The sequence below is a fragment of the Nocardia sp. CA-136227 genome (assembly GCF_050955695.1).
Classification (GTDB): domain Bacteria; phylum Actinomycetota; class Actinomycetes; order Mycobacteriales; family Mycobacteriaceae; genus Nocardia.
The window spans coordinates 973,477-1,434,849 of sequence record NZ_CP192081.1; the positions used below are offsets into that span (position 1 = coordinate 973,477).

Consider the following 461,373-nt stretch of genomic DNA (forward strand, 5'->3'; position numbering starts at 1 on the left):
CATGGGTGGTGGTGACCGGCGGGCCGCGCCGGACTACCCCACGGTCCAGGTAGGGCGGGAGGCAGGGTCCAAGCAGGGGGTGGTCGACAGCGCGGACGGACGGCTGTACGTGGCGGACGATATGGCCAAGTCCGTAGCGGTGGTCGATACCGCGAATCACACCGTGGTCAGCACGATTTCCTTCCAGGACGAGATCGTGGGGATCGCACTCGATCCGGAGCTGCACCGGCTGTACGTCGCGGGGCAGGGCGATCGGGGTCATGCGCATGCCGCGATCCGGGCCGTGCTGTGGGTGGTGGACACCACGACGAACGGCGTGGTCGCCACGATCGAGACCGGTTCGGAAGGGCGGGGTGTGGCGGTCGATCCGGGCACCCACCTGGTGTACGTCACGAATGAGCGGTTCCTCGGGTACCAGCTGGACCCGAAGACGGTGAACGTCAATGCGGCAGCGACGCTTTCGGTGATCGATCCGCGGTCCGCGACCGTGGCCGCGTCGTTCGAGCTCGGGACGGCCGCCGGGGAAGTGCTGATCGATCCGGCTACCCGGGTCGCCTATGTCGCGGGTTCGCGCTACGACCAGGTGCGAGGGAGCGAGAACGGCGTCATCGTGGTCGACCTGGCATCGAACCAGGTCGCGGGACAGATCACCGTCCCGGATGCCGGTCTGGTCGGGATCGCGGCGGATTTCACCGCGAATACGCTCGTCCTGGTCGGCAGTGACGCGATCCGTCTCGCCGACACCGTGAGTCGGACCGTCGAGGCCACCCTCCGGGTGGTGGGCGCATCCGGTTCGATCGGCGTGGATCCCGTGCGGCACGTCGCGTATGTCGCCGACAATGGTCGGGACGGCTACCAGCTGCTGATCGTCGAACTCGCGGAACGTCGGCTGAGCGACGCCTCCATCGAGACGGGCATGAAGTTGCTCGTTGGTTCGGCCGTCGATCCGCGATCGCGAGCCATATACGCCTTCGTGGCCGGCATGGTCATGTTCGTCCCACCCCCGCAGTAATCCGGCTGGCGCGTGGGTCAAGGACGAGGAACTGGACGCCGCCACCGTCTCCATTCGCGCTGTCTGCCAAGGGAATTCCTTCAAGTCCGGGAAGTGACGCCATGAACCGCGATGTCCGCAGCCTGGTCCTGGCGGCCTTCACCCTGTTGCTCGGTGTGCTGGCCCTGGTGCTGACCACCAGCTGGCTCTGGCCCGGCGTGATCCTGGTCCTGGGGGCCATCGGTCTGATCGCCGCCTTGGTGACCCCAGCCCGCGAATCCTGAGCTACCGGCAGCCGGGCCCGAGGCTTGGGCGTGGCGTCCGAGGGCCGGGCGCGCGTCCTGGTTCTATGGGGCAATGGCCGAGAAGGTTGTTCTCATCACCGGGACCTCCAGCGGAATCGGACTGGCGGTCGCCGCGGCGGCGGTCCGGGCCGGGTACCGAACGGTCGCGACTCTCCGCAACCCGGACAAGGCGGGCCCGGTACTCGAAACCGGCGCCGACGTGCGCCGACTCGACGTGACGGACTCGGCCTCGATCACCGAGTGCATAGACGGCGTCGTCGCCGATTACGGCCGCTTGGACGCCGTCGTCAACAACGCCGGCGTCTCGGTGTTCGGCACGATCGAGCATCTGCCGATGTCGGAGATCCGGCGCGCCATGGACGTCAACTACTTCGGCGTCGTCGAGGTCACCCAGGCGGCCATGCCGCACCTGCGCGCCACCAAGGGCCACGTGGTGACGGTGACCAGTGTCGGCGGCGCGGTCGGCCAGCCCTTCAACGAGGCCTACTGTGCCGCGAAGTTCGCCGTCGAGGGCTTCATGCAGAGCCTGGAACCGGTGGCCGCCACCGTCGGCGTCGGCGTCAGCATCATCGAACCCGGCGCGGTGACAACGGAATTCGTCGCCAACGCGCGCATCGACCCGGCCGCCGCGATCGCGGAGGCGGGCCCGTACGCCCCCGCCCTCGAGGCCTACATGAACCGCACGCGCAGCGCCTACTCCACCGGCCAGACCGCCGACCAGGTGGCCGCTGTGGTCATGTCCGCCCTCACCGCCTACCCGATCGTCTTCCGCTGGCAGACATCGGACTTCGCCCGCTCCTTCGTCGCCTCCAGCCTCTCGGATCTGGACGGCTCCATCGTCGCGGGCATCACTTCCCACTGGCTCCGCTGACCCACGTCAGCGCGAAGTCAACCTTCCAGCAACAGCGTGACCGGACCGTCGTTGACGAGTTCGACGTGCATGTGCGCGCCGAAACGACCCGTGGCGACGGTCGCGCCGAGTTCGCGCAGCGCCGTCGCGAAAACCTCCACGAGTGGCTCGGCGACCGCGCCGGGCGCGGCCTGATTCCAGGACGGCCGCCGCCCCTTGGCGGTGTCGGCGTAGAGCGTGAACTGGCTGATGACCAGCACCGGTGCGCCCAGATCGGCCGCGGACTTCTCGCCCTCGAGAATCCGCAGCCGGAAGAGCTTGTCCGCCAGCGCCTTCGCCGTGGCCTCGGTATCGGTGTGCGTCACGCCCACCAGCGCCACGAGTCCGTGCGGCGCACCGTGCGCGGCGGGCTCGATCCGCCCGACCACCTCGCCGTCCACCGTCACCTGCGCCGCGCTCGCTCGTTGCACCAGTATCCGCACGGCAACCATCCTGGCAGATCGACCGTGAATTTCATTGCGCGCCATGGCGAGTTCACGAACGTAGGCTGTGCTGGAACCTTCAGCGGGCAAAGGCGGAGTGGACAGTAGTTAACGATGGCACCTGACAACAGTGAGAAGTACAAGGGCAAGGACCACACGGCTTTTCCGAGCCTGTGGGAGAAGGCTGGTACCGGCAAGCTGGAGTTCGAGCCGGGCGCGGCCGAGAAGGGCGCGAAAGCCGCGGCGAAGCTGATCGAAGAGCTGCTGTACTACCAGGGGATCATCGACGGCAATCTCAAATATGTCGGCAACATCGGCAATCTCGACTCGGGGCGCAAGCTGGCCGCGGCGCTCGGGAAGATGGGCGAGCACTACTCGGACGCGATGACCACCCACGTCGCGATTCTGCGGGACATGATCGAGACGTTCAACGCCGCGGGCCGGGCCTACGTCAATACCGACCACCTGTCGGCGGAAGTGTTGGGCCGCCTGAACACCAAAGCGCCGGACGGTCCCGCCAAGGACCAGTCGAAAGACGTGAAGATCGACATTCCCCACAAGTCGTCGCCCTATGCGGGCTCGAACTCCGCCGAGGACAACTACCCGGACAAGCTGAAGAACTGGGTCGGGGACAAGGGCAAGGCCAAGGATCCCGTCTCGGTCACGGCGGAGACCAAGAACTTCATGCAATGGGGGATGCTGTACTCGCTCGGCACCTCGCTGTCCCCGGACCCCTACAACAACGCGTATGAGCTGTACAAGCTGTTGAAGTCGCGCGTCGAGACCTCGCTCAACAACTTCAAGACCGAAGTGCAGGGTCTGCAGGGCGAGTGGCACGGTGAGGGCGCCGCGGGAGCGCAGAGTGCGGTGCAGCGCTATTACGAGGACTTCCAGCCCATGATCGACACTCTCGACTACTCGGCCCAAGTCATGAGGTACGTCAGCCGCTGGATGCTGTGGACCAAACATGTGATGCCGACGAGCCCGACACCTCCGGATCCGGATCGCGCGGTCGGCGATCAGAGTCTCGAGCACAAGCGCGACCTTTACGAGCAGCACTACGGCCAGGGCCTCGATCACACCGCCGGCGCACTGCCCGGCGTGCCGTCGCCGCGAACGGTTGATGGGCCTTGGCCGGTCGTCAACCCGCCGGCGGACAAACCGGCGGATAAGCCCGGAGATAAACCGGGCGATAAGCCGGGAGACAAGACCGGCGATAAGCCTGGGGACAAGCCCGGAGATAAGCCTGGGGACAAACCGGGGGACAAGCCGGGCGATCACCAGGGTGGTGGCAACCAGGGCGGCGGCAATCAAGGCGGCGGCAACCAGGGCGGCGGCAATCAAGGCGGCGGCAACCACGGTGGTGGCAACCAGGGTGGCGGCAACCAGGGTGGCGGGAACGGCAACCACGACAAGAAGAACGACCAACACAACAAAAACGACAAGCACGATAAGAACGGCAACAACAACCAGCAGAAGCCGAACCAGCAGAACCCGAATCAGCAGAATCCGAATGGGAACAACCCCAACGGTTCGAACCCGAACGGCTCCGGTGGCAACGGCGGCAACCCCAACACGAATACGCCACAAGGCACTTCACCGAGCGGCTCGGGCAACTCCGACACGTCCCAGCTGACCAGTGCGCTGACTCAGCTGGCTTCGGGTATGACCCAAGGCATCTCGACGCTCTCGCAGCAGTTGCCGCAATTGGTCCAGCAGTTGCAGGCCGCCGTGCACTCGAGCGACATGTCCACGCTGGCGAATCTGCTGGGTGTGCCGGAGGACAAGGTGACCTCCGCGTTCGCGGCGATCGAGAAGGACCCGGCGAAGCTGTCGCAGTTGTCCCACCTGCTCGGTCTGACCCCGGACACGCCTGCCGCGCCCGCCGCCCCCGCGGCCGGGTTGCCCGGCGACACCGCTCGGATGGGCAGTGCCGCTGCGTCCCCGATGGTGGGTCACGCGATGGTGGATCCGTTCGGGGGCCTGACGAATCTGTTCGGCCCGCGGGCTGGTGTCGACAGCGGTTTCGTGATGCCGGAGGCCGGTGTGGCGGCAGGGTCCGCCGAGGGCGCGGTGGCCACGTCCGCGTCCGCGGCCGGTGCCGACCCGGTGCGCGAGGTGGTGGACTTCTTCCGCGAGATCGCGCATCCGGCCGCGCCGGCCGTTGAAGGGTCCGCGGTGGTCGAGCCATGACCTGGCAGTTCACCGACCTCGAGTTCAAGGTGCTGTGCAATCGGTATCGGGAGGGTTCGACGCCCGCGCCGTTCGTGTACACCTGCCGGACAAGTGATGCCGACGAATATCGCCGGCAGCTGTGGGCGGCGGAGGACGAGCTCGATCAACGACTCGACTCGACCTTCCGGCCGGTGTTCGAAGCGGTCGCCAACCCCGAGGTGATGGTGGTGGTGTACGGCTGGAACGATGCGGACCTCGACAACCCGGAGGCGTATGTGCGGGTGCACGGGGTCCGTCGTGGTCGCCGCGCCTGTGTGCTCGTGCAGCAGCCCGGTGAGTCGCTCGAGCACAGTACCGGTGTCACGCTGATCGAGTGTGAGCCGGAGGAGTTGGCACAACTGTTGGTGGCGCAGCTTCCGGAGGTGCCGGGCGGCCGGTCGCCCGCGATCCCGATCGTGGACGAGCAGGTGGCCGTGGATCCCTATGAGGCGCCGCGTGCTTCGGCCTTCGACAGCTTCGAGGAATCCGTCGAGACGCCCGGCCTGCGTTTTCTGTCGAGCCCGACCGATCAGGCCGGGCGGATGCAAATCCTGCAGGCCCGGTCGAAGTACGGTCCGCGGGGTGTCGCCATGTCGCGGCTGGAGTGGCGGGACCTGCCCGGCGACGGACGCTATGTGATCGATCACGACCAGGAGTCGAAGTTCGCGACCGGTATGGACGGCCGAAAGCTCGCGGGTTACATCGATATCAGCATCGCGCGGATTCTCGAGCATATGGAATCCCGTGGTGAACAGGACGAATTCGTGTGATTCGGGTAGGGGCGCGGCGGTTCCGCACCGCCGTGCCCCACTGGAATCGGCACTCGCCGTTCAGCTTCCGGCTACTACCTGGTTGCCAACGCCTGACAGGGTTTCCTCCCATGAGCGGTCGGCTGGAAGCTTACGAGGATCTGTTGACCAAGGCGGCTGGTCGGACGGACAAGGTGCGCGACGGCATCGAAAAAGTCGTGAGCACACTGACTTCCGCGGCCGACGGGCGGGGAACGCCCTGGGGGAACGACACGCTCGGCGGCAACTTCGCCGATGGTGAGCAGGGGTATCTCGCCAGCCGCAAGAACATCATCGAGGGCGCGGACAATATGGCCGGGACCTTCGGCAACTTCTCGGACGGCCAGCTGAAGGCCGCCGCGGAGTTGAAGAAGATGGATCACGGCAACGGCGACGGGTTCGAGTGACCGATCATGGTGAATGAACGGGCCAAGGCCGACTTCTCGGATATTCTCGACGACTTCCGCGATCAGATGCGCACCATCACCGGGTTGCAGCAGCAGCGGGCGGCGATCACCGCGTCCGCGAGTGTGCGCGGCAAGCGGGTGACGGTCACCGTCAATGCCGATGGCACGGTGATCGAGACCAAATTCGCCTCGGACATCGACGATCTCGACTATCAGGAGATCGCCAAGGCGGTGACCGAGGCGGCGCAGCAGGCGTCGGCCGAGGTGGCGCGGCGTAGCAGGGAGATCATGGCCCCGGTGTCGCAGAACCGCAATCGGCTGCCCAGGCTGTCGGAGCTGGTGCCCGACATGCCGGATCTGTCGGAGGCGCTGCGGATCCCGGAACCGCCGGTGGTGTCGACCGCGCCGCCCAAGGCGCCGGAACGTCGTGCGGCGGACCCGGATTCGGATGACGCGCGGCGAAATCGTGGTGGGGCCACCGATTCCGGATGGTGACACCGCCCCTACCGGTGGGCTAGCGGCGTATGACCCTCCACCTGCCTTCGGAACTCGAATGGCTCGGCTACCTCGTGGGTGTGGAATGGCCCGAGGGCGACGAGGACCAGATGTGGGCGCTGGCCGAGGACTGGCGCAATGCCGCCGCCGGCCTGCGCGATCAGATCTCGTCCATCACCGATGCCAAGTCCGCGACGCTGGCCGCCTATGTGAACGGCGACGGTCGCGACGAGATGGCGCAGCTGTTCGACAAGCTGGCCGCACCGGCGAGTGGCGACGGTCAGGGCAATTCGATCCTGGATCTCGCCCAGCATTTCCAGCAGCTGGGTGATTCGGTCGAGGAGACCGGCACCGAGATCCAGTACACGAAGTTGATGTTCTACTCGTCGATCGCGATGGCGCTCGGCGAGATCATCATCGCGTGGGGTTGGCCGCCGACCGCTCCGTTCGTGGAGGCGGCGATCGTCGCCGTCACGCGTATCGCGGTGCGGATGATCGGACGCGCGGCGCTCGACCGCATCCTCGCCATCGCGGCGCGGATGGGCATCACCGCGGTCGTGAAGTTCGCGATGCGCCACATCGTGATGAACACGCTGCTCGGCACCTTGCAGGACTACGGGATTCAGCAGTACCAGGTCGACACCGGGCACAGGAAGAACGTCAACTGGACCCAGGTCGGAGTGACGTCGATCAGCTCCGCCATCGGCGGTGCGGTCGCGGGCCCGATTGGCGGCGCGCTCGGCAACGCGCTCGGCGAGCGCGGCATGAACCGTTATCTGACCGGGCTGATCACCGGTACCACCGCCGGATTGATCGGCGGCGGTGCGGGTTTCGCCGGTGCGACGGCGGCGCAATTCGGCTTCGACGTGGCCCAGCACGGCTGGGACCAGGCCGTCGACAACTTGAAGAACACCCACTTCGATCCGCGCATGCTCACCGGCGGCATGTTCCAGGGCGGGGTGTCGGGTGTGAATCACACGGGGGCGCATACGGTTTGGGAGCCGAAGGTCACCCGCATGCATGCGGGTATCACCCCCGGTGACCTCACCCTGGTGGGTTCGCGCCCGGACACTCCGGGAGTCAACGGCACCGGTGGCAGCCACGATCCGGGAACCAATGGCTCCAACGGTTCTCACTCGCAAGGCCCCGGCTCCGATGGTTCTCGCCTGCATCCGTCCTCGGTCGACGGCGGCGAACCGACCGGCGATGCCGCAGCCCGCCCGGCCGGCGACGGCAGCACCGCGCACCCCGACGCCAACGGCCAGAACGGCGGCGGCGTCACCACCGATTCCCGCACCACCGATCGCAACACCCCCACCGACCAGGGCGGCGCCATCCAGACCGGCCCGTCGAACACCTCCGGATCGACCCCGCAGACCCATGGCGGCGCCGATACCAACGGCGCGGGCGCCGCACCCGCCAGCCACCCCCAGGCGAGCGCACCCGAATCCTCGGCCCCGGTGCAGAGTGGCGTCCAAGGCGGCGGAATCCACGACACATCCTCCGCTGCACCGACTTCCAACGCCGGTGCAAACAGCGGAAGCTCGACCGCCCCTGCGTCCTCGACATCGGGCGGGTCATCCAGCGCAGGTGGCTCCTCCAGCGCCGGCGGCTCCTCGAACGTCGGTGGCTCCTCGAACGTCGGTGGCACGTCGAACGCTGGTGGTTCGTCGAATAGTGGTGGAGCCCCGGCGAATACCGGCGGCGGCTCTTCGAATGCCGCGGTAGCCCCGGCAAGTACGGGTGGCGGTTCTTCCGCCGCGGGCGGCAGTTCGTCGCCCGGAGCCAATGGAGCCGCTACCCACGCGGCGTCCGCCCCGGGTGGCAGCTCGCCCGCTTCCGACACGTCCGCGCGCGCGGGATCGACCGGCGGGCCGGCAGATCCGTCCGCCACCGGATCCCGCGCCGGTGCCCCCTCCGCAACGCCTGCCGGAGCGACTCCGGGCTCGGGGGCCTCGTCTCCCGCCGGTGCGACCGCCGCGAGCGGCTCACCGTCGTCCTCTCCCGTCGCCGCCTCCGCCGGCGGCAACGCCGCCCCGGGCTCGACCACCCAGCACGCCAGTGGCGCACAGCAATCAGCCACCGCCACACCGGACCAGCGCGCAGCCGCCCCCCGTGCAGGCGAGGCGGCCACAGCCCCGAAGGCCGACGCCCCGCGCGCGGACGCCCCGCGCGCCGACGCCCCGAAGTCGGATGCGCCCCGAGCCGACACTTCCAAGTCTGATGCCCCACGGTCGGACAACCAGCGCTCCGACTCCGCCCGCCCCGACGCTCCGCGTTCCGACGGCCGCGCCGGTGCCTTGGACAGCCGCACGGGCACCCCGGAATCGCGCTCCGAAGCTCCGCGCTCCGAATCCACCGGTGAGGATTCCCACCCCGGTACGCGGTCCGAAGGCGACCCGTCCGAAGCGGCCACCACCCGCCCGGGCGACCACGACATCGCCCCGGAATCGGAAAAGCCCAGCGGCAGCGGGGATTCGACCCATCCCTCCGACCGTCCTGCCGACACCACGCCGCCGCGCGAAGGCGCAGACCCGACCGCCGACCACCCCGCCGACAAGCCGGACGTCCCCGACGACCACCGTGCCGCCGGCGAGCCCGCGGAATCCCGGAAGCCGGTCGACGACCAGTTCGCCGAACCGCCCGCTGAAAGCAACCACCCGGAACAGCACCCGGAGTCCCGCCGTCCAGCTGACGAGCCGACCGAGGCGCCCCACGAGGACCAGCCTGGTGCGCGTCGTGACGAAGACACCCCTGGTACCCGCCGCGAGGACGAGCCGACTACACGCCGCGAGGATGAGCCTGCGGCCCGCCGTGACGACGAGCCCAACACTCGCCGTGAGGATGAGCCGACGGTCCGTCGCGAGGATGAGCCCAACGCTCGCCGTGACGATGGGCCCACCACGCCGCGTGGGGATGAGCCGGAAGTTCGGCGTGATGACCCCGCTGCCCGGCGTGATGGTGAGCCGGAAGCCAATCGCGGTGACGAGCCTGTCGTCCGGCATCAGGATGATCCGGCGATTCGGGACAACGATTCGGTGCGTCCCCGTGATGAGGACGCACGCGAGGACTCGGTCAGGCCGCGGGATGAGGACGCACCCTCGGAAACTGCGGATCGCCCACTGCGGGATGGGCGGGAGCCGACCGCCGACGAGCCGGTGCGTGAACCGGATTCGAACCGCCACGAGGATGTCCCCGCCGAGGAGAAGCGGCCGAGCGGGGAGAAGTCGCCGTCGGACACCTCCGAACCGGTGCACGGCGACCCGGCGCACCGCGATGCGGACAGTCGGGATCGGGGCACGCGGCCGCAGTCGGAATCCGCGGACCCCGAACGTGATTCACACCCGTCGGATCGGGATCGGCGCGCAGGCGATGGATCGACGCCCGAAGACGGCTTCGTGGTCGCGCCGATTCCGCTGGGCGACGGGCCGGAGGTTCGCTCGCACGAGGGCGAGCGCCGCGCACCCGGCGAGCGCCCCGTTGGAGACGAAACCTCGGCCGCGGCCAAGGCTCGCCCCGAGCCAGCCGATCGTGGCGAGTCCCGGCGCGGAGCCCCGCCGGAGCGCACCGACGGTCACAAGCCGCACCCCGGCACCCTGGACGACCCGTCGAATACTCATGTCCGCGACGAGGATTCGACCGAGCCCTCGCCCGGCGATCCGGACGCAGTCCGGGAGAAGTACCGCGGCCGCTGCGGCGAGCTGGCTCTGCGCCTGCTGCGCCAGATCACCGGCAACGAGTCCATCCACCCGCCGCAGCGCCGGGTCGGTCCGGAGGGCATGCGCCTCGAGGAGCTGGTGGCCGGTGCGGGCGGCAAGCTGGAGGATTTCCCCAAGGGCCACGAGGGCATCGCGAACCGCCTCCGCAAACTCGGTGACGGCGCATCCGCGCTGGTCGTCGACCGTTATGCCGGACCCGTCGACGAGCACGGTGTGGGCGCGCACGCCTATCTGCTGGTCAACGAGGGCGGCACGATCGTCGTCAAGGACCCGGCCGCCGGGCTCGATCACGGTTTCCCGCCGCGGGTGCCGAAGGAGACCCAGGGCGTCCACGCCATCCTGTTCGACAGCGACGGCAAGGCGGTTCACCCGCTGAAGGCGGCGGTGCGAGCCGGCCTGCTGCATCTGGCGGACGTGCACGTCGGTGAGGCGCATCCGCCGCGCGGTTCGGACGACGCGGATCCCGACAATCCGGTGCGGTTCCTCCGTGAGACCGACGAGGTGCCCCCACAGTTCTGGCGTGCCCCAGCCGAATACGGCCGGGAGGTCTGGTCGGACGCGCATTCCAGGATGTCCGACGAGCAGCGGGCGGCGATCCGCGCCTACGCCGATGACGCCCCGCAAGGCGAGGGTTCCCGGCCGAGCGCCTCGGATATCGAGGCCGCGCTGCGTGGCGATCGCGAGCTGACTCCCGAGATCGCCGCCGCGATCCGGGATATCGACGACGCCCTCGGCCTGCACCCACTGCCGGAGCCGGTCATGGTGACCCTCAACTCCGGCGCGAACCCCTTCGGCGCGCACCCCTCGGAGCTGCCCGGAACGGTCTACCACCTGTCCGGCTACCTCGACGCGATGCTCGGCATGGTGCCGTCGTACGACGGCCACCAGCACCACATCGAACTGGTCGTGCCCGCTGGAACCCCCGCCCTGCACTTGGGCGACCTCTCACGACTCGGCACCACCCTCCCGATGATGCTGCTGGCCCACGGCCTGGACATCCGCATCGATTCGGTGGAATCCCGCGGCCCCAACCACTTCGGCATCCGCGGCACGGTCGTCCCGGCCGAGCCCGTCGCCACCCCGCACCCCACCCGCCCCGACGCGGGTTCCGACCGCCCCGGCGCCGACAACACCCGCCCGGACGCGCCGCGCCCCCCGGTGCCGCGCCCGGAAGTGCCTCGTCCCGACGTCACCCGCCCGGATGCGGCCGCCCCCGAAACACGCAGGCCGACAGACGATTCGCCGACCATCAAGGATCGCGCCGACAATCCGGCGGCCAGCGACGACCGCACTCGTCCCGACCTACCCGCCGGTGACGATGCGCCGACCCGCACCGACGAGCGCCCGACCACCGAGCGCCCACGTGACGCCGAGCAGCCCCACGACGCCGAGCGGTCTCGTGACGCCGAGGACCAGTCCGCCCGCGCCCGCGAAGAGTCCACCGACCCCACACGCCCCGAGCCCCACGAGGATGCCCGCCGCCCGCAGGCCACCCGCGAGGACGTCGCCCGCCCGCACGAAACTCGCGAAGACGTCGCACGGCCGCAGGAAACGCGCGAGGAGACCGTGCGCCCGAAGGATTCCCCCCGGGAGTCGCGCGAGACCGTCCGCTCACAGGACACCCGGGAAGAAGCGGTCCACCCTCAGGACACGCGAGACGACCTCGTGCGCCCGCAAGATATGCGGGAGGACGTTGCGCGGCCGCTGGAAACGCGGGAAGACCCCGCACGACCGCGAGACGAGCAGGCGCAGGAAGCGCGCGAGAAGGCTGTCCACACGCAGGACACGCGGGAGGATGTTGCCCGGCCGCAAGGGTCACGGGAAGACCTTGCGCGGCGGCAAGATACGCGCGAGGACATCACCCGGCCCCGGGATGCGCGGGCGCAGGACGCGCGCGAGAAGGCCGTCCACCCGCAGGACACCCGGGAAGACGTTGCGCGCCCGCACGAGACACGCGAGGACGTCGCCCGGCCGCAGGAGACGCGGGAGGACATCGCGCGGCCGGAGAATGCTCGCGCCGAGGCCGCCGAGACTCGCACCGACACCCCGCATCGGGAAGAGGGTGTGGTGCGGCGGGTGCTGCGCCGGTTGAAGGTGCGGCAGCGGGAGTTGCCCGCACCCGGTGGTGAGGGGTCGGAACGCAGGCCGCAGCAGCGTCAGGACACGGACAACGGTCGCCGCGACGCCGACAATGATTCCGGCGCAGGGCATCCCGGGGACGAGGCGGCGTCCGACTGGTCGCACCGCCCACAGGACGACTGGGCGAAGCTGAATCGCGAGCGCATCATCGAGCGGCTGCACGAGGAATGGGATCTCGTGGTCACCGGCTTCGACAACACGCATGTCGATGTCGAGGTGCTGCGCGAATTCGCCCGTGCCGTCGAGGACATGTTCGACCGGTTCCCGGACACCGAGCTGATGGAAGTCCGCATAGCCCGCCTCGATGACGACTCCGTGTTCGCCGAGGTGGATCCGGGCAAGGACGAGAACGGCCACTTCGCCGATATCCTCACGCTCAACGAGCGTTTCGCCCGCAGGCCCGAAGACCTCGCCCGCCGGGTCCGGCTCAGCGAGGAGAACGGCCACCTGGTCCCGGGTTCCGGTGACCGCCCGGTCTATTCGACGATCGTGCACGAGTTCGCGCATGCCATCGACTTCACCACCCAGATGAAAGCCCGCGTCGACGCTTTCGAAGCGCTGGAACGCCACTTCGAGCGCACCGACGGCGGCGATACCGAGGATTTCCTGGATTGGCTGCACGACGAGCTGAGCGGTTACAGCTTCGACGAGCACGACATGTACGACCATGCGGAGGCTCTGGCCGAGGCCTTCACCGACGTCGTCCTCAATGGCGAGTTGGCCTCGGAGCCCGCTCAGATCCTCTACAAACACCTGGAGCAGATCTACCGCGCGCACGCCGCCGACAACCCGGTCTACGAGCGCGAGGCCCCCGAGCATCGGTCCCGTCCCGTCGACGAGGATCCGAGCCCGGCCGCCCGCCGCGCCCGTGAGCCGGAACCCCAACCGCAGCAGGTGGATCGCCTGATGCCGGCCGAGGCCGCCGGCCACGCCGCGATGTCGCCGGACAGCCTCGAGCACTCCGCGGAGCCAATCCCGCACGACGCCCTACCGCAGGACGAGCCGCCGGGGGACTGGTCGCCACGCCCGGACGACTTCTGGTCCGGGTTGGATCGCGACCGGATCATCGGGGAACTGCAGGCCGCGCACGATCTCACCCTCCTGGGTTTCGACGATCCGGCCATCCACCCGGAGGTGTTGCGCGAGTTCGCCCGCGGACTCGAGCGGGTGCTGGCCGACCATCCACAGATCAACGTGCGGATGCTCGAGATCGGCGAGCCGATGAACCCGAAGGCCTTCGCTGAGACCAGGCCCGTGACCACGCACGACGGCCGGCTGGTCACCGAGCGGATCGTGTTCAGGCAAGAGTTGATCTCGAAACCGCAGGTCTTCGCCGAGGCCATCCGGGGTGCGGAGAGCCGGGGGCACTTCCCGCCCGGAACCGGTGACCGGCCCTTCTATTCGGTCATCGTGCACGAGCTCGGTCACGCTCTCGACAACGCGGGTGCTCAGGGCGCCCGCCAGATCGCCGAGCTGACGCTGATCGACCACTTCATGCAGGCCGACGGCGACCTCGTGGGGGGTTACGACCGGTGGGTCGAGCAGCTGTCCGGCTACAGCTTCGACGGCGACGGGCTCAATGCCGCCGAGGCGCTCGCGGAGGCGTTCCTCGACGTCAAGCTGAACGGTGACAACGCCAGCGAACCCGCCAAGATCCTCAACCGCCTGCTGGAGGAATACGCGGCGAGCGACCGCCGGGTCGACCCGGAGTCCACGCAGGAACCGGGATTCGTGCTGGAGCCGCCGGAACCGATCGAAACGCCAGCGGTGGTGGATCATTGGACCGAGCTCGATCGCCAGCGCGTGCTGGATCGGATCAATATCGACCTCGGGATCGAGACGGTCGGCTTCCATCTGGTCGGCGATGTGGAGATCCTGCGCGAGTTCGGCCGGGCCCTGGAGGAGGGGATCGCCGACAATCCGGGCATCAAGCCGCAGCGCGCCGAAATCGGTGTGATTCCCAAGGATCCCGACGCCTACGCCATCGCGATCGGTGTCCGGAACGAGGATGGCAGCGGCCCGTGGCGCCCCGATCGGATCGTGTTCAACGACCGGTGGGCCATGGATCCTGAGGGGTTCGAGCGGAACGTCCGCGCGGCGGGCGCCGCCGGATTCCATGTACCGGGCGCCGACGCGCGGCCGGTGTACGCGGTGATCGTGCACGAATACGGTCATCTGGTCGACCATTACGGCCAGATGGAGGCTCGCGAGGGCCTGTTGCAGGCGTTGGCCGAACGGTACGTGGAGACCAATCCGGGCTCCGACTTCGCCGAGTTCACCCGCTGGCTGCGCGGTGAACTGCCCGGCTACGCCTTCGACAAGAACGGGCTGCTCGATCCGGGGGAGGCGCTGGCCGAGGCGTATCGCGATGTGAAGCTCAATGGCGACAACGCTTCCGACCTGTCGAAGATGATGGTGGACCGGCTGCACGCCGCCGCGCGCGACGCCGCGGGTCTGCACGCGCAGGACCCGTCCGTGCCGCCCGAGCACGGCTCCGGAGAGAATCGTCAGGACCGGCTGGGCTCCCACGAAGAATCCGCGTCACCGGCGGAAAAGCCTGCCACCCAGCATAATTCGGCCGATCCCGAACGCTCCGCATCGCCCGAGGATGCGGCCGATCCAGGTCCGGCCCACCCGCCCGCAGATTGGTCGCCGCGCCCGGACGACTTCTGGTCGGAGCTGGATCGCGGCGGGATCATCCGCGAGATGCGGGACCTGTTCGGCATCACCAGGTTCGAGGGCCTGGACAACACGTCGGTCGATCCGGAGGTGTTGCGCGAGTTCGCCCGAGCGCTCGACGATGCCACCGCCGGAAACAAGATCACCTTGCGCGGCATCGAGATCGGCGAGCCGGTCTTCGAGGACTCCCTCGCGGAGGCGACCAGCGTGCGCAACCCGGATGGCAATCTGGTCACCGACAAGATCGTGGTGCGCCTGGAGCATGCGCTGGATCCCGCCGAGATGGCCCGGATCGTGCGGAGCGGCGAGGCCGGCGGGTCGTTCCCGCGGGGAGCGGGCGAGCGCCCGATGTACTCGGTCTTCCTGCACGAACTCGGTCATGCGATCGACCACGCCGGAAACCGCGCGGCCCACTCCGAACTCGCGAACGCGCTACTGGACCACTACGTGCGCACCTACGGCGACACCACGCCCGTCGAATACCTCGGCTGGCTCTCGCAGCTCTCCGACTACAGCTTCAACGCCGACGGCTCGATCAACCACTCCGAGGCGCTGGCGGAAGCCTTCGTCGACGTCACTCTGAACTTCGACCACGCCACCGAACCCGCCAAGGTCCTGCACCGCCTGCTGACCGACCGCGCCGCGGACAACGCCCACCTGGTCCGTGATCCCGCACCGTCGGCCGAACCGGTGAAGCAGGCCGGCGAGGCGCCACACGACACCCCGCCCGCCGATGCACACCCCGACGCCATCCGTGGAGATCATCGCCCCGACGCCATCCGCGCCGACGATCGCCCCGAGCCTGTGCGGTCCGACGACGGAAAGCCCTCCCCCGAACCGGACCTGGTGCTCTCGCCGCCGGAGCCGCCCGAGGTTCCGGCTATCGTCGACCACTGGACCACCATGGACCGCCAGGGCGTCGTCGACCACATCCAGAACGAGCTCGGCATCCCGACCGTCGGCTTCCATCTCCCGAGCGATGTCGAGACGCTGCGCGAGTACGGCCGTGCGCTCGAGGACATGATCGCCCAGCATCCGGGCGTGAAGCCGAAGAGCGTCGAGATCGGGTTCATCCCGGAGGATCCCGACGCCATCGCCGTCGTCTACCCGGGATACGAAGGCGATATCCCGATCGCGAAACGCATGGTGTTCAACGACAAATGGGTCATGGGCACCTCCCGCTTCGAGGAGGTCATTCGCGCAAATGTCGAGCAGGGCAAGCACGTCGCGGGATCCGATGCGCGGCCGGTGTATTCGGCCATCGTGCACGAGTACGGCCATGTGCTGGACCTCGCCGGTGAGCACGAGGCCCGCTACGAGCTGATCGACGTCCTGCAAGCGCATTTCGAGGCCACCCACAGCGGTCCGCTCGATGCCGACGCCTTCACCGAGTGGCTGCACCAGCTCCCGGACTACGCGTTCGACAAGCAGGGCGCCCTCCACTACGGCGAGGCCCTGGCCGAAGGCTTCCGCGATGTCATGCTGAACGGCCGGAACGCCGCCGAGCCGTCGCAGGTGATGTACCAGCTGCTCCGCGTCGCCGCCCAGGACTCGGGCATACTCCAGCCGCACGGCTCGACGGGACATCAGGGCCCGACCGGACACCAACCCGCACCGACCGAAAATCGTTCTACGCCTTCCGAACTCCGCTCCGCAGCGTTCGAGCAGTCGGGGTCGACGGAGCGTCCGCCCGCGGCGTCCGAGCGCGAATCTGCCCCCACCGAGCATCGGTCCAAGTCGTCTGAGCGTGAGTCCGCGCCGACGGAGCGTCGATCCGAACAGCCCGAGCGCGAGTCCGCGTCTACCGAGCGGGGTGCCGCGCCCGCCGAGCGTCAGCCCGCGCCCGGCGAGCGTAGGTCCGCGCCCGTCGAGCGCGAGCCCGCGATGGCCGACAACAAGCGTCGGTCCGGGGTGGACGCCCGCCCCGACATGCTGGGATCCCGCGACTCGTCCGGGAATTCGTCGGATTCCCACGATCCGAACCGGCCAGATCGTCCCGACCCGAACCAGTCCGACCCACGCGAATCCAACGACCCGCCCGCCGGTGCCCAGGAACCCGTCCAGCCCATCGCCCCGGGCACAGTGCGACCGGCCCTCGAATCCGGCACTCCCGCAATGGAACCGGCAGTGGGCGACGCCCGCTGGTTCGACCAGCGGATGGCCGAGCACGCCGATTTCGCGGCGGACATGGAGACCAAGCACGCCCGCTTCCTGCACGAGATGGCCGATTCCGCGCCTCCCGGCAGCACCGAGGAACGCCTGTTCCGCGAGCAGGCCCGCGAAGTCGACGAGATGGCCCGCCGCTCCGCCGAACGCGCCGACCGTCTCTGGGCGGACCTCGGCGGCCGCCCCGACCCCGCCCCGGCCACCCGCCCCGTCGGAGAGGAAGGCGCTGCAACCGGTCCGGGGAACGGTCAGGAGTCCGGAGCAGGATCGCGGACGGGCCAAGAGTCCGGAGCAGGATCGCGTACGGGCAAGGACTCCGGAACCGAGTCGCGCGCCGGGCAGGACGATGCGGCCGGGTCGCGCGACGGTCAGGACCACACGCCTGAGACCGCCGCGGCGGGCGACGGTCAGCCGCCGAACGCCGGTCCGCCCCGCCGGTCCGCCGCCACCCCGGACGATCCGGACGCGTGGTTCAACGAACAGCGCGCCATCCAGGCCGACTGGGTGGCCGGCATGGATGCCAAGCGCGCCAAGTGGTTCCACGACATGGCTGACCAGCTCGAACCCGGTAGTCAGCTCGAGCGCGAGGCGCGCTTCGAGGCCCGCATGGCCGACGCCGAGGCCCGCCTGTCGGCCTTGCGCGCCGAGTACATGTGGGACTTCGCGGGCGGCCGCCCCGAATCCACCCCCGGCGAAGCCGCAGCCAAACAGCCCGCGAGCAGCTCCGCCGACGATCCGTCCCGCCCGGCTCGTCTCACCCCGCCCGGCCCGTCCACCCCCGTGCCGCCCTCCACGACCGCCCCCCGCTCCGGCGACGGCGCCGGGTCGGAAGGCACCGGCCCCCGGTCGAAACCGCTGGGCACGAACCCTGATGAAACCCCGACAGTCGAGGTCAAGCGTCCGGAGCAGACAAATCCCGATGAGACACCGACTGTCGAGCTGAAGCGTCCGGAGGGGTCGAACCCCGACGAGACTCCGACGGTCGAAGTGAAGCGGCCGGCAGAGTCGAACCCGGATGAAACCCCGACTGTTGAGGTCAAGCGGCTGGAGCAGACCAACCCGGATGAGACGCCGACCGTCGAGGTCAAGCGCCCGGAGCCGTCGAACCCCGATGAGACACCGACCGTCGAGCTGAAGCAGCCCGAGCAGTCCAACCCGAATGAGACTCCCACCGTGGAGCTTCCGCGCCAGGAGGCGGAGGCGCCCAAGCCGCTCGCCGATCCGGCCGAGGCCTCGCCCGGATTGCAAGCCGCCCTCGAGCGCCTGCGCGCGGCGGATGCGGAGGCCGGGGAGCGTCCCCGCAGCCTGGAGGACCAGGTCTACGGCGCGCGCCTGACCGACGCGCTCGGTGTGGTCGAGGCGCTGGCAAAGCGCCCGGACGCCCTGTCCGCGTTGCGGCATCTCGCCGAAACCGCTGCGGCCGAAGGCTTCTTCCACGATCCGGCGAATGGTCTCAACACCCGTCCGCACGCGCCCGAGGGCGGGGAGCCGCGCACGCTCACCCTGGAGGAGCTGCGCACCGAACTCCTGCACCGTCTCGGCCTCCCCGAGTCCACGCCCGACGATCAGCTGCCGCGCATCGTGGGTGACGAGCAGCTGCGGAACCTGTTGCGCGCGGGCGGAATCGAGGCTCTCCGCGACGCGGTCTTGCGTCACGACACCGCGACCGGCCCGGAGCGCGAGCACGCCGCCCGCACCCGCGACGGCTGGGCGGACCTGCTCGGCGTCGACAAATCCCTGCTCGACCCGGCCTCCACCACCCCCGAGCAGCGCCGCGCCGTCCTCGACGAACTGCGCGCCGAAACCCTGCGCCACGCCGCCGACGCCGCGGACCTCATGGTCGCGAGCTTCCACCACCCGACCTCCGACCACACCCACGTGGTCCTGGAGGCCGACGGCGAGCGCGTCCACATCCGCGTGACCGAGGACGCCGACGGCAACAAGCGCGCCGAGATTATCCAGCGCCCCGACCTGCCGCGCGAAACACCTGCGGAGACAAAGGAACCGGAGAAGAAGCCGGGCTGGCTGAAGCGCATGTGGCGGCGCATGATGCACGGCTATCACGGTCAGTCGCCGAAGTACCCGTCCGGTTCGGGCAATGACTCCAAGGGTCAGACCATGCTGGCCATGGAGATCGGCTACGTCACCCACGACGAGGCGCTGCTGCATCTGAAGGACAAGTTCAACCCGGCGCGCATCCTCAAGGAGACCGCGACCCTGTGGAAGGAGCGCGAGCGCCTGCCGCTGGTCAAGCATCTGACCGCCCGGGTGGCCGATGTGGCCGGGACCATGATCCCCATGCGCACCCGCGACGGCGGCGAGTACCGCCCGTGGGTCACCGAGGCCGATCCGCGGATTCGCGCCGAGGTGGAGGAGACCCTGCGCGGCGCGAACATGCCGATCGAATCGGAAATGCCGGAGCCGCAGCACGAACCGCTCGATCGCGGCCCCGTCCTCGATCCGCCCGCGCCCCGTGAGTGGAGCGCCGACCTGCCGCAACCGCTGGTCGACGCGGTCACCACTCGTGACGCCGCCCTCAGCGATCTGGTCCGCCTGGCCCGCGAACTGAAGATCGACATTCCCGACGACAGCCCGGAAGCCCTGCGCCGCGTGGTGAACGAGGCCGTCTACAAGCTCATGCGCCGCGCGGGCGCGATCGAGGCGTTGCGCGATGTCAGCGAACGCTGGCTGATGGAGGACGCGCAGATCCCGTTCAGCCGCGAGGTCAGCATCTTCGACAAGGATCCGCTGGGCCGCTACCTGCGCGAGTTCGCGCACGCGGAGGCGCTCCGCACCGAGGAGGAGAAGGCCGCGCGCCGCCGCGCGGAGGCGGGCGTCGGCCCGGACGACGATTCGCTGGAGTTCCGCCCCCGCCGCCCGCGCGCCTCCTTCCTGGATCTGCAGGGCGTCAACAATGGCGGTGAGTGGCCGCGCCACTTCGACGACGCGGACGAGGAACTGTCCAACCGGCGTGAGGGCCGCCTGTTCGAGGACGCGTTGCGCCGCGACCAGATTCAGGACGAGCGCTCGAACTGGGCGCAGCTGCTCGAGATCGAATTGAAACGGCTCGAAACCGAGGCGGGGCTGCAGCGCGCCATCACCGAGGCCCGTATGGGCGTGCGCGATGAGGCGCACGGGATCGCCGAACTCGACGCGGCCGTCAAACATTTCATCGATCTGGACGCCGCAGCGCGGCGGCACGCCGCCGAGCTGGCCGACGCGGCCGCCCACGACTGGGTGAACGAGCACGGCGGTGTCATGCTCGACCCCGAGCGCGGGCTGGCGGTGTTCCCGGGTGAGCCGCGCCGGCTGGTGGTGATCCGCGGTGAAGCGGATCACGATGTGCGCCTGATCGATTCGCTGTCCGCGCACCCGGAGATCCGGGAGCAGCTCAATCGCGGCGAACTGCGGCTGGACTACCGTGTGCTGGGCCTGGACGCCAATGACCGGGTCCAGGTCATCGAGGTGGATCCGCCGCAGGTCCGCTTCCACGACGTCGACGTCGACGGCGAGCGCACGCCGGTCGCCTTGCTGCGCAACGGCCTCGAGCCGTGGCGCATCGTGCAGCCCACCCCGGAGGCGCGGGCCCCGCACGCCGAGCCGGCCACCGAGCCCGCCGCGCCGCGCGATCCGGCCGTGGTGCGCGCCGAACGCAACGCGGTGGCCGCCCGCCTATCGGTCTACGACATGGATCTGGGCAAGAACCTGGCCCAGACCATCCAGGACCTGCACCACGACAACGCGTTGCGCGCCGCCCAGATCGAGGGCATGGCCGACTTCATTCGCAGCTCGGACGCCATCGACAGCTTCCACGACCTGGATCGCACCCTCCAGCAGCTGGCGCACCGCCTGGACCTCGACCCGGACACGCTGACGCCGCGGAAGCTGGCCGAGGCCATGGCCGACCCGAACGTGCGCAAGGTGCGCCGTCTGCAGGCCGTCGACGACTTCATCAAGTACGCGAAGGCGCTGCGCGAGAACATCGATGAGAAGGCGGTGCTCGCGGCCCGTAAGGAGCTGGCGAGCCGGCTCGGCGTGGAGCCGGACGACTTGGCCCCGACCAAACCGAAGACCGAGAACGGCGAGGTCGTCGGGACCAAGACGGACTCCAAGAACACCGACAAGCACGCGCTGCTGGATGCGATCAACAACCTGCTGAGCGACTCCGCCAAACGCCCGGAACTGCTGGCGGCCCTGGTCGAATACAGCAGTGTGCTGGGCGACCTGGATCCGTTCCGCCAGAACCTGCGCTACGACCCGCTGACCGACCCGCGTGCCGTCGACGGCGAACTGCCCATCCACGACGGCGACGCCCCGGCGATGCTGCGCGCGTTCCTGAACGACTCCATCGGTGAGCCGCCGCTGTCCGACAATCCGTCGGCGGCGGCCACCGTGTGGTCGCGTCTGCTCGGCGTGCACATGAACGACTTCGCCCGCACGGTGAAGATCTACACCGAGCAGCTCGGCGGCCTGCACGACCGGGTGACCCCGAAGCAGTTCGCCGATGTGCTGACCACCCTGCGCGAGACCGGCGACCTGACCATGGCCCACGAGCGCTACCGCGACAGCGCCGCCGACCCGGCCAAGACCCTGTCCAAGGACCAGCTCTCCGATCTGGTGCGCGGTGTCCGCAGCGCCCGCTACGCCGAGGTGTACGAGGCCTACCGCGACGGCAAGATCGAGAAGCACGAGCGGCTCAGCGCCAAGGAACTGGCCGCCACCATCGACGAACTGCGCGCCGACGTCAACGCCCGCGAGGCCGACATCAAGCTGCTGGAGAAGCTGGCCGCCGAGCACGACCAGCTGACGAAACCGCGTCCGCCGGCGGGCCCGCCGCGTGACCCGCGCGCGGTCGCCGCAGATCTCGCCGCCGCCCGCCACGAACTGCAGATCGCCGCCGAGGGCCGCGACTACGCGCAGGGCCGGGCCTACCGCGAGAACCCGGGCCCCGGCTTCCGGCCGCTACGCGAGGGCGATCTGACCCCCGAGCGGATGCCGGGTACCAACGACTATCTCAGCAACCGTCCCGCCGAAGAGGGCGGAAATCTGACGGGCCTGGAGCAGCGTCTCACCGATCTGACCGCGGCCGTGGAAGAACACGACGGTGCGCAGTCCCGGGTCCACGACCTCGAGGCCGAAATGCGTCGCGCCGTCGAGGCCGGTGCCGGTCCGGACGAGTCGCCGGTGGACGCCTGGAAGCGCGAAGTCGACACGGCGCGAGCGGAATTGGAAGAGCTCATCGCCGCCGACCCCGGCTGGGCGCGGCAGGGTGTCGACCGGACGCTCGCGGACCTCGAACGACTGTCCCGCATGCCCCAGCAGTGGGGCGATGTGTTCACCGACGAGTTGGTCCCGCTGCGCGACGCGGCCCACCGCTACGAGCAGGCCCGAGAATTCCTCACCGCCGCCGAGTCCGACGCCGCCGCAGCGGCGCGCGCCGCGGAAACCCCGGAACAGACCGCTGCCCGCGAATTGGACTCGGCCCGAGATGATCTCGCGAACGCCGCCCCGGATGACCGTCAGGCCGCGCAGGACCGCGTCTCCCGCTGGGAAGCCGAGCACCGCCTGCTCGAGGCCCGAGCCGCCCACGCGGCAGACACCCCGCACCAGGCCGCGGAACGCGCCCGCACGGCCGCGCACGATGACTTCACCCGAGCCATCGAGGACTTCCACCACGCCACCGGCCTGGACGTCACCGAAGCCGAACTCGCCCCGGAACACCTGCGCGACACCGTCAACCGCCTGCTCCCCGAGGCGCGCGGCACCGTGCCCGAGGTGGTCGGAGCTTTCCAGCGACTCGAGGATGCGGCCCGCGCCCTGCACCGCGCTGACGCCCTGACCGAGTGGGTCGACGCCCACTTCCCGGACTCCGGCCACACCGGTCGCGAGGGCGAGGACCCCGGCGCTTCGGGCGCCCCGACCCGCCCGCAAGGCCCGACCCAGCCCAACTCCGACCCGTCCTCCGCAGCCCGCAATCCGGAGGGCGACGGCCAGGAGGGCGGCTCTCATGCGGTGACGCACAACGACTCCGGCGAGACCGACGTCAATCAATCCTTCGCGCGGCGTGTTGAGGACGCGATCGCGGCCGGTGAGGCCGAGGTGGTGGTCCTCAGCACCGGTATGGGGCGGATGGCCGAGCGGGTCGAGTTGGTCACCTTCGCCACCGAGCCGCCGACGCAGCTGATCCGGAAGATCGTCACCAATCCGCAGCACTCCCACGCCGAGGCGCTGGTCTCGCTGGTCGGCCGGGCGGTCGGCGCGAATGTGCCGCTGGTGCACCGGGTCGAGGACCGCGTGGTGTACATGGAGGTGATGCCCGGCGAGGTCGGGGCGGACCGTTTCACGACGCCCGAGGACGCGGGTCTGGAAGCGGCGCTGGCAACCCCCGACGGCCGTCGGCTCGGCCTGCTCGACGTGCTCGTCGGCATCCCCGACCGCAACCTCGTCAACTGGCTGATCACCGCGGACGGGCACATCAGCGGAATCGACCACAGCCTTGCCTTCGGCGGCGGTCGCCGCGGTGACGAACTGTCGAGCAGCCTGTTCGCCCGCCACTACGCGACCCAGGGCGCCAACGGCGAAATCACCTGGCACGACCATGATCTGAGCGCCGGAGACATGGCCGGCATGCGTACCCGCCTGGAGGGCCTGGCCCCCGAGTTCGCCGCCCTGGGCCGCGACGACTGGCACCGCGCCCTGATGGATCGCTTCGACGAGGTCCAGCGGCATGCCCGCGCCTCCGACGCGGGACGCACCGGCGACGAAGGCGACCCGGGCCCCATCCCGGCACGCCCGAGCAACCCGAAGCCGCCCGGCTCCAGCCCGGCCGCGGCCACCCCTCCCGTCGGCGCGACCCCGCCCGGCGCGGGCGGCGGCGGCAAGGAGCCCCCGAACCGGAACTCCTCCACCCCACCGAATCCCGACCCGGACGAGCCGGGCAACTCCGGTCGAAACGGCGACCAGAACTCCACCCCGCCGTCGAAGCCCGGCGGCGGGCAGACCGCGAAACTGCCGGAGGGCAGCGAAGACCCGACGGTCAACCTGTCGGCCAGCGGCGAGGACTCGACCAAGAAACTGCCGGAGGGCAGCGAAGACCCGACCGTCAAGAACCCGCCGCCGGGCGAGGCGTCCACGTCGAAGACGTTCGAGGGCAACGACGACCCCACGGTCAACCTGTCGCGCGAGAACGCCTCGAACGAGCAGACCTTCGAAGGCAACGACGATCCGACGGTCAAGAACCCGCCGCCCGGTGAAGAATCGTCCTCGAAGCCGTTCGAAGGCAACGAAGACCCGACCGTGCAGATGGAGCGGGGCAGCGAGGCCAAGCCGCCGGGCAGCGAGGATCCGACGGTCGAGCTGCCCAAGCCGCCGGGCAGCGAGGATCCGACCGTCGAGCTGACCCGGCCGAGCGAGGCCGCGACGCTCGAACTGCCGCGGGTGGAAGAGGAAGTGCTGCCGGTGGATCCGGTGGCGGACTCGCCGTCACTGCAGGCGGCGGCCCGCTTCCTGCGGGACGCCGTCAACGACCCGCTGGCCCCCGGCCGTGAGGTCAATGCGGTGCTGTTCACCGCGCGACTGATGGACGCGCTCGGCCTCGATACCGCCGCGGCCCACCTCAACGATCCGCTCGCCCACTTCCGCGAGATCGCCGAAATGGCCAAGGCGCGCGGCTTCTTCGGCGACCCCGATGACACCGCTCCGCCGCTGCCCATGCGCGAGGCCGACGACTATCGGCCGTTGACCCCCGAGGAGCTCTACGGTTCCGAGGAGTACTGGCGCACCGAGGCCGACCCGGAGACGCTGCGCGCCATCGAAGCGCATCTGCGCGAGACCGGTCTGGACTGCCGGCTGGCCGAGCTCGGGGCCGAGGAGCCGACCCGGGCCCTCGACCCCGCCGCCACCAGGCGCGAATTGCCCTCGAGCGCATCGCATCCCGAAGGCGGCGGCGAACCGGTCCGGGAACGCCCGCTGGAGACCTGGTCGCAGCGCCCGCACGATCCGGAAGGCTCCGAATCCCGCGTTTTCACCCTCGAGGAGCTGCGGAACCGCCTCGCCGGTGAGTTCGGCCTGTCGGAGGAGCACCTGCAGCGGCGGAACCTGCCGGAGCTCGCGGGTGACCTGCAGTTCCGGAACATGCTGCGGATCGGCGGACTCGAGGCCCTCGACCATGTGCTGAGCCTGCACGACGCCGCCACCGGCGCCGAGCGCGAGCACCTGGCGCGGGTGCGCGACGAGTGGGCGCGTCTGCTCGGCATCCCCGAATCCGTCCTGGATCCCCTGCACACCACCGTCGAGCAGCGCGACGCGGTGCTCGCCGCCGCCCGCACCGAGACCCTGCGCCGTGCGATGGATGTCGCCGACCTCATGGTCGCCGCCCTGCACGTCCCGAATTCCGAACACGCGCATGTGGTCCTGGAGACCGACGGCGAACGCCTGCACGCTCGCATCGTCGAATCGCCGGATGGCACCAAGCGTGTCGAGCTGGTCCCGCGGCCGGAGCTCGGTCCGCTCCGTCCTGCGGCGAAGCCGTCGCCGAGCTGGATCGACAACCTGCTGCAGCGCCTGCAGAAGGGCTATCACGGGCAGTCGCCGAAGTACCCGTCCGGCTCGCGCCTGGATTCCTCCGGAATCTCCCTGCTGACACTGGAGTTCGGCTACCACGTCCTGCACGACAACGACTTCCTCGGGATGAAGCCCAACTTCAACCCGGTGCGCATCGGCAAGGAGATCCTGACCCTGTGGGAGGGGCGTGAGCACCTGCCGTTCGTGCGTCGCCTCTCCCGCCGGGTCGCCGATATCTCCCCGCCGCAGATCCCCATGCGCACCGCGGACGGCGGCGAATACCGCCCGCACGTCACCGAGGCCGATCCGCTGCTGCGCGCCGAGGTCGAGGAGTCGCTGCGCGTGGCGGAGATGACCATCGAGTCGGAACTGCCCGAACTGCGGCATGAACCGGTCGATCCGGTGACCGCCGGGCCCGAGCCGCACGAGTGGGGCACCGATGTCCCGCAGCCGCTGGTGGACGCCGCGGACGCCCGCGACGCCGCGCTGGTGGATTTCGTGCACATGGCCCGGGAGCTCCGCATCCCCCTCGCCGATGCCGATCCCCAGACCGTGCGCGCCGCGGTCGAGGAGGCGCGGTACCGGCTCATGCGGCGCGGCGGTGCGGTCGAGGCGTTGCGCGACGCCGGGCAGCGCTGGCTGCTCGAGAACGAGGTCATCCCGTTCAGCCGCGAGATCAGCATCTTCGACAAGGATCCGCTGGGCCGTTTCCTGCGCGAGTTCGCCCATGCCCGCGGCATCGAGCTGGAGGAACTGAAGGCGCGGGTCCGTCGTGAGGAGGCGGGCGTCGGGCACGACGATCCGCCGCTGGAACTCCGTGCGCGCGAACCCCGCCCGTCCCTGCTCGACGTCGAGGGCGTCAACAATGGCGGCGAATGGGTGCCGCACTTCGACGATGTCGACGAGGAGCTGGTCGAGACCCGCGAGGGCGCGCTCTTCAAGCGCGCGCTGCGCCGCGACCAGATGCAGGACGAGCGCTCGAACTGGGCGCAGCTGCTCGATGTCGGGCTCGACCGGATCGAGACCCAGGCGGACCTGGATCATCTCGTCTCCGATCTGCGCATGGACATCCGCGACGGACGCGCCCGGATGCTCGAGTTCGCGGCCCTGGCCGACCGTTTCCTCGGCGCGGACGACCAGCTGCGCGAGCGCGTCCACGAGGTCTCCGATCTGGCGGCCCGGGAATGGGCCGACGCCAACGGCGGCGTCATGCTCGACCGCGACCACGGTGTGGCGCTGCTCCCGGGCGAGAACGGCGGCCCCGAACGCCTCGTGGTGATTCGCGGTGACGGTGAGCACGACATCCACCTCGTGGACGCGCTCGCCGCGCACCCCGACGTGCGCCGGATGCTGAATCACGGTGAGCTGCAACTCGATTACCGCAATATCGGGCTCGACGAGCACGGCAACGTCCACCTGGTCGAGCAAGCCGCGCCCACGGTGCGGTTCCACGACGTGGACGTCGAAGGCCACCCGCGACCGGTCGCGGTCATGCGGGAGGACGGCCGGGGCCTGCGGTTGGTGGAGCCCACGCCGGAACCGGTCGCCACACCGCACGAGGCGGGCAATGAACCGGCCGTACCGCGCGATCCGGATACCTTGCGGAACGAGCGCAATGCGGTGGCGCGGCGGCTGTTGCTCGAGGTGGACTTCGACCTCGGTGAGAATCTGGGCCGCACCATCGAGTCGCTGCGGCAGGAGCTTTCGCTGCGCGCCTCGCAGCTGGAAGGCATGGCCGATTTCATCCGCACATCGGATGCCATCGACACCTTCAACGATCTGGACGGCGCGCTGGGCAATCTCGCGAACCGGCTCGGCCTGGATCCGGAGCAGCTGTCGCCGCGTGCGGTGGCCGAGGCATTCGGCGATCCGCGGTTCCGGATGGGGGAGCGGCGGCACCAGGCGTTCGCGGACCTGCTCGAGTACGCGGATGTGCTGCGCAAGAACGGTCATGAGACGGCGGTGCTCGCCGCCCGGGATCGGCTGGTGCGCCTGCTCGACGCCGATCGGGAGAACCTGCACGCTTCCAAGGCCGTCAAGGACGCCGAAAAGGTCGAGATCGTCGGGTTCGAGCCGGATAAGAAGACCACGGTTGCGGACACGATCGCCAGGGCCTTCGAGAACATGGCGTTCCGCCCGGACGAGCGCCGGGCGCACGCCATCGACGTGCTGACCGACTACATCGAAGCGATCGCCGCGCTCGACCCGCATCGTGACGGGCTGCGCTACGACCCGAGTACGGATCCGCGGGCCGTCGACGGCGAACTGCCCGTGCACGATCCGAAGGGCCGCGAGCTGCTGAGCTCGTTGTACGGCGACTTCGTCGGCGAGCCGCCGCTGGCGAGCGAGCTGATCCAGGCCGGAGAGGTCTGGTCGCGCCTGCTGGGCGTGGACACCTCCAATATCGACAAGACGGTCAAGATCTACGAGAGCCGCCTCGGCAGCCTGCACGATCGGATGAGTCCGGCGCAGCTGCGGGAGGTGCTGCGGACGCTGACCGACACCGCCGGCAACCGGGATGCGGCCTACCAGGTCTACCGCGACAGCGTCACGGATACACGGAAACTCCTCAGCTCCGACCAGGTTTCGGAGATCGTGCGGGTCGTGCGCAAGGCGCGCGACATCGAGGTGTACGAGGCGTACCGCGACGGCAAGATCGAGAAGCACGAGCGGCTCAGCCCCAAGGAGTTCTCCGCGGTGGTCGAGGCCATGCGCGGGGAGATCCAGGCCCGCAAGGCCGATATCGATCTGCTCGAACGACTCGCGACCGAGCATCACAACCTCACCAACCCGCCGGAACCCGAAGCGCCGCCGCGTGATCCGCGCACGGTCGGAACCGAACTCGCGGCGGCCCGTCATGAGCTGCAGATCGCCGAGGAGGGCCTCGACTACGCCAAGGGCCGCATGTGGCGGGAGCGCGAGGGGGAGGAATTCCGGCCGCTCGGCAACAGCGATCTGACCCCCGACAATCTGCCCGGCACGCAGGACTACCTCGCCAACCGCAACCGCGCGGAGGGCGGCGAGCTGCCGGGCAACGAGCAGCGCATCGACGACCTGTCCACGGCGGCAGCGGAATTCGATCGGGCGCAGAACCGGGTACAGGACCTGGAGACCGAGCTGCGCCGCGGCATGGGGGCGGCCACCGAGCCCGGCGAGACGCCCGCCGACGCCTGGCGGCGAGAAGTCGAATCCGCGCGCGCCGATCTGGAGGCGCTGGTCGCCACCGACCCGGCCGCGCCCCACGGCATCGACCACGCCATCGACCAGATCGAACGCCTCTCCCGCATGCCGCTGGCCTGGGGCGACATCTGGACCGACGAACTGGTCCCGCTGCGCGACGCCGTGCACCGCTACCAGCGGGCCGAGGAGTTCCTGGCCGCCGCCCGCACCACCGAGGCCGATGCCGTCGCCGCGGCGGCACGCGCCGCGGAGACACCCGAGCAGACCGCGGCTCGCGAACTCGCCACCGCCCGAGACGAACTCGCCGCCGCCGAAGCGCAGGGCGACACCGCCCGCCGCGACGCGGCCGCCGATCGCGCCGCCCGATGGGAAGCCGAGCAGCGCCGCATCGCCGATGCCGCGGCCGCCGACGCGGACACGCCCCAGACGGCCGCGCACCGTGCCCGCGAGGAGGCGCACACCGAGCTGCGCGCGGCCATCGAGAACTTCCAGCGCGCCACCGGTCTCGACGTCACCGAAGCCGCACTGGCCCCGGATCGCCTGCGCGCCACCATCACCGACCTGCTCGGCCGGGCGCACGGCAACCTCCCCGACGTGGTCCGCGCCTTCGACCGCCTCCAATCAGCGGCCGAGGCCTTCCACGCCGCCGACACCGTCGCCCACTGGGTCGACAACCACTACCCCGACCCGGTGCGCGCCATCGACCCCGGCGAAGGCGAACCCGGCGGCGGCCCGAAGCGCCTCGGCCCCGGGACCCCGCCCACCGACCCCACCGGTGGCGCCCCCGCCCGCCCCGGCCCCACCAAACCCGGCACCGACCCGGCCACGACAGCCAAGCAGCCCGAATCCGTCGCGCAGCCGGTCACGCCGATCACGCATTCGTCCACCACCACAACCCATTCCGGGGTAGAGGAGTCCACCGGCCCGCACAACAACGGCTCGGGTCAGGCGGGCGAGCAGACCCATACCGCGCCGGAACCGAACGCCGCGCCCGAGCACACGAGTGCACCGACCGGGTCGAACTGGGTGGTCGTCGAGCCGGGAACCGTTCATACCTGGTCGGATCCGGCGTTGGCGGCCTGGGCCGACGGCGCGATGGCTCAGGCCCGCGCTGCGGCCGAGCGGCACGATCTGATGATGACCGACCTGCACGCGATCGCGCGGGAGCTGGGCGTGAATCCGGATGGGCACGAACTGGGGATACTGAAGGACCTACTGATGTCGCGGGTGAACGAGGAGTCGCTGCGCCAGCAACAGCTCGGCCTGACGCCTCCGGGAACACCCACCGCGGAAGGAATAGCGCGAAAGCACGCCACCGACCAGCGGGTTCGAGAGCTGGCGGACTACGGCAAACGAATTGCCCGGGCCACCAGCAAGGACGAGCAAGAGGCGCAGGCCTTCCACAGAGCGGTCCAGGAGGCGGCGGCGAAGGACATCCTCACCACTCTCGGGGCGGAGATGTGGGGGAGCGGTGTCGGGATCGTGCACGGCAAGAACGACATCGCCGTCGTCGTCTCCCCGAACCCCGACCCCCTTGCCTTCCTCGGGCGGGAGCGTCAGGAAGTCCTTGCCAGGGACAACATTCTGCTAGTCGCAAAGCTGCTCACCGTCGATCTCGACGGCACCATTCACGTCCACGACCTCGACCTTCCGAACCCCCCGCCGGCCCCGGAATCCACCCCGCATTCAGGCCCCCCGACCAAGCCCCCGGCCAGCCCAGGGTCCCCCGGTCGACCCGGAGGCCCTGGCCATCCCGGGACGCCCGGTCAGCCGGGAGGTTCCGGCCATCCCGGCACCCCAGTGCATCCTGGTGCGCCCGGTCAGCCCGGAGTTCCCGTGACCCACAGTGCCTCTGGGCAATCCGTTGCCTCGGCGCATCCCGGCGTTGCTGGGCAATCCGGCGGTGCCGTCGAACCGACCAGCGCTGGCGGCCGAGGCGATGCCGCCCACAGCTCGCAGCCGACCTCGTCGACTTCGCCCACGCCGGAGCCGCCGACAGCGGTGGTCGTCTCCGAGGTGACCACACCTCCCGCTGATGTCAACGGCGCAGTCATGTTCGAAGGCGACCTGCCCTCGAACGCCGATTCCCGTCCGCTCTACCGCGGCGTCCCGCGCCTGCTGCCTGATGGTTCGGTGAGTCCCGCATACCTCGACGGCCTGCGTGGAGTGGTCGCGGCCCGTGGCGACGCCGATTTCGACTACGAAGGCCACATCTCTCACCCCTCCAGCGAGAGCGATGCCACCTCCTGGACCCGCGATCGCGCGATCGCCGAACACTTCGCCCATGACGACGGCCTCATCATGGAATGGCGCACCGGCGCACCCCCCGAAGACGCCACCTGGCGCTTCAAACCCACCTACGACCTCGACGACCTCCTCCACCAGGTCCTCATCCAGGGCACCCTCACCGACGCCCGCGCCATCCGCCACCTCCCGTCCGCGCCCGGTGACTCCACGTCCGCGGAGACGATTCAGCCCGCCGGTGCGGGAGAGCCCGGCAGCACCGACGGCACCGCAAAGCCGCAGGACGACGACGTTTCCCCGCTTCCGGCTCCCCAAAAGTCTGAGGCCTCCGGCGACACATCAGTTCCCGCGAAGCCGACGCCTCCGACCGGAGACGATTCCAGCGGTTCGGAAAGCCAGGGTGCGCCTGGCGATCCGGCCAAGCCCGCTTCGGGTGATTCCGACGGGTCCGATGATTCCGGTGCGGCGGGTGACCCCTTGCACGTCGGTGCAGGTGATTCCGATGGGTCGGGTGCATCAGGCGACCCGATGCAGCCGGATCAGGGTGATTCCGATGGCGCGACCGATGGTTCCGAGCCCGCGGGTGCGGGGGAGTCCGGTGGTTCCGGCGGAACCGGCGAGCATGTCGGTTCCGGGCGTTCAAATGCGGATGATCCGGATGAATCGGGTTCCGGCTCGCCCTCGGAACCGGATGCGGGCGACGGCGACCGCTCCGATGGCGACGCCTCGGCCAACGACGACACTCCATTCCGCTACAGCCCGAACTGGCGCTCGCACCTGCCCCTGGTGCCGCACCAGTTCGACCCGGAGTTCCCCGACTACACCCCGAAGCCCCCGGAGCAGCCCGCCCCGTGGACCCTGCCCCCGGACCCCAACCCACCCCACACTCCTCCGCAGCCGCACCAGCCGACGCCACATCAGCCGACGCCGCAGCCGCACCAGCCGCAGCCGACCCCGCACCAGCCGACGCCGCAGCCCCATCAGCCGACGCCGCCGCAGGTGCCGGTCCCGCCGAATACACCGCAGCCGCCTCATATCCCGCAGCCGCCGAACCTTCCGCAGCCCCCGCACATCCCGGGTGCGCCGCAGCAGCCGACCCCGCCGCAGTGGCCGCAACTGCCGCCCAACCCCGGCGCGCCGCAGTGGCCGACGAATCCTGGGATGCCGCAGGTTCCGACGAATCCGGGCATGCCCCAGGTCCCGGTGAGTCCGGGCTGGCCGCAGTTGCCTCATCAACCGGGAGGTCAGCCGGGAGATCCGGGGCTGCCGCAGCAGCCCTCGCGGCCTGGCGTGCCGAACTGGCCTACGAATCCCGGTCTGCCGCAGGTCCCGGCCGACCCGGGTTGGCAGCATCAGCCGGGCGTGCCGCAAACGCCCTCGAATCCGGGTGGGTCGCATTTGCCGCAGTGGTTGACGGATGCGATGGGGTCTCGGATGCCCGCGCAGCCGGAGGCGCCGCAGCAGGGGCATCCGCATACCGATCCGGGTATGCCACGATGGGTGGCGGATTCGTCCGATGGCGGGAATCCGGGTGTGAATGGCGGCGGGCACGCGAGTGCCAACGGCGGCAACGGGATTGGCAACGGTGCCGGCCAGGGGTTCCCTGGTGGCGCGCCGATGATGCCGCCGCAGGGGGCGCCGGGTGGTGGGAACGGGAATGGGTCCCGTGGCAACAGCCGGTTCCCGCGGGCGTCGGGGCGGCCTGCTGCCGGTGGGCAGATTTATCTGCGGTCGCATTCCGGGTTCGGCGAGTACGCGTTGATGGATCCGATGACGGGACAGTTGAGTGCCGCGCCGGTCGGGACCGGGGCCCCCGCGGGTGTGTTCGATGAGCTGGACGGTTTGCGGGTTGTTTTCTACCGCGATCCGACGGCGGGGCTGGTCTTGCGGGTCGGTGATCAGGTGATCGAGTTGGATCGGATGGCGGCGGGGGCGTTGTGGGAGCGTTCGGGGCAGGGCTTCGTGCGCCTAGTGATCGGCAGTCCGGGCGATGTGCGGTGTGAGCTGCGGTACAGCGAGCGGCCGGCGGACTCGGACCTGGGTTTGCTGATTCGCGATGTGCTGTCGGATTCGACGCGCCGGCTGGGGATCTTCGGGTGATCGCCGGTGAGGTGTTCGCCGATTTTTACGGTTCCGGCAACCGCGCGGTTGCCCCAGGTATGTGATGCTGACAGTTGGTTTTCGGAACGGATGAGGGAGGTTCGACGTGCGCGGTGAGCGCCCGAGCGAAGAGCAGTTGCGGCGGAATTTCGACACGATCCTGGCCGATGTGCGGGAGGGGCGTGGCGTCCGGACCGCGTCTGGTCTGGATTCGCCGACCGAGGACGCCCTGTGGGCGATCGCGAAGGCGTACCCGAACGTGTCGGAGGACCTGGTGACCGCCGCCCGCGAGTCCTTCGCGGGTCAGCTCGACGGCAGCAATGCCGCCCGCTGGCGCGCAGATCTGGAGCGCCGGTTCGCCGAGCGCAAGCGGACCTCGGACAGTTAGCGACGATTCCGCGTGACCGTATCCCGCGAGTTCAGTGAAAACCGTTCCGGCACTTCGAATTCCGATCAGCAGCCCGAAACCGGCATTCCCGCCACCGATTCCGACTCGGCCGCAGCCGATTTCGGCGTCGACAAGGCCGCCGATTACGACGGCCCGCAGATCCACCCGCTGTCCGCGGTTCTCGGTGAGGACCCGGCTCAGGACGCGAACGAAACCGCGGACGCCCCAGGGGAACCCAGCCCTGACGTCGGCTTCAGCATGGACGCCGAGGAACTCGACGTCCCCGAGCGCGCCCGCCGCCTCGCCCACCGCATAGCCGCCGAACTCCAGGAGCTGGCCCCCGAGGGGTGGACCCGGGTCCGCGCCGCCTTCGCGCTGGCCGCCTCCGGCCAGCGCTCCCGCATCCTGTACTCCGACGACGATCAACGCCAGGCCCTGGTCCCCGCGACCGACACGATCATGACCCTGGTGGTCTCGCACCGCCGCCTCTCCGCCGAACTCGGCGACCCGTGGTGGCGTCTGGAACTGGACCTCACCTCCGAGGGCGCGCTGAGCGTCGACCACGATTACGGCGACGACCCGTTCCCGGACGACCAGCTGTTCTCTCCGCAGGAATACCTTGCAGACCTCGAGGCCGCCCCGCGCGAGTCGCTCCCCACCTGGCTGGCCGCCTATGTCGGCCACGGCAACCGCCAGTCCCGTTCCCCGCGTCAGGCGGCCGAGCAGGCCCGCACGGATCGCGAATCCGGTTATCTCCCGGTGGTTTCCGAGGACGACTTCCCCCCGTTCCCCCTGCTGTGGTCGCGCTGGTCGGCCATCGCCGCCGCATTCGTGGCGGTCGGCTCGGAGTGGGGTCCACGTGTCCTGCCTTCTTTCGGCTGGTTCGAGGGCTCCCGCCGCTCCGGTTCCTCCCTGTACGAGCTGCCCGGCGGCCGCGCGGTGCTGTCCGGCGGCGTCTGGAACGCCCCGGAACTCGATGTGGCCTACAACGGCAAGACCCCATTGCCCCGCCTGTACGCGGGCGCCCCCGAATGGGTGGCGAACCCGGTGCTGAACACCCGCGCGGGCGGCGGCCTGCTGAGCTTCTGTTACTGGTGGGAGCGCGGCCGCTGGTACCGCGGCGAGTCCCCGTCGGGCGTCGATGTCGCGGTCGCTGTGCCCGGCATCTGGACCGCCGGCACCGTCGCCGACGTGATCTGCGACCTGCTCACCGAGCAACCCTCGGAGGAATTGCGTTCGGCCGTCGCGAGTTTCGTCGATGCCGCGCAGCGTCGTGATGTCACCCACGCCCAGCTGTACGAGGTCTTCGGCGACGCGGCCGATCTGGACGCCGTGCACTACCAGCTGGCGCTGGCGGGCGTGGCGCGCCTGGGCCCGGAACCGATTCCGCAGTCCGAGGCGTTGGAGATCGTGCGCCACCACCTCACCACCGAGGGCATCGACCCCGCCGCCTTCCCGCCGGATCGCACACGCGCGGAACGGCTTACGGTCGGCTGGCTGGTGTACGTTCCGGTGGAGCCAGAGGAGGTCGTGCTGGATCGCGCGCTCTTCTATGTCGCCGATGACGGTGTCCTGGAAGCGGCGACCTCCAGCACTCCGGCGTCGGTCTATCTGTCCGGTTTCGAACAGCGTTTCCGCCAACGGCATTCGTAGCGGGATCGCGGCCGACGAGTGGAGTATCGGTGGTGTCGGGCCTTATCGTCGGGATGTCGCGCGAGTTGGGAGTGAGACGTGGGCAATGATGACGGCAACAACACGAACAATCGTTGGCTGGCGCTGGTTCCGCAGGCTCAGGCGGACCAACTCCAGCTGGGCGACGGTGTAGCGCTCGACGCCGCGAAAGTAGCCGCGGCGACGGCGAATGCCCTGGCGTTCGCCAAGAGCTACGTGGAGCTCCTCACCAAGCACAAGGGGTTCAGCGACAACGGCCGACTGGAACAGCTCCTGAGCCTCAAGGTGCGTTTCAACGACCAGGGCGGCCGCCTCGGCACCATTCTGGATCATTACATCGAGCTGGTGAATGCCATGGCCGACACCATGATTCAGGCCGACAAGACCTACGACGCGCACGAGGAGGACGCGGCCGCCAAGTTCACCCGATTGAAGCGGGAGGCCGGTGGCGGCGCGGTCGAACCGGTCATGACCGGTGGCAAGATTCTCGATCTGCCCGGGGATTCCGCGCCGCGCATCGATCAGGACAAGAAGGGTCATCCGAACCTCTATGACATCGCCCACGAGAACGGCCATTACGAGGCGATCGACCCGGAGAACCCGTTCGCCCACGATGACCTGGACTGGTTCTACGAGGCGGGTGCGGGCATGCAGCCCCAGACGGTGGCGGATTTCAGCGCGACCTGGAACACGGTCGCCGTTAAGGTCGACACGAGCTTCGGCGCGTTGAACAAGCAGCTCGGCAAGATGGTGACCGACAAGGCCTGGACCGGCGCGGGCGCGCAGGGCGCCGTCGACGCCGCCAATGCCTTCAAGGATCAGGCGAGCGCGCTCACCGACGACCTGCGTGCGATGGCGGCCAACCTGAACTATGTGGCGGGCTGGCTGGACAACACCAAAGCGATGATGCCCCGCAACAAGCCGAACGACTTCGACTACGACCACTACCAGCGCATGCAGAACATCATCAAGGCCGCGCAGCTGGCCTTCCAGCACTGGTATGTGCCGGGTTTGATCGGTGCGAGCCAGGCGGTCCCGAAGTTGTCGGACGCGACGGTCGCGAAGCCCAACCTGGAACCGCCCAATCGACGTTCGGATGCGGGTGGCGGCCAGAACAACAACAATGGCGGCGGTGGCGCGCAGAACCGTTCCGGTGGCGGCAGTATGCCGAATCTCGGCAGCATGCCGAACAACAAGATCAACCCGAACGGCGTCGACCCCAACGGCACGAACCCCAACGGAATCAATCCGAACGGGACGAACCCCAACGGGACCAACCCGAACGGCACGAATCCCAACGGGACCAACCCCAACGGCACGAATCCCAACGGGACCAACCCGAACGGCACCAACCCCAACGGCACCAATCCGCAAGGGAATCCGTCCGGAACCAACCCGAACTCGAACTCCGGCCAGTCCAGCCAGGGCATGTCGCAGCTGTCGAGCGCGCTGCAACAGGGCATGCAGGGCCTCACGAGCCTGCAGACGACCGAGCAGCAGAAGAAGCAGCAGCAGGAACTGAAGGACAAGCTGAAGGACTCCCCGCTGGCGGGCATGCCCAACCTCGAGGACCTGAAGAAGGGCCTGGGTGGCGGCGGAGGCGGTGGCGGCGGTGGTGGCAGCGCGCCGAAGCCGATGCTCGAGACCTCGCGCCTGTTCCCGCGCGCCGCGCTGGCGGAGACCGCGGAAGCGGCCTCGATGGGCGTGGCCCGCGCGGGTGTCGCGGCGGGCTCGACCGGAATGGGCGGTATGGGCGGCGGTGGCGGTATGGGCCCGATGGGTCACGGTGCCGGCGGTCAGGGTCAGGGCGGCAAGGAGCACAAACGCCCCGAATTCCTGGATTCCAGTGAGTATCTGGACGAGGCGATGGGCACCGCGCCGGTGGTGGCCAAGCCGGTGGTCGAGGGCTGACGGTGCGGTCCTGGTCCTTCACCGATCTGGAGTTCCTGGTGCTGTGGGAGGCACTCGGCGAGGAGCACCTGCCCGAGCCGCTGTTCTTCACCAGCCGCGCTCCTTTGTGGAGTGCGTTCCAGGACAGCAAGATTCATGCCCGCGACAGCCTGCGTGCGCGCCACGACCCGGAATTCGACGAGGTGCTGCGCGCGCTGCACACCCCCGACGTCCGGGTGGAGCTGCGCGGCTGGGACGGCGTGGATTGGCGCGCGCCCGAGTCGAGCCTCCGCGCGTTCGGGGTGCGGTCCGGCGACGCCGGATACCTGGTCGTGCAGGAGCCCGGCGAAACCATCGGCCGCGCAGCGGGATTCACGGTCACCGAATTCTGGGCGAGTGATCTCGCCGAGCAGGTCGTGGGCCTGCTGCCGGAGGTTCCGGCGGGCCGCGGCGGTGACCTGGTGCTCGCCGAGGCCGAGGACGTGGTCGACACCGACTACGGTTTCGGCCTGTCTCCGGCGCACGAGACCCTGGAGGGCGGGGTGGTGGACCGCGCCGCCGACTTCCTGGCTGTCGCCGCCTCCACCCTCGGCACCATCGATGTGGTGCAGGGCCGTTCGCGTTTCGGCCCGCGCGGCATCACCCGGCATCACCTGCAATGGCGTGATCTCGCCGAGGACGGCCGCTATCTGATCACCGCCGACCATCCACCCGTGGCAATGGCCGCCGATCACCGCCGCGTGGTCACCGAAGTGAACATCCGGATCGCCGAAGTGGTCCTGGCGGTCGCCGACGAATGGGAGACGAACCGATGACCGCCCAGGAATTCCCGAGCGAGTTCACGCTGTCCTCACGGACCGGTGCGATCGTGGTCACCACCACCGAACAGGGCCTGCCCCGGGCGATTTCGGTGGAACGGGACCGCTTGCGCCAGGATCCGGAGCTGCTGGCGTCGGAGATTCTGCGCCTGTGCAAGCAGTCCGCGGCCCGCGCCGGTGTCGAGCGGCGCGCCCAGCTGCGGGCGGCGGGGCTGTCTCCGGAGCTGTTGGCGCTGACCGGCTTGCCGACCACCGACGATGTGACCAGACAGGAGTACGTCGAGGAGCAGGATTACGAGACCGAGCCCGACAGCTGGCTCCGCCCGATCTGAGCACGTGTGAATAGGCCTGTGAAATATACAGTGCGGCAAGTCGATCCGCCGCAGCCTCGATCACCTGGGGAATACCCTGTGTTCACCGGGCTGTTGGTCAATTAGTGAACTCTTCGTTATGCCGGGCGATTCACCGCTCTGTATAGTTCGAACCGAAATGATCTTCCTGATGGGGGTCTCATGAGCCATCTCGTTGCCACTCCGGACGCGATTCGCGCATACGGCGATGCTTCGGCCGCCATGGCCACCGCGGTGGCGAGCGCCGCCGCGGTCGACCAGGTCGCCACGGTCGCCGCACTGGTGCCGGTTTTCGGCCTCATCGGCCAGGACTTCCTGCTGAGTTACGCGGGCGCACAGGGCAATCACCTGTCGTCGGTGGCGGAGCTGGCGGCTGTGCACGCTGGGACGGCGGTCACCGCGCACGAGGCCGCGGCGTCCTACGAGGCCGTCGACGGCGCCGCGGGCGTCGACTTCCTGTCGCTATCGCGGGACCTGTGAGCACGCCCTTCGACCAGGGTTCGACGGGAGCCGCGCAGGCCGCTCCCACGGTGGCGAGCGGGCAGTCGGTGGCGGATGCCCTGCGCGACACCGCTTTCGCGCCGCTGCTGGACTCGCCGGTCGCCGAGGTGCTGTCGACGCTGGGATTGCCCGCGCTGCCGCAGATTCCGGCGCTGCCCCCGATGCCGGACATGCCGCCGCTGCCGACCCTGGATCTGACCGCGCTCACCAAGCCGCTCACCGATCTGGCCTCCACGTTCGGCACGGGCCAATTGGGGCAGGGCCTGGACGCGTCGCAGATGCTCTCGGGTGTCTCCTCGGCCTTGCAGCAGGTGATGTCGATCGCGCAATCGGTGATGTCGCTGGCCAATTCGAATTCCTGGGAGGGTTCGGGCGCGGCGGGCGCTGCCGAGAAGGGCGCGGCCGCTCAGACCAACGCCCTGGAACTGGAAACCCAGAACGGGCACCAGAAGACCGTCATGGCCGGCGCCGCGGGTTCGGTGGCGGTGGGCAGCGCGATGATGTCGGCCGTCATCACCAAGTTCGTCACGGGCGTCACCCTGGCCGCCCCGTTCATCGCCACTCCGCCGGGCCAGGCGTTCCTGCTGTCACTGGCCAGTGAGACCGCCGCCGAGGCCACCGCGGTGGTGGCCAAGACCCGCACCGAGATGACGGTGCACAGCGCGAACATGACCACGGCCGGGCACAAGGTGAAGGTCACCGACGCGCCGAAGGGCGTGGACTCGCTCTCGCAGGTCACCCAGCTGTTGAGCGCGATCGCGCCGTTGAGCAGCGTCGCGGGCCAGGGCGCGCAGACCTTGCAGCAGTTGCAGTCGATCAGTCAGCCCTCGACCGTGCAGCCGACGCCGGAGACCGAGCCGAAGACCACGCAGCCGGGTCCGGGTGGACTCGGTGGCGGTGGCGGGCTCATGCCGATCGGCGGCCTCGGTGGCGGCGCGGGCGCGGCCCCGCTCGGCCAGACCAGCCCCCGGACCATGAGCGCGACCACCACCCCGTCGGTCGCGGTCCCCGCCCCGGTGCCCGGGGTCGGCGGCGCCGGTATGGGCGGTGGCATGGTGCCGCCGCCGATGGGCGCGGCGGGTGCAGGCGCCGGACTGGCCGGTGACGCCGACGAGGATGTGCGCACCAACCTGGTCACCGGTGAACACGGCGACGAGGTCGTGGGCGAGCTGGGCTACACGGGCGTGCCGGTGATCGGCGCGGTCGGCACCAACGGCCCGCGCCCGGCACAGTGATCCACCGCGCGGACCGGTGATCGACGCCGCGGAAACCGGCTCGGTGTCCGTCGGTGCGACACGGTAGGATTCGCGGCGAAAGGGAGGGACGATGAGCGAATTCAACTTGGGCGGTGTGCGTTTCGACGCGGACACGGTGCTGGCCGCCGCCGCCGACCTGGAAGCCGTGGCCGATCGCCTGGAGGCCGCGCTCGGCGCGGACGCTCAGGCCCTGGCCGTGCCCGCCGCGGGCTCGGACAAGGTGTCGCTGGCGGCCGCCGAGACCCTCAGCGCAGTCGGCGCGTCCTTCGTGGACCAGAGTGGCGGCGGCATAGACGAATTGCGCAAGCTGGCCGCCGTCGTGCGGCAGCAGGCCGCCACCTTCGGCAAGGTCGAGACCGACAACTCGACCGACTTCACGAACCTCTGACCGGATCGCGGTGAACGCCGCGGGATCACTCCGATTCGCGTGAGCGAGACTCCATCTCGCTCAGCATCTGGTCCGTCTGCGCATGCCAGCGGGCGGCATTGCTGCCGTCCAGTTGGCCGGCGAAGGCGTGGCGCGCGGCCTCCACGAGATCATCGGTGGCATTCGGATGGGCGCGGGCGACAGCTCGGAGTGCGGTCCGGGTCTCCTCATCGAGCCCGGTCGAGCTGCGCAGCCCCTGTCCCGCCAGCGCGCGGGCCAGCATGCTGTCGAAGTTCAGCTTCAGTTGTTCCTGGCTGGGACGGCCATGCCGCACGTCCGTCTCCTTCTGCTTCGGCGTCCGGGCCATCGTATCGAGCTGTCCGATACCCGCGCTGTGCCCGGCTCGCGTTCCGGATCTCAGAGTTCGAAGTGCCGGGGCTCGCCGGAGGTCAACTGCCAGTCGTCGGCGAGCAGTGCGTCCAGTGCCGCCTGGAGCAGCGCGTGCTCCGCGGTCCCCGCTTCGAGCCACCGCCCCCAGTTCACATCGAGTGTGAGGACCAGGATGCTGTCGAACCAGATCCTGAAGGCGACCGGTGGCAGGTAGGGGGCGGCGTCGGGGAGCGGGCCGAGCCATGTGGTTCCGTCCGCCTCGGTGGTGACGGGGAGGTTCAGGGTGTCGTCCCACAAGGTGACCGGGAGGACGTCCGAGCTCGGCGATTCGCCGGTCGGCACGAAGCGGGTAGTCGCACCCAACGGGGCGATGCTCTCGAACATCACGAAATACCCTGGCGGGCAAGTGATCGTATCCAGCGCCCGCCGGTAGGTGCCGATCAAGTCCGCATCGGTGAGGACCGGAAACCGTGTGACCACAGCCGGTTGCGGGCCGTCTTCCTGGAGAGCCGTCGTATCCGCCCGCAGGACTTCCCAGTACTGGTCGGAGGGCTGCGGGTCGTCCACATTGATGAAGGTGTCTTCGATCGCGCAGGTGAACCACAGATCGAAGCCCGTGGGGCGCACGACATTCGCCAGATGGTCGCGCACTCGCAGCGCATCCGCGAACAGCACCTCGGAGCTCCCGACGTCCGCGGGAAAGCCGCGGGTGAAGGTCAAACTCTCACCGTGCGGCCGATACTCGCTGAATCCGATCACTGGACCTTTCTCCATACATCACCCTCTCGGACGATCTGTCCGAGCAGGTTGCCATTCTCGTCCACGAAGCGAACGGCATCGAGGTTCGCCAGGTTCGGGTGCAGTTTCTTGTTGACGGTGAAACCCCGGGCCAGCTCGTCGAGGAGGTTCCCCGTCTTGCGGACATTGCCGTTCGGGTCGACGATTTCATAGTCCCATCCGTTCGCGCCGAACCGCCGTTCGTTGCCGCCGCCCAGCGGCTGGACGCGCCCTTGCGGTGGAGTCTCGGGCATGACCACTGTGGTCTCGGCGGACGGTATCCGGTCCGGCACCGGCGCTACGGCCTTGTCCGCGCCGTGCAATGCGGCGCCGTGCAGGCTCGTCGCCTGCTCGGGCAGGTGTTTCATCCGTTCGATCTCGACACGTCGCTCGACCGTCGTCGACCCATCGCTGGTGGTGCGCTCGACGAGGATGTCGAACGACCTGTCACCGGATACGCCGGGATTGAACCGGACGCTCAGCTCCGGGTCGTTTCGGACCTCGAAGGACAAGCGGTCGAGTTCGGTGAGCTCGGCGGCCTTGTCGAGAACCTGGTCCATATCGCCGACTCGGGCCCGCGGGGTGGTCTCTCCCATCCAATCCTCGAGCCCTCCCACGTTGCCGCCGTCGACTTCGCGGTTCACCAGGTCCGTGAACTTCTGCGCCAGGTCGGGACGCCCCGCGTTCTGGAGCGCGCTCGCGATGTCCCGGGCGTCCCGGTGGAAGTTCCCCTGGTATCCCGGGAGCGGCTTGATCGGATCGGGCGCGGGCGGGCTGACATCCTCGGGACGGGGTAGCAGATGCTCGTGGTTCTGCTCCACGTACTTGGCGAGAGCCGCGTCGTGCTCGGTGAACGACTGCCACGCCGGGCCCCACTTGTCCTGGTCGCGCAGGCCGATACCGTCGACGAGTTCACCGAATTTCGCACGTAGCTCGGGTAATTCATGAGCTCGGGCGGGATCGTTGGTGGCCGCGAAGATGTCATTGATGTGCGTGCGGACCTGCTCGAATCGACCCTTCAGCTGCTCGTGGCCGGGAGCGGCTTCCTCAGCGAGAGGCAGGAAGTCACCCGAGTATTCCGCGAGGTAGGTGGACAGCGCCTGGTCGTGTTGGTCGAACAGCTGCCACGTGGCACCGCTGTTCTCCGAGTCGCGCAGACCGAGACCGTCGAATTGTTCCGCGAATCGCTCACGAAGGTTCGTCAAATCGTCGGCTCGGGCGGGATCGGCTGCGGCGCGATCGATTTCCGTTGCCAGGCTGCGCAGGTTGTCGAAGCCGTCGCGCAGTTCCGGTGTCAGCTCGCCGCTGTCTCGCGCCTGTTCACCGATCGGCTGTTCGGACCGGTTCGAGTCGGAGGGCGTCGACCCGGGGTCTCGAGGTTCGTCAGGGATCCCGCTGCGGGCCCTGCCGCGTCTTTCCGGGGGTTCCGGTCTCGTCGGCGCGTGCTCTTCCGGGAGCCCCTGCTGCGTCGCCTCCCAGAATCGGCCGCTCACAGTGCGTTTGAGTTCGGTGCTGAGCGCCGCTTCCTCCGGGTGCATGGCCCGGTTCTCGTCCTTGGCCAGCGCCTTGAAGTCGCGCTGCACCTCGTAGAGCGCGTGCTCATACTTGGCGACCGCGTCGATGTGGCTCAGATGCAGGCGCAGTTCGGCGATGTGGCCGTTCTCCAGCTGGACTTTCATCTGCAGGTCGCGGTAGCCGGAGGGGGTGGGGCGGTCGAAGCGGTCCTCGAATTCGACGATCCGCACTCTGGGATCGTTCTCGATCATCTCGAGCGCGCGGTAGGCGTCGGAGACGTGGTCGAAGACGATCTTCGCGCCGACCAGGTCGGTCAAACGGGAGACGTCGCCGTCGTATCCCTTGATCTTGTCCCAGGCCCGGGTCTCGTCCTTCGGGGCGTCGCGCCACCCGGGCGTGCCCTCGGTCTCCCGCGCGATGTCCCGCACGACGTCATTGAGCGCGTCCTGCGAAGCCCGCCAGATGTCGTACTGCTTCCGCAGGAACTCGCCCTGGTACTCCGGGTCCTCGATTCGGCTGTAGTCGAATTCGGGCTGCCTGCGGCTCGATTCGGGCACGTCGGCGATCGCGTCCCGGATCTCGTGCGACATCGCCCGTTCCGCCGGGGTCAGCGGGGTCGGTTCGATGTGGACCGGTTCCGCCAGCGCCGATTCCGGTCCGCGCTCCGCGACCGCCTTGACGGCATCGTGCAGAACGGGCAGACCATCGGGGTGGGTGAGTAGTGACGCCAGCGTCTTCGGGCGTTCCAGCAGCGAGCGTTCGAGGTGCTCGTTGCTCCGGAGCATTTCGGCCAGCTCGGGATGCTGGGGCAGCAGATCCCGGATGACGGCGCTGACCGGTGTGTCGACACCGTCGATCGAGGTGGTGATGCCGAGTTCGTCCGCGCGGTCCAACGCCGCCGAGACGCGAGGCTGCTCCAGATAGCTCTCGACATCGGGCGCGGAGGGCCCACCGGCCTCGGGTGAGTCGGGCGCGGCGGCGGGGCCGTCGCGTTCGCCGTTCGGCTCGGATGGACTGGGGGACTGTCCTTTTCGTAGACGCGGATCCTGGACCGCGTCGTCGGGACGATGTTTGAAGCCGTCCGGCGTGCTCCCGTGGTCGCGGGCGCTGTCGAGGAGGTGGTGGTACAGGACTCGGGCGGGCTCGGTGGCGCCTTCACCGTGATACTGGACGTCGGTGAACGCCTCGGCCACCGCCTCGGGGCCGTCGAATCTGCCGTTCTCGTCGAAGCTGTAGCCGCTGAGCTGGTCCAGCCACTCGTGGAACGCGTCCTTGTCCATCCCGCCGCGGGTGGCCTCGAAATGGTCCGCCAGCGCCTTGTGCGCGGTCAGCTCGGCGTGTTCCTGGGACTCGATGGCGAGCACATGGCCGAACTCGTGCACCAGGGTGGAGTGGATCGGACGGTCGGCGGATCCGGGGACCAGATGACCGTCCGCCTCGTCCTCCGCGATCTCGCGGGCCATCCGTTCGGGATCGAGCGCGTAGTCCCGGTCCAGGACCACCTCGTCGGTGTACATGCGGCCCGACGGGCTGTGCCCTTCGTACGTCGCGGCGTAGGTGCCGGGGTCGCCGATCGAGTCGATCGACACCTTGCGCAGATCCACGTCCGGGTAGCGGGTCAGCATGTCATCGATGGCGCGGGCGAACTCGCGCGCTACCTCGGGGTCGAGCAGCGGGTGGTCGAAGCCCGACACTTCGAGGTTCCACCGCTTCGCGAGTTCGTCCGCGACCTGGGTGCTGTCCCGGTGCGACCACTCGTCCTCGGGGCGTGGCGACCAATCACCTTCTGCTGGATCAGGTTTCGATGCGTCCGCCGGTGTGTGCGAGTCCTGCGCGTCGGTGGGTTTCGAGTTCTCGTGGGCGCGGGCCCTCGAATTGTCGCGCGCATCGGGGGAATGCGTCCTGGCCTCGTGGCTCCCCGGCTCACCCGGCATCGTTGTCACGACGAGAGCGGGTGCGGGCGTCTCCGGCGCGGCGTCGCCGCTGTCGGGGCGTTCGCTGTCGCGGTGTTCGTTCTCGCGCTGACCCTCCGCCGCCGGCTTGTCGCGCGGTTCCTGCTGGGCCTGAGGCTCTTTCGGCGTCTGCTCGGCGTGATTCGGTGTCGAATCCTCGGGCCGGGGCCCTTCGGGATCTCTCCGCGATCGGTCCGTTTCGGGCGACTTGCTCGCGGGGTCGGAGCGGTCGGTCGGCTTCGCCGGGGACTGCTCCGGCTTTGTGGTGGATTCCGTTGGCGTAGCCCGTGTTTGGGTATCGGAGGTGGCTTCCACCGGCCGGGCTTCGGGGGTGCGGCCCACCGGCGCGGCTCGGTCCTGGGTGCCCGAGACCAGATTGCCGCGATGTTCGGTCGGAGCTGTTGTGGCGCGCGGTCCTTCACCTGCCGGTGCTGCGGGGGTACCGGCACGTGGTGCGGCCGGTTCGGACACCTTGGGAGACGATTCGCCGAGTTTCGGGCCCGCATCGCCGAGTTTCGCGCCCGTGTCCCCGAGTTTCGGGCCCGCATCGCCGAGCTTGGTACCCGGGTCTCCGAGTTTCGGGCCCGCATCACTGAGCTTGGTGCCTGTGTCGCCGAGCTTCGTGCCCGTATCGCCAGGCTTGGTGCCCGCGTCGCTCAGCTTCGTGCCCGCGTCGCCTTGCCGCGGTCCTCCATCACCCGAGGACGAGACATTGGTCCCGAGATCATGGCGCGGGGCCTCCGAGCTGGGCGCGTCCCGCTCTCGGGTCGTGCCGTCCGCCGGTTCATGGTTGACCGGCTGATCGGTCGCCGCGGCGGGGTGAACATCGTGCGGCGCGTCGTGTTCGGGCTGGACGCTGTGTTCGGGCTGCTCGCCCGCCGTCCTGACCTCCGGTTCCGGGGTATGCGGGGCACTACCGTCGGGACCGCTCCTGGCCGTGACCGCGCTGTCGCCGGGAGCGCTGTGCCCGTTCTCCAGCCCATGGTTCGCGCCGCCGCCGACGCCCATGGCCAGGCCGCCGATCAGCAGCTCGGTGTGGAACGTCTTGTCGACCTTGCTCCAGTCACCGCCGTTCTCGTAGAGCTGGATCCCGAGCCCGGTTCCGTACATGCCGACGGCGCCCATTCCACCGCCGACACCGCCGGCGATGGCTCCGCCCAGCTTCGACGGGAGCCGCGTATCCCTCAGCAGATCGCCCACTTTCGCGTGGAACGGCGCACCGACGGCGCCGCCCACTCCCCACTGGAGACTGGTCTGGAAGGTCTGCTTCAGGTTGAAGCCGTCGTCGCGGTGGCCCTCCAGGATCTGGATGAACTGCGTACCGGCATCGAGCCCGGCTCCCATGGCGCCGGCGCCGAGGCCCGCGGTGAGGGATTTTCCGCCGTACTTCAGGGCGGTTTCGAGCAGTGGCTTCGTCGCCGCCTGGGCGGCGAGTTTTTCGCCCAGCGGCACGGCGATCTCGCGAAGCAGCGGCTGGGCGAGGGTTTCCAGGGCGGCCCGGGCTCGGAGCAGACCGATCCGCTCCATGACCTTCTCGGCGAAGATGCGCAGGATCCCTCGCGCGGTGAGCAGCACTTCCGGAACAAGTGCCTCGCCGAACAGGGTCATGCTCAGCTGGAGCACGGTGTAGAGCGTGAGGAGCGCGAAGATCTCCGACTGGATCTTGGCGTACTCGATTTCCGTTGCGGTGGCGCGCGTATCGTGGCCGAGCTGGTTCAAGCATTCGACCAGCTTCTGGACGGAATAGTCCTTGCCGTCGAACAGCGTCGCTAGCTCCGCGCTGACTTTCACCGCGCCGTCGCTGTCGTAGAACTGGGGCAGCCTGCCGGTGACGGCCCTCAGGTCGGGTTCGAGCTTTTCCAGGTCGGCCGCGGCCTTCTTCCAGGCGTCACCCAGATCGAAGAGTGCGTCCTGATCGCCCTTCGGATAAGACATTCCGAAGTTGAGGGCCGCCATCAGCCAGTTCGGTAGGTGGTCTCCAACCCAGGTCCATCCGGACAATCATCGGCTCCACTTCGCAGCTGATCGTAAGGTCCGGGCTCCCAACCGGATTGGAAGATTCTCCGATTCACCCTACCCAGAGTGCTTCTGCCGGTCCAATTCTCGCGAGATTACCGGGCGTCGCCCACCCAGGTATAGCGGAAGGTCGGAGCCTCGCCCGCGGTTCGCCGCGCAAATTCCTCTTCCCACGTCCGGAAAGTCGTGCGGTAGAGGTCGGCGATCCGGTCCCGCTCCTCGGAGGCGAGTCGCCGCCGTTCCCGCTCGGCACGCTCGAATATATCTGTCGCCTGGCGGTACATATCGAATATCGGGCCGTCGCCGCGGAGATACGTGCTGCGCGCTTCTTCGGTCGCGCGGATGAACCGCTCTTCGGTCAGCTCCGAGAAGTCCAGATCCGCACCAGGTTTCAGGACCGCGTCGATATCATCCGCCGACGCCGGTTCGAAGGCGCCGGTCCGGATGTTCAAACGCTGCCCGACCACGATGCCGTGCTCGGGCTCCTCGAGGCGAATGGTGCCGTTGCGGAACCGGAAGAAGGATGGCGACTCATTCAACCAGAGCATTGGCCTGCCTTTCGGGATCTTCCGCGCGGTCGAGCCACATCATCGCATCGGCGGGCGCCGGCCGATCATTCGCCCGGTGTCGATCACCAGCCGGGTGTCGCGGCATCCGAATGCGCTCGGGCCTTGGGATCGTGCTCGAACTCTTCGACATTCTCGAATCGCGGCCCGGCGTCGGCGTCGGGTTCCCGGCGTTCGGCGGCATTCGGCGGCGCCATCGAAACCTCAGGGGGAGTGGGCATCATGGCCTGGATATCGGGCATGAGCGGGAAGACCTCGGACAGTGTCGGCATCTTCGCCTTCTCGGCCTGCAATGCCGCCAGGATCTCCTGCGACTTCTCCCTTACCTGGACGGCGGCCTCCTGCGCGGCCGCGGTGACGGCGGCGGCGATCTCGGAATAGGTCAGTTCGTCGATGTCATCGGAGAATTCGGTCTTGATCACGGCACCGTCGGCATTGACGGTGACCGTGACCCGTCGCCCACCGGCACGCGCGCTCGCTGTCAGCCGGGCTCGGTCCCGCTGTGCCCGTGCGACGGCGGCGAAACTGCCCTGCACCATCTCGGCCAGATCGGCCAGCTGCGCTTTCGCGACCTCGTTCGTCATCGATCAGAAGCCGTTCTTGTTGGCCTCATCCATGTTTTCGAGCTTGGTCGCGCCGTCGCGCAAGCCCTTCGAGTACTGCGCCAGCAGCGTCGTCTTCGACCCGAGTGCGGCCAGCAGACCGGGCTTGCGCGCGTCGTATCCGCTCTCGCCCTCGGCGAACTGGTCGCCGAATTCGTCATGACCCCAGACGCCTTCATGAGCGTCCGCGGCCGCGGTGATCGCGTTGAGAATGTCGGTGACCTTGGTGTTCACGTCATCGAGCCCACCTGCTACGGAACGCATTCCGGCGATCTCGACCTCTACCTTGCTCACGTCGAACCCCCAATGTTCATCTGACCATCAGGTTGCGATCATATACGCGACTACTCGGCGACACCTGCCAAGATCAGTTGAAAATAGGCGCTGTCGAGATCGATGTCGGGGCCCACCAGCGCGCGGGACAGCAGTGTGCGGGTCACGGTGCCGGTATCAGCTGCGGCTATCAGCGCCGTGAGCCAGGACGACGCATTGCCGTCGAATACCTGTGTCAGCACGTCGTAGACGGCATCGTCATTCCATACGCCGGGGAGCGCGTCCTGCACACCGTTCGCGTCCGGGGACTCACCGCGATACCACGCGTTTCCATCCCACCAGTAGCAGAACGACATCAAACCGTTTGCCGCCCTGGGGCTCAACACCGGATCCGCGACCCAATCCGGAGCCCCCCGATAGAACTGCGGCATCGCCGCGCCGCCGTTGTACACGGCATCCAGCTCCGGTGCGTTCCAGATGCCACCGGACAGCACCGCCCGCCCGTGCGGCAGCCGATGCAGCGTCGAACCGCTGCGAGTTCGGCCCTCGAACCAGCCGAGGGCGCTCGTAACTCGCGGTCCGAGCGGAGATTTCACTGCCACGAACGCCGCGGAGATCAGTGCCCACCGCGCCCACAGGACTGGGAGCGGCGGAAGTCCCTCTCCGGCCGGAACCGCCGTGGCGTCGGCCTGCGCCGCCGCGAAGGCGGCACTCGGAGTCCGCGCCTGCCGATCACCATGTCCGATGTACGCCGCCAGCCAGATCGGCAGCCGCTCGCGCGGATACTCCAGCAGGTCGGCGAGGTACGCCTGGGGTGGGAACAGTTGCTGCTCGGGGAAAGGCTCAGCGCCGTAGTCGTATTCGATCCGTGCCGGACCGGTCGTGGTGACAGCGGCGAGAAACCGCCACCAGGGCCCTTCGGCCGACGTCGCCGCCAGCTGTCGAGCATCCCGCAGCAATTCGACCGCACGCCTCGACAGCGGCACCTGCGCGACGCGCTGTCCGTCCGACACGATGACCTGCGCGGCCTCATCCGTGACGGTCATCGCGATGGCCGCTTCCAGCCGATCGAACCCGTCCGGGATCAGGGCAAGAAGTTCGTCGGCTACCCGATCGGCCACCTGCTCAGCGGTACTGCTGCCCGACTCGGGCGCCGCGACTGCCGCAGCCATCCGGAAACCGACATCCGGCGACTCGGCGGTCGAATTGTCTTGACTCACACTGTTCCTCGTTACCCAATCAGCTTCCGGTGATCACCTGAATAGCAGCCTGCTGAGCCGCGTCGCCGATCTCACCGACCCGAAACCCGCGATCCGCGATGTGCCGGACCAATTCCGGCTCCGGCGCCAGCCCATGCTTGTGCAGATAGTGCGGCACCGCCCCCGCCCACACCCACACCCCATCGGTCCGGAAGTTCAACGGCACATCCCGATCCCCAGGCGCGAACTCATCCTGCTCGAAACTCCGTGCCGCCAATACGATCGGCGCCGACTCCAGATACGCCAGCACGGCCGTTCGCGTATTCCCCGCCACCGCAGGCCGATCCACGACAGGCCGCCCGTCGGCATCCTTGCCGTCATAGACGCGCGCCATCCGCGGCGGTTGCACGACAGCCGGTGTCGGTTCGATCTTGACGGTCGCCTCCACCGCAGGCGCGGGTTGCGTGGGCGCGAAGGGATTCGCCGGGGGAGTGGGTGCGAACGGATTGGCCGGCGGAGCGGGTGCGAAGGGACTCGCCGCCGGAGCGGGGGCGAAGGGATGGGGCGCCGGCGCGAACGGGTTGGGCGCGGCGTTCATCGGTGCATAGCTCGCCCGAGGCTGGGCCGCCGCGCGTGGTCGCGCCGACTGCGCCACCAGCCCCGCCACGGCCGCGGCGAAGGACAGCAACAGCGCCAGCACCATCATGACGAGACCGATGCCCAGGTATTCCCAGAAGTTGAGCCCCATGATGGTGAAGGTGGAAATCAGCCCGTTGATTTCGTCCGTGAATATGAGCGCGGCGGCGGCCGCACCTGCCGCGCGCACTGCCGGATTTCGCGCACCCGCACCCGTGAGCAGGGCAATCGCCACCACGACCACCACGATCAGAATGAGTACGAAATGCACCAGCAGCAGCGGCGCCGATCCGTCCGAGTTCGTGCGCCAGATGGACCTGAAGTATGAGCTGTCGCTGATCGCCGGCTTGAACGACCCCACCAGTTCGACAACGGCCGCGACAAGCAAGAACACACCCGTCACCCGGTCCGCCGCCCCACCGGCTGCCCCGTTGGTCGCCTGCAGCGCACCGCTTTTCGAAACCACCGCATCCCGCAGCCCACTCACCAGGGCCCCGATCGCAACCAGCATCGCCAGCACGAGCACCCAGAATCCAGCCGCCGGTGAGATGTTCTCCTTGAACCCCTGCGCATAAGCCATCACGTCCCCCGACGAGATCGCCAGCACCATCCCACCCGCGAATGCCGCCACCCAGAACAGCACACTGCGCCGAGCACCCACCCCCACCGAGAGCAATATCCCCGTCACACCCGCCACGAGCCCGATCAGCACATACGGCACAGCGGAGAACCAGTCGGCAAGCCCGGATCCCCCGTTCCCCTCCCAAACCGACGTTTCCCACGACCGGCCACCGAACTGAACGCTCGCCACAGGCGCCCACAACACCGCGAACACCAACACCGCCGCCGCGATCAACAACCCCCCGGTGACCCGCCCCGCACCCGCGGCCCCCGCCCCGCCCTCACCCATGACGCCGTCATTCCGCATGTAACTCATAGCTCCGCCCATCCCTCCCCATGTGATTCTGCGACCCTAATTGCACAGCTCTCCCGACGCCAACGAGAGCATCGCCCGAGTACGGTCCGATCATGAGCCAAGAGGAGATCGACCGCATCGCTCGAAAAGTGATGCAGCGTCGCAAGCCCCTCACCCCAGCAGACCAGGAACGGGCTGAGGCCATCCGTCGGCACACGGCCGAACTGGAGCAGAAGGGCCGCCGTCAGGTCGGCGAGGATCAGATGAGAATCTGGCAGGCGTGGGGTGAGTCGGAGATTGCCCGGATCGACCGGGAACGGGGCGAGACCAGCATATGACGGAACGTGATTCAGTTGAGTCGCTCGACCACGCCGAGGCCTTCGATGAGGTAGGGCGTGCGATTGCGGAAGGGGCGCCGGACGGCTGGCAACAGCTTCGGCTGGACTACAGGGCAACTATTCAAATCGACGCAGCTCGGATGCAGGCTGTCGACGCCGCTGGTGTGGTATCCCACATCGAAGTACCCGATGCGGCGATGGACTGCCTCGCGGAACTGCGGTCCACGATGTATCGGCCGGGCAAGGGAACCTGGTTCACGGTTCAATTCGTTCTGCATCTGTCGGGTAAGTACTCGGTGGAGTTCGACTATGACAACGAACCGGACTTCGTGCCTCAACTGACCGCCGGTGCGTACGCGCTGGATCAGGAGTACTTCCCGCGTGGCGCGGACCATACTCCAGATTGGTTGAGCGCCATGCTCCGTGAGATCGAGTAGGCCGCAGCCGATTTGCGGGGCGGGGTCACTCGCCGCTCGGGTCGCTAGGCTCGGGTGCGCGACGTCAGGGGAGTGGTGCGCGGATGACAATCGTTTCATGGCAATTGCCGCTGGTCTTCGGTCTGGTCCTCATCCGCCTGCTGGCCCCGGGCTGGCTGATCATGCTCACCCTCTGGACTCTGGGACTGCCGGCTTTCGTGGTCTGCGCGCCCCTGCTGTTCGCCGCAGCCCTGTCCACCGCCGACCAGCATTCGCTACTGAAGATCGCGGACATCCTGCTACTGATTGCAGCCTTCACCGTGCCCGACGGCGGAGACAACAGCGGGTTTCGCATTCCTCTGTTGACCCTGGTCAAAGGCGATCCCTCGATCGACGAGAAGAACTTGGTAGGAAGAGGACTGGTTTGGATCGGTATGGCCAGCGTCCTGGCCTACGTCATCGTCCTCCTCGTCATGTGGCTCCAGATCGGTGAGTTACATGGTTGGGTGTCAACGGGATTCGAGACGTGACGCGAGGAGGGGGCAGGCCTTCAATCGGACTTAGGGAATCCGGTCTCTGAACGATCAGTGCGACAGAGACGTCAGGATTTCCCGGGTGAAACTGATCGCGGCATCGTTGGCCGTCGCCGGGCCGGAGTCTCTGGCGCGGCTATCGCCGAATCCGCTGGCGGTGATGCGCACGCAGGCATTCGCCTGCCGCACGACAATATCCGCGCGCGGGTACCCGCCGTTCTTGCCGAATACGCCTGTGATGAGCCATCCCTGGTCGACGGCTGGTCCATTGTCGCCGAGTCGCGAAATCTCCTGCTGTGACTGGTTCGCATAAGTCGGCGCTGCTGTCACCATCTCCTGCCGACCGGTGGTGAAGCAGTCTTTCGCGCCCGATTCTCCGGCCCCCACGGTCACCGTCGCCTCGACGGTCGAGAGGAGACCGGTGCTGCCGGACCAGCGCAGATATCTGTTCGAAGCATCCCGGTCGTAAGCGTTGCACGTCGTACCGGGCAGGTAAGCCGCCACCGTCCCCGCTGGAACCATGTCGCATCCCTTCGGGGCGCCGGAGAGGGAGACGTTCGGCGCGCTATCCCTCGAAACAGTGAGGGCAGCAACGATTCCCACGCCGATTATCAGCACCGCTCCGGCGATGAGGACGGCTCGCGTTTCTTTGGACAGGTTCGGCAGTGGAGCCGATCGTCCGCCCTGCCGCCGCCCCATCGCCTCGAACGCGGCGTCGGGGAACAGCTCGCGCGGCAGGACGATGCCGCGGGTGCCCCTCTCGCGCAGGAAGATTCCTCCACCGATCCTGGCGAGATCCTTGATCCCGTTGTAGGGGATGGTGGTGGTGCCGGTAGTCAGCGCCAATTCCAGTGCGTCGCGGTGAAATATGGCCGATATCGAGGTGCCGGGGGCGGTGTAGGCGGCGATCGCCGGGTTCCGTCTGACCATCGCGACAGCGGTGAGCAGCGCGCAGACAACGATCGCGATCGCGAGGATGAAAAGATAGAACAGCGGCAGGGTAGCGGGGCTCCAACCGGGCTTACCGGCGGAGACGAAGAACTCGAGAAAACGCCGCGACAGCAGGATCAGGGGGATTAAGGCCAGGCCGCCCCACAAGGAGGGCGAGCGCCAGCGAGCCAGGGCCTGGACGCGACTCAAACGCATGGTGGTCTCGGAGTCCGCGATGGTGGTGACCTCGAGCGAATGGCCGGTCGGAGCCGAATCTTCGGCATGCGAAGGCTGCCACGACTGGTTCATTCGTCCCCCATTCGACTGAGCAGTTCTGTCCGGACCCTACCGGTCGACCCCCGGTGACGCGACTGCGTGACGGCAACGAGACGACCGGCTGATCCGGCTCACTCGCTCCCGGAGTGCTCGGTCCGATCCTCCCGCGCCTGTTGGATGGTTAGTCTCCACCGGTGCGGATAGATCTGTCCGCCCGGGGGCATCGGTTCGCCCGCCCGAACCGACTGGTCGCACATCTCGCCTAAGGAATCTCGGCGACCATCATGATTCGGCACATCGTGTGGAACGAGACCTTCTGCAGCACGTCAGTCTCCCTCCGATCGACGACCTTGACTGTCACGTACCGACTGGCGGGCGGCCCCTGGGTGCTGTGATGAGTCAGGGATTCTCTGGTGTGTCCTTGACAGTCATCAGCTACTGGTCTTCGTTCCCGGCTTGTAGCGGACCATCGCCCGAATAGCGGAACGAGGGTGGTTCGCCTGCGGCACGGCGGGCGAATTCTTCTTCCCACATGTCGAAAGTTCTCCGGCGCAACGCCGCGCCCGTGTCGATGTTCAGCTTCCGGCCGATCACCCGATCGAAGGCGGGCTCTTCCAATCGGATGGTGGCATTGCGGAACCGGAAGTACGACGGGGATTCTCGGAGCCAGAGCACGGGCAGCCTCTCGGATATGTGATGGTCAGCTGTGGGCCAGGACTTCGGCAAGACGCTGCATCAGCCACGATCGGAAGACCGTGTAGTCGACGGTACGAGTAAGGGAGACCTGGCAATCGCCGGGCGTCATTCTTCCGATCTCATCGAGTTCCACGCCCACGCGACTGGTTCGTAGGAAGGAGCGCCCCACCGCCTGCGCCAGTGTCAAAGCATCGTGCTGCATGGTGCCCGGGTAGAAGTTCGCGAACCACTGATCCAAATGTGAACGGATCAGTCGGCCCGCAGGGCCGGACTCGGCGAGCAACTCGTATTCGGGTGAGCCGGAGGTTATTTCATTGGCCGGATGGAAGGTGACCTCCGAGGGCACGATCCATGTCCGCAACCCGGCGTGCAACACCTTTCGCGCCGCAGCCACATCGAGTCGAATATTGTGCTCGGCACGATCGGCATGCCTGTAGTTCAGGCCACCGCCCATCTGTGTGACGATGAGTCGTCCTGTGGCGTCCGGAATCTCGGCGACCACTGTCGACAGGTTCGACATGGGTCCGATGCCGAGCCATCGCACCTTGCCGTCGTTCGTCGCCAGGACCTGCCGGACAGCGGCGAGTACGTCTTTGCTCTGATTCGGCACGTCGTGCGGAACGAGACCTTCTGCCGCCCAGTACTTCTCATTGCCGAGGTCGATGCCCGCGACCACTGGGACATCGGATCGACCGAGCAGATCCAGCAGATGTCGCGCGAGTCGGGCACGCCTTCCACCGTGTTCGTCGCTGGTGATGACCAGCGCCAACTCCTGCCGCCCGGCGGCGACGGTTAGGGCGATGGCATCATCCGGGTCACCTCCGACGTCGGTATCGACAATCAGCGGCATGGTCGACAGCGGCGGAAGCATATCCGGCAACGCGGACAGAGCGTCGGCCCTGTCGTGCAAGCCGACACTCCTGGCCTGATCGATCAGCGCATCGCGAATCCGATTCGGAGACAGCTCCGCGCGGTCCTTGTTATCCGGCATGCTCAACCGTCCTCCAACTGCTTGGACGTGTAGTTCGGTAGGGGCCGCGGGTGCCCGACCGGGCAGTTCGGCGGCGGTGAGGTGCACGTTGTTTGCGATGCTGAAAGGTGGCTCGGCATGGCCCATCGTGCATTCGCTGGGCAGTTGGACAGACGAGGCGAACCAGGCAGCGAGAACACCGGGGACCGGGGTCTGCCTGTTAGTGAACCCCATCACCGGGGTGGTGATCAGCCATGGCAGCTCGATGCATCGACCTCGGAGTCAGGTAGGGCTTCACCAGTCGTCCGCGCGAATCCTTCCGGGTGTGATGTCATCCAGTTCCTCGACGTCGGTGAACGTCATCAGCGGCTGGTTGTTCTCTTGCCGCTCAGGCGAATTCGGGGGAGCGGTGGAGGCGGGGATGGGTTCGGGGATGCGTTCGGTGAGGTCGGGCATGCCTTCGATGAGGTCGGACATCTTGGGCATGCGGCCGCGGCGCTCTTGGATCGGGCTCAGGAGTTCGGAGCTCTTGCGGGCCAGTTCGGTGGCAGCGGCTTGGGCGGCTTCGGTGATGGCTTTGGCGAGCTCGAGGAGTGGGAGGTCTTCGAGGTCGGGGTCCAGGCGGGTTTCGATGACGGTGCCGTCGGCGTTCACGACTACGGTGACGCGTTTCTGCAGCGCGTAGCCGGTGGCCATGAGTTGGGCACGCTTCTGTTGCATGTCGCCGAGGACCCGCATTTGCTGCTGGAACTCGTCGATCATCGACGCCAGTTCGGCTTTCGCGCTCTCGTTCGCCATGATTACTTGAACGCGCCGGCGCTGTTCTCGTCGGTGCCGCCGAGCTGCTTGCCGGACTTGGTCTGGCCGTCGGAGTTGTCTCCGGCGTTCTTGGCCAGGGTCTCGGAGAGCTCCTTCAGCGTCTTGCGGGCCGCCTTGTAGCCGGAGCCGTTCTCGGCGCCCGCGAATTGCTCACCGTAGGTGTCGTTGCCCCACGGTTCGCCCTTGCCGCCGAGGGAAGCCATGAGGCTGTCCACCACGGTGCGTAGTCGCTTGTTGACGTGGTCGGTCTTGACGGCCGCCTGCCGCAACAGCTCCGGATCGACCTCGACTTTGTCCGTCATCTGGTACTACTCCTCCCCGTACAACCCTGGCGCCGACACTAATTGGGCATCGGCATCGATGCCAACGCGATATTCAGCCGCGCTGCCGCATCCGTTCCTGGAAACGCTGCGCGAAGCCCGCGATGTACACGGTCGGCGGCACCGAGGACGACGATGCCTCGATCACCCCGTCGTCGGCCATGTAGTAGATGGCGCGGCCGATCATGATCTCGCCGGGCCGGGTGGGCACGAAAACCATCCAGCCGTTGTCGATTCGCTCGGCGGTCAGCTGGTCGAGGGGGTATCCGCTGGTGTCGGTCCCGCGCGCGAGGATGAATCGGCGGACCTGTTCGATGGCGTCGATCCGGCTCAGCGGAGGCGCGGTGACGAAGGTCCGCAACCCCGCCAGCGTGAACTGGTTCAGCGCCGAATCCACGTCGTGCTCGGCGGGATCGAAGACCGCGGCCACCGTCTCGTAGGTCACCACACCGGCCTGGGCCGCCGAAACCAGGTTCGCGACAGCGGATTTCGTGGCATCGGTGATCGTCTTACCTGCCGAGTTCATCACCTGCACGACCGTGTCGACGGTCGAGCCGGTCGTCCAGATCCCGGGCACCGCGGCAGCCACCCCGGGGCCGAGCGGCGATTCGCCGCGGAACCACTGCCCGTCCTCCCACCAGTAGCAGAAGGTCAACTGCCCGGTCGCGGCCCGCGGATTCAGCACCGCGTCGGTGACCCAATCCGGTGCGCCCGCATACAGATTCGGCAGGGGAGCGCCATCGTTGTAGACGGCATCGAGCTCGGGCGCGTTGAGCACCCCGCCCGAGATGACGGCCCGATCGCCGGGCAGCGTGTACAGCGTGCTCCCGCTGCGGTTCGGGCCTTCGAACCAGGCCAATGCGGGCAGTATCCGCGGACCGTGTGGAGCGTCGAGGGCGACGAACGCCGCCGCGAGGGCGGTCCAGTTGGACCACATCACCGGCAGCGGTGGGAAGACTTCGGTCGTCGCCTGCCCGCGGATCTCCTTGGCACGGTCGGATCGTGCTTGCTGGGCCGCGACCCGCGGCGATCGCAGCAGCCGCTCGCCGTGACTCACATACGCCGCCAGCCAGACGGGTAGTCGTTTGCGGGGATACTCCCGCAGGTCCGCCAGGTACGCCTCGGCCGGAAACAGCTGGTCGTCCGGGAACGGCTCGTCGCCGTAGTCGTAGTCGGTCTGTACCTGGCCCGCGGTATTGAGGCTGATTCGCATCCGCCACCACGGGCCTTCGCTCATCGCGGCCGCGATCTCGCGCTGTTCCTGCACGAGCAGCAGGACGGTCTCCGACGGCTCGGCTCGAAACGCCTGGTCCCCGGCGGAGTACACCACGCTCCAGGTCTTGGCGGTCACGGTCCACGCGAAGGTGGCGTCGACGCGCTCCCAGCCTTCCGGCGCCGCGGTCGCGAGTTCACGAGCGATGCGGTGGGTCAATTCCCGCGCTTGCTCGACGATCTGGCCCTCGTCGGGAATGGACTCCGGTCCCGGGTGTGACACGACGCTGAACCCGATGTCGGATTCCTCATTCGCCTGCGCGAATCCGGCCATGAACGACCGCATGAATTCGTCGTCCGGATTCCCCGCCTGAGGCCTGTCCACGTCTCGAGCTCCCCTCCTCGACCGCCGCACGTTCCACCCGGTCGGATACCTGTGCGACCTTACACATTCGAGGTGCTCGTGTCGGCCCCGGCCGAGGGTAGCTCAGTGTTCGCGGGGACCGATGTGACCGTCGTCGGTGATGTGCAACGCGTCCAATGCCGCGGTCGGCCCGCCGGTGATGGCGACATCCCAGCCGCCTTCGGTGCGCTGTGGCGCGAAGGACATGGCGTCGGTGTCGACGCCCGCGCCGATCAGGTACAGCCGGATCCGGTCGGTGGCCTCCGATTCCAGCAGCCCGCCGGGGGGAGCGTCATGGACCGGCCAGGGCCGACGCCGCCGGAAACCGAGGCGCTCGATCTCCCGGGCCTGCTGCTCCTCCAGGTTCTCGCCCCGCCCGCGCGCCAGGATGCTCCACACCGCGTCGCGCTTGTCCCAGCGGTAGAAGAAGGCGCGACTGGTCACCTGCAACCGCGCCGAGATCAGCCCGGAGTCCTTGCGCTGCTGCACGTCGATGCGGGCGCTGTGCCCGTATCGATCGCCGAGCAGAACCTCCAGGTCTCGGGTCTTGGCCGACGAATCCTCTCGCGTCCGGGTCACCACGGTCGACGGCATGGCCGCGAATCGCCGTACCAGGTCGTCGAATTCGCTCGGCGGGCCGGAGAATCGGGCGCTGATCTGGTGAATCCGCCCGTTGAAGCCCTTGTCGACGCGGTTGAATCCCTCCCCGACGAGGCCGGCCTTGTCCCAGGTTTCCGACCCGTCGAGCTCGGGCTCGAATCCCAGCCCCTCGAGCAGCGAGACCAGCTCCCGGGCGCGATGCACACCCTGCGCGATCACCGCGGCGGCCTGGCGTTTGCTGATCGGCGTCAGCGTCGAGGCGACCCCGCCCCGATACCCGGTGTACTCCTCGGGACCGATCCGGCGCACGCCCTGAGGAATGAACCACAGTGTTCGCACGGCGACATCCCTTCCGCGTCGGTCCGGCCGCAATCTTGCCGCCGACCATAGCCGATCAATAGCGGCGGGGCGCCGCCCAGTTGATCCTCGGCGCGTTCTGTGGCAGCGTGGCGCGAGATCGTGAGCTGTCACGGCGTGAAAGGCGCTGCCGGACAGCGCATCAGCAGAGCAGGTCAGCGCGTATTCGGGGGCGGTCGTGGCGTCACGGGGGTGTCTGGTTGAAACCACTACCGGGCGAGTGATTCTCATCGCAGGTGGTCGGCGATGATCTGGGAGCCGCCGCTCGCGGGGACGCTCGGGTGGCTGGTCGGCATGAAATGGCCGGACGGCAACGAGGATTCCATGTGGGGAATCGCCGACGACTGGAAGTCCAGCGCCAAGGATCTGCGCTCGATCGACGCCGACATCGACGAGGCCATCGCGGCGGTCCGCAGGGCGTATCCGACCGGCGACGGTGGCGACAAGATCATCGAGCAATTGCGGACCATGCGCGTCGGCGACCAGTCGATCGACAAACTCGCGGAATGGTTCGAGACCATCGCCGGCACTGCGGAGAACACCGGAACCGAGCTCGAATACACGAAGCTCATGTTCTATACGACGCTGATCACCCTGGCCGCCGATATCGCCGCGGCCTGGCTGTTCCCTCCGACCGCGCCGATGGCGGAGGGCGCGGCGATCGGTATCGGGCGGATCGCGGTGCGCATTCTGACACGGCGGGCCATCAATTTCCTCGGCAAGGAGGGGCTCAAGGCCACCGAGATCTCGCTGATGCGTTTCGCCTTGCGGCAGACGATCATCGGCGGTGCGTTGGGTGCCTTGCAGGATGGCGGAATTCAGGCCTATCAGCACGAATTCGGTCGACGGAGCGAGATCAATACGCAGCAGTTGCTGCTCTCGGCCGGTGGCGGTGCGGCCGGCGGGCTGGTCGCGGCTCCCATCGGTAGATGGCTTCCGCAGGCGATGGTCAACCAGATCGCCAAAGCGCCCATCAAGAAGATCACCGCGGAGAAGGCCTCCAATCTGCTCGGCGGCGGAATCGCCGGCGGTGTGGCCGGGCTCGCGGGTTGGGCCGTGAGTGGCGGCGTCACGCACAACTGGCATTTCGATCCGCGGGTCGTGACCGCGGGCATCGCGGGCGGCACCTTGCCCGGCGTGGCTCATGACGGCAAGTCACCGTGGAAGGGGAGCCCGGACAAGCTCGGAGTCACCAGCCCGAAGGCCGATGGATCGCCGTTGGCGGTCACCGACAAACAAGTTCATCCTTCGGCGATCAAAGACGCTGCGCTCACCGAGAATTCGCCACACGAGGCCGCTCCGTCGCATGAGAAGAATACGGGCGGAACGACTCCGGGTGAACATCCGCAAGGCAGGCCCGCGGATCCACAGCCACGCCCCATCGATCCCGGGACACCCAAGGAGTCCCTCGCTGGTGCACTCAAGGCGGATCAGGTCGCGCAGGTTCCGGTCCAACACGGTCCGGTTGTAGACGCTCGTCCGGTCGAGAGTCCACAGCACTCCAACCCGGCGCACACACCGCCGTCGGGCGAACCCAAGCAGGTTCCCGCAGCGGCTCCCCGGACAGAGACACCGGTGGTTTCCCGTCCGGAGACCACGGTGGCGCCGCGTGCGGAAACACCGGCTTCCGGCCGCGCCGACGCGCCGGGTACTCACACTCCACCCGCCGAACCGCGAGCAACTCCCGCGGCGATCCGTGACGCGGGGAGCCAGCCGACGCCGATGACGGCCCGGGCTACCGGCCTGGAAGTACCGGCTGGTCGTGCGGATCTCGCGGAACCAGCCCGCGCGGTCGAGTCGCCCGCACGCCCCGAGAGCCGCGAACTCGTCGGTGCGGGTACCGGGCCCGAATCCCGTATCGGTGCACGACCCGAGCACCCTGCGGGGTCGCCGGAACAGCATGGCCCACGGCGCACCAGCGGCCCCGATTCGCCGAGGTCCGGTGATCATCCCGTCGGCGAGCCGAGCACTCGTCATGTCGGCGATGCCACCGCGGAACGCCCTGTGCTGCCAGAGGATTCGCCGATCTCCGAGGCCGAGCACGCGCACGCGCGCGAAGCCCTGCAACAACTACACCCCGACGGTTCGCCCGAGCATCTGCTGCATCCGCCGGAAACCGATATCGCGGGCGCGCACAACCGGGCGACCGAGAATCACGAGTGGTGGCACGGCCTGACGCCCGAGCAGCAGCACGCGATGATCAAGGCCCATCCACACGAGATCGGTAATGCCGACGGTCTGCCCCCGCACGTGAAGGACGAGGCCAACCGACTGGCCATCACCCGGGACCTGAACGCGCTGCACGAGCAGAATCCGCGCATCGAGAAGTGGACGAGCCGGTTCACCGATCCGGAGAACTTCCAGCAGTGGAAGAACCTCGAATCCACGCGCAAGGCGCTGGAGGAAGCACACGATCTCGCGGCGAAGTACGCCGACAAGTTCGGCGGCGAAGAACCGCCGGTGCACGTGTTGTCGTACGACTCGAAGGAATTCAACGGTGAGGGTCGGGCGGTCGTCGCCTTCGGCGACACGTCGAAGGCGTCGTCGGTCTCCTTCCACGTCCCCGGCATCACGACCACAGTGCGCAGTCTCGAAGGCAATCTGAAGAACGCCTTCAACCACATGTGGGAGACGACGCAGCGCACCCAGGAACCCGACATGGTCGCCTCCATCGCGTGGATCGGCTATGACGCTCCGAGCGGATTCCCGAAGATCGTCCGCGAGATGACCGATGCCCGCCTGGCGCAACGAGGCGGCGAGCTACTGGCCCGAGATGTAGCCTCCTTCAGTCAAACTCGCCGACTGGGCGCGGAACTACCCGGCGGTCACCCCACCCCGGATGTTCACCTGTTCGGTCACAGCTACGGTTCCACGACCACCAGCTTCGCCGGCGCGGGCGGCCGCCTGCACGGCGACATCTCCACGATCACCCTGCTGGGTTCACCCGGTGCCGGCCCTGTCGGGCACGCCGCGGACTTCGGTATCGGCGCGCACAATGTCTTCGTCGCCAGCTCCTCTCGCGACCCGGTGACCTGGATCGGCGCGAACACGATCGGCGAAATCGGCCGTGTCGCACCGAAACTCGGCATGGGTCTGGGCATGGACCCCGCCATCGAAGCCTTCGGAGCCCGCCGCATCGCCGCCCAATTCCCCGGCGGCGCACACACGTTGAGTGATATCTCGACACACACCGGCTACTACAACCACATGGACGAGGGACGCTCCGTCCCGAGCGAATCCCTGCACAACTTCTCCCGCATCGCGTCCGGCCAAACCCCGCACCTCCTACCGGAGTACTCCCGTCCCGGCCACGAAGACCTCAATGCCCGGCAGCGCACCCTGGGCTCCAGCCCCCACGACCCGGCCCGCTTCCGCGCCCCCGAAACCGAGAGCCACCAGGGTGAACACCCCTACGGCTATGACGATCTGGTTCATTCCAACCGAACCCTGGACCCACCTCCCACCGCCCCCGAACGCACCCACACCCAAACCAACGACTGCGGCCCCCAAGCCCTCCGCCAGGTCCAGGAACTGACCGGCAACCCCAACATCCACGTCCCCGACGACCCGACGATCGCCGACCACGGCATGACCGCCGCGGAACTCGAGCACGCGGCCGGCGCCCACCTCGACCGCCACGAAACCCTGGGTTCCATAGCCGACCAACTCCACCGCCTCGGCGACGGCGCCACCGCCCTCGTCGTGGACGAATTCCACGGCCCCACAGACGCCAACGGCGTCGGTGCCCACGCCTACACCATCACCAACGACGGCGGCCGCCTCGTAGTCCACGACAACGCCGTCCCCGGCGGGCCGCACTCGTTCCCACCGGACCACACCAACGTCAAATCCACCCACGCGATTGTCTTCGACTCGCACGGCAATCCGGTGCGCCCGCTCGAATCGACTCCCCGCGAGAATCCTGGAGGTTCACGGCCGGAATCCCGTGTCGGCCAACCGCAGTCACATCCGGGCACTCCCGAGCACACGAGCCCGGAGCATGTCCCCGATGGCGCAGAGCCCGCCCACACGAAACTCCCTGTCGAGGACAAGCCGTATTACGCGAACCCGCGTTACGAAGATCCCACGGCCTCACACGAATACGCAGCCAAGCACCGGAATGGCTATGGCGAGGTCCAGGCTATCCGCGACGATCACGCCGCCAACCATCCCGAGATCTCCCGTCTCACCGATGCCGAGCTGCACGCGATCCGTCGCAACCAGGGCATGAACCTCAACGAGCAGGTCAACGACGCGACCCGCAACGGCAACGCCCAAGCTCTGCACGACCAGGACGTAGAGATCCGCACGCTGATCTCCGGCTACAACAAGCTCCCCGACCACGAGGGTGTCGTCTACCGGTCTCTGTACATCGAGCCGCGTGAGTTGGAGCATTTCCTTGACGCGTACCAGCAGGGCAATATCCAACCCGACCGGGGCTTCGCCTCCTCGGACAAGGAAGGATCGATGCCCGGCGGCAATGTCGAGCTGATCATCGACTCCCGCTTCGGGAAAGATATCTCGTGGGCGTCGGGCCAGCAGAACGAAGTCGTCTTCCCGCCGGGCAACGAATTCCTGGTCAAGGACCAGTACCCAATCACCGATCGCTACGGCAACACGAAGTTCGTCGTCGAACTCCAGGACCTAGGAAGGGCCAGCCATGAGCCAGGAGGAAATCGACCGCATCGCTCGGAAAGTGATGGCGCGCCGCAAGCCCCTGTCGCCGGAAGACCAGGAACGGGCGGAGATCATCCGCCGGCACACAGCCGAACTGGAGAAGAAGGGACGCCCCCCGGCCACCGAGGACCAGTCGAAGATCTGGCAGGCGTGGGGCGAGTCGGAGATCGCCCGGATCAAGCGGGAGCAGGGCGAGAACACCTAACCGGCGAGGATTCCGCTGCACCCGCTCGCGTCGCCGATCCCGAACAACGCTCGCCCAGTGCTCATTTCGACCCGGCCTTGGAGCGACCGTCAACACTGACGCCCCACCTGGCCTCCCGTTTCGAGGAGATGCGCGCTGCCGCCGGTGAAATCGCAAAGGCGCATTTCGAGCCGACGCGCGCAGCCGAACTACCCGCGCTCCGTGAGAAGTTCGTCGAGATCCTGGACAGAGTGGGCCTCATGGACCCCCGCGAGAGCGTGACTCCCTGGCGCCTCCTCAAGGAATACGATCCCGCACTCGCCCGGTACTTCGAGCAGCACCACCAAACACTGCTCCCTAAGGCAAACGAAGCCGTCACGCCGCATACGCCCCACACGGCCAACCACCAGCAGGTGTCGTCCACACCGGTTCGAGAATCGAGCCCGGAAGCTGCTGTCGACCGCAAACCAGATCCGCCCGAAGATGGCATCGGCGCGGCGGCCGTGCCCGCGGCAGACAAAGGTGGCCAGGCTCCGTCAGGTGCGGTTCCTTCTGGCCCACGTCCAGAGTTCACGGACGGAGAGCGGGCACAGCATTGGCAACACCTCGACCAGGTGGAGGCTGCCCATCCCGTGGAATTCGATCACCTCCAGCGGGACCCGGACAAGAATGGTGGTATTTCCGAACCGTCCAAGGACGAAGCGCGTGTGGGACTTGATCTGCGAGAACAGGGGCGTCTACCGCAGGATATTCAGCGACCGGCCCAGGCTGATCGTGGCGAGTTCTACTCGCCCAGCGCCGAGAGGTATTACGACATCAAGGGTGTTCACTCGGACTGGCCACCGTTCAACAACGTGCGCGACAAGTCGAAACCGTTCAAGGGTGCATATGACCCAGCGAAGAACAGTCGATGGGTCGATAAGCTCCGTGAGCAGATTGAGGAGAAGGACCGAACCGTTATCATCGACCTACGCAATGCCAACCAGGTCGCAATCGACGATATCTTGCTGTTAGTACAAACACACGGATGGGACGATAATGTCATCTGGTACCCATGACGACTGGGTCCCCCGCAGGTTTCCGAGCAGCGTAGAGGCATCGGCGCGGCTGCGCGACTGGCTGCTCGAACGTAAAGTGGGTGGGCTTGATGCCGGCGGGCTCGATCTCAGCGACTCTGACCTGTCTGGAGGCAACTTCACCGAATCCTGGCTCGGTGGAGCCATATTAACCAATGCCAAGCTGGTCAATGCCGAACTGTATCGATCCGATGCGGAGGGAGCCGACTTCAGTGGGGCGGATCTGACGCACGCTTCCCTGGTGCGGGTGAACCTTGACGACGCGATCCTCCGGAACGCCATACTCGACGGCGCCAATCTGGTCGGTGCCTCACTGTATGGTGTTGACGCCACGGGAGCCTCGCTTCGCGGCGCTGCCCTGATGGGTTCTTCTCTGTTGCACGTCAATTTCCGTGGAGCGGATCTCTCCAACGCGACAGTTGAGGAGAATACCTTCAAGGTAAGGGTAGACGAGACAACCGTATTCGAAGGCCTGTGTGGGACTGTTTTCGGGCCTATTACTATCACCGCGGGTGATGAAGAGTACGCGCTCGGAGGCCCGCAGTTGGAAGACTGGATCAATACACGAGGTGGAGCTGTTCGAGTGCTCGCGCCGAAACCTCGCTCCTGACATGGATTTTGCTTCAGGGTCAGCCAGCGTGATCCGCTCGACTGGGCGGCGATTCAGGCCGTCGGCAGCATGCTGATGGATTCGGCGCCAGACGGCTGGACTCAACTCAGGTATGAGTATCGCGCCACGATCCAGATTGATGGTGATCGCCTGGAATCCGTTCCGTCAGAGGGGCTGGTCGCCCGCATCTCTGCATCGTTCGCCGTCATGGAGCAACTTTCGGACCTCAGGTCGGCGATGTTCGTTCCCGAGGTCGGTACCTGGTTCACTGCGCGAGTAGTGATCGATCGCGGCGGAGATTGCCGGGTGGCGTTCGACTACGACGGTGAGCCGGACTTTGTTCCACGCCTCACGCCCGACGCGTACGCCCTGGACTTCGAGTACTTTCCTCGGAGCGAAGAACATGCGCCCTGTGGCTGCAGGCCAAACTGGGGAGCGTCAGCCGTGGCTCTGATTTCCCATATTCATCTGTGCCGCAGCCTGATTGATTGCGGTGGCGAACTCGAAGGTCAGTCGCATGACTTCGAGGTACGCGGCGGAGTCTCGATCGTGGACGCCTCGGATCCAGCAGATGACCGCGCCCTCGTTGACCCGGATGCGGGCGGTGGGTGCGATCTGGACGATGGAGTAGGCCGCGGCCATGACCGGGCGGGTCAGGAGTTGGCGGGCATGGTCGGGGTGGTTGGGGGTCAGGCCGAGATACCAGCGGTCGAATTCTTCACTGCCGCTGGAGAATCGGCGGTGTTCGACCGACTTCTTGTTGAACTCGAGGAGCCACTCTCCTTGGGTGGAGAGCAGGTCCAGCCTGTCCACCGAGCGGTCGACGCCTTCGATGACGACGGCGGTGTGGCGCCAGGTGGTGATCATGTTCTGGAACATGGTCTCGTGTTCGACCAGAAAGGTGGTGTACGGAGCGCCGGCCGCCCGGCCGTGGATGGGCGCTTTGTACTTGGCCTTCGACGGGTACGGGCACAGTCCGATTCCCGCGTGCTGCTCACGCCACTGGGGTGCGGGCCAGCCGACCGCGCCGCCCATCGCGGCTGCCATTGCCTCTTGTCTTTCCCGGTCGCGGGCGTTGCCGGAGATATTCAGCGCCACCAGCGCCACGACGACGATCACTCCGATGACAATGGCAATGGCCATGAATCCCCCTCAGCACTACCGCGGATCACGATTGCCCCCGCAGTCGAATATCGAGCCTCGCAGGCAGCCTACCCACGGCGCTGGTGAACGGCTCGGCTGGATCGGGCTCCACGCAACCGGTTAGGCTGCGATCACGTCCACCTGGGAGGGGAGAGCGATGGCCGACGACGACTTCACCGGACTCAATGGCGAGAGCAAGAAGGGCGTCCTGTTCAACCGTGAAGCCGCGCAGACGATGGCGGATCAGGCCGCGGCGATGCTCGCGATGGTGAATGCCGCCATCGGCAAAGCCCCACAGGCCGATCTGGGCGCGCTGAATCAGCGGCATTCGGGCGACGAGCTCGCGAAGAAGTTCAACGAGGCCGCGAAGAAGCTGGTCGAGACGACCCTGAAGGAACATCAGGAGGTGCTCACCAAGATCGGTGAGTCTTTCGTGGGCGCGGCGCGGTTGTACGTTGACACCGATCAAGCCTCGGCCACGGCCTTTTCCGGTGATGACGCCCGCGTGAAGTTCGAGTCGATGGTGCCGAAGCCGGGGCAGCCGGGGTTGGCTGTCTCGTCGGTGCACGTCGATTCGGTCAGCATGCCGGGATGGGGTCAATCGGGTCGAGGGAACAAGTACACGTGGTCCGGTACTTCTTCGGATGACTACGGCAATCTGCTGGCAGGGACTGACAAGCAATCGGCGCTCTCGGGGAAAGCCAGCGGGGTGGAGCTGGATCCGAAGGGAATCACCGGGGAGCCCGGCGCCCAATACGAATGGGACGACTTCCATAATCATTGGCAATACATCAACGATTCAGGGGTTCTCGGGAAGCTCGAGGCTTACGCACAGTCGTGGAACACGGCGAGCGCGTACCTGAAGGCCCAGATGACCACGTTCCAGAACGCCAACGACAAGTATCTGACCGGCTATCAAGGCAATACGTCGAAGATGAACGAGGTCTGGGCTTCAGACGGAGCGAAGCTGGCGCAACAGGGAATCACCAACTACCTCAAGAGCGTGAAAACCCTCACCGACGGTATGGATCTGATGGCCCTGAACCTGGCTTTCGCGCAGGGCTGGTTGAAGAAGCTGCAGAACTTCCTGCCCTATCACAGCATTTCCCAGACCACGGTAACCACCGCCACCCGCGGCGGCGCTGTCACCACGCACATTTCGAAGCGTGATGTCGACGAGGCGATGACGAAGATGCGGCAGGCCTGGGACAACTGGTATGTCGAGGGCGTCAAGGATTCCAGCGCCGCCGTACCCATGCTCGGGAACCCCAACGACGCGATCACCGTCCAGCCGCAGCAGGTGCAACCGGGGCCGAACCCGAATCCGTCTGGAAACCCCAGCGGCAATCCGACCGGGGACCCCAGCGGCACTCCGCAGACACAGGTGCCGAACCTGGACAACAGCCCGACCCAGCCGACGACTCCGACCACGCCCACCACGCCAACGGACAAGAACCCGAGCACTACCACCGATACCACCCTGCAAACGCTGATCACGCAGGCGAGCACGGTGTTGCAAGCCGGGATCACAGCGGTGGAACAAGGGGTGGAGAAGGTCGCGTCGGCGATTCAGACTGGTCTGCAGACCACGCAGACGACCCAGACCACCAAGCCGAGCGAGGACCTGCAGAATCAGCTGACGCAACAGTTGCAGAATCTCGGCCTGCTACCGAACACCAACACCCCGTCCGGATCTCCGACCGGAGGCAGCCCGTCGGGCACGCCTACCGGCACAGGCTCGCCCCAGACGCCGAAGACTCAGCTGGCTCCGCGTTCGGCCAATCCGACATCTACGACCGAGGCGGATAAGGAAGTGGCCACGACATCGCGTGCGGGACTCGCCGCGACGAGTTCGTCCTCGTCCACCGGGTCGTCCGGCGGGATGGGTGGTTCGCCGATGGGGGCGGCAGGTGCGCAGGGGCAGGGCAAGGAACACAAGCGTCCGCAGTTCCTCACCAACCTGGACAATCTCGAGGCAGTCCTGGGTGAGGCGCCGGCAGCGGTCACCCCGGTGGCCGAGAAATGACGGTGCAGTGGCGGTTCACGGAGGCCGAGTTCTATGTGCTCTGGATGGATCGGGTAGGTGTCGAGCCGCCTGAGCCCTTCATGTTCACGTCGGTGACGAGGACTGCGGACGAGTTCGACCTGGAAATGCGGGGGGCGCGAGAAAGTCTGAGCCACAAGCTCGGTGGTGACTTCTCGACGGTGTTCGACGCACTGACGAATCCGGATCTCTTCCTGACCGGATACGGGTGGGACGACCAGGATCGGTGGGGCACCGAGTCGATGGTGCGCGTCCATGCGGCCCGCAAGGGCCCGAAAGGCTATGTGATCAGCCAACTACCGGGCGCAACATATTGGCGTCGGGGCGGCTATACGGTGGCCGAATGTGATCCGCTGCGACTTGCCGATGCCGTTGTCGAGGCAATGCCTACCGGTGACCGGGGCGGGCGGGGAGACATCGGGCTGGTCACCGACGAGCAGAACATCGATCACGACTTCGGCCGGTCGGCCATTGCTGCGGCGCCGGACACCGCGGTATCCAGAGCCCGAGAATTCCTCGAGGCCACAGCCTCGAACGCCGGTGAAATCCACATCGTCCAGGGGAGTTCGGTATTCGGGCCGCGCGGGATCACCCGCCACCAGGTGCAGTTCCGGGATCTCGTGGATGACGGCCGCTACGTGATCGTCGACAATCCGGCGCGGGCACTCGCTGTGGACAAAGCCAGATTCCTCTCGGTCATCAATAGCTACGTCGCGGCTGTGATCCAGGTGATCAAGGACGAGCGCGGCTGATCGATCGCCGAAACCGAAATGTTCTTGTCTGGCCGGAGTGGCCTATGGTAGTCATACGCCAAGCTAACTGGGAGGGAGTTCGCCGTGACTGAGGTGGGGGCGGTCAGTTCTGGTGCTGGTGAGGGGGATTGGGCCTCGCTGGTGGTTGCCAATACGACCGGGTCGATTCGGGTGCGGACTACCAATCAAGGTCTGCCGCTGGCCGTGAAGGTTGAATCGGCTGAGTTGCATCGGGATCCGGGGCAGTTGGCGGGGGAAGTGTTGCGGCTTTGCCAGAAGGCTGCCAATCGGGCTGGACTCGCGCTGCGGAAGCAGTTGGAGGAGGCCGGGGTTGATGCGGCGGGGCTGGCTAGAGCGGGGCTTCCTACCGAGGCGGATGTGGCTCGGCAGGAGATTGTCGAGGAGCAGGACTACGATACTGAGCCGCAGAGTTGGCTCAGGACGGTGTGAGAGGGGGGCTCGTGGTTTCGTCGATGGATGAGTTGCAGGAGCAGGTGCGGCGGCAGCTGTATCGGTTTCAGGACTTGGCGGATCAGATGGCGGCCGTGCGCGGGCGGGAGACGTCCGAGAACGGGGCCGTGACCGCGGAGGTCGACGGGAACGGCGCGCTCAAGGACCTGCAGTTCAGTAGCGCGGTATCGCGAATGACGCCGGCGGAGTTCGAGCAGGCCGTGGTGACGACGGCGGCGCAGGCGGCGCGGCGGGCGTTCGAACGGCGGGCCGAGATCGTCGACCGGTTCAATGAGGAGATGGCCGAGTAGGCCGGTCTGTTAACAGAACTTTGCGCCAGAGTTTGCATCTTGCGGTCTGGCACAAGAAATTTCGTGCTTGTAGTCTGAGCAAGATCAAGGGTAGTGGGAGGGACACTGATGGCTGATCACGTGGCGGCGGAATTTCCGCCCATCCTGGCGTACGGCACCGAGAAGGCGGGAATCGCCGCGCAGGTCGCGGGGGCGGCAGCCGCGGACGTGGGTGCCGCGATGGCGCAGGCGGTTCCGGTTTTCGGTCTGATCGGGCAGGAATTCCTGGCGGCCTTCGCGGTCGCGCAGGGGAACTTCCTGATGTCGTCGGCGGAGATCGCCGCGGTGCACGCGAACACGGCCACGGCGGCGTACACGGCGGTCGGCACCTACGGCACCAATGAGGTGACCTCGGCGGCGAGCTTCCTATCGACGATGCTGTGACGAGTCCGTCGAATCCGACCGTGCTGGACGGGCTGCGCAGCAGCCCGATCGGTCCTTACCTCGATACACCGGTCACGGATGTGTTGAGCACCATGGGATTGCCGCAGCTGCCGCAGATCCCGCAAATCAGCCTGCCGGATCTGTCGGGGCTGCAGCTGCCCACGCTGCCGACCATCGACCCCACGGCGTTGATCCAGCCGGTCACCAGCCTGCTGCAATCGTTCGGCACCGGGAGCCTGAGCAACAGCAGTTTCAACCCGGCGACCATCATCACCTCGCTGATCAGTGCGCTGACTTCGGCTACCTCGCAAAGCAAGTCGGCGACCAGCACGCTGATGAACACTTTCAGCGGGGACGCGGCGACCGCCGCTCAGCTCAAGAGCAACGAGGTCGAAGCGCAGAGCGGCACGGTGGCCGCGCAGGGCGCGCAGCAGCACGGCATCCTGATCTCCGCCGAAGCCATCGTCGCCGAGGGCTACGCCGAAATGTCCGCTCTCATCGCGCAATTCATCGCACAGTTGACCGCGGCGACCGCGCTGATCGCCACCCCCGCAGGCATCCCGTGGCTGATCGCCACCGCGACCGAGACCATCAATGCGGGCCTGGCCATCGCGGCCAAGACCAAGGTGCAGCTCGCGGGCAGCACCGCCGAGATCCTCGAGGCCGGCACGAAGATCATGATCGCGGGCGCGCCCGTCGCGTCCAATATCTCGAACCTGGTGAACATGGTCGGAACCGCGCTGCAGCCCATCTCCAGTGTCGCGCCGACGGTCGCCGAGAAGGTGGTCGAGAAGGGCGCGACGGTGCTGTCCAGCGGCGTCAGCGATCTCAGCTCCGCGCTGACCAGCAACAACAACACCAATACGAACAACAACACCAACAAGACCACCACCACGACGCCCTCGACGACCACCACCAAGACCGACGAGGCCAAGAAGACCGAGAACCCGGACGGCACCAAGACCGACGGTGGCGGCGGCAGCCCGCTCAGCACCATCTTCGGCGGCGGCGTGCCCACCACCACGACGCCCTCGAACACGGTGGGCGCCAACCGGATTCCCACCGGCGAGGTCAGCAACACCGGCGCCGGAATACCGAAGACCACCACCGAGGCCAACGGCCGCACCACCTCGACCAGCTCGCCGGGCATGACGGGCGCCGGCGCCGCCGGACGCGCGGGCGCCGCCGACGAGGAATCCACCTCGGACCGCTCGGGCCTGGTCACCGGCGCGCACGGCGACGAAGTGGTCGGCGTCATCGAAGGCGTGGTGCTGCCGGTCGTCGGCGCCATCGAGGCCATCGAGGAGCCACCGGACAAGGCCCTCACACTCTGATTTCGAATTGCCAGGGGACACAGGAGGATTGGCATGAGCATCAACGCATTCGACGGTCTGCGCTTCGACGCCTCGACCGCTCGCGACGCCGCGGCCCAGCTGGACGCGCTCGCCGACCGCATCGCCAACGGGCTCGGTGTGGAGCAGGCGAAGCTGGACTTCGCGCCCGCCGGCTCCGACGAGGTGTCGCAGCGCGCCGCACAGACCCTCAACACGGTCGCCGCGTCCTTCGTGGCCTCCGGCGGCGACGGCGTCACCGAACTGCGGAACCTCGCCTCCACGTTGCGCAGCCAGTTCGACGCCTTCGGCAAGGTCGAGGAGCAGTCCGTCCTCGGCTTCGCCGGCTGAGCGGAGACCCTTCTCGATGCTGGAACCGACGAAACCCGGCTTCACCGAGACGGTTTGGGAATCCAGGCCGCCCGAAGAGCTGGCGCGTGAACTGGTGACGGGCGCCGGGGCGATCCCCGCCGCCGAAGCCGGGCTCGCGTGGACTCGACTGAGCGCGGGTTTCGCAGCCGCCGCTGTGGAGTACGAGAGAATTCTCGTAATCCTCGACAGTGCTTGGGAATCCAAGCACAGTGGGCCCTTCATCGAACGCATCAGAGCGCTGCGTGACTGGATGGGGGCTTCTGCCTCCGCGGCCGCCGGTAATGCGGTGCAGGCCGAAACGCACGCGGCCGCGTACGAACTCGCGAAACTGACCATGCCCGACGTCGACGAGGTCGAGAAGCTCAAGGATCTGCAGCAGCTGATGCAGCAGCTCGGGCTGGCGGGCGGGATGCCCCTGCTGGGCGGGCTCGCCAAGACCGACATGGACGCCGACGCGGCCAAGGCGCAGGCGGCGCGGGTCATGCGGACCTACGAGGCCGCCACCGAATCGCTGGCCAAGCCGTGGGAACACCAGGCGCCGCCGCAGGTCACCGCCGGGCTGACGCCCGCCGAACAGCCGGTCGCACCGGTCGAGGCGGAAGCGCCCGCGGTTCCGACGCCGTCGATGCCGAATATCAACCTCGGCTCGCTCAACCTGCCGCCCATGCCGTTGACGCAGGTGCGCGCCACCACCGTCGAGGCCAAGGAAACCACCACGCAACGCGTTGTGACGCAACCGGTTACGGTGCAGCAGAGCGGGACGACCATGGCCCCTGCGCCGATGGGGGGCGCCGGGCAGTCCAGCGACGAGGAGCACACGCCGCGGGCCGGTCTCGTCGGCGCGCCCACCAGTGACAACGAACTGGGCCTCACCTCCGGCATGCAGGTCGCGCCCGCCGTCCTCGGCGGCCTCGACCCGGCCGCCCAGCGCGCGCCCGTCGACATCGCCTTCAACGCGGGCAGTGGGTCCGAAAAGGTAACCAGCACAGCGGAATCCGGCGGCGGTCAGGGGTCGGCCACATGACCACCCTCACCAACGACGGACTCATCGCGCTAGCCGGCCACCTAGGTGTGCAGACCTTACCGCTCGTCCTATCCGTCGGGCCACGCCAGGAGGCCTACCAGGACTGGCAGGAAGCCCAAGAGCAGGCCCGCGCCGACCTACGCGCCCGCCGCATCGTCGACGCCCACGGAGACGTCGACACCGACACCGCCACAACACTTTTCACCCTCGCCCAACCCGACCGCGAGCTAGCCATGCGGGTCCACACCGCAGACGGCCAACTACGCGTCTGCGTCGCCCGCCGCGCCGACAGCCACGCCGTCGCCATCCGCCGCGGCGACACCCTCGACCTGAATCCCCTATGGTCCGACGGCTCCGGCGACTCCCTGGCCCGCCCCCTCCTCGACGCCCTCGGCCCCTGCCCGCCCGCCGATCTCGCCGCATTCAGCGCCGAATCCGCCGACCTGGCCGAACGCCTCGACACCGCAACAACTTCCGAAGACTACGCGAGCACCGTCTACACCCTCGGCGTCCCCGACACCGACGCCACCGCCTACGGCCTCGCCCTCTCCGCCACCCACTCCTACGCCGAAATCGTGGCCTACGCCTACGCCGACGGCCTCACCGACCGATCGCCCGGAGCCGTCGCGGTCTACGACACCGCACGAGGCCGCATCGTGGCCGCACCGGGCGTCGCCCCGGACCAGCAACTCTGGTCCACGCTGACACCGGGCAGTGATCACCGTATCGCGCAGTCGATCTCGGCTCTGATCGACTCGCTGCCCGGGGGGAGGTGGCTGTCGTGAGTCACCCGTGACTTCGCAGCTGACGCCCCGAACCGGTGATGCCGCAGCGCATCGCCTATCCATTTCCGAAGAAAAGGCAAGGTACAGACGATGGTTGCAAACGAAGCGGAACTCGCGAAGGCCGCGCAGTCCCACATGGCCGACGTTGTCGCGTCGATCAAGGACGTGCTGAAGAAGATCACCGACCGGGTCGACTCGTCCAAGGGTCACTTCGCCGGTGAGGCGGCCGACGCGTTCAACTCTGCCGCGGTGGCGTGGGACGACGAGGCTCAGAAGCTGAACAAGGCGATGGACGAGTTCCAGGAGAAGGTCGGCTCCGGTACCGACGTCTTCCAGAACGTCGACATCACCAACAAGGACGACTTCGCAAAGGCTCTCACGAACCTCGGGTGACGGCCGCAGGGCCTGAACGAATTCTCCGACTTCTCCAACTCTTGCAAAGGAAAAGAAATGCTTTACGACAAGGCTGGGATGACCACCCTCGTGGCGGATCTCCGTCAGTTCCACAGCGACCTGGTCGCGATCGCGGGTGACGGCACTTCCAAGGTCGACACCTCCAGCGACCTCGGGCAGGCCGTCGAGCGGCTGAAGAAGGCTTGGTCGGACCCCAACAGCGGTGCCGAGAACGGTGCGCTGGAAGCCGTGGTCGCGGCGAAGGGCGACTGGGACAACGCCTACGCGGACAAGTGCCTGTCGACTCTGGACGCCGTCGCGCACGCGGTCGAAAGCGCCCTTTCGAATGCGCTCGCCGCGGACGCCAAGGTCGGCAACTCCTTCATGTAGCGAGACGCCGGTGCCACTTGCGAAAGCGCACCCTTCGCGAAGGAGGGTGCGCTTTCGTCGGTCGGCGCCCAGTACTCCGTGTCCGTAACTCCGGGTTCGACGAAGGATTTGGTTAGTGCCAGCCCAATTGACCACCCGTGCCCAGGTCAATGGGTACCGATTTCTACTGCGCCGCCTCGACCACGCACTGATCCGCCGAGATGTCCGCATGCTGCACGACCCCATGCGGTCACAGTTCCGATCGCTGATGGTCGGCACGGTCCTGGCCGTACTCGTGGTCGCGGGCGCGGCCATCATGGCATTCATTCGTCCGCAGGGCTCCATCGGCGACGCCAACATTGTGATGGGCAAGGACAGTGGCGCACTGTACGTCGTTGTTCGGGACAAGGACGACAAGACCAAGATGACCCTGTATCCGACGCTGAATCTCGCGTCGGCGCGGTTGATCTCGGGTACGAGCGAGACACCGAAATCGGTCAAGGACAGCAAGCTGAATTCGGTTCCGCGTGGACCGATCCTCGGAATTCCCGGTGTTCCGGCCGCCCTTCCCGGTACGGGACAGGGTGAGCGCTCCCAATGGACTCTGTGCGACAAGGTGCCGCTGTCGGCTTCCGGTGGTGCGGCTTCGTCCTCGGGGGCGGAAACGACTGTCATCTCCGGGAGTCTGGAGCTCAGCGACCGGGTGAAGGTGGCCGACAAGGGCTCGGCGGTCTGGGCGAGCAAAGGTGGCAAGGACTACCTGATCTACGACGGCAAGATCGCGGAGTTCGATCGGGCCAAGGATTCGATCGCGCAAGCGCTCGGGGTCAGTGGCAAGCGGCCGCGCCCGGCGACCACCGATCTCATCGGTGCGGCGGTCAGGGTTCCGCCCCTGGTTCCTCCTACGATTCCGCATGTCGGCGAGAACGGCCTCGGCAAGCTGAACAGCATGCCGGTCGGCGGCATCATCAAGGTGGCTGCGCTGGATGGATCGGACCGAACCGATCTGTACATCGTGCTGGCGGACGGCGTGCAACGGATCTCCGCGTTCACCGCACAGGTGATCGGCTCCGACAACTCCCAGGGCATGAACGGCTTCAAGGCGATGACCCCGGACGTGCTCAACGGTATCCCGGTCGTCCATTCCTTGCCCGTCGACGACTTCCCCGACTCCACTCCGAAGATCATTGCCGCGGAGGACAACCCGGTCACCTGCATCACCTGGGCCAAGAAGAGTGGTCTCGGCAAGGAACAGCCGGATGCGACCGAGGGGCCCTCGGACCGGGCTACGGTTCAACTACTCGTCGGCACGCGTCTGCCGCTGCCTGATTCACGGAAGCCGGTTGATCTCGCTACCAAGGACGGTTCTTCCGGTGACCGGGTGGACGCCGTCTATGTGCCGCCGACCACTGGTGAATTCGTGCGAACCACCGGCATCGAGCCGGGCAGTCAGCGGCGCGAGAGCTTGTTCTACATCGCCGACAACGGGATCCGATACGGCATTCCCGATCTCGCAACGGCTCAGACACTCGGACTGGGTGGTGCACCGCACCTGGCTCCGTGGGAGATCATCGGCCAGCTTGTCCCCGGTCCGACGCTGTCCAACAAGGACGCTCTGAAGAACTGGGACACGCTGCCGACTCAGTAGGGAGCAGGTCCGGTGGTGTTGATCACCGGACCGGTGCTACTTGACTCGCTTGCGCAAGATCGGCAGGAGTTTGTCGAGTAGCACCTGCTCCGAATTGGCCGACCACTGCCGGATGGCGGCAACTGTAGTTGGATCGTCGACGACGATGACCGACGCCGTGGTCCCCGCTACCGAGGCCGGGAGATTGACCAATCCGCCACCGCCCGCATCGGTATCACTCCGGACGGCGAGCAGGTAACCCGATGTCACCTGGGACAGCGCGGCGTACTGAGAGTCCGATCCCGATTTGATGGGCCGGGGATTCGGTTCATCTCCCTTGCTCAGGAAATTCGGGTTGTAGCTGAACCCGAGGTCTTCGAGGAACTTCGACTGCGCACTGGGCTTCAGCTGAACATCCATCTCCGCCGAGTAGCCGCTCTTGCCCGAGATATCCATTACGACAATGCTTTTCCCGTTGAAGGCGGGATTATCGCTACGGGCCTCGGCCAATGCGCTTCGGTCTCCGCTGGACGTCGAGTCGCTCATCGCCCAGATTCCTGCGCCTGCGGCCAGTGCGACGACCGTCGCGGCAACGCCTCCGGCAAGCCAGAGACGTTTACGGGCATCCTTCTGCACAGGCGTCGCGGTAGTGGTTGCTGCCCCTGACGCCGTTGCTGGAACAGTGTTCCGGGCGTGTGGCACGGTCTGCATCGACAGACCGGAAACCCCGTACTCGAGCGCCGACTTCAGCGCGGCAGTGAACTCGTGGCAGGACTCGAATCGATCGGCGGGATTCTTCGCCATCGCCACAGCGATCACATCGTCCACCGCAGCCGGCAGCGTGGGGTCGACGGCGGTGATACGCGGTGGCGGTTCGCTGAGGTGCCCCATCATCACCACGGCCGGTTGGGTGCCCGGATACGGATTCTGCCCTGTGACCAGGCGGAAGAAAGAGCAAGCGAGACTGTAGATATCGGCACGGTGATCGAGCCGATCTCCACTCAATTGCTCCGGCGAGGCATAGGCGATCGTGGCTACGAAGCCACCCGCTTGAGTGAGCTCGCTGGCGTCCTCGGTCGACTTCGCGACGCCGAAATCGGTCAGCAGCACACGTTCTTCGCCGCCGTCACCCATCGACAGCAGGAAATTGGCGGGCTTGACGTCCCGATGCAGCAGACCTCGACGGTGCGCATGGTCGAGGCCCCGGCCGACTTCGGTCACGATGTGCAGTGCTCGCCACGGGGTTATCGACCGAGGGTCTCGTTCCGCGGCAGCGGCCGCGTCGATGCCATTGACATACTGCATCGCGATCCAGAGCTGACCGTTGTCCTCGCCGCGGTTGTAGATCGCGACGATATTCGGATGGTCCAGAGCCGCAGCGAGATTCGCTTCACGTTCGAAGCGGGCCCGGTACTCCGCATCCTGGCTGTACTGCGGGCTCAGTACCTTGAGCGCGTCCCATCGCGGCAACTCGGGATGCCGAGCCAGGTAGACCGTGCCCATGCCACCCGATCCGAGCTTACGCTCGATGCGGTAGCCGCGGATGATGGTGCCCGCTCCGATATTCATCCGGATTCCTCACATGAACTGGCTTTTGGCCAGCAAGGCGTACTGTGCTGCGGCGCGCTGCTGGACGTCGACCAACTGGGGACTGGCTACCCGGGCGACGTACCGGCCGTAGTGCACCGCACAGACGTAGACGGTGCTGGATGCCGGGAGATCGAAGGCGTACCAGGCCTCCTCGAACTTGTCCTTGGGTTCGGCACTGCACGAGATGTCGGGGACGTTGGCCGGTGCCTCGGCGGAGCCGCTCGCCGTTGCCTTGATTCCGGACCACAGCGTGGCGGCTGCCTCGGCGTCCCGTGCGCGGAATACCTGACCACCCATGGTGGCGTTGGAGACACGATCGACGCCGTTGTCGTCGAGCAGACGTTTCCATGTGGCCTGGTCGTCGACATAGTGGAGATGGCCTCGGGGCGTGTGTGTCGCCTCGCTGACCGGATGAGGACGGAGGTACTCCTTGGGGTGGAGAGTTCTGCGTTGCATCTCGTCGGGGTCGTAGTCGAGACGGAGAATCTCGTGTGGCGACAGCGCCGGTGCCTTGTCGAGAAGTGGCAATTCCGCTGCGAATACTTGCTGGGCCAGCGTCCGCAGCCCATCGAGGTCGGGTTTGGGCTGTGCGACATAGACATTCACGGCGTACTGACCATACGCCAGCGTCGCGGCCATCGATGGAATGCCCGGGCGCCAGTGGGCTTTCGCGTCCGGCTGTTTGTCCAGGGTGATGTGGACGTTCTGATCGGCCGAGACCGCGAAGTCCGCGGCCTCCATCTGGTCGGCGGCCGCTCGAGCACGTTCGCGGTCGGGGAACTGCAAGACGGTCACATTGAACGCGGTGGCTTCTGGATCGCCCAGGGCGCCATCGAACGGATTGAAGTTGCCGGATCGATCGCGTTGACGGGATTTCGGCAGTTCCCGCGTGCTTGCGGCGGTCGAGAAGCCGAACATCATTCCATTGCTTTCCAGCACGGGACGGACAGCTCCCGCCAGGACCTGCGTCGCTTTCGCCGCGGCCAAGTTGTCCATCGACAGCGCAAGCACGTTATGGCTGAATTTCGGGTCGACGTCGGCGCCGACCACGACATTGTCGGCTAGTCGTCCCAGAGCGAGGGCCCGGGCGTCGAGCGCGGTGTGCTGATACGAGAACCGCACGTCGAGCGGTTCGGTCGGGTAGTTGCCGACGGTGAGTTTTTCCAGGCCGATCTCGCCCGCGGCCGGAGCCCCCTTGACCGTGCTCGCGCACCCTGCGACCGAAGTGGCAGCCAGAAGAACCGCGAGGGCGCCGATGATCGTTCCGCCCGATGAACGGTGAGAACCGAGCTTCTTCACAAGTCCCCCTACTTGTTGTTGGCCAGGATGGCGTACTGCGCGGAGATCCGCTGATACACATCCTGTTGCTGCTGTGACCACACCGTCGCCGCGTACCGTCCGTACGCGACGTAGCAATGGAAAGGGGCCGCGTGGTCGTCAGGTCCGTGGTACTTCACGCAATGCGCGTTCGGAAGCCCGGCCGGAGGGTCGATCCGATGTTGATATCGCGAGGCAGACGCGCTGTCGAGGAAGGTCTGAGCTGAATCGGAATCCTTGGCCCGAACCAGAAATCCCGCACCGTCGCTGATGGAATCCACGCCGGTCTTCTCGAAGAGATCCCGGTACTTGGCCGGATTCTCGACGACGTGCAACATGCCCTGTCGGTCGAGGGTCCCGGTGAACGCCGCCGAGGTCTGGTCGCCCGCAGGACGTGGCAGGGTCACCCGGAGCATGCCATCGGGGTCCAGTGGGAGACTGGCGAGTTTGTCCGGCGGTGTCGGCTGGAAGGTCTTCAACCGCTCGGTGGTCACATCGATTGCCTTGTCGGCCAATGCGAGAGGCGCGGGCTCGGGAGCCACTCCGAAACTGTGCTCGACGGATCGATTCTCGACCAGATCGAACATGGTGAAGATGACAAATTTCCCGGTGGGATACCAGGAAGCGAGCCGCTGTTCCGTTGGAGCCCAGATGATCTGGGCGGCAGGATGCTGTGCCGAATGGAGCGAATCCACCACCGCGCCGTCCTGCGACAGCCAGAAGCCGCGACGGACCAGAGCGTTTGCGGCGTTGGCCGCGGCGGCGTCGCTGTCGAAGATCATGACCGTATTGGTCAGCGTGTAGCCCAGGAAGACATCGTCGGCGGGACGTGCACTCGTCGCGAAGCCGACGACGAATCCGGCCGCGTCTTCGGCGAAGTGATCGATATTCAGGATTCCGTCATAGGTGTTCGGTTCGGTGAAGATGTGTACGCCGGACCCATTCCGGGCCAGGGTGGGGTCGATCTCCGAACCCAGCGGCAGAATATTGCCGAGTCGAGCTGCCTCGAGAATGCGGGCCTGCTTGGCGGGGTCCGCCGCAATCGGATCCTGCGGCTTGGTCGGGTAATTGCCCGTATCCAGCTTGCTGAGTTCCGCAGGCTTCTCTTCAGCCGCATGTGATTCCGACCCGCACCCCGCGCTCACCAGGACCGAAATCGCCAGCGCTGCGGCCGCGGCCGCGCGCACCCCGAGACGGGCCGACCGTAGTCGGCCATGGCCATGACGCATGTCGAAACATCCCCCCGATACCGAATTACCTGTGACGCCGTACTTCTGGTGTGCCGAGTGTACTGGTGGGTCGGATGTGAGGCGCGCCATGCTGATTCGCTGTGAGGGTTCTTGCTGGTTGTGAGGCTTCAAAGGGCGGCTGGCAGGTCAGAAGGATTGGCTGTTCGCGAGTAGGGCGTATTGGGCGGCTGCCTTCTGTTGGGCATCGAGGAGTTGGTCGCCGGCGACCTGGGCCACGTAGCGGTGGTACTGGAGTGTGCAGGTGAATTTGTCCTTCTGGTTCCAGGCGCTGGCGCTGGTCCAGGGATAGGTGGTGTCGGGATGGGAGGTGCGGGCGCAGGTGGTGTCGGGGACGGCGGGGGGTTCGGCGGAATCCGGTGTGAGAGCGATGATTGCGTTCCGCAGGGCGATGGCGGACTCGGTGTCGGGTGTGCGGAAGAGGAGGCCGCCGTGGGCGGCGGTGGAGACGCGGTCGACGCCGTGTGCGTCCAGCAGTGGCTTCCACGTCGCCGGGGCTTGGACGTAGTGCAGATAGCCGCGGGCGGTATGGGTGATCTCCGAGTTCGCGTCGAGGGCAATGTAGTCCGTGGGGTGCAGGGTGCGGCGCAGCATGGCGTCGGGGTCGTAGTCGAGGCGGAAGATCTCGGGGGTGGACAGTCCGGGTGCCCGGTCGAGCAGAGGGAGTTGCGCGGCGAAGACCCGGTCGGCGAGGGAGCGGAGAGCATCCAGGTCGGCGGTGGGCGTCTGGACGAACACATCGGCCACGTAGCGTCCGTCGGCGATGGTGGCGGCGAGTGACGGAGTGCCGGGTCGCCAATGGGCTTTGGCGGCGGCGGTGCGGTCCAGGGTGACGCGGACGTTCTGATCGGGAGACACGTCGAAGTCGGCGGCCTCCATCCCCTCGGCCGCGGCTCGTGCTTGGTCCGCGTCGGGGAACTGGATCACGGTGACGCTGAACAAGGTGGCGTTCGGGCCGGCGATCATGCCGCCGAACGGCTGGAAGTTGCGGGAGACCTCGAAACCGATCATCTGGTCTCGTGCTTCGGTGCTGGCCGCAGCGGAATAGCCGTACACCATGTGGTTCCGCTCCAGCACCGGTTGCACCGCATCCCCCAGCATCGTGGAGATGCCCGACGGCGACCCGAGCACCCTGGACAGCACGGTGTGACCGAACATGGGATCCACCTCCGGCCCGACGACCACATTGTCGGCCAGCCGGGCAGTGGCGAGATTCTCCGCGATGATCATGGACCGGTCATAGGTCGTACGGACGTCGAGCGGGTCGGTCGGGTAGTTCCCCACCGGCAGTTGCCGGACGTCGACCTCCGCGGCGACCGCGACACCAGAGACATCGTGACCACATCCGGCCAGCGAAGGGATTGCCGCGACGGCCGTGATGCCGAGGGCCAGCCTGCCGAAAAGCTTTCTGCCGCACTCACGGCGGGTACCGATTCGCACCGCGATTCCCCTACTTGTCATTCGCGAGGATGGCGTACTGGGCGGAGATCCGCTGCGACGCATCCTGCCGTTGCTGGGACCACACGTGCGCCACGAACCGGCCGTAGGCGACTGTGCAATCGAACGGGAACGCGTGGCGGTTCGGGCCGTGATACTTCGTGCACCGGGCGCCCGGGAGACCCGCGGGCGATTCGATCCGATGGCGGAACTTGTCGACGAAATAGGTGTCGAGCAGATCTTTCGCGGCGGTGTCGTCCCTTGTGCGATACAGAACTCCCGCGCCGTAACCGACGGCGTCCACGCCGTCCTTCGCGAAGAGTGAGAGCGCCGCCCCGGAAGCGTATTCGCGGTGTAGTGCGCCGTGCGCATCGAGAGCGCCGTTGAATCCGTGCGCGGTTCGATCACCGGCCGGGCGCGGCAAGGTGAGGCGACTCATGCCCAGCGGGTCGAGCGGCAAGGAGGTGAGCCGGTCCGGCGGCGTCGGACGAAACGACTTCAACCGATCCTCGGTGACGGCAATAGCCTTGTCGAACTTAGCGATCAGGTCGGGCAGATCCGAGATCTTCTCGGATGCCTTCTCCTGATTCTGGATCAGCGTGCCGATGACGAAACTCCCCACCGGATAGAACCCGGCGACGACCTGGCGGACGGGCTGCAAGGACAACAGCGCACCGGGGTGGGCTTCCGACCGTGTGGGCTCGCCGGAGCCCTCGCCCCAATCCAGGAATCGGGCCGACGCGAATACCTCCGCTGCCGCGGCGGCGTCGCCGGCACTGTCGAAGGACAGGACCAGATCGGTGAGCCGATACCCGAGGTCGGCATCCACGTCGGTCTGTGCGGAGGTGGCGAACCCTGCGGTGAACCCCGTCGGATCGGTCGTGAACGCCGTGTCCTCCAGCCACCCGAAGGCCGACTTGCCACCCCTCATCTCAGGGATCAGCAGGTCGGAGACATTCGTGAACGGGCGCACGCCACCAGCATTGATGGTCAGGGCCGGGTCGATATCCATCGGCAGCGGCATGGCGTCGCCGATCCGCAGCGCCTCCGCGGCGCGGCCCGCCGCACCGCCGTCGGACGCGGTGACCTGTATCGGCGTCGTGGCGTAACTGCCGGCGTCGAGCGACGTCAGATCGACCGAGTCCGCCTCGTGTGCAGTCGATTCCGACCCGCACCCAGCCACCACGAAAGATATGACGACTGATGCCGCTACCGCACACAGCCTTGTCCGGGCCGACTGAGGTCGGCCGACACCATGAATCACGTAGAACCTCCCCCGAACGGATTGCCCTCTGCGCCTTGGCATCTGGCACAAAAAGCATACTGGTAGGTCCGGGCAGAGGTGGACCCCTGGATCCGGGGGCCAACGGGGTCAGCGTCGGGCCGTGGCTCCGCTCGAGTAGTGCTGTTCCGCCGGCGTGGTGACCATTCGGGCGGTCGTCATGGTGGCGGGGTGCGCGCCACGTCAATCCGCTGCGGCACTTCTCACATCCATTGGCTGTTGGCGAGCAGTGCGTACTGGGCAGCTGCGCGTTGCTGGGCATCGAGCAGTTGGTCGCTCGCTACCCGGGCCACGTAGCGGTCGTAGTGGAGGTTGCAGACATAGGTGTCGTCGGTGTACCAGGTCTCGAAGCCCGACCAGCTGTTGGTTCTGCGGGCGGAGTTCCTGGCACAGACCACATCGGGGACACCCTCGGGTTTGTCGACGGGTTCGCCCGGCAGTCCGTTGATTCCGTCCCACAGGGCGGTCGCGGCCTTCGCATTCGGGGTTCGGAGCAGCAGCGCGCCCTTGTGGGCGGTCGAGACCCGATCCACCCCGTTGGCGGCCAGAAGCGGCTTCCAGGCTCCCGCGTTCTCCACGAGATGCAGGTAGCCGCGGGGAGAATGGGTGACTTCATCCAAGCCGTGAATTCCGAGAAAGTCGAAGGGGTGTAGGGTTCTGCGCAGCATTCCGTCCGGGTCATAGTTGAGGCGATAGACCTCGCGGGCCGACAGCGCGGGCGTTCTGTCGAGTAGCGGAAGCTCGGCGTCGAGCACCTTGTCGGTCAGTTCCCGCAGTGCACCGAGATCCGGTGTCGGCAGTGCGGTGAAGACATCGACAACATACTGGCCCTCGGTCGCTGTTGCAGCCATCGTCGGAACACCCGGCCGCCAATGAGCTGCTGCGCTCGGATGCCGGTCCAAGGTGATATGGGCATTCCGGTCGGGAGCGACACCGAAGTCGGCAGCCGCCATCTGCTCGCTGGCCGCCTGTGCCCGCTGCCGATCCGGGAGTTGCAACACGGTGATGCTGAACGAGTCGGCGCCCGGAGCAGGGATGGTCCCGCCGAAGAGGCTGTAATTGTATGTGGAGTCCGGGTCCTGCAGCCTGGTCAGTGGGCGGTTCCCTACAGAAGCGGAGAAACCGAACATCATTCCGTTGCCCTCGAGCGCCGACTGGACCGGATCGCCGAGCACGCGCAAGGCAGATCCCAGCGTACTCAGCACATCCACCCGGAGGTTTTGATCGAACTTGGGATCGACATCGGCTCCGCTGACGACGGAGTCGGCCAGCCGCGCGATCGCCAGCTGAGTGCCGTCGATGACTGAGCGGTGATAATTCGCCCGGAATTCGAGCGGATCGGTGGAATAGTTGCCGATCGGGAAGTGTCGGACATCGACCTCCGCGGCGACGGCCGCGCCGGATGTATCGATCCCGCATCCGGCCAACGCTGGTATCCCCATGATCGTCGCGATGCCGAGCGCGATCATGCCGAAAGCTGTTCTGCTGTAACCGCGGTCGGTCTCGAGGCGTTTCATCGGCTCCCCCTCACTTGTCGTTGGCGAGGATGGCGAACTGCGCGGAGATCCGCTGGAACGCGTCCTGCTGCTGTTGTGACCACACCTGCGCCGCGTATCGCCCGTAGGTGACCGAGCAGACGAAGGGGAACGTCCGGGTATCGGGGCCGTGGTACTTCACACATCGCGCGTTCGGCAGCCCCGAGGGCGAGTCGATCCGACGATGGAACCTGTCGAGGAAATAGGTGTCGAGAAGATCCTTGGCCGCCGCCGAATCCCTTGTCCGATAAAGAACTCCCGCTCTGTAGCTGACCGCGTCGACCCCGTCCCGATCGAAGGCCGCGCGGGCCGGCGTCGCTTCCGTCTCGTTCTGCAGAGCGCCGCGTGCGTCCAAGGTTCCCTCGAATGCGTATTCGGTCTGATCTCCGGCCGGACGGGGCAGGGATAGGCGAAGCATGCCCTGCGGATCCAGCGGCAGCGCGCCGAGCTGGTCCGGGGGAGTCGGCCGGAACGACTTCAGCCGGTCCACCGTGGCGTCGATGGCCTTGTCGGACTTGCCGATCAGATCAGGCAGATCAGAGATCTTCAAGCTGTTGTTCTCGGCGTCGTCCACCAACACGAGGGTGAGGAACTTCCCAGTCGGATAAAACGCCACCAGGTGCTGGAATTGGGGCAGCCAGGAGAGCAGCGCGGTGGGATGCGAACTCGACCGCGCGGGCTCGCCCGCGCCCGTGCCGTCATCCACGAAACCGTTGGCCGCGTAGGCGGTCGCGGCCGCGGCGGCATCGCCGTCGCTGTCGAAGCTCATGACCACTTCGGTGAGCCCGTATCCGAGGTCGCGATCGTCGTCTGTTCTCGCCGAGGTGACGAAGCCCGCCGTGAAGCCCGTGGGGTTCGTAGCGAAGGCGGTGCCGGCGAGCCACCCGAGGGCGATCTGGTGGCCTTCCAGCAGATCCGAGGTATTGGCGATGGGGTGTATGCCAATGTAATTGTGGGACAGGGCCGGATCGATCTCCGTGGGCAGCGGCATAGTGTTTCCCAGCCGCAGCGCCTCGGCCAGTCGGCCGGTCTCGGCCGCGTCGGTGGTGGTGATCGGCGTCGGCTTGGTCGCGAAACTGCCGGTATCGAGTTTGCTGAGGTCGATCGAGTTGTCCTCAGCCGCAAGGTAATCAGATTCGCAAGCCGAACTTGTCAGGACTGTGATTGCCAATGCCGCTGCTGCCGCTGCGCGCAGCAGGACGCGAGCCGACCGTGGTCGGCTGAAACCGTGACGCATGCCGAATATTCCCCCGACGAAACCGAATGACCAGTCGCACTCAGCTACTGGCGTGCACAGCATACCGGCATGCCTGGGGTTGCGGCCCTCGCTGTGAAACCGTGCCGCGTATCGGTGTCGACCCTGCGGCCCCGCTCGGATATTAGCTCACGGGCAGTCGAACTCCTCGCCTCGTACGCCAGGCGAAGGCGGCGACCTCTGCCAGAAGATCTGCACCGCAGCGAAATCCATCATGCAGGAGATCGCCGGCAACCTGCCGCGGCGCTGAGCACATGGCCCGCACCGCTCGCGCGGCGGTAGGTTTTCCGCTGCGTGACGGAGCTCCGCTCTCCAAGGTTCGAGTCCCGTACGCCGACGCTGCCTCCACTCAGGTGCGCGGCCTACGCGAACGTCTCCCCGCCCTGGCTCTTGAACCAACGTGCTGTGGATAGATTGTTCATGGGCTTGGTTTCCCCTCGGCACCTGTCCTGGAATCAGGGCCGGCTGAACGAACCTCCGCTGATGCCGGCGGTGAAGGTGTCCCATTCGTCAGGTGCGAAGGTCAGTACCGGGCCGGTGGGGTTCTTCGAGTCGCGGACGCCTACCTTGCCGCTCGCGAAGAAGGCGACCTCCACACACTCCCCGCCCCCTGAGCTGTGACTGGACTTGAACCACTGGCCGCGGTGCAGCTCAACGTTCACTCTCGTGCCTCCTGGCTATCTCTCTGATCATGTCGCGGCTCGGGCGTGCGTCCAGGCTCGCCTGGTGGAGTTTCAGGAACGCATGCCGGAATTTCTCCACGTCCGATCGCTTCTCGAGGTAGGCGCTGCCCGCGTAGCCCTCGCAGTAGACCTGTGCGGGGTCGACCGGTTGATTGCCGTGGTTGTCACTCGCGAAGTCCATGATCGTGAACGGCGGCACCGCCATTCCGACGGGGAGACCCGCCTGATAGTTCATCACGCGGAGATCGATGTTGTCCTGGCTGCTCAGGTTCGCGATGTGGCGGCATTGTGCCGACATCACTCGATTGTTCCCGACGACGGTTCGAAGTGCGTTCTCGTGCAGGACAATCGACATCCTGCTTGGTTTGTGTGAGCGCGTGAGAATGCATTGTCGCTGTACACGGATCTGGATTCGCCGATCGAGTTCGTGCTCGGTGTCATCGGGGAAGTAGAGCCGGTCGAGTGCTCGCGCGTAGTCGGCGGTCTGGAGCAGCCCGTGCACGATCAAGGGCTGAAAGACGGTCAAGGACGTCGCACGGGACTCCAGTCCGACAAACGGGTTCGCCCATGCGGGGATGAGATCGCTGTAAGCCTGCCACCACGACTTGGCGGGGACCTGCGCAGCCAGCCCCTTCGCGACGGCGGTCGCATCCTTGTCCAGCCCGTATGCCTCACAGACCGCCAAAATATCTGTGACTCTGACCTTTTTGGTCTCGCCCCGTTCGAGCCGGCTCAATGTTGGCCGACTCCACTGCACCAGGGCGGCGGCCTGTTCGAGATTCATTCCCGCCATCGCCCTCGCATCCCGTAGCAATCGGCCGAGCTGGCGGCGCGGCAACGTGGTGTCGGTGTCCTCCGGTTCGTCCGCCATGCGCCTGCCCTCTCATCAGGTTGCGTCGTTTATCTCGGACCGAGAAAAGCGTATGCGTGTCGTGAGAAGCGACCTGGGGTTTCGTGCCAATTTCGCAGATCGACTCGCCGTGCCGATCCGGCTTCCGCTTCCGGCGCATGGTTTCGCCATCGGGCGACACCGGTCGCCGTCGATCGGCTCGAAACATGTGGGAGGTCGTAATGGCTTGGGATGCATGGGCATTGCTGTCGATCATCGCGCTGTGTGCCGCCGTCATCGGGTGGTCCGCCTGGGGCTTCTACTGGGACGATGGATCCGCGATCGATTGGGTGCGTGTCCGCGTCCGCTAGGCCCACGAACCGGCAGCCTTCGCGAACTGTGTGCAGCGCCGACTGAGACGTCCACAATGCCGAGTGTCGCGCCGACCGAACCGGCCGGCGCGACCGGTGATCAGCGCCGGGCCGCAGCTCCACTCAGGTAGTGCTGTTCCGCCGGGGTGGTGACCATCATGGCGGTGGTCATGGTGGCCGGCGTGTGGACCGAGATCGTGTGCGGTGCGTCCGGGTGTTGGACGATCGTCACGTCGGCGTCTGGCTGGTAGTCGGCGGGGATCGCTTCGTGGATGGTGACGACGGTGGCCGAGCCCGGGGGAGCTGTGGTGGGGACGCCGTCGAAGACGATGACTGTGGCGGCTGGGCTGGCGAGGCGGCCCGTGACGGCTGTGCCTCGGGAGCTGTGGGTTACCGAGGAGGCCAGGGAGAGGGCGTGGGGGGCGGCGACATTGGTGACCATGCCCTGCCAGGCCCAGGGGCGGGCGGTGTGGACTACCGCGCCGGCGCCGAGGGCGATGGCGCGGATGATGACCTGTTGGGCCAGTTGGAGGCTGGCGATGATGTCGATGCGGCGGGAGCCGTCGCCGATGAGGGGGACGGCGATGCCGCTGCCGGTGGCGTCGGCGCCGATGAGCTGGCCGCAGCCGGCGGTGGGCATGGTGATGTCGGTGAGGACATCGACCGGGCCGCGGTAGCCGGAGGGGCGGATCTCCTGGGTGCCGTAGGACAGGATGTCCATGAGGGCCCAGAGTTGGCGGCGGGGGAGTTCCTTCAGGCCCGCCACGGGGGGTTCGCCGTGCTCGTAGGGGGTGTCGTAGCGGACTCGGGCGTCCACCTCGACGATGGCGGCGGGCTGGCCGGGCTTGGCGCCGGGCTCGGGGACCGGCTGCAGGCGGACGGTGACGGTGGTGGCGAGGCTGCGGACCGCCCAGATCTTGGCCAGGCCGTCGGAGTTGAACAGCTGCGGATCGATCTGGTAGCTGGTCAGGTGAATGCCGTTGTGCTCCAGGTTGTCCGGGTGCTCGGTGAACTCGGCGACGGGGATGCCGCGGGTGAGTTCGCGCAGGGCGGTGGACATTTCGGAGGTGGTCAGGACCGAGGCCGTGATGCCGTGCCCGGCCAGGCGGTTCGCGACTCGGCGGGTGGCGACCAGGGCCGAACGGAGCGCGCCCTCGGGGCCGCCGCCGCGATTGTCGACCGCCTTGGCATTGTCGAGCGGGTTCAGGCGCAGCACCAGCCACATGGTGCGGTGCGCGATGGCGGGCAACGGGCCCAGGATCTCGTCGTAGAGACGGCCCAGCGGGGCGATGCTGGCCGCGTAGCCGGAGATCACCGCCTCGGTGCTGGCGGTGCGGGTGCCGGTGCTGATGACGTCCACCGAATGCAGCTCGACATCGTATTGGCGCAGGCAGGCCGCGATCTCGTTGAGCGGCAGCAGCTGATCGGTACTCAGCGAGCCGCGGCGCAGCAGAGTCAGTGTGTCCGGCGGCGGGTCGATGCGGAGCATGGTGGTCAGCAGGGTGCCGTCCCAGCGCAGACCGCAGCTGCCGCCGTCGGGGAGCGGGACGTCGACCGCGGCGTTCTCGTCGAGATTCGCGCGGCGGGCCTGCTGCCAGCGGTAGGTCGCCCACCGGCCCAGCCGCAGACCGATCGGGACGCCGCCCACCGGGATCAACAGGATCAGCGCGGGAATCAGACCGGCTGGGAGCGCACCCCACCACGGGGCCTTCAACGCCACCGCGACCAGGGAGAGCACGACGCCCAACAGCGCGGCCGGAATCACCAGGCGCAGCGGCAGATTCCGCAGCAGCCACAGATCGTCCGAACGTAGCTCGGAGGCAACGGCATTCGCGGCAGCCGTCGGGTCGGGCCGCGGCGTGCGCCGCCTTCGAGACCGGGCCTCGGGCTCCGGAGTGCCCGAGCGGTCCGGCTGGGATCCCGACGATTGCGGCGCGGCCGGTGGGGCCTGAGGGGCCTGCGGCTGCGGAGCCGGAGCGGGCGGCGGCACCGGCCGTGGCGGCGCCGCGACATTCGAGGTGCGATTCAGGAAGTCATCGAACTCGCGCCCGAAACCGCTTCCCCCACTGGGTGAGTGGCCGGGCGCGCCCTGCGGTTGGCCAGGATTACCGTGCCCTTGGCCGGGATGACCGGCCTGCCCAGGATGACCGGGCGCCTGGCCGGGATCACCGTATGCCTGACCGGGGCCGTACGACTGCCCCGGATCGCCATACCCCTGGGGTGGACGGCCCTGCCGCTCGCTCCCACCATTTCCGCCCGGCTGATAGCCGCCCGCTCCCCGCGGAAAGTCGTTCACAGTTCAGTTGCCCCTCAGTCGGCGGCCGACGCCAGATTCAGCGAGGTGAGCAGGGTGCTCAACGCGGCCTTCATGTCGGGACCCTCGATGCGCATGAGCACCGATTCGTCCACGGCGCTCAGATCGATGGATTCGTCGTTGGCCAAGCGGAACTCGCGTTCCTCCTCGGCCGCCTCGATCAGGTTGCGGATGAAGCGACCGTTGCCGGCCACGTCGACCCCGCGGCGCGGTTGCCCGCTCTGATCGGTGCTCTCCATCGTGTAGAGCTTCTGACAGGTGGTGATCAGCGCGGCCAGCGCGTCCTCGGACAGGTCCGAATCCCGTTTGGAAGCAACGACTTCACCGATCGCGCCGAGTTCCTCGGCGGTGTAGGACGGGAACTGGAGCCGCTTGGCGAAGCGGGACGCCAGACCGTCGTTGGCGGCCAGGAAGCGGTCGATCTCGCCGTCGTATCCGGCGATGATCACCACCAGGCGGTCGCGGTCGTTCTCCATACGGGCCAGCAGGGTGTCGACGGCCTCGCGGCCGAACGCGTCACCGCCGGAGAGCCCGGTCTGGATCAGGGTGTACGCCTCGTCGATGAACAGCACGCCGTCCATGGCGGTGTCGATCAGGGCGTCGGTCTTGATGGCGGTGGAACCCAGGTGCTGGCCGACGAAGTCGGAGCGCTTGGTCTCGACCACCTTGTCGGTCTTGAGAATGCCCAGGCCGCAATAGATCTTGGCGACCACGCGCGCAATGGTGGTCTTACCGGTTCCCGGCGGACCGGTGAAGGCCAGGTGCTGGCCGCGCGCGGAGCTCGAAAGCCCCTTCTCCGCCCGGATCTTCGCCAGCTGCGCACTCGACTGCAACTTGGCCACCTGCGTTTTCACCGCCGCCAGGCCGATCTGCTTGTCCAGCTCGGCGCGCGCCTGGGCCAGGATCTCCTTGGCCCGGTCCTCGTGCTCGGCGGCCTGCTTCTCCTCCAGCGAGGGCGCCGACGCCGGATCCCAGCGGTCGGTGCGGGCCTCGATCACCTCCTTCGAGGTGAGCGTGATCCGGTAGGTGCGGTCGCGCATGGCCGCGGTGTTGGCGTCGAAATCCGGTGCCTGCGAATACACCTTCTCGAACAGCGCCTGCGCCTCCTCGGCCGCGCCGTTCTCGCGCAGGCACAGGCCGCGGCAGAACATGGCCGCGGTGCGGGCCGCCGGAATCGGGCCCGCCTCGGCGGCCTCCATGCGGCGGATCGCCTCACCGAACAGGCCCAGCTGCGCGCAGGCCGTACCGACCATCACATGCGCGCCGGCGGCCAGATACGGGTCCTCCCAGCTGTCGGAGCCATTGAGGACGGTCATCACGTCCGGCCAGCGCTGGGCGTTGTAGTGCAGGATGCCGCGCACGTATTTCGCGATCCGGCCGTCGATTTCGAAGTCCGGTTCCGAGGCCCGCGCCCGGCGGTGCTTCTCGAGTTCGTCGAGGACCTGTTCGGCCTCGTCGTACTGCTTCTCCGCGATCAGGTGCGCCGCCCACGCCAGGTGGGTTTCGGTGAAACTCGCCAGCGGATAGTCGATGTAGAGGCCCGGCAGGAAACGTCCGGCAAGCGTCCGTGGCGGCAGGCCCAACCGGCGCTGTTCCCGTCCTAGCGAGACGGTGCTGCACTTGTACAGGTTGCTCAGAACATCCGTGGTGACCTCACCGGCGGCGGCCCGGCCCAGCCAGGCGTCGGCCATGGTGGGGTCCCACTCGGTGGCGCGCTGGAACGCCAGTTTCGCGTAGTCGAGGTCCCGGTTCGATTCCTGGCCCTCGATGCTCAACCCCAAGGACAGCACTCCCGCGTCGAAGGCGCGTTGGGCCTGGCGAGTGTCGATCATCCTAGTCGAACCCCGAATTCGTCGAACCTGGTTGGTCTTTCGTTCACTTTCCCCACCCACACCGCGCGAATCGCACGCCTGGGGACAGTCGGATACATTATGGTTAACCGCCCTGGGCGGGCAACTGTTGAGAGCTATAGGGGAGCAGTTCAGCAAGTGACAGCACAGTCGATCAGCGGCCCGCGGGCGGCTGAACCCGAATTGTGCCGAGTGTCCGTCATCGGGGGGAATACCCAGCTCGACGTCGGTCTGCCGGCCAACGTGCCGATCGCCGCGTTCATCGGTGATCTGGTGCGTCTCATCGAATCCCGCAATCCCGATCCGATCGGCGGCGATGAGGGTGGCACGCCACTCCAATCGCAGCATTGGACACTGGCCAAATTGGGCCGCGACATGATCGCGCCCAGCCAGACCCTCAATGACGCCGAGATCTACGACGGCGAATTGCTGGTGCTGCGAGCGGTTTCCGCCAAGGAAGCGCCCGCGCTGTTCGACGACGTGATCGACGCTGTGTCGAGACTCACGGCCGAGGAGTTCCGCAGCTGGTCGCCGACCGCGGCCCGCTGGACCGGTCTGGTGGCCGGAGTGTCGGCGGTGCTGTTCGCGGTGCTGCTGGCGCTGTTGTCGCGTGCGGACGGCGACAAGTTCGTCGCGCCGCCGCTGCTGCTGCTCGGCGCGATCGGAGCACTGGTCGCCGGCGCGATCGCCATGCGCAAGTACGCTGACGAGCTGACCGCCACCGTGCTCACGCTGTGCATGCTGCTGCTCGCCTTCGGCGGCGCGGCGCTGGCCGTGCCCGGTTCGCTCGGCAGTCCGCACCTCATGCTCGGCGCGTCCGCGACCCTGCTGCTCGCCGTCGTCGGCTACCGCATCATCGGGGCCGGCGCAGCGGTGGTGTCCGCGGTCGTGACCGTGGTGCTGCTGTCCGGACTCGGCGCCGCCGTGCGCATGATCTGGGACGCCGGAGTGCCGAAAGTGGCTGCGGGCGTTCTGGTCGCGTCGATCGTCGTGCTGTCGATGGTGCCGCGACTGGCCGCCATGCTGGCCCGACTACCCGTGCCGCCGGTGCCCACCGCCGGCGCGGCCATCGACCCGGCCGACCACGAACCCCGCCCCACCATCGAAGGCATCGGCGCGATCGGCGCCACCGTGCTGCCGTCCGCGCACGGACTCGGGCAGCGCGCCCGCACGGCCAACCAGTTCCAGACCGGCATCGTGGTCGGCAGCGCCATCGGCGCCGTCGCCGGTGCGCTGGGCACGGCCGATCCACTGAACTCCGACCGCTGGCAGGGCATCGCGCTCGCCGTGGTCGTCTCGATCATCCTCTGCCTGCGCGGACGCTCGTTCGCCGATCTCACCCAGGCCGCCACCCTGATCGTCAGCGGCTGCGTCACCTTCATCGGGCTGGCGGTGCTGCTGGCGGTCGCCGATGACGGCATGCCGTTGCTCTCGGCCGGACTGCTGCTGGCCTTCGCGGTGGGCGCCATCGGATTCGGCGTCATCGGTCCGCACGTCGAGGTCACCCCGGTCACCCGGCGCTTCAACGAGATCTTCGAGTACGGCTTGATCTGCTCGATCGTCCCGTTGGTGCTGTGGATCATGGATGTCTACTCGACGGCCCGGAACATATGATCGCGCGTCCCGGAAACTGGGCGCGAACACTGTGTGCGGCAGCGATTCTCGGCGGTGCGCTGCTGGGGCCGCAGGCCCCGGTCGCGAATGCGGCTGTCAGTCAGCCCAATCCCGACCTGTCCCATCTGGGGGAGGCGCAGGGGCTGGCGGGTAAACCCGCGCCACCGGTGCCGACGCAGAAGAACGCCGTCTGCGTGGAACAGTCGCTCAAGGGCGACGCGCCGCGCGACGAACCCGTCGCGCAGAAGGTGCTCGACCTGCCTGCGGTGTGGCGGGCCAATCCCGGCCCGAACCGCAAGGGCGCGGGCCAGAAGGTCGCGGTCATCGACACCGGCGTCAACCGGCACCCCCGGCTGGCGAACCTCCAGGGCGGTGGCGATTACGTCGCCGAAGGAGACGGCACCAGCGAGGACTGCGACGGACACGGCACCTTGGTGGCCGGCATCATCGGCGCGCAGCCCAGCCCGGACGACGCCTTCGTGGGTGTCGCGCCGGACGCGGAGATCCTGTCCATCCGCCAGCTCAGCGACGCCTACAAGGCCAAGGACTCGGCGGGCGGGGAAACGCCCGGCAGCATGAGCAAGTCCGGCTACGGCAATATGCAGACCCTCGCCGCGGCCGTGGTGCGCGCGGTGAACATGGGCGCCACCGTCATCAATATCTCCGAGGACGCCTGCACCGCCGCGGGCGGCGACACCGCCGACGCGGTACTCGGCGACGCGGTGCGCTTCGCCTTCGAGCAGAACGTGGTCGTGGTGGTGGCCGCGGGCAACGTGGACCAGAACAGCGGCTGCGGAACCCAGAACGACACCTACACCGACAGCCGCACCAGCTGGAGCAAGGTCAAGACCATCGCCAGCCCGGCCTGGTTCGACAAGTACGTGCTCCCGGTCGCCTCGATCGACCCCAACGGCAGCCCGTCGAGCTTCTCGCTCTACGGCCCGTGGGTGGGGGTCGCGGCCATCGGCACCAATATCGTCTCCCTCGACAACAAGCCGGGCGGGACCGGACTGGTCAACGCCACCGGCGTCGACTCGGGCCAGAAGGCGCTCAACGGAACCAGTTTCGCCGCACCGTATGTGGCGGGCCTGGCGGCGCTGGTGCGGGCCAAGAACCCGGACTGGACCGCGCGGCAGGTCATGAACCAGATCATGCTGACCGCACACCAGCCCGGCACCGGCCGCGACGATCGCATCGGCGCGGGTCTCATCGACCCGGTCGCCGCGCTCACCACCGTGTTCCCGGCGGCCGTGCTCACCGCCGAGACGCCCGAGCTGCCGATCCACGCCGACGCCGACCAGTCCCACGCCTTCCCCAAGCCCGTGCAACCCGCCGGCCCGCCGCGCCTGCCGCGGCTGGTGGCCACCGTCGGCACCATCGTCTGCCTGTCCGCGCTGGGAATCGGTCTCGCCGTGTCGATTCCGTTCCGCCGCCGCAGCAGCGACGACGAGCTGCCCGACCTCGATTAGACGACCGGAGATACAGCCATGGCTACCGAAGGTTTCGTGCGCCGACCCCGCATCGCGCCACCCCGCGCGCCCGGCGGGGAGATGGCGCTGACCGCGCCGCCGGAGATCCCGCGGCCGGTCGCCGCGCCCCTGATGGCCAAGCTGATGCCGGTCGTCATGGTGGTCGCCATGATCGGCATGCTCGCCATGATGAGCCTCATGGGCCGCTCCATGCTGTCCAACCCGTACATGATGATGATGCCGATGATGATGATCATGTCGATGGCCGGCATGCTCATGGGTCAGCGCGGCAGCAGCAAGAGCTCCTCGGAACTGAACGAGGAACGCAAGGACTACTTCCGCTACCTCGACCAGACCCGCCGCGAAGTCCGGCGCACCGGGCAGAAGCAGCTCGAGACGCTGATCTGGAGCCACCCCGAACCGGCCGACCTGCCCTCGATCGTGGGCTCGCGGCGCATGTGGGAGCGGCGGCCCGCCGACCCGGACTTCGGGCACGTGCGGGTCGGCATCGGCACCCACCGGCTCGCCGCCAAGCTGGCGCGGCCGGAGACCGGACCGCTCGAGGACCTGGAGCCGGTGTCCACCGTGGCGTTGCGTCGTTTCGTGCGAACGCATTCCGTGGTGCACCACCTGCCGACCGCGGTGTCGCTGCGCGCCTTCCCGGCCATCAATGTGGAGGGCCTGGTCGAGGACGCGCGTGGGCTGGTGTGGTCGATGCTCATGGAGCTCACCGCGTTCCACGGCCCCGACCACGTCGCCGTCGCCATCGTCACCGCCGAACCCGACTGTGAGGCCTGGGCGTGGGCGAAATGGCTGCCGCACATCCAGCATTCGAGTGAACGCGACGGCATGGGCGCGTCCCGCATGATCTACGGCTCGCTCGGCGAGCTGGAGACCGCGCTCGCCGACGACCTGCTCGAGCGCGGCCGGTTCATGCGCAACCCGCAGCCCACCCAGGGGCGGCTGCACCTGGTCGTCATCATCGACGACGGGTACGTCAGCGGCAGTGAGCGTCTGATCAGCGAATCCGGTCTGGACGCGGTCACCGTCATCGACCTGAGCGCCGCCGAGAACAGCCTCGCCGCGCGCCGCGGACTGCAGCTCGTCGCCACCGGCGGCGAGGTGTTCGCCAAGAGCGCGGCGGGCACCGAGAAGTTCGCCAACGCCGACACCGTGACGCTGGCCGAGGTCGAGTCCTTCGCGCGCAGCCTGGCCCGCTTCCGGATCGCCACCGCGGCGCAGATCGTCAGCCTCGGCGACAACACCACCGCCAGCGACCCGGGCCTGATGAACCTGCTCAAGATCCCGGACGCGGCGCAGATCGACCCCGCCAAGGTGTGGCGGCCGCGCGCCGGGCGCGAACGACTACGCGTGCCGATCGGCATCACCCCCGACGGGACGCCGGTCGAGATCGACATCAAGGAATCCGCCGAGAACGGCATGGGCCCGCACGGCCTGTGCATCGGCGCGACGGGTTCCGGTAAGTCGGAATTCCTTCGCACGCTGATTCTTTCGATGGTCACCACGCACTCGCCGGACCAGCTCAACCTGATCCTGGTCGACTTCAAGGGTGGTGCGACCTTCCTCGGCATGGACCCGCTGCCGCACGTGGCGGCGGTCATCACAAACCTCGAGGAAGAGCTCGAGCTCGTCGACCGTATGCGCGACGCGCTCGCCGGTGAGATGAACCGGCGTCAGGAACTGCTGCGCTCGGCGGGCAACTTCGCCAATGTCGTCGAGTACGAGAAGGCGCGCGCGGCCGGGGTGCCGCTGGACCCGCTGCCCGCGCTGTTCGTGGTCATCGACGAGTTCTCCGAATTGCTCTCGCAGAAGCCGGATTTCGCGGATCTGTTCGTCATGATCGGCCGATTGGGCCGGTCGCTGCACGTGCACCTGCTGCTCGCCTCGCAGCGGCTCGAGGAGAACAAGATGCGGGGTCTGGACTCGCATCTGTCGTACCGCATCGGTCTGCGAACCTTCTCGGCCAACGAGTCGCGCGCCGTGCTCGGCATCACCGACGCCTACCACCTGCCCGGTATCCCGGGTTCCGGTTACCTCAAGAGCGACGCGTCGGATCCGTTGCGGTTCAACGCGACCTACGTGTCCGGGCCCTACGTCGCGCCCCGTTCGGCCCGCCAGGCCGCCGACGGCACCACCGTCGTCGAGGCGCCGCCGCGCGAATTCACCGCCGCCATGGTCGAGATCCTCGAGCGGCCCGAACCGGAGAACCCGTTCGATCCGCTCGACCTGCTGCCGCCCCCGCCGCCGTCGGGCGACGAGGGCCTGCCCGACAGCCTGCTGCAGACCGTCGTGAAACGCCTGACCGGGCACGGCCGGCCCGCCCACGAGGTGTGGCTGCCGCCGCTCGAGGAATCGCCGACCGTGGACATGCTGCTGCCGGATCCGGACTGGCGTTCGCCGGTCAACCGGCACGGGCAGCTGTGGATGCCGATCGGCATCATCGACAAGCCCTACGAGCAGCGCCGCGACGTGCTCACCATCAATCTCGCGGGCGCACAGGGCAATGTGGCCGTCGTCGGCGGTCCGCAGTCCGGCAAGTCGACCACGCTGCGCACCATCATCATGTCCGCGGCGGCCACCCACACGCCCGAACAGGTGCAGTTCTACTGCCTCGACTTCGGTGGTGGCTCCATGGCCGGTCTGGTCGGGCTGCCGCACGTCGGTTCGGTCGCGGGCAAGCTCGACTCCGACCGGGTGCGGCGCACCATCGCCGAGCTCACCACCCTGCTGCGCGAACGCGAGGAGCGCTTCGCCGGGCTGGGCATCGAATCCATGGCCGAATTCCGGCGGCGCAAGCACGCCGCGCAGAACGCGCCGCAGTCCGACGACCCGGTGCTGGGCGACCGCTTCGGCGACGTGTTCCTGGTCATCGACAACTGGCAGGTCGTCCGCGAGGAATTCGACAGCCTGGAGCCGCTGGTCGGACAGCTTGCCGCACAGGGCCTTTCGTACGGCATCCACGTGATCCTGGGCGCCAACCGGTGGGGCGAGATCCGGGCCTCGGTCAAGGACATGATCGGCACCCGCATCGAACTGCGACTGGGTGACCCCTCGGACTCCGAGATGGGCCGCCGGGTCGCGGTCAACGTGCCGCTCAACCGGCCCGGCCGCGGTCTCACCTCCGACCAGCTGCACATGCTCATCGCCATGCCGCGCCTGGACTCCGACACCAACGCCCAGAACCTGGCCGAGGGCGTGGCCGCCGCGCGCACCGAGATGCAAGCCATCTGGGGCGAGCGCCGCGCGCCCGAGGTCCGCACCCTGCCTGGTAACGTGCCCCGCGAGCAGATCCTGGAACTGGCTCGCCGCCACGGGATCCAGCAGGGCCCGACCAAGGTGGTCATCGGCGTCGGCGAATCCGAGCTGCAGCCGATCGTGCTGGACTTCGCCTCCGACCCGCACTTCATGGTGTTCTCCGAGGTCGAGTCCGGCAAGACCACGGTGCTGCGCAACATCATTCGCGGCATCGCCGAGAGCTCCAATGCCGACACCGCGCGCGTCATCCTCATCGACTACCGCCGCACCCTGCTCGGGGTCTTGGAGGGCGACCAGCTCGCCGGGTACTCCACCTCCTCGCAGACCTGCGGCGGCATGATCAAGGAAGTCGTCAACTACCTGTCCAAGCGCATCCCCGGCTCCGACATCACCCCGCAGCAGCTGCGCGACCGGGACTGGTGGACCGGCCCCGAGATCTATGTCGTGGTCGACGACTACGACATGGTGGTGGCGGGCGGAAACCCGTTGGGCGCGTTGATCGAACTGCTCCCACAGGCCCGTGACATCGGCCTGCACGTGGTCATATCCCGCAATATGGGCGGCATCTCCCGAGCCCTCTACGACCAGGTGCTCGGCTCGATGAAGAACCTGTCCGTCCCCGCGCTGCTCATGAGCGGCTCCCGCGACGAGGGCAAGCTCATCGGCGACATCCGCCCCATGCGCCTGCCCCCCGGCCGCGGCATCCTCTGGTCCCGCTCCCGCGGCGACGAGATGATCCAGATCGCCGACCTGCCCGCGCTGTAGCTCAGGTGGTGGCCGCCGAGCCCGGCTCGGCGGTCACGCCCGGGTGGGGGCGGATGAAGGGGTGTTGGGTGAGGGTCCAGGTGGGGGCCGAGGCGGGATCGATGGTGAAACGGGTGGTTTCGCCGGCGGCCAGGGTGAGGGTCGGGCGGACCAGGTCGTGGGACCAGGCCGAGGTCGGGCGTTCGAAGAGGGCACGGGAGGGGCCGGTCGCCTCGGGGCCCGCGATGCGCGCGAGGCGGAAGCCGGCGCGGCGGTAGTAGGCGTGCAGGCCCTGATTGGTGGTCCAGGCGTCCAGGCGGACCCAGCCGCGGTGCTGGCGGCGGGCCAGGAGCGCGGCGTGCGCGAGCAGCGCCTCGCCGACGCGGATTCCGGCGAAGCGTAGATCGACGATCATGTAGTGGACGATCACGGCGTCGGCCAATTCGCCGGGGGACCAGAGGTTCTCGTCGGCGCGGTCGTTGACGGTGATGGTCCCGGCGGGTTCGCCGTCCACCTCCGCTATCCAGGTCTCACCGCGCCGGACCGCGTGGGCCACGGACCGGACGAAGGTCTCGATGGGGAGACCACGTCCGGCCCGCGTCCACTGGTCACTGCCGCGCGCCGCCAGCCAGCTGGTGCGCTGCAACCGGAACCGGGTGATGGTCCCCAGATCCGCGACGCGGGCCCGACGCAGGTGCGGTTTCATGGCGAACCGGGTAGCAGGGAATTACCGAAGGAATGAGAATTACCGGTCGGAAATGGCGCGCCCAGAGTTTTACGAATAATGTCCGTTCCTTCGTCATCGCCCAATTCGTATGCCAATCGGTTGCGGGCCGCAGTGGAACGATGACGGGTCACTCGGGTGACGCGATCATGATTGGCCCCGATGCGTAAATGATCGAGAAGAATGGTGCCTGGACCGACGCCCAATAAGGCCGCTTCCTCGGCCGTGGCGGGACGGGAAACGACCGTGTCGCGGTGCGCCGTCTCGGCGTAACCGCGGTCGGCGAGGCGCCGCGTCGTCCCCTCGGGGATATCGTGCGGTGCGTCGATTCCGGTGGCCTCGGCCAGATCTCGCGGATAGAAGCTGACCTCCCATGACCACGGTTCGTTGTCCAGATACTGCATGATAGTTCGCGAAACGACCCATTCGTCGCGCGCCACGCCCAGCCAGTGCGCCACCTCCTGGCTGGCCGGTTCCATTCTCGCGCTGAACTGTTTGGACGGCTCGCGACCGGCCGCGCGCGCGATCTCCGAGAAGATGTCGTGGGCCGCACGCGGCCGATCAGGTCGGATGTGGTTGGTCACAACGGATTCCAGGACCTCCTGGCTGCGCACGATGGTGCCCCGGGAAGTCGCTGTATAGATCAAATTCTCGGCAACCAGGAGTTGAATCGCATTGCGAGCCGTCGTAATCGAGACCTGCATCTGATCGGCCAACTCATTGTGACTCGGTAGTCGATCGCCCGGTTCCCACTTGCCGGCGCGGATCTCCTCGCGGAGGAGGTCTGCGATCCGTTGGTATCTCGGACCGTCCGCCATCTCGCTCCTCGGTTGTTGCTTCAAGGGTTGGAAGTCTACTCCGGTAGTTCTACTGCCGTGTAAGGCTTGACAGGAGCATTCTGAGGTTTATTGTAATGAACGTCCTGAATGCGGTGTTGTTATACGTCGAACGCGAGGCAACGTGGCAGGTTCGGAGACATCAAACACGGTCGTTGTGGCATTGCCCGACGTCTCCTGTTCCTATGTGGACTTGGAGGCGCAGCCACTGGCTTCCGGCCTATTGCCGACCTCCGACCTACTCCTGCGCGCTTGTCGCGGTCACCGGGTCATCGGCGGACCCCTGCTGTGGTTCGCCCATGATCTCGCGGTACTGCACGAGCGGCGAGTGGTCGGGCGCGGCGGTATCGGCCCGGAAACCGATCCGACCTCGATCATCGAAAACAAGCGTCGCCGAATCGAATTGGTCATGGCCATAGACGATTGGATCGTGCGCTCGGTTCCCCAGCATCGACTGGGTGCGACCTTGCACACCGAAACAGTCGGATCGGTCATCGACCGGCTCGCGGACGCATCAGTGAGAGCGCATCACGCGTTGATGACCCTTGACGCCAATGATGAAATGCTGCACGGCGCTTGGCACCATTTAGCCGAATTGTCGGACGCCTACGACGATCTCGTGCGAGATGTTCTCGCCGGGCGTCGCCGGCTGCCCGCCTGGTAAACAGCGAGACCGATGCGCGGTCCGGGCCCGAGGGCGGCCCGGACCGTCATCTTTGCGTTTCCGCGTATACGGTTGGCACGATCATTGAGTTCGACCACAAGGGGAGTTGTGGACAAGCTACGAGTTCGTGCGATAGCCGCTGCGCTACTGGCGATTACGGCACTCGTCACCGGGGGATGCGGGTCCGACCCGGGGGCCGCCGCCGAAACCGTCGACCTGGGCAAGCTGGACACCGGCAGCTACGCCACCAAACCCCAGCAACTGGTCCCCAAGGACCCGGCACGCATGAGCCGCAACCTGGAAGCCCTGCGCCTCGCGGACGCCGTGCCGTTGCCGCAGCAGATCGATCCGGCGCTGACCCACAATCTGGGCGGGGTGCACACCTTCATCGACGTGAAGGCCTTCGGCAACAGTTCACCTTTCGCGTCCTTCGACAATGACGCCTTCACCGCCGCCACCCCTGGACTGGTCGCCGGATTCGGGACCGCGGCCGCCTCCAACGCCGACACCAAGAACCTCGGGTACACGCTGCGGCACTCGGTGATGATCTTCGAGAGCGACGCCGCCGCCACCGCCGCGGCCATCGCGCTGTCGGGGATGCGCTTCGACACCATCACCAATCCGGATCCGTTGCAGTCGACCGGGTATCCGAGCGCGCGCGTGGTGTGGATCCCGCAGTTCCAGGCGCTCTCGTCCTGGTACGCGACCGGCCGGTACGTGATCGGCGACGTGGTCAACCACCACGAGAACGTGGAGCTGAAGATCTCCGACCCGAACGTCATGCTGGCGTTGTCGGACAAGGCGATCGGCGTGACCGTCGAACGGCTGAAGGACTTCCGGCCGACTCCGGTCGACCAGCTCGCCAACCTGCCGATCGACCCCCAGGGCATTCTGAAGCTGACCCTGATCCGTCCCGACGGTGATCAGACGGCCTTCGCGCTCCAGGGCACCCTGAGCCGGGACGCCGCGCTGCACCGGGAGGACGACCCGAACGAGGGGCGCGCCCTCTTCGACAAGTACGGGGTCGACTTCATGGGATTCGGCGCCGGTCGGCTGGTCCGCACCAGGGACGCCGCCGCGGCCGAGGGGTTCGTCGGCGTGGAATCCGTTGGCCGCGCCTGGCATCGGATCGACTCCCCGCAGGGGCTGCCCAACGCCCGATGCGTCAAGTACCAGGGGCCGGTCGTGTTCCAGTTCCCGTACCGCTGCATGGTCGCCTACGGGCGGTACGCGGCCGAGGCGTGGTCGCAGCAGCCGCAGGACGTGTATCAGCGGATCTCGGCGCAGTACGCCATTCTCGCCAACGACAAATAGGGGTAGTCGTGTACAAGATCAATCGGCGTAGGGCCGTATTCGCCGCTACCGCTGCCGGTTTCAGCCTGGTGCTCGCCGGGTGCGGTGGCACCGTCTCCGGGTCGCCCGCCGCCGGCGAGATCGACATCCGCACCCTGGCCATCGGCAACTACCCGACCACGCCCATGGACTCCCGCACTGCCTACGATCACTCGTTCCGCGACGGCAGCGCCATCGCCGTCGCGCGGCTCGGCGACGCCGTGGTGAGCGGCGCGGACGTCGACCCGCGCTTCGGCTACACGGCGCTGGCCCGGCCCGAGACCGGCTTCGCGATCGCACAGGCCGCCAAGCCGGTGCTCGACGCCAATCACCTGATGCTGGCCTACTCGACCACCGTCAGCGACCACGCCCGCCTCGAAACCCTGTACATCGACCACAGTTCGGGCAACGCGAGTCCCTTCGAAGGCTGGGAGAACGATCCCACCGCGACCACCCTCAACGTGACCGTGATGCAGTTCCCCGACGAACAGCAGGCGCGGGCGGCCGCCGACGGCATCGAGTCCGCCGACTTCGCCGTCGCGGCCGCCGACAACGTGCGGGTGAGCCTGGACAAGTACCCGGCCGCGAAAGCCCACTGGCGGCCCGGCATTCCCTCCATGGCGGCGACGGTGTCCCGCGGCCAGTACGCGATCAATATCGCGGTCCGGACGCCCGAGGCGGAGATCGACGGCCTGAAAGCACTGGCCACCAAGATCATCGACGCCCAGCTGCCGCTGCTCGACAAGACGCCCCCGCTGACCGCACGCGAGATCCTCTACCTCGACTACGACCCCGAAGGCATGCTGCGGCGGACCCTGCACCCCGCCGACTATCCGCGACCGGGGCAGGACGAGGCCGTGCGAACATCCCGCGGCTACCTGCACACCGTCGACAATCAAGCGCCGTGGAAGCCGCTGCTCGACGACAACGGCGTCGACCTGACCGCCACGACCGTCAAGGGCGCGTTGCTGTTCCGCGCCCGCGACGCGAAAGGCGCGGCGAGCCTGTGGACCGGCATCAACGGGCTCATCCAGGGCACGACCGACGCACCGCCCGGCGTGCCTGGGGCGGCCTGCGCCGAGAACCCCAGCCCCAACCGCACCAGCTACTCCCAGGCCTGGAACGCCACCGACCGCTACGTCTGCACCCTGCACTACGACCGCTACGTCGCGCGCGTCGCAGGGGCCCAGCTCCTGGACGCCCAGCAACGCGCGGCCGCGCAGTACGCGCTGCTCGCCAAGGCCCAATACCTGTAGCGGGCGGCTACTTCGGCAGCTTCGAGACCGCGTCGGCGAGGAGCTTCGCCGCCTTGCCGCACGCGTCCGGAGTGGCCGACTGATCCGACACCTGCAACTTCAGCTGCTCGGCATTGCCCTTGTCCGTCGGGCGCACCAGGTAGGCGATATTGCAGTCGTTCGGGGTGCGGGCGCCGATCACATAGGTGGTGTAGTCGCCGGTCTGCACGGCCTCGTAGGCCCAGTCACCCTGATCGGGGCGGGACTGGTCGACCAGGTCGACGCGCACCCAGCCATTGGGGCCGACCACCGCGCACGCGTGCGGCGAATGCTGACGGTCGGTGACCTCACCGGTGATGTCGTGAATCGTGCTGTCCTGCAGCAGGGAACACGGGTCCACGCGCAGGACCGACGTCGCGGCGACCTTCCGCTGCGGGACCACATCGGTCAGGTGCTCGGCCACGGCCGCCAGCGCCTGCTCGGCGGCGGTGCAGGCGGCACCGGGCTGGGCCGCGGGATCCAGCTGCTCGGCCGACATGCGCAGCGGGACATCACCGGCCGACTTGGCGACCAGGACCGTGTCGCACTTGTTGTCGGCCGCGCCCGCGCTGAGGATCGTGCCCCAGCTCGCGGTGCGCGTGGTCGGCTTCAACTGGTCCACGCCGATCGCGGCATCGGGAATGTCGAGGGTGTAGTGGACCTTTCGCTGCGACGAATCGAGCACCGTGGTGGCGCAGCCGCCGGGCTGGGCCTCCGGATCGCCGGTGCGGGTGCCCAGCTTGCCGGGCAGCGCCTTGTCCAGGACCGCGCAGGTGTCCAGCAGTCGCAACTCGGCGGCCGTCAGATCCAGGGACGAATCCGTGCGCGCCTGCGCGTGACCCTCGGTATCGGAGGCGCGAACCAGGCCGATCACCGTGCCGCCCACCACCACGACGCCGGTCACGGCCGCGGCCGCCAAGCCGATGGTGCGGCGGCGGCGATCCGCCAAGCGCGCCAGCTGATCCCGGTAACGGGTCTCCTGCTCACCACTCGAGGCCCACCACTCGGCGTCGGTGCGATGCGTCTCCAGGAAATCCAGCACCGGCTGCGGCCAGGCCGACTCCCCGGGAATGCGCTCCGCCTGCTCCAGCAGCTGCCGCGCCGACGGGCGATGCGCCGGATCGGCCGACAGGCAGGACTCGACCAGCTTGCGCAGCGCGTGCGGAACCGCCTGCAGATCCGGTGTCGCCGACATGGATCCGGTCGCGGCCAGCACCAGCAGCATGCCCACCGCGTAGATGTCGACCGCCGAGGTCACCGGCTGGCCCTCGGCCTGCTCGGGCGCCAGATACGCGGGAGCGTCGGCGGTGGCCGCACCGTCCTCGCGGGCGCGCGTGATGCCGAAATCCACCAGGCGCGGGTCCTCGGTGGTCAGCAGCACATTGCCGGGCTTCAGATTCCGGTGCACCAGCACCGCGCGGTGCACCTCCAGCAGCGCGGACGCCAGCCCCGTCGCCAGCATGCGCAGACCCGGCACCGGCAGCGGGCCACAGCCCGCGATCACCGTCGCCAGATCCGGCGCGGGCAGGTATTCGGTGGCCAGCCACGGGCGTTCGGCATCGGCGTCACTGTCCACCACCGGCGTGAACCAGGAACCGGTCAGTTGCTTGCCGGTCTCCAGCTCCCGCTGCAGGCGAGCCCGGAACTCCATGTCTACCGGCTGCGAGCCGTGAATCAGCTTGACCGCCACGAGCTTTCCGGTCGGCGTCCGACCCAGGAGCACCCGGCCCAGCTCACCCGTGCCGACCACCGCGATCATGTGGTGCGGGCCGATCCAGCGCGGATCGTCGGGCAACAGCGCCTTCATCGGAGATCCGCCGGGCTCGGCGCGAGCGGGCAGGGTGCGGCGGACAGGCCGCGGACATTACGCATCCAGGTGTACTCCGAGTTCTCGGGGTCGGCCGCGAGGAATTCGCCGGACAGGGCGGCAGCGCGATCGAGCCACAAACTAGCACCCGTTGGAAGCCGTGTCATGCGCAGCCACCCGCCCGCGGCCACCGTCACCGCGGGGTCGAACGCCCTGCCGCCGAACCGGTTCGGAACCGGTCCCTGCTCAGCCCCGATAGTGCCGGTGGTCGGTGCCGAAATCATCGGCGACCGTGGCCGCCAGCTCCACATAAGCGCGCTTGACGGGCTTGCTCAGGCGATGCAGATCGATCTCCGCGCCCTCACCCAGGTGGGCGTCGTACGGGATGATGTGGACCGCGCGGCAACGCGACAAGAAATAGTCGCGCAACTGATTGATCCCGACATTCGGGGCGCCCGGGCGGGGCAGGTTGATCACCACCACCGCATTGCGGACCAGATGGTCGTGACCGTGCAGCGACAGCCAATCCAGCGTCGCCGCCGCACTGCGCGCGCCGTCGATCGCCGAACTCGAGATCAGCACCAGCGAATGCGCCAGATCCAGCACGCCCGCCATCGCCGAATGCATCAGACCGGTACCGCAGTCGGTCAGGATGATGTTGTAGAAGCGCTGCAGGATCCGCGCCACCGCGCGGTACTCCTCCTCGCTGAACGCCTCCGACGCCGCCGGATCCCGCTCACTGGCCAGCACCTCCAACCGGCTGCTGCCCTGCGAGGTATGCCGGCGCACGTCCGAATACCGCTGAATGTGGTCGTCCAGCAACAGATCCCGCACCGTCGACCGCGTCTGCAACGGCACCCGCTGCGACAGGGTCCCGAAGTCCGGGTTCGCGTCCACCGCGATCACCCGGTCCCCGCGAATCGACGAGAAGATAGAACCCAGACCCATCGTGGTCGTCGTCTTGCCGACGCCGCCCTTCAACGACAGCACCGCGATCCGATAGTCCCCGCGCACCGGCTGCCGGATCCGCGCCACCAACTCCTGCAAACGGCGCTCCTCCGCCGACATGCCGGGATTGATCGCGCCACCGGACATATGGTGCACAGCCCGCCGCCATCCGGAGCCCGGAGCCTTCTTCGCCCGGCGCAACGGCACATCATCCAGCGATGGCGCGGGACCGCCGGCGAACCCGGCCGGGCCCCGAGCGCCCTGCGGGGGACCGGGCTGCGCCGGAGCGCCGTACTGACCGGGCGCACCGAATCCGGGCTGCACGGAACTCATCCCGTACTGCCCGGGCATGTGGCCACCCGGCTGCGCGTTCACATCACCCCAGACGGGCGCGTCCGGGCCGGGCTGTCCCGGGAAACCGGGACCGGGCTGCCCCGGAGCGCCAGGCGCTGCGTACGGGCCGGGCCCACCCGGGTAGCCCTGCTCCGGCCCGGGTGCGGCCCAAGGCATCTGCCCACCCTGCGGTCCATCGGCCCCCGGACCCCACTGCGACTGCGCGGGAGCGCCGTCGCCCGGCATACCCGTGCCGGGCGGCATCATCCCGTCGGCCTGCGGCCCGTTGAATCTGGCGGCCGCAGCCTCGGACGTCGCGGGATTCGACCACGGGTTCGTGTCAGCCCCAACACCATCGGGACCCTGCGGAGCCGACTGGGACGTGAACGGACCCGCCGGGAAACCGTGCGGCGGAGTCGGCATCTCGGAATCGGGCTGCGGCGCGCTGACCGGGTGCCGACCACTCAACCCGGCCGCCGCGGCTTCGGAGAGCGGCGCATTCGCCCAAGGATTCGCGTCCGGGTCCTCGGCCACCGCCGGTTCGGGACCGCCCGCCGAGGGGTGTCGCCCGGGCATCGAGGGATGGCCGTCCGGCGCCCCGGCCGCCGATGGCAATACGCCCTGCCCGGCGGGGAACCCCGAGGGCATACCCGGAATGTCGGAATCATGTCCGATGGGAGCGTTCGAATGCGGCCCGGCCTCGGTCTGCGGGCCGTTCGCCCACGGATTCAACTGCGGCGGAACGGGTCCCGCCGGGAATCCCTGGTTAGGCGGCATCGGAGGAACACCGGAGTTCGGGGCGGGCGGCAGCCCCTGTGCGCCAGGGATGGGTCCCGGAGCGGGCGGCAGGCCCTGCGCGCCGGGGAAGGGTCCCGGAGCGGGCGGCAGGTGCTGCACGCCGGGGAACGGTCCCGGCGGCGGTGGCAGCTGCTGACCGGCGTCGGCGGACTGCTGCGGGCCACCCGGGACCTGCGGCAGCGGGCCCGACGTCGGCGCCGAAAGACCGGGCGGCGCGGGCGGAATGTCGAGGCGCGGGTCGACAGGCGGCGTGACCTCCGCCGCGCGATGGCGGCCCGGCGTCATCGCCTGATCGAAATCCGCCTCCGGGTCCGAGGCCTCCCCTGCAGCGGCATCGAGCTCCGCCAGTTCCGCGTCGAGCAGCTCGTGCGCGGCGGCCGTCGTATTCGGTACGGGAGGAACGTCATTGCCGGACCCCGGGCGATCGGCCGAGGTCGGCTTCGGCGTGCCCGGCGCCGGCAGGGGCTCCGGTCCGCTTGTGTCGGCACCCGATTCAGGGGCAGGCGGCAGCGGCCGGCGAGTAGTCGGATCGGCGGGCGCGATGATGCCGGACCCGGTCGCGTCGAGATCTCCCGGAGCCGGCGGCAGCGGCGGCTGCGACATCTTCGTGGTGACCTCGGCCGGATTTACCGCGGGCGGCGTCGGCTCCTGGTCGCCGTCGGCGAGCTCACCCGGAGCCGGCGGCAGCGGCGGTCGTGCGGCACGAACCACGGGATCGCTTGCCGCCGCGGCCATTTCACTCGGAGACGGCGGCAGCGGCATCCGCGTGGTCGGATCCGCCGGGGGACGGGTGGGGGCGGCGGCCTCCGGATTACCCACGGTCGGCGTGCCCGCGAGGGACGCGCCCGCGGGCTGAGCGCCGATCGGCGCTGCCACGGGAGGCGTTGGAGGCGCGGAGAACTGCGGGACCGGCGGCGGCGTGAGCGGCCCCGAAGGAGGGCCGGGCGGAGCGGGTTCGGGCGCGACCGGCGGCCGCGTGAAGGGCGATTGGCCATTGGGCTGGGGAGCCTGCGGGGCCTGGCCGACGGGCGCCGGGCTGTCGGGCTGCGGCGACTGAGGCGTCGGGCCGACAGGCGGCTGCGTGAATGGTGCCTGGCTGTTGGGCTGGGGCGGCTGCGGCGGCTGAGCGGCGGGCGGCTGTGTGAAAGGTGCCTGGCCGTTCGGACGGGGTGCCTGCCCGTTGGGGGGCTGATTGGAAGGGGCCTGGCCGTTCGGATGCTGGGGAGCCTGGCCGTTCGGATGCTGGGTGGCCGGGTTCTGGCCGATGGGGTGGCGGCCGGAGTGGGAGGACGGCGGGGTCGGCTGGGCGCCGTTGGGGTGTGTGCCGTTCTGGGGGAGGTTGAAGTGGGTGCCGGGGTCGCGGGTCGGCATCGGGGTGGGCGGAGTCGGCTGCTGGGTGCGCGACTCGGGGGCCGGTGCGGACGTGGGGGCGGGGGTCCGGGGGAGGGGTTCGGCGGGCGAGTCCTTGCGGGGCTTGCGGCGTCCGAAGAGGCGGCGGCCGCCCTTCTCCTCGGGGATGAGGTCGTCCTGGGGAAGGTTCTCGACGGGGGCTTCGTATCCGGTGTCGGTGACGTCGCTCTCGGAGAGCCAGGGCGGGAGCATCGGGAGTCCGTCGTTCTCGCGACTCACATCTACCCCCGGGTGCCTCGATCTATCGTGCAGGACACGGCGTAGTTTAGCGATTCCCGGCGAGTGCGTGCCCGGCGTGTACCGGCCGCTCACGGTGGGGGTGCGGCCCGCGCGACCGGGGAGGGGCACGTCACGGCACCCGTATTTGGCCGGATCTGGGGCGACGGGTAAAGTAGGTCGCTGGTGACTTACATAGTGGCTGTGGCATGTCTTCGTGCCGCCTCCAGTGAGTATGTCACCGGGTTGGCCACAGTGCACCAGCAATCCATCGGTGCGCCTGCGAAACTCATGGCCGACCTGCCGTAATGAGCTTGAACCAACCAGGTTCAGCCTAACCGGGATCGCGGAGGATATGGCGAAGAAGGAAGGGGCCATCGAGGTCGAGGGCCGGGTTATCGAGCCGTTGCCCAATGCGATGTTCCGGATCGAGCTGGAGAACGGGCACAAGGTTCTGGCCCACATCAGCGGCAAGATGCGGCAGCACTACATCCGCATCCTGCCCGAGGACCGCGTCGTCGTGGAGCTCTCGCCCTACGACTTGACCCGCGGCCGCATCGTCTACCGCTACAAGTGAGTCGCTCCTCGCGGGAGCGCATCAAGACTTCCGGGGCGATATGCCCCGGGTTTCCCCGGTCGAACTGACCGGGGAAAAACTGTGTTCACGGCCAGTGAACACCAACCCAGATTGGATCTGACGTGAAGGTTCAGCCGTCCGTCAAGCCGATCTGCGAGAAGTGCAAGGTGATCCGCCGTCACGGTCGGGTCATGGTGATCTGCGAGAACCTGCGCCACAAGCAGCGTCAGGGCTGATCTCCGCCAAGCACCGAACGCAGTTCGGATTGGCAATAAGAAGCACTCCCAGCGCCAGTCGCCGTCGCCGAGTCCCGTCAGGGGACGGATGGCGGCCTACCCCCGGTACGGAGGCCGGGGCCCCACTTACGAGGGGACGGCCAGGGAGCAGACCTCCGCAAAAGTAAGGAAACGCCAACCATGGCACGTCTGATGGGCGTCGACCTCCCGCGCGAAAAGCGCATGGAGATCGCGCTGACCTACATCTTCGGCATCGGCCGTACCCGCGCCAAGGAGATCCTCGCGGAGACGGGCGTCAGCCCGGACCTGCGGTCGAAGGACCTCAGCGACGACGACCTGACCAAGCTCCGCGACTTCATCGAAGCGCAGGAGTTCAAGGTCGAGGGTGACCTGCGCCGCGAGGTGCAGGCCGACATCCGTCGCAAGATCGAGATCGGCTGCTACCAGGGCATCCGCCACCGCCGTGGCCTGCCCGTGCGTGGCCAGCGGACCAAGACCAACGCCCGCACGCGCAAGGGTCCGAAGAAGACCGTCGCCGGCAAGAAGAAGTAGGGATAGCGCATGCCTCCGAAGAGCCGGGCCTCGGGCCCGAAGAAGACTCAGAAAGCGCGTCGCCGGGATAAGAAGAACATCCCGCACGGCCACGCTCACATCAAGAGCACGTTCAACAACACGATCGTGTCGATCACCGATCCCGAAGGCAACGTCATCTCCTGGGCGTCCTCCGGCCACGTCGGTTTCAAGGGCTCGCGTAAGTCGACTCCGTTCGCCGCTCAGCTCGCCGCCGAGAACGCTGCCCGCAAGGCGCAGGAGAACGGCGTCAAGAAGGTCGACGTCTTCGTGAAGGGCCCGGGTTCGGGCCGCGAGACCGCGATCCGTTCGCTCCAGGCCGCTGGCCTGGAGGTCGGCACGATCTCCGATGTCACCCCGCAGCCGCACAACGGCTGCCGTCCGCCCAAGCGGCGTCGCGTCTAAGCGGGAAGGAAAAGGTACAGAACAATGGCTCGTTATACAGGCCCCATTACCCGCAAGTCGCGTCGTCTGCGTGTCGACCTCGTCGGAGGCGACCAGGCGTTCGAGCGTCGTCCTTACCCGCCCGGCCAGCACGGCCGCGCGCGGATCAAGGAGTCCGAGTACCTCATGCAGCTGCAGGAGAAGCAGAAGGCTCGCTTCTCGTACGGCGTCATGGAGAAGCAGTTCCGCAAGTACTACGAAGAGGCGAACCGCCAGAAGGGCAAGACCGGCGACAACCTGCTGCGTCTGCTCGAGTCCCGTCTGGACAACGTCGTGTACCGCGCCGGTCTGGCCCGTACCCGTCGTGGCGCTCGCCAGCTGGTCTCGCACGGCCACTTCACCGTCAACGGTGTGAAGGTCGACGTGCCGAGCTTCCAGGTCTCGCAGTACGACATCATCGATGTCAAGGCGAAGTCGCTGGCCATGTACCCCTTCCAGGTGGCGCGTGAGACCGTCGGCGACCGCCCGATCCCGGGCTGGCTGCAGGTCGTTCCCGGCCGCCTGCGGATCCTGGTGCACCAGCTCCCCGAGCGTGCGCAGATCGATGTTCCGCTGCAGGAACAGCTGATCGTCGAGTTCTACTCGAAGTAATAGGTGCGCGTAAGCGTGCCGCTGGTTGTGGCCCTGAAACTCTCAGGGCCACAACGGCTCCCCACATAGTGGGCGTCAAATAGTGGGCGTCCGAAGGAGGAAGAAATGCTGATTTCACAGCGACCGACGCTGACCGAAGAGGTCGTGTCCGAGAACCGGTCGCGGTTCACCATCGAACCGCTGGAGCCGGGTTTCGGTTACACCCTCGGCAACTCGCTGCGCCGCACCCTGCTCTCGAGCATCCCGGGTGCCGCGGTCACCAGCATCCGCATCGACGGCGTGCTGCACGAGTTCACCACCGTCCCGGGCGTGAAGGAAGATGTCACCGACATCATCCTGAACCTCAAGGGCCTGGTCGTGTCGTCCGAAGAGGACGAGCCGGTCACCATGTACGTGCGCAAGCAGGGCCCGGGCACCGTCACCGCCGGTGACATCGTCCCCCCGGCGGGCGTGACCGTGCACAACCCGGACATGCACATCGCCACCCTGAACGACAAGGGCAAGCTGGAGATCGAGCTCGTTGTCGAGCGCGGTCGCGGCTACGTCCCGGCCGTGCAGAACAAGGCGTCGGGTGCGGAAATCGGCCGGATTCCGGTTGACTCGATCTACTCGCCGGTTCTCAAGGTGACGTACAAGGTCGAGGCCACCCGTGTCGAGCAGCGCACCGACTTCGACCGGCTCATCCTGGATGTCGAGACCAAGAACTCGATCTCCGCGCGGGATGCGCTGGCGTCGGCGGGCAAGACCCTGGTCGAGCTGTTCGGACTCGCGCGCGAGCTGAACATCGAGGCCGAGGGCATCGAGATCGGCCCGAGCCCGGCCGAGGCGGACCACATCGCCTCGTTCGGCCTGCCGATCGAGGACCTGGATCTCACCGTTCGGTCGTACAACTGCCTCAAGCGTGAGGGTGTGCACACCGTCGGCGAGCTGGTCGCCCGCACCGAGTCGGACCTGCTGGATATCCGCAACTTCGGTCAGAAGTCCATCGACGAGGTCAAGGTCAAGCTGCACTCGCTCGGCCTGTCCCTCAAGGACTCCCCGGCTTCCTTCGATCCGTCCTCCGTCGTCGGCTACGACGCGGCGAGCGGTACCTGGAGCGACAGCGGCTCGTTCAGCGACACCGACAGCGGCGAGCAGGACTACGCCGAGACCGAACAGCTTTAGGCCATCCGGGGTGTAGCGCCCCGAATCGGCCTTCAACACAGGAGATTCCAACATGCCCAAGCCCAAGAAGGGTGCCCGCTTCGGCGGGTCGGCGTCGCACCAGAAGGCGATCTTCGCCAACCTGGCGACGGCGCTCTTCGAGCACGGTCGCATCACGACCACCGAGGCCAAGGCCAAGGCGCTGCGCCCCTATGCCGAGAAGCTCGTCACCAAGGCGAAGGGCGGCACCCTTGCCGACCGTCGCGAGGTGATGAAGGTGATCCGCTCCAAGGACATCGTTCACGCGCTGTTCGCGGACATCGGCCCCTCGTTCGAGGGTCGCGATGGCGGCTACACCCGCATCATCAAGACCATCCCCCGCAAGGGTGACAACGCTCCGATGGCGATCATCGAGCTGGTCCGCGAGAAGACCGTGACCAACGAGGCCGATCGTGCCCGTCGTGTCGCCGCTTCCAAGGCCACCGAGGCTCCGGCCGAGGCCAAGGCCGAAGAGGCTGCCGCTGAGGAGACCGTGGCTGACGCCCCGGCCGCCGAAGAGGCCAAGGACGCGGAGTAAATCCGCCCCTATCGGATTCATGAGTGAGCCCGCCGTCCCCTCCGGGTCGGCGGGCTTTCTCCATGTTAACCAGGAGATCGCTGTGACCGTGGAGGATCCGACGCCCGAACCCATTTCGATTCGGGTACGGCTGGACATCAGTTACGACGGCACCGATTTCACCGGCTGGGCCCGTCAGCCCGGCCTGCGCACCGTGCAGGGCGTGCTGGAGGACGCGCTGTCCAAGGTGCAGCGCGAACCCATCCAGCTCACCGTGGCCGGGCGCACCGACGCCGGGGTGCACGCGGAAGGCCAAGTCGCGCACTTCGATACCCACACCGAGGTGGACGGCCCCAAGCTGGTGCACCGGCTGGCCCGCTTCCTGCCCAAGGACGTGCGGGTCAAGCAGGCCCGGATCGCGCCGCCGGACTTCGACGCCCGCTTCTCGGCGATCCGCCGGCACTACGCCTACCGCCTGACCACCGCGCCCTACGGCGCCGAGCCGCTGCAGGCCCGCGGCGTGGTGCCCTGCCGTCCCGGCCCGGATCTCGAGGCCATGCGCGAGGCCTCCCGAAACCTGTTGGGCCTGCACGATTTCGCGGCCTTCTGCCGTCGGCGTGAGGGCGCGACCACGATTCGCGAACTGCAGCGCTTCGACTGGGTCGCCGAGGGCGACCTGCTGACCGCCTATGTCAGCGCGGACGCGTTCTGCTGGTCCATGGTCCGCAGTCTGGTCGGCGGCGTGCTGGCCGTCGGTGAGGGCCGCCGTACCCCCGAGTGGATCGCCGGACTGCTGAACGAGCGCGAACGCGCCAGCGCGGTGACCGTGGCCCCGGCCCACGGGCTGTCGCTGATCGCCGTCGACTATCCGGCCGACGCCGATCTGGCCGCCCGCAATATCCAGACCCGCGAGGTTCGCACCGTTCCCGGCCCCGCGGGCGGTGCCGCCGATTCCGAAGGCTGCTGCGGGGACTGACCCCGTTCTCGGCGCGCCGCCCGCCCGGCGCGTCGTTCGATTCCCATCGGCCCAACCCGCTCATCCCCACCCGCGACCACCCCTCCGCCGAGGTCGCGGCTGTGATGACGCGTGCGCGATTGCGGATCGGTCGCGCGGATGAAAGTGCAAGTCCGGGATGAAGATTCGCTGTGCGAGTTGCGGGCAATGCGCCAATTCGGACGGTTGGGTGAAAGTTGGAGGTTGTTAAGGGAATTCGGGGATCGGGGTGGGGGTGGGATGCGAGAATCGGGCAATGAGGGGCGGCGTCGAGCCCTCGGTGATGGAGGTTCGCTCCACGCCGGAGGTTTCGCAGCAGAAGACTTTCGAGGAATGGGAGGCCGTGGTAGCGGCGGCCTACGTTCCGCTGGTGGTGACACCCGTGCGGTCGGGGGAGTTCCGGGCGCGCATCGTGCAGTCGCGCTTCGACGGCATCGACGTGTCGATGGTGACCGCCAGCGGGCAGCATCTGAGCCGGATACCGCAACTCATCCACGATCCCGAGGAACCGGTGCTGTTCGCCTGTATCACCACGCACGGCCACGGCTGGCTGGAGCAGGACGGGCGAGTGGGGGAGCTGGCCGACGGCGGACTGACCCTGCACGTCAGTTCCCGGCCCTTCAGTGCGCATTTCGAGCAGTCCTGGGGCGTGGTGGCGGTGCAGGTGCCGCTGGCCGAGGTGGTCTGCGCGTCGGGGGTGCCGGCGGACCGGATGCCGACCGCGGTGCGCTTCCCGCCCGAGGGCGCGGCCGGGATCGTGGGCCGCTTCTTCTGCGGCATGGCGCAATTGCAGTACACCGCACCGGAACAGGCCGCGGTGCTGGCCAAACACGGTACGGGCCTGCTGGCCTCGGTGGTCCAGCTGGCCGCGGGCGACCTGCCGCGCGACGAGCCCGCGCACGCCCTGGCCAAACAGCGTGCGCTGGCGTTCATTCAGCGGAATTACGCCGATCCGGAGCTGACCATCGATCAGGTGGCAGGCGCGTGTGCGGTGTCGCGGCGCACGCTGTACCGCCTGTTCGAGCAGGGTGAGGACGGGGTGGCGGCCATGTTGCGGCGGATGCGGGTGGAGCGGGCGCTGTCGTTGATCCGCACCGATCCGACGCGGCCGCTGCTGTCGGTGGCGCGGTCGGCGGGCTTCGTGTCCGAGCGGCAGTTCTACCGGGCCTTCAAACGCGAAACCGGTATGACCCCTGGCGAATTCCGGACAAATCACGCCTGATCAGGGGGTGTTTCACGGCTGACCTGAATCGGCAGTGAACTGGCACGGTTGGGCAGTCACAGGGCCGCGTCGGCGCGGCATACTTGGGGACGCGCCGCCCGGTCGCCGCCTCGAGCCGCCGGTGACCGGGCGGCGAGTTCCCGGAGCAATCGGGCTGATTGGTCTGTTTTGTCGGATCAGTCGGCTTCATTCCCATTCTCCCGGCGGCCGCTAGTGGAATGATGCAGGTGTGGGTATCGCTTCCACGGCCAGTGCCGAAGTCCGTACGACCTCAGAGGTTTCCGCGCGGCAAGCCTTCGAGCAGTGGGAGGCCCTCGTCGCCGATGCCGTGCTGCCCTCGATTGTCGAACCGATCGGCGCCGGGCCCTGGCACGGCAAACTCCGCTACACCCAGTTCGATCGGTCCAGCCTCACGCTGATGACCTCGAGCGCCCAGCGGGTGGTGCGCACCAAGCGTCAGCTCGAGCAGGCCGCCGGCGACTTCCTGCTGGTGAACATCGTGGTCGAGGGCTCGAACTGGACCGAGCAGAGCGGCCGGATCACCGAGGGCGGGGCCGGGACCATCGCCTTCTACGACAGCGCCCGCCCGATCGAGAGCCGGACCACCGAGAACGCGGTGTCCACCATCGTGCGCGCGCCCATGGACACGGTGCTCGACCACGCCGGCCTGGTGCGCGACGAGCTGCCCATCGCCAAGGCCCTGCCCGCCACCGGGGCGATGGGCGTGGTGGCCGACTTCTTCCGGGGTATGGCCCGGCTCGGCGCGGAGGAGACCGGCCGTGCGGCCGACGTGCTCGAGTCGCAGGTCACCTCGATGCTCTCGTCGGCGTTGCTGCTGGCCAACGGGCACTCCTCACCCGGGCCCGCCGATTCGGTCTTCACCCGCCAGCAGGTGCTGGCGGTGCTGCGGAAGCGGTACACCGATCCGGACCTGACCGTCGACGAGGTGGCGCACGCCTGTCTGGTCTCGCGGCGCACCCTCTACCGGGTCTGTGAGGAGATCGGCGGCCCGGCCGCGCTGGTGCGGCAGATGCGGGTCGAGCACGCCCGCCGGCTGTTGCGAGCGGACCCGACCCGGCCGCTGTCGGCGGTTGCCGCGGCGTCCGGTTTCGCCACGGATCGGCATTTCTACCGGGCGTTTCGCCAGGAAACCGGCGTGACGCCGGGGCAATTCCGGTCGCAATTGGACACAGGCACGCGCTGTCGGTAGCTCGGCACGGTATGTCGCTGTGACCGCCTGGCGTTCGGCGAAGGGTGATTGCACATCATCCGATCCGTCGAAGGAGCCGAGGTGCCCACGAAGGTGCGAGTCGCGGCTGTCCAAGCCGAGCCGCGATGGCTGGATCTGCCCGCCGGAGTCGGGCAGGCCATCGGGCTGATCGAGGACGCGGCCGCGGGTGGCGCACAGCTGGTGGCCTTCCCGGAGACCTTCCTTCCCGGCTACCCGTGGTGGCTGTGGCTGGAATCGGTGAGCTGGGGCGAGGGCTTCTTCGCGCGCTATCGCACCAACTCGATGACGGTGGGGCGCACCGAGTTCCGGCGTATCGCCGATGCCGCGCGCCGGCATCGCATCCATGTACTGCTCGGCTTCAGCGAACGCTGTGGCAGCGCGCTGTACATGTCCCAGTGCCTCATCGACGACCGAGGGGTACTGCTCGGAGTCCGCCGTAAGCCCGAGCTGACACCGTTGGAGCACCAGATCTTCCGCTCCGGCGAGCCCGGCGAGTCGCAGGTCTTCCGTACCGGCATCGGCCGCATCGCGGTGCAGGGCGGCTCCGAGCAGTTGCATTTGCCCGCGCGGCGGGAGCTGGAGCGCACCGGGGCACAGATCCACGTGGTGTCCTGGCCGGGCTTCATCGTGGCGCGGGACGTGGACTGGGGCGTGCGGGTGAACAACGCGGCCACGCTCTGGTACGCGGTGGTCGGGCAGCTGAACGTGATCGCGGCGTGCTCGGTGATGGACGTGGCGGGCAGTGAGAGCCGCCGCGGCGCGGAGCCGGCCAAGCAGCTGGTGCCGGGGCCGGGCGGGCACGCGCGCATCTTCGCGCCGGGCGGTGAGGAACTGGCGTCGCCTCTGGGCGGGCACGAACAGGGTTTGCTGTACGCCGATCTGGAACTCGATCTGAGCTTCGAGTCCGCCGCCTGATTCGATAACCGGTCCGTACCGGTTACTGGTTCGTACCAGTTCGGCCCATTGGCCGGAATTCGTCCGATCTGACACACTCTCCCCAGTATTCGGCCGTACACGTGGCCGCCATTGTCATCGAGGGATGGGGAGTGGAAGGGTTACCACCGGTCAACCGGATCGAGGTTCGGTCCGGCCAGGAACAGACGCCGTCGGAGGCATTCGAGCGCTGGGAGGCGCAGGTGAGTGCCTCCTACGTGCCGCTGGCGGTTGAACCTATACCGAGTGGTCGCTTTGTAGGTTATATCGAATCCACGAGCTACGGCGAGATGGATGTGTCGGTAATCGGATCGACGCCGCAAACCATTCGCCGAACCGGAGGACTCATCGGCCGCAGCGCCGACGAATATCTGCTCGCCAGTATTCCGATCGTCGGCACCGCGCGTTTGTGCCAGGACGATCGGGTCGCCGATGTCGGTCCGGGCGGAATCGTGTTCTACGACAGCACCCGTCCCTACCGCTGGGACGCGTCGGAGCGGTTCGAGCAAGTTGTGGTGCAGGTCCCGCTCAGTCGACTACGTGAGCGCTACGGGGTCGACAATCTCGAATTGCCCACTGCGACAGTATTTTCGGCGAACACCGCGCCCGGAATCGTGGCCGGTTTCTTTCGTGGGCTGGCCGAATTGCAGCGCACCGATCCCGATAGCGCCGCGCTGTTGTCCGCGCCCGGAATGGATCTGCTGGCCGCCGCCGCGATCGCCGCGTCCGGCCGCACGCCGCGTGACCAGTCGGCGGACGCGCTCAGTCGGCAACGGGTCCTGAACTACATGCGCGACCACTGCGCCGATCCCGATCTCGGAGTCGATCGAATCGCGGAGGGCTGCAGAATGTCTCGGCGTACGCTGTATCGAGTGTTCGGTGAGTTCGAGGGCGGACCGGGAACGGTGTTGCGCCGCATGCGCATCGAACGTGCTTGCGACCTACTGAGAAATGCACCACAGTTGCCGCTTTCGGCGGTAGCGAAAGCGGCGGGATTCCTCACGGAGCGTAGCTTCTATCGGAGCTTCCGTTTGGAAATGGGCACAACTCCGGGAGCATTCCGCACACTGGCATGATCAGTCGGTCATTCGGCACTCATCGCCATTGTTCGATCGCTATAACTTGGCAAGGCTCCTGGTGCATGAGGGAAAAGCGATGAGGACAACGGTGCGAGTTGCCGCCGTCCAGGCCGAACCCAGCTGGCTGCGGCTCTCCGACGGCGTCGATCAGGTCGTCGAACTGATCCGGGCGGCAGCGGTACAGGGGGCGCGGCTGGTCGCATTCCCGGAGGCGTTTCTCCCGGGTTATCCGTGGTGGCGTTGGATCGATACCAATCAGTGGAATGTCGAATACTCGACCAGATGCCGCGAGAATTCGATGACGCGAGACGGCGCGGAAATGCGCGCGATCACCGCTGCCGCCGCCGCACACGACATTCATGTCGTACTCGGATTCGGTGAGCGCCAGGAACGGCGAATCTATATGTCGCAGGCCGTGATCGACGATTCCGGGCAGTTGCTGTCGGTCCGCCGCAAAGCCGGTCTGAACAGCGTGGAACGCAAGATATTCGCGTCCGGAACTCCGAATCTGCCTGCGGTGCACCACACCCCGATCGGCAAGTACGGCGCGCTGTCCGGCCAGGAGAATCAGCGGCCGCTGCTCACCCGCGCGCTACGTGCCGACGAGGAGCAGATCCACGTGGCCGCCTGGCCCGGCAGCCCCGACGGCGACGCGGTCGGACCGGAGTCGAGCACCACGCTCAGTCGCATGTACGCGCTCGAGGTCGGCGCGTACGTGATCGCCCCCACCGCCGTGATCGGTGACGCCGCGTTCGGTGGCGTGGGCAGCGCACAGCGCCACAATGGCGGCCCCACCGGATGCGCCCGCATCTACGGCGCCGACGGCGGCGAAGTGGTGGCCCCGCTCGCGGTGGGCGAGGAGGGCATCCTCTACGCGGACCTCGAGATCGCCGTGACGCTCGCCGACAATCAGCCCTGCGACTCCGTCCGCACCACCCGGGACCGCAAGGACAACATCCGCAAGGACAGCGTCCCTACCCGCCGCGGCTCCCGTCGCGTCGCCGCGGGCTGGCAGTCGGGCCCCGATCGCTGGGCCCTCCCGACGACGTCCCTGGGCGCCTACCCCGGCGGCACCGCGGCCTGCTGAGCGCCGCGAGAGCCGTCAGCTGCGCACGAGGCGCGCGATGGCGTCGGTGGCTTCCTTGATCTTGGCCTCGGCCTCGGGGCCGCCCGCGACGGCCGCGTCGACCACGCAGTGGCTGATGTGATCCTCGAGCAGCCCCATCGCGACCGCCTGCAGCGCCTTGGTCATGGCCGACACCTGGGTGAGGATGTCGATGCAGTACTTCTCCTCCTCGACCATGCGCTGCAGGCCGCGGGCCTGGCCTTCGATGCGGCGCAGGCGCTTGAGGTAGTCGTCCTTGGCGGTGATGTAGCCGTGCGAGGTGGTGTCGTGGCAGGACTCGGCGGTGTCGTGCCCGGCGGCGTCCTGGGTCGCGATCTTGTCGTTGGTCACCTGCGCTGTCCTCACTCCCGGGGAAAATACCCCCCTAGGGTACATGCTTCGCCCTGCTACCACCACTCACGGCCGCGTGCGCAAGAATCGGGGGCATGAGTTCGGACGCACGGGCATCGCTCGCCATCATCGGAGGCAGCGGCTTCTACGACTTCTTCGGCGATGACGCGACCACGGTCGAGATCGAGACCCCCTACGGCGCGCCCAGCGCGCCCATCACCATCGGCCAGGTGGAGGGGCGCTCGGTGGCGTTCCTGCCCCGGCACGGCCGCAAGCACGAGTTCTCGCCGCACACCGTGCCCTACCGCGCCAATATGTGGGCGCTGCGCACCCTGGGCGTGCGTCGCATCTTCGGTCCCTGTGCCGTCGGCAGCCTGCGCGCCGACTGGGGGCCGGGCACCATCGCCGTGCCGGACCAGCTGGTGGACCGCACCTCCGGGCGCGCCCAAACCTTCTACGACGCCGGCGGCGTGCACGTGTCCTTCGCCGACCCGTACTGCGACGAGCTGCGCAATGCCGCCATCGCCTCGATCGGCGACGATCTGCCCGCGCACGACCACGGCACCATGGTCGTGGTGGAGGGCCCGCGCTTCTCCACCCGCGCCGAGAGCCGCTGGTTCGCCGGACAGGGCTGGGAGCTGGTCAATATGACCGGGCACCCGGAGGCCGTGCTCGCCCGTGAACTCGAAATGTGCTACTCCGCAATCGCTCTGGTCACCGACCTGGACGCCGGGCTGGAGTCCGGCGAGGGCGTCAGCGCCGCCGACGTGTTCGCCGAGTTCGAGCGCAACCTGGTGCCGTTCAAGGCCATGGTGCGTCGTGCCGTCGCCGCCGTCGAGGGCGATGCCGCCTGCGACAAGTGCCGCGTGCTGACCGGCACCGGCGTGCAGCTCCCGTTCGAGCTGCCCTGACGCGGTCCCGGCCGTGACGGCCGGTCACGCGTGATGGCCGCCCGAGCGGCCGGGGTACTCCGTTGTACCCCGTGGTGCGTCATTGCACCTGCTCGTGGCGGCATCCGCGGGGTGGCGTTCGGCTGCCCCACACCGTCTATCCATCGATAGGCCTTCGGGTTACGCCCGGCCATGCCCTACGCTGGATTCATGAAGGCGGGCGGTCGTGACCCCCTGCGTGTCCTGGTGACCGGGGCGGCCGGTTACCTGGGCTCCCATGTCCATCGCGCCCTGCTGGCGGCGGGGCACGAGGTCATCGCCATCGACGCCCTGCTCGAGACCGTGCACGGTCCGAATCCCGTTGTTCCGGAGAATGTCTCGCGCATCGACATCCGTGATCAGGGTGCGCTGGAAGCCCTGCTGGCCGAGGTGGACGCGGTCTGTCATCTCGCGACCGCGGTGCCGCTGCCGCATGTGCGCGGCGCGATCGAGCCGGTGCGCGGGGATCCCTCCAATCCGGCTGCCCCGCAGGATGTCCGGCATTCCCGCAGGGTGGCGGGGGACGGGCAGCGTGGGCGCGAGGATTCCGGACATGGGGCCGGGCCGTGTGTGCGTGCTCCGGTCGGATCAGGGCGGGGCGGTACCGAGCGGCCGGGGGCGGAAGGAATGCGCTGGGCCGCGCTCTACGCCGCGCACAATGACGTCGGCACCGCCGTGCTGCTGGCCGCCATGGAACGGGAGGGCGTGCCGCGGCTGGTGCTCGGGTCCTCGGTCGCGGTGTACGGCGAGGGCCGGTACCGAGGATTGCGCAGCGGGCCGTTCTATCCGGGCCTGCGGCGGCGGGGTGATCTGGACCGGGGGCTGTTCGATCATCGCGCACCGCGGTCGGGGGAGGTGCTGACCTGGGAGCCGATGGGCGAGGACGCCCCGCTGCGGCCCCGGAGCGCTTACGCGGCAAGCAAAGTCGCGCAGGAGCATTACGCGCTGGCCTGGGTGGCCAATACCGGGGGCAATGCCGCGGTGCTGCGCTACCACAATCTCTACGGCGACGCGGTGGCCGACGGGCGGCGGGTGCGGTCCGCGGAAACCGGTGTGGTGGCGCGGTTCCGGGCCGAACTGGCGGCGGGCCGGCCGCCGCGGGTGTTCGAGGACGGCGGGCAGGTCCGGGACTTCGTGCACGTGCGCGACGCGGCGCTGGCAACGGTGGCCGCGGTGGAACGCCCGGTGCCGGGTTTCGTGCCCTTGAATATCGCCTCGGGGCGGCCGCTGACCTTGTGGGAGGTGGCCTCGACCATGGCCAAGGCGGTGGACGGGCCGTCGCCGGTGGTGACCGGGCAGTGCCGGGCCACCGATGTCCGGCATGTGGTCGCGCATCCGGAAAGAGCCCGGCACGCCCTGGATTTCACGGCTCCCACCACGCCCGCCGCAGGCCTCGCGGAGTACGCCAAGCGCGGCGCGGGGCGGCGCTGACCGAGCCCGATAGGCTCTCGGCATGGACACCCCGCTCCGGCTCGAGGTCATCGTCGCCAGTGTGCGGCCCAAGCGGTTCGCGCCGGTGGTCGCGGACTGGTTCCTGCGCCGGGCGCGCGCAGACGCCGCGTTCGACGTGGGTGTCATCGATCTGATGGACACCCCGCTGCCGGTGGATCTCACCGAGAACGACCAGGTGCGGGCCTTCCAGCGGCGGGTCGAGGCGGCGGACGCCTTCGTTGCGGTCACCTCCGAGTACAACCACGGCTATCCGGCGTCGTTGAAGACCGCTTTCGACAGTGTGAAGCGCGAATGGCGGGGCAAGCCCATCGGTTTCGTGAGCTACGGCGGACTGTCCGGCGGTCTGCGCGCGGTGGAGCAGTTGCGGCAGGTGGTCGCCGAGATCCACATGGTCTCGGTGCGCGAGACCGTCAGTTTCCATGAGGCCAAACGCAAGTTCGATGCCGAGGGGGAGACCCGGGACGGGGCCGCGCTCGACGCCGCGGACCGCATGCTGCGTCAACTCGCCTGGTGGGCGGCGACTCTGCGCACCGCCCGCGCCACGAATCCGTATCCGGGGAGCTAGGGCGCGGCGGCGGCGGCCGCGCGCGGCCGGCCGATGTAGGTGGACTCGCGGGGGATGGAGACCAGCGTCAGCGGAACCTCGGTGGCGCCGGTGCGCAGGATGATTCGGTTCCCGGACGCACCCGGCTGGTGGACGGACAGGTCGGGCGCGGCGCCGGGCCAGCCGAGCGGATCGCTCGTCAGGTAGATGGTGGTCAGGCCCGCGTGCGGGGTGGGCGCGAGGACCCCGTCGACGAGGGTGGCGGTGAAATCGGCGTCGGACTGGTGGGTTTCGACGGCGAGGGCGAGGCGTTCCGGGTTGCCGATGGTGGCGACCAGCTGCTGCCAGGCCTCGGGGCGGTCGGTGCGGATCAGGACGCGTTCGCCGACGGCGAGGGCACGGAAGATCAACTGTTGTGCGAGATACGGCTCGCCCGCCACGTACACGCTCGAAATGCCCTGGCCCACCAGGCGAACGGCGACGCCGTTGCCGTCCTCGTCGGAGCCGAGCAGCTGCCCGCAGCCCGCCGAGGGCAGGTGCAGTGCGCCGAGCTCGTCGATCTCACGGAGCTCCGCGGGCACGGTGTCGTCCAGGCCGGGCACCGCGAACGGCAGGTGGGCGAGCAGGCCCTCGCGGTGGCGGCCGTTCATGGAGATCATGTGCTGCCGCACCGGTTCTCCGGGCAGTTCCCGGGCGGTGAGCCGCCAGGCGGCGCCGATGCGCACGGTATCGGTGCTGCGGCCCGGGCGCAGTTTGACGGCCACCGTGGTGCCGCGTGAGGCGGGGACCCAGAGCTGGGCGAGTAGATCCGAGGCCAGCTGCCGGGGATCCACTGCGGCACCGATGTTCACGCTGTTGCCGAGTTCGGCGTAGCGCCAGCGCTGGGTCAGTTGCCCGGGGTCCACGCCCGAGGTGACCTGCAGCGCGGCCTGCCGGATCTCGGGGGCGGTGAGCAGGCGGGCCGAGCAGCCGCCGTCCTCCAGCACCCGCACCACGCGTTCGGTGGCGATGGTGACCGCGCGGCACGCGCCGGGCAGTCCACCGGCCCGCCGAGCCGCGGCGTCGGGGCAGGTGACGGGATCGAAAGCGATGGCGAGCCAGACCGTGCGGTGCGCGGTGGCGGGGAGCGGCCCGAGCAGGGATTCGTAGATGGCGCCCGCGGGCGTACCGGAGCGGCTACGGAAGCCGTGCGAGACGATGTCGATGCCGGACAGCAGAATGTCGTGCTGGGTCAGGCATTTCGCGATGTCGGGCAGCGGCAGCAGGTGGGTGGCGTGCACGGTGGCGCGGCCGAGTCGGGTGAGGCCGCCCTTCGGGGCCAGCACCTCCACGACGGCGACCACGCGGCTGCCGTCGCGGTAGAGGCCGAGCGGACGGCCGTCGGGGGCGCGGAAGTCGATGATGTCGGCGGGCGAGTGGCCGCGGCGGGCTCGGAATCGGCCGCGGGTGGCAATCCAGTCCGACAGGGTTCGTTTGCCGAGTGGTAGCAGTAGAACCAGACCGACCACTATGGCGAGGGTGAGCGCACCCCACCAGGCCAGTCCGCCCACCATGGCGACAACCAGAACGACCAGTCCGGCGAGCTGCGCCCAGACCAGGTTCGCCACCGAGATCCGGCCCGGCCGCCCGCCTCGACCGGACCGCGACGGCCGCCCCGCCGACTCTCCGGATGTGATCGTCATCGTCGATCCCCGGCTCTCCGATGTCGGCCCCGCGCGCGGGCCGAGTGCGATTGAATGTCCAGGTCACTGTACTTCGTCCGGTGAAAGCACACGACCCCACGGGATTTGGATGCCTTCGAAACCCACGACCCGATGGCAGGTGAGCGGCTACCGCTTCCTGGTCCGTCGCATGGAGCACGCCCTGGTCCGCCGGGATGTGCGAATGCTGCACGATCCCATGCGCTCCCAGTCCCGCGCCTTCCTCGCCGGACTGATCCTCGCGAGTGTCGCGCTGGCGGGTTGCGGAGTATTGGCTCTGCTGCGGCCGCAGGACAGGATCGGGTCCACCAAGATCCTCATCGGCAAGGACAGCGGCGCGGTCTACGTGGTGCTCGACGATGTGGTGCACCCGGCGCTGAACCTGGCCTCGGCCCGGCTGGCGGCGGGTGATGCGGTCAAACCGGCCACCGTCGACGAATCCGAACTGGCGAAGAAGCCACGCGGCCAGCTGCTCGGCATTCCGGGCGCGCCGACCTCCCTGGGGTTCACCGGAGGCGACGGCCGCGCCTGGACGGTGTGCGACGTGCTGTCGAACGACGGCAGCCGTACCCTCACCAGTTCGGTGCTGGTCGGCGAATTGGCGTTGGCGGACAAGGCTTCCGCGCTGGAGCCGGGGCGGGCGCTGCTGGTGCGGGGGCGCGATCACGCGTATCTGGTCTACGACGATCAGCGCGCCCGGATCGATCTCGACGAGCGCGCGGTGGTCGACGCGCTGGACCTGCGCGGGCAGACGCCGCGGCCGATCAGTGCGGGGCTGCTCGACGCCATTCCGGAGGTGCCGCCGCTGGTTCCGCCGCTGATCGAGAATGCCGGGGCCGCACCGGGGTACGCGCTCGGCGACCACCGCATCGGCGATGTGGTGCAGGTGCGGACCGACGGCAAGTACTACGTGGTGCTGGCCGACGGGCTACAGCCGGTGTCGGCGCTGACCGCCGACATCATTCGCAATACCTACCGCTCCAGCGTCGCCGACGCCTTCATCGCGCAGGCCGATCGCACGGGAGCGCCGGTCTCCTCGGAGCTGCGGGTGTCGACGTATCCGGCGCAGGCCCCGACCCTGGTGGACGGCAAGGACCAGCCGGTCGACTGCCTGTCCTGGCGGCCGGTCGGTTCCGCCGATACCTCCGACGGCAGCAGGCGCGCCGAAGTGTCCGTGCTCACCGGGCATGCCGTCCCGATCCCCGACCGCGCCCGGCCGGTGCCGCTGGCGCAGGCCGACGGCACCGGGCCGAATGTGGACAGCTTCCATATGCAGCCGGGGGCGGGCGCGTACGTGCGGTCCACCGGGATCGAGCCGGACAGCCAGCGCCGGGACAGCCTGTTCTTCGTGTCCGACTACGGGGTTCGGTTCGGCATCCGGAATCTGGACGCCGCCAAGGCCCTGGGGATGGATCCGGCGAAGGTGCGGCCCGAGCCCGTGCCGTGGCCGATCCTCGGGCTGCTCGCGCCCGGGCCCGCCCTCAGCCGGGAGGGTGCGATGGTCGCCCACGACGGCGTCGCGCCCGACCCGAATCCGGCCGAGGAGCCGGTGAAAACGCGAGGGCCCAGCGCGAACTGACGTCAGCTGTCGCGGTTGCCGAACCTGCGGCGCAGCGGGAACGAGGCGAGGAATCCCAGAACCAGTAGTAGCGCCACCACTCCACTGCCGATCAACGCCACATCGCGTGCCGTGTTGTCCGGCGCCGGAGCAGGTTCGGGCAATGGGAGCTGCTGATCCCGTGCGTCGGCGGGGTGCTTGGGCCGGAGTTCCTTGCGTACCTCGGCGGTCAGCGCGGCCACGGGATCGACCGTGCCGTAACCGATGTACGGATTCCAGCCCTCACCGGGGGCGTGCGCCGTGGCCTCGATCCGTTCGATCACCTCGTCGGCCCGCATGTCCGGGTACCGCGCCCGCACCAGCGCGGCGACACCCGCGACCTGCGGTGCGGCGAAACTCGTTCCGCTGTAGGGCAGCACCTGCCCCTGATTGGTCACCTTCGCGGTGGTGAGCCCGGTATCGCGGGGATCGAGCGAGACGATGTTCTCGCCCGGCGCGGCCACACCCACCCACGGACCCGGGACGGTGAACTTCGACGGCTGACCGAAGGCGTCCACCGAGCCCACCGACAACACGTAGGCGTCCCACCACGCCGGGACCACGTAGGACGTGACGTGCTCCCACGGATCGCGGTCGGGGTGCACCGGATCCGGGCCGGGATTGCTCGCCTTGCAGGTGTCGGTATTGCCCGCCGAGGTCACGATGACAACGTCCTTCTGGACCGCCGCGTACTGCACGGCCGCGCCCAGCGCGCCCATCTCGGCGCTCGCCGGTTCGGCGGTGGGGCAGGCGACCAGGGAGATATTGATGACCCGCGCGCCCGCGTCGGCCGCCCGCCGCACGGCCGAGGCCAGCGCGGAGATCTTGCCGTAGCCGTCGGGCATATCGTCCGGACCCTTCTCCCGGCCCGCGCTCTTGGCCTGGTAGAGCGCGCTGGTCTGGCGGATGGTCATGACGCGGGCCTCCGGCGCGACCCCGGAGAAGCCCTGCCCGCCCACCTGGGTGGCCGCGATCAGGCCCGCCACGATGGTGCCGTGGGCGTCGCAGTCCTCGGTACCGTCGCCACCCGTGGCCACGTAATCGCCCTCGGGGATGAGTCCGGGCAGCCGGGGGTGCGGGGACACGCCGGTGTCGATGACCGCCACCAATTGTCCTGCGCCACGGGTGAATTGCCATGCCCGGGGCAGATCCAGGGTGCGCTGGGTGGCCGGGACGGTCGGTCCGTCACCGCCCGCCTGGGTGCTGAAGCAGGGGGAGTTGGCGGGATGCTCGGTCTGCGTCGGCGGGGTGGCCGGGCCGCCCGGGGGTAGCAGGCCCGCGTCGATGGGCGGCGGCCGGTCGGCGTATGCGACGCCCGGTTCCGAGCCCAATCCGAACGACACCCCCAGCGCGAGTGCCGAAGCCGCCGTTGCGAATCGGAAGGTTCTGGTGCTCAGCGCTCTACCTTGCATGGCCGACCGCTGTCACAGTCCGCGCACGAGGGCGTAGAGGCCGGTCACCCAGAAGGCCAGCGGCACAACGGCCGCCACGAAGCCGTACTCCAGCAACTCGACCGCACGGAGTACGGGCGGGGTCGCCTGCTGCCGCGGCACCAGGAAGCCCAGCACCAGCGCGGCCGCGAAAAGCGCGAGCGCCACGCCGAATACGGTGAGCGGCTGCCGCTGGGTGAGGGCCGCACCGATCAGTTCCAGCAGCACGACGGCCGCGCCGCCGGTGATGAGAACCACGGCCTGTTCCGCGCCCGCGTAGGTGCGGCTGCGGAACATCAGGACCGCCGCGCACACCAGGGCCAGAGCCAGGCCGGGCCAGAACGGCCGGGCGGCAGCCGGATCCACACTCGCCACCGCCCCGGCCACGACCACGAAGGTGGTGGCGGTGACGAGACCGGCCAGATAGTCGCGCGCCCGTTCGGATTTCGCGCGCAGCGCCTCCAGGGTAGGCAGGGCGCGGTGGTCGTCGGGATCGTCCTCGGTGGGATCGATGGGGGTGCCAGGCGCGGGCACCGGCGGCAGCGGCAACCGGGCCAGCAGCATGGAGAGCCTTGGGGCCAGCGACAATCCGGCCAGGCCGACCGCCGCGACACCGCCGCCGATGGCATGCGGCGGAAGATCGATGAGCAGGCCGACCAGGGTGGCCGGGATGGCGAAGACGGCCAGTGTCGCGGCGCCGATGAACAATCCGGGCCCGACGCCCGTCACCCGCCAGGTCAGCAGGGCGGTCGCACCCGCCAGCACCGAACCGAGAAGCGCGTTGGCCCAGCCGTAGTGGTCGGGGACGAACAGCAGGCCGGCGGTGAACGCGGTCGGCAGCGCGCAGCCGCCCAGTACCAGGGCGCTCGTGCGGTCGCGGTACATGCGGGCGAGCACGGTGCTCGCGGTGACCAGCAGCAGGGTGACGGCGGTGGCCACGGTGGCGGTGATCCAGGCCGGAATGGCGTCGGAGGCGGCCAGCAGGCCGAAGCATCCGGTGAGCATGATGGCGACCGCCAGGACCGCGCCGGTCAGCCGGGCGGTCCGCGGCGACCAGCCGCGGAAGTGGTCGGCGTCGGCGATGGCGACGTTGTGCATGATGTCGTCGAAAAGCGGTGCGGGCGCGCTGTGTTCGGCGCTCTCCAGCATGAGCAGTTCGCCGTCGCGCACGCCCTGTTCGCCCAGGCTCAGGGAATTGGAGAAGGGCGGCTGCCCGACGCGAGCCAGCACCCAGTCGTGCGGCTCGATCTGCTCGCCGTCGAGGTCGAAGTCGTTGGCGCGGTTGTGCAGATCGACCATGTCGACCACGCTCGGAATGATCAGGGCCACCGGCACATCGACGGGAATGGCCATGTCGACCTGAGTGTGCTTGGCCAGAATGGTGACTCGCGCCAGATCCGGCGCGCGCACGGTGCCGCGGAAGTCCTCGAGGTGATCCGTCCGCGAGTGCGTCACGCCCGCACTGTACGGCATGATGGTTGCCGTCCGTACACTGACGGCCCGAACACCGGGGGAATTTCCGCGATGAGCACCGTACGGTTCCACCGCCGCCCGCGCCGGGAGATGCCGCGTTCGCCCGGCGGCGAAGTCACGCTGCAGCCGCCGCCGGAGATCCCGAGAGCGGTGCCCGCGAACCTCTTCGCGAAACTGATGCCGGTGGTGATGGGCGTCGGCATGCTCGGCATGGTGGTGCTGCTGTTCACCTCCGGCGGCGGTGCCGCGTCCAATCCGATGAGCCTCATGTTCCCGATGATGATGGTGTTCTCCATGGTCGGGATGTATGCGGGGCAGGGCGGCAAGGGGCAGAAGGCGGCCGAGGCCGACGAGGACCGCAAGGACTATCTGCGCTATCTCGATCAGGTGCGGCGGGATGTGGAGGTGACGGCCGGGCAGCAGCGGGCGGCCGTCGAATGGAGTCATCCCGAGCCCGGGCTGATCTGGATGCTGGCCGGGACCGCGCGGATGTGGGAGCGCCGGCCGGGGGGCAGGGACTTCTGTCACGCCCGTATCGGGCTCGGTAGCCAGAGACTTGCTACGAGACTGGTCGCCCCGGAAACTGGGCCCATCGAAGAGCTCGAACCCATCGCCGCGGTCTCGCTGCGGCGCTTCGTGCGCACCCACGCCACCGTCCCCGACCTGCCGACCGCCCTCGCCGTGAAGGGCTTCGCCGCCGTCCAGCTCACCGGCGACCGCGCCCAGGCCCGCGATATGACCCGGGCCATGCTGCTGCAACTGGCCATGTTCCAAGGCCCTGACCAGGTGCTGATCGCCGTGGTCTGCGGACCCGACACGGTCCGGGAATGGGAATGGACCAAATGGTTGCCGCACAGCCAGCATCCCGAATCCCAGGACGGGGTGGGCAGCGGGCGCATGGTCTACGGGTCCATTCGTGAGGCCCATGCCGATCTGAATCCGCTGCTGCACAATCGGGTTCGGTACTCCCGCAACCAGCCCGCAGACCCCGGGCTCGCCCAGATCGTGCTGGTGGTCGACGGCGGACTGCTCGAGGCCGAGGAAGATCCGCTGCGCGAGAACGGGTTCGAGGGCGTCACCGTCGTCGACCTGTGCGGCTACGCGGCCCGGCTGGCTGCCACCCGAGGCATCCAGATGGTGGTGGAGAACGGTGAATGTGCCGGGCGCGGACCCTCCGGGGTGATGGAGCGCTTCGCCGTCATCGACCGGATCACCGCGCGCGAGGCCGAACAGGCGGCCCGGCGGCTTGCGCCCTACCGTGCCCCGGCCCCGCGCGTCGCCGAGACCGGCGGTGACGACGGCGAGGCGATCTCCAGCTGGGCGCACCTGCTGGGGCTCGGCGATCTCGGAACGTTCACTTCCGAGACCGCATGGCGGCCGCGGTACGGCCGCGAACGACTGCGGGTGCCGTTCGGCATCGGGGCCGACGGGCAGCCGGTGGTGCTCGACATCAAGGAGGCGGCCGAGGGCGGCATGGGTCCGCACGGGCTGTGCATCGGCGCGACCGGCTCCGGTAAGTCGGAATTCCTTCGCACGCTGGTGCTCTCGCTCATCGCCACGCACTCGCCCGATCAGCTCAACTTCGTGCTGGTGGACTTCAAGGGCGGCGCGACCTTCCTCGGGCTGGAAGGGGTGGCCCATGTCGCGGCCATCATCACCAATCTGGAAGAGGAAGCCGACCTCGTCGACCGCATGCGCGACGCGCTCGCCGGGGAGCTGAACCGCCGCCAGGAACTACTGCGCGCGGCCGGGAACTTCGCGAATGTCTCGGAGTACGAGCGGGCCCGGGCGGCGGGAGCCGACCTCGACCCCGTGCCCGCGTTGTTCGTGGTGCTCGACGAGTTCTCCGAACTGCTGTCACAGCACCCGGATTTCGCCGACCTGTTCACCATGATCGGCCGCCTCGGGCGCTCGTTGCACGTGCACCTGCTGCTGGCCTCGCAGCGGCTCGAGGAGGGTCGGCTCAAGGGGCTGGAGAGCCACCTGTCCTACCGGATCGGCCTCAAGACGTTCTCCGCCAATGAATCCCGGCAGGTGTTGGGGGTGCCCGACGCCTACAACCTGCCCGGCAATCCCGGCGGCGGCTACCTGAAAGCCGATGCCGGGGAGATCCAGCGGTTCCAGTCCGCCTATGTCTCCGGGCCGTACACCGGTGGCGCGGTGCGGCGCGAGGCCGGGACGGTGACCCGCTCCGGCGAGGTCGACGTGGCCGCGCGACCGTTCAGCGCGGCACACGTGGAATTCCGTGCCGCCGACCGGATTCCGCTGCCGGAGTGGCCGGAACCGGTGAGCGCGCCCGCCGAATCGGACCAGATCTCCAACCTCCAGATGCTGGTGTCGCGGGTGCGCGGGCACGGGCGGCCCGCCCACGAGATCTGGCTGCCGCCGCTCGGCGACGCGCCCACCCTGGATCGGCTGCTGCCGCGGTCCGTCCTCACCGGCGACTGGAACCCGCTGGCGGCGCTGCGCGCCCCGATCGGCATCGTCGACCGGCCCTACGATCAGCGCCGCGATCCCATGGTGGTGGACCTGTCCGGATCGCGCGGCAACGCTGCCGTGGTCGGCGGCCCGCAGTCGGGCAAGTCGACCGCGCTGCGGGCGCTGGTGATGGCGATGTCGTTGACGCACACCGCCGAACAGGTCCAGTTCTATCTGCTCGACTTCGGCGGCGGCACCATGGTCGGCCTGGACGGGCTGCCGCACGTGGGCGCGGTGGCCAGCCGGATGGAGGCGGATCAGGTGCGGCGCACCGTGGCCGAGATGATGGGCATCATGCGCCGCCGCGAGGCCGGCTTCCGGCGGCTGGGCGTGGAATCCATGGCCGAGTTCCGGCGGCTGCGCGCCACCGGGCCGGACGCCGGCGAGGCCGCGGCGGGCGTGTCGGAGGACCCGTTCGGGGACGTGTTCCTGGTGATCGACGGGTACGGCGCGTTCCGGCAGGAATTCGAACTGCTCGACCAGACCGTCATGAACCTTGCCGCGCAGGGGCTTTCGTACGGTGTGCACATCGTCGTGTCGCTCAACCGCTGGGCCGAGGCACGGCCCGCGCTCAAGGATCAGATCGGCACGCGCGTCGAACTGCGGCTCGGCGACCCGATGGACTCGGACCTCGGGCGCAAGTTCGCGGCGCTGGTGCCGATGGGGCGTCCGGGGCGCGGCATGACCGCCGACGGGCTGCACATGCTGACCGCGCTCTCTCGGGTGGACGGCGACCCGGACCCGGCATCGCTGGGAACCGGAGTGGCGCAGGCCGTTTCGGTCATCGCGCAGCTGACTCCGGGGCGATCCGCGCCCGCGGTGCGCATGCTGCCCGAGCGGTTGCCGCGCGCGGACCTGCTGCGAGCGGCGGGAGACTGGCCCGCGACCGTGGACCGCTCCCGGCCGTGCCTCAGCTTCCCGCTCGGCATCGACGAGGCGCAGCTGGCCCCCGTGTTCCTGGATCTCGCGACGAGCCAGCACTTCGTGATCATCGGCGACTCCGAATGCGGCAAGACCACCGTGCTGAGGTCACTGACGCAGTCCATCTGCGCGGCCAACACCACCGATCAGGCGCGCATCATCATGGGCGACTACCGGCGCACCATGCTCGGCACCGTCCCGCAGGGCTACCTCGCCGGGTACGGCACCACCGCGCCGCAGTTCACCCGGAACATGGCCGACCTGGCCGCCTACGTCACCCAGCGCATGCCCGGACCCGACGTGACCCCACAGCAGCTCAAGGACCGATCCTGGTGGCAGGGCCCGGAACTGTACGTCATCGTCGACGACTACGACCTGGTCGCCAATGCCAGCGGAAACCCGTTGCACGCCTTGGTCGACCACCTCGCGCACGCCCGCGATCTCGGCTTCCACCTGATCCTGGCCCGCCGCTCCGGCGGTGCGGGCCGGGCCATGTACGAGGCCACCCTCAACCGCCTCAAGGAACTCAACTCCGCGTCCCTCATCATGAGCTGCGGCCGCGACGAGGGCGTCCTCTTCGGCAACACCCGCCCCGTCCTCATGCCCCCAGGCCGCGGCACCTACGGCACCCGCGCGGGCGAGGGCCTCATCCAAACCGACTGGCTGCCACTCGCGGAGCCGTGATCACGGAGAGCGGGCCCGGGCGCACTGCCCGGGCCCGCTCTCCGGAAAGTGTTGTGAATTCTCAGAAGAGGCCCGCGAGGGCGGTGTCCTTGGCCTGGAGTTCGGCATTGCCGGTGCGGACCAGGGTGGCCGCGCCGTTCAAGGTGGTGTTGAGCTGGAGGACGTGCTGGTTCCACAGGCGCTGGAGGTCGGCGAACGCGTCGTTGGCGTCACCCTTCCAGTTGTTCCGCACGAACTCCTCCACGGTGCGGTGGAAGGCCTCGAGCTGGTCGCGGATGGCCTCCGCGCGGCGGAGGATCGAATTCGCGCCGTCGGCGACGCCCTCGAAATGGGCGGAGATGATCTGGCCGTCGACTGCTGTCATGGTGAACTCCTTTGCCAATTGTCCGGAAAGAACGAGGGGTGGCCGAGTGGCTAGACAGCCGGGAGGTCGAGGCTCGTGATCTGGGCGTTGACCTTGGATTCGTAATCCTTGTCGTGCTCTTCGTAATTCGAGCCGACCTTGATCAGTGTCTCGGCGGTGTGCATGAGCTTGTCGTTGAGCTTGTCGGCCTGGAAGTAGTAGCGCCGCATGAACGCGTTGAACGCGTCGGCCGCGCCGCCCCGCCAATTCGAGCCGGCGACCATATTGTCCTCGTCGCGCTTCAGATCGGCGATGGAGTGCATGAGCATGTCGTGGGTCTTCTGGAACTCCTGGGCCTTGGCCTGGATGAGCTCATTACTGGCTTCGAATGCACCGGCCACGGTGCCTCCTTCCGATTCGCGGGGCGGACGACCTCTTGGTGATTGGACGTCGGTCACGCCCCGCCGGTTCCACCCCGTGCGCAGCTGTGCGCAGCGCACCGCTGCTACCAGGTGCTGTTCGCGAACAATGCGTATTGGGCGGCGGCCCGCTGATGGGCGTCGGAGATCTGATCGGAGTCCACCACGGCGGTGTACTGGCGATAGCTGACCGTGCACCGGAAGCGTTTGGCGCGGGTGAGACTGGAGGCCGGAGCGTCGGCGGATTGTCCGCACTTCCCGTCCGGGAATCCGGCCGGTGCGTCCGCGACGCCCGAATAGCCGTGTTCGAGAACGGCGGTGGCGAGTTGTTTCGCGGCTTGCGCGTCCCGGGTGCGGAAGAGCATGGCCGGACCGTCGTAGCTCGCGCCCGCGATCGAGTAACGATCGATTCCGGTGTCGGTGACGACCCGCCGCCAATACGCCTGATCGGCGACCCGATGCAGGAAGCCGCGCGGCTCGGCCACGGCCAGCGTCTGGAAATCGGGGAGGAAACTGTCGCCGGGATTGAGGGTGCGGCGCAGCATGTGGTCCGCGTCGAACGGCAGGCGCAGCACGCCCTCCGGAGTCAACGGCGGCAAGGAATCCAGGAGCGGCACTTGCGCGTCGAGGACCTTCGTGGCGAGCGCGGTCAGCTTCGGCAGCTCCGGATCCGGCACACCGACATAGGCGTTCACGACGTAATTGCCGTGCGCGATCGTCGATCCGATGCTGGCGACGCCGGGCCGCCAATGCGTGTGGGCGTCGGGATATTTCGGCAGCGCGACCCGTTCGTTGACGTCCGGGGCCACCGCGAAGTCGGCCTCGTCCAACTCGGTGGCGGCCTTGGCGGCGGTCGCCGCGTCGCGGAACTGGAGGACGGTGACCGTGGTGAAGGAACTGCCCTCCACGGTCTTGCCGGACTTGTCGGGCTGTTTGTCGGTGTGGCCCACCGAGAGCCCGAACATCATCTTGTTCGCGTCGAGCACCGGCGCGGTGACGTCGGCCAGCACCCGGGTGGCGGTCTCGGTACTGATCATCGATACCGCGCCGGTGCCGAAGGTGAAGGCCGGGTCGATGTCGGCGCCGTTCACCACGTGGTCGGCCAGGCGTTGCGTCGCCAGCTCGATCGCCAGCCGCATGCGCGGGTTGTACTCGTAGCGCAGGTCCATCGGCAGGGTCGAGTACTTGCCGACATCCAGTGTGCGGATATCGATTTCACCCGGGGTCGCCGTGCCGGTGACGGCCGAACCGCAGCCCGCCACCGCCGCCGCGGTGATCGCGAGCAGAGCGGTCATTCGAAAACGCGAGATCATTCCCGTCCCCTCCCGATCACTTTTCCGCATTGACGAACAGGGCGTACTGCGCCGAGATCCGTTGCTGCGCATCGAGCAACTGACTCGCCGCCACCTCCCCGGCGAAGCGGCCGTGGGTGACGTAGCAGTAGTAGGCGATCGAGAAGCGCTGCGGCCCGGTGTACTTGCGGCACTGGGCATTCGGCAGGTTCGCGGGGGAGTCGGCGGGCCGGAAGGTGCGCGAGGTGCGGGCGCGCTCGGCCACGATGTCCGCGGCCCCGGCGGCGTCGCGGGCGCGGAAGACGTAGCCGCCGTTGAACGCCACCCGGTCCACGCCCGCCTTCTCGAACAGCGCGGCGTTGTCGTCGCCGGGGAAGATCTGGAGCCCGCCGTGCCGGTCGTAGACGCCGGGGATGCCGCGCTCGGACTGATCGTCGACGACCGTGCGCAGCGTCCGCCCGAGCACGCCGTCCAGGTCGACGGGCTGCTCGGTCAGCTGATCCGGCGCGACGGCCGGGAACTTCGCCAGCGCGCCCGGGATCACGTCGAGGCCGAGCTGGACCCGCGCCAGCAGCGCGGCCGAGTCGCTGATCTTGGTCTCCGCCATCACGTCGTCCCACACGTAGCCGAAGATGACGAATCTGCCGGTGGCGTACCAGGATCGGACGGTGGCGTTGAAGTCGTAGGACTTGTCCAGGTAGACGAACGCGTCCGGGTACTTGTCCAGCCGCAGGCGCTCGCTCGGGGCGGCGTCGAAATCGGCCTGGCCCAGCGCCTGCGCGGCCGCCTTCGCCGCCGCGTCGTCGGTGAAGATCAGCACGGTGTTCGCGAACTCGTACGACAGGCCCACCGATCGGTCGGAATTGCCGGTGGTGACGTAGCCGGACAGGAAGCCCGGCGCGGCGGCCCGCAGGTCGGCGGCCTTGGCATTGGTGCGGATCTTCATGGCGCTGGAACCGAAATCGATGAACGGGCGGATCGCGCCGTTCACCGCGGCCGCGGGATATTTGACCGCCGGGTTGATCTCCGAGGGCAGCGGCAGGTAGTTGGCCAGCCGCTCGGCCTGCACGGCGCGGCCGAGTTCCTTGCTCTCGGCCTTGTCGTACTTCTTGGGCTGGGTGATCAGGTTCCCGGTATCGAGCTTGGCCAGGTCGATGACGGGCTCGGCGGGGGCGGTGGGCCCCGGATCCGAGCCGCAGGCGGCGGTCATCACCACCGTGACGGCGAAAGCCGCGGACATGGCTGCGCGCACGCGCTGGCGCATGGGTTCCCCTCCCCAGAGCTGACTGACGCGCAAAACCCTACTTGATCCGGTTGTGCAGGACCGGTACCAGTTTGGTGAGCAGGGCCGGACCGGATTCGGGGGTCCAACTGCGGATCGCCGCGACCGCGGACGCGTCGTCGACCGGCACCACGATGGCGCGGGAGCTGGTGATCTCGCTGGGCAGGCCGAGCAGGCCGCCGCCGCCCGCCTTCGCGTCGCTGCGGACCGCGATGACGTACGAGTTGTCGGTCACCTTCAACGAGCCCCACCCGGAGGAGGGGCGCGGGGAGGTCTCCCCGGCCTCGGGCTGGTACTGGGCGTTGTAGACGAAGCCCAGGCTCTCCAGGTATTTCGCCTGATCACTGCCGGTCAGGTAGATGCTGTACTTGGTGTTGTAGTCGTCGCCGGTCACGTCGACGAGGGTGACGGACTTGCCCTGGAACGCGGGATTGTCCTTGCGCGCCTGGTCCACCGAGTTCGGGACCGTGTTCGCGGCCGGGGCCGCGCCGGCGGAAGTCGTCGCGGCGGAACCGGTCTCGCTGCCGCCGCTGGCGACGATGCCGATGCCGACGGCCACCGCGGCCGCCACCGTCGCCGCACCGATACCCAGGTAGATCCGGGTCCGATTGCGCGGCGGCCGCACCAGCTCCAGCTCGGTGGGCTCGGACGCGGACACCGGTATGCCACTCTGGGTCGCACCGCCCGGGAGCATGCCCGGCGGCGCGATCTGGATCGGATAGGTCGGAGAAGTATTGGTGGACACCGGGTTGTAGCCCGGCACCAGCGCGGCCGTGGCGGCTTCGGTGAACTCGCGGCAGGAATTGAAACGCTCGGCTGGGTTCTTCGCCATCGCCCGTGCGAAGACCTGATCCAGCGCGGCGGGCAGATGCGGGTCGACATCGGTGGCGCGCGGCGGCGGCTCGTGCAGGTGGCCCATCATGACCAGCGCCGGTTGCGTTGCGGGATACGGGTTCCGGCCGGTCAGCAACTTGAAGAAGGAGCAGCCCAGGCTGTAGATGTCGGCGCGGTGGTCCAGCGGCAGCCCGGATAGCTGCTCCGGCGGCGCGTAGGCGATGGTGGCGACGAAGCTGCCGGTCTGGGTGAGCTCGGTGGTGTCCTCGGTGGACTTGGCGACCCCGAAGTCGGCCAGCAGGGCGCGCTCGTCCTCACCGGCGGCGGTGGAGAGCAGGAAGTTGGCGGGCTTCACGTCGCGGTGCAGCAGGCCGCGCCGGTGCGCGTAGTCCAGGCCGCGGCCGATCTGGGTGACGATGGACAGCGCCCGCAGCGGCGGGATGGCGGTCGGATCGCGCTTGAGCTCGGCCGAGGCGTCGGTGCCCTCGACATACTGCATGGCGATCCACAGCTGCCCGCTCTCCTCGCCGCGATTGTGCACGGCGACGATGTTCGGGTGGTCCAGGCCCGCAACCACATTGGCTTCGCGTTCGAAGCGGCCGCGGAACTCCTCGTTGCTGGTCAGCTCGGCGGAGAGCACCTTCAACGCGTCCATGCGCGGCAGCTCCGGATGCTTGCCCAGATACACGGTCCCCATGCCGCCCGAACCCAGCACGCGAATGATCCGATAGCCGCCGACGATGGTGCCAGGACTCATCGCCATCGCATCGTCTCCTGGATCCTCGCCGGACGCAGCGGCTCCCCCCGCTGCTCTCCGCGACTGTAGCCGGTGCCGGACGGGCACGTAACCTGGTGGCTGTGCTGAAGGATCCCTGTCGCGTGCTTCCCGGGGGCCGGTTCCCGTGATGGATCGGCAGGTCGAGGTGGTCGCGGGCGGCCATGCGCTGAGCCGGGTGGCGGGAGCGGTGATCCTGGTCGCGCATCGGGAGCGGGGCGCGATCACGCCCGAATCGCGGGCCGTGACGGCGGTGCGGGCGCTCGGGGATCTGGTCGCCGACGCCACCGATCTGGTCCCGGACGGGCCGGGCCGGCAGATCGCGCGGCAGGCCACCCGCTGGCTGATGAAGGAGGCCGAGCGGATATCGCCCGGGCAGCCCATCGAATTCGGCATCCTGTCCACCGCCGACACCGGCGGACTGGCCATCTTCCTGCACGGATCGGTGACGGCCGTGCTGGCCGGAACCGCGGTCGAGTACTACCGCGGCAGCGACGCCGCCTTCACCGTGGACCGGGTCGCCGCGCCGCCCGCGCGGGCCGCGGCCCTGTTCATCGACGAACCGCGGCGGCGGGCGCCGGAACTGCCCGAGCGCGGAATCGGCTCGCTCGTGGAGGGACTCGCGCCCGCGGCGGGCGCGGTGGTGTGGTTCGAGGGCGAACCGGTGGTGTCACGCACCCCGGCGCGTCCGGCGGGGGCCCGGCACCGGGCCGCGGAACCGCCGCCGCCCACGGCCGCCTTCGACGCCGAACGCGATCCCGAACCCGAACCGCCGCCGGTGGACCCGGACCTGATCCCGACCCGCACCTCCAATCGGATTCCCGCGAACCTGGATCCCGCCCCGGCGGACCCGGTCACCGAGGGCATTCCGGCGACGCCGGATCTGCACCACGCGCCCACCGAGATGGGCGGCGCGAGCGAGCTGAGCGGCACCAACCCCGCGCCCAAACCCGATCCGGACCTGCAGCGACGGCTCGAGGCCACCGCCAAGGCGACCGCGCTCACCGCGAAGGTGCTCGGATTCAAATGCGCGCGTGCGCATCCCAGCGATCCGCGGGCCGCCTTCTGCACCGTGTGCGGCATGCCGGTGGATCAGACCCAGCACGTGTCCGAGGTGATCCGGCCGCCGCTGGGCATGCTGGTGCTCGATGACGGCATGACCTTCATGCTGGCGGCCGACGCCGTGGTGGGCCGCGATCCCGAACTGTCCGAACCGGCCCGCGCGGGCCTGCTGCCGCTGCGCATCGACGACAGCTCCGGCGGCATGTCCCGGGCGCACGCCGAGATCCGGCTGGTGAACTGGGATGTCACCATCGTCGACCGCGGCTCCACCAACGGCACCCGGGTGCGCCCGCCCGGATATCGCGATTGGGTTCGGCTGCAACCGAATCAGCCGTTCACCCTGGTGCCGGGCGCGGAGATCATGCTGGGCAACCGGGTGCTGCGGTTGGAGCCGGTCGCGCCGCCGCCATTCGGGTAGGACGCGAGAACTCCCGCGCCCCTAGGTGTATCGGGAGTAGCAGATCTCCTGATTGGCGCCGAGCACGCCCGCGCGGAAGGCGTCCACCCGGGAGAAGCCGCTGGGCACCGTCTTGCCGTCGGTGTCGCTGGCGGCCAGGCCGTCGGTGAGCAGGCCGGAGACCGCCTCGTCCAGATCGCCCGCGGACAGTGAGATGCCCCCGGACGCCTTGCGGCTCGGGTCCGCCAGTTTCCCGGAGATCACCCCGGACAGGCAGGCCGCGCGCAGGCCGGTCTTCGCGCCCTTCAAGGGCAGTCCGGCGGCGTGCTGCACGGCGAGGGTGTAGCGGGAGATGAAGACGATGTACGCGGTGAAGTCGCCGGTCACATTGGCGGGCAAGGCGTCCTGGTCGTCGGCATTGGAGACGCCGCGGTCGTGCAGCGCGGGCACATCGGTGCCGATCCGATTGGTGGCCGGGCAGTAGGTGACCGGCACGGTGTCGGCGCCGTTGCGGCAGTTCAGCTTCGCGGTGTCGTAGCCGTATTCGGGCTCGGCGCGCACCGGCATGATGGTCGCCATCGCCTTGGCCAGCTCCTGCAAGCTGGACTGGGTCACCTCGGACTGGCCGTGATTGGCGTCGTTGCCGAGGGTCTGCGGCAGATCGCCGCGGCGGCGGTCGATCTCGTTCTGGTCGATGGCCTTACAGCCCTTGGCCCCGTCGGTGAAGCCGATCTGCACGGCCGTCACCCGCTCGAACGCCGAACCGTGCACGCTCTGCGGATCGTCGGGATCGGCGTCGCGGAAGGCGACGGTCGCGGCCAGCACCGCGTTCAAACCGTCGGAGGTGTTGATCGTGAAGTGCGGGGCCTTGCCCTCGGCCACATTCCGGATGAACGCGCCCGCGAAGCAATCCGCCTGCTGCTCCTTGACGATGGTCGGGGTGCGGCGGCCGACCAGTTTGGCCATCTCCTGAATGGCGTGCCCGTACTCGTGGGCGAGCACCATGACCACCGACATCTTCCCGAACTCGTCGGCCACCGCGGGCAGCAGCACCCCGCGATCCCAGCCCACCGAACCGTCCAGCCGGCAGTAGGCGGCGTTCACGAGCCGGTAGCTGGTCTCGCCGCAGAACTGCCCGGCCTGCGAGCGCGGCGTCTTGGCGTTCCAGGAGATGAAATGGTCCACCGGCGTGAAGGCGCCGCCGAACTCGCGCGGAAACTCGCCCTGCCAATAGGTCTGGATGTCGTCGAGCGCGTTGAGCACCAGCTTGTCGATGCTGCCGCCGTCGGAGTTCTCCGCGGTCAGCGTCGAATCCGGGGCCCCGGAGCGGGGGCCGCTGGGACCGCCGGTGGTAGGCAGACCGGCCACCTTGAACGGGTCGTCGTAGATCGATACGGCCCGGCCGTGAATATTTCGTGTACATCCGGACAAGAGCGCGACCGCCACGAGCACTACGCCCAGCGTCACGAATACACGGCGAATCCCCGTGGACCGGCGCGTGCGCACCGCCTCCCCCCGGCCTCTCCCCACCTGTTCTCCCTCGCCAACCGATGCCGATCGTGTCCCGGAATCGGACGGACGGCCGAGAAGCGCGACGCCGGACTCCGGGGGCTTCAATTATCATCCCACCATGTCTTCACCGGGGGCGCAGCAGATCACCGTGCGTCATGATGGAACCGAACGGGTCTTCGACGCGACTCAACAGATCACGATGGGCCGGGCGCCGGAGGTGACGCTGTTCGTCGACAGTCCACTGGTCTCCCGCGTGCACGCGATCCTCAGCTACGAGGCCGGATCGTGGATGCTCAGCGACAACGGCAGCACCAACGGCGTTTTCGTGGACGCCCGCCGGCTGACCACGCCGCTGGTGATCAACCGGCCCACCCAGGTGCGGCTCGGCGACGCCATCAGCGGCCCGCTGCTGCATCTGCTGCCGCAGCCCGCGCGCGGCGGCGGTGGCGCGCCGCAACCGCAACCGCAGCAGCGGCCCGCGCCGCAGAACCGGCCGCCGTCCCGGCCGCAGCCGCAGGTGCCGCAGGTCGGGCAGCCGCAGCAGGCGCAGCAGCCGTTCGCGCAGCGCCCGCCGGTGCAGCAGCGACCGCAGCAGGCCTGGCAGCCTCCGAACGTGGCCCAGCCCAACCAGAATCAGTGGAATCCGAACCGGCCGGTCTCGGGTCCGCAGCATCAGCAGCCGAATCCGGTGCCGCAGCGGCCGACTCCGCCCGTCGGCAACGCGGCCACGCCGAATGTGGTGCGCCCGCCGGTCAACCAGCCGCCGCAGGGCGGCGATCCCATCAACATGACCACCAAGGCGGACACCTCGGCGCTGCCGCCGATCCGCGCGCGGGCCTCCACCGCGGCCATCGCGCGCGCCGACCGGATCCCGCGCAACGGTCTGCACATCGGTCGCACCAGCGACAACGAGATCGTGGTCAACGATCCGATGGCCTCGCGCAAGCACGCGCGCCTGGTGCCCGACCGCGAGGGCCTCGCCATCGAGGACCTCAACTCCGCCAACGGCACCTTCGTCAACGGCCGCCGCGAACAGCGCGCGCTGCTGCGCGAACGCGACATCGTCACCATCGGTAACGTCGACTTCGTCGTGCAGGAAGGCACGCTCGTGCACCGGCAGCGGCCGGTCGCCGAACAGGGCCTGCACGTGCACGGCGTCTCGTTCACCGTCGAGGGCAACAAGCAGCTGCTCGTGGACGTGAACATGCAGGCCGGACGCGGATCGCTGACCGCGCTCATCGGGCCCTCCGGCGCGGGCAAGTCCACGCTGTCGAAACTCATTGCGGGAACCACGCTTCCGTCCGCGGGCGTGGTCACCTTCGAGGGCCGCAACCTGCACGCCGAATACGAGGCGCTGCGCTCCCGCATCGGCATGGTGCCGCAGGACGATGTGCTGCACCGGCAGCTCACCGTCAAGCAGGCGCTCAACTTCGCCGCCCAGCTGCGACTGCCCCCGGACACCAGCAAGGCCGACCGCAAGCAGGTGATCGCCGATGTGCTGAAGGAGCTTTCGCTCACCCAGCACGCCGACACCCGCGTGGACCGGCTCTCCGGCGGCCAGCGCAAGCGCGCCTCGGTGGCCATGGAGCTGCTCACCGGCCCCTCGCTGCTCATCCTCGACGAGCCCACCTCCGGCTTGGACCCGGCGCTGGACCGCCAGGTCATGACCATGCTGCGGGAACTGGCCGACGCCGGGCGCACCGTCATCGTGGTCACCCACTCGGTGGCCTGCCTGGACATGTGCGACCAGGTGCTGCTGCTCGCGCCCGGCGGCAAGACCGCCTTCTGCGGGCACCCGGGCACCGTCGGGCACGTCATGGGCACCAGCGACTGGGCCGAGATCTTCGGCCGCGTCGACGCCGACCCGGACCTGGCCTTCGCGAATTTCCGCTCCCGCCAGGCCTTCGCGGAACCGCCCGCGCCGGTCAAACCGGTGGAGCGGGCCAAGGCGCCGAAATCCAGTGCCGTCAAACAGTTCTCGACCCTGGCGCGGAGACAGTCGCGGCTCATCTTCGCCGACCGCGGGTATCTGGCGTTCCTGTGCGTGCTCCCGTTCGTGCTCGGCGCGCTGTCGCTGGTGGTCAAGGGCTCGAGCGGATTCAAATCCGTCGGGTTCACCCAGCTGCCCAACGGCGACTTCGTACCCGCCAGCAATGGCGAGGCGCAACAGCTACTCGTGGTGCTGATCCTCGGCGCCTGCTTCATGGGCGCCACGCTCACCGTGCGTGACCTGGTCGGGGAACGGCCCATCTACCACCGGGAACGCGCGGTCGGATTGCGTTCGGGCGCATACCTGATGTCGAAGATCGTGATCTTCAGTCTGGCGGCGCTGCTGCAGTCCGCGGTGATGATCGGGATCGTGCTGGCGTTCAAGCCCGCGCCCGGGACCGGGCTGGTGTTGTCCTCGGGCACGCTCGAGCTGTATCTCGACGTCGCGCTGACCGCGGTGTCGTGTGTGGTGCTCGGCCTGGTGCTGTCCTCGCTGGCCAAGTCCAACGAGCAGGTGATGCCGCTGCTGGTGGTCGTCATCATGGCGCAGCTGGTGCTGTCCAGCGGCATGATCTCGGTGGCCGGCCAGACCGTGCTGGAGCAGCTGTCGTGGCTGTTCCCGTCGCGCTGGGGCTACGGCGCGGGAGCGTCGACGATCAACCTGCCCTCGATGTCGTCCATGCCGGAGGCGCAGAAGGACTTCCTGTGGAAGCACACCGTCGGGACCTGGGCCATGGACATCGGCGTCCTCGTCGGGATCACCGTGCTGCTGTCGCTGTTCACCTGGTCGCGTCTGCGCTTGAAGAAGCTGTCGGCGTGAGCGGGACCACACCCTGGCCTGGGTGCGAAGTAGTGATTCGGTCGCGCGCTCAACGTTGCGAGCAGGCAGACTGATGACTGTGACAGCGCGAGTTGGGGCAGTGCATCTCGGCTGGGACGTGGTGTCGGTGGCCGCCGGTGGCGGCGGTTCGCCCATCCGCCCGGTCCAGGTAGAGGGCTCGTACACCCCTCCCGCCTACCTGTTGGCGGACTCGTCCGGCCGGTTGCACACCGCGGGCGTGGATCGGCGGCCCGACGTCGGCATCGCCATCTCCGACGTCCGCGACATCATCGGGCACCCGCAGATCGTGGTGGCCGGGGCGACCTGGCCGGCCGAACTGGTGTTCCGGGCGCGCATGCACAACCCGCTGGCCTCGGTCATCGAGCACCTCGGGACGACGCCGGACGTGCTCGCGCTGCCCTTCCCCGACGAATGGCCCGACCCCCAGGTCGACGAGTTCGTGCGGCTGGTGGAACAGCTCGGCGTGCCCGCCGAACCGCTGCCCGAATCGGTGGCGCTGTCGGGGTACGTGCGCGCGCTCGGACTGGTGCGGTCACCCGGCCGCGGGCCCGCCGTCGGCGCGGTCGGCGTGTATTCCGACGGGCGTGAATGCCTGGTGGTCGCGGTTCACGGCAATGACGACCAGCCCACCGAATCGGTCAGCGTCGCCATCACCGCCGAGGCGCTGCACGAGGCGCACGCCGCCGACAATGTGGTCATCGAGGTGATGGCCGCGGCGCGGGCCATCAATGCCGACACCTCCACGGTGTTGCTCACGGGCAATGTCTGTTTCAACGACGCGCTGCGGTTGGCGTTCCAGAACCACCTGGGCCATCGGTTCCAGGTGGCCGATCATCCGATGCACGCGCTCGTGCTCGGCGCGACCCACCTGCTGGTCGCCGACAGTGAGGGCGACCCCGCCTACGACCGGCCTCCCGCCGCGGATTCTCGGTCGGCCGGGGCGGAAGCGCGTCCGGTCGATCAGGGGCCGCGCCACGTCACCGGGGGCGGCGCCGTGGGGCAGCCGTTGCAACGCCAGCCCGAACCGCTGGCGCATCAGCCGGAATTGGTTCCCCGGCACATGGATTCACCGCCCGAGCCGGCCACGCAGCGACCCGGTACCGGCCCGCAGCCGGTGACCGAGATCGCGGCGGACGCGGGTTCCGGGCAGGGCGCGCAGCCCGCGGCGGATCCCTCCGCCGCGGGCGTGACCCGGCGCATCACCGCGCAGGAGGCCGCCCAGGGCGGCGCGACCGGCAACACCGGGCCCGGCGGGATCACCCAGCGGGTGACGGCCGAGGAACTCGCCCGGCTCTCCGCGCAGGCCGCGGGCGGCTCTGCCGGTGGCGATGCGGCGCAAGGGGTTACGTGGGGCCAGGACGGCCCGTCCACCGGTTCGCAGCCGGTGATCGGCGGCCGTGGCACGCTGCCGCCGGGGCTGGAAGGTGTCGGCGGCCGGTTCATGCGGCCGCCCGGTTCCCCGGCGGACGATCAGATGACGACGGTCCTGGGTGAGGGCGGGGCCCGGCAGGGCTACGCCCCCGAGGGCGGCCACGGGCCGGGTTCCGCGGGTGCGCAACAGGGTTCGGCCGGGAGCTACGGCGCCGGCGGACAGGGGCCGCAGGGCGGTGCCCAGGGTCCGCACGGCGGCCAGGGTTCACACGGTGGCCAGGGCACGCAGGGCGGTTACGGTCAGGGCCAGGGTGGCGCTTTCGGGCCGGGCGGTCCGACCACCGGCGGCTATCCGCAGCAGGGCGGCTCGGCGGGTCAATTCGGGCCCGGCACAGGCGGTCCGGGCTCGGCGGGCGGCTACGGCGCGGGCTACGGTTCGGCGAACGCTCCGGGCTCGGAGGGTTCGGCGCAGGGCGGTTACGGTCCCGTCGGCGCGCAGCCGGGCCAGGGCGGGCAGTACGGCGGCCAGCAGGGCGCTGCCGGGCAGTACGGCCAGGGTGGATACGGCTCGGGCGGTTACGGCGGCCAGGGTGGCTACGGCGGCGGCGGTTACCCGGCGGGTCCCTATGGGGCCGAGGGGGATACGTCCGGTTCGGGTCGCGGGAGTTTTGCTGGATCCGGCGGAAACGCTCCTGGTCAGCCCGGCGGGATGTACGGTGGGTCGATGTCGTCGGGGGTGCGTGGGTCGAATCCGCAAACGCCGGAAGATACCGCTGGGCAGTCGGATTCGGACACGGGATCCGACTCCGAGGGTGATCGCAAGCAGCGCAAGGGCAAGCTGTGGAACAAGATGCGCAAGCCGTTCGGCGCGCCCATCATCGTCGGCGCCGCGGCCCTGTCGCTCCTGGGCGCGCACTCGGATCAGCGCCAGGAACCCACGGCCGGATCCCCGGCGCCCGTCGGCGGGATGACCCGGGCCACCGATATCGAGCTGTCCCCGGTCGGTGAGAGCTGCGCGGTGACCCCGTTCGTCTCGGGGCTGCCCGGCTCCGGCGTCGCCACCATCGGCGACCCGCACAAGACGGACTGCGTGCGGTCCGGCATCGACACGCTCCGCTACACGCTGCCCGGCCCGGTGCGCGGGATCGACCCCGGCCCGCCGTTGCACATCTGACCGCCGGCCGGCGCATCCGCCGGTGGCGGGGCGCATCGGGCCGGTGGCAGAGGCGCCGGGGACCGATTCGAGGGTCCGCGGACCCCGCTGGTATGGTTGCTCGTTGGTGTGCGGTACGGCCGGGTTTCCGGCTGTCACACGAGCCCCGGGTCTCCACCGGCCGCCGGGATTCAGCTCGATCGCGTACTTGGCTGGCAAAACCTACGACAGACAGGGATGCACTGTGCCTACGTACAGCCCCAAGGGCGGTGACGTGACCCGCAAGTGGTACGTCATCGACGCCACTGACGTAGTGCTCGGCCGTCTTTCCGTGCAGGCTGCGAACATCCTGCGTGGCAAGAACAAGCCGACCTACGCCCCGAACGTCGATGGTGGCGACTTCGTCATCATCATCAACGCCGAGAAGGTTGCCATCTCCGGCAACAAGCGGCAGGACAAGGTCCTCTACACCCACTCCGGTCACCCGGGTGGTCTGAAGGGCCGTACCGTGGGCCAGATCCTGGACACCCGCCCCGACCGTCTGGTCGAGCGTGCCGTCAAGGGCATGATCCCGAAGAACAAGCTGGGCAACCAGATCATCGGCAAGCTGAAGGTCTACGCGGGCCCGAACCACCCGCACGCCGCCCAGCAGCCCATCCCCTTCGAGATCAAGCAGGTGGCCCAGTGACCGCTCCTGAGGAATTCAACGACGACTACGTCGTCGAGGACACCGCCGTGGAGGTCGTCGAAGAGGGTGACGGTTACGAGGCCGAGGCCGAGTACACCGAGACCTTCTCCGCCCCGGTCGCCATGGACCGTCCGGTCCAGACCGTCGGCCGCCGCAAGGAGGCCGTGGTCCGCGTGCGCCTGGTGCCGGGTTCCGGCAACTTCGTGCTGAACGGCCGCACCATCGAGGATTACTTCCCGAACAAGGTGCACCAGCAGCTGGTGAAGTCCCCGCTCGTCACCGTCGAGCGCGTCGAGACCTTCGACATCTACGCCCGCCTCGTCGGCGGCGGCCCGTCGGGTCAGGCCGGCGCCCTGCGCCTCGCCATCGCCCGCGCGCTGATCGAGGTCACCCCGGACGACCGTCCCGCCCTCAAGCGTGCCGGCTTCCTGACCCGTGACCCGCGTGCCACCGAGCGTAAGAAGTACGGCCTCAAGAAGGCCCGTAAGGCGCCTCAGTACTCGAAGCGCTGATATTGCGCCGTCAGGCTCTACCGTGCCCGGCCCCCGTGGGGACCGGGCACGGTACGGTCTACACGGCAACCTGTGCGAGAGCAGGCTCCCCGCAACGGTTTTCGGACCGGCTGGAAGCCTGCTCTCGTGCTGTATCCACCGAACTGCAGGGGTGTTGAGGTAATGGGACGTTTGTTCGGTACCGACGGTGTCCGCGGGCTCGCGAACGGGTCGCTGAGTCCGGAACTGGCGCTACAGGTTTCGGCCGCGGCCGCGCAGGTCTTGAGCCGCGGGAAGAAGCGCGCGGTTGCCGTCGTGGGACGCGATCCCCGCGCCAGCGGTGAGATGCTGGAGGCCGCCGTCACCGCGGGCCTCACCTCCGCGGGCGTGGACGTGCTGTCGGTCGGCGTGCTGCCGACGCCCGCCGTCGCGTACCTGACCGGCGTGTACGACGCGTGCCTCGGTGTCATGATCTCCGCCTCGCACAACCCCATGCCGGACAACGGCATCAAGATCTTCGCCGCGGGCGGGCACAAGCTGGACGACGCCGTCGAGGATCGGATCGAGGCGCTGGTCGCGGAGGGTGGCTTCACCCGGCCCACCGGCGCGGCGATCGGCCGCATCCTCGGACGCCCCGGCCTGGGCGGACACGTCTTCGACGTCAACGACCGCTACAGCCTCGAGGGCACCCACGAACGTTATGTCGAGCACTTGGTCCAGGCCACCGGCCGCGACCTGCGCGGGCTCACCGTCGTGGTGGACTGCGCGCACGGCGCGGCCTCCGAGGTCGGGCCCGCCGCCTACCGCGAGGCGGGCGCGACCGTCATCGCCATCAACGCCGACCCCGACGGCCTCAATATCAACGACGGCTGCGGCTCCACCCACCTCGAGCAGGTCCAGGCCGCGGTGCGCGCGCACGGCGCCGACCTCGGCCTCGCCCACGACGGCGACGCCGACCGCTGCCTGGCCGTGGACGCCACCGGCGCGGTCGTGGACGGCGACGCCATCATGGCCGTGCTCGCCGTCGGCATGCGCGACTCCGCCGACCTGGCGGAGAACACCCTGGTCGCGACCGTCATGAGCAACCTCGGCCTGCACATCGCCATGCGTGAGGCCGGAATCACCGTGCGCACCACCGCCGTCGGCGACCGCTACGTGCTCGAGGACCTCCGCAACGGCGGCTACACCCTCGGCGGCGAGCAGTCCGGGCACGTGGTGTTCCCGCGCTACGGCACCACCGGCGACGGCGTGCTCACCGGTCTCAAGCTGATGGCCCGGATGGCCGAGACCGGCAGCAGCCTGGCGGAATTGGCGGGCATCGTGAAGGTCGTCCCGCAGATCCTGGTGAACGTCCCGGTCACGGACAAGGCGGCCGTCGCCGTCGCGCCCGCGGTGCTGGAAGCCGTCGCGCAGGCCGAGGAGCTGCTGGGCGACACCGGCCGAATCCTGCTGCGCCCCAGTGGAACCGAGCAGCTGGTCCGGGTCATGGTCGAGGCGACCGATCCGGCGCAGGCCTCGCATCTGGCCGACCATCTCGCGAAGCTGGTCGAAGCCGTCTAGTCACCTCGTCGAGTGGCGCATCCGGGACTTCCCTCCCGGGTGCGCCATTCAGCGTTTCAGAGGGTTTCGGTGAGGCTGCCGGCGGCCAGGTGCCAGCGGCGGGTCGCCGTCACGGTGTCGAGCATGCGGCGGTCGTGGGTGACCAGCAGCACCGTGCCCTCGAAGGATTCGACGGCCTGCTCCAGCTGCTCGATGGCGGGCAGGTCCAGGTGGTTGGTGGGCTCGTCGAGCACCAGCAGGTTCACACCACGCGCCTGCAGCAGCGCCAGCGCGGCGCGGGTGCGCTCGCCGGGGGAGAGCGTGTCGTTGGGGCGCAGCACGTGCGGGCCGCGGAGACCGAACTTCGCGAGCAGGGTGCGGACATCCGACTCGTTCCAGTCGGGGATCTGCGCGCTGAATGTGTCCGCGAGGGTGGCGGTTCCGCGGAACAGGCCGCGGGCCTGATCGACCTCGCCGACCGCGACGCCCGAACCGATCGACGCGGAACCGTTGTCCGGCTTCATCTTTCCCAGCAGCAGCGACAGCAGGGTGGATTTGCCCGCGCCGTTCGCGCCGGTCAGCACGATGCGGTCGCCCCAATCCACCTGCACCGTCACCGGTCCCAGGGTGAACTCGCCGCGGGACACCGTCGCGCCGGACAGGGTGGCCACCACCGCGCCGCTGCGGGGCGCGGCCGCGATCGACATGCGCAGCTCCCACTCCTTGCGAGGTTCCTCCACCGCGTCCAGGCGTTCGATGCGCTTGAGCGTCTGCTTGACCTTGGACGCCTGCTTCTCGGTGGACTCCGCGCGGGCCTTGCGGCCCATCTTGTCCGAATCCGCCTTCGACTTGCGGCGGGCATTGCGGACGCCGTGTTCCATCCAGTTGCGCTGCATATTGGCGCGCGCTTCCAGACCGGCCTTGGTGTCGGCGAACTCGTCGTAGGCCTCGCGGGCGTGGCGGCGCGCGATCGCCCGCTCCTCCAGATACGAGTCGTAGCCGCCGTCGTACACGCCGACCTGCTGCTGCGCCAGATCCAGTTCGACGATGCGATTCACGGTGCGCGCCAGGAACTCGCGGTCGTGGCTGATCACCATGAGCGGCTCGCGGACCCCGGTCACGAACTGCTCGAGCCGGGCCAGACCGTCCAGATCGAGGTCATTGGTGGGCTCGTCGAGCAGCAGGATGTCGAAGCGGGACAACAGGACCGAGGCCAGACCGGCGCGAGCCGCCTGACCACCGGAGAGCACGGTCATCGGGGTGGCCAGGCCGTGCGGGAGGCTGTCGGTGAGGCCCAGATCGGCGGCCACCTCGTCGGCGCGCTGCTCCAGGTCCGCGCCGCCCAGGGCGAGCCAGCGCTCCAGGGCGGGGGAGTACTCGTCGTCCCCGCCGTCGGCGAGGCGTTCGGCGGCGGCGTCCATGGTCTGCTGGGCGGCGGCCACCCCGGTGCGGCGGTACAGGAACTCCAGCACCGTCTCGCCCTCGACGCGCTCCGGCTCCTGGGCCAGATAGCCGACGGTGGCGTCCGGCGGGCTCAGCACGATCTCGCCCTCGTGGGCGTCGCCGGCGGCGAGCATGCGCAGCAGGGTCGACTTGCCCGCCCCGTTCACGCCGACCAGGCCGATCACATCGCCGGGGGCGAGGATCAGGTCCAGGTCGGAGAACAGCAGACGCTCGCCGTGTCCGGCGGCCAGGCCGCGCGCATGCAGAGTGGTGCTCACCAGGGCGATTCTGCCGTGTTCAGGGTGGCACCCTGACGTCGGGCCTCGGAAAGTTCAGGGTCGTTATCGGGCGACCGACCGATGTGCGCGCGGCGGTGGCTCGGCAGAGTGGAGACATGACCACAGAGTTTCCGACCCCGGCCCCGAAGCGACTGACCCGCTCCCAGCACGACAAGTGGATCGCCGGCGTGTGCGGCGGTCTCGCCGAATACGTCGGCTGGAGCCCCGGTCTCGTCCGCTTCCTCTTCATCCTCTCCTGCCTGCTGCCCGGACCGCAGTTCCTGCTCTACATCGCGCTGTGGATCATCATCCCCAAGCGCTGAGTCATCCCCAGGCCGCGAGTTGTCCACAATCGGCATCGAAGGTGGTGCGAGGGGTGATCGCGAGTGCCAGGATGGTGATCACGCCACTGCGGAGGAGTGCACACCATGGTCACATCGGGTGATCTGCCCGGACTGGATCTGCCCGGACTGGACGCGCATTCGGAACTGGGTGGGCTAGGTGCGGTCGAGTTGTCGCACCCCACACAGGATCTCGACGCGGACGGCCTGGCCGACACCGTGACCACCGGCACCGCACACGCCATGCAGGTGTGGACGGATCTGGATCACGACGGTTACGCCGACCATGTGACCGTGGTGGACAGCGGCGGTGACTACGCCGCCTGGGAATTCCACCACAACTCCGACGGCACCACCGCGTGGGTGCGCACGGACGGCGGACACCTCGGCGGCACCTAGCCGGGGCTGACGGGGGTTTCACGCCACGGGCTTCAGCCCGTGGGGAATCGAGGGGGGATCGATGGGTGAATCCGGCGCCTTCGGCGTGCGCGTCACCGCCCTGCACACCGCGGCCACCACCCTGCGGGACAACGCCGGGGCGCTGCGACAGCACGCCCACGCCATCGGCGACCACGCCTTCGGCCTCGGCGACGACGCGGTGGGACGCGACTACTCCGCCCAGGGCGCCGGGATCCATCAAGGATTCGAGCGTTCGGCAGGCTGCCTCCGGCATTGGGCCGCCGCGGCCGCCGCCACCGCCGATGTCTTCGACCGCGCGGCCACCGAATACGCCCGCCTGGACCACGAACGCGTCACCGCCCTCCACCAGGTCGGCCGATGACCTTCGACCCCACCGGCCAGACCGTCGACCAGATCCTCGACCACGGAGCGCCCGGGCTGCGCTACTGGGAACAACTCCTGCCCTTGTACGCCAAGGCATTCGGTGAACCGGCCGGTGTGACCGTGACTGAGCTCTACGCCCGCTATGACGAACAACGTGGCCTCGACCTCGATGAATTCGACACCGCCCGAAGCGAACTGGACAAGGCGCTCGCCGACGCCGAATTCCGCTTCACCTCACACCAAGCGGTGGCGAACTCCCTTCCGTCTGCCTGGACCGGCGCTACCGGAACCGAGGCCCTCGCCCTCCTGAATTCCCAACTGCGGCAGGCCCGCGAAGACCTCGACACCATCCGCACCGCCTCCCAGGCGATCGCCGCCGCCCTCGACCCGATCCGCGCCGCCATCCTCACCAAAGCGGAACGAACCCGCGACCTCCTCGCGCCCACCCCCGGCGGCGAAGCCCCCGTCACCCTCGACGGCAGAACCCCCGACGCCATCAGCGCCCTCGCGGAAGCGGACCCCTGGCTCACAGCCACCTTCCGGCCCGAGGTCGACCGGCAACTGGCCGCCTTCACCGCCACCTGCGCGGCCACCGCCGACACCATCGAATCCCACTACCGCACCATCATCACGGCCTTCGAGCAGGTCATCGACCACACTTATCCACAACCATCCCAAGCCCTGCTGCCCCGACCGGAGACGAACTCCGCAGCCCTACTCGGCGACTCTGATGGAGCGCAGACCGACTCGGCTGCGGCGGAGACCAGTCCTGCCGGTGTGCAGCCCGGTGTGGTTCCCTCGCCGTCCGAGCCCGATTCTTCGCCGCCGACGGTAGGTCCTGGCCGATGCCCAGAAACCGACGTCGGGGCGGCACAGTCATGGGCCTGCTGCGGGCCAGGCGATTCGGGCACGCCCCAACCTACGCAGGAGGGACCCGGCCGGCCCGCCGCCGGCACCGCGACCGGGCAACCCTGTGACCCCGCGTGTACGAAGGCCGCGCCCGCCCGTCCGGTCGCGGCCACCGAACCCGCTTCCGCCGGACCGGGGACCGCCGCGGAGCCGCCGGTTTCCGATGCACCCACCCCGTCCGATTCGGGGTCCGTCGCCGTGCCGAAACAGGCTCAGCCCCAGACCGAAATGTTCGCGCACGCGCTCGAGGGCCTGATCGGCAAGCTCGAAACCGGTTTGCAGCAGGGATTTTCCGCCGTTCTCGAGCAACTCGGCTCCCTGTCCGCCCCCGCGTCCGATGCCCCGGGCGACGTAGAGACACCCGCAGGGCAGGAGAAGTCTGCCGAACCGCACCCGGGTCCGGCGACGTCGAACCTTTCGTCCGGTCATCTCGAATTCGACCTCGCTGGAAAGCATTTCGTCGTCGATCGCGATCCGACGGGTGACACGTCCATCGCCGTCGCCGACGAATCCGGCCGGACTCAGGTCTGGAGCCTGACAACCGACGACTCCGGTAAATCCGCGCTCGCCCCGGACAACACAGTCGGGCACCCGACCGCCCCTGCCGCCGGTGACCCCGGTCCGGTGACTGCCGCGCCAGACCCGCGCCCACCAGGTAATTCGCCCCCGGTTGAAGCTGCCACGCCGCCGGGTTCACCTTGCGCTACGGAGGTCCCGACCGGATTGGCGCCGATTCAGGTCCCCTGTATGGCTCCGCCATCGGCTGAATCGCCCACTCCGGCAGCGCCTTCCGGAGGGCACGAACCGGCCACACCCACATGCACCGGAACTCCTGAGCTGGACGCCGGAAAGTCCCCGGACGGCGGCGAGCTGTCCGGGTGCGACGGGCTCGGCGGCGTCGAGCCGGGCGGGTCCACCGTCTGTCCGGCGGTGCCTGGAACTCCAGAGCTGACCGCGCCGCTGGGCGGCGACGAGTCGCCACGGGACGAAGGGGGGCCGCCTGGTGACCTGTCGGTGCCGGTGTCACCCGCCGATCCTGGCGCGGACCTAGGAAATCCCGATGTGCCGCTGGAGATTCCGGAGGCCGGTGTCGAGATCCCTTGACCGTCGCTGGGAGTCGGGTTACTTGCGGAGGGCCTGGATGAGTTGGAGGACGGGGAGCTTCTGGGGCTGCTCCGGCTCGTCCTCGACGGCGTCGGGGTCGACGACCTGGGTGTGGGGGATGAGGGCTTCGGGGTCGGCGAACGGCTTGTACTTCTTGTCGCCGAGCAGGGTGTAGTTGAGGTAGCCGACCAGGAGGGCGCGGGTGAGGCGCTCGGTCCTGGGCTCGTGCTTGCCCGCGCCCAGGGCGGCGAGGGCGCGGCGGCCCTCGACCATGCCGTTGTGGGTGGCCTTGTCGAGAGAGCGGAGGATCGCGCTTTCGCCCCAGGCGGAGGCCAGGGGGAGGGCATCGGAGCTGACCGAGTCGATGTCGGCGGCGCCGGCCAGGATCAGGGCGGGGGCGTCGACCTTGGTGGCCAGGGCCTCGGCGGAGGGGGCGGTCGGGGAGGGGAAGAGGGCGGCGACGGCGGCCACCTCGCGCTGAGAGGCGGCGATGACAGCCGCGCCCGCGCCCATGCCGTGACCCACCAGGGCCAGGCGGTCGGGGCGGACGCTGATATTGCCGGTGCCCAGCCGCACCCCGGCGCAGATGTCGAGGGTGGTGAGCAGGTCGGTGGCCAGGTTCAGGTGCGAGGGGATCGGCCCGCGCTCGGTGTCGGGCGCGGCCGCGACATAACCCCAGGAAGCGAGGTGTTCCAGCAGGCGGCGGTAGTTGCCGACCCCGGTCAGCCAGCCGTGCCCGAAGGCCACCGCGGGCAGGTTCAGCCCCTTGCCGGGCGTGTACACCACCCCGGGCAGCCCGGCGATGCCGAGATTCCCGCGCAGCACCTCGTGCGGGCCACGCAGGGTCAGAGTGCTCAGGAGCGATTTCACAGACACCGACACGAAGATGAACTTAGTCGGTCCGGCGGCCGAATGCCTCGAGCGAACCCACGCGGAGACGCACGGAACCCAAAACGGATGGGGCTAGGCTGGTGAGCCATGTGCGGAATCGTGGGGTATGTGGGGTACCGGGATGCGCTCGGCGTAGTGGTCGATGCGTTGCGCCGCATGGAGTATCGGGGCTACGACTCGGCCGGAGTCGCGATTCTGGACGGGTCCGGCGGGCTGGCGGTCGAGCGCAAGGCGGGACGGCTGGCCAACCTGGAGGCCGAGCTGGTCGATCGCGGGCCCGAGCACTACGCCGGGTCCACCGGCATGGGCCACACCCGCTGGGCCACGCACGGCGCGCCCACCGACCGCAATGCCCACCCGCACCGCGACCGCACCGGCCGGGTCGCGGTGGTGCACAACGGCATCATCGAGAACTTCGCCCCGCTGCGCCGCGAACTCGAGGAGGCGGGCGTCGAGCTGGGCAGCGACACCGACACCGAGGTGGCGGTGCACCTGGTGTCGCAGGCCTACGCGGCCGGGGACACGGCCGGTGATTTCGTCGCCTCCGCGCTGAGCGTGGTGCGCCGCCTGGAGGGCGCGTTCACCCTGGTCTTCACCCACGCCGACCACCCGGGCACGATCGTCGCCGCCCGCCGCTCCACCCCGCTGGTGGTCGGGGTCGGGCAGGGCGAGATGTTCATCGCCTCCGACGTCACCGCGTTCATCGAACACACCCGGGAGGCAGTCGAACTCGGCCAGGACCAGGCCGTGGTCATCACCGCCGACAGCTACCGGGTCACCGACTTCGCGGGCATCGCCGACGAGGCGCGCACCCGCCCGTTCACCATCGACTGGGACCTGGCCGCCGCCGAGAAGGGCGGCCACGACTACTTCATGCTCAAGGAGATCGAGGAGCAGCCGACGGGTGTCGCCGACACCCTCATCGGTCACTTCGCGAACGGCCGCATCGTGCTCGACGAGCAACGGTTGCACGACCAGGAGCTGCGCGAGGTCGACAAGGTGTTCGTAGTCGCCTGCGGCAGTTCGTATCACGCGGGCCTGCTCGCCAAGTACGCCATCGAACACTGGACGCGACTGCCCGTCGAGGTCGAGCTGGCCAGCGAATTCCGTTACCGCGACCCGGTTCTGGACCGCTCCACCCTGGTGGTCGCCATCTCGCAGTCCGGCGAGACCGCCGACACCCTGGAGGCGGTGCGGCACGCCAAGGAGCAGAAGGCGCGGGTCCTCGCCATCTGCAACACCAATGGCGCGCAGATCCCCCGTGAGGCCGACGCGGTGCTCTACACCCGCACCGGCCCGGAGATCGGGGTGGCGTCGACCAAGGCGTTCCTGGCCCAGATCACCGCCAACTACCTGGTCGGGCTGGCGCTGGCGCAGGCGCGCGGCACCAAGTACCCGGACGAGGTGGCGCGCGAGTTCGCCGAACTGGAGTCCATGCCGAAACTCGTTGCGCAGGTGCTGGAATCGGCCGAGAAGGTGCGCGCGATCGCCCGCCAGTTCGCGCAGGTGCCGACGGTGCTGTTCCTGGGCCGCCACGTCGGCTACCCGGTCGCCCTCGAAGGCGCGCTCAAGCTCAAGGAACTCGCGTACATGCACGCCGAGGGCTTCGCCGCGGGCGAGCTCAAGCACGGCCCGATCGCGCTCATCGAGGACGGCCTGCCGGTGTTCGTGGTCATGCCGTCGCCGAAGGGCCGGGCGGTGCTGCACTCCAAGCTGCTCAGCAATATCCGCGAGATCCAGGCTCGCGGCGCGCGCACCATCGTCATCGCCGAGGAGGGCGACGACACGGTGCGGCCGTTCGCCGACTTCCTGATCGAGATCCCTTCGGCCCCAACGCTGTACCAGCCGCTGCTGTCCACCGTCCCGCTGCAGATCTTCGCCGCCGAGGTGGCGCAGGCGCGCGGCTACGACGTGGACAAGCCGCGCAACCTGGCCAAGTCCGTCACCGTCGAGTAGGACCGGCCCGTCACTGGACGGTGACGGTGCCCTTCATGTCCGGGTGCAGCGGGCACAGGTAGCGGTAGGTGCCCGGCGTGGTGAAGGTGTGGCTCCACTCGCCCTTGCGGATGATCGGGCTGTTGATGCCGAGCGCGACATCTCCGATGCCCTGCACCGCGTGCGGGGCCTTGTCGTCGAACTTCCAGGTCACGGTGTCCCCGGCCTTCACGGTGATGTCCGCCGGGGAGAACTTCATGTCCGTCACGTTCACGGTGACCGCGGCGGGCGCGGCCGGACCGGTCGAGGTCGCCGCCGAGGACGCCGGAGCCGCGGTCGTCGAGGTGGCGGCGGGCTTCGAGGTGTCCGAGGAGCAGCCCCCGGCCGCTAGCGCCGCCGCTACGACGGCGACGAGAAGCAGGGCACGCGAGGACGACTGGCGTATCGGCATGTCAGCCAGGCTAGTACCCGCTGATAGCGGACCATTCGCGGGACCGCCCTGACCTGCGCGGCGAACCGACGGGCGTAGTCTCCACAACGGCAGGCAGTCCGAATCCGGGAGGCGACCCATGACCGCACCGGCGGTGCGCGACCACGCGGTACTCGACTACTACACGGCCGACGAGGTGCGGGCCGCCGAAGCCGAGCTCTTCACCCGCGTACCCGCCGGAATGCCCATGCGACGAGCCGCCTTCGGCCTTGCCGAGGTGGTGGTCGGCGAACTGCGCGAACGTACCGGCGGCATCGCCGGACGCGCGGTCACCCTCCTCGTCGGCTCCGGCGACAACGGCGGTGACGCGCTGTGGGCGGGCTCCTTCCTGCGTCGCCGCGGCGTCGCGGTCCGCGCGATCCTGCTCGCCCCCGAGCGCGCCCACGCCGAGGGATTGGCGGCGCTGCACCGGGCGGGCGGGCGAATCGTCGAGGCTCCCCCCACCGCGCACGAGCCGCGCGGGGACGCGGCGGCGCGGGAAGACGTGGCCGAGGCGATCCTGGGCCTGCCGGACCTGGTGGTGGACGGCATCGTCGGGATTTCCGGGCGTGGGGCGCTGCGGCCGGTCGCGGCGGAATTGGTTGCGGGCGTGCGCTGCCCGATCATCGCCGCCGATCTGCCCAGCGGCGTCGACCCCGACACGGGGGCGGTGAACGGTCCGGCCGTCCGGGCGGATGTCACCGTCACCTTCGGCGCGTTGAAGCCCGTGCACGCCCTGGCCGCACCGTATTGCGGCCGAATCGAGCTGGTACCCATCGGATTACGGCTGCCCGAGCCGAATCTGATCGCGCTCGAACCACGGGCGGTCGGCGCGGGCTGGCCCGTCCCCGGACCGTTCGATGACAAGTACACGCAGGGCGTGACCGGTGTGTGTGCGGGCAGCGGCACCTACCCGGGCGCGGCCGTGCTGTGCACCGGCGGCGCGGTCGCGGCCACCTCCGGCATGGTGCGCTACGCGGGGACCGGCGCGGCGCAGGTGCTCGCCCACTTCCCGGAAGTGATTGCCGCCGAATCCATTCCCGCGACCGGACGCGTGCAGTCGTGGGTCATCGGCCCCGGCGCGGGCACCGATACCGCAGCCCGCGACCGCCTGGCCGAGGTCCTCGCCACCGACCTCCCCGTCGTGGTGGACGCCGACGCCCTCACCCTTGTGGCCGCCGACCCGACCCTGGTCACGGGCCGCGCCGCCCCCACGGTCCTCACCCCGCACGCCGGCGAGTTCGCCCGCCTCACCGGCGCCGAACCCGGCCCCGATCGAGTCGCCGCGATTCGCAAACTCTCCGAATCCTGGCAGGTCACAGTCCTTTTGAAGGGTAGGGCCACCCTGATCGCGAGCCCCGGCCATCCGGTCATCGTCAATGAGGCCGGTGGTTCCTGGGCCGCCACCGCCGGTTCCGGCGATGTCCTCTCGGGCATCATCGCGGCCCTGCTGGCCGCCGGCCGCGATCCCGCCTGGGCCGCGGCCGCCGCCGCCCGAGTCCACGCCCTGGCCGCCAACCTCGCCGCCCACTCCGCCACCACCGCGGGCGCCCCGATCTCCGCGTCCCCCTTGCTCTCCCATGTCCGCGAGGCCATCGGCACGCTCCGCGAACTCGCGGGGGAGGGCCACATCAACCGGTAGTGGCGGCGTTGTGCAGGGCGGTGCGGGCGGCGGCGATGACGGGGTGGTCGCCGGTGCCGCGGCGGTAGGCGAGGTGGGTGCGGCGGCGGGTGGGGAGCGGGGTGAGAGTGACGGCGGCCGGGGCGGAATGGGTGCCGAGGTCGGGGACGAGGGCTACGCCCTGGCCCGCGGCGACCAGGTTGAGGACGGTGCCGAAGTCGTCGGCGTGGTGGCGGATGCGGGGTGTGAAGCCGGCGGCCAGGCAGGCGCGGACGGTCATTTCGTAGCAGAGGGTGCCGGGGGTGCCCGCGATCCAGGGGGAATCGGAGTGGGCGGTGAGTGGGCCGGGGGTGAGGGTGGCGAGGTGGATGGTCTCCTCGAAGAGGGGTTCGGTGTCGAGGCCGGGTTCGGGGGTGAGGGGGACGTAGTCGTATTCCTGGAGCAGGGCGATGTCGAGGGTTTCGGCGCGCAGCGCGGCGGGGGCGGCGGCCGGATCGAGTTCGGTGACCAGGAGTTCCAGCAGCGGATGGTCGCGGCTGAGGGAGACCAGGGCGGGGGAGAGGATGTGGTGGACAGCCGTGGGGAAGGCGCCGATACGCAGGGTGCCGGTGAGTTCGGTTCGGGCGGAGGCGAGTTCGGCGGTCGCCTGCTCCAGGACGGCGAGGATGGTCTCGGTGTGCTCGACCAGACGCAGCGCGGCGGGGGTGAGGACGACGCTGCGGCCGGTGCGTTCCAGGAGCGGCAGCCCGGCCTCGCGTTCCAGGGCGGTCAGCTGCTGGGAGACGGCCGAGGGCGTGTAGGTGAGGGCGTCGGCGACCGCGGCGATGGTCTTCCGGTGCGCGAGTTCGCGGAGCAGACGCAGGCGACGGACATCCAGCATCAGTTGATCTTATGCTCGGGGATAGAAACGTGAAATAGACCTGACGCATCCGCTCGGCCAGGCTGGTGCCATGACATTCAACGGCCTCTACGTTCCCCTGGTCACGCCCTTCACCGCCGACGACGAGCTGGCCGCGGACGCCCTGGAGGCGCTCGCCCACGAGGTCCTCGACGCCGGTGCGGCGGGCCTCGTCGCGCTGGGCACCACCGGCGAACCCACCACCCTCACCCACGACGAACAGCGGCGCGTCATCGATATCTGCGCCCGCGTCTGCGCCGAACGCGACGTCACTCTGATCGTGGGCGCGGGCTCGAACGCCACCCACGACTCGGCGCGCGCCCTGTCCGCCCTCGACCCGCGCGCCACCGCCGCCCTCGCCGTGGTCCCGTACTACAACCGGCCCTCGGAAGACGGTGTGGTGGAACACTTCCGGGTCCTCGCCGCCGCCAGCCCGGTGCCCGTGCTGATCTACCACATCCCATACCGCACCTCCCGCACCCTGGGCGCCGAAACCCTGTGCCGGCTGGCCGAACTGCCGAACGTGGCGGGCTTCAAGTACACGGCGGGCGGCATCGACGAGACCACGGTGGCCTTCCTGGCCCGCGTCCCCGAGCACGTCTCGGTGCTGGCGGGCGACGACCTGTTCGCCGCCCCGCTGCTGGCGCTGGGCGCGACCGGAGCGATTCTCGCGTGCGCCAATGTCGCACCTGCGGCCTACGCCGACCTGATCGCGGCCTGGCGCACCGGCGCGCTCGACACCGGCCGCGCCCTCGGCAACCGGCTGGCCCCGCTGGCCGACGCCCTGTTCGCCGAACCCAATCCCATTGTGGTGAAGGCGGTTCTGGCCGCGCAGGGCCGCATCCCCACCCCGAACGTGCGGCTGCCGCTGCTGCCGGCGAGCCCCGAAGCCCTCGCCGGAGCCCTGGCCGCCGTGCCCGCGGCACTGGCCGCGGCGATCTGATTCCGCCCCGCGACGGCCGCCCCGACTCGGGTGTGACGCGAATCGCCCCTGCCCGGATGGCAGGATCGGTGGTGTGAAGCAGCCCGACCCACAGGTGGAAACCCTCGTCGACCTGGACGCCATCGCCCACAATGTGCGCATTCTGGCCGAGCACGCCGGTGACGCCGCGGTCATGGTCGTGGTGAAGGCCGACGGGTACAACCACGGTGCGGTCGAGGTGGCGCGGGCGGCCCTGGCGGCGGGGGCGCGGGAACTGGGCACCACCACGGTCGCCGAGGCGGTGGCCTTGCGGACCGCCGGGATCACCGCGCCGATCCTGTGCTGGCTCAACACCTCCGACGCCGACTACGGCAGCGCCATCGCCGCCGATATCGAGATCGGGGTGTCGGCGCTCGCGCAGCTGGAGGCGGTGGCCGCGGCCGCCCGGCAGCTGGGGCGCCCAGCGACCGTCAGCCTGAAAGTGGATACCGGGCTCAACCGCAACGGGATTCCCGCCGCCGAATACCCGGAGGTCCTGGAGCTGCTGCGCCGGCTGGTCGACGACGGGACCGCGCGGCTGCGCGCGATCTTCTCGCACCTGGCGCTCGCCGATCAGCCCGAGCACCCGGTCAACGACCGGCAGCGGGAACGCTTCCTCGAGTTCATCGCCACCGCCAAGGAACACGGCCTCGAACCCGAACTCGTGCACATCGCGAATTCCGCTGCCGCGCTGACCCGCCCGGATCTCGCCTTCGACATGGTCCGCCCCGGCATCGCCGTCTACGGACTGTCACCGATTCCCGAACTGTCCGACTTCGGGCTGCGCCCGGCCATGACCTTCCGCGCCCGCGTGCTGCGGGTGAAGCGGGTCGCCGCCGGGGAAGGCGTCTCCTACGGCCACGACTGGATCGCCGAACACGACACCACCGTCGCGCTGCTGCCCGCCGGATACGCCGACGGCGTGCCGCGCACCCTCGGCGGGAAGTTCTCGGTGTGGCTGGGCGGCGCGCGCCGAACCCAGATCGGGCGGGTGTGCATGGATCAGATCGTGGTGAACCTCGGCGAGAACGAGGCCGGAGTCCAGGCGGGCGACACCGCGGTGCTGTTCGGCGGCGAACCCGGACAGCCGCGCGCCCAGGAATGGGCCGACGCGCTCGGCACCATCAACTACGAGATCGTGTGCAATCCGCGCGGCCGCGTCGTGCGCGACCACATCGGCGGTGACCGGTGAACGACCACCGCACGCTCGTCACCGTCGAGGACACCGAGGCGCTGGGCCGCGAGATCGCCGAACAGCTGCAGGCCGGGGACCTGGTCATCCTCGACGGCCCGCTGGGCGCCGGCAAGACCGCGCTCACCCGCGGCATCGCCGCCGGGCTGGGCGTCCAAGGACGGGTCAGCTCACCGACTTTCATCATCGCCCGCCAGCACCGCGCCGGCGCGCACCCGGGCGCGGTGGCGCTGGTGCACGTGGACGCCTACCGGCTCGGCGGCGACCTCGACGAACTCGACGCCCTCGACCTCGACACCGATCTCGACCACGCCGTCGTGGTGGTGGAATGGGGTCTCGGTGTGGCCGAACACCTGGCCGACCGCCACTTGCGGATCCAGCTGCGCCGCGAACCCGAGTCCGATGTCCGCACCGCGGAATGGGAGTGGGTCGCCGCCACCTGATCCGGCGCGAGATTCCCGCAGGCAGACACCACGCCGAGTGGGCTGTACCACCCGGTATTGTTGAGGCAATCATGCTGATATTGGCTGTCGACACCGCGACTCCCGCCGTCACAGCGGGACTGGTGGAACTGGAACCGGCGCAACCCGGGTCGAACGCACCGCGCATCACCACGATCACCGCCGAGGTGACCGTGGACGCACGCGCGCACAACGAGGTGCTGACCCCCCAGATCCTGACCTGCCTGGCCGAATCGGGCCGCTCGCGGGCCGATATCGCCGCGGTCGTCGCGGGTATCGGGCCGGGGCCGTTCACCGGACTGCGGGTCGGCATGGCCACCGCCGCCGCCTTCGGCGACGCGCTCGGCATCCCCGTGTACGGGGTGTGCAGCCTCGACGCCATCGCCGCCGACACCGAGAGCTATCTGCGCGAGAGCTCCGACCCGGTGGAACTGCTGGTCGTCACCGACGCCCGCCGCCGCGAGGTGTACTGGGCGCGCTACCGCGCCGTCCCCGGCAGCCTCGTCCTCGAACGCTGCGAGGGCCCCGAGGTGAGCAAGCCCGGCGACCTGGACCAGGCCGCCGCCACCCTGATCGCCGGATCCGCCTCGCACGTCGACTTTTTCGACCTGCCCGTGCTGCCGGTCGAGACGCCGTCCCCGGCCGGGCTGGTGCGCTGCGCCGCCGCCGACATCCTGTCCGGCGCCGTCCCCGCCCCGCTGGTGCCGCTGTACCTGCGCCGCCCGGACGCCGTCGAGAAGAGTTACGCGCAGGTGGGCCGATGACCATCCGCATCGAACCGATGCGGCCCGCCGACGTCACCCGCTGCGCACAGCTCGAGCAGGTGCTGTTCCCCGAGGACGATCCCTGGCACGAGGTGTCGTTCCTGTCGGAACTGGCCGGACCGCACAACCGCTACATCACCGCCCGCGACGCCGGCGGGGACATGGTGGGCTACGCCGGAATCGCGTTGCTCGGCACCGCCGAACACCCCGAGGCCGAAGTCCACACCATCGGCGTCGACCCGGACCAGCACCGGCGCGGCATCGGCACCCTGCTGCTCGAGGCGCTGCTGCTGGAGGCCGGACGCCGCGGCGGACCCGTCTTCCTCGAGGTCCGCACCGACAACGCGCCCGCCATCACGCTCTACGAGAAGCACGGCTTCCACATCATCGGGCTGCGCAAGAACTACTACCAGCCCAGCGGGGCCGACGCGTACACCATGCGGCGACCGGCCATGGCCGGATTCCCGCAGGACGGATTCACCAAGGACGCCGAGGTCTCGTCATGATCGTCATGGGTATCGAAAGTTCCTGCGACGAAACGGGAGTCGGCATCGTGCGGCGGCTGCCCGACGGCAGCTGCGAACTGCTCGCCGACGAGGTCGCCTCCAGCGTCGACCAGCACGCCCGCTTCGGCGGCGTGGTGCCCGAGATCGCCTCGCGCGCACACCTCGAGGCCATCGTGCCCGCCATGCGCCGGGCCCTGGCCACCGCCGGGATCAGCAAGCCCGACGCGCTCGCCGTCACCATCGGCCCCGGCCTCGCCGGTGCCCTGCTCGTCGGCGTGGCGGCGGCGAAAGCCTATGCGGCGGCCTGGGATATCCCGTTCTACGCGCTCAATCACCTGGGCGGGCACGTCGCCGTCGACACCCTCGAGCACGGGCCGATGCCGCCCGCGGTCGCCCTGCTCGTCTCCGGCGGGCACACCCACCTGCTGCAGGTGACCGACCTCGGACAGCCCATCACCGAACTCGGCAGCACCGTCGACGACGCCGCGGGCGAGGCCTTCGACAAGGTGGCCCGGCTGCTCGGTCTCGGCTACCCGGGCGGACCCGTCCTGGATTCCATTGCCACCGATGGCGATCCGAAGGCCATCGCCTTCCCGCGCGGCATGACCGGACCCCGCGACCCGCGCTACGACTTCTCCTTCTCCGGCCTCAAGACGGCCGTCGCCCGCTATGTCGAAGCGGCGCAACGGGAAGGCCGCGACCTGCCCATCCCCGATATCGCCGCCTCCTTCCAGGAGGCCGTCGCGGACGTGCTCACCATGAAGGCGGTGCGCGCGGCGCAGGACGTCGGCGTAGACACCCTGGTGCTCGGCGGCGGCGCGACCGCCAACTCCCGCATCCGGTCGATGGCCGAAGAGCGGTGCACGGCAGCGGGAATCACGTTGCGTGTCCCCAAGCCGCGCCTGTGCACCGACAACGGCGTCATGATCGCCACCCTCGGCGCGCACGTGATCGCGGGCGGCGCACAGCCTTCCGCGCTGACCGTGGCCACCGATCCGGGCCTGCCGGTCTCCACCAGCTACCTGTGAGAGTCGGACCGCGGTGGTCGCCCGGCACGGGCGCCGACGGTCAACGGCTCAGAGCCGGCCGCTGAAATCGCTGGGAGGCGGCATAGGCGGTGGCGCGCGGCGTCGGCGAGACGTGCGGTTCCGGATCGATCGGCGGCAGCGTGGTGCCCAGCAGCGGGCCCAGCAGGCGCGGCAGATCCGCGGGGAACGGGATCTGGGGTAGATCCGGGTCCGGACGCAGCGGCGGTTGCTGGGTGGTGACACTGGGGACGACCGTGGGAGTGCCGTTCGCCGAACCGGTCTGGGCCGGGGGCACGGCGACGGTGGTGCGGTGGCTCGGGTTCTGGTTCGTGGTCGGGTTGCCCGAACTCGGCGCCGGAACGGTGGTCGTCGGCACGGGCGGCGTGGTCGGCGGCTGCTGCGTCGAGGTCGGCGAGTAGTGCGCGGGCTGCGGTTCCTCGATCACGAACTCCTTGACCCCGTACCCGACGATCAGCCCGACCACCACGATCGCCCCGGCGAGCGTGCCCGCCAGCTTGGTGAAGGTGCCGATCGGCGCGTCCGAGCCCAGGCCGATCACCGGGAAGGCGGTCGGCACGGTCGAATCCGCTACCAGCGCCGCGCCTTTCGCGATCGCGGACTCCGGCTCCGGCACCGTGACCACCGGGATGTCGAGCTGGCGTTCCAGCCCCACCACCATGATCGGCACGTTCGCGCCGCCGCCGATCACCGCGACCGCCTCCGGGAACTTCGGGGCCCGCGTGAACACGCCGCGCGCGAACACCGACAGATCGTGCAGCAGATCGGCGACGATCTCCTCGAAATCCACCCGGGTCAGCTTGAGCGGCTGCCCGGCCACATGATCGATGGTCACCGCCGGGACCACCGACAGGTGCTCCTTGGCGGCGCGGCTGCGATTGAGCAGGATGCCGCGGTTCGGGCGGATGCCGCGCCGCGACAGGTGGCAGTCCAGCAGGTGCTGCAGGATCAGTTCGTCGATGGCGTTGCCGCCGATGGTGGTGATGCGCTCGGACCGCAGCACGGTGTCGTCGGCGTGATCGGCGACCGAGACCGTGGTGCCCTTGGCCCCGATGTCGATGACCGCCACCGTGTCCCAGCGGTCCAGCAGGCCGGTGTGCCGCAGGTAGGCGAGGGCCGCGGTGGTCTCCGGAATCAGTTGCACGCCGTGGCGCTGCCGCCCGATGGCGGACCGGATGATCTGGGCCTGCTCGCGGTCCCGGTAGGCGACCGCGATATCGCCGGGCGGGGTGGAGTCGGGCTCGTGGTGGCCGTTGTTCCGGGCGCCCGCGCCGACCGGATGCACGGTGTCGCGGGGGATCTGGGTGGTCATCAACTCGATCGAGGAGGCCACGAGATCACCGAGGTCGGAGTGCGCGGTATCGGCCGTCACGACCCGGTAGTCGAAGCTCTGGGCGCCGTTGGGCGCGGTGGCGACCGTCGCCGAGCACACCACTTCGCTCCCGGCCGAGATGCCGAGGGATGTTCGCATGTTCACCTCCCTTCGAGCGGATGGTCCTGGTGGAGACGACCATCTCGAACGGACTCCGGGCGCGCCCAACGGGTAGCGGACGATTCCGGCGAGCTACGGACCGTGGCGGGCTCGCGTCCGATGGGGCATCCGGACCTGCCACTGATCACTTGCGGTCTTGCTCTCTTCTCGAGCCCGTGCGCGGGGTTGCCGCACGGAAAGCGGGGTGAAGCAGATGTGTAACTGTCGACGGCGCGCGTGACGCAACCGATTCGGTCTCGCCGCGTGGCCGCCGTCAATGGTGTCACAATCCGTTATCCGAACGTTACAGATTTTCGGATTTCTTTGGAAGACCTCAGATTCCCGGGCCGTCACGTCGGCGAGTCGTGTCAGGAGGGTGCGCTGGCAGCCCCTTGCCTTGAGCGCTGGCACTCCCGTGTATAGAGTGCTAGGTGGCACTGGTATTTGTGCTCAGGTGCCAGCTGATGACTACTGAGCAGGGGTCCCGGCACCCGCGACGACGGGGCTGATTGCACAGGGTCACGCACATGACCGAAACCGTGCGTCCGGGGAACAGCCCCGGACGAGAAGAATCCCCTGAAAGTGGAGGGCTCAACGTGGCGAGCGTGAACATCAAGCCGCTCGAGGACAAGATCCTCGTCCAGGCCAACGAGGCCGAAACCACCACCGCCTCCGGTCTGGTCATCCCTGACACGGCGAAGGAGAAGCCCCAGGAGGGCACCGTCATCGCCGTCGGCCCCGGCCGCTGGGACGAGGACGGCGAGAAGCGCATCCCGCTGGACGTCAAGGAAGGCGACGTCGTCATCTACAGCAAGTACGGCGGCACCGAGATCAAGTACAACGGCTCGGAGTACCTGATCCTGTCGGCCCGCGACCTGCTGGCCGTCGTCACCAAGTAAGAACGCTCCAACTCTCGGGGCCCAGGGGGCTTCCCCTGAACCCCTTACGAGAGACACCGCCCCGGAGTCGCAGCTGCCAATACAGCAACCGGCCCGGGGCGGAGTGCGTTCGCCCCCGACCTTCACAGGAGTAGGTACATGGCAAAGCAGATCGAGTTCGACGAGAAGGCTCGTCGCGCTATGGAGCGCGGCGTCGACAAGCTCGCCGACGCCGTCAAGGTCACGCTCGGCCCGCGCGGCCGGCACGTGGTGCTGGCCAAGGCCTTCGGTGGCCCGACCGTCACCAACGACGGTGTGACCATCGCCCGCGACATCGACCTCGAGGACCCCTTCGAGAACCTGGGCGCGCAGCTGGTCAAGAGCGTCGCCACCAAGACCAACGACGTCGCCGGCGACGGCACCACCACCGCCACCGTGCTGGCGCAGGCGCTCATCAAGGGCGGCCTGAAGAACATCGCCGCGGGCGCCAACCCGATGACCCTGGGCAAGGGCATGAGCAAGGCCGCCGACGCGGTCGCCGCCGCCCTGCACGCCGCCGCCACCCCGGTCAACGGCGAGAAGGCCATCGCGCAGGTCGCCACCGTGTCCTCGCGGGACGAGGAGATCGGCGCCCTGGTCGCCGAGGCGCTGACCAAGGTCGGCAAGGACGGCGTCGTCACCATCGAGGAGTCCTCGGGTCTGCAGACCGAGGTCGCCATCACCGAGGGCGTGCAGTTCGACAAGGGCTACCTGTCCCCGTACTTCGTCACCGACCCGGAGACCATGCAGGCGGTCTACGAGGACGCGTGGATCCTGCTGAACCGCGAGAAGATCAGCTCGCTGCCGGACCTGCTCCCGCTGCTGGAGAAGATCGCCGAGTCGGGCAAGCCGGTCGTCATCATCGCCGAGGACGTCGACGGCGAGGCGCTGTCCACCCTCGTGGTGAACGCGATCCGCAAGACCCTCAAGGTGGTCGCGGTGAAGGCCCCGTTCTTCGGTGACCGCCGCAAGGCGTTCCTGGACGACCTGGCCATCGTCACCGGCGGCACCGTGGTCAACCCGGACCTGGGCATCACCCTGCGTGAGGCCGGCCTGGACGTGCTGGGCAAGGCCCGCCGCATCGTGGTCACCAAGGACGAGACCACCATCGTCGAGGGCGCGGGCGCGCAGTCCGACATCGACGGCCGGGTCGCGCAGCTGCGCAAGGAGATCGAGAACACCGACTCCGACTGGGACCGCGAGAAGCTGGAAGAGCGGCTGGCCAAGCTGGCCGGCGGCGTCGCCGTCATCAAGGTCGGCGCGGCCACCGAGACCGAGCTCAAGGAGCGCAAGTACCGCGTCGAGGACGCGGTCGCCTCGGCCAAGGCCGCGGTCGCCGAGGGCATCGTCCCCGGCGGTGGCACCGCCCTGGTGCAGGCCGCCGCCACGCTGCCGGCGCTGCGCGACTCGCTGTCCGGTGACGAGGCCGTCGGCGTCGAGGTCGTGCGTCAGGCCCTGCTGGCCCCGCTGTACTGGATCGCCAGCAACGCCGGTGTCGACGGCGCGGTCGTCGTCTCCAAGGTGACCGAGGGCGAGAACGGCTTCAACGCCGCCACCCTCACCTACGGCGACCTGGTCGCCGAGGGTGTCATCGACCCGGTCAAGGTCACCCGCTCCGCCGTCGAGAACGCCACCTCGGTGGCCCGCATGGTGCTGACCACCGAGTCCGCCATCGTCGACAAGCCCGTCGAGGAAGCGGCCGACGCCCACGCCGGCCACTCCCACTGATCGATCGGTGACACCGAGGCCCCCGGACGGATTCCGTCCGGGGGCCTCGGCGTTTCAGGCTGTGGAGCACGTCGTCTCGACGGCTGCGTGCGGGCATGAATTCGCAGGGCGCGCACGGAGTTCCAGTGTCCGAATTGTCCCATTTGATTGGGGCGCTACCCGGGGGTGCCCTTACCGGTTGAAAGGGTAGGGGCGGGGTGGAATTGGGAGATTGCCCCGGAGAGCGTTCCGGGGCGCGCGGTGGGTCAATCTCTCACGGGGAACGACGAACGGCCGTTTCCGTTGCGGAGAGCGGTGTGCGAATGGTGAATCGGGGTCGGCGGGGCCGGGTCTGTGGCTATCGCGGCGAGAAGGCGGTCGCGGAGGGCGGGCGGGGGCGGTACGGCCGGCACGGACGCGGCCATCGCGAGCGCTTCTCGGGTCTGCTGCACTTCCAGGGTGAAGGCGGCACGCAGTACGGGGTCATCGGTATCCAGAAGGTCCGCCACTGCGCGCTGATCTTCGTCGCCGATCGATCCGAGCGCGACAGTGTGCGCGAGATCGATCTGGCTTTCGTTCATCTCACGTCACTCCCAAACTTTTCTTGAGTCGTGTCAGTCCGTCCCGAATACGGGACTTAACGGTAGGTAACCCTACGCCCAGATAGGCCGCCACCTCGGCGTATGTCCGACCGCCGAAGTACGCGAGCGAGATCGCCTCCCGCTGCGTCTCGGTCAGGGTGGCCAGCCCGGCGAGCACCGCCTGCTGTTCCAGCCGCCGCCCGACCTCCTCGGTGACCTCGTCGAATTCGTGACCGAGGGCGCTGGTGCCGTACGCGACCTCACGCTGGGCGTGGGCCTGTTCGGCGCGGACTCGGTCGACCGCGCGGCGATGGGCCAGCGTCATCAACCAGGTGACAGCCGATCCCTTGTTGGGATCGAAATTGGCGGCCGTGCGCCAGATCTGGAGATAGACCTCCTGAGTGGTCTCCTCCGCGTATCCCGGATCGTGGAGCACGCGTAGGACCAGGCCGAACACTCGCGCGCTGGTGCGGTCGTACAGCTCGGCGAAGGCCTGCTGATCGGACTGCCCGCAACGCTCGAGAAGTGCGGCGAGTTCGAGACTTTCGGCTGCGCGCGCCGTCACCGCAGAGTCCACGCTGGGTGCATCCACCCCTCGTCCGTCCCTCGAGCTCTGGAACGAGTCGCCCTCTGCGGCAGGCGGCCGCGTTGTCACAACGCTCCGTTCTGTGTCATCGGCCACGAGGGTAGCGTGCCGCTATGACCTCCTCTCGGGTGGGGTATTCGGCAAAGCGACTGTGGCACAGCGATTTTCCGATATGACCGAAACGTCGCAATCGTGACATCGAAGACACGCCGTGACGCGCCGGAGGTTGCCCACCCCGCCGGGCGGTGCCGGGTGTTTGCTAGCTATTCGGCGCGCCACCCCGAAAGGATGGGGAAGAATCTCGAGCCCGGCCCGCTGTCGCATCGGGGACGCCGCTGGTGAACACCGGTCCCGCGCGTTTGCCGAGAGTGCCTGCGGGCGCCCGGATTACGCGACGATGCGGCGGCGGTTACGGCGGGCGTGCAGCTCGCGCTCGGTCTCCGACATGCCACCCCAGATGCCATAGGGCTCACTGACCTTCAGCGCGTGCGAACGGCACTGCAGCAGCACCGGGCAGGCCTTGCAGATTTCCTTGGCCCGTAGCTCGCGCTGGGCTCGCGCCCGGCCGCGCTCGCCGTCCGGGTGGAAGAACACGGCGGAGTCCTGACCGCGGCAGGATCCGCGCATCTGCCAATCCCATACATCGGCGTTCGGCCCCGGGAGGTGGGTTGGCATCGGCATGGTGAACTCCTCTTGGTGCGAGCTCGTCGGCATTGTCGAGCGGTGCTGGTGGCAAACAGGTGGCCGCATCGCCGTGGCCCGGCGATCGCACTTCATCGGCGCCGCAATTCAGCACGACGCCAACGACGGCGATGACGTACGTTAGGTCGCGAAACGAATTCGAGTCAATAGCTTCATTCGACTCGAGCCGAATACCTGCACATTAGAGAATTAACATCCGCGCTATTTACAAGATGGGGTGCCTGTGGTGATACTGATCGGTTGCCCAGCGCCGTGACCTGGCTGTGATAGCCCATCCGACTTGGTAAAACTGCTGGTAGGACAGGCTTTTTGGACCCGAATCCGGATGCTGCGATCTATGCAAGGCTCTCGATCAGAGTGATCTCAGCCATTGGACATCCGGCGCTGAGTAGGGTAGAGATGGCCGCTTCGAGGCCGCCGGGTTAATAGCGCGAAACGCTATACGAATTCCTTACGGGCGTGCTGGTCGATAGCGAGGACAGATTTACGGAGTGGAAACACAATGACTCCGGTGAATGCTGGCCGATAGCTGGCGAACTATGCTATGGCGGCTGCCCTCACATGTCCGGCCACTGGTTACAGTGCGGCTGTGCCTGTGCTCGAAGTGAACTCCGTACTCGCCGACGCCGCTTTCGGTTCCGCGCCCGAGCGTGCTGCCGCCGGGTTGCCCGCCGCTCCCGACGCCGCCGGATCCTGGCTGCGCGCTGTCTCGCTGAGTGGAATCGGTTACTACGCCGCCGCGCGCGCCGAACTCCGCCACGCCCGGCGCGGCACCACCGACCCCGCCCTGCTGTCGCTCACCCACAGCACCGAGGCGTCGTTGCTGCGCCAGCTCGGCTGGCACAACCACGCCGCTGTCGTGGACGGGCGCGCCGCCGCCCTGGCGCTGCCCGCGCTCGCCGCCGCCGATCCCGCGCCCGCCGCGACACTCGCGGAGATCCGCTCCGCGGAAGCCGTTTGCGACGCGTTGACCGGACTCGCCGCCGATGCCCTGGGCACCCTCCGCCCGGCGCTTGCCGCCCGGCTGCTGAATCGTTGCCGCAATTATCTCGACGTTCACCTGGCCACCGCCGACACGGCGTGGCGGCCGCGCGTGCGGTTGCATTGGGTGAGTGCCGAGACGGCGCTGTCGGCCCCCGGCTCCGGATTGATCTCCGCCCCCGCGGCCGATCCCGCCGCGGGCGATCGCCCGGTTCCGGCAGATCCCGCCCTGGCGCACGCCGAGGCCGCCGTCGCGCTCGCGGAAAACTCGCCCTCGCTGCGGCATCGAGTGAAATCTCGGCTACTGCTGGCCGCCGCCAGCGCCGCCGCCGGCGACCTCGATCGATCCCGTGCTCTCGCAGTCGAAGTCGACCGGGCCTGTGCCGAACACGAGCTGCTCCCGCTGCGCTGGGCCTGCGCCATGCTCCGCTCCGGTGTCGAACCCGGTGGTGACGGCGCGGCCGTGGCGGCCGAGTGCGCGCGGTTGCTGGCCGCTCGCGGCGGGCGATTGCGTTCGGCGAGCGAGCTTCTCGGCCGTCCCTGATTGATCCACCGATCGTCCCTGAGTGATCTCCGGCACTTCCCTGAGACTGCCCCGAGAACGACCCCGTAACGATTGGCGCCAGTACGCCAGCCGCTATTGTTGGACCGTTCCGCCCCTCCGCGGAAGCATCGGCTCGCCATCCCGCCGCCGTGCCACTCTCGTAAACGCCAGGAACAGCTCTGACGATGAACAACACGGGTGAGGAGTTGGATCCCGCTGTCGTCGCTGCCGCAGCGCAGGGCGACCGGGCGGCCCTTTCCCAGGTACTGGTGAGCATCCGCCCCCTCGTGGTGCGGTATTGCCGTGCGCGCATCGGAACGGCCGAACGCGGCCAACTCTCCGCTGACGACGTCGCGCAGGAGGTCTGTCTGGCCGTCATGACCGCTCTTCCCCGGTATCAGGATCAGGGTCGACCGTTCATGGCGTTCGTCTACGGCATCGCCTCGCACAAGGTCGCGGACGCCCACAGAAATTCCGCCCGTAACAAGGCGGACGCCATGGCCGAAGTACCGGATGTCATATCCACCGACCAGGGACCGGAACAGCGAGCTCTCGAATCCGAAACGAGCCGACAGATGAACGCACTGTTGGCGACATTGCCGGAGAAGCACCGAGAAATCCTGATCCTTCGCCTGGTCATGGGTCTGTCGGCTGAAGAAACTGCAGTCGCCGTGGGCAGTACGGCGGGTGCTATACGAGTCGCCCAGCACCGGGCACTCGCGAAACTCAAGTCTCAAGTGGCGAGGGCAGGTGAAATGTATGGCTAGGGATGGCGAGCGCGGTCGGGGCGACTTCAAGGCGCGACCTGGATCGCAGAACAGCGGTCCCTACGCCGAGGCGTCCGGTGATACCGGGCCGGTCGATATCGCCGCGGTGCGACGCGACGATGCGCTGATCGACGCCATCTCCGGTGACGGTCCCGTGCAGACGGGTACTTCGGAGGAATACCAGCTGGCGGCCCTGTTGGCCGACTGGCGTGCGGAGATCGTGGCCGAGCCTTTGCCGGCCGGACCGGACCTGGATGCCATCGTCGCCGCGGTCAATCAGGAGATCGGTGCACGACAGGCCAGAATCGGCGCGGGCAACCGCGGGCGACTACGGCTCGTCCGGCCGATCCTGGGTTCCGCGGCGGCCCTGGCGCTCATCTTCGGTGGCCTGACGGCGTTCTCCTACAACGCGAGTCCCGGCGATCCGCTCTGGCGGATGAAGACCGTCGTGTTCAGCGAACAGGCCCAGTCCACCGTGGTCTCGCGGGCGGACAGCGACCTGGAGCAGGCCAAGGAGCTCATCGCGCAGGGCAAGGCCGACGAGGCCAAGCCGCTGATGGAGCGGGCCGCGGACAATGCTTCGCAGGTCAACGACTCGGGCAAGAAGGACAGCCTGACCGATCGCTGGCAGCAGCTCTACACCCAGCTGCAGGCGACGGCGCCCAAGGTTGCCGAGTCGCTGGCGGCGGTGGCCCCGGCCACGACCAAGGCCCCGGTCGTGCCGTCCTCCGCGAATGTGCCGGTGTCGCCGGTCGTTCCGCCGGTCAAGACGGATGGCAATCCGCCGACCACGGTGGATTCGTCGATCCTCGGCGGCACCAACCCGAACCCGAATCCGGCCACCGGTGGCGGCATCTCCACGCAGCCCGTGGTGCCGCCGGTGACCCAGGTGCCGACCGTGCCGCCGGTGGAGACCCAGCCGCACACGGCGCCGCCGACCGCGGGCGGTCCGACGTCGGTCGTGGTGCCGACCATCGGCAATACCGAGGGTGGGACTCCGGGCGGCGGGCAGCCGCCCACCCACGAGCAGCCGCCGGCTCAGCAGCAGCCGATCACGATCCCGCCGGTGCTGCCGTCGTCCCTCGCCGTGCCGCCCGGTGCCCCCGTGGTGCCGGTTCCGGTGCCGGGAACGCACTAGGCATGTCCCGATAGCCCTGCGGCCATCGGTGTTTCATCAGTCGAAAACGGAAAGGGCCTGCATCCCCAGGGGATGCAGGCCCTTTCCGATGAATCAGACGTCGAATCCGTCGAATCCGTCGCCGTGCAGTGCCTCGTTCATGGAAGCGTCCGCGTAGCCGCGGCAGTAGTCCCAGGTGACGTAGGCCTCGGGCGTCGGGTCGTAGGCGGGTTCGTGCGGTCGCACCGTGCCGTCCACCAGTAGCTGGAGGAGGTTGGCGCGCAACATGTCCCAGTCGTGGTAGTGATCCTGCCGGCAGTCCTCGCAGCTGACCACGAGACCGCGGATGCCGCGGTGGGCCAGCAGTGCCTCGTACACCGCGAGGTCGGCGAGATCCTCTTCGACCGCTAGGCGCTCGTGAGGATCCAGCGGTTCCCCCGGCTCGATGGCATCGAGCGCGGCCGACGGGTCGGAGGGGTCTCCGGCGAATGGATCCGGCGGCAAGCCAGGTGGTAGATGGTCACGCACAGTCCCACGGTACGCAGAACCACCCCATGTGCGCCAGCGCTGAAGGGGATTTGCCTCCACTTCGCTGGTGGTACAGCGCACTTTGCTGGCGTGGGCGGGCACGGTCGTGTCGTGACAGCCGACACAGTAATGGCAGAGCCGACAAAACGCAGCGGATGCGGCCGCCGGGACCGCCGTCGACGGCGGTCCGGGCGCGGGTGCGGCCAGGAATTCACGGACGGATACCATGGTTGACCAAAGGCCGGGTAGCAATCGCCGGCATTGCCATTCATCTACGCATCCGCCGGGACCCGGCCCGGTGGGTGTTGCCGAGGTCCAGGAGGGGTCGATCCGAATGAGCAGTCCCGTGACGGGCGAACGTAACGCAGGCCGCCCCCATACGGGCGGCGACGATCCCAACAAGATCGCCATGCTCGGCCTCACCTTCGACGATGTGCTGCTGCTTCCCGCGGCCTCCGATCTGATCCCGAGTTCGGTCGACACCTCCAGCAAGCTGACCCGCGACATCTCGCTGCGGACCCCGCTGGTGAGTTCGGCCATGGACACCGTCACCGAGGCGCGCATGGCCATCGCCATGGCGCGCGCGGGCGGTATGGGCGTGCTGCATCGCAATCTGTCGGTGGAGGCGCAGGCCGCGCAGGCCGAGACCGTGAAGCGGTCCGAGGCGGGCATGGTGACCGACCCGGTCACCTGTCGCCCCGACGACAGCCTCGCCGAGGTCGACGCCATGTGCGCCCGCTTCCGCATCTCCGGTCTGCCCGTGGTGGACGAGCGCGGCATGCTGGTCGGCATCATCACCAACCGCGATATGCGGTTCGAGGTCGACCAGGACCGCAAGGTCGCCGAGGTGATGACCCCGGCGCCGCTGATCACCGCGCAGGAGGGCGTGACCGCCGAGGCCGCGCTGGGCCTGCTGCGCCGCCACAAGATCGAGAAGCTGCCGATCGTCGACGGCTCCGGCAAGCTGCGCGGGCTCATCACGGTCAAGGACTTCGTCAAGACCGAGCAGTACCCGAACGCCACCAAGGACCGCGACGGCCGGCTGCTGGTCGGCGCGGCCGTCGGTGTCGGCGAGGACGCGTGGGCGCGCGCCATGACGCTGGCCGAGGTCGGCGTGGACGTGCTCATCGTGGACACCGCGCACGGCCACCAGTCGGGCGTGCTGCAGATGGTTTCCAAGATCAAGGCCGAGGTCGGCGACCGCGTGCAGATCGTCGGCGGCAATGTCGCGACCCGCGCGGGCGCGCTGGCGCTCGTCGAAGCCGGTGTGGACGCGGTGAAGGTGGGTGTGGGCCCCGGCTCCATCTGCACCACCCGCGTGGTCGCCGGTGTCGGCGCGCCGCAGATCACCGCGATCCTGGAGGCCACCGCGGCGTGCAAGCCGCACGGTGTGCCGGTCATCGCCGACGGCGGCGTGCAGTACTCCGGTGACATCGCCAAGGCCATCGCGGCCGGCGCCTCCACCGTCATGCTGGGTTCGCTGCTGGCCGGTACCGCCGAGTCGCCGGGCGATCTGATCCTGGTGGGCGGCAAGCAGTTCAAAAGCTACCGCGGCATGGGTTCGCTGGGCGCCATGCAGGGCCGTGGCGAGGCCAAGTCCTACTCCAAGGACCGCTACTTCCAGGACGACGTGCTGTCGGAGAAGAAGCTGGTGCCCGAGGGCATCGAGGGCCGGGTGCCGTTCCGCGGCCCGCTGGACCAGGTGATCCACCAGCTGGTCGGCGGTCTCCGCGCGGCCATGGGTTACACCGGCGCGCAGACCATTCCGGATCTGCAGGCGGCGCAGTTCGTGCAGATCACGGCGGCGGGCCTGAAGGAGTCGCACCCGCACGACATCACCATGACCGTCGAGGCTCCCAACTACACCACTCGTTCGTAGCCGGACCGAACCGGTTCGCGCATCGCCGCGGACCGGTTTTGTCATGTCCGGCAACCGAACCCGAAAGGACTGAACAACGATGCGCGATATGGTCGAGATCGGCATGGGCCGGACGGCTCGGCGCACCTACGAGCTGGACGATATCGACATCGTGCCCTCGCGCCGGACCCGCTCCTCCAAGCAGGTGTCGCTGGCCTGGCAGCTCGACGCGTACCGCTTCGAGATCCCGTTCCTCGCGCATCCCACCGACGCGCTCGTCTCGCCGAAGTTCGCCATCGAACTGGGCAGGGCCGGCGGCCTGGGCGTCATCAACGGTGAGGGCCTGTGGGCCCGGCACGCCGACGTCGACGCCAAGGTGCAGCAGCTGACCGAGGTCGCGGAGAAGGAAGGCACCGAGGCGGCGGTCGCGCTGCTGCAGCAGCTGCACGCCGCTCCGATGAAGGCCGACCTGCTGGCCGCGGCGGTCGCCGAGGTGCGCGCCGCCGGGGTGACCACCGCGGTGCGGGTCAGCCCGCAGAACGCACGCGCCCTCACCCCGAGCCTGGTGCAGGCCGGGATCGACCTGCTGGTCGTGCACGGCACCATCATCTCCGCCGAGCACGTGGGCGACGGGGAACCGTTGAACCTCAAGACCTTCATCGCCGAGCTGGATGTGCCGGTGGTCGCGGGCGGCGTGTCCGATCACCGCACCGCGCTGCACCTGATGCGCACCGGCGCGGCCGGCGTCATCGTGGGCTACGGCTCGATGCAGGGCTCCACCACCACCGGTGAGGTGCTCGGCATCGGCGTGCCCATGGCCACCGCCATCGCCGACGCCGCCGCCGCGCGCCGCGACTACCTGGACGAGACCGGTGGCCGCTACGTGCACGTCATCGCCGACGGCGAGACCCTGACCTCCGGGCACGTCGCCAAGGCCATCGCCTGCGGCGCGGACGCGGTCATGCTGGGCGTGCCGCTGGCCATGGCCCGCGAGACCCCGGGCAACGGCTGGTACTGGCCCTCGGCCGCCGCGCACCCGTCGGTGCCGCGCGGCGCGGTGCTGCCGTACGCGGTCGACGAGGAGCGGGTCCCGCTGGACCAGGTCCTCAACGGCCCGTCCAACGACCCGTTCGGCTCGCTGAATCTGGTTGGCGGCCTGCGTCGTTCGATGGCCAAGACCGGCTACAGCGACCTCAAGGAATTCCAGAAGGTCGGTTTGAACGTGCGCGGCTAGAAACAACGGCTGGAACATGTAGCGCCCCTTGCACACTCACACAGTGTTCGAGGGGCGCTACTGCGATGACCCGACGTTCGATCCGGGCGTCTCTCAACGCGGCAACTGATGTCGTGACGATCCGGGTAACTCCCCGGGTACGTCCACAATCGGTTTGGCCGGCAACCGCCGGCACGGGTGCAGAACGGTGGACGGCTCTCAGCCGCCCGCTGAAGGCGCGGAGAGGCGGGGGAGTCAGCGGCTGCCGGGCCAGGCGCTGAAATCTCGCAGCGGCGGTACCGCGATATCGCGGAGGAACTCTCGGATCGCGGAGTTCACCGCTACCGGGTGGGTCATGTTCACCGTCTGCCGGGCGCCGTCGATCTCCACATAGTGCGCGCGGGGCAGGCGTTCGGCCAGTTCCCGGGCGTGTGAGCGGGGCACGCCCGAGCGGGTCGGGTGGATGACCAAAGTGGGGCAGGTGATTTCGGGTAATCGCTCCAGCACCGAGTCGCGGCCCAGGAGCGCGCCCGCGGCGACCTCGGTGGCCGACGGGTCGCGGGCCAGCCAGCGTTTCACCCAGACGGCGCGATACCAGTCGTCGTCGCCGATGAGCCAGCGGGCCAGGTATTCGGCGAGCGCGGGGCGGGGGCCGTCCTCGTGCCACTTGTCCAGAAACTTTCGGGCATTGGTGAGTTCGGCGGCGGTGGGCTCGTGCGCCTCACTACTGAGCAGCACCAGCGCGGCGACCCGGTCAGGGGCCAGCAGCGCGGTGCGCAGCGCGATGAAACCGCCCTGGGAGGTTCCGCCCACCACGGCCCGGCCCGCGCCCAGCTGATCCAGCACGGTCAGCGCGTCCCGGGCGGAGGTCCAGTAGGTGAACGGCAGCCCCTCGTCGCGGGTGCGGCCGTGTCCGCGCGCATCCCAGGTCACGATCCGGAACTCCGGAGTCAGCGCCGCCTGCTGCGACGCGAACATCGTTCGGTCCATGAGGAATTCGTGCCCCAGCAGCACAACCGGACCTTCGCCCCCGCTGTCTTCGTAGTGGATCTCGGCATCGATCGCACGGGCGAATGGCACGAGGTAGAGGATAGCCAGCACCGGTGACAAACCGGCGAGCTTTCCTGCCCACCGGCACAGCGGGTGTCGCTCGGCCCCCGCGGTCGGGTAGGAATTACCGTCCACGCGAGGGCGGAAGGCCCTATCCGAACCACCTCCGACGCGAATACCGTCCCGATGCCACCACTTCCGGGTCGGGCGGGCTACCCCTTTCGAGGCCGCGGCGCACTCCGGCCCGGGGTGGCGGTCCACCGTGATTCGCGCGCAGGTCGGGGCGGGCGGGAGCGGGGGTCGCCCGGGGGGAGTGTGTCCTAAATCGCTCACTAGACTGTGCAGGTGGCAGAAACCCAGCGACCAGTCCTTGTTGTCGATTTCGGCGCGCAATACGCGCAGCTGATCGCGCGCCGGGTGCGCGAAGCGAGTGTGTATTCCGAGGTGGTGCCGCACACGATCACCGTCGAGGAGATCGCGGAGAAGCAGCCCCTCGCCGTGATCCTCTCCGGCGGACCCAGCAGCGTGTACGCCGAGGGCGCGCCGCAGCTGGACGCGCGGCTGTTCGATCTGGACCTGCCGGTCTTCGGTATCTGCTACGGCTTCCAGGCCATGGCGCAGGCGCTGGGCGGCACGGTGGCGCACACCGGGACTCGCGAGTACGGGCGCACCGAGCTCAGCGTCGACGGCGGCATCCTGCACGGCGGCCTGCCCACCCGGCAGCCGGTGTGGATGAGCCACGGCGACGCCGTCACCGACGCGCCCGCCGGGTTCGAGGTGACCGCGACCTCCGCGGGCGCGCCGGTCGCCGCGTTCGAGGATCGGGCGCGCAAGCTCGCCGGCGTCCAGTACCACCCGGAGGTGCTGCACTCGCCGCACGGCCAGCAGGTGCTGAGCCGGTTCCTGCACGAGATCGCCGGCATCCCGGGCGCGTGGACGCCCGCCAATATCGCCGAGGCGCTCATCGCCCAGGTGCGCGAGCAGGTCGGCGACGGCCACGCCATCTGCGGTCTGTCCGGCGGCGTGGACTCCGCGGTCGCGGCCGCGCTGGTGCAGCGGGCCATCGGTGACCGCCTCACCTGTGTGTTCGTCGACCACGGTCTGCTGCGCGCGGGCGAGCGTGAGCAGGTGCAGCGTGATTTCGTCGCCGCGACCGGGGCCAAGCTGGTCACCGTCGACGCGGTCGACAAGTTCCTGGGTGAGCTGAAGGGCGTCACCGATCCGGAGGAGAAGCGCAAGATCATCGGCCGGGAGTTCATCCGGTCGTTCGAGGACGCGGTCTCCGAGGTGGTCGGCGAGCAGGGCGAGACCAAGGTCGAGTTCCTGGTGCAGGGCACCCTGTACCCGGACGTGGTCGAGTCCGGTGGCGGCGCGGGCACCGCGAACATCAAGTCGCACCACAATGTCGGCGGTCTGCCCGACGATCTGGAGTTCGCGCTCGTCGAGCCGCTGCGGCTGCTGTTCAAGGACGAGGTGCGCGCGGTCGGCCGCGAGCTGGGGCTGCCCGAGGAAATCGTTGCGCGCCAGCCGTTCCCGGGTCCGGGTCTGGCAATCCGCATCATCGGCGAGGTCACCCACGACCGGCTGGAGCTGCTGCGCCAGGCCGACGCCATCGCGCGTGAGGAGCTCACCGCCGCCGGGCTGGACAAGTCGATCTGGCAGTGCCCCGTGGTGTTGCTGGCCGATGTCCGCAGCGTCGGCGTGCAGGGTGACGGCCGCACCTACGGCCACCCGATCGTGTTGCGTCCGGTCTCGTCCGAGGACGCCATGACCGCCGACTGGACCCGCCTGCCCTACGAGGTGCTGGAGCGGATCTCCACCCGCATCACCAACGAGGTGGCCGACGTCAACCGCGTCGTGCTCGACGTGACGAGCAAGCCGCCGGGCACCATCGAATGGGAGTGAGCGCTCCCCGCTGAACGCGAAGGCCCCGCACCTGCGAAAGGTGCGGGGCCTTCGGCCTTCTCGGAAGGGCAGTTCCGGGAAGGAGGGCGACGCCGCCCCCGGCGAGGGGGTGGGGGCGGCGCGTGCGGTCTACTCCCGGTGTTTCTTGGGGCTGAGCACCAGGATCACGCCCACCACGATGGCGGCGATCACCACGATCCAGCCCAGCGACAGACCGCCGGAGACGGGCCAGAAGTGGGGGCCGATGAAGGCCCACACACTCACACCCAGGCCCAGCAGGCCGGCCAGCAGTAGTGCGAACGAGGGTCGGCGATTCTTGTTCTCAGCCACGGTTCACCTCCGCGTTTCCCATCTGCACGTCGACGGTCAGGTTCAGGACGGGGCCCGTCGCCGGGCCCGAGATTCCGCTCGGGCAGTTCGAATCACCCATGCGGACATTGCAGGTCGTATTGACGCGCAGGTTCGACGGCAGGACCACGCGGGCATCGCCCATGCGCACCTTCACCTCGACCGCGCGATCCTCGGTCAGTTTCAGCTGGCTCAGATCGAGGGTGCCCGAGCCCATCGAGATGTGGTAGACGGGCAGCAGCTCGGAATCGGTTGCGGCGGACCACTTGTGGTCGCCCATCGCGCCCTCGTCGAACTGGATCGGGCCGATCAGCGAGGCCAGGATCACGAAACCGGCCAGCGGGGCCAGCACCACCATCAGGCCGTAGCCGCGGCGCAGGAACGCGCCGACGATGAGGCCGACGGCCACCACGGCCAGTGCGGCGGCGCCGATCCGGCCGGGCGTCATCCAATCCACGCCCGACGCGGCCATCGAACCCGCCGCGGCGGCGGCCAGGATGGCGAGACCGATGGTGACGGCGGTCAGCCGGGACCGCGGGCGGGGCGGGGGAGCCTGGACGACCTGCTGGACCGGCGTGGTCGGCTCGGGCAGCTGCCAGGCCAGCGGGGCCACGCCCAGGGGATCCCAGCCGGGTGGGGTGGGGCCGAAGTCGGGGGAGATCGGGGCGGGGCCGAATCCGGCGCGCGGGCGGTCGGTGGCCGGCGGAATCCGGTGCAGGGTCGGGGGTTCTACGTCGGTCGGCGGGGGCTCGGGGGTGCGGCCGTCATCGTCGTCGGTCTTCGGCTTGGTGAGATCGACAGCCGTCGCCGGTGTTTCCGCCGGTTCGTCCGACTGCTCCGAAGCGCCGGGGCCCGAAGCGGATTCGGACTTGTGCAGGATCACGGTGTCGGACACCGACGATGCGGGCGCGTACCGGGTCTCCAGTACTTCGGTGACCTGTTCGGTCTCCGGAAGCTTCTGCGTGACGACCGGTTCCGGCTGCGGCGCGGTGGCGGGCGGCTGGTTCGGGTCGGGCTCGTAGCGGTCGGGCAGCGTCGTGTACGGCCCGTACGTCTGGAAGGTCACCGCATTGGTGCCCGGATAGCCGGTCCAGTACGGGCTCGCGGTGCCCGGATACCCGGTGTTGAACGGATCGGTGACCGCCGACGGCTCGAAATAGCCTGTGGGCGGCTGCATCTGGCGCTGATACAGCAGCCACCACCCGCCCAGCATGAGCGCGAAACTGATCACCCCGGACCCGCCGAGTCCCACTCCGACGGGACCCATCGTGCTCACCGCGATCCCCAACGCCACCATGAGCACGATGGTCTTGGACGAGGGCTGCGACGCCTGGCCGCGCCCGAACAGCGACTCCGCCGCCGAGGACTGGTCTCCGGCCTGGTTCAGCAGCAGCCACCCCAGCAGATAGAGCACCACCCCCGCCCCGCCGAACAGCGCCGACACCACGAACGCCACCCGCACCAGCACCGGGTCCACGTTGTAGCGCCGGCCGAACCCGACGGCGACGCCCGCGATCGGCCCGTCCTTGGGAAACCGCACCGGCCGCGTCTGCCACAGATCCTGAATCTGATCGGAGAAGCCGGTACGCCCAGCACCCTTGGACCAGTCGCTCGTTCTCGTCATGCCATCCATCGTGCTGTCGGCCCCGGCCCAGGCACATCGGGGATGACCCTGAATGCCCACCTGAACTTGCCCCTCACCGCGGTCAACGACGGTCCATGCCCCGAGCCCACCGCGCTGGTGTGCGGTATGCCGATCCTGGCGTCCGGACGTGCGCTACGCGGGTCGGCGGTGGACGGCGATGACCGGGATCCGGCGGGTGGTTTCGGCTCGGTACTCGGCGAAGACCGGCATCAGGTCGATCATGCGGGTGTAGAGGGTTTCGGCTTCCTCGCCGGTGAGGAATTCGGCTTTGCCGGTGTAGGTTTCGGTGCCCAGTTCGATCGTGAGCTCCGGGTTGGCGCGGAGGTTGTGGTACCAGGCGGGGTGTTTGTCGGCGCCGCCGTTGGAGGCGATCAGGACGATGCGGTCGGTGTCGGGGACGTAGACCAGCGGGTTGGTGGTGGGGCGGCCGGACTTCGCGCCGGTCGTGGTGATCAGCACCATATTGGTGCGGCCTTCGAAGGGGCCGCCGACCTTGCCGCCGTTGGCGCGGAACTCCGCGATCACCGATTCGTTGAATGCGTTCATCTCACCTGTCCTGTTCGGAATCTCGTGGACTCCAACCGGCCGGGACCGGGCCCTATTCCGCTCCGAAGACTCGAGCGTCCGCTCCGATGCCGTGAGATCCTGTGTCCTACAGCAGATCACGATCGATGGGGCGGTGGCCATGAGTCCGGACTCCGGCGCGAGTGCCGACACCGTCTCGCCGCGGGCGGAGTTCGCCGCGCGTTTCGGGCGGCTGTTCGCGGCGGCGGGGCAGCCCACGCTGCGGGGTGTGGTGGCGGCCGCGAACGCCAGGATGCGGGCGACCCGCGCGCGGGGAGACGTCGGCGGGGCGACCATCCAGCGAGTCAGTGACTGGCGGGTCGGACGCAGTGTGCCCGCCCGCTTCGAATCCCTGAGCCCGGTCCTGCTGACGCTGATGGACATGGCGCGCGCCACCGGCCGCCCGATGCCCGCCGCGCTCACGAACCTGACCGATTGGCGGACCCTGTGGAAGGCGGCCGCCTCGTCAGCGGCCGAGTCCTCGGCCGTGCCGCACCAATTGCCGCGGGCCATCGCCGATTTCACGGGACGGGAGGAGGCCTGCGAACGGCTGTCGGCGCAGCTGATCGCCGATTCACCGGCCGCGGTGGCGGTCGGGGTGATCACGGGGATGGGCGGGATCGGTAAGACCACCTTCGCGATTCGGGTCGCGCATCGGATCCGGGATCGGTTTCCCGACGGGCAGCTGTATGTGGATCTGCGTGGGGCCGGGAACAATCCGGCCGAGCCGTTCGACGTGATCGGTGACTTCCTGCGGGATCTCGGGGTGGGGGAAGGCGCGATACCCGCGACGCTGGAGACGCGGGCCGCGTATCTGCGCAGCGTGCTGGACGGCAAGCGGCTGCTGGTGGTGCTCGACAACGCTTCGAGCGCGGCGCAGGTCAAGCCGATGCTGCCGGGGTCGGCGGGCTGCGCGGTATTGATCACGAGCCGGGTCGCGATGCCGGAGATCGCGGGCGCGACCGTGGTCCAGCCGGCCGGGCTGACGCCGCGCGAAGCCGCCATTCTGCTCGGGGAGATCGTCGGCAAGGAACGCGCGGTCGCCGAACCCGCCGCGGTCGAGCGGATCGTGGCGCACTGCGGTGCGCTGCCGCTGGCGATCCGGATCGCGGGTGCGCGTCTGGCGCAGCGACCGGGGTGGACGCTGGCGAGCATGGCCGCGCGCCTCGCCGACGAACAGCAGCGGTTGCCGGCGCTTCGGGCCGGGGAGGTCAGCGTCGAGGCCGCGTTCGAGCTCAGCCACGACCAGCTCGACCCGGACCATCGCCGGGCCTTCCATCGGCTCGCCGCCCCGGAGTGCGACGATCTGTTCCTCGACGGCGCGGCAGCCATCCTCGGCATGTCCGTCCACGACGCCGAGGAGATCTGCGAGTCGCTGGTGAATCTCGGCCTGCTGGAGACGCCTTCGCCCGGCCGTTATCGCTATCACGACCTGGTCCGGCTGTTCGCGCTCCGCCGGGCGGGCGACACCGATGCCTCCGACGCCGTCGTCGATCTGCTCGACTACTACCTGGCCACGATGAAATCCCTGAACTCCGTGATCAATCCGGGAACCACCTTGCCGGGCGAGCTCGCCGCCACGCACTACCCGCCCACCGCGTTCCCCGATGTGACCGCCGGATTCCTGTGGTTCTTCGGCGAGCGTCGCAATCTGATCGCGCTGGGCCGCCAGGCCGCCCGGCTGGGCGGCCGCAGCGTGGACCTGATGGCCGATATCGCCTTGGCGGCAACCGAATCCGGCGAGGGACCGCACACCCCCGACCTGTCGGCGGCCCTGACGACCGTGCTGGACGCGGCGAGCCGGCTCGGCAACCCCGTGGCCCGGCAGCGCCTGCATATCGCGCTCGGCTCCGGGCTGGCGACGACCATGACGCGGTACCGGCTCAGCCGCGATCATCTCCTGCACGCGTTCGCCGCGGACGGCCCGCCGCCCAGTGCGCGCCTGGCCGGGGCCGCCGCGGTCGCGCACCTGGGCATCTGCTGGATGGAGGACACCGAGGCGCGGGTGGCGCACCAGTATCGCGAGTGCCTGCGCTACGCCGAACAGACCGGGGACCCGCTGGTCGCGTTCGCCGCCCACTACTTCGCGGGCTACAGCTTCCTGTGGATCGGCGCCGCCGGACCCGCGCAGGACGCGGCGCAGGTGGCGCTGGCCATGACCCGGCAGGCCGGCATGCTCCATTTCGAAGCCGGATCCCTGTCACTGCTCGGCAGCACCACGGTCGATGCCGGCCGGGGCACCCGCGCCGACGCGATACGCCTGTGCGCCAAGGCCGTTCACATCGCACGCAACTCGGGCGCGCGCTCCATCCAGGGCTGGACTCTCATGCTCCTCGCCCGCGCCCACCTGCTGGCCGGGAACCACCCCGCCGCCGAGACCACGGCCCGGGAGGCGATCATCGCCGCCGAATGGGGCGGCCGCGGCATCGAAGGCCGCTCCCTGCTGCTCCTGGCCGCCGCCCTGCGCGCATCCGGCCGGATCGACGAGGCACGCTTCACCTCCCAGCAGGCCATCGAGGTCATCGAGGAGTCCGACATCGCGCTCAGCTCCTGGGAGCGGGGTCTGCTGCCGGGTTGAGAGATTTACCCGGTCAGGGTGTGAAAACGCAGTTCGGGCGCGGGTGAGCGATAATCCGGTCCGGCGCGGAACGATCATCGGCCCGGCGTCCCGGGCGTGCCGGACCGAATGGGATACGGCCCAGGTCAGCGCCCATTTTCCGGCCGGTCCGGACGAAACGGCGGCTCAGGGGTCGAATCGGGGTGTTTCCCGATGCCGGGTGTCGGATACCCGTGCCAGTATCGAAGGCATGTATCCGTCCGCGCCCTTGTACGACCCTGCCCGCGGGGCCGCCACCGTGGCGACCCAGCCCAAGCTGGTGCGGCGCACGGGTGGGCGTGTGGTCGGCGGGGTCGCGGGCGGGCTCTCGGATCACCTGGGGATCGATGTCTTCAAGGTGCGGATGGCGTTCGTGCTGCTGTCCGCGCTCGCCGGGGCCGGGATCGTCGCCTACGGCATGTTGTGGATCTTCACGCCCGCGGGCGCCGACGCGGCCCCGCCGACCGGATCCGAACGGCGGCAGGCCATCGGTATGGCGCTGCTCGGTATGGCGCTGTCGGTGTCGACCGCGTGGTTGTTCAACGGGACGGCCGCGCACGTGGTGGGGCCGATCATCGTGGTGGCGGTCGGCGCGGCGCTGGTGTGGCGCGAATTCGATGCGGACGGACCGAGATCGGTCATCGGACTGCCCGCCAAACCGTCGGTGGTGACGTGGGCGCGCATCGTCGGCGGGGCCACGCTCATCGTGGTCGGGCTCGGGGTGGTGGTGCTGGGGCGGATCAATCTGAGTTCGCTCGGATCGGCGCTGCTGGCGGTGGCGGTGACCCTGGTGGGCGCCGGACTGCTGACCGTGCCGCTGTGGCTGCGCATGGTGCGGGCGCTGAATTCCGAACGGGCGGCACGGATCCGCAATGACGAACGTGAGGAGATCGCCTCGCATCTGCACGACTCGGTGCTGCAGACGCTGGCCCTGATCCAGCGCCAGGCCGAAGATCCGCAGGAAGTGGTGCGGCTGGCCCGCAGTCAGGAACGCGAGCTACGCAAGTGGCTGTTCGAGGACGCCGGGCCCGCGCAGTCGAGCCTGGCCGCGGCGCTGCGCACCATCGCGGGCGAGGTGGAGGATCAGCACGGGGTGAAGGTCACCCCGGTCACCGTGGGCGATGTGTCGATGGATCTCGACGACAGCGGAATCGGTTTGCCCAAGGAGCATTTCACCGCGGTGCTGGGGGCCAGCCGGGAGGCGCTGGTCAATGCCGCCAAACATGCCGGGGTGCCGACCATCGACCTGTACGCCGAAGTGGAGCCGCATCAGGTGAGTGTCTTCGTGCGCGACCGCGGCAAGGGCTTCGACCCGGACGCGGTGTCCAAGGACCGTCAAGGCGTGGCCAAGTCCATTCACGCCCGCATCGACCGGCGCGGCGGGCACGTGGAGATCAAGTCCTCGCCCGGCAACGGCACCGAGGTGCGAATCTTCATGCCGCGCAAGGACGGCGGCGACGAGCGGCTGGTGGTGCAGACCGACGGCCCGGAAGACGCCGCGCAGCTGTGAGTTCCGGGGCGCGCCGGGGGCCGGGGTTTGTGGTACCGATGGGGGCAGGGTTCGTCAGGGTGAGGAGAACTAGGTGAGCGTCCGGGTCTTTCTGGTCGACGATCATGCGGTGTTCCGGTCCGGGGTGCGGGCGGAGCTGAGCCGTGAATCCGATATGGAGGTGGTCGGCGAGGCGGGCGGCGTCGGCGAGGCCATCGCCGGGATCAAGGCGACCGCGCCGGACGTGGTGCTGCTCGACGTGCACATGCCCGACGGCGGCGGCGTCGCGGTGCTGCAGGGCATCGACGCCGGGCCGGTGTGCCTGGCGCTCAGCGTGTCCGACGCGGCCGAGGATGTGATCGCGGTGATCCGGGCGGGCGCGCGCGGATACGTCACCAAGACCATCTCCGGGCCGGAACTGGCCGACGGCATTCGCCGGGTGTCGGGCGGGGACGCGGTGTTCTCGCCGCGGCTGGCCGGGTTCGTGCTGGACTCGTTCACCGGCAAGTCGCAGGTCCCCGAACCGCCGCTGGATCCGGAACTGGATTCGCTGACCCCGCGCGAACTGGAGGTGCTGCGGCTGCTGGCGCGCGGCTACACCTATCGCGAGATCGCCGAGACGCTGTTCATCTCGGTGAAGACGGTGGAGACCCACGCCTCGAACGTGCTGCGCAAGACCCAGCAGTCGAACCGGAACGCCCTCACCCGATGGGCGCACCGGCGTCGCATCGACTGAGGGCGTCGATCGGAAGCGCTTACAGCGCAACCAGGATGACGATGATGATCAGCAGGCCGATGAGCAGGCCGATCGCCACCGCCAGCGGGCCCGCGTTCGGGCCCAGCTTGCTGAAATCGAACTCGAAGCCCTTCGGCTTGGGCTGCGCCGCGACCGGGGCCGCGGGGGTGGTGCGCTGCGGGCGCGGCAGCGGGCTGGAGTTGGGGCTGCGCAGTCCGGCCGCGGAATTGCGGGCAGCCCACGCCGGAATCGTCCCGTCCTCGGTGCGGACCGGAGCGTTCAGGATGTAGGGCGCGGTGCCGGGACCGAAAGCGGCGGTGAGGATCTCGTTGCGGGCCTCGGTCATGGTGGGGCGGCGCTGCGGGGCGGGCTCCATCATGTGCAGCAGGACCTCGGTGAGCGGGCCGCTGCGGGCGGGCGGGGCGATCTGGGCCATGGCGGCGCGCTCCACGATGACATTGCTGTCCTCGTCGAAACCGTAGGGCGGCTGACCCTCGATGGCGGTGTACAGCGTTGCGCCGAGCGAGAATACGTCGCTGGCGGTGGTGGGGCGGGCCCCGCGGGCGACCTCCGGCGGCAGATAGGCGGGGGTGCCGGTGATGACGTCGCTGATCTCCTCGCTGGTGTCGTTGGCGCCGCTGGAGATGCCGAAGTCGGAGAGCTTGACCATGCCGACCTCGTCGCCGCGGTCGGCGACCAGGATGTTGCCGGGCTTGATGTCGCGGTGCACGATGCCCGCGGCGTGCGCGGTGGCGAGCGCGTCGGCCACCTGCGCGCCGATCTGCGCCACCTCGATCGGGGACAACTGATCCACCAGCGCAAGGGCTTTGGCGACACTGCGTGATGGCAGGTACTCCATGACCAGCCAGGGCTCACCGGCCTCGAGCACCACGTCGTAGACGGCGATGGCGTGCTCGTGCGACAGTTTGGCCGCGACCCGGCCCTCGTGCATGATCCGGCTGCGGACCTCGCGCGCCTCGTCCTCGCTCAGGCCCTGCGTGGTGAGGACCTGCTTGATGGCGACATCGCGGTGCAGCAGGCGATCGGTCGCCAGCCAGACGGCACCCATGCCGCCGCCGCCGAGCTTGGATTGCAGACGGTAGCGGCCGGCCACCAGATAATCGGGGCCGACAATGGGACGAGCGCGTTCGGTCACGGGTGCAGGGTAGCGGAAAACCATCCTGACTGGCCTGGTTCGAAACCCGGGGTTTGCTGGGTCTTGCGGCGCGGTCTCGCGGATTCCTTTCCAGACCTATACGGACACACCGTGTTTCGCACGACCTCCGATGATGCGGGTCCGGTGGGAGATTCTCGGAGGTCCGGGGATCTTCCGGACGAAACGACACCTGACCCGCCCACGCTCTTTTCTGGACAGCCGATTGCCGCCGGGTGGGGCGGCGGGCGGGGAGGGGTCGCACAGGTTGTGCGGCCGTGGTGGGGGCCACTGACTCTTGACGCGTCCCGGGACTCGAGTTCTACTGTGCATTGATCGAACATGAGTTCGATTATGTCAGGTAGCTGGATCGGTGCTAGCCCGTCGACTGGGAGAGGTGGTCACTGGATGGGTGCGGCGGCGGAAGCCAGGCGGGAACAGCTGGCGGAGTTGCGGCGGCGAATGGCCGCTGTCCCGGCGCGCGGCGCCGAGGCCACGGCGCGCGTACCGGTGGCGCCGGAGCCGCGGCGGGAGCCGTTGCCGGTGCCCGCGGCACTCGAAAACCTTTTGCCCGACGGCGGATTGGCCAAGGGTTCGGTGGTCGTCTACAACGGCGCAGGCTCGCTGATCTCCGGGCTGCTGGCCGCGGTGACGAGCGCCGGCGGGCACGCCGCCGTGGTCGGGCTGCCGCGGCTGGGCCTGCTGGCCGCCGCCGAGATGGGGGCGCGGCTGGACCGGCTGGCCGTGGTCTCCGATCCCGGGCCTGATCCCCTCGAAGTTGCCTCGGTATTGCTCGATGGCCTGGACCTGGTGGTTCTCGGGCTGAACGGGCTCGCGGTGCCGATGTCCCGCGCCCGCGTCCTGGCCGCCCGCGCCCGCGGCAAGAACTCCACGCTGATGGTGACCAACGGCTCCTGGTCGGGGTCCGCGCTGCACATCGACACCCGAGTCGCCGGGTACAGCGGACTGGGTCGGGGCTGCGGCCGGTTGCGGACCGTCCGCCTCGACGTCTCGGTCCGCGGCCGCTCCGCCCAGCCCCGGCTCGGCCACCTGTCCCTCAGTCCGGCCGACGGCCGCGTCGAATGGGTGTCCACCGCGGACGCCGACACCGCCGTCCCCGCCGCGCCCGAGCTACGGCTCGCCCGCCATGCCGCGTCCTGACCGCACCGCGGGCGGCTGCCATGTCCCGGCCTAGGCGGGTCCTGGTCGTCTGGTGCCCGGACTGGCCCGCGGTGGCGGCCACCGCCGACGCGGGGGCCGAGGCCACCCGGCCGGTGGCGGTGCTCGCGGCCAATCGGGTGATCGCGTGCACGGCGACCGCGCGGGCCGAGGGGATCCGGCGCGGGCTGCGGAAGCGGGAGGCGCAGGGCCGGTGCCCGGAACTGCTGGTGGCACAGGACGATCCGGATCGCGACGCGCGGCTGTTCGAACCCGTGGTGACGGCCGTGGACGCGACGGTGCCGGGGGTCGAGGTGCTGCGGCCGGGCATGCTGGCGCTGTCGGCGCGCGGCGCGGCGCGGTTCTTCGGATCGGAGGAGGTCGCGGCCGAACGACTGGTCGACGCGGTGGCGGCGGTCGGGGTGGAATGCCAGATCGGCATCGCCGACGAGTTGTCCACCGCGGTCTTCGCCGCCCGCCGCGCCACCCTGGTGCCGTCCGGCAAGGGGGCGGAATTCCTCGCGCCCATGCCGATCTCGGAGTTGGCGGGGGAGCCGGTGCTGGCCGCGCCGCAGCGGGTCGAGCTGGTGGATCTGCTGCACCGGCTGGGGCTGCGCCGGATCGGCGACTTCGCGGCGCTCACGCCCGCCGAGGTGGCGTCGCGGTTCGGGGCGGACGCCATCGTCGCGCACCGGTGCGCCCGCGCGCTGCCGGAGCGCCCGCCCGCGGCCCGCCTGCCCGCCGCCGACCTCACCGTCGAACAGCGCTGCGACCCGCCGATCGAACGCGTCGACATGGCGGCCTTCGCGGGCCGCATGCTCGCGGCCGAACTGCACACCAAGCTCGCCGCGGCCGCGGTGGCCTGCACCCGCCTGGTGATCCACGCCGAAACCGAGGCGGGCGAGGAGTTCTCCCGTATCTGGCGCTGCGCCGAACCCCTCACCCCCGACAGCACCGCCGACCGCGTCCGCTGGCAGCTCGACGGCTGGCTCACCCGCCGCGCCCTGGACCGCGCCCGCACCTACCGGAACAGGGCGAAGCCCTCTGAGCGTGAACCGGATCCGGTCGAGGACCGGGAGTCCGGGCCGAACGCCGCCGTCACCCTGTTGCGGCTGGAACCCGTGGAGGTGGTGTCGGCCGGGGCCTTGCAGCTGGGGCTGTGGGGTGGGGTCGGGGAGGACGAGGAGCGGGCGCGGCGGGCATTGATCCGGGTGCAGGGGCTGCTGGGCGGGGACGCGGTGCGGATGGGGGTGCTCAGTGGCGGGCGGGGTCCGGAGGAGCGGATCACCATGGTGACGCTCGGGGACGAGCCGGTGCCGGCGAATGATCCGGCGCAGCCGTGGCCGGGCCGATTGCCCGAGCCCGCACCGGCGTTGGTGCTCACGCATCATCCGGAGGTGCGGCTGGAGGGGGTCGACGGGTCGCCGGTCTGGGTCAGTGATCGCGGCATGTTCACGGCCGATCCGGTTCAGCTGCACTGGGGCAGTAGTTCCTGGCGGCTGTCGGGCTGGGCGGGACCGTGGCCGGTGGACGACCGGTGGTGGACGCACCGGTTCGAGGACGGTTTCGCCGCGCGCGCCCAGGTGCAGCTGGACGCGGAGGACGCCACCCGGCTGCGCGCGCTACTGCTGATCGGCTACGACAACGTCTGGCACGTGGAGGGCCTGTACGAGTAGCGGTCTCAGATGCCGAGCGGCAGGTGCAGATCCATCATGTCCGGCCAGAGTTCCGGCCAGGGGTGCAGCGGGCCGCGGCAGACCGTGATGGCGATGCCGGTGTTCACGCCGGGGAACCCGTTGGGGTTGTCGAGATGGTCGAGGACCCGGACATTGCCGAACTGGCGGCGCAGGGTCGGTTCGGTGCTGTCGAGGCCGACGTAGAGCACCGCGCCGATGTCGCCGGGCGGCGGGCCGAAGTAGCCGAAGCCGCGGTTGGGGCTGTAGACGGGCGGCAGGCCGTAGTCGCGGCCGAAGTTCTGGATGGCGGCGGCCTGCCAATAGTTCTGGGCGACGATCGCTTTGGGCCGCTCGGATTCGGGCAGCTGCCGGTAGGCGTCGGCGACCTCGGCGGTCAGCTCGGACCAGCCCGAGTAGCCGTAGATGCTGGTCCGCATGGCGAAGTCGGCCTGGGTGCGGATGGCGGTGTGCACCCGCGACGGCGGCTGCGGCAGGGCGGCCACCAGCGCCGCGATGATCACCAGCGACAACCCGATGACCGGCAGCGCGATCACTCGCAGCACCCGATTGCCGCGCTCGCCGCGGTAGTAGGGCAGCGCGACCGCGCCGATGCCGAACAGCACCGGCAGGAATCCGGCGGTGTAGTACGGCCGCCCGTGCCCGAACAACACCACGGCCACCAGCAGGCCGGAGGCGACGAGCATGAACATGTAGGGCCGCAGCCAGCGTTCCCGGGCCAGGCTCCAGAACGCCCAGCCCGCGAGCAGGCCGCCGAGCAGTCCGGCCAGTCCTATCATCTGCGGCAGGCAGGCCAGCGGTCCGCCGCCGGCGGCGTCCTGTTCGGCGCCGATCACCTTGCTCATGGCCAGCGCGGGCCAGCCGTGCTGGTTCTGCCACCACAGGCCGGGCAGGGCGGAGGCGGCGAAGATGCCCGCGCCGATCCAGAGTCCGCGCCGCCACAGCAGTTCCCGCGGTCCGGCGACGACGATGCCCGCGGCCAGGCAGAGCAGGATGGTGGGGATGAACCACTTGACCTGGAGGTCGACGGCGGCGACCACGCCGACCGCGATGAGCAGCCGGTCGTCGCGGGTGCGGATCCAGCGGATGAGCAGCCAGATGATGGCGGCCTGCAGGGTGGCGTCGAAGGAGAAGGTGCTCAGCTGCACGGCCTGGGTGGCGGCGAGCGGGGAGATGCCGTAGGCGGCGGCCGCGATCAGTTGGGCGGTGCGGGAGCCGCCGAGCTCGTAGGCGACCGCGGCGCTGATCACGACGGCGGCGACGGTCATCAGCACCGCCGGTAATCGCAGCATCGGCGCGGAGCCGGGGGCGACGGCGTCGGCCAGGTGGGCGACGAGTGGGATCAGGACGCCTTGGTCGGCGTAGGTGAGACTGCGGTGGGCTCCGGCGGCGATGAAATACAGTTCGTCACCGAAGAAGTCGTAGCGCAGTGTCGGGACGGCGAGAAAGGTCCCGCAGAGCGCGGCTAGTAGGAGGACCCAGGCGGTAGCGAAGGTCGGCCGCGGCGGGCTCGGTTCATCGAGTTCGACCGCGGGGGCGGCAGCATTGAGAACCATATTTCCCCGACAAACAAGTATTGCTAAATCGGGGATCACGCTACCGTCAGGGCTGACCGATTACCGAAAAATGTGAAAGTGATCTATTTCACAGGTCAAAACGCTTGGTATCACGCCTGGACCTGCGCAGTTCCGCATTCATTCGTCAAGTGAATGAATAGGCAACCGTATCTGTATTCGATATGGCGGAGCACACAAATTGCGGCGGCGACCACTCGGCGATCCGTACTCTGGACAATCGTGGAGTCAACGGTCACCCGGGTCGAGTTCGATGACGTGTCGATCGCCTATCGCGATTCCGGCGCCACGGGCGGCCATCTCTACAGCGACACGCCGGTGGTCCTCGTGCACGGTATGGGCGGCGACGGGCACACCTGGGACCGGTTCGCGACCCAGCTGGTGCGCCGCGGCCGCCGGGTCATCATTCCGGACCTGCGCGGGCACGGGCGCAGCGCGCACACCGCGTCCTACCGGTTCGAGGAATTCGGCTCCGACATCCTCGCGCTGTGCGACCGGATCGGTCTCGGCACCGTCGACCTGGTCGGGCATTCCCTCGGCGGCTACGCCATCTCCTGGGTGGCCATGCAACGTCCGGAACTGGTCCGGCGCTTGGTGATCGAGGAACAGCCGTTGCCGCTGCGCTCCGGCGACGAACAGGTGAGCTTCACCCGCAGGCTGCCGTCGATCCCCGAACTGTGGCACGCCACCACCAGCCTGCTGCGGCACCCGCGCGCGGTGCTGGCCTTCGACCGATCCATGACCGGCGACGCGCTCGAACAGTTCCGCAAGCCCTACCCGGAGTGGTGGGACGGGCTGTCCGACATCACCGCGCCCACCCTGTTCCTGCGCGGCGGCCCCGGCGGCATGGTCGACCCCGACAAGCTCGAGCAGCTGCGCGCCGGCCTCGCCGACTGCACCGTCCGCGCCTTCGACTGCGGGCACAGCATCCACCGCGACCGCTACCCCGCCTTCGAGGCCGAAGTGCTCCCCTTCCTGGGGCACTGAGCTGCCGGTATCTAGAGTTGAACGGTGTCCGCATCCGAGCGACCCACGCTGTGGTTTCCCGACGAGTCCGCGTTCCGGGACTGGCTGTCGGCCAATCACGCGGCGGTGGACGGCATTTGGCTGAAGTTCGCGAAGAAGGGCTCGGCCTACGCCTCACTCGACCATGACGGCGCGCTGCGACAGGCCCTGTGCTTCGGCTGGATCGACGGACAGGCCAGGAAGCTCGACGACGATTTCCTCGTCATGGGATTCACCCCGCGCCGCCCGCGCAGCCAGTGGACGCAGTACGAGGTGGGGCTGGCGGGCGCACTGATCGAGGCCGGGATCGTGCATCCGGCCGGGCAGGCCGAGATCGACCGGGCCAAGGCGGACGGGCGCTGGGACAACGCCGTCGGACACGACCTGCCGCCGGACTTCCTGGACGCGCTGGCCCGGCACCCGGAGGCCGCCGTGTTCTTCGAGACCCTGCCCGTGCAATCGCGGATCGCGGTCGGCTACCACCTGGGCAGCGCGGTGCGGCCGGAGGCCCGGCAGCGGCGGCTGGAGCAGGTGATCGCGAAACTGATCGACGGGAAACCACTGTGACCGAGGGACGGCTGTGACGGGGTTCGAAGGATTGTCGTGTTCGGCTGCCGCACTGGAGGTTCCCCTACCCGGGAGCGCGACCCGCATCCCCGGCTGGCTGTGCGTCGAACAGCCCGGTGCCTGGGGACGCGACGTGATCGGCGACCAGGTGCTCGGGCCCGACATCACCCCCGAACTGGCCGCCCGCACCAAGGCGGCGCACGTGCGGCCCACCCTGATCCGGCGGGCGGGGCGGCGAGAATTCACCGGCGTCCGAACGGTTCTGCTCGCCAGTTCGCGGCCCGAGGGGTCGTGGTGTGAGCGGCTCGAGATCACCGACCCGCGGGAACTGCTGGACATCGATCTGCATCTGGTCGACGGGCCCGCGCCGGGAATCGGTGCGGCCGTGACGGATCCGCTGGTGCTGGTCTGCGCGCACGGCAAGCGCGACCAGTGTTGTGCGCTGCTGGGCCGTCCCATCGCCGCGAGCCTGTCCGCCGCCCACCCAGAGCGGGTGTGGGAGTGCTCCCACACCGGCGGCCACCGCTTCGCCCCGGCGGTCATCGTGCTGCCCACGGGTCTCACTTACGGCCGCCTGGACGAGGATTCGGCGCACGCCATGCTCGCCGCCGCCGACAAGGGCGAGGTCTCGCTCACGGGCCTGCGCGGCCGCAGCTGCTACGGCTCGGTCGAGCAGGTGGCGGAAATAGCGGTCCGCCAGGCCATCACCGATACGGGCGTCGACGACCTCACCGTCGAGACCGCGCCCGCCGATGCCGGAGACCCGACCGATCCGGCCACGTTCGCGGGTGCGGCCGTGGTGACGCATCGGGACGGCCGCTGTTGGCTGGTCACCGCCCGCACCGCCGCCTACTCGCCGCGGCAGGCCAGTTGCGGCGCGGCGCCCAAACCCGCCACCGCGGTGGTGCTGGATCGTTTTCAGCAACTCGACTGAGCGGCAATAGTTCCCGCCCAGGCTCCGTGACCGACTACCAGTGCGTGCCCGGGACCAGGCGGGCGGCGCGGCGCAGGGCGGTGCCGGTGGCGCGGACGGCCGGGGGCACGGCGCGGCGATGGCGTTGCGGGACGATGATTTCCACGTCGGTGGTCTCCGGCTCGGACACGGTCTCGCCCTTGGCGGCGGGGGAGTCCGGGATGGCGCGGTAGTACCGGTGCAGGACCCGTTCCTTGATGCCGGGGGCCACCAGGTTGCCGTATTCGGCGAGGGTGCCGAGCGGGACGTCGATGCGGCGGGGCCGTTCGGTGAGGGCCCGGACGATGAGGGCGGCGGCCCATTCCGGGGACTGGGTGCCGGCGCCCTGGTCGCCGCTGGGGGTGATCATGGGGGTGCGGACCAGCGGCATGTGGATGGTGGTGAAACTGATGTTGCTGGAGCGCATCTCGGCGGCGGTCACCTCGGCGAACTTGTCGAGGGCGGCCTTGCTGGCCAGGTAGGCGGCGAAACGCGGGGTGGCGACCTGCACGCCGGCGCTGGAGATGTTGACGATATGGCCGTCCTTGCGTTCGCGCATGCCGGGCAGCAGGCCCAGGGTCATGCGGACCGCGCCGAAGTAGTTGACGGCCATGGTGCGTTCGAAGTCGTGCATGCGGTCGGTGGAGCGGTGCACGGCCCGGCGGATGGAGCGGCCCGCGTTGTTGACCAGCATGTCGACGTGGCCGTGGGCGGCGAGCACGGTCTCGATGGTCCGGTCGACGGAGTCCTGGTCGGTGACGTCGCACGGGTAGGCGAAGGCGGCGCCGCCCGCGGCGGTGATCTCGTCCACCACGGTGGACAGTTCTTCGGCGCGACGGGCCAGCAGGATGACGAGCGCGCCCTTCTGCGCGGCGGCGAGCGCGGCCGCCCGGCCGATGCCGGAGGACGCGCCGGTGATCACGACGTGCTTGCCGGTCAGATCGCGGCGGGCGCGCCGACGGGCCAGGTAGCCGGTGCCGTTGTCGGCCGAGGTGTCGCTCATCGCTGCTCCCTTGCAGGTGGAATTGCCTCGAACTTACTCCAAAGTAAGTTACGACGCCACGGGCATTTGGCGTGCCGCCGTAGAGACCGATCGGTTTCGAATGTATGTTCGATACTCGAGACCGGTCGGATTGTGGAGGAGGTGGGCCGATGGGATGGGGCAACGGCCCGCCGACGTGGGCGGAGATGGAACGGGTGCTGTCCGGGCGACCCGATCCCGCGCGCAAACAGGTCGAGGGCGACGGCGGCGACAGCCCGGCCTGGTCGCGGAAACGCGAGAAGTACGAGGCCGGGGACATCGAGCGGGCCGCCCGGTCCACGGTGCCCTACGCCGAACTGCACACCCACTCCGCCTACAGCTTCCTCGACGGGGCCAGTCAGCCCGAGGAACTGGTGGAGGAGGCGGTGCGGCTCGGGCTGGAAGCCCTCGCGCTCACCGACCACGACGGGTTCTACGGGGTGGTCCGGTTCGCCGAGGCGGCCCGGGAATGGCGGATGCCGACCATCTTCGGCGCCGAGCTGTCCATCGGCACCGCCGCCCGCGCCGGAGCGCATCTCGCGCCGCGCGGACGCGGCTCGGGCTCCCGGCGGCGCGGCCGCGAAAACGACGCGGACGCACTGAATTCCGAACCCCGCACCGGCACCCCCGACCCCGCCGGACCGCACCTGCTGGTGCTGGCGCGCGGGCAGGAAGGCTACCGGCGGCTGTCGCGGGAGATGGCCGCCGCGCACATGGCGGCGGGGGAGAAGGGCATCCTGCGCTACGACCTGGACCGGCTCACCGAGGCCGCGGGCGGGCACTGGCACATCCTCACCGGCTGCCGGAAAGGCACTGTGCGACAGGCCCTGCAGCAGGGCGACGCGGCGGCCGAGGCGGCGCTGCGCGACCTGGTCGACCGTTTCGGCCGCGACCACGTGAGCGTGGAACTCACCCACCACGGCATCCCCGAGGACGACGAGCGCAATGCCCGGCTGCTCGCTCTCGCCGACCGGGCCGGGCTGCCCGTGATCGCCACCACCGGAGCGCATTTCGCGGCCCCGCCGCACCGCCGCCGGGCCATGGCGCTGGCCGCGGTGCGGGCCCGTTCCAGCCTCGACGACATGGCGGGCTGGCTGGCCCCCACCGGCGGCGCGCACCTGCGCTCCGGCGACGAGATGGCGCGACTGTTCGCGGCCTGCCCGCAGGCCGTGCCCAATGCCGTTGCGCTGGGCCGGGACTGCGCGTTCGACCTGCGGCTGATCGCGCCGCAACTGCCGCCCTTCGACGTGCCCGACGGGCACGACGAGAACTCGTGGCTGCGGGAGCTCACCTTCGCGGGCGCGGCCCGCCGCTACGGTCCGCGCGCCGGGAACGCGGCCGCCTATCGGCAGCTCGAACACGAGCTGAACGTCATCGCGACCCTGAACTTCCCGGGCTACTTCCTGGTCGTGCACGACATCGTCAGCTTCTGCCGCGACAACGACATCCTGTGTCAGGGAAGGGGTTCGGCGGCGAATTCGGCGGTCTGCTACGCCATCGGCATCACCAATGTGGATCCGGTCGCCAACCAGCTGCTGTTCGAACGGTTCCTGTCGCCGGAGCGGGACGGGCCGCCCGATATCGACGTCGACATCGAATCGGATCGGCGTGAGGAGGCCATTCAACACGTCTACGCGAAATACGGGCGCGAGTACGCGGCGCAGGTGGCCAATGTGATCACCTATCGCGGGCGCTCCGCGGTGCGCGATGCCGCACGCGCACTGGGCTTCTCGACCGGGCAGCAGGACGCCTGGAGCAAACAGGTGAGCCGGTGGACCGGCGTCGCGGGGGAACAGCACACCGACATCCCGGACGACGTGCTCGCGCTGGCCGGGGAATTGGAGGGCCTGCCCCGGCATCTGGGCATCCACTCCGGCGGCATGGTGATCTGCGACCGGCCCATCGCCGACGTGTGCCCGACCGAATGGGCGCGCATGGCGAATCGCAGTGTCCTGCAATGGGACAAGGACGACTGCGCGTCCGCCGGGCTGGTCAAGTTCGATCTGCTCGGACTCGGCATGCTGTCGGCGCTGCACTACATGATCGACCTGGTGGCCGAGCACAAGGGCCAGACCGTCGAACTGCACCGGCTGGACCTGGGCGAGGACGCCGTCTACGACATGCTGTGCCGCGCCGACTCGGTCGGCGTGTTCCAGGTGGAGTCGCGCGCCCAGATGGCGACCCTGCCGCGATTGCGGCCGCGCAACTTCTACGACCTGGTGGTGGAGGTGGCGCTGATCCGGCCCGGACCGATCCAGGGCGGATCGGTGCACCCCTACATTCGCCGGCGCAACGGGCGGGAGAGACCCGACTACGACCATCCGTCACTGAAGAACGCGCTGGCACGCACCCTCGGCGTGCCGCTGTTCCAGGAACAGCTCATGCAGATGGCCGTGGACGTCGCCGGATTCACGCCCGCCGAAGCCGATGAGCTGCGCCGCGCCATGGGATCCAAACGCTCCACGCAGAAGATGGAGCGGCTGCGGGCCCGCTTCTATCAGGGCATGCGCGACCTGCACGGGATCACCGGTGAAGTGGCCGACCGCATTTACGAGAAGGTGTACGCTTTCGCGAATTTCGGTTTCCCGGAAAGCCATTCGCAGAGTTTCGCCTCGCTGGTGTTCTATTCGGCGTGGTTCAAACTGCATCACCCCGCGGCCTTCTGCGCCGGGCTGCTGCGCGCCCAGCCGATGGGGTTCTATTCGCCGCAGTCGCTGGTCGCCGACGCGCGGCGGCACGGGGTGACCGTGCATGGGCCCGACATCAACCACAGCCTGGCCGAGGCGACCCTGGAGGCGAAGGGGATGGCGATCCGGCTGGGGCTGGCCGCGGTCCGGCACATCGGGGCCGAGTTGGCCGAACAGATCGTGGCCGCCCGCGAGCTCGGGCCCTACACCTCGTTCCTGGATCTCACCGGACGCGTGGAACTGACCGTGCCGCAAGCCGAGTCACTGGCCACCGCGGGCGCGCTGGACAGCCTCGGCGGCACCCGCCGCGAGGCGCTGTGGGCGGCGGGCGCGGCCGCGGGGGAACGATCCGACCGGCTGCCCGGCACCGGCGCGGCCACCGCGGCCCCCGCCCTGCCCGGTATGAGCGCGCTGGAACTGGCCGCCGCCGACGTGTGGGCCACCGGCGTCTCACCCGGCAGCTACCCGACCGAATTCCTGCGCGAACGCCTCGACGCGCTCGGCGTCGTCCCCGCCGACCGGCTCCTCGACATCCGCGACGGAACCCGGGTGCTGGTCGGCGGCGCGGTCACCCACCGGCAGCGCCCGGCCACCGCGGGCGGCGTCACCTTCCTCAATCTGGAGGACGAGACCGGCATGGTGAACGTGGTCTGCTCGGTCGGCCTGTGGGCCCGCTACCGCCGCCTGGCCACCACCGCCCCCGCCCTGCTCATTCGCGGACGGGTGCAGAACGCGGAGGGCGCGGTCACCATCGTCGCCGACCATCTGCAACGCATGGACCTGCGCATCGAGGGCCGCTCCCGCGACTTCCGCTGAACCGCGCCCGGATTCGACAGCTGGTCGGTCACGTTCGCCTCCCGCCACCACGGCATCCGCGGCACTGCGGGAGAATCGCCCCGGGAGCAGGGAAGGAGAGCGGCGTGACAGTGGTCCGGGCGACCATCAAACCCGGCAGCAAGAAGGGGCCGCTCGTCGAGATCCTCGACGACGGCGCGCTGCAGCTGTACGTCCGCGCCCCCGCGGTGGAGGGCAAGGCCAACAAGGCCGCCATCGAACTGCTGGCCGCCCACTTCGGCGTCCCCAAGTCCGCGGTCCGCCTCACCGGTGGCGCGACCTCCCGCTTCAAACGCTTCGAGGTCGACGACTAGTCAGACCGCGCCCGGGAATCCCATCTGCCGCCAGGCCTCGTACACCGCGACCGCGGCGGCGTTGGAGAGGTTCATGGAGCGGCGGCCGGGAAGCATGGGGATGCGGAGCTGGTCGGTGACGCGCGGATCGGCGAGCACCTCCTCGGGGAGGCCGGTGGGTTCGGGGCCGAAGAGCAGGACATCGCCGTCGCGGTAGGTGATCTCGGTGTTGCGGGTGGTCGCGGCGGCGGTGAAGGCGAAGACCCGTTCGGGGGCGATGGCCTCCCAGGCGGCGGCGAGACTCTCGTGCACGGTGACGACGGCCAGGTCGTGGTAGTCCAACCCGGCCCGGCGTAGCTTCGGCTCGGATAGGTCGAAGCCGAGCGGTTCGATCAGGTGCAGTGCGCAGCCGGTGCCGGCGGCCAGTCGGATGGCGTTGCCGGTATTGGGCGGGATGCGGGGTTCGAAGAACACGAGATGGAACACGGGATCCAGCATTGCAGAGCGGCGGTTAAGCTCGTGCGGTGAGTCCAGCCCATGCCGCACCCCAGAGTCGCAGCAGTCGTGCGGGGGAGTTCGCCCGCGAGAATCTGCCCATGCTGCTGGTGGGCGCGGTGCTGGTGGTGGCCGTGGTCTTCCTGGCCTGGGATCGCTGGCGGCGCGGAACATTCTTCTTCGGCGGCGCGACGCTGCTCGCGGCGGCGCTGCGGCTGATGCTGCCCACCGATCGGGTGGGTCTGCTCGCGGTGCGCAGCAAGGGTTTCGATGTGGTCTGGCTGACCGTGCTGGGTGTCGCGATCATCGTGCTGGCGGCGACCATCAGCAGTCTCGGCGTCACGTAGCGGAGCCGTGGGGCCTCGCGGGGCGCGGGGCCGGGGCCGCGACCGGAGTCGCGGCGCTGGAAAAGATGAGCGAGTTGTTCTGCCGCCGGTGCGAACCGGCGGCGCTGGGGGATAGCTAGAACGAGGTTATGCGGCGGCCGAGTTCGCGTCGCAGCACTTCCTGGTCCGGGAGTCTGTGCAGGACACGGAGTATGGCCGGGCGGAGTTCACGCTGCTCGTCCTCGGAGAGCAGATCGACGAGATCGCGGAGATCCATGTCATCGAATGCGGCGGTCATGCCGAATACATTACGGCTGATATGCCCGCTGCACACGTATTCCGGAACACCGGTTACGGAGGCGTCATGCGCGCGAAACCGAAAGCGCGTCAGGACAATTCACTGGAAACAGGCCCGATACGTCGCGTAACGTGCCGTCGGCTGTGGCAGCGGCCGGGCAGCGGACATACGGCATTCGGGCAGCGGCGACACCCTATTCGGGCAGCGGCGACACCGGCGCGATGGCAGCAGTGGCGCCGCCGTTCGGGCAGCGCCGGCTCAGTGACCCGACACGCGCTGGGCGCGGGCCAGTTCCATGGTCTCCAGCATGAGTTTGCCGACCGCCTCGGTCTCGGTCAGGAACCCGTCGTGCCCGTCCTTGGAGTGGATGACCTCGAGCCCCTTGGAACCGGGCAGCAGATCGGCCAGCTCCTGCTGGGTGCGCAGCGGGTAGAGCCGGTCCGAGTCCACCCCGCCGATCACGCACGGCACCGGCGTCGAGGCCAGGGCCGCCGCGACGCCGCCGCGGCCGCGACCTACGTCGTAGCGGTTCATGGCCTCGGTGAGCAGCACATAGGTGGCCGGATCGAAACGCGCGATCAGCTTGTCCGCCTGGTACTCCAGGTAGCTCTGCACCGCGTAGCGGCCGCCCGCGCGCGGATCCTCGTCGCCCTGGCCGTGGTTCTCGAAGCGGTGGTCGAGCTCGCCCTCGGTGCGGTAGGTCAGGTGCGCGATGCGGCGGGCGATGCCCATGCCGGTCATGGGCGCGCGCCCGGTGCCGTGGTAGTCGCCGCCCTGCCAGTCCGGATCGGCCTTGATGGCGGCGATCTGGGTGGTCTGGGTGCCGATCTGGTCGGCGGTGGCGCGCGCGCCGACCGCCAGCACCAGGGCCGCGCCGACCCGTTCGGGCCGGCCGATCATCCACTCCAGCACCCGCATGCCGCCCATGGAGCCGCCGATCACGGCGGCCAGGCGGTCGATGCCGAGCAGGTCGAAGAGCTTGGCCTCGGCGGTCACCTGGTCGCGGATGGACAGCGCGGGAAACCGGGTGCCCCACGGCTTCCCGTCCGGGGCCAGCGAGGCCGGGCCGGTGCTGCCCTTGCAGCCGCCGAGCACATTGGTCGCGATGACACACCATTCGCGGGTGTCCACGGGCGCGCCGGGGCCGACGATGCCGTCCCACCAGCCGGCCTGGTTGTGGTGCACGTCGGCGGGGCCGACCACGTGCGAGTCGCCGGTCAGCGCGTGCTCCACGAGCACCACGTTGTCCGCGTTCGCCGATAGTTCGCCCCACCGCTGGACGGCCAGCGTGGCGTCGGGGATCACGGCCCCGTTCTCGAGTTCCACATCGCCGATGGCGATGCTCCCGAGCGTCCCGTCGGGCGGCGGCAGCAACAGCTCCGCCGCGTGCCGGGACGTTCGCGATTCGATGTTCACGGTCAACTTGCCGCCGCCGTCAGTCCGGCGCGCAGATCCGCCAGGATGTCGCCGATGCCCTCGATGCCCACGGCCAACCGCACCAGACCAGGCGTGACGCCGGAGGCCAGCTGCTCGGCCGGGGTCAGCTGGGAATGCGTGGTGGATGCCGGGTGGATGACGAGCGAGCGCACATCCCCGATGTTAGCGACATGGCTATGGAGCACCAGCGCCTCCACGAACTTCTTGCCCGCGTCGACTCCGCCGGCCAGCTCGAAGGACACGATGGCGCCCACGCCCTTCGGTGCCAGCTGTTTGCCCCGCTCGAACCACGGCGAACTGGGAAGTCCGGCGTAGTAGACCTTCTCGACACCGGGCTGCCCGGCGAGGAACTCGGCCACCGCCTGCGCGTTGGCCACGTGCCGCTCGATGCGCAGGCTCAGCGTCTCGAGACCCTGCGCGATGAGGAACGCGTTGAACGGCGACACCGCCGCGCCCAGGTCGCGCAGCAGCTGCACGCGGGCCTTGAGCGCGTAGGCCGGAGCGCCGAGGTCGGCGAAGACCGCGCCGTGGTAGCTCGGGTCGGGGGTGGTGAAGCCGGGGAAGCGGGACTCGCCCGCCTCGTTCTTCACCGTCCAGTCGAAGGAGCCGCCGTCGACGATCACGCCCGCGACCGCGGAACCGTGTCCGCCCAGGTACTTGGTGGCCGAGTGCACCACGATGTCCGCGCCCAGCGCCAGCGGCTGGATCAGGTACGGGGTGGCGACGGTGTTGTCCACGATGAGCGGCACCCCGGCGGCGTGCGCGACCTCGGCGATGCCCGGAATGTCGAGGACCGAGCTGCTCGGGTTGGCGACGGTCTCGCCGTAGAACGCCTTGGTGTTGGGTCGCACCGCCGCACGCCACTGCTCGAGGTCGTCCGGGTCCTCGACGAAGCTGACCTGGATGCCCAGCTTGGGCAGCGAGTAGTGCAGCAGGTTGTAGGTGCCGCCGTACAGGTGCGGGCTGGCCACGATGTGGTCCCCGGCCTCGGCGAGATTCAGGATCGCGTAGGTCTCCGCGGCCTGTCCGGAGGCCAGCAGCAGCGCGGCAACACCACCCTCGAGGGCGGCGATGCGCTGTTCCACCGCGTCCTGGGTGGGGTTCATGATGCGGGTGTAGATATTGCCCGGCTCGGCGAGTCCGAACAGCGCGGCGGCGTGGTCGGTGTCGCGGAACGCGTAGGACGTGGTCTGGTAGATGGGCAGGGCGCGGGCTCCGGTGGCGGAATCGGGAGCCTGGCCGGCGTGAATCTGCTTGGTCTCGAAGGACCAGTTGGCCGGATCCAGGGTGCCGTCAGCGGGGACGGCCGCGGGCGCGGTCGAGTCACTCATGTGTTCTGCTCCAAAAACAAGGTCGCCGAATGGCGGAAGTTTGACGTTATCGAGAAGCGAATGGGCTTCGACAACAACACATTTCGGTAGACCTCCTAGTTGCGCTTGCGTTCGGCCCTCGAACGCCCGGTCTGCACCCGGAGCACCCCACCGCAGCTGGAGGGTTGCCGATCAGCAAGCCGGGGCCTTAACGCTGATGCTCTTGACCTAATGCGGGATTCTAGCGGCCGTCCGGCCCGATCTACGCAGTGGGGTTTGTCGCATTCTCGGTGGGATTTCCCCCGTTTACGGGGGGAAATAGCGTTGTCGCACCACAACAGACCCGCCGGAATTCGTCGAATGCCGCCTGGACGCTGTCGGCGAGCATGCGGGCGGTGGTGACGGTGGTGCAGTCCGGGAACTCGTCGCTGTCCTCGAACTCGCATTCCATGCCGACCCGCACGATGCCGTGCCAGGTGGTGGCGATGAGCCGCACGGTCAGGTGGTCCTCGGGCAGTCCCAGGCGTTCGGCCAGCACCTCGGACATGGCCCGGGTCTTGGTGTCGGCCGATTCCATGCTGAGCGCGCGCACGGCGACGCTGTCGCGGGTGATGCGCTGCATCTGCTGGAACCAGCGGAACGGCACGGGCGCGTCGGAGTCGATGATCTGCTCCACGACCGCGAGGAACGCGCCGAGCAGCGCTTCCATCTCGTCGCCGGTGACGGGCTGGGCGCGCAGCTGATCGGCGAGGGCCTGTCCCCAGCCCTCGATGGGGGCGATGACGATCGCCTCCTTGCTGTCGAAGTACCGGTTCACGGTGCGCGGGGAGACGTCGGCGGCGTCGGCGATCTGCTCGACGGTGGTGGCGTCGAAGCCCTGTTCGCCGCACAACCGCAGGGCGACGTCGATGATCCGGGTCCTGGTCTGCTGCTTCTTGCGTTCACGCAGGCCGGGGCGGTGACGCGAGATCACACCGATGTGACTTGACAACTCCGACATCCCTCCATCGTAGGTCCTTCCTGCGTTTTCCTGTCCCAGTATGACAACTGTCGCGCTGCGACATTTTTCCCTTGACGCCAATTGTCGGTGGGGGTCACTATGGTGGAGCTGCCTTCGAACTCCAGAGGAGAGGCTCATGACCGTAGCGACGGACGCTCTCGGTACAGACGAAAAAGCAAGTCCCGCACAAGATTCCAGGCGTTGGTGGGCGCTCGGCGTAATCGCCATGGCACAGCTGATGGTGGTCCTGGACGCAACGATCGTCACCATCGCCATGCCGTTCGCGCAGCAGGATCTGCACATCAGCGACGGTGACAAGCAGTGGATCTTCACCGCGTACACCCTGATCTTCGGCGGTCTGCTGCTGCTCGGCGGCCGCCTCGCCGACTACCTGGGCCGCCGCCGGATCCTCATGGTCGGCCTGATCGGCTTCGCCGCGGCCTCCGCGCTGGCCGGTCTCGCCCAGAACCAGGCCGAACTCTTCGCGGGCCGCGCGCTGCAGGGCGCGTTCGGCGCGCTGCTGGCCCCGGCGGCGTTGTCGCTGGTGTCGGTGACCTTCACCGAGGCCAAGGAACGGGCCCGGGCCTTCGGCGTGTTCGCCGGTGTGTCGGCGGCGGGCGCCGCGCTCGGCCTGATCGCCGGTGGCGCTCTCGTCGAGTACGCGAACTGGCGCTGGTCGCTGCTGGTGAACACCCCGGTCGCGCTGCTCGCCCTGGCCGGCGCGTTCGCCTTCGTGGTCAAGGATGTGCCCGCACCCCGCACCGGCGGCTACGACCTGCCCGGCGCGGTCACCGTCACCCTCGGCCTGATCTCCATCGTGTACGGCTTCAGCCGCGCGGCCTCCGACGGCTGGACCGCCTCCACCACGCTGGCCCTGTTCGTGGTGGGTGTGGCGCTGCTCGCGGCGTTCGTGGCCATCGAGGCCCGGACCGCGAATCCGCTCCTGCCGCTGCGTATTCCGGGTGAGATCAACCGCGGCGGGTCGTATCTGATCGCGCTGCTGGTGCCGATCGCCATGTTCGCCATGTTCCTGAACCTGAGCTTCTACCTGCAGATCGTGGAGCACTACTCGGCGCTGAAGACGGGTGTGGCGTTCCTGCCGTTCCCGGCGGGCATCGTGGTGTCGGCGGGTATCGCCTCGGCGGTGCTGCCGAAGATCGGGCCGCGGCCGCTCATGCTGGCGGGCTCGGTGCTGGGCGCGGCGGGCCTGGTGTGGCTGTCGCGGCTGGAGTACGGCGACAGCTACGCGACCGCCCTGCTGCCCGCCATGATCCTGATCGCCCTGGGCATGGGTGCGCTGTTCGTGTCCATGCAGACCACCGCGCTGCACCAGGTCGACGCCGAGGATTCGGGCGTGGCCAGCGCGCTGCTGAACGCCGCCCAGCAGGTGGGTGGTTCCATCGGCACCGCGCTGCTGACCACCATCTCGGTGCAGGTGGCCGAGCGGTACGTGCGCAACAACGTGACCGTCGACCATGTGATGGAGCGGGCCTCGATCCACTCCTACAACGTGGCGTTCCTGATCGGCGCGATCTTCTTCGCGCTGTGCGTTCCGATCGCGGCGTTCATGGTCCGGGACAAGCCGCAGAACCTGCTCGAGGGTGACGAGCACGCCGTGCACGTGGGCGTGTGAGCCACCGCCGGTGATTCCGCACCGTGCCCGCCGCGAGTCTCGCGGCGGGCACGCGTCGTTTCGGCCGCAAGTCGGCGGCAAGTCGCGGTGCATTGCCCCGGCCGACAGTACGACCATGACGATGACGAAAGTGCCCACCGCGACTGATCCCGACCTCCGGCTGCGCGCGGGCGCGCTGATCGCCGGGGGCGTGCTGTTCGCCGTGGGCAATGCCCTGCACCCGCTGGAACACTCCGAGGCGGCCGAACAGTCCGCCACCTGGGCCGCCGCCCACCTGACCTTCGGCACGGGCGCGGTGCTGATGGCGGTCGGCCTGCCGGTGCTGCTCACCGCCTGGCGCGATGGGAAGGGCTGGCCCGCAAAGGTTTCCGCGGCCGCCCGGGTCCTGCTGTTCGTCGGGCTGACGGTCGCGATCCCGATCGGCGCGTATCACGAGGTCTATGTCGCCTCGCGGCTGTCGCACCACGAGCAAACCGCCATCGAGGAGGCCGCGCTCCCGGTCAATGGGCCGCTCGCCGCCGCCTTCCTGGTGGGTTTCCTACTGCTGGCCGGGTGTGCGCTCGCCGCCCCGCGTCCGCTGCTCGGCCGGGTGGGCGCGGTGGTGCTGATCGTCGCGGTGCTCGCGATGGCCGGGGCCGAAGGGCTTCCGGGGGCGGAGGGCTGGTGGATCATTCCGGGGACGATCGGGGTCGGACTGGTGCTCGCGCTGGCCGGAGTGCGCGCGCTCCGATCGTGAGGCTCGCTGCGGCGGTTACGGTCCGGCTGTCGCAGGCGATGTATCACCCGTGGTTTTCGTGGAAGTGCTGGGCGCACTACGGGTGACGGTGGATGGTCGGCCCGCCCCTTTGCGCGGGCCGAGGCAGGGGGCGGTGCTGGCGCGCCTGGTTTCGGCCGGGGGCGAGGTGGTTTCGGCGGATCGGCTCATCGAGGATCTGTGGCAGGGGGAGCCGCCGCCGAAGGCCTCGGGAGCGTTGCAGGCGCACATCTCGTATCTGCGGCGGTCCTTGGAGCCGGATCGGCCGCCGCGCGCGCCCGCGGGTGTGCTCGTGTCGCAGACCCCCGGATACGCGCTGCGCCTGCCGGTTTCGGCCGTGGACGTCTGGCATTTCGACCACCTGATGTCCACCGCCGCCACCGAATCCGATCCGGCCGCCCGCCACCGCCTCCTCGATTCCGCGCTGGCGCTGTGGCGGGGTCCCGCGTATGCCGCCTACGCCGACGCGGCCTGGAGTGCCGCCGATATCACCCGCCTGACCGATATGCGCTGGACCGCCGTGGAACAGCGGGCCGACGCCGCCCTCGCGCTGGGCCGCCCGGAGGAGGCCGTCGCGGCCCTGCGCCGCCTGGTCGACGAACACCCCGAACGGGAGGCCGCCGTCCGGCTGCTGGCCCTCGCGCACTACCGCCAGGGCCGCCAGCTCGACGCTCTCGCCACCCTGCGTGACCTCCGCACCACCCTCAACACCGAATTCGGCATCGACCCCAGCCCGCCCGTGCGCGAGCTGGAAGCCGCCATCCTCGCGCACGACCCGGCCCTCACCCTGCCCACGCCCGCCGAGCCGGTCGCCGCGGAATCAGGCTCGACCCGTTCACATTCCACGGACCTCGCGGCGACGGTCACATCGGTAGTGCCCGATCGGCCGGACCCCGTGCCGCCGATGTCCGCCCCGGTCGGCTACGCGGGCCAACGCTCGGCGCTGCTGTCCGCCGCCCGCGAAGCCGCGGACGGCCGCAGCCGATTGGTGTGGCTGGAAGGCGAGGCGGGAGCCGGTAAGACGACGCTGGTGCGGTCGGTCGCCGACGAGCTGGCCGCCGCCGGCTGGCGGACCGCGGTCGGACGGTGCCCCGAGGTCGACGGCGCTCCGGCGGCCTGGGCCTGGATGGAATTGACCGGTGAATCCGGCGGCAAGGCAGCCGATCTCGGTGCGGACGCGACACCGTTCCGGCTGTCGCTGGCCGTGGTCGATCGCTTCGCCGAATGGACCGGACAGCCCATCGACACCCCGGGTGGGCGGATGAGCCCCGGCCCGGTCGCCCCGGATACCCCGAGATCGGTCGATACGGCGAGTGCGGCCGGGCCGGTGCTGGTGGTGCTGGAGGACGCGCATCGGGCGGACAGCGCGACGCTGCAGATCCTGCGGCAGGTGGTGGCGTGGTCGGCGCAGGCTCCGGTGCTGTTCGTGGTGACCATGCGCGGATCGGAAGTGGGGGACGAGGTTCGGGCCACGTCGGCGGCGCTGGCGGCGGTGACCTCGGGACGGCTGGAGCTGACCGGGCTGGACCTCGAGGCCGTGCGAACCGTGGCGAGGACGGCCGGCCTGCGCGGAATCGACGACGCCACCGCCGAATTGGTGCGTGACCGCACCGGCGGCAATCCGCTGTTCGTGGCCGAGCTGGCGAAACTCGCTGCCGCCGAAGGGGATCTGCTGGCGGTTCCGGCGGGGGTCAGCGATGTGCTGCACCGCCGGATCGCGCGTCTGCCCGCCGAGGCGGCGCGCATGCTGCGGCTGCTCGCGGTGTGGGGCGGTGAGTCGGATTTCGACGCGTTGCTGGAGCTGACGGGCGAAACCGAAGGTGCCCTGGTCGATCTGGTGGACACCGTGGTGGTGGCCGGGCTGCTGCGCCTGGAGCCCGGGGGCCGGATCCGTTTCGGGCACGCGCTGACCCGGGACGCGGTCTACGCGGGCATTCCCGCGCTGCGTCGGGGCCGCATGCACTGGTCGGCGCTGCGCGTGGCCGAGCAGGTGAATCCGGTGGATCCGGCCCTGCTCGCCCATCACGCCATGACCGGCGCACACGCGGGCACCGCCGGGGAGGCGCTGGGGTACGTCCTGGCCGCCGCCCGGCAGGACGGTGCCCGCCGCGCGTTCGCCGAGGCGGAACCGCTGTGGCGGGCCGCGCTGGATTTGCACACGCTTGCGGGCCATCGCGAGGACGGCCCCGATCCCGTTGTGGGCGCGGCCATTCTGGAAGTCCGCTGCGCCCTGGTCAACGCCCTCGCCTACCGCGGCAACGACGCCGCCGCCCGCGCCGAGCGCGCCGCCGCCCTCGAGCTGGCCGGGCACCTCGCCATGGGTGACCAGAGCTTCGGCGCCGCAATCGATCCCATCGCCCTGGCCCTGTGTTCCTGGCGGGCGCCGCTGATCTGGGGTACCCGGGACAAGCGGCTGCCGGACGATCGGGTGATCGGTGCGTTGCGGGCGGCGCTGGATCGACCGCTGCCCGCGGCCGTGCGGGTGCGGCTGCTGGTGGCCTTGGTCGTGGAGGTCGAGGGTGATGACGACGCGCTGGCGTTCGCGGCGTCCAGGGAGGCGGTGGCGACGGCGCGCGAACTGGGGGATCCCGAATTGCTGTGCGCGGCCTTGAATGCCCGCGCCTATGTCGCGCTCGGCCCGGACCTGTGGGACGAACGGGCGGGGTTGGCCGACGAGCTGCTGGCGGTGTCCACGACGGCGGGTCTGGTCGAGTTCCAGGCGGTGGCGCATTTTCTGGGCTGCCTGATCGCCGGTGCGGACAACGATCTGGTGCGGGCGCGCCGGGAGGCCGAGCGCGGGCTGGAGTGCGCGACGGGTGGTCAGCTGCATCAGATGCTGATCGTGCTCACCCTGTTCGATGTGGTGCTCACCGTGCTGCGCGGCGACCTCGACGCCGCCGAGCGCGCGTACGCGGAGGCCAGCGCTCGAATGGTCGCGGCGGGTGCGGCGAATGGCGCGGAGTTGCTCATCGCCGGGGGCATGATGCTGGGCTGGGCGCGCGGCGACCTGTCCGGCCTGGTGGAGCCGATGGCGCAGGTGTACGCGATCTCGCCCGAGGCGCTCGCGCACCCGTACGCGCTGGCGCTGCTCGACAGTGGTGAACCCGACGCGGCGCGTGCGGTTTTCGCCGCGGCCGCGCCGATCCGCCGGGATCACTACTGGTCGGTCATGGCGGTCTTCCGTTCCCGGGTCGCGCTGCGGCTCGGCGAGCTCGAGGCCGCCGCCGAGTGCTATCGGGACATGCTCCCGCGCTCGGGCGCCGTCGCGGGCCTCGACACCGGTTCGGTCGTCTACGGTCCGATCGACACGGTGCTGGCCGAGCTGGCCGACGCGCTCGGCGACTCGGAGGCCGCCGCCGCGCATCGAGCCCGCGCGACCGCGGTCGATGCCCATCTCGCCGCCCAGCTCGCGACCCTCCCACCGGCGGGCGCGAATTGATCGGCAGGGCACTCGGCCCGGCCCGCCGATCAGTTCCCGGCGATGAGCGCTTCCCGTCGCCGATGCCCCCGCCCGAACCAGCGCAGCATGAGTCCGAGCACGAGCCCGCCCTCGGCGTTGGCGCGCTCCCATTCCTCGGGCGTGCACATGCCGAACATGCGGGGCAGTTCGAAGCTCATGGTCGCGCCCTTGCGGGCGGCGGCTTCGACGGCGCTCCACTGCCGGGCGTCGAGGTGGGCCGTGATCACCGGGAAGACGGTGTCCTCCTCGTCGGCGATGTGCTCGCTGAGCAACTCGTTCAAGCGGGCGAGGTGGTCGCTGAGCGCCGCCGCGGATCCCGCGCGGGCGAGTTCGCGCGCGCCGGCGCGCACGCTGTCCAGGATGGGGTCGAGCTGGGCGTGGTCGTCCTCGAGTTCGCGCACGTCCACCGCGCCGGTGTCGCGCAGCAGCGGCCACAGCACCTCGTCCTCGATGGTGTGGTGATGGTGGATGCTGTCGCAGAGCAGCAGCAGGTATTCGGCGATGGCCGCGGCTCGTCGGGGTGGGCAGTTCGCGCGTCCGGCGGCGATGTCGCGGGTCAGCTCGGTGAAGCGCGCGGTGTCGGCGATCATGGCGCGGTGGGCGAGGCGCATGCCCAGCAGGTCGGGCTCGGGGGTGGTCGGCATACTGGGACTGTGGGCCCGATCACTTGCACCCTACTTGCGAGTAACTGAGGGCAGGTTCCCGCACAGCGGGGGCTGCCCGCGCGGTGAGGTCCATAGCAGCAGTACGCTTGTCTTGCTTGACGCCACATCGGACATGGACCTGGTACCACAGGTCCGGTGCCGGGAGTCATGCGTATACGTTGTCTGTTGAACAGCTGGGGTCCGCTACAAGCGGTGCTCACCGGCCGTGCAATGGGAGCACCACCTTCCTAGGAGGACACGAAGATCCATGTCCAAGATCAAGGTTGAAGGGACTGTCGTCGAACTCGATGGCGACGAGATGACCCGGATCATCTGGCAGTTCATCAAGGACAAGCTGGTCAATCCGTATCTCGACGTGAACCTCGAGTACTACGACCTCGGCATCGAAGCCCGCGACAAGACCGATGATCAGATCACGATCGACGCCGCGAACGCCATCAAGAAGCACGGCGTCGGCGTCAAGTGCGCGACGATCACCCCCGATGAGGCCCGAGTCGAGGAATTCGGCCTCAAGAAGATGTGGCGGTCGCCGAACGGCACCATCCGCAACATCCTGGGTGGCACGATCTTCCGCGCCCCGATCATCATCTCGAACGTCCCGCGTCTGGTTCCGGGTTGGACCAAGCCGATCATCATCGGCCGTCACGCCTTCGGTGACCAGTACCGCGCCACCGATTTCAAGGTGCACCAGGCGGGCACCGTCACCCTGACCTTCACGCCCGAGGACGGCTCCGAGCCGATCCAGCACGAGGTCGTGCGCATGCCGGAAGACGGCGGCGTGGTCATGGGCATGTACAACTTCCAGGAGTCCATCCGGGACTTCGCGCGGGCCTCGCTGAACTACGGCCTGCAGCAGAACTACCCGGTGTACATGTCGACCAAGAACACCATCCTCAAGGCCTACGACGGCATGTTCAAGGACACCTTCGAGGAGGTGTACCAGACCGAGTTCAAGGACGAGTTCGACGCGGCCGGTCTGACCTACGAGCACCGCCTGATCGACGATATGGTCGCCTCCGCGCTCAAGTGGGAGGGCGGCTACGTCTGGGCCTGCAAGAACTACGACGGCGACGTGCAGTCCGACACCGTGGCGCAGGGCTTCGGCTCGCTGGGTCTGATGACCTCCGTGCTGCTGACCCCGGACGGCCGCACCTGTGAGGCGGAGGCGGCGCACGGCACCGTGACCCGTCACTACCGTCAGCACCAGCAGGGCAAGCCCACCTCCACCAACCCGATCGCCTCGATCTTCGCGTGGACGCGTGGCCTGGCCCACCGGGGCAAGCTGGACAACACCCCCGAGGTGATCGGCTTCGCGCAGACCCTCGAGGACGTCGTCATCAAGACGGTCGAGTCCGGTCAGATGACCAAGGACCTCGCGCTGCTGGTCGGCGGCGACCAGGGCTACCTGACCACCGAGGAGTTCCTCGGCGTGCTGGACGCCAACCTGGCTCGCGAGATTCGCTGAAACCCCTACTCCGGGTGGACGTTCCGACGTCCGAGGAGAGCCGCGCGAACGTGAACAGCGCGAAGCGGTGACGATGGCGGCCGGGACCACAGTCCCGGCCAGAACATCCACCGCGCCCAACGGGCACCTGCCCCCACCGGAACCGGTGGGTGGGCGGGTGCCCGAACTGTTTTCCGGGGAGGTTCCCGCGGGGTGAGCGGACTCACGGGCGAAGGGGGAAGCGGGACGCCGCGGGCGGCGTTGCGCAATTCCATGGCGAACTCTGTATCCGCGACCGACGTGCCCGACGCGGCTCCCGCCGGGACCGCTCCCGCCGGGGGTGGGGCCGTCGCCTCCGGCGAGACCCGACGGTGGCCGGTGGCGGCGATGCTGGCGCTCGCCGCGGGCGGATTCGGTATCGGCACAACCGAGTTCGTGACGATGGGTCTGCTGCCCGATATCGCGGACGCCATGAAGGTGTCGGAACCGACTGCGGGACATATCGTTTCGGCGTACGCGCTGGGCGTGGTGGTGGGCGCGCCGGTGATCGCGGCGCTGTGCGCGCGGGTGCCGCGCAAACGACTGTTGATGGCGTTGATGGTGGCGTTCACGCTGGGCAACGCCGCCAGTGTGGTCGCGCCGACATTCGCGACCTTGACTCTCGCGCGGTTTGTTTCGGGTTTGCCGCACGGCGCGTATTTCGGGGTGGCGTCGCTGGCGGCGGCGTCCTTGGCCCCGGTGGGGCAGCGGGCGAAGGCGGTGGCCGCGGTTATGCTGGGATTGAGCGCCGCCAATGTCGTCGGCGTTCCCGCAGCGACCTGGCTGGGCCAGAATCTCGGCTGGCGGGCCGCTTTCGCGGTGGTCGCCGTGATCGGTGTGGCGACGGTGGCCGCGCTCTCCCGGCTCGTGCCCGAGTTGCACGGCATTCGCATGACCGATCCCCGGACCGAACTGACCGCGTTGCGGCGTCCGCAGGTGTTGCTGACCCTGCTGGTCGGCGCGATCGGCTTCGGCGGCATGTTCGCGGTCTACACCTACATCACCACCACCCTCACCGATGTGGCCGGCGTGCGGATCGGCCTGGTGCCGCTGGTGCTGGCATTGTTCGGGCTGGGCATGGTGGCGGGCAATATCGCGGGCGGCGTGCTGGCCGACCGCGGCGTGGATCGCGCGGTGTTCGTCTCGCTGCTGGCGATGGTGGTGATTCTGGCGGGTTATGTTGCGGCGGCCCACAATCCGTACACGGCGGCGGTCGGGGCGTTCCTGGTCGGCGCGTCGGGCGCGGCGCTGGCCCCGGCCCTGCAGACCCGTCTGATGGATGTCGCCCACGACGCGCAAACCCTCGCCGCCGCCTTGAATCACGCGGCCCTCAATATCGCGAACGCCGCGGGTGCGTGGCTGGGTGGCCTGGTGATCGCCGCGGGGATGGGTTACACCGCTCCGGCGGTGGTCGGTGCCGGGCTGGCGGTGCTGGGCGTGCTGCTGTTCGTGGCGACCGTGTCCCTCGCGCGCCGGCCGGAGCGCCGGTAGCCCGGGGATTTCCGGTTCGGCCCCTTCGCCTTCTGGGGGCGCGGGTGGATCATGAATATGGCGCCGAATTACCAGTGGAAGACGTTTCCTGCACGAAAGGACGGGAACGACATGTCAGAGCAGAACAAAGCCACGGCCAAGCGCATATTCGATGCCTGGAACGCCAGGGATCTCGATGTCTTCGATGAAGTGATCGCGGCGGACGCCATCGATCACGATCCACAGAATCCGCACGCGGAGGTGCACGGTCCCGCGGCGCTCAGGCGGCAGGCGGAGATGTACCTCGCCGCGTTCCCCGATACCAGAATGCTGGTCAACGAGCAGTTCGCGGAAGGCGATTTCGTCCTCACCCGGTGGACGGCGTCGGGCACCAATCAGGGTCCGCTGATGGGGATGCCCGCCACCGGCAAGCCGGTCGTCATCGCGGGTATGACCGTCACCCGCTTCCAGGCCGACGGCAAGGTCGGCGAGAGCTGGGCGAACTGGGACACGCTCGGGATGTTGCAGCAGCTCGGTGTCATTCCGGCGGCGCAGTCGGCGTCGGCCTGATTCGTTCGCTGTCCAGGCGGTGTGGTGTGGCCTGCGGGCCGGATCACACCGCCCGGATCAGGTGCGCGCCGGTCTTGTGCTGACCGGCGCGAATGTTGTTTGCTGAAACAGTGCTGGCAACCCGCTCGAGTGTCCAGTAGGGAGTGGGAGCACGCGTTTCGCTGAGCTGACATCGTTCTTCCGAGAAGGGACTTCCCGTCATGCGCGCAGTAAGAACCGCCGTCCTCGCCGCGAGTTTGCTAGCCGGGCTGATCGTGCCCGCCCTCGCTGTGCCCGCCATCGCCTCCGCCGACGCCATCAGTTGCGGCCAGGACCTCAACGGCTGCGCGACCGCGTGTCGCGAGCGGATCGGCAACTCCTATATCCGGCTGCAGGATTGCGCTATGACCGCGTCGGGCTGGACCTGCGATGCCTGCATGTACAACTCGCACACCTGACCGCCCGGAACCGCCCGGCGCACGTCAGACCAGGGCGTGCGCCGTGGTGAACCCCAGCAGCGCCGCGCCCAGTCCGGCGACGAGGCTGACCGTCACATTGAGGGCGGCGTACAGATACGACCGTTCCTCGGTGAGGCGGACGGTCTCGTAGCCGAAGGTGCTGTAGGTGGTGAGCGCGCCGCAGAAGCCGGTGCCGAGCAGGGCGAAGGTGGGGGAGGAGGCGGCCGCGCCGGTGAGCGCGCCCAGGATCAGGCAGCCCGCCAGATTGACGGTGAGGGTGCCCCATGGGAACACGCCGTCGTGGCGGGTCTGGATGGCGCGGTCGGTGAGGTACCGCAGGGGTGCGCCGACCATCGCGCCGAGGATCACCAGCAGTCCGGTCATGCCGCCGCCTTCCGGTAGCCGCCCGCCGCGCGGGTGAGCCGCACCGCGAGCAGGGTGGCCAGGAGCGCGCAGACCAGCGTGGCGGCCAGATAGCCGAATGCCGTTGCGACAGTGCCGGGTTCGAGTAGCGCGCGGGTCTCGTTGGCGTAGGTGGAGAACGTGGTGAACCCGCCGAGGATGCCGACGCCGAGGAACGGCCGCACCAGCGGGTGGGCGGTGCGCAGTTCGGTGACGATCACCATGAGCACGCCGATCAGGAAGCACCCCAGCACATTCGTGGCGAAGGTGGCCCACGGGAATCCGTGCGCGGGAGTCGGCCACACCTGGGCGAGGCCGTAGCGGGCGAGTGCGCCGATGGCGCCGCCGATCGAGATGACGGTCAGGATCGCGCCCTGGGAGTGCGGCAGTTCCTGCCGCTGGTCGGGCTGATGCAGATCGATGTCGGGGTCGATGGGTTCGGCCGCCTGGGCGGTCGCGTCCAGCTCTCGGGTCACACGGGTCTCCTACTCCAGCGCGCACACGTTGGTGTCTTCGTGGTGTAGGGACTGTTGGCGGCGATGTCGCCGCGGTTGTTCCGGTGTCCGGAGCGGCGAGCCCCACCGCCGTATCGCTCAGGGTAACCAGATCGGGCTGTCGCGCGGAACCGAAGTGGGTGACATCACCGCGCCCACGCCGTCTGTCGGCCGGCGAACCCGGCGCGAACATACACGGGTGTATGTAAGTGTAAGATTCCGGCATGACCAGCTCCGCCGTCTCGAAGCCGCCGCGCCGCACCCAGGAACAACGCAGCACCGAGACGCGCACGCGATTGCTGGACGCCACCATCGAGTGTCTGGTCGAGTACGGCTACGCCGGAACCACCACGCCGCGGGTGGCCGAGCGCGCGGGCGTCACCCGGGGCGCGCAGGTGCATCACTTCGGTTCCAAGAGTGAGCTCGTCGTCGCCGCGATCAGTCATCTCGCGCAGCGCCGCACCGAGGCGGCCATGAAGGAGATCGGGCGGGTCCGCAGCACGGACGATCCGATCGCCGCGACCCTCGAGGCCATGTGGGAGCTGCATCAGGGCCCGCTGTTCATCGCGGCCATCGAATTGTGGGTGGCCAGCCGCACCGATCGGGTGCTCGCGGTGGAGATGGAGAAGGTCGAGCCGTTCGTGAACAACGCGGTGCTGATGGCGGTGGCCCAGCTGGTGCCGAACGAGCTGGACCGCAAGAACGTCCGCGACTTCGCCTACACGGCCATGGACACGCTGCGCGGAATCCTGGTCACCAACTTCATCTCTCCCGATCCCGAGCGGGCGCACCGGCGCTGGCTGCGGGCCTCGGCGCAGCTGCGGCTGGCGGCCGCGGCGGTCATGCCGGACTTCCATCTCGGCGACCGATAACCGCCACCCTTACCGACGCCGCTGTATGTGCGGCCGCATCGATCTGACCTTCTGATCTTGCTGTCCCCCGGTGGATTCGCCGTACCCTCTTGCGGCCTTACATACAGCTTTGTATGTTTGTTTTTGTTCCCTATGTGAGGAGTTCGATGACGAACAAGGTCTACGTCGTCGGCGTCGGCATGACGAAGTTCGAGAAGCCGGGGCGGCGCAAGAACGAGGACGACAGCGCCTGGGACTACCCGGACATGGCCCGGGAGTCCGGCACCAAGGCGCTCGCGGACGCGGGAATCGACTACCGGGAGGTCGAACAGGCCTACGTCGGTTACGTCTTCGGTGAGTCCACCTCCGGCCAGCGCGCGGTCTACGAGCTGGGCATGACCGGAATCCCGGTCGTGAACGTCAACAACAACTGCTCCACCGGCTCGACCGCGCTCTACCTTGCGGCGCAGGCGATTCGGGGCGGCCTGGCCGAGTGCACCCTGGCCCTGGGCTTCGAGAAGATGCAGCCGGGCTCGCTGGGCTCGGTGTGGGACGACCGCGAACAGCCCATGGCGCGCCACATCATGGCGCTGGCGGAGATCTCCGAGGTGCTGTTCCCGGTGGCCCCGTGGATGTTCGGCGCGGCCGGACGCGAGCACATGGCCAAGTACGGCACCACCGCCGAGCACTTCGCCAAGATCGGCTACAAGAACCACAAGCACTCGGTGAACAACCCGTATTCGCAGTTCCAGGACGAGTATTCGCTCGACGACATCCTGGGCTCGCGGATGATCTACGACCCGCTCACCAAGCTGCAGTGCTCACCGACCTCCGACGGTTCGGGCGCGGTCATCCTCGCCAGTGCGGACTTCGTGGACCGCCACGACCTGTCGCGGCAGGCGGTGGAGATCGTCGGCCAGGCCATGACCACCGACTTCGGTTCCACGTTCGACGGCAGCGCCAAGAACCTCATCGGCTACGACATGAATGTCCAGGCGGCCGAGAAGGTCTACGCGCAAGCCGGTCTCGGCCCGGAGGACTTCCAGGTCATCGAGCTGCACGACTGCTTCTCCGCCAATGAGCTGCTGCTCTACGAGGCGCTGGGGCTGGCCAAGGAGGGCGAGGCCGGTCATCTCATCGACTCCGGCGCGACCACCTACGGCGGCAAGTGGGTGGTGAACCCGTCCGGCGGCCTGATCTCCAAGGGGCACCCGCTGGGCGCGACCGGTCTGGCGCAGTGCAGCGAGCTCACCTGGCAGCTGCGCGGCACCGCCGACAAGCGTCAGGTCGACAACGTGACCGCCGCCCTGCAGCACAACATCGGGCTCGGCGGCGCGGCCGTCGTCACCGCCTACCAGCGCGCCGAGCGCTGATCACACGACTCGACGAGGAGCGAAACATCATGGGACACATCGAAGCCGGCAAGAACCTCAGCGCGACCCCCGATGCCCTGTGGGCTGTGGTCTCGGATCCGCAGACCTGGGACAAGTGGTTCTCCATCCACGAGCGCTGGATGGAAGAGCCGCCCGCCGTGCTCGCGCCCGGCGCGAAGCTGACCGCCAAGATCCTCATGCTCGGCATGGCCAACAAGATCGAGTGGGTGGTCGAGAGCGTCGAGACCCCGAACAAGCTGGTGCTCAGCGGAACCGGCATGGCCGGGGTGAAGGTGCAGTTCTCCTTCGACATCACCCCCGAGGGCAGCGGCAGCAAGTTCTCCGTCGCCGGCGACTTCGAGGGCGCGTTGATCAAGGGCGCGCTGGGCAAGGCGGTCGAGAAGGACGGCCTGAACCAGCTGGACAAGACGTTGACCGCGCTCGACGCGTTGGCCACGGCGGCCTGATATGGCCTCGACGACAGTCGAATTCGATGAGTCCGGCCTGAACAACTGGTCGGACGAGGAGTCCTTCGAAGTCACCCGGGAACGGATCGCCGACTACGCGGCCGCCACCAACGATCCCATCGCCGCGCATCTGAAAGGCGATGTGGCCCCGCCGGTCTTCGCCATCGTCCCGGTGTTCGACGCCATGATGGCCCCGGTCATCGACGTGGCCCCGATGAACATCTTCGGGCGGGTGGTGCACGGGGAGCAGGACTTCCACTTCCACCGCCCGATCCGGCCCGGCGATCGGCTGGTCGCCCGGGCCCGCGCCATCGGTTTCGAGGGCAAGGACAACGGGTCCACCATCACCATCCACATCGAAACCCGGTCCGATGCCGGGGAGCTGGTCAACGAGCAGTATCTGACCGCGTTCTTCCGGAATGTCGACGCGGGCAGGCAGGTCGGCGCGGCCGCTCCGGCGCACCGCTTCGATGCCGGGTTGGCCGAGCTGCCGCCGCTGGCGACGGTCGCGGCGCACGTGGACGCGGACCAGACCTACCGCTACGCACCGGCTTCGGGCGATCCGGTGCCGCTGCACCTGGATGACCAGGTGGCCAAGGACGCCGGTCTGCCCGGCATCATCGCGCACGGCCTGTGCACCATGGCGATGTCGTCGTGGGGGGTGCTGTCGCAGGTGGCGGGTTCGGATGTGGCGAAGCTGCGCCGGTACGCGGTGCGGTTCTCCAAGATGGTCTTCCCGAACGACGACCTGGAGACGCGGATCTGGAAGGTCGGTTCCGCCGACGGCATCACCACCTACGCCTTTCGCACCGTGCGCGGCGACGACACCGTCCTGAGCGACGGACTCGCCGAGATCGCCGACTGATCGAGAACTGAGGAGACATTCATGGGTGCACTCGAGGGACGGGTTGCCATCATCACCGGTGCCGGGCGCGGTATCGGCCGTGAGCACGCGCTGCTGTTCGCCCGGGAGGGCGCGGCGGTCGTGGTGAACGACCTCGGCGGAAGCAATGCCGGTGAGGGCGCCGACGCCGGCCCGGCGCAGCAGGTGGCCGAGGAGATCATCGCCGCAGGGGGGCGCGCGATCGCCAACACCGACAGCGTGGCCGACTGGCAGGGCGCGAAGAACCTGGTGGATCAGGCGGTGTCGGAATTCGGGCGGCTCGATGTCGTGGTGAACAACGCGGGCATCCTGCGCGACGCCTTCATCGCGGGGATGGAGGAGTCGCAGTGGGATTCGGTGCTGGCCGTGCACCTCAAGGGGCACGTGGCGGTGCTGCGGCACGCGGCCGGGTACTGGAAGGAACAGTCCAAGGCGGGTAATCAGCCCGCGGCCGCGGTCATCAACACCGCGTCGGCGTCGGGTACCACCGTTCCCAACGCGGGGCAGGCGAATTACGGTGCGGCCAAGGCGGGTATCGCGGCGCTCACCCTGGTGGCGGCCGATGAGCTGGCCCGCTACGGCGTGCGCGTGAACGCCATCGCGCCGATCGCGCGGACCCGGCTCACCCTGGCCACCCCCGGCATGGGCGACATGATGGCGGCGCAGCAGGCGGGCCTGGAGGAGGGCGAGTTCGACGCCTTCAGCCCGGCCAATATCTCGCCGCTGGTGGCGTATCTGGCCACCGAGAAATGCCCGATCACCGGCAAGGTGTTCGCGGTGCAGGGCGGCGCCATCTCGGAGCTGGCGGGCTGGCACGACGTGAAGACCATCGAGACCGAGGGCCCGTGGGCCATCGACGATATCGCCGGGCGACTGCCGTAATCAGGAAGGCGGACAACGATGTTCGAATGGTCCGAGACCGATGAGCTGATCCGCGACGCGGTGCGCGGCTTCATCACCAAGGAGGTGCGGCCGCACCTCGACGCTCTCGACAGCGGCGAGATGCTGGCGTACCCGATCATCCGGAAGCTGTTCGGCGAGTTCGGGATCGACGCCCTCGGCGAGGAGGCGATCACCAAACTGCTGGCCCGGCAGCGCAAGCGGGAGGAAGCTCTGGCGGCCGGGGAGCCGCTGCCGGAGAAGAAGGAACGCTCCGGCGACGGCAGCCCCTTCTCCGGGCAGGAATCGATGATGGCGGTGCTGGTCAGCGAGCTGTCCGGGGTGTGCATGGGGCTGGTGAGCGCCATGGGCGTGAGCATCGGCCTGGGTGCCACCACCATCCTCGCGCGCGGCACCCTCGCGCAGAAGGAACGCTGGCTGCCCGATCTGGTGACCATGAAAAAGGTCGCGGCGTGGGCGATCACGGAGCCGGATTCGGGGTCCGACGCGTTCGGCGGCATGAAGACCTACGTCCGCCGCGACGGTGAGGACTACATCCTCAACGGCCAGAAGACCTTCATCACCAACGGCCCCTACGCCGACACCGTGGTCGTCTACGCCAAGCTCGACGAGGGCGACGGCGCGGACAAGCGGGACCGCAAGGTGCTGACCTTCGTCCTGGACAAGGGCATGGAGGGCTTCACCCAGGGCAAGCCGTTCAAGAAGATGGGCCTGCACGCCTCACCCACCGGCGAATTGTTCTTCGACAATGTCCGATTGGGCCGGGACCGGCTGCTCGGCGAGACCGAGGAGCACAAGGGCGGCGACGGCCGCGAGAGCGCGCGGTCCAGTTTCACGGCCGAGCGGATCGGCGTGGCCTTCATGGCGCTGGGCATCGTCAACGAATGCCACCGGCTCTGTGTGGATTACGCGAAGACCCGCAAGTTGTGGGGTCAGGAGATCGGCCGTTTCCAGCTGGTGCAGCTCAAGCTGGCCAAGATGGAGGTGGCGCGGATCAATGTGCAGAACATGGTCTTCATGGCCCTGGAGCGCAACCGCGCCGGCAAGCCTCCGAGCCTGGCCGAGGCGTCGGCCATGAAGCTGTACTGCGCGGAGGTCGCCACCGACGTGGCCATGGACGCGGTCCAGCTGTTCGGCGGCAACGGCTACATGGCCGAATACCACGTCGAACAACTGGCCCGCGACGCCAAGTCGCTGATGATCTACGCGGGCTCCAACGAGATCCAGGTGACCCACGTCGCCAAGGGCCTGCTCGGCCGCTAGTTCCGGTGATTCCACGACACGGTCCGCCCGCGCACCGCTCGGGCGGACCGTTCGCTGATCGGCTCGGGTCGATCGGCACGACGACAGGAGCGCATGACAATGGCGTCATCCGACAAGACGGCGGCGTCATCCGACGACCACGCGGCCGCCGGGGCCGTGATCGAGGACCGAACGGTGTCCTACGCCGGTGTCCGCACCCGCGAACTGGCCGTCGCGGGAGCCGGGCTACCGATCGTGCTGCTGCACGGCTACGCCGACAGCGCCGACACCTGGCGCGGGGTGCTGACCCGGCTGGGCGCGACCGGTCGGCGGGCGCTCGCGGTGGATCTGCCCGGCTTCGGCCTGGCGCAGGATCGCCGGTCCGGCGCGCTGACTCCGCAGTTCGACGAGTTCGCCGACGCCCTGGTCGCCGCGCACGGTCCGGTGGTGCTGGTGGGGAATTCGCTGGGCGCGGCGACCACCCTGCGGGCGGCTGCCCGGCATGGGGACGGGCGGGTGGCGGGGATCGTCCTGCTGGACGAGCCGCTGCTGGCCCGGCATCGCCCGGCCCGGCTGGTTCGCCGCCGCGAGTACACGCGGCTGTTCGACATCGCCGGCGCGCTGCCGGTTCCGGCTCCGGTCCTGCGCTGGGGGATCCGGCGGCTCGCCGCGGCCTTCTGCTACGGCCCCGGGGTCACGGCCGACCCGATGTACGTGGACACCTGGCTCCGCTCGATCCCCGACATGTCCGCCGCGGCGGCGCGGGCGCGCGATGCCGTGCGCTACGCCCGCGAACACCCGAACGGACACGGTGACCTGAGCATCGGCTGCCCGGCCCTGGTGGTGCACGGCGCGAAGGACCGGCTCATCCCGGTCGCCGCGAGCCGGGAGCTGCACGCACTGCTGCCCGGCAGCGAGCTGGTGGTGCTGCCGCGCGCCGGACACTGCCCGCAGGTCGACTATCCCGCCGAGGTCACGCGCCTCGTCCTCGACCACGCCGCCCGCGTGGACCCACGATCCGAATGGAGTGCTTCGTGACCGGTGATCCGACCACCCTGTGCGAGGCGTTCCAGCGCACCGCGGCCCGGTTCCCGGACCGGGTGGCGCTGCGCGGGGCCGACTGCGGACGGGAGCTCACCTGGGCCGACTATGCCCGCCGGGTAAGGGATTTGGCCGCCGGACTGGCCGGTATCGGGGTGGTCGCCGGGGACACGGTCGCCGTCATGCTGACCAACCGGGTCGAGTTCCATCTCGTCGACACCGCCATCCTGCACCTGGGGGCCACGCCGTTCTCGATCTACAACACCTTCACCGCCGAACAGATCGCGCAGTTGTTCGCGAACGCGGGAAATCGGGTGGTGGTCACCGAGGCCCGCTTCCTGGCGACGGTCCGTGCCGCCGATCCGGACGGCCGGATCGAGCACATCGTCTGCGTCGACGGTGAATTCGAGGACACGCTCACGCTGGATACCGTCATCGCCACGCCCGCAGCGGATTTCGACTTCGGCGCGGCCTGGCGTGCGGTGCGCGCCGAGGACCTGCTCACCATCGTCTACACCTCCGGCACCACGGGTCCGCCGAAGGGCGTGGAGCTCACACACGCCAATCTGCTGTTCGAGTTCGCGGCGATGGAGGCGCTGGCCCCGATCGGACCGGACGATCGGGTGGTGTCGTATCTGCCCGACGCGCATCTGGCGAATCGGGCGTTCGCGCACTACAACAACCTCATTCGGGGGGTGCAGATCACCACCGTCGCCGACCCCAAGCAGCTGATCGCCACCCTGCCGCAGGCCCGTCCCACCCTGTTCCTGGCGGTCCCCGCCATCTGGTACAAGGTGAAATCCGGCATCGAATCCCTCATCGCCGCAGAACAATCCACGCCGCGCGGATTGTTGTTGCGGTGGGCCGTCGACACCGGTGCGAGCGCGGCGAGACTGCGGTTCGCGGGGCGGAGCGCGCCGCTGTCGCTACGGATTCAGCTGATCCTGGCCGACCGCCTGGTATTGCGGACCTTGCGCGCCCGGATGGGACTCGACGCCATCAGAATCGCGGTCAGCGGCGCCGCACCGATCGCGCCCGATGCCATGGCCTTCATTCTGGGACTGGGCTTTCCGGTCTGCGAGGCCTGGGGGATGACCGAGTCCTCGGCCGCGGCCACGGCGAACCGCCCCGACGCCATCCGGATCGGGACGGTCGGGCAGGCGCTGCCCGGCGTCGAGGTGCGGGTGGCCGCCGACGGTGAACTGCTCATTCGCGGACCGCTGGTCATGCGTGGTTACCGCCACGATCCCGACCAGACCGCCGCGGCGATCGATGCCGAGGGCTGGCTGCACACCGGCGATATCGGGAGCATCGACGCCGACGGCTACGTGCGTATCCTCGACCGCAAGAAGGAACTCATCATCAACGCGGCGGGCAAGAATATGTCGCCGTCGAATATCGAAGGCGCGGTGCGGGTTTCCTGCCCGCTGGTGCAGTCGGTGATGGCCATCGGCGACAACCGCAAATACGTGACGGCCCTGCTGACCCTGGATCCCGACGCCTGCGCCGCCTACGCGCGCCGCCACGGTCTCGCGGACGGCGCGCCCGCGGTGCTCGCCGAGCATCCCGGCGTACTCGCCGAAATCGAGTCGGGCATGCGGGAAGCCAATGCCCGGCTGGCGCGGGTCGAGCAGATCAAGCGCTATCGGGTGCTGCCGGTGACCTGGGAGCCCGGCGGCGATGAGCTCACGCCGAAGATGTCTCTCAAGCGCAAGCCCATCGCCGAGAAGTACGCCGCCGTGATCGAGGCGCTCTACGACTAGCTGGGCACGGAGACCGGGCGCAGGCAGTCCCCGAACGGGATGGCGACCGAGCAGAAGGCGGGCTTACGGGTGGGACGGTAGTCGGAGACGACACCGCCGCGCGCCGTGATGTCCTTGAACGCCGCCACGGCGTCGGTGGGGCGACGGGTCAGGGACGGATCGGTCTTGGCGTCGACGGTGTAGAGGCCGAATCGCGGTGAGAAGCTGCCCCATTCGTAGTTGTCGGTGAGGCTCCAGTAGTTGTAGCCGATCACGTTCATGCCGTCGGCCTTGGCGCGCTGCAGCCAGTAGACGGTGTCGCGCAGGTGGTCGGCGCGGTCGTAACCGTCGGAACGCGGGGCGGCGTTCTCGGTGGGCAGGCCGTTCTCCACCACGTAGATCGGCAGGCCCGGGAACTTCTCGGTGTAGTTGCGCAGGTTGTAGTAGATGCCCTCTGGTTCGATGGCGTTCTTCCACAGTTCGTCGCCGAGCAGCGCGGGGCTGGGCAGATTCGTCAGGGACGCGCCGTAATAGAAGTCGACGCCGATGTAGTCCATCTTGCCCTTGATGCGATCGGCGAACATCATGTCGGTCAGATCCTGCACGATCGGGTACTGCGCGATATTGCTGGTGACCTTCGCGCCGGGCTGGTGCGCGTGGATGTAGTCGTAGATCGAGTTGTGCGCCTGGACCATCCGGTCGAACATGGGCAGCGCGTCGAGCACCCCGATGTCACCGATCTTGATCGACTGCGCGACATAGCCCATGGGCTCGTTGATGGTGACCCACATCGGGTCGTAGCTCGCGTACCGGTCGACGACCCGGCGCATATTGGCGAGCCAGTCCGTCACGATGTCCTGTTTCTTCCAGCCGCCGCGATCGGCTTCCCAGCCGGGGATGACCCAGTGGTCGAGGGTCAGCATGGGACGCATGCCCGCCGCGCGGATCTTCTGCAGGACCGTGTCGTAGAACTGGAAGTCGCGCTCGTCCCACACGCCCGCCTTCGGCTGCACGCGCGCCCATTCGATGCTGAGCCGGAAGACCTTCAGGCCCATACCCGCGGCGAGGTCGATGTCCTCGGCGTACCGGTCGTAGAAGTCGACCGAGTTCAGGTAGGGGTCGTGTGCCTTCCCGGAGGTGGCGTACCGGCTCCAATTGCTGTCGGGCGCACGGCCCTCGGACTGGAACCCGGACATGGCGACGCCCCACATGAAGTCGGAGCCGAAGGGATTCACCGTGGTCGGCGCGCCCGAACTGCCGGTGCCCGAGCCGCTGGCGCTACCCGATCCTGAACCGCTGGAGCTACCCGAGCCCGCGCTGCCCGTGCCGGCGCTGCCGGTCCCGGCGACATCCGCGGGTGACGAGGCGGCCACGGCGGACCCGCCCGCCACAATGGCCACGGCCGACAGAATCGAACACAGGACGCGCGTAGGTCTCATCGCGGCGGAATCTCCAGAACTGGTGCGGGTGCGGCGCGACGCCGCTGGGGTGGCCGCCCAGACTCTACTGGTCAATCGTCCAGAATGGGACCCTTTCGACTGGAACTCATTTCAGATCGGGTTCTCCGGCGGATTCCGGCCAGGTGTCAGGGTTTGCGGGCCAGGGCCGCGGAGATCAGCTGCTCCCAGACGCTCAGGTCGTGGTGGTCGCCGCCGATGCGGGACACGCCCTCGGCGGTGGGTTCGGGGCGCCACAGGGGGCAGGGGACCAGGCCGGGTTCGAGGATCTCGAGATTGCCGAAGAGGGCGAGGATCTCCTCGTCGGAGCGCCAGCGGCCGCGGCCGAAACTGGCCTGCAGCTTCTGCTCGGCGAGGCGGGTCTCCTCGTTGAAGCCGGAACGGAAGTGGGAGATGTAGAGCATGCTGCCGGACGGGATCTGGTCCGCCCAGTAGCGGACGATCTGGTCCGGCTTCTCGTCATTGTTGAGGTGGTGCAGGATCGCGCTGAAGATCACCGCCACCGGACGGTCGAAGTCGATGAGCCGCTCCACTTCCGAGTGGTGGCGGATCTCCTCGGAGTCGCGCAGGTCCGAGTGCAGCACGGTGGTGAACTCGTCGGTCTCCAGCAGCGCGCGGCCGTGCGCCAGCACGATCGGGTCGTTGTCGACGTAGACCACGTGCGGATCGGTCTGGTGCCGCTGCGCCACCTGGTGCACATTGTCGGCGGTGGGCAGTCCGCTGCCGATGTCGATGAACTGGGTGATGCCCGCGCGGGAGATCTCGCCGATCGCGCGCACCAGGCAATTGCGATTGGCGTACGCGATATCCACCGAGCCCGGCAGATCCTTGATGAAGAAGTCCCCGATCTCCCGATCAGCGGCGTAATTGTCCTTGCCGCCCAACAGGTAGTCGTACACCCGCGCGATGCTGGGCTTGGACTGATCGATCTGTGGTTGTTCCATCATCCTCTTACCCCGTTCCGAGGGACGCCGTTGTGGCAGCAATCCTATGTAAGAGAACGATTTCCGGCGCGGGGTTCCCCGGTCTCAGACCGCGCGCAGGCGGGTGCGGCTGGCGTACACGTGTTCCGCGATCAGTGTCGCGATCCGGTCCGGGGCCTCCAACATCGGGACATGCCCGACATCGTGGACCAGGATGCGGTCCGTGGATTCGGGCAGTTCCTCCAGAAAACGCTTCGCGTACACGCGATTCGGGATGATCCGGTCGTTCTCGCACAGCAGCAGCCGCACCGGCGTGCTCAGTGTGGACAACTGCTCGAGGGCGGGGAAACGCAAGCCGCTCACCAGCATCGGCAGCATGGCCTGGCAGTGCAGGGCCGCGGTGATGACCGCCTCGAGCCCGGCCCGCGGGACCGCCTCGGTGTTCTTGGTGAGTAGCAGGGCCACCGCCTGCCGGATGAGGCCGCTGTAGGTGATCGCGTCGGGCAGATGCTTGCCGATCTCCACGAACGGCACCATCGACGCGAATTTCAGTCCCACCCGCAGTTGCAGCAGCGACGGGGTTTGCCAGCCGCCTGCGGGCGCGATCGCCGTGAGGGTGCGGGCCCGGCCGCGGCGGGCGAGTTCGAAGCCGACCCAGCCGCCGAGCGAATTGCCCGCGATATGGCAGGTGCGCCAGCCCATCTCGTCGAGCTGGTCCTCGACCTTGTCGGCAAGGGCGCTGATATCGATGAACCAGCCCTCGAGCTCGGGCCCGCCCCAATGTCCGGTGAAGGCGGGAGCGAACACTTCGCAATGGCCGGCCATACGTTGCGCCACCTGCTCCCAGCAGTGCGGGGACAGCATGAATCCGTGCAGGAGGAGCAGTGGTTCACCGGAGCCGGTGTGAAGGGCCCGCACGGGCGCGCGCGGGGTGGAGGGCTTGGCGGTGCCTGACGTCATCGTCGTCACCCCTTCCTGGACCTCGATGTCCGTGAAGAGAGTCGGTAAGGGGCATTGTACGGTCGTGAAGTGGCGAAAATCATCAGTACGTGCAACGTGAACGGAGTGCGTGCCGCCTCGGGCAAGGGACTGCTCGAGTGGCTGGCCGCTACCGAGGCCGATATCGTCTGTCTGCAGGAGACTCGGGCAACCGACGAGCAAACGCGTAGCGCACTAGCGCCCGCGCTGGACGCCGGATGGTTTCTCAGCCATGCCGAACCCGGTCTGAAGGGCCGGGCGGGCGTGGCCATCCTGTCCCGGCACCAGCCGGACGCGGTGCGGATCGGGGTCGGCCTGCTCACCGACGGAACCTGGTCGCCCGTCGAGGAATTCGCCACCCTGGGCCGCTATGTCGAGGCCGATTTCGGGGACCTCACCATCGCCAGCGTCTACGTCCACACCGGCGAGGCCGACACCCCGATGCAGGACGAGAAGTACCGCTTCCTCGACGCCATCGGCGCGCGCATGCTGGCCCACCCCGGCGAGTTCGTGATCATGGGCGACTGGAACGTGGCGCACACCGAACTCGATATCAAGAATTGGAAGGGAAACGTCAAGAACGCGGGCTTCCTGCCGCAGGAACGCGCGTGGGTGTCGTCCATGCTGTCGGCCGGATACGCCGACGTGGTGCGCGACCTGCACCCGGGCGTGCCGGGACCGTACAGCTGGCACTCCTACCGCGGCCGCGCGTTCGACAACGACGCCGGATGGCGGATCGACTACCAGCTGGCCCGCGGTGAGATCGCCACGCGCGCCAAGCAGGCCGTCGTGGAACGCGCCGCCACCTACGCCGAACGCTGGTCCGATCACGCGCCGGTGACGGTGCAGTACCGATGAAGAAGCTGTCGAAGAAGTCGAGCGCCTGGCTGACGCTGGGCGTCGCGATCCTGCTCTTGCTGGTGGCCTTCATCGCCAATCGCGCCAACAACGATCATCCGGCGGACACGAGCAGCGCCAAGCCCGTCGCCACCTCGACGGTCCGGACCACCGCCAAGCCGGGCGGCGCGACCCCGGCTCCGGCCGACCAGGCCGCGCCGCCGTCCAAGGTCGCGGGCGTGCCCGACCGCGCCTACGCGACCCTGGTGGAGATCGACGCCGGACGCTGGCCGGATTCGGCCGACTCGCCCGGCACCAAGGGCGGCGACACCTGGCAGAACCGGGACGGCAGCCTGGCCCGCAAGGACGCCGCCGGCAAGGCCATCACCTATCAGGAATGGGATGTGAATCCCAAGCAGCGCGGTCAGACCCGCGATGCCGAACGCATCATCACCGGCAGCGACGGTTCGGCCTATTACACGGGGGACCACTACAAAACCTTCGCGAGGATGCGCTGAATGACCGAGCCCACGCCGTTATCGCAGTTCCTCTCCGCCCCCACCGCCACCGAGATCTCCGATAGCGCCGCGCGCACGGCCGGCCACGTTCCCGTCCTGGGTGTACTGCCCGTCGGCGCGGCCGAGTTCTCCGGCGTCCGCTACCGGATGCCGGACGGCTACCTGTGCCGGGAACTGCGCGGCCGCAAGATGCGCACGGTCACCGAGGTCTTCGACGAGTTCGCGGCGGCCTTCCAGTTTCCGTACTACTTCGGGGAGAACAAGGACGCCTTCGACGAGTGCCTGCGCGACATCGACGATTTCGTCGGTGCCGCACCGGGATACGTGGTGGTCATCCGCAACGCGGCCCTCATGCTCGACCGGCAGCCGGACGAACGCGACTGGTTCGCCGAGGCCATGACCGACTGCGCCGCCATCTGGGCCGGCCGCGGCATCCCGTTCCGCGTCGTTCTCCAGGACGCCACCCCACCCGGCCTCCCGGTGATCCCCCTGTCCCTGGATCCAGAACCCGCCGCTTCGTGAATCCCGACCGCCCGGCCCCTTCGCTTCGAATAGGCCGGGCGGTTTCGTATTCGGGCGGGGCCGGTTGGACCTATAGTCGCTGACAGTGTGTCGAGCGAGTAGGGAACAGGTGTGATCGAGCGTCGGAATGTGTTGCGGGGCGGGGTGATTCTGGCGACCGCGGGGGTGCTGGCCGCGTGCGGGACGCCGCGGCGGGAGCACGCGACCGCGGCGTCGGGCAGCGTGGCCTGGGAATACAAGGCCGACAGCGCGGTCAAGGGGGTGCGGTACGGGGCCGGGACGGTCGTGGCCGAATCCGACTCGACGCTGACGGGGATCGACGCCAAGGCCGGGCGGGAGTTGTGGCGGCTGCCGATCACGACGCCCGGTATCGGGCAGCGGTCCTGCCTGTGGAACGGGGCCCTGGTGGTGCCCGGCGCCGAACCCGACGCCGCCGGGGACCGGGTGGTGGCCGTGGATCTGGCGTCCGGGCAACGGAAATGGGTCTTCGACGCGCCCGAGGGCGTGACGGTCGCCGGGGTGTACGGGGTTCGGGACCAGGTGCTGTACCTGATCGCGACCGAACACGGCGGCAAGGGACGCGAAGCGTGGGCCGTGGACATGGCGAGCAAGACGGTCCGCTGGCGGGTGCCCTGTGAGAGCGACGGGCTGACCGTGCCCGAGGGCGGTTCGCTGCTGTACAACCGGAAGCCGGGCAGCGGCGGCGATATCGTCGCGCTCGACCGGGAGACCGGCGAGACGGCCTGGTCGCGGGCGGGCGACAGCGCGGTCTCGGCGAGCACCATCGCATCCGGCCTGGTCAAAGGCGCGGTACTGGCCAGCGACGGCGCGCACACCGTCTCCGGCCTCGACCCGAGAACCGGTGTGGCGCTGTGGACCACACCCGCCCTGCCCTACGCGGCCGGCACGGTCTTCGGCTCCGGTGACGCCTACTTCCTCTGCGACGGTTCGAAACTGCACGCCATGAGCCCCGGCGGCGACACCTCCCCGCTGTGGAGCCTCACCGTCTCCGACAAGGGCGACGCCGTCGACGCCGCGGGTTACGGTTCCTCGGGCTCCTTCTACCTGCTGGCCGCCCGCTCCCTGCGCGCCATCGACGCCCGCACCAGCAAAATCCGCTGGATGCAGTCGATTCCGGACAAGCCGGGCCAGGAGGTCCACTTCGCCCTCGGCGACACCCACTGCTACGTGGAATCCGCCGCCGATCCCGCGACGGTCACCGCCATCGCGCGCTGATCAGCGCCGCAGTCCGCGGGCCAGGTCCTCGCCGAGCAGGACGAAGATGTCGGTGGTGGCGTCGACGAGGTCTTCGCGGGTCATGGGGAGATCGCCCTGGAGCCAGGCGGAGAGAGTGTGGACCAGGCCGCCGACCAGGTAGTTGGCTCGGAAGCCGATCAGGGCGTCGGGTTCGGCCTCGGCGATGCCGTAGAAGTCGATGCCCTCGGCGGCCACCAGATTCGCGAACGCCTTGATGGTGTGGGTTGTGCGGGTACGCAATTCGGGGGTGGCGGTGCTGACGACCAGGGCCACCCGGGCCTTGCGGGGGTCGTCGGTGAGGACGCCGATGCCGGCGGTGATGGCGGCGTGCGCCTTGGCGCGGGTGTCGTCGGGGGCGGCGTGCAGGCCCGCGATCAGGGCGGCGGCCAGTTCCTCGGCGATGGTGTCGAACAGGGCCGACAGCACGGCGTCGCGGCCGTCGAAGTTCTCGTAGTAGTAGCGCTCGTTGAGGCCCGCGCCGGTGCACAGCGCGGAGACGGTGAGTTTGTCGAGGCCCTGAGTGCCGAGGATGTCGAGGGCGGCGCCGATCAGGGCGGCGCGGCGCTGGGTGCGCCGCTCGTCGGCGGAGACGCCGCCGTAGGTCCGTTGCCCGGTCACGAACCGATTCTGGCACGGGAGCGATTCTGGCAGAAGCTCTTGCCAGAATCTGTCATCTGGGGGACTCTGTTTCCAGATGTGGTGGCGGCCATCACACCGGACCGGGAGGCAACGATGCCTGCACAGAGTGGCTACTTCTCCGACGACTCGATGATCCGGCGGGTCATGCGCAAACGCGCGGTCGGAGTCACCTACGGCCAGCGGGCGCTGGTCATCGGCGCGGTGCATCCGCTGCTCTACGTCGGGACCGCCGAGAACACCCAGCACCGGACCACCCCGTACACCCGCCTGGCCCTCACCGGCCGCCTGTTCGAGGCCGTCTCCCTGGGCACCCGCGAAGAAGCCGACCGCGCACGGGAATTCACCCGCAAGCGCCACGCCCCGGTCGAGGGCGCGCTGCCCGAGTCCGCGGGCACGGCGAACCCGGCGGGCACCCGCTACTCCGCCAACGACCCGCACCTGATGTTCATGACCATGGCCTTCACCTTCGACTCCGCCGAGGTCATGCACGATCTGCTGGTCCGCCGCCTCACCCCGACCGAGCGCGAGGGCCTCTACCAGGACTACGTCCGCTGGGGCGAACTGTTCGGCATGCCGCGCACCGCCGCCCCCTACACCTACCGCGAATTCCGCGACTACTTCGACGGCTACCTGGCCTCCGCCGAACCCCACCTCACCGACGAGGCCAAACTGGTCGGCTCCTACCTGATGGGCCAGCGCGTCCCCCACCCCCTCCCGATGCCCGCCCAACAGGCCCTCTCCGGCTTCTCTCTCCTCGTCCAGGGCAGCCTCCCCGCCCGCATCCGCGACATGTACGACCTCCCCTGGGGCCTCCGCGAAGAAGTCGCCTTCCGCGCCCTGGCCCGAGCCGTCCGCACCGCCCACATCACCCCACCCCTGCTCGGCAACCCCCTCAACGCCCCCATGACCGGCCCCAGCTACCCCCTGTACAAGCTGGTCACCCGACGCGAACAGCGCCTGATCGGCTCGGGCCGGGCCAGCATGCCGGGGGTGGATCCGCGGTCCTGGGTGGCCAGAAATACGGCCTAGCGGCCATGCGAAGATCGGTGCATGTCGAGTCCTGAAGCGACCGCTGAGCGTAAGCAGCGGGTACTGTCCGGAATCCAGCCCACCAGCGATTCCTTCCACCTCGGCAACTACCTTGGCGCGCTGCAGTATTGGGTGCGGCTGCAGGACGATTTCGACGCCTTCTACTTCATTCCGGACCTGCACGCCATCACGGTGCCGCAGGACCCCAAGGAGTTGCGCCGCCGCACCAAGGTGTCGGCCGCGCAGCTGCTGGCGCTGGGTGTCGACCCCAAGAAGTCGACGCTGTTCGTGCAGTCGCAGGTGCCCGAGCACGCCGAACTGGCCTGGGTGCTGAACTGCATCACCGGCTTCGGCGAGGCCAGCCGGATGACCCAGTTCAAGGACAAGTCGGTCAAGCAGGGGGCCGACAACGCCACCGTCGGGTTGTTCACCTACCCGGTGCTGATGGCGGCCGACATCCTGCTCTACCGGCCGCAGCTGGTGCCGGTCGGTGAGGACCAGCGTCAGCACCTGGAGCTGTCGCGAAACCTGGCGCAGCGCTTCAACACTCGCTTCAAGAAGACCTTCGTGGTGCCCGAGGCGCACATCGTGACGGGCACCGCCAAGATCTACGACCTGCAGGACCCGACCTCGAAGATGAGCAAGTCGGCGGCCTCGGACTCGGGCCTGCTGAGCCTGCTCGACGACCCGAAGGTCTCGGCCAAGAAGATCCGCTCCGCGGTCACCGACACCGAGCGCGAGATCCGCTACGACCCGGAGACCAAGGCGGGCGTGAGCAATCTGCTGGTCATCCTCAGCTCGCTCACCGACACTCCGATCGTCACGCTCGAACAGGACTACGACGGCAAGGGCTACGGTGACCTGAAATCGGATACCGCCGACGCGCTCATCGAGTTCGTGACACCGCTGCGCGCGAAGGTGCAAGAATACATGTCTGACCAGGGTGAACTCGACCGTGTCCTCGCCGCCGGAGCCGAGCGGGCACGGGAGGTCGCCGGGCGGACTCTCGCGCAGGTGTACGACCGGGTGGGATTCCTCGCCCGCTGACCCGGCCGCCGCGCGCCCAGGTGTGCGGAGGTGGCGGTGTTCGGGAATCTCGTCGACGACGTCGAGACGTGGATCAGGACGCAGATCCGGCGACGGCCCTGGCTCGACCATCTGGTCCGGGCCGGCGGCCGGTATCAGCGGCAGCGCGGCGACTACTACGCCGCGGGCATCACCTATTTCACGGTGCTGTCGCTGTTCCCGCTGCTGATGGTGGGATTCGCGGTGGCGGGCTTCGTGCTGTCGCGGAATCCGCAGTGGCTCACCGACATCCAGGACAAGATCGTCGAGAACATTCCGGGCGCCGCCGGCAGCTCCATCAACGATCTGATCCACCAGGCCGTGAATTCGCGGGCGAGCGTGGGCACCATCGGTCTGCTGGCCGGCGCGTACGCCGGGCTCGGCTGGATCGCCAACCTGCGGGCCGCGCTCACCGAGCAGTGGGACCAGCCCAGTAAGAAGCGGAACTGGTTCGTATCCAAGGCGTCCGACCTGCTGGCGCTGATCGGGTTGTTCCTGGCCATCCTCGTCTCGCTGGGCCTGTCCGTGCTGGCGTCGAGCGGGCTGATCAGGAGCCTGCTGGATCGGATGCACATCCATCAGACGGCATGGATGACAGCGCTGCTCACACTGGTGTCGTTGCTGCTCGCGGTGCTCGCCAACTGGGCGGTCTTCGCGTGGATGATCGCGCGGCTGCCGTTGCACCCGGTCACCTTCCGCAGCGCGGCCCGCGCGGCCCTGATGGCCGCGGTGGTGTTCGAGGCGTTCAAACAGCTGGCCACGATCATCCTGCGATCGGTGGTGAACGGCCCGGCGGGCGTGGTGTTCGGTCCGATCATCGGGCTCATGGTGTTCAGCTACTTCACCGCGCGGATCATCCTGTTCGCCACCGCCTGGGCCGCCACCGCCTCGGACAACGAAGTGGCCGAGGATGTTCCGGCGCCCGCCCCGGCGGTCATCCGGCCGCGGGTGTCGGCGGCGGGCTTCCCGGCGGGAGCGGGTGCGGCGTGGTTCGGGGCGGGAGCGTTTGCGGGCGTGCTGCTTTCGATGCTGCGCCGTCGTTGACTCAGCAGTGGCTGCGCAGGTTCATCTTCGCGACGAGCGGGTAGAAGTTCTTGTCGAACGAGCCCTCCGCGAACCAGCGGTACTGCTTGTGCTTGTCGGGCAGGTTCTGGGCGAACTTCGCCTGGTCCTGCGCGTCGTAGAAGTGCACATTGCGCAGCGCGGTCAGCACCGCGCCCCTGCTGTCGCGCAGCTCCGCCCACATCAGCCAGGCGTCATTGTTGCTCGACGAGGTGACGGTGCCGTCGAACCAGGCGTGCCCATCGGAGTCGATGGTCCACTTGGCGCCGCCGAACAGGGTGCAGTCGCCGCTGTGCAGGTCGTGGTCCCAGGAGTACCACTTCTGGGCGGCCGCGGACGCGGGCCCGGCGGAGGTGGTGGCGCCGAAGACGCCGAGGGCGAGCACCGCGGCGGCCAGCGGGGCCAGGCGGCGCAGGCGGGAGCTGCGGGTGGTTTTCATGGTGGGGTCCCCTCCAGAGTCGTGACCGGGATTCCGGCGTGTGACCACTGTGCGAGGACCCACCAACGGGGCGCCAATGACGGACCAACGGCCGCGATCAGCGGCGGCGGCTCAGCCTCCGCGCCGCCAGCAGCAGCGCCACGACCAGGAAGACGCCGCCGACGATGAGCACGGTCCGCAGATCCTGGTGGTCACCCGAACCGGCGTCCGACTCCGGGGCGGCTTCCGACTGCGGCGCGGGCGGGCTGGCCAGTGCCACCGAGGGATTCGCCGCGGCGGACCCGTCGGGCATGGTGCCGATACTCGCCCCGGCCGGGAGCGTGTAGGCCCAGTCGAGCAGTTTGGCCGCCTGCTCCCACGGCCGGAACGGCCGCACGTCCGCCTTGAGCAGGCTCACCACATAGCGGCGGCCATTGCGTTCGGCGGCCGCCACGAAGGTCTGCCGGGCGTCGTCGGTGTAGCCGGTCTTGCCGCCGATCGCGCCGTCGTACTCGAAGAGCAGATGGTTGTCGTTGGCGATGGGGAAGCCGGGATGATCCTTGTCGCCGGGGATCTTCGGGTCGGCGGGGAAGCCGGGGAAGTCCACCTGCTCGGTGTGGATCAGTTCCGCGAACAGCGGCAGCGTCATGGAATGCCGGAACAGCATGGCCAGGTCGTAGGCCGAGGTGCTCATGCCCGGCCCGTCCAGTCCGGACGGGGTGGCGGCGCGAGTGTCGAACGCCTGCAACTGTTTCGCCATCGCGTTCATCTTCGCGACGGTGGCGTCGTCCCCGCCCAGCTGGGTCGAGATGGCATGCGCCGCATCGTTTCCCGACGCCATGATGAGCGCCTGGAACAGCTGCTTGTTGGTGTACCTGCCGCCCGGGCCGATGCCGACCCGGGTGCCGTCGGCGTTCGCGTCGTCCTGGGTGCCGGTCACCACGGTGTCCAGGTCCAGGGCCGGGATCGCCACCGCCGCCAGCAGCACCTTGATGGTGGAGGCGGGGCGATACCGGCCGTGTGGATCCTTGGCCGCGAGGACCGTGCCGGAGTCCAGGTCCGCCACCTCCCACGCCGTCGCCGAAATCCCTTCCGGCAGCGGCGCGGCCCCCGCCGGCAGGATCACCCCGCATCCGCCCAGCCGCTTGCCCCCGATGGGCGGATCCGGGATCGGCAGGGCCGCCGGAGCCTTCTGCCCGGGTTCGGGCACCTCGGAGGAGTCGATGGGGGACGGCGGTGTGGTCTTGTTCGGGCAGTCGTCGGTATTGGGGGTGGTGAACGGCGTCGTGGTGGTGGCCGGCGCGGTGGTCGGCTCGGCTCCCGCGCTTCCCGGTAGCACCGGCCCGAAGGCGGTGCCCGAGAACGCGGTGAGGCCCGTCGCGAGCGTCGCGGCGGCGAGGAGGCGCGAATACCTGCGGTTACTCATCGCGCCCGACTTTATCGCCTAGTTGGCGGAGTGGTTGACAGGGCAGCCGTGGGCGAGCGGGCCGAGCAGCTTGTTGTTGTCGTAGAAGTGCTCGAGCTCGACGATGCGCAGGTCCTCGGAGACCTTGGCGATGGTCACGCCGGTCATCTCGATGAGCTCGCCGGTGGGCTGGTGGCCCTTGTACTCGCCTTCGTAGCGACCCCAGTGGCGCCACTTGAAGGTGACGGTCGGCGGGCCGGACAGCACCTCGAGGACCTCCCAGAAGAAGCCGCCGGGGAAGGCGGTGTGGAAGATCTTGTGCGAGGACTCGAAGTCCTCGCCGGCGACATCGTAGAAGGGGTTCTCGCCGATCAGGATGTTGTAGGACCCGATGCGTGCGAATTCCTCGGCGTCCTGCCACTGGCCGCCGTTGACACGGCCGCGGTAGTGCTCGGCCACCAGGGACACCCACTTGGCGGGGTCCTTCTTGTGCGAGACCTCCATCTCGAAGACCTTCACGAGCTCTTCGACGATGTGCTCCAACGAATCCGGCGCGTGCTGGGTGCTGCGCTCGACCGGGATGACTTCCTTGCTGAGGTGGTAGTCGGGCGCGCCCTCACGCCAGTCCTCCGGCGCGGCCGCGGCGATCACGGCGTCGCGGCCCTTCAGGTGCAGGGGGGTCTCGACGGATTCGGTTGCTTGGTCGGTCATTTCGTGCCTCACGTGTCCAGACCCCTTGTGGGGTCGTCGATCTCGAAAACGGACCGCATGACGGTAACAGCAGGGAGATGCCGTGTCGCGACGAGCATTTGAGACACCAGTACCAAAGAGCGGAATGGTGACACACCCCATTGCAGCCTCTCTGAACCCATGACACGACAAGAATTGACAGTCTCTCTGAAATGAGAGATGCTCTCATTATCGAGAAACACTCAAATGATTGGAACTGTCATGAAAGCTGAGGGAGTGCGCCGCTGGCTGGCGCTGGGCGCCCTGGCCATCGCGATGCTGACCATCGGGCTCGATGTCACCGTCCTGACCGTCGCCCTGCCCACCCTGGCGACCGACCTGCACGCCGACACCTCCGCGCTGCAGTGGTTCAGCAGCGCGTACACCCTGGCCCTGGCCGCCTTCATGCTCCCGGCCGGCGCCCTCGGCGACCGCTACGGACGCAAGAAGTTCCTACTCGGGGCGCTGGTGCTGTTCGGCGTCGCCGCCGTCGCCTGCGCCTTCGCCACCAGCTCCGGCCAGCTCATCGCCGGCCGCGTGGTGCTCGGGCTGGCGGCCGCGGTCACGATCCCGCTGTCCATGGCGGTACTACCCACCCTGTTCCCGGAACCGGGGGAGCGGCAGCGGGCCATCACCATCTGGATCACCTCCACCGCCATCGGCCTGCCACTGGGCCCGATCGTCGGCGGCTGGCTGCTGCAGCACTACTGGTGGGGTTCGGCGTTCCTGCTCAATGTGCCGCTGGTGATCGTCGGCGCGCTCGCCGTAGCCCTGCTGGTGCCGGAATCCAGCAGCGGCAACCGATTCCGCATCGACCTGCCCGGCGCACTGCTGTCCGCGGCCGGAATGCTCGGCGTCACATACGGTTTCATCCGCTGCGGTCAGGAGGGCTGGGGAGACGCCGTGGCCTGGACCGCCATCGCCGCGGGCGCCGCGCTGGGCGGGGCGTTCGTGTTGTGGCAGCGCCGCACCGCGCACCCGCTGGTCGATCTGGGCCTGTTCGCCGAGCCGGGATTCCGGTGGGGCACCGTGTTCATGATCCTGGTCAACTTCGCCATGTTCGGGCTGTTCTTCACCATGCCGCAGTACTTCCAGGCGGTGCTGGGCGCGGACACCCTGGGTAGCGGCCTGCGCCTGCTGCCGCTGATCGGCGGCCTGGCCGTCGGCTCCCGGTTGGTGGACCGTTTGCTGCCCAAGGTGGGTGTGCGGGCGGTACTGGTCACCGGATTCGTGCTGCTGACAGCCGGTCTCGGGCTGGCGGCGCTGATCACCGTGGACAGCGGGTACGGGTTCGCGGCCACCGGGCTGGTGCTGCTGGGCGTCGGCATGGGGTTCGTGATGCCCGCCGCCATGGGCGCGGCCACCGACGACCTGAGCCCCGAGCGGGCCGGGTCCGGGTCGGCGCTGCTGCAGGCGCTGCGGCAGGCCGGCGGCACCATCGGCGTCGCCATCCTCGGCACCGTGCTGTCGACCCAATACCGTTCGGGGCTGGGTGATTTCGACCGCGAACCGATCTCCGACGGCGTGAACGCCGGGGTCGGCGTGGCCCGCAAACTCGGCGACCCGGCGCTGCTGGCGCACGTGCAGAGCGCGTTCGTCGACGGCATGAGCGCCATGCTGTGGGTGTGCACCGCCATCTGCGCGGCCGCCGCGGTGCTGGCCGCCCTGGTGATCCGCCGCAAGGATCCGGTCGTGCTCGACGATCTCGATGCGGGACAATCGGTCCATGTCGGCTGAGACTGCCTCCGCGACGCCCCCGGCCCCGGCGAAAGCCGCGGCCGTGGGCGGTCTGCGTGAACGGAAGAAGGAACGCACCCGCCGGACCATTCGCACCGAGGCGTTCCGGCTCTTCCGGGAGCAGGGCTACACCGAGACCACGGTCGAGCAGATCGCGGCCGCCGCCGACATCTCGCCGAGCACCTTCTTCCGGTACTTCCCGTCCAAGGAGCAGGTCGCGCTCGCCGACGACCTGGACCCGCTGATGATCGCGGCCATTGAGCATCAGCCCCGCGACATGACGCTGCTGGCCGCGTTCAAGCAGGCCACCCTCGACGCCTTCGCCTCGCTCAGCCCGGAGGAGTTTGCCTTCGAGAAGGAACGCGTCGAACTGCTCTACTCGGTGCCGGAACTGCGCGGCGCGGTCGCCCAAGAGATCCAGCGCAATCTGCTCATGGTCTCCGAGATCGCCGCCCGTTGGACCGGGCGCGCCCCTGATGATTTCGAGGTGCTGGCTTTCGCGGGCGCGCTGACCGGCGCCATGATGGCGTTCCTCGACCGCGATCCGTTCTCGAGGGACCAGATCATCCGGGTCATCGACTTCCTCGAGGGCGGAATCGGCTCGCTCTAGACCGGTTTCGCGCCCACCAGTCGCGCCACCGTGTCATCGGTCATGGTCTCGAAGAACCCGCCCACCACGTCCTCGATCTCGGTGACCGACTCGGCGCAGTACAGCACCGGCTGATAGTGCGTGATGTCGTAGACGATGGTGCCCATGGCGTGGATGTCCAGCGGCCGCAGGTCGGCGTCGCGGAACTCCTCGATCTCCCCGTACGAGGACAGCAGTCCCGCACCGTAGCAACGCACTTCGCCGTGTTCGCGCAGCACCCCGAACTCGAGCGAGAACCAGAACACGTCGGCCAGGAACTTCAGCGCCCGCTCGGTCTCCAGCCGGGCCACCGCCGCGCCGACCGTCTCGTACAGGGCCGCGAAGCGCGGGCTCGCCAATTGATTGGCGTGGCCGATGATTTCGTGGATGGCGTCCGGCTCGGGCGTGTACAGCGGCGCCGAGTGATGGCGAATGTACTGGGTGGAGTGGAAGGTCCGGTCCGCGAAGGACCCGAAGAACTGCCGCAGCGGCACCAGTCCGGCGGCGGGCGCGTACCGGAATCCGGTGAGCGGCACCAGCTTCGCGGACACCTCGTCCAATTGCGGAATGTGGTCCGACGGCAGCCCCAGTCGTTCGGCCGCGTCGATGACCTCCGCGCACGCGTACTTCGCCCGCTTGCGGGCCAGCTCGGCGGACACGATCCGCCACACTTCCTGCTCCGCGGCGGTGTACTCGACGTGCGGTACGGGATCGCCCGAGCGGTAGTCGAGGGCCATGGCCGCGATGGCATTGCGGCGGGTCCGGTACGCCGGATCGTGCACGCCCGGATGCTCGTCGCTCAGGTGCACCGTCACATCGCCGTCGGCCCCCTTCGTGACCGGCGAGTACAGCTGGGCCTCGGTGAACATACTTCGATGCAAGCACCGACCGGTGATCTAGACAACGAACGGCGGCCCAGCTGGTCAGTTTGACCAGCTGGGCCGCCGTTTTGTCCGTGAATTCCGGACGGTGATCCACCGTCAGCTAGGCATTCGGTCCCGTTTGCAGCCGGGCCGAACACCGTGCTCGCGTCAGCGGGCCGCGTGCTCGGGGTCGAGCAGGGCCGGCACCCGGGTCTCCCGGTCCGGGCCCTTGGCCTCCGCGAGGAACTCCCGGCTGAACATCGCCGACAGGATCGCGATGCCGCCGCGGTGGATCCGGAACTCGCTGGTGGTGGCGGAACCGGTCAGTCGGATGACGCGGCCGGCGACCTGACGGGGGCGGGTCATGTCCTTGACCCGACCGCGGCCGGTCCAGGACAGCTCGGAGGCGTCGATGACCGCGTCCTCGGGGACCAGCAGTTTCACCATGGCGTGGTCGAGGTCGGCGTGGATCGCGATCTCCCCGTCCCCGGCGATCCGCGGCGAGCGCAGGTCCAGGACGGCGCTGCCGTAGCGGACCTTCACCTGGAACGCGGCGGCGTCGGTCCAGTCGCCCAGGTGCTTGGTGGTGTCGTGATCGGTGTGGATCTTGACGGTGTCGGTGGTCTTCATGGCCTTGGTCCCTTCGGGGAGTCGGTGCTGGTCGGGTCCGCCTGCTCCTCAATAGTGACATGGAGACTAGTTGCAAAGCAACTAGTTCGGAGAAACTAGTTTTCGGGCACCTAGTAAGGTGGTTGACATGACAGCTTCGACTCCGGCCGCGCGGTTCAAGCGCTCGCCCTTGGCCATGGCGGTGCTCGGCATCCTGCACCTGGAACCGATGCACCCCTACGCCATCCAGCGCCGGATCAAGGAGTGGGGCAAGGACAAGGTCATCAATGTCGGCCAGCGGGCGCAGCTGTACAAGACGATCGCGCGGCTACAGGACGCGGGACTGGTGGCGGTCCGCGAGACCGGCCGCGACCAGCAGTACCCCGAGCGCACCGTCTACGAGATCACCGACGATGGCCGCACCGCCTGCCTCGCCTGGATCAATGACATGGTCGCGACGCCGCGCAACGAATTCCCGGAATTCCCTGCGGCCCTGTCATTTTTGATGCTGCTCGGGCCCATTCCGGCCCGGGGCGAACTCCAGCGGCGCGCCGACGCCCTGCGCGCCGGACTCCAAGAAATCGACGCGGGCCTCGAGCAGGCCACGCAGTTCGGCCTCCCGCGCGTCGCGCTACTCGAGGACGAATACCAGCGCACCGTCCTCGCCGCCGAATTGCAGTGGCTGCAAGGCGTTCTCGCGGATCTCGCCGACGGCACCCTCACCTGGTCCTGGGAAAGTCTGGCCCCGTTCCAGGACCAGACGCCCCGCTGAGAAAGAACGGTCTCCTGCGTCGGACCGGTTTGACAGCTTCGCGCCGCAGCGCTCGCGACGCTGAAATCAATTGTGCTCCTGCATATTTGGATCATGGATTAACGAGAACGCGTACGAATGGCCGGTTCGGCTCGTTATCCTGACGCGATGGCGGAGCAACTCCTGGCGGAACCCGCGGAGCCGATTGATCATGTGAGACGCCTGCTAGGGGTCTATGGTCGAGCCCTCGGGCACCTGAGTCCCTGGGGGATTCCGTGGCCGCTGACCTTCGCGCTCGTCTTCCCGGTCATTGCGATGATTCTGGCGACCCTCGTATGGTGGTCCCGAGGTACCGCATGGCGGGTCCGGTGCGAGTACCCGATCACCACCACTGGACATCCGTGCCGGAATCACGTGTGGGGCGAATGGCAGCGGTGCCACCATCACCGCCCGGGAGCGAGCCGCCGCGGTTCCGGCCAGGTGCGGAAGTTGTTGCGGTGGGAGACGGTTCAGCGTGGAGGCCGCGTAATCGAGCGGGAAGACATTCGCGGGCACGGGTTTCTCCGGCAGCGGTCGGATGTTCGTGGCCTGCTGTACTACCGTGGCTTTTCACGGCCTCCACGGAACGTCATCGGATTCTGGCGAACGTGGATCAGTGAACGGCGAGACGGTCTGGCGCAGCTCGTCGCTCAGCTCCGGCAGGCAGGCGGTCTGCGCGGCCTGCTCACCGGTGCGATGAATTCCAGCGTACGGGTGGGGGTGTCGGACCGGCTGCCTCAGGTCATTTGGGCTACCCGTTCGACACTGCTGCTGGTGACCATCGGTCTGGTCATGGTCGGCTACTCGGTCTGGCGGCGTTATGGGCCTGGGGAGTTGTTCTTCAACTACACGGCGACCTTCGTGTTCATCGCTGCATGGGCCGTCGCGCTCTCAGGGATCTGGGCCGAAGCTACGGCGGGGTCGCGAACTACGCGAACGCATGGGTGGCTCCGAACCGCCGCGGCGAAAACGGTGAGGTGGTTCGGCAGCTTCATGGTCGTCTCGGTGCTCGCGGGCCAGTTGATCAAGCAGACGGAGGATACTTTCGGCCGAAGCGTCGCGCTGGTGTTGCTCCACTGACGTTGGCCAGGACGGCTGAGCTGGCGTGACGTAGATCCTCACTCGGCCCGTGGCGGATCCGCCAACTGATAATGGGTTCGCTGACCACGACCGCCAATCTGCTCGACGATCCCCGCGGTTCGCAATTCGGAGAGCGCCTTGCGAACTCCTGACCTGGACAGTTCGAGTCGCGGTTGAAGTTCCGACACGCTCAGTGGCTGTTCCCTGAGTAGGTCGACGATCCTCTTCTGAGTCGCAGTCAAATCTCCTTGCCTTAATCGCTGAACCCGCTCTGCCTGGTGCGTGATGCGCAGGCGCGTCTCAGGCGACAGTGTCATCTTCGGCGCCCGCCTCGCCACACGGTCACGGATGAAAGGGTCGAAGGGGGCAGGACGCAATACTGCGGTGAAACGGATGCCTGCGTCGGAGAACTGGGCCGGCGGCAATCCTGAATCGCCCAGGGCGCGCGCGATAGTCGGAATACCGGTCGCCAGGGCTTCGATGACCCGGCCTCCCGACTCCGGCGAGCGAAGGTACTGGGCTATGTGTACGAGCCACATGTTGCGAGCGGAGGTCACCGCCTCCTTTCCGAGCCGGTCCGCTGTGATGCCATAGAGACCACCGGGATTGGTTACCACCAGTCGGTCCCGTCGAAGCCTGACTTCAACGGCCATGCCACGGGACCAACAGTCGAGATCGCGGTGGAGTAGCGCATTGGCGATCAACTCGCGGAACGCTACCAACGGATAGGCGGGTATATCCACCACGGTGCCGTCCCGTCTGGCAAATATGCGGGTATCGAAGGTCTGTTCGGCCCACTCCATTGCTGCATCGAGCATGTGGGGAATAGGGCCGCTGATCGTCACCTGGTTGCGTGCGCGAGTGCCTGGAGGATCGGCTGGTGACGGATCTGCGGCGGCCTGAATCACCAAGCGTGGGAACCATTGCTGGGGATAGGTGCCGAGCGCTAGTAACCCGGCGACGGTCGGGGTTCCGTCCTTGTCGATGACGCCTGCCCGGCGGAGCAGCTCATTGCCTTCGAAACGTCCGAGCCCGCGGCGGTCCCGCAGTCGCACTGTACGGGTGAAATCGTCGACGAGTTCTCGATCGAGATCTTCGATGGTCGCCCCGGGAACGGCTGCCCGGTCGAAATGCGGCGGCTTGCGTGCCGCCAGAAAAGCTTGAACTTCGGGACCTGACATCTGGAAGTCGCCGTCGTATCCACGCACGTACGCATGCCCTGTCGCGGCCACCCGGCATGGTTTGGCGGACGGGTCACACTCATGGACGGTCGCTACGATCACAGTCTCGCCCTCGACCATTCCATCCTCGATCGTCAGCTGGATCGGTGGCTCCAGTGACCGTGCCTTCTTCGCCAGACCCTGCTTCAAAGTCTGTGGGTCGAGCAACGTGACTGGACTGAAGTCCTTCCTTTCGTCCAGGCCGAGAATTATGGTTCCCCCGCCCGGATGGTTGGCCAGCGCGGACAACGTCGATGTCAGTGACTCTGGTAAGCCCCCGGCGGCGGACTTGACCTCGATGTTCGCGTCGTCACCGCCGGTAGCGCGCAGGTGTGCGACCAGATCGGCCAAGTCGAGTGCCATGCAGCATATGGTACTGAAATGTCACCGTAAATGTCACCGAAATGTCCGCACGGTGAGTGTCAATTTGTTGCGAACCCCTCGGGGTTACTAACACCAAAGCCGCCCGCATCCGAAGATGCGGGCGGCCTTGGTGTTTCGGGCTATGCCGGACTCAGCGGGCGAACAGCAGCGCGCGCTTGACTTCCTGGATCGCCTTGGTGACCTCGATGCCACGGGGGCAGGCGTCGGTGCAGTTGAAGGTGGTGCGGCAGCGCCACACACCCTCGACATCGTTGAGGATGTCCAGACGCTCGCGGGCGCCCTCGTCACGGCTGTCGAAGATGAAGCGGTGCGCGTTCACGATCGCGGCCGGGCCGAAGTAGCTGCCGTCGCTCCAGTACACGGGGCAGGAGGTGGTGCAGCAGGCGCACAGGATGCACTTGGTGGTGTCATCGAAGCGGGCGCGGTCGTGCTGGGACTGGATGCGCTCGTAGGTCGGCTCGTTGCCCTTGGTGATCAGGTAGGGCTTGACCGCCTTGAACGCGTCGAAGAACGGCTCCATGTCCACCACGAGGTCCTTCTCCACGGGCAGGCCACGGATCGGCTCGACGGTGACCGTCAGCTCCTTGCCGCCCTTGGGCAGCATGTCCTTCATGAGGATCTTGCACGCCAGGCGGTTGACGCCGTTGATGCGCATGGCATCCGAGCCACACACGCCGTGCGCGCAGGAGCGACGGAAGGTGAGCGTGCCGTCCAGGTAGGACTTGATGTAGATCAGCACGTTCAGGAACCGGTCGGTCGGCAGCACGGGGACCTTGAACTCGTCCCAGTGCTGGCCCTGCCCGTCCTCCGGGTTGAAGCGGGCGACCTTGACGGTGATCAGGGTCGACCCGTCCGGCACCGGAGCCGGCTTCTGCGGCGTTTCAGCGACAGCAGTCATCAGTACTTACGCTCCATCGGCTCGTAGCGGGTCTGCACAACCGGCTTGTAGTCCAGGCGGATGTCGGAGATGAGCTCCGGGCTCTGCTTGTAGGCCATGGTGTGCCGCATGAAGTTGACGTCGTCGCGGTCCGGGTAGTCCTCGCGCGCGTGGCCGCCACGGGACTCCTTGCGGTTCACCGCACCCGCCACGGTCACCTCGGCCAGCTCCAGCAGGAAGCCCAGCTCGACGGCCTCGAGCAGGTCGCTGTTGTAGCGACGGCCCTTGTCCTGCACGGTGATCCGCGAGTAGCGCTCCTTGAAGACCTGGATCTCCTCGAGCATGGACTTCAGCGACTCCTCGGTGCGGTACACACCGGCCTTGTCGTCCATGGAGTTCTGCAGCTCGGTGCGGATGTCGGCGACGCGCTCGTTGCCGTGCTCGCCCAGCAGGTTGGCCAGCCAGTCCTGCACCATCTGCGCCGGGTTCTCCGGCATGTCGACGAACTCGGCGCGCTGCGCGTACTCGGCGGCCGCGATGCCCGCGCGCCGGCCGAACACGTTGATGTCCAGCAGCGAGTTGGTGCCCAGACGGTTGGCGCCGTGCACGGAGACACAGGCGCACTCACCGGCGGCGTACAGGCCGGGCACGATGTCGGTGTTGTTGCGCAGCACCTCGCCGCGGATGCGGGTCGGGATGCCACCCATCACGTAGTGACAGGTCGGCATGACCGGCACCGGCTCCTTGACCGGGTCGACGCCCAGGTAGGTGCGGGCGAACTCGGTGATGTCGGGGAGCTTCTCCTCGAGCACGTCCTCACCGAGGTGGGTCACGTCGATGAGCACGTAGTCCTTGTTCGGGCCCGCGCCGCGGCCCTCACGGACCTCGAGCACCATGGAGCGCGCGACGATGTCACGCGGCGCCAGGTCCTTGATGGTCGGCGCGTAGCGCTCCATGAAGCGCTCACCGGAGGCATTGCGCAGGATGCCGCCCTCACCACGCACAGCCTCGGAGATGAGGATGCCCAGGCCCGCGAGGCCTGTCGGGTGGAACTGGTGGAACTCCATGTCCTCCAGCGGAAGACCCTTGCGGAACACGATCGCCATGCCGTCACCGGTGAGGGTGTGGGCGTTGGAGGTGGTCTTGTACATACGACCCGAACCACCGGTGGCGAAGATGATCGACTTCGCGTGGAACACGTGCAGCTCGCCGGTGGCCAGCTCGTAGGCGACGACGCCGGTCGCGATCGGGCCGTTGGGGCCGTCGGACAGGATCAGGTCGAGCACGTAGAACTCGTTGTAGAACTCCACGTCGTGCTTGACGCAGTTCTGGTACAGCGTCTGCAGGATCATGTGGCCGGTGCGGTCGGCGGCGTAGCACGCGCGACGCACGGGCGCCTTGCCGTGGTCACGGGTGTGGCCACCGAAGCGACGCTGGTCGATCTTGCCCTCGGGCGTGCGGTTGAACGGCAGGCCCATCTTCTCCAGGTCGAGCACGGCGTCGATGGCCTCCTTGGCCATGATCTCCGCGGCGTCCTGGTCGACCAGGTAGTCACCACCCTTGACGGTGTCGAAGGTGTGCCACTCCCAGTTGTCCTCTTCGACGTTCGCGAGCGCGGCGCACATGCCGCCCTGCGCCGCACCGGTGTGAGAACGGGTCGGGTAGAGCTTGGTCAGGACGGCGGTGCGCACCCGAGGACCGGCCTCGATCGCCGCACGCATTCCAGCGCCACCGGCACCGACGATGACGACGTCGTAGCGGTGCTCCTGAATCGGTCGGGATTCACTCATCGAGGTGGCCTGTTCCTAACTGATGTTGGGGTCGAAGGTGAAGATGACGTAGGTGCCGGTGACCATGACCAGGATCATGGAGATGACCAGCGCCGTCTTCAGCCAGAAGCGGGTGGAGTCCTTGCGCGCGTAATCGTCGATCACGGTGCGCAGGCCGTTGCCGCCGTGCAGCTGGGCCAGCCACAGCATGGTCAGGTCCCAGAGCTGCCAGAACGGGGAGGCCCAGCGGCCGGCGACGAACGCGAAGTTGAGGCGGTGCACGCCGCCGTCGAGCATCAGCATGATCGTCATGTGGCCGATGACCAGGATGACCAGCAGCAGGCCCGAGGCACGCATGAAGAGCCAGGCGTACTTCTCGAAGTTGTTGCCGCCGGCGCGGCGGGGCGCGCGCGGGGCGTCGAGCGAGGCGGGGCGGTCGTAGGACTTACCGAGAACAGGTGCGGTCATGTCGGCTCTCAATTCGTCAGCAGGTAGAAGAACTGGCGGCCGACACCGGCACCGGCGACGACGATCCAGATCGCGAGGACGATCCAGAGCATCTGGCGCTGGTAGCGCGGGCCCTGCGACCAGAAGTCGACGAGGATGATGCGGATGCCGTTGAACGCGTGAAACAGCACGCAGACGACGAGACCCATCTCCATGAGGGCGACGATGGGGTTCTTGTAGGTCTCGATCGCCCGGTCGTAGGTGTCCGGGCTGACTCGCACCAACGCGGTATCGAGGACGTGGACGAACAGGAAGAAGAAGATCGTCACGCCGGTGATGCGGTGCAGTGCCCAGGACCACATGCCGGGGTCGCCTCGGTACAAGGTTCGCTTCGGCTTGGCCGGAGCTTCTAGCGTGGTCATAGAGTGCGGTGCCTCCAACGTCGTTGATGGACCCGGTCAGAATCCGGCCGCGGAGCCTTCGGACTGTCGAAACCACCTGCTCACGAGCGGAATCAACATCCGGTGGCAGTGCTGCAGGCCCGTTGTCGGGAACCTGAACCGATCTGTCGTGAACTCTAAACCCAGCTTTGGAGGGGAACTAATTCGGCGTGCCGCGCGTTGGCTCAAATTGTTGTGAGTTAGGTTTGCCTTTCCTGATTTTCGCGACCAGGCAGAACGCGTAACACGGGGGTGCTGTCACGTCCATAGGAGGATGGTCCGAAATGTCCGATATTGACTGGAAAGCCCTGCGTTACAAGGCTTTTGAAGTTATGCAAGAGGCGTATGCCCCCTATTCCGGATTCCCCGTCGGGGCCGCGGCTCTCACCGCCGACAACCGCGTGGTGAGCGGCTGCAATGTGGAAAATGTCTCATACGGTTTGGGCCTCTGCGCCGAATGTGTACTGGTCGGTAACTTGATTTCGGGTGGCGGCGGGCGACTCCGGGCGGTCTCGATCTGCGATTCGCGAGGCGCGGTGCTCATGCCCTGTGGACGCTGCCGGCAGATTCTGCTCGAGCACGGCGGCGGCGATTTGCTCGTCGATCACCGCGACGGGCCCGTCACCCTGAACACGCTGCTGCCGGACTCCTTCGGGCCCGACGACCTCGCCGCCGGGCAGCGGTAGAAATCCGCTATAACGGCTGATCATCGTGGCGCGCGGGGGAATCCGTGGAAAGGCGGCCCAGCCCGTGCCAGGGTGGAGGGCGTGACGGTGCACTCGGCGGTGGACGTGATTCGGGCCAAGCGCGACGGCGGACAGCTCAGCGACGCGCAGATCGATTGGGTGGTGGACGCGTTCACCCGCGGGGAGGTCGCCGACGAACAGATGTCGGCGCTGGCCATGGCCATCGTCTGGCGCGGCATGACCCGCCGCGAGACCGCCCGCTGGACCCACGCCATGATCGACTCCGGGAAGCGTTTGGACTTCACCGATCTGGGCCGCCCCACCGTCGACAAACACTCCACCGGCGGAGTCGGCGACAAGATCACCCTGCCGCTGTCACCGCTGGTCGCGGCCTGCGGGGCCGCCGTGCCCCAGCTCTCCGGACGCGGATTGGGGCATACCGGAGGCACACTCGACAAGCTCGAGGCGATACCCGGCTGGCAGGCCGACCTTCCGGTCGCGCGCATGCGGGAGCTCCTGTCCGATCCCGCCGTCGGCGCCGTCGTCTGCGCCGCCGGAGCCGACCTGGCCCCCGCCGACAAACGGCTCTACGCGCTGCGTGACGTCACCGGGACCGTGGAATCCATCCCCCTGATCGCCAGCTCCATCATGAGCAAGAAGATCGCCGAGGGCACCGGTGCGCTGGTCCTGGACGTGAAGGTCGGGCGCGGGGCGTTCCTGCGCGAGGAGGCGCAGGCGCGCGAACTGGCCACCGCCATGGTCGAACTCGGCACCGACGCCGGGGTGCGGACGGTGGCCCTGCTCACCGCCATGGACACCCCGCTCGGCCACACCGCCGGAAACGCCCTGGAAGTCTGCGAATCCCTCGACGTGCTCGCGGGCGGCGGCCCCGCCGACGTCGTCGACCTCACCCTCGCCCTGGCCCGGGAGATGCTGGCGCAGGCCGGGATCACCGACGTCGACCCGGCCGACGCGCTCGCCGACGGCCGCGCCATGGACCAGTGGCGGGCCATGGTGCGCGCCCAGGGCGGCGATCCGGACGCCCCGCTGCCGCAGGCCCGCCACACCGAGACCCTGCGCGCGCCCGCCGGGGGCACCCTGATCCGCCTCGACGCCCTCGACGTCGGACTCGCCGCCTGGCGGCTCGGTGCGGGCCGGGCCCGGCAGGGCGACCCGGTGCAGGCCGGGGCGGGCGTCGAAATGCACGCCAAGCCAGGCGATTCCATCACCGAGGGGCAGCCGCTGCTCACCCTGCACACCGACACCCCCGAGGCCTTCCCGGCGGCGCTGGACCTGCTGCGCGGCGCGTTCACCATCGACGGCACCGTCCAGTTGCCGCTGCAACCTCTGATCCTGGACCGCATCACCGCCTGAAGATGAAGGATTCGCGCCGGTCAGCAACGTGACGGCAACGACATGCCGAACTGTCGGTGAGTCGGGTCAACAGTCCTGCCGCAGAACGGGAATGCGGCTAACGTTGCTACATGACTGGACCGACGCCCCTCACTCTCGCCTCGATCCGCCAGGCTCCCAAGGCGGTCCTGCACGATCACCTCGACGGCGGGCTGCGACCCGCGACGGTGCTGGAACTCGCCCGCGCCGCCGGATACGACCAGCTACCGGCAAGCGACGCCGAATCCCTCGGCGCCTGGTTCCGGGACGCGGCCGACAGCGGCTCGCTCGAGCGCTACCTGGAGACCTTCGCCCACACCGTCGCCGTCATGCAGACCCCCGAAGGGCTGCGCCGGGTCGCCCGCGAATGCGCCGAGGACCTCGCCGCCGACGGCGTCGTCTACGCCGAGGTGCGGTTCGCGCCCGAACAGCACATCGAGGCCGGACTCACCCTCGACGAGGTCGTCGAGCACACCATCGCCGGATTCCGGGAGGGCGAGGCGGCCGCCGCCGCGGCGGGCACCCCCATCACCGTGGTCTGCCTGCTCACCGCCATGCGGCACGCCGCCCGCTCCCGTGAGATCGCCGAACTCACCGTGCGGTGGCGCGACCGCGGCGTCGGCGGCTTCGACATCGCGGGCGCGGAAGCCGGCTACCCGCCCAGCCGCCACCTCGACGCCTTCGACTACATGCGGGCCAACCTCGCGCACTTCACGATTCACGCGGGCGAGGCGTTCGGGCTGCCGTCCATCCACGAGGCCGTCGCCTTCTGCGGCTGCGAACGACTCGGGCACGGCGTGCGCATCACCGACGACATCACCGACGGCCCGAACGGGCCGGTCCTCGGCGTGGTCGCGAACTATGTGCGGGACATGCGGATTCCGCTGGAACTGTGCCCCTCCTCGAACGTGCAGACCGGGGCCGTGCCCTCGCTCGACAAGCACCCGTTCGACGTGCTCGCGCGGCTGCGGTTCCGGGTCACCGTGAACACCGACAACCGTCTGATGAGCGACACCACCATGAGCAAGGAGATGCTCAAGCTGTCGGAGACCTTCGGGTACGGCTGGAGCGATCTGGAACGGTTCACCATCAATGCCATGAAGTCCGCGTTCATCCCGTTCCCGGAACGGCTGCGCCTGATCGACGAGGTGATCAAGCCCGGCTACGCGGTGCTGCTGGGATAGCGCCCGCCGGAAAGCAATTCGAGCCGCACCCGTGGGGGTGCGGCTCGAATCGTGTCGGGGGTCGGACCGGGTCAGCCCTTCTGGAGGCGGGCCTCGAAGACCGTCTCCAGCGCCTTCCACGCCTCCGACTCGGCCTGGAACGGCGGGTTCGGCGCCATCCGGGTCGGGTCCGGGTTCAGCAGGTAGGAGACGTACCAGCCCAGGGGAGTGGAGACCGCCAGCGCCGACTCGACGGCGTCGTCATCGGCGTAGTCGGCGGCGTCGGTGAACAATTCGACCGCCAGGTCGAGCTGATCGGTGTCCACGGACTTCGGGCCGGAGGCCAGGTCCTCGGACAGACCGGGCAGCACGTAGACGTTCTCGTCGTCGACCTCCACCTCGAGCGAACCGTCCACGGCGGCGGTCTGCACCTCGCCGTAGGTGCTCACCCGGGCCAGGTCGTGATCGTGGTCGTCGGCCAGGTAGCGGGCCAGCGCGCGCTCGGAACCGAAGACCGTGATCGAGCCGTCCTTGCCCAGGAAGATGGGCTCGTCGTCGACGTAGCAGCGCAGCGTGAAGAAGGTGCCGTCCGAGGAGATGATCTTCACCGGGTCGATGCCGACCTCGTGCCAGAAGGACAGCTCGCCCTCCTCGTCGTCCTCGTCCAGGTCGACGTCCTCGATCTCGTCGTCACCCTCGGCCGCGTCCTCGGCGTCGACGATGTTCTCCTGCGCCGCAAGCAGTTCCGCCTCGGCCACCGAGACCGCGTCGGCGTCCACCTCGGGCACCGTCACCACCGAGTCGATGGCGTCGATGACCTTCTCCCAGTCCTTGGCGATGGCCGCGCCGACCTGGTCCCACAGCTCCTCGCCCTCACGCCCGAGGAAGGCGCTCACCCCACCGGCCAGCGCGCCCAGCACCGGGTGCGAGCCGAAGAACTTGGTGACGGGATCGAGTTCGCACACGTCGCCGATATTGCGGACCATCTCGAGGGTCTCCTCGAGCTCGGAGACCACCTCCGGATCCGGGTCGTCGGCGGCCAGCTCGGGCACGCCGACCAGATCGAAGACGTACTGCTCCTCGGGCTCCAGTTCGGCCGCCGACAGACCGGCGATGATCTTCCACGCGGGATGATCCACCAGATCGTTGTCGGAGTTGGTGCGGATGAACGCGGCCAGCTCCGCGACGGAGTCGAAACCGTAGAGGTCTTCCTCGTGACCGAGGAATGCCTGCCACTCATCGTCACCGTCTCGCCAGCGGGGTGCCCAGAGGGTGACAAGATCGCCTTTGGTCAGGCCCAGCGCGATCGGGACGATGTCTCCAGAAGCCATGACCGGAAGCCTATCCAGTCGTCGCGTCAGGCACTATCCGGGTCGCCCCCAACATTTTTTGAAATCAGCGCGTCGTTCAGGCGGGTGATGATCCGGGCCCGCTGCGCGGTCGCCTCGGCGGCGGCCCGCCGCGCGGTCCACAGGATCAGCCGGGAGACCTCGGCCGGAGGCCGGGACGTCACCGACTCGGCCAGCCACAGGCCGGTCAGGGCGCCGTCGGCGTCCACCTCGGCGGTGACCGAACCGTCCTCGGCGGCGCAGCGGCCGCAGACTCCGCCCAGGTCGCGCAGGGTCGACTCGAGGGCTTCCAGCGTGTAGTTGACGCCTCGGAGCAGGGCGTCCATCTCGGCGCTCATCGGTTCCGCCACCAACTGGCCCGGCCGGTGTCGGCGTCGTCGAGCCGATCCAGCTCGTCCACCGCGGCCTGGCGGGTGGGCAGGCCGAGCCGGTCCAGGACCGTGTCGGGCACGCCCGCCGCGGCCAGCTGTTCGCGCCGCCGCGACCGCGCCACCAGCGCCGACCGCCGGGTCAGCCGGAGGATCTCGTCGGCGAGAGCCTGTGCGCCGTACCGGTATTCGCCGCGCTCGAACCGGATCTCGACCGGCATCCCTCGATCGGTGGCCGACACCGTCACCGTGCCCGCCCGATTGCCCGACGCAGCCACCGTCACCGGCGGCACCTGCGCCGATTCCCGCGGCCCGCTCATGCCGTCGGCCGGTAGAAACCGAGGAACCGCATGCCCGAATTCTCCGTTCGTATCGGTCCGATCTGGACGGGATCGCCCGCCTCCACCAACTGCCCGTTCCCGATCACCAGCGCCACGTGCCCGTCCCACACCGCAAGATCACCGGGCATCAAGCCCCCTGGACCGACACTCGGATGCCCGAGCCCCTGCTCCTGCGCCAGCCGCGGCAGCGAAACCCCCGCCTGCCCGTAGGCCCACTGCGTCAGCCCACTGCAATCCACCCCCACCCCCGGCGTCACCCCACCCCACTCGTACGGCGTCCCCACCGCACTCAACGCCTTCCGAACCGCCTCCGCCGCCCGCTCGTTCGGCGCCTCCACCCGACTCCCGTCCGGCAACGTCACCCACACCCCACCCTCGTGCGGCGACCCGACCGGCGAATCATGACCGGGCCCATTCGCCGTGAACACCGACGCGGTGGTGGTCCGCACCCCGTCATCCCTCGACCGCCCGGCCCCGCGCCGACGGTCGCCGCCCGCGGACGGCCCCGTGCCGAGCAGACCGCCCCCGATGGTCCGGATCGCGTCGCCGCCAGTGGATGTGTCGTGGCCCGCCGGAACCGTTGTCGCGCGGGGCCTAGGATCACCGCTCACCGCCGCGTGGGTCGTGCCCGCCGGAACAGTGCCCGCCGCGTCTGGCGGTCCGCCCGCTGAATCCGGAAGTGGGCCCACCGCACCGGGACCGGTCACCGCCGCGGGCGGAGCATCCCCCGCGTAGCCATCCCCGAGAGCGCCCGGCGCCACCACCGCCGGCGCCGGAATCGGCCCACTCAACTCCTCCATGGCAGCCGCCTCACTCGCCAACTCCGCCCGCACCCGCTCGACCACCCGCAGGGCCCGCCCGATGTGGTCGATCGCCGACGCGACAGCGGCTGTCGCGCCACCCGGACTGTTCCCTTCCGAGCTGAGCGAAGCCAGTTCCGCGCGGAACGCCCGCAGAGTCTCCGCCAATTCCCGCCGCCCCGTGGCTACTTCGGCATCCGCCCGGTCCAAGATCTCCGCCATCGCCCGCCCCCGCTCAGCGGCGGTGGCCGCGGTGGTCTGGGTCCGCAACGCCTTGTCCAACGCCGCGTCCCCGGCCCGCCCCCGCCACTCGTCATACATCCGATCCACGCTGCCCCGGCTCTCGGCATGCGCTTCATCGACAATCCGCACGGTCTCCCGCAACACGTCGGCAGCGGTGCTGCGGCCGGACCCGAAACTCCGGAGCAGCTCGACGATCGGCTTCTCCAGCTCCGCCGCCGTCACGTCATCGCTCATCGGCGAACCCCTGGACGAATTGCCCTGAACGGTGGCCGCTTTCGGGCAGTGGGGTGTCACCGTGAATGGGTGGGCTTGCCGCACAGGGGATCTGGATTGGGGAGGTCATGCGTCCAGCTCGGTGGCGGTGCGCAGGGCGGCGGCCCGGGTGTGGTCGTGGTCGGTGTAGGTGGTCGCGGCGGTTTCGGTGGCGGCGCTGGTTGCGGTGAAGAGGGTGGTGAGGTGGGCGAGGGTGGTGGTGTGGGTGGCGTGGGCGCGCGCGTAGGCGGTCAGCAGGTCGGCGCCGATCAAGCCGAGGGCGTCGGCGAGGGTGGTGGGGGCGGCGGTGGTGGCGTGGGTGGCGGCGGTGGTGAGGCGCGTGGCGAGGGCATTGGTGGTGGTCGCGTAGGTGGTCAGGCCATCGGAGTGGATCGAGACGTGCATGGTGCCCCCTTCTCGCCCGGTCGGCGGGCGGAAATGTGGTGTACCGGGTTGGACGCGGCTGGGGGCTGTTCGGTTCCGGGTGGGGAGAATTGCGGTGGAGGGATCTTCAGGGCGGGTGCTGACCTATGGTTTTCCTATGCGCACACTCGTTGTGGACCATCCGCTGGCGGCCGCGTTGTTGACCACCATGCGAGACGCTCGGACGACCAATCCGGCTTTCCGGGCGGCGCTTCGGGATTTGACGGGGATTCTGGTGTACGAGGCGATGCGGGACGCGCCGGTCGAGCGGTTTCCCATCGCCACGCCGGTGGCCGCGGCGGAGGGGACGCGGTTGAACGCGCCGCCGCTGTTGGTGCCCGTGCTCCGGGCGGGGCTGGGGATGGTGGAGACCGCGGAGAATCTGATTCCGGACGCGCGGATCGGGTTCGTGGGACTGGCCCGGGACGAGGAGACGCATCAGCCGACGCCGTACATGGAGTCGCTGCCGGAGGACCTGTCCACCACGCCGGTGATGGTGCTGGATCCGATGCTGGCGACCGGCGGATCCATGGTGTACACCCTGGATCTGCTGGCCGCCCGCAAGGCTCGCGACATCATCGTGGTGTCCGTGGTGGCCGCGCCGGAAGGCATTGAGGCGCTGGAGAAGTCGGGGCACGCGGTGCTGCTGGTCACCGCCTCGGTGGACCGCGGCCTCAACTCCGACGCCTACATCGTGCCGGGTCTCGGCGACGCGGGGGACCGCCAGTTCGGGCCGCGCTGAACCACTCCCGGGCCGTCGCTCCGGAAGTGGCAGCGGCTCAGAGCTGCTGGAAGTACTTGCGGAGCTCGGCGAGCCGCTGCGCGGCGACGGCCTTCGCGTCGTCGAGCGCGTCCGGCCCGGCCACGGGTTCGAACGCTTCCAGGTAGCACTTGAGCTTGGGTTCGGTGCCGGACGGGCGCACCACCACACGGAACGAGTCGGCGTCGAAAACCAGTGCGTCGGTGCGCATCCGGCCCCGCATCTGCGCCATATCGGTGCAGGTCACGGGTTCCCCGGCAATCTCGCTCGGGGGAGTCTCGCGCAGCCGGGCGACGACCGCGGCCGCGGCCGACGCGTCCGCCAGGCGCAGCGACACCTGATCTCCCGCGTGCACGCCGAATTCGACCGCGTACTCGTCGAGGACGTCGAGCACGGTGCGGCCCTGCGCCTTCAGTTGGGCGACCAGATCGGCGGCGACCACCGCGGCCGAGATGCCGTCCTTGTCGCGCACCGCGGACGGATCCACGCAGTGCCCGATCGCCTCCTCGTACGCGTAGACCAGCCCCTCGCCCGCGCGGGCCAGCCACTTGAACCCGGTCAGCGTCTCGGCATACCGCGCCCCGCGAGCGGCGGCGATCTCGCTCAGCAGCCGGGAGGACACGATCGTGGTGGCGACCAGGGTATCCGGGGCGGCGGTCCGCAGCACGAAATCGCCCAGGAGGACACCGGTTTCGTCGCCGCGCAGCATCCGCCAGCCATCCGGCCCGCGCACGCCGAGCGCACACCGATCCGCGTCCGGGTCCAACGCGATGGCGAGGTCCGCGTCGAGCCGCTCGCCCAGGTCGAGCAGCAGATCCGCGGCCCCCGGCTCCTCGGGATTCGGGAACGCCACGGTCGGGAAGTCCGGGTCCGGGGCGAACTGTTCCGCCACCACCAGTACTTCGTCGAACCCGGCGCCCCGCAGCGCGGCGACGCCCAGTTCGCCGCCCACACCGTGCATGGGGGTCAGCACGATGCGGATATCGCTGCGCTGCCGGACATCTCGCGCGGTCGCGGCGGGATCGTCGGCGGTCGCCTCGATGTCCTCGACGCTGAGTGGTGCGTCGCCGCCGATGAGGCGGGGCAACCGGGTGACCCGGGTCAGGTACCGGCGGACGATCTCCTCGCCCATCGCGTCCGGCGGGGTGCCCGCGGGCAGTGCGAGCAGGGCGGGGTCGGGGGCGGTCGGATCGGGGTCGGTCCGGGGGATGCGGCCGTCGACGGCGTCGATGCAGCGCTCGATCTCGCTGTCGGCGGGTGGCACGATCTGCGAGCCGCCGTCGAGGTAGACCTTGTAGCCGTTGTCGGTGGCCGGATTGTGGGACGCGGTGATCTGCACTCCCGCAACGGCTTTCAGCTCTCGCACCGCGAAAGCGACCACGGGGGTGGGTACCGGGTGGGGGAGCGCCAGCACCGAGAATCCGGCCGCGGCGAAGACTTCCGCGGCCGCGGTGGCGAATTCGTCCGACCCGTGGCGGGCGTCGCGGCCCACGATGACGATCCCGCCGCCGAGGCAGCGGTCGCGCAGCCAGGCGGCGATGCCGGCCGACGCCCGCGCGACGGTGTCGATGTTCATGCCGTCCGGGCCGTCCTGGAGCGGACCGCGCAGCCCGGCGGTTCCGAAACGCAGCATGCCCGCGCGCCTAGAGGCGTTCCAGCACGCCGCGCAGCAGCTTGCCCAATCTCGGTGCGGCCGCGTGGCCCTCGGCCAGGACTTCGGCGTGCGAGAGATGCTGTCCGGTGACGCCGGCCGCCAGGTTGGTGACCAGCGAGATGCCGAGCACCTTGGCCCCGCCCTCGCGGCAGGCGATGGCCTCGAGCACGGTGGACATGCCGACCAGATCGGCGCCGATGGTGCGCAGCATCCGGATCTCGGCGGGGGTCTCGTACTGCGGTCCGGTCAGGCCCGCGTACACGCCCTCGGTGAGGCTGGGGTCGATTTCCTTTGCCAGCGTGCGCAATTCGGGATCCCAGGCGTCGACCAGGTCCACGAAGTTCGCGCCCTCGATGGGGGTGCGGCCGGTCAGGTTGATGTGGTCGCTGATGAGCACCGGCTCGCCGACCGACAGTCCGTCGCGAATCCCGCCCGCGGCATTGGTGAGCAGCACCGTCTGCGCGCCCGCGGCCAGCGCGGTGCGCACATTGTGCACGACCTGGCCCGGCGTGTGGCCCTCGTAGAGATGCTGGCGGCCCATGAGCAGCAGCACCGGCGAGTCGCCGACGTGCACCGAGTGGATGGTGCCCTGATGGCCTTGCGCCGTGGGCGATCCGAACCCCGGCACCTCGGCCATGGGGATGGATGTGGATGGTTCGCCGATCTCGGCGGCAGCCTCCTGCCAGCCCGATCCCAGCACCACGGCGACGCGATGCTGCTGCACTCCCGTACGTTCGGCAATGGCTGTGGCGGCTAGTTCGGAAACCCCGCCCATGGCCTTCTCGGCTAGCATGTCGCCGAGTCTAATTGCCTCCGCTTCGCTACGGCTGTTCGCGGCCCTCGTAACCCCGGTCTTCCCTCCTCCGCTTCGCTCCGTCGCTCCGAGCGCGGGGAGGCGGAGCGCAGTCCGGACCGGGGCGGGCCGCGAACCTGCGAGGCTTGCTACCCGCGAGTAGTAATCCCTTTTGCGGGCGTTACCCTCTGCGCATGGCGTATTTGAAGCGTGACGGGGATGTGTTCGTGCTGTTCCTCGGTACCGAGGGTCAGACCATCGACAGCGAGAACCGTTTCCACCCGGACTGGATCACCGAGGTCCACGCGCTGCTCGACGAGGTCGAGGCGTCCGAGGGCCCGGCCGCGCTGGTCGTCACCGCCAACGGCAAGTTCTTCTCCAACGGCCTCGACACCGACTGGCTGTTCGGCAACTTCGACAAGAACTGCTGGTACCTGGACCGCGTGCACTCGCTGTATTCCCGCCTGCTGACCTTCGGCATGCCGACCGTGGCCGCGGTGAACGGGCACGCCTTCGGCGCGGGCGCCATGCTCGCCACCGCCTGCGATTTCCGGGTCATGCGCGCCGACCGCGGCTTCTGGTGCCTGCCCGAGGTGAACCTGGGCATGCCGTTCACGGTCGCCATGAACGCGCTGCTCACCAACCGCCTGATCAACCAGGTCGCGGTGGAGGCCATGACCACGGGCCGCCGCTACGGCGCGGACGACGCCCTCGCGGCCGGAATCGTCGACGCCAAGGCGGACGCTGAGACGTTGCTGGCCACCGCGATCGCCCGGGCGGACCTGCTCAAGGGCAACCGCAAGCCGAACCTGCCGGTGATCAAGAAGGCCCTGCATCAGCAGGCGCTGGCCGGCCTGGCCGTGGAGACCACCCCCGAGAACCTGGCGTTCAACCCGTAAGACCGCCTACGCCGGAGATTTTCCGGCTTACCTGCTGCGACAGAGTTGCGCGGCAGTGCGAGACTGTTGGGATGTCACCATCGCGCAACGGCGATGACCGGAGATCCTGCGCACCGATCGGACGTCCCGAGACGTCCGTGTCGTCGTCGCATCATCCGACCGTGGCATCGGCCGATCCGGCGTTGCTGGCCGCGGCCGATGCCGCGATCGCCGGCTACCGCGATCAGCTGATCGCGCTCTCGCACGACATCCACTCCGAGCCCGAATTGGCGTTCGAGGAATTCCGGAGTGTCGCCAAGACGATCGAGCCGTTGCGCGAACGCGGATTCCGTATCGAATCGGGTGTGGCGGAGCTGCCGACCGCATTCACCGCGGAATTCGGCAGTGGCGAACTCGTCGTGGGTATTTGCGCCGAATATGACGCTTTGCCCGAAATTGGTCATGCCTGCGGGCACAACATCATCGCGGCGTCCGCGGTGGGCGCGGCGCTCGGGCTGGCCGCCGTCGCCGACGCCTGCGACATCACCGTGAAGGTGCTGGGCACCCCGGCCGAGGAGTCGGGCGGCGGCAAGGTGCTCATGCTGGACCGCGGCGTGTTCGACGACCTGGCCATGGCCATGATGGTGCACCCGGGCCCGGAGGACATCGTCGGCGCGCATTCGCTGGCCCTCGCCGATCTCTCGGTGGTCTACAGCGGCCGTGAATCGCATGCCAGCGCGGCGCCCCAATACGGGCGGAACGCGCTCGACGCCGTCACCGTCGCGCAGGTTGCTTTGGGTTTGCTGCGTCAACATCTCGTCCCCGGGCAGCAGCTGCACGGTATAGTCGGGTCGGGCGGCGTCGCCCCTAATATCGTGCCCGGTCACGCGGAACTGCTGTATTACCTACGTGCGGTCGACTCCGCGACCCTCGACGATCTGATGCAACGAGCATCGGCTTGTTTCGAGGCAGGTGCCCTGGCAACCGGATGCACCCACGAAATCCGGAAGCTCGCGCCGACATATACCGAGCTCACTCCCGATAGCGCACTACTGTGTGCCTATCGCGAGCAGATAACCGCGCTCGGTCGCGAGCCCATCGCCCCGGAATTCGAGGCGGCACGGCCGCTGGGCAGTACCGATATGGGCAACGTCACCAACGTCATCGCCGGTATTCACCCGGTCATCGGCATCGATGCCGGGGGCGCGGTGACCCATCAGCCCGCCTTCGCGGCGGCCGCGGTCAACGCCTCGGCCGACCGTGCGGTGCTGGACGGGGCAACGGCGTTGGCCCGGACGGCGATACATATCGCAGGCGACAAAATGCACAGGGACAGGTTGTCGGAGAGAGTCGGTCAACGGCAGTTTCAGCGACAGGAGGACATTCGGTGAGCACAACCGGCCGGTCCCGGGCGGGAGCGTCAGGCCCGGAGGCGGCAGCTCGCGTAACCACGCAGGGCGCCGCGAGCGCCCCGATGTACACCGCGCGGGTCAACGGGCCACTCGCGGCGTCGTGCGTGACTACGCAGCCGCCGTCGGGCGTCGCGGGGGAACCGGTTTCCGGGAACGAGGCCGTGGAGTCCTGGCTCGCCGAGCACATGGACGACCTGAAGGCGTGGCGTCGCCACATCCACGCCAACCCGGAACTGTCCCGAACCGAGTTCGGCACCACCGAATTCGTGGAGTCCTGGCTGGTCAAGGCCGGTCTCGAACCCCGCAAACTACCGAGCGGCACCGGCCTGATCTGTGACATCGGCCCGGACGGCCCGCGCATCGGCCTGCGCGCCGACATGGACGCGCTGCCGCTGCAGGAGTACACGGGCCTGGCGTTCGCCTCCACCGTGCCCGGCGTCTCGCACGCCTGCGGGCACGACGCGCACACCACCATCCTGCTCGGCACCGCGCTCGCGCTGGCCGAGATCGAGGACCTCCCGGTCGGCGTGCGGCTGGTGTTCCAGCACGCCGAGGAGGTCATGCCCGGCGGCGCCGTCGACATGGTCGCCGCCGGCGCCATGGAAGACGTCTCGCGCATGTTCGCGCTGCACTGCGACCCGCGCCTGGAGGTCGGACAGGTCGGCATCCGGATCGGCGCCATCACCTCGGCCGCCGACACCGTCGAGCTGGTGCTCGATTCCCCCGGCGGCCACACCTCCCGCCCGCACCTGACCAGCGACCTGGTCTACGCCATGGGCACCGTCATCACCGGCCTGCCCGGCCTGCTCTCGCGCCGCATCGACCCGCGCACCAGCACGGTCATGGTGTGGGGCGCGGTGTCGGCGGGCAAGGCGCCCAACGCGATTCCGCAGACCGGCATGCTGACCGGCACCGTCCGCACCGGCGATCACGCCACCTGGTCCCTGCTCGAGCCCATGGTCCGCGAGATCGTGGAGGGGCTGCTCGCGCCGACCGGCGTGCGCTACCAGCTCAACTACAAGCGCGGCGTGCCGCCGGTGGTGAACGACGAGCAGGCTGTGCGCATGTTCGAGGACGCGATCCGCGCCCTGGGCCCGGACGCGCTGGCCGACACCCAGCAGTCCGGCGGCGGCGAGGACTTCTCCTGGTACCTGGAGGAGGTGCCCGGCGCGATGGGCCGGCTCGGCGTCTGGTCCGGTTCGGGAGAGCAGCTCGACCTGCACCAGCCGACCTTCGACATCGACGAGCGCGCGCTCGCGGCGGGTGTCCGGGTGTTCACCAATATCGTGCTGAACGCCCGCTGACCTCGGGCGTCACCTGAGACGAAAGCCGGGCCGCACTGAAAAGTGCGGCCCGGCTTCATGTTCGGAGGCTGTCGCGACAGTGCGCGGCGGGTTACTTCGCCTTCGCGGCGATGTCGCCCCAGGCGTGCCAGCGGTCGATCTCGATCCAGACCGAGACGCGCTTCTGATCGCGGACCGGGTACTCGCCGCCGGTGTAGTGCTCGGCGATGCGGTCGATGACCGAGGAGTCCGAGTCGTTCTCGATGGAGACGATGCGGCCCTGGATGCTGACGTGGCTGTACCAGTTGTCGCCTTCCAGCACGGTCAGCGTGATCCGCGGGTCCTCGCGCAGGTAGTCCAGGCGCTTGCGGAAGTCGGCCAGGTTCACCAGGATTCGGTCGTTCTCGTACAGGTACCAGGTGGCGACCGAGACCGGCTGCCCGTCCGGACGGTTGGAGGCGAAGACGGCCGGGTTGGGGCGGGCCAGGAATTCGGCGATCGGGGCGGGGACGGGCGTGGCGGGCATCGGCTTCCTCTTTCGACGGTTCGAAGATCGTTCCGGTTCCCGCAACGCCGCTGCCGCGCCGAATCTTCCGGCACGGTGCGCGGCGCCCGATCGGACACTCACATCCCGAAGGTGCCCGGGCCCACGTTCTTACTGTTGCGGGTGCGTAGCGCGTGCACGTAATCGCCTGGCGCGCCCGCCTTCTCCGCGGCGTCGGAGATGACGCCGATGTAGCGGGCGGAGGGTAGCCCGCCCTCGTAGGCGTCCAGGACGTAGAGCCACGCCAGGACCGGCGTGGTCGTGGGGCCCTGGTTGGGGGTGACGCGCAGGCGGATCTTCTTGTGGATACCGAAGTCCGAACCCTCCCAGCGGTCGAGACTCAGCTCGTCGTCGTCGGGAACGTCGTAGAGGACCACGAAGACGCGTTGTCCGGGCTCTTCGACCACCGTCGCCAGCGGTCCCTCCCAGCCGATGTCGTCCCCGGCGAAGGTGAGTCGCCACCCTTCCAGCCAGCCGGTTCCGTACACAGGGGAGTGCGGACAGCGCTTGAGCATCTGCTCGGGATCCATGTTGGACCCATAGGCGGCGTAAATCGGCACCATAAGAGCCTATCGAACAATCGCCGTAAGGCTCCCCTGATCCCGATCACAAGGCGGTTCGTCCCCGCATGACCGATTGCCGCGCGATCGCCGGATTGCGTAGAAACCGCCGTTCGGACGCGATTCACCGGGCGGCCGCACCGGGTTCGCGCGACTCTCCGGTAATGACGGCCGACCTTCACGAATGGGATGCGCCACAGTGACAAAATCATCCGGAGATGCGGTGATAGCGGCACGGAGCTGGGCGGATAACGTTAGGGACCGGCATCGGAGATCCCGGAGCCGGAGCTTGAAGCGGAGGAACAATGACCCGCATTGCGATCATCGGTGGCGGTCCCGCCGGTTACGAGGCGGCACTGGTAGCGGCACAACACGGCGCGCCGGTCACGCTGATCGACAGTGACGGCATCGGCGGCGCGTGCGTGCTGTGGGATTGCGTGCCGTCCAAGACCTTCATCGCCTCCACCGGCGTGCGCACCGATCTGCGCCGCGCCCGGGACCTGGGCATCACCGTGCATCCCTCGCAGGCGCAGGTGCGTCTCGCCGAGGTGAACTCCCGGGTGAAGGCGCTCGCGCAGGCGCAGTCCTCCGATATTCGCGCCAAGCTGATGACCGCGGGCGTGACCGTGCTGTCCGGCTACGGCGAGCTCATCGACCAGGCCCCCGGGCTGGCCACCCACCTCGTGAAGGCCACCCTCGAGGACGGCCAGCAGCGGGTCATCGAGGCCGAGGTGGTGCTGATCGCCACCGGCGCCAGCCCGCGCGTGCTGCCCGGTGCGGAGCCCGACGGTGAGCGAATCCTGAACTGGCGTCAGCTCTACGACCTCAGGGACCTGCCCGAGACCCTGGTGGTCGTGGGTTCCGGTGTCACCGGCGCCGAATTCGTCTCCGCCTATACCGAGATGGGCGTGCAGGTGAAGGTGGTCTCCAGCCGGGACCGCGTGCTGCCCGGTGAGGACGCCGACGCCGCGCTGGTGCTGGAGGAGGCGCTCGCCGAGCGCGGTGTGGAGCTGGTCAAGCACGCCCGCGCGGACGCGGTGGAGCGCACAGCCGAGGGCATCGTGGTGAAGCTGTCCGACGGCCGCACGGTCACCGGCACCCATGCGCTCATGACGGTCGGTTCGGTCCCGAACACCAACGGGCTGGGCCTGGATCGGCTCGGCATCGAACTCGACAAGGGTGGTTTCCTCCGCGTGGACCGGGTGTCGCGGACCACCGCGCCCGGCGTCTACGCGGCCGGCGACTGCACCGGCCTGCTGCCGCTGGCCTCGGTGGCCGCCATGCAGGGCCGCATCGCGATGTATCACGCGCTGGGTGAGGGCGTGCAGCCGATTCGCCTGAAGACCGTTGCCTCCGCGGTGTTCACGCGCCCGGAGATCGCGACGGTCGGCGTCGCGCAGACCGCCATCGACGAGGGCGAGGTCCCCGCGCGCACGGTCATGCTGCCGCTGAACACCAACCCGCGGGCCAAGATGTCGGGCCTGCGACGGGGTTTCGTGAAGATCTTCTGCCGGCCCGCCACCGGTGTGGTGATCGGCGGCGTGGTGGTCGCCCCGATCGCGTCGGAGTTGATCCTGCCGATCGCGCTGGCGGTGCAGAACAACCTCACGGTGAACGATCTGGCGCAGACCTTCTCGGTGTATCCCTCCCTCACCGGATCGGTCACCGAGGCCGCGCGGCAGCTCATGCGGCACGACGATCTGGACTAGCCGCAACGTGTTTCGCCCCCTTTGTTACCGGCCCGTCTTGCTGCCTTGTCTCCCTTGTGATTAAGTTCGCGGCGGAAGCGATCGGCAGGGCGGTCGCGAGTGTTACGTATCGGGGGTGATCGTTTCCCTCCGTTCGGTGCTCTTCGATGCCCAGGCTGATCGTGCCGCCGAGGGACGAAGGAATTGAGCGAAACGTGAAGCACCGCAAGCCGAGTCGGATCAAGGCGAGCACCTCCCTGACGCTGGCCGGTGCGGCCGCGGTGGTGTCGCTGCTGTCCGCGCCCGCCAACGCCGCCCCCGCCGACCCGGGCGCCGTACCCGCCGACCAGCAGCAGCCCGACGGCACGCAGCCGCCCGCCGACACCCCCACCCCGGATCCGAAGGCGCAGTCGGTTCCCGCGCCCAAGCCGGAGAAGCCGCAGCCGGGCACCACCAAGCCGCAGCAGAGCCAGCCGGGCGTCACCACCCCCACCACGCCGAACAACACCGCGCCGGACAACGGTGCGGACAAGCCGGATTCGGGTCAGCCGCAGGGCGCGACCCAGCCCGACGCCACCAACACCCCGAAGCCGGACGCCACCGCGCCCAAGCCGGACGCGAACGCCCCGAAGCCGGATGCCAACGCCCCCAAGAACGATCAGGGCGCGCAGCCCGCGGGCGTCAACCCGGGTCAGCCGAAGTCGGTGCGCCCGTCGCAGCCGGGTGTGACCGTGCCGCGCGTGGCGCCGCTGCCGGTGCCGGGCCAGTCGACCCCGGCCCAGCCCGCGGTCGTCACCCCGCAGCAGGACGCGGCCACCCCGCCGTCGACCCAGCCGGGCACCACGGTGCCGGCGCAGCCGGGCACCCAGCCGGTCAAGCCGAACGACCGCAGCGCGGATCCGGCGGTCACCACCCCGGCGCAGAACCCGGACGCCGACACCATGACCGGCCCGCAGACGGTCACCCCGCAGGCCAAGCCGCAGTGGCAGTCGCCCGCGGTGGACGCGGCCCCGGCCGCCCCGGTGGTCGCCATGTCCGGTCCGCACTCCGAGCTCGGCGTCAACCTCGACGGCGGCGCGGTGCTGCCGGGCTGGGCCGCCAACACCCACCACTTCAGCAACCTGGACGGCTACGTCGGCACCATCGGCTACACCACGCCGGGCGGGCTGGGCGAGGCCGGCATGTCGCTGGACTTCACCACGGTCAACCAGATCAAGGTGACGGCGTTCGCGGGCAGCGGCCCGGACAACGACCAGAAGGTCGAGTTCGTGCTGGACACCGCCGCGGCCAATGCCGCGAAGGCCAATGCCGAGAACTTCATCCGCCTGCTCCCGGGCGGCGCCACGGTGCTCGAGGCGGCGGCTCAGATTGGTAGGCTCCCCGAAGGCGAGCGGCCGTCGCAGTCGATCGACATCGGTGGCGTGACCGCGCAGACGGGTGGTTCGGTCCAGTACTGACCGACCGTTCAACACACCGGGAACGGTGCCGGTAGAAGCAGTGTCGTCGCGTGGGGCGGTCGGTAGCGACCGCCCCACGTGTCTGTGGCGAAAGGACGGGTGATGGTTTCGGGCAAGGACGAATCCGCGGACCGTCAGGCATCCGAGGGTGGAGCGCCGGAGTCCGAGTTCGGGCCCTCGCTCAATGATTTCGGGCCGTCCCTCAATGATTTCGGTCCGGCCCCGGTCGCCGACGGCCCGGGCTGGAGTCCGGCCCCGGGTCCGCAGAGTCCCGATCTGGCCTGGCGCCCCGCGGGCGCGCCGCCGCAGTATCGGGCTCCCGACGCGTGGCAGCCCACCACCGGGCAGTATCCGGCGATGCCCGGACCGTCCACGGGCCAGTATCCGGCCGTGAATCCAGTGGCGCAGGTTCCCGCTACCCCCGACGTCGAAGAGACCGTCAAGATCCCGGCTGGCGGGCCGCAATCGGCCGCCGTGGACGTGGAGCGGACGACCAGGATCCCCGAGGCCGATTCGGTGGCCGCGGAACGGAATTCGGCTCCGGCCGAGGCCGACGGGTCCGCCGACTCCTGGTGGCGGTCCGCGCCCAGCGGTTTCCCGCCCGCGCCGCCGGCGGAATCGGCCGCGGGGCCGGCGGAGTCGCTGTCCTGGTCCGACGATCCGATCGCCAAGGCGCTCGCGCCGAAAATCACCGCCCCGCAACGCAAACCGGAACCCGAGCCGCGGTCGTGGCGCAAGATCGGGCTGATCGCGGGCGCGGCGGTGACGGTGCTCGCGGTGGCCGGGGGCGTCACCTTCGCGCTGACCCGGGGCGGCACCGACACCGCTCCGACGGCCGGGGTCACCACCGGCAAACCCTCGCCCACGGTGGCGGCGCTGAGCTGCCCGGCCAAGCGGGACGGCAAGCTCACCATCGGCAATGGCGCGGGCGGCACCGGCAGTGGCGTGGACGCCATCCTCGGCTTCCAGTACGCCTTCTATGTCGACCGCAGCGGTGCGAAGGCGCACTCGTTCGTGGTGCCCGGCGCGACCACGGTGGCGCCCGCCGAGGTCATGCAGACCAAGGGCATCGATCCGCTCAAACCCGGCACCACCTACTGCCTGAAGATCGTCGAGACCGGCCCGGAGGCCTATGACGTGGACATCACCGAGCACCGGGTGGACGGCACCACCGAGGTGTACGTGGAGCACATCATCACCGCGGTGGTCGACGGCAAGCATCTGATCCAGTCCATCGAGTAGGCCCGGGCAGGTCCGGTCCAGGCCCTGGAAACTGGACCCGACGTCTCAATATTTGGGACATTGATTTCATATCCTGGTCTCCGTGTGACATGGTGGGGTTTCGCATACCCCGGCGTTCCCTCGGAGGTGGTTCATGTCCGCGACCTTCCCGCCCCTCGCGCGGCGGCTCGACGGCCTGCAGAGCTCGGCGATCCGTGACCTGCTCAAACTCACCTCGCGCGCGGACATCATCAGCTTGGCCGGAGGTTTGCCCGACGCCGAACTCATGCCCCGCGACCGTATCGCCGCGGCCGCCGACGCCGCCCTGTCCGACCGCGCCCGGCTGCAGTACACCGAGTCGCCCGGCTGGGGTCCGCTGCGCGAGGTGCTGGCCGTCCGCGAGTCCGCCCGGCTGGGCCGCCCGGTGCCGGTCGAGGAGATCTTCGTGACCCACGGCTCGCAGCAGGCGCTGTCGCTGCTGTCGGAGGTGCTGCTGGATCCGGGTGCGCTCGTCGTGGTCGAGGATCCCGCGTATGTCGGTGCGCTGCAGGTCTTCCGGGCCGCCGGGGCGCGGATCGAGGCCGTTCCCCTGGATTCCGACGGTATGCGCATCGACGCGCTGCGTGAACTACTGGACGCCGGTGAGCGGCCCGCAGTCGTCCACACGGTCAGCAACTTCCACAATCCCGGCGGGGTCACCCTGGTCCCGGAACGCCGCCGCGAACTGGCGGAGCTGGCCGAGCGGTACGGCTTCTGGATCATCGAGGACGACCCGTACGGCGAACTCTGGTTCGACCGGCCCTCACCCGCGCCGGTCGCGACCTACTCGCCCCAGGTGATTCGCCTGTCCAGCGCGTCCAAGATCCTGGCCCCCACGCTGCGCGCGGGCTGGATGATCGCGCCCACCCAGGTCTGCCGCGCGGTGGAACTGCTCAAGCAGGGCGCGGACCTGTGCGGTTCGGCCCTCACCCAGCAGATCGCCGCCGACCTGCTCGCCGACACCGATTGGCTTGCCGCCCACGTGGATTCGGTGCGTCAGGTGTACGGCGCCCGGGCCAAGGCGCTGGTCGGCGCGGTGCGGTCCCGCTTCGGGGACCGCGTGGTCAGCACCGACGCCTCCGGCGGCATGTTCGTGTGGGTCGACTTCACCGACGGCACCGACACCACCGCCCTGCTGCCGCGCGCCCTGGACGCGGGCGTCGCCTATGTGCCCGGCAATGCCTTCGCCGTCTCCACCGACTACACCCGCTCGATGCGCCTGTGCTTCACCACCTCCGGGGAAGCCACGCTCGAGCAGGCGGTCGATCGGCTGGCGGCGGCTCACGCCCAGTCGTAGGTGCGCTCCACCGCCTTGTTCCACTCCCGCAGCAGGTGGTCGCGGTCGGCGGCGGACATGTTCGGGGTCCAGCGCTTGTCCTCGGCCCAGTTGGCCCGGATGTCGTCGGTGGAGGACCAGTAGCCGACGGCCAGGCCCGCCGCGTAGGCCGCGCCCAGCGCCGTGGTCTCGGTGACCACCGGGCGCACCACCGTGGCGTCCAGGATGTCGGACTGGAACTGCATGAGCAGTTCGTTGCCGACCATGCCGCCGTCCACCTTGAGGGTCACCTTCTCGACGTCCAGGCGCTGCGCGTCGGCGTCGGCGCGCATGGCGTCGATGACCTCGCGGGTCTGGAAAGCCGTGGCCTCCAGCACCGCTCGCGCCAGATGGCCCTTGTTCACGAAGCGGGTCAGGCCCGCCACCACGCCGCGCGCGTCCGGCCGCCAGCGCGGGGCGAACAGGCCGGAGAAGGCGGGCACCACGTACGCGCCGCCATTGTCGGCGACGGTGCGGGCCAGCGGTTCGATCTCCTCGGCCGAGGAGATGATGCCGAGATTGTCGCGCAGCCACTGCACCAGCGAACCGGTGACGGCGATGGAGCCCTCCAGCGCGTACACGGCGGGCTGGTCGCCCAGCTGATAGCAGACCGTGGTGAGCAGGCCGTGCTCACTGAAGACCGGGGTGGTGCCGGTGTTCATGAGCATGAAATTGCCGGTGCCGTAGGTGTTCTTGGTGTCGCCGGGGGACAGGCAGGCCTGGCCGAAGGTGGCGGCCTGCTGGTCGCCGAGAATGCCCGCCACCGGGACCCCGGCCAGCGCGCCGGAGGTGATGGGCGCGTAAACCTCGGAGCTGCTGCGGATCTCGGGCAGCATGGCCATCGGGATGTCGAACTCGGCGCAGATCCGCGGGTCCCAGTTCAGCGTGCGCAGATCCATCAGCATGGTGCGCGAGGCATTGGTGACGTCGGTGATGTGCTCGCCGGTCAAATTCCACAGGATCCAGCTGTCCATGGTGCCGAAGCACAGTTCCCCGGACTCGGCGCGCAGCCGGGCGCCCGGCACGGTGTCCAGGATCCAGCGCAGCTTCGGTCCGGAGAAGTAGGTGGACAGCGGCAGTCCGGTGCGGCCGGCGTACCGGTTCGGGCCCTGGTCGCCGGCCAGCAGGGCGGTCAGGTCGGCGGTGCGGGTGTCCTGCCAGACGATGGCGTGGTGGATCGGCTTGCCGGTGGCGCGTTCCCACACCACGGTGGTCTCGCGCTGGTTGGTGACCCCGGCGGCCGCCACGTCCACGGCCCCGATTCCGCAGGTCTGGAGGGCCTCGGCAATCACGGATTCGGTATTGCGCCAGATGGATTCGGCATCGTGCTCGACCCATCCGGGTTTCGGGAAGATCTGCTCGTGTTCCCGCTGGGCGACTCCGGTGATTCGGCCCTGCTGATCGAAGACGATGCAACGACTGGACGTCGTGCCTTGATCGATGGCGGCCACATAGCGACGCATTGATCGAGGCTATCCGACGACAGCCCGGCTGCCGGGCTAGTGTGGGCTACGGTAGCGCTGGGTAGCCGAAAATTAGCCCGGAGGAGTCTCCGTATGACGAATCAACCGCGATCGCAGTTCCTCGGCCCCGAGCAGCGCGAAGCTGCGTGGGGACAGCTCGGCAAGGACGCCTTCGACGTCATCGTGATCGGCGGCGGCGTGGTCGGCGCGGGCATCGCCCTGGACGCGGCCACCCGGGGGCTCGAAGTCGCCCTGGTCGAGGCCCGCGACCTGGCGTCGGGCACCTCCAGCCGGTCCTCGAAGATGTTCCACGGTGGCCTGCGCTACCTGGAGATGATGGAGTTCGGGCTGGTCCGCGAGGCGCTGAAGGAGCGGGAACTGGCGCTGTCGACCCTCGCGCCGCATCTGGTCAAGCCGCTCAAATTCCTCTACCCGCTCACCCACCTCGGCTGGGAACGCCCCTACGTCACCGCCGGTCTCGTTCTCTACGACACCATGGGCGGCGCGAAATCGGTTCCCGGACAGCATCATCTGACCCGGTCCGCCGCCCTGCGCCAGGCCCCCGGCCTGAAGCGGGACACCCTCACCGGCGGCGTCAACTACTACGACACCGTCGTCGACGACGCCCGCCACACCATGACCGTGGCCCGCACCGCCGCCCACTACGGCGCGGTCATCCGCACCTCCACCCAGGTGGTCGGATTCCTCAAGGAGGCCGACCGGGTCGTCGGCGTCAAGGTCCGCGACAGCGAGGACGGGCGCACCGCAGAGGTGCACGGCAGCGTCGTCATCAATGCCACCGGCGTCTGGACCGACGAGCTCCAGGCGCTCGCGAAGCAACGCGGGCGATTCCATGTGCGAGCGTCCAAGGGTGTGCACATCGTGGTGCCGCGCGACCGCATCGCCAGCGACACCTCCATCATCCTGCGCACCGAGAAGTCCGTGCTCTTCGTCATCGCCTGGAGCACCGACCACTGGATCATCGGCACCACCGACACCGACTGGAACCTCGACCTCGCGCACCCCGCCGCCACCAAATCCGATATCGACTACCTGCTCACCCGCATCAACAAGGTGCTGGTCACGCCGCTCACCCAGGCCGACATCACCGGCGTGTACGCGGGCCTGCGGCCGCTGCTGGCCGGGGAGAGCGACCAGACCTCCAAACTCTCCCGCGAGCACGCCGTCGCCCGCATCGCGCCCGGCCTGGTCGCCATCGCGGGCGGCAAGTACACCACCTACCGCAATATGGCCTACGACGCCGTCGACGAAGCGGCACAGGACATTCCGCGCCGGGTGCCGCCCACCATCACCGAGAAGGTGCCGTTGCTCGGCGCCGACGGCTACCACGCGCTGATGAACCAGACCCCGCACCTGGCCGAGAAGTACGGCGTCCACCCGTACCGGATCCAGCACCTGCTCAACCGGTACGGCTCCCTCATCGACGAGGTGCTCGGGCTGGCCGCCGGGAAACCCGATCTGCTGCAACCGATCACCGAGTCACCCGGCTACCTGCGGGTCGAGGCCGTCTACGCGGCCGCCGCCGAAGCCGCCCTGCACCTGGACGACATCCTGGCCCGGCGCACTCGCATCAGCATCGAATACGCCCACCGCGGCGTGGATTCCGCCGACGAGGTGGCGCGGCTGGTGGCCCCGGTGCTCGGCTGGTCCGAGGCCGATATCGAACGCGAGGTGAGCGTGTACCAGGCCCGGGTGCGGGCCGAGGTCGAATCCCAGACCCAGCCCGACGACGCCTCCGCCGACGCGCTGCGCTCGGAGGCGCCCGAGGCGCGGCGCGAAGTGCTCGACCCGGTGCCGATCAACCAGCCCGAGTCGGTCTGAGACCTGTCCGGTGAACCGGCGCCACGGATTCCGCGGCGCCGGTTCGCTGTTCAGCGCACCAGTTTGTAGTTGAACTCCGTGGTGCCCAGCGCACCCATGAGCCGCACCCACAGCGGCAGCATCATCTCGGTGCCGCGGGCGGTGGTGATGTCACCCAGATCGACGATGTCGTCCCAGCCGAACTCGCGCAGCAGATCGGTGACCACGGCCTTGGCGGCGCCGTCGTCGCCGGACACGAAGATGGTGTGGTCGCCACCCGCCACCCGCTCCGGATGCACCATCACCTCGGCGGTCACCGTGTTGAGCGTCTTCACCACCCGTGCCTCGGGGAACGCCCGCTGCACCCGCTCGCCGACCGAATCGGTATTGCAGACCGCGAGGAACGGCGGGAACCCCTGCGAGAAGTCCAGGGGGTTCGACACGTCGATCACCACCTTGCCCGCCAGATTCGAGGCCCCCGCGCCGTCCAGCGCGACCACGCTCGCCTGCCCGGCGGTCGCGTTGATGATCAACTCCGCGCCGGCGGCCGCCTCCGCCGCGCTGGCCAGCGGGGCCGGGAAGGGATCCTCCGACCGCGCCTCGGTGGCCGCCACATCGCGGGTGCCGATCACCACATCGTGTCCCAGCTCTGCCAACCGCGCCGACAGGGTGCGCCCGACCGCCCCGGTGCCCAGGATTCCGATTTTCATGCCGCCCACCCTAGGCCCGGAAACCCAGCCCGGGAACACCTTTCGAGCCCATTGAAACCCGCTCGTCACCGTGCGCGCCGGCCCGCCCGCCCGGTACGAGCTGGTCAGCTGTCCGGTGGGAGCTGGCAGCGGGGACAGAAATAGACGCCTCGTTCGGCCCGATCGGCGCGCGCGTCGTCCCCGAGTAGATGCACGACCAGGTTGGCGCCGCAGCGCCGGCACGGTCGCCGCTGACGACCGTAAGCCAGTGCCCGCCAGGGCGGTTCGTGCGCCGCCTTCATCAACACCCGATGCGCCTCGTCCACCAGACCCGGCAGATCGTCGACCTCACCCACCGGCGTCACCGGGTGCACGCGCCGCAGAAAGCAGATCTCGCTCCGATAGATATTGCCGATCCCGGCCAGATTGGTCTGATCCAGCAACGCCAGCCCGATCGGCGTCGCGGGCTCCCGCAGCAATCGGCGCACCGCCTCGGCGGCATCCCACTCCGGCCCGAGCAGATCCGGCCCGAGATGATCGGTGACGGTGTGCTCCTCGCCCCGCCGCAGCACCTCCACCAGCCCCAGCGAGAACCCGACCGCCTCCGCGTCCTCCGTGCCCAGCACCAGCCGCGCCGTGAACCCCGGCCGATTCCACCGTTGCCCGGGCGCGAACACCCGCCACTCACCCTCCATCTTCAGATGCGTGTGAATGCTCAGCTCGGGCGTCCGCACGAACAAATGCTTGCCGTAGGTGCCGACACTCTCGACCCGCTGCCCGCACAGATCCAGCGTCGCGTACCGGGGCACCCGGAAGTCGCTGCGCGTCAGCACCTTGCCGTCGAGCGCCTTGCGGAGCCGCTGCGCGGTGTGGAAGACCGCATCGCCTTCAGGCACGGCCGCCACCCGTCGCTGCCGCCGAGGACGCCGGGCGTCGTGCCGCCGGGCGCATCGTGCGCCTCACGGGCGGCTCCGCAGGCGGAAGCCCTTCGGCGTGGCGGCGAACCCGGCCTCGCTGAGGAATCCCGCGAAGGTGTTGCCGTGCACGGATTCCCCGTTCACCCGGTCGATCACCAGGGAATCGACGCGGCGGTCGTGGACCAGTCCGGCCAGGGCGGTGGCCGCGGCGGTCCGCACGGCCGGGTCCTCGGTGAAGGTCAGCAATGTCTTGCCGCCGCGTTCCAGATACAGCGCCAGCTCGCCCTCCACCAGCACCACCAGTGCGCCCGCCTTCCGGCCCGGCCGATGTCCCGCGCCCTCGGCCGCGGCCTTGGGCCAGGGCAGCGCCGCGCCATACGGATTGGCCGGATCGCAGGAGGCCAGAACCACGGCCTTACCCACCGGTTCGTGCGAGAAGCCGTCGCCCGCCGAGCGACTCCGATCGGTGTCGAACGAACGCAGCCGATCCACCACATCGGTGGTCGAGAACTGCGCGCCGCCCAGCGAATCCACGAAGTAGCCGCGACGGCAGCGCCCCCGGTCCTCGAACTCGGTCAGCACCCGGTACATGAGCGCGAACCCGCCCGGCACCCCTTCGCTCTGCACCGAACCCCGGGTCAGCACGCCGTACCGCTCCAGCAGCACATCCGCGGTGGCATGCGCGCGAACCGTGGTGTCGGCCACCCGCTCCGGCAGCAGCGACCAGCGCCCGGCCACCTGGGGGGAGGACGTGCGCGCGGGCATCCCGCTACGCGGCAGATACATCCTGCCGCGGGGCGCGCGCCGGGGCGTCCGATGCGCGGTGGTGGTGCGCGCGGTCCCCGCCAGCAGCGCGCGCACGGGGGCGAAGGTATCGCCGCCGATGTGACCGGCCCACACGAGATCCCACAGCGCCGCCGTCACCGCGGCCTCCTCGGCGCCGCCCGCCGGATCGGAGCCACCGCCGGAACCGGCGGCGTGGCCGGAAGGGAGCGGGCCGCGGACGCTGTCCAGCAATTGCCGGAAGAAGTACGCGCCCCCGGTGCTGCCCGGGACGACCTGGTACTCACCTTTCGGCAGCGAGACGCCGAGGGGCTCGGCGCTCTCGCCGCCCGAACCAGCGCTGTCGCTGCCGCCATCGGCGTCATCCGGGCTCACCGCATCGGTCCGCCCGGGCGAACCACCGGTCGGGGGCAGGGTGCCGCCGATCACGGTGGCGCCCAGGGCCGTCAGCATGCTGATGTGCCGTTCGGACAGGTCGATGTCGTCGGGCGGAGGCAGGGTGAGACCCGCCTGCTCTGCGGGGTGCAGGGCGATCCAGCCGTCCTTGGCGGTGATGGAGCCGTGGCCGGACCAGATCACCTCGCCCGTGGCCATGAGTTCGTCGAGCATGGCGGGGGAGTAGTCGCGGACCCGGAGCGGGAGGATCAGCGACTCCCACGCCGAGGCGGGAATCGGAACGCCCGCCAGCTGTTCCACCACCGCGGCCACGCCGTCGACGCCCCGGAGTTCGCCGGTGCCGACGTGCTGCCAGGACGGGAGGAAGCGGCCGAGGGCGGAGGTGGCGACCGGCTCCACCTCCTTGCGGGCGGCGGCGAGGGACCGGCGGCGGAGGCGGCGCAGGACTTCGCTGTCACACCATTCGGTGCCCGCGGCACCGGGTGTGAATTCGCCTTCCACCACCCGCTTCTCGAGGGCGAGCCGGTGCAGGGCGGTCGCCGCCACGGCCGGGCCGAGGCCGAAACGGTGGGCGGCCTGGGTCAGCGTGAAGGGGCCGTGGGTGCGGGCGTAGCGGCCGATCAGGTCGCCGAGCGGGTCGGCGACGGGTTCGATGAAGGCCGCGGGGACGCCGATGGGCAGCGGGACACCGAGGGCGTCGCGCAGCCGGGAGGCGTCCTCGATGGCCACCCACCACTGCGATCCGGCGAAGGAAACCTCCAGCGCCCGGCGCGATTTCACGAGTTCGGCGAACCACTCCCGGGGATCGTCCACGCATCGCTCGGTGGCCTCCGCGGCGGTCAACGGCCCGAGCAGCCGCAGCAGGTCGGCGAGTCCCTCCAGGTCCCGGGCATGACGTTCGGGGGTGAGCCGCTGCAACTCCCGCTCGGTCTGTTCCAGGACGGCGGCGTCGAGCAGCTCGCGCAGCTCGACCCGGCCGAGCAGCTCCGCGAGCAGACTGGAGTCCAGGGACAGCGCGGCCGCGCGTCGTTCGGCGAGCGGGCTGTCGCCCTCGTACATGAACTGCCCGATGTAATCGAACAGCAGGGAGTTCGCGAACGGCGACGGGGCGGCGGTCTCCACCTCCACCAACCGGATCTGCCGTCGGGCCACCCGGCCCAGCAGATCCCGCAGCGACGGCAGGTCGTACACGTCCTGCAGGCATTCGCGGACCGTCTCCAGCAGGATCGGGAACTCGGGGAACTTCCGCGCCACGTCCAGCAGCTGGGCGGCCCGCTGCCGCTGCTGCCACAGCGGCGCGCGCTTGCCGGGGTCGCGGCGCGGCAGCAGCAGCGCCCGGGCCGCGCACTCCCGGAAGCGGGACGCGAAAAGCGCGGAGCCGCCGACCTGTTCGGTGACCAGGTCGTCGATCTCGTCGGTCTCGAAGACGAACAGTTCCGCGCCGGGCGGATCGTCGGTGGTGTCCGGGAGCCGGACCACGATCCCGTCGTCGGAGGGCGTGGGCGCGGCGTCGACCCCGAACCGTTCCCGCAGCCGCGCCCCGACCGCCAGCGCCCACGGCGCGTGCACGGGCAACCCGTACGGGGAGTGCAGCACAACGCGCCAGTCGCCGAGTTCGTCGCGGAAGCGTTCCACGACCAGTGTCTTGTCGGTGGGCAGCTGCCCGGTGGCCTCCCGCTGCTCGGCCAGCAGCGCGACCAGGTTGGCCGTCGCGTTCTCGTCCAATCCGCCTTGCAGGGCGACGGTTTCGACCTCGGAGTCCGCCGCGGACTTGCGGGCCCGCGTGGTCTTCTCGACCTCCTGCCCGGCGTGCCGCACGAATTCGCCCAGCGCCGCGCCCAGTTCGGCCGGGCGGCCCAGGGAATCGCCGTGCCAGAACGGCAATCGGCCGGGCAGCCCGAACGCGGGCGTCACCAGCACCCGGTCGAAGGTGATCTCCTCGATCCGCCAGCTGGTCGCGCCCAGGGCGAACACATCGCCCACCCGGGACTCGTACACCATCTCCTCGTCGAGTTCGCCCACGCGGGAGGCCTTCTCGCCCACCATGAACACCGGGAACAGGCCGCGATCGGGAATCGCGCCGCCGGAGGTGACGGCCAGCCGCTGCGCGCCCGGACGGCCGGTGAGCGTCCCGGCGTCGCGGTCCCACACGATGCGGGGCCGCAGTTCGGCGAACTCGTCGGAGGGGTAGCGGCCCGCCAGCAGATCCAGCACCGATTCGTAGGCCGAACGGGGCAGCGCCGCATAGCTTCCGGTGGCGCGGACGGTGTCGAACCAGGCGTCGGCGTCGATGGGTTCCAGCGCGCAGGCCGCGACCGTCTGCTGCGCCAGGATGTCGAGAGGATGCAGCGGGACCTGGAGTTGCTCGATCTGCCCGGCCACCATGCGCTGTGACGCCACCGCGCAGTGGATGACGTCGGTGCGGTGCTTGGGGAAGATGACGCCCCGCGAGATCTCGCCCACCTGGTGCCCGGCCCGGCCGACCCGCTGCAGTCCGGACGCCACCGAGGGCGGCGCCTCGACCTGCACCACCAGATCCACCGCGCCCATGTCGATGCCGAGCTCGAGGCTGCTGGTCGCGACCACGCACCGCAGCCGCCCGCTCTTGAGGTCGTCCTCGATGAGCGCCCGCTGCTCCTTGCTCACCGACCCGTGGTGGGCGCGCGCGAGCAGTGTTGTGGCGCCGTGGATCACCTCGGTGGACGCCCCGAGCTGCGCGGGCGGCGCGTGCTCGGTGTCCACGGATTCCCCGATCCGCGCCGCGTACGCCTCGTTCAACCGGGCGGTGAGCCGTTCGGAGAGCCGCCGCGAATTCGCGAACACGATCGACGACCGATGCTCGAGCACCAGATCCACGATGGCCTCGTCCACGTGCGGCCAGATCGAGCCGGGCTGATCCGAATCCTCTGCTCCCGCATCGGGTTCGGTCATATCCGGCACCGGCACCCGCACCGACAGGTCGAAGGTCTTGGGCGCGGGCGGCGCGACGATGGTGATGGGCGCGCTCCCGACCAGGAACCGGCCCACCTCCTCCGGCGGCCGCACGGTCGCCGACAGTCCGATGCGTTGCGCCGGCTGTTCGAAGCGCGGGGAGGCGGAGCGCAGCTGATCCAGCCGGGCGAGTGAAAGCGCCAGGTGGGCACCGCGTTTGGAGCCCGCGATGGCGTGCACCTCGTCCACGATGACCGTGTGCACCCCGCTCAGCGTCTCCCGCGCCGCCGAGGTGAGCATGAGGAACAGCGATTCCGGCGTGGTGATCAGAATGTCCGGCGGCGTGCGCTGCATGCCCCGCCGATCCGCCGCGCTGGTGTCACCCGACCGCACCCCCACCCGGATCTCGGGCGCGGCCACCCCCAGCCGTTTCGCCGTCTGCGTGATCCCCACCAGCGGGGCGCGCAGATTCCGTTCCACGTCCACCGCCAGCGCTTTCAACGGCGAGATATAGAGGACGGAGGTCTTGCGCGGCCCCGGCTCGGGTGCGCGGGTGGCCAGCCGGTCGATGGCCCACAGGAACGCCGACAACGTCTTGCCCGACCCGGTGGGCGCGATCACCAGCGTGTGCTGCCCCGCCGCGATGGATTCCCAGGCCCCCAGCTGAGCGGCGGTCGGCGCGGGGAAGGCGCCGTCGAACCACGCTCGAGTCGCGGGCGAGAACCGATCCATCGTCCCAGTCTGCACCCGCCCACCGACAGAGCTCGCGAACCACCGGCCGAGCCCGTGACCCGGGGCGCGGGCGCGGAGCGAAGGGCAGGCAATCCCGCCGCGGCCCCCGGCCCCGCGCGTAGGCTTCGGACCGTGCAGAAGGTGCTCCGGCTGGACCTGGTCAGTCACGGTATGACCGAGGCCATGCGCAAGGCACGATTCCCCGTCGACGAACCCCTCACCGAAGCCGGGCGCCGCGCGGTCTCCTCGTGCGGGCGGCTGCACGCCGCGCGCGTCATCACCGCGCCCGAGCGCCGCACCGTCGAGACCGCCACCCTCATGGGCCTGATGGGTGACGAGGACGATCGATTACGCGACCTCGACGCGGGGGCGTGGCGCGGAGGTGAGCTCATGTCCGTCCCCAAGGAGGACCTCTACCTCTGGCTCACCGATCCGAACTTCCGCGGCCACGGCGGCGAGGCGGTCGTGGACGTCATCGAGCGCACGGGGGAGTGGCTCGCCGATATCGCCCTCGACGGTGAGCCGACCATCGCCATCACGCACCCCGCGGTGATCCGCGCCGCGCTGCTGGTCACCCTGGACGCGCCCGCGAATTCGTTCTGGCGCATCGACGTTCCGCCGATCAGCGTGACCCGGCTGCACTATCGCGGCGAATGGACGCTGCACTTCCGTTAGCCAGCACCATGGCCCGCACCGCGTCGGTGATCAGCCGGGCGGGCAGGCTCGGATCGATGGCGCGCTGAATGCCCAGTCCCAGACCGAGACTCAGCACCGCGGTGGCGGCGTCCTCGGGTGACATCGGCAGCGCGAGGCCCGTGGAGTCGGCCAGCGCCTGCAATTGCGCCGCGACCGTGCCGCGCACCAGGCTCAGATTCGACACCAGGGCGGCCTGCAGCGCCGGATCGTCGCGGGCCACGATGGCGAACTCGAATTCCAGCATGGTCCAGCCGACGTCGCCGAGGGTGCGTTCGGCCCAGTCCTGGAAGCGGTCGAGCCGGGTCTCCAGCGTGTCCTCGCCCGCGAGCAGTTCGCTGACCTCGGAGAACTTGGTCTCGTGAATGAGGGCCAGCACCTCGAGGCAGAGCGCCGACTTGGTGCGGAAGTTGGAGTAGACCGCGCCCTTGGAGTACCCGGCCTCCTCGGCCACCCGTTCCAGGCTGGTCTTGGCGTAGCCGTCTGTCAGGAACATGTCGCGCGCGGTGGCGAGCAGGTCCGCGCGGGTGCGGGCCTGGCTCTCGGTCCTGGTCAGTCGTGCCATGGCTGAGATTCTAGGTTCTCGCAGATTTGGGATACCGACGGTATTCGAAAACTGCTAGTGTGCGAAACCATGAGTAATAGGAACGGGTCACAGCGACGTGGCCTGGCCATCGGTTGCGGCGGCACCGTCGGGATGGCCTGGATCGTCGCCGCGCTCGCCGCCGTCCAGGACGTCCTGGACTGGGATCCCCGCACCGCCGACGTCATGATCGGCACCTCCGCGGGCGCGGAAGCGCTCACCATGCTGGGCAGCGGGATCGGCGTCGACGAGCTGGTCGCCATGCAGCGCGGCACCTCGACCAACCCGATCCTCACCGCCCACATGCGTTCGGAGCCCGGACGATTCCCGCCGCTGCCGCGCCCGCGCCTGGGCGCACCCGGCCGCGCGGTCCGAGAACTGCTGGCCCGCCCCGGAAACGGGCACGCCCTGCTCACCGCGGGCAGCGGGTTGCTGCCGCTGGGGGGCGGCAACCCGGCCTGGCTGCAGTCCCTGGCCGAACGCCTCAACCCCGGCCGCGACTGGGTGCGGCACCCGGCGACCTGGCTGGTGGCCATGGACAATGCCAGCGGTGAACGCGTCGCGTTCGGATCGCCGTCCGCGCCGGACGCGAATCTCGGTGCGGCCCTGCGGGCTTCGTGGGCGGTGCCCGGCTGGTTCCCGGCGGTCCCGATCGCGGGCCGGCACTTCATCGACGGCGGCGCGGCCTCCACCGCCTCGGCCGACCTGCTCATCCCGGCCGGGCTCGACGAGGTCGTGGTGATCACGCCCATGGCCTCCACCGGCCGTCTGCCCGTCACCAGCACGGGCCACTTCGTCGAACGGCAGCTGCGAAACCGCATGAGCGAGAAGCTCGATGCCGAGATCGCCCTGCTGCGCGCGAGCGGGGTCAAGGTGCTGCGCCTCGACGCCACCGCCGAGGACCTCGCGGTCATGGGCCCGAACTTCATGGACGGCCGCCGCCGTCTCCCCACCTTCGAACACAGTCTCGGCAGCCTCCGCAGCCGGGTCGAACAGGGAGTTTTCGCGTGAGCATCCTCGGAAACGGTTACCCGGCCATCGATCTCGCCGGTGCGCGCGTCCTGATCACCGGCGCGGGCCGCGGCATCGGCCAGTGCACGGCCGAACTGTTCGCGAGCAAGGGCGCGCAGGTCGCCATCGCCGACGTGGACACCGCCGCCGCCCAGGCCGCCGCGGCCGCACTCGACGCGCGGGCGTTCGAGCTGGACGTGCGGGACCGGGCGCAGTGGGACAAGGTCGTCGCCGACTTCGGCCGCGTCGACATCCTGGTCAACAATGCGGGCGTCATGCCCGCGGGCGCCTTCCTCGACGAATCGGACACGGTGGGTCACACCACCATGGACGTCAATGTCTGGGGACTGATCCACGGTATGCGCGCGGTCGTCCCCGGCATGATCGAGCGCGGCCACGGGCACGTGGTGAACGTGGCCTCGCTGGCCGGGAAGATCCCGATCGCGGGCCTGGCCGTCTACAACGCCAGCAAGTTCGCCGCCGTCGGCCTGTCCGCCGCGACGCGGCTGGAGTTCGCGCCGCACGGTGTCAGCGTCAGCTGCGTCATGCCGTCGGCGGTGCGCACCCGGCTGTCCTCGGGCCTGGCCCTGGGCGGCGGCATGCCCACCGTGGATCCCGAGGACGTGGCCGCGGCGGTGGTCGGCACCGTGCGCAGCCGGCGCGCCGAGGTCGCCGTCCCGAACTACCTGGGCCCCATCGACGTCGCCCTGGCCGCCGCGCCCGAGCCCGCGGTCCGGCTGGTCCGCCGGCTGTTCAACGGCGACCGCGCCCTGCACCCCGCCGACCAGCAGGTGCGGGCGCGGTACGAGGAGCAGGTGCGCGCGATCGGCTCCGAGGACTAGCTACTCGAACCGGATGCCCTGCGCCAGTGGCAGTTCGGTGGAGTAGTTGACGGTGTTGGTGGCCCGGCGCATGTACGCCTTCCACGAGTCCGACCCGGACTCGCGGCCACCGCCCGTCTGCTTCTCGCCGCCGAACGCGCCGCCGATCTCGGCCCCCGAGGTGCCGATATTGACATTGGCGATGCCGCAGTCCGACCCGTCGGCGGCCAGGAACCGCTCGGCCTCCCGCTGATCCCGGGTGAAGATGGACGACGAGAGGCCTTGGGGCACCGCGTTGTGCAGCTCGATGGCCGCGTCCAGATCGTGGTAGGTCATCGCGTAGAGGATCGGCGCGAAGGTCTCCTCCCGCACCACCGCGGTCTGCGCGGGCATGCGCACCAGGGCCGGGCGGACGTAGAAGGCGTTCTCGTCCGGCCCCTCGAAACGCTCACCACCGCACAGCAGTTCGCCACCGTCGACCAGTGCCCGAGCCACCGCCGCGCACATGCCGTCGTAGGCCCGCTCGTTGATGAGCGGCCCGACGAGAACGCCCTCCTCGAGCGGATTACCCACGCGCAGTTGCCGATACGCCGCCGAGATCCGATTCAGCAGCGGCTCGGCCACTTCGGCGTGCACGATCAATCGGCGCAGGGTGGTGCAGCGCTGACCGGCGGTGCCCGCGGCCGCGAACACGATGCCCCGGGTGGCCAGCTCCAGATCCGCCGAGGGCGCGACGATGGCGGCATTGTTGCCGCCCAGCTCCAGCAGGCAGCGCCCGAACCGGGCCGCCACCCGCGGCGCGACCAGCCGCCCCATCCGCACCGATCCGGTCGCGCTCACCAGCGCCACCCGCGGATCGTCCACCAGCTGCTCGCCGACCGCCGCCGGGCCCTGGATCAACTGGTGCACTTCGGGATCCGCACCCACGTCGACCGCCGCCCGGCGCAGCAGCGCGTGACAGGCCAGCGCGGTCAGCGGCGTCGTCTCCGACGGCTTCCACACCACCGTGTCCCCGCACACCAGCGCGATGGCGGTGTTCCACGCCCACACCGCGACCGGGAAGTTGAACGCCGAGATCACCCCGACCACCCCGAGCGGATGCCAGGTCTCCATCAGCCGGTGGCCCGGCCGCTCCGAGGGCATGGTCCGCCCGTACAGCTGCCGCGACAGCCCGATGGCGAACTCACAGACATCGATCATCTCCTGGACCTCGCCGCGGGCCTCCGCGCCGATCTTGCCCGCCTCCAGGGTGACCAGTTCGCCCAGGTCGTCCCGGTGGTCGGTGAGCAGCGCCGCCAGCCGCCGCACCACCGCCGCGCGCTGCGGCGCCGGGACCGTCCGCCAGTCCCGGAAGGCCGCGTGCGCCCGGCCGATGGCGGCGTCCACGGCGGCGGAGTCGCTCGCGCGCAGGGTGATCAGCTCACCGCCGGTGATCGGGGTGCGGGCCGAGAGTTCGCCCGGCGCGGGCGTGTCGACGCCCAGCCGACGCAGCAGCGTCTCCGTCCGCTCGCGGAGCTCACGGGTCGCGGTCTCGGTCAGTGCGTGAGTCATTACATGCTCCAGGTTGGGTTCCGGCAACCGAGTTCGTTTCGCTGCGTTAGCCTTCGCTGATGGCGGATACACCGGCGAAACTTGTACTCGACGACATCGATCGACTGCTGATCCGTGAGCTGATTGCCGATGGTCGCGCCACCCTGTCCAATCTGGCGGAGAAGGCCAACCTTTCGGTGTCCGCGGTGCAGTCGCGGGTGCGGCGGCTCGAGGCGCGGGGCGTGATTCGCGGCTACACGGCGAACGTCGATCCCGAGGCGCTGGGCCAGATGCTGTCGGCTTTCGTCGCGATCACTCCTCTCGACCCGTCGCAACCCGATGACGCTCCCGCACTGCTGCAGCACATTCCGGGCATCGAGGCGTGTCATTCGGTGGCCGGAGACGAGAGCTACATGCTCATGGTGCGGGTGGCCTCGCCCAGACACCTGGAGCAGCTGCTGCAGGAGATCCGCGCTACGGCCAATGTCAGGACGCGAAGCACCATCATTCTGCAAACATTCTATGACAAGTAGCCCCGGTCAGGCCGAAGACATTCGGATGACGACACGGTTACGGACGTAATTGTTCCGGAACTTACGGGCATTGCCGTAAATATTCATTTACGCTGAGGGCGTGACCCTCGGACTCGATCGGCTCGGGGCGGCCGCCGAAACCACCCTTGTCACCCCCGCCCGGGTGCATGAGATCCTGTCGGCGAGCATTCTCGCCGACGGCTTCGACCTCGTACTGGACCTCCGCAAGTCCCGTGGACTCCGACTGGTCGACGCCCGCGACGGCACCTCCTACCTGGACATGTTCGGCTTCTTCGCGTCCAACACGCTGGGCATGAACCATCCGGCCCTGCTCGGCGACAAACCCTTCCTGGCCGGCCTCACCACCGCCGCGCTCAACAAGCCGAGCAACTCCGACATCTACACCGTCGAAATGGCGCGCTTCGTAGACACTTTCGTGCGCGTGCTCGGCGATCCGCGACTGCCGCACCTGTTCTTCATCGACGGCGGCGCGCTCGCCGTCGAGAACGCCCTCAAGGCCGCCTTCGACTGGAAGTCCCGGCACAACGAAAGCCACGGCCGCCCAGCCGAACTCGGCACCCGGGTGCTGCACCTGACCGGGGCCTTCCACGGGCGCAGCGGCTACACGCTCTCACTCACCAACACCGATCCGGTGAAGACCGCGCGCTTCCCGAAGTTCGACTGGCCGCGCGTCGACACCCCGTACGTGGGCCCCGACCATCCCGACATCGAGGCCGCGGAACGGCACGCCCTCGACCAGGCCCGCCGCGCCTTCGGCGAAAACCCGCACGACATAGCGTGTTTCATCGCCGAGCCGATCCAGGGTGAGGGCGGCGACCGGCACCTGCGGCCGGAGTTCCTGCGCGCGGTCCAGGCGCTGTGCCACGAACACGACGCCCTGTTCATCCTCGACGAGGTGCAGACCGGCGTCGGCATGACCGGCACCACCTGGGCCTACCAACAGTTCGGATTGGAACCCGACGTGGTGGCCTTCGGTAAGAAGACCCAGGTCTGCGGCATCATGGCGGGCGGCCGCGTGGACGAGGTGCCCGACAACGTCTTCCGGGTCAGCTCGCGCCTCAACTCCACCTGGGGCGGCAATCTGGCCGACATGGTCCGGGCCCGGCGGATCCTCGAGGTGATCGAGCACGAGAGCCTGGTCGACCGCGCTCGGCAACTCGGCCCCCGGCTGCTGGCCCGGCTCACCGAATTGTCCACCGTTCATGCGGAAGTCACCGATCCGCGCGGCCGCGGCCTGATGTGCGCCATCACCCTGGAATCCGCGCAGCGGCGCAACGACGTGGTGAACCGGCTGCGGGAGGAAGAGCACGTGCTGATCCTCGGCACCGGGGAACGCGGCATTCGTTTCCGCCCGCCGCTGACGGTAACCGAGGCGGAACTCGACGAGGCGGTAGCCGCCCTCGGTCGCGTATTGGGTTGAGCCGCAAGCCGGACGCGCGGTCCGGCTTGCCTCCATTTGCTCGATGATCGCTTTTGCCGGAACCGCGTGGCGGGACACGACACTCCGTTATCTCGCCGCGAACGTCCGTGTCGCCGCCTACTATTCGACGACATGTCAGCTCACCGCAATGCGCGTATGGCACGGTGCGGCCTGTGATCGCGCGCCGTGCACGTCTGGGTCTGATTCTCGCGGTGGCGATGCTGGCCGGTTGCTCGAATGGTGACCCCGGGCCCGCATCGCCCACCGCCGCACCGTCGTCCACCCCGCCGGGCGCGGTCCCCGTCGCCGCGGAAGCCCCGCGATTACTGCCCGGCATGCCGCCGCCGCTCTCACCCACCGACGTCTACGCCGCCACCCGGGAACTGAGCCCCGCCGTCGCCGGACAGCCCACGCGGGTCTACGTCCCCAACAGCGAGTCGCACACCATCACCGTCATCGACCCCGCCACCTTCGAGGTCATCGACAGCTACCCCTCCGGCGGCAGCGAACCCCAGCACGTCGTGCCCGCCTACGACCTGCAGACGCTCTACGCCAACAACGACCTGCCGATCGGCGGCGGCAGCCTGCTGCCCATCGACCCGCGCACCGGCAAGCCCGGCGACCCCATCCCGGTCCGTGACCCGTACAACATGTACTTCACTCCGGACGGCAAATACGCCCTGGTCGTCGCCGAAGCCGACCGCTCCCTGGACTTCTACGACCCGCGCAGCTGGCAGAAACTCCACGACATCGCGGTGCCCGAATGCCAGGGCGTCAATCACATGGACTTCACCGCCGACGGCCGTACCGCCCTGGTCAGCTGCGAATTCGGTGGGCGCATGGCCGTGGTCGACATCGCGGGCCTGAGCCTGCTGCGCATGATCGACCTGCCCGGCGGGTCGTCCGGCATGCCGCAGGACGTCAAGCTCTCGCCCGACGGCCGCACCTTCTTCGTGGCCGACATGATGGCGGGCGGCATCTACGTCTTCGACGCCCAGACCTTCGACAACACCGGTTTCGTCGAGACCGGCCGCGGCACCCACGGTCTCTACATCACCCGCGACTCGAAGCGGATGCTCATCACCAACCGCGGCGAGGGCAGCATCTCGGTCTGGGACTTCGCCACCGGACGGCTGGCCGACACCTGGCGCATCCCCGGCGGCGGCAGCCCCGATATGGGCAACCTGTCCGCGGACGGGCGGGTGTTCTGGGTCTCGGGTCGCAACCACGGCGAGGTGTACGCCATCGACATCGTCGACTGGAAGCTGCTGGCCCGGATTCCGGTCGGCCGCGGAGCGCACGGGCTCACCATCTGGCCGCAGCCGGGCCGGTACTCGACGGGCCACACGGGCGTAATGCGTTGAGCCGTCGCCGGTTCCGGCGACGCGCGGTGAACCGAAGTGTGGACCCCGCCAAAAGCTTGCCGGGATGACTGGCGAGATCCACTATTGAACATTGTTCGAGTTTGCCCGGTGGAGGAGCCGGATATCGTGCTCTACCTGCGGGTTTTAACTGGCGGGTAGTCAATAACCGTACTCGCGAGTAGCCCCGACTGGATTACGAAGCGGGTCTGGTACTGGTTACACTCCGGGGCATGACGAGTGTCCAGCATCAGCCTTCGCCGGGTTCGGCGGGTGCCCCCGATATCCACACCACCGCCGGCAAGCTGGCTGACCTGCGCAATCGGCTGGAAGAGGCCAAGCACCCGATGGGTGAGGCGGCGGTCGACAAGGTCCACGCCAAGGGCAAGATGACCGCGCGTGAGCGCATCCTCGCCCTGCTCGACGAGGGCTCCTTCGTCGAACTCGACGCGCTGGCCCGGCACCGCAGCGTGAACTTCGGCCTGGAGAACCAGCGTCCGCTGGGCGACGGCGTGGTGACCGGCTACGGCACCATCGACGGCCGCGACGTCTGCATCTTCTCCCAGGACGTCACCGTCTTCGGTGGCTCCCTCGGCGAGGTCTACGGCGAGAAGATCGTCAAGGTGATGGACCTGGCCCTGCGGACCGGTCGTCCGCTCGTCGGCATCAACGAGGGCGCCGGCGCGCGCATCCAGGAGGGCGTCGTCTCCCTGGGCCTCTACGGTGAGATCTTCCACCGCAACATCCAGGCCTCGGGTGTCATCCCGCAGATCTCGCTGATCATGGGCCCGGCCGCGGGTGGCCACGTCTACTCGCCCGCCCTGACCGACTTCGTCGTCATGGTCGACCAGACCTCGCAGATGTTCGTCACCGGCCCCGACGTGATCAAGACCGTCACCGGCGAGGAAGTCACCATGGAGGAGCTGGGCGGCGCCCACACCCACATGGTCAAGTCCGGCGTCGCGCACTACGTCGCCTCCGGCGAGCAGGACGCCCTCGACTACGTGCGCGACCTGCTCGGCTACCTGCCCAGCAACAACCGCGCCGAGGCCCCCCGCTTCCCGGCCACCGCCAACGCGGGCGCCATCGAGGAGAACCTCACCGAGGCCGACCTCGAGCTGGACACCATCGTCCCGGACTCCCCGAACCAGCCGTACGACATGCACGAGGTCATCAAGCGCCTGGTGGACGACGAGGAGTTCCTCGAGGTCCAGGCCGAGCGCGCGATGAACGTCATCGTCGGCTTCGCCCGCATCGACGGCCGCAGCGTCGGCTTCGTGGCCAACCAGCCCTCGCAGTTCGCGGGCTGCCTGGACATCGACGCCTCGGAGAAGGCCGCGCGCTTCGTGCGCACCTGCGACGCCTTCAACATCCCGATCATCACCCTGGTCGACGTGCCGGGCTTCCTGCCGGGCACCGGCCAGGAGTACAACGGCATCATCCGCCGCGGCGCCAAGCTGCTCTACGCCTACGGCGAGGCCACTGTGGGCAAGATCACAATCATCACCCGCAAGGCCTACGGCGGCGCCTACGACGTCATGGGTTCCAAGCACATGGGCGCCGATGTGAACCTGGCGTGGCCGACCGCTCAGATCGCGGTCATGGGTGCGTCCGGAGCGGTCGGTTTCGTGTACCGCAAGCAGCTGCAGACCGCGGCCGCCGAGGGGAACGACGTCGACGCTCTGCGCCTCGAGCTGCAGAACGAGTACGAGGACACCCTCGTGAACCCGTACGTGGCGGCCGAGCGCGGCTACGTCGACGCGGTCATCCCGCCGTCGCACACCCGCGGCCAGATCGTGTCGGCGCTGCGTCTGCTGGAACGCAAGATGGTGTCGCTGCCGCCGAAGAAGCACGGCAACATTCCGCTCTGAAAATGCGATATGCGCGGTGTGAGGCGCACACTGTCGAATAGGACAGTGGGACTCGTACCGCGCACGATCGCCTCATCCGGGCAAAGATGAAGGAACGCCGCACCACCCCCGCGGCGAAGGACAGGAGGACTGGCGCTGTGACGACCATGGCCGATGAAGAGGTATTGCGCGCCGCCGAACTGGATCTGGCTGTCGAGGATCTGGCGGACGCCATCGACACCGCCGTCGCGGAGATCGAACCGGCGAGCACCGGTCCGGTCATCCAGGTCCTGAAGGGCAACCCGACCGACCTCGAGCTCGCCGCCCTGGTGAGCGTGTTCGCCGCCGCGTCGGCGACCGCCGCCGCCCCGGCCGACCGTGGCCCGGCGGACATGTGGGGTCGCCCGACCCTGCTGCACCGCGGCAGTTCGCCGTTCTCCCCCTACGCCTTTCCGGCCCTCTCGCACCTGCGCGACTGACGGCTTGTGACCGTCTTCGTACTGGCGTCACAATCTCCGGCTCGGCTCGGCGTCCTGCGCAACGCGGGCGTCGAGCCGGTCGTCCGGGTGTCCCACGTGGACGAGGACGCCGTGGCCGAGGCTCTTCCCCCGGACACCCCGCCCGATCGAGTGGTGATCGAGCTGGCCCGCGCCAAGGCGCTGGAGGTGGCCGGGCAACTGGCGGGTGATCCCGCCTTCACCGATTCCGTTGTCGTGGGCTGCGATTCGATGCTGCTCGTCGACGGCGTTCTGCAGGGCAAACCCCTGACTCCCGAGGTCGCCCGCGCGCGCTGGGCCGAGATGGCCGGACGCAGCGCTGATCTGCTGACCGGTCACTGTGTGCTGCGGCTGAATGCCGGAGAGATCGTCGGCGAGGCCGCCGACTGTAGTTCCACCACGGTGCATTTCGCCAAACCCGAGCCGGAGGAACTCGACGCGTACATCGCGACGGGGGAGCCGCTGCAGGTGGCCGGATCCTTCACGCTGGACGGCATGGGCGGCTGGTTCGTGGACAAGATCGACGGCGACCCGTCGAGCGTCATCGGTATCGGACTACCACTGGTTCGTCGACTGCTTGCCGAGGTGGGTGTCGGCATTGCGCGGCTGTGGATCGGTGGCCGCGCGTAGTTGCGGCGCGATCCGGCCGGCCGAGGGCGCCAATCTGGGCTCGCCGGTGGCTGATCCGGGCTCGCCGGTCTCGGCCTGACCCTCGCGCGCGTCCTCGCCGGGGCGGCCCTGGAGCAATTCCAGTCGCGCCACGCACAATTCGGGCTCCACGAACGGGTGCAGGCGCACGTTCACGTTCTCCCGGCCGCCGTTGCGGTCCAGGGCTTCACGCATCAGGCCCAGGTGTACGCCGCACACCACCTCGGAGTGGGTGCGGGCGAGTTCGCGCAGTGGGCACGCCGTCATGCGGATCATGGCGGATTCTTCGGTCTCGCCGGCCTGGTCGCGTTCGGGCGCAAAGCCGAGTTCCGACATCAGGGTGACGGTGAGGTCCTTGGCGTCCTCGAGCGTTTCGATGGGCTGGTCGGCGGCTTCGAGTTTCGAGCCCCACGCCCGGCCGGCGCTGATCGCGGCTTCCGAGCGGCGGCGCGGGTCGCTGCCGAGCTGATCGGCCAGCACTTGCGCCAATTCCTGATAACCCACCGATCGCTGTACAGCGGTATAGCCGATGCGCGGGCGGCCGCGGCCGCGCGGCGGCTGCTGGAATTGGCGGACCAGCGATTCCCGGGTCAGCACATCCAAATGGAAACGCACCGTTGTCACATGCTGTCCGGTGACGCGCGCGAGTTCCTGGGCATCGAGAGGCTCGCTGGCGCCACGTAGGATCGCAAGCAGTCGCCGTCGCGGCCAAGAATCGGACATAGCTCACCCCTCCTCTCCGAGAGACTTTATCGGATGAAGCTGCGCTTAATTCGCCCAATCATCCGATTCGTGATCTGAAACGAGTTTCGTAACCGCCACATGCCTACGATCGGTGCAGAGAATCGAACAGCCAATACCTAACCCACCACGCGTGAAGGACCACAACGTGCCTGTCGCTCCGGATCCGCATCACTCATTCGGCTCCTACGCACATCCTCACCGACTAGTAACCACAGAGTGGCTGTCGGCAAACATCGGCACGCCGGGACTCAAGATCATCGAGTCCAACGAAGACATATTGCTATACGACATCGGCCATGTCCCGGGTGCCATCAAGATCGACTGGCGGACCGAGCTGATCGATCCGCGTACCCGCGATGTCGTCGACGGCGCGACCTTCGCCAACCTTATGCGGGCCAAGGGCATCGAACGCGGCGACACCGTGGTCATCTACGGCGATAAATCCAATGGCACCGCGGCCGCCACCCTGTGGGTGTTCTCCCTCTTCGGACACGAGGACGTGCGCCTGCTGGACGGTGGCCGCGACGCCTGGATCTCCGAGGCCCGCGACACCACCTTCGAGGTGCCCGCGGCCGGGCTGGGCGAGTACCCGGTGGCCGATCGCGACGACAAGTCCGCGCGCGCCTTCCGGCAGGACGTGGTGGCGCATCTGGGCGGGCCGCTCATCGACTCGCGCGCGTTCGAGGAGTACACCGGCGATCTGGTGGTGCTGGACCGTCCCGAGGAGCAGGCGCTGCGGGCGGGTCACATTCCGACCGCGGTCAACATCCCCTGGACCTCGTCGGTGGGCGCGGACGCCCGTTTCCGGCCCCGGGTCGAGCTGGACGTCATCTACGGCGGGGTGATCGAGGGTGTCGCGCCGCTGGTCTACTCGCGGGTGGGGGAGCGGTCGGCGCTGACCTGGTACGTCCTGACCTACCTGCTGGGCGTGGACGGGGTGCGCAATTACGACGGCTCCTGGACCGAGTGGGCCAATGCCGTGGGGGCGCCCATCGTGATCGGTGAAGAACCCGGCGTGACGCCCTCGGTCGTGGCAAGCTCGTAACGCCCGAACCCCCTTCGGGGGATTACCGGTGGAGGCTTCAGCGGAGTCTGGTAGAACAGGTTCTAAAAATTAGGCCTCGAGAGTCGCATGCCCACTCTCTGGGCCTACTCATTGGTAGCCCTAGCCGGGTTCGGTCATTGTTGGCACGATGCCTACACTGCCGACAGACGAAAGTATCCAGAGCACAGGAGGCTCAGTGCCCAACCATGCCAACGCGCAGATCACAAAGGTCCTCGTAGCCAACCGAGGCGAGATCGCCGTGCGCGTGATCCGGGCCGCCAAGGACGCCGGTATCGCCAGTGTGGCCGTGTACGCCGAACCGGACGCCGACGCGCCGTTCGTGAAGCTCGCCGATGAGGCGTTCGCGCTCGGTGGTCAGACCTCGGCCGAGTCGTACCTGGTGTTCGACAAGATCCTCGACGCCGCTTCGAAGGCCGGCGCGGACGCGATCCACCCGGGTTACGGCTTCCTGTCGGAGAACGCCGATTTCGCGCAGGCTGTGATCGACGCGGGTCTGATCTGGATCGGTCCGTCGCCGCAGTCGATCCGGGATCTGGGTGACAAGGTCACCGCCCGCCACATCGCCGAGCGCGCGCAGGCGCCGATGGCCGCGGGTACCAAGGACCCGGTGAAGAACGCCGATGAGGTGGTGGCGTTCGCCAAGGAGTTCGGTGTGCCGGTGGCCATCAAGGCCGCGTTCGGTGGTGGTGGTCGTGGCATGAAGGTCGCGCACACCATCGAGGAGATCCCGGAGCTGTTCGAGTCCGCGACTCGTGAGGCGATCGCGGCGTTCGGTCGTGGTGAGTGCTTCGTGGAGCAGTACCTGGACAAGGCCCGCCATGTCGAGGCCCAGGTCATCGCCGACCAGCACGGCAACGTGGTCGTCGCCGGTACCCGTGACTGCTCGCTGCAGCGCCGCTTCCAGAAGCTCGTCGAAGAGGCCCCGGCCCCGTTCCTGTCGGACGAGGTGCGCGGCAAGATCCACGAGTCCGCCAAGCGGATCTGCAAGGAAGCCGGTTACTACGGCGCCGGCACCGTGGAGTACCTGGTGCAGGGCGAGACCGTGTCCTTCCTCGAGGTGAACACCCGCCTGCAGGTCGAGCACCCGGTCACCGAGGAGACCGCCGGAATCGACCTGGTGCGCCAGCAGTTCCGCATCGCCGAGGGCCACGAGCTGTCCGTCACCGAGGACCCCACCCCGCGCGGCCACTCGTTCGAGTTCCGCATCAACGGTGAGGACGCCGGTCGCGGCTTCCTCCCGGCGCCCGGTCCGGTCGTCGTCTACCGCGAGCCCGCGGGCCCCGGTGTGCGCGTCGACTCCGGTGTGGTCGAGGGTTCGGTCATCGGCGGTCAGTTCGACTCCATGCTGGCCAAGCTGATCGTGACCGGTGAGAACCGTGACCAGGCGCTGCAGCGTGCCGCTCGCGCGCTGGCCGAGTTCCAGATCGAGGGTCTCGCGACCGTCCTCCCGTTCCACCGCCACATCGTCGAGAACCCCGCGTTCATCGGCGACGGCGAGAAGTTCGAGGTCTACACCAAGTGGATCGAGAACGAGTGGGACAACCCGATCGAGCCCTACACGGGTGCTGTCGCCATCGAAGAGGACGAAGAGGCGCCGCGCCAGAAGGTTGTCGTCGAGGTCGGTGGCCGTCGCCTCGAGGTGTCGCTGCCGGGTCAGTTCTCGGTCGGCGCCGCCGCGTCCGCGAACGGCGCGGGCGTCGTCCGCAAGAAGCCCAAGGCGCGCAAGCGCGGTGGCGCGGGCGCGGGTGCCGCCTCCGGTGACGCCGTGACCGCTCCGATGCAGGGCACCGTCGTCAAGGTGGCCGTCGAAGAGGGTCAGTCCGTCGAGGCGGGCGACCTTGTCGTGGTGCTCGAGGCCATGAAGATGGAGAACCCGGTCACCGCCCACAAGGCCGGTGTCATCACGGGTCTCGCGGTGGAGGCCGGCGCGGCCATCACCCAGGGCACCGTCCTGGCCGAGATCAAGTAACGCAAGACAATTCGCCAGTGGCCGCTCACCTGCAGGTGAGCGGCCACTCGCGCTAATGTCGTGGCATGGCTGAACCACCGGAGATCCGTATCGGCACCGTCGAGCGCGAGGACGCGATGAAACGGCTGTCGGACCACTTCGCGGCGGGACGGCTCAGCGTGGCCGAGTTCGACGAACGCAGTGGCGTCGTGGCCGCGGCGCTGACCCGTGGCGACCTGGAGCAGGTGTTCACCGATCTGCCGGAACCGGTGGCGGACAAGCCCGCTCCGGCGCCCCGCCGGATGCCGTTCGGGTCGATTCCGCCCGAGCGGATCATGCCGGTCATCCCGATCCTCGCGGTGATCCTGTTCTTCGTGACGCACCAGTGGTGGGTGTTCCTGCTGATCCCGCTGGCGGGCGCGGTGCTGTTCGGGGAGAGCGGCCGGGAACGCCGCAAGCGGGGCGAGCGCCGGGATCGACGACGGCGGCGGCTCGACCGCGGACAGGAGGACTGATGGAACCCATCGAGATCAACGCGGGCAGCTGGTATCTGCGGGCCCTGCGCGCCGACGAGCGCATCGACGACCGCCCGGCCCTGGCCGACGGTGGCATCACCGACCCCGGCTACGTGGACCGCCGCACCGCGGAATGGGCCGACGAGAGCCACTTCTCGTGGGCGGTGTGCGTGCCCACCACCGCCGAACTGGTCGCCGAGATCGGCGTGCGCCCCAATGCCGACGGCACCGCGACCGTGACCGGCTGGGCCCGTACCGGATACGACTCCGCCCTCGAGGACGGCCTGGTCTCGGTCCGCCGTTTCACCGCGGGCGCGCTCGGCCTGGAGCCCGTCGACGCCTGAGCCCGTCGTCCGGCTGTCCGGTCCGGAAACCTGATCGAACTCCCGAAAACGTCTGTTCACCAGCGGCGATCGTGTTCGTCCGCCGGAAAATCACTCGTGCCCGGCCCCGGTCGTGCGTCAGTCTGGAATCGCATCCGGAACCGACGACCAGGGGAGGCGGTTATGTGGGAATGGAGCAGACACCAGGCTGATCGGGCGGCGGCGGGATCGTTCACCGCGTGGCGGTTACGCGACCCGGAACCGACCGTGACCGACCCGGCATTCGACGAGACCGACGACGAGGGCGGGGAGGCGGACGACGGCGCGTACGAGGATATTTCCGAGCGCGCCCTCGCCGAGCTGTTCCTCGCGCTCGCGCGTCATTGCGAGCCGGACGGGCCCGGATGGGCTTCCTCGTATCCCACGGCGACTACCGATCTCGCACCGGTCGGGGCAACTCCCCGGGTACGTCCGGAATTGGTTCGGCACCCGACCGCCGGCACGGATGCGTGACTGTCGACGACACTCAGCTGTCCGCTGAAGGCGCGGAGAGGCGCGACGGGTAGCGTCTGGGGGCATGGAGAGGTCGCCGCTGGACGCCGATGTACTGCGCCGGAGCATTGCCGAGTCGCCGGAGCTGGGGTTCTTCTCGGCCATCGAGGTGGTCGAGTCGACCGGTTCGACCAATGCGGATCTGGTTGCGCGGGCCGCGGATTCGAGTGCCGATCGGCTGGTGCTGATCGCCGAGGCGCAGGAGCACGGCCGCGGCCGCCACGACCGGCAGTGGGTGAGCCCCGCGCGGGCGCAGATCGCCATGTCGGTGCTGGTGCGGGTGCGCGGCATCGACCCGGCGGTGCTGGGCTGGCTGCCGCTGCTCACCGGGATCGCGGTGGTGGACGCGGTACGGGCCGAGACCGGTCTGAAGGCGGTCCTCAAGTGGCCCAACGACGTGCTGGTGGACGCGCGCAAGCTGGCCGGCATCCTGGCCGAGATCGCGGCCGTGGGCCCGGATCCGGCGGTGGTGGTGGGCGTCGGCCTGAACGTCTCGCTCACCGATGCCGAACTGCCTGTCCCGCACGGCACCTCGCTGCAGCTGGCCGGCGCGCCCGGCGTCGATCGGACCGCGCTGGCCCAGGCCATGCTGCGTGAGTTCGCGCGCCGCTTCACCGTCTGGGAGGCCGCGGGCTGGGACATCACCGAGCTGGCGGCCGCCTACCGGGAACGCTGCGCCACCCTCGGCGCGCAGGTTCGCGCGGAACTGCCGGGCGGCGAGGTGCTCACCGGAGTCGCCACCGGTATCGACGAGAACGGCCGCCTGCTGATCGGCGACCGCGCCGTCTCGGCCGGTGACGTCACGCACCTGCGCGCCGAGTACTGAGCGGAAACCGCTCCGCCGCGCTCAGATTCGCTACTGCTTGTTCCCGCCGTGCGGGCGGCCGCCGCCCGGATTGCCTTGCCCGCCGCCCGGCTTCCTGATGTCGGGCCACAGGTCGGGATTCGGGATATTGGACAGGTCGGGGAGGCCGGGCAGATTCCACGGCACGGTCGGCAGCGGAATGACGGGCCCGCCCGGCGCGGGCTGTTCCGGGACGGCCGGTTCGCTCGGCTCCGGTGGCGGGAGCTGCTCCTGCACCGGCTGTTCGGTCGTCGTCGGAATCGGTTCCTGAACCGGTGTTTTCGCGATCGTTCCGGGTACCCGCGTGTGCCGGGGCTCGGTGTCGGCGGAGCTCCCGTTGATCCAGACCACGCCCAGCACCAGCGCCGCGACGGCCACACCGGCGGCGGCGAATCTGCGCTGTCTGGTCCACCCTCGGACGGCCGGGGGCGCGGCGGTGAGCACTGCCATCGGCAGCGCGACGGTTCGCGTGTCCGAGTCGGGTTCAGGTGGCTTGCGTTGTGCGGCAGCGGGTTTCGCCGGAGCGGGCGGGCGTGGCATCGGAATGCTCACGGTGGCCCGGTCGTCGGGTTCCGGTTCGGCGGCGGCCGCCGGGACGGCCGACTCGATGAGCGCGGCGCGGGCGGCGTCCGCGAATTCGCCTGCGGTGGCGTGCCGTTCGGCCGGATTCTTGGCCAGACCCTGCGCGACGACCCGGTCGAGGGCCGCCGGGACGTCGGGGGAGCGCTTGGACGGCGGTTCCGGCACTCGCTCCAGGTGGGCGCGCATGAGCTGCGCGGGGTTCTTGACCCGGAAAGGCCGCTCCCCGGTGAGGCATTCGTAGAGGACGCACGCCAGCGAGTAGATGTCCGAGCGGACCGAGACGGTGCCGTCGAAGCGTTCGGGCGCCATGTAGGCGGGCGTGCCCACCAGCATGCCGGTCTGGGTGATGGCGGTCTGCCCGTCCTGCAGCGCGGTGCCGAAGTCGATCAGATAGGCGACGTCGTCGGGCGCCACGATGATGTTCTGCGGTTTGACGTCACGGTGTACCAGCCCGGCGGCATGGGCCTCGTCGAGGGCGCAGGCGACCTGCGCGATCAGCCCGACGGCCGCGTCCGGGGCCATCGGCCCCTCCCATTCGAGCAGGGCTTCGATATCGAGGCCGTCGACGAACTCGGACTCGATGAACAGTCGCCCCTCGAGCTCGCCGTAGGTGTGCACCGCGACCACGTGGGGTCCGTGCAGCATCGAAGCGGCCCGCGCCTCTCGTTCGAACCGTTCCCGGTATTCGGGGTCGGCGGTCAGCACGGGCGCCAGCAGCTTCAGCGCGACGGTGCGATCCGTCGCGGTGTCGTGGGCACGCCACACTTCCGCCGACCCGCCGCTGCCGAGCAGTTCGTCGAGGCGGTATCGGCCCAGATAGCCATCCCCCAACGGAGTTCCTCTCGTCACACTGGGGGACTACCATAGCGAACCGAATTTATTTCACCCGCGCCGCACGCGGGTGACGGTCATGCGGTCTGCAGCACCCCGCGGGCGGCTTCCCGCGCCAGCAGGCGGTCGCGCTGCTCCTCGAACTTGACGACGTCCTTGCCCAGTTTCTCCACGTACGCGGCCAGCTTCTCGCGCGCCTGTTCGCCGGCGGGCCCGAAGTCGTTGCGCTCGAAGACGTTCCAGTTCTTGAGCACCGGCGCGACCACCTCGTCGAGGTGCTGGCGCAGGTCGTAGATACCGTGTTTGGCCATCAGCGCGCCGTTGCGGCGGAAGTTGGGCATGCCCGATCCGGGCATGACGAAACCGGTGAGCACCCGGGTGATGGCGTCGATCGCCTGATCCGGCACCAGGTCCAGGCCGGCGCCGCAGAGGGTGCGGTAGAAGATCATGTGCAGGTTCTCGTCGGCGGCGATGCGCTGCAGCATGCGGTCGGCGATGGGGTCGTCGCAGACGCGGCCGGTATTGCGGTGGGAGACGCGGGTGGCCAGCTCCTGGAACGTCACATACGCGACATTGTCGAGGAAACCGCCCCACTCGTCGGGCGACTGCGCGCCACCGGTCATGTGGATCATGCGGGCCTGCTCCAGCGCCACCGGGTCCACGCCGCGGGTCACCACCAGGTAGTCGCGCATGACGATGCCGTGGCGGTTCTCCTCGGCGGTCCATCGGCCCACCCAGGTGCCCCAGGCGCCGTCCTGGGAGAAGTTCTCGGAGATCTCACGGTGGTAGGAGGGCAGGTTGTCCTCGGTGAGCAGATTGGTGATCATCGAGACCTTGGCGACCTCGGACAGCGTGGACTGCGACGGATCCCAGTCCTCACCACCCATGGCGGCGAAATTGCGGCCCTGATCCCACGGCACGTAATCGTGCGGGTGCCAATCCTTGGCCATCGACAGATGCCGGTTCAGGTTCTCTTCGGCAACGGGTTCGAGCTCGCGGAGTATCTGGTATTGCGTCAACTCTCGGGTCACACACGCCTCCTGTGTCTTGCACACCGGGTGGAGCCTGCTGATGACGAACGGCAAACGCGTGCCGACGATGGTACCGGCAACCGCACGATTGTGCCCCGGTCCCCGGAGCCGCGTGAGGCATTCCGGCATCTCGGCGGGATAGGGTTCGGGCATGGGTTATCCGGAGGAGGCACTGGCCCCCGAAGAGGTGCTGCTCCTACATCGCCATCCGCATTGGAAGATGTTGTTCTGGCCCGCTGTGACTTTCATCCTGATCACGGCTTTGGCCGGATTCGGCGCCGGGGTGGCGGCGCGCAATACCGAGGATGGCCTCCGAACCGGCCTGCTCCTCGGCATTCTCGCGCTGTGGGCGGGGATCGTGCTGTGGCGCAGCGTCGCTCCGCTGATCCGATGGAAATCGACGCATTTCATCGTGACCGATCGGCGGGTGCTGATCCGGCAGGGCGTGCTCACCCACACCGGCATCGACATTCCGATGAACCGGATCTCGAATGTGCAGTTCCGCCATGGGTTGTTCGACCGCATGCTGGGCACCGGCACCCTGATCATCGGGTCGGCGTCGGAGGATCCGCTGGAGTACGACGACATTCCGCACGTGCAGCGGGTGCACAACCTGCTCTACCACCAGGTCTTCGATGTGGTGCAGAAGAATCCGAACGGCGGCGGCTTCTAGGGTTCCGCCGGTCCGTACCCGTAGGCTGATGCCGTGACCGCAGTTTTGCTGGCCGAAGACGACGAGGCCATCGCCGCGCCGCTGTCGCGGGCGCTGGGCCGTGAGGGCTATTCGGTAACCGTGGAGAGTTATGGTCCCGCGGTGCTCGAGCGGGCGCTCGAGGGCGGTCACGACCTGCTCATCCTGGATCTCGGGCTACCCGGCATGGACGGGCTCGAGGTGTGCCGTCAGGTGCGGGCCCGCGGCGCGGAGCTGGCGGTGCTCATGCTGACCGCGCGTACCGACGAGGTGGACTTCGTGGTCGGCCTGGACGCCGGCGCCGACGACTATGTGGGCAAGCCGTTCCGGCTGGCCGAACTGCTGGCCCGGGTGCGGGCGCTGTTGCGCCGCAGCGGAATCGGCGACGAGGCGGTCGAGGTCGGCGGTATCCGGCTGGAGCCGGCGGCGCGCCGGGTGCTGGTGAACGGCATCGAGGTGAACCTCGCCAACAAGGAGTACGAGCTGCTGAAGGTGCTCATCGACCGCGCCGGGCAGGTGGTCTCGCGCGAGACCATCCTGCGCGAGGTGTGGGGGGACGCGGATCTGCGCGGCTCCAAGACCCTGGACATGCACATGTCGTGGCTGCGCCGGAAGATCGGTGACGAGGGTCCGGTGGCCGAGCGGCGTATCGTGACCGTGCGCGGCGTAGGCTTCCGCTTCAATACCGACTAGCCGTTCGAAATCTCTGCCGATCTGATCTGTTGTGCTGTTCCGTGCGCGTGTGAACCCCGAAGCCCCGGCGAAGCGAGGCATCTCGACGATGAGACGCAGGATCCTGCTGTCCATGGTGGCCGCGCTGACCCTCACCACCCTGGTTCTCGGTGTGCCGCTGGCGTTCACGGCCTGGAAGTGGGTCGAGGACATCAGCCGCAACGAGCTGCGCAATCGGCTCAACAGCATCTCCGAAGAGGTGATGCGGCAGGAGCACGACGGCATGGTGTACGGCGAACTGGACACCAAGGCGGTGCGGCTGCTGATCCCGGCCAACGGCAAGCTGACCATCATCTATCCGACCCAGTCGGAGAACAACAAGAAGATCGACATCGGCGCGGAGACGGTGGCCGATCCGCTGGCCGAGTCCTGGTCGATGGGCATCAACGGCTCGCTGCGCCTCGAGATCCCCTCCGCCCCCATGCATTCCATGCAGCGGCAGGCGCTCGGCGCGGTGCTGGGCCTGGTGCTCATCTCGCTGGGCGCGGGCATCGCGGTGGCGGTGGTGACCGCGCGCCGGGTGGCCGACCCGCTGCGGGACGTGGCGGCCCGCGCGGCCCGGCTGGCCATGGGCGACTTCCGCGCCGACCCGCGCAGGCACGGCATCACCGAACTGGATCGCGTCTCCGACGTGCTGGATTCGGCCACCGTGGAGATCGCGGGCCGGCTGCAACGCGAGCACGCGCTGGTCGCCGACGTCTCGCATCAGCTGCGCAGCCGGCTCACCGCGGTGCGGCTGCGCCTGGACGAACTGTCCGCCCACGCCGATCCGGCCGTGGTGCACGAGGCGGAAGAGGCCATGGCGCAGGTGGATCGGCTCACCGACGCCATCGACGAACTGGTCCGCGCCTCCCGCGACGAGGGCGCGGCCGAACGCGACCCGCTGCCCGTGGTGGCCGAATTGCGCAGTGTCGTAGCGGAATGGCGGCATCCCTTCGCCGAGGCCGGACGCAAACTGGTGCTGCTCGGCGACCCGACCCTGAAGGCGCCGGTGACCGGTTCGCGCCTGCGGGAGGCGCTGGCCGTGCTGGTCGACAACGCGCTCATGCACGGCGGCGGCACCTGCACGGTGTCGGTGCGCACGGTGGCGGGCCGCATGGACGACAGCGAGCCGCTGGTGGTGGTGGAGGTCGCCGACGAGGGCGACGGGGTTCGAGATGAGCTGGCGCCGCACATCTTCGACCGCGGCTTCTCGGCGGCGGGGTCCACCGGTGTGGGGCTGGCCCTGGCCCGCGCGCTCATCGAGGCCGACGGCGGGCGACTGGAACTGCAGCGCCGCCGCCCCGCCCTGTTCGCGGTGTTCCTCGGCTCCTCGGGGGTGGCGTCGCGGCCGATCCCGGTGGGCACCGAGCCGCGCTGATTCTTCTATCGGTTCTCTAACTCTTCGTTATCCGGCCCTGAGAACTCGGTTCCTACGTTGGGTCCCGTCATCAGGAACCGACGAGCGATCGTCGACGAAGAACAGGAGATCCCATGCCCACGTTCACCGTTCGCCGCACCGTGACCGCCGGAGTGGTCGGGGCGGCCGCCCTGACCGTGCTGGCCCTGCCCGCCACCGCCGGCGCGGACACCCCCGATTCGATTGCCGGACCGGCGGATACGGGCAGTGCGGGCCCCGCCCTCGCCACCCAGCCCGCCGTGCCGCTCGAGCCGGGTCTGCCCGCCCTGCCGGGCACCCCGTCCGAGCCGGGCATGGTGATCATCAAGGACCGCGACGGCAATGTCACCGTGCGCCGGCTCCAGCCCGGTGAGCCGATCGGCCCGGGCGTGCCCGCCCTCCCGGCGCAGCCGGGCGCGCACTTCCCGGGCGGTCCGGTGGTGACGGTGCCGGACGGGCACGCGCCGTCCGACACCATCGTGATCGACCCGGTTCGCTGATCGGGTTCTCTCAGTCCGCGCCCGTATCGTCTGATCCCATGACGGGTCCCCGGATTCTGATCGTGGATGACGACGCCAGGGTGCTGGCCTCGGTGGCGCGGGGGCTCCGGATGTCCGGTTTCGAGGTCGATACCGCGGCGGACGGGGCTGCCGCGCTGCGCCACATCACCACCGACGCCCCGCAGGCCGTGCTGCTGGACCTGAACATGCCGAATCTGGACGGGGTGGGCGTGGTCACGGCCCTGCGCGCGCTCGGCAACGACATCCCGATCTGTGTGCTCAGCGCCCGCGCGGAGGTCACCGACCGCATCGACGCGCTCGAGGCTGGGGCCGACGACTACCTCACCAAACCCTTCGACCTCGGTGAGCTGGTGGCCCGGTTGCGCGCCATGCTGCGGCGGGCCCCCGCGCCCGCGCACGTCGCCGACGATCGGATCGTGGTGGGCCCGCTGACCGTGCTGCCGGGCGCGCGGCGCGCCTCCATCGACGGCCGCCCCCTCGACCTGACCAAACGCGAATTCGATCTGCTCGCCGCGCTGGCCTCGGCGCCCGGGCAGGTCTTCTCGCGGGCCCAGCTGCTGGATCGCGTGTGGGGCTACGACTTCGAAACCCAGACCAAGGTGGTCGATGTGTTCGTCTCCTACCTGCGCCGCAAGCTCGAGGACACCGGCTGCCCGCGCCTGATCCACACCGTGCGCGGCGTCGGATTCGTCCTGCGGACCGAGCCGTGATCCGCGGACCGCGACTGCGTGGCCGGGTGGCACTGTCTCTCCGCGGCCGGGTGGCACTGTCCCTGCGCGCCCGGGTGGCGCTGGCCAGTGCGGCGACGGCCGCGGTGGTGGTGGCGGTCATGTCGGTGGTGCTGTTCGCGTTCGCGCCCGCCGAGGCGTCGAATCAGGTGGGCCGCATCGTGAGTGCGATCGCGCTGGCCCCCGCCGACACCGTGCACCCGCCGGAACCGGGTGTTCCCGCGCAACCGCTCCCGGGCACTCCGGCACACATGCCGACCGCTTTGCCCGCGCTGCCGACCTCCCCGTCGCCGGGTCTGCTCATCACCCGCATCGATCCGGGCAATCCGAATGCGGAGTTCTCGCGCACCGTGGCCTTGAACGGCGAGCCGGTCGCGCTGACCGTCCCCACCGAGGTCGCCTCGGATTCGGCCACCCGGCAACGCATTCGGATCGTGCTGATCGGCGTCGCCGGGGTGGCGCTGGCGGCGGTGCTGGGCTGGCTGGCCGCGCATCGCGCGGTGGTCCCGCTGCGCCGGTTGACCGCCGCGACGGCCGGGCTCGGCGAGGGCCTGGCGGTGCAGACCCCGCGCCACCCGGTGGCCAGTGAGACAACGGAATTGGCGCAGGCCATGAACACCATGCTGGGCCGCATCGCCACCGAGCGCCGGCACACCGACGAGGCGCTGGTCACCGCCCGTGATTTCGCCGCCACCGCCGCCCACGAACTACGGACCCCGTTGACCGCCATGCGCACCGATCTGCAGGTGCTGCGGTCCATGCCGCTCTCGGCGACCGAACGCGCGGAGATCCTCGACGACGTGCTGAGTGCGCAGAGTTCGGTCGAGTCCACGCTGCACGCGCTGGAACGACTCGCGGTGGGCGATCTCACCACCGAATCCGATTGGGCGGATCTCGATCTGGGGGAGGTGGTCGACCAGGTGGTGGACGACGCCCGGCGGCAGTATCCCGGGGTGACCATCGTGGCCGACGCGGTCGAGCCGATCCGCCTGCGCGGCCTGGCCGCGGGCCTGCGCTCGGTCGTCGACAATGCCGTCACCAATGCGGTCCGGCACGGCGCGGCCGATCGCGTCGAGATCGCGGCGCGCTCCGAGGGCGGTGTCGCGATCCTCACCATCGACGACAATGGCGGCGGCATCCCCGTCGCGGATCGCGAGCGTGTTTTCGAACGCTTCTATCGGGCGAGTGTGACCCCGGGCAGTGGACTGGGTCTCGCGCTGGTCCTTCAGCAGGCCCGCTTACACGGTGGAACCGCGACAATCGGGGAAAGTCCGGCAGGCGGCGTCCGCCTGACCGTCACGCTCAGCTGTGACCCAGCTGCTCTTCGTTGACCAGGTCTTCGAATTCGTCCTGGAGTTCCTGCATTTCGTCCGGGAAGACCCACTTCTTCATGGACCAGAATCGGAATGCCATTTGCAGCAGGTTGCCGACGATGAAGGCGCTGAAGAAGTCCGCGATGTTCTCGACGGTGAAACTCACATTGGGCTGGCGGAGGTCGAACACGTAGCTCGACACCCACAGCGGTAGCGCGGCCAGGCCGACGCCGATACCGCTGACCAGGAAGAACAACAGCGCTTCGTGGTGCTTCTCGCGACCACCGCGCTTGTCGAACGTCCATTCCCGGTTGAGGATGTAGGACACGATGACCGCGACGATGCCCGACATGATGCGGGCCACCGTGGGCTTGGTGTCCATGATCGTCCATTTCAGGACGTAGAAGATTCCGAGGTCGATGACGAACGTGGTCGCACCGACAATCGCGAACTTCAGTAGTTCGTAATGGCGGTCCGCGAGGTCCCGCAGCGGCGCGGGCAGGCGATTGACCACTTCATCGACAAATGACACGGTGCGAGTCTACGTCTCTCGACTCGGCTGTGTCGGGCCGGTACAAATCGGGGCAGCGACCCTTCGGGAGACTCGCCGATACCTGTCACGCGACCCGCGGGGGAGCGGCCGGTGGGTGTCATGACAACATAGTGCAGCGTGAGCGCCCGTTCCTTCGATACCTCCGCGATGCCCACCGTCACCATGATCGGCGGCGGCCAGCTGGCACGCATGACCCACCAGGCGGCCATCGCGCTGGGCCAGCGGCTGCGCGTGCTCGCCGAACGGCCCGACGACCCGGCCGCGCAGGTCACCCCGGACGTCGTGCTCGGCAGCCACCACGATCTGACCGCGCTGCGCAAGGCCGCGGTCGGCTCGCACGCGCTGACCTTCGACCACGAGCACGTGCCCACCGAGCACCTCGAGGCGCTGATCGCCGAGGGCGTGAACGTGCAGCCGCGGCCGCAGGCGCTGATCTTCGCGCAGGACAAGCTGCGCATGCGCCGCAAGCTCGCCGAGCTGGATGTGCCGATCCCCGCCTACGCCGAGGTGAACTCGGTCGCCGACGCCGTCGCCTTCGCCGACGAGCACGGCTGGCCCTTCGTGCTGAAGGCGGTCCGCGGCGGCTACGACGGCCGCGGCGTCTGGATGCCCGCCGACGCCGCCGAGGCCACCCCGATCGTCGAGGACCAGCTGGCGCACGGGGTCTCGCTGATGGCCGAGGCCAAGGTGGATCTGAAGCGTGAACTGTCGGCCATGGTGGCGCGGTCCCCGTTCGGTCAGGCCGCGGCCTGGCCGGTGGTCGAGACCGTGCAGCGCAACGGCCAGTGCGCGGTCGTGATCGCGCCCGCCCAGAACCTGTCGTCGGCGAAGGCCACCGAGGCCGAGGCGCTGGCCCTGCGGCTGGCCGCCGAGCTGGGCGTCACCGGCGCCATGGCGGTGGAGCTGTTCGAGACCCACTCCGGCGAACTGCTCGTCAACGAGCTCGCCATGCGTCCGCACAACTCCGGCCACTGGGGCATGGACGGCGCCTGCACCGGCCAGTTCGAGCAGCATGTGCGCGCGGTCCTGGACTACCCGCTGGGCAGCACCAAGCCGCTGGCCCCGGTCACCGTGATGGCGAACATCCTGGGCGCGCCCGAAGCCCCCGAGATGTCGATGGACGAACGCCTGCACCATCTTTCGGCCCGCCTCCCCGAGGCCAAGGTGCACCTCTACGGCAAGGGCGAACGCCCCGACCGCAAGATCGGCCACATCAATGTCCTCGGCGACGACGTCGCCGACACCCGGGAGAAAGCCGAGCGCGCGGCGCACTGGATGTCGCACGCGATCTGGACCGACGGATGGGATCCGCACCATGACTGACACCGCCCAGGTTGGCCTCATCATGGGGTCGGACTCCGACTGGCCCACCATGGAAGCCGCCGCGGAAGCGCTGGCCGAGTTCGGGATCCGCTTCGAGGTGGGCGTGGTCTCCGCGCACCGCACCCCGCAGCGCATGCTCGACTACGCCAAGACCGCCGCGGACCGCGGCATCAAGGTGATCATCGCCGGCGCGGGCGGCGCGGCGCACCTGCCGGGCATGGTCGCCTCGGCCACCCCGCTGCCGGTGATCGGCGTCCCGGTGCCGCTGAAGTACCTCGACGGCATGGACTCGCTGCTGTCGATCGTGCAGATGCCGGCCGGCGTGCCGGTCGCCACCGTCTCCATCGGCGGTGCGCGCAACGCGGGCCTGCTGGCGGCGCGCATCCTGGCCACCGCGAACCCCGAATTGCGTTCGCGCATGGAGCGATTCCAGGCCGACCTGGAAACCCTGGTCCTGGAGAAGGACGAAGCGCTGCGGACCAAACTGCTGGGCTGAGCCACCGGGCTCCCGCGCCGGGCTACCGTTGGCGGATGCCCAACGACCAGCCCGCGCGGCCGCGCGCCGACGCGGATTCGACCGAACGCCGATTGACGGTGGTGGACCAGGCGCTGCGGTTGTTCGCCGAGAAGGGTTACGAGGCAACGACGGTCGACGAGATCGCGGAGGCCGCGGGGATCTCGCGGCGCACCTTCTTCCGGCAGTTCCGGTCCAAGGAGGATGTGGTCTTCGCCGATCACGAGTCGCAGCTGACGCAGGCGCGGGCCTTCCTGGAGGCCGCGCGCGGGGATGCCTGGGATGCCGTGTGCGAGGCCGTGGTCGAGGTGTTCGAGCGGTTCACGCAGTGGCGTGACCTCGCGGCCCGCCGTTACGGGGTGGTGCGGCAGGTGCCGACCCTGCGCGAGCGCGAGATCGTGACGGTGTTCCGCTATGAGCGGTTGTTCACCGACTATCTGCGTCGGACGCTGCCCGGGACTTCGGATCTGGCGCTGGTGCAGTTCACCGCCGCGGTGACGGCGACCCACAACTATCTGCTGCGCCGCATGGTGCGCGGCGAGTCCGCGGCCAGTCCGGAGGATCTGCGGTCGGCCCTGGCGGCGATCCCGCGTGGGGGAGCGGGCCGCGAGACCGCGGCGGGTTCGGATCAGATGGTGGTGGCGGTGTTCCCCCGCGATCTGGCGCCTCGGCAGGTCGCGGACCTGCTGGCCCGTCGTCTCGATACGCTGTGAAGTAACCGCGGTGGGGTAATTGACACTGCGTGCCACATCCTTGTGAGGAAGTACTCGCACGTGGCCGCCATATCGCGGCGTATACTTGGCTTCAAATGGCACTGAGTGCCGCATAAGTTGGCGACGACCAGGAGACAACCCCATGGCGGGCAACCCCGATTTCAACCTGTTCCAGCTCGAGGACTTCCACCACGAGCTGCGCGAGGCCATCCGCGGCCTGTGTGAGAAGGAGATCGCCCCCTACGCGAAGGACGTGGACGGCAACGCCCGCTTCCCCGAGGAGGCGCTGACCGCCCTCAACGCGGCCGGCTTCAACGCCGTGCACGTGCCCGAGGCGTACGGCGGCCAGGGCGCCGACTCGGTCGCCACCTGCATCGTGATCGAGGAAGTGGCCCGCGTCTGCGGTTCCTCCTCGCTGATCCCCGCCGTCAACAAGCTCGGCACCATGGGCCTGATCCTGAACGGTTCCGAGGAGCTCAAGACCAAGGTGCTCGCCGACATCGTCGCGGGCAAGATGGCCTCCTACGCGCTGTCCGAGCGTGAGGCCGGCTCCGACGCCGCCTCCATGCGCACCCGCGCCCGTCAGGACGGCGACGGCTGGATCATCAACGGCTCCAAGTGCTGGATCACCAACGGCGGCAAGTCCGACTGGTACACCGTCATGGCCGTGACCGACGCCGACAAGGGCGCCAACGGCATCTCCTCGTTCATGGTCCACAAGGACGACGAGGGCTTCGTGGTCGGCCCGCTCGAGCACAAGCTGGGCATCAAGGGTTCCCCGACCGCCGAGCTGTACTTCGAGAACTGCAAGGTTCCGGGCGACCGCATCGTCGGCGAGCCGGGCACCGGTTTCAAGACCGCGCTGCAGACCCTGGACCACACCCGCCCGACCATCGGCGCGCAGGCCGTGGGTCTGGCGCAGGGCGCGCTGGACGCCGCGATCGCCTACACCAAGGACCGCAAGCAGTTCGGCAAGGCCATCGCCGACTTCCAGAACACCCAGTTCATGCTGGCCGACATGGCCATGAAGGTCGAGGCCGCCCGCCTGATGGTCTACACCTCGGCCGCCCGCGCCGAGCGTGGCGAGAAGAACCTGGGCTTCATCTCCGCGGCCGCCAAGTGCTTCGCCTCGGATGTGGCCATGGAGGTCACCACCAACGCCGTCCAGCTCTTCGGTGGCGCCGGCTACACCACCGACTTCCCGGTGGAGCGCATGATGCGCGACGCCAAGATCACCCAGATCTACGAGGGCACCAACCAGATCCAGCGTCTGGTCATGTCCCGCCAGATCCTGCGCTGATTCCTTTCCGGACGGCGTGACGAACACCCGGAGGCGGCACCGACTTTCGGTCGGGCCGCCTCCGGTCGCTTCGGTCCAGGGTTGGGCTGGACCGAAGTTCGCGTCTACTGGGCCGAGAGGCTGCTCAGCAGATTGCTGATGATGCTGCCCAGCGGCGTCAGCGTCGAGCTGCCGGTGCTGGTCTGCGGCAGGCAGGTGGTGCCCTGCGGCGCGGTCTGCACGACGGTGACCGACACCGGTCCCAGTGCGGTGGCCGCGACGTGCGCCTCGGTGATGAAGAGGCTCCAGGTGCCGGTGGCGGTCCCCGAGGCCGGGATCGACTGCGACGGCGTCCACTGGAAGGTCAGGTCCTGTCCGGAGACCGAGGCCTGCGCGGCCGACCACCAGGTGACATTGGTGCTGGTGTTGGTGGCCTGCAGCACGAAGTTGTTGTCCCCGTACTGGCTCGCCATGGCGGCGGCGTCGGCCGCGGGCAGCGTGACGGTGTAGGTGGTGTCGGCGCAGTAGGCCGTCGAGGTGGTGATGGCGATCTGGGCCGAGGCGGCGGGGGCCATCGCGATGGTGACGGCGGCGACGGCCGCGGCCCCGGCGATTCCGGCGCCCGATCGGGCGAGAACCGACTTCTTCATAAGGATTGTGTCTCCCGAGTTGTCGAAAACCCCTGTGTCGAGGGGGCTCCGGGACACTAACCCGCCTGGTGAAATGTAAATACTTCACACAGCATGGAATCTGCTGTGAATCGCTGTGGACGAATCAGCGGTCGCCCGGATGACGCGCGGGATCGCGGCACGTCGAAAACTCTTCAATAGCTGGAGAATTGCTCCGGGAAACGGTTCGCCCTCGATGTGCGGCAGGGGGGTTCGCCAGGGCTTTTCTTTCCCGCTTCCTCAGGTGAAGCACGGATTCGGGGGCTGTTCGGGCCGGGATGCTGGGGGCACTATGGAGCCATGTCCGGAGTCGAAATCAACGACACCTTCGTGCGGCGGACACTGGCCGATGGGCGGGTGGAAGAGGTCGCGTGGACGGAACTGGCGGAAGTGCGCATCATCACCGCGGCGGACGGGCCGTTCGCCGGGGACGTGTTCTTCGTGCTCATCGGGGCGACCGGTAAGGGATGCGTGGTGCCCTACTCGGCCGCCGACACCGTGTTCCTGACGAAGTTGCAGTCGTTGCCGGGGTTCGACGACGCGAAGGTGGGGGAGGCGATGGTGGGCAGCGCCGACCGGCATTTCCGGGTCTGGCAGCGCCGGCACCACCGCGCCATCTAGCGAATCAGGCCACCAGGTCGGCGTATTCGGGGTGCTCGCCGATGTACTTCTCCACATACCAGCAGGTGGGGATGATCGAGAAGCCCTCGGTGCGGGCGTCCCGCAACGCGTACTCCACCACCTGCGCGGCCACGCCGCGGCCCCGGAACTCGGGAAAGGTCATGGTGTGCTGGATATCGCGGACCTTGACGTCGCCGTCGACCCGCTCCGCGTAGTCGGCGTAGCCCGCGAGCGTGCCGTCGAGGTAGATCTCGTAGCGGGTCGCGTCGGCATTGTGTTCCAGCGTGGTGCTCATGACCTGTGTGAACTCCCTTGTGATGCGGATTGTTCCGGCGGGGCGGTCACAGCACCGCACCCGGATTGAGTATCCCGTTCGGATCCAGCGCATCCTTGATCCGGCGGGTGAGCCCCATCACATCGGGGCCGAGCTGGTCGGGCAGCCACGGTTTCTTCAGGCGGCCGACACCGTGTTCACCGGTGATGGTGCCGCCCAGGGCGATGGCCAGATCCATGATCTCGCCGAATGCCAGATGTGCCCGTTCGGATTCTTCCGGGTCCGCCGGGTCGTGCACGATCAACGGATGGGTGTTGCCGTCGCCCGCGTGCGCGATGACGGAGATCAGGACCCGCCGGTTTGCCGCGATCTCCGCGATCCCGTTCACCAGGTCCCCCAGCCGGGGCAGCGGCACCCCGACATCCTCGAGCAGTAGCGGACCCTTGCGCTCCACGGCGGGGATGGCGAATCGCCGTGCCGCGCAGAAGGCTTCGCCCTCCTCCTGATCGTCGGTCCGGAAAGCCTCTGTGGCCCCGGCCTTCTCGCACGCCGCCAGCATGAGGTCGGCCTCGTGCCCGGCGTGCTCGCCCGGGGCGTCGGAACGCGCCACCAGCAGCCCGGCCGCCTGCCGGTCGAGCCCCATCCGCAGCTCGTCCTCGACGGCGTTGATCGCCACCGAATCCATGAATTCCAGCATGGAGGGCCGCAATTGGCCGGTGATGGCCAGGATGGCGTCGGTGGCGGCGGTGAGCGTCGGGAAGCTCGCCACCACCGTGGACTGCGGCGGTTGCGCGGGCAGCAGCCGCAGGGTCAGTTCGGTGATGACGCCGAGCGTCCCCTCGCTGCCCACGAACAGTTTGGTCAGCGACAGGCCCGCGGAGTCCTTGAGTCGCGGCCCGCCCAGCCGCACCGCGGTCCCGTCGGCCAGCACCACCTCCATGCCGAGCACGTAATCGGTTGTGACCCCGTACTTCACGCAGCACAGTCCGCCCGCGTTGGTGGCCGCGTTGCCGCCGATGGTGCAGATCTCGAAGGAGGAGGGGTCCGGCGGATACCAGAGCCCCTTCGCTGCGACGGCCCGCTTCACCTCGGCATTGAGCAGTCCCGGCTGCACCACCGCGGTCCGCGTCACGGTGTCGACGCTGATCTCGCGCATCTTCTCGGTGCTCAGCAGCAGCGCCCCGTCCTGGGCGGTGGCCCCGCCGGAGAGCCCGGTGCCGGCCCCGCGCGGCACGATCGGCACCCGATGCTCGGCCGCCCACCGCACGGTGGCCGCGACCTGCGCGGTGGTGAGCGGTCGCACCAGCGCGAGCGCGGTCCCGGCATCCGGATCCAGCGCCCGGTCCTGCCGATAACCGCCCAGCACATCCGGATCGGTCACCACCATGCCCGCGGGAAGGAGAGACCGGAGACCGTCGATATCGGAGATTTGGCCCGTCACGGTTTCGAACCTACGCGGTCGGGCGGGCACCGGGGCGGAACCGGACATTCCCGCGCAGTACACTGCCGCGGTGTCCGATGCCAAGCTCGAAATCCAAATGCTGCACGACCGCGTGATGGTCAAACTCAGCCCTGAGGCGGGCGAGCGGCGCAGCAGTGGCGGCATCCTCATTCCCGCCACCGCCCAGGTCGCCAAGCGCCTGTCCTGGGGTGAGGTGTGCGGCGTCGGGTCGCACGTGCGCGCGGTGACCGTGGGCGATCAGGTGCTGTTCAGCGCCGATGACCAGTTCGAGGTGGAGATCCAGGCGCAGGCGTATTACGTACTGCGCGAACGTGATCTGCACGCCGTCGCCAACACCCACCCCGAACACGGCACCGGCCTCTACCTCTGATCAGACCGTTTTGACGATGCCGCCGTCGATGACGTAGTCGGCGCCGTTGATGATGGCGGCTTGCTCGGAGGCCAGGAAGGTCACCAGCGCGGCGACTTCCCTGGCTTCGGCGATTCGCCCCGCGGCGATATTGAACTGGGTGGGCATGGCCGCCAGGAAGTCTTCCTGCGCAAGGCCGTTGGCCGCGGAGAGGCGGGCTCCGAGGCTGTCGGGTCCGCGCCAGATGTCGGTGCCGACCGGTCCCGGTGAGACGGTGTTGACGCGGACGCCCTGCGGGCCGAATTCCTCGCTGAGTCGCTTGCCGAACGCGGTGAGCGCGGCTTTGGCCTCGCTGTAGCCGGCCGGTCCGACCGCGGGCAGGCGGGAGTTGATCGAGGAGACGGTGACGATCGCGCCCCGCCGTTCGATGATGCTGGGCAACGCCGCACGGGTGGTGGCGACGACGCCGAACAGGTTGAGGTCGAACAGTTTGCGCCACTGGTCTTCCGGAATGTCGAGGAAGCCGCCCAGGGTCAGCTGGTCGGCGTCACCGCCGCCGACATTGTTGACCAGGATATCGATTCCGCCGAGCTCGGCCAGCGCCGTCCCGACGGCGGCCAGTGCGCCCGCGGTGGTGCTCAGATCCGCGGAAACCGTGGCCGCCGCGACCTTTTCGAGTTCCGGGGTGATGGTGCGGGCGACGCCGGCGACCCGTACGCCTTCCTCGGCCAGTGCTTCGGCGACGGCGAGGCCGATGCCCCGGCTGGCGCCGGTGACGAGTGCGGTCTTGCCGTTCAGTCCGAGATCCATGATCCGTACCTTTCTTGAACTGTGGGTCAAAAACTGGGGTAAAAGAAAAGGCCGCAGGGCTGCGGCCCGGGGTCAGAGGGTGGACAGGGCGGTGTCGATGATCCGGTACAGCGTCTCCGCGTCCGAGACCTTCGTGGTGATGCGGAGTCCGCCAACGGTATTCATCAGGAACTCGCTGTACGCGCGGGCGTCGATCTCGGCCCGGACGTCGCCGTCGCGCTGCCCCCGCTCGATGCGCGCGATGAACGCCTCGACCATGTGCTCGACCGCGACGGTCACCGCGGTGGTCGCCTCGGTGTCGTGCCCGCCGAGTTCCATGGCGGTATTGGCCACCAGGCAGCCCCGTCGTACCGGTTGCTCCAGATCGCTGTCCACGACCAGCCGCATCCAGGCCCGCAACCGTTCCTTGGTGGTGCCGGGCTGGTTCAGCACGTCGTTGGCGAGTTCGGTGCCCATCCGGTCGTAGCGGGCCATGCACAGGTCGAACAGTTCCCGTTTGCTTCCGAAGGCGTTGTAGAGACTGCCTTTCGCGACTCCGGTAGCGTCGGCGAGCTGTGCGGGCGAGGTGTTGGCGTACCCATGGGTCCAGAACGCGTCCATGGCGCGGTCCACTACCGTGTCCGCGTCGAAGCCTCGTGGTCTGCCCATGTGATCGAAACTAGCTGTTTTGAACCTGGAGGTCAATAACTATGGGACTCAAGCTGCTCGTCCGGGGCGCGCTCATCCTGGCCGGGCTGGTGCTGATCTCGACCGGTCTGTACGTGCTCATGAACTCCCGCACCTACCAGGTCGCCGGACGCCTGGTCTCCCGAGTCGACACCACCGAGAAGGTCGTCGCCCTCACCCTCGACGACGGCCCCACCGAACGCACCCCCGAGATCCTTCGGACGCTGTCCGACGCGGGCATCCCCGCCACCTTCTATCTCATCGGCGGTGAGCTGGCCGCCCATCCGGACGAGGGCCGCGCCATCGCCGATTCCGGCCACGAGATCGGCAACCACACCTACCACCACGAACGCATGATCTTCGTGACCCCCGGTTTCGTCCGCGACGAGGTCGAGCGCACCGACGCCGAGATCGCGAAAACCGGCTACCGCGGCCCGATCACCTTCCGCCCGCCCAACGGCAAGAAACTGATCGCGCTCCCGTGGTACCTGGCCAAACACAATCGCACCACCGTCACCTGGGACGTCGAACCCGACTCCGGCAAGACCCCCACCACCGACGAGATCGTCACCGAAACCCTCGCGACCGTCCGCCCCGGCTCGATCATCCTGCTGCACACCATGTATCCGGCGGGCGACCCCTCCCTGGCCGCGATCCCCCTGATCGCCCAGGCCCTGCACGATCGGGGCTACCGCTTCGTCACCGTCTCCCAGCTGATCGACAAGCTCTGAAACGCCAACGGCCCGCATCCCTTCCGGGATGCGGGCCGTCGCGATGGAGTCGCGGTTACAGCGCCTTCAGTTCCTCGGTGACCGCACCGACGGACTTCTTGGCGTCGCCGAACAGCATGGAGGTGTGGTCGGCGTAGAACAGCGGGTTGTCGATGCCGGCGAAGCCGGAGTTCATCGAGCGCTTGAGCACGATGACCGACTTGGCCTGGTCGACGTTCAGGACCGGCATGCCGTAGATCGGGGACGTGGAGTCCTCGCGGGCGGCCGGGTTGGTGACGTCGTTGGCGCCGATGACCAGGGCGACATCGGTGCGGCTGAACTCGCCGTTGATGTCGTCCATTTCCTTCATGGCGTCGTAGGAGACCTCGGCCTCGGCCAGCAGCACGTTCATGTGGCCGGGCATACGACCGGCGACCGGGTGGATGGCGTACTTGACCTCGACGCCCTTGGCCTCGAGCAGGGCCGCCATCTCCTTGACCGCGTGCTGGGCCTGGGCGACGGCCATGCCGTAGCCCGGGACCACGATGACCTGGTTGGCGTAGGCCATCTGGATCGCGGCGTCAGCGGCGGAGGTGGCCTTGGCCTGCTTCTGCTCGCCGCTGCCGGACGCGCCGGGAGCCGTTCCGCCGCCACCGAATCCACCGGCGACGATCGCGGGGATGGACCGGTTCATGGCCTTGGCCATCAGGTTGGTCAGGATGGTGCCGGACGCGCCGACGATCATGCCCGCCACGATCATGGCGGTGTTGTTCAGCGCCAGACCCGCGGCCGCGGCCGACAGACCGGTGAGGGCGTTGAGCAGCGAGATGACGACCGGCATGTCCGCGCCGCCGATGGGCAGCACGACCATCAGGCCGAGGATGCCGGCGAGCACCAGCACCGCGATCATCCAGTACTGCGGCACACCGTCATTGGTGGCGCCGATGCCGATGACCACGGCCGCGGCGATCGCACCGGCGAGCAGCAGCAGGTTCAGCGGCTGCTGCAGGCGGCCGACGGTGATCGGGCGGCCGGACAGCAGTTCCTGCAGCTTCGCGAACGCGATGCAGGAGCCCCAGAACGAGACCGAGCCGATGATGGCCGCGAACAGCGAGGCGATCACGATGTGCACCGACGGCTGCTCGTGCACCTGGGAGAAGCCCTTGGTGTCGAGGAACTCGGCCCACGCGATCAGCGCGACCGTGCCACCGCCGACGCCGTTGAACGCGGCGACCAGCTGCGGCATGGCGGTCATCTTGGTGAATTTGGCGGGCGGCACGCCCAGGCCGATGCCGACGACCAGACCGGCGACGATCAGGATCCAGTTGTTGGTGTGCCGGATGGAGATGAGCGTCGCGACGACCGCGATGCCCATGCCGACCGCGGCGATCCAGTTGCCGCGCACCGCGGTCTTGGGGCCGGTGAGGCCCATCAGACCGTAGATGAACAGCGCGAACGCGGCGATGTAGAGAACGTTGACCAGATTGTCCATGGGGTTACTCGCCCGCCTTCTCTTGCGCAGCAGGCTTCTTCGCCTTGAACATGCCCAGCATGCGGTCGGTCACGACGAAACCGCCGATGACGTTCAGGGTTCCGAACACGACGGCGACGAACAGGATGATCTGCATCAGGACCGAGGGGTGCTCGATCTTGCCGAAGACCACCAGCGCGCCGAGCACCACGATGCCGTGAATGGCGTTGGTACCCGACATCAGCGGGGTGTGCAGGGTGTTGGGCACCTTGGAGATCACGGCGAAACCGACGAACCCGGACAGCACCAGGATCGCGATGTTCGCCAACAATTCGGTGTACATCAGGCTTCCACCTTCTGAGCGCTCTGCTCGCTCCGCTCGCGCGTGACACAGGAATCCGCCAGCACCTGATCCTCGAAATCGGGTGCCAGGGCACCGTCCTTCAGCATGAGTTCGAGCAGGGCGGCGATGTTCTTGGAGTACAGCTCGCTGGCGTGCTCCGGCATGGTGGCCGGCAGGTTCAGCGGCGAGGCGATGGTGACGCCGTGGCGCACAACGGTTTTGCCGGGTTCGGTCAACTCGCAGTTACCGCCGGTCTCGCCGGCCAGGTCCACGATCACGCTGCCGGGCTTCATGCCCTCGACAGCGGCGGCGGTGACCAGGCGCGGGGCCGGGCGGCCGGGCACCAGCGCGGTGGTGATGACCACGTCGAAGCCCTTGATGGCGTTCTCGAGGGCCTGCTGCTGCTGAGCCTTCTCGTCGTCGGTGAGCTCGCGGGCGTACCCGCCCTCACCGGCGGCGTCGATGCCGAGGTCGAGCCACTGCGCGCCGACCGAGCGCACCTGGTCGGCGACCTCGGGGCGAACGTCGTAACCGGTGGTGCGGCCACCGAGGCGCTTGGCGGTCGCCAGGGCCTGCAGACCGGCGACGCCGACACCGAGGACCAGCACGGTGGCCGGCTTCACGGTGCCGGCGGCGGTGGTCAGCATGGGGAAGAATCGGGTGGATTCCGACGCGGCGAGCAGCACGGCCTTGTAGCCGGCGACATTCGCCTGGGAGGACAGCGCGTCCATGACCTGGGCGCGGGAGATGCGCGGAATCGCTTCCACGGCAAAGGCCTGCACGCCCGCGGTCTTCAGCGCACCGATCTTGGTGTCGGCGTTGCGGGGCGCGAGGAACCCGATGAGGGTCTGGCCCGGCGCGAGCTTGCCGATCTCGCCGTCATTGGGCGGCGCGACCTTCACGACGACGTCGGCGCTGTACGGATCGCCCAGCGTCGCACCGGCTTCGGTGTACGCCTCGTCCGGAATCAACGCGCCCAGACCGGCACCGGCCTCGACGATCACCTCGACACCCTGCTTCAGCAGGGCCGGAATGATCTTCGGCACCAATGCGACGCGTCGTTCGTCCGGGTTCGTCTCGCGAACCACTCCGACGCGCGCACCGCGGGGCGCAGCGGTCTGTGCGCTCTGCGTTGTGTCCACTTGTCAAACTTCCTTCTCGTGGTGAGTCCAGGCCACCTGTCGGTTCCAAGCCGTGTCACCGGTTGAACGGTGGTCCGAACTTACTGTGCAGTAAGTTCGTGAGAATTCTCGCAACTGTACCTGGTTCGCGGTGAGCGTAGCGGAGATGCCCATCACATGGTGTTGCGAGAAAACCGGACAACTCCGTGCTCGGCCGGGGTTCTCCCGGCGTCGAACACGATCGAATCCCTGATGCTACTGGTCGGTAACTCTGGGTTCGGTTGTGCCCGTATCGGGGTCGAGTAGGGGGTGTCGCGCATCACCTGTACGCCGTAATGTCTGCATGGTGAGTGGCTGCATCTTCTGCCGGATCGTCGCGGGCGACGCACCCGCGACCAAGATCTTCGAGGACGACCACCTGGTCGCCTTCCTCGACGTCCGGCCGATCACCCGGGGGCACACCCTGGTGATCCCCAAGCGGCACGCGACCGATCTCGACGAGCTCGACCCGGAGATGGGCGCCCGCCTGTTCGGCTTCGGCCACCGCCTGGCCAAGTCCATGCGCCGGGCCGGCCTCACGGCCGACGGTGCGAATCTGCTCATCAATGACGGCAAGGCCGCCTTCCAGACCGTTCATCACGTGCACCTGCACGTGATTCCCCGCCATCACGGCGACACCCTTCGCTTCGCGAAGGGCTTCGTGCTGCGCCGCCCGCACGACACCGAGCGCACCGCCGCGGCACTGCGAGCCGGATTGGACCGGCTCGCGGACGAGGAAAGGGAGACCACCGCATGACCGACACGGTGCCGGACCGCGCCGAGATCACCGCCCTTTTATCCGACCAGTGGGACGCCCTCACCCGGCTGGTGGACGGGCTGGACGAAAGCCGGTGGCGTGTGTCCTCGCCGCTGCCGGGCTGGACGGTCTTCGACGTGATCGCCCATGTGGTCGGCACCGAATCGCTGCTGCTGGGCGAGCCGACCCCCGACACCGAGGTGTCCGGCGAGCACATCCGCAACGACATCGGCGCGCTCAACGAGAAGTGGATCGAATCCCTGCGCCCGCTCGCCGGGCCGCAACTGCTGGAGCGTTTCCTCGACGTCACCGGCCGCCGCCTGAAGGCGCTCGAGCAGACCACCCCCGAGGCGTGGGCCGAACTCGTGCCGACCCCGGTGGGCATGGCCCCCTACGGCCGGTTCATGCGGATCCGCCTGTTCGACTGCTGGATGCACGAGCACGACATCGCCGACGCCCTCGGCGTCTCCGTCGAGGAGGGCGGGGCGCGGGGCGCGCAGGCCTACGCCGAACTGCTGACCGCCCTCGGCCGGGCCGCGGTCAAGGGCGCGGGCGCGGCGGACGGTTCGCGCATCACCTTCGAGCTCACCGGTCCGGTGCCGCAGACCCTGCACGTGGCGGTCGACGGCGGCCGGGCGAACCTGGTCGAGGCGCTCGACGGTCCGGCCACCACGGTCGTCACCCTGGACTCGCGTCTGTTCGCCCGCCTGCGCGGCGGCCGCACCACCGCCGACGCGCACCCGGGGGAGATCACTCTCGCCGGTGACACGGACCTCGGCAACCGCCTGGTCCGCAGCCTCGCCTTCACCATCTGACCCGTGCGCCTGTTCCTGTCCAGCTACCGTTTCGGCGCGCACCAGCGGCGGTTGCTCGAACTGACCGGTGCGCCCGGCCCGGTGGCCGTCATCGCCAATGCCTGTGACGCCTGGCCCTCGGCCTGGCAGAGCGCGGTCACCAGCGATCTGGTTCCGCTGCGCCGCTTGGGTTTCCAGCCCGAGGTCCTGGACCTGCGCGACTACCTCGACCGCCCGGACGAGGTGGAGCGACGGCTGCGCGAGTTCCCGGCGGTGTGGGTGCGCGGCGGCAACACCTTCGTGCTGCGCGCCCAGTTCGCCCGCAGCGGAGCCGATCTCGCCCTGCGGAAACTGCTCGCCGAGGATGCCCTGGTGTACGCGGGTTACAGCGCGGGAGCCTGCGTGATGACTCCCGACTTCCACGGCATCGAGGCCATCGACGATCCGGGCGAGGTCCGCACCGCCTGCGGTGTCGAGCCGCGCTGGGACGGTCTCGGCCTGGTCGACCGCCGCATCGTCCCGCACCTGGATTCCCCGACCGACCCGCAGGGCCTGTCCCGGAAACTGGTGCGCGACTACGTCTCCGACGGCATCCCGCACTGGGCGCTCACCGACGACCACGTGGTCGTCGTCGACGGCGAGAGCACGACGCTGCTGACCTGATCCGGTCAGTTTCCCTTGTGGCGCAGGCCGTGTCCGAGGGCTACGGCCGCCGCGCCGAAGGCGCCGATGGCCAGCGTCGCGAAGCTCGCGACATACGCGCCCTCGGTCGGCACGGCGTGCGCGCCCAGCTTCAGCACGTGGGCGGTCAGGATCGAGCCGGTGATCGCGCCCGCGATCGAGCCGCCCGCGGTCCGCACCAGTGAGTTGATGCCCGACGCGATGCCGCTCTCGCTCATGGGCACGTGCTGCACGGCGAGGGTGCCCAGCGCCGCGTAGCCGATGCCGAAACCGATGCCCTGCAGCGCGTTCGCGATGACCATGTCGTAGCCGTGGCCGTGCGAGAAGGCCAGCCAGCCCATCGACAGTCCGGCGAAGGTCGCGCCGATGGCGAGGGTGTAGGCGGGTCCGATCTTGGCGGAGATGCGGCCGGTGTTGAAGGAGAAGAAGGTCATCAGCGCCGCGCTCGGGATGCCGTAGAGGCCGACCGACAGCACGGTCCCGGACAGGCCGTAGCCGACCTGGTCCGCGGGCGTCTGAATGAAGTTGGAGACCAGCGAGAACGCGCCGAACATGGAGAAGCCGAGCAGCGCGGAGGCCACGTTCGCCGACAGCGACTGCGGGCCGACGAGCAGCTGCAGGCGCACCAGCGGCTGTTCGACCTTGAGCTCCACGAACACCCAGACGGCGGTGAGCACCACGGCGGCCCCGAACATGCCGATGACCGAGCCGGAGCCCCAGCCCCAGCGCGGGCCCTCGCTGATGCCGAGCAGCAGGCAGATCAGCAGCGCGGCCAGCAGGGCCGCGCCGATGAAGTCGGGCTTGCCGCCGTGGCGCACGCCATTGTTCCTGGCGCTCACCTGGATCAGCACGGTGGCGACCACGCCGAGAGCCGCGGTCAGCCAGAAGACCGGGTGCGGGTTGGTGGTGTGGTCGGCGATGACACCGGTGGCCAGCAGGCCGATGGTGCCGCCGACGCCCATGGTGCCGGACACGACTCCGATTGCGCGGACCAGTCTTTCGCGCGGGAAGGTGTCGCGGATGATGCCGATGGCGAGCGGGATCATGGCCGAGGAGATGCCCTGTAGCGCCCGGCCGATGATGTAGACGGGCAGCGTGGTGGCGAAGGCGCACACCACCGAGCCGACGATGAGCACGCCCATGGTGACCATGACCATCGGCTTCTTGCCGTACATGTCGCCGAAGCGGGAGAGCAGCGGCGTGGCGACCGCGCCGGAGAGCAGCGCGGCGGTGAACAGCCAGGTGACCCCGGCGACGTCGGTGTGCAACTGCACGATGAAGCGCGGCAGCAGCGGAATCACGACGGTCTGCTGCAAGGACACGACCAGACCGGCCGCAGACAATGCGAGCAGGGTGAGGCCGAGGTGGGCCTTCGAAGGTTCGACGGGTTTCGACACGTCGACCTGACCGACAGCGGTCGTAGTCATGGGAATGGTCCTTTGGTTTACTTACCAAAATTAAGTAAATGGGTTTCGTAAGATAACCACATGCCGCGACCGGAAGCCATTCCCGCCATCGAAGTTGACGCAGCTCACATCGTCGAACTGGAACGCGCGCTGGCCCGTGTCGCCTATCTGCTGACCCGGGTCCGCCGCCACGACAAGGCCATGGTGCAGTGCGGCCTGACCATGGACCGGGCCAGCGTCCCGCTGCTGCGCCTGCTCGCCGACGCCCCCGAACCCATGCGGCTGGGCGAGCTCGCCGCGCGCCTGGACGTGGAGGCTCCGCACGTGAGCCGCCAGATCCAGCGGCTGGAGAAGGCCGGGTACGTGGAACGCGTCCAGGACCCGGACGACGGTCGCGCCCAGCGGGTCGGGCCGACCGCGTCGGGCCGCCGGGCGGTGGAGGCGGTGCGGGAGGTGATGCGCGGCTGGATGGCAGAGGCGCTCGCCGACTGGACGCCCGAGGACATCGAGGCCGTCGCCGTCCTCAATCACCGCATGGTGGACGCCTTCCTCGATCACGCCGAGGTGATCGGCGACCTGGGCGCCACCGCCCGCGACCGCCCGTCGGCCTGAGCCTCAGTCGCTCGCCGGCGCCGGCGCCGGAACCGGCGCGGCGACCGCGCGGGCGCCCCACGCGCACAATGCCATCGCGACCAGCGGCACCGTCATGGCCGCGGTCAGCGGCATCAGCTTGTCGAGCCAGCCGATGACGGCCGGACCGGCCAGCAGGCCCACATAGCCGAGCCCGAAGACCCGCGACATATCGGTCGCCGCCGTCGCCGAGCCCAGATTGCCCGCGGCCGTGAACACCTGTGGGACGCCGCCGGACAGGCCGATCCCGCACAGGGCCCACCCCGCCACGGTCAGCGGCAGCCACCCGGACAGCACGACGACCCCGAAACCGATGGCCGCCACGGCTGTACCCCAGCGCAGCACGCCCACCCGGCCGAGGCGGCCGCTCACCCGGTCCGCGCCGAACCGGCCGATGGTCATGGTCAGGGAGAACGCGGTGAAGGCCAGCGCGGCGGCGCCCGCGTCGACACCGAGCCGATCGCGGACCTGCAGCGCGCTCCAGTCCGCGGCGACGCCCTCGGCCATCAGCAGCGCGAAAGCGATCAGGCCGAGGGCCACGACCTTCCCTCCCATCCGCCGGGAGGGCTTGCCGTCCGAGGGCGTCGCATCGGTGGCCGGAAGATGCTGGGCCGCCGCCGGATCCACGTAGGTGCCCGGCACGTCGCCCGCCGCCGGAGCGGTGTGCGGGAGCAGCGCGGGGATCGCCCCGGCCGTGACGGCGAGCCCGACCGCCGTGGTGAGGGTGAACGTGGCGGGCAGGGACCAGTGCGCGTGCTGAGCGGCCGCCCCGAAGGCCGAGCCGAGGAATCCACCGCAGGAGAAGAAGGCGTGGAACGCGGACATGATGGGCCGGGCGTAGGCCCGCTCGATATGGACCGCCTGCGCGTTCATGGACACGTCCAGCGCGCCGTTGGCGAAACCGAAGGCGCACAGGAACAGTCCGAGGGCGACCGGGGAGGCGGCGTGGGCCGGGCCGAGCAGGGTCAGGGCCAGCAGCGTGACGGCCGCCGCGGTGAGCGTGCGGCTGCCCACCCGGTCCGCCAGCGGCCCGGCGGTCTGCATGCCCAGGATGGCGCAGGCCGCCATGAGCAGGATCAGCATGCCCAGCACGGTCGGTGAGACGCCGGCGCGCGCGGTGACGGCGGGGATGTGCACGATCCATACGGCCGAGAGCATCCCGTTGAGCCCGAACACCGCGAACAGCGCCAGGCGCGCTTTGCGGAGGCGGGGAGTGGGCGTCGCAGCGGCCATCGGTACGACGCTACCGGGTGCACCCGGCGTCTCCCCGGTTTTCGCGATCCGTCCCGGCAGCGTCGACGGTCGGGACTGCGATCCGAATCGTTTGCGGTACAACCTGTTTGCTTTGGATTCTAGGCCCGGGGTCCGACAAGTTTCGCGGCCCGGCGCGCGCCGCGGTACCCCCTTGATTCCGGGGCTACCGCGATCACACCGAGGACTGCACAGTGCCTGCATGAAGCTCAGACATGGCCTTTTCGCTTTGCTGGTCGCGGGACTCGCCCCGCTGGCCACGGTGGCCGCGACCGCGACCGCGGCCCCGGTCACGCCGCCGCCCAGCCCCGAACCGACCGAGTGCTTCCCGAGCTCGTTCTTCAACTCCATCAGCGGCGGCGATGCCAAGTGCCACACGCAGGCCGAGTACTGGCAGAACACAATCGCGCAGCTCAACCCGGCCTCCGGATCCGCCATGCTCACCGGATCCTCCCGAGCGCTCGGATCCGCCGGATCCTAGGGACCGGCACTCACGCGTCCGCCGTCACCGACCAGGCCCCGGTCGCGGCGGCCGCGCGCACGTAGTCGGCGAAGTCGCGCGGCTCCCGGCCCAGCGCCCGCCGCACCCCATCGGTGACGGGCGAGTTGCGTCCGTCGAGCACCGTGCCGAACAGGTAGTCGAGCAGGCTGACCTCGTCGGCGGGGACCCCGTAGGAGGTCAGGGCGGCCACGAATTCGGTTCGGGTGAGCGGGATGTAGGCGATCTCCCGGCCCGACGCCGCGCCGATCTCGGCCACCGCCGCGGCGAAGCTGAGCGCGCGCGGTCCGGTCAGCTCGTACACCTGCCCGGCGTGCCGGTCGTCGAGCAGCGCCGCCACCGCCACCTCGGCGATGTCGTCGGCGTGCACGAACGGTTCCGGCACGTCACCGGCGGGCAGGGCCACCTCGCCGGCCAGGATGAAGTCGGCGAACGAGCCCTCGTCGAAGTTCTGCGCGAACCAGGCGCACCGCACCACGGTCCATGACATGCCCGAATCCCGCACGATGCCTTCGCATTCCAGCGCCTCGGGCTCGCCGCGGCCGGACAGCAGCACCACGCTGCGCACCCCGGCGGCCGCGGCGCGGTCGCAGAACGCCTTGATGTCGGCGGGCGCGCCCGGCACCGCCAGATCCGGCTGGTAGGACAGGTATACGGCGTCCACGCCGTCCAGAGCCGCCGTCCAGGTCGCGCGGTCGGTCCAGTCGAACGGGATTGCGGCCGTGCGCGAACCGGCCCGCACGGGCACGCCGTGCTCGGTCAGCAGGGCGGCCACCCGGCGTCCGGTCTTGCCGGTCGCGCCGAGGACGAGGACGGTGTTCGCGCTGTTCGCGGTGGTTTCGTTGATCATGTAACGAGTACACCGGGATTCGGCGAGCGCGAACATGGTTGAGAAGCGCCCGGGCATTTGCCATCGTCTTTGTCATGGATGCGTTGGCCAGTCTGCTCGAAGGACCACGGGCACGAGCGGCATTCGTGATGCGCTCGTCGTTCGATCCGCCGTGGGCCCTGCGAATTCGGGACGAGGCCCCGCTGACCGTGGTGGCGGTGGTGCGGGGTGGCGGCTGGGTGCTGCCGGAACCCAGGAGCGGCAAGGCGGGCCCGCCGCGGCAGCTGCGCACCGGCGATATCGCCATCTTCCGCGGCCCCGACCACTACGTCGTCGCCGATGATCCGGGCACCGCGCCGCAGGTGCTCATCGAACCCGGCAACATCACCACCACCATGGACGGTGAAGTCCTGTGTGAGGCACTGAGTCTGGGCGTGCGCAGCTGGGGCACCAGCGCCGACGCCGCGACCGTGCTGGTCACCGGAACCTACGAGCACGAGTCGGCGGCCAGTCGCCGGCTGCTGCGCGCGCTGCCGCCGATCGCGGTGCTGGGCCGCGGCGAGATCGACTCCCGGGTGCTGGACCTGCTGGTCGACGAGTCCGCCAAGGACCTGCCCGCCCAGGGGGCCATGCTGGACCGACTATTGGATCTGCTGCTCATCGCCGCCCTGCGCGCCTGGTTCTCCCGCGCCGACGCCCCCGCCTGGTATCACGCCTACGGCGACCCGCTGGTCGGCAAGGCGCTGCGGCTCATGCAGCACAATCCCGCCCAACCGTGGACGGTCGCCTCGCTGGCCGCCGAGGTCGGCGTCTCCCGGGCCGCGCTGGCCCGCCGCTTCACCGAACTGGTCGGCGAACCGCCCATGGCCTTCCTCACCGACTGGCGGCTGGCCCTGGCCGCCGACCTGCTGCACGAATCCGACGCCACCCTCGAGGCCATCGCCCGCCGGGTCGGCTACGGCAGCGCCTTCGCCCTGTCCACCGCCTTCAAACGCCACTACGGCATCAGCCCCCGCGACCATCGCGCCGCACCCGACGAACGCTCCGCCTGACCATGGGAAGCCGTCCGCGGAAGGAACGGCTAAGGTTCGACTTCGGCATTGCCTCAACTCAAAGGTTCGCGGCCGTCTCGATTCTGGACTGACGGAGCGGGGGAGCGAAGCGGAGGAGCGGAGGAGGGAAGAATCGAGACTTCGGGGCCGCGAACCCGCCCGGAGCGAAGCGGAGGGCAAGATGACTGAGTACCCCGTGCTCTGGCCGGTGCCGACGCGCTGGGCCGACAACGACCACTACGGGCACGTGAACAACGTGACGTACTACTCGTACTTCGACACGGCCGTGAACGCCTGGCTGATCAGCGCGACCGGCACCGATATCCGGGATCTGCACGCGATCGGCGTGGTGGCCCAGACCTCCTGCAAGTTCCTGGGGTCGATCAGCTTCCCGGACATGCTGCGGGTGGGCATCCGGGTGGCACGGCTCGGCAATTCCAGCATCAACTACGAGCTGGCCATCTTCCGTGACGGCGGCGACCACTTGGAGCTGGCCGCCACCGGCACCTTCACGCACGTCTACGTGGACGAGCAGACCCGCAAGCCGGTGCCGATCCCGGCGGTCATCCGGGCGGCCGCCGAGCCGCTGGTGGTCCCGCAGCCCGCCGCGGGCTAGACCCGGCTCAGCAGGGTCAGCGGATCCTCCAGCAGGGCGGCCACGCTCGCCAGGAATCGCGACCCCTGCTCGCCGTCGATCATCCGGTGGTCGAAGCTCAGGCCGAGACTGGTCACCCAGCGCACGGCCAGTTCGTCGCGATGCACCCACGGCCGTTTGCGGATCGAGCCCAGGCACAGGATCGCCGCCTCGCCCGGATTCACCAGCGGCACACCGGTGTCCACGCCGAACACGCCCACATTGGTGATGGTGAAGGTGCCGCCGGTCAGGTCGGTGGGGGTGGCGGTGCCGCTGCGCGCCTTGCCCGCGACCCCGGCGATCTCCAGGCACAGGTCGCGCAGCGTGAACCCTTGCGCGTCCTTGAGATTGGGCACCAGCAGCCCGCGTTCGGTGGCGACCGCGAAGCCCAGGTTCACGTAGTGCTTGGTGACGATCTCCTGATTCGCCTCGTCCCAGCGGGCATTGATCTCCGGGAACTCGGTGAGCGCCGCCAGCGCGGCCCGGGCCACCAGGGCCAGCGGGGTGAGGGTGAGCCCGGTGAAGCTGGGCGTGGTGCGCAGATGCTCGAGCAGCTCCATGGACGCGGTGAAATCCGTGGTCACGAAGGTACTGGCCTGCGGAATGTGCTGGGCGCTGGCCACCATGGCGGCGGCGGTGCGCTTGCGGATGCCGCTGATCGGCGTGCGGGTCTCGCGTTCGGCGGGGACGGCGCGGCCGCCGCCGAGCGCCGGATGCATGGGCGTCACCTCGGGCGCGGCCTGGTTGGCGGGCAGCGCGGTGAGGGTGGCGGGCGGTGGCGTGTGGATCGGAATGTGGCCTGTGCCTATTGATTCCGGCCGCATGCCGTGCAGATCCTCGAGGGTGACCGCGCCCTGCGGTCCGGTGCCGATCACGGTGCTCAGGTCGATCCCGATCTCGCGGGCCAGCTTCCGGGCGGCGGGCGTGGCGGCGGGCCGTCCGGCGGGCGCGGAACTGCCGAGCCCCTCCGCGCCGTCGTAGCCCATGCCGCGCGCGGTCGCCGCGCGGGCCGCGCGGCGGGAGACCGGCTCGGTGTCGGGGCCGTAACCGACCAGCACGGATTGCCGTTCGGCCGGAGCCTCCGGGGCTTCCGCCGCGGCGTCCGCGGATTCCGTGGCGCCGTTGGTCTCGGCGGGTGCGGCCACGCCGATACGGATCAGTGGCGCTCCGACCGGCACGGTGTCGCCGGGCCGAGCCAGCAGTTCCAGCACCGTGCCCGCGTACGGGCTGGGCAGCGCCACCTGGGCCTTGGCCGTCTCGACCTCCGCGATGACCTGGTTGAGCGAGACGCTGTCGCCGGGCGCGACCGCCCACGACACCAGTTCCGCGTCGGCCAGGCCCTCGCCGAGATCGGGCAAACGGAATTCCATGACCTGCTGCTGACTATCCACCGGGCTTCCTCCGTGCGGTAACCATTCGTGCGGCGAGCGGTTCAAGCGGCGAGCGTGCGGTCGACCGCGGCGAGAATGCGATCGGGGTCGGGCAGGTGGTGCCGCTCGAGCTTAGCCGGGGGATAGGGGATGTCGAAGCCACCGACGCGCAATACGGGCGATTCCAGATGGTAGAAACAGCGTTCCGTGATCCGGGCCGCGATTTCGGCTCCCAGCCCGGCGAATACGGGCGCCTCGTGCACCACGATCAGCCGCCCGGTTTTCCGCACCGAGGCCTCGATGGTGTCGAAATCGATGGGCGAGAGGCTGCGCAGATCGATCACCTCGATCGAATGTCCCTCCGACGCCGCGATATCGGCGGCGGTGAGCGCGGTGGCCACGGTGCCGCCGTAGGCCACAATGGTGGCGTCCTCCCCGGCGGCACAGATCCGCGCCTGGTCCAGTGCGATTCCGCCGTCGTGGTCGAGCCGTTCGACATCCACCTCGGCCTTGTCCCAGTAGCGGCGTTTCGGCTCGAAGAAGATCACCGGATCGTCGAGGGCGATGGCCTGCCGGATCATCAGATAGGCGTCGGCGGGATTACTCGGCGACACCACCCGCAGCCCCGCGGTGTGCGCGAAATACGCCTCCGGCGATTCCGAGTGATGCTCCACCGACCCGATGCCGCCGCCGAACGGAATGCGAATGGTGATGGGCGCGACCACTTTTCCACGGGTCCGGGCGTGGATTTTCGCGACCTGCGAGACGATCTGGTCGAACGCCGGATACACGAATCCGTCGAACTGGATTTCACATACCGGACGCAATCCCCGCAAAGCCATTCCGAAAGCGGTTCCGATGATTCCGGACTCGGCCAGTGGAGTATCGATGACGCGGTTGTTGCCGAAATCCTTCTGCAGCGTGTCGGTGACCCGGAAGACGCCGCCGAGGCGGCCGATGTCCTCACCCATGAGCACGACCTTGGGATCGTCCTCCAGGCTGCGGCGCAGCCCGTGGTTGATCGCTCCGGCGAACGTGGTCTTCATCGTCCGACTCCCTCCAGGTAGGCCGCGTACTCGCGGCGTTCTTCCTCGATCAGCCGATGCGGGGTGGCGTACACGTGGTCGAAGAGCTGGTCGGGGTCCGGGTCGGGCATGGTGAGGGTGGCGGTGCGCAGCCGGGCGGCGACGTCGTCGGCGCGTTCGGCCACCGTCGCCTCGAAGGCGCTGTCCCACAGGTTCTCTCGTTCCAGCAGCCGCCGCATCCGGTCGATGGGGTCGCGGCGCTGCCAGAGTTCGAGTTCGGCGGCGGTGCGGTAGCGGGTGGGGTCGTCGGCGGTGGTGTGCGGGCCCATCCGGTAGGTGATGGCCTCGACGAAGCTGGGTCCGCCGCCCGCTCGCGCGTGCTGCAGCGCCTGCCGGGTCACGGCCAGCACGGCGAGCGCGTCGTTGCCGTCGACCTGGACGCCGGGGATGCCGTAGCCGAGGGCGCGATTCGCGATCGGGGTGGCGCTCTGCACCCGGACCGGTTCGCTGATCGCCCAGTGGTTGTTCTGGCAGAAGAACACCACCGGGGCCGACCAGGTGGCGGCGAAGCCGAGCGCCTCGGCGATATCGCCCTGGCTGGTCGCACCGTCGCCGAAGTAGGCGATGGTGGCGATCTCCGCGCCCTCGAGATGCGCGGCGTAGGCGTAGCCGGTGGCGTGCAGGCCCTGCGAGCCGACCACGATGGCGGGATTGGTCATCTTGACCGCGTCGGCGTCCCAGCAGGAGTGCGCGGCGCCGCGCCAGAGCCGGGTGAGGTCCTCGGGCGCGACGCCGCGGCAGTAGGCGACGCCCGCCTCACGGTAGCTGCAGAACACGTAGTCGTCGGATTCGAGGGCGTGGGCCGAGCCGATCTGGGCGGCTTCCTGGCCGAGCAGCGGGGGCCACAGTCCGAGCTGGCCCTGTCGTTGCAGGGCGGTGGCCTCGGTGTCGATGCGCCGGGCCACGACCATGTCCGTATAGAGGGCGCGCAGGCGCGGGCCGTCGATATCGGCGATCAGTGGGGCGTGCGCCCGATCGTGGACGCGCTGTCCGTCGGGCTGGATGAGCTGGACCGGATAGGTGTTCTTGTCGGGCATGGGTATCGCCTCCTGACACCGGGTGACATCGCTTCGACCGCGGGATTGTGTCCGTGTGGCAAACCAATGTGTGTCCTGTACCACAAGCATCCTCCGCATGGCGATCTGCGCAAGTCTGACGCGCAGAACTGAGCAGAATGCACGGTCGATTCGCGTTTGTCGGTGTCATACTGATCCCCATGAGCAGCAGGGAGCCCAATCCGGCGCCGCTGGACGCCACCGATGCCCGGTTGTTGCTGGAGTTGGTCGCGAACCCGCGCGCGACCGGTGTCGAACTGGCCGCCCGCCTGGGCCTTTCCCGCAATACCGTGCAGGCCAGACTGGCTCGCTGGGAGGTGAGCGGGGTGCTGGCCGGCTTCGAGCGCCGGGTGGACCCGCGAGCGCTCGGCTACTCCCTGGCCGCCTTCGTCGCGGTGGTGGTGGACCAGCATCGGCTCGACGCGGTGGCGGCCGAACTCGCCGAGATCCCGGAGGTCACCGAGGTCTGCGGCATGACCGGGCCGACGGATCTGACGGTCCGGGTGGTGGCCGCCGACGCGGAGGATCTGTACCGCGTGGCGGGCAGCATCCTGAAGATCCCGGGCGTGGAGCGCACCAATATGGCGCTGGTCATGCAGTCGCTGGTCGGGCCCCGCATCACGCCGCTGCTGGAACGGCTGGCGGCCGGCGGCCGCGCGTAATTCAGTCCAGTTTCGGCTGATTGGCCGCAGACCTGCGGGTGACTGGACCGCGACGATAGCCCCACGAGCACCAGCGTCACTCCCGCCGCCGAGGTCGAGAGCCCACCGGCGGCGGGTCCCGGGCAGCCGATCGGAGCCGGAATCGTCACCGCGCTGGTCGGTTTCACCAGTTCGTTCGCGGTGGTGCTGGCGGGTCTCACCGCCATGGGAGCCACGTCGGCGCAGGCGGCGTCGGGCCTGCTGGCGGTGTGCGTGACCCAGGCGGTCGGCATGCTCGTGCTGAGCCGCCGGTATCGGATGCCGATCACGCTGGCCTGGTCCACACCCGGCGCGGCCCTGCTGGCGAGCACCGGGGCGGTGGCGGGCGGCTGGGCCGCGGCGGTCGGCGCGTTCGCGGTGGCGGGCGGACTCATCGTGCTGACCGGATTCTGGGACCGGCTGGGCGCGCTCATCGCCGCCATTCCGGTGGAGATCGCGCAGGCCATGCTGGCCGGAGTGCTGCTGCCGCTGTGCCTCGCGCCGGTGAAGGCGCTGCCGGTGAGCCCGGCCGTGGTGGTGCCGGTCATCGTGACCTGGCTTGTGCTGCAACGCTTCGCGCCACGCTGGTCGGTGCTGGCGGCCTTCGCGGTCGCGGCGATCGGGTCGGGCATCGACATCGCGGTACGGCACCGGAGCTTGGAGTTGTCCGCCATGCTGCCCCGGGTGGAATGGACCGTGCCGCACTGGAGTTGGCAGGCCCTGATCGGCGTCGCGGTGCCGCTGTACGTGGTGACCATGGCGGCGCAGAACATTCCGGGCACGGCGGTCATGCGCACCTTCGACTATCGGGTGCCGTGGCGCGCGGCCATGACCGTCACCGGTCTGGGCACCGTGCTGGGCGCGTCCGCGGGCGGGCACGCCATCAATCTGGCGGCCATCAGCGCCGCGCTCTCGGCGGCCCCGTCCGCGCACCCGGATCCGAAGCGCCGCTGGGTCGCGGCCTACACCGCGGGCTGCACCTATCTGCTGCTCGCGCTGGCCTCGGGCGCGCTGGTCGCGCTGGTCGCCGCCGCTCCGAAGGGCGTGCTGGAAACCGTTGCGGGACTTGCCCTCATCGCCACCCTCGCGAGCGCGCTGACCGCCGCGCTCACCCCCGCCGCGCATCGGTCCGCGGCCGCCCTCACCTTCCTGGTGGCGGCCTCGGGCATCTCGATGCTCGGGATCGGCGCGGCCTTCTGGGCGCTGGTCGCGGGTCTGGTGGTGCGCTGGTTCCTGCCGCCGGCCACGGCCTGACGGCCGCCCGGGCCCCGGGCCGGAACGACGGGCGGCTGCGGGGTGTGGCCCGAGCTGGTTAGGGTGGAACGGAATCGACGTCATGATGCGGTGAATCGGCGAAGAGGAGTTTGGCTTGAGTTCGGTGCTGATTTCGGTTGCGGAGCTCGCGGACCTGCTGGGAGCGAGCGGGAGCCGGGTGCGACTGCTGGATGTGCGATGGGCGCTCGGGGATCCCGACGGGCCGCAGCACTATCTGGACGGGCATATTCCGGGCGCGGTCTTCGTCGATCTGGAAACCGAACTCGCCGATCCGCCCTCGGCCGCGCACGGCCGCCACCCCATGCCGGAATTGCCGCACTTGCAGAAGTGCGCGCGCAGCTGGGGCGTCTCCGACGGCGACACCGTGGTGGTCTACGACGCGACCGGCGGCATGGCCGCCGCCCGCGCCTGGTGGCTGCTGCGCTGGGCCGGCCTGGCCGATGTCCGGATCCTCGACGGCGGGCTGCCCGCCTGGGAGAAGGCCGGGGGCAAGGTCGTCGCCGGTGACGAACCCGACCCGGAACCCGGCACGGTGATGCTGTCTCCCGGCCACATGCCGACCATCGACGCCGATGGCGCGGCCGGCTGGCAGGGGCTGCTGCTGGATGCCCGCGCGGGCGAGCGCTACCGCGGCGAGACCGAGCCCGTCGACCCCCGCGCGGGCCATATTCCGGGTGCGGTGAGCGCGCCCACCGCCGAGAACCTCACCACCGCCGGGCATTTCCGGCCGCTCGCCGAATTGGCCTCCCGCTTCGCGGGTTTCGGCTCCGGACCGGTCGCGGTGTACTGCGGCTCCGGGGTCACCGCCGCCCACCAGGTGGCGGCGCTGGCCGTGGCCGGGATCGACGCCGCCCTGTACCCGGGCTCGTGGTCGCAATGGTCCAACGACCCCAAGCGCCCGGCCGCGACCGGCGCGGAACCGGCCTGATCACCAGGGTTCGACCGATCACTCGGGTTTGACGGCGGTCAGAATGCCGGTCGCGAACGGGCCGGTGCGGAATTCGACTGCCGTGAAACCGATCTCGGCCAGCACGGCACGGTAGCGGCGGACATCCACCGCGGCCAGCGAGTCGCCGGGGCCGTCGTGCGTGTGCCCGTGATCGTCGGCTCCGCCGTGACCGTTGCCGCCGTGCCCGTGATCACGGCCGCCGCGATGCGCGGCGAGCCCGGCCATGGCGCGAATCGCCAGTCCGCGCACACCCGTGGTCGCCGGGTGGGTGTCGGCCAGCAGCAGGCGGCCGCCGGGTCGGAGCACTCGGAAGAACCCCGCCAGCGCGGCGTTCCGATCCGCCTCGGCGATGTGGTGCATGGCGAAGGTGCACGTCGCCACGTCGAAGGACGCGTCGGGATGGGGCAGGGCCTGGGCCGCGCCCAGTTCGAAGACGCAGTTCGCGGCGGCGTGGGCGGTGGCGTACTCGATCATCGGCGCGGACGGATCGACGCCGACCACCCGCCCGTGCGGCCCGGCCTGGCGGGCCAGCTCATTGGCCAGCCGCCCCGGACCGCAGCCGATGTCGATGGCGTGATCGCCGGGCCGGATGCCCGCGCTGGTGGCGAAGTGCCGCGCCAGGCTGCCGCCGCGTCCGAGGAAGAAGACGTCGGTGAGCAGGGTGTAGCCGCGCGGCCAGGTGATCAGGGCTCCGACGGACCGGGTGTCGATATCGGACACTTGCTTGTTCTGGGTCATGCGTTCCATCATCGAAGGATGGGAAATGCCAGGCCAGAAGCAGTTTCCCCGAATGTGTACGTTTCGGGACACTCAGCCGGGATCCGTCCCGGAACGGCTCCGGACCCGGTCGACGACCGGCGGGTGCGTCGCACCCGCGCGGCCCTGCACCGGGCGCTCATCGAACTCATGCTGTCCCGTCCGTACGCCCGAATCACGGTGCGGGACATCATCGATCGCGCCGATGTCGGCCGCTCCACCTTCTACGCGCACTACCGCGACAAGGACGATCTGCTGCTGGTCAGCTGTATCGAGCATGTGCGGGCCGAGATTTCGGCGCGGATGGCCCGCCACCCGGGCCCGCCGCCGCCGCTGCTGCCGATCGAGATCCTGTTCCGTCTGATCGACGCCCACCCCGAGGTGTACCGGCCGCTGGTCGGCCCGCGCGCCAACGCCACAGTGCTGCGGTCGATCCGGCAGATGTACGCCGAACTGCTCACCGAGCATCTGGCCCCGCTGCTCGGTCCCGATCCCGCCGCGGCGTCCGTCGCGATCACCTTTCTTTCCTGGGGGCTTTACGGATTGCTCGAATCGGTCATGGATCCGGCCCAGGAGCTGACCGCCGAACAGGCGTACCGGCATTTCGCCGCGCTATGGGCAGCCGCGGGCGACGCCCGCGAGGGCGGCGCGGTCGGCGGCGGTGACGGGTAGCCCGTACCGGCCGGCGGCGGTCAGATACTTGCCCGCGTAGAAGCAGCGATTCGCCCGCGCGGGCGGCAGCCAGTCGCCGGGCGTGCGATCGCCCTTGTCCTGGTTGGTCTTTCCGTCCACCGCGAGCAGGTTGTAGTCGACGTCGTTGGCGAACCGCACCCGCCGCGCGACCGGCCAGGCCGCCGCGCCCAGATCCCACGCGGCCGCCAGCGGATACACGTGGTCGATCTGCACAGTCTTGGCCGCCGCCCGCTCGAACGCGATGCGCCGCCCGGTGTACGGATCGTTCAACGCGCCCGCGACCACCACACAGGCGTCGCCCGGCCGCAGAACCACTTCGGTGAGCTGGCGTGCCAGCACGCTGTTGCGGCTGTCGCACCCGTCGTGCCCGCCCGGGCCGTCGTGATCGTCGGTCCAGGCCGGACCGAACACACACCCCTGCCCGCCGTCGCATCCGCGCTGGTAGCCGCCGGGTCGCGGCCGCGCGGGCACGGTGACGACGGCGGTGAGCAGGCGTTCGAGCTGGACGCGGGTAGGACTGCCCGGCGCGGGAGTCACCTGCCCGACGGTCCCGCACCCCAGGACCGTGAACAGGATGACCACCGTGCCGAGCAGCGAAGTCGCGCCTCTGAGCCCCACGGCATCAGGTGTATCGCTACCGCCCGCCGGAGCGGGCCGTCACTCGAACTTCGCACCCCCGCGGCGGGTTACAGCCAGGCGTGCGCCAGGATGTCGTCGGCCGCCGTTTCCGACAGTTGTGGCGGAAAGCGCGTGGCCGCAATGGAATCCACGTGCGCGCCGTCGTGCCCGATGAGCCACGAGCCGCCCCGGTCCTCGCACTCGGCGATCTTGGCGAAGACGGTGAGCAGGAATGTGATGGAGTCGCGCGGATCCGGGGTGCGGGCGAGTCGCTGCGACTCACCGGGCCGGGACAGATCCAGCCACACGCCGGACTGCCCGTCCAGACGCATCCCCACGATCTTGCCTGCATCCACGAAGGTGAATTTCCGCCGTTCCCACGAAGTCGTGGGCGTGAAGGCCTGCTCGAGCACTTGGAGCAGAATCGTCATCTTCACGGCCTCCCTACGGTCTCGAAAGTGCCACGGCCCCGGATTGGGTCGCGGTGATGTCGGGTGCGCACACAGGTGTCACCGACATGCGGTGACCTGCGGATTTATCCAGTATGTGCCGTATCCGATCAGAAATAAAGAGGGACCTGACTCGCGGGTAGCGCGGGCCCTGTCGGAGCGGGCTGCTTGGATGGTCGGATGCTGCACGGACTGTGGACGCCCGGGTCCGGGTTGGTGCTGTGGCACGACCCGGACGGCTTCGTGCTCGCCGACGAGACGGAGAAGCTGCCCGAGCCGCTGCGGTCGGTGGTGCGGGCGGCCAAGTGGCGGCACTGGGCCGAGGTCACGCTGGCGGGGGAGTACGGCACGGAACGGGCCCGGGTGCGCGCGCACGCGCTGGCCCCGGAGGCGGCGGCCCGGGTGCTGCTGGGGGAGCTGCCGCCGCACTGGCCGGTGGCGGGGGATCTGCGCTATCTGGGGCATGTGGCGCGCGGGATCGAGCGCTGGGTGCGGGCGGGGCGGATCGTGCCGGAGATCCGGCGCGACGACGGGGAGTGGTGGGCGCGGTGGCGGCTGGTGGGCGGGCAGCGGCAGCGGGCCTGGCTGGCCGAGCTGGCCGTGGCCATGCCGTCGGCGCTGAAGGACCACGGCCGGCCCGCCGACATCCTGGAGAACCTGGTCGCCGAACTGACCGATCCCATTGCCCGGAAATGGATTTCGGCACGCGACCCCGAGATCGGCTCCGCGCCGACGGATTCGGTGTCGCATCCGCTGCTGAGGGCCCTGCTGGACGCCACACCGCTGGAGACCGGCTCGCATCGGGTGGCGGCGGTGCTCGAGGACTGGCGGACCAGCCTCACCGCGGGCGAACCGGATCTGGTGCTGCGCCTGCTGGAACCCGACGGCGACGAGCCGGGTGAACTGTGGCGGCTCGAGGTGTGCCTGCGCGTCGAAGGTGAAGCGCCGCAACCGGTGCTGCTGCCCGGCGATCCGGTGCTGACCCGGCTGGCCGGGGAGAAGCTGGCCGCCGCCAAGGAGGTGTACCCGCGCCTGCGGGACCTGCCCGGCGATCCGCGCAGCATGGACCTGTTCCTGCCCACCGAGGTGGTCATGGACCTGGTGGCGCACGGCGCGAACGCGCTGGCCGCCGCCGGGGTGCGCCTCATGCTGCCCCGCGCCTGGCGGGTCGCCGCGCCGACCATGAAACTGCGGGTGCAGAGCCCCGCCGCCACCGAAACCGCCGTGGGGCTCAAGGGTTTGGTGTCGTTCCGATGGGAGCTGGCCCTGGGCGACACCGTGCTGACGCCCGCGGAGATGGCGCGCCTGGTGGACGCGAAATCGGATCTGGTGCGCCTGCGCGGCGACTGGGTGCAGGCCGACCATCGCATGCTCGCCGCGGCCGCCGACTACGTCTCGGGCCGCACCGACGGCACCGAGACCACCATCGGCGGCCTGTTCGCGGAGCTGTCCGCGCACCCGGTGATCGGCGTGCCGCTGGACGAGGTCACCGCGACCGGTTGGGCGGCGGAACTTTTCGACGGCGAACGCGCCACCGAGCCCGTCCCCGACCCGGTCGGCCTGAAGGCCCAGCTGCGGCCGTATCAGCAGCGCGGCCTGGCCTGGCTGGCGACCATGAGCCGCCTGGGTTGCGGCGCGATCCTCGCCGACGACATGGGCCTGGGCAAGACGGTGCAGGTGCTGGCCCTGCTGGCGCACGAGCGGGAGACGGCCGTCGCGCCGCCCGGACCCACCCTGCTGGTGTGCCCGATGTCGGTGGTGGGCAACTGGCAGCGGGAGGCCGAACGTTTCGCCCCGGATCTGCGCGTGCTGGTGCACCACGGCCCGGCCCGCCGCTCGGGCGCGGAACTGGATGCGGCGGTGGCGGATTCGGATCTGGTGGTCACTACCTACGCCCTGCTGGCCCGCGATGTGGAGGAGCTGAAGCGGCAGGACTGGCAGCGGGTGGCGCTGGACGAGGCGCAGCACATCAAGAACGCCGGGACCCGTCAGGCGCGGGCGGCCCGGCTGGTCCCGGCGCGACATCGCCTGGCGCTCACCGGAACTCCGGTGGAGAACCGCCTGGAGGAGTTGCGGTCGATCCTGGATTTCGCCAATCCCAAGCTGCTGGGTAAGGCGTCGGAGTTCCACGCCCGGTTCGCGGTCCCGATCGAGCGTGAGCACGACGAGAACGCCGTCACCCGGCTGCGTGCCATCACCTCGCCGTTCGTGCTGCGCCGGGTCAAGACCGATCCGGCGGTGATCTCGGATCTGCCGGAGAAGATCGAGATGACGGTGCGGGCCAACCTGACCGTGGAGCAGGCGGCGCTGTATCAGGCTGTCCTGGACGACATGTCGGCCAAGCTGAAGGCCGCCGAGGGCATGGAACGCAAGGGCGCGGTGCTGGCCGCGCTCACCCGGCTCAAGCAGGTCTGCAACCATCCGGCCCACTATCTGAACGACGGTTCGGCGGTGCTGCGCCGCGGTCAGCACCGGTCCGGGAAGCTGGCGCTGGTCGAGGACATCCTGGAATCGGTGATCGCCGACGGGGAACGCGCCCTGATGTTCACCCAGTTCGCGGAGTTCGGAAAGCTGCTGGCCCCCTTCCTGTCCGAGCGTTTCGGGGCCGAGGTCCCGTTCCTGCACGGCGGGGTGGGCAAGCAGGCCCGCGATGCCATGGTGGAGGACTTCCAGGGCGGCGACGGCGCGCCGCTGATGCTGTTGTCGCTCAAGGCCGGCGGCACCGGCCTCAATCTCACCGCCGCCAATCACGTGGTGCACCTGGACCGCTGGTGGAATCCGGCGGTGGAGAACCAGGCCACCGACCGCGCCTTCCGGATCGGTCAGCGCCGGGATGTGCAGGTGCGCAAGCTGGTCTGCGTCGACACTATCGAGGAGCGGGTGGACGACATGCTGAAGGGCAAGAGTCAGCTGGCCGATCTCACCGTCGGCGCCGGCGAGCACTGGATCACCGAACTCGGCGACGAGGAGCTGCGGGAACTGTTCGCGCTGGGAGCGGAGGCGGTCGGCGAATGAACGAGGTCATCGACTTCGGCGGGTACGGCAAGCGCCGCCCGGTGCGCGGCGGGGTGCCCGCGCGCAGCCGCCGCGGCGCCGCCTTCGCCCGCACCTGGTGGGGCCGCGCCTTTCTGGACGCCGTCGAGCAGGTCGCCGATGCCGGGCGGCTCTCGCGCGGCCGCTCGTACGCCCGCACCGGCCAGGTGATCAACTACCGGCTCGAGGAGGGCATGGTGACCGCGGAGGTGCAGGGCAGTCAGCCCCGTCCCTTCGTCTCCGTGCTGACCATGCGGACCTTCGACCGCCACCACCTGGAGGAGCTGGCGGACGCGGTGCGCGAGTCGCCGGGCATGCTGGGCGAGATCGCGGCGGGCACGCTGCCCCGCGCGCTGGGCCCGCTGCTGCTGCCGACGACAGTGTCCGAACTCGACTTCTCCTGCAGCTGCCCCGATCACAGCTGGCCCTGCAAGCACGCGGCCGCCATCTGCTACGTGGTGGCGGAACGGCTCGACGAGCACCCGACCGACCTGCTCACCCTGCGCGGGATCCGGCTGGACGACCTCATCGGCGGCCTGCTGCAGAGCGAGACCCTCGACTGCGGCGACCTGTACGGCGAGCACGCGGCGCTGCCCACGCTGCCGGACCCCGAATTCCATCCGGCCCCCGACGATCTGGACCCGGTGCTGCTGCGCCAGGCCCTGCGCATGACCGCCGAGGACGAGCAGTCCGTCGCCGCCGGGCTGCGGCAACTGCGGGACCTCTACCGCTCCCTGGACCGCTGAGCGCTGTTCCCGGCCCGCTGAGCGCTAGGCCGTGGCGGTCCGGGTGGCGGGCCGATCATCGGTGCGGCGTCCGCCGGGCGCCTCGAAGGTGTAGTCGTTCAGGTCGAAATGGGCTGCCCGCCAGGCGGCTTCGGGCGTGCTCATGGCCCGCAGCGGGACGTCCCCGTTCTTGTCGAAGTAGTAGGAGTTGGCCAGCGCGCAGCTGTCCTGCCAGAACACCTGGGTGCCGCGCCGCGACATCATCTCCTGGAAGTACCGCTCGTTGGCGGCGGCGGTGACCTCCACCCGGGTGGCGGCGTCGCGGCGGGCCTGGCGGAGCAGCCGCAGGATGTGGGTGGTCTGCATCTCGATGAGCGTGAAGTAGGAGGCCCCGTTGTAGCCGTAGGGCCCGATGATGGTGAAGAAGTTCGGGAAACCGGGCACGCTGACGCCCTCGTAGGCCTGCAACCGGTGGGTGTCCCACCAATCCTCCAGTCGCAGTCCGCCACTGCCGTGCAGGTCGAAGGTGGGCATATTGCCCGACTCCATGACCTTGAACCCGGTGGCCATGATGAGTACGTCGACCTGGTGGTGGCGGCCGGTGGTGCGCAGACCGCTCGCGGTGATCTCGGTGATGGGATCGGTTTCGAGGGTGACGTTGTCGCGGTTGAAGGTCTTCAGATAGTCGTTGGAGAACGACGGCCGCTTGCAGCCCAGCGCATAGTCGGGGGTGAGTTTCGCGCGAATCTCGGGGTCCCGCACCTGATCCCGCAGGTGCGCGAGACCGGTGCGCTCGCCGAGCTTCACGATCGGCAGCACCTTGTAGTAGTGCGCCGACAGCGGGAAGGTCAGTTCCACGAACGCCTGGCTGATCCAGCGGGTGAGGAACTGGCCGCCGGGCAGCCGCATCAGTGCGCGGGCCACCGGCGGCATGGGCGCGTCGGGCCGCGGCAGGCACCAGATCGGGGTGCGCTGGAAGACCACGAGTTCCGACACCTGCGGCGCGATCTCGGGAATGATCTGGATGGCCGAGGCCCCGGTCCCGATGATCCCGACCCGTTTGCCGCGCAGGTCGATGTCGTGATCCCAGCGCGCGGTGTGCATGGTGACGCCCCGGAACCGTTCCGCCCCCACGATGTCCGGCAGTTTCGGGCGGGTCAGCACCCCGGTCGCGCCGATGAGAAAGCGGCAGGTCAGCTCGTCGCCGTCACTGGTGCGCAGCCGCCACAGGTGCAGGTCGTCGTCGAAGTCGGCGCGTTCGATGGTGGCGCCGAACCGGATTCGCGGCCGCAGCCCGTACTTCTGCACGCACCGCTCGGCGTAGGCCTTCAGCTCCCGGCCCGGCGCGTACACCCGCGACCACGAGCTCTGCTTCTCGAACGAGTACTGGTAGCTGAACGACGGAATGTCCACGGCGATACCGGGATAGGTGTTCCAGTGCCAGGTCCCGCCCGGCCCGTCGGCCTCGTCGATCATGACGAAGTCGTCGAATCCGGCCTTGCGCAGGGCGATCGCGGTCCCGATCCCCGAGAATCCCGCTCCCACGATGACGATCTGATGATCGACCACGGTCCTTGTCACGATGCGTCCTCCGCGTAGATGATGCAGTCCACCCGATGCTCGACACCGTCCACGGTGCGAATCCCGAGCGGCGCCGGCCGGGCGATGGGCCAGCTGATGAGCGTGCAGTGGGGCTGCCGCAGCGCCCGGTAGTAGCGACTGTGCACCCGCACCCCGGCGGGCTTGTCGGGGGTGAGTTGGCGGCGCTGCCACGAATCCTCGATCTGCACCCGCAGATTCGCGGCGGCCACGCGGCGCAGCACGGCCTGCCCGGGGAGCGCGGCGAGCAGGTCCGCGGGCGCCAGGCGCAGCAGCGCGGGCAGGCCGGGCAGCGGCGGGGCGGGCAGGATCCACAGCGGGTCGTGCTGGAAGACGGTCACCCGGCGGGCCCGGGCCACGACCGGCGGCACCACCCGGGCCAGGGCCGGGCCGCCGCCGACGACCGCGACGTGCAGCCCGTCGAGTTCCCGCTGATCCCGCCAGTGCGCGCAGTGCACCGTCGGCCCGGCGTAGGGGGCCCGGTCCCGGCCGGAACCGTCCCGGATCGGGGCGGTCATTTCGCCACCGGCTCGTAGGTCAGGGCCTTGGACCAGGACGGCGTGCGGCGGCGCAGCAGTCGCCCGGGGACGCTGTCGATGGCCTTGTTCAGGGCGTCGTTGAGGCCCTGGATCGGTTGCAGGCGATTGATGGTGGCCATGCCGTGCAGGCGGACGACGTGGTAGAGCGGCAGCCGCTTGATGTCGGGGCTGCGTTCCCCGGCCTTCTCGTAGCGGCGCACGGCATTCCAGAGTTTCTCCTCGTCGAGCCCCATGGCCATGATGTTGGTGGACATGCGCGACAGCAGCGGCGTGTACAGCAGCGCCCCCATCAGCAGGTTGGGGCGCAGCGCGAACCCCGCCGTCTCGATGGCGATGCGCCGCATCGGTCCCGCGCCGAGCTGCTCGAGCACCTGGAACCCGACGGCCAGGTGCCGGGACTCGTCGCTGTTGATGTGCCGGAACACCTCGTGGCACAGGGGATCCCGGACCTCGTCGAGCAGGAACTTGACCAGCGCCCCGTCGAGCGCGCACTCCAGGGACGGGATGACGGTGCCCAGTACCGGCAGCGACAGGTGGTCGCCATACCGGTCCAGCCACTGGATGACGAGCTGAATGTTCTTGTTGGGCAGCGGCATCGCGTCGCCGTCGAGCATGCCCCAGCGGCGCATCAACGCCAGTTCGGCATTGGCGTGCTTCTGCTCCTCGGCGTGGAAGTGCCGGTAGATCTCCTTGAGCGGGCCGTCCGGCGCGTGCAGCGTGAGGGCGGCGAAGCCGCGCGCGCCCACGTGCTCGATCCACACCAGGTCGGCCATGAAGGTGGTCAGCGCCGGGCGTTGCTCATCGGTGATGAGCTCGGCTCCCGGTGCGTCCCAGTCGATGTCGGCCAGCGCCCACTGCCGGTCCCGGACCACGGTGAGCATGTCGGAATACGCGAACGCCATTGTTCTGCTCCTCGCTGTATGGCTACCGCACCAGCCGCTCCAGTAATCCGGCGGCGCGGGTGTAGGTTTCGGGCAGCAGTCGCTTGGACTGCCAGATCGCCTTGGCCTCGAGCTGCGGGACCACGTAGAGCTGACCGTGGTCGACGGCGTCGAGGGTGGCGCGGGCGATGGCCGCGGGCGGGCGTCCGGTCCAGCGCAGCAGGCGGTCGCCCCACAGCTGCACGGTCTCGTCGCCGATCGAAACGCCCTCCAGGATATTGGTTCTCACCCCGGTCGGGCAGAGCACGGTGACGGTGACGCCGGTGCCGGACAGCTCCGCGGCGAGCGTCTCCGACAGCGCCAGCACCCCGGCTTTGGACACGTTGTAGGCGGCCATGCGCGGCGCGGACCCGAAGGCGGCGGCCGAGGCGACGTTCACGATGGACCCGTGCCCGGCGGCGCGCAGCCGGGGCGCGAAGACGTGGCAGCCGTGGATGACGCCCCACAGGTTCACGTCCAGCACCTGATGCCATTCCCCGGGCGAGGTCTCGCCGATGACGGTGCCGCCGCGGCCGATGCCCGCATTGTTGACCACCAGGTCCGGGCTCTTGCCGAACCATTCCTCGGCGGTGTTCGCGAGCGTGGTGACCTGGTCCAGGCTGCTCACGTCGCAGCCGGTGTCGAAGGCCTTGCCGCCGATGTCGCCGACCAGTTCGGCGGTCTCGCGGGCGCGGACGGGGTCGAGGTCGGAGCAGACGACGCGTCCACCCCGCTTGCCGATCTCGAGGGCGAAGGCGCGGCCGATGCCGCTGCCCGCACCGGTCACCACCGCGTCCGCCTGTCGAGTGCGGTGGGTCCCGCCGAAAGGATTGAGTCGCATGGGAACTCCCGGGAGCGTGCCATCCGGGCAGTCAAGTGGTGGCGTGTGCCACCACTGGCCGCACCTGCCACCAATTAGGCTCCGGATGCGCTATTTTGTCAACTATGGACGTGCCCGCGACGGCGACGACCGACCTGTCCGCGACACCCGCCCGACGTGGCGGGACCTGGGGTGGCCGCACCCAGGAGCAGCGCCGGGCCGAACGCCGCGAGCGGCTGATCGCGGCGGCCCTGGACATCTGGCTCGAGCACGGCTGGGCCGCGGTCACCATGCGTGGCGTGTGCACCCGTGCCGGCCTCAACGACCGCTACTTCTACGAGCACTTCGCCGACCGCGACGACCTGCTGGGCGCGGTCTGGGACGAGGTCGGATTCCAGGTGCTGAGCGAACTGTCGGCCGTGGTCGCCGACAATCTCGCGCACCCCGCGCTGGGCATCCTGCACCTGGCCATCGCCCGCGCCGTGGAACTGCAATCGGAGGGCCCGGCCCGCATCCTGTTCGGCGATCACTCCGGCAGCCGTGTGCTCGAACAGCGCCGCACCGCCCTGCTCACCGAGGCCACCGACCTGCTCATCGCCACCGCCCGCCCGTACCTGCGCCCGGGCGTCGACGAATCCGATCTGCGCATGGGCGTACTGATGAGCATCGGCGGCTTCATCGAACTGCTGACCGCCTGGCGAGCCGGGATCATCGAGGCCGATGCCGCCCGCATCGTCGATCACGTCAGCCACGCGGCCGATCTGCTCGGCGCGGAATACCTGGCTCTGCCCTGACCGATACCCGGCCAGGCCCCGGCCGCCGTTATTTGATCGCCCACACCATCGATTCGGGCCCGGCGAGGTGCTCGGTCTGCGGGTCGCGGAAGCCCGCGTCGGCGAGCCAGCCGCGCAGGTCGGCGGCGGTGTAGTCGAAGCCGCCGGGCGTCTCGATCAGCATGTTGAGGCTCATGAGCAGGCCGGGCAGATTGGTCCGGCGATCATCGTCGATGAGGGATTCGTAGACCAGGATCGCGCCGCCCTCGGGCAGCGCGCGGTAGGCCTTCTCCAGCAGCATGCGCTTGGTGTCGAGATCCCAGTCGTGCAGGATGTGGCCGAAGACCAGCACATCGGCTTCCGGCAGTTCCTCGGTGAAGAAGTCCCCGGCCCGGAAGCCGCTCCGATCCGCCACCGGGGCAATGTAATCGGTGAAGATCGGCTCGACGGGGGCCAGGTCGTAGCCGATGCCGTGCAGGTGCGGATTGGTCTCCAGAACGGTGCGCAGCAGCGCGCCCTGGGCGGTGCCGATATCGGCGACGGTCTTCCAGCGCTGCCACGGGAAGACCTCGGCGATGACGTGCGCGCCGGGCAGCGACAGCCCGGTCATGGCGCGCTGAAAGTCGTAGAGCCGCTCGGGATCCCGGTACAGCTCGGTGAACAGGTCGCGGCCCTCGCGGGCCTCGTTCTGGGGTAGCCCGGTGCGCAGGCCCTCTGTCAGACGGCCCCAGAAGGGGTACAGCCGCGCCGCCGCCATCTCCAGGAAGCCGCCGATGTACTCGCTGCCGGTGCTGTCCAGGTAGGTGGCGGTGTCGGCGGTGTTGGCGTACCGATCGTCGGTGCGCCGCAGCATCTCCATGGCGACGAGCGCGTCGAAGAAGTCACGGGCGGACCGCGGGTGCAGGCCGAGTTCGCGCCGCAGCTGCTCGGCGGTCAGCTGGCGATGCCCGAGCACCGTGAACACCCCGAGTTCGACGGCGCTGAGCAGGGTCCGGGACTCCCAGAAACCCATTCCGATCCGCAGGATCCGCTCCATGGCGCATCACGATAGCCAGCGCGCCGCCCCGGCACGGCCGGACCCGGCAAATTCGGAGCACCCGAACTGGGTCAGAGCATGTCGAGCCCGTAGATCCGTTCGGCATTGCGGCGGAACACCTGCTCGATGGCCTTGTCGTCGGCCCCGTGCCCGGCCAACGCGGTGGCCACCGCGCTCGCGGCGTTCGGGATGCTCGTAATCGGCTTGTCCACCGGGAAATTCGAGCCCCAGATCAGCCGGTCCGCGCCGAAGACGTCCAGCGCGTGCTCCAGCATCGGCGAAATCCGTTCCACCAGTACCGGAACCGGCGTCGGCTCGCCGCGCTTGGGCACCGGGTGGCCGAGGATGGGCATCATCAGCCCGCTCACCTTGGACACCACATTGGGGTGCGCGGCCAGCGCGGTGAGATCGTCGCGCCAGCGCAGGAACAGCTCACGCCGCTGTCCCGGGGTCTTCCCGGTCTCGCGCCCGACCGGCCCGAAAATGCCTGCGGGCGTGGCGAGATGGTTGAGCACGATGGTGGTGTCCGGATACCGCTCGGCCAGCGCCGTCACCTCGGGCAGCTGGCCGGAGTACACCCACGCCTCGAAGTTGAGCCCGCGGTCGGCCAGCGCGCCGAACCCGTTGAGGAAGGCGGCGGAGGTCAGCGTGCCCGGCGTCTTGCGGGTCGCCCGCACATCCCGGTCCGGGTGGTATTCGACGCGGGACCGCACGCCCCGGAACCGCGGGGACGCCGCCTGGTGCGCGTCCAGCAGTTCGGCGAATTCGGGCGCGGTGGGGTCGGCCGCGCCCATGATCGCACCCAGGGCGGGGGTGTCCACGCCCCACGGCAGGCTCGCCACCCACCGGGTCTCGTCGACGGGCCCGAGCGGGCCGTTGCCGACCCATTCGACCTCGATGTGCACGATCGCCTCGACCGGCACGTCGCCCGCGTCGGTCTGGTAGTCGCGCGGCAGATAGGGGTGCATGACCGGCGTGGGATCCCCGGCGAACTCGCGATCGCGGCGCGGCGCGAGCCGGGTGGCCCAGTCGATCGGCACCGGTACGTACCGGAAAAGCTTCGCCAGCGCGCTGAACTCGCGCGGCGTGGTCATCGGATCCCACTGGTGAATGTGCGCGTCCACCACGGTCATTCCCGCAAACTCCATGGGGTGCCTTCCGTCGGGGCCAGCCTGTCCGGATTGTTCCACAGAGACGGCCGTGCCGCGCTCGCCTGAGCGAACGCGGCACGGAGTTTGCCCGGGGACGTGGGGTGGTGCGTTACGGCAGCACCTGCGGGATGGCGTCGGGATTGAGCAGGCCGATCAGCGCGCCGATGCCGCCGCCGATCAGGGCGCCCAGGGCGGAGCCGCCCAGCGCGCCGGGGATGGAGCCGACGACCGAGCCGAGCGCCGCGCCGCCCGCGCTGCCGGTGAGGGCGCCCGCGGCCGCGCCGTTGAGGGCCGGGTCCGGGAACATCGCGTTCGGGTTGGTGGTCACCGGATCCAGCGGAATGCCCTCGGAGACCGGGGTGACCTGGATCGGCGCGCTGTCCGGGGCCTCGGCGCTCGCCGCGCCGGCGAACAGGGTGGCCGCCGCCGCGAGCGACATCGTGATGGTGGCGAGCTCGGCGGTGGTTCTCATGGTCGTTCTACGCATGATCGTCTTCCTGTCAGCCGCAATCGAACCGAACAGTTCCGGTATAGCCGAGAAATTGCTGCCAATCGGAAATTGCCATACACCCTGGGCGGTGTGGGTACTCGCCAGTGCGGGATCGCGGGCGAAAGTAATAGCGCCCCGCTATATTTCGAAATATGGCGGGGCGCTGTCGGTCAGCGGGTCAGGGTTTGATCAAACGTTGCGGCGATACTGGCCACCCACGGTGAAGAAGGTGTCGGTGACCTGCTGCAGCGTGCACACCCGCGCGGCGTCCATCAGCACCTCGAAGGCGTTCTCGTCGCTCGCCGCGGCCGCCGCGAGCCGGGCCAGCGCGGCGGGGGCCTCGTCGCGATGCCGCTCGGTGAATTCGCTGACCCGTTGCAGCTGAGACTGTTTCTCGGCCTCGGTGCCCCGCGCCAATTCCAGTACCCGATGTTCTTCCTCGTGCGGATTGCGGAAGGTGTTGACCCCGATGAGCGGCAGGCTCCCGTCGTGCTTGCGGCGCTCGTAGAGCATGGACTCGTCCTGGATCCGGCCGCGCTGATACCCGGTCTCCATGGCGCCCAGCACCCCGCCGCGTTCGCTGATCCGCTCGAACTCCCGCAGCACCGCCTCCTCCACCAGATCGGTGAGCTCGTCGATGACGAAGCTGCCCTGCAGCGGGTTCTCGTTCATCGCCAGCCCCCACTCCCGGTTGATGATGAGCTGGATGGCCAGCGCCCGGCGCACCGATTCCTCGGTGGGCGTGGTGACCGCCTCGTCGTAGGCATTGGTGTGCAGGCTGTTGCAGTTATCGTAGATCGCGATCAGCGCCTGCAGGGTGGTGCGAATGTCGTTGAAGCTCATCTCCTGTGCGTGCAGCGAGCGCCCGGAGGTCTGCACGTGGTACTTCAGCTTCTGCGACCGTTCGCCCGCCCCGTACTCGTCGCGCATGGCGATCGCCCAGATGCGCCGCGCCACCCGGCCGATCACCGAGTATTCGGCGTCCATGCCGTTGGAGAAGAAGAACGACAGATTGGGCGCGAAATCGTCGATGTCCATGCCGCGCGCCAGATACGCCTCCACATAGGTGAAGCCGTTGGCGAGGGTGAAGGCCAGCTGGCTGATCGGGTTCGCCCCGGCCTCGGCGATGTGATAGCCGGAGATGGACACCGAGTAGAAGTTGCGAACGCCGTTGCGCACGAACCACTCCTGGATGTCGGCCATCATGCGCAGGCTGAACTCGGTGGAGAAGATGCAGGTGTTCTGGCCCTGATCCTCCTTGAGGATGTCGGCCTGCACGGTGCCGCGCACGGTGGCCAGGGTGCGGGCGCGCAGGTCCGCGGCCTCCGCGTCGGTGGGTTCGCGGCCCTGCTCGGCCGTGAACTCCTCGCGCGCTTGATCGATGGCGGCATTGAGGTAGTAGGCCAGGATGGTCGGCGCGGGCCCGTTGATGGTCATGGACACCGAGGTGCTGGGCGCGTCCAGATCGAATCCGGCGTACAGCGCCTTCATATCGTCGAGCGTGGCGATGGAGACCCCGGACGTGCCGACCTTGCCGTAGATGTCGGGCCGCTCCGCCGGATCGTGCCCGTACAGGGTCACCGAGTCGAATGCCGTCGAAAGTCGTTTGGCGTCGGCGTGTTCGGACAGCACCTTGAACCGGCGATTGGTGCGGAAGGCGTCGCCCTCGCCCGCGAACATGCGTGCCGGATCCTCGTTGTCCCGCTTGAACGGGAACACCCCGGCCGTGAACGGGAACCGTCCGGGCAGATTCTCCGACCGCAGGAAGCGCAGCAGCTCACCGTGATCGGTGAAGCGGGGGAGCGCCACCCGCGGAATCGAGCTGCCGGACAGGGTCTCCCGGCGCAGCGCGGTCCGCAGCTCCCGGTCCCGGACCCGCACCACCTGCTCGTCGCCGCGATAGGACTCCGCGACGGTGGGCCACCTCGCCAGCAGGGCGGCGTTCTCGGGCGCCAGCTCCCGCTCGGCCCGGGCGAGTAGATCGCGCACGGATTCGTCGTCCGGCAGTTCGGCGAGCACCTGCTCCACGCGCTGCACCCGCTGCGCCGCCTCGATCTGCCGGGCGGTCGCCGCGTGGTAATCCCGGACCGTCTCGGCGATCTCGGCCAGGTAGCGCACCCGCGCGGGCGGAATGATCTGCGCGAACCGCGTCGAGGCGCGGGTTTCCACCCGGGGCAGCACGCCCTCCTGCAACGGCAGTCCGCGCTCGGCGAGCAACCCGGTCAGGTGCTGGTAGAGCGCCGTCACCCCGTCGTCGTTGAACGTGGCCGCGCTGGTGCCGAACACCGGCATGTCCTCGGGCAGGGCGTGGAAGTCCTCGCGATTGCGCACCAGCTGCCGCGACACGTCCCGCAACGCGTCCTCGGCCCCGCGCCGCTCGAACTTGTTGATGGCCACCACATCCGCGAAATCGAGCATGTCGATCTTCTCGAGCTGGGAGGCCGCCCCGAACTCCGGCGTCATCACGTACAGCGACACGTCCACGTGCTCGGCGACGCCCGCGTCACCCTGTCCGATGCCGGGGGTCTCCAGGATCACCAGGTCGAATCCCGCTGCCTTGCAGGCGATCAGCATGGCGTCGATATTGTTGGGCACCTCGCGCTCGCCCCGGGTGGCCAGGGACCGGAAGTAGACGCGTTCCCCGTCCAGGGCGTTCATCCGGATCCGGTCGCCGAGCAGCGCGCCGCCGCCGCGTCGCCGGGTGGGGTCCACCGCCAGGATCGCGACCCGCAGCTTGTCCTGCTGGTCGGTGCGCAGCCGCCGCACGAGTTCGTCGGTGAGAGAGGACTTTCCGGAGCCGCCGGTCCCGGTGATGCCGAGCACCGGCACCTGCCGCGCCGCCGCCGCGGCGGTCAGGGCGGCCAGGTCGTCCTCCGGCAGCGTCCCCTGTTGCAGGCAGGTGAGGGTGCGGGCCAAGGCCGCCCGATCCCCGCCGAGTACCGCGTCCACCGGAGCCGGCGTGCGCGAAAGATCCTCGTCGCACGCCGAGATCAGCTGATTGATCATCCCCGGCAGTCCGAGCCGCTGCCCGTCCTCGGGGGAGAAGATGATCACCCCCGACTCCCGCAGGCGCGCGATCTCCTCGGGAATGATCACCCCGCCGCCCCCGCCGAAGATCTTCACGTGCCCGGCCCCCGCCTCTTTCAAGGCCTGCGCCAGGTACTCGAAGTATTCGATGTGCCCGCCCTGGTACGAGCTGACCGCCACCCCCTGCACGTCCTCGGTGACGGCCGCGTCCACGACCTCGCGCACGGCCCGGTTATGCCCCAGATGAATCACCTCGGCTCCCTGGGCCTGGAGGATTCTTCGCATGATGTTGATGGCCGCGTCATGGCCATCGAAGAGCGCAGCGGCGGTCACGAACCGCACTGGATCAACCGGGACATGCAGATCTGGCATGCCAATCCTCCGCACGGAGAGCCTGTAGGTGCTGTGAATTATCCCACAGCCAATACTTGGATGTCCAACTATAGGATCGCCACATACCGCGCAATCGGCGCGCAAGCTTCGAGACAGGACTGGCATGGTTCGCGAACTGACTCACTTCATCGACGGCAAGCACGTAGAGGGAACTTCCGGGAAGTTCGGGGACGTCTTCAACCCGAGCACGGGACAGGTCCAGGCGCGGGTGCCGCTGGCGAGCAAGAGTGAGGTCGAGGCGGTCATCGCGAACGCGGCCGCCGCGCAGCCCGCCTGGGCCGCCACCAATCCGCAGAAGCGGGCCCGCGTGCTCATGAAGTTCCTGACCCTGGTGCAGGACGAGATGGACTCGCTGGCCGCCCTGCTCTCCGCCGAGCACGGCAAGACCATCGCCGACGCCAAGGGCGACATCCAGCGCGGCCTCGAGGTCATCGAGTTCGCCGTCGGCATCCCGCACCTGCTCAAGGGCGAGTACACCGAGAGCGCGGGCACCGGCATCGACGTCTACTCCATGCGTCAGCCGCTCGGCGTGGTCGCGGGCATCACCCCGTTCAACTTCCCGGCCATGATCCCGCTGTGGAAGGCCGGACCGGCGCTCGCCTGCGGAAACGCCTTCGTGCTCAAGCCTTCCGAGCGCGACCCCTCGGTGCCGCTGCGCCTCGCTGAGTTGTTCCTCGAGGCCGGTCTGCCCGCGGGCATCTTCAATGTGGTCAACGGCGACAAGGAAGCCGTCGACACGCTGCTGAACGACGAGCGGATCAAGGCCGTCGGCTTCGTCGGCTCCACCCCGATCGCGCAGTACATCTACGAGACCGCCACCGCCAACGGCAAGCGCGCCCAGTGCTTCGGCGGCGCCAAGAACCACGCCATCGTGATGCCCGACGCCGACCTCGACGATGTGGCCGACCAGCTCATCGGCGCGGGCTACGGCTCCGCGGGCGAGCGCTGCATGGCCATCTCGGTGGCGGTGCCGGTCGGCGAGGAGACCGCGGATCGCCTGCGCGCCAAGCTGGTCGAGCGCATCGGCAAGCTGAACGTCGGCCTCTCCGACGACCCGGGCGCCGACTTCGGCCCGCTGGTCGGCCGCGACGGCGTGGACCGCGTGAACAACTACGTGCAGATCGGCGTCGACGAGGGCGCGGAGCTCGTCATCGACGGCCGCGGCCTGGTGGTCGAGGGCGGCGAGGACGGATTCTTCGCCGGCGCTTCGCTGTTCGACCGCGTCACCCCGGAGATGCGGATCTACAAGGAAGAGATCTTCGGTCCCGTGCTGGCGCTGGTTCGCGCCCAGGACTACGAAGAGGCGCTGCGCCTGCCCAACGAGCACGAGTACGGCAACGGCGTCGCCATCTTCACCCGCGACGGCGACACCGCCCGCGACTTCGCCGCCCGCGTGCAGGTCGGCATGGTCGGCATCAATGTCCCGATCCCGGTGCCGATCGCGTACCACACCTTCGGCGGCTGGAAGCGGTCCGGCTTCGGCGACCTCAACCAGCACGGCCCGGACTCGATCCGCTTCTACACCAAGACCAAGACGGTGACGCAGCGCTGGCCTTCCGGCATGAAGGAGTCCAACGCCTTCGTCATCCCGACCATGGACTGACGCTGATGTTCGTACTGGACGAGGACGAGAAGGCGATCGTCGAGACCGCCCGCTCCTTCGCCGACGAAATGCTCGCGCCCAACGCCCTGGAATGGGACGAGCGCAAGCACTTCCCGGTGGACGTACTGCGCAAGGCGGGCGGGCTCGGCCTGGGCGGCATCTACGTGCGCGAGGACGTGGGCGGCTCGCAGCTGCGGCGGCTGGACGCCGTGCGCATCTTCGAGCAGCTGGCCACCGGCTGCCCGTCGGTCGCCGCCTACATCTCCATCCACAATATGGCGACGTGGATGATCGACACCTACGGCGATGAGACGCAACGCAATCGGTGGCTGCCGGGGCTGACGTCCATGGATCTGCTGGCGTCCTACGCGCTGACCGAACCGGGCGTCGGCTCCGACGCGGCGGCCTTGAGCACCAAGGCCGTTCGCGACGGCGACGACTACATCCTCAACGGCGCCAAGCAATTCATCTCCGGGGCGGGCTCCAACGACGTCTACGTGATGATGGTGCGCACCGGAACCGAAGGCGCGCGCGGCATCTCGGCGCTCATCGTCCCCGCCGACACCCCCGGTCTCTCGGTGGGGCCGAACGAGAAGAAGATGGGCTGGAACGCCCAGCCCACCCGGCAGGTCATCCTCGAGGACGCGCGCGTTCCGGCGGCCAACCTGCTCGGCGCGGAGGGCGACGGCTTCAGGATCGCCATGAACGGGCTCAATGGCGGACGGCTGAACATCGCCGCCTGCTCGATGGGCGGCGCGCAGGCCGCACTGGACCGCACGGTCGCGTACCTGGCCCAGCGCAAGGCCTTCGGCTCCCGGCTGTTGGACAACACCGCCCTGCAGTTCCAGCTGGCCGATATGCGCACTTCCCTGGAGGCCGCACGCACCCTGCTGTGGCGGGCCGCCGCCGCCCTGGACGCCGACGCCCCCGACAAGGTGGAGCTGTGCGCCATGGCCAAGCGGTTCGCCACCGACGCCGGGTTCGAGGTGGCCAACCAGGCCCTGCAACTCCACGGTGGCTACGGTTACCTGGCCGAATACGGCATCGAGAAGATCGTCCGCGACCTGCGGGTGCATCAGATCCTCGAGGGCACGAACGAAATCATGCGGGTGGTCGTCGCCCGCTCGGTGGTAGGAGCAGCATGAGTGCTGAGACGTCGAAAAGCGTGGTCAAGGAACCCGAGGTTCTGGTCGAGAAGCGCGATGGGCTGGGCCTGATCACCCTCAACCGGCCGCGGGCCATCAACGCGCTCAACCACCCGATGGCGCTGACCATTCTGGACGTGCTGCGGACCTGGGCGGACGACGACGAGGTGCGCGCGGTCGTGCTCACCGGCGCCGGGGAGCGCGGGCTGTGCGCGGGTGGCGACATCGTCGCCATCCACAACGACGCCGAGGCCACTGTCGCGCAGGGTGATTCGCCGCAGGTCGCGGCCGACTCCCCGAGCGGCGTGTTCTGGCGCGACGAGTACATCCTCAACGCCCTGATCAAGCGCTACCCGAAGCCGTACGTCGCGATCATGGACGGCATCGTCATGGGCGGCGGTGTCGGCCTGTCCGGGCACGCCTCGCACCGCATCGTGACCGAGCGGTCCATGGTCGGCATGCCCGAGACCGGCATCGGCTTCATCCCCGACGTGGGCGGCACCTGGCTGCTGGCGCACGCGCCCGGCGAGATCGGCACGCACATCGCGCTCACCACCGCGCGCATGTCCGCCGGCGATGCCATCGCGGCCGGATTCGCCGACAGTTTCGTTCCGTCCGAACACCTTCCGGCGCTGCTGGAGGCCCTCGCGACGGCCGACGTCGAGGTGGCCATCGCGAAATTCGCCCAGCCCGCCCCGGTGTCGGAGTTCGTGGCGCAGCAGGACTGGATCGACGCCTGCTACAGCGCCGACACCGTCGAGGAGATCGTGCACCGCCTCGAGATCGACGGCCGCGCCGAGGCCGCCAAGGCCGCCGCCGACGTGCTGTCGAAATCCCCGGTGGCCCTGAAGGTCACGCTGCGTTCGCTCCGCGATGCGCGCCGGGCCGCCGACCTCGAGACGGCGCTGAACCAGGAATACCGGGTCTCCGTCGCCGCCCTCAACACCCACGACCTGGTGGAAGGCATTCGCGCCCAGGTCATCGACAAGGACCGCAACCCGCAGTGGTCGCCCGCCACCCTGGCGGACGTCACCGACGCCGACGTCGACGCCTACTTCGGCGCGCTCGGCGATCGCGAATTGGGTTTGGCCGCACCGAAGGACGAACAATGAGCACTGACACCAAGGTCGCGTTCCTCGGACTCGGCCACATGGGCGGCCCGATGGCCGCCAACCTGGTCGAGGCCGGATACGACGTCCTCGCCTTCGATCCCGTGCCCGCCGCGCAGGACCAGGCCCGCCAGGACGGCGCGACCGTGGTCGGCACCGCGGTCGAGGCGGTGTCGGCCGCCGACATCGTGATCACCATGCTGCCCAACGGCCGCATCGTGCTCGACCTCTACGGCGACATCCTCCCGGCCGCCAAGCCCGGCACCCTGTTCGTCGACTGCTCCACCATCGACGTCGGCGACGCCAAGCAGGCCGCGGAACTCGCTGTGGCAGCGGGACATCGGGCTCTGGACGCTCCGGTCTCCGGCGGTGTCGCGGGTGCGGCGGCCGGAACCCTCACCTTCATGGTGGGTGGCGAGGGCGCCGACTTCGCCGCGGCGCTGCCGCTGCTCGAGGTGATGGGTGGCAAGGTCGTGCACTGCGGCGGCGCGGGTGTCGGCCAGGCCGCCAAGATCTGCAACAACATGCTGCTGGGCATCTCCATGATCGGGCTGTCCGAGGCCATCGTGCTGGGCGAGAAGCTGGGCCTGACCCACGACAAGTTCTTCGACGTGGTGTCCACCGCCTCGGGCCAGTCGTGGGCGCTGACCTCGTATTGCCCGGTGCCGGGACCGGTTCCGGCCAGCCCCGCCAACAACGACTACCAGCCCGGCTTCGCGACCGCGCTCATGTCCAAGGACCTGGGGCTCGCCGCCAACGCGCTGCGCGCCAACGGCGTGGACGGGCAGATCGGGCAGCTGGCGGCGGAGATCTACAACCGCTTCAACCAGAACGAAGCGGGCAAGGACTTCTCGGCTATCGTCACCGATATCCGCACACGATCTGAAGGGGAGACGGCGTGACCGACTTCGAGACCATTCTGCTGGAGCGCAAGGGCCGCGTCGCGCTCATCACGCTCAACCGGCCGAAGGCCCTGAACGCGCTGAACTCGCAGGTCCTGTCCGACATCTCGGCGGCGCTCGACGAGCTCGAGAACGACAACGAGATCGGCGCGGTCGTGCTGACCGGGTCCGAGAAGGCCTTCGCGGCCGGCGCGGACATCAAGGAGATGCAGACCAAGTCCTACATGGACATGTTCGTGACCGACCACTTCGGTGGCTGGGACCGCGTCGCCGCCTTCCGCAAGCCGCTGATCGCCGCGGTCGCCGGCTACGCCCTCGGCGGCGGCTGCGAACTCGCCATGATGTGCGACCTGCTGCTGGCCGCCGACACCGCCAAGTTCGGGCAGCCCGAGATCAAGCTCGGCGTCATCCCCGGCATGGGCGGCTCGCAGCGCCTCACCCGCGCCGTCGGCAAGGCCAAGGCCATGGACCTCATCCTCACCGGCCGCAATATGGGCGCCGAGGAGGCCGAGCGGGCGGGCCTGGTCTCGCGCATCGTCCCGGCCGCCGAACTCGTCGCCACCGCCATGGAGGTCGCCGAGACCATCGCCGCCATGTCGCTGCCGTCGGTGATGATCGCCAAGGAAGCGGTCGACCGCTCCTACGAGACCACCCTCACCGAGGGACTGCGTTTCGAGCGTCGCGTCTTCCACTCGCTGTTCGCGACCGACGACCAGAAGGAAGGCATGACCGCCTTCGTCGAGAAGCGTCCCGCCAACTTCACCAACAAGTAAGCGCGACACCAACTCTCGAACTCTCGTGCCCCGCTGCCGACGGCAGCGGGGCACGGTGCTGGATGGGGTGGGTGGTGTCCGCCGGGATCCCGTGCGAGATGTGGGCCGCGGTGCCTGGATTGCCTGTGGGGGTGCGGCGTCAGCGCTGTGCGGGCGGTGTGGCTGTGCGGGCGGAGATCGTTTGCGGCCGTGCGGCGTCAGCCGTGTTTGGGCGGGCCGACCACTTCGACGGTCGGGGGCTTGCCGTCGGGGTGGGCGCCGTGGTCCCGGTTCATGGCCAGTCCGCCGACGATGGTGCCGCCGAGCGTGGCGGTAACCGCCACCGCCGCAACGAGTTTGCGGCGGGAGACGGGGGAGACGGGGGCTTCGACGGGCGGCGCGCCCGGGGCCAGGTGCACGCTGCGGATGCTGCGGGCCGACGGGCGTTCGGCGGCCAGCAGGACCGCGCCGCGGGTGGACACGAAATCGGGCTCCGGGTCGTAGATCATCGGGTAGCCCAGCTGGAGTTTCAGTTCGTCGCGGATGCTCTTGTTGCGGGTGCAGCCGCCGAGCAGGGCCAGACCCGCGGGCCGGATGCCGGTCTCGTCGATCATGTGGCGGACGAACGACGCCGAATGATGGATGCCCGCCTCGACCAGTTCGGCGAAATCACTGCGGGTGACCACGGTGCGCTGCCCGGAGATCGGGTCGCAGACGGCCAGTACGCGTTCGGAGGCCAGGGCTTCCTTCTGACGGCGGATGTCGGCCAGATCCAGGGTGACGCCGCCGCGGGTGAGCAGCCAGCGCAACAGGGCGTCGTGGCCGTCCCCGCCCAGGACGGTGCTGCGCTTGGTGGCGAGGACGGCATCGTTCCGGCAGTCGATCTGGGTGAGGGTCAGCCCGGACGCGCCGAGGTCGTACAGCAGGATCGAGCCCTCGGTGGGTAGCTTCCGGGTGAAGCGCAGATATCTGAGCTGAGCCACCGGCTCGTCGATGACGGTCAGGCGATTGCGGCCCGCGGCGGTGCGGACGGCTTCGGCATGGTTGGTGCTGCGACAGGTGACCGCGATACCGGTGATGAACTCGTCACGCTCGGCCGCCGACTTCCGCATCAGCCGGATGGCCTCGAAGACCGCCTCCGCCATGCTTCCGCCGCCGGCCCGGCGTAGGACCTTGCACCGGTCGATGGGAGGCAGGTGCGGCTGGTCGGAATGGGTGAGCATGGCGCGTGCGCCAGCAGCGCCCGCCGACACCCCGAGGACCAGCACCATGGCAACAATGGTGAACCTTTTGCGAGCCGAAGCCAAGACTATGACGCAGGAAATTGGCTGCCGGGTCGCTGGGTGGTTACTGGCCGGCCCATCGGGTGGGTGAGCTACCGGGGTCGAAGTCGCCCGCGCTCTGCCGGAACTCCGCCAGCAATTGCAGCAGCAGCTGCAATCGTTCCGGCGCCAAACCGGTCTCGGCGAAAACTCGCCGGTTCAGTTCGGTGGTGGCCTTGGCCACCAATTCTCTTCCGGCCCCGGTGATTTCGATGAGCGTTGCCCGCCGGTCACTGGGATGTGGCACACGCTTCACCAACTGGGCCGCCTCCAGCCGGTCCACCGTGTTGGTGACCGACGTCGGATGCACCTGCAGCCGGGCGCTCGCCATCGCCATCGGCAGCGCACCGGTTTTGCTGAAACTCAGCAACATCAGTAGCTCGTATCGCGAAAAGGTCAAACCGGACGGCTTCAGCGCTTCGTCCACCCGCGCCATCACGATCTGCTGCGCCCGCACCAGCGAGGTGACCGCCGCCATCCCGTCCGCGACCTCGCCCCAGCCGTGCTCGGTCCACTGGCGGTGCGCCTCCTCGATCGGATCGAGCGGCAGCGGACGGGGACGCGACATGCCCTGATCATCGCATGTCGCGAAGCGCTCGGGCCGCCCCATAGCAATCACGGTGATTCAAACCCTCGGCCTAGGACCCGAACCGGCGCACTATGGACCTCGCCGATGCGGGTGTGACCGAGTGGCCAGGTGGCGGTCTGCAAAGCCGTGTACGCGGGTTCGACTCCCGCCGCTCGCTCCATCGGAGAACGCCTCCCGGGCAATCCGCCCCAGGAGGCGTTCCCTTTTCTTCCGGCCGCCGGGCCTCAGGAACGGCTGAGGCCCGAAAGGTCGCGCAGCACGGTGTAGTTGCGGTCGGCCGTGGAACCGAGCGTGTATTCGGGTAGCAGCCCGAAGTATTCGCCCCGGGACCGGCTGCTCCAGCGGCGCGCGTCCTCGGTCCGCGTCTTATGGAAATTGGCCATGTACCCGCCCTCGAACAGCCGGAGCAGGGTGTAGCCGCCCGGGTATTCCTTGGTCGCGGCCACTTCCAGGAAATCGACCAGGATCGGCAGGTCGGGGCGGGTGCGGCGATTGCGGTGGGTGTGGCCCGCGTGGTGCAGGAACACACCGGGGGCGTCGCGGTAGATCGATTGCAGCGCGGCGGCATTCGCGGCATCGAGGATGAAACCCGGGCCCGCCAGATTCGACCAGCCGGACTCGGTGGTGACCGGGTGGTGGCCGAAAACCAGGGTGGGACGGTCGGGATCGGCGGTGAGCCGGTCGCGCAGCTCGTCGAGCTGAGGTCGCTCCAGGATGCCGCCGGACCCGTCGAGTTGCGTGGTGTCCAGGGCGATCAGGCGCAGTTCACCGACCTCGTGGGCCGCCAATCGCTGGCGGGGCCCGAAGGAATCGGCCCAGCAGTCGTGGTGATCGGTGTACGGGGTGCACTCCGCGTACTCGGGCCCGACGTGCGGGCGGTCGTGATTGCCGCGGGCCGCGAACCAATCCCGGCCCGGCGCACCCCACCGCGCGAGGTGGGCGTGCACGCCGCGCACCTGCTCGGGCGTGGCCTCCGCGGTGAGGTCACCGGCCAGCACCAGATGGTCGACCGCGCGATCGGGCCGGTGCATATCGTCGAGCAGCGCGGTCAGCATGACCTCGGGATACGGTGTGAGACCGGGCTCTTGGCGCAGGCCCGGCGGCAGGCCGGCGGCGATGATCCCGCTGACCTCCTCACCCAGATGAATGTCGTTGGACAGCGCCAGGGTTCGCAGCAACCGGCCCGGCGGCGGCACCAGCGTGGTGAAGACGCCCCGTGATTCCGGCGTATCCGGCAGTCGCGTGGCCACATTCAGCGCGGGCACGGCCGGAATGCCCGCCGAGCGGGCCTCGAACCGATACGCGCGGCCGGGCTCGAGGCCGGTGACCTCCGCGTAGTGGTAGGCCGTCGGCCGCGAGTCGCCGAAGACCTGCCGCAGGCTCGAACCGTCGGCCGGGCCGAGCCAGACCTCGCTGTCGGTCGCTGCCGCGAGCCCGTCCGCGCCGAGGGTCGTCCAGGTGAGCACCGCCGATCGCTCGGTGATCGTGACGACCTCCAGATCTGTCGCGATCAGCGAATCGGCTTGGGCCCGAGCCGAACCCGGGCGGACCAGCGGGAGCGCGGCGGCCGCCGCGAGCAGGCCGAGGGCCTGGCGTCGATTCGGGCCGCAGCAGCTCATGCCGGTCCTACTTCGCGTCGGTGGAGCAGACCTTCCATACACCGTCTTCCTTGCGGAGGTGTTCGTTGGTGGACCGTTTGCTGTCGGCGGCGCCGGGCAGCGAGAGGGTGCCGAGAGTGACGGCGGTGGCGCGGTCGCCGGTGACGGTGACGCCCTCCACCGAATCCACCTTCATGCTGACCTTGCCCTGGTCCATGGCCTTTCGCTGGGCTTCGGGCAGACCTTGGTACTGGGCGCGGTCGCCCGCGCAGGTCTGGCCGACCGCCTGGGACGCGCCGCCGGTGGAGAGGGTTGCGTAGAAATCGCGCAGTGTGGTCTCGATCCGCTTGGCGTCGCTCGGTGCGGAGTCCTTGCCGTTCAACGTCATCGCGGTGGCGATGCCGCCGCCGACGAGAACCGCGGCCGCGATGCCGATGCCGATGGTGAGAGGGGTGCGCCTGTGCCGAGTCATCGAGGGGCAGATTACAGCGATTCGGTTTCGTCGGCGGGGTGGCGTTTCCGCCCGTGACGTGGGACGGTACGTTGGTTAGGCAAACCTCAGCGTCGAGTGGAAGGACGGTCATGACGGCGGCTCGATGGAAACTGGTGTCAGGCGCATTGGCGGCGATCGCGGTGCTCGGCGCGACCACGGCATGCTCCAGCTCGTCCGACGAGGACAACGAGATCCTGGTCTACAACGCACAGCACGAATCCCTCACCAAGGAGTGGATCGACGCGTTCACCAAGGACACCGGCATCAAGGTGACCATCCGCAACGGCGGTGACACCGACCTGGGCAACCAGATCGTCGCCGAGGGCAAGAACTCCAAGGCCGACGTCTTCATCACCGAGAATTCCCCGGCCATGGCGCTGGTCGAGAACGCCGGCCTGTTCGCCGACGTCGACAAGGACACCCTCGGCCAGGTGCCCGAGCAGTTCCGCCCCTCCACCGGCAAGTGGACCGGAATCGCCGCGCGCTCCACCGTTTTCGTCTACAACACCGGCAAGCTCCCCGCCGACCAGCTGCCCAAGTCGCTGCTGGACCTGGCGCAGCCGCAGTGGAAGGGCCGCTGGAGCGGCGCCGCCGCGGGCGCGGACTTCCAGGCCATCGTGGCCGGGCTGCTCGCCCAGAAGGGTGAGGAGGCGACCCTCTCCTGGCTCGAGGGCATGAAGGAGAACGCGGTCATCTCGCAGAACAACACCACCGTCATGAAGGGCGTCAACTCCGGCCAGTTCGACGGCGGCGTGATCTACCACTACTACTGGTTCAAGGATCAGGCCAAGACCAAGGAGAACAGCAAGAACACCCAGCTGTTCTACTTCAAGAACCAGGACCCGGGCGCCTTCGTCTCCATCTCCGGTGGCGGCGTGCTGAAGTCGAGCAAGCACCAGAACGACGCCCAGAAGTTCCTGAACTACATCACCTCCAAGAAGGGCCAGGAGGTGTTGCGCGACGGCGACTCCATGGAGTACCCGGTGGCCTCCGACGTCGCCGCCAACCCGGCGCTGCCGCCGCTGGCTTCGCTGGACGCGCCCAAGATCGACCCCTCGAAGCTGGACTCCAAGAAGGTCACCCAGCTGATGACCCAGGCGGGCCTGCTCTAAGTGACCGCTCGGACCGCTGTACCCACCCGGGCCACCGGGTCGACCCGGGTCGCCAAGGCACTCGCCTGGCGGCCCGGGTCGCTCGTCACCGTCGCCGCCCTGCTCATGGTGGCGGCGACGCTCGTGCCGTTGGGCTACATCGTGTCCACCCTGGTCTCCACCGGCGTGCACGAGACCGCGGAACTCGTCTTCCGGCCGCGCGTGGCCGAATTGCTGCGCAATACCGCCGAATTGGTGGTCCTCACCGTGCCGATCAGCGTCGCGCTCGGCGTCGGGCTGGCCTGGATCGTGGAACGCACCGACGTGCCGGGCGCGGCCTGGTGGGGGCCGGCCTTCGCCGCGCCCCTGGCGGTTCCGGCCTTCGTCAACAGCTACGGCTGGGTCAGCGCCATCCCCTCGCTGCACGGATTGTGGGCGGGCGTGCTCGTCGCCACCGTCTCCTACTTCCCGCTGGTGTACCTGCCCGCCGCGGCCACCCTGCGCCGGCTCGACCCGGCCGTGGAGGAATCGGCCCGGGCCCTGGGCTCGGGACCGTTCGCCGTCTTCGCGCGGGTGGTGCTGCCGCAGCTGCGGCTCGCGATTCTCGGTGGCGGACTGCTGATCTCGCTGCACCTGCTCGCCGAGTACGGCGCCTTCGCCATGATCCGGTTCGACACCTTCACCACCGCCATCTTCCAGCAGTATCAGTCCAGCTTCGCCGGGGCCGCCGGCAGCACCCTGTCCGGCGTACTGGTGGTGCTGTGCCTGGTGCTGCTCGCCGCCGAGGCCGGGGTGCGCGGGCGGGCCCGCTACGCGCGGATCGGCGGCGGCGCGCAACGCGGCGTCCACCGGATCCGTTTGGGGCTGGGCCGGATTCCCATGCTCCTGGTGTTGTTCGGGGCGCTGGCGGCCACGCTGGGCGTGCCGCTGTGGACCATCGGGCGCTGGCTGAAGATCGGCGGCTCGGCGGTGTGGAACACCGTCGACATCGGCGAATCCCTGGGCCAGACCATCGGTCTGGCCGCCACCGCCGCGGTGATCACCACCCTGTGCGCCTTCCCGGTCGCGTGGGTCGCGGTCCGGTCCACCTCGCGGTTCGCGCGAATCATCGAGGGCGCCAACTACATCACCAGTTCGCTGCCGGGCATCGTGATCGCGCTGGCCCTGGTGACCGTGTCGATCCGCTGGCTGCCCGTCTTCTATCAGACCGCCGCCACCATCCTGGCCGCCTACACCCTGATGTTCCTGCCCCGCGCCCTGGTCAGCGTGCGCGCCGGGCTGGCCCAGGTGCCGATCGGGCTGGAGGAGGCGTCGCTGGCGCTCGGAAAGTCCCCGTCCGCCACGTTCTTCCGCGTCACCCTGCGCCTGACCGCGCCCGCCGCCGCGGCCGCCGCCGCCATGGTGTTCGTCGCCGTGGCCACCGAACTGACCGCCACCCTGCTGCTCGCCCCCAACGGCACCAACACCCTCGCCATGCAGTTCTGGCAGCTGTCGGGCGAACTGGACTACGCCGCCGCCGCGCCCTACGCGCTGATCATGATCATCGCCTCGGTCCCGGTCACCTATCTGCTGTTCACCCAATCCAGGAAGGCGGCGGGATTGTGAGTCGGCTTGTCGTAGACCAGGTTCGCAAGAGCTTCGGGCCGGGAGCGCCGGTCCTCGACGGCATCGTCCTAGACGTCGCCGACGGCACCGCCACCGCCGTCGTCGGCTCCTCGGGCTGCGGCAAGACCACCCTGCTGCGGGTGATCGCCGGATTCGAGCACCCCGACGCGGGCTCGGTCACCATCGGCGGGGAAACCGTCACCCGCGAAGGCTTCTCGTTGCCCGCGCATCGCCGCCGCATCGGTTATGTGGCGCAGGACGGCGCGTTGTTCCCACACCTGACCGTGGGCCAGAACATCGCCTACGGGCTGGGCGGCGGGTTCGGGGCGAGCCGCAAGCACCGGCAGCACGTGGCCGAACTCCTCGAAATGGTCTCCCTCGACCCGTCTTACGCGGATCGGCGGCCGCACCAGCTCTCCGGCGGTCAGCAGCAGCGCGTCGCGCTGGCCCGGGCGATGGCCCGCAAACCCGCCCTGATGCTGCTCGACGAACCCTTCAGCGCCCTCGACACCGGACTGCGCGCCGCCACCCGCCAGGCCGTCGCCGAAACCCTGCGCGCCGCGGGCATGACCAGCATCCTGGTCACCCACGATCAGGAGGAGGCGCTGTCCTTCGCCGATCAGGTGGCCGTCATGTGCTCGGGCCGCTTCACCCAGGTCGGCACCCCGGAACAGGTATACGCCGAGCCCGCGGACCTGTTCACCGCCGGATTCCTCGGCGACACCGTGCTGCTCGACGCCAGCATCGGCCCGGTGACCGCCGAGACCCTGCTGGGCCGGATCCCCGTGCAGGCCGACGCCCCGACCGGGCAGGGCGCGATCATGCTGCGCCCCGAACAGCTGCTGGCCCACGCCACCGCCGCCGGCGACGCCGGGAGCGCCACCGTGCGCGCCCTCGAATTCCGCGGCGCCGACGTCATGCTCACCCTCGACCTCGACGGCTCCCCGGAACCGATCCAGGTGCGCCGGGTCAGTGTCGGCGCGCCCGCGGTCGGCGACCGGGTCGACCTCGAAGTCCTCGGCGCGGCGGTCGCTTTCACCTCCGAGCAGTGCGCCGCCGCCGGTCGCGCACCCCGCAACGGCGCCGCGCCCGGCGTGTTCACGGTGCCGGACGCCGTCTCCGCGGTCTGATCACACGTGCACGGGGTCGACTCACGCCGTGCATCGGGTCGACGGAATGTGACCGAATGGTCTGGGAAGCACCTATATTGGCGCGGAAGCCGAATCATCGGCTCGAGGCCGAAGGAGACCCGGTGCGCCGCACGCTGATCGTCATGTCCGCCCTCGCCGCCGCGTGCGCGCTCGCCCCGCAGGCCGGCGCCGAACCGGCCGCCGATCCGGCGTTGAAAGTGCAGGCGGTCTTCGGAACCGAACAGTTCCCCATGGCGGGCGTGGCCGCCGACATCGCGCCCTGCGGCGGCGGCGCGAGCCTGGCCACCATCACCACCGGCGCCGACGGCTCGGCCGTCTACCCGGGCGCGCCGGGCTGCTACCGGGTTCAGGTCGCCGCGCCCATCGGCTGCATGCTCGACAGCGATTCCGCGCTCGAGGTCACCTCGGTGCCGGGCATCACCCCGCTCGCGACCTTCCGATTCCGCTGCGCCTGAACCGGCTCGCGCGAACCGCACACCCCGCTCCCACGCGCTTCGTGTGATCGCCGTCCTGTGTGACCGACTCCACATCCCGGAATGCACACTGCGCAGGGCTGTTAGCCTCGGTCACACATAGCCGCTCGACATCGCCGTACACGGAAGGCGTCGCATCACCCAGGGAGTAGGTGACACATGGGCGCGAGGTTCGCGTTGGCACACCAGCCCGGCATGGCCGCACCCCTGTCGATCCGGCGCTACGCGGTGACGATCGAGACGCTCGCGGCCCTGCTCGGCGCGGCTGTGGCGGGCCTGCTGCTGATGGCCCCCCTCGATCTCGGCGGCGCCACCGCCGGACCGGTCCTGCAATTGGATCTGCTCGTCCTCAATATGCCGCGCGCCGCCGCGGCCGGAGCCGCGCTGGCCGTGGTGTCCGCGGCCCTGGTGGTCGCGCTCGGCAGACGCAGCGCCTGGATCACCGCCTGCGGCAGCGCGGTCATGCTGCTGGTCGACCAGTTCTGGAACCGGGGCGCGCCGACCATGGACAGCCTCACCACCGCCAATTACATCGACTCCATCTTCGCGGGCATCCTGCTCGGCGCGCTCGCCGTCGCGGTCTTCGGCAAGCCGCTCGCGACCGCGGCCTTCCTCATCGGCGCGCTCGGCTCGATCCTGGTCGGGGACCAGACCTCGCTGCCACCCGCCGACGGCGGCAGCAACCCGCTCATCCAATTGGCCTCGGTCGGAACGCCGCCGGTGTGGCTGCTGCTACTCACCGCCGCGCTGCTGGCCACGGGAATCGCGCTGCAACAGTCCGATCCGGTGGCCGAGGAGGAGACCACCGACCTGGCCATCGGCACCATCCTGTCCGCGCTCGTGGTGATCACCGCGACCGTGCTGTCGACGGAATGGTTCGTACGCCATGCCGGGACGTTCGTGCAGATCGGCGCGGCCATCGCCGTCACCGTCGGCGCGGCCGTGCTGGCCGCCCTGTTGCTGCCGGGCCGCGAGGGCACGCTGGTGCTGCTGGCGGTCGCGGTGGCCAATGCGGGCAGCGCGATCATCGCGGTGCCGCGGCCGGATTGGACCGCGCCGTTCCCGGTGCTGGCCCTGCTGGCCGGACTGGTCGCCGGACGGTCGCGGCGCTCCCCGTGGCTCGCGCTGGCGGTGACCGGGGCGCTGGCCGTCTTCGCGGCGGGCACCGCGGGCCTGGCCCACCAGTACTCGGTGATCCCGGTGCTCGGCGTCGTGGCCACCGGATTCGCCATCGGCTGCTGCTTCGGCGCGGCCGTGCCGAAGACCGCCGGCAGCGCGGTGGTGGCCATCGCGGTGCTGATCGTGCCCTGCCTGGTGGTGGCGCTGCGCGGCAGCGACTTCGGCCGGGTCGCGTATTCGCCGCGCTGGTACCGGGATCCGAGCGGCGTGGTCTCGGCGGCGCCCGGGTGGGCGGCGCTGGTCGTCACCGTCGGCTGCGCGGCCGGGGTGTATCTGCTGTGGCGGATCCGGCCGGCGCGCACCGCGCCCGCCGCTCTGCTCGCCGCGCCCCACGCCGATGAAACTCGGAAGGTCCTGCCCCGGGGCTAATCTGGCCGCATGACCGACACGTCACCGGTGGATCCGGCCATCGCTCTCCTGACCCGGGCGATCACCCAGACCGGCGAGGTCGTCGCCGCCGTCACCCCGGACCAGGCCGACCAGCCCACCCCGTGCGGCGACTGGACCGTGCGGGAGCTGGCGACCCACCTGATCGGTCAGATCCTGCGCGACTTCCGTATCGCCGCCCGCGGCGACATGCCCGAGTGGGGAGCCCCGCCCGACGAGGTCGGCGCGGACTGGGCCGCCGAATTCCGGACCCGCGCGCAGGCTTTGCTCGACGAGTGGCGGGCCGCCGACCTGGAACGGCCGGTGCCCGGAATGGGCGGGGAGGCCCCGCTGCGCGGCCGCGTCGACCAGCAGATCGCCGAATTCACCACGCACACCTGGGATCTCGCCCGCGCCACCGGCCAGGACCGGACCCTGGACCCCCAACTCGCCGAATACGGCCTGGCCTGGTCGCACCGGGTGCTCAAACCTGAATTCCGGGGCCCGGGAAAGGCTTTCGGACTCGAGATGCCGATCGCCGCCGACGCCCCCGCTTACGACCGTCTCGCCGCCTGGTTCGGCCGCGACCCGGCCTGGACGCCGTCGGCCTGAGTTCAGCGCCCGAAGCGCCGGTTCACCCAGCCCAGGGCGTCGTCGAACGACGCGTCGAGCACGCCGCGGTGATCCACCCCCGTATAGGCGTGGTACTCCACCGGCTGCCCGCTCGCGCGCTGCTGCACCACCATGGCCTCGGTGCCCGTGGCGGGCACGGTCGTGTCGGCGCGGCCCTGCAACACCAGCAGCGGCTGGGCGAAGGACAGGGCGGTGGGGTCGTTCTCGTTCAGCACGCGGATCAGCGCTGCGGTGTCCCCGTCGCGCCGGAAGACGTCGTCGGAGTTCATTCCGCCCCACGATTCCGGTTGCCGCAGTTGACCGATGCACCGGTTGTCGGCCTGATCCAGCATGGATTGCGCACGCGCCGTGAGGAATCGAACGGGATCCACCTCGGCCACCGTCTGCGCGCCGCGAATGATCAAGGGCAGGAACGACACCGCGCCGCCGGTGAGCGGAGCCAGCGCCCCCGCCACGCCGGCGGTGGTGGCCAGCTGCGAGGCCTGCAAGCCGATGCCCTGGTGTGAGGCCGGGGCGAGGGCCACCGCGCCCAACAGCTGCAGGTCCGGCGCCCACTGCTGGGCCTGCGCGTCGGTGAAGACGGCCGCCTGCCCGCCCTGGGAATGCCCGACCGCCACCCAGCGCGTCCCGATATCGGGGTCGATCTGCCGTGCGGCCCTGGCCATATCGGTGACGGCACGCTGCTCGGCGGCGCCGATCAGATAGCCGTGCGGCCCGGGCGTGCCCAGCCCCTGATAGTCGGTCTGCGCGACCGCGTACCCGGCCGCCACCCAGCGCTCCTGCACCCGCCGCACCATCGAGGTGTAGTCGTGGGCCGGGAAGTCGGGGGAGGTGTCCTGGGAGGGCGCGCACACGTCGGCGACACCGGTGGTGCCGTGCGCCCAGGAGATCAACGGCCAGCCGCCGGGCGGCGGCGTGCTGTCGGGCACCGCGAGCGTGCCGGTGACCGCGACCGGATCGCCCTGCATATCGATCGAGCGGTACATCAGCAGATAGTTGCGTGCCCCGGCGAGCGCGGGATCGCCTGTGAGCGGCCGGATCTGGATCACCGAACCGTGGGTCCCGGGAATCCGGTCGGCGGCCGGGTCGTAGAACGACGCGAGGGTCGTCTCCTCCGGCCGGACGGGTGTGGCGGTGGCCGACGCGGCCAGGATGGAGCCGGTGACGGTGGCCGCGAGCAGCGGGAACAGGCGGCGGAACCCGGGGCGCGAGGCGCGCCGAGACCGCTGTCCTGGACGGGCGCTCTCGTTCTCCGGCACCTCTCAGAAGATACCGGCGTGCACGTGTTTCACTCGGCAAGGCAGGGCCGACCGATCTGCCCGGAACGCGCTCGCGGTGTCCGGCTGCCTCCTGCGCAACCGGACACCGCGATGCACAGCTCTACCTTCCCGCCCAGGGCCGTGAATCGGAATACCGATCCGTCACGATGGCACGATAAGTCAGACATTTGCTCCGGCTGTCACGGTGCGCGGACACCATCACGCTGCGCGAACGACAAAGGCCCCGACCGTCATTGACGGTCGGGGCCTTCGGTGGTGCCCTCGGCAGGAATCGAACCTGCGGCCTTCTGCTCCGGAGGCAGACGCTCTATCCCCTGAGCTACGAGGGCGGGGATGGTCCCGTCCGGTCTCCCGGTCGGGCGGGGAAAGCGTATCGCATCGGCTGCGCTGCGCCAAAAACCGATGCGGACCGGGCGTTTCTATCCACCCGGTCCGCCGGTCCTCAGTTCATCGGCAGCGGTGCGACCTTGCGTTCGGCGAGCATCTGCGTCATCAGATCGGCCTCACCCTGCTGGGTTTTGGCCATGCTCTCCGCCAGCGACCGCACCGCGTCGGTGTCGGCGCGCTGTTCCGCGTACTCGATCATCGGCATGCCGCCCTGATGGTGGCGCAGCATGAGCTGCAGGAACAACGCGTCCTGGGCCGGACCGGTGGCCTGGCCGAGCGCGGCCATCTCCTGATCCGAGGCCATCCCGGGCATGGTCTGCACCGCGCCCGCGTGCATGGCCGTGCCCGAATGCTGGTGCGCCGACATGTCGGTCATCCAGCCCATGTAGCCGTCGGGGGAGATGAGCGGCTTGTCCCACAGCTGCAGCCAACCCTGCATGCGCCCGGCCTGATTGGCCTGCGTGGTCAGGATGTCGTAGGCCAGGCGCTTCACCGCCGGGTCGGCCGACCCGGTCAGCGCCAGACTCGACATCTGCACCGCCTGCGTGTGGTGCACCGACATGTCCTGGGAGAAGCCGACATCCACGGCGCCGGGCGTTTCGGTCTGATGCCGCAGCGGATTGCCGACCAGGATTCCGGCCAGGAAACCCACGAGCAGCACCCCGACCACGCCGAGGATCGCCAGCAGCTGCCGCTGATTGCGGCGCGGCTGCTGGTCGGGCTCGGCGGCGGGATCCGGCTCGGAGCTGCGGTCGGGAACGTCGGCCATGAACGGCGGCACTACTGGGTCGGAGCCGGCTGCTCCGGCTGCGTCGGGCCGTCGGTCGGGGCCGGGATGGTCGGGATGCCGCCGGGCAGGCCGGCGTCGGTCGGCAGACCCGGGGTGCCCTCGGGCAGGCTCGGGATGCCGCCGGGGAAGCCGGGGATGCCGCCGGGCATGCCCGGGGTGCCGCCGGTCTCGTTCTGCGCCTTGGTCGCACCGGTGCCGTCCATCGGGACCGCGTCGGGGCCGGGGGCGCTCGGGTCGAAGGCCGGCGGGTTGTCGGTCTTGAAGGTCGGGTTCGCGCAGTCCGCGCCGACCTCGGGGTAGGCGTACTGGTTCAGCCGCAGCGCGGTGATGAACTGGGTGACGCGCTTGTCATCGGCGCTGTCCAGCTTGAGCTGGTGGCCCCACGACTGCAGCGAGATGGCCGAATCCAGGCCCGGGTACGGCGACATCAGGGTGTACGGCTTGCCCTTGACCTTGGCCGACAGCGTGTCGACGCCCGCCTTGTCGAGCTTGTCCGGGTTGTAGGCGATCCAGACCGCGCCGTGCTCGAGCGAGTGCACCGCGTTCTCGGTGCGGATCGCCACCGGGTACACCACACCGGTGCACGCCGCCCACGAGCTGTCGTGCGGACCGCCGAAGGGCGGGGCCTGGTCGTAGGCCACCCGCTGGGTCGCGGAGATGTGCAGGCCCGCCGCGTAGTCCTTCTTCACCACGCCGGAGATCTGATCCGAGGGATCCTTCTTCTGCGCGGACGGCGTGTACTTGTTCTGCTCCTGCTTGTCCTGGATCTTCGGCACGAGCACCCAGGCGATGCCGCCGATCAGGGCGAGGACGCAGACGACGGCGCCGATCATGAGCCACGGGATCTGGCGCTTACCGCCCAGTCCGCCGCCACCGCCCTTGCGGGACGACCCGGCGGACTTGCCCGCGGCCTTGATGGCCTTGGCCGATTTGGCACTGGTCTTGCTCGGCATGCTTGTTGTGCTCTTTTCGACGTGTCGGACAATCAAACGACGCGGCCGCATCGTTTGCTGGGCACCTGCCCGGTGGTGCCCGCTCGCGGCGTTCACCTGCTCAGACCATAGGATAGTGACTCGTGACTCCAGCTGACCTTGCAGATCTCCTTCGTGCTACCGCGGCGAAGGTACTTGTCGAACGTGGATCCGACCCTGCGGTCCTGCCCGACGAGGTCAAGGTGGAGCGTCCCCGCAACCCCGAGCACGGTGACTATGCCACGAATGTGGCCATGCAGGTAGGCAAGAAGGCGGGAATGAACCCGCGCGATTTCGCCACCCTGCTCGCCGAGGCGCTGACCGCCGCCGAGGGCATCGAGGTCGCCGAAGTCGCGGGACCCGGCTTTTTGAACATCCGCCTGGCCAAGGCCGCGCAGGGCGCGATCGTGGAGAAGATCCTGGAGGCGGGCGCGGAGTTCGGCACCGCGGACGCCATGAGCGGCACCAGGATCAACCTGGAGTTCGTCTCCGCCAACCCCACCGGCCCCATCCACCTGGGCGGCACCCGCTGGGCCTCGGTCGGCGACGCGCTCGGCCGCATCCTGGCCGCGCAGGGCGCCGACGTCACCCGCGAGTACTACTTCAACGACCACGGCGCGCAGATCGACCGCTTCGCCAACTCGCTGGTCGCCGCCGCGCTGGGGCAGCCGACCCCCGAGGACGGGTACGCGGGCGATTACATCAACGACATCGCCGACACCGTCGTGAAGGCCAACCCGGGCGTGCTGGAACTCCCGGAGACCGAGCGCCACGAGCTGTTCCGCAGCGCGGGCGTCGAGCTGATGTTCGCGCACATCAAGAAGACGCTGCACGAATTCGGCACCGACTTCGACGTGTACTTCAACGAGAGCTCGCTGTTCGCCTCGGGCGCGGTGGAGAAGGCCCTCGACGAGCTCAAGGCGTCGGGCAACCTGTACGAGAAGGACGGCGCCTGGTGGATCGCCTCCACCGAGTACGGCGACGACAAGGACCGCGTCGTCATCAAGAGCGACGGCAAGTCCGCCTACATCGGCGGTGACATCGCCTACTTCCAGAACAAGCGCTCGCGCGGCTTCGACCTGTGCATCTACATGCTGGGCGCCGACCACCACGGCTACATCGGGCGTCTGAAGGCCGCCGCGGCCGCCTTCGGCGACAACCCCGACACCGTCGAGGTGCTCATCGGCCAGATGGTGAACCTGGTGAAAGACGGTGCCGCCGTCCGCATGTCGAAGCGCGCGGGCACCGTCGTCACCCTCGACGACCTGGTCGAGCAGATCGGCGTCGACGCCGCCCGCTACTCGCTGGTGCGCTCCTCGGTGAACTCCAGCATCGACATCGACCTGGACCTGTGGACCCGCCAGGACAGTGAGAACCCGGTCTACTACGTGCAATACGCGCACGCCCGCACCAACCAGATCATCGGCAACTCCGCCGCGTTCGACTACGCCTCGATCGCACCGGATTTCGCGCTGCTCACCGATGACCGCGAGGGCGAGCTGATCCGCACCCTCGGCGAGTACCCGCGCGTGGTGGCCACCGCCGCCGACATGCGCGAGCCGCACCGCGTCGTCCGCTACCTCGAGGAGCTGGCAGGCGCGTACCACCCCTTCCAGTCCGACAAGACGCTGCGCGTCATCCCGCAGGGCGACGACGAGGTCACCCCGCTCAACGCCGCTCGTCTCGAGCTGGTCAAAGCCACCCGTCAGGTTCTCGCCAACGGCCTCGGCCTGCTAGGCGTCAGTGCTCCGGAGCGTATGTAGATGAGTGCCCACCCCGCCGGTCCCCGCCACGCGGACATTCCGCACGCGCCCACCCTGGCCGAGCGCCCCAGCGCGCCCGCCCAGATGATCGAGCTGCCCGCGAACGTGTGGCCGCGCAACGCCTCCCGCGACGCCGACGGCGTGGTGCGGCTGGCCGGTGTGCCGGTGCACGAGCTGGCCGCCGAGTACGGCACCCCGCTGTTCGTCATCGACGAGGACGACTTCCGTTCCCGCTGCCGCGACATGGTCCGCGCCTTCGGCGACGGCGCGCGAGTCCACTACGCCTCCAAGGCGTTCCTGTGCGGCGAGATCGCCCGCTGGATCCGCGACGAGGGCCTGCACCTGGACGTCTGCTCCGGCGGCGAGCTCGCGGTGGCGCTGCACGCCGGCTTCCCGGCCGAGCGAATCGCGCTGCACGGCAACAACAAATCGGTGCCCGAACTCGAGATGGCGGTCGAGGCGGGCGTCGGCGACGTGGTCGTCGACTCGCTGATCGAGATCGAGCGGCTGGAAGCCGTCGCCAAGCGCGCGGGCAAGGTCGTCGACGTGCTGGTGCGCGTCACCGTCGGCGTGGAAGCCCACACCCACGAGTACATCTCGACCGCGCACGAGGACCAGAAGTTCGGCTTCTCCATCGCGGGCGGCGACGCCATGCAGGCCATCGCGCGGGTCTTCGAATCCGACAACCTGCGCCTGCTCGGCCTGCACTCGCACATCGGCTCGCAGATCTTCGAGATCGACGGCTTCGAGATCTCCACCCGCCGCATGCTGGGCCTGCTGCGCGAGGTCGCCGACAAGTTCGGCATGGAACGCGCCGAGCAGATGCGGATCCTGGATCTCGGTGGCGGCCTGGGCATCTCGTACCTGCCGCACGAGGATCCGCCCGCCCTGGACGGCTTCGCCGCCAACCTGCGCCGCATCGTGGCCGAGGAGGCCGAGCGCGCCGGGCTGCCGATGCCGACCATCGCCGTCGAGCCGGGCCGCGCCATCGCCGGTCCCGGCACCGTCACCCTCTACGAGGTGGGCACCATCAAAGATGTTGTGCTCGACGGCGGCAATCGCCGACGCTATGTGAGCGTCGACGGCGGCATGAGCGACAACATTCGTCCGGCCCTGTACCAGGCCGAGTACGACTGCCGGCTGGTCTCGCGGTCCAGCGAGGCCGGTCCGGTGGTGGCCCGAGTGGTCGGAAAGCATTGCGAGAGTGGGGATATCGTCATCCGCGATACCTGGCTCCCGGCCGATGTGGGCCCGGGCGACCTGGTGGCGGTGGCCGCGACCGGCGCGTACTGCTACTCGATGTCGAGCCGTTACAACATGCTCACCCGGCCCCCGGTGGTCGCGGTGCGAGACGGCAAGGCGCGCTTGATCCTCCGCCGTGAAACGGTGGAGGACCTACTCAGCTTGGAGGTGAAGGCATGACCGAGGTGGCGAACAACGCTGCGAAGAACGGCGTGTGGGGATCGGATCACCCGATCGGTGTCGCGGTCCTCGGCATGGGCACGGTCGGCACCGAGGTGGTCCGCATCATTCGTGACCACGCCGACGACCTGTGCAACCGTGTCGGCGCCCCCGTCGTGCTGCGCGGCGTCGCGGTGCGGGACCTGAGCAAGGACCGCGGCCTGTCCGCCGACCTGCTCACCACCGACGCCGAGGCCCTGGTCACCCGCGACGACGTCGACATCGTCGTCGAGGTGATGGGCGGCATCGACCCGGCCCGCGCCCTCATCTCCGCGGCCCTGAACGCGGGTAAGTCCGTGGTCACCGCCAACAAGGCGCTGCTCGCGGACTACACCGGCGAGCTGGCCGCCGCGGCCGAGAACCACCGCGCCGACCTCTACTTCGAGGCCGCCGTGGCCGGCGCCATCCCGGTGGTCCGCCCGCTCATCCAGTCGCTGTCCGGCGACCGGGTCAACCGCGTGGTCGGCATCGTGAACGGCACCACCAACTTCATCCTCTCGGCCATGGCCGAGACCGGCGCCGACTACGACGACGTGCTGGCCGAGGCCACCCGCCTGGGCTACGCCGAGGCCGACCCGACCGCCGACGTCGAGGGCTACGACGCCGCCGCCAAGGCCGCGATCCTGGCCTCGGTCGCCTTCCACACCCGCGTCACCTCCGGCGACGTCTACCGCGAGGGCATCTCCAAGATCACCTCCGAGGATCTGGAGACCGCCGCGGCCGTGGGCTGCACGGTGAAGCTGCTGGCCATGGCCGAGCGCGTCACCGACGAGGGCGGCAAGGAGAAGATTTCCGTGCGCGTCTACCCGGCCCTCATCCCGCGCAAGCACCCCCTCGCCGCGGTCAGCGGCGCGTTCAACGCCGTGGTCGTGGAGGCCGAGAACGCCGGCCGCCTGATGTTCTACGGGCAGGGCGCCGGCGGCGCTCCCACCGCGTCGGCCGTGATGGGCGATCTGGTGATGGCGGCGCGCAACAAGTTCTACGGTGGCCGCGCACCGGGCGAATCGGTCTATGCTGAGCTGCCGATCGCCTCGATCGGCGACACCCCGACCCGCTATCACGTGAACATGCAGGTCGCCGACCGCACCGGTGTGCTGGAAGCGGTCGCCGGGGAATTCGCCAAACACAGTGTGAGCATCTCGACGGTCCGCCAGGAGGGGCACGACGAGGGTGCGCGCCTGGTTGTGGTGACCCACCACGCGCTGGAGTCCGCGCTGGCGGATACCGTTGCCGCATTGGCCGAACTGGACTCCGTCACGTCCGTGACCAGTGTTCTGAGATTGGAAGGCACCGAGGAATGAGTGCAACCGCACGCGCTGCTGCACCTGTGCACACGCCGTGGCCGGGTTTGATCGACGCGTATCGCGATCGTCTCGCGATTCCCGCCGACTGGAAGGCCGTCACTCTCTTCGAGGGCGGCACCCCGCTGGTGCCCGCACACCACCTGTCGGAACTGACCGGCTGCGAGGTGTACCTCAAGGTCGAGGGCGCGAACCCGACCGGCTCGTTCAAGGACCGTGGCATGACCATGGCCATGACCGACGCCAAGTACAACGGCAAGACCGCCGTGCTGTGCGCCTCGACCGGCAACACCTCGGCCTCGGCCGCGGCGTACGCCACCCGCGCCGGACTGCACTGCGCGGTGCTGATCCCGTCGGGCAAGATCGCCATGGGCAAGCTGGCCCAGGCGGTCATGCTGGGCGCGAAGATCATCCAGGTGGACGGCAACTTCGACGACTGCCTGGAGCTGGCCCGCAAGGTCACCTCCGACTTCCCCGAGGTCGGCCTGGTGAACTCGGTGAACCCGGCCCGCATCGAGGGCCAGAAGACGGCCGCCTTCGAGATCGCCGACGCGCTGGGCAAGGCCCCCGACGTGCACGTGCTCCCGGTCGGCAACGCGGGCAACATCACCGCGTACTGGAAGGGCTACAGCGAGTACTTCGCCGACGGCGTCACCACCTCGCGCCCGCGCATGCTGGGCGTGCAGGCCGCGGGTGCCGCGCCGCTGGTCAACGGTGCTCCGGTGCCGAACCCGGAGACCATCGCCACCGCCATCCGGATCGGTGCGCCCGCGTCCTGGAACGGTGCGATGAACGCCAAGGAGGAGTCGGGTGGCGCCTTCCGCGCGGCCACCGACGAGAAAATCCTCGCCGCGTACCGCCTGGTCGCGGCCACCGAGGGCGTCTTCGTGGAGCCCGCCTCCGCCGCGTCGGTCGCCGGTCTGCTGGCCGCGCGCGCCGAGGGCTGGCTGGATTCCGGTCTCACCGTGGTCTGCACCGTGACCGGCAACGGTCTCAAGGACCCGGACAACGCGCTCAAGGGGATGCCCGAGGTCAAGCCGATCGCGGTCGACCCGGTCGCCGTGGCCCACGAGCTCGAGCTGGCCTGAGTTGACCGCGCGCGACGCACAGCTCATGACGCGGACGCTGCCCGCCGGAATCTCCGTCACCGTGCGGGTTCCGGCGTCCAGCGCGAATCTGGGTCCGGGATTCGATTCCCTGGGAATCGCTCTGGGTCTCTACGACGAGATCACGGTGTCCACCACCGACACCGGCCTGACCATCCGGGTCGAGGGGGAGGGCGCCGATGATGTGCCCTGGGGCCCTTCGCATCTGGTGGTGCGCGCCATCGAACGCGGCCTGCAGGCCGCGGGCGTGTGGGCGGACGGCCTGGACGTGGTGTGCCGCAACGTGATTCCGCATTCGCGGGGCATGGGCTCGTCGGCTTCGGCGGTGGTCGGCGGCTTGGCCGCCGGCCGCGGCCTGGCCGCGAAATTCGATGCCGGACTGGCCTACGGCGATGACGTGATGGTGCAGCTGGCCTCGGAATTCGAGGGCCACCCGGACAACGCGTCGGCCAGCATTCTGGGCGGGATCGTGGTGTCCTGGTCCGAAACCGACGGTCCCGCAGCCGGAAACGGCACGGCGGAGCTGCACGGCCGCGTCTACCGCGCGGTGCGGCTGGAACCGCACGCCTCGCTGCGCCCGGTGGTGCTCATCCCCGAGGAGCGTTCCTCCACCGCGCACACCCGCGGCCTGCTCCCGGACACGGTGCCGCACGCCGACGCGGCCTTCAACGCCAGCCGGGCCGCGCTGGCGGTAGTCGCCTTGACGCAGCGCCCTGACCTGCTGATGCCCGCCACGGCCGACCGGCTACATCAGGGCTACCGCGCCTCGGCGCTGCCGCTCACCACGAAGTGGATCGAACGGCTGCGCGCGGCCGGCATTCCGGCTACTGTGTCGGGCGCAGGTCCGACCGTGTTGGCCTTCGCGACCAGCGAATTCCCCGAGGAACTGCGCGAACTCGCGATCGCCGACGGACTGCGCGTGCTCGAGCCCGGCATCGCCGACGGCGTCTTGGTGGATTGACAGCGCGCCTGCCTTGCCGATGCAAAAGGTGGGAGCTATCCTGAGCGAGTCCGTACATCGTGCGCGTCAGACGCCGGTGCTTCATCAGGGCAAATCGCTCCAGAGGCTCCTTGCTCGGGCTCGAGCTCGAGGCTCGAAACTTGGGGGTAGCCAGTCAACTGGAATGATCTCTCCCACCATTTGGCGAGCCCACCGGTCCGGCGGGACAGGCGATACGGCATCCGAGTCCGGCAGGAGTCCGGACTGCAGGAGGAACCCTCGAACTGGCACACGGCGGTCGAGGGAAGGAAAGGATTTCCGTGACAGATACGGACCTGCTCGCGACACCCGGGGTGGACAGTGATCCAGCGTCCTCGGGGAGCCGCGAAAGTGACTCCGGACAGATTTCGAAGATGAGCGAACAAACTGACGTCGCACGATCGGGGCTGACTGGAATGTTGTTGCCGCAGTTGCGTGCGCTTGCGGGAGAACTCGGTATCCGAGGCACTTCCGGGATGCGTAAGGGTGATCTCATCGCCGCTATCAAGGAGAACCAGGTCGGGGCCACCATCAAGGCGCCCGCGACCGGTGGTGGCAAGACCACGGGGAAGGCCAAGTCGAAGGCCGAGGACGCGTCGACCGGCGGGGAGTCCGTGTCGGCCGCCGACACCGAGTCCGTGAAGAAGTCCGCCCGGTCCGCCGATGCGGCGCCGGCCGAGGCGAAGACCGAGGCGAAGACCGAGGCGAAGGCCGACCGCGCCGAGAAGGCCGAGTCCCGCCAAAACGCTTCGGAGACGCGCGAATCCAAGGCCGCGGAGTCCCGTGAGGCCAAGCGCGAGGAGGGCGAGACCGCCCGCGCCGAGGGTGGCGAGGACACTCGCGACGGCGGCCAGCGTGGCCGCGGCCGCCAGCGCCGTGGTCGCGAGCAGCGTGGCGCGGCCGACGCTGCCGAGGCCCCCGCCGCCGACAAGGGCGAGCAGGAGGGCGGCGAGCGTCGCCGCGATCGCAACCAGGGTGAGCGCAACCAGGGCGAGCGCGGTCAGCGCGGCGACCAGGGTGAGCGCAATCAGGGTGAGCGCAACCAGAACGCCGGTCAGCAGAACGGCGCCGGTCGCAGCGACCGCAATGACCGCGGTGGTGACGACGAAGAGGGCCGCGGCCGTCGGGGTCGCCGCTTCCGTGAGCGTCGCCGTGGGCGGGACCGCGACGGCGGCGCCGGTGGTGGCGGCGGCGAGGCCCGCGAGATGGAGATCCGCGAGGACGACATCCTGCAGCCGGTCGCGGGCATCCTCGATGTCCTCGACAACTACGCGTTCGTCCGCACCTCCGGCTACCTGGCCGGCCAGAACGACGTGTACGTGTCGATGAACCTGGTCCGCAAGAACGGCCTGCGCCGTGGTGACCACATCGTCGGTGCGGTGCGTGCCCCGCGTGACGGCGACCAGAGCAACCAGCGTCAGAAGTTCGATCCGCTGGTGCGGTTGGACACGGTCAACGGCGGCGACGTCGAAAGTGCCAGGCGCCGACCGGAATTCAACAAGCTCACCCCGCTGTACCCGAACCAGCGCCTGCGGCTGGAGACCCAGCCGAACAAGCTGACCACACGCATCATCGACCTGATCATGCCGATCGGTAAGGGCCAGCGCGCGCTGATCGTGTCCCCGCCCAAGGCGGGCAAGACGATGGTCATCCAGGACATCGCCAACGCGATCGCGACCAACAACCCCGAGTGCTACCTGATGGTGGTGCTGGTGGACGAGCGTCCCGAGGAAGTGACCGACATGCAGCGCTCCGTGCGCGGCGAGGTCATCGCCTCCACCTTCGACCGCCCGCCGAGCGACCACACCTCGGTCGCCGAGCTCGCCATCGAGCGGGCCAAGCGCCTGGTCGAGGCCGGTCAGGACGTCGTCGTGCTGCTCGATTCGATCACTCGTCTCGGCCGCGCGTACAACAACTCGTCCCCGGCGTCGGGCCGAATCCTTTCCGGTGGTGTGGATTCCACCGCGCTGTACCCGCCCAAGCGGTTCCTCGGCGCGGCCCGCAACATCGAGAACGGCGGCTCGCTCACCATCATCGCCACCGCGCTGGTGGAGACCGGTTCCACCGGTGACACGGTCATCTTCGAGGAGTTCAAGGGCACGGGTAACGCCGAGCTCAAGCTCGATCGCAAGATCGCCGAGCGCCGCGTGTTCCCGGCGGTCGACGTGAACCTGTCCAGCACCCGTCGCGACGACCTGCTGATGTCCCCGGACGAGGCGGCCGTGCTGCACAAGCTGCGTCGCGTGCTGTCCGGCCTGGACTCGCATCAGGCCATCGACCTGATGGTGGACCGGTTGAAGAAGACCAAGTCCAACATCGAGTTCCTGATGACGGTCTCCAAGACCGCCCCGGGCGCGATCGACGAATAAGCCTGTGGCGCAAGGCAACCGATTGCCCCGCGCCCGCAGCGAACCACGACGGCGGCCCCGCTTCGGCGGGGCCGCCGCCGTATGTCCGGAACCGGGACCGGACTGAAGAAGAACAGTCCGATCAATGCCGCGCCGCCGATCATGAAGCCGAGAACGAGCGCGGTCACGGCACCGGTGTTCTCCGATGCCGTGACCGCTCGATAGGTGAGGGTGTCGTCCCCCCGCGGCGGGAGTGGGGCCGGATTCACGGATCCCACCGCGTTGCCGGACTCTCCGGGAGCCATCCACCAGCCCGCGAAGACCACAAGGGCGAGCAGTGCCAGGATTCCCCCAGCTGTCGCTTCCTTCCTGGTCACCATTCGTCCTTTCCGGGTCGTTCGCGGGGCCTTCACCTGGAGAGAACTCTATGAACACAGGTGTTCGCATTCCTGAGTAGCGCGCTACTCGACTTTCGGGTTTGCTCGCGAAGTCATCCGAGTCCCGGTCGGGAACAAATGGCTCGGGGCGCCTGTTCTGCCCCATGTCACCCCTCGTGGTGACCACGTGGGAGCAGCGCTTAGACTGTTCCGTCGGCAACCATGCCTCTAGTCGGTTCCGGTTCACGTCTTCTCGAAGGCGACCCGGCGACCATTGAAAGGACACCCAATGAGGGCAGGAATTCACCCCACTTACGTGGACACCACCGTGGTCTGCGGTTGTGGCAACACCTTCCAGACCAAGAGCACCAAGGAGTCGGGCCAGATCACGGTCGAGGTCTGCTCCCAGTGCCACCCGTTCTACACGGGCAAGCAGAAGATTCTGGACACCGGCGGCCGCGTGGCCCGCTTCGAGGCCCGCTACGGCAAGCGCGACAAGGCTGCCAAGTAGCTGTCCCCCCGACGCCCGTCCTGCGCTCCGCAGGCCGGGCGTCGGTGCGTTTATGGACCTACTAAGACGGGAGTAACCGCGATGGCCGACAAGACGGCCCCCAACGCGATCGACGACATCCTGGCCGAGTACCAGGGGCTGGAGACCCAGCTCGCCGACCCTTCGCTGCACAACGACCCGGGCGCGGCCCGTCGCGTCGGCAAGCGGTTCGCCGAGCTCGGTCCGATCATGTCGACCTACAACAAGCTGACCTCCGCGCGCGACGACCTCGCCGCCGCCGAGGAGCTGGCCGCGGACGACTCGTCCTTCGCGGCCGAGGTGCCCGGGCTGCAGGCGCAGGTGGAGGAGCTGGACAAGCAGCTCACCGACCTGCTCGCGCCGCGCGACCCGCACGACGGCGACGACGTCATCCTCGAGGTGAAGTCCGGCGAGGGCGGCGAGGAGTCGGCGCTGTTCGCCTCCGACCTGGCCCGCATGTACATCCGGTACGCGGAGCGGCACGGCTGGAAGGTCGAGGTGCTCGGCGTCACCTACTCCGATCTGGACGGGTACAAGGACGCCAGCTTCTCCATCAAGAGCAAGGAAGCCTCCCGCGACGGCGTGTGGTCCAAGCTCAAGTTCGAGGGCGGCGTGCACCGCGTGCAGCGGGTGCCGGTCACGGAATCCCAAGGGCGCATTCACACTTCGGCGGCGGGCGTGCTCGTCTATCCGGAACCCGACGAGGTCGAGGAAGTCGAGATCGACGAGAAGGACCTGCGCATCGACGTCTACCGGTCCTCCGGCAAGGGCGGCCAGGGCGTCAACACCACCGACTCCGCGGTGCGCCTCACCCACCTGCCCACCGGCCTGGTGGTGACCTGCCAGAACGAGCGGTCGCAGCTGCAGAACAAGATCCGCGCCAAGCAGGTCCTCGCGGCCCGCCTGCAGGCCCTGCTCGAGGAACAGGCCGACGCCGACGCCGCGGCCGGACGCGCCTCGCAGATCCGGACGGTGGACCGTTCCGAGCGGATCCGCACCTACAACTTCCCGGAGAACCGCATCGCCGACCACCGCATCGGTTTCAAGGCCCACAACCTGGACTCCGTGCTGGACGGCAACCTCGACGACCTGTTCACCGCGCTCGGCGAGGCCGACCGCGCGGCCCGCCTGGCCGCAGAATGAGCGGCGCGCCGAACCGCCATGGACGGGAGTTCGCGACCAGAGGATCGTTTCCCACCGTGACAACTGATGTCGTTACGGTCGGGGTAACTCCTCGGGTACGTCCAGAATCGGTTCGGCGCCCGATCACAGGTACGGGTGCACGGCTGTCGACGGCTCTCAGCCGTCCGCTGAAGTCTCGGAGAGGCGGGGGAGCACGGTGAGTCGTGCGCCATTGCGGCCGGCTATTCGGGAGGCGGTCGAGATCTTGGCCGCGGCCGGGGTCCCCAGCCCGAACGCCGACGCCGAACACCTCGCCGCTCACGTTCTGGGCGTCGATCGCGGCCGCCTGGTCCTGATGCCCATGCTCACTCCGGACCAGCTCGAGGAATTCCGCAAGCTGGTCGCCCGCCGCGCGGAACGCGTTCCGCTGCAACACCTCACGGGCACGGCCGCCATGGGGGAGATCGATCTGGCGGTCGGTCCCGGCGTCTTCGTGCCCCGCCCGGAAACCGAGTTGATCTTCGCCTGGGCGCTGGCGCGGCTGGAGGAGATCGGCCACGAACACCCGCCGATCGTCGTCGACCTGTGCACCGGCTCCGGGGCTCTGGCCCTGGCCATCGCCCACGCCCGCCCCGACGCCGAGGTGCACGCGGTCGAACTCGATCCCGAGGCGCTCGCGTGGGCCCGACGCAATGCGCTGCAATTGGCCGATGAGGGCGACACCCCCATCGACCTGCACGCGGGCGACGTCACCGATCCGGCCATCCTCGACCACCTGAACGGCCGCGTGGACGTGGTCGTCTCCAACCCGCCCTACATCCCCGAGGACGCCCGGCTCGACCCCGAGGTCATGGACCACGACCCGCACCGCGCGTTGTTCGGCGGCCCCGACGGCCTGGACGTCATCCGCCCGATGGTCGCCACCATCGGCCGCCTGCTCCGCGAAAACGGCGCGGCCGCAGTCGAACACGACGACACCAACGGCTCCGGCGTAGCCGCCCTCTTCACCGCGCACGGCGGCTTCACCGACGTGATCGAGCACCCCGACCTCGCGGGCAAGCCGCGTTTCGTGGTCGCCCGCCGCATCGCGGACTGACCGCTAGCCGGGCTCGCCCTCGACCGTGACGCCGCGCCAGAAGGCGACATGGTTCGCGATCTTCCGCGCCGGCGGACTCGGATGCGGGTAGTACCACGCCGCATCCGGATTCTCCGCGCCCCCGACCGTGACGGTGTAGTAGCTCGCGACGCCCTTCCACGGGCACACGGTGTGCTTGGCGCTCTCACTGAAGTACTCGCTCTTCAGGGACTCCACCGGAAAGTACTGATTGCCCTCGACCTCCACGGTCGTGGCGGCCTCGGCGATGACCGTCCCGTTCCAGATCGCACGCATCATGAGTCCGTGCCTCCTTCGTCCCCGCGAGCCTATGCCCGCTCCCAGCGCGCCGCTTTCCGGGACTCGTCATGCTCGGCGCGCTGACTGGGGAAGTTCTCGGCCGGGGTCGGCGCGCCACCTGAGGAATTCTTGTCGCGGGCTCGGTGTGCAGCACCGAGGAAGCCCTGGCGGCGGTTCGGTGTCGTGCCGGGGAAGTCCTGGCTGGGGCTCGGTGTCGTGCCGGGGAAGTCCTCGCTGGGGCTCGGTGCGTTGCGCTCGGGAAGTCCCCGCGGCGGTTCGGTGTGCTGCACCGGGAAGTCCTCGCGGGGGTTCGGGGGCGCGGCCCCCGGAGTCCTCGGGGTTTCAGGGGCTTGCCCCTGAAAGCTATCGCGAGTTGATCCGTGCCAAGATGTCAGCCGTGAGTACCGTCTACGACTGTGCCGATCCCGACTCCCGCGCCGCCGGTCTGAGTGCCGCGCGCAGCACGCTGAAGAGCGGTCGATTGGCCGTCATCCCGACCGACACGTTGTACGGAATCGCCGCCGACGCGTTCGACAGTCAGGCGGTGGGCGCGTTGCTGGCCGCCAAGCGGCGCGGTCGCGATATGCCGGTGCCGGTGCTGGTCGGGTCGTGGACCACGATCGACGGGCTGGTGTACTCGGTGCGCCCGCAGGCCCGGGAACTGATCCGCGCGTTCTGGCCGGGTGGCCTGAGTCTGGTTGTGCAGCAAGCCCCTTCGCTGGCCTGGGATCTGGGTGACGCGCGCGGCACGGTGATGCTGCGCATGCCGCTGCACCCGGTGGCGCTGGAGTTGCTGCGCGAGGTGGGCCCGCTGGCGGTGTCGAGCGCGAACGTGTCGGGGCAGCCGCCGGCCGCCACGGTGGGGGAGGCGCAGGCGCAGCTGGGCGATCTGGTCGGCGTGTACCTGGACGGCGGTCCGGCCGATCACGCGGTGGCGTCCACCATCGTGGATCTGACCGCGGACGCGCCGCGGGTGCTGCGTGAGGGCGCGGTGCCGATCGAGAAGATCGCGGAGGTGCTCGGTATGTCGCCCGAGGAACTCCGTCAGGCCGGCGCGCGCTGACGGCCCGCTAGATGCTTCTGAGTCAGGGCGTATTCAGCCAGGGCGCGGTTGTCCCGCTGCGGGAGCTGCTGCTGGTGCTGCTGGCCGCCGCGGTCATCGCCTTCCTCACCACGGGCGGAATCCGGGTGCTGGCCATCGCCTTCGGCGCGGTGGCGATTCCGCGGGAACGCGATGTGCACGTGAAGCCGATTCCGCGAATGGGCGGTCTGGCCATCTATCTGGGTCTGGTGGCGGCCGTCCTGTTCGCGCATCAGCTGCCCGCGTTGCGCCGGGGCTTCGATTATCCGAAGGACATTCCCGCGGTCCTGGCCGCAGCGACGCTGATCGTGCTGGTCGGCATCATCGACGACCGCTGGGGCCTGGACTGGCTGACCAAGCTGGTGGGGCAGATCACCGCGGCGGGCGTGATGGCGGTGATGGGCCTGAGCTGGGTGGCCATCTACAACCCGTTCACCAACGAGACGGTGGTGCTGGATCCGCTGCAGGGCGGTCTGGTGACGGTTGGCATCACGGTGACCGTCGTGAACGCCATGAATTTCGTGGACGGCCTGGATGGATTGGCCGCGGGCCTGGGGTTCATCGCGGCGGTCGCGGTTTTCGTGTTCACCGTGGGTTTGCTCTACGAGGTGGGCGGTTCCACCGATACGTATCCGCCCGCGTTGCTGGCGGCCGCCCTCGCCGGCGCGTGCCTGGGATTTCTGCCACACAATTTCTCACCGGCCCGCATTTTCATGGGGGATACCGGATCCATGCTGATCGGATTGATGCTGGCGGCGGTGTCGACCGGCGCGTCCGGGCGAATTCCGCTGCAGGGTTACGGCCCGCGCGACATCGTGGGTCTGTTGTCACCGTTGTTGCTGGTGGGTGCGGTGATGTTCATTCCCGTACTTGATCTTGTCTTGGCCGTGGTGCGCCGCGTGCGCGCGGGTGTGAGTTTCTCCACTCCCGATAAAATGCATCTGCATCACCGTTTGCTGCAGATCGGGCATTCGCAGCGCCGCGTGGTGCTGGTGATCTATCTGTGGGTGAGCGTCTTCGCATTCGGCGCGGTCGGCACCTCGTTGATCTCCGATCGCCGCCTGGTGGTGCTGCTGTTCGCGGCGGGGCTGGTCTTCGCGCTGATCGTCACCGCGGTGCCGTCCTGGCGGGAACTGAGGATCAACTCGGTTCGCAAACCGCCGCGTGGGCGCGATCGCGCCGCCGGGTAGAGTTGCTGTCCGTGAGCACGCCTTCCGATCCCGGTCCCGACGCCCCGCTGCGCGCGGCACTGCGCTACGGCATCGCCGGTTTGGCTGTGCTGGTTGTGGTTTCGGCGATTCTGTCGTCGATCTTCGCCGGCCTGCCCGGCCTGTGGGGCGCCCTCATCGGCTCCGCCCTGGGTGGCGCCTTCATTCTGACCACGGCTGCCTCGGTGCTGTTCAGCGCCAAGATCGAATCGGGCCTGCAGGGCCTGGTGCTGCTGGGCAGCTGGGTCGGAAAGCTGCTGCTGGCAGTGATTGTCGTCGCAGTGCTGCAGAACTACGACTTCTACAGCCGCGGCGCGCTCTTCCTGACCGTGGTCGGCGCTCTGCTCATCGTGCTCGGCGCGGAGACCTACGGCCTTCTGCGCCAACGGGTTCCGACCGTTCACGTGGAGCGTGACCTGTAGCCGGAGACCCTCCGGCACGGCCGTCGAAACACCGTTCATCCGGCGTTTCCACGACCCCCTACGCATTGTCGTAGATAACTTGATAAACTCTTTACCTGTAGCCAACCGAATCAACAGGGGGGGTCGCCTGAGACCCGCCTGAGAGCAGGTTATGCTTACAGCCGTACCGGACCCTTTCGGGTCACGGTTCTGCACCGTCGACGATGTCGCCGACGCGCGTACAGACGCCAGGGCGTGACTGCCACAGCTGCTGACGAACTTCGAGCCGACCTGAGTCGACCCACCAGATCGTCAATGTCCGATCGAACCGCAGGAGAAAACTATCTCCTGGCGGCCGACCACGGGAGAGAACGCTGAGCGTCACCATTTTGGCAGGCGAGTTCCACGCGCCGTCACTCAACGACTTCTTCCCTCCAGCAGTGCTGTTCGAGGGGACGCCTTTCGAGCTCGACCGTTTGATGCTCATTCGCATCCTGATGTCGGTCGTTCTCGTGGCAGTCATGTTCGCCGCTTTCCGTCGGCCTCAGCTGGTTCCGCGCGGACTGCAGAATGTCGCCGAATCCGGTCTGGTGTTCGTCAAGGAGCAGATCTGCGACGAGGTGCTCGGCAAGGAATCCGGTAAGAAGTTCTTCCCGCTCATCGCGTCGATCTTCTTCACCGTGCTGTTCCTGAACATCTCGGGCGTTATTCCGGGTCTGAACATCTCGTCGAACGCGCGCATCGGCATGCCGCTGGTGCTGGCTGTCGTCGCCTACGTCACCTTCAACTACGTGGGCATCAAGAAGTACGGCTTCCTGAAATACATGCGCTCGTCCATCGTGGTGCCGAATGTGCCGGCCGCGCTGCACGTGCTGCTGATCCCCATCGAGTTCATCTCGACCTTCGTGTTGCGCCCGTTCACGCTCACCGTCCGTCTCATGGCGAACATGCTGGCAGGCCACATCATGTTGGTGCTGTTCTTCAGTGCCACCCAGTTCTTCCTGTTCGATGCCGCCTCCTGGATGAAGGTGTTCTCGCCGTTCTCGCTGCTCGCGGGCTTCGGCTTCACCCTCTTCGAGCTGCTGGTGGTCTTCCTGCAGGCGTACGTGTTCGCGCTGCTGACCGCTGTCTACATCGGTCTGGCGCAGCACGCCGACTCTCACTGACCGACCGCACCAACTCCATAAACCTGCCTTCCACGCCGCCCGGCGGGTGGGCGACAGAAAGGGAATGAAACACACATGAGCACCCTCTCGTACCTGGCTGCTGAAGTTGCCGAGTCCAAGTCCAAGGGCTTCGGCGCCATCGGTTACGGCCTCGCTGCGATCGGCCCCGGCATCGGTGTGGGCATCGTCGTCGGTAAGGCCATCGAGGGCATCGCCCGTCAGCCCGAGCTGCAGGGCACCATCCGGACCAACATGTTCCTGGGTATCGCGTTCACCGAGGCCCTGGCGCTGATCGGTCTCGTCGCCGGCTTCATTTTCTGATTCCGGCCAAAGACTAGGAATCAACGATGAACAGCACCTATCTGCTTGCGGCTGAGGGGTCCGACGACGTCAACCCCCTCATCCCCGAGCCGTACGACATCTTCTGGTCTGCGGTCGTCTTCATCGTTATCGCCTTCGTCTTCGCCAAGTACGTCGTCCCGCGCCTGACCCAGGTGCTGGATGAGCGTTCGCAGAAGATCGAGGGCGGTATCGCCAAGGCCGAGGCCGTGCAGGCCGAGGCGCAGGCCACCCTGCAGCAGTACCAGGAGCAGCTGGCCGAGGCTCGCCTCGAGGCCGCTCGCATCCGCGAGGAAGCCCGCACCCAGGGTGCGGCCATCCTGTCGCAGATGCGCACCGATGCGCAGGCCGAGGCCGACCGCATCGTGGCCGCCGGCCACTCGCAGCTGGAGGCGCAGCGCCAGCAGATCGTGACCGAGCTGCGGTCCGAACTGGGCCGTACCGCGGTCGACCTGGCCGAGAAGATCATCGGTCAGTCGGTGGCCGACGAGGCCAAGCAGGCGGCGTCGATCGACCGGTTCCTCGCGGAGCTGGACGCGAACGCCGGCATCGGGGTCGGAAGGTAACGAACCGAAAGTGGGAAGCATGTACGCAGCGAGCCGCGAGGCGAGTTCCCGTGCGCGGGAAGCTCTTCGGGCCGCTCTGACCGGTAGCGACACCGTCGCGGCTACTACGGGGTCGGAACTGTTCGCCGTTGTCGCCGTCCTCGACGACCAGCGTTCGCTGCGTGTGGCGCTCGCGGATAAGTCGGTGTCGAGCTCGGCGCGAGCCGAGCTGGCCGAACGCGTCTTCGGCGGCAAGATCAGCGGTACCACGCTGGCCGTGCTGACCACGGCCGTGGCCCAGGACTGGTCGCGCGCCCGGGATCTGGTCGACACGCTGGTTCTGCTCGGCCGCGAGGCGCTGTTGCGCGCCGCGGACGAGCGTGGCCGCCTGACCGCGGTCGAGGACGAGCTGTTCCGGCTGGCCCGGATCATCGACGACAACCCGGACCTGGAGCAGGCGCTGCAGGACCACGGCAAGCCGGCGGAAGCCAAGCGGGCCCTGGTGCAGCGCCTGCTCGCCGGCAAGGTCGAAGACATCACCCAGCAGCTGGTCGAGCAGGCCGTGCTGCGCCACAAGGGCGATGTCGGCGCGGCCATCGACGAGCTGTCCGACCTGGCGGCTTCGCTCCGGGAGCAGATCGTGGCGCACGTCCGTGCCGCGGTGGCCCTGACGCCGCAGCAGCGTGAGCACCTGGCTGCTTCGCTGCAGCGCATCTACGACAAGCCCGTCACGGTGCACGTGCAGGAAGACCCGAGCCTGCTGGCCGGCGTCGTCGTGCGCGTCGGCGACGACCTGATCGACGGCAGCGCCGTCGGCCGCCTCCAGCGCTTGCGTCAGTCTCTCGCCTGAGACACGAACGCCAGAAGCGCAGTAACACACCGACATTCGAGACCACAGCGAGAGCAGGAAGAACATGGCGGAGCTGACGATCTCCCCCGATGAGATCCGTAGCGCGATCGAGAGCTACACCCAGAGCTACACCCCGGAAACCTCCATCGAGGAAGTGGGCGTAGTCACCGACACCGGCGACGGTATCGCCCACATCAGCGGCCTCCCCGGCGCGATGGCCAACGAGCTGCTGGAATTCCCCGGCGGCGTGCTCGGCGTCGCGCTGAACCTGGAGGACACCGAAATCGGTGCCGTCGTCCTGGGTGAGTTCGACACCATCGAGGAGGGCCAGCAGGTCCGCCGTACCGGCGACGTGCTCTCGGTCCCGGTGGGCGACAACTTCCTCGGCCGCGTGGTGAACCCGCTGGGCGCCCCGATCGACGGCCTCGGCGAGATCGAGGCCGACGAGCGTCGCGTGCTCGAGCTGCAGGCCGCGACCGTGCTGGAGCGCCAGCCCGTCGGCGAGCCGCTCGCCACCGGCATCACCGCCATCGACGCCCTGACCGCGATCGGCCGTGGCCAGCGTCAGCTGGTCATCGGTGACCGCAAGACCGGTAAGACCGCGGTCTGCATCGACGCGATCATCAACCAGAAGGCCAACTGGGCCACCGGCGATCCGTCGAAGCAGGTGCGCTGCATCTACGTCGCGATCGGCCAGAAGGGCTCCACCATCGCGGGCGTCAAGGCTGCCCTCGAGGCGCACGGCGCGATGGAGTACACCACCATCGTCGCGGCTCCGGCCTCCGACTCCGCCGGCTTCAAGTGGCTGGCGCCGTACACCGGTTCGGCCATCGGCCAGCACTGGATGTACCAGGGCAAGCACGTCCTGATCGTGTTCGACGACCTGTCCAAGCAGGCCGAGGCCTACCGTGCCATCTCGCTGCTGCTGCGTCGTCCGCCGGGCCGCGAGGCGTACCCGGGTGACGTCTTCTACCTGCACTCCCGTCTGCTGGAGCGTTGCGCGAAGCTGTCCGACGAGCTGGGCGCCGGTTCCATGACCGCGCTGCCGATCATCGAGACCAAGGCCAACGACGTGTCGGCGTTCATCCCGACCAACGTCATCTCCATCACCGACGGCCAGGTGTTCCTGGAGTCGGACCTCTTCAACAAGGGTGTCCGTCCGGCCATCAACGTCGGTATCTCCGTCTCCCGTGTCGGTGGCGCCGCGCAGACCAAGGCCATGAAGCAGGTCGCCGGTTCGCTGCGTCTGGAGCTGGCCTCCTACCGTGAGCTGGAAGCCTTCTCCGCCTTCGCCTCCGACCTGGATGCGGCCTCGCTGGCGCAGCTGGAGCGTGGCGCGCGCTGGGTCGAGCTGCTCAAGCAGGACCAGTACGCCCCGGTTTCGGTCGAGGACCAGGTTGTCTCGCTGTTCCTGGTGGACGCGGGCTACTACGACTCGGTGCCGGTCGGCGATGTGCGTCGCTTCAACGGCGAGCTGCTCGAGTTCCTGCACGGTTCGGTGCAGTCCTCCTTCGACGCCCTCCAGGGTGGCGCGAAGAAGCTCGAGGGTGAGCCGGCCGACGAGATCAAGGCCGCGACCGACAAGTTCAAGCAGGGCTTCCTGGCTTCCGACGGCACCCGTGTCGTCGAGGCCGAGGCCGGCAAGCTCGATCACGAAGAGGTCGAGTCGCTGTCCGTCACTCGCAAGCACGTCGAGAAGTAAGAACGGCGAAGCGAATGCGACTGTCTGACTCGAGGAATGAAGGGAGTGTGAACCGCTAATGGCAAGCGTGCGCGAACTGCGCTCCCGAATTCGTTCCGTGAGCTCGATCAAGAAGATCACCAAGGCGCAAGAGCTGATCGCGACCTCGCGAATCAGCAAGGCGCAGGCCCGGGTCGCGGCTGCCAAGCCGTACGCGGAAGAGATCACCAAGGTGCTCGCCGAATTGGCCAGCGCCAGTGGCAATCTCACCCACCCGCTGCTCACCGAGCGGTCCAACCCGCGGCGCGCCGCGGTCCTGGTGATCACCAGTGACCGCGGTATGTGTGGTGGCTACAACTCCAATGTGCTCAAGCGCACCGAGGAGCTGCTGACCACGCTGCGTTCCGAGGGCAAAGAGCCGGTGCTGTACGTGATGGGCGCGAAGGGCCTGACCTACTACACCTTCCGTGGTCGCTCGACCAACGGTTCGTGGACCGGGTTCTCCCAGGCGCCCAACTACGCCGACGCTTCCGCCGCGTGCAACCACCTGGTGGAGGCGTTCATGGCGGGCGCCGACGGCGAGGTGGCCGCCCCCAACGGGGTCGGCACCATGGCCGGCGTCGATGAACTGCACATCGTCTACACGCGTTTCGTGTCGATGCTGTCGCAGGTTCCCGAGGTGCGTCGCCTGGCTCCCATTCAGGTGAGCTACGTCGACGAGAACTTCGAACTCGGTGAGGACTCCTTCTCCGACGGCAACTCCAACCCGGTTGCCCAGTACGAGTTCGAGCCGGACGCGGACCGCCTGCTGGGCGCGCTGCTGCCGAAGTACATCAACACCCGGATCTACTCGTCGCTGCTCGACGCTGCGGCATCGGAGTCGGCTGCGCGCCGCACCGCGATGAAGGCGGCCACCGACAACGCGACGGATCTGGTGAATTCACTGACCCGTACCGCGAACTCGCTGCGCCAGGCCGGAATCACGCAGGAAATCACGGAAATCGTCGGCGGCGCCAACGCGCTGGCGTCGAGCTCGGACCGCGACTAGACACGGAAGAGAACCAATGACCGCAGCTGTCACTAACGAAACCCGGGTTGGCGCCGGCACTGGCCGCGTCTCCCGCGTCATCGGCCCCGTCGTGGACGTCGAGTTCCCGCGTGGCTCGATCCCCGAGCTTTACAACGCGCTGAACGTGGACATCGCGCTCGCGTCCGTTGCGAAGACCCTGACCCTCGAGGTCGCGCAGCACCTGGGCGACAACATCGTCCGCACCATCTCCATGCAGCCGACCGACGGTCTGGTGCGTGGCGTCGAGGTGCGCGACACCGGCAAGCCGATCTCGGTGCCGGTCGGCGATGTCGTCAAGGGCCACGTCTTCAACGCGCTCGGCGACTGCCTGGACACCCCCGGCCTGGGCCGCGACGGCGAGCAGTGGGGCATCCACCGCCAGCCGCCCGCCTTCGACCAGCTCGAGGGTAAGACCGAGATCCTGGAAACGGGCGTCAAGGTCATCGACCTCCTCACCCCGTACGTCAAGGGTGGCAAGATCGGTCTGTTCGGTGGCGCCGGTGTCGGCAAGACCGTTCTGATCCAGGAGATGATCACCCGTATCGCTCGCGAGTTCTCGGGCACCTCGGTGTTCGCGGGCGTCGGTGAGCGTACCCGTGAGGGCACCGACCTCCACCTGGAAATGGAAGAGATGGGCGTCCTCCAGGACACCGCCCTCGTCTTCGGCCAGATGGACGAGCCGCCGGGCACGCGTATGCGCGTCGCCCTGTCGGCCCTGACCATGGCGGAGTACTTCCGCGATGTGCAGAACCAGGACGTGTTGCTCTTCATCGACAACATCTTCCGGTTCACCCAGGCCGGCTCCGAGGTCTCGACCCTGCTGGGTCGTATGCCCTCGGCCGTGGGTTACCAGCCCACCCTGGCGGACGAGATGGGTCAGCTCCAGGAGCGCATCACCTCGACCCGTGGCCGTTCGATCACCTCGATGCAGGCGATCTACGTCCCCGCCGACGACTACACCGACCCGGCGCCGGCGACCACCTTCGCCCACCTGGACGCGACGACCGAGCTTTCCCGCCCGATCTCGCAGAAGGGCATCTACCCGGCCGTCGACCCGCTGACCTCGACCTCTCGTATCCTCGAGGCTTCGATCGTCGGCGAGCGTCACTTCCAGGTGGCCAACGAGGTCAAGCGGATCCTGCAGAAGTACAAGGAGCTGCAGGACATCATCGCCATCCTCGGTATGGACGAGCTCTCCGAAGGCGACAAGGTCCTCGTGGGCCGTGCCCGTCGTCTGGAGAAGTTCCTCGGCCAGAACTTCATCGTGGCCGAGAAGTTCACCGGTCAGCCGGGTTCGGTCGTGCCGCTGGAGCAGACCATCGACGACTTCGACCGCGTCTGCAAGGGCGAGTTCGACCACCTGCCCGAGCAGGCGTTCAACTCCTGCGGTGGCCTGGACGACGTCGAGGCCGCTGCGAAGAAGATCGCCGGGAAGTAGTCACCCATGGCAGATATGTCCGTTGATCTGGTCGCCGTCGAGCGACTGCTGTGGTCGGGCCGGGCGTCCTTCGTCTCGGCCCAGACCACGGAGGGTGAGATCGGCATTCTCGCCGGCCACGAGCCGCTGCTCGGCCAGCTGGTCGAAGGCGGCACCGTGACCATCGTGTCCGATGACAACGAGCGTGTTGTCGTCGCCGTGCACGGCGGATTCTTCTCCGTCACCGCCACTTCGGTGCGCGTGCTGGCCGAGTCCGCCGACTTCGCCTTCGACATCGACGAGGCGGCCGCCAAGGCCGTCATCGCCGATGCGGATGCGAGCCCGGCCGCGCTGGCCAAGGCACAGGGTCAGCTGCGGGCGCTCGAGAAGGCCGCTGCGGCTCACTGAGCTCGACGCTGAATAACGACGGCGGCGGCCCCGGGGAAAATCCCCGGGGCCGCCGCTGTTTTCGCTCCTACGCCCCGCGAACCACACGCGCGCCCGGCACAGGCCAGGCGCGCGTGCCGCTTCTCACTGGAAGGTGAGAATCGGCTTGATGGTGGTGCCGTGGTGGGCGTCCGCGACCGCGGTGTCGATATCGGAGAAGGCATAGGTCTTGCTGATCTTCTCGATCGGGAACTTGCCCTCGGCGTGCCACCGCAGAAGCTGCGGAATGAACTTCTGCGGATCGCCACTGCCCTCGATGCATCCGCGAACAGCCTTGCCGTTTCCGGTCAGATGGCCGATCTCGAAGTCCATGCTGGCCTCACCGAGTCCGACGAGCACCAGGGTGCCCATGGGGGCCAGCGCTTCCAAGCCCTTGGCGATGACGGCATTCACAGCGGTGGTGTCGAGTGCGAAGTTCGCGCCGCCATTGGTGGCCGCCACGATCTGCGCCACGACATCGTCGGCTGCGCCGTCGATGGTGACGTCCGCGCCGAGCTCCTTGGCCACGGCCAGGCGGTCCGCGGAAAGGTCGATGGCCACAATGGTTCCCGCGCCGATGGCCCGGGCCGCCATGAGCGCCGCCATGCCGACGCCGCCCACACCGAAGATGGCGATCGAGTCGTTCGGGCCCGGCTTCATGACATTGGCGACCGCGCCCGCGCCGGTCTGCACGCCGCAGCCGAACGGGGAGGTGGCGACCAGGTCGACATCCTTGTCCACGACCACGATGCTGCGTGCCGACACCAGCGCGTGGGTGGCGAAACTCGACTGCCCGAAGAACGCGCCCATGACGCGCTCGCCATTGTTGCTCAGCGGCGAGGTGAAATCGGAGCGGCCGCCCGAGGTGTTCAGAATGACGAAATTCTCGCAATAGGGCGGAAGTCCGTTGGCGCATCGAGAACACGTGCCGCAACTGGCGTAGGTGAGCAGAACATGGTCGCCCACTTCGATTCCGGTTACTTCCGAGCCGATCTGCTCCACGATGCCCGCGCCCTCGTGCCCGAGAACGATCGGCAACTCGGCGGGAAATACGCTCTTGGAGACCAGGTCGGTGTGGCAGACGCCGGTCGCGACGATGCGCACCAGCACCTCGCCCGGACGGGGTTCCTCGAGGCTGAGGGTCTCCATCGAGAAGGGCGCGTCGGCTCCTCGGGCCACCGCAGCGGTAATTTCCACGGAATCTCCTTCCAAGACATCCCAATTGTCGGGAGCATAAGAACGTGTTCCAGTTTACGGCCATCGGCGATCCCGCTCAGCGGTTCCGTGAGTGGCCTCGTGAACGGCGGACCTGTAGGCCGCCGCGGATTCCGGACTGTTCGCCCGGTAATAGCTCTCGCGTCAACCCCGTGTGGTTAAATGCAATCGCCGATCACCGGGTTGTGATCTGAAGCACCCGGCAATGGGTCGGCAATTCCCGCATTCTCAGCTGTACCTCCACGATGCAACAGCACGATGAGCGAGGGGTTGATGAGCAGGCTTCGAATTGGCACATGGGGGGTCGCTGTCGCCGTCGTCACGGTCGCGGTCGGATTCGTCGCACCGGGTAGGGCTGCCGCGGATGTCACCGTGCCACTGCCCGACGGGCATATCGAGGGCCCGGGGGTCAAGATCACGAGTGTCGGTGAGCGCGCGATCATTTCGCCGTCGCTGGCCTCCAACGGCGCGGGCCGGACCTCGTGGGTGACGGGCAATGTCACCGCCGAGGTGGAGACCCCGGAGGGGGATGTCGGTCCCAACAACGGTCCGCTGAATTTTCCGGGCACCAACAACTCGGGAACGCACGGATCGTCCAACCTCACCACCGGCTACATCGTCGGCTGTCAGGTCGCGCTGGGGCAGTTGAGCGCGAACGCCGCGGTCCTCGTCAGCTCCACGCCCAGCCTGACCGGTGGATTCAGCTTCCCGCTCTCACCGGGCCAGGTGCAGTGGGTCGCGATCAACAACATCGAGTTGGTCAAGAGCGGCTCCTACACCATCAACTATCAGGACATCCCGATGGAGATCCAGGGCTGCGGCGGTTTCGCGCAGGCCCGCCAGGTCTCCGTGGTCGAGATCATCGGCGTCGATTACCACAAGGTCACCCTCTACGGACAGCCGTTCAGCATCGGCTGACGAGTCCACTCCGAAGGAAGGGATCGTATGTACGGCAAGGGAATTCGTGCCCGGAGCGGACGGATCCTGGGGGTGGCGCTGGCCGCGGCGGCGGGTCTGTCCGGGTTCGGCCCGGCCGCTCCCGCTCGCGCCGACACCTTCATTCCGCTCCCGGGGGGCTCCATCACCCGGCAGCTCGCCGACGGCACCAACCTGACGGTCCGGATCACCGGGGAGTCGGCCAAGATCAGCGGATCCATGGGATCCACCCCCGTGCATCGCAATGTCTGGACCACGGCGGTGGCCAGTATCGACCTCGACGGCCCGAGCGCCTCGAACTCGACGCTCAAGATCAGCCCCGGCTACATCGTGGGCTGCCAGGTCGACATCAGCGGCATCAACGCGAACAACGCCGGCGGCCAGGCCTACACCCCGGACACCAGCCTGCAGACCCTGGGCACGCTGGGCCTCAGCGAGCAGATGGGCAGCGGCATCACGCTCGGACCCGGTCAGGCCGTCGCGCGCCCGATGCTCGATCTGGAGCGGCCCGACGACTACGGCCAGGAATCGCACAAGCGCTACAACAAGGTTCCGGGTCCGCACGCCAGCGTGAGCTGGACCGACGAGACCTTCTCGGTGGACGGTTGTGGCGGGTACGCCCAGGCGCGGGCGTTCGTCGCGGCCGAGGTCGACACCGCCACCTTCATCGGTAATCTGGTGCTCTACGGGGAGCCGTTCACCATCGGCTGACATATATCTTCGACGCCTCGCTGAACAGCGCATTCATCACATTCGGTGGATGGCCGGACTCCGCGTTTCCGCGGTCGCTACTATCGACCGAAAGCGGGGCCCGGCTTCTGGCCGGTCGATGATCGACTGCAACGCGGATGTGAAGGGACGGAGCGGCATTGCAAACCGGGATGTGGCTTCTGATCATTCTGGTATTGCTGCTGGTCGGATTGGCCTTGGCCTCGACCTATCGCCTCGTCATGCTGCGTCGCGGCGGCACCGCCGCGCTGCTGCGGGTGCTGCCCGCGCGCGGACACGGCGGCGGCTGGCGGCACGGCCTGATCCGCTACGACGAGGACACGCTCCTCTTCTACAAACTCTCCAGCCTGAAACTGGGCCCGGACTCCACCATGCGGCGGCTCACCATCGAGGTGGGCCCGCGCCGCTCCCCGGCCGACGACGAGCACGACATCATGACCGACGAGGTCATCGTCATGGTGTCCGACGGTCACGGCAAGTACGAGCTGGCCCTGGACCGCGGCGCCATGGCGGCCTTCCTGTCCTGGGTGGAATCGCGCCCGTCCGAGCGCATCCGCCGCCGCCGCGCGGGATAGCCCGACACCGAGAGCGATAGTGTGACCCTGTGAGCGTTCACTTGACGCGGATCTACACGCGGACCGGCGATGACGGCACCACGGGACTGAGCGATTTCTCGCGGGTGGCCAAGACCGACCCGCGGCTGATCGCGTATGCCGACTGTGACGAAACCAATGCGGCGCTCGGGGTCGCCATCGCGCTCGGTCAGCCGGACACGCGGATTCTGGCTGTGTTGCGTTCCATTCAGAACGACTTGTTCGACGCGGGCGCGGACCTCTCCACCCCGGTCGTCGCCGACCCCAAGTACCCGCCGCTGCGCATCACCCAGGACTACATCGACCGCCTGGAGAAGTGGTGCGACGAGTTCAATGAGCCTCTGGCGCCGTTGAATTCGTTCATCCTGCCCGGCGGCACCCCGCTGGCCGCGCTGCTGCACACCGCGCGCACCGTGGCGCGACGCGCCGAGCGCGCGGCCTGGGCCGCGGTGGCGGCGCACCCGGACGACACCAACGTCCTGCCCGCCAAATACCTCAACCGACTGTCCGACCTGCTGTTCATCCTCGGCCGGGTCGCCAACCCGGACGGCGACATACTGTGGCGGCCGGGCGGAGACGCCGCGAGCGCGGGAGAGGACCACTAGGCTGACCCCCGTGAGTGAACGGTTTCTGGTGACCGGGGGCAGCAGGCTCGTCGGTGAGGTCGCGGTGGGCGGCGCGAAGAACAGCGTCCTCAAGCTGATGGCTGCCGCGTTGCTGGCCGAGGGTACGACCACCATCACGAACTGCCCGGACATCCTGGATGTGCCGTTGATGGCGGACGTGTTGCGCGGTCTCGGCTGCGATGTGGTCATCGAGGGCGGCACGGTCCATATCGCGACGCCGCCGGAACCGAAGTACCACGCGGACTTCCCGGCGGTCACCCAGTTCCGCGCCTCGGTGTGTGTGCTGGGTCCGCTGATGGCGCGCTGCAAGCGGGCCGTGGTGGCGCTGCCCGGCGGTGACGCGATCGGTTCACGTCCGCTGGACATGCACCAGCAGGGTCTGCGGTTACTCGGCGCGACCTCGGAGATCGAGCACGGCTGTCTGGTGGCCCGGGCCGAGGAGCTGCAGGGCGCGCGGATCCGGCTGGACTTTCCCTCGGTCGGCGCGACCGAGAACATTCTGATGGCCGCGGTGCTCGCCGAGGGCGAGACCGTCATCGACAATGCCGCGCGTGAGCCGGAGATCGTGGATCTCTGCAACATGCTGAACCGGATGGGCGCGAAGATCGCCGGCGCCGGCACCTCGGTGCTGACCATCCAGGGCGTGGAGAAGCTGGCCCCTACTACCCACCGGGTGATCGGCGACCGCATCGTCGCCGCGACCTGGGGCATCGCCGCCGCCATGACCACCGGTGACGTGCGGGTGACGGGCATCAACCCCAAGCACCTGTCCCTGGTGCTGGACAAGCTGCGCTCGGCGGGCGCCCGAATCTCGTTCGAACCGGATGGTTTTCGCGTGGTGCAGGCGGATCGCCCTCGTGCCGTGAACTTCTCGACCCTGCCGTTCCCGGGTTTCCCCACCGACCTGCAGCCGATGGCCATCGGCCTGGCCGCCATCGCGGACGGCACCTCGATGATCACCGAGAACATCTTCGAGGCGCGCTTCCGTTTCGTCGAAGAGATGATCCGGCTCGGGGCGGACGCCCGCACCGACGGGCATCACGCTGTGGTGCGCGGTATTCCGCGACTGTCCTCGGCGCCGGTGTGGTCCTCCGACATTCGGGCCGGCGCGGGTCTGGTGCTCGCGGGTCTGGTGGCCGACGGTGTCACCGAAGTCCACGATGTCTTCCACATCGACCGGGGTTACCCGTCTTTCGTGGAGAACCTGCGCGGGCTCGGAGCGGAAATCGAACGCGTCGGAACCTCCGACTGAACGGCCGGTGTCGGGACGTGTTCACGAAAACCCGTCCTGAACAGGCGATTTGACATGCGAACAACCAACACGTAACTTATTCCAGGTCAGAGCGACACGGACACCGACCCAGGCCCCAGAGGCTAGGGAAACGAGGTAGTACGAGGAGCGCCTGATGATCACATTGGTTCAGCAAGATCAGCGGATTTGGTTCTGCTGCGAGGGCTGAGCTAAGCTTCACAAGCAGCCTCACCGACCATCCGGATCTACTCCGGTGAATGTTGGTGTGTGCGTGTGTTCTTTGAGAACTCAATAGTGTGTCGATGAATGTCAGTGCCAAATATTATATTTGGTTCCAATCATTCTCACCCCCGTGAGGGTGGTTGGACATTTAAGTCGGCTAATTTTCCAGCCGACGATTGCTAGGTTTTCGGACTCTGGTTCGAGATACTTCTGATTCGCCTTCGGGTGCATCTAGAGTCTTCAACGGAGAGTTTGATCCTGGCTCAGGACGAACGCTAGCGGCGTGCTTAACACATGCAAGTCGAGCGGTAAGGCCCTTCGGGGTACACGAGCGGCGAACGGGTGAGTAACACGTGGGTGATCTGCCTCGCACTCTGGGATAAGCCTGGGAAACTGGGTCTAATACCGGATATGAGCAGCCTCTGCATGGGGGCTGTTGGAAAGGTTTACTGGTGCGAGATGGGCCCGCGGCCTATCAGCTTGTTGGTGGGGTAACGGCCCACCAAGGCGACGACGGGTAGCCGACCTGAGAGGGTGACCGGCCACACTGGGACTGAGACACGGCCCAGACTCCTACGGGAGGCAGCAGTGGGGAATATTGCACAATGGGCGAAAGCCTGATGCAGCGACGCCGCGTGAGGGATGACGGCCTTCGGGTTGTAAACCTCTTTTGACAGGGACGAAGCGCAAGTGACGGTACCTGTAGAAGAAGCACCGGCCAACTACGTGCCAGCAGCCGCGGTAATACGTAGGGTGCGAGCGTTGTCCGGAATTACTGGGCGTAAAGAGCTTGTAGGCGGTCTGTCACGTCGATTGTGAAAACTTGCAGCTCAACTGCAAGCTTGCAGTCGATACGGGCAGACTAGAGTACTTCAGGGGAGACTGGAATTCCTGGTGTAGCGGTGAAATGCGCAGATATCAGGAGGAACACCGGTGGCGAAGGCGGGTCTCTGGGAAGTAACTGACGCTGAGAAGCGAAAGCGTGGGTAGCGAACAGGATTAGATACCCTGGTAGTCCACGCCGTAAACGGTGGGTACTAGGTGTGGGTTTCCTTCCACGGGATCCGTGCCGTAGCTAACGCATTAAGTACCCCGCCTGGGGAGTACGGCCGCAAGGCTAAAACTCAAAGGAATTGACGGGGGCCCGCACAAGCGGCGGAGCATGTGGATTAATTCGATGCAACGCGAAGAACCTTACCTGGGTTTGACATACACCGGAAAGCCATAGAGATATGGCCCCCCTTGTGGTCGGTGTACAGGTGGTGCATGGCTGTCGTCAGCTCGTGTCGTGAGATGTTGGGTTAAGTCCCGCAACGAGCGCAACCCTTATCTTATGTTGCCAGCGCGTAATGGCGGGGACTCGTGAGAGACTGCCGGGGTCAACTCGGAGGAAGGTGGGGACGACGTCAAGTCATCATGCCCCTTATGTCCAGGGCTTCACACATGCTACAATGGCCGGTACAGAGGGCTGCGATACCGCGAGGTGGAGCGAATCCCTTAAAGCCGGTCTCAGTTCGGATCGGGGTCTGCAACTCGACCCCGTGAAGTTGGAGTCGCTAGTAATCGCAGATCAGCAACGCTGCGGTGAATACGTTCCCGGGCCTTGTACACACCGCCCGTCACGTCATGAAAGTCGGTAACACCCGAAGCCAGTGGCCTAACCCTTGTGGAGGGAGCTGTCGAAGGTGGGATTGGCGATTGGGACGAAGTCGTAACAAGGTAGCCGTACCGGAAGGTGCGGCTGGATCACCTCCTTTCTAAGGAGCACTTCTCCACGACGCTTCACACAGGTGAAAGTGGTTGTGGCAGAGACCGTTTGAGTCCTCATCTGAAGGACCGCGGACGCTCATGGGTGGAACACTGACAACCTTCATCGCACCTAGCTCGAAGCCATGTCTTCGAGCGCGGTGAATATACCGACACACTATTGGGTCCTGAAAGAACACGCGAAAGCGATTCTTTCTAGGAATCAAAAACGACGAGACTGAATCCTCAGTCATACCGCCGAGCTTGCTCGGGCTGGTGCTGAAACACGGATTCGGACTTGTGTGTTGTTTGAGAACTGCACAGTGGACGCGAGCATCTTTGTTAGTAAGTGTGTAAGAGCGTACGGTGGATGCCTTGGCACCAGGAGCCGATGAAGGACGTAGTAGGCTGCGATAAGCCTCGGGGAGCTGTCAAACGAGCTGAGATCCGAGGATTTCCGAATGGGGAAACCCAGCACGAGTGATGTCGTGTTACCCGCGCCTGAATATATAGGGCGTGTGGAGGGAACGTGGGGAAGTGAAACATCTCAGTACCCACAGGAAGAGAAAACAACAGTGATTCCGTGAGTAGTGGCGAGCGAAAGCGGAAGAGGCTAAACCGTGTGGATGTGATAGACGGCAGTCGTTGCATAGCCGGGGTTGTGGGACCCATCTTCCCAATTCTGCCGAATTGGGCATGAGTAAGAAACCAAGTTGTTAGTCGAATTGGTCTGGGATGGCCAACCGTAGACGGTGAGAGTCCGGTAGACGAAAACATCTTGGCTCATGTGGTGGGCACCCGAGTAGCAGCGGGCCCGTGAAATCTGCTGTGAATCTGTCGGGACCACCCGATAAGCCTGAATACTACCTGGTGACCGATAGCGGACTAGTACCGTGAGGGAAAGGTGAAAAGTACCCCGGGAGGGGAGTGAAATAGTACCTGAAACCGTGCGCTTACAATCCGTCAGAGCTGTAATAGGTGATGGCGTGCCTTTTGAAGAATGAGCCTGCGAGTCATCGGTGTGTGGCAAGGTTAACCCGTGTGGGGGAGCCGTAGCGAAAGCGAGTCCGAATAGGGCGCCCTGAGTCGCACACTATGGACCCGAAGCGGAGTGATCTACCCATGGCCAGGGTGAAGCGACGGTAAGACGTCGTGGAGGCCCGAACCCACTTAGGTTGAAAACTGAGGGGATGAGCTGTGGGTAGGGGTGAAAGGCCAATCAAACTCCGTGATAGCTGGTTCTCCCCGAAATGCATTTAGGTGCAGCGTCGCGTGTTTCTCACCGGAGGTAGAGCTACTGGATGGCCTAGGGGGCCCACAAGCTTACCGAAGTCAGCCAAACTCCGAATGCCGGTGAGTGAGAGCGCGGCAGTGAGACTGTGGGGGATAAGCTTCATAGTCGAGAGGGAAACAGCCCAGATCGCCGGCTAAGGCCCCTAAGCGTGTACTAAGTGGAAAAGGATGTGGAGTCGCGAAGACAACCAGGAGGTTGGCTTAGAAGCAGCCACCCTTGAAAGAGTGCGTAATAGCTCACTGGTCAAGTGATTCTGCGCCGACAATGTAGCGGGGCTCAAGTACACCGCCGAAGCCGCGGCATTCAGACATTATCCCGCCTTCGGGCCAGGAGTCTGGATGGGTAGGGGAGCGTCGTATGGCCAGGGAAGCGGCGGAGTGATCCAGCCGTGGAGGCCATGCGAGTGAGAATGCAGGCATGAGTAGCGAAAGACGAGTGAGAAACTCGTCCGCCGAATGACCAAGGGTTCCTGGGCCAGGTTAATCCGCCCAGGGTGAGTCGGGACCTAAGGCGAGGCCGACAGGCGTAGTCGATGGACAACGGGTTGATATTCCCGTACCCGTGTATCCGCGCCAAATATCGAATCAGTTGTGCTAAGTGCCCAAATGCGGTCTTATCGAGCCTTCGGGCGAGAGGGAACGCGGCTGCGCATGACCCTGGCTGTAGTAGGTAAGCGATGGGGTGACGCAGGAAGGTAGCTGGGCCAGGTGATGGAATACCTGGTGTAAGCGTGTAGGCCGGGGTATAGGCAAATCCGTATCCCATGAGGCTGAGACGTGATGCGTAGCCGATTGAGGCGAATTCAGTGATCCTATGCTGCCGAGAAAAGCCTCTAGTGAGTTGGTACACGGCCCGTACCCCAAACCGACACAGGTGGTCAGGTAGAGAATACTAAGGCGATCGAGATAACTGTGGTTAAGGAACTCGGCAAAATGCCCCCGTAACTTCGGGAGAAGGGGGACCACGCCTGGTGAAAGGATTTACTCCTGGAGCTGGGTGGGGTCGCAGAGACCAGTGAGAAGCGACTGTTTACTAAAAACACAGGTCCGTGCGAAGTCGTAAGACGATGTATACGGACTGACGCCTGCCCGGTGCCGGAAGGTTAAGAGGACCGGTTAGCTCTTCGGAGCGAAGCTGAGAATTTAAGCCCCGGTAAACGGCGGTGGTAACTATAACCATCCTAAGGTAGCGAAATTCCTTGTCGGGTAAGTTCCGACCTGCACGAATGGCGTAACGACTTCTCAGCTGTCTCAACCACAGACTCGGCGAAATTGCAGTACGAGTAAAGATGCTCGTTACGCGCGGCAGGACGAAAAGACCCCGGGACCTTCACTATAGCTTGGTATTGGTGTTCGGTACGGTTTGTGTAGGATAGGTGGGAGACTGTGAAGCGGGCACGCCAGTGTTCGTGGAGTCATCGTTGAAATACCACTCTGATCGTATTGGACCTCTAACCTCGGACCCTGATCGGGTTCAGGGACAGTGCCTGGTGGGTAGTTTAACTGGGGCGGTTGCCTCCCAAAATGTAACGGAGGCGCCCAAAGGTTCCCTCAGCCTGGTTGGCAATCAGGTGTTGAGTGCAAGTGCACAAGGGAGCTTGACTGTGAGACCGACAGGTCGAGCAGGGACGAAAGTCGGGACTAGTGATCCGGCACCGGCAAGTGGAAGCGGTGTCGCTCAACGGATAAAAGGTACCCCGGGGATAACAGGCTGATCTTCCCCAAGAGTCCATATCGACGGGATGGTTTGGCACCTCGATGTCGGCTCGTCGCATCCTGGGGCTGGAGTAGGTCCCAAGGGTTGGGCTGTTCGCCCATTAAAGCGGCACGCGAGCTGGGTTTAGAACGTCGTGAGACAGTTCGGTCTCTATCCGCCGCGCGCGTTAGAAACTTGAGGAAGGCTGTCCCTAGTACGAGAGGACCGGGACGGACGAACCTCTGGTGTGCCAGTTGTTCCGCCAGGAGCACGGCTGGTTGGCCACGTTCGGAAGGGATAACCGCTGAAAGCATCTAAGCGGGAAGCCTGTTCCAAGATGAGGTTTCTCACCCCCTCGAGGGGGTAAGGCCCCCAACAGACCATTGGGTTGATAGGCCAGAACTGGAAGTCTGGTAACAGATGTAGGTGACTGGTACTAATAGGCCGAGGACTTACCAACAAAGAAGCTACGCGTCCACTGTGCAGTATCTGAAACAACACACGACATGTGTTGCGGAGGACGAAAGTCCTTGTCGCACCGCGTGGATAGTTTCATAGAGTTACGGCGGCTATAGCGGTGGGGAAACGCCCGGTCCCATTCCGAACCCGGAAGCTAAGGCCACCTGCGCCGATGGTACTGCACTCGACAGGGTGTGGGAGAGTAGGACACCGCCGGAACATCATTCGCGAAGGCCCCCAGCAATCTGCTGGGGGCCTTTGGCGTATTCTGATGTTCCCCGGGTATCCCGGGGACATACCCACAGAGAGTTCCCAGCCGAAAGCCAGTCCCGGCTGGATGAGAAAGACAATGATCGACAGTATGGTCCTCGCGCCCGCGCCTCAGCGGCCCGTCACCGTCCGCCGCTTCCGGTGGTCGGCCCTCTGGCTCCCCGCCACCTACAGCTACGTGGGTGTGCTGATGGCGGTGGCTGTCGCCCTGACCATGGTGAGCGCTCCTCGCGAGTCGCGAATCCTGCTGCACGCCAGCACCAACCTGCACAATCTCACCAACGGCCGTTTCGGCACGTTGTTCTCCAGCGCGTTCCTGGTCGGTGAGGGCGCGGCCACGGCCTTCCTGATCGTCCCCATGCTGGCCTGCCTGCTCGCGTTGGCTGAGCGCAGGTTCGGGGCTGTGAAGCTTGTGCACACTTTCTTCGTCGGCCATATCGGCGCGACCGTGCTGGTCGCGCTGGGCCTGTGGGTGGCTGTGCAGTCGCAGCTGATCCCCGGCAGCATCACCATGGTCCAGGACGTGGGCGTCAGCTATGGCTCGATGACCGTGGTGGGCGCCCTGGTGGCCGTGCTGCCACCGCATCGGCGGTGGGTCTGGGCGGGCACCTGGCTGTCGTTCGCGCTGGGCGGGGTGGTGCTGTGGCACACCTTCACCAATGTGGGGCATTTCCTGGCGCTGTGCCTGGGGCTGGGTATCGGGCGGCTGACGATTCGCCGGCAGGGCGGCGTGGTGCGGCCCTTGAATGTTCCCGAGTACGTGATGTTGGCGGGTGGCTCGATTTTCGCCTGCCTGATGCTGCTGGGCTGAAGCCCGGTCACTAGACTCGACCGGTGCGCCTTGTGATTGCTCGTTGCCAGGTCGATTACGTTGGCCGTCTGACCGCCCATCTGCCCATGGCTCGTCGTCTGCTGATGATGAAAGCCGACGGTTCGGTGCTGGTCCATTCCGACGGTGGTTCCTACAAGCCGCTCAATTGGATGAGCCCGCCGTGCTGGCTGGAGGAGCGGGAAACCGATTCCGAGACAAGCCAACTGTGGGTGGTGTCCAACAAGGCCGGCGAGGAACTCCGGATCACGGTCGAGGACATCGAGCTGGATTCCAAGCATGAGCTCGGCGTGGACCCAGGTCTGGTGAAGGACGGCGTCGAGGCGCACCTGCAGGAGCTGCTGGCCGAGCACATCGAAACCCTCGGCCCCGGGTACACCTTGATCCGCCGCGAATACATGACCGCGATCGGCCCGGTGGACATCCTGTGCCGGGACGCCGACGGCTCCACCGTGGCCGTGGAGATCAAGCGCCGCGGTGAGATCGACGGCGTGGAACAGCTCACCCGCTACCTCGAGCTCCTCAATCGCGACCCCCTGCTGGCTCCCGTGGCCGGCGTCTTCGCCGCCCAGCAGATCAAGCCGCAGGCGAAAACCCTTGCCGCCGACCGCGGTATCCGTTGCCTCACCCTGGATTACGACGCCCTGCGTGGCACCGACTCCAGCGAATTCCGGCTCTTCTAGGCCCATGCCCCGGCGCAAGCCCCGCCCCAAGGATTCGGCGCGATCCCACCAGGATTCGCGCCCCCTCGGCGACGTCTTCGGCCGCACCGAGCACGGCCCCGGCACCGACGAATCCTTCATCGTCCGAACGGTTCCCGGCACCCGTGCCACCAAGCCCTACCGCTGCCCCGGCTGCGATCAGGTGATCCCGCCCGGCACCCCGCACATAGTCGCCTGGGCCGAGTACGGCGGCGAGGACGACCGCCGCCACTGGCACACCGGCTGCTGGAAGGGCCGCAACACCCGCACCATCACCCGCCGCTGGTCCTGACCACCCCCCCGAGTCCTGACGCCCCAGAAATTGGGGGAGACCGTTCCCGGCTGCACCCTCTCCCGCCTAGCTAGGCTCCCGATCTGACGTTCCAATGTTTTCACAAGGAGTCCGGGAGACGATTTCGGCACCGGATACCGCTCCTTCGCCGAAATCGCTTATCGGCCGACGACTCTGGGCATGCACCATATCGTCGCGACGCAGTTCAACCCGGACGGTTCGGTCCTCAGCACACTGTCGCAGGATGTCGATGTCACGGAACTGGCCTGCCACATCGGCGCCGGGAGCGTGCAGTCCTCGACTGCTATCGACAGCCTCGTCTGCAATCTGACCAGTGGTTCCTGATAAACCCTGGGTGCGCATAAGGAAGGCCGCCTCCCGGTAGGGAGGCGGCCTTCGTACGGAACGGGTTGTCGCCCGGGGTGGTGGAATTAGCCGGAGATGTCGGCGTTCTCGCGGTCGTCGACGAGGTCCTCGTCGTCGTGCGCCTCGGAGATGGCCTTGCGGTTGTTCTTGCCGAGGGAGCGCTGTTCCGGTGCGCCGTCGAGGAGTTCGCTTTCGCGGTTGACGGCGGCGAGCATGGCCGGGACCGAGTCGAGCTGGCCGCGGATGCCGAGCAGCTGGGCCAGGACGCGGCCGCGGAGGACACGCATTTCCTCGGCGAGTTCCTTGGCGTGCGCGATCTTCCGATCGGCGGTGTTGGTCGCCGAGGTGATGAGGCGGTTGGCCTCGTCGGTGGCGTCCTTGATGCGCTGGGCGGCCTCGGCGCGGGAGGTGGCCTCGAGCTCCTCCATGGCGCGGGTCAGCTTGGTGCGCCGCTCCGCCATGGTGACCTCGAAGTCCTGCTGCGTCGCCTTGCGCTTGGCGTCGGACTCCTTGGTGAGGCGATCGGCCTCGGCGTTGGCCGCCTCGACGATCTTGGCGGACTCGGAGCGGGCGTTGGCGAGAGTCTGCTCGAATTCGATTTCGAGAGCTTCGCGCTTCTCCTTGGTCTCGGAGAGGAGCGATTCGTACTTCCCACGCATCTCGGTGGCCTGCTGCTCGGCGATCGAGATCATCTCGGCGGCCTCGGCCTGAGCCTGGGCGCGGACCTCGGAGGCCTCGTCGGAGGCCAGGCGCAGCATGCGGGAGATGCGATCGGACATGCCTTCGGCGGTCGTCGGCGGCACGGACAGCCGGTCGACTTCCTTACGGAGCTCGTCGATCTCGTCCCGGGCATCCTCGAGCTGGGCGGCCAGGTTGCGGGCCTGGGCGGCGGCGGCATCGCGGTCGGTGGCGGTGACCCTTAGCTCGGCATCGAAACGGTCGAAGTAGTTACGCACCTCGTCACGGTCATAACCCTTCCGCACAACGGTAAAGGGCAGCGCGACGAAGCGATTGCGATCGGGCTCAGTGGACGACATGCCCCACAAACTACAGCCTGACCGTCGCGGATGGTGACCCGACCGCGAATGTTGTTACGCCCTCTTTAGGAGGGCGGAACACGGTACTAGTGAGTAGTTTTCGCGGCCGGTTCGACGAGTTCGACCAGCACACCGCCAGCATCCTTGGGGTGGATGAAATTGATGCGGGAACCAGCGGTTCCACCACGCGGCTCTGCGTACAGCAAACGCAAGCCCCGTTCACGAAGTTGCTCGGAAACCGCCTCGACATCGGTCACGCGGTAGGCGAGCTGCTGCAGGCCAGGACCGTTTCGGTCGATGAACTTGGCGATGGTGGACTCCTCGTTGAGCGGAGCCAGCAACTGGAGAGCGACCGAGCCCTCGGGCGTGCCGGGGACCGACAGCATGGCCTCGTGGACGCCCTGCGACTCGTTGATCTCGCGGTGGGTCTCCACCATGCCCAGATTGTCGCGGTACCAGGCGACCGCGGAATCCAGGTCCGGCACGGCGATTCCCACGTGATCGACGGCCACGACGTATTCCGACGGGATGAATGCGGTGTTCTCGGTAGTGCTCACAGGACTGACGGTAGCGCGCACCCGCATACCCCCGCCGAAGTGCCTGGAGTTACCGTGGAGTACGGCTCCGATGGTTGGCGGAGCCGTGACGACACACAGTAAGTGAGGCCCCACGTGACGACTACCTCCGTGATCGTGTCCGGTGCGCGTACCCCGGTGGGTCGCCTGCTCGGGTCGCTGAAGGATTTCAGTGGCTCCGACCTGGGCGGCATCGCCATCAAGGCGGCGCTGGAGAAGGGCGGGGTCGCGCCCGAGCAGGTCGACTACGTGATCATGGGCCAGGTGCTCACCGCCGGCGCGGGCCAGATCCCGGCCCGGCAGGCCGCGGTCGCCGCGGGGATCCCGATGGACGTCCCGGCGCTGACCGTCAACAAGGTGTGTCTGTCCGGCATCAACGCAATCGCCCTGGCGGATCAGCTGATTCGCGCCGGTGAGTACGAGATCGTGGTGGCCGGCGGCCAGGAGTCCATGACCAATGCCCCGCACCTGCTCGAGAAGAGCCGTGAGGGCTTCAAGTACGGCGACGTGAACCTGCGCGACAGCATGGCCTACGACGGCCTGTACGACATCTTCACCAACCAGGCCATGGGCGCCCTCACCGAGCAGCGCAACGACACCGACAAGATCAGCCGCGAGGAGCAGGACGCCTTCGCCGCCGCCTCGCACCAGAAGGCGGCCGCGGCCTGGAAGAACGGCCTGTTCGCCGACGAGGTCGCGCCGGTCTCCATCCCGCAGCGCAAGGGCGACCCGATCGTGTTCGCCGAGGACGAGGGCATCCGCGCCGACACCACCGCGGAGTCGCTGGGCAAGCTGCGTCCGGCCTTCCGCAAGGACGGCACCATCACCGCCGGCTCGGCCTCCCAGATCTCCGACGGCGCGGCCGCCGTGATCGTCATGTCGAAGGCCAAGGCCGAGGCGCTGGGTCTGAGCTGGATCGCCGAGATCGGCGCGGCCGGCGTCGTCGCCGGTCCGGACTCCACCCTGCAGGACCAGCCCGCCAACGCCATCGCGAAAGCCTGTGCCAAGGAAGGCATTTCGCCCGCCGACCTGGACCTGGTCGAGATCAACGAGGCCTTCGCCGCGGTCGGCATCGCGTCCACCCGCACGCTGGGCATCGACCCGGAGAAGGTGAACGTCAACGGCGGCGCCATCTCCATCGGCCACCCGCTGGGCATGTCCGGCGCCCGCATCGTGCTGCACCTGGCCAACGAGCTGAAGCGCCGCGGTGGCGGCGTCGGCGCGGCCGCCCTGTGCGGCGGTGGCGGCCAGGGCGACGCCCTGATCATCCGCGTGCGGTAAGCGCGATCCCGTAGCCCGAACCAGGCCCCGGCTCCGAAACGAGCCGGGGCCTGCTCGTTCGTGTGACCAGCTCCACTACGGGGCGTCGTAGCCGGTCAGGCAGAATGGGGGGCATGGGTGATCTGTTCGACCTGTCCACGGTCGCGAAGCGTGTGCGTTTCTTCGGCCTGCTCGAGGTGCCGTCCTGGGTGCTGCTGTTCATCGGCTCGGCCCTGAAGCGCGCCGACGCGCTGGGCATCGCCGATCAGCCGATCAAGTGGCCGGTGATGGTGTTCGGCATGCTGCACGGCGTCGTGTTCCTGGCGTACGCGATCAACTGCCTGCTGGCCTCGCGTGAGTTCGAATGGCCGGGCAAGACCACGCTTCTCGCGCTGGCGTCCTCGGTGGTGCCGTTCACCTCCGTGCTCTTCGAGCGGTGGGCGATCAAGACGGGTCAGCTGGGTGAACTGAGCGGAGCCCCGGCGCCCGCCGCCGCCGCTTCGTGACAAACTGGATGGCGTGACTCGACCCGCACGCCGTCCTTCCGCCGCCGCAGCCGCCGCCATGTCGGGCGCTGTGGACCTGTCCGCTCTCAAGCAGCCGGCCGCCCCCGCGGGGGAGGTCCCGGGTGACCACGCCGTCACCGAGGCCAATTTCGAGGATCGAGTGCTGCGGCGCTCCACCCAGGTCCCGGTGGTGGTGGCGCTGTACTCGCAGCGCAGCCCGGGCAGCATCGAGCTGGTGAAGCTGCTCGAGCAGCTGGTCGGCCGCAGCGGCGGCGACTGGGATCTGGCAACCGTCGAGGCCGAGGCCAATATGCGCATCGCGCAGGCCTTCGGCGTGCAGGGCATTCCGACCGTGGTCGCCGTGGCCGCGGGCCAGCCGCTCGCCGACTTCACCGGCAATCAGCCCGAGGAGCAGGTGACGCAGTGGCTGGCCGCCGTGGTGGACGCCGTGCGCGGCAAGCTCCCCGGTGTCGGCGAGGGTGACGCCGCCGAGCCGGAGATTCCCGAGGATCCCCGTTTCGTGGCGGCCGAAGAGGCTTTGGAGCGTGGCGAATTCGACAACGCCATCGCCGCCTACCAGGACATCCTGACCGCCGAGCCGAACAATGCCGAGGCCAAGGCCGCGCTGCGGCAGGTCCAGTTCATCTCCCGTGTGCAGGATCTCGACCCGGCCGCGGTGGCCAAGGCCGACGCCGACCCGGCGGACCTGGACGCCGCTATCGCCGCCGCCGACCTCGAGATGTTCAATCAGCAGCCCGACGCCGCATTCGATCGGCTGATCGCCCAGGTCAAGCGCACCGCCGGCGACGACCGCACCCGGGTCCGCACCCATCTGCTGGAGCTGTTCGAGCTCTTCGACCCGGCCGAGCCGCTGGTCGTCGCCGCCCGCCGCAAGCTGGCAGCCGCGCTGTACTGACGGGTCTCGGACCCCGCACGCAGGGGTCTCAGACCTTCGGTAGCGAGGCGAGGGCGGCATCGATGCGAGGCTGGGGCAGCTCGAAATCGGGGATGTCGCCCGCCAGAAAGCGTTCGTAGGCGGTCATGTCGAAGTGGCCGTGCCCGCACAGCGCGGTGAGCAGGACCTTCTCCTCTCCGGACGCGGTGCAGCGGTTGGCTTCCTCGATGACCGCCGCGAGCGCGTGCGAGGGTTCGGGGGCGGGCAGGATGCCCTCGGTCTTGGCGAAAGTGACCGCCGCGGCGAAGCATTCGCGCTGCTGCTTGGACACCGCCTCGAACAGCCCGAGCTCGTACATGTGCGAGAGCAGCGGCGACATGCCGTGGTAGCGCAGACCGCCCGCGTGCACCGGATCGGGGATGAAGTCGTGGCCCAGGGTGTGCATCTTCATCAGCGGCGTGAAGCCCGCGGTGTCGCCGAAGTCGTAGGCGTAGATGCCGCGGGTGAACGACGGGCAGGCGGCCGGTTCGACGGCGCGGATGACGGGATTCCCTCGGCCCGCGAGCTTTTCGCGCAGGAACGGCAGGAACAGGCCCGCGAAGTTGGAGCCGCCGCCGGTGCAGCCGATGATCACGTCGGGGGCGCGTTCGCCCGCCGCGGCGAACTGCTTCAGCGCCTCCTCGCCGATGACGGTCTGATGCATGAGCACGTGGTTGAGCACGCTGCCCAGCGCGTAGCGGGTGAACGGGTCGGCCGCGGCCACCTCGACCGCCTCGCTGATGGCGATGCCCAGGCTGCCGGGCGAATCCGGGTGGTCGGCAAGGATTTTCGCGCCCGCCGCGGTGATCGGGGAGGGGCTGGCGTGCACGGTGGCGCCCCAGGTCTGCATGAGGGTGCGCCGGTGCGGCTTCTGGTCGTAGGAGGCGCGGACCATCCACACCTCGCAGTCGATGCCGTACTGCGCGCAGGCGAAGGACAGCGCGCTGCCCCACTGGCCCGCGCCGGTCTCGGTGGTCAGGCGGCGGGTGCCTTCGGCGGCGTTGTAGAAGGCTTGCGGCACAGCGGTGTTCGGCTTGTGTGAGCCCGCGGGGGAGACGCCCTCGTACTTGTAATAGATGCGCGCCGGGGTGCCGAGCGCCTTCTCGAGTCGGCGCGCCCGGAACAGCGGTGTCGGCCGCCAGAGCCGGTACACGTCGATGACCTCGTCCGGGATGTCGAGGTAGCGGTCGCCGCTCACTTCCTGCCGGATCAGTTCCATGGGGAACAGCGGGGCCAGGTCCTCGGGGCCGACAGGCTGCCCGGTGCCGGGGTGCAGCGGGGGCGGCGGGGGTTCGGGCAGGTCCGGGATGACGTTGTACCAACGCCGCGGGATCTCGGATTCGTCCAGTGTGATCTTGGTGCGCTCGTCCACGAGGCCCTCCCGGGCTTGATCCGGCTGTCCGTCCAGGGTGCGCCCGAAGCGGACCCGTTGGTGTGGAATTCGCCGGATTGTTCCTGGTCATGATCGTTCGAAATTAGTAAGCTAGTGCGTATGATAAGCACATATGAAGAATTGCCGGCCTCGGGAACGGAGCTGCTCGCGCTGGACGCCCGCGCGGTGCGGACGAGCATCGACGTGGTGGCGGGGGTGACCTCGGGCGACTTGGACGCGCCCACCCCGTGCGAGGGCTGGACGCTGCGAGATCTGCTGGAGCACATGATCGTTCAGCACTACGGGTTCGCGGCGGCGGCGCGCGGTGAGGGTGATATCGGGCTGTGGAAGCCGCAGCCGCTGAGCGCGGACCCGCTCGGCGAATACCGCGCGGCGGCCGAGCACGTGCTGGCCACCTTCGCCGAGCCGGGCGTCCTCGGCCGGCAGTTCCCACTGCCGGAGGTCCGCGACGGCATCATCATCCCGGGGACGCTGGCGGTGAGCTTCCACTTCATCGACTACGTCGTGCACGCCTGGGATGTCGCGCGGGCGCTCGGCCGGACCGTGGACTTCGACGACGACCTGCTGAGCGCGGCGTTGCCGGTGGCCGAGGCCGTCCCGCGGGGCGCGGAGCGGGAGCGGCCGGGCGCGTCGTTCGCGCCGGAAGTGCCCGGTGCCCCGGCGTCCAGGCTGGATCGGATTCTGGCGGTGCTGGGACGCTCGCCGGGCTGGCCGGAATAGGGACCTGTCAGTCGCGTGCGGCCGGTGGCGTGGTCGAGAGCCAGATCGCGCTGTGCGGGGGCAGGGTGAGGGCGGCCGAGACCGGGCGGCCGTGCCACGGCTGCTGTTCGGCCGGGATCGGGCCGCCGGTGCCCGCGCCGCTGCCGCCGTAGGCGACCGCGTCGGTATTGAGCACCTCGTACCACGAATCCTGTTCGCACTCCGGCAATCCGATGCGGTAGCCACTGAGCTGCCGCCCGGAGAAGTTGTACACGCAGGCGAGGATCGACCCGTCGGTGCCGTACCGCAGGAACGACAGCACATTGTTGTCGCGGTCGTCGGCGTCGATCCACGCGTACCCGCCCGGCGAGGTGTCCTGACTCCACAGCGCCGGATTCCCGACGTAGAGCCGGTTGAGGTCGCCGACCAAGGCCTGGATGCCGCGGTGCAGCGGGTTCTCCAGCTCGTGCCAGTCCAGTCCGCGGTCGTGGTCCCATTCCCGGAGCTGACCGAAGTCCTGGCCCATGAACAGCAGCTGCTTGCCCGGGTGCGCCCACAGGTAGGCGAGCAGCGCCCGCACCCCGCCCGCCTTGGCGTAGTCGTCGCCGGGCATGCGGGTCCACAGCGTGCCCTTGCCGTAGACGACCTCGTCGTGGCTGATCGGCAGCAGATAGTTCTCGCTCCAGGCGTAGGTGAGTGAGAAAGTCACCTCGTTGTGGTGCCAGCTGCGGTGCACGGGATCGCGGGCCAGGTAGCCGAGGGTGTCGTGCATCCAGCCCATGTTCCATTTCATGGTGAAGCCGAGGCCGCCGACCTCGGTGGGGCGGGTGACGCCGGGCCAGGTGGTGGATTCCTCGGCGATGGTCAGCACGCCCGGATGATGCTTGTGCACGGTGGCGTTCATTTCCTGGAGGAAGGCGACGGCCTCCAGGTTCTCGCGGCCGCCGTGGATGTTCGGTTCCCAGTCCGGGCGCGAATAGTCCAGGTAGAGCATGGAGGCGACGGCGTCCACGCGCAGGCCGTCGAGGTGGAATTCCTCGATCCAGTACAGCGCGTTGGCGACCAGGAAGTTGCGGACCTCGTGGCGGCCGAAATTGAAAACGTAGGTGCCCCAGTCGAGTTGCTCGCCGCGGCGCGGGTCGGCGTGCTCGTAGAGGGCGGTGCCGTCGAAGCGGGCCAGCGCCCATTCGTCGCGCGGGAAGTGCGCGGGCACCCAGTCCAGCAGCACGCCGATGCCCTTGCGGTGCAGGTGATCCACGAGGAAGCGGAAGTCGTCGGGGGAGCCGAAGCGGGCGGTCGGCGCGAAGTAGGAGGTGACCTGGTAGCCCCACGAGCCGCCGAAGGGGTGCTCGGCCACGGGCAGCAGTTCCACGTGGGTGAAGCCTTGGGCGAGAACGTATTCGGCGAGCTGCCCGGCGAGCTCGCGATAGTCGAGACCGGGCCGCCAGGAACCGAGGTGCACCTCGTAGACGCTGATCGGCGCGCGCAGCGGGTCGGTGCGGGCGCGTTCCCGCAGCCATTCCCCGTCGCCCCAGGTGAATTCGCTCTCGGTGATCACCGAGGCGGTGGCGGGCGGCACCTCGGTGGCGAGGGCCATGGGGTCGGCGTGGTCGACCACGCGCCCGTCCGCCCCGTGCACCCGGTACTTGTAGAGCGCCCCCGGCCCGATGCCGGGCAGGAACAGTTCCCACACGCCCGAATCGCCGAGTCTGCGCATGGGCGCGGTGTTTCCGCTCCAGCCGTCGAAGTCCCCGATCACGGAGACGCCGCGCGCATTGGGCGCCCATACCGCGAACGCGGTGCCCGTCACCTCACCGTCGAAGGAGGGGTAGGTCCGGGGATGCGCGCCGAGCACCTCCCACAGCCGCTCGTGGCGGCCCTCCCCGAGCAGGTGCAGGTCGATATCGCCGAGGGTGGGCAGGAAGCGGTAGCCGTCGGCCTCGACCACGGTGCGCCCGCCCGGGTAGGCGGCGACGATCCGGTAGTCCCACAGCTCCGGGAACGGCAGGACGACCTCGAACACCCCCTGATCCCGGTGTGTCAGTGGATGATCCATCTCGCCGACGCGGGCCGCGACCGCGTCCGCGTGCGGGCGCAGCACCCGGATGACGGTGCCGTCCGGATGCGGGTGGGCCCCCAGCACGGTGTGCGGATCGGGATGCGTGCCCGCCGCCAGCAGCAGGAGGTCACGCCGGTTCATCGGAACGATCTGCGATAGGCGAGTTCGGTGCGCGCGGCGGCGGGGACCGGCGGCAGGGTGAGGATGTGGGCGGCCGCGCGATGCGGGTCCAGGCGCACGTAATTGCTCTGGCCCCAGTGGTATTCCTCGCCGGTGATCTCGTCGGTCACCACCGGCCGGTCGTGCCATTCACGGCCGATGGCCGGCAGGTCCAGCGACACCATGCCGTGTTCGGTGCCGAACGGGTTCAGGTTCACCACGACGAGCACCGCGTCACCGGTGGTCGGATCCATCTTCGAGAACGCCAGGATCGCGTCGTTGTCCACGGGGTGGAAGTGGATGCAGCGCACCTGCCGCAGCGCCGGGTGCGCGCGCCGGATCTCGTTGAGCCGGGTCAGCCACGGTTCCAGGGATTCCCCGCGCGCGGCCGCCGCGGCGAAATGCCGTGGGCGCAGCTGGTATTTCTCCGAATCGAGGTATTCCTCGCTGCCGGGGCGCACCGCCTGGTGCTCGTACAGTTCGAAGCCGGAGTACACGCCCCAGGTCGCGCCGAGCGTGGCGGCCAGCACGGCCCGGATCGCGAACATGCCGGGCCCGCCGTGCTGCAGGCTCTCGTGCAGGATGTCGGGGGTGTTCACGAACAGGTTGGCGCGCGCCTCGTCGGCCTTGGCGGCGAGCTCCCGCCCGAACTCCTCGAGTTCGTGCTTGTGGGTGCGCCAGGTGAAATACGTGTAGGACTGGCTGAATCCGCGGCGGGCGAGCCCGTACATGCGGGCCGGGCGGGTGAACGCCTCGGACAGGAAGATGATCTCCGGGTGCTTCTTGTGCACCGCGGCGATCAGCCACTCCCAGAAGTCGGCGGGCTTGGTGTGCGGATTGTCGACCCGGAAGATGGTGACGCCCAGGCCGATCCAGTGCCGGACCACGCGCAGCACCTCGGCGTAGAGCCCGTCGGGGTCGTCGTCGAAGTTGAGCGGGTAGATGTCCTGGTACTTCTTGGGCGGGTTCTCCGCGTAGGCGATGGTGCCGTCGGGCAGGGTGATGAACCACTCCGGGTGCGCGGTCACCCAGGGGTGGTCGGGTGCGCACTGCAACGCCAGGTCGAGCGCCACCTCCAGGCCCAGTTCCCGGGCGGCCGTGACGAAGTCGGCGAAGTCGGCCTCGGTGCCCAGCCGCGGGTGGATGGCGTCGTGGCCGCCCTCGTCGGAGCCGATGGCCCACGGTGAGCCCACATCCTCGGGGCCCGCGGTCAGGGAGTTGTTGGGCCCCTTGCGGTTCACCTTCCCGATCGGGTGGATCGGCGGTAGGTACACCACGTCGAACCCCATGGCCGCGATGCGCGGCAGATCCTTGGCGGCGGTGGCGAAGGTGCCGTGCACCGGCTTGCCCGTGGCGTCCCAGCCGCCGGTGGAGCGCGGGAAGAACTCGTACCAGGAGCCGTACAGCGCCCGCTGCCGGTCCACCTGCACGGTGTGCAGCGGCCCGTGGGTCACCAACTCCCGCAACGGGGTTGCCCGCAGGATCTCGCCGACCTCGGCGCCGAAGGCGGGCGCCACGCGCGCGGGCAGCTGGGCGTCGCTGCGCAGGGCGGCGGCCGCGGCGCGCAGGATCTGCCACTGCTGCTTGGGCACCGCGAGCGCGGCCTTGTCGAGCAGGCGCGCCCCGAGCTCCAGGTCGTTGGCCAGGTCGACGGCGCTCTGCCCGACGGCCAGCTTGGCCTCGACGCCGGAGCGCCAGGTGGCGATGGGATCGCTCCAGCCCTCGATGCGGAAGGTCCAGCGGCCGGGCGTGCTCGGGGTGAACACCGCGTTGAACACGTCCGGCTCGTATTCCGGGCTCATGCGAATGCGTTGCGTGCGTGCCGAACCCGGGCCCCGCACCGCGAGGGTCGCGGCCACGACCTCGTGTCCCTCGCGCCAGACCACGGTCCGGACCGGGACCACCTCGCCCACCACGGCCTTCGACGGCCGGCCGCCGGGGATCGCGGGGGCGGTGTCATCGATGGCGATGCGGCCGGTCACGCCTTCGAACTTACCGGAGCGGCTACTGCTGGCCCGGCTTGAGGAGCAGGAACAGGCCGTGCGCCTCGGCACACAGCCGGTCGCCGTCGTGCAGGGTGGCGCGCACGAAGACCTTGCGGCCCTCCTGCCGCTCCACCCAGCCGTGCACCCTCAGCTCGGTGTTCAGCGGCGTGATGGACCGGTAGTCGACGTGCAGGAAGGCGGTGCGGGTGACCGCGCGCGTGTTCAACGCCACGGTCATGCCGAGCAGATCGTCGAAGCCCAGCGCGATGTGGCCGCCGTGCGCCGCCGCATTGCCGCCCAGGTGGAAGGTGCGGAAGGTGATGCGCGCGTGCACGCCGTCGGCGCTCGCGTCGTCGATCAGGAACGGCGGCAGGGTGATATTGCCGCGCGCGGGCAGGTCGTTGCGGTGCCAGGCGGGCGCGTCCCACTCGTCGCCGACCGCGGAGTCGAGCTTGGCGTTGAGTTCCTTCAGCGTGGCGATGGCCTCGAGGGCGACCTCGTCGGTCGGGGAGGCCAGCCGAACCCGGTCCATCAGCCCGCGCACCTGCTCGATGAACTCCCCGTAGTGCGGCCCACCCCGGCTGGCGTCACGGCCCAGGGTTTGGATCGGCCGAAACCCGCCCTCATGGTGCTCTTCGGGGGCCAGTGCCTCGACCTGCTGCTCGCTCATGTGAAACACGTTATCGGTTGCTTACCGGATACTCCGCGCGGGGATGCCGCTGACCAGCATCAGACCCGCTCCGAAGGTTCACGGCCGTCTCGATTCTGGACCGACGGAGCGGGGGAGCGAAGCGGAGGAGCGGAGGAGGGAAGAATCGAGACTTCGGGGCCGTGAACCAGCCCGGAGCGAAGCGGAGGGCAGAATAAGCACTGTGAAGGCATTGCGTCGATTCACCGTTCGTGCACATTTGCCGGAGCGGTTGGCTGCTCTTACCGAGTTGGCGACCAATCTGCGCTGGTCCTGGCATGGGCCTACACAGGACGTATTCGCGGAGCTGGATCCCGGGCTGTGGGTCGAGGTCGGGAACGATCCGGTGCGGATGCTGGGTGAGGTGCCGGCCGAACGGCTCGACGAGCTGGCCGCGGACGAGGCGTACACGCGGCGTGTGGATGCCGCTGCCGAGGACCTTCGTGACTACCTGGCCAGGCCCCACTGGTTCCAGAAGCAGCAGAGCGGGCCGCGCGGGATCGCCTACTTCTCGATGGAGTTCGGCGTCACCGAGGTCCTGCCCAACTACTCGGGCGGGCTCGGGATTCTGGCGGGCGACCACCTCAAGGCCGCCTCCGATCTGGGGCTGCCGCTGATCGGCGTCGGATTGCTGTACCGCTCCGGCTATTTCCGGCAGTCGCTGACCGCCGACGGCTGGCAGGCCGAGCACTATCCGGCGCTGGACCCCATGGGCCTGCCGCTGCGGCTGCTCACCGACGGCGACCCCGGCGCGCCCGTGCTCATCCACGTGTCGATGCCGGAAGGCCGAGTGCTGCGCGCCCGGGTGTGGATCGCCCAGGTCGGCCGGATTCCGCTGCTGCTGCTCGACTCCGACATCGCCGAGAACGATCCGGAACTGCGGGCCGTCACCGACCGCCTCTACGGCGGCGACCAGGACCACCGCATCAAACAGGAGATCCTGGCCGGGATCGGCGGCGTGCGCGCGGTGCGCGCCTACACCCGCGCCAACGGCCTGCCCGATCCGGACGTCTTCCATATGAACGAGGGCCACGCCGGTTTCCTCGGCATCGAACGCATCCGCGAATTCATGGTCGCCGGAATGGATTTCGACACCGCGCTGACCGCGGTCCGGGCGGGCACCGTCTTCACCACCCACACCCCGGTGCCGGCGGGCATCGACCGTTTCGCGAGCGCGCTGGTGCGCCGCTACTTCGGCGGTGCGCACGGTGAGCGCGAATCCCCGGTGCTGCCGGGCGTTTCGGTGGACCGGATCCTCGCCATGGGCCGCGAGGCCGATCCGTCGGTGTTCAACATGGCCCACCTGGGCCTGCGGCTCGCCCAGCGCGCCAACGGCGTGTCGAAGCTGCACGGCGAGGTCAGCCGCGCCATGTTCGCGCCGCTGTGGCCGGGCTTCGACGCCGCCGAGGTGCCGATCGGCTCGATCACCAACGGCGTGCACGCCCCCACCTGGGCCGCGCGCGAATGGATCGACAAGGCCCGCGAGCTGATCGGCGACGAACTGGTCGAGGAGGCCCGCGGCTGGGAACGGCTCTGTGACGTGGACCTGCGGGAACTGTGGTCCACCCGCAATGCCCTGCGCGGCGTGCTGGTCGACGAGGTGCGCCGCCGGTTGCGCGCGTCCTGGCTCGACCGCGGCGCCGCCCCGGCCGAACTCGGCTGGGTCGACGAGGTTTTCGACCCGCGCGTGCTGACCGTCGGTTTCGCCCGCCGCGTCCCCACTTACAAGCGGCTCACCCTCATGCTGCGCGACCCGGACCGGCTGCGGGCCATGCTGCTCGATCCGGAACGCCCGGTGCAGCTGGTGGTGGCGGGCAAATCCCATCCGGCCGACGAGGGCGGCAAGGCGCTGATCCAGCAGATCGTCCGGTTCGCCGACGATCCGGCGGTGCGGCACCGCATCGTTTTCCTGCCCGACTACGACATCTCCATGGCCCGCTACCTGTACTGGGGTTGCGATGTCTGGCTCAACAATCCGCTGCGCCCGCTCGAGGCGTGCGGCACCTCCGGCATGAAGTCCGCCCTCAACGGCGGCCTCAACCTGTCCATCAAGGACGGCTGGTGGGACGAGATGTGCGACGGCGAGAACGGCTGGTCCATCCCGACCGCCGACGGCGTCCGCGACGAGCACCGCCGCGACGACCTCGAGGCGTCCGCGCTCTACGAACTGCTGGAACGCGCTGTGCTGCCGCGCTTCTACGACCGCGACCACGACGACCTGCCGGTGCGCTGGATGGAGATGGTCCGCCACACCCTGCGGACCCTGGGCCCGAAGGTGCTGGCCTCGCGCATGGTCCGCGACTACGCGGTCGACTACTACGCGCCCGCCGCCGCGGCCTTCGGCGCGGTGTCGGCCGACGACTTCAAGGGCGCGCAGGACCTGTCGGGGTACCGCCGCCGCGTCGAATCCGCCTGGCCCACCGTGAAAGTCCTGCAGGTGGACAGTGCCGGGCTGCCCGACATCCCGGTGATCGGCGCGGAACTGGACCTGCGGGCCCGCATCGACCTCGGCGGCCTGACCCCCGCCGACGTCAGCGTGCAGGCGGTTCTGGGCCGGGTCTCACCCAGCGACGACCTCACCGATGTCCACAGCTTCACCATGCTGCACGCCGGAAACGATTCCGGCGCCGACGTTTTCACCATCCGGACGCCGGTGCCGATCTCCGGTGCGGTCGGCTACACCATCCGCATCCTGCCGCACCATTCGCTGCTGGCCTCGGACGCGGAACTGGGCCTGATCGCCTCGCCCAGCCCGTAGTCGCGCTCAGGCGGGCGCGATCAGCGTCCGTTTGAGAATCTTCCCGGTCGTATTGCGCGGCAACGCCTCCAGGAAGGTGACGTCGCGCGGCACCGAGAAGCGGCTCACCCGGTGCCGGATGTAGTTGCGCACCATCTCCGAGTCCAGCCCCGAGCCGGGCCGCGGCACCACGAAAGCCGCCAGGCGCTGGCCGAATTCATGGTCCGGCACGCCCACCACCGCCACCTCGCTCACCTGCGGCAGATGCGACAGCGCCTCCTCCACCGCGCGCGGGAAGACGTTCTCGCCGCCGGAGATGATCATCTCGTCGTCGCGCCCGGCCACGAACAGCCTGCCGGAGGCGTCGAGATAGCCGACATCGCCGGTGTCGAGCATGCCGTCGGCCTCGTCGGGCGGGGTGGCGTCGGTATAGCCGTCGAAGAGCATGTGATTGCCGACGAAGATCCGGCCCGTCGCGCCCACCGGCACCGGGCGCCGATCCGGGCCCAGCACCGCCAGTTTCGTGCCCAGCGGCGGCCGGCCCGCGGTGGTGGGGGACACCCGCAGATCCGCGGGGTCGGCGATGGACGCCCACGACACCTCGGTGGAGCCGTACACGTTGTAGAGGATGTCGCCGAAGGTGTCGAGGAAACGCAGCACCGTCGCGCCGTCCAGCGGCGCACCGCAACTGGCCACGATGCGCAGGCTCGACAGGTCGTAGCGGGCGCGCACCGCTTCGGGCAGATCCAGGATCCGATTCACCATGATCGGTACCACCACCAGGGCCGTGACCTTGTGCTCGGCTACCCGGCGCAGCGTGTCCTCGGCGTCGAAATGGTCGCCCAGCAGCACCGTCGCCCGTACGGCCGTCGACATCTGCAGCGCCCCGAGCCCCCAGGTGTGGAACAGCGGGGCCGGGATGAACATGGTCTCGTTGGTGCCGAACGGGATTCGCGACAGCAGCGCGGCCACGGTCCCGAATCCCTTGGGGTGCGGGCGCCGCGCGCCCTTGGGCGTCCCGCTGGTGCCGGAGGTCAGCACCACCAGCCGGCCCGGGCGCGGAGCCTTGCGCGGCGGATCCTGGCGCATGGCGATCAGGTCCTCGATGCTGGTGCGGCCCGCGTCCGGCGGCGCGTCGTCGGCGGTGAAGCGGGGGATGTCGGCGGGCACGTGGCGCACCAGATCCTCGAACTCGGTGTCGGAGAACAGTGCCGAGAGCCGGTGCCGCTGCACGATCTCCTCGATCTGCCGCGCGGGCAGCCCGGTATTGAGCAGTACCGCGTCCGCGCCCGACTTGCCCGCCGCCACCATGCACTCGACCATGCCGGTGTGATTGCGGCACAGCAGCCCGATCGACGTACCGGGGCCGAAGCCGAGCGAGGTGAACGCGCCCGCGAGTGCGCTACTGCGCGCGTGCAATTGGTCGAAGGTGCTCGAGTACCGGTCGTCGATCACCGCCGCCCGGCGCGGGGAGTGCGCGGCCGCCGCCGCGTATCCGCCGCCCAGGCTGAACCCCCACTTGGCCAGGCCGCCGATCTGTCGCAGGCCCACATCGGGGCGATAGGTGCGCACCACGCCGGAGCTCACCATCTGCCGGACCACCCCGGCCTGCAACTTCATTCGCGAATCCTCGGCATTGACGATGCGGGCCGTCGGCGCGCCCTGGATCAGCTCGGCGACCCGTTCGAGCCCCGCCACCGTCCAGGTCACCACCGCGTGGTTCGGCAACCGGGTGAGCAGTGGATGCACGTGCGTGGCCTTGAAATAGGTGACGTAGACGCGGGTGTGCCCGCTGTCGCCGCGCAGCCGGATCGTCGCGAAGCTGCCGTGCTCGGGGTGATGCAGCTCGAAGCCCTCACCGGCGCGGGTGATGTGCAGCTGGACCCGCACCACGCGGATCTCGGTATCCGCGCCGCCGACCCGGAAATTCCACGCGGGGTGCGTATCGACGGTGTCGGCGGGCTCGCAGGAGCCGATTCCAGGAAATAGCCGGGGGTAGGTCTGCGGATCGATCAGGACGTCCCAGAGCGCTTGGCGGTCGATCGCGAACTCCGCGACCGCGTCGATGACTTCGGTAACCACTGGCGTACAACTTCTGCCTGGCCGGTTCCCCTGATCAACCCCGGCGGATTACGTATTTGTAACGTCCCAGACAATGGCGGTCAAGGATCTCTAATTACCGGCCGGTAATCAGTTTATTTGCGGATCAATTGCGCTGGTGATGCCCGGAAACCAACGCTCTGGCAGGTGGGATTGCCCACAGTTCGCCGGGGTGGTGAGCGAACCGACCCGTCCGACCAACTAGCGTGACCAGCAGCCTTTGTCCTCCGGCCGACTGGAGATCCCCACCTATGAGCACCGACGTCCTCACGCGCACCAAGGGGCGCGTCGACCGGTACTTCGGCATCAGCGAACACGGTTCCACCCTCAGGCGCGAGCTGATGGCCGGCACCGTCACCTTCCTGGCCATGTCCTACGTGCTCGCGGTGAACCCGCGCATCCTCGGCGACGGCCCCGGCGGCGATCTCCACGACAAGGGCATGCCGGTCCAGGCCGTCTTCACCGCGACCGCGGTCGCCGCCATCTTCGGCACCCTGGTCATGGGCCTGTGGGCCAAGTATCCGGTCGCACTCGCGCCGGGCATGGGCCTCAATGCCTTCTTCGCCTACACCGTCGTGCTGCACATGGGCATTCCGTGGCAGGAGGCGCTGTCGGGCACCTTCCTGTCCGGCGTCATCTTCTTCATCCTCGCGGTGACCAAGGTGCGCGAGAAGATCATCGAAGCCATCCCCATGCAGATGAAACTCGCGGTCGGCGCGGGCATCGGCATGTTCGTGGCCTTCCTCGGCCTCAAGAGCGCCGGGATCGTCACCTCCGATCCGAACACCTTCGTGCACCTGGGCAACTTCCACCACGGCACCACCCTGCTGGCGCTGTTCGGCCTGGTCGCGACGGTCGTCTTCCTGGTGCTCGGCTGGCACGGCGCGGTGCTCTACGGCATCCTCGCCACCACCGTGGTCGGCATGGTGACCGGCCTGGTGAAGCTGCCGGACTCGGTGGCCGCGCTGCCGCACGGACTGGATCAGACCTTCGGCCAGGCCATCATCCACCTGCCGGGCGCGTTCACCGGGCAGATGGTGGTGGTCGTGCTGACCATGCTGTTCGTCGACTTCTTCGACGCCTCCGGCACCCTGATCGGCGTCGCCAACCAGGCCGGGCTGCTGGGCAAGGACGGCAAGCTGGAACGCGCCGGGCAGGCCCTGGCCGCGGACTCGGTCGGCACCGCCGCGGGCGCGGTGATCGGCACCTCGAGCACCACCGCCTACGTGGAATCCACGGCGGGCGTCTCGGCGGGCGGCCGCACGGGCCTGACCGCGGTCGCCACCGCGGGCTGGTTCCTGATCGCGCTGTTCTTCTTCCCGATCTTCGCGGTGTTCGCCGACGTCTCGGCGGTGACCGCGCCCGCGCTCATCGTGGTCGGCGTGCTGATGGCCCGGGCGCTGGGTGAGATCGAGTGGAACAAGCTCGAATTCGCGGTGCCCGCCTTCATCACCGTGATCATCATGCCGCTGACCTACTCCATCGCCAACGGCATCGCCATGGGCCTGCTGTTCTATCCGATCGTCATGATCGCGAAACGGCGTGCGCGCGAGGTGCATCCGATCATGTGGGTGCTGATGGCGGTGTTCCTCTACTACTTCTGGTTCCTGGCCGAGTAGGGGAAGCAACTCGATCCAAGTTTTCGGGCGCGAGGCGGAATAGCCTCGCGCCCGCTCTCGTTGGGGACCTGCTGTAGGCTCCGAAACGGACCACGGTCCGGATGGATTGCCGGAGTAACGTATAGACCCGAAGGATGAGGACCCGCCATGACCGCAACCGTGAACGCCACCACCTCCAAGGCCCCGACCGGCACCGACATCGGCCTCGCTATCGTGCGGGTGAGCGTCGGTGGCCTGCTGGCCGTGCACGGTAGTCAGAAGCTGTTCGGCTGGTTCAACGGCTACGGCCTGGACGCCACCGCGGGCGCGTTCGCGAAAATGGGCTACGACCCGGGCAAGTTCTTCGCCACCCTGGCCGGGCTGAGCGAGGTGGTCGGCGGTCTGCTGCTGGCGCTGGGCTTGGTGACGCCCCTGGCCGCGGCCATCGTGCTGGGCACCATGATCAATGCGCTGAACGTCACCTGGAGCGGCGGCTTCGCGAGGTGGGAGCTGCCCGCGGTCTACGGCCTCGTGGCGGTCGCCTTCGCGTTCGCGGGCCCGGGCCGGATCTCGCTCGACGCGGGCCGTCCGTGGCAGCGTCAGGGTCTGGCCTGGAGTGCCGGCGCGATCGCGCTCGGTGTGGTGGCCGCGCTCATCACCCTTGCGGTGAAGTAGCGAAACCCGATCGGGAAGTTTCGGGTCCCCGCGCCGCGTGCAGGGCTTGGCGCGGGGACTACGGACACATCCGATGTGGGAATTGGGGGTTCACCGGAGTATCGAAATCCAATTTACTTCTGCCCGGAAGTAGGAGCTACTCCTGTGAGGGTTCTCACAGGTCATTTCAATTGTGCGACACTATTTGTCAGTCGTTCGAGAGCTTTTGTCACAACTTGGGGATCGGATGTTTCCCAATAGGGTGGTAAAGATGCTCGGAGATAACCGCCATAGCGTGCCGTCGCGAGTCGAGAATCGAGAATTGCGATTACGCCGCGATCGTCCACACTGCGCAGCAGGCGGCCCGTGCCCTGTGCCAGCAGCAGCGCCGCATGATTCGCCGCGATCGACAGAAAGCCATTGCCACCTCGGGATTCGACCGCCCGCTGGCGGGCCACCAGCAGCGGGTCGTCCGGGCGCGGGAACGGAATGCGGTCCAGGATCACCAGACTCAGCGACGGTCCCGGGACATCCACGCCCTGCCATAGCGAAAGTGTTCCGAACAGTGAGGTTTCCGGGTCGTCGGCGAATTTCCGGACAAGTGCGCCGGTCGCGTCGTCACCTTGACACAACACGGGCGTATCGAGCCGTTCACGCAGAATCTCGGTGGCCGCCTTGGCCGCTCGCATCGACGAGAAAAGCCCGAGCGTGCGCCCGCCCGCCGCGCGAATGAGACGTTCGATCTCGTCCAGGTAGGACTGCGGCAGCCCGTCCCGGCCCGGCGCGGGCAGATGCTTTGCCACATACAGGATTCCGGACTTGGCGTGATCGAACGGCGAACCCACGTCCACCGAATTCCAGCGCAGCGCTTTCTCGTCCGAGGGGGCCTCGGCGCCGTTGGCCAGCGCCGGATCCACCACCGCCGACGACTGCGGCGGCAGCCCCCAGGTCACCGCCAGATTGTCGAAGGAACCACCGATCTGCAGCGTCGCCGAGGCCAGCACCACGGTGGCGGTGCCGAACAGACGGCTGCGCAGCAGACCGCCCACCGACAGCGGGGCCATCTGCAGGGTCCGGCGCGGCACCCCGCGGAGCTCCTCCGAGGACAGCCAGACCACATCGCGGTGCGCGGCCGGATCGGCCTCCTCGAAGGTGGTCAGCACCCGGACCGCGGCGTCGTGCACCTCCTCCACCGCGGCCAGCGCCTGATTGCGGGCCGCCGCCGACTCCGGATCGGCGGCCTGGCCGCCCTGCGGGGCCAGCGCGGTGCGGGCGTTCCAGGCCGCGTCGCGGATCAGCGCGAGCACCGGGGCCGCGCCGTCGGGCATCCGGTCCCAGCGGCCGGGCTGCAGGTCGTCGAGCAGGCCGTGCCAGGCCTCGGCCGCGCCCTCGAGCCGGTCCACTTCCTGTTCGTCGATGAGCTTGGAGCAGCGTTTCGCGGCGGCGCTGATGCCGCCGGTGGACAGTTCGGCGGTGGCCACGCCGGTCACCCGGTCCACCAGCTCGTGCGCTTCGTCCACGACCACCACGTCGTGTTCGGGCAGCACCTGGATGCCGCTGATGGCGTCGATGGCGAGCAGCGCGTGGTTGGTCACCACCACATCGGCCTGGGCGGATTCGGCGCGCGCCTTCTCCGCGAAGCAGTCCTGGCCGAACGCGCAGCGGGACTTGCCCACGCATTCGCGGGAGCTGACGCTCACCTGCCGCCATGCGCGATCGGTGACGCCGGGGGTGAGCTCGTCGCGGTCGCCGTTCTCGGTGTCGGAGACCCATTCGTTGAGGCGCTGGACCTCGCGGCCCAGCTTCGAGATGGCGAACGCGTCGAACAGTTCCTGCTCCGGCTCGTCCGGAATCGCACTGTTGATCTTGTTCAGGCACAGATAGTTGTTGCGCCCCTTGAGAATCGCGAACTGCGGCACGCGACCCAGATCCGACGCGAGTGCGTCGGCCAGGCGCGGGAGGTCGCGATCCACCAGCTGACGCTGCAGGGCGATGGTCGCCGTCGACACCACGACGGTCCGGCCCGTCCGCACCGCGTGGCGCAGACTCGGCACCAGATAGGCGAGGGACTTTCCGGTACCGGTCCCGGCCTGGACAGCCAGGTGTTCACCGGTGTCGATGGCGTGCGCGACCGCCGCGGCCATGGTCTGCTGCCCCTTGCGTTCCTTACCCCCCAACGCCTGTACAGCGGTGGCCAGGAGCTTGGGAACGGCAGGCAGTTCGGGCACGCGACGAGATTACTGCCCGCTGCCGACAACCCTCGCGCAAACCTCGGCGGGCCGTCCGGCAGGACCGATTTCCGCCGACGACCAGGCGGGTTACTCCAGCGTCCCGGCCAGTTCCACACCCGACTCGCGCAGCGTCTTCAACGCGGTGGACAGGCTGTCGGGGGAGACGGCGGCGGTGAGGCCGAGCAGGACCCGGGTGTCGAAGCCCGCCGCGCGGGCGTCCAGGGCCGTCGCGCGGACGCAGTGGTCGGTGGCGATGCCGCAGACGTCGACGGCGTCGATGCCGCGGTCGCGCAGCCAGGCGTCCAGGGCAGTGTCGCCGTCGGTGGCCGTGCCCTCGAATCCGGAGTAGGCGGCGGTGTAGGCGCCCTTGGAGAAGATCTCCTGGATCGCGGTGGTGTCGAAGGCGGGGTGGAAGTCCGCGCCGGGGGTGCCGACACGGCAGTGCGGCGGCCAGGTGTCGACGTAGTCGGGCTGCGTGGAGAAGTGCGCGCCCGGGTCGATGTGGAAGTCGCGGGTGGCGACGATCGCGGTGTAATCGGAGACGCCCAGGTATTCGGTGATGCGTTCGGCCACGGCCGCGCCGCCCGCCACGGCCAGCGAGCCGCCCTCGCAGAAGTCGTTCTGGACGTCGACGACGATCAGGGCTCGGCTCATGGACTGCCTCCGGGGGCCTGGGCGAACCACAGTGGTTCGGGTTTCGTACTGCATTGTGCCGCTCGGCGGTCAGCCCTGGAAGGTCGTCGGGATCGCCGGTTCGCCCGCCGACAGCTTCAGGCCCTCCCACGGAAGACTGATCAGGCCCTTCGCGACCAGTTCGCGGCTCTGGGCCAGGGTCGGCAGGCCGGGGAGCACCTCGCCGTCGCGGACCAGGGGGACCTGGAGGTCGCGGACCTCGAAGCGGTCGGACTCGGGGCGGTCCGAGACGGCAGGGTAGACGATCTCCTCGACAACGGTGCCGGTGTCGCGGGACAGGCGCACGGCGCGCTTGGTGCCGCCGCGAGACTCCTTGTGGGAGCTGCGTTTCGCGACCGGGACGCCCTCCACCTCGACCAGCTTGTAGACCATGCCCGCGGTGGGCGCGCCCGAGCCGGTGACCAGCGAGGTGCCGACGCCGTAGACGTCGACCGGTTCGGCGCGCAGCGCGGCGATGGCGTACTCGTCCAGGTCACCGGACACCACGATGCGGGTGCGGATGGCGCCCAGGGCGTCCAGCTGTTCGCGCACCTGCCGGGCGAGCACGCCCAGATCGCCGGAATCGATACGCACCCCGCCCAATTCGGGTCCCGCCACCTCGATGGCGGTGGCCACGCCGCGGGTGATGTCGAAGGTGTCCACCAGCAGCGTGGTTCCCACGCCCAGGGCCTCGACCTGACTGCGGAAGGCCGCCGCCTCGTGCGCGCCGTCGCGGCCGCTGTGCAGCAGGGTGAAGGCGTGCGCGCTGGTCCCGGCGCTGGGCACCCCGAAGCTGCGGGCCGCCTCCAGGTTGGAGGTGGCGTCGAAGCCGGCCAGGTAGGCGGCGCGGGCGCTGGCGGGGGCGGCGAGTTCGTGGGTTCGGCGCGAACCCATTTCGATCATGCGGCGGCCCCCGGCGGCGCTGACCATGCGGGCGGCCGCGGCGGCGATGGCGCTGTCGTGGTTGTAGATGGACAGGATCAGGGTTTCCAGCAGTACGCATTCGGCGAAGGTGCCGCGCACGGTGACGATGGGGGAGCCGGGGAAGAACAGCTCGCCCTCGCGATAACCGTCGATCCGGCCGCGGAAGCGGTAGTCGCGCAACCACTCCAGGGTGCGATCGTCGAGGAACTTGGCGGCGACCGCGAGTTCGGGCTCCCCGAAACGGAATTCGTCCAGGGCGGCCAGCAAACGCCCGGTCCCCGCGACCACGCCATACCGACGACCGTTCGGCAATCGCCTAGCGAACACTTCGAAGGTGCACTGCCGCTGCGCCGAATCGTCGGCCAGCGCCGCCGCCAGCATGGTGAGCTCGTACTGGTCGGTCAGCAAGGCGGTACTGGTCAGTCCGTCAGCGATCATCACAGGGCCAACTCTAGGACGCACACGGAGAGCACCGACTATGCGACAGGCCTGCAGTTCGCGGCCCGCCTCGTCCTGGACTGCGGCTTGATAGACCTCCGCCTTGGAGCGGGGGAGCGAAGCGGAGGAGCGGAGGAGGGAAGGACGAGGTAACAGGGCCGCGAACCGCCCGGAGCGAAGCGGAGGGCAATTGGGCGCTGCTGTTGTTTCGTTGCGGTCGAGTCGTACCCTGGTTGTTATGGGTCTGTGTGAAGAAGACGTTGTCGAGATGACCGCCGGTTCGGTGGGCGTCGGCGCGACACTGTCGTCGGCACAGGCGACACCGGAGGCCATTGAACATTCCGAGATTCTGGAAGCAGAGGATCGGCCCTGGGTCACCGTCGTATGGGACGATCCGGTCAATCTCATGCACTACGTGACCTACATTTTCCAGAAGCTCTTCGGCTACAGCAAAGGTAAGGCAACCGAGCTGATGCTGAAGGTCCACAACGATGGCAAGGCCGTGGTGTCCGCCGGTTCGCGCGACAAGATGGAGCACGACGTCCAACGGCTGCACGCCGCCGGGCTGTGGGCGACCATGCAACGTGACGAGTGAACAAGGCGACTACGGTGAACCCGTGCGGAAGTGGAGCAGAAAGAACTCCCTGGGCGGGCTGAAGCTGCGTTCGGAAATGGACGCCCACGAGGCGGACGTCCTGCGTTCCCTGGTCGGCGCGGTCACCGGACTGCTGGTCGACCGGGCCGAATCGGCCCCCGAGGACGATCTCGCGGCGCTGACCGGGCTACAGCTGGGCAACTCGACCCCGCCCGCCGACCCGCGGCTGGCGCGGCTGCTGCCGGACTTCCACCGCCCCGAACCCGGTTCCCCCGACGCCGAGCGCGCCGACCTGAACAGCGCCCTGCGCAGCCTGCACGAGCCGGAGATCATCGAATCCAAGGTGGCCGCGGGCCGGGTCGTCCTGGACACGCTGCCCCCGCAGGGCGGCCGTATCGTCATCAACCCCGAGCAGGCCGACGCCTGGCTCACCGCCCTCAACGACGTCCGCCTGGCCCTGGGCACGGCCCTCGACATCGACGCCGACACGCCCGAGCATTTCCCGGATGACGACCCCCGCGGCCCGAGCCTCGAGGTCTACCACTGGCTCACCTGGATGCAGGACTCGCTGATCCAGGCGCTGGCCCCGTAGCGCGCCCGCCGACGCTAGCGTGGGCACCGAGCCGGACCCGGTCACCGAGGAGGAGCGCCGTGAACAGTATTGCGGGACCACGTAATTCGATCACCGACGTCGGCGGGGTGCTGGTCGGGCACCACAGCCTCCTGGATGCGAACGCCACTCTCGGCGAGGGCGCGGCCACCGGCTGCACCGTGGTGCGTGTGCCAGGCGGCGCGGTCGCCGCGGTGGACGTGCGCGGCGGCGGCCCCGGCACCCGCGAGACCGACCTGCTGGATCCGGGAAACACTGTGCGGCAGGCGAATGCGATCCTGCTCACCGGGGGCAGCGCCTACGGCTTGGCCGCGGCCGACGGGGTCATGCGCTGGCTGGAGGAGCATCGGGAGGGCATTCCGATGGATCCCACCGATCCCTCGCGTGTGGTGCCCATCGTGCCCGGGGCGGTCATCTTCGATCTGCCGGTGGGCGCGTGGAACATCCGGCCCGACGCCGACGCCGGATTCCTCGCCGCCGACGCCGCGGGGGAAGAGTTCGCGCGCGGTACGGCCGGTGCGGGCGTGGGCGCGCGGGCGGGGTCGATCAAGGGCGGAATCGGCACGGCCAGTGTACGTTTCGCGGAAGGCCCGGCCGCGGGCATCACGGTGGGCGCGGTGATCGTGGCCAATCCGGTCGGCTCGGTGTTCGATCCGCGCACCGGGCTCCCGTGGGGTGCGGGCACCGACGGTCCCGAGTTCTTCGGCTTGCACGCGCCCACCGCCGCGCAGCTGACCGCCGCCAACGCGCTGGCGGTGAAGGGCACCGTGCTCAACACCACGATCGGCGTGGTCGCCACCGACGCGGCGCTGGATCCGGCGGCCTGCCGCCGGCTGGCCACCACCGCGCACGACGGCCTGGCCCGGGCCATCCGGCCCGCGCATTCCCCGCTGGACGGCGACACCCTGTTCGCGCTGGCCACCGGGACCGCCGAGCAGCAGCCGAATTTCCCACTGCCCCCGGCCTTTCCCGCGGATCTGCTGATCGTGGACCAGCTGTGCACGGCGGCCGCGGTGTGCGTGGAGCGGGCGATCGTGGACGCGATCCTGTCCGCGACGGCGGTGGCGGGCATCCCGACCTACCGCGACCTGTTCGGCGATTGAGACGACCCGGGCGCGAGGGTGACCGGCCACCCCGGGAATACCGGCATATTCTCACCTGTTGACGGGAGCGTTTCGGCCGTTCGGCCGGGTGCTTCGGGCGTGAACGGAAGGATGCGACGGTGCTGGTGATCAGGGCGGACCTGGTGGAGGCGATGGTCGCGCACGCGCGCGCCGACCACCCCGACGAGGCCTGCGGCATCCTGGCCGGTCCCGAGGGCTCCGATCGCCCCGAGCGGTTCGTGCCGATGATCAATGCCGCCCGCTCGCCCACCTTCTACGAGTTCGATTCCGACGAGCACCTGCGCCTGTGGCGGGAGCTGGACGCGGCCGACGAGGAGCCGGTGGTGATCTACCACTCGCACACCGCGACCGAGGCCTACCCGAGCCGCACCGATGTGTCCTTCGCCTCCGAACCCCATGCCCACTACGTGCTGGTCTCCACCCGGGATCCGCACGAGCACGAGCTGCGCAGCTACCGAATCCTCGACGGTGTCGTCACCGAGGAACCGGTCGAGATCGTCGCCGCCTACCCCGCCTAGCGTCCACCCGGAAACAGAGGAGTCCCCCCGATGTCGGTCACCGTGTCCATCCCGACCATCATGCGCCCGATCACCAAGGGCGAGAAGCGAGTTCAGGCGCAGGGCGCGACCCTGGCCGCCGTCATCGCCGACCTGGAGGCCAACTACCCGGGCCTGGCGGCGAAGCTGCTCGAGGACGGCAAGCTCAAGCGCTACGTCAATGTCTACGTCGACGACGAGGACGTGCGTTTCACCGGCGGCCTGGACGCCGAGGTGCCCGAGGGCGGCTCGGTGACCATCCTGCCCGCGGTCGCCGGCGGGGCGCGCTGACCGTGGCCCGCTACGAGTCGCTGATCGCGACCCTCGGCAACACTCCGCTGGTGGGTCTCAAGAACCTGTCCCCGCGCTGGGACGGTGACGAGCACGTGCGCCTGTGGGCCAAGCTCGAGGACCGCAATCCGACCGGTTCCATCAAGGACCGTCCGGCGTTGCGCATGATCGAGGCGGCCGAGGCCGACGGGCGGCTCACGCCCGGCTGCACGATCCTGGAGCCGACCAGCGGCAATACCGGCATCTCGCTGGCCATGGCGGCCAAGCTCAAGGGGTACCGGCTGGTGTGCGTGATGCCGGAGAACACCTCGGTGGAGCGGCGGCAGCTGCTCACCATGTTCGGCGCGGAGATCATCGACTCCCCGGCCGCGGGCGGCTCCAATCAGGCCGTGGCGCTGGCCAAGCAGATCGCGGCCGAGAATCCGGACTGGGTGATGCTCTACCAGTACGGCAATCCGGCCAACGCGCTCGCGCACTACGAGACCACCGGCCCCGAGATTCTGGCCGACCTGCCCGAGATCACGCATTTCGTGGCCGGTCTCGGCACGACCGGCACGCTCATGGGCACCGGGCGCTTCCTGCGCGAGAAGGTGCCGGGCATCGACATCGTCGCGGCCGAGCCCCGCTACGGCGAGCTGGTCTACGGCCTGCGCAATCTCGACGAGGGCTTCGTCCCGGAGCTCTACGACGAGTCGGTGCTGACCTCCCGATTCTCGGTCGGCCCCTACGACGCGGTCCGCCGCACCCGTGAATTGGTGCTGGAAGAGGGCATTTTCGCGGGCATCTCGACGGGTGCGATCCTGCACGCCGCGCTCGGGGTCGCCAAGAAGGCCGAGAAGGCCGGGCGGCGTGCCGATATCGCGTTCGTGGTCGCCGACGGCGGCTGGAAGTACCTGTCCACCGGCGCCTACGACGGCACGCTGGAGGAGGCGGAGGAGAGGCTCGACGGCCAGCTCTGGGCCTGATCCGGCGGTACGCTCGGGGCAGGGCTAGGAGGTCTTGCCATGAGCGGTGGCAGCGGCATGGGCGCGTCGTTCGATCCGGAGCGGATCGCGCGGCTGCGCAGGGAATTGGCCGACCCGGGGGCGGGGCGCACACCCGTCCCGACCGGCGACACCGGTTCGTCCGGCCCGGGGGCCCTGAAATCGCTGTGGCAGCGCGCCATTGCGCTGACGCTGGGCTTCACCGCGCTGCTGTACGGCGTGGAAGCCGTCGACAGCGTGTCCGGCGGCCGTCTCGAACAGAACGGGGTGCGGCCGCGTTCCGGCGAGGGCCTGACCGGCATCCTGTTCGCGCCTGTCCTGCATGCCAATTGGGGGCACCTGCTGGCGAACACGCTGCCGGTGCTGGTGCTCGGCCTGCTCACGCTGCTGACCGGGATCGGGCGTGGGCTGGCGGCGACCGCCATCATCTGGGTGATCGCCGGTGCGGGGGTGTGGCTGACGGCCATGCCGCACACCGTGTCGGTGGGAGCCTCGGGACTGGTGTTCGGCTGGCTCACATATCTGATCTGCTGGGGCTGGTTCTCGCGGAATGTGGTGCAGATCGCGGTCGGATTGGGTGTGCTGGCCGTCTACGGGTCGATCCTGTGGGGCGTACTGCCGAGCAACCCGGAAATCTCTTGGCAAGGACATCTTTTCGGGGCGGTGGGTGGAGTGGTTGCCGGATGGGTACTCTCTGCTCATGAACGTCGTCATCGTCGCGGGGCTGACGCCGGCCGTCTCGCGTCGTAGGGGTGACGCTGGTCGCGGTCGGCGATTTGGGGGATCCCTCCGTTGAGTGAGAATGCAGCGTGGCAGCATGGGGGAATGCGCCTCACCGTCCTCGGGTGCTCGGGCAGCGTGTCCGGCCCGGATTCCCCGGCGTCGGGTTACCTGCTGACCGGCCCGGATATGACACCGACCGTCATCGATTTCGGACCCGGCGTGCTCGGCGCGTTGCAGCGTCACCTGGATCCGGGCGAGGTCGACATCTTCCTCACCCACCTGCACGCCGATCACTGCCTGGATTTGCCGGGCCTGCTGGTGTGGCGTCGCTACCACCCGAACCCGCCGACCGGTAAGGCCGTCGTCTACGGCCCGGCCGACACCTCGCTGCGGATCGGCAACGCCTCCGCGGAGATCGGCGGCGAGACCGACGACTGGTCCGACGTCATCGACATGCGGCCCTGGCAGGCGGACGTCCCGGTCCCGTTCGGCACCGGCCACACCGTCGAGGCGCGGCGCATGTTCCACCCGCCGGAGTCCTACGGCCTGCGCATCACCACCGCGGCGGGCCGCACCCTGGTCTACACCGGCGACACCGCCCTGTGCGACGAGGTCTTCGAGTTGGCCAGCGGCGCAGACGTTCTGCTGTCGGAGGCGTCGTGGACCCACGACCCGGCCAACCGCCCGCCGGGCATCCACCTCTCCGGCCACGAGGCGGGCCTGATCGCGGCCCGCGCGGGCGTCGGCGAGCTGCTGCTCACCCACATCCCGCCGTGGACCTCCCGCGAGGACGTCATCGCCGAGGCGAAGGCCGTGTTCAGCGGTCCCGTACACGCCGTGTCCCCGGGCGAGGTCTTCGACATCTGATCGTCCCGTTACGCTGAGCGTCGTGTCGAAACGAGCCGATGGCAGGGCGGATGACCAACTCCGCGACGTAAAGATCACTCGGGGTTTCACTTCGCACCCGGCCGGGTCGGTGCTGGTGGAGTTCGGGCAGACGCGGGTGATGTGCACCGCCAGCGTGAACGACGGCGTCCCGCCGTGGCGGCGTGATTCCGGATTGGGCTGGCTGACCGCCGAATACGCCATGCTGCCCGCCGCCACCCACACCCGCTCGGGCCGAGAGTCGGTGAAGGGCAAGGTCGGTGGCCGCACCCAGGAGATCTCCCGGCTGATCGGCCGTTCGCTGCGCGCCTGCATCGACCTGGCCGCGATCGGCGAGAACACCATCGCCCTGGACTGCGACGTGCTGCAGGCCGACGGCGGCACCCGCACCGCCGCCATCACCGGCGCGTACGTGGCGCTCTCGGACGCCATCACCTACCTGGGCGCGGCCGGGAAACTGGCCGACCCGCAACCGATCTCCTGCGCCATCGCCGCGGTGAGCGTCGGTGTGGTGGACGGCCGGGTGCGCCTGGACCTGCCCTACGAGGAGGACTCGCGCGCCGAGGTCGACATGAACGTGGTCGCCACCGACACCGGCACCCTGGTCGAGATCCAGGGCACCGGCGAGGGCGCCACCTTCCCGCGCTCCACCCTGGACAAGCTGCTCGATTCCGCGCTGGCGGGCTGTGAGCAGCTGTTCGTGGTGCAGAAGGAAGCCCTCGCGCTGCCGTACCCGGGCGTGCTGCCCGAGCCCGAGGAGTCCAAGAAGCGATGACCCGCGTCCTGGTCGCCAGCCGCAATGCCAAGAAGCTCACCGAGCTGCGCCGCATCCTGGACGAGGCCGGCATCGCGGGCATCGAGCTCGTCGGCCTGAACGACGTCGAGCCCTACGACGAGGCCCCCGAAACCGAACCGACCTTCGAGGGCAATGCCCTGCTCAAGGCCCGCGACGGTTTCGCCGCCACCGGAATGCCCTGTGTCGCCGACGATTCCGGTCTCGAGGTGGATGCCCTCAACGGCATGCCCGGGGTGCTCTCGGCCCGCTGGTCGGGCGCCCACGGCAAGGACGAGGCCAACAACACCCTGCTGCTGGCCCAGCTCGGCGACGTCCCCGACGAGCGTCGCGGGGCCCGCTTCGTCTCGGCCTGCGCCCTGGTCGGCGCCGGTGTCGAGGAAGTCGTGCGCGGCGAATGGCCGGGCGTCATCGGCCGGAAGCCGGTGGGCGACGGCGGTTTCGGCTACGACCCGCTCTTCTTCCCGGACGGCGGCGAGCTCTCCTCCGCCCAGCTCACCCCGGCCGAGAAGGACGCCGCCTCGCACCGCGGCCGCGCCCTGCGCCAGCTGCTGCCCGCACTGGCCGCCCTCGCCGGCAACTGAGCATCACGGCCGACGAGAACTGAATCACCGCAGACGAGAAAGGGGTTCGAGGACCAAGTCCTCGAACCCCTTTCCGCTGTTCGCGTGTCGGCTCAGAGGTCGAAGGCTGCCTTCACCTCTCGGGTGCGGTTGTGCTCGAACACGAAGGACAGGAACGGGATCGTGCCCGCCAGGCAGGTCAGGAACGTGGTCATGGGCTGCCACCGCGCCTTGATGCCCAGGTCGATGGTGAAGACCAGGTACAGCATGTAGAACAGCCCGTGCACCTGGCCGATGTAGAACAGCCAGTGCGGGGCGGTGCCGCTGTCGTCGAGGAGCAGGTACTTGTAGACCATCTCGCCGCACAGCACCAGCAGCCAGACGCCGGTGATGTAGGCGAGCACGCGGTAGCGGGTCAGCGCGCCGCGGATCTTCTCGGGCGCGGCCGAACCGAGCGGGCGGGCCGGCGCGGTGGTCTCGGTGGCGACGGGGGACGGCGCGGAATTGTCGCTGGCGTTCAACCGGCGCTCCTCTCGGTGTGCTGCAGTCCGGCGTCACGGACCTGGTCGTCCATGTCGCGGGCGTGCAGGTCGGCCAGATACCTGTTGTATTCGGCGAGCTCTGGATCCTCGTCCCGGGCGGCCTTGGGGCGCTCCGGCAGCAGGCCCGCGGGAATCTCACGCGGTGCGGCCGGTTTCGGGCGACGGGGGCGGGCGGTGGTCTCGGTGCCGGGCTCGGCGGGCGGGGCTTCGTCCTCCCCGGCTTCCTTCTCGAGCCGCACGAAGCGGACATAGGCCCAGATCACGAATCCGGCGAAGAGCGGCCACTGCAGCGCGTAGCCGAGATTCTGATAGGTGCCGCCGCCCGATTCGAACCGGGTCCACTGCCAGTAGCCCAGACCCAGGCACGCCGTGAACGCCACGACCACGAACACGATCAGGGCCGGGCGGCGTTGGGGAGCGGACACGCACTCCACGGTACCTGCCTACTACGGGTCCCGTAGTAGGCAGGTTGCCGATCAGAACTTGAATGTGACCCCGGTCAAACGCTCGGATTCCTCCCAGAGCCGGCGCAGCAGTTCCGGATCCCGGGAGATCTTGCTGGACGGCGAGGCCTCGACCGGGCCCTGGCTGCCGAAGAAGCGGGTCGGACCCCAGTAGGTGTTCGGGTCGGCGTCGGTCTCGGTGGCCGCGAACAGCGAGGAGTACGCCGCGTGGAAGGGCGACTGGCCGATGATCCGGATGAACGGCTTGGAGATCTTGTCCATCGGGGTTTCGGTCCGGGCGAACAGGTCGGTGGCCGAGACGCCCGGGTGCACGGCGTAGGAGCGCTTGGCCGAGCCCGCCGCGGCCAGCCGGTTCTGCAGTTCCCGCGCGAACATCAGGTTGGACAGCTTGGCCTGCGCGTAGGCGAGGTTGCGCTGGTAGCGGCGGTGCTCGTAGTTGAGGTCGTCGATCCACAGCTTGGGGGTCTGCTTGTGGGCGATCGAGGCCAGCGTGACCACCCGGTCGCCGATCTTGTCGAGCAGCAGCCCGGTCAGCGCGAAGTGGCCGAGATGGTTCACGCCCCACTGGGTCTCGAAGCCGTCCTGGGTCCGCGAGAACGGAATGTTCATCAGGCCCGCGTTATTGATCAGGACGTCGAATTCGCCGGTGCTCTCGGCGAACTGCCGGACCGAGTCCAGGCTGGCCAGGTCCAGGCTCGCCACCCGCACGTCGCCGTCGATGCGGTCGGCGACCTGCTGGGCCTTGGCGGCGTTGCGGCAGGCCATGATCACGGTCGCGCCCTTGCCCGCGAGTACCTTGGTGGTCTGCTCGCCGAGGCCGCCATTGGCTCCGGTGATGACGACCGTGCGCCCGGTCTGGTCGGGGATATCGCTGGGCTTCCATGCCATGGCTGTTGACCTCGCAGGTTCGGGGTTCGCAGTGCGGCTCCGCACTCGGATGCCCCGACCTTACTCCAGAGTAAGTTCCAACGGTAGGCCGAACTCGCCGAATGTCTCCCGCAATGCCCGGTTTGCCGTGTCGTTGCCGCATCTTCGCTGGTGAGCGCCACATACTGGGCCGATGACCGGTGCCAGCGTCACCGCCGCCAAGCCCGTCCCACCGCAGCCGCTGAGTCGCGGCCGAAGGAACGTCGTCTTCGGAACGGTCGCGCTCGGCATGCTCATGGCCGCACTGGACTCCACCATCGTCTCGACCGCGCTGCCCACCATCGTGGCGGACCTGGGCGGGGCCGGGCACATGGCCTGGGTGGTCACCTCCTACCTGGTGGCCGAGGCCATCGCCACCGCCCTGTCCGGCAAGTTCGGTGACCTGTTCGGCCGCAAACTCGTCTTCCAGATCAGCGGGGCCGTGTTCATCGTCGGCTCGATGATCGCCGGGCTCGCGCACGGCATGACGCTGCTCATCGCGGCCCGCGCCATCCAGGGCCTGGGCGCGGGCGGGCTCATGGTCACCTCCATGGCGCTCATCGCCGACGTCATCCCGCTGCGCGAACGCGGCAAGTACCAGGGCGCGCTGGGCGCGGTCTTCGGCATCACCACCGTCCTCGGACCCACCCTGGGCGGACTGTTCACCGACCACCTGAGCTGGCGGTGGTGCTTCTACGTGAACGTCCCGCTCGCCGTCGTCATGATCGCGGCCGCGGCCCGCACCATCCCCATGACCCGGGCCGTGGTGAAACCGATCGTGGACTACCTGGGCATCGCGCTGGTCGCGGTCGGCGTCACCTGCCTGATCCTCGGATTGGAATGGGGCGGACAGGAATACGCGTGGACCTCGCCCACCATCATCGGCCTGTTCGCGGCGGCCGCGGCGCTGCTGGCCACCTTCGTGGCCGCGGAGTTCCGGGCCCGCGAACCCATGCTGCCCATGCACCTGTTCCGCAGCAATGTGTTCACCGTCTGCTCGATCCTGAGCTTCATCGTCGGCTTCGCGCTGCTGGGGGCCATGACCTACCTGCCCGCGTATCTGCAGTATGTGGAAGGCGTGTCGGCCACCGCGTCCGGGCTGCGCACCCTGCCGCTGGTGGTCGGGTTGTTCTTCACCTCCATCCTGTCCGGCAATATCGTCGGGAAGACGGGGCACTACAAGGCGTTTCCGATCATCGGGTGCGCGGTGATGGCGGTGGGCCTGTACCTCATGTCGACCATGGGGCCGGGCACCGGCATCTGGCTGATGTCGCTGTACATGCTGATCCTGGGCCTCGGCGTCGGCCTGGCGATGCAGGTGCTGACCATCGCCGTGCAGAACAGTGTTCCGTACTCGGACCTGGGGACCGCCACCTCCGGGGTCACCTTCTTCCGGACCATCGGCAGCGCGTTCGGGACCACCGTGTTCGGCACGCTGTACTCGAATCAGCTGCGCCCGAATCTGGAAGCGGCGCTGTTGGAGTCGCGGGTGCCGCCGCAGGTCGCGCAGAGTCCGGCGCTGCTGCGGGAGCTCCCGCCGCAGCAGGCCGCCCCGATCATCCACGCCTACGCCGATGCCATCGACTTCGTCTTCCGCTGGGTGGTGCCGGTGGCGCTGCTCGGTTTCGTGGTGGCGTGGTTCCTGAAGCAGGTCACCCTGCGCGACAGCGCTCGCGCCGAGGCCACCGATGTGGGGGAGCAGTTCTCCATGCCGGATTCGGCCGACCGGCTGGTGCAGCTGGAGCGCTGTGTGGCGCAGGTGCTGCGCAAGCTGCGCGACAATACGGTGCCCGACCCGGGAATCCTGGCGGCGGCGGGCAGTTCGCTCGGACGGGACGAGGCGTGGGCGCTGGGTCAGGTGCGCATGTACAACCGGTTGCGCGGCACCGCCACCCTCGAGGACATCGCCCGAACCCATTGGATCCCGGCGGAATTGATCGATCCGGTGTACGTCAAGGCGGAGCGGGAGGGGTTGTTGCGCCGCGACGGCGGCGAACTCGCCCTCACCGCCAAGGGGGACCAGGAGGTCGATCGGGTCCGGGGCGCGTGGAAGCGCTGGCTCGAAAGTCAGCTCACCGATTGGGATTCCACCGATCCGGCGGATCGGGCACTACTGGACCAGGCGATCGACAATATCGCCACCAAACTCCTGGACGAGGCCGACCGGCCGGACATGCTGCCGGTCGGCCACTGAGTCCGATCAGGCGTTGACCGTGACGGGCCGCGCGGTGGCGTCCCAGTCGATCCGGAACCGCTGCTCGCCGCCGAACAACTTCTCCGGATTCATCCGCTTGAACATCATCGGCATCACCAGCTGCATGGCCATCCGGGCGACCGGCCCGGCCGCCTTGGTCTGGTTCATTCGCGCCACCCGGGCCGCGACCCCCTCCACGCGCGGCCGCCGCAGCGCCTCGTAGGCGGCGAAAGCCGTTGCCGGATCGTCGATGTCGCGCAGGCAGCGGGCCAGCTCGATCCCGCTCTCGATGGCCATCGACGCCCCCTGCCCGGAGGTGTTGCTGGGCGCGTGGATGGCGTCGCCGGTGAGCACCATGCGTCCCCGGTGCCAGTGTGGCACCCGCGGCATGATGTGCAGTGCGCCGATCACCTGCAGCTGAGCCGCTGTCGTGGCCTCTGCCAGCCGCTCGCCGGGCAGGTCCCCGGCGTAGGTCTCGCGCAGGGTCCGCAGCCACTGTTCGGTGGACACGGCGCGGGCCTCGGTGAGCGAGTAGTACTGCTCGGAAGGAAGATTCGCGCCCCACGCGACCCGACCGTCGGGCATGGACCAGTACAGGTAGTAGGCCCGCTTGCCGAAGGCGAAGGTCATGGTCTCCGGCTCCAGGTCGAGGGGCACGTCGGTGTACGCGCCGAAGCCGAGCATGCGCAGGTAGGTGGGTCCGGGCGCGTGCGGGTCGACGAGGGTGCGCACGGTGGAGCGGATGCCGTCCGCGCCGATCAGCACGTCCGCGGTGGCGCTGCTGCCGTCGGCGAAGATGGCGGTGACGCCGCCCGCGTGCTCCTCCACCTCGACCAACCGCTTGTCGTACTCGAAGCGCACCCCGGCCGCGACGGCGGTGTCGTGCAGGATCTCGTGCAGGTCGGCGCGGTCGATCACGCGCAGCGGCTCGATGTCGACCAGCCCCGGCAGCGCGAACTGCTTGCTGTTGACCGACATCGTGGACCGGCTGACGGGTACGGCCTTGGCGCGCACCGGATCTCCGGCCCCGACCAGGTCGAGGGCGGCGACGCCGTTGGGCGCGAGGGCGAGGTTGGAGCCGATGCCGTAGGCGGGGCCCGGGTAGGCCTCGAAGACCGTGGCGTCGATACCGGCCCGGTGCAGGGCGGTGGCGGTGACGGGGCCGGAGATGCCGCCGCCGATGATGATCGCGGAACGAATGGATTTTGACATGGGTCTCTCCCGAGATGTGTTCGAAGGCTTGCCGAAAACCCCGAACCGTCCCGCGCGTGGAGAACCCAGTTATCCTGTAGTTGCCAAACTCGGTGCCGGGTTCGCCTGCACGGACGCGGTTCGAGACGGTGTGTTCCCGGGCTTCGGCGGCGGTGTTGCAGCACCCTCGCCGGGGCCCGGTTCCGTTAGGAGTCGTGCTGAGTGTGCGGTGTGTTCGCGCCCCCTTCCGCGGCCAGCTCTGCCAGTTCGGGGGGTAGGACGCCGTCGCGATGCCAGGCCCGCCAGCTCTCGGTGTCCGGGAAACTGCCGTCGGCGAGCGCGTCGCGCAGGCCGCGGGCCCAGTCGGCCTCGGCCGCCAGCATGGTCAGCTCATAGTCCGATTCGATCAGGAACAGGCGCGGCAGTGAGCCGTCCAGAGCGGCCAACTGTGCGCGGGTTTCGGCGATGATGGTGTCCAGCTTGGTGATTCGCCGGGTGAGCAGGTCGACTACCTCGTCCGGGGGCAGCACCGAGAGCACGGACAGCCCGGCCACGAAGCGGCGCTTCTCCGGTTCCGGATCGGCGATGAGTTCGCGGGTCCAGTCCAGCAGTTCGGCCCGGCCCGCGTCGGTGATGCGGTAGATCGTGCGTTCGGGGCGCGCCCCGTCGCGTTCGCTGCCGGTGATCTCCAGGAAGCCGTGCTTGGTGAGGTTGTCCACGACGGTATAGAGCGAGCCCCATTTGATGCTCATGTCGTTGTCCTTGCCCCAGGCCCGCAACCTCGCGGCGATCTCGTACCGGTGCATGGGCTGGAGCACGACGGCGGACAGCACCGCCAGACCCATCAGATTGGCGACCTTGCGCTTGCGGGCCATGGGGCACCTCCTTACTCGTCTACGAATATACGTCTACGAGTAATGAGGTCGCAAGCACTTACTCCGCGGCGAAGCGCGCCCGCAGCAGATCGGAGGTGGCCTGGTCGGCGGGCAGGAATGCCTCCAGGTGCAGCTCCGACAGGGTGATGTCGGTGGCCGTCGCGAACGAGGTGAGCGTGGTGATGAGCCGCAGCTCACCGGCCTCGGAGCGGAGTCGCAGCGGCACCGCGAAACCCAGGTGCCCGGGCCCGGGATCCACCAGCGGCAGATAGCCCTCGAGCTCCGCGATGAGCGCGTCCAGCGCCGGATCGGGGCTGCGGCCCGCCCGATTGCGCAGGCTGTCGGTGATGTGGCGGCCCCACTCCGGCAGGTTCACCACCCGCCGCGCCAGCCCGTCCGGGTGCAGGGCCAGGCGCAGCACATTGACCGGCGACTCCAGCAGCTCCGGCGCGCAGCCCTCGGTCAGCAGCTCGAAGGCCGGATTCGCCGCCACCAGCACCCCGAACGGGCGCGTCACCACCGCCGGATACGGCAGGTGTCCCTGCAGGATGGTGTCGAGCGCGTACCGGACCGCACCGAGTTCCGGTGCGTCCAAGGAGGATTCGGGAAACACCGGGGCGTACCCGGCCGCCAGCAGCATCGCGTTGCGTTCGCGCAGGGACAGCCCGAGCACCTCGGCCAGCCGCACCACCATGGTCCGCCCGGGATGCGAGCGGCCCTGTTCCAGGAAGCTCAGATACCGCTGGCTGGTCTCGGCCGCGATGGCGAGATCGAGCTGGCTGAGCCGTCGCCGGGTGCGCCAGCCGCGCAGTTCCTGGGCGAAGGGTGTCGTCGTCGCCACGGCCATGGTCGTCATACCTCCACTGTGCGGACGGGGATGCGGTCGCGCGATTCCCTCCAGGGAATGACATGGACGGCCATCCGATCATTCCCTGCGGGGAATCGCGTGGATTCGCCGGACCGCACAGACTCGCTTCTCGACAACCGGACTCGAACCCACGGAGAAGAACATGAACGGCATTGCCTACCAACTGGAATCGCAGCGCGGCCTCGCCGGGCTGACCACCCGAGTGCAGGAGATCCCGGTGCCGGGCCCGCGCCAGGTCGTGGTGCGGGTGCGCGCCACCGCGCTCAACCGCCGCGACATCATGCTGCTGGAGGGCAGCTATGTGCTGCCCGCCCGTCCCGGCGTCGTGCCGCTGGTCGACGGCGTCGGCGAGGTGATCGCGAAGGGCGACCAGGTGACCCGAGCCGCGATCGGCGACCGGGTGGCCGGCACCTACTTCGTCTCCTGGAACGACGGACCGCAGTTGCAGGCGGCGTCCGCCCAGCAGTACGGCGCGAACCACGACGGCTGGCTCGCCACCTACATACTGCTGGAGGAGGATTCGGTGGTCCACGTGCCCGCGCATCTCACCGATGCCGAGGCGGCGTCGCTGACCTGCGCGGGACTGGTCGCCTGGGCCGCGCTGACCAAGCCGATCCCGGCGGGGCCGGGGGAGACCGTGCTGACCACCGGCACCGGCACGGTGGCGCTGGCGGCGGTGCAGCACGCCAAAATGCTGGGGGCGCGGGTCATTTCGATCACGTCCTCGGCCGAGAAGGCGGAGCGGTTGCGGAAACTGGGCGCCGACGAGGTGATCGACCGGGTCCGGGTGCCGGAGTGGGAGCGGGCGGTGCTCGAGCTCACCGGCGGCGAAGGCGTCCAGCACGCGGTGGAGGCCGTCGGCATGCCCACGCTGCCGAAATCCGTTGCCTCCGCGGCGTACAACGCGCAGGTGACCTTGATCGGGGCGTTCCCGCCGGCGCCGGGACAGCCGCAGCCGCCCAGCCTGTTCGGGGGCAAGTTCGTGTCGATCCGCCGCATCGCGGTGGGCAGCCGGGCGGATTTCGAGGCGATGAACGCCGCGCTGGCCGAGCACGAGGTCCGGCCGGTGATCGACCGGGTGTACCCGTTCGAGGAGTCGGTCGAGGCGTACCGCTACTTCATGGAGGGTGACCCGTTCGGCAAGGTGGTGATCGCCATGAAGTGACCGCTATCTGTTGGCAATCAGTTGGAAAAGATATCCACCTGGAACGATTTCCTTATCAAGTGGAAGGTTCTGCAATTCGGCAAATCTGTGTAGCGTGCTTGAAGGAGTGGCTTTTCGGATCTACGGCTTTCGCTTCGACCGAAGGAGTTCCCGGGTGACGGTGGGCGCGGTGCACGAGAGACCCGAGGCGGCGGACGAAGCGTCCGCCGAAGGCACCCCGGGTCTGAGCGCACCGGGGTCGATGTCGCCGAAGATGCTGGCCGGACTCGTGGCGCTGTCGCTGAGCATGGTGGTCGCCCTGATCGGCGGCGCTCTGTGGGAGAGCTTGAACAGCCCCGGCGGGCCCGACGCTCCGGCCGGCCCGGCGCCCAGTACCTCGCAGCGGCCGGTCGACGCCACCACCTCACCGGTCCCGGCCCCCGCCTCGGCTCCGCCGCACGGCCCGGCCCCGGCCCCGACCCCCGGTCCCGCCGCGCCGCCGCCTCCACCGCCCGCCCCGGTGGCGCAGAATCCCGCTCCCGCACCGCAAACCGAGCATTACGTCCCGCCGCCGCCCCCGGTCGAGGTCGCGCCCGCGCCGGCGCCCGCCCCGGCTCCGGCGCCCGCCCCGGAACCCGCGCCCGCCCCGGCTCCGCCGCCTCCGCCGCCCGCACTGCCCGACATTCTCGCCCCGATCCTGCCGTTCCTGGTGCCCCCGCCCCCGCCACCCGCGCCCTAGCCGCGCGCCGCGGAATCCGAAGGAGGACAGCCATGCTCGGAACCGCTGACGAAATCCGGCGCGACACCGGTGATCTCGATCCGCGTCGCCTGGGGCAGGTCCTGCTCGCGGCCGTGCTGATGGCGGCGGGTGTCGGGGTGGGCGTGCTGATCACGTTCTCGGCGGAGAGTCCGGTCGCCGACACCTCGGTGGTGAATGTGCCTCGGCTGCGCCACGATCCGCACGCTCCGGCCCAGCATCCGCCGACTATCGCTCCGGCGGTTCAGGTTCCGTACGCGCCGGGCGTGAATCCGGCGGCGCCGAATCCGGTTCCGCCCGTCCCGCTTCCGGCCCCGGCGGCCGTGCGTCCGGCCCCGCTGCCGCCCGGGCCGCCGCGTCCGGTGGACGTGCCGGTGGTCATCGCCGGCGAGGCCGGTCCGGTGCAGCTGCCTGCGGCGCCGCCGGTCGAACCGGGGCCACCCACCGAGTGACCCGGATCCCCGATCGGCCCACTAGATTCCGGCGACGCCCGCGAGCTGGCCGATTCCGTAGGTGACGGCCATGGCGATCGCGCCGCCGAGCACCACGCGCAGCACCGCGCGGCGCGGGTTGGCGCCGCCCATCCGGGCGCTGACCGATCCGGTGATGGCCAGCGCCACCAGCACCGCGGCGAAACAGACGGGGATGCGCCACTGGACCGGCGGCACCAGGATGGCGATCAGCGGCAGCAGCGCGCCGATGGTGAAGGAGATGGCCGAGGACAGCGCGGCGTGCCACGGGTTGGTGAGATCGTGTGGGTTCAAACCCAATTCGGCCTCGGCGTGGGCGGCGAAGGCGTCGTGCGCGGTGAGCTCCGCGGCCACCTGGCGCGCGGTTTCCTCGCTCAGGCCCTTGGCCCGGTAGATGCCGGTGAGTTCGGTCAGTTCGTATTCGGGTTCCTCGGCCAGTTCGCGCTTCTCCTTGGACAGCAGGGCGCGTTCGGTGTCGCGCTGGGTGCTGACCGAGACGTATTCGCCGACCGCCATGGAGATCGCGCCCGCGGCGAGTCCGGCGATGCCCGCGGTGAGAATGGCGTCGGAGTCGGTGGAGGCGGCCGCGACGCCGACCACCAGACCGGCGGTCGAGACGATGCCGTCATTGGCGCCGAGCACGCCCGCGCGCAGCCAGTTCAGTTTGGCCGAGAGACCGGTGTCGTGCGGCTCGTGCGGGTGCGGCGCCGTGGTGTCGGCGGTCCCGGCTCCGATGTCGTCCACCTGATCAGCGTAATTCACGGTTCACGACTCATGCGGGAGCGTGATCGGGCGAGGCATGGCTCCCACTTCCGGAGGAAGCGGATGGTTTGCTGGAACGATGGGGGCCATGGTGGGTTTCTGCAAGCGGTATTGGTCGGTCATCCTTCCGCTGGCGGCGGCACTGATATTGACGGTGACCTGGGGCCGGGAGCTGAACTCCACGGTGGCGGTTCTGGTCGGGGTCTGGCTGATCGGCGCGGTGCTGTCCTCGGTCCATCACGCGGAGACGGTGGCGCACCGGGTGGGGGAGCCGTTCGGGTCACTGATCCTGGCGGTCGCGGTGACCATCATCGAGGTCGGCCTCATCGTCACCCTCATGGTGTCCAGCGGTGAGAAGTCCGCCTCGCTGGCCCGCGACACCGTCTTCGCCGCCGTAATGATCACGTGCAATGGCATTTTCGGGCTGTCCCTGCTGGTGGGAGCGTTGCGCCGGCGGGTGGCCGTCTTCAATGCCGAGGGTACGGGCGGGGCGCTGGCCACGGTCGCGACGCTGGCCACGCTGAGTCTGGTGCTGCCGACCTTCACCACCAGTGAGCCGGGTCCGGTCTTCTCGGCCTCGCAGCTGATCTTCGCCGCGGTGGCCTCGCTGGTGCTCTACGGAGTGTTCGTGATGGTGCAGACGGTCCGGCACCCGGACGACTTCCTGCCCGTCGAGGGTTCGGCCGCGGCGGGCGAGGACGAACACGAGGAACCGCCGACCCGTCGGGAGTCGCTGCGCAGCTTGGGTTTGCTGCTGGTTGCCCTGATCGGAGTGGTCGGTTTGGCGAAGGTGGAATCGCCCAATATCGAACACGGGATCGCGGCCCTCGGGCTGCCGCCGTCCGCGGTCGGTGTGGTGATCGCGATGCTGGTCCTGCTGCCCGAGACCATCGCGGCCGTGCGGACCGCGCGCCGGGACCGGGTGCAGATCTCGCTGAATCTGGCGCTGGGTTCGGCCATGGCCAGTATCGGCCTGACCATCCCCGCCATCGCGCTGGCTTCGATCTGGATCTCGGGCCCGCTCATGCTCGGCCTGGGCGCGACCCAGATGGTGCTGCTGGCCCTGACCGTGGTGGTCGGCGCGCTGACCGTGGTGCCCGGTCGCGCGACCCTGCTCCAGGGTTGTGTGCACCTGGTGTTGTTCTCCGCCTTCGTCTTTCTCGCGGTCAGCCCGTAAGCGGGGTCACGAGATCCGGAGACGGGTCACGAGGTCCAGCGGTAGATCTGGCCGTCGCGTAGTTCGACGGACGTCGCCGGTGCGGTGGCGTGGTGCCGGGACAGCAGCGCCATCACCCGGGTGCGCCCGCGCGTGGTGACGCCGTCCTCGGTCCAGTGCACGTAGGGGTGCACCAGTTTCGCGAATTCCGCCCAGTCGCCGGCCTCGATCGTGCGCAGGACCGCCGACACCGTGTTGTCCACACGCGACAGTGAACACGCAGTGTCCGGGTTACGCGCGGGTTCGCCGGGAAGTCGAGGGTTGCTGAGAGATCACTCGATGCGGCTTCGGGTATGGCCGAGGGCCGCGAAACCCCCTTTCGGGGGGTCTGCTCGGAGGGTGCCGCGGATCATGGTTATAGCCGTTCCGCTCTGATAACACGTTCTAGAATCCCAGGTCACATGGGTCGCCGTCCCGCTGACCGGGACCGACGAGCCTGGTACCCATCGGTAACTTGGAGGCTCCGGTCACACTCGAGTCCGATTTGTTGTAACTCCGGGTAACCATTAGCTTTGATGGCAGGCAGTGTTGCCGATCACGGAGAAGAAATTTGAAGCTCGTCACCCCGCGTCGGTTCCGGCGTCTCGAAGAAGTAGTCCCCCGATGACCCGGGCCGTCCAGAGCCGGTCCGCTGTGCGCATCGTCCGGGACAACTTCTCCAGCACCTCGGTGGCGTCGCTGCGCACCTTCGGCCGCGCGGTCGGCATCGCCGAGGAAGCCGTGGTCGGGACCTTCACCGATATCGCGCGTCGCCAGTTCCAGTGGAAAGAGGCGATCCTGCAGGCGTGGCGGCTGATCACGGTCACCGCGATCCCGGCCATCCTCATCGCGATTCCGTTCGGCGTCATCGTCTCGGTCCAGGTGGGCAATCTGATCCACACCCTGGGCGCGGATTCGCTGCTCGGCGCGACCGGCGGCCTGGGCGTCATCAAGCAGGGCGCACCGCTGGCCACCGGCTTCCTGCTGGGTGGCGCGGGCGCGGCGGCGCTGGCCGCGGATCTGGGCGCGCGCACCATTCGCGAGGAGATCGACGCGCTGAACACCATGGGCATCAGCCCGATTCACCGCCTGGTGATCCCGCGGCTGGTGGCGATGGTCTTCGTGGCGCCGCTGCTGAACGTGCTCATCATCTTCGTCGGCGTGCTCGCCGGGTACGGCGTCGCCATCGGCGGGCAGGGCGTGACGCCCGGCTCGTACTGGTCCACCTTCGGGTCCTTCACCACCACCGCCGATGTGTGGGTGTCGCTGTTGAAGGCCGTCATCTTCGGATTCCTCGTGGTGATCATCGCCTGCCAGCGCGGGCTCGAGGCGAAGGGCGGCCCGCGGGGTGTCGCCGACGCGGTGAACGCCGCGGTGGTGCTGTCGGTGGTGTCGATCGTGACGGTCAATCTGGTCGCCACGCAGATCACCGATCTGTTCCTGCCCACCAGGCTGGCCTGATGTCGGCTACCTACGTGCCCAAGGGGCTGGGCCCGTTCGCGCGCGCCTATCGCAAGCGGGGCCTGATCCTGCGCCGGGTGGAGAACCTGGGTTTCACGCTGGCCTTCGTCTGGCAGGTGCTGTCGTCGATTCCGTTGACGCTCGAGCGGTATCGCGCGGAGACCATGCGCGCCATCAGCGATATGACCTGGGGCCGCGGCTCGGTCATCGTGGGCGGCGGCACAGTTCCGATGATGATCGTGCTCGGTCTGGTCATGGGCGCGTCGGTGGCGGTGGAGTCCTTCACCACGCTCGACATGCTGGGCATGGGCCCGGTGTCGGGTCTGGTGTCGGCGTACGCCACCACGCGTGAACTGGCCCCGATCGTGGCGGCCATCGGTTTCGCGGCGCAGGCGGGCTGCCGCATGACCGCGGAGATCGGTTCCATGCGCATCTCCGAGGAGATCGACGCCATCGAATCCCTCGGTCTGCGTTCGGTTCCCTTCGTGGTGACCACCCGCGTGCTGGCGGGCGCGGTGGCCATCGTGCCGACCTTCCTGATCGCGCTGATCCTGTCCTACGCGGCCTGCCGCGGGCTGATCACGCTGGTGCACGGGGCCTCGGCCGGTGTGTACGACCACTATTTCTTCCAGTTCGTCTCCGGCTTCGACGTGATCGCGGCGGTGGTGAAGGTGGCCGTGTTCGCGGTGGTGGTGATCCTGATCCACTGCTACTTCGGCTTCTTCGCGACCGGTGGTCCGGAGGGCGTGGGCATCGCCTCGGGCAAGGCGGTCCGCGCGTCGTCGGTGGCCATCGTGGCCATGGACATGGTGATGTCGCTGGCCCTGTGGGGCTTCAACTCGGCGATTACGTTCACGGGGTAGGGGATGCCGAATTACGGAATGCCGGGTGTGGCCGTCGATCGCAAGCGCGCGATGACGGTCGGCACGGTGGCGCTGGCGTTGGTGGTGACGGTGGTCGCCGGATGGGCGCTACTGTATCGATGGCAGCAGGACGAGCCGGGGATGCCGATCTCCTTGCGCACCGAGCAGGTCGGTGACGGCGTGCTGGTCGGCACGGATGTGCGCGCCGATGGCGTGGTGGTCGGCAAGGTCACCGAGATCGCTCCGGACAAGCACGGTACCCAGCAGATCTCGCTGCGCCTGGACGATTCGAAGCTGTTCGGCCTCGACGACAGCCTGCGGGTGGATTACGCGCCCGCCAACCTGTTCGGCATCAGCGAGATCGAATTGCGCCGGGGCGCGGGCGGTTCCCCGCTGCGGCCGGGCACGGTGCTGGACTTCACCGGCCGCCGCGCGAGCGAGGTCTACGACGCCACCATGGGCTCGATCCTGCGCAGCGCCGCGCAGGTGGGCGGGTCGGTGCTGACGCCGCAGATGGCCTCGGTCATCGCGCAGGCCGCGGCCGACACCCAGGCGTTCACGCCGCTGGCGCAGGCGCTGATCACCGCGCAGCGCACCATCACCGACAACCAGAAGATGCCGATGTCGCAGCTGTTCGGCGAGCTCGGTCCGGCCTTCGACGGCGGCGGTCAGTTCGCGGGCGCGACGGTGCAGGTGGTGGACCTGATTCGCAGCATGCAGCGTCTGCAGACCGACCGCGCCACCTATGACAAGGGCGTCGCGACCGTCACCGGTCAGCTGCTGCCCGCGCTGGCGGCCACGTTCTCGCAGGCCGGAACTCAGCTCTCCGGCAGCACCGACATGTTGGTGCCGGTGCTGACCGCGCTCGCGCAGATGGTGCCGCAGCCGCAGCAGTCCTCGGCCGAATTGCGCCTGCTGCTGGAGCGGCTGCGCGCCGCCATGCCCGACAACGGGCAGGGGCCGGTGCTCAACGTGCAGGTCGAATTGAAGGGCATGCCCGGTATCGCGGTGCCGCTGCTGGGAGGTGCGCGATGAATGTGAAGCAGGCGGGCTGGCGGCTGGCCCTGTTCGCGAGCGTGATCGGGGTGGTGCTCCTGTTGGTGCTCACCGCGATTCAGCGTCCGGTGTCCGGGCGGACCGAGACCCACGACGCCATCTTCACCGATGCCAACGGCCTCAAGGTCGGCGATGACGTGCGCATGTTCGGTGTGCAGGTCGGCAAGGTGAAGCAGATCGGACTGGAGGGTTCGAAGGCGCGGGTGCAGGTGTCGGTCAAGACCGATTCGCCGGTGTACGACAACTCGAAACTGGCCATCCGCTACCAGAATCTGACCGGGCAGCGGTACATCGACCTGCAGCAGCAGCCGCAGCCGGGCAATCGCATCGCCGCGGGCGCGCGCATCGGGGAAGACCACACGGTGCCGTCGTTCGATGTGACGCAGCTGTTCAACGGCCTGAAGCCGGTGTTGCAGACCATCTCTCCGGAGGCGATCAACCAGTTCAGCGCGAGCATGGTGGCGTTGATCGAGGGCGACGGCAGCGGGCTGGGCCCGGCCATGGACGCGATCGGGAAATTGGCGTCGTACGTGGACAACCGGCAGCAGGTGATCTCGACGCTGATCCGCAATATGTCGGATCTGTCGGACCGGCTCGGCGGGCGCGTGCACTACCTGGTGCCGCTGCTGAAGCAGCTCTCCGACATCTTCGAGGCATTGCAGCAGAACATCGGCGGGCTGGCGCAATTCGCGGTGACCGCGCCGTCGGTGCTGCGGCCGATCGACAACCTGCTGCGCACGCTGGGGATCAACAGCGGCTCCGACGTGGACGCGCTGATCCGGCAGATCTTCCCCGACGCCAAGGAGGCGGTGGCGGTCCTCGGCCGCCTGCCCGCCGTGCTGAGCGCCGCCGACGCGGCCCTGCCGGCCAGTCCGAGCGGATGGAAGCCGGTGTGCAGCAAGGGAACCGCGGAACTGCCGGCGGTGGTCAAGGTGCTCGTGTCGGGACAGCAGGTGGCGATATGCAACGGATGAGATTGCCGCGCGCTCTTCAGGGAATCAGCTTGAAGCGTGACGACCGCGTCGTCGACGAGGCGACCAAGCAGAAGCGGCATCTGCGGCAGGGCGTCATCGGCGCGATCGTGGTCGTGCTCGGCCTGACCGCCGCCGGCGCGCTGTACGTGATCCCGTTCGGCAAGCACACCTACACCGCGGAACTGTCCGAGGCGCAGTCGGTGAAGGCGGGCGACGACGTGCGCGTGGCCGGTATCTCCGTCGGCGAGGTCAAGTCCCTGGAACTGAAGCCGGACAAGGTCGTCATGCGCTTCACGGTGAAATCCGATGTGTTCCTGGGGGATCAGACCTCCCTCGACATCCGCATGCTCACGATCGTCGGCGGCCACTACGTGGCGGTGTTCCCGGCGGGCAGCAAACCGCTCGGTTCGGCGGCCATTCCCGCGGACCGGGTGCGCCTGCCGTACAGCCTGATCGAGACCTTCCAGGACGCGGCCACCCCGCTGGCCAAGATCGACGGCTCCACGCTGAACCAGAACCTGGCGGCCCTGGGCAATTCGATCGACGGTGCGCCCGACACCCTGCGCACCACGCTGCGCACGGTCGGCACCTACGTGGACGCGCTGGAGAAGCAGCGCGGCCAGGTGTCGAACGCGGTGTCGGTGGCCGACGAGTACGTGCGCATGTACGACGGCGCGAAGCAGGACCTGGGCCGGCTGATGGACAATGCCAACCTGCTGGTCACCGTGCTCGACGACAAGCATTCGGAGATGGCGGAGGCGATCCGCCTGCTCAGTGACGTGCTCGGCCGCCTGGGCGGCTTGCAGCCGACCTGGTCGGATCTGAAGCCGCAGCTCACCGATGCCATCACCCGGCTCGAGCAGCTCGGCCAGAAGTTCGAGCCGACGCTGAACGCCGCGCAGGACTTGCAGAAGAAGCTGTCGGACTTGGTGATTCCGGACGGCGGCGTCACCGTCGACCACTCGCAGCAGACGGTGACTCTCCCCGCGCAGCCGCAGGTGTGCGTTCCGGTGCCCGGGAAGGACTGCTGATGTTCAAGCGGATGCTCGGCTCGCAGGCGTTCATGTCGGTCGCGGGCGCGATGGTCGTGGTGCTGCTGGCCGTGGTCGGCTACTTCGTCTGGTTCGACCCGATGAAGAAGACGGTGGCCTACTGCGCCGTCATGCCCGACGCGGTCGGCCTGTACGCGGGCAACAAGGTGACCATGCGCGGAATCCCGGTCGGCACCGTCGATTCCGTCGACTCCGACGGCACCAAGGTGAAGGTGAAGTTCTCCGTCGACGCGAAGTACCCGGTGTACGCCGACGCCGCGGCCACCACCGTCTCGGATTCCATTGTGGCCGATCGCAATCTGGCGGTGCTCAATGGCGGCAAGAACCTGGCGCACTGGGATTCGTCGAAGTGCATCACCAAATCCCTGACACCCAAGAGCATTACGGAGACCCTGACCGCGCTGGCCGACCTGGCCTCGCAGTTGCAGCAGGCGCAGGCCCCGGACGCGCTGGCGCACGGGCTATCCGGGCTGGACGCGGCCACTCAGGGCACGGGCCCGCAGATCAACGAGATCGTCAAGAAGCTGGGTTCGGCGCTGGCGCAACCGGATGCCGACATCGGCCATCTGGCGGGCATCTTCGACGCCTTCGCCTCGGTGGGCGAGAAGGTCGAGCAGCACTGGGGCGATCTGCGCTCCATGCTGCTGCGCCTGGGCCCGGCGTTGAACAATGCCAGCGCCGAATTGCTCGTTCCCGGTGCGCAACTCATCGATCGACTGGGTGAGTTGCTGCCCATGCTGAACGATCTGGCCACCATCGCCGGTGACCCGATCATGCGCGCCCTCGACGACACGCTGCCGCTGGTGCGCCTGCTGCGCGCCAATGTCGGCTCGCTCTCGGAGGTGGTGCGCAAGATGCCGGTGCTGACCAATGCCGCCCAGAACGTGATGGGCAACGGCGTCACCTACGGTTCGCCGCGGGCGGCGCTCCCGGCCCCGCAGTCCGAGCAGGTCTGCGCCGCCCTCAACGCGGTCACCCCCGGCAGCTGCACCGACGCCGCCAACGGCATGGTGAACGTCCCGCTGGTGCCCCTGGTGCTCGGAATGGCAGGTGCGCGATGAGAATCGGACGCTGGAACTTCCAGCTCGACACCGCGGCCGCCGGTCGCCTCGGGACCGTGGTGGGGACGGCCCCGTCACGGCGTCGGTTGGAGCGCGTCGGCGCGGCCGTCCTGGCGGCGGGGCTGCTGGCCGGAGTGGGCGGCTGCGCCTTCGATCCGGCGGCGGTGCCGGTGCCGGGGACCGGCGTCTCGGGTTCGACCTATCGCATCCACATCGAGTTCGGCAATGTGCTGAACCTGCCCGCCAAGGCGAAGGTCATCGCCAATGGCGCGCAGGTCGGCACGGTCGACGGTGTGCGCGTGGTGGATTCGGCGAACGCGGGCAGGCGCGGCGGGTACGTCGTGGTCGACGCCGAGGTCTCCTCGAAGGTCCAGTTGCCGACGAATACGGTGGCCGAGTTGCGGCAGAACACCGTGCTCGGCGACATCCACCTGGCCCTGAGCACGCCGCCGGATGGCTTCGGCACGCTGCTGAAGGACGGCGGCACCATCACCCAGGACCACACCCGGCCGCCGGTGCAGCTCGAGGACACCATGGCCGCGCTGGCCGCGTTCACCCAGGGCGGGGCGGTGAACCAGTTGCAGGACATCATCAATCACTTCAATGCCGTGTTGCCGCAGGATCCGAACGAGACCAAGCGGATCGCGCAGAACGCCGCCGGGAACGCGGTGGATCTGGCCGCGAACCTGGATCAGGTCGACAAGCTGCTCAACGGTCTGGGCGTGAACGCCCAGGTGCTGCACGATCGCGCGGACTTCCTGGACCACCAGCTGAGCCAGGAGTCGGTGGACGCCATGACCGGTGTCACCAATTCCATCAAGGGCGTCACCCAGATCTTCGCGGTGCTCGGGCAACTCGGGCAGTCGCTGGTGTGGCTGGCCCCGCTGGCCACCGCGCTGGATCCGGTGACGCAGTCCTTCGCGCCGCTGGCGCTGTCGGGCAAGCCGCTGGATCTGTCGGTGCCCTCGAACCTGTCGCTGCTGGTCTCGCTGTTGCGCGACAAGCTGATTCCCTTCGTCGAGAACGGCCCGAAGGTGAATGTGACCGGCATCCACGCGGATTCGGTGTCCCGCGACGATCAGGTCACCACCATGCTGTCCGGGCTGCGCATGATCGGAGCGGTGCGATGAAGTGGGGTTCGGTGGCGTCGCTGGGCGGCATCGCGGTGGTCACCGTGGTGGGTGCGAGCTATCTGACCTTCGGGGTGGTGCGGGCGGATCCGTTCGCGCACCACACCGACGCGTCACTGGTGATGGCGAATTCCGGTGGCCTGAGCGTGGGTTCGCCGATCCTGCTCACCGGCATGCGGGTCGGGAAGATCACCTCGGTGGACTCCACCGCGCGCGGCGTGGAGGTGGGCTTCCGCATCGACGGCGACCGGAGACTGCCGACCGACTCCGACATCACCATCGAGCAGCTCTCCGCGCTGGGCGAGCCGTTCGTGGAGTTCCGGCCCCGCACCGCGGGCGGTCCGTATATCGAGGACGGTCAGCGGCTCGACGCCGCGGCGGTGAAGTCGCCGTTGTCGATTCCCGAGGTGTCGCGACTGGTCAACAAGGTCATGAACCAGCTCGATCCCACGGTGGCCGCCTCGCTCGCGAGCACGCTGAGCGCCGCCTTCCACGACACCGATTCGGCCATGCCGAATCTGACCCGCGCGGGCGACCTGCTGGCCGCGGCCATTCTGAGCCGCGAGCCCAAGATTGCCCAGCTACTCAACAGCTTCCAAGCCGCGGCCTCGAATATGGAAGGCATGGGTGCGGCGACCGCGGCTGCCGCACCGGCATTCGTGCAGTTCGAGCAGTCGCTCGAGCAGCTCATCAATGCGGTCGGTAGACTCGTCGAGCGTGCCCCCGGTCCCCAGGCATATGTGGATGGCAACGGACTGGCACCCTTCCTGGCCGGGCTGACCGAATGGTTGCGGCAGGCCGGGCCCGAATTGAAGACCCTCGCACCCCAATTGCAGCCGCTCGCCGACGCGGCGCGCACGGCGGGGCCGCACATCAATATCAGCAGCTTGATCTCGCAGGCGCTCGCGTCCACCGGTGACGGTGCCGTGCGTGTGCAGGTCGAGGTGAAGTAGCAGTTCCAGCAAGGAGAAGACCCCCATGTCCCAGGACGCCGATACGAAGACTCCGGTCGAGCCGGACACCACGCCCGTGGCGCCGGCCGCCGGTAAGACGGTGTCGCTGAAGGTCTCGACGCTGGTGACCGCGGTCGCGGTGGCGGTGCTGATCGCCGCGCTGGTGACCGTCACGGTGCTGTGGCAGTCCGCCCGCGGCGACGTGCGCGCGCACGACACCCGCGCGGCCGACGACCAGCACGCCGCGGAAATCGCCTCCGAGTACGCCATGGGCGCGGCCAACCTCAACTACGCCGACTTCAATGCCTGGACCGCGCGGCTCAAGGCCAACACCACCCCGGCGCTGGCGGGCAAGTTCGACGCCACTTCCTCCAAGCTGCAGGAGATCCTGGTCCCGCTGAAGTGGACCTCGAGCCCGACCCTGCTGAGCTCGCAGGTGATCAACCGCGACAACGGCCTGTACAAGGTCAACGTCTATCTGAACGTGAACTCCACCAACGCCCAGAACCCCGACGGCGTGCTGACCACCGTGTACTACACGGTCAATGTCGACCCGAGCGATTGGAAGGTCACCGAGGTCGGCGGCATCGACCTGCCGCTGCCCAAGCAGTAGTCGTCGGTCGCGCGAGCGGTCACGCGGTCCGGCGTAGCTCGTCCGCCAGCCGGACCGCCAGCGCCACGATGGTCAGCGTCGGATTGGCGTGGCCGTTGGTCGGGAACACCGAACTGCCCGCGATGTACAGGTTCTCCATGCCGTGCACCCGGCAGTCGCCGTCCACCACGCCGGTGCGCGGGTCGGCGGACATGCGGGTGGCGCCGGTGGGGTGCGCCCAGTCGGTGAGCCGGGCGGGGAGCGGACTGGCCTCGCGCACCCATTCGTCCAGCGCGGGCGGGGTGTAGCCGAGCCGGGCGAACTCCCCGGCCACCAGGGCGGCGGCGCGGCGCACGGTGGTGTCCTCCTGGGCGCTGGTCTTCCAGTCGATGCGCGGATGCGGCAGCCCGAGCTCATCGACGGTGTCGCTCAGGCTGATCCGGCTGTCCGGGTCGGGCCGCTGCTCGACCATGCAGCGCAGTTCCACCTGTTCGAGCTTGTGCGGCAGGCCGGTGTGGTCGATCAGCCGGCGTTTGGCCCCCGACAGCAGCAGGCCGGGATTGCTGGCGACGGTGCGCGCGTCGTGCAGGTTCATGTGGCCGCGCAGCAGGTTCTTCACCGACTCCCAGGGGTCGTCCTCGGCGGGCACCTCCTGAATCCACAAGGCGCAGTTGAGGAGTCCCTCGTCGGCCTGGATCGCGGGGGAGAGCGCCAGCCCGTGCAGGAACGTGTTTTTGCCGCCGCGAGTTTTCACGACGTATTTGCCGAATCGATCCCGCGCGGCCGCCGAGGTGCGCGGGTCGAGCATGCCGACCACGCCGCAGCGATGGTCCAGCAGATACCGCCCGACCACATCGTGTCGATTGCCGATTCCGTTGGGTACGACGCGATTCGAGGCGAGGAGCAGTCGCGCGTTCTCGATTCCGCCGGTGGCGAGCACAATGCGGGTGGCGTGCACACTGCGTTCGTGCCCGGCCGAATCCGCGACGCGCAATCCCAGTACTCGTGTGCCCTCGGGATCGGTGTCGATATGGGTCACCGTCGCATTCAACAGAATTCGACTATTGCTCGCGGTGATCTCCGCGGCGTGCGGCCCGAATCGCTTGGAGTCGAAGGGATCCGCTGGGTCCTTGCTGATCTGCCAGAAGTAGGGACGCAGCCAACGCCGGTCCACCTCCTGGTGCGGCGGATGCCGATCGGCGAGTTCCCAGAACCGGTCGCCGGTGAAGCCGGCCCCGTAGCCCAGGCCCAGGTGCGCGGCCGCCCGGTCCAGATACGGTTCCACCTCGGACAATCCGATCGGCCAGCCGGAGAACGGGACCCAGGGGCGGGCCGTGAAATCGAGTTCGTCGAGTGGAGCGCAGCGTCCGCTCCAGGTGTGTGAACTGCCGCCGAGAATGCGATTGCGCGCATTCCGATACGGCTGGGCCCGCGCCGCTCCCACATTCTCTATGTCATTGAGCGCATCGCGTTCGGGGGTGAGTTCGAGGCCGCCGCTTTCGAGTACCAGGACCCGCAGCGAACTTCCCGCGAGTTCGGCGGCCAGAGTCAGACCGGCCGGTCCGGAACCGATGATGCACACGTCGGCCGCCAGCTCGCTGTCCCGTACGGCACTGAGGTCGTCGATATGCACCGGAAATCCTCCCGCACCCGCATCCACCCCCGAGAGGACGCGCTTCCCTTTGCCCGGACCTCATCGTAACCGCTCAATTGCGTGGCCGGGGCGCATCTTTCGGGGTCAGCATCCGCGCTGCAGAAATGCCCGCACATAACCGGCGGACTGCCGTACATACATCCACGACCAGAACAACAGACCCGAATCACTGGGGCTGGCAACCATGGTGATCTGTCCGGAAAAGCACTTTTCGACGATGTAGCGCGCTCGCGACACGTGCGGGGTGTAGGTCACCACGATGATGTGCTGCCAGTGCCCCGCCTGGGCGCGCCGCCGGATCTCGCGAGCCTCGCCCTGGGTGGTCCACGGGTCCGGCACGAAGCACGACACCCGGAAGGTGAATCCGCCGTCGCAGTAGCGGTCCATCACCGTGTCGTTCTGTCCGGTGGACCGCGAGATCAGCAGTTCCGGCGCGTACCCCTGCCGCGCGAGTTCCAGCCCCAGGTCGTAGCGCGCGTACGCGGTCCCGCCCAGCACCACGATGGCGTCGGCCGGACGCAGCGGATCGACCTGCGGGTGCACGAACACCGGCAGTCCCGCGAACGCGAGACCGGTGATCAGCGTCGCCACCAGGGCGACGGAGAGGGCGACCCTCCGGAGACCAGTCACGCCCTCGACGGTACCGATCGCCGGCCTCCCCGCCCGGAACGCCCCGATCGTGCAGACTGGGGGCAGTCACGTGAACGGATCACCCAGGCACACAACGTGTGTCATCCGGGAACGAGAGGAGTCCGGCATGGATCTGGGCCTGCACTACTGGAACTTTTCGACCCCCGCCGAGCCCGCGCTGATCGCGCCCACCCTGGCGCGCACCGCCCGCATCGCCGACGAAGCCGGGTTCGCGCAGTTCTCGGTCATGGACCACTACTTCCAGATGGAGCACACCGCCGCCCACGACGAACCGATGCTGGAGGGCTACACCACCCTCGGCTACGTGGCCGCGGTGACCGAGCGGATGCGGCTCGGCGTCCTGGTGACCGGCGTGATGTACCGGTATCCCGGCCTGCTGGCCAAGATCGTCACCACCCTGGACGTGCTCTCCGGCGGCCGAGCCGAACTCGGCATCGGCGCGTCCTGGTACGAGCGCGAGCAGCGCGCCCTCGGCGTGCCGGTGGTCCCGGTCGGCGAGCGGTTCGAACGGCTCGAGGAGACGCTGCGCATCTGCCTGCAGATGTGGGGTCCCGACAACGGGCCGTTCAAGGGTGAGCACTACGAGCTGGCCGAGACCGTCTGCGTGCCCGCGCCGCTGTCGCGGCCGCATCCGCCGATCCTCATCGGCGGCGGTGGCGAGAAGAAGACGCTGCTGCTGGTCGCCCGCTACGCCGACGCCTGCAACCTGTTCGCGAGTTCGGTCGAGGACGTCGCGCACAAGCTGGAGGTGCTGCGTGGGCACTGCGCCGCCGAGGGCCGCGATTACGACGCGATCCGCAAGACCGCGCTCTATGTCGCCCCGATCGCGCTCACCGATCCCGACCAGGTGCTGCGCGACGCCGAACAGCTGGCCGGGCTGGGCATCACCCAGCTGGATTTCATGCCCGACCGCGAGCCCGTCGCCTACGCCACCGAGTTCGCCGAGCGGCTGCTGCCGCGGCTGTCCGCCATCTGATTCCGGATTACCCGCCGGGGGTTCGGTATCATCGCGCGCGCTTGGCTTTACCACTTGGAGGACACCGTGCCCGCGAATCCCACCGCCGCCGAACTGCTGGCGACCGTCGAAGCCTCACCGCAGGCGGTCGGCGCGCACGACAAGGCCGCCTGGGTGGGCCTTTTCGCCGACGACGGCAGCGTCGAGGACCCGGTCGGCTCGCGCCCGCACGTGGGCCGCGCCGCCATCGAGCGCTTCTACGACACCTTCATCGGACCCAACGGCATCGCCTTCGACGTCACCAATGACGTGGTGTGCGGCATGACGGTCTTCCGCGATCTGAGCATCGCCACCACCATGTCGACCGGGGTCACCCTGCACGTGCCCATGCACCTGCGCTACGACCTGGCCGAGGTGGACGGCGCGCTGAAAATCCGTCGCCTGCGCGCACATTGGGAACTGGCGGGCATGATCGGCCAGCTCATGGGATCGGGCACCAAGGGGCTGCTGGCCGGGGCCAAACTGGGCCCGCAGCTGCTGGGCAACCAGGGCCTGGGCGGCGCGATGGGCTTCATGTCCGGGCTGCGCGGCGTGGGCGCGCCCGGCAAGCAGGCGGCCGAGCGGCTGCTGGACGCGGTCTCGCGTGGCGATTCGGCCAGTGCCCGTGCGGTTCTGGCCCCGGTGCCGCGCCTGGAGTGGGGTGTCGACGGCGCGATGTCGCTGGAGGACTTCGCCACCCGGGTCAAGGGCGTGCGCTGGGACAAGGCCCTCGCCGCCGGTCATTCGGTGACGGTGTCGGTGGACACCCGCGAGGGCCGCGGCATCGCCGAATTCGACTTCACCGAGCGCGGCCTGCGCATCGAGTCCGCGCGAATCTTCGTGTCGGCGGCCTGATTCCGGCCCCTCCGGGACCGGTCAGTCCCGGAGTCCGGCGATCTCGGCCAGGGGGTTCTTCCCGCTGAACGTAGTGCCGCCGGCCGCGCCGACCACCTTCCCGTGGACGCTGATCAACCACTGTCCGCACACACAGCGGTGGTACTGCACACCGCGGTGGGAGGAGACGGCGGCGGGCGAGGGCCAAGCGCAGGACGGGCATTCGGCGATCATCTGCACATCCTGCGCGTGCGAGCGGCACATGACCATGATCGACACGCGCCAATCCGGCAAATTGATGGCGTTTCTTGCACGACTCGCCGTGCATGATTTGCCAATGGGCGCATCGCAACTCGAGCCGGGCTGTCTGACAAGCCCTGTGGTCAGACCGTTTTGCCCTTGCGCACGGCGGTCGGCGTTGCCCCCCACCAGCGCTGACAGCAGCGGGTGAACACCGACTGCTCGGCCAGCCCCAACAGCGAGGCCACCTGGCTCATCGGCATGTCGGTGGTGGTCAGGTAGCGCCGGGCCTCGGCGCGCCGCACCTCGTCCAGGATCGTCGCGAAGCTGGTGCCCTCGGCGGTGAGCCGCCGCTGGAGCGTGCGCGGGTGGACGGTGAGCAGCCGTGCCACGGTGTCGATCTCGGGCGCGGCCGTGCCCAGCAGCTTCTGCAGCGCGGTGCGCACCCGCGGCGCGATGGCGGCCGCCTCGTCGCCGGACTGCTGGGCCAGGAAGGCCAGGGCCAGCCGGTGCAGGTTCTCGTCGCCGCCGGTGAGCACGCGGTCGGCCAGGCTGACCGGGACCCGCAGCAGCGCGGCCGGGCGCTCGATACGCACCGGCGCGCCGAAGAAGTCCTCGTACGCCTGGATCGGGGCGGCGGGCCGATAGGGCAGCTCCACCGAGCGCAGCCCGTAGCGGTCCTCGACGAGCCGTTGAATCGTCCTGTGCACGAACGTCAATCCGAGATCGCAGCCCTGCACCGGCACCGGCAGGCCGGGCGCGCTGACGCCGTAGCGCAGGGCGATGACGCCGCGGTCGCCGTACGGGTCGGGTTCCATGGTCAGGCTCAGCGAGCGGGCGTGCACGAACAGGTAGCGCGAGGTGCACTCCAGCACCGCGGCCAGGGTGGTGGCATTGCGGATGGCCAGGGCCAGCGGGCCCAGCATGTCCAGGTCCTGCCGCCGGGCCATGCGCAGGCCCAGATCCGGACAGTCCAGCTGATGGGCGGCGAGCTCGAGCACCGCGGCCACGGCCTGGT

The 461,373-nt window shown here is 68.7% G+C and carries 402 protein-coding genes, 2 tRNA genes, 3 rRNA genes, 1 pseudogene and 1 riboswitch (2 of these 409 cut by a window edge); of the genes and pseudogenes, 252 read left to right on the forward strand and 156 right to left on the reverse strand.

What is annotated here, in order from left to right:
* From ACQP06_RS04465 to ACQP06_RS04475, 3 genes are all read left to right on the forward strand, one after another.
* Positions 1-1,012 carry the 3' portion of a YncE family protein gene (locus tag ACQP06_RS04465; protein ID WP_433670653.1) on the forward strand. Its footprint begins 491 nt before the window's first position, so the window shows 1,012 of its 1,503 coding nt (coding positions 492-1,503); its start codon lies off the left edge, out of view; it ends in the stop codon at positions 1,010-1,012.
* 101 nt (positions 1,013-1,113) lie between these two features.
* A complete protein-coding gene (locus ACQP06_RS04470; protein ID WP_433670654.1) occupies positions 1,114-1,275 on the forward strand; it encodes a hypothetical protein in 162 nt (53 codons plus the stop codon).
* 73 nt (positions 1,276-1,348) lie between these two features.
* A complete protein-coding gene (locus tag ACQP06_RS04475; protein WP_433670655.1) occupies positions 1,349-2,167 on the forward strand; it encodes an SDR family NAD(P)-dependent oxidoreductase in 819 nt (272 codons plus the stop codon).
* Between the two features lie 17 nt (positions 2,168-2,184).
* Here ACQP06_RS04475 and dtd read toward each other — a convergent pair whose 3' ends face one another.
* Positions 2,185-2,628 carry a D-aminoacyl-tRNA deacylase gene (gene dtd, locus ACQP06_RS04480; RefSeq protein ID WP_433670656.1) on the reverse strand — a complete coding sequence of 148 codons (444 nt, stop codon included), beginning with the start codon at positions 2,626-2,628 and terminating at the stop codon, positions 2,185-2,187.
* A 114-nt stretch (positions 2,629-2,742) separates the two neighbouring features.
* On the opposite strand from dtd, the gene ACQP06_RS04485 reads away from it, so the two are divergent.
* From ACQP06_RS04485 to ACQP06_RS04545, 13 genes are all read left to right on the forward strand, one after another.
* Positions 2,743-4,821, forward strand: a complete 2,079-nt coding sequence (locus tag ACQP06_RS04485) for a hypothetical protein (protein ID WP_433670657.1) — start codon at positions 2,743-2,745, stop codon at positions 4,819-4,821.
* Complete coding sequence (locus tag ACQP06_RS04490; RefSeq protein WP_433670659.1) at positions 4,818-5,612, forward strand: ESX secretion-associated protein EspG; 795 nt, start codon at positions 4,818-4,820, stop codon at positions 5,610-5,612. Before ACQP06_RS04485 ends, ACQP06_RS04490 begins: the two co-directional genes overlap by 4 nt.
* Positions 5,613-5,722: 110 nt before the next feature.
* Positions 5,723-6,037 (forward strand): hypothetical protein, encoded by a 315-nt coding sequence (locus ACQP06_RS04495; protein ID WP_357285181.1) that lies wholly within the window; start codon positions 5,723-5,725, stop codon positions 6,035-6,037.
* A 6-nt stretch (positions 6,038-6,043) separates the two neighbouring features.
* Entirely contained in the window at positions 6,044-6,532 is a 489-nt protein-coding gene (locus ACQP06_RS04500; protein ID WP_357089079.1) for a YbaB/EbfC family nucleoid-associated protein, read from the forward strand.
* Positions 6,533-6,561: 29 nt separating this feature from the next.
* The gene (locus ACQP06_RS04505) at positions 6,562-33,321 is read left to right on the forward strand and encodes a hypothetical protein (protein WP_433670660.1); all 26,760 of its coding nucleotides are present in this window, start codon (positions 6,562-6,564) and stop codon (positions 33,319-33,321) included.
* Positions 33,322-33,427: 106 nt separating this feature from the next.
* Complete coding sequence (locus ACQP06_RS04510) at positions 33,428-33,709, forward strand: hypothetical protein (protein WP_357285189.1); 282 nt, start codon at positions 33,428-33,430, stop codon at positions 33,707-33,709.
* Positions 33,710-33,721: 12 nt separating this feature from the next.
* Positions 33,722-35,362, forward strand: a complete 1,641-nt coding sequence (locus tag ACQP06_RS04515) for a hypothetical protein (RefSeq protein ID WP_433670661.1) — start codon at positions 33,722-33,724, stop codon at positions 35,360-35,362.
* Positions 35,363-35,440: 78 nt separating this feature from the next.
* Positions 35,441-37,291 carry a hypothetical protein gene (locus ACQP06_RS04520; protein ID WP_433670663.1) on the forward strand — a complete coding sequence of 617 codons (1,851 nt, stop codon included), beginning with the start codon at positions 35,441-35,443 and terminating at the stop codon, positions 37,289-37,291.
* Between the two features lie 2 nt (positions 37,292-37,293).
* Positions 37,294-38,085 (forward strand): ESX secretion-associated protein EspG, encoded by a 792-nt coding sequence (locus ACQP06_RS04525; protein ID WP_433670665.1) that lies wholly within the window; start codon positions 37,294-37,296, stop codon positions 38,083-38,085.
* On the forward strand, positions 38,082-38,420 hold the full coding sequence (locus ACQP06_RS04530) for a hypothetical protein (RefSeq protein WP_433670666.1): 339 nt from the start codon (positions 38,082-38,084) through the stop codon (positions 38,418-38,420). Before ACQP06_RS04525 ends, ACQP06_RS04530 begins: the two co-directional genes overlap by 4 nt.
* Positions 38,421-38,600: 180 nt before the next feature.
* Positions 38,601-38,918: a type VII secretion target gene (locus ACQP06_RS04535; RefSeq protein ID WP_357089064.1), complete on the forward strand. Its 318-nt coding sequence runs from the start codon at positions 38,601-38,603 to the stop codon at positions 38,916-38,918.
* Complete coding sequence (locus ACQP06_RS04540; protein ID WP_433670668.1) at positions 38,915-40,174, forward strand: hypothetical protein; 1,260 nt, start codon at positions 38,915-38,917, stop codon at positions 40,172-40,174. The genes ACQP06_RS04535 and ACQP06_RS04540 overlap by 4 nt, the downstream gene beginning before the upstream one ends.
* 91 nt (positions 40,175-40,265) lie before the next feature.
* Entirely contained in the window at positions 40,266-40,583 is a 318-nt protein-coding gene (locus ACQP06_RS04545; protein ID WP_357089060.1) for a PE family protein, read from the forward strand.
* A gap of 25 nt (positions 40,584-40,608) precedes the next feature.
* Here the strand turns inward: ACQP06_RS04545 and ACQP06_RS04550 are convergent, their stop codons facing one another.
* From ACQP06_RS04550 to ACQP06_RS04585, 8 genes are all read right to left on the reverse strand, one after another.
* Positions 40,609-40,896: a hypothetical protein gene (locus ACQP06_RS04550; RefSeq protein ID WP_433670669.1), complete on the reverse strand. Its 288-nt coding sequence runs from the start codon at positions 40,894-40,896 to the stop codon at positions 40,609-40,611.
* Between the two features lie 83 nt (positions 40,897-40,979).
* Complete coding sequence (locus ACQP06_RS04555; protein ID WP_433670670.1) at positions 40,980-41,726, reverse strand: hypothetical protein; 747 nt, start codon at positions 41,724-41,726, stop codon at positions 40,980-40,982.
* Positions 41,708-47,131 (reverse strand): hypothetical protein, encoded by a 5,424-nt coding sequence (locus ACQP06_RS04560; RefSeq protein WP_433670671.1) that lies wholly within the window; start codon positions 47,129-47,131, stop codon positions 41,708-41,710. Before ACQP06_RS04560 ends, ACQP06_RS04555 begins: the two co-directional genes overlap by 19 nt.
* A 176-nt stretch (positions 47,132-47,307) precedes the next feature.
* A complete protein-coding gene (locus tag ACQP06_RS04565) occupies positions 47,308-47,760 on the reverse strand; it encodes a hypothetical protein (protein ID WP_433670673.1) in 453 nt (150 codons plus the stop codon).
* 83 nt (positions 47,761-47,843) lie between these two features.
* Entirely contained in the window at positions 47,844-48,362 is a 519-nt protein-coding gene (locus ACQP06_RS04570; RefSeq protein WP_357285218.1) for a YbaB/EbfC family nucleoid-associated protein, read from the reverse strand.
* Between the two features lie 3 nt (positions 48,363-48,365).
* Entirely contained in the window at positions 48,366-48,674 is a 309-nt protein-coding gene (locus tag ACQP06_RS04575; protein WP_357285220.1) for a hypothetical protein, read from the reverse strand.
* Positions 48,675-48,724: 50 nt separating this feature from the next.
* Positions 48,725-49,873 carry a hypothetical protein gene (locus ACQP06_RS04580; protein WP_433670675.1) on the reverse strand — a complete coding sequence of 383 codons (1,149 nt, stop codon included), beginning with the start codon at positions 49,871-49,873 and terminating at the stop codon, positions 48,725-48,727.
* 19 nt (positions 49,874-49,892) lie between these two features.
* Positions 49,893-51,425: a hypothetical protein gene (locus ACQP06_RS04585; RefSeq protein ID WP_433670677.1), complete on the reverse strand. Its 1,533-nt coding sequence runs from the start codon at positions 51,423-51,425 to the stop codon at positions 49,893-49,895.
* 92 nt (positions 51,426-51,517) lie between these two features.
* On the opposite strand from ACQP06_RS04585, the gene ACQP06_RS04590 reads away from it, so the two are divergent.
* From ACQP06_RS04590 to ACQP06_RS04600, 3 genes are all read left to right on the forward strand, one after another.
* Complete coding sequence (locus ACQP06_RS04590; protein WP_433670678.1) at positions 51,518-51,742, forward strand: hypothetical protein; 225 nt, start codon at positions 51,518-51,520, stop codon at positions 51,740-51,742.
* Positions 51,739-52,179, forward strand: coding sequence for a hypothetical protein (locus tag ACQP06_RS04595; protein WP_433670680.1), 441 nt, complete (start codon positions 51,739-51,741; stop codon positions 52,177-52,179). Before ACQP06_RS04590 ends, ACQP06_RS04595 begins: the two co-directional genes overlap by 4 nt.
* Before the next feature lie 83 nt (positions 52,180-52,262).
* Positions 52,263-52,688 carry a hypothetical protein gene (locus tag ACQP06_RS04600; RefSeq protein ID WP_433670682.1) on the forward strand — a complete coding sequence of 142 codons (426 nt, stop codon included), beginning with the start codon at positions 52,263-52,265 and terminating at the stop codon, positions 52,686-52,688.
* 54 nt (positions 52,689-52,742) lie between these two features.
* Here ACQP06_RS04600 and ACQP06_RS04605 read toward each other — a convergent pair whose 3' ends face one another.
* The 6 genes from ACQP06_RS04605 to ACQP06_RS04630 form a co-directional block, all read right to left on the reverse strand.
* Positions 52,743-53,930, reverse strand: a complete 1,188-nt coding sequence (locus tag ACQP06_RS04605; protein WP_433670684.1) for a YcxB family protein — start codon at positions 53,928-53,930, stop codon at positions 52,743-52,745.
* Between the two features lie 667 nt (positions 53,931-54,597).
* On the reverse strand, positions 54,598-55,584 hold the full coding sequence (locus tag ACQP06_RS04610) for a nucleoside hydrolase (RefSeq protein WP_433670685.1): 987 nt from the start codon (positions 55,582-55,584) through the stop codon (positions 54,598-54,600).
* A gap of 273 nt (positions 55,585-55,857) precedes the next feature.
* A complete protein-coding gene (locus ACQP06_RS04615; RefSeq protein WP_433670687.1) occupies positions 55,858-56,361 on the reverse strand; it encodes a YbaB/EbfC family nucleoid-associated protein in 504 nt (167 codons plus the stop codon).
* 2 nt (positions 56,362-56,363) lie between these two features.
* Positions 56,364-56,684 carry a hypothetical protein gene (locus ACQP06_RS04620; RefSeq protein ID WP_357089028.1) on the reverse strand — a complete coding sequence of 107 codons (321 nt, stop codon included), beginning with the start codon at positions 56,682-56,684 and terminating at the stop codon, positions 56,364-56,366.
* Between the two features lie 73 nt (positions 56,685-56,757).
* Positions 56,758-58,299, reverse strand: coding sequence for a hypothetical protein (locus ACQP06_RS04625; RefSeq protein ID WP_433670689.1), 1,542 nt, complete (start codon positions 58,297-58,299; stop codon positions 56,758-56,760).
* Positions 58,300-58,401: 102 nt separating this feature from the next.
* A complete protein-coding gene (locus ACQP06_RS04630) occupies positions 58,402-59,256 on the reverse strand; it encodes a hypothetical protein (protein ID WP_433670691.1) in 855 nt (284 codons plus the stop codon).
* A gap of 264 nt (positions 59,257-59,520) precedes the next feature.
* Between ACQP06_RS04630 and ACQP06_RS04635 the strand changes: the two genes are divergently transcribed.
* Positions 59,521-65,193: an alpha/beta hydrolase gene (locus tag ACQP06_RS04635; RefSeq protein WP_433670693.1), complete on the forward strand. Its 5,673-nt coding sequence runs from the start codon at positions 59,521-59,523 to the stop codon at positions 65,191-65,193.
* A complete protein-coding gene (locus ACQP06_RS04640; RefSeq protein ID WP_433670694.1) occupies positions 65,174-65,821 on the forward strand; it encodes a pentapeptide repeat-containing protein in 648 nt (215 codons plus the stop codon). Before ACQP06_RS04635 ends, ACQP06_RS04640 begins: the two co-directional genes overlap by 20 nt.
* A gap of 438 nt (positions 65,822-66,259) precedes the next feature.
* On the opposite strand, the gene ACQP06_RS04645 is transcribed toward ACQP06_RS04640, so the two are convergent.
* The gene (locus ACQP06_RS04645; protein WP_433670696.1) at positions 66,260-66,964 is read right to left on the reverse strand and encodes a hypothetical protein; all 705 of its coding nucleotides are present in this window, start codon (positions 66,962-66,964) and stop codon (positions 66,260-66,262) included.
* 157 nt (positions 66,965-67,121) lie between these two features.
* Here ACQP06_RS04645 and ACQP06_RS04650 point away from each other — a divergent pair, with 157 nt between their 5' ends.
* From ACQP06_RS04650 to eccB (ACQP06_RS04705), 12 genes are all read left to right on the forward strand, one after another.
* Complete coding sequence (locus tag ACQP06_RS04650; RefSeq protein ID WP_433670697.1) at positions 67,122-68,990, forward strand: hypothetical protein; 1,869 nt, start codon at positions 67,122-67,124, stop codon at positions 68,988-68,990.
* Positions 68,987-69,760 (forward strand): ESX secretion-associated protein EspG, encoded by a 774-nt coding sequence (locus ACQP06_RS04655; RefSeq protein WP_433670699.1) that lies wholly within the window; start codon positions 68,987-68,989, stop codon positions 69,758-69,760. Before ACQP06_RS04650 ends, ACQP06_RS04655 begins: the two co-directional genes overlap by 4 nt.
* An 84-nt stretch (positions 69,761-69,844) precedes the next feature.
* On the forward strand, positions 69,845-70,210 hold the full coding sequence (locus ACQP06_RS04660) for a hypothetical protein (RefSeq protein ID WP_357089002.1): 366 nt from the start codon (positions 69,845-69,847) through the stop codon (positions 70,208-70,210).
* A 23-nt stretch (positions 70,211-70,233) separates the two neighbouring features.
* Positions 70,234-70,521, forward strand: a complete 288-nt coding sequence (locus tag ACQP06_RS04665) for a YbaB/EbfC family nucleoid-associated protein (protein ID WP_357282351.1) — start codon at positions 70,234-70,236, stop codon at positions 70,519-70,521.
* A gap of 108 nt (positions 70,522-70,629) precedes the next feature.
* Positions 70,630-70,944 carry a hypothetical protein gene (locus ACQP06_RS04670; RefSeq protein WP_357088998.1) on the forward strand — a complete coding sequence of 105 codons (315 nt, stop codon included), beginning with the start codon at positions 70,630-70,632 and terminating at the stop codon, positions 70,942-70,944.
* Entirely contained in the window at positions 70,941-72,278 is a 1,338-nt protein-coding gene (locus tag ACQP06_RS04675; RefSeq protein WP_433670701.1) for a hypothetical protein, read from the forward strand. Before ACQP06_RS04670 ends, ACQP06_RS04675 begins: the two co-directional genes overlap by 4 nt.
* A gap of 33 nt (positions 72,279-72,311) precedes the next feature.
* The gene (locus tag ACQP06_RS04680) at positions 72,312-72,626 is read left to right on the forward strand and encodes a PE family protein (protein ID WP_357088993.1); all 315 of its coding nucleotides are present in this window, start codon (positions 72,312-72,314) and stop codon (positions 72,624-72,626) included.
* Between the two features lie 16 nt (positions 72,627-72,642).
* Positions 72,643-73,671, forward strand: coding sequence for a PPE domain-containing protein (locus ACQP06_RS04685; RefSeq protein ID WP_433670704.1), 1,029 nt, complete (start codon positions 72,643-72,645; stop codon positions 73,669-73,671).
* A complete protein-coding gene (locus ACQP06_RS04690; protein WP_433670705.1) occupies positions 73,668-74,456 on the forward strand; it encodes an ESX secretion-associated protein EspG in 789 nt (262 codons plus the stop codon). The genes ACQP06_RS04685 and ACQP06_RS04690 overlap by 4 nt, the downstream gene beginning before the upstream one ends.
* 90 nt (positions 74,457-74,546) lie before the next feature.
* Positions 74,547-74,849: a WXG100 family type VII secretion target gene (locus ACQP06_RS04695; RefSeq protein ID WP_357282343.1), complete on the forward strand. Its 303-nt coding sequence runs from the start codon at positions 74,547-74,549 to the stop codon at positions 74,847-74,849.
* Between the two features lie 57 nt (positions 74,850-74,906).
* Positions 74,907-75,239, forward strand: a complete 333-nt coding sequence (locus tag ACQP06_RS04700; protein WP_433670707.1) for a hypothetical protein — start codon at positions 74,907-74,909, stop codon at positions 75,237-75,239.
* A gap of 115 nt (positions 75,240-75,354) precedes the next feature.
* Positions 75,355-76,866 carry a type VII secretion protein EccB gene (gene eccB, locus ACQP06_RS04705; protein ID WP_433670709.1) on the forward strand — a complete coding sequence of 504 codons (1,512 nt, stop codon included), beginning with the start codon at positions 75,355-75,357 and terminating at the stop codon, positions 76,864-76,866.
* 36 nt (positions 76,867-76,902) lie between these two features.
* Here the strand turns inward: eccB (ACQP06_RS04705) and ACQP06_RS04710 are convergent, their stop codons facing one another.
* The 9 genes from ACQP06_RS04710 to ACQP06_RS04750 form a co-directional block, all read right to left on the reverse strand.
* Positions 76,903-78,414 carry a serine/threonine-protein kinase gene (locus tag ACQP06_RS04710; protein ID WP_433670711.1) on the reverse strand — a complete coding sequence of 504 codons (1,512 nt, stop codon included), beginning with the start codon at positions 78,412-78,414 and terminating at the stop codon, positions 76,903-76,905.
* 9 nt (positions 78,415-78,423) lie between these two features.
* Complete coding sequence (locus ACQP06_RS04715) at positions 78,424-79,734, reverse strand: DUF7373 family lipoprotein (protein WP_357282339.1); 1,311 nt, start codon at positions 79,732-79,734, stop codon at positions 78,424-78,426.
* Positions 79,735-79,742: 8 nt separating this feature from the next.
* A complete protein-coding gene (locus ACQP06_RS04720) occupies positions 79,743-81,113 on the reverse strand; it encodes a DUF7373 family lipoprotein (RefSeq protein WP_433670713.1) in 1,371 nt (456 codons plus the stop codon).
* A gap of 15 nt (positions 81,114-81,128) precedes the next feature.
* The gene (locus ACQP06_RS04725) at positions 81,129-82,439 is read right to left on the reverse strand and encodes a DUF7373 family lipoprotein (protein ID WP_433670715.1); all 1,311 of its coding nucleotides are present in this window, start codon (positions 82,437-82,439) and stop codon (positions 81,129-81,131) included.
* Between the two features lie 10 nt (positions 82,440-82,449).
* Positions 82,450-83,622, reverse strand: coding sequence for a DUF7373 family lipoprotein (locus ACQP06_RS04730; RefSeq protein WP_433670717.1), 1,173 nt, complete (start codon positions 83,620-83,622; stop codon positions 82,450-82,452).
* 299 nt (positions 83,623-83,921) lie between these two features.
* Entirely contained in the window at positions 83,922-85,235 is a 1,314-nt protein-coding gene (locus ACQP06_RS04735) for a DUF7373 family lipoprotein (RefSeq protein ID WP_433670719.1), read from the reverse strand.
* 10 nt (positions 85,236-85,245) lie between these two features.
* Entirely contained in the window at positions 85,246-86,424 is a 1,179-nt protein-coding gene (locus ACQP06_RS04740) for a DUF7373 family lipoprotein (protein WP_433670720.1), read from the reverse strand.
* Between the two features lie 539 nt (positions 86,425-86,963).
* Complete coding sequence (locus tag ACQP06_RS04745; RefSeq protein WP_433670722.1) at positions 86,964-87,170, reverse strand: DUF397 domain-containing protein; 207 nt, start codon at positions 87,168-87,170, stop codon at positions 86,964-86,966.
* Positions 87,160-88,062: a helix-turn-helix domain-containing protein gene (locus ACQP06_RS04750; protein WP_433670723.1), complete on the reverse strand. Its 903-nt coding sequence runs from the start codon at positions 88,060-88,062 to the stop codon at positions 87,160-87,162. The genes ACQP06_RS04745 and ACQP06_RS04750 overlap by 11 nt, the downstream gene beginning before the upstream one ends.
* Before the next feature lie 200 nt (positions 88,063-88,262).
* On the opposite strand from ACQP06_RS04750, the gene ACQP06_RS04755 reads away from it, so the two are divergent.
* A complete protein-coding gene (locus ACQP06_RS04755; RefSeq protein ID WP_433670724.1) occupies positions 88,263-88,391 on the forward strand; it encodes a hypothetical protein in 129 nt (42 codons plus the stop codon).
* Between the two features lie 100 nt (positions 88,392-88,491).
* Here ACQP06_RS04755 and eccE (ACQP06_RS04760) read toward each other — a convergent pair whose 3' ends face one another.
* Positions 88,492-90,687 (reverse strand): type VII secretion protein EccE, encoded by a 2,196-nt coding sequence (gene eccE / locus ACQP06_RS04760; RefSeq protein ID WP_433670726.1) that lies wholly within the window; start codon positions 90,685-90,687, stop codon positions 88,492-88,494.
* Positions 90,688-90,701: 14 nt separating this feature from the next.
* On the reverse strand, positions 90,702-92,537 hold the full coding sequence (gene eccA / locus ACQP06_RS04765) for a type VII secretion AAA-ATPase EccA (protein WP_433670727.1): 1,836 nt from the start codon (positions 92,535-92,537) through the stop codon (positions 90,702-90,704).
* Positions 92,538-92,747: 210 nt separating this feature from the next.
* Here eccA and eccD (ACQP06_RS04770) point away from each other — a divergent pair, with 210 nt between their 5' ends.
* Genes eccD (ACQP06_RS04770) through eccCa (ACQP06_RS04780) form a run of 3 tightly spaced genes read left to right on the forward strand, consistent with a single transcriptional unit; the run spans position 92,748 to position 99,679 of the window.
* Positions 92,748-94,169 (forward strand): type VII secretion integral membrane protein EccD, encoded by a 1,422-nt coding sequence (gene eccD / locus ACQP06_RS04770; protein WP_433670729.1) that lies wholly within the window; start codon positions 92,748-92,750, stop codon positions 94,167-94,169.
* Positions 94,166-95,638 carry a type VII secretion-associated serine protease mycosin gene (mycP, locus tag ACQP06_RS04775; protein WP_357088951.1) on the forward strand — a complete coding sequence of 491 codons (1,473 nt, stop codon included), beginning with the start codon at positions 94,166-94,168 and terminating at the stop codon, positions 95,636-95,638. Before eccD (ACQP06_RS04770) ends, mycP (ACQP06_RS04775) begins: the two co-directional genes overlap by 4 nt.
* 18 nt (positions 95,639-95,656) lie before the next feature.
* The gene (gene eccCa, locus ACQP06_RS04780) at positions 95,657-99,679 is read left to right on the forward strand and encodes a type VII secretion protein EccCa (protein WP_433670732.1); all 4,023 of its coding nucleotides are present in this window, start codon (positions 95,657-95,659) and stop codon (positions 99,677-99,679) included.
* A gap of 1 nt (position 99,680) precedes the next feature.
* On the opposite strand, the gene ACQP06_RS04785 is transcribed toward eccCa (ACQP06_RS04780), so the two are convergent.
* Positions 99,681-100,364, reverse strand: coding sequence for a GNAT family N-acetyltransferase (locus ACQP06_RS04785; protein WP_433670734.1), 684 nt, complete (start codon positions 100,362-100,364; stop codon positions 99,681-99,683).
* Positions 100,361-101,224, reverse strand: a complete 864-nt coding sequence (locus ACQP06_RS04790) for a GntR family transcriptional regulator (protein ID WP_404204761.1) — start codon at positions 101,222-101,224, stop codon at positions 100,361-100,363. The genes ACQP06_RS04785 and ACQP06_RS04790 overlap by 4 nt, the downstream gene beginning before the upstream one ends.
* A gap of 151 nt (positions 101,225-101,375) precedes the next feature.
* On the opposite strand from ACQP06_RS04790, the gene ACQP06_RS04795 reads away from it, so the two are divergent.
* The 3 genes from ACQP06_RS04795 to ACQP06_RS04805 all read left to right on the forward strand — a co-directional run bounded on the left by ACQP06_RS04795 (position 101,376) and on the right by ACQP06_RS04805 (position 104,470).
* Positions 101,376-101,882 (forward strand): DUF4254 domain-containing protein, encoded by a 507-nt coding sequence (locus ACQP06_RS04795; RefSeq protein WP_357088942.1) that lies wholly within the window; start codon positions 101,376-101,378, stop codon positions 101,880-101,882.
* 108 nt (positions 101,883-101,990) lie between these two features.
* Complete coding sequence (locus ACQP06_RS04800) at positions 101,991-103,196, forward strand: DUF7373 family lipoprotein (RefSeq protein WP_433670736.1); 1,206 nt, start codon at positions 101,991-101,993, stop codon at positions 103,194-103,196.
* 8 nt (positions 103,197-103,204) lie between these two features.
* Positions 103,205-104,470 carry a DUF7373 family lipoprotein gene (locus ACQP06_RS04805; protein WP_433670738.1) on the forward strand — a complete coding sequence of 422 codons (1,266 nt, stop codon included), beginning with the start codon at positions 103,205-103,207 and terminating at the stop codon, positions 104,468-104,470.
* Between the two features lie 7 nt (positions 104,471-104,477).
* Here the strand turns inward: ACQP06_RS04805 and ACQP06_RS04810 are convergent, their stop codons facing one another.
* Together ACQP06_RS04810 and ACQP06_RS04815 are read right to left on the reverse strand one after the other, a co-directional pair.
* Positions 104,478-106,295 carry a serine/threonine-protein kinase gene (locus ACQP06_RS04810; RefSeq protein ID WP_433670740.1) on the reverse strand — a complete coding sequence of 606 codons (1,818 nt, stop codon included), beginning with the start codon at positions 106,293-106,295 and terminating at the stop codon, positions 104,478-104,480.
* A gap of 246 nt (positions 106,296-106,541) precedes the next feature.
* Positions 106,542-108,152, reverse strand: a complete 1,611-nt coding sequence (locus ACQP06_RS04815; RefSeq protein ID WP_433673237.1) for an AAA family ATPase — start codon at positions 108,150-108,152, stop codon at positions 106,542-106,544.
* 2,203 nt (positions 108,153-110,355) lie between these two features.
* Between ACQP06_RS04815 and infA the strand changes: the two genes are divergently transcribed.
* The 13 genes from infA to ACQP06_RS04880 all read left to right on the forward strand — a co-directional run bounded on the left by infA (position 110,356) and on the right by ACQP06_RS04880 (position 120,663).
* Complete coding sequence (infA, locus tag ACQP06_RS04820; protein WP_040804562.1) at positions 110,356-110,577, forward strand: translation initiation factor IF-1; 222 nt, start codon at positions 110,356-110,358, stop codon at positions 110,575-110,577.
* Positions 110,578-110,699: 122 nt separating this feature from the next.
* Complete coding sequence (gene rpmJ, locus ACQP06_RS04825; protein ID WP_033085975.1) at positions 110,700-110,813, forward strand: 50S ribosomal protein L36; 114 nt, start codon at positions 110,700-110,702, stop codon at positions 110,811-110,813.
* Positions 110,814-110,993: 180 nt separating this feature from the next.
* Positions 110,994-111,365 carry a 30S ribosomal protein S13 gene (gene rpsM / locus ACQP06_RS04830; protein ID WP_213557960.1) on the forward strand — a complete coding sequence of 124 codons (372 nt, stop codon included), beginning with the start codon at positions 110,994-110,996 and terminating at the stop codon, positions 111,363-111,365.
* 9 nt (positions 111,366-111,374) lie between these two features.
* Positions 111,375-111,788, forward strand: coding sequence for a 30S ribosomal protein S11 (rpsK, locus tag ACQP06_RS04835; RefSeq protein WP_213557959.1), 414 nt, complete (start codon positions 111,375-111,377; stop codon positions 111,786-111,788).
* 24 nt (positions 111,789-111,812) lie between these two features.
* On the forward strand, positions 111,813-112,418 hold the full coding sequence (rpsD, locus tag ACQP06_RS04840; protein ID WP_357088930.1) for a 30S ribosomal protein S4: 606 nt from the start codon (positions 111,813-111,815) through the stop codon (positions 112,416-112,418).
* 105 nt (positions 112,419-112,523) lie between these two features.
* Complete coding sequence (locus ACQP06_RS04845) at positions 112,524-113,582, forward strand: DNA-directed RNA polymerase subunit alpha (protein ID WP_033085978.1); 1,059 nt, start codon at positions 112,524-112,526, stop codon at positions 113,580-113,582.
* Positions 113,583-113,634: 52 nt separating this feature from the next.
* Positions 113,635-114,138, forward strand: a complete 504-nt coding sequence (gene rplQ / locus ACQP06_RS04850) for a 50S ribosomal protein L17 (RefSeq protein ID WP_433670742.1) — start codon at positions 113,635-113,637, stop codon at positions 114,136-114,138.
* A 19-nt stretch (positions 114,139-114,157) separates the two neighbouring features.
* Positions 114,158-115,093 carry a tRNA pseudouridine(38-40) synthase TruA gene (gene truA / locus ACQP06_RS04855; RefSeq protein WP_433670744.1) on the forward strand — a complete coding sequence of 312 codons (936 nt, stop codon included), beginning with the start codon at positions 114,158-114,160 and terminating at the stop codon, positions 115,091-115,093.
* Between the two features lie 274 nt (positions 115,094-115,367).
* Positions 115,368-116,333, forward strand: a complete 966-nt coding sequence (locus ACQP06_RS04860) for a helix-turn-helix domain-containing protein (RefSeq protein ID WP_433670746.1) — start codon at positions 115,368-115,370, stop codon at positions 116,331-116,333.
* 229 nt (positions 116,334-116,562) lie between these two features.
* Complete coding sequence (locus ACQP06_RS04865; protein WP_433670748.1) at positions 116,563-117,543, forward strand: AraC family transcriptional regulator; 981 nt, start codon at positions 116,563-116,565, stop codon at positions 117,541-117,543.
* An 81-nt stretch (positions 117,544-117,624) separates the two neighbouring features.
* Positions 117,625-118,479, forward strand: coding sequence for a nitrilase-related carbon-nitrogen hydrolase (locus ACQP06_RS04870; RefSeq protein WP_433670750.1), 855 nt, complete (start codon positions 117,625-117,627; stop codon positions 118,477-118,479).
* A 101-nt stretch (positions 118,480-118,580) separates the two neighbouring features.
* Complete coding sequence (locus ACQP06_RS04875) at positions 118,581-119,573, forward strand: AraC family transcriptional regulator (RefSeq protein ID WP_433670752.1); 993 nt, start codon at positions 118,581-118,583, stop codon at positions 119,571-119,573.
* A 79-nt stretch (positions 119,574-119,652) separates the two neighbouring features.
* On the forward strand, positions 119,653-120,663 hold the full coding sequence (locus ACQP06_RS04880; protein ID WP_433670754.1) for a nitrilase-related carbon-nitrogen hydrolase: 1,011 nt from the start codon (positions 119,653-119,655) through the stop codon (positions 120,661-120,663).
* Positions 120,664-120,678: 15 nt separating this feature from the next.
* Here ACQP06_RS04880 and ACQP06_RS04885 read toward each other — a convergent pair whose 3' ends face one another.
* The gene (locus ACQP06_RS04885; protein ID WP_433670755.1) at positions 120,679-121,032 is read right to left on the reverse strand and encodes a metal-sensitive transcriptional regulator; all 354 of its coding nucleotides are present in this window, start codon (positions 121,030-121,032) and stop codon (positions 120,679-120,681) included.
* A gap of 95 nt (positions 121,033-121,127) precedes the next feature.
* Between ACQP06_RS04885 and ACQP06_RS04890 the strand changes: the two genes are divergently transcribed.
* The 3 genes from ACQP06_RS04890 (at position 121,128) to ACQP06_RS04900 (ending at position 123,978) form a co-directional block, all read left to right on the forward strand.
* Positions 121,128-121,943, forward strand: coding sequence for an S-methyl-5'-thioadenosine phosphorylase (locus tag ACQP06_RS04890; protein WP_433670757.1), 816 nt, complete (start codon positions 121,128-121,130; stop codon positions 121,941-121,943).
* A 189-nt stretch (positions 121,944-122,132) separates the two neighbouring features.
* Positions 122,133-123,392 carry an NAD-dependent epimerase/dehydratase family protein gene (locus ACQP06_RS04895; protein WP_433670759.1) on the forward strand — a complete coding sequence of 420 codons (1,260 nt, stop codon included), beginning with the start codon at positions 122,133-122,135 and terminating at the stop codon, positions 123,390-123,392.
* Between the two features lie 22 nt (positions 123,393-123,414).
* The gene (locus ACQP06_RS04900) at positions 123,415-123,978 is read left to right on the forward strand and encodes an NADPH-dependent FMN reductase (protein ID WP_433670761.1); all 564 of its coding nucleotides are present in this window, start codon (positions 123,415-123,417) and stop codon (positions 123,976-123,978) included.
* Here ACQP06_RS04900 and eccE (ACQP06_RS04905) read toward each other — a convergent pair.
* Positions 123,975-125,639, reverse strand: a complete 1,665-nt coding sequence (gene eccE / locus ACQP06_RS04905; RefSeq protein ID WP_433670763.1) for a type VII secretion protein EccE — start codon at positions 125,637-125,639, stop codon at positions 123,975-123,977. The two genes, ACQP06_RS04900 and eccE (ACQP06_RS04905), sit on opposite strands and share 4 nt — an antisense overlap.
* Before the next feature lie 109 nt (positions 125,640-125,748).
* Here eccE (ACQP06_RS04905) and eccB (ACQP06_RS04910) point away from each other — a divergent pair, with 109 nt between their 5' ends.
* The gene (eccB, locus tag ACQP06_RS04910) at positions 125,749-127,236 is read left to right on the forward strand and encodes a type VII secretion protein EccB (protein ID WP_433670764.1); all 1,488 of its coding nucleotides are present in this window, start codon (positions 125,749-125,751) and stop codon (positions 127,234-127,236) included.
* A gap of 2 nt (positions 127,237-127,238) precedes the next feature.
* On the opposite strand, the gene mycP (ACQP06_RS04915) is transcribed toward eccB (ACQP06_RS04910), so the two are convergent.
* Together mycP (ACQP06_RS04915) and eccD (ACQP06_RS04920) are read right to left on the reverse strand one after the other, a co-directional pair.
* On the reverse strand, positions 127,239-128,585 hold the full coding sequence (mycP, locus tag ACQP06_RS04915; RefSeq protein WP_433670766.1) for a type VII secretion-associated serine protease mycosin: 1,347 nt from the start codon (positions 128,583-128,585) through the stop codon (positions 127,239-127,241).
* Between the two features lie 93 nt (positions 128,586-128,678).
* The gene (eccD, locus tag ACQP06_RS04920) at positions 128,679-130,139 is read right to left on the reverse strand and encodes a type VII secretion integral membrane protein EccD (protein WP_433670768.1); all 1,461 of its coding nucleotides are present in this window, start codon (positions 130,137-130,139) and stop codon (positions 128,679-128,681) included.
* A gap of 69 nt (positions 130,140-130,208) precedes the next feature.
* On the opposite strand from eccD (ACQP06_RS04920), the gene eccCa (ACQP06_RS04925) reads away from it, so the two are divergent.
* Entirely contained in the window at positions 130,209-134,240 is a 4,032-nt protein-coding gene (gene eccCa, locus ACQP06_RS04925; protein ID WP_433670769.1) for a type VII secretion protein EccCa, read from the forward strand.
* A gap of 61 nt (positions 134,241-134,301) precedes the next feature.
* Here eccCa (ACQP06_RS04925) and ACQP06_RS04930 read toward each other — a convergent pair whose 3' ends face one another.
* The 5 genes from ACQP06_RS04930 to ACQP06_RS04950 form a co-directional block, all read right to left on the reverse strand.
* Entirely contained in the window at positions 134,302-134,604 is a 303-nt protein-coding gene (locus tag ACQP06_RS04930; RefSeq protein WP_433670771.1) for a WXG100 family type VII secretion target, read from the reverse strand.
* Between the two features lie 50 nt (positions 134,605-134,654).
* Positions 134,655-134,984, reverse strand: coding sequence for a WXG100 family type VII secretion target (locus tag ACQP06_RS04935; protein WP_433670773.1), 330 nt, complete (start codon positions 134,982-134,984; stop codon positions 134,655-134,657).
* Positions 134,985-135,088: 104 nt separating this feature from the next.
* Positions 135,089-136,297, reverse strand: coding sequence for a DUF7373 family lipoprotein (locus ACQP06_RS04940; protein ID WP_433670775.1), 1,209 nt, complete (start codon positions 136,295-136,297; stop codon positions 135,089-135,091).
* A 34-nt stretch (positions 136,298-136,331) separates the two neighbouring features.
* Positions 136,332-137,558 (reverse strand): DUF7373 family lipoprotein, encoded by a 1,227-nt coding sequence (locus tag ACQP06_RS04945; RefSeq protein ID WP_433670776.1) that lies wholly within the window; start codon positions 137,556-137,558, stop codon positions 136,332-136,334.
* Between the two features lie 37 nt (positions 137,559-137,595).
* Positions 137,596-139,173, reverse strand: a complete 1,578-nt coding sequence (locus ACQP06_RS04950; RefSeq protein ID WP_433670778.1) for a serine/threonine-protein kinase — start codon at positions 139,171-139,173, stop codon at positions 137,596-137,598.
* 142 nt (positions 139,174-139,315) lie between these two features.
* Here ACQP06_RS04950 and ACQP06_RS04955 point away from each other — a divergent pair, with 142 nt between their 5' ends.
* Positions 139,316-140,665, forward strand: coding sequence for an FHA domain-containing protein (locus ACQP06_RS04955; protein WP_433670780.1), 1,350 nt, complete (start codon positions 139,316-139,318; stop codon positions 140,663-140,665).
* A 21-nt stretch (positions 140,666-140,686) separates the two neighbouring features.
* Here ACQP06_RS04955 and ACQP06_RS04960 read toward each other — a convergent pair whose 3' ends face one another.
* Complete coding sequence (locus tag ACQP06_RS04960; RefSeq protein ID WP_433673238.1) at positions 140,687-142,105, reverse strand: metallopeptidase; 1,419 nt, start codon at positions 142,103-142,105, stop codon at positions 140,687-140,689.
* Positions 142,106-142,274: 169 nt separating this feature from the next.
* Here ACQP06_RS04960 and ACQP06_RS04965 point away from each other — a divergent pair, with 169 nt between their 5' ends.
* From ACQP06_RS04965 to glmM, 5 genes are all read left to right on the forward strand, one after another.
* Positions 142,275-144,965, forward strand: coding sequence for an ATP-binding cassette domain-containing protein (locus tag ACQP06_RS04965; RefSeq protein ID WP_433670782.1), 2,691 nt, complete (start codon positions 142,275-142,277; stop codon positions 144,963-144,965).
* Positions 144,966-145,044: 79 nt separating this feature from the next.
* Positions 145,045-147,531: a hypothetical protein gene (locus tag ACQP06_RS04970; protein ID WP_433670784.1), complete on the forward strand. Its 2,487-nt coding sequence runs from the start codon at positions 145,045-145,047 to the stop codon at positions 147,529-147,531.
* A gap of 223 nt (positions 147,532-147,754) precedes the next feature.
* Positions 147,755-148,198, forward strand: coding sequence for a 50S ribosomal protein L13 (gene rplM / locus ACQP06_RS04975; protein ID WP_213557937.1), 444 nt, complete (start codon positions 147,755-147,757; stop codon positions 148,196-148,198).
* Positions 148,195-148,710 carry a 30S ribosomal protein S9 gene (rpsI, locus tag ACQP06_RS04980; RefSeq protein WP_357088875.1) on the forward strand — a complete coding sequence of 172 codons (516 nt, stop codon included), beginning with the start codon at positions 148,195-148,197 and terminating at the stop codon, positions 148,708-148,710. The genes rplM and rpsI overlap by 4 nt, the downstream gene beginning before the upstream one ends.
* A 162-nt stretch (positions 148,711-148,872) precedes the next feature.
* Entirely contained in the window at positions 148,873-150,249 is a 1,377-nt protein-coding gene (gene glmM, locus ACQP06_RS04985) for a phosphoglucosamine mutase (protein WP_433670786.1), read from the forward strand.
* Between the two features lie 56 nt (positions 150,250-150,305).
* Here glmM and ACQP06_RS04990 read toward each other — a convergent pair whose 3' ends face one another.
* On the reverse strand, positions 150,306-151,949 hold the full coding sequence (locus tag ACQP06_RS04990) for an ABC-F family ATP-binding cassette domain-containing protein (protein ID WP_433670788.1): 1,644 nt from the start codon (positions 151,947-151,949) through the stop codon (positions 150,306-150,308).
* A 116-nt stretch (positions 151,950-152,065) separates the two neighbouring features.
* On the opposite strand from ACQP06_RS04990, the gene ACQP06_RS04995 reads away from it, so the two are divergent.
* From ACQP06_RS04995 to ACQP06_RS05010, 4 genes are all read left to right on the forward strand, one after another.
* Positions 152,066-152,272 (forward strand): PspC domain-containing protein, encoded by a 207-nt coding sequence (locus ACQP06_RS04995; protein WP_357088867.1) that lies wholly within the window; start codon positions 152,066-152,068, stop codon positions 152,270-152,272.
* 105 nt (positions 152,273-152,377) lie between these two features.
* Positions 152,378-152,689, forward strand: coding sequence for a DUF6802 family protein (locus ACQP06_RS05000; protein WP_433670789.1), 312 nt, complete (start codon positions 152,378-152,380; stop codon positions 152,687-152,689).
* Between the two features lie 61 nt (positions 152,690-152,750).
* Complete coding sequence (locus tag ACQP06_RS05005; RefSeq protein ID WP_433670791.1) at positions 152,751-153,071, forward strand: hypothetical protein; 321 nt, start codon at positions 152,751-152,753, stop codon at positions 153,069-153,071.
* Positions 153,068-155,086: a hypothetical protein gene (locus ACQP06_RS05010; protein WP_433670793.1), complete on the forward strand. Its 2,019-nt coding sequence runs from the start codon at positions 153,068-153,070 to the stop codon at positions 155,084-155,086. Before ACQP06_RS05005 ends, ACQP06_RS05010 begins: the two co-directional genes overlap by 4 nt.
* A gap of 18 nt (positions 155,087-155,104) precedes the next feature.
* Here ACQP06_RS05010 and ACQP06_RS05015 read toward each other — a convergent pair whose 3' ends face one another.
* The gene (locus ACQP06_RS05015) at positions 155,105-155,968 is read right to left on the reverse strand and encodes a dienelactone hydrolase family protein (RefSeq protein WP_433670794.1); all 864 of its coding nucleotides are present in this window, start codon (positions 155,966-155,968) and stop codon (positions 155,105-155,107) included.
* A gap of 96 nt (positions 155,969-156,064) precedes the next feature.
* On the opposite strand from ACQP06_RS05015, the gene glmS reads away from it, so the two are divergent.
* The gene (gene glmS, locus ACQP06_RS05020; protein ID WP_433670796.1) at positions 156,065-157,933 is read left to right on the forward strand and encodes a glutamine--fructose-6-phosphate transaminase (isomerizing); all 1,869 of its coding nucleotides are present in this window, start codon (positions 156,065-156,067) and stop codon (positions 157,931-157,933) included.
* A gap of 10 nt (positions 157,934-157,943) precedes the next feature.
* On the opposite strand, the gene ACQP06_RS05025 is transcribed toward glmS, so the two are convergent.
* Entirely contained in the window at positions 157,944-158,363 is a 420-nt protein-coding gene (locus ACQP06_RS05025) for a cupredoxin domain-containing protein (RefSeq protein ID WP_433670798.1), read from the reverse strand.
* A 118-nt stretch (positions 158,364-158,481) separates the two neighbouring features.
* On the opposite strand from ACQP06_RS05025, the gene ACQP06_RS05030 reads away from it, so the two are divergent.
* Positions 158,482-160,023: an NAD(P)H-hydrate dehydratase gene (locus ACQP06_RS05030; protein WP_433670800.1), complete on the forward strand. Its 1,542-nt coding sequence runs from the start codon at positions 158,482-158,484 to the stop codon at positions 160,021-160,023.
* Here the strand turns inward: ACQP06_RS05030 and ACQP06_RS05035 are convergent.
* Positions 160,013-160,882, reverse strand: coding sequence for a LysR substrate-binding domain-containing protein (locus ACQP06_RS05035; RefSeq protein ID WP_433670802.1), 870 nt, complete (start codon positions 160,880-160,882; stop codon positions 160,013-160,015). The two genes, ACQP06_RS05030 and ACQP06_RS05035, sit on opposite strands and share 11 nt — an antisense overlap.
* Before the next feature lie 70 nt (positions 160,883-160,952).
* On the opposite strand from ACQP06_RS05035, the gene dapA reads away from it, so the two are divergent.
* From dapA to tsaD, 6 genes are all read left to right on the forward strand, one after another.
* Positions 160,953-161,843 (forward strand): 4-hydroxy-tetrahydrodipicolinate synthase, encoded by an 891-nt coding sequence (dapA, locus tag ACQP06_RS05040; protein ID WP_433670804.1) that lies wholly within the window; start codon positions 160,953-160,955, stop codon positions 161,841-161,843.
* 73 nt (positions 161,844-161,916) lie between these two features.
* Complete coding sequence (gene alr, locus ACQP06_RS05045) at positions 161,917-163,053, forward strand: alanine racemase (RefSeq protein WP_433670806.1); 1,137 nt, start codon at positions 161,917-161,919, stop codon at positions 163,051-163,053.
* Positions 163,050-163,496, forward strand: coding sequence for a tRNA (adenosine(37)-N6)-threonylcarbamoyltransferase complex ATPase subunit type 1 TsaE (tsaE, locus tag ACQP06_RS05050; protein ID WP_433670807.1), 447 nt, complete (start codon positions 163,050-163,052; stop codon positions 163,494-163,496). Before alr ends, tsaE begins: the two co-directional genes overlap by 4 nt.
* A gap of 71 nt (positions 163,497-163,567) precedes the next feature.
* Positions 163,568-164,278 carry a tRNA (adenosine(37)-N6)-threonylcarbamoyltransferase complex dimerization subunit type 1 TsaB gene (gene tsaB, locus ACQP06_RS05055; RefSeq protein ID WP_433670808.1) on the forward strand — a complete coding sequence of 237 codons (711 nt, stop codon included), beginning with the start codon at positions 163,568-163,570 and terminating at the stop codon, positions 164,276-164,278.
* Positions 164,275-164,784, forward strand: coding sequence for a ribosomal protein S18-alanine N-acetyltransferase (gene rimI, locus ACQP06_RS05060; RefSeq protein ID WP_433670810.1), 510 nt, complete (start codon positions 164,275-164,277; stop codon positions 164,782-164,784). The genes tsaB and rimI overlap by 4 nt, the downstream gene beginning before the upstream one ends.
* A complete protein-coding gene (gene tsaD, locus ACQP06_RS05065; RefSeq protein ID WP_379278108.1) occupies positions 164,781-165,812 on the forward strand; it encodes a tRNA (adenosine(37)-N6)-threonylcarbamoyltransferase complex transferase subunit TsaD in 1,032 nt (343 codons plus the stop codon). Before rimI ends, tsaD begins: the two co-directional genes overlap by 4 nt.
* 40 nt (positions 165,813-165,852) lie before the next feature.
* Here tsaD and ACQP06_RS05070 read toward each other — a convergent pair whose 3' ends face one another.
* Entirely contained in the window at positions 165,853-167,301 is a 1,449-nt protein-coding gene (locus ACQP06_RS05070) for an Hsp70 family protein (protein ID WP_433670811.1), read from the reverse strand.
* A gap of 596 nt (positions 167,302-167,897) precedes the next feature.
* Between ACQP06_RS05070 and groES the strand changes: the two genes are divergently transcribed.
* Both groES and groL read left to right on the forward strand, forming a co-directional pair.
* Positions 167,898-168,200 (forward strand): co-chaperone GroES, encoded by a 303-nt coding sequence (gene groES / locus ACQP06_RS05075; protein ID WP_033086015.1) that lies wholly within the window; start codon positions 167,898-167,900, stop codon positions 168,198-168,200.
* 138 nt (positions 168,201-168,338) lie between these two features.
* Positions 168,339-169,946, forward strand: a complete 1,608-nt coding sequence (groL, locus tag ACQP06_RS05080) for a chaperonin GroEL (RefSeq protein WP_433670813.1) — start codon at positions 168,339-168,341, stop codon at positions 169,944-169,946.
* 245 nt (positions 169,947-170,191) lie between these two features.
* On the opposite strand, the gene ACQP06_RS05085 is transcribed toward groL, so the two are convergent.
* The 3 genes from ACQP06_RS05085 to ACQP06_RS05095 all read right to left on the reverse strand — a co-directional run bounded on the left by ACQP06_RS05085 (position 170,192) and on the right by ACQP06_RS05095 (position 171,773).
* The gene (locus ACQP06_RS05085; protein ID WP_433670814.1) at positions 170,192-170,506 is read right to left on the reverse strand and encodes an RskA family anti-sigma factor; all 315 of its coding nucleotides are present in this window, start codon (positions 170,504-170,506) and stop codon (positions 170,192-170,194) included.
* Position 170,507: 1 nt separating this feature from the next.
* A complete protein-coding gene (locus ACQP06_RS05090; protein WP_433670816.1) occupies positions 170,508-171,083 on the reverse strand; it encodes a sigma-70 family RNA polymerase sigma factor in 576 nt (191 codons plus the stop codon).
* 396 nt (positions 171,084-171,479) lie between these two features.
* Entirely contained in the window at positions 171,480-171,773 is a 294-nt protein-coding gene (locus ACQP06_RS05095; RefSeq protein ID WP_357088823.1) for a WhiB family transcriptional regulator, read from the reverse strand.
* A 610-nt stretch (positions 171,774-172,383) separates the two neighbouring features.
* Between ACQP06_RS05095 and ACQP06_RS05100 the strand changes: the two genes are divergently transcribed.
* The 3 genes from ACQP06_RS05100 to ACQP06_RS05110 all read left to right on the forward strand — a co-directional run bounded on the left by ACQP06_RS05100 (position 172,384) and on the right by ACQP06_RS05110 (position 175,224).
* Entirely contained in the window at positions 172,384-173,319 is a 936-nt protein-coding gene (locus ACQP06_RS05100) for a hypothetical protein (protein ID WP_433670817.1), read from the forward strand.
* Between the two features lie 185 nt (positions 173,320-173,504).
* Complete coding sequence (locus ACQP06_RS05105; RefSeq protein ID WP_154786124.1) at positions 173,505-174,086, forward strand: sigma-70 family RNA polymerase sigma factor; 582 nt, start codon at positions 173,505-173,507, stop codon at positions 174,084-174,086.
* Positions 174,079-175,224, forward strand: coding sequence for an anti-sigma-D factor RsdA (locus ACQP06_RS05110; RefSeq protein ID WP_433670819.1), 1,146 nt, complete (start codon positions 174,079-174,081; stop codon positions 175,222-175,224). Before ACQP06_RS05105 ends, ACQP06_RS05110 begins: the two co-directional genes overlap by 8 nt.
* Positions 175,225-175,317: 93 nt before the next feature.
* Here ACQP06_RS05110 and ACQP06_RS05115 read toward each other — a convergent pair whose 3' ends face one another.
* Positions 175,318-175,731: a DUF5319 domain-containing protein gene (locus ACQP06_RS05115; RefSeq protein ID WP_029923780.1), complete on the reverse strand. Its 414-nt coding sequence runs from the start codon at positions 175,729-175,731 to the stop codon at positions 175,318-175,320.
* A gap of 334 nt (positions 175,732-176,065) precedes the next feature.
* Between ACQP06_RS05115 and guaB the strand changes: the two genes are divergently transcribed.
* Both guaB and ACQP06_RS05125 read left to right on the forward strand, forming a co-directional pair.
* On the forward strand, positions 176,066-177,610 hold the full coding sequence (guaB, locus tag ACQP06_RS05120; RefSeq protein ID WP_357098363.1) for an IMP dehydrogenase: 1,545 nt from the start codon (positions 176,066-176,068) through the stop codon (positions 177,608-177,610).
* 79 nt (positions 177,611-177,689) lie between these two features.
* Positions 177,690-178,823 (forward strand): GuaB3 family IMP dehydrogenase-related protein, encoded by a 1,134-nt coding sequence (locus tag ACQP06_RS05125; protein ID WP_433670820.1) that lies wholly within the window; start codon positions 177,690-177,692, stop codon positions 178,821-178,823.
* A gap of 234 nt (positions 178,824-179,057) precedes the next feature.
* On the opposite strand, the gene ACQP06_RS05130 is transcribed toward ACQP06_RS05125, so the two are convergent.
* Positions 179,058-179,882, reverse strand: coding sequence for an alpha/beta fold hydrolase (locus ACQP06_RS05130; protein ID WP_433670822.1), 825 nt, complete (start codon positions 179,880-179,882; stop codon positions 179,058-179,060).
* Positions 179,883-180,191: 309 nt separating this feature from the next.
* On the opposite strand from ACQP06_RS05130, the gene guaA reads away from it, so the two are divergent.
* Positions 180,192-181,757 carry a glutamine-hydrolyzing GMP synthase gene (guaA, locus tag ACQP06_RS05135; protein ID WP_433670824.1) on the forward strand — a complete coding sequence of 522 codons (1,566 nt, stop codon included), beginning with the start codon at positions 180,192-180,194 and terminating at the stop codon, positions 181,755-181,757.
* 129 nt (positions 181,758-181,886) lie between these two features.
* Here guaA and ACQP06_RS05140 read toward each other — a convergent pair whose 3' ends face one another.
* From ACQP06_RS05140 to ACQP06_RS05150, 3 genes are all read right to left on the reverse strand, one after another.
* Positions 181,887-182,087 (reverse strand): hypothetical protein, encoded by a 201-nt coding sequence (locus ACQP06_RS05140; RefSeq protein WP_357098351.1) that lies wholly within the window; start codon positions 182,085-182,087, stop codon positions 181,887-181,889.
* Complete coding sequence (locus ACQP06_RS05145) at positions 182,080-183,729, reverse strand: PspC domain-containing protein (protein WP_433670825.1); 1,650 nt, start codon at positions 183,727-183,729, stop codon at positions 182,080-182,082. Before ACQP06_RS05145 ends, ACQP06_RS05140 begins: the two co-directional genes overlap by 8 nt.
* 153 nt (positions 183,730-183,882) lie before the next feature.
* Positions 183,883-184,296, reverse strand: coding sequence for a nitroreductase/quinone reductase family protein (locus ACQP06_RS05150; RefSeq protein WP_433670827.1), 414 nt, complete (start codon positions 184,294-184,296; stop codon positions 183,883-183,885).
* A 139-nt stretch (positions 184,297-184,435) separates the two neighbouring features.
* On the opposite strand from ACQP06_RS05150, the gene ACQP06_RS05155 reads away from it, so the two are divergent.
* The 3 genes from ACQP06_RS05155 (at position 184,436) to ACQP06_RS05165 (ending at position 189,135) form a co-directional block, all read left to right on the forward strand.
* The gene (locus ACQP06_RS05155) at positions 184,436-186,892 is read left to right on the forward strand and encodes an ATP-binding protein (RefSeq protein ID WP_433670829.1); all 2,457 of its coding nucleotides are present in this window, start codon (positions 184,436-184,438) and stop codon (positions 186,890-186,892) included.
* A gap of 229 nt (positions 186,893-187,121) precedes the next feature.
* Positions 187,122-188,420 (forward strand): ATP-binding protein, encoded by a 1,299-nt coding sequence (locus ACQP06_RS05160; protein ID WP_433670830.1) that lies wholly within the window; start codon positions 187,122-187,124, stop codon positions 188,418-188,420.
* A gap of 73 nt (positions 188,421-188,493) precedes the next feature.
* Positions 188,494-189,135, forward strand: coding sequence for a response regulator (locus ACQP06_RS05165; protein WP_213557894.1), 642 nt, complete (start codon positions 188,494-188,496; stop codon positions 189,133-189,135).
* A gap of 19 nt (positions 189,136-189,154) precedes the next feature.
* Here the strand turns inward: ACQP06_RS05165 and ACQP06_RS05170 are convergent, their stop codons facing one another.
* Entirely contained in the window at positions 189,155-190,291 is a 1,137-nt protein-coding gene (locus ACQP06_RS05170) for a serine/threonine-protein kinase (RefSeq protein WP_433670831.1), read from the reverse strand.
* Between the two features lie 405 nt (positions 190,292-190,696).
* On the opposite strand from ACQP06_RS05170, the gene ACQP06_RS05175 reads away from it, so the two are divergent.
* On the forward strand, positions 190,697-191,449 hold the full coding sequence (locus ACQP06_RS05175; protein WP_379271949.1) for a hypothetical protein: 753 nt from the start codon (positions 190,697-190,699) through the stop codon (positions 191,447-191,449).
* A 20-nt stretch (positions 191,450-191,469) separates the two neighbouring features.
* A complete protein-coding gene (locus ACQP06_RS05180; protein WP_433670834.1) occupies positions 191,470-193,122 on the forward strand; it encodes a DNA polymerase Y family protein in 1,653 nt (550 codons plus the stop codon).
* Positions 193,123-193,127: 5 nt separating this feature from the next.
* On the opposite strand, the gene ACQP06_RS05185 is transcribed toward ACQP06_RS05180, so the two are convergent.
* The gene (locus ACQP06_RS05185) at positions 193,128-194,696 is read right to left on the reverse strand and encodes an ArnT family glycosyltransferase (protein WP_433670836.1); all 1,569 of its coding nucleotides are present in this window, start codon (positions 194,694-194,696) and stop codon (positions 193,128-193,130) included.
* Positions 194,697-194,936: 240 nt separating this feature from the next.
* On the opposite strand from ACQP06_RS05185, the gene ACQP06_RS05190 reads away from it, so the two are divergent.
* From ACQP06_RS05190 to ACQP06_RS05200, 3 genes are read left to right on the forward strand one after another with little or no spacing between them, the layout of a single operon-like run.
* Entirely contained in the window at positions 194,937-195,701 is a 765-nt protein-coding gene (locus tag ACQP06_RS05190) for an alpha/beta fold hydrolase (RefSeq protein WP_433670838.1), read from the forward strand.
* 24 nt (positions 195,702-195,725) lie between these two features.
* Positions 195,726-196,286: a YdeI/OmpD-associated family protein gene (locus ACQP06_RS05195; protein ID WP_433670840.1), complete on the forward strand. Its 561-nt coding sequence runs from the start codon at positions 195,726-195,728 to the stop codon at positions 196,284-196,286.
* 13 nt (positions 196,287-196,299) lie between these two features.
* A complete protein-coding gene (locus tag ACQP06_RS05200) occupies positions 196,300-197,220 on the forward strand; it encodes a sucrase ferredoxin (protein ID WP_433670841.1) in 921 nt (306 codons plus the stop codon).
* 34 nt (positions 197,221-197,254) lie between these two features.
* Here the strand turns inward: ACQP06_RS05200 and ACQP06_RS05205 are convergent, their stop codons facing one another.
* Entirely contained in the window at positions 197,255-198,241 is a 987-nt protein-coding gene (locus ACQP06_RS05205; protein ID WP_433670843.1) for an SDR family NAD(P)-dependent oxidoreductase, read from the reverse strand.
* A 149-nt stretch (positions 198,242-198,390) separates the two neighbouring features.
* Between ACQP06_RS05205 and ACQP06_RS05210 the strand changes: the two genes are divergently transcribed.
* Positions 198,391-201,762, forward strand: coding sequence for an error-prone DNA polymerase (locus ACQP06_RS05210; RefSeq protein ID WP_433670845.1), 3,372 nt, complete (start codon positions 198,391-198,393; stop codon positions 201,760-201,762).
* 104 nt (positions 201,763-201,866) lie between these two features.
* A complete protein-coding gene (locus ACQP06_RS05215) occupies positions 201,867-202,094 on the forward strand; it encodes a DUF167 domain-containing protein (protein ID WP_357098257.1) in 228 nt (75 codons plus the stop codon).
* Here the strand turns inward: ACQP06_RS05215 and ACQP06_RS05220 are convergent, their stop codons facing one another.
* The gene (locus ACQP06_RS05220) at positions 202,095-202,559 is read right to left on the reverse strand and encodes a tRNA (cytidine(34)-2'-O)-methyltransferase (RefSeq protein ID WP_433670847.1); all 465 of its coding nucleotides are present in this window, start codon (positions 202,557-202,559) and stop codon (positions 202,095-202,097) included.
* A gap of 110 nt (positions 202,560-202,669) precedes the next feature.
* On the opposite strand from ACQP06_RS05220, the gene ACQP06_RS05225 reads away from it, so the two are divergent.
* Positions 202,670-202,915, forward strand: a complete 246-nt coding sequence (locus ACQP06_RS05225) for a DUF3017 domain-containing protein (protein ID WP_379271967.1) — start codon at positions 202,670-202,672, stop codon at positions 202,913-202,915.
* Positions 202,916-203,030: 115 nt separating this feature from the next.
* Here the strand turns inward: ACQP06_RS05225 and ACQP06_RS05230 are convergent, their stop codons facing one another.
* The 4 genes from ACQP06_RS05230 to ACQP06_RS05245 all read right to left on the reverse strand — a co-directional run bounded on the left by ACQP06_RS05230 (position 203,031) and on the right by ACQP06_RS05245 (position 206,939).
* Positions 203,031-203,192 carry a hypothetical protein gene (locus ACQP06_RS05230; RefSeq protein ID WP_433670848.1) on the reverse strand — a complete coding sequence of 54 codons (162 nt, stop codon included), beginning with the start codon at positions 203,190-203,192 and terminating at the stop codon, positions 203,031-203,033.
* A gap of 258 nt (positions 203,193-203,450) precedes the next feature.
* Positions 203,451-204,614, reverse strand: a complete 1,164-nt coding sequence (gene metX, locus ACQP06_RS05235; protein ID WP_433670850.1) for a homoserine O-acetyltransferase MetX — start codon at positions 204,612-204,614, stop codon at positions 203,451-203,453.
* On the reverse strand, positions 204,611-205,960 hold the full coding sequence (locus tag ACQP06_RS05240; RefSeq protein WP_433670852.1) for a bifunctional o-acetylhomoserine/o-acetylserine sulfhydrylase: 1,350 nt from the start codon (positions 205,958-205,960) through the stop codon (positions 204,611-204,613). Before ACQP06_RS05240 ends, metX begins: the two co-directional genes overlap by 4 nt.
* A 96-nt stretch (positions 205,961-206,056) precedes the next feature.
* Positions 206,057-206,168: riboswitch (SAM riboswitch) on the reverse strand.
* A 33-nt stretch (positions 206,169-206,201) separates the two neighbouring features.
* Entirely contained in the window at positions 206,202-206,939 is a 738-nt protein-coding gene (locus tag ACQP06_RS05245) for a TetR/AcrR family transcriptional regulator (protein ID WP_433670853.1), read from the reverse strand.
* A gap of 226 nt (positions 206,940-207,165) precedes the next feature.
* On the opposite strand from ACQP06_RS05245, the gene ACQP06_RS05250 reads away from it, so the two are divergent.
* The 3 genes from ACQP06_RS05250 (at position 207,166) to ACQP06_RS05260 (ending at position 212,765) form a co-directional block, all read left to right on the forward strand.
* The gene (locus tag ACQP06_RS05250; protein WP_433670855.1) at positions 207,166-208,572 is read left to right on the forward strand and encodes an MFS transporter; all 1,407 of its coding nucleotides are present in this window, start codon (positions 207,166-207,168) and stop codon (positions 208,570-208,572) included.
* A gap of 115 nt (positions 208,573-208,687) precedes the next feature.
* Positions 208,688-209,308 (forward strand): hypothetical protein, encoded by a 621-nt coding sequence (locus ACQP06_RS05255; RefSeq protein WP_433670857.1) that lies wholly within the window; start codon positions 208,688-208,690, stop codon positions 209,306-209,308.
* A 49-nt stretch (positions 209,309-209,357) separates the two neighbouring features.
* Positions 209,358-212,765 (forward strand): BTAD domain-containing putative transcriptional regulator, encoded by a 3,408-nt coding sequence (locus tag ACQP06_RS05260; protein WP_433670858.1) that lies wholly within the window; start codon positions 209,358-209,360, stop codon positions 212,763-212,765.
* 29 nt (positions 212,766-212,794) lie between these two features.
* Here the strand turns inward: ACQP06_RS05260 and ACQP06_RS05265 are convergent, their stop codons facing one another.
* Positions 212,795-213,430, reverse strand: coding sequence for a hemerythrin domain-containing protein (locus ACQP06_RS05265; protein ID WP_433670860.1), 636 nt, complete (start codon positions 213,428-213,430; stop codon positions 212,795-212,797).
* A gap of 268 nt (positions 213,431-213,698) precedes the next feature.
* Between ACQP06_RS05265 and ACQP06_RS05270 the strand changes: the two genes are divergently transcribed.
* From ACQP06_RS05270 to ACQP06_RS05285, 4 genes are all read left to right on the forward strand, one after another.
* Positions 213,699-214,916 (forward strand): NADP-dependent isocitrate dehydrogenase, encoded by a 1,218-nt coding sequence (locus ACQP06_RS05270; RefSeq protein ID WP_357282226.1) that lies wholly within the window; start codon positions 213,699-213,701, stop codon positions 214,914-214,916.
* 366 nt (positions 214,917-215,282) lie between these two features.
* Positions 215,283-216,425, forward strand: a complete 1,143-nt coding sequence (locus ACQP06_RS05275; protein ID WP_433673239.1) for an MFS transporter — start codon at positions 215,283-215,285, stop codon at positions 216,423-216,425.
* 57 nt (positions 216,426-216,482) lie between these two features.
* The gene (locus ACQP06_RS05280) at positions 216,483-216,974 is read left to right on the forward strand and encodes an ester cyclase (protein ID WP_433670861.1); all 492 of its coding nucleotides are present in this window, start codon (positions 216,483-216,485) and stop codon (positions 216,972-216,974) included.
* 200 nt (positions 216,975-217,174) lie between these two features.
* Positions 217,175-217,411, forward strand: a complete 237-nt coding sequence (locus ACQP06_RS05285; protein ID WP_433670863.1) for a hypothetical protein — start codon at positions 217,175-217,177, stop codon at positions 217,409-217,411.
* Between the two features lie 24 nt (positions 217,412-217,435).
* Here the strand turns inward: ACQP06_RS05285 and crcB (ACQP06_RS05290) are convergent, their stop codons facing one another.
* Positions 217,436-217,795, reverse strand: a complete 360-nt coding sequence (gene crcB / locus ACQP06_RS05290; protein ID WP_433670865.1) for a fluoride efflux transporter CrcB — start codon at positions 217,793-217,795, stop codon at positions 217,436-217,438.
* Positions 217,792-218,289, reverse strand: a complete 498-nt coding sequence (gene crcB / locus ACQP06_RS05295) for a fluoride efflux transporter CrcB (RefSeq protein ID WP_433670867.1) — start codon at positions 218,287-218,289, stop codon at positions 217,792-217,794. Before crcB (ACQP06_RS05295) ends, crcB (ACQP06_RS05290) begins: the two co-directional genes overlap by 4 nt.
* Before the next feature lie 242 nt (positions 218,290-218,531).
* On the opposite strand from crcB (ACQP06_RS05295), the gene ACQP06_RS05300 reads away from it, so the two are divergent.
* The 8 genes from ACQP06_RS05300 (at position 218,532) to ACQP06_RS05335 (ending at position 226,827) form a co-directional block, all read left to right on the forward strand.
* The gene (locus tag ACQP06_RS05300; protein ID WP_379271903.1) at positions 218,532-219,179 is read left to right on the forward strand and encodes a TetR/AcrR family transcriptional regulator; all 648 of its coding nucleotides are present in this window, start codon (positions 218,532-218,534) and stop codon (positions 219,177-219,179) included.
* A 146-nt stretch (positions 219,180-219,325) separates the two neighbouring features.
* Positions 219,326-220,531 (forward strand): lipid-transfer protein, encoded by a 1,206-nt coding sequence (locus ACQP06_RS05305; protein ID WP_433670869.1) that lies wholly within the window; start codon positions 219,326-219,328, stop codon positions 220,529-220,531.
* A 29-nt stretch (positions 220,532-220,560) separates the two neighbouring features.
* The gene (locus ACQP06_RS05310) at positions 220,561-220,998 is read left to right on the forward strand and encodes a type II toxin-antitoxin system Rv0910 family toxin (RefSeq protein ID WP_357098220.1); all 438 of its coding nucleotides are present in this window, start codon (positions 220,561-220,563) and stop codon (positions 220,996-220,998) included.
* A 1-nt stretch (position 220,999) separates the two neighbouring features.
* A complete protein-coding gene (locus ACQP06_RS05315; protein WP_433670871.1) occupies positions 221,000-221,863 on the forward strand; it encodes a MaoC/PaaZ C-terminal domain-containing protein in 864 nt (287 codons plus the stop codon).
* Positions 221,864-221,884: 21 nt separating this feature from the next.
* Positions 221,885-222,763, forward strand: coding sequence for an SDR family oxidoreductase (locus tag ACQP06_RS05320; protein ID WP_433670873.1), 879 nt, complete (start codon positions 221,885-221,887; stop codon positions 222,761-222,763).
* Between the two features lie 18 nt (positions 222,764-222,781).
* The gene (locus ACQP06_RS05325) at positions 222,782-224,044 is read left to right on the forward strand and encodes an acyl-CoA dehydrogenase family protein (protein WP_433670874.1); all 1,263 of its coding nucleotides are present in this window, start codon (positions 222,782-222,784) and stop codon (positions 224,042-224,044) included.
* A 99-nt stretch (positions 224,045-224,143) separates the two neighbouring features.
* Positions 224,144-225,061 carry an alpha/beta fold hydrolase gene (locus tag ACQP06_RS05330; protein WP_433670875.1) on the forward strand — a complete coding sequence of 306 codons (918 nt, stop codon included), beginning with the start codon at positions 224,144-224,146 and terminating at the stop codon, positions 225,059-225,061.
* Positions 225,058-226,827, forward strand: coding sequence for an AMP-dependent synthetase/ligase (locus tag ACQP06_RS05335; protein ID WP_433670877.1), 1,770 nt, complete (start codon positions 225,058-225,060; stop codon positions 226,825-226,827). The genes ACQP06_RS05330 and ACQP06_RS05335 overlap by 4 nt, the downstream gene beginning before the upstream one ends.
* On the opposite strand, the gene ACQP06_RS05340 is transcribed toward ACQP06_RS05335, so the two are convergent.
* From ACQP06_RS05340 to ACQP06_RS05350, 3 genes are all read right to left on the reverse strand, one after another.
* Entirely contained in the window at positions 226,824-228,206 is a 1,383-nt protein-coding gene (locus tag ACQP06_RS05340; protein WP_433670878.1) for a family 1 glycosylhydrolase, read from the reverse strand. The two genes, ACQP06_RS05335 and ACQP06_RS05340, sit on opposite strands and share 4 nt — an antisense overlap.
* A 185-nt stretch (positions 228,207-228,391) precedes the next feature.
* Complete coding sequence (locus tag ACQP06_RS05345; protein WP_433670880.1) at positions 228,392-229,210, reverse strand: SAM-dependent methyltransferase; 819 nt, start codon at positions 229,208-229,210, stop codon at positions 228,392-228,394.
* A gap of 81 nt (positions 229,211-229,291) precedes the next feature.
* Positions 229,292-230,146, reverse strand: coding sequence for an alpha/beta fold hydrolase (locus tag ACQP06_RS05350; RefSeq protein ID WP_433670882.1), 855 nt, complete (start codon positions 230,144-230,146; stop codon positions 229,292-229,294).
* A gap of 69 nt (positions 230,147-230,215) precedes the next feature.
* Here ACQP06_RS05350 and ACQP06_RS05355 point away from each other — a divergent pair, with 69 nt between their 5' ends.
* From ACQP06_RS05355 to ACQP06_RS05370, 4 genes are all read left to right on the forward strand, one after another.
* Positions 230,216-231,022, forward strand: coding sequence for an exodeoxyribonuclease III (locus ACQP06_RS05355; protein WP_433670884.1), 807 nt, complete (start codon positions 230,216-230,218; stop codon positions 231,020-231,022).
* Complete coding sequence (locus ACQP06_RS05360) at positions 231,019-231,519, forward strand: ribonuclease domain-containing protein (RefSeq protein WP_433670886.1); 501 nt, start codon at positions 231,019-231,021, stop codon at positions 231,517-231,519. Before ACQP06_RS05355 ends, ACQP06_RS05360 begins: the two co-directional genes overlap by 4 nt.
* Complete coding sequence (locus ACQP06_RS05365; protein WP_433670888.1) at positions 231,520-232,041, forward strand: barstar family protein; 522 nt, start codon at positions 231,520-231,522, stop codon at positions 232,039-232,041.
* 111 nt (positions 232,042-232,152) lie between these two features.
* On the forward strand, positions 232,153-233,277 hold the full coding sequence (locus ACQP06_RS05370; protein ID WP_433670889.1) for a PQQ-binding-like beta-propeller repeat protein: 1,125 nt from the start codon (positions 232,153-232,155) through the stop codon (positions 233,275-233,277).
* On the opposite strand, the gene ACQP06_RS05375 is transcribed toward ACQP06_RS05370, so the two are convergent.
* A complete protein-coding gene (locus ACQP06_RS05375; protein WP_357098711.1) occupies positions 233,278-233,916 on the reverse strand; it encodes a TetR/AcrR family transcriptional regulator in 639 nt (212 codons plus the stop codon). It lies immediately after the preceding gene.
* 114 nt (positions 233,917-234,030) lie between these two features.
* On the opposite strand from ACQP06_RS05375, the gene ACQP06_RS05380 reads away from it, so the two are divergent.
* Genes ACQP06_RS05380 through yhjD form a run of 3 tightly spaced genes read left to right on the forward strand, consistent with a single transcriptional unit; the run spans position 234,031 to position 237,075 of the window.
* Positions 234,031-234,966, forward strand: coding sequence for an oxygenase MpaB family protein (locus ACQP06_RS05380; RefSeq protein WP_433670891.1), 936 nt, complete (start codon positions 234,031-234,033; stop codon positions 234,964-234,966).
* Between the two features lie 21 nt (positions 234,967-234,987).
* Positions 234,988-236,013, forward strand: a complete 1,026-nt coding sequence (trpS, locus tag ACQP06_RS05385; protein WP_433670893.1) for a tryptophan--tRNA ligase — start codon at positions 234,988-234,990, stop codon at positions 236,011-236,013.
* Between the two features lie 30 nt (positions 236,014-236,043).
* On the forward strand, positions 236,044-237,075 hold the full coding sequence (gene yhjD, locus ACQP06_RS05390; RefSeq protein WP_433670895.1) for an inner membrane protein YhjD: 1,032 nt from the start codon (positions 236,044-236,046) through the stop codon (positions 237,073-237,075).
* Position 237,076: 1 nt separating this feature from the next.
* Here the strand turns inward: yhjD and ACQP06_RS05395 are convergent, their stop codons facing one another.
* From ACQP06_RS05395 to ACQP06_RS05405, 3 genes are all read right to left on the reverse strand, one after another.
* Entirely contained in the window at positions 237,077-237,532 is a 456-nt protein-coding gene (locus tag ACQP06_RS05395; protein ID WP_379271874.1) for a DUF6294 family protein, read from the reverse strand.
* A 97-nt stretch (positions 237,533-237,629) separates the two neighbouring features.
* Positions 237,630-238,937 carry a D-alanyl-D-alanine carboxypeptidase family protein gene (locus tag ACQP06_RS05400; protein WP_433670898.1) on the reverse strand — a complete coding sequence of 436 codons (1,308 nt, stop codon included), beginning with the start codon at positions 238,935-238,937 and terminating at the stop codon, positions 237,630-237,632.
* Positions 238,938-238,955: 18 nt separating this feature from the next.
* Complete coding sequence (locus tag ACQP06_RS05405; protein ID WP_433670900.1) at positions 238,956-239,627, reverse strand: ester cyclase; 672 nt, start codon at positions 239,625-239,627, stop codon at positions 238,956-238,958.
* A 240-nt stretch (positions 239,628-239,867) separates the two neighbouring features.
* Here ACQP06_RS05405 and ACQP06_RS05410 point away from each other — a divergent pair, with 240 nt between their 5' ends.
* Positions 239,868-241,382, forward strand: coding sequence for an MFS transporter (locus ACQP06_RS05410; RefSeq protein WP_433670902.1), 1,515 nt, complete (start codon positions 239,868-239,870; stop codon positions 241,380-241,382).
* Positions 241,372-241,992, forward strand: a complete 621-nt coding sequence (locus tag ACQP06_RS05415) for a TetR family transcriptional regulator (protein WP_433670904.1) — start codon at positions 241,372-241,374, stop codon at positions 241,990-241,992. The genes ACQP06_RS05410 and ACQP06_RS05415 overlap by 11 nt, the downstream gene beginning before the upstream one ends.
* Here ACQP06_RS05415 and ACQP06_RS05420 read toward each other — a convergent pair.
* Both ACQP06_RS05420 and ACQP06_RS05425 read right to left on the reverse strand, forming a co-directional pair.
* A complete protein-coding gene (locus tag ACQP06_RS05420; RefSeq protein WP_433670906.1) occupies positions 241,989-242,879 on the reverse strand; it encodes a phenylalanine 4-monooxygenase in 891 nt (296 codons plus the stop codon). The two genes, ACQP06_RS05415 and ACQP06_RS05420, sit on opposite strands and share 4 nt — an antisense overlap.
* Positions 242,880-243,041: 162 nt before the next feature.
* A complete protein-coding gene (locus tag ACQP06_RS05425) occupies positions 243,042-243,503 on the reverse strand; it encodes a hypothetical protein (protein ID WP_433670908.1) in 462 nt (153 codons plus the stop codon).
* Between the two features lie 127 nt (positions 243,504-243,630).
* Between ACQP06_RS05425 and ACQP06_RS05430 the strand changes: the two genes are divergently transcribed.
* Together ACQP06_RS05430 and ACQP06_RS05435 are read left to right on the forward strand one after the other, a co-directional pair.
* Positions 243,631-244,254, forward strand: a complete 624-nt coding sequence (locus ACQP06_RS05430; protein WP_433670910.1) for a PadR family transcriptional regulator — start codon at positions 243,631-243,633, stop codon at positions 244,252-244,254.
* Positions 244,255-244,401: 147 nt separating this feature from the next.
* Positions 244,402-245,352 (forward strand): hypothetical protein, encoded by a 951-nt coding sequence (locus tag ACQP06_RS05435; protein ID WP_433670912.1) that lies wholly within the window; start codon positions 244,402-244,404, stop codon positions 245,350-245,352.
* 38 nt (positions 245,353-245,390) lie between these two features.
* Here the strand turns inward: ACQP06_RS05435 and ACQP06_RS05440 are convergent, their stop codons facing one another.
* The 5 genes from ACQP06_RS05440 to sdhC form a co-directional block, all read right to left on the reverse strand.
* Positions 245,391-246,935, reverse strand: a complete 1,545-nt coding sequence (locus ACQP06_RS05440; RefSeq protein ID WP_433670914.1) for an ATP-binding protein — start codon at positions 246,933-246,935, stop codon at positions 245,391-245,393.
* A gap of 151 nt (positions 246,936-247,086) precedes the next feature.
* Positions 247,087-247,854, reverse strand: a complete 768-nt coding sequence (locus ACQP06_RS05445) for a succinate dehydrogenase iron-sulfur subunit (protein WP_379280293.1) — start codon at positions 247,852-247,854, stop codon at positions 247,087-247,089.
* Positions 247,854-249,623: a succinate dehydrogenase flavoprotein subunit gene (sdhA, locus tag ACQP06_RS05450; protein ID WP_357282195.1), complete on the reverse strand. Its 1,770-nt coding sequence runs from the start codon at positions 249,621-249,623 to the stop codon at positions 247,854-247,856. Before sdhA ends, ACQP06_RS05445 begins: the two co-directional genes overlap by 1 nt.
* Positions 249,624-249,638: 15 nt before the next feature.
* Positions 249,639-250,070 (reverse strand): succinate dehydrogenase hydrophobic membrane anchor subunit, encoded by a 432-nt coding sequence (locus ACQP06_RS05455; RefSeq protein WP_433670917.1) that lies wholly within the window; start codon positions 250,068-250,070, stop codon positions 249,639-249,641.
* An 8-nt stretch (positions 250,071-250,078) separates the two neighbouring features.
* Complete coding sequence (gene sdhC / locus ACQP06_RS05460) at positions 250,079-250,471, reverse strand: succinate dehydrogenase, cytochrome b556 subunit (RefSeq protein WP_357203243.1); 393 nt, start codon at positions 250,469-250,471, stop codon at positions 250,079-250,081.
* Positions 250,472-250,773: 302 nt separating this feature from the next.
* Between sdhC and ACQP06_RS05465 the strand changes: the two genes are divergently transcribed.
* From ACQP06_RS05465 to ACQP06_RS05475, 3 genes are all read left to right on the forward strand, one after another.
* Positions 250,774-251,175, forward strand: coding sequence for a cytidine deaminase (locus tag ACQP06_RS05465; protein ID WP_433670919.1), 402 nt, complete (start codon positions 250,774-250,776; stop codon positions 251,173-251,175).
* 87 nt (positions 251,176-251,262) lie between these two features.
* Complete coding sequence (locus ACQP06_RS05470) at positions 251,263-252,549, forward strand: thymidine phosphorylase (protein WP_433673240.1); 1,287 nt, start codon at positions 251,263-251,265, stop codon at positions 252,547-252,549.
* 110 nt (positions 252,550-252,659) lie between these two features.
* A complete protein-coding gene (locus tag ACQP06_RS05475) occupies positions 252,660-253,751 on the forward strand; it encodes an adenosine deaminase (protein WP_433670921.1) in 1,092 nt (363 codons plus the stop codon).
* A gap of 71 nt (positions 253,752-253,822) precedes the next feature.
* Here the strand turns inward: ACQP06_RS05475 and ACQP06_RS05480 are convergent, their stop codons facing one another.
* The 5 genes from ACQP06_RS05480 to ACQP06_RS05500 form a co-directional block, all read right to left on the reverse strand.
* Positions 253,823-255,061: a primosomal protein gene (locus ACQP06_RS05480; RefSeq protein ID WP_433670923.1), complete on the reverse strand. Its 1,239-nt coding sequence runs from the start codon at positions 255,059-255,061 to the stop codon at positions 253,823-253,825.
* Positions 255,062-255,087: 26 nt separating this feature from the next.
* The gene (locus ACQP06_RS05485; RefSeq protein WP_433670925.1) at positions 255,088-255,417 is read right to left on the reverse strand and encodes a YbaB/EbfC family nucleoid-associated protein; all 330 of its coding nucleotides are present in this window, start codon (positions 255,415-255,417) and stop codon (positions 255,088-255,090) included.
* Positions 255,414-255,767 carry a hypothetical protein gene (locus ACQP06_RS05490; RefSeq protein ID WP_433670927.1) on the reverse strand — a complete coding sequence of 118 codons (354 nt, stop codon included), beginning with the start codon at positions 255,765-255,767 and terminating at the stop codon, positions 255,414-255,416. Before ACQP06_RS05490 ends, ACQP06_RS05485 begins: the two co-directional genes overlap by 4 nt.
* A complete protein-coding gene (locus tag ACQP06_RS05495; protein WP_433670928.1) occupies positions 255,764-257,065 on the reverse strand; it encodes an NlpC/P60 family protein in 1,302 nt (433 codons plus the stop codon). Before ACQP06_RS05495 ends, ACQP06_RS05490 begins: the two co-directional genes overlap by 4 nt.
* Before the next feature lie 105 nt (positions 257,066-257,170).
* The gene (locus ACQP06_RS05500; protein WP_433670930.1) at positions 257,171-257,488 is read right to left on the reverse strand and encodes a type VII secretion target; all 318 of its coding nucleotides are present in this window, start codon (positions 257,486-257,488) and stop codon (positions 257,171-257,173) included.
* Positions 257,489-257,624: 136 nt separating this feature from the next.
* Here ACQP06_RS05500 and upp point away from each other — a divergent pair, with 136 nt between their 5' ends.
* Complete coding sequence (gene upp, locus ACQP06_RS05505; protein ID WP_433670932.1) at positions 257,625-258,248, forward strand: uracil phosphoribosyltransferase; 624 nt, start codon at positions 257,625-257,627, stop codon at positions 258,246-258,248.
* Positions 258,249-258,285: 37 nt separating this feature from the next.
* On the opposite strand, the gene ACQP06_RS05510 is transcribed toward upp, so the two are convergent.
* Both ACQP06_RS05510 and ACQP06_RS05515 read right to left on the reverse strand, forming a co-directional pair.
* A complete protein-coding gene (locus tag ACQP06_RS05510; protein ID WP_433670934.1) occupies positions 258,286-259,899 on the reverse strand; it encodes a phospho-sugar mutase in 1,614 nt (537 codons plus the stop codon).
* Positions 259,900-259,909: 10 nt separating this feature from the next.
* A complete protein-coding gene (locus ACQP06_RS05515; RefSeq protein ID WP_433670936.1) occupies positions 259,910-260,713 on the reverse strand; it encodes a purine-nucleoside phosphorylase in 804 nt (267 codons plus the stop codon).
* A gap of 194 nt (positions 260,714-260,907) precedes the next feature.
* Between ACQP06_RS05515 and ACQP06_RS05520 the strand changes: the two genes are divergently transcribed.
* The 3 genes from ACQP06_RS05520 (at position 260,908) to ACQP06_RS05530 (ending at position 264,307) form a co-directional block, all read left to right on the forward strand.
* Positions 260,908-261,612 (forward strand): enoyl-CoA hydratase/isomerase family protein, encoded by a 705-nt coding sequence (locus tag ACQP06_RS05520; protein WP_433670938.1) that lies wholly within the window; start codon positions 260,908-260,910, stop codon positions 261,610-261,612.
* Between the two features lie 182 nt (positions 261,613-261,794).
* Entirely contained in the window at positions 261,795-262,982 is a 1,188-nt protein-coding gene (locus ACQP06_RS05525; protein ID WP_433673241.1) for a M20 family metallopeptidase, read from the forward strand.
* 206 nt (positions 262,983-263,188) lie between these two features.
* Complete coding sequence (locus ACQP06_RS05530) at positions 263,189-264,307, forward strand: M20 family metallopeptidase (protein WP_433673242.1); 1,119 nt, start codon at positions 263,189-263,191, stop codon at positions 264,305-264,307.
* 91 nt (positions 264,308-264,398) lie between these two features.
* Here ACQP06_RS05530 and ACQP06_RS05535 read toward each other — a convergent pair whose 3' ends face one another.
* Both ACQP06_RS05535 and ACQP06_RS05540 read right to left on the reverse strand, forming a co-directional pair.
* Positions 264,399-264,812 carry a PPOX class F420-dependent oxidoreductase gene (locus tag ACQP06_RS05535; protein ID WP_433670940.1) on the reverse strand — a complete coding sequence of 138 codons (414 nt, stop codon included), beginning with the start codon at positions 264,810-264,812 and terminating at the stop codon, positions 264,399-264,401.
* Between the two features lie 98 nt (positions 264,813-264,910).
* A complete protein-coding gene (locus tag ACQP06_RS05540; RefSeq protein ID WP_379280572.1) occupies positions 264,911-265,390 on the reverse strand; it encodes a gamma-glutamylcyclotransferase in 480 nt (159 codons plus the stop codon).
* Positions 265,391-265,695: 305 nt separating this feature from the next.
* On the opposite strand from ACQP06_RS05540, the gene ACQP06_RS05545 reads away from it, so the two are divergent.
* From ACQP06_RS05545 to ACQP06_RS05560, 4 genes are all read left to right on the forward strand, one after another.
* Positions 265,696-267,099, forward strand: a complete 1,404-nt coding sequence (locus tag ACQP06_RS05545) for an NAD(P)H-quinone dehydrogenase (RefSeq protein WP_433670943.1) — start codon at positions 265,696-265,698, stop codon at positions 267,097-267,099.
* 194 nt (positions 267,100-267,293) lie between these two features.
* Positions 267,294-268,535: a hypothetical protein gene (locus tag ACQP06_RS05550; RefSeq protein ID WP_433670944.1), complete on the forward strand. Its 1,242-nt coding sequence runs from the start codon at positions 267,294-267,296 to the stop codon at positions 268,533-268,535.
* 102 nt (positions 268,536-268,637) lie between these two features.
* Entirely contained in the window at positions 268,638-269,777 is a 1,140-nt protein-coding gene (locus ACQP06_RS05555; RefSeq protein WP_433670946.1) for a hypothetical protein, read from the forward strand.
* Positions 269,778-269,910: 133 nt separating this feature from the next.
* A complete protein-coding gene (locus ACQP06_RS05560) occupies positions 269,911-271,092 on the forward strand; it encodes a PLP-dependent aminotransferase family protein (protein ID WP_433670948.1) in 1,182 nt (393 codons plus the stop codon).
* Here the strand turns inward: ACQP06_RS05560 and glpK are convergent.
* Positions 271,077-272,573, reverse strand: a complete 1,497-nt coding sequence (glpK, locus tag ACQP06_RS05565; protein WP_433670950.1) for a glycerol kinase GlpK — start codon at positions 272,571-272,573, stop codon at positions 271,077-271,079. The two genes, ACQP06_RS05560 and glpK, sit on opposite strands and share 16 nt — an antisense overlap.
* A 93-nt stretch (positions 272,574-272,666) precedes the next feature.
* On the opposite strand from glpK, the gene glpD reads away from it, so the two are divergent.
* Positions 272,667-274,415: a glycerol-3-phosphate dehydrogenase gene (glpD, locus tag ACQP06_RS05570; protein ID WP_433670952.1), complete on the forward strand. Its 1,749-nt coding sequence runs from the start codon at positions 272,667-272,669 to the stop codon at positions 274,413-274,415.
* Between the two features lie 50 nt (positions 274,416-274,465).
* Here the strand turns inward: glpD and ACQP06_RS05575 are convergent, their stop codons facing one another.
* From ACQP06_RS05575 to ACQP06_RS05585, 3 genes are all read right to left on the reverse strand, one after another.
* Positions 274,466-275,104 (reverse strand): NADPH-dependent F420 reductase, encoded by a 639-nt coding sequence (locus tag ACQP06_RS05575; RefSeq protein ID WP_433670954.1) that lies wholly within the window; start codon positions 275,102-275,104, stop codon positions 274,466-274,468.
* 104 nt (positions 275,105-275,208) lie between these two features.
* Entirely contained in the window at positions 275,209-275,979 is a 771-nt protein-coding gene (locus ACQP06_RS05580; protein WP_433670955.1) for a DNA-formamidopyrimidine glycosylase family protein, read from the reverse strand.
* A gap of 63 nt (positions 275,980-276,042) precedes the next feature.
* Positions 276,043-280,842: an ATP-dependent helicase gene (locus ACQP06_RS05585; protein ID WP_433670957.1), complete on the reverse strand. Its 4,800-nt coding sequence runs from the start codon at positions 280,840-280,842 to the stop codon at positions 276,043-276,045.
* A gap of 132 nt (positions 280,843-280,974) precedes the next feature.
* Here ACQP06_RS05585 and ACQP06_RS05590 point away from each other — a divergent pair, with 132 nt between their 5' ends.
* Positions 280,975-281,517 carry a histidine phosphatase family protein gene (locus ACQP06_RS05590; RefSeq protein WP_357098461.1) on the forward strand — a complete coding sequence of 181 codons (543 nt, stop codon included), beginning with the start codon at positions 280,975-280,977 and terminating at the stop codon, positions 281,515-281,517.
* On the opposite strand, the gene ACQP06_RS05595 is transcribed toward ACQP06_RS05590, so the two are convergent.
* The gene (locus tag ACQP06_RS05595) at positions 281,465-282,100 is read right to left on the reverse strand and encodes a TetR/AcrR family transcriptional regulator (protein WP_433670959.1); all 636 of its coding nucleotides are present in this window, start codon (positions 282,098-282,100) and stop codon (positions 281,465-281,467) included. The genes ACQP06_RS05590 and ACQP06_RS05595 overlap by 53 nt on opposite strands.
* Before the next feature lie 69 nt (positions 282,101-282,169).
* Between ACQP06_RS05595 and ACQP06_RS05600 the strand changes: the two genes are divergently transcribed.
* A complete protein-coding gene (locus ACQP06_RS05600) occupies positions 282,170-283,129 on the forward strand; it encodes a patatin-like phospholipase family protein (protein WP_433670961.1) in 960 nt (319 codons plus the stop codon).
* A complete protein-coding gene (locus ACQP06_RS05605; RefSeq protein ID WP_433670962.1) occupies positions 283,126-283,971 on the forward strand; it encodes an SDR family oxidoreductase in 846 nt (281 codons plus the stop codon). Before ACQP06_RS05600 ends, ACQP06_RS05605 begins: the two co-directional genes overlap by 4 nt.
* On the opposite strand, the gene amaB is transcribed toward ACQP06_RS05605, so the two are convergent.
* Positions 283,972-285,501, reverse strand: coding sequence for an L-piperidine-6-carboxylate dehydrogenase (gene amaB, locus ACQP06_RS05610; RefSeq protein ID WP_433670964.1), 1,530 nt, complete (start codon positions 285,499-285,501; stop codon positions 283,972-283,974).
* Positions 285,502-285,560: 59 nt separating this feature from the next.
* On the opposite strand from amaB, the gene ACQP06_RS05615 reads away from it, so the two are divergent.
* From ACQP06_RS05615 to ACQP06_RS05640, 6 genes are all read left to right on the forward strand, one after another.
* On the forward strand, positions 285,561-286,013 hold the full coding sequence (locus tag ACQP06_RS05615) for an Lrp/AsnC family transcriptional regulator (RefSeq protein WP_040855781.1): 453 nt from the start codon (positions 285,561-285,563) through the stop codon (positions 286,011-286,013).
* A gap of 100 nt (positions 286,014-286,113) precedes the next feature.
* Entirely contained in the window at positions 286,114-287,454 is a 1,341-nt protein-coding gene (gene lat, locus ACQP06_RS05620; RefSeq protein WP_433670965.1) for an L-lysine 6-transaminase, read from the forward strand.
* Positions 287,455-287,627: 173 nt separating this feature from the next.
* On the forward strand, positions 287,628-288,818 hold the full coding sequence (locus ACQP06_RS05625; RefSeq protein WP_433670967.1) for a beta-propeller fold lactonase family protein: 1,191 nt from the start codon (positions 287,628-287,630) through the stop codon (positions 288,816-288,818).
* 230 nt (positions 288,819-289,048) lie between these two features.
* Positions 289,049-290,686 carry an acyl-CoA carboxylase subunit beta gene (locus ACQP06_RS05630; protein WP_357098480.1) on the forward strand — a complete coding sequence of 546 codons (1,638 nt, stop codon included), beginning with the start codon at positions 289,049-289,051 and terminating at the stop codon, positions 290,684-290,686.
* 146 nt (positions 290,687-290,832) lie between these two features.
* Positions 290,833-291,144, forward strand: a complete 312-nt coding sequence (locus tag ACQP06_RS05635) for an acyl-CoA carboxylase subunit epsilon (RefSeq protein ID WP_357098496.1) — start codon at positions 290,833-290,835, stop codon at positions 291,142-291,144.
* 6 nt (positions 291,145-291,150) lie between these two features.
* On the forward strand, positions 291,151-291,792 hold the full coding sequence (locus tag ACQP06_RS05640; protein WP_357098483.1) for a Maf family protein: 642 nt from the start codon (positions 291,151-291,153) through the stop codon (positions 291,790-291,792).
* On the opposite strand, the gene ACQP06_RS05645 is transcribed toward ACQP06_RS05640, so the two are convergent.
* The gene (locus tag ACQP06_RS05645) at positions 291,718-292,425 is read right to left on the reverse strand and encodes a helix-turn-helix transcriptional regulator (RefSeq protein ID WP_379277569.1); all 708 of its coding nucleotides are present in this window, start codon (positions 292,423-292,425) and stop codon (positions 291,718-291,720) included. The two genes, ACQP06_RS05640 and ACQP06_RS05645, sit on opposite strands and share 75 nt — an antisense overlap.
* Before the next feature lie 274 nt (positions 292,426-292,699).
* Here ACQP06_RS05645 and ACQP06_RS05650 point away from each other — a divergent pair, with 274 nt between their 5' ends.
* The 6 genes from ACQP06_RS05650 to ACQP06_RS05675 all read left to right on the forward strand — a co-directional run bounded on the left by ACQP06_RS05650 (position 292,700) and on the right by ACQP06_RS05675 (position 297,784).
* Positions 292,700-293,599, forward strand: a complete 900-nt coding sequence (locus ACQP06_RS05650) for a sulfurtransferase (protein ID WP_433673243.1) — start codon at positions 292,700-292,702, stop codon at positions 293,597-293,599.
* Positions 293,600-293,795: 196 nt separating this feature from the next.
* Positions 293,796-295,589, forward strand: coding sequence for a biotin carboxylase N-terminal domain-containing protein (locus ACQP06_RS05655; RefSeq protein WP_433670969.1), 1,794 nt, complete (start codon positions 293,796-293,798; stop codon positions 295,587-295,589).
* A 65-nt stretch (positions 295,590-295,654) separates the two neighbouring features.
* The gene (locus ACQP06_RS05660) at positions 295,655-296,083 is read left to right on the forward strand and encodes a DUF1707 SHOCT-like domain-containing protein (RefSeq protein WP_379272310.1); all 429 of its coding nucleotides are present in this window, start codon (positions 295,655-295,657) and stop codon (positions 296,081-296,083) included.
* Complete coding sequence (locus tag ACQP06_RS05665; RefSeq protein WP_433670971.1) at positions 296,083-296,427, forward strand: hypothetical protein; 345 nt, start codon at positions 296,083-296,085, stop codon at positions 296,425-296,427. Before ACQP06_RS05660 ends, ACQP06_RS05665 begins: the two co-directional genes overlap by 1 nt.
* Before the next feature lie 246 nt (positions 296,428-296,673).
* Positions 296,674-296,919 (forward strand): hypothetical protein, encoded by a 246-nt coding sequence (locus tag ACQP06_RS05670; RefSeq protein ID WP_433670973.1) that lies wholly within the window; start codon positions 296,674-296,676, stop codon positions 296,917-296,919.
* A 64-nt stretch (positions 296,920-296,983) separates the two neighbouring features.
* Positions 296,984-297,784 (forward strand): biotin--[acetyl-CoA-carboxylase] ligase, encoded by an 801-nt coding sequence (locus ACQP06_RS05675; protein WP_433670974.1) that lies wholly within the window; start codon positions 296,984-296,986, stop codon positions 297,782-297,784.
* A gap of 30 nt (positions 297,785-297,814) precedes the next feature.
* Here ACQP06_RS05675 and ACQP06_RS05680 read toward each other — a convergent pair whose 3' ends face one another.
* Positions 297,815-299,215 carry a protein kinase domain-containing protein gene (locus ACQP06_RS05680; RefSeq protein ID WP_433670976.1) on the reverse strand — a complete coding sequence of 467 codons (1,401 nt, stop codon included), beginning with the start codon at positions 299,213-299,215 and terminating at the stop codon, positions 297,815-297,817.
* Positions 299,216-299,292: 77 nt separating this feature from the next.
* Positions 299,293-300,246 (reverse strand): acyl-ACP desaturase, encoded by a 954-nt coding sequence (locus ACQP06_RS05685; protein WP_433670978.1) that lies wholly within the window; start codon positions 300,244-300,246, stop codon positions 299,293-299,295.
* Between the two features lie 151 nt (positions 300,247-300,397).
* Between ACQP06_RS05685 and ACQP06_RS05690 the strand changes: the two genes are divergently transcribed.
* The 6 genes from ACQP06_RS05690 (at position 300,398) to ACQP06_RS05715 (ending at position 305,627) form a co-directional block, all read left to right on the forward strand.
* Positions 300,398-300,919 carry a PH domain-containing protein gene (locus ACQP06_RS05690; RefSeq protein WP_379272303.1) on the forward strand — a complete coding sequence of 174 codons (522 nt, stop codon included), beginning with the start codon at positions 300,398-300,400 and terminating at the stop codon, positions 300,917-300,919.
* Positions 300,920-300,952: 33 nt separating this feature from the next.
* Positions 300,953-301,630 (forward strand): response regulator transcription factor, encoded by a 678-nt coding sequence (locus tag ACQP06_RS05695; RefSeq protein ID WP_040805082.1) that lies wholly within the window; start codon positions 300,953-300,955, stop codon positions 301,628-301,630.
* A gap of 88 nt (positions 301,631-301,718) precedes the next feature.
* Positions 301,719-303,029, forward strand: a complete 1,311-nt coding sequence (locus ACQP06_RS05700) for a sensor histidine kinase (protein WP_379272301.1) — start codon at positions 301,719-301,721, stop codon at positions 303,027-303,029.
* Between the two features lie 113 nt (positions 303,030-303,142).
* Complete coding sequence (locus ACQP06_RS05705) at positions 303,143-303,547, forward strand: hypothetical protein (protein ID WP_433670979.1); 405 nt, start codon at positions 303,143-303,145, stop codon at positions 303,545-303,547.
* Positions 303,548-303,585: 38 nt separating this feature from the next.
* Positions 303,586-304,278 (forward strand): response regulator transcription factor, encoded by a 693-nt coding sequence (locus ACQP06_RS05710; protein ID WP_433670981.1) that lies wholly within the window; start codon positions 303,586-303,588, stop codon positions 304,276-304,278.
* Between the two features lie 638 nt (positions 304,279-304,916).
* Positions 304,917-305,627: a sensor histidine kinase gene (locus ACQP06_RS05715; protein ID WP_433673244.1), complete on the forward strand. Its 711-nt coding sequence runs from the start codon at positions 304,917-304,919 to the stop codon at positions 305,625-305,627.
* Here ACQP06_RS05715 and ACQP06_RS05720 read toward each other — a convergent pair.
* A pseudogene (locus ACQP06_RS05720) lies at positions 305,617-306,141 on the reverse strand (GtrA family protein); the annotation flags it as partial. The gene ACQP06_RS05715 and the pseudogene ACQP06_RS05720 sit on opposite strands and share 11 nt — an antisense overlap.
* Positions 306,142-306,279: 138 nt before the next feature.
* Here ACQP06_RS05720 and ACQP06_RS05725 point away from each other — a divergent pair.
* The 4 genes from ACQP06_RS05725 (at position 306,280) to ACQP06_RS05740 (ending at position 310,012) form a co-directional block, all read left to right on the forward strand.
* Complete coding sequence (locus ACQP06_RS05725) at positions 306,280-307,485, forward strand: 5-(carboxyamino)imidazole ribonucleotide synthase (RefSeq protein WP_433670983.1); 1,206 nt, start codon at positions 306,280-306,282, stop codon at positions 307,483-307,485.
* Positions 307,478-307,981, forward strand: a complete 504-nt coding sequence (gene purE, locus ACQP06_RS05730; RefSeq protein ID WP_433670984.1) for a 5-(carboxyamino)imidazole ribonucleotide mutase — start codon at positions 307,478-307,480, stop codon at positions 307,979-307,981. Before ACQP06_RS05725 ends, purE begins: the two co-directional genes overlap by 8 nt.
* A 35-nt stretch (positions 307,982-308,016) precedes the next feature.
* A complete protein-coding gene (locus ACQP06_RS05735) occupies positions 308,017-308,712 on the forward strand; it encodes a TetR family transcriptional regulator (RefSeq protein ID WP_433670985.1) in 696 nt (231 codons plus the stop codon).
* 142 nt (positions 308,713-308,854) lie between these two features.
* Positions 308,855-310,012 (forward strand): acyl-CoA dehydrogenase, encoded by a 1,158-nt coding sequence (locus tag ACQP06_RS05740; protein ID WP_357097668.1) that lies wholly within the window; start codon positions 308,855-308,857, stop codon positions 310,010-310,012.
* Between the two features lie 104 nt (positions 310,013-310,116).
* On the opposite strand, the gene ACQP06_RS05745 is transcribed toward ACQP06_RS05740, so the two are convergent.
* Complete coding sequence (locus ACQP06_RS05745; protein ID WP_357097670.1) at positions 310,117-310,641, reverse strand: hypothetical protein; 525 nt, start codon at positions 310,639-310,641, stop codon at positions 310,117-310,119.
* A 318-nt stretch (positions 310,642-310,959) separates the two neighbouring features.
* On the opposite strand from ACQP06_RS05745, the gene ACQP06_RS05750 reads away from it, so the two are divergent.
* Positions 310,960-311,280, forward strand: a complete 321-nt coding sequence (locus ACQP06_RS05750; RefSeq protein WP_433670987.1) for a hypothetical protein — start codon at positions 310,960-310,962, stop codon at positions 311,278-311,280.
* A gap of 4 nt (positions 311,281-311,284) precedes the next feature.
* On the opposite strand, the gene ACQP06_RS05755 is transcribed toward ACQP06_RS05750, so the two are convergent.
* Both ACQP06_RS05755 and ACQP06_RS05760 read right to left on the reverse strand, forming a co-directional pair.
* A complete protein-coding gene (locus tag ACQP06_RS05755; protein ID WP_379272292.1) occupies positions 311,285-311,575 on the reverse strand; it encodes a GNAT family N-acetyltransferase in 291 nt (96 codons plus the stop codon).
* A gap of 46 nt (positions 311,576-311,621) precedes the next feature.
* Positions 311,622-312,941 carry an FAD-binding oxidoreductase gene (locus ACQP06_RS05760; protein ID WP_433673245.1) on the reverse strand — a complete coding sequence of 440 codons (1,320 nt, stop codon included), beginning with the start codon at positions 312,939-312,941 and terminating at the stop codon, positions 311,622-311,624.
* A 124-nt stretch (positions 312,942-313,065) separates the two neighbouring features.
* Between ACQP06_RS05760 and ACQP06_RS05765 the strand changes: the two genes are divergently transcribed.
* Positions 313,066-313,386, forward strand: a complete 321-nt coding sequence (locus ACQP06_RS05765) for a GroES family chaperonin (protein ID WP_433670989.1) — start codon at positions 313,066-313,068, stop codon at positions 313,384-313,386.
* On the opposite strand, the gene ACQP06_RS05770 is transcribed toward ACQP06_RS05765, so the two are convergent.
* Entirely contained in the window at positions 313,387-314,175 is a 789-nt protein-coding gene (locus ACQP06_RS05770; RefSeq protein WP_433670990.1) for an SDR family oxidoreductase, read from the reverse strand.
* A gap of 72 nt (positions 314,176-314,247) precedes the next feature.
* The gene (locus ACQP06_RS05775) at positions 314,248-314,823 is read right to left on the reverse strand and encodes a TetR/AcrR family transcriptional regulator (protein ID WP_433670992.1); all 576 of its coding nucleotides are present in this window, start codon (positions 314,821-314,823) and stop codon (positions 314,248-314,250) included.
* A gap of 41 nt (positions 314,824-314,864) precedes the next feature.
* Between ACQP06_RS05775 and ACQP06_RS05780 the strand changes: the two genes are divergently transcribed.
* Positions 314,865-315,572 carry a polysaccharide deacetylase family protein gene (locus ACQP06_RS05780; RefSeq protein WP_433670994.1) on the forward strand — a complete coding sequence of 236 codons (708 nt, stop codon included), beginning with the start codon at positions 314,865-314,867 and terminating at the stop codon, positions 315,570-315,572.
* A 55-nt stretch (positions 315,573-315,627) separates the two neighbouring features.
* Here ACQP06_RS05780 and ACQP06_RS05785 read toward each other — a convergent pair whose 3' ends face one another.
* The 3 genes from ACQP06_RS05785 to ACQP06_RS05795 are packed head-to-tail and all read right to left on the reverse strand — an operon-like array spanning position 315,628 to position 318,507.
* Positions 315,628-317,043 (reverse strand): NAD(P)(+) transhydrogenase (Re/Si-specific) subunit beta, encoded by a 1,416-nt coding sequence (locus ACQP06_RS05785; RefSeq protein WP_433670996.1) that lies wholly within the window; start codon positions 317,041-317,043, stop codon positions 315,628-315,630.
* 4 nt (positions 317,044-317,047) lie between these two features.
* Positions 317,048-317,365, reverse strand: coding sequence for an NAD(P) transhydrogenase subunit alpha (locus ACQP06_RS05790; protein WP_357097688.1), 318 nt, complete (start codon positions 317,363-317,365; stop codon positions 317,048-317,050).
* Positions 317,365-318,507, reverse strand: coding sequence for a Re/Si-specific NAD(P)(+) transhydrogenase subunit alpha (locus tag ACQP06_RS05795; RefSeq protein ID WP_433670998.1), 1,143 nt, complete (start codon positions 318,505-318,507; stop codon positions 317,365-317,367). Before ACQP06_RS05795 ends, ACQP06_RS05790 begins: the two co-directional genes overlap by 1 nt.
* A gap of 325 nt (positions 318,508-318,832) precedes the next feature.
* Here ACQP06_RS05795 and ACQP06_RS05800 point away from each other — a divergent pair, with 325 nt between their 5' ends.
* The 3 genes from ACQP06_RS05800 to ACQP06_RS05810 are packed head-to-tail and all read left to right on the forward strand — an operon-like array spanning position 318,833 to position 320,739.
* Complete coding sequence (locus ACQP06_RS05800) at positions 318,833-319,282, forward strand: HIT family protein (protein ID WP_357282123.1); 450 nt, start codon at positions 318,833-318,835, stop codon at positions 319,280-319,282.
* Positions 319,279-320,097, forward strand: coding sequence for a maleylpyruvate isomerase family mycothiol-dependent enzyme (locus tag ACQP06_RS05805; RefSeq protein ID WP_433671000.1), 819 nt, complete (start codon positions 319,279-319,281; stop codon positions 320,095-320,097). Before ACQP06_RS05800 ends, ACQP06_RS05805 begins: the two co-directional genes overlap by 4 nt.
* Positions 320,098-320,100: 3 nt before the next feature.
* Positions 320,101-320,739 carry a Type 1 glutamine amidotransferase-like domain-containing protein gene (locus ACQP06_RS05810; RefSeq protein ID WP_433671002.1) on the forward strand — a complete coding sequence of 213 codons (639 nt, stop codon included), beginning with the start codon at positions 320,101-320,103 and terminating at the stop codon, positions 320,737-320,739.
* 5 nt (positions 320,740-320,744) lie between these two features.
* On the opposite strand, the gene ACQP06_RS05815 is transcribed toward ACQP06_RS05810, so the two are convergent.
* Complete coding sequence (locus ACQP06_RS05815; RefSeq protein ID WP_433671003.1) at positions 320,745-322,184, reverse strand: MFS transporter; 1,440 nt, start codon at positions 322,182-322,184, stop codon at positions 320,745-320,747.
* A 60-nt stretch (positions 322,185-322,244) separates the two neighbouring features.
* On the opposite strand from ACQP06_RS05815, the gene ACQP06_RS05820 reads away from it, so the two are divergent.
* The gene (locus tag ACQP06_RS05820) at positions 322,245-322,775 is read left to right on the forward strand and encodes a MarR family winged helix-turn-helix transcriptional regulator (RefSeq protein WP_433671004.1); all 531 of its coding nucleotides are present in this window, start codon (positions 322,245-322,247) and stop codon (positions 322,773-322,775) included.
* Positions 322,776-322,778: 3 nt separating this feature from the next.
* On the opposite strand, the gene ACQP06_RS05825 is transcribed toward ACQP06_RS05820, so the two are convergent.
* On the reverse strand, positions 322,779-324,026 hold the full coding sequence (locus tag ACQP06_RS05825; RefSeq protein WP_433671005.1) for an MFS transporter: 1,248 nt from the start codon (positions 324,024-324,026) through the stop codon (positions 322,779-322,781).
* Between the two features lie 220 nt (positions 324,027-324,246).
* Here ACQP06_RS05825 and ACQP06_RS05830 point away from each other — a divergent pair, with 220 nt between their 5' ends.
* The gene (locus tag ACQP06_RS05830) at positions 324,247-324,525 is read left to right on the forward strand and encodes a hypothetical protein (RefSeq protein ID WP_433671007.1); all 279 of its coding nucleotides are present in this window, start codon (positions 324,247-324,249) and stop codon (positions 324,523-324,525) included.
* A gap of 10 nt (positions 324,526-324,535) precedes the next feature.
* Here the strand turns inward: ACQP06_RS05830 and ACQP06_RS05835 are convergent, their stop codons facing one another.
* Positions 324,536-325,393 (reverse strand): NAD(P)H-binding protein, encoded by an 858-nt coding sequence (locus tag ACQP06_RS05835; RefSeq protein WP_433671009.1) that lies wholly within the window; start codon positions 325,391-325,393, stop codon positions 324,536-324,538.
* A 74-nt stretch (positions 325,394-325,467) separates the two neighbouring features.
* On the opposite strand from ACQP06_RS05835, the gene ACQP06_RS05840 reads away from it, so the two are divergent.
* Both ACQP06_RS05840 and ACQP06_RS05845 read left to right on the forward strand, forming a co-directional pair.
* A complete protein-coding gene (locus tag ACQP06_RS05840) occupies positions 325,468-326,424 on the forward strand; it encodes a cupin domain-containing protein (RefSeq protein WP_433671011.1) in 957 nt (318 codons plus the stop codon).
* A gap of 181 nt (positions 326,425-326,605) precedes the next feature.
* Positions 326,606-327,040, forward strand: coding sequence for an acyl-CoA thioesterase (locus ACQP06_RS05845; protein WP_433671013.1), 435 nt, complete (start codon positions 326,606-326,608; stop codon positions 327,038-327,040).
* Here the strand turns inward: ACQP06_RS05845 and ACQP06_RS05850 are convergent.
* The 3 genes from ACQP06_RS05850 to pdhA form a co-directional block, all read right to left on the reverse strand.
* Positions 327,037-328,428 (reverse strand): dihydrolipoamide acetyltransferase family protein, encoded by a 1,392-nt coding sequence (locus ACQP06_RS05850; RefSeq protein ID WP_433673246.1) that lies wholly within the window; start codon positions 328,426-328,428, stop codon positions 327,037-327,039. The two genes, ACQP06_RS05845 and ACQP06_RS05850, sit on opposite strands and share 4 nt — an antisense overlap.
* A 62-nt stretch (positions 328,429-328,490) precedes the next feature.
* Complete coding sequence (locus tag ACQP06_RS05855) at positions 328,491-329,474, reverse strand: alpha-ketoacid dehydrogenase subunit beta (protein WP_357097707.1); 984 nt, start codon at positions 329,472-329,474, stop codon at positions 328,491-328,493.
* Positions 329,471-330,550, reverse strand: coding sequence for a pyruvate dehydrogenase (acetyl-transferring) E1 component subunit alpha (gene pdhA / locus ACQP06_RS05860; RefSeq protein WP_433671015.1), 1,080 nt, complete (start codon positions 330,548-330,550; stop codon positions 329,471-329,473). Before pdhA ends, ACQP06_RS05855 begins: the two co-directional genes overlap by 4 nt.
* Positions 330,551-330,729: 179 nt before the next feature.
* Here pdhA and ACQP06_RS05865 point away from each other — a divergent pair, with 179 nt between their 5' ends.
* From ACQP06_RS05865 to ACQP06_RS05875, 3 genes are all read left to right on the forward strand, one after another.
* Entirely contained in the window at positions 330,730-331,230 is a 501-nt protein-coding gene (locus ACQP06_RS05865; RefSeq protein ID WP_433671017.1) for an Lrp/AsnC family transcriptional regulator, read from the forward strand.
* Positions 331,231-331,272: 42 nt separating this feature from the next.
* Positions 331,273-332,502, forward strand: a complete 1,230-nt coding sequence (locus ACQP06_RS05870; protein WP_433673247.1) for a benzoate/H(+) symporter BenE family transporter — start codon at positions 331,273-331,275, stop codon at positions 332,500-332,502.
* A gap of 115 nt (positions 332,503-332,617) precedes the next feature.
* Positions 332,618-333,451, forward strand: coding sequence for a sulfurtransferase (locus tag ACQP06_RS05875; protein WP_433671018.1), 834 nt, complete (start codon positions 332,618-332,620; stop codon positions 333,449-333,451).
* 18 nt (positions 333,452-333,469) lie between these two features.
* Here ACQP06_RS05875 and ACQP06_RS05880 read toward each other — a convergent pair whose 3' ends face one another.
* Positions 333,470-334,210, reverse strand: coding sequence for a class I SAM-dependent methyltransferase (locus ACQP06_RS05880; RefSeq protein WP_433671020.1), 741 nt, complete (start codon positions 334,208-334,210; stop codon positions 333,470-333,472).
* Between the two features lie 123 nt (positions 334,211-334,333).
* Between ACQP06_RS05880 and ACQP06_RS05885 the strand changes: the two genes are divergently transcribed.
* A complete protein-coding gene (locus ACQP06_RS05885; protein ID WP_433671022.1) occupies positions 334,334-334,900 on the forward strand; it encodes a TetR/AcrR family transcriptional regulator in 567 nt (188 codons plus the stop codon).
* On the opposite strand, the gene ACQP06_RS05890 is transcribed toward ACQP06_RS05885, so the two are convergent.
* Together ACQP06_RS05890 and ACQP06_RS05895 are read right to left on the reverse strand one after the other, a co-directional pair.
* Positions 334,841-335,539 carry an HNH endonuclease family protein gene (locus tag ACQP06_RS05890; protein ID WP_433671024.1) on the reverse strand — a complete coding sequence of 233 codons (699 nt, stop codon included), beginning with the start codon at positions 335,537-335,539 and terminating at the stop codon, positions 334,841-334,843. The genes ACQP06_RS05885 and ACQP06_RS05890 overlap by 60 nt on opposite strands.
* Before the next feature lie 68 nt (positions 335,540-335,607).
* Positions 335,608-335,970 (reverse strand): hypothetical protein, encoded by a 363-nt coding sequence (locus tag ACQP06_RS05895; protein WP_357097719.1) that lies wholly within the window; start codon positions 335,968-335,970, stop codon positions 335,608-335,610.
* A 198-nt stretch (positions 335,971-336,168) separates the two neighbouring features.
* Between ACQP06_RS05895 and ACQP06_RS05900 the strand changes: the two genes are divergently transcribed.
* Positions 336,169-339,003: a DEAD/DEAH box helicase gene (locus tag ACQP06_RS05900; protein ID WP_433671025.1), complete on the forward strand. Its 2,835-nt coding sequence runs from the start codon at positions 336,169-336,171 to the stop codon at positions 339,001-339,003.
* A complete protein-coding gene (locus ACQP06_RS05905; RefSeq protein WP_379272262.1) occupies positions 339,000-339,767 on the forward strand; it encodes an SWIM zinc finger family protein in 768 nt (255 codons plus the stop codon). The genes ACQP06_RS05900 and ACQP06_RS05905 overlap by 4 nt, the downstream gene beginning before the upstream one ends.
* Positions 339,768-339,791: 24 nt before the next feature.
* Here the strand turns inward: ACQP06_RS05905 and ACQP06_RS05910 are convergent, their stop codons facing one another.
* The 4 genes from ACQP06_RS05910 to ACQP06_RS05925 are packed head-to-tail and all read right to left on the reverse strand — an operon-like array spanning position 339,792 to position 343,645.
* Positions 339,792-341,330 carry a flavin-containing monooxygenase gene (locus ACQP06_RS05910; RefSeq protein ID WP_433673248.1) on the reverse strand — a complete coding sequence of 513 codons (1,539 nt, stop codon included), beginning with the start codon at positions 341,328-341,330 and terminating at the stop codon, positions 339,792-339,794.
* Positions 341,324-341,863, reverse strand: coding sequence for a hypothetical protein (locus ACQP06_RS05915; RefSeq protein ID WP_433671027.1), 540 nt, complete (start codon positions 341,861-341,863; stop codon positions 341,324-341,326). Before ACQP06_RS05915 ends, ACQP06_RS05910 begins: the two co-directional genes overlap by 7 nt.
* The gene (locus ACQP06_RS05920; protein WP_433671029.1) at positions 341,860-342,786 is read right to left on the reverse strand and encodes a ferritin-like domain-containing protein; all 927 of its coding nucleotides are present in this window, start codon (positions 342,784-342,786) and stop codon (positions 341,860-341,862) included. Before ACQP06_RS05920 ends, ACQP06_RS05915 begins: the two co-directional genes overlap by 4 nt.
* A gap of 22 nt (positions 342,787-342,808) precedes the next feature.
* Complete coding sequence (locus tag ACQP06_RS05925) at positions 342,809-343,645, reverse strand: SDR family NAD(P)-dependent oxidoreductase (protein ID WP_433671030.1); 837 nt, start codon at positions 343,643-343,645, stop codon at positions 342,809-342,811.
* Positions 343,646-343,749: 104 nt separating this feature from the next.
* Between ACQP06_RS05925 and ACQP06_RS05930 the strand changes: the two genes are divergently transcribed.
* Positions 343,750-344,418 carry a TetR/AcrR family transcriptional regulator gene (locus ACQP06_RS05930; RefSeq protein ID WP_379272257.1) on the forward strand — a complete coding sequence of 223 codons (669 nt, stop codon included), beginning with the start codon at positions 343,750-343,752 and terminating at the stop codon, positions 344,416-344,418.
* 28 nt (positions 344,419-344,446) lie between these two features.
* On the opposite strand, the gene ACQP06_RS05935 is transcribed toward ACQP06_RS05930, so the two are convergent.
* The 4 genes from ACQP06_RS05935 to icmF form a co-directional block, all read right to left on the reverse strand.
* Complete coding sequence (locus tag ACQP06_RS05935) at positions 344,447-345,433, reverse strand: methyltransferase (protein ID WP_433671032.1); 987 nt, start codon at positions 345,431-345,433, stop codon at positions 344,447-344,449.
* Between the two features lie 71 nt (positions 345,434-345,504).
* Positions 345,505-346,581, reverse strand: coding sequence for an amidohydrolase family protein (locus ACQP06_RS05940; RefSeq protein ID WP_433671034.1), 1,077 nt, complete (start codon positions 346,579-346,581; stop codon positions 345,505-345,507).
* 112 nt (positions 346,582-346,693) lie between these two features.
* Positions 346,694-347,071 (reverse strand): hypothetical protein, encoded by a 378-nt coding sequence (locus tag ACQP06_RS05945; RefSeq protein WP_433671036.1) that lies wholly within the window; start codon positions 347,069-347,071, stop codon positions 346,694-346,696.
* 192 nt (positions 347,072-347,263) lie between these two features.
* Entirely contained in the window at positions 347,264-350,473 is a 3,210-nt protein-coding gene (gene icmF / locus ACQP06_RS05950; RefSeq protein WP_433671037.1) for a fused isobutyryl-CoA mutase/GTPase IcmF, read from the reverse strand.
* A gap of 124 nt (positions 350,474-350,597) precedes the next feature.
* On the opposite strand from icmF, the gene ACQP06_RS05955 reads away from it, so the two are divergent.
* The 5 genes from ACQP06_RS05955 to ACQP06_RS05975 are packed head-to-tail and all read left to right on the forward strand — an operon-like array spanning position 350,598 to position 356,026.
* Positions 350,598-352,097, forward strand: coding sequence for a CoA-acylating methylmalonate-semialdehyde dehydrogenase (locus ACQP06_RS05955; protein ID WP_433671039.1), 1,500 nt, complete (start codon positions 350,598-350,600; stop codon positions 352,095-352,097).
* 5 nt (positions 352,098-352,102) lie between these two features.
* The gene (locus tag ACQP06_RS05960; RefSeq protein ID WP_433671041.1) at positions 352,103-353,242 is read left to right on the forward strand and encodes an acyl-CoA dehydrogenase family protein; all 1,140 of its coding nucleotides are present in this window, start codon (positions 352,103-352,105) and stop codon (positions 353,240-353,242) included.
* Positions 353,239-354,354, forward strand: a complete 1,116-nt coding sequence (locus tag ACQP06_RS05965; protein WP_433671043.1) for an enoyl-CoA hydratase/isomerase family protein — start codon at positions 353,239-353,241, stop codon at positions 354,352-354,354. The genes ACQP06_RS05960 and ACQP06_RS05965 overlap by 4 nt, the downstream gene beginning before the upstream one ends.
* Positions 354,351-355,253 carry a 3-hydroxyisobutyrate dehydrogenase gene (gene mmsB / locus ACQP06_RS05970; protein ID WP_433671045.1) on the forward strand — a complete coding sequence of 301 codons (903 nt, stop codon included), beginning with the start codon at positions 354,351-354,353 and terminating at the stop codon, positions 355,251-355,253. The genes ACQP06_RS05965 and mmsB overlap by 4 nt, the downstream gene beginning before the upstream one ends.
* Positions 355,250-356,026, forward strand: coding sequence for an enoyl-CoA hydratase (locus tag ACQP06_RS05975; RefSeq protein ID WP_433671047.1), 777 nt, complete (start codon positions 355,250-355,252; stop codon positions 356,024-356,026). The genes mmsB and ACQP06_RS05975 overlap by 4 nt, the downstream gene beginning before the upstream one ends.
* A gap of 197 nt (positions 356,027-356,223) precedes the next feature.
* On the opposite strand, the gene ACQP06_RS05980 is transcribed toward ACQP06_RS05975, so the two are convergent.
* Together ACQP06_RS05980 and ACQP06_RS05985 are read right to left on the reverse strand one after the other, a co-directional pair.
* The gene (locus tag ACQP06_RS05980) at positions 356,224-357,276 is read right to left on the reverse strand and encodes a hypothetical protein (protein WP_433671049.1); all 1,053 of its coding nucleotides are present in this window, start codon (positions 357,274-357,276) and stop codon (positions 356,224-356,226) included.
* A gap of 76 nt (positions 357,277-357,352) precedes the next feature.
* On the reverse strand, positions 357,353-357,895 hold the full coding sequence (locus tag ACQP06_RS05985) for a MarR family winged helix-turn-helix transcriptional regulator (protein WP_379272240.1): 543 nt from the start codon (positions 357,893-357,895) through the stop codon (positions 357,353-357,355).
* A 107-nt stretch (positions 357,896-358,002) separates the two neighbouring features.
* Between ACQP06_RS05985 and ACQP06_RS05990 the strand changes: the two genes are divergently transcribed.
* Positions 358,003-358,076, forward strand: a tRNA-Cys gene (locus ACQP06_RS05990).
* A 64-nt stretch (positions 358,077-358,140) separates the two neighbouring features.
* Here ACQP06_RS05990 and ACQP06_RS05995 read toward each other — a convergent pair.
* Together ACQP06_RS05995 and ACQP06_RS06000 are read right to left on the reverse strand one after the other, a co-directional pair.
* Complete coding sequence (locus ACQP06_RS05995) at positions 358,141-359,535, reverse strand: metallophosphoesterase (RefSeq protein ID WP_433671051.1); 1,395 nt, start codon at positions 359,533-359,535, stop codon at positions 358,141-358,143.
* A gap of 7 nt (positions 359,536-359,542) precedes the next feature.
* On the reverse strand, positions 359,543-359,986 hold the full coding sequence (locus tag ACQP06_RS06000; RefSeq protein WP_357097756.1) for an Rv0361 family membrane protein: 444 nt from the start codon (positions 359,984-359,986) through the stop codon (positions 359,543-359,545).
* A 110-nt stretch (positions 359,987-360,096) separates the two neighbouring features.
* On the opposite strand from ACQP06_RS06000, the gene ACQP06_RS06005 reads away from it, so the two are divergent.
* From ACQP06_RS06005 to ACQP06_RS06030, 6 genes are all read left to right on the forward strand, one after another.
* Entirely contained in the window at positions 360,097-361,119 is a 1,023-nt protein-coding gene (locus tag ACQP06_RS06005) for an iron ABC transporter substrate-binding protein (protein WP_433671053.1), read from the forward strand.
* Positions 361,120-362,703 (forward strand): ABC transporter permease, encoded by a 1,584-nt coding sequence (locus ACQP06_RS06010; RefSeq protein ID WP_433671055.1) that lies wholly within the window; start codon positions 361,120-361,122, stop codon positions 362,701-362,703.
* Complete coding sequence (locus tag ACQP06_RS06015; protein ID WP_433671057.1) at positions 362,700-363,833, forward strand: ABC transporter ATP-binding protein; 1,134 nt, start codon at positions 362,700-362,702, stop codon at positions 363,831-363,833. Before ACQP06_RS06010 ends, ACQP06_RS06015 begins: the two co-directional genes overlap by 4 nt.
* Positions 363,834-363,955: 122 nt before the next feature.
* On the forward strand, positions 363,956-364,309 hold the full coding sequence (locus ACQP06_RS06020; RefSeq protein ID WP_433671059.1) for a hypothetical protein: 354 nt from the start codon (positions 363,956-363,958) through the stop codon (positions 364,307-364,309).
* 177 nt (positions 364,310-364,486) lie between these two features.
* The gene (locus ACQP06_RS06025; RefSeq protein WP_433671060.1) at positions 364,487-365,875 is read left to right on the forward strand and encodes a hypothetical protein; all 1,389 of its coding nucleotides are present in this window, start codon (positions 364,487-364,489) and stop codon (positions 365,873-365,875) included.
* 9 nt (positions 365,876-365,884) lie between these two features.
* Complete coding sequence (locus ACQP06_RS06030) at positions 365,885-366,484, forward strand: TIGR03086 family metal-binding protein (protein WP_433671062.1); 600 nt, start codon at positions 365,885-365,887, stop codon at positions 366,482-366,484.
* A gap of 2 nt (positions 366,485-366,486) precedes the next feature.
* Here ACQP06_RS06030 and ACQP06_RS06035 read toward each other — a convergent pair whose 3' ends face one another.
* The 4 genes from ACQP06_RS06035 to ACQP06_RS06050 form a co-directional block, all read right to left on the reverse strand.
* Positions 366,487-367,764 carry an alpha/beta hydrolase family protein gene (locus tag ACQP06_RS06035; RefSeq protein ID WP_433671064.1) on the reverse strand — a complete coding sequence of 426 codons (1,278 nt, stop codon included), beginning with the start codon at positions 367,762-367,764 and terminating at the stop codon, positions 366,487-366,489.
* A gap of 274 nt (positions 367,765-368,038) precedes the next feature.
* A tRNA-Arg gene (locus ACQP06_RS06040) sits at positions 368,039-368,114 on the reverse strand.
* 113 nt (positions 368,115-368,227) lie between these two features.
* A complete protein-coding gene (locus ACQP06_RS06045; protein ID WP_433671066.1) occupies positions 368,228-368,941 on the reverse strand; it encodes a DUF305 domain-containing protein in 714 nt (237 codons plus the stop codon).
* Positions 368,942-368,952: 11 nt separating this feature from the next.
* Positions 368,953-369,915 carry a DUF3105 domain-containing protein gene (locus ACQP06_RS06050; RefSeq protein WP_433671068.1) on the reverse strand — a complete coding sequence of 321 codons (963 nt, stop codon included), beginning with the start codon at positions 369,913-369,915 and terminating at the stop codon, positions 368,953-368,955.
* Between the two features lie 122 nt (positions 369,916-370,037).
* Here ACQP06_RS06050 and argS point away from each other — a divergent pair, with 122 nt between their 5' ends.
* From argS to prmC, 9 genes are all read left to right on the forward strand, one after another.
* Positions 370,038-371,696, forward strand: a complete 1,659-nt coding sequence (gene argS / locus ACQP06_RS06055; RefSeq protein ID WP_433671069.1) for an arginine--tRNA ligase — start codon at positions 370,038-370,040, stop codon at positions 371,694-371,696.
* Positions 371,697-373,118, forward strand: coding sequence for a diaminopimelate decarboxylase (gene lysA, locus ACQP06_RS06060; protein WP_357097785.1), 1,422 nt, complete (start codon positions 371,697-371,699; stop codon positions 373,116-373,118).
* The gene (locus ACQP06_RS06065; RefSeq protein WP_379105652.1) at positions 373,115-374,458 is read left to right on the forward strand and encodes a homoserine dehydrogenase; all 1,344 of its coding nucleotides are present in this window, start codon (positions 373,115-373,117) and stop codon (positions 374,456-374,458) included. Before lysA ends, ACQP06_RS06065 begins: the two co-directional genes overlap by 4 nt.
* Positions 374,455-375,546, forward strand: a complete 1,092-nt coding sequence (thrC, locus tag ACQP06_RS06070) for a threonine synthase (protein WP_433671071.1) — start codon at positions 374,455-374,457, stop codon at positions 375,544-375,546. The genes ACQP06_RS06065 and thrC overlap by 4 nt, the downstream gene beginning before the upstream one ends.
* A gap of 25 nt (positions 375,547-375,571) precedes the next feature.
* A complete protein-coding gene (gene thrB, locus ACQP06_RS06075) occupies positions 375,572-376,525 on the forward strand; it encodes a homoserine kinase (protein ID WP_433673249.1) in 954 nt (317 codons plus the stop codon).
* A 299-nt stretch (positions 376,526-376,824) separates the two neighbouring features.
* Positions 376,825-378,912 carry a transcription termination factor Rho gene (rho, locus tag ACQP06_RS06080; protein ID WP_433671073.1) on the forward strand — a complete coding sequence of 696 codons (2,088 nt, stop codon included), beginning with the start codon at positions 376,825-376,827 and terminating at the stop codon, positions 378,910-378,912.
* A 645-nt stretch (positions 378,913-379,557) separates the two neighbouring features.
* On the forward strand, positions 379,558-379,779 hold the full coding sequence (gene rpmE, locus ACQP06_RS06085) for a 50S ribosomal protein L31 (RefSeq protein WP_357098869.1): 222 nt from the start codon (positions 379,558-379,560) through the stop codon (positions 379,777-379,779).
* A gap of 81 nt (positions 379,780-379,860) precedes the next feature.
* Positions 379,861-380,940 (forward strand): peptide chain release factor 1, encoded by a 1,080-nt coding sequence (prfA, locus tag ACQP06_RS06090; protein ID WP_433671075.1) that lies wholly within the window; start codon positions 379,861-379,863, stop codon positions 380,938-380,940.
* A 196-nt stretch (positions 380,941-381,136) separates the two neighbouring features.
* Complete coding sequence (gene prmC / locus ACQP06_RS06095) at positions 381,137-382,015, forward strand: peptide chain release factor N(5)-glutamine methyltransferase (protein WP_433671077.1); 879 nt, start codon at positions 381,137-381,139, stop codon at positions 382,013-382,015.
* A 3-nt stretch (positions 382,016-382,018) separates the two neighbouring features.
* Here prmC and ACQP06_RS06100 read toward each other — a convergent pair whose 3' ends face one another.
* Positions 382,019-382,312, reverse strand: coding sequence for a DUF427 domain-containing protein (locus ACQP06_RS06100; protein WP_433671079.1), 294 nt, complete (start codon positions 382,310-382,312; stop codon positions 382,019-382,021).
* Between the two features lie 29 nt (positions 382,313-382,341).
* Positions 382,342-382,602 (reverse strand): hypothetical protein, encoded by a 261-nt coding sequence (locus ACQP06_RS06105; protein WP_433671080.1) that lies wholly within the window; start codon positions 382,600-382,602, stop codon positions 382,342-382,344.
* A gap of 107 nt (positions 382,603-382,709) precedes the next feature.
* Between ACQP06_RS06105 and ACQP06_RS06110 the strand changes: the two genes are divergently transcribed.
* The 11 genes from ACQP06_RS06110 (at position 382,710) to ACQP06_RS06160 (ending at position 392,477) form a co-directional block, all read left to right on the forward strand.
* Positions 382,710-383,375 (forward strand): L-threonylcarbamoyladenylate synthase, encoded by a 666-nt coding sequence (locus ACQP06_RS06110; RefSeq protein WP_433671082.1) that lies wholly within the window; start codon positions 382,710-382,712, stop codon positions 383,373-383,375.
* An 11-nt stretch (positions 383,376-383,386) separates the two neighbouring features.
* Positions 383,387-384,583, forward strand: a complete 1,197-nt coding sequence (locus tag ACQP06_RS06115) for an MraY family glycosyltransferase (RefSeq protein WP_357098859.1) — start codon at positions 383,387-383,389, stop codon at positions 384,581-384,583.
* 2 nt (positions 384,584-384,585) lie between these two features.
* Positions 384,586-385,023 (forward strand): hypothetical protein, encoded by a 438-nt coding sequence (locus ACQP06_RS06120; RefSeq protein ID WP_433671084.1) that lies wholly within the window; start codon positions 384,586-384,588, stop codon positions 385,021-385,023.
* 419 nt (positions 385,024-385,442) lie between these two features.
* Positions 385,443-386,168 carry a F0F1 ATP synthase subunit A gene (gene atpB / locus ACQP06_RS06125; protein WP_357098873.1) on the forward strand — a complete coding sequence of 242 codons (726 nt, stop codon included), beginning with the start codon at positions 385,443-385,445 and terminating at the stop codon, positions 386,166-386,168.
* Between the two features lie 75 nt (positions 386,169-386,243).
* A complete protein-coding gene (locus ACQP06_RS06130; protein ID WP_040856073.1) occupies positions 386,244-386,489 on the forward strand; it encodes an ATP synthase F0 subunit C in 246 nt (81 codons plus the stop codon).
* A 26-nt stretch (positions 386,490-386,515) separates the two neighbouring features.
* Positions 386,516-387,073 (forward strand): F0F1 ATP synthase subunit B, encoded by a 558-nt coding sequence (locus ACQP06_RS06135; protein WP_433671086.1) that lies wholly within the window; start codon positions 386,516-386,518, stop codon positions 387,071-387,073.
* A 19-nt stretch (positions 387,074-387,092) separates the two neighbouring features.
* Positions 387,093-387,902, forward strand: coding sequence for a F0F1 ATP synthase subunit delta (locus ACQP06_RS06140; RefSeq protein WP_357098852.1), 810 nt, complete (start codon positions 387,093-387,095; stop codon positions 387,900-387,902).
* A 64-nt stretch (positions 387,903-387,966) separates the two neighbouring features.
* Positions 387,967-389,604, forward strand: coding sequence for a F0F1 ATP synthase subunit alpha (atpA, locus tag ACQP06_RS06145; protein ID WP_357098850.1), 1,638 nt, complete (start codon positions 387,967-387,969; stop codon positions 389,602-389,604).
* A gap of 58 nt (positions 389,605-389,662) precedes the next feature.
* On the forward strand, positions 389,663-390,631 hold the full coding sequence (locus ACQP06_RS06150) for a F0F1 ATP synthase subunit gamma (protein ID WP_357098848.1): 969 nt from the start codon (positions 389,663-389,665) through the stop codon (positions 390,629-390,631).
* A 16-nt stretch (positions 390,632-390,647) separates the two neighbouring features.
* Entirely contained in the window at positions 390,648-392,090 is a 1,443-nt protein-coding gene (atpD, locus tag ACQP06_RS06155) for a F0F1 ATP synthase subunit beta (RefSeq protein WP_213557738.1), read from the forward strand.
* Between the two features lie 6 nt (positions 392,091-392,096).
* Positions 392,097-392,477: a F0F1 ATP synthase subunit epsilon gene (locus ACQP06_RS06160; RefSeq protein ID WP_433671089.1), complete on the forward strand. Its 381-nt coding sequence runs from the start codon at positions 392,097-392,099 to the stop codon at positions 392,475-392,477.
* 123 nt (positions 392,478-392,600) lie between these two features.
* On the opposite strand, the gene ACQP06_RS06165 is transcribed toward ACQP06_RS06160, so the two are convergent.
* A complete protein-coding gene (locus ACQP06_RS06165) occupies positions 392,601-393,692 on the reverse strand; it encodes an NAD(P)-dependent alcohol dehydrogenase (RefSeq protein ID WP_433671091.1) in 1,092 nt (363 codons plus the stop codon).
* 390 nt (positions 393,693-394,082) lie between these two features.
* On the opposite strand from ACQP06_RS06165, the gene ACQP06_RS06170 reads away from it, so the two are divergent.
* The 12 genes from ACQP06_RS06170 (at position 394,083) to ACQP06_RS06225 (ending at position 405,699) form a co-directional block, all read left to right on the forward strand.
* Complete coding sequence (locus tag ACQP06_RS06170) at positions 394,083-394,628, forward strand: MspA family porin (protein WP_433671092.1); 546 nt, start codon at positions 394,083-394,085, stop codon at positions 394,626-394,628.
* 27 nt (positions 394,629-394,655) lie between these two features.
* Complete coding sequence (locus ACQP06_RS06175) at positions 394,656-395,357, forward strand: MspA family porin (protein ID WP_433671094.1); 702 nt, start codon at positions 394,656-394,658, stop codon at positions 395,355-395,357.
* Between the two features lie 170 nt (positions 395,358-395,527).
* A complete protein-coding gene (locus ACQP06_RS06180) occupies positions 395,528-395,950 on the forward strand; it encodes a DUF2550 family protein (RefSeq protein ID WP_433671096.1) in 423 nt (140 codons plus the stop codon).
* A gap of 29 nt (positions 395,951-395,979) precedes the next feature.
* The gene (locus ACQP06_RS06185; RefSeq protein WP_433671097.1) at positions 395,980-396,573 is read left to right on the forward strand and encodes a cob(I)yrinic acid a,c-diamide adenosyltransferase; all 594 of its coding nucleotides are present in this window, start codon (positions 395,980-395,982) and stop codon (positions 396,571-396,573) included.
* Between the two features lie 10 nt (positions 396,574-396,583).
* Complete coding sequence (murA, locus tag ACQP06_RS06190) at positions 396,584-397,846, forward strand: UDP-N-acetylglucosamine 1-carboxyvinyltransferase (RefSeq protein WP_357289633.1); 1,263 nt, start codon at positions 396,584-396,586, stop codon at positions 397,844-397,846.
* A gap of 462 nt (positions 397,847-398,308) precedes the next feature.
* Positions 398,309-399,825: ribosomal RNA gene (locus ACQP06_RS06195) — 16S ribosomal RNA — on the forward strand.
* 332 nt (positions 399,826-400,157) lie between these two features.
* A 23S ribosomal RNA gene (locus tag ACQP06_RS06200) occupies positions 400,158-403,263 on the forward strand.
* Between the two features lie 101 nt (positions 403,264-403,364).
* Positions 403,365-403,481 (forward strand): 5S ribosomal RNA (rrf, locus tag ACQP06_RS06205).
* The 16S, 23S and 5S rRNA genes sit together here, the layout of an rRNA operon.
* A 130-nt stretch (positions 403,482-403,611) precedes the next feature.
* Complete coding sequence (locus ACQP06_RS06210; RefSeq protein ID WP_433671098.1) at positions 403,612-404,343, forward strand: rhomboid-like protein; 732 nt, start codon at positions 403,612-403,614, stop codon at positions 404,341-404,343.
* Positions 404,344-404,366: 23 nt separating this feature from the next.
* Positions 404,367-405,044, forward strand: coding sequence for an endonuclease NucS (gene nucS / locus ACQP06_RS06215; protein WP_357098601.1), 678 nt, complete (start codon positions 404,367-404,369; stop codon positions 405,042-405,044).
* A gap of 4 nt (positions 405,045-405,048) precedes the next feature.
* Entirely contained in the window at positions 405,049-405,354 is a 306-nt protein-coding gene (locus ACQP06_RS06220) for an ATP/GTP-binding protein (RefSeq protein WP_357098604.1), read from the forward strand.
* A 180-nt stretch (positions 405,355-405,534) separates the two neighbouring features.
* Positions 405,535-405,699: a hypothetical protein gene (locus ACQP06_RS06225; protein WP_433671100.1), complete on the forward strand. Its 165-nt coding sequence runs from the start codon at positions 405,535-405,537 to the stop codon at positions 405,697-405,699.
* Between the two features lie 86 nt (positions 405,700-405,785).
* On the opposite strand, the gene ACQP06_RS06230 is transcribed toward ACQP06_RS06225, so the two are convergent.
* Positions 405,786-406,757: a hypothetical protein gene (locus ACQP06_RS06230; protein ID WP_433671101.1), complete on the reverse strand. Its 972-nt coding sequence runs from the start codon at positions 406,755-406,757 to the stop codon at positions 405,786-405,788.
* An 86-nt stretch (positions 406,758-406,843) separates the two neighbouring features.
* The gene (mce, locus tag ACQP06_RS06235; protein ID WP_433671103.1) at positions 406,844-407,314 is read right to left on the reverse strand and encodes a methylmalonyl-CoA epimerase; all 471 of its coding nucleotides are present in this window, start codon (positions 407,312-407,314) and stop codon (positions 406,844-406,846) included.
* A 114-nt stretch (positions 407,315-407,428) separates the two neighbouring features.
* On the opposite strand from mce, the gene ACQP06_RS06240 reads away from it, so the two are divergent.
* The 3 genes from ACQP06_RS06240 to ACQP06_RS06250 all read left to right on the forward strand — a co-directional run bounded on the left by ACQP06_RS06240 (position 407,429) and on the right by ACQP06_RS06250 (position 410,014).
* Positions 407,429-408,613: an acetyl-CoA C-acetyltransferase gene (locus tag ACQP06_RS06240; RefSeq protein WP_433671105.1), complete on the forward strand. Its 1,185-nt coding sequence runs from the start codon at positions 407,429-407,431 to the stop codon at positions 408,611-408,613.
* A gap of 113 nt (positions 408,614-408,726) precedes the next feature.
* Positions 408,727-409,098 (forward strand): DUF3817 domain-containing protein, encoded by a 372-nt coding sequence (locus ACQP06_RS06245; RefSeq protein ID WP_357098615.1) that lies wholly within the window; start codon positions 408,727-408,729, stop codon positions 409,096-409,098.
* A 58-nt stretch (positions 409,099-409,156) separates the two neighbouring features.
* On the forward strand, positions 409,157-410,014 hold the full coding sequence (locus ACQP06_RS06250; RefSeq protein WP_433673250.1) for a tetratricopeptide repeat protein: 858 nt from the start codon (positions 409,157-409,159) through the stop codon (positions 410,012-410,014).
* Positions 410,015-410,042: 28 nt separating this feature from the next.
* Here ACQP06_RS06250 and ACQP06_RS06255 read toward each other — a convergent pair whose 3' ends face one another.
* The gene (locus tag ACQP06_RS06255; RefSeq protein ID WP_433671107.1) at positions 410,043-411,404 is read right to left on the reverse strand and encodes a TrpB-like pyridoxal phosphate-dependent enzyme; all 1,362 of its coding nucleotides are present in this window, start codon (positions 411,402-411,404) and stop codon (positions 410,043-410,045) included.
* A gap of 120 nt (positions 411,405-411,524) precedes the next feature.
* Here ACQP06_RS06255 and ACQP06_RS06260 point away from each other — a divergent pair, with 120 nt between their 5' ends.
* Positions 411,525-412,145, forward strand: a complete 621-nt coding sequence (locus ACQP06_RS06260; RefSeq protein WP_433671109.1) for a TIGR03086 family metal-binding protein — start codon at positions 411,525-411,527, stop codon at positions 412,143-412,145.
* A gap of 7 nt (positions 412,146-412,152) precedes the next feature.
* Here ACQP06_RS06260 and glgB read toward each other — a convergent pair whose 3' ends face one another.
* Genes glgB through ACQP06_RS06275 form a run of 3 tightly spaced genes read right to left on the reverse strand, consistent with a single transcriptional unit; the run spans position 412,153 to position 416,997 of the window.
* Positions 412,153-414,324 carry a 1,4-alpha-glucan branching protein GlgB gene (gene glgB / locus ACQP06_RS06265; RefSeq protein WP_433671111.1) on the reverse strand — a complete coding sequence of 724 codons (2,172 nt, stop codon included), beginning with the start codon at positions 414,322-414,324 and terminating at the stop codon, positions 412,153-412,155.
* Positions 414,321-416,324: a maltotransferase domain-containing protein gene (locus tag ACQP06_RS06270; RefSeq protein ID WP_433671112.1), complete on the reverse strand. Its 2,004-nt coding sequence runs from the start codon at positions 416,322-416,324 to the stop codon at positions 414,321-414,323. Before ACQP06_RS06270 ends, glgB begins: the two co-directional genes overlap by 4 nt.
* A 22-nt stretch (positions 416,325-416,346) precedes the next feature.
* A complete protein-coding gene (locus ACQP06_RS06275) occupies positions 416,347-416,997 on the reverse strand; it encodes a PaaI family thioesterase (protein WP_433671114.1) in 651 nt (216 codons plus the stop codon).
* Between the two features lie 202 nt (positions 416,998-417,199).
* Between ACQP06_RS06275 and glgP the strand changes: the two genes are divergently transcribed.
* Positions 417,200-419,773 carry an alpha-glucan family phosphorylase gene (gene glgP / locus ACQP06_RS06280; RefSeq protein WP_433671116.1) on the forward strand — a complete coding sequence of 858 codons (2,574 nt, stop codon included), beginning with the start codon at positions 417,200-417,202 and terminating at the stop codon, positions 419,771-419,773.
* Positions 419,774-419,779: 6 nt separating this feature from the next.
* Here the strand turns inward: glgP and ACQP06_RS06285 are convergent, their stop codons facing one another.
* Positions 419,780-421,834: an AMP-binding protein gene (locus ACQP06_RS06285; RefSeq protein WP_433671118.1), complete on the reverse strand. Its 2,055-nt coding sequence runs from the start codon at positions 421,832-421,834 to the stop codon at positions 419,780-419,782.
* Positions 421,835-422,103: 269 nt separating this feature from the next.
* Here ACQP06_RS06285 and ACQP06_RS06290 point away from each other — a divergent pair, with 269 nt between their 5' ends.
* Positions 422,104-423,471, forward strand: a complete 1,368-nt coding sequence (locus tag ACQP06_RS06290) for an NCS2 family permease (protein WP_433671120.1) — start codon at positions 422,104-422,106, stop codon at positions 423,469-423,471.
* A gap of 147 nt (positions 423,472-423,618) precedes the next feature.
* Complete coding sequence (locus tag ACQP06_RS06295; protein ID WP_433671122.1) at positions 423,619-424,125, forward strand: DoxX family protein; 507 nt, start codon at positions 423,619-423,621, stop codon at positions 424,123-424,125.
* A gap of 161 nt (positions 424,126-424,286) precedes the next feature.
* Here the strand turns inward: ACQP06_RS06295 and ACQP06_RS06300 are convergent, their stop codons facing one another.
* The 3 genes from ACQP06_RS06300 to ACQP06_RS06310 all read right to left on the reverse strand — a co-directional run bounded on the left by ACQP06_RS06300 (position 424,287) and on the right by ACQP06_RS06310 (position 428,369).
* Complete coding sequence (locus ACQP06_RS06300) at positions 424,287-426,332, reverse strand: ATP-dependent DNA helicase (RefSeq protein ID WP_357098644.1); 2,046 nt, start codon at positions 426,330-426,332, stop codon at positions 424,287-424,289.
* Between the two features lie 90 nt (positions 426,333-426,422).
* On the reverse strand, positions 426,423-426,989 hold the full coding sequence (locus ACQP06_RS06305) for an isochorismatase family protein (RefSeq protein ID WP_433671124.1): 567 nt from the start codon (positions 426,987-426,989) through the stop codon (positions 426,423-426,425).
* Between the two features lie 69 nt (positions 426,990-427,058).
* Positions 427,059-428,369 (reverse strand): nicotinate phosphoribosyltransferase, encoded by a 1,311-nt coding sequence (locus ACQP06_RS06310; protein WP_433673251.1) that lies wholly within the window; start codon positions 428,367-428,369, stop codon positions 427,059-427,061.
* Positions 428,370-428,607: 238 nt separating this feature from the next.
* Between ACQP06_RS06310 and clpS the strand changes: the two genes are divergently transcribed.
* From clpS to ACQP06_RS06360, 10 genes are all read left to right on the forward strand, one after another.
* Entirely contained in the window at positions 428,608-428,964 is a 357-nt protein-coding gene (clpS, locus tag ACQP06_RS06315) for an ATP-dependent Clp protease adapter ClpS (protein WP_379272701.1), read from the forward strand.
* Positions 428,965-428,986: 22 nt separating this feature from the next.
* Entirely contained in the window at positions 428,987-429,556 is a 570-nt protein-coding gene (locus ACQP06_RS06320; protein ID WP_379272699.1) for a DUF2017 domain-containing protein, read from the forward strand.
* A 59-nt stretch (positions 429,557-429,615) separates the two neighbouring features.
* Positions 429,616-430,677 carry a P1 family peptidase gene (locus tag ACQP06_RS06325; RefSeq protein ID WP_433671125.1) on the forward strand — a complete coding sequence of 354 codons (1,062 nt, stop codon included), beginning with the start codon at positions 429,616-429,618 and terminating at the stop codon, positions 430,675-430,677.
* Between the two features lie 119 nt (positions 430,678-430,796).
* Positions 430,797-431,216: a M67 family metallopeptidase gene (locus ACQP06_RS06330; RefSeq protein WP_357098659.1), complete on the forward strand. Its 420-nt coding sequence runs from the start codon at positions 430,797-430,799 to the stop codon at positions 431,214-431,216.
* Positions 431,217-431,246: 30 nt separating this feature from the next.
* Positions 431,247-431,525, forward strand: coding sequence for a MoaD/ThiS family protein (locus ACQP06_RS06335; protein ID WP_433671127.1), 279 nt, complete (start codon positions 431,247-431,249; stop codon positions 431,523-431,525).
* Between the two features lie 2 nt (positions 431,526-431,527).
* Positions 431,528-432,490 carry a PLP-dependent cysteine synthase family protein gene (locus ACQP06_RS06340; protein WP_433671129.1) on the forward strand — a complete coding sequence of 321 codons (963 nt, stop codon included), beginning with the start codon at positions 431,528-431,530 and terminating at the stop codon, positions 432,488-432,490.
* Between the two features lie 39 nt (positions 432,491-432,529).
* Positions 432,530-433,258 (forward strand): rhomboid family intramembrane serine protease, encoded by a 729-nt coding sequence (locus tag ACQP06_RS06345; protein WP_433671131.1) that lies wholly within the window; start codon positions 432,530-432,532, stop codon positions 433,256-433,258.
* A 75-nt stretch (positions 433,259-433,333) separates the two neighbouring features.
* Positions 433,334-434,098 carry a cyclic nucleotide-degrading phosphodiesterase gene (locus ACQP06_RS06350; RefSeq protein WP_433671133.1) on the forward strand — a complete coding sequence of 255 codons (765 nt, stop codon included), beginning with the start codon at positions 433,334-433,336 and terminating at the stop codon, positions 434,096-434,098.
* Positions 434,099-434,120: 22 nt separating this feature from the next.
* Positions 434,121-434,891 (forward strand): ribonuclease PH, encoded by a 771-nt coding sequence (gene rph, locus ACQP06_RS06355; protein WP_357098674.1) that lies wholly within the window; start codon positions 434,121-434,123, stop codon positions 434,889-434,891.
* Complete coding sequence (locus ACQP06_RS06360) at positions 434,888-435,493, forward strand: non-canonical purine NTP pyrophosphatase (RefSeq protein ID WP_433671135.1); 606 nt, start codon at positions 434,888-434,890, stop codon at positions 435,491-435,493. Before rph ends, ACQP06_RS06360 begins: the two co-directional genes overlap by 4 nt.
* Positions 435,494-435,585: 92 nt before the next feature.
* Here the strand turns inward: ACQP06_RS06360 and ACQP06_RS06365 are convergent, their stop codons facing one another.
* Genes ACQP06_RS06365 through ACQP06_RS06375 form a run of 3 tightly spaced genes read right to left on the reverse strand, consistent with a single transcriptional unit; the run spans position 435,586 to position 437,366 of the window.
* Positions 435,586-435,993 carry a DUF3817 domain-containing protein gene (locus ACQP06_RS06365; RefSeq protein ID WP_433671137.1) on the reverse strand — a complete coding sequence of 136 codons (408 nt, stop codon included), beginning with the start codon at positions 435,991-435,993 and terminating at the stop codon, positions 435,586-435,588.
* Positions 435,990-436,448 carry a transcriptional regulator gene (locus tag ACQP06_RS06370; protein ID WP_433671139.1) on the reverse strand — a complete coding sequence of 153 codons (459 nt, stop codon included), beginning with the start codon at positions 436,446-436,448 and terminating at the stop codon, positions 435,990-435,992. Before ACQP06_RS06370 ends, ACQP06_RS06365 begins: the two co-directional genes overlap by 4 nt.
* A 42-nt stretch (positions 436,449-436,490) precedes the next feature.
* Positions 436,491-437,366 (reverse strand): oxidoreductase, encoded by an 876-nt coding sequence (locus ACQP06_RS06375; RefSeq protein ID WP_433671140.1) that lies wholly within the window; start codon positions 437,364-437,366, stop codon positions 436,491-436,493.
* Positions 437,367-437,538: 172 nt separating this feature from the next.
* Here ACQP06_RS06375 and ACQP06_RS06380 point away from each other — a divergent pair, with 172 nt between their 5' ends.
* Complete coding sequence (locus ACQP06_RS06380; RefSeq protein WP_433671142.1) at positions 437,539-439,578, forward strand: MDR family MFS transporter; 2,040 nt, start codon at positions 437,539-437,541, stop codon at positions 439,576-439,578.
* A 6-nt stretch (positions 439,579-439,584) separates the two neighbouring features.
* On the opposite strand, the gene ACQP06_RS06385 is transcribed toward ACQP06_RS06380, so the two are convergent.
* The 3 genes from ACQP06_RS06385 to ACQP06_RS06395 all read right to left on the reverse strand — a co-directional run bounded on the left by ACQP06_RS06385 (position 439,585) and on the right by ACQP06_RS06395 (position 442,500).
* Positions 439,585-440,790, reverse strand: a complete 1,206-nt coding sequence (locus ACQP06_RS06385) for an FAD-dependent oxidoreductase (protein ID WP_433671144.1) — start codon at positions 440,788-440,790, stop codon at positions 439,585-439,587.
* Positions 440,791-440,975: 185 nt separating this feature from the next.
* Positions 440,976-441,644, reverse strand: a complete 669-nt coding sequence (locus ACQP06_RS06390; RefSeq protein WP_433671146.1) for a PadR family transcriptional regulator — start codon at positions 441,642-441,644, stop codon at positions 440,976-440,978.
* A gap of 58 nt (positions 441,645-441,702) precedes the next feature.
* Positions 441,703-442,500 carry a helix-turn-helix domain-containing protein gene (locus ACQP06_RS06395; RefSeq protein ID WP_433671148.1) on the reverse strand — a complete coding sequence of 266 codons (798 nt, stop codon included), beginning with the start codon at positions 442,498-442,500 and terminating at the stop codon, positions 441,703-441,705.
* Positions 442,501-442,654: 154 nt separating this feature from the next.
* Here ACQP06_RS06395 and ACQP06_RS06400 point away from each other — a divergent pair, with 154 nt between their 5' ends.
* From ACQP06_RS06400 to ACQP06_RS06410, 3 genes are all read left to right on the forward strand, one after another.
* Positions 442,655-443,677 carry a zinc-dependent alcohol dehydrogenase family protein gene (locus ACQP06_RS06400; protein ID WP_433671150.1) on the forward strand — a complete coding sequence of 341 codons (1,023 nt, stop codon included), beginning with the start codon at positions 442,655-442,657 and terminating at the stop codon, positions 443,675-443,677.
* A 154-nt stretch (positions 443,678-443,831) separates the two neighbouring features.
* Positions 443,832-444,395 (forward strand): hypothetical protein, encoded by a 564-nt coding sequence (locus ACQP06_RS06405; protein ID WP_433671152.1) that lies wholly within the window; start codon positions 443,832-443,834, stop codon positions 444,393-444,395.
* Between the two features lie 32 nt (positions 444,396-444,427).
* Positions 444,428-444,865 (forward strand): hypothetical protein, encoded by a 438-nt coding sequence (locus ACQP06_RS06410; RefSeq protein ID WP_433671153.1) that lies wholly within the window; start codon positions 444,428-444,430, stop codon positions 444,863-444,865.
* Positions 444,866-444,886: 21 nt separating this feature from the next.
* On the opposite strand, the gene ACQP06_RS06415 is transcribed toward ACQP06_RS06410, so the two are convergent.
* The gene (locus ACQP06_RS06415; RefSeq protein ID WP_433673252.1) at positions 444,887-445,618 is read right to left on the reverse strand and encodes a VIT1/CCC1 transporter family protein; all 732 of its coding nucleotides are present in this window, start codon (positions 445,616-445,618) and stop codon (positions 444,887-444,889) included.
* 115 nt (positions 445,619-445,733) lie between these two features.
* On the opposite strand from ACQP06_RS06415, the gene ACQP06_RS06420 reads away from it, so the two are divergent.
* Complete coding sequence (locus tag ACQP06_RS06420) at positions 445,734-446,822, forward strand: calcium:proton antiporter (protein WP_433671155.1); 1,089 nt, start codon at positions 445,734-445,736, stop codon at positions 446,820-446,822.
* A gap of 26 nt (positions 446,823-446,848) precedes the next feature.
* On the opposite strand, the gene ACQP06_RS06425 is transcribed toward ACQP06_RS06420, so the two are convergent.
* Positions 446,849-447,064, reverse strand: a complete 216-nt coding sequence (locus ACQP06_RS06425) for a nuclear transport factor 2 family protein (protein WP_357095817.1) — start codon at positions 447,062-447,064, stop codon at positions 446,849-446,851.
* A 400-nt stretch (positions 447,065-447,464) separates the two neighbouring features.
* Here ACQP06_RS06425 and ACQP06_RS06430 point away from each other — a divergent pair, with 400 nt between their 5' ends.
* The 9 genes from ACQP06_RS06430 to ACQP06_RS06470 are packed head-to-tail and all read left to right on the forward strand — an operon-like array spanning position 447,465 to position 456,003.
* Positions 447,465-448,301 carry an ABC transporter permease gene (locus ACQP06_RS06430; RefSeq protein WP_357095820.1) on the forward strand — a complete coding sequence of 279 codons (837 nt, stop codon included), beginning with the start codon at positions 447,465-447,467 and terminating at the stop codon, positions 448,299-448,301.
* Positions 448,301-449,164 carry an ABC transporter permease gene (locus tag ACQP06_RS06435; RefSeq protein ID WP_433671158.1) on the forward strand — a complete coding sequence of 288 codons (864 nt, stop codon included), beginning with the start codon at positions 448,301-448,303 and terminating at the stop codon, positions 449,162-449,164. The genes ACQP06_RS06430 and ACQP06_RS06435 overlap by 1 nt, the downstream gene beginning before the upstream one ends.
* A 3-nt stretch (positions 449,165-449,167) precedes the next feature.
* A complete protein-coding gene (locus ACQP06_RS06440; RefSeq protein WP_433671160.1) occupies positions 449,168-450,199 on the forward strand; it encodes an MlaD family protein in 1,032 nt (343 codons plus the stop codon).
* A complete protein-coding gene (locus tag ACQP06_RS06445) occupies positions 450,196-451,194 on the forward strand; it encodes an MlaD family protein (RefSeq protein WP_433671162.1) in 999 nt (332 codons plus the stop codon). Before ACQP06_RS06440 ends, ACQP06_RS06445 begins: the two co-directional genes overlap by 4 nt.
* Before the next feature lie 29 nt (positions 451,195-451,223).
* A complete protein-coding gene (locus ACQP06_RS06450; RefSeq protein ID WP_433671164.1) occupies positions 451,224-452,225 on the forward strand; it encodes an MlaD family protein in 1,002 nt (333 codons plus the stop codon).
* Positions 452,225-453,307 carry an MlaD family protein gene (locus ACQP06_RS06455; RefSeq protein ID WP_433671166.1) on the forward strand — a complete coding sequence of 361 codons (1,083 nt, stop codon included), beginning with the start codon at positions 452,225-452,227 and terminating at the stop codon, positions 453,305-453,307. Before ACQP06_RS06450 ends, ACQP06_RS06455 begins: the two co-directional genes overlap by 1 nt.
* Positions 453,304-454,437: an MlaD family protein gene (locus ACQP06_RS06460; protein WP_433671168.1), complete on the forward strand. Its 1,134-nt coding sequence runs from the start codon at positions 453,304-453,306 to the stop codon at positions 454,435-454,437. Before ACQP06_RS06455 ends, ACQP06_RS06460 begins: the two co-directional genes overlap by 4 nt.
* Complete coding sequence (locus ACQP06_RS06465) at positions 454,434-455,390, forward strand: MlaD family protein (protein WP_433671170.1); 957 nt, start codon at positions 454,434-454,436, stop codon at positions 455,388-455,390. The genes ACQP06_RS06460 and ACQP06_RS06465 overlap by 4 nt, the downstream gene beginning before the upstream one ends.
* Before the next feature lie 25 nt (positions 455,391-455,415).
* Complete coding sequence (locus ACQP06_RS06470) at positions 455,416-456,003, forward strand: hypothetical protein (protein WP_433671172.1); 588 nt, start codon at positions 455,416-455,418, stop codon at positions 456,001-456,003.
* Between the two features lie 19 nt (positions 456,004-456,022).
* Here ACQP06_RS06470 and ACQP06_RS06475 read toward each other — a convergent pair whose 3' ends face one another.
* Complete coding sequence (locus ACQP06_RS06475) at positions 456,023-457,615, reverse strand: GMC oxidoreductase (protein ID WP_433671174.1); 1,593 nt, start codon at positions 457,613-457,615, stop codon at positions 456,023-456,025.
* A 105-nt stretch (positions 457,616-457,720) separates the two neighbouring features.
* Positions 457,721-458,266: a YdcF family protein gene (locus ACQP06_RS06480; protein ID WP_433671175.1), complete on the reverse strand. Its 546-nt coding sequence runs from the start codon at positions 458,264-458,266 to the stop codon at positions 457,721-457,723.
* Positions 458,267-458,393: 127 nt separating this feature from the next.
* Here ACQP06_RS06480 and ACQP06_RS06485 point away from each other — a divergent pair, with 127 nt between their 5' ends.
* Both ACQP06_RS06485 and ACQP06_RS06490 read left to right on the forward strand, forming a co-directional pair.
* Positions 458,394-459,263: an LLM class F420-dependent oxidoreductase gene (locus tag ACQP06_RS06485; protein ID WP_433671177.1), complete on the forward strand. Its 870-nt coding sequence runs from the start codon at positions 458,394-458,396 to the stop codon at positions 459,261-459,263.
* 66 nt (positions 459,264-459,329) lie between these two features.
* On the forward strand, positions 459,330-460,136 hold the full coding sequence (locus tag ACQP06_RS06490; RefSeq protein WP_433671179.1) for a nuclear transport factor 2 family protein: 807 nt from the start codon (positions 459,330-459,332) through the stop codon (positions 460,134-460,136).
* 21 nt (positions 460,137-460,157) lie between these two features.
* On the opposite strand, the gene ACQP06_RS06495 is transcribed toward ACQP06_RS06490, so the two are convergent.
* The gene (locus ACQP06_RS06495; protein WP_379272707.1) at positions 460,158-460,385 is read right to left on the reverse strand and encodes a hypothetical protein; all 228 of its coding nucleotides are present in this window, start codon (positions 460,383-460,385) and stop codon (positions 460,158-460,160) included.
* Between the two features lie 113 nt (positions 460,386-460,498).
* Positions 460,499-461,373: the 3' portion of an AraC family transcriptional regulator gene (locus ACQP06_RS06500; RefSeq protein ID WP_433671181.1), read on the reverse strand. The gene runs 136 nt beyond the window's last position; only the last 875 of its 1,011 coding nucleotides appear in the window; its start codon lies off the right edge, out of view; the stop codon is at positions 460,499-460,501.

Excerpts from the sequence above, each read along its gene's own strand:
- ACQP06_RS04470 (WP_433670654.1), top strand. The coding sequence starts at position 1,114 with ATGAACCGCGATGTCCGCAGCCTGGTCCTGGCGGCCTTCACCCTGTTG.
- ACQP06_RS04475 (WP_433670655.1), top strand. The coding sequence starts at position 1,349 with ATGGCCGAGAAGGTTGTTCTCATCACCGGGACCTCCAGCGGAATCGGA.
- ACQP06_RS04485 (WP_433670657.1), top strand. The coding sequence starts at position 2,743 with ATGGCACCTGACAACAGTGAGAAGTACAAGGGCAAGGACCACACGGCT.
- ACQP06_RS04490 (WP_433670659.1), top strand. The coding sequence starts at position 4,818 with ATGACCTGGCAGTTCACCGACCTCGAGTTCAAGGTGCTGTGCAATCGG.
- ACQP06_RS04495 (WP_357285181.1), top strand. The coding sequence starts at position 5,723 with ATGAGCGGTCGGCTGGAAGCTTACGAGGATCTGTTGACCAAGGCGGCT.
- ACQP06_RS04500 (WP_357089079.1), top strand. The coding sequence starts at position 6,044 with ATGGTGAATGAACGGGCCAAGGCCGACTTCTCGGATATTCTCGACGAC.
- ACQP06_RS04505 (WP_433670660.1), top strand. The coding sequence starts at position 6,562 with ATGACCCTCCACCTGCCTTCGGAACTCGAATGGCTCGGCTACCTCGTG.
- ACQP06_RS04530 (WP_433670666.1), top strand. The coding sequence starts at position 38,082 with ATGACCGCCCAGGAATTCCCGAGCGAGTTCACGCTGTCCTCACGGACC.
- ACQP06_RS04535 (WP_357089064.1), top strand. The coding sequence starts at position 38,601 with ATGAGCCATCTCGTTGCCACTCCGGACGCGATTCGCGCATACGGCGAT.
- ACQP06_RS04545 (WP_357089060.1), top strand. The coding sequence starts at position 40,266 with ATGAGCGAATTCAACTTGGGCGGTGTGCGTTTCGACGCGGACACGGTG.
- ACQP06_RS04555 (WP_433670670.1), bottom strand. The coding sequence starts at position 41,726 with ATGGAGAAAGGTCCAGTGATCGGATTCAGCGAGTATCGGCCGCACGGT.
- ACQP06_RS04560 (WP_433670671.1), bottom strand. The coding sequence starts at position 47,131 with ATGTCTTATCCGAAGGGCGATCAGGACGCACTCTTCGATCTGGGTGAC.
- ACQP06_RS04565 (WP_433670673.1), bottom strand. The coding sequence starts at position 47,760 with ATGCTCTGGTTGAATGAGTCGCCATCCTTCTTCCGGTTCCGCAACGGC.
- ACQP06_RS04570 (WP_357285218.1), bottom strand. The coding sequence starts at position 48,362 with ATGACGAACGAGGTCGCGAAAGCGCAGCTGGCCGATCTGGCCGAGATG.
- ACQP06_RS04585 (WP_433670677.1), bottom strand. The coding sequence starts at position 51,425 with ATGAGTTACATGCGGAATGACGGCGTCATGGGTGAGGGCGGGGCGGGG.
- ACQP06_RS04590 (WP_433670678.1), top strand. The coding sequence starts at position 51,518 with ATGAGCCAAGAGGAGATCGACCGCATCGCTCGAAAAGTGATGCAGCGT.
- ACQP06_RS04595 (WP_433670680.1), top strand. The coding sequence starts at position 51,739 with ATGACGGAACGTGATTCAGTTGAGTCGCTCGACCACGCCGAGGCCTTC.
- ACQP06_RS04600 (WP_433670682.1), top strand. The coding sequence starts at position 52,263 with ATGACAATCGTTTCATGGCAATTGCCGCTGGTCTTCGGTCTGGTCCTC.
- ACQP06_RS04605 (WP_433670684.1), bottom strand. The coding sequence starts at position 53,930 with ATGAACCAGTCGTGGCAGCCTTCGCATGCCGAAGATTCGGCTCCGACC.
- ACQP06_RS04610 (WP_433670685.1), bottom strand. The coding sequence starts at position 55,584 with ATGCCGGATAACAAGGACCGCGCGGAGCTGTCTCCGAATCGGATTCGC.
- ACQP06_RS04615 (WP_433670687.1), bottom strand. The coding sequence starts at position 56,361 with ATGGCGAACGAGAGCGCGAAAGCCGAACTGGCGTCGATGATCGACGAG.
- ACQP06_RS04620 (WP_357089028.1), bottom strand. The coding sequence starts at position 56,684 with ATGACGGACAAAGTCGAGGTCGATCCGGAGCTGTTGCGGCAGGCGGCC.
- ACQP06_RS04635 (WP_433670693.1), top strand. The coding sequence starts at position 59,521 with ATGATCTGGGAGCCGCCGCTCGCGGGGACGCTCGGGTGGCTGGTCGGC.
- ACQP06_RS04640 (WP_433670694.1), top strand. The coding sequence starts at position 65,174 with ATGTCATCTGGTACCCATGACGACTGGGTCCCCCGCAGGTTTCCGAGC.
- ACQP06_RS04645 (WP_433670696.1), bottom strand. The coding sequence starts at position 66,964 with ATGGCCATTGCCATTGTCATCGGAGTGATCGTCGTCGTGGCGCTGGTG.
- ACQP06_RS04650 (WP_433670697.1), top strand. The coding sequence starts at position 67,122 with ATGGCCGACGACGACTTCACCGGACTCAATGGCGAGAGCAAGAAGGGC.
- ACQP06_RS04655 (WP_433670699.1), top strand. The coding sequence starts at position 68,987 with ATGACGGTGCAGTGGCGGTTCACGGAGGCCGAGTTCTATGTGCTCTGG.
- ACQP06_RS04665 (WP_357282351.1), top strand. The coding sequence starts at position 70,234 with ATGGATGAGTTGCAGGAGCAGGTGCGGCGGCAGCTGTATCGGTTTCAG.
- ACQP06_RS04670 (WP_357088998.1), top strand. The coding sequence starts at position 70,630 with ATGGCTGATCACGTGGCGGCGGAATTTCCGCCCATCCTGGCGTACGGC.
- ACQP06_RS04680 (WP_357088993.1), top strand. The coding sequence starts at position 72,312 with ATGAGCATCAACGCATTCGACGGTCTGCGCTTCGACGCCTCGACCGCT.
- ACQP06_RS04685 (WP_433670704.1), top strand. The coding sequence starts at position 72,643 with ATGCTGGAACCGACGAAACCCGGCTTCACCGAGACGGTTTGGGAATCC.
- ACQP06_RS04690 (WP_433670705.1), top strand. The coding sequence starts at position 73,668 with ATGACCACCCTCACCAACGACGGACTCATCGCGCTAGCCGGCCACCTA.
- ACQP06_RS04695 (WP_357282343.1), top strand. The coding sequence starts at position 74,547 with ATGGTTGCAAACGAAGCGGAACTCGCGAAGGCCGCGCAGTCCCACATG.
- ACQP06_RS04700 (WP_433670707.1), top strand. The coding sequence starts at position 74,907 with ATGCTTTACGACAAGGCTGGGATGACCACCCTCGTGGCGGATCTCCGT.
- ACQP06_RS04710 (WP_433670711.1), bottom strand. The coding sequence starts at position 78,414 with ATGAATATCGGAGCGGGCACCATCATCCGCGGCTACCGCATCGAGCGT.
- ACQP06_RS04735 (WP_433670719.1), bottom strand. The coding sequence starts at position 85,235 with ATGAAACGCCTCGAGACCGACCGCGGTTACAGCAGAACAGCTTTCGGC.
- ACQP06_RS04750 (WP_433670723.1), bottom strand. The coding sequence starts at position 88,062 with ATGGCGGACGAACCGGAGGACACCGACACCACGTTGCCGCGCCGCCAG.
- ACQP06_RS04755 (WP_433670724.1), top strand. The coding sequence starts at position 88,263 with ATGGCTTGGGATGCATGGGCATTGCTGTCGATCATCGCGCTGTGTGCC.
- eccA (WP_433670727.1), bottom strand. The coding sequence starts at position 92,537 with ATGATCGACACTCGCCAGGCCCAACGCGCCTTCGACGCGGGAGTGCTG.
- mycP (WP_357088951.1), top strand. The coding sequence starts at position 94,166 with ATGATCGCGCGTCCCGGAAACTGGGCGCGAACACTGTGTGCGGCAGCG.
- eccCa (WP_433670732.1), top strand. The coding sequence starts at position 95,657 with ATGGCTACCGAAGGTTTCGTGCGCCGACCCCGCATCGCGCCACCCCGC.
- ACQP06_RS04785 (WP_433670734.1), bottom strand. The coding sequence starts at position 100,364 with ATGAAACCGCACCTGCGTCGGGCCCGCGTCGCGGATCTGGGGACCATC.
- ACQP06_RS04810 (WP_433670740.1), bottom strand. The coding sequence starts at position 106,295 with ATGAAGGCGCTGTTGCCCGACGATCCGCGCTGGATCGGCCCGCACCAC.
- ACQP06_RS04815 (WP_433673237.1), bottom strand. The coding sequence starts at position 108,152 with ATGCCCGGGCGACACCCCTCGGCGGGCGGTCCCGAACCGGCGGTGGCC.
- infA (WP_040804562.1), top strand. The coding sequence starts at position 110,356 with ATGGCGAAGAAGGAAGGGGCCATCGAGGTCGAGGGCCGGGTTATCGAG.
- rpsM (WP_213557960.1), top strand. The coding sequence starts at position 110,994 with ATGGCACGTCTGATGGGCGTCGACCTCCCGCGCGAAAAGCGCATGGAG.
- rpsK (WP_213557959.1), top strand. The coding sequence starts at position 111,375 with ATGCCTCCGAAGAGCCGGGCCTCGGGCCCGAAGAAGACTCAGAAAGCG.
- rpsD (WP_357088930.1), top strand. The coding sequence starts at position 111,813 with ATGGCTCGTTATACAGGCCCCATTACCCGCAAGTCGCGTCGTCTGCGT.
- ACQP06_RS04845 (WP_033085978.1), top strand. The coding sequence starts at position 112,524 with ATGCTGATTTCACAGCGACCGACGCTGACCGAAGAGGTCGTGTCCGAG.
- rplQ (WP_433670742.1), top strand. The coding sequence starts at position 113,635 with ATGCCCAAGCCCAAGAAGGGTGCCCGCTTCGGCGGGTCGGCGTCGCAC.
- truA (WP_433670744.1), top strand. The coding sequence starts at position 114,158 with ATGAGTGAGCCCGCCGTCCCCTCCGGGTCGGCGGGCTTTCTCCATGTT.
- ACQP06_RS04860 (WP_433670746.1), top strand. The coding sequence starts at position 115,368 with ATGAGGGGCGGCGTCGAGCCCTCGGTGATGGAGGTTCGCTCCACGCCG.
- ACQP06_RS04880 (WP_433670754.1), top strand. The coding sequence starts at position 119,653 with ATGAGGACAACGGTGCGAGTTGCCGCCGTCCAGGCCGAACCCAGCTGG.
- ACQP06_RS04890 (WP_433670757.1), top strand. The coding sequence starts at position 121,128 with ATGAGTTCGGACGCACGGGCATCGCTCGCCATCATCGGAGGCAGCGGC.
- ACQP06_RS04895 (WP_433670759.1), top strand. The coding sequence starts at position 122,133 with ATGAAGGCGGGCGGTCGTGACCCCCTGCGTGTCCTGGTGACCGGGGCG.
- ACQP06_RS04900 (WP_433670761.1), top strand. The coding sequence starts at position 123,415 with ATGGACACCCCGCTCCGGCTCGAGGTCATCGTCGCCAGTGTGCGGCCC.
- eccE (WP_433670763.1), bottom strand. The coding sequence starts at position 125,639 with ATGACGATCACATCCGGAGAGTCGGCGGGGCGGCCGTCGCGGTCCGGT.
- eccB (WP_433670764.1), top strand. The coding sequence starts at position 125,749 with ATGCCTTCGAAACCCACGACCCGATGGCAGGTGAGCGGCTACCGCTTC.
- eccCa (WP_433670769.1), top strand. The coding sequence starts at position 130,209 with ATGAGCACCGTACGGTTCCACCGCCGCCCGCGCCGGGAGATGCCGCGT.
- ACQP06_RS04930 (WP_433670771.1), bottom strand. The coding sequence starts at position 134,604 with ATGACAGCAGTCGACGGCCAGATCATCTCCGCCCATTTCGAGGGCGTC.
- ACQP06_RS04940 (WP_433670775.1), bottom strand. The coding sequence starts at position 136,297 with ATGACCGCTCTGCTCGCGATCACCGCGGCGGCGGTGGCGGGCTGCGGT.
- ACQP06_RS04945 (WP_433670776.1), bottom strand. The coding sequence starts at position 137,558 with ATGCGCCAGCGCGTGCGCGCAGCCATGTCCGCGGCTTTCGCCGTCACG.
- ACQP06_RS04950 (WP_433670778.1), bottom strand. The coding sequence starts at position 139,173 with ATGGCGATGAGTCCTGGCACCATCGTCGGCGGCTATCGGATCATTCGC.
- ACQP06_RS04955 (WP_433670780.1), top strand. The coding sequence starts at position 139,316 with ATGGATCGGCAGGTCGAGGTGGTCGCGGGCGGCCATGCGCTGAGCCGG.
- ACQP06_RS04965 (WP_433670782.1), top strand. The coding sequence starts at position 142,275 with ATGTCTTCACCGGGGGCGCAGCAGATCACCGTGCGTCATGATGGAACC.
- glmM (WP_433670786.1), top strand. The coding sequence starts at position 148,873 with ATGGGACGTTTGTTCGGTACCGACGGTGTCCGCGGGCTCGCGAACGGG.
- ACQP06_RS04995 (WP_357088867.1), top strand. The coding sequence starts at position 152,066 with ATGACCACAGAGTTTCCGACCCCGGCCCCGAAGCGACTGACCCGCTCC.
- ACQP06_RS05000 (WP_433670789.1), top strand. The coding sequence starts at position 152,378 with ATGGTCACATCGGGTGATCTGCCCGGACTGGATCTGCCCGGACTGGAC.
- ACQP06_RS05005 (WP_433670791.1), top strand. The coding sequence starts at position 152,751 with ATGGGTGAATCCGGCGCCTTCGGCGTGCGCGTCACCGCCCTGCACACC.
- ACQP06_RS05010 (WP_433670793.1), top strand. The coding sequence starts at position 153,068 with ATGACCTTCGACCCCACCGGCCAGACCGTCGACCAGATCCTCGACCAC.
- glmS (WP_433670796.1), top strand. The coding sequence starts at position 156,065 with ATGTGCGGAATCGTGGGGTATGTGGGGTACCGGGATGCGCTCGGCGTA.
- ACQP06_RS05025 (WP_433670798.1), bottom strand. The coding sequence starts at position 158,363 with ATGCCGATACGCCAGTCGTCCTCGCGTGCCCTGCTTCTCGTCGCCGTC.
- ACQP06_RS05030 (WP_433670800.1), top strand. The coding sequence starts at position 158,482 with ATGACCGCACCGGCGGTGCGCGACCACGCGGTACTCGACTACTACACG.
- ACQP06_RS05035 (WP_433670802.1), bottom strand. The coding sequence starts at position 160,882 with ATGCTGGATGTCCGTCGCCTGCGTCTGCTCCGCGAACTCGCGCACCGG.
- dapA (WP_433670804.1), top strand. The coding sequence starts at position 160,953 with ATGACATTCAACGGCCTCTACGTTCCCCTGGTCACGCCCTTCACCGCC.
- tsaB (WP_433670808.1), top strand. The coding sequence starts at position 163,568 with ATGCTGATATTGGCTGTCGACACCGCGACTCCCGCCGTCACAGCGGGA.
- rimI (WP_433670810.1), top strand. The coding sequence starts at position 164,275 with ATGACCATCCGCATCGAACCGATGCGGCCCGCCGACGTCACCCGCTGC.
- tsaD (WP_379278108.1), top strand. The coding sequence starts at position 164,781 with ATGATCGTCATGGGTATCGAAAGTTCCTGCGACGAAACGGGAGTCGGC.
- ACQP06_RS05070 (WP_433670811.1), bottom strand. The coding sequence starts at position 167,301 with ATGCGAACATCCCTCGGCATCTCGGCCGGGAGCGAAGTGGTGTGCTCG.
- groL (WP_433670813.1), top strand. The coding sequence starts at position 168,339 with ATGGCAAAGCAGATCGAGTTCGACGAGAAGGCTCGTCGCGCTATGGAG.
- ACQP06_RS05085 (WP_433670814.1), bottom strand. The coding sequence starts at position 170,506 with ATGAACGAAAGCCAGATCGATCTCGCGCACACTGTCGCGCTCGGATCG.
- ACQP06_RS05095 (WP_357088823.1), bottom strand. The coding sequence starts at position 171,773 with ATGCCGATGCCAACCCACCTCCCGGGGCCGAACGCCGATGTATGGGAT.
- ACQP06_RS05105 (WP_154786124.1), top strand. The coding sequence starts at position 173,505 with ATGAACAACACGGGTGAGGAGTTGGATCCCGCTGTCGTCGCTGCCGCA.
- ACQP06_RS05110 (WP_433670819.1), top strand. The coding sequence starts at position 174,079 with ATGGCTAGGGATGGCGAGCGCGGTCGGGGCGACTTCAAGGCGCGACCT.
- guaB (WP_357098363.1), top strand. The coding sequence starts at position 176,066 with ATGAGCAGTCCCGTGACGGGCGAACGTAACGCAGGCCGCCCCCATACG.
- ACQP06_RS05125 (WP_433670820.1), top strand. The coding sequence starts at position 177,690 with ATGCGCGATATGGTCGAGATCGGCATGGGCCGGACGGCTCGGCGCACC.
- ACQP06_RS05145 (WP_433670825.1), bottom strand. The coding sequence starts at position 183,729 with ATGACGAGAACGAGCGACTGGTCCAAGGGTGCTGGGCGTACCGGCTTC.
- ACQP06_RS05150 (WP_433670827.1), bottom strand. The coding sequence starts at position 184,296 with ATGAACGCATTCAACGAATCGGTGATCGCGGAGTTCCGCGCCAACGGC.
- ACQP06_RS05155 (WP_433670829.1), top strand. The coding sequence starts at position 184,436 with ATGAGTCCGGACTCCGGCGCGAGTGCCGACACCGTCTCGCCGCGGGCG.
- ACQP06_RS05160 (WP_433670830.1), top strand. The coding sequence starts at position 187,122 with ATGTATCCGTCCGCGCCCTTGTACGACCCTGCCCGCGGGGCCGCCACC.
- ACQP06_RS05175 (WP_379271949.1), top strand. The coding sequence starts at position 190,697 with ATGGGTGCGGCGGCGGAAGCCAGGCGGGAACAGCTGGCGGAGTTGCGG.
- ACQP06_RS05180 (WP_433670834.1), top strand. The coding sequence starts at position 191,470 with ATGTCCCGGCCTAGGCGGGTCCTGGTCGTCTGGTGCCCGGACTGGCCC.
- ACQP06_RS05185 (WP_433670836.1), bottom strand. The coding sequence starts at position 194,696 with ATGGTTCTCAATGCTGCCGCCCCCGCGGTCGAACTCGATGAACCGAGC.
- ACQP06_RS05205 (WP_433670843.1), bottom strand. The coding sequence starts at position 198,241 with ATGAGCGACACCTCGGCCGACAACGGCACCGGCTACCTGGCCCGTCGG.
- ACQP06_RS05210 (WP_433670845.1), top strand. The coding sequence starts at position 198,391 with ATGGGATGGGGCAACGGCCCGCCGACGTGGGCGGAGATGGAACGGGTG.
- ACQP06_RS05225 (WP_379271967.1), top strand. The coding sequence starts at position 202,670 with ATGCTGCTGGTGGGCGCGGTGCTGGTGGTGGCCGTGGTCTTCCTGGCC.
- ACQP06_RS05230 (WP_433670848.1), bottom strand. The coding sequence starts at position 203,192 with ATGACCGCCGCATTCGATGACATGGATCTCCGCGATCTCGTCGATCTG.
- ACQP06_RS05240 (WP_433670852.1), bottom strand. The coding sequence starts at position 205,960 with ATGAGTGACTCGACCGCGCCCGCGGCCGTCCCCGCTGACGGCACCCTG.
- ACQP06_RS05245 (WP_433670853.1), bottom strand. The coding sequence starts at position 206,939 with ATGTCGGAGTTGTCAAGTCACATCGGTGTGATCTCGCGTCACCGCCCC.
- ACQP06_RS05250 (WP_433670855.1), top strand. The coding sequence starts at position 207,166 with ATGGCACAGCTGATGGTGGTCCTGGACGCAACGATCGTCACCATCGCC.
- ACQP06_RS05255 (WP_433670857.1), top strand. The coding sequence starts at position 208,688 with ATGACGATGACGAAAGTGCCCACCGCGACTGATCCCGACCTCCGGCTG.
- ACQP06_RS05265 (WP_433670860.1), bottom strand. The coding sequence starts at position 213,430 with ATGCCGACCACCCCCGAGCCCGACCTGCTGGGCATGCGCCTCGCCCAC.
- ACQP06_RS05270 (WP_357282226.1), top strand. The coding sequence starts at position 213,699 with ATGTCCAAGATCAAGGTTGAAGGGACTGTCGTCGAACTCGATGGCGAC.
- ACQP06_RS05275 (WP_433673239.1), top strand. The coding sequence starts at position 215,283 with ATGCTGGCGCTCGCCGCGGGCGGATTCGGTATCGGCACAACCGAGTTC.
- ACQP06_RS05280 (WP_433670861.1), top strand. The coding sequence starts at position 216,483 with ATGGCGCCGAATTACCAGTGGAAGACGTTTCCTGCACGAAAGGACGGG.
- ACQP06_RS05285 (WP_433670863.1), top strand. The coding sequence starts at position 217,175 with ATGCGCGCAGTAAGAACCGCCGTCCTCGCCGCGAGTTTGCTAGCCGGG.
- crcB (WP_433670865.1), bottom strand. The coding sequence starts at position 217,795 with ATGACCGGACTGCTGGTGATCCTCGGCGCGATGGTCGGCGCACCCCTG.
- ACQP06_RS05300 (WP_379271903.1), top strand. The coding sequence starts at position 218,532 with ATGACCAGCTCCGCCGTCTCGAAGCCGCCGCGCCGCACCCAGGAACAA.
- ACQP06_RS05305 (WP_433670869.1), top strand. The coding sequence starts at position 219,326 with ATGACGAACAAGGTCTACGTCGTCGGCGTCGGCATGACGAAGTTCGAG.
- ACQP06_RS05310 (WP_357098220.1), top strand. The coding sequence starts at position 220,561 with ATGGGACACATCGAAGCCGGCAAGAACCTCAGCGCGACCCCCGATGCC.
- ACQP06_RS05315 (WP_433670871.1), top strand. The coding sequence starts at position 221,000 with ATGGCCTCGACGACAGTCGAATTCGATGAGTCCGGCCTGAACAACTGG.
- ACQP06_RS05320 (WP_433670873.1), top strand. The coding sequence starts at position 221,885 with ATGGGTGCACTCGAGGGACGGGTTGCCATCATCACCGGTGCCGGGCGC.
- ACQP06_RS05325 (WP_433670874.1), top strand. The coding sequence starts at position 222,782 with ATGTTCGAATGGTCCGAGACCGATGAGCTGATCCGCGACGCGGTGCGC.
- ACQP06_RS05330 (WP_433670875.1), top strand. The coding sequence starts at position 224,144 with ATGGCGTCATCCGACAAGACGGCGGCGTCATCCGACGACCACGCGGCC.
- ACQP06_RS05345 (WP_433670880.1), bottom strand. The coding sequence starts at position 229,210 with ATGATGGAACAACCACAGATCGATCAGTCCAAGCCCAGCATCGCGCGG.
- ACQP06_RS05350 (WP_433670882.1), bottom strand. The coding sequence starts at position 230,146 with ATGACGTCAGGCACCGCCAAGCCCTCCACCCCGCGCGCGCCCGTGCGG.
- ACQP06_RS05360 (WP_433670886.1), top strand. The coding sequence starts at position 231,019 with ATGAAGAAGCTGTCGAAGAAGTCGAGCGCCTGGCTGACGCTGGGCGTC.
- ACQP06_RS05365 (WP_433670888.1), top strand. The coding sequence starts at position 231,520 with ATGACCGAGCCCACGCCGTTATCGCAGTTCCTCTCCGCCCCCACCGCC.
- ACQP06_RS05380 (WP_433670891.1), top strand. The coding sequence starts at position 234,031 with ATGCCTGCACAGAGTGGCTACTTCTCCGACGACTCGATGATCCGGCGG.
- trpS (WP_433670893.1), top strand. The coding sequence starts at position 234,988 with ATGTCGAGTCCTGAAGCGACCGCTGAGCGTAAGCAGCGGGTACTGTCC.
- ACQP06_RS05395 (WP_379271874.1), bottom strand. The coding sequence starts at position 237,532 with ATGAAAACCACCCGCAGCTCCCGCCTGCGCCGCCTGGCCCCGCTGGCC.
- ACQP06_RS05400 (WP_433670898.1), bottom strand. The coding sequence starts at position 238,937 with ATGAGTAACCGCAGGTATTCGCGCCTCCTCGCCGCCGCGACGCTCGCG.
- ACQP06_RS05405 (WP_433670900.1), bottom strand. The coding sequence starts at position 239,627 with ATGACCGACCAAGCAACCGAATCCGTCGAGACCCCCCTGCACCTGAAG.
- ACQP06_RS05410 (WP_433670902.1), top strand. The coding sequence starts at position 239,868 with ATGAAAGCTGAGGGAGTGCGCCGCTGGCTGGCGCTGGGCGCCCTGGCC.
- ACQP06_RS05415 (WP_433670904.1), top strand. The coding sequence starts at position 241,372 with ATGTCGGCTGAGACTGCCTCCGCGACGCCCCCGGCCCCGGCGAAAGCC.
- ACQP06_RS05420 (WP_433670906.1), bottom strand. The coding sequence starts at position 242,879 with ATGTTCACCGAGGCCCAGCTGTACTCGCCGGTCACGAAGGGGGCCGAC.
- ACQP06_RS05425 (WP_433670908.1), bottom strand. The coding sequence starts at position 243,503 with ATGAAGACCACCGACACCGTCAAGATCCACACCGATCACGACACCACC.
- ACQP06_RS05430 (WP_433670910.1), top strand. The coding sequence starts at position 243,631 with ATGACAGCTTCGACTCCGGCCGCGCGGTTCAAGCGCTCGCCCTTGGCC.
- ACQP06_RS05435 (WP_433670912.1), top strand. The coding sequence starts at position 244,402 with ATGGCGGAGCAACTCCTGGCGGAACCCGCGGAGCCGATTGATCATGTG.
- ACQP06_RS05440 (WP_433670914.1), bottom strand. The coding sequence starts at position 246,935 with ATGGCACTCGACTTGGCCGATCTGGTCGCACACCTGCGCGCTACCGGC.
- ACQP06_RS05445 (WP_379280293.1), bottom strand. The coding sequence starts at position 247,854 with ATGACTGCTGTCGCTGAAACGCCGCAGAAGCCGGCTCCGGTGCCGGAC.
- sdhA (WP_357282195.1), bottom strand. The coding sequence starts at position 249,623 with ATGAGTGAATCCCGACCGATTCAGGAGCACCGCTACGACGTCGTCATC.
- ACQP06_RS05455 (WP_433670917.1), bottom strand. The coding sequence starts at position 250,070 with ATGACCGCACCTGTTCTCGGTAAGTCCTACGACCGCCCCGCCTCGCTC.
- sdhC (WP_357203243.1), bottom strand. The coding sequence starts at position 250,471 with ATGACCACGCTAGAAGCTCCGGCCAAGCCGAAGCGAACCTTGTACCGA.
- ACQP06_RS05465 (WP_433670919.1), top strand. The coding sequence starts at position 250,774 with ATGTCCGATATTGACTGGAAAGCCCTGCGTTACAAGGCTTTTGAAGTT.
- ACQP06_RS05475 (WP_433670921.1), top strand. The coding sequence starts at position 252,660 with ATGACTGGACCGACGCCCCTCACTCTCGCCTCGATCCGCCAGGCTCCC.
- ACQP06_RS05480 (WP_433670923.1), bottom strand. The coding sequence starts at position 255,061 with ATGGCTTCTGGAGACATCGTCCCGATCGCGCTGGGCCTGACCAAAGGC.
- ACQP06_RS05485 (WP_433670925.1), bottom strand. The coding sequence starts at position 255,417 with ATGAGCGCCGAGATGGACGCCCTGCTCCGAGGCGTCAACTACACGCTG.
- ACQP06_RS05490 (WP_433670927.1), bottom strand. The coding sequence starts at position 255,767 with ATGAGCGGGCCGCGGGAATCGGCGCAGGTGCCGCCGGTGACGGTGGCT.
- ACQP06_RS05495 (WP_433670928.1), bottom strand. The coding sequence starts at position 257,065 with ATGAGCGATGACGTGACGGCGGCGGAGCTGGAGAAGCCGATCGTCGAG.
- ACQP06_RS05500 (WP_433670930.1), bottom strand. The coding sequence starts at position 257,488 with ATGCACGTCTCGATCCACTCCGATGGCCTGACCACCTACGCGACCACC.
- upp (WP_433670932.1), top strand. The coding sequence starts at position 257,625 with ATGCGCACACTCGTTGTGGACCATCCGCTGGCGGCCGCGTTGTTGACC.
- ACQP06_RS05510 (WP_433670934.1), bottom strand. The coding sequence starts at position 259,899 with ATGCTGCGTTTCGGAACCGCCGGGCTGCGCGGTCCGCTCCAGGACGGC.
- ACQP06_RS05515 (WP_433670936.1), bottom strand. The coding sequence starts at position 260,713 with ATGCTAGCCGAGAAGGCCATGGGCGGGGTTTCCGAACTAGCCGCCACA.
- ACQP06_RS05520 (WP_433670938.1), top strand. The coding sequence starts at position 260,908 with ATGGCGTATTTGAAGCGTGACGGGGATGTGTTCGTGCTGTTCCTCGGT.
- ACQP06_RS05530 (WP_433673242.1), top strand. The coding sequence starts at position 263,189 with ATGGACGACCTGAAGGCGTGGCGTCGCCACATCCACGCCAACCCGGAA.
- ACQP06_RS05535 (WP_433670940.1), bottom strand. The coding sequence starts at position 264,812 with ATGCCCGCCACGCCCGTCCCCGCCCCGATCGCCGAATTCCTGGCCCGC.
- ACQP06_RS05545 (WP_433670943.1), top strand. The coding sequence starts at position 265,696 with ATGACCCGCATTGCGATCATCGGTGGCGGTCCCGCCGGTTACGAGGCG.
- ACQP06_RS05555 (WP_433670946.1), top strand. The coding sequence starts at position 268,638 with ATGGTTTCGGGCAAGGACGAATCCGCGGACCGTCAGGCATCCGAGGGT.
- ACQP06_RS05560 (WP_433670948.1), top strand. The coding sequence starts at position 269,911 with ATGTCCGCGACCTTCCCGCCCCTCGCGCGGCGGCTCGACGGCCTGCAG.
- glpK (WP_433670950.1), bottom strand. The coding sequence starts at position 272,573 with ATGCGTCGCTATGTGGCCGCCATCGATCAAGGCACGACGTCCAGTCGT.
- glpD (WP_433670952.1), top strand. The coding sequence starts at position 272,667 with ATGACGAATCAACCGCGATCGCAGTTCCTCGGCCCCGAGCAGCGCGAA.
- ACQP06_RS05575 (WP_433670954.1), bottom strand. The coding sequence starts at position 275,104 with ATGAAAATCGGAATCCTGGGCACCGGGGCGGTCGGGCGCACCCTGTCG.
- ACQP06_RS05585 (WP_433670957.1), bottom strand. The coding sequence starts at position 280,842 with ATGGATCGGTTCTCGCCCGCGACTCGAGCGTGGTTCGACGGCGCCTTC.
- ACQP06_RS05595 (WP_433670959.1), bottom strand. The coding sequence starts at position 282,100 with ATGGCACGACTGACCAGGACCGAGAGCCAGGCCCGCACCCGCGCGGAC.
- ACQP06_RS05600 (WP_433670961.1), top strand. The coding sequence starts at position 282,170 with ATGAGTAATAGGAACGGGTCACAGCGACGTGGCCTGGCCATCGGTTGC.
- amaB (WP_433670964.1), bottom strand. The coding sequence starts at position 285,501 with ATGACTCACGCACTGACCGAGACCGCGACCCGTGAGCTCCGCGAGCGG.
- ACQP06_RS05615 (WP_040855781.1), top strand. The coding sequence starts at position 285,561 with ATGGCGGATACACCGGCGAAACTTGTACTCGACGACATCGATCGACTG.
- ACQP06_RS05630 (WP_357098480.1), top strand. The coding sequence starts at position 289,049 with ATGACGAGTGTCCAGCATCAGCCTTCGCCGGGTTCGGCGGGTGCCCCC.
- ACQP06_RS05635 (WP_357098496.1), top strand. The coding sequence starts at position 290,833 with ATGGCCGATGAAGAGGTATTGCGCGCCGCCGAACTGGATCTGGCTGTC.
- ACQP06_RS05660 (WP_379272310.1), top strand. The coding sequence starts at position 295,655 with ATGGCTGAACCACCGGAGATCCGTATCGGCACCGTCGAGCGCGAGGAC.
- ACQP06_RS05665 (WP_433670971.1), top strand. The coding sequence starts at position 296,083 with ATGGAACCCATCGAGATCAACGCGGGCAGCTGGTATCTGCGGGCCCTG.
- ACQP06_RS05675 (WP_433670974.1), top strand. The coding sequence starts at position 296,984 with ATGGAGAGGTCGCCGCTGGACGCCGATGTACTGCGCCGGAGCATTGCC.
- ACQP06_RS05690 (WP_379272303.1), top strand. The coding sequence starts at position 300,398 with ATGGGTTATCCGGAGGAGGCACTGGCCCCCGAAGAGGTGCTGCTCCTA.
- ACQP06_RS05700 (WP_379272301.1), top strand. The coding sequence starts at position 301,719 with ATGAGACGCAGGATCCTGCTGTCCATGGTGGCCGCGCTGACCCTCACC.
- ACQP06_RS05705 (WP_433670979.1), top strand. The coding sequence starts at position 303,143 with ATGCCCACGTTCACCGTTCGCCGCACCGTGACCGCCGGAGTGGTCGGG.
- ACQP06_RS05710 (WP_433670981.1), top strand. The coding sequence starts at position 303,586 with ATGACGGGTCCCCGGATTCTGATCGTGGATGACGACGCCAGGGTGCTG.
- ACQP06_RS05715 (WP_433673244.1), top strand. The coding sequence starts at position 304,917 with ATGCTGGGCCGCATCGCCACCGAGCGCCGGCACACCGACGAGGCGCTG.
- purE (WP_433670984.1), top strand. The coding sequence starts at position 307,478 with ATGACTGACACCGCCCAGGTTGGCCTCATCATGGGGTCGGACTCCGAC.
- ACQP06_RS05735 (WP_433670985.1), top strand. The coding sequence starts at position 308,017 with ATGCCCAACGACCAGCCCGCGCGGCCGCGCGCCGACGCGGATTCGACC.
- ACQP06_RS05740 (WP_357097668.1), top strand. The coding sequence starts at position 308,855 with ATGGCGGGCAACCCCGATTTCAACCTGTTCCAGCTCGAGGACTTCCAC.
- ACQP06_RS05745 (WP_357097670.1), bottom strand. The coding sequence starts at position 310,641 with ATGAAGAAGTCGGTTCTCGCCCGATCGGGCGCCGGAATCGCCGGGGCC.
- ACQP06_RS05750 (WP_433670987.1), top strand. The coding sequence starts at position 310,960 with ATGTCCGGAGTCGAAATCAACGACACCTTCGTGCGGCGGACACTGGCC.
- ACQP06_RS05755 (WP_379272292.1), bottom strand. The coding sequence starts at position 311,575 with ATGAGCACCACGCTGGAACACAATGCCGACGCGACCCGCTACGAGATC.
- ACQP06_RS05760 (WP_433673245.1), bottom strand. The coding sequence starts at position 312,941 with ATGGTGGTGACCGATCCGGATGTGCTGGGCGGTTATCGGCAGGACCGG.
- ACQP06_RS05770 (WP_433670990.1), bottom strand. The coding sequence starts at position 314,175 with ATGGATCTCGGACTGAACGGCAAGACCGCACTCGTCACCGGCGCCAGC.
- ACQP06_RS05775 (WP_433670992.1), bottom strand. The coding sequence starts at position 314,823 with ATGGGCAGACCACGAGGCTTCGACGCGGACACGGTAGTGGACCGCGCC.
- ACQP06_RS05780 (WP_433670994.1), top strand. The coding sequence starts at position 314,865 with ATGGGACTCAAGCTGCTCGTCCGGGGCGCGCTCATCCTGGCCGGGCTG.
- ACQP06_RS05785 (WP_433670996.1), bottom strand. The coding sequence starts at position 317,043 with ATGGACAATCTGGTCAACGTTCTCTACATCGCCGCGTTCGCGCTGTTC.
- ACQP06_RS05790 (WP_357097688.1), bottom strand. The coding sequence starts at position 317,365 with ATGTACACCGAATTGTTGGCGAACATCGCGATCCTGGTGCTGTCCGGG.
- ACQP06_RS05805 (WP_433671000.1), top strand. The coding sequence starts at position 319,279 with ATGACCGACACGGTGCCGGACCGCGCCGAGATCACCGCCCTTTTATCC.
- ACQP06_RS05815 (WP_433671003.1), bottom strand. The coding sequence starts at position 322,184 with ATGACTACGACCGCTGTCGGTCAGGTCGACGTGTCGAAACCCGTCGAA.
- ACQP06_RS05820 (WP_433671004.1), top strand. The coding sequence starts at position 322,245 with ATGCCGCGACCGGAAGCCATTCCCGCCATCGAAGTTGACGCAGCTCAC.
- ACQP06_RS05825 (WP_433671005.1), bottom strand. The coding sequence starts at position 324,026 with ATGGCCGCTGCGACGCCCACTCCCCGCCTCCGCAAAGCGCGCCTGGCG.
- ACQP06_RS05830 (WP_433671007.1), top strand. The coding sequence starts at position 324,247 with ATGAAGCTCAGACATGGCCTTTTCGCTTTGCTGGTCGCGGGACTCGCC.
- ACQP06_RS05835 (WP_433671009.1), bottom strand. The coding sequence starts at position 325,393 with ATGATCAACGAAACCACCGCGAACAGCGCGAACACCGTCCTCGTCCTC.
- ACQP06_RS05840 (WP_433671011.1), top strand. The coding sequence starts at position 325,468 with ATGGATGCGTTGGCCAGTCTGCTCGAAGGACCACGGGCACGAGCGGCA.
- ACQP06_RS05845 (WP_433671013.1), top strand. The coding sequence starts at position 326,606 with ATGACTGAGTACCCCGTGCTCTGGCCGGTGCCGACGCGCTGGGCCGAC.
- ACQP06_RS05850 (WP_433673246.1), bottom strand. The coding sequence starts at position 328,428 with ATGGAATTCCGTTTGCCCGATCTCGGCGAGGGCCTGGCCGACGCGGAA.
- ACQP06_RS05855 (WP_357097707.1), bottom strand. The coding sequence starts at position 329,474 with ATGAAGACCACGTTCGCCGGAGCGATCAACCACGGGCTGCGCCGCAGC.
- pdhA (WP_433671015.1), bottom strand. The coding sequence starts at position 330,550 with ATGCCCGACAAGAACACCTATCCGGTCCAGCTCATCCAGCCCGACGGA.
- ACQP06_RS05865 (WP_433671017.1), top strand. The coding sequence starts at position 330,730 with ATGAGCAGCAGGGAGCCCAATCCGGCGCCGCTGGACGCCACCGATGCC.
- ACQP06_RS05880 (WP_433671020.1), bottom strand. The coding sequence starts at position 334,210 with ATGACCCAGAACAAGCAAGTGTCCGATATCGACACCCGGTCCGTCGGA.
- ACQP06_RS05895 (WP_357097719.1), bottom strand. The coding sequence starts at position 335,970 with ATGACGATTCTGCTCCAAGTGCTCGAGCAGGCCTTCACGCCCACGACT.
- ACQP06_RS05900 (WP_433671025.1), top strand. The coding sequence starts at position 336,169 with ATGCTGCACGGACTGTGGACGCCCGGGTCCGGGTTGGTGCTGTGGCAC.
- ACQP06_RS05905 (WP_379272262.1), top strand. The coding sequence starts at position 339,000 with ATGAACGAGGTCATCGACTTCGGCGGGTACGGCAAGCGCCGCCCGGTG.
- ACQP06_RS05915 (WP_433671027.1), bottom strand. The coding sequence starts at position 341,863 with ATGACCGCCCCGATCCGGGACGGTTCCGGCCGGGACCGGGCCCCCTAC.
- ACQP06_RS05920 (WP_433671029.1), bottom strand. The coding sequence starts at position 342,786 with ATGGCGTTCGCGTATTCCGACATGCTCACCGTGGTCCGGGACCGGCAG.
- ACQP06_RS05925 (WP_433671030.1), bottom strand. The coding sequence starts at position 343,645 with ATGCGACTCAATCCTTTCGGCGGGACCCACCGCACTCGACAGGCGGAC.
- ACQP06_RS05930 (WP_379272257.1), top strand. The coding sequence starts at position 343,750 with ATGGACGTGCCCGCGACGGCGACGACCGACCTGTCCGCGACACCCGCC.
- ACQP06_RS05935 (WP_433671032.1), bottom strand. The coding sequence starts at position 345,433 with ATGGAGCGGATCCTGCGGATCGGAATGGGTTTCTGGGAGTCCCGGACC.
- ACQP06_RS05940 (WP_433671034.1), bottom strand. The coding sequence starts at position 346,581 with ATGGAGTTTGCGGGAATGACCGTGGTGGACGCGCACATTCACCAGTGG.
- ACQP06_RS05945 (WP_433671036.1), bottom strand. The coding sequence starts at position 347,071 with ATGCGTAGAACGACCATGAGAACCACCGCCGAGCTCGCCACCATCACG.
- icmF (WP_433671037.1), bottom strand. The coding sequence starts at position 350,473 with ATGCCAGATCTGCATGTCCCGGTTGATCCAGTGCGGTTCGTGACCGCC.
- ACQP06_RS05955 (WP_433671039.1), top strand. The coding sequence starts at position 350,598 with ATGGTTCGCGAACTGACTCACTTCATCGACGGCAAGCACGTAGAGGGA.
- ACQP06_RS05960 (WP_433671041.1), top strand. The coding sequence starts at position 352,103 with ATGTTCGTACTGGACGAGGACGAGAAGGCGATCGTCGAGACCGCCCGC.
- ACQP06_RS05965 (WP_433671043.1), top strand. The coding sequence starts at position 353,239 with ATGAGTGCTGAGACGTCGAAAAGCGTGGTCAAGGAACCCGAGGTTCTG.
- mmsB (WP_433671045.1), top strand. The coding sequence starts at position 354,351 with ATGAGCACTGACACCAAGGTCGCGTTCCTCGGACTCGGCCACATGGGC.
- ACQP06_RS05980 (WP_433671049.1), bottom strand. The coding sequence starts at position 357,276 with ATGGTGCTGGTCCTCGGGGTGTCGGCGGGCGCTGCTGGCGCACGCGCC.
- ACQP06_RS05985 (WP_379272240.1), bottom strand. The coding sequence starts at position 357,895 with ATGTCGCGTCCCCGTCCGCTGCCGCTCGATCCGATCGAGGAGGCGCAC.
- ACQP06_RS05995 (WP_433671051.1), bottom strand. The coding sequence starts at position 359,535 with ATGAGCTGCTGCGGCCCGAATCGACGCCAGGCCCTCGGCCTGCTCGCG.
- ACQP06_RS06000 (WP_357097756.1), bottom strand. The coding sequence starts at position 359,986 with ATGACTCGGCACAGGCGCACCCCTCTCACCATCGGCATCGGCATCGCG.
- ACQP06_RS06005 (WP_433671053.1), top strand. The coding sequence starts at position 360,097 with ATGACGGCGGCTCGATGGAAACTGGTGTCAGGCGCATTGGCGGCGATC.
- ACQP06_RS06025 (WP_433671060.1), top strand. The coding sequence starts at position 364,487 with ATGGGCGCGAGGTTCGCGTTGGCACACCAGCCCGGCATGGCCGCACCC.
- ACQP06_RS06030 (WP_433671062.1), top strand. The coding sequence starts at position 365,885 with ATGACCGACACGTCACCGGTGGATCCGGCCATCGCTCTCCTGACCCGG.
- ACQP06_RS06045 (WP_433671066.1), bottom strand. The coding sequence starts at position 368,941 with ATGGCCGACGTTCCCGACCGCAGCTCCGAGCCGGATCCCGCCGCCGAG.
- ACQP06_RS06050 (WP_433671068.1), bottom strand. The coding sequence starts at position 369,915 with ATGCCGAGCAAGACCAGTGCCAAATCGGCCAAGGCCATCAAGGCCGCG.
- lysA (WP_357097785.1), top strand. The coding sequence starts at position 371,697 with ATGAGTGCCCACCCCGCCGGTCCCCGCCACGCGGACATTCCGCACGCG.
- ACQP06_RS06065 (WP_379105652.1), top strand. The coding sequence starts at position 373,115 with ATGACCGAGGTGGCGAACAACGCTGCGAAGAACGGCGTGTGGGGATCG.
- thrC (WP_433671071.1), top strand. The coding sequence starts at position 374,455 with ATGAGTGCAACCGCACGCGCTGCTGCACCTGTGCACACGCCGTGGCCG.
- thrB (WP_433673249.1), top strand. The coding sequence starts at position 375,572 with ATGACGCGGACGCTGCCCGCCGGAATCTCCGTCACCGTGCGGGTTCCG.
- rpmE (WP_357098869.1), top strand. The coding sequence starts at position 379,558 with ATGAGGGCAGGAATTCACCCCACTTACGTGGACACCACCGTGGTCTGC.
- prfA (WP_433671075.1), top strand. The coding sequence starts at position 379,861 with ATGGCCGACAAGACGGCCCCCAACGCGATCGACGACATCCTGGCCGAG.
- ACQP06_RS06100 (WP_433671079.1), bottom strand. The coding sequence starts at position 382,312 with ATGATGCGTGCGATCTGGAACGGGACGGTCATCGCCGAGGCCGCCACG.
- ACQP06_RS06115 (WP_357098859.1), top strand. The coding sequence starts at position 383,387 with ATGCTTCTGAGTCAGGGCGTATTCAGCCAGGGCGCGGTTGTCCCGCTG.
- ACQP06_RS06130 (WP_040856073.1), top strand. The coding sequence starts at position 386,244 with ATGAGCACCCTCTCGTACCTGGCTGCTGAAGTTGCCGAGTCCAAGTCC.
- ACQP06_RS06135 (WP_433671086.1), top strand. The coding sequence starts at position 386,516 with ATGAACAGCACCTATCTGCTTGCGGCTGAGGGGTCCGACGACGTCAAC.
- ACQP06_RS06140 (WP_357098852.1), top strand. The coding sequence starts at position 387,093 with ATGTACGCAGCGAGCCGCGAGGCGAGTTCCCGTGCGCGGGAAGCTCTT.
- atpA (WP_357098850.1), top strand. The coding sequence starts at position 387,967 with ATGGCGGAGCTGACGATCTCCCCCGATGAGATCCGTAGCGCGATCGAG.
- ACQP06_RS06150 (WP_357098848.1), top strand. The coding sequence starts at position 389,663 with ATGGCAAGCGTGCGCGAACTGCGCTCCCGAATTCGTTCCGTGAGCTCG.
- atpD (WP_213557738.1), top strand. The coding sequence starts at position 390,648 with ATGACCGCAGCTGTCACTAACGAAACCCGGGTTGGCGCCGGCACTGGC.
- ACQP06_RS06160 (WP_433671089.1), top strand. The coding sequence starts at position 392,097 with ATGGCAGATATGTCCGTTGATCTGGTCGCCGTCGAGCGACTGCTGTGG.
- ACQP06_RS06175 (WP_433671094.1), top strand. The coding sequence starts at position 394,656 with ATGTACGGCAAGGGAATTCGTGCCCGGAGCGGACGGATCCTGGGGGTG.
- ACQP06_RS06180 (WP_433671096.1), top strand. The coding sequence starts at position 395,528 with ATGTGGCTTCTGATCATTCTGGTATTGCTGCTGGTCGGATTGGCCTTG.
- ACQP06_RS06210 (WP_433671098.1), top strand. The coding sequence starts at position 403,612 with ATGATCGACAGTATGGTCCTCGCGCCCGCGCCTCAGCGGCCCGTCACC.
- ACQP06_RS06220 (WP_357098604.1), top strand. The coding sequence starts at position 405,049 with ATGCCCCGGCGCAAGCCCCGCCCCAAGGATTCGGCGCGATCCCACCAG.
- ACQP06_RS06225 (WP_433671100.1), top strand. The coding sequence starts at position 405,535 with ATGCACCATATCGTCGCGACGCAGTTCAACCCGGACGGTTCGGTCCTC.
- ACQP06_RS06230 (WP_433671101.1), bottom strand. The coding sequence starts at position 406,757 with ATGTCGTCCACTGAGCCCGATCGCAATCGCTTCGTCGCGCTGCCCTTT.
- ACQP06_RS06245 (WP_357098615.1), top strand. The coding sequence starts at position 408,727 with ATGGGTGATCTGTTCGACCTGTCCACGGTCGCGAAGCGTGTGCGTTTC.
- ACQP06_RS06250 (WP_433673250.1), top strand. The coding sequence starts at position 409,157 with ATGTCGGGCGCTGTGGACCTGTCCGCTCTCAAGCAGCCGGCCGCCCCC.
- ACQP06_RS06260 (WP_433671109.1), top strand. The coding sequence starts at position 411,525 with ATGATAAGCACATATGAAGAATTGCCGGCCTCGGGAACGGAGCTGCTC.
- glgB (WP_433671111.1), bottom strand. The coding sequence starts at position 414,324 with ATGAACCGGCGTGACCTCCTGCTGCTGGCGGCGGGCACGCATCCCGAT.
- ACQP06_RS06275 (WP_433671114.1), bottom strand. The coding sequence starts at position 416,997 with ATGAGCGAGCAGCAGGTCGAGGCACTGGCCCCCGAAGAGCACCATGAG.
- ACQP06_RS06290 (WP_433671120.1), top strand. The coding sequence starts at position 422,104 with ATGAGCACCGACGTCCTCACGCGCACCAAGGGGCGCGTCGACCGGTAC.
- ACQP06_RS06295 (WP_433671122.1), top strand. The coding sequence starts at position 423,619 with ATGACCGCAACCGTGAACGCCACCACCTCCAAGGCCCCGACCGGCACC.
- ACQP06_RS06305 (WP_433671124.1), bottom strand. The coding sequence starts at position 426,989 with ATGAGCCGAGCCCTGATCGTCGTCGACGTCCAGAACGACTTCTGCGAG.
- ACQP06_RS06310 (WP_433673251.1), bottom strand. The coding sequence starts at position 428,369 with ATGATCGCTGACGGACTGACCAGTACCGCCTTGCTGACCGACCAGTAC.
- clpS (WP_379272701.1), top strand. The coding sequence starts at position 428,608 with ATGGGTCTGTGTGAAGAAGACGTTGTCGAGATGACCGCCGGTTCGGTG.
- ACQP06_RS06335 (WP_433671127.1), top strand. The coding sequence starts at position 431,247 with ATGTCGGTCACCGTGTCCATCCCGACCATCATGCGCCCGATCACCAAG.
- ACQP06_RS06345 (WP_433671131.1), top strand. The coding sequence starts at position 432,530 with ATGAGCGGTGGCAGCGGCATGGGCGCGTCGTTCGATCCGGAGCGGATC.
- ACQP06_RS06350 (WP_433671133.1), top strand. The coding sequence starts at position 433,334 with ATGCGCCTCACCGTCCTCGGGTGCTCGGGCAGCGTGTCCGGCCCGGAT.
- ACQP06_RS06360 (WP_433671135.1), top strand. The coding sequence starts at position 434,888 with ATGACCCGCGTCCTGGTCGCCAGCCGCAATGCCAAGAAGCTCACCGAG.
- ACQP06_RS06375 (WP_433671140.1), bottom strand. The coding sequence starts at position 437,366 with ATGGCATGGAAGCCCAGCGATATCCCCGACCAGACCGGGCGCACGGTC.
- ACQP06_RS06380 (WP_433671142.1), top strand. The coding sequence starts at position 437,539 with ATGACCGGTGCCAGCGTCACCGCCGCCAAGCCCGTCCCACCGCAGCCG.
- ACQP06_RS06385 (WP_433671144.1), bottom strand. The coding sequence starts at position 440,790 with ATGTCAAAATCCATTCGTTCCGCGATCATCATCGGCGGCGGCATCTCC.
- ACQP06_RS06390 (WP_433671146.1), bottom strand. The coding sequence starts at position 441,644 with ATGGCCCGCAAGCGCAAGGTCGCCAATCTGATGGGTCTGGCGGTGCTG.
- ACQP06_RS06395 (WP_433671148.1), bottom strand. The coding sequence starts at position 442,500 with ATGACGACCATGGCCGTGGCGACGACGACACCCTTCGCCCAGGAACTG.
- ACQP06_RS06400 (WP_433671150.1), top strand. The coding sequence starts at position 442,655 with ATGAACGGCATTGCCTACCAACTGGAATCGCAGCGCGGCCTCGCCGGG.
- ACQP06_RS06410 (WP_433671153.1), top strand. The coding sequence starts at position 444,428 with ATGCTCGGAACCGCTGACGAAATCCGGCGCGACACCGGTGATCTCGAT.
- ACQP06_RS06420 (WP_433671155.1), top strand. The coding sequence starts at position 445,734 with ATGGTGGGTTTCTGCAAGCGGTATTGGTCGGTCATCCTTCCGCTGGCG.
- ACQP06_RS06430 (WP_357095820.1), top strand. The coding sequence starts at position 447,465 with ATGACCCGGGCCGTCCAGAGCCGGTCCGCTGTGCGCATCGTCCGGGAC.
- ACQP06_RS06435 (WP_433671158.1), top strand. The coding sequence starts at position 448,301 with ATGTCGGCTACCTACGTGCCCAAGGGGCTGGGCCCGTTCGCGCGCGCC.
- ACQP06_RS06440 (WP_433671160.1), top strand. The coding sequence starts at position 449,168 with ATGCCGAATTACGGAATGCCGGGTGTGGCCGTCGATCGCAAGCGCGCG.
- ACQP06_RS06445 (WP_433671162.1), top strand. The coding sequence starts at position 450,196 with ATGAATGTGAAGCAGGCGGGCTGGCGGCTGGCCCTGTTCGCGAGCGTG.
- ACQP06_RS06455 (WP_433671166.1), top strand. The coding sequence starts at position 452,225 with ATGTTCAAGCGGATGCTCGGCTCGCAGGCGTTCATGTCGGTCGCGGGC.
- ACQP06_RS06460 (WP_433671168.1), top strand. The coding sequence starts at position 453,304 with ATGAGAATCGGACGCTGGAACTTCCAGCTCGACACCGCGGCCGCCGGT.
- ACQP06_RS06465 (WP_433671170.1), top strand. The coding sequence starts at position 454,434 with ATGAAGTGGGGTTCGGTGGCGTCGCTGGGCGGCATCGCGGTGGTCACC.
- ACQP06_RS06470 (WP_433671172.1), top strand. The coding sequence starts at position 455,416 with ATGTCCCAGGACGCCGATACGAAGACTCCGGTCGAGCCGGACACCACG.
- ACQP06_RS06485 (WP_433671177.1), top strand. The coding sequence starts at position 458,394 with ATGGATCTGGGCCTGCACTACTGGAACTTTTCGACCCCCGCCGAGCCC.
- ACQP06_RS06495 (WP_379272707.1), bottom strand. The coding sequence starts at position 460,385 with ATGGTCATGTGCCGCTCGCACGCGCAGGATGTGCAGATGATCGCCGAA.